Source organism: Actinosynnema sp. CA-299493, from assembly GCF_050946825.1.
In the GTDB taxonomy this organism is placed as follows: domain Bacteria; phylum Actinomycetota; class Actinomycetes; order Mycobacteriales; family Pseudonocardiaceae; genus Actinosynnema.
Genome location: NZ_CP191993.1, coordinates 2,563,651 through 3,025,023 on the forward strand (window position 1 = coordinate 2,563,651; position 461,373 = coordinate 3,025,023).

Sequence of the window (461,373 nt, forward strand, 5' to 3'; positions counted from 1 at the left end):
TGGAGAGCACGTCCTGGGAGAACCTGTTCATCAGCCTGGACAGCGGCGTCTACCCGCTGGGCCTGTCGAACATCACCGTCACCGAGGAGCGCAAGGAGAAGTACGACTTCGCCACCTACCGGCTCGACACCCTGGCGTTCGAGGCGAAGAAGGGCGGGACGTGGCGGGTGACCGGGCCCGAGGACGTGGTGGGCAAGGTCATCGCGGTCGGGTCCGGCACGAACCAGGAGAAGATCCTGGTCGACTGGAGCAAGGCCAACCAGGCGAAGGGCCTGCCCGCCACGGACATCAAGTACTTCCAGAACCCGTCGGACTACTACCTGGCGCTGGAGTCCGGCCGGATCGAGGCCTACCTGGGACCGAACCCCACCTCGGCCTACCACGTCACCACGTCCGGCAAGACCGAGGTGATCGGCACCTTCTCGGGCGGCGGCGCGACCGTGGGCAAGATCGCCGCGACCACCAAGAGGGGCAGCGGCCTGGTGGAGCCGGTCGCCGAGGCCATCGACCACCTGATCGCGAGCGGCCGGTACGCCGAGGTGCTCGACCGGTGGGGCCTGGGTGACGAGGCCGTGGCGAAGAGCGAGATCAACCCGCCGGGTCTGCCCAGGACGAGCTGACCCCCGCGCGGTGGACGACATCGAGGGCCGCCGACGACACCCGGTTCACGGACCGGCCACTCGTCGGCGGCCCTCGTCGGCAACGCCGTCCCGGCTCAGGCCACCGACTCGTCCGCGCCACCGGCCGCCGCGGCGAGGAAGTGCAGGACTTCCCGCGCGACCTCGTCGCTCTGCCGGAAGTTCGGCGCGTCGGTGCCGGGCCGGGCGAACGCCGCGTACGCCTTGCGGGTCGTGTAGGGGCCGACGGCGAAGCGCCGCGCGTGCGGTGCGCCGGTGGCGTCGACGACCCGGCTGTCGGAGGGGTCGACCAGCACCAGGCCGTCGACGTCGGTCACGTCACCGGCCGCGGCCATCGACCTCAGCAGCGGGTCGGCGGTGTGCGCCAAGGTGTGCACGGGCAGCCGCGCCTCGATCAGACCGGTCGCCCGCACGACGTGCGAGGGCACGCTCGGACTGCCGGCCAGGAACACCCCGTCCTCCGCGCGGACCCACGTGTCCGCGCCCAGGAACCGCACCACCCCCGCGCGGGACAGCGCCACGAGCTCCTCCAGCCGGTCCGGCGGCGGCCCGCTCGTGATCGAGCTGAAGAACCCGTGCCACCACCCGTCCTCGCCGCGCAGCCGCCCGGCCGCGGACAGCACCGCGAACTGGCCGTACACGCCCAGCAGCGCCAGGAACGCGCCCAGGTCCGCGCTGAACGCCCGGTCCGAGCGCCGGGCGACGTCCGCGGCGACGTGGGCGCGCAGGAACTCCTGGAAGTCCTCCGACGAGGAGAACCGCAAGCCGTCGATGGGGCGGTCCAGCCGCTCGAAGTCGATCCGATCAACCTCCGCCGGCACGGTGTCGCGCACCAGCGCCCGCATCCCGTCGCCGTACCAGTCCAGCTCGGCGAACCGCGCCGAGAACGCCTCCCACGTCCCGCGCACCCGCGACGGGTACCCGGTGAACAGCTCGCGGTAGTGCCCGTACGCGATCTCCTTGGCCATCAGCGGCCACGCGTCACGCCGGAAGTCGACCTCGCCGGCACGTGCCGGCACCTCCGACGCGACGAAGAACCTCGGCGGCCCGGGCGGTTCCCCGCGCAACCGGTAGCCGGTCTTGGAGTGGTAGGGCACGCCGCGGCGGGAACCGACGTGCAGGCGGGGTTCGCGGCCGGACGGGAGGTAGCGCAGCACCCCGTCCTCCCGCACGAACCGACCGCCCCGCCCCTCGCCCAGCAGCACCGCGAGGTCGACGAAGGCCAGCCCCATGCCCCGCACCACGACGTCCTCGCCGGCCGGCACCACCGAGAGGTCGGTGTCGGCCGTGTAGTCCGGTGGCAGGTAGGTGAGCCCGTGCGCGGCGGCGTGGTCGGCGAGTGCGCGGTGCTCGGGCGCGACGACGGTGTCCAGGTGCCCCAGCACCAGCACGACCACGTCGGCCACCAGCGGTTCCGCCCGGTCCGCCAGCCACACCCGCTGCCGCACCTGCGCCGACCCGGTGATCCGCACGACCTTCGTCGCGTGCGTCGTCACCGAACTCCCGCCGGGCAACGACGACACCGCGAGCTCGTGGAACCACTTCAGGTACGCGCTCTGCACCCGCCTGCTCGGGAACGACGTGGGCTCCATCGCCTCCAGCTCCGCCCGGACGCCCGGCTCGGGTTCCACGCCGGACAGGCACGACGCCGCCCATTGGGCCAACGACGGCCCCGGCCGGATCGGTCCCGCGCACGTCACCGACGCGTCGGTGAACATCGTGACGTCCTCGGCCATGGAGTTCATCCGCAGCAACGGCGACTGCTCGTGCCGCCACACCCGCCCCGCGCCGGCCGCGAACGGGTCGACCAGGTGCACTTCCAGCGGGCCGTCGAACAGCCCGGAGGCGTTCGCGCCCAGGCGTTCCAGGATTCCCGACGCCCGGGGCCCCGCCCCGACCAGCACGACGACGCTCATCGCGCGCCACGCCCGTAGTAGCGCTCGACGTAGTGCTGGCCGACGCTGAGCAGGCTCGTGACGACGACGTACCAGACGGTGGCGACCAGCAGCAACGGGATGATCAGGTAGTTGCGGTTGTAGATCAGCTGGACGGAGTACAGCAGGTCCTGCACGGCCAGCACGCTCACGATCGACGTGCCCTTCAACGTGCCGATGAGCAGGTTGCCCGCCGCCGGCACGATCGACCGCATCGCCTGCGGCAGCACGATCCGGCGCAGCACCCGCCACCGCCCCAGTCCCAGCGCCGCCGCCGCCTCGGCCTGGCCCGCGTCCACGGACAGGATGCCGCCGCGCACGACCTCGGCGGCGTAGGCGGCCTCGTGCAGCACCAGGCCGATGATCACCGACGTCACCGGGCCGATCACCGGCGCGGCGCCGGACAACGCCGGGTACAGCGCGCCGAAGTTGAACCAGAACAGCAGCTGCACCAGCAGCGGCACCGAGCGGAACAGCCAGACGTAGCCCCAGCTCACGCCCGCCAGCACCGGGTTGTCGGACAGTCGCATGACGGCCAGCACACCGCCGATCGCGAAGCCGAGCACCACCGTCAGCGCGGTCAGCCACAACGTCGTCCACAGACCGCGCAGCACGGCGTCGGTGGCGAAGTAGCGGACCACCACGTGCCACTGGAACTGCTCGTTGGTGGCCGCCGACCACAGCACGACGCCGACCGCGGCGAGCACGAGCGCGGCGCAGGCCCAGCGCCAGGGACGGCGGAGCGGGACGATCAGGGCGGTCTCGTCGGGCCGCGGTGGCGAGGAGAGGGTCGACGCGCTCATCGGTGGCTCCAGAGCAGGAGGGAACACGACAGTTCGGTGCCACGTCCCTCAACGCCGCGCGGTGATCGTAAGCGCGCGGCGACGAGGCCGGTCAAGGCATTCCGGTATCTGGACGCGGTCACGCCGCCGTTGACGACGACCCCTGCCGCTGTTGCACTGGGTCCGTGGAAAGCACGCGGCTGGTCACCCGCGACCACATCGACCTCGGTCGGGTGTGGTCGGCCTCCTGTCGGGCCTGACGCCCGCGTTCCGCTCCTCCCGTCGACCCCGCGCCGTCTCCCTCAACGCCGTGGGCGCGTCGACGTCTGCTCCCACCTGACGGAAGGTACTGACGTGCCCGTTGAGTTCCTGGGGATCGGCGGCACCAACGACGGTTCCGAGACGCGCCCGCGCAGCGGTCCCGCGTTCGACAAGGACTACACCCTGCGGTTGGCCCGCGCGCACGAGGAACACGGCTGGGACCGGGTCCTGTTCGCCTACGGCTCCGGCTCGCCCGAGCCCGCCCAGGCCGCCGCGTACGTGGCCACCAAGCTGGACAAGCTCCAGATCCTGCTGGCGCACCGGCCGAACGTGTCCTACCCGACGTTCGCCGCGAAGACGTTCGCCACGCTGGACCGGATCAGCGACGGCAGGCTCACCGTGCACTTCATCACCGGCGGCACGGACCACGAGCAGCAGCGCGAAGGCGACTACCTGACCAAGGACGAGCGCTACTCGCGCACCGAGGAGTACATCCGGATCGTCAAGAAGGCCTGGACGTCCCGGGAGCCGTTCGACCACGAGGGCCGGCACTACAAGTTCGCCGACTTCGTGAGCGACGTGTTCCCGGTGCAGCAACCCCGGCCGCGGGTGTCGTTCGGCGGGTCGTCGCCCGCCGCGTACCGGGCGGGTGGCGCGGAGGCGGACACCTTCTGCCTGTGGGGCGAACCGCTGGCCGACACGGCCGCGCAGATCCAGGCCGTGCGCCAGGCCGCGCGGGACGCGGGCCGGACCGACGTGCCGCGCATCCAGGTGGCGTTCCGCCCGATCCTCGGCGCGACCGAGGAACTGGCCTGGGAGAAGGCCCACCGGACGGTGGACGCGATCAAGGCGCGGACCGGGGGAGTGAACGCGCTGACCCGACGGCACTCCTTGAAGAACCCGGAGAACACCGGGTCGCAGCGGCTGTTGGAGATCGCCGAGCGCGGTGAGCGCTTCGACCGCGCCCTGTGGACGCCGACCGCCGCCGCGACCGGCGGGGCGGGCAACTCCAACGCGCTCGTGGGCACGCCCGAGACGGTGGCGCAGGCGTTGCTCGACTACTACGACCTCGGCGTGGACATCCTGTCCGCGCGCGGCTACGACATGATCGACGACACGATCGACTTCGGCCGGCACGTGATCCCGATCGTGCGCGAGGAGGTCGCCAAGCGCGACCGCGAGCGCGCCGTCACCGCCGCCGTGCCGGAGCCGCGTGAGATCGCGGTGGACGGATGACCCCGTGACCGACACCCTCGTCGCCCGCCGGGTCCGCTGGGAGGACCCGGCCACCGGGCCGTTGAAGGAAGAGCTGACGCACGAGTACGTGACCCGGTACGGCGACCGGGCGCGGGCCGAGCTGACCAGGTACGACCCGGCCGTCTTCGTGCCGCCGCACGGCACGCTGGTGCTGCTGCTGGAGGACGGCGCGGCGGTGGCGGGCGGGGCGTTCATGCGGCACGACGAGCGCACCGCCGAGCTGAAGCGCATCTGGACCCACTCGCGGCACCGCCGCCGCGGCCTGGCCCGGCGCGTGCTCGCGGAGCTGGAGCGCGACGCCGTCGCACTGGGCTACTCGCGCCTCTACCTGACCACCGGCCCGCGGCAGCCGGAGGCCCGCGCGCTGTACCTGGCCACCGGGTACGCGCCGCTGTTCGACCTGACCGCGGACCCGCTGACGATCGCCCACCTGCCGTTCGAGAAGGACTTGGGTAACCCATGCGCGCACGTTGCCTGTTGATGCTCACCTCGGTGCTCGCGCTCGTGGTCTCCGGGTGCGCCCTGCCCGCGGACGCCGTCGACCCGCCCGCGTCCGGTGTCCAACCGACCGAGGACGTGCTGTCGGCGGTGGTGCAGGACGAGTCGATCGCCGCGCTGCTGCCACCGGCCGTGCGCGCGACGGGCGTGGTGCGGTTCGGGTCGTCGGTGGGCGGGCAGCCGCCGTCGTCCTACTACGCGGAGGACAACAAGACGGTGATCGGGCTGGACGCCGACATGTCCGAGGCGGTCGCGAGGACGTTGGGGTTGCGCATCGAGCGGGAGGTCGCGAGCTTCGAGACCATCCTGCCGTCGTTGGCCGGCGGGAAGTACGACGTCGGCACGGGCAACTTCGGCGTGACCGAGGCGCGGAAGAAGACCATCGACTTCGTCACCTACGTCAACGACGGCCAGGGTTTCGCGGTCCGGGCGGACGACGACCGCGTGCCGCGGGTGGACGGCCTGGTCTCGTTGTGCGGGCTGAAGGTCGGCACGGGCGCGGGCACGACGTTCGAGGCGACGTTGGAGCGGGAGAAGCACGTGTGCGGTGACGCGGGGAAGCCGGACTACGAGGTGCTGAGCTTCTCCGCGGACGCGGCGATCTTCCTGGGGTTGCAGCAGCGGCACATCGACGTCGTGATGAGCACGATCAACGGGCTGCGGCACGCGGCGGCCAACCAGCCGAACCTGGAGTTCCTGGGCGAGTTCAAGCGCCTGGACGTCGGCTTCGCGCTGCCCAAGGGCTCACCGCTGGCGCCCGCGCTCCAAGCGGCGGTCAACAAGCTCATCGACGACGGCGTGTACGCGCGCATCCTGGACAAGTGGGGCACCAAGGCCTCGGCCATCCCGGAGTCGTTGATCAGCCCGCCGGAGCACGGCTGAGGTGGGCGTGGGGCGGACCGGAGCACTTCGACTCCTCCGGTCCGCCCTGCGGTGTCCCGAAGCCTCGCCGCCGCTCCCCGCGCACCTCACCGTGAACGATCACCTGAATCACCCCTTGTGTCGACCCACGCTTCACCTCAGGGTTCAGCGCGGCCCGTTGGCTCCGACGGGCAACCCTGACGGAGGTGGAGCATGTCCCCTGCCCGCAAGATCGCCGCGTCCCTGTTCGCGGCGACCGCTCTCTCGGTGTTCCTCACGACGCCCGCGCACGCGGCGACCGACGCCGAGCTCGCGTTCCACTGGGCGCCGGTGCACTACCAGGACACCGACTCGTCCGACTACGACGCCGACTACCTGTCCACTGTGGATTTCGACGGTGAGTGGAACACGGTCGACAACTGGGAGTCGCAGGACGACTCGGTGGCGCGCCTGACCGGTGCGGCGTACTACTCGGTGGTGGAGACGTCGACGCACTGGTTCCTGGTCTACGGCTTCTACCACCCGCGCGACTGGGAGGACTTCGCCGACCCGTTCGAGCAGTTCACCCACGAGAATGACATGGAGGGCCTGCTGGCGACCGTGCGCAAGGACGGGTCGGCGTTCGGCAAGCTCGAAGCCGTGATCACGGTGGCGCACAGCGACTTCTACTCGTACGTGCCGGCCGGCAGCACGTTCACGTCCGGGCGTGAGGGCGTCGACGGCACGCTGCGGCTGTCGGGCACCCGGCCGACCACGCGCCAGGAGGCGAAGGGGCACGGGCTGTACGCGTGGAACGGCGCGGAGTTCCCGGGCGGTGACGGCGTGGTGTACGTGCCGAGCGCTTCGGGTGAGGTGCCGTCGGGCGGCAACGACCGTTCCGTCGGCTACCGGCTGGTGGACACCTTCGCCCCCGGCGGCCTGTGGGCGCAGCGCGACAGTTCCGCCACGTTCGCGAGCTGGGGCACGTTCCGGGGCGACAACGGCAAGGACAACTCCGCGAACAGCGCTTGGGGGTGGGACGACGGCAACGACGGCAGCGACCTCCAGCGCGGCCTGCTCGCCACCGACCCGGCCTACCTCGTCTCCGCCTACTTCGCCAACCGCGGCACCTTCAGCCTGACCTACCTCCGCAACCCCTACCGCTAACCCCGACCACCCGAGAGTCCTACGTTCACAGCGCGAGAGTCCTACTTTCGGGGGACCTGAATTCAACGCTCACGCGCCGATCGCTCGTGGTGAGGGTTGAATTCGGGGTCCGTGAACGTAGGACTCTCGCGGGCTGGACGTAGGACTCTCGGGTTTAGGGTTGGGGGGTGACGATGACGGTGCGGGTGGCGCGAGTGGCGACGGAGGTGTTGGCGCCCTGGGTGCTGGTGCTGGGGTTGCCGCTGCTGGTGGCGTGGAGCGCGACGAGCAGCGTCGCGGAGGGGCTGCTGTGGGGCGCGGTGGTCGGGGTGACCGGGTCGGTGGTGCCGATGGCGGTCATCGTGCGGGGCGCGCGGCAGGGGAAGTGGGACGGGCACCACGTCACCAACCGCGAGGGGCGGCTGGTGCCGATGCTCGTGTGCGTGGCGTCGCTCGGGGTCGGCATCGCGGCACTGGTGTTCGGCGGCGCGCCGCGAGCGGTGGTCGCGCTGGCGCTGGCGATGTTCCTCAGCCTGCTGGCCTGCCTGACGGTGACGTTCGCCCTCCCGGTGAACGGCGGGCGCGGCTGGAAGGTGTCCTTCCACGCGGCGGTCGCGGCCGGCGCGGTGGCGATCCTCGCGATCACCTACGGCCCCTGGGTCCTGCTGGCCGCACCGCTGGTGGCGCTGGTGGCCTGGTCACGCGTGGTGCTCGGCGACCACACCAAAGCGCAGGTCACGGTGGGCACGGTGATGGGCGCGCTCGTCGGCGGCTCGGCGTTCTGGCTGCTCACGGGGGTGTGAGCGCGATTACGCCCGGTCGCCGCCGGCGAGGACCTACCCTCCGGTGATGACGCTGAGGCTCGACACCGCAGGCCCGGTGGCCACGTTGACCATCGACCGCCCGGCCAAGCGCAACGCCATGAGCTACGACATGTGGTCGGCGCTGCCCGGCCTGCTGGCCCGGGTCCGGCACGACGACGACGTGCGGGTGCTGGTCGTCCGCGGCGGCGAGCACTTCTCGGCCGGCGCGGACATCAGCGAGTTCTCCACCCTCCGCAAGGGCGCGGACGGCGCGGCGAGGTACAGCGAGGCCGTGCACGACGGCGAACGCGCCATCGCGACGCTCGGCAAGCCGACCATCGCCGCCGTCACGGGCTTCTGCATCGGTGGCGGCTGCGAGATCGCCCTGGCCTGCGACCTGCGCGTGGCGGCGGCGGACGCCCGGTTCGGCATCACGCCCGCCAAGCTCGGCATCGTCTACAACTTCACGTCCACCAAGCGGCTGGTCGACGCGGTCGGCCCGGCGTGGGCCAAGCAGATCCTGTTCAGCGGCGAGATCATCGACGCGGCCACCGCGCTGCGCATCGGCCTGGTCAACGAGGTCCACCCGGCCGACGCCCTGGAGATCCGGGTCGAGCAGCTGACCGGGACCATCGCGGCCCGCGCGCGGGTCAGCGTCCGCGGCGCGAAGCACATCGTCGACCGGATCACCGAAGGGCAGCAAGACGAGGACGACGCCGTGCGCGCGCTGTACGACGAAGCCGTGCACAGCGAGGAGTACGCGGAGGGCGTGGCGGCGTTCCTGGAGAAGCGGGCGCCGAGGTTCTGAACCCCGGCGGACGGGTACTTCGAGCACATGACCGAACAGCCGCTCGAAGGCGACCCGAACGACCCCGACCAGCACATCAACCCCGAACCGCCGCGCTCGCCGGGCACGCCGGAGCCGCCCGACCTCGACGTGGACCCGGAGCAGTTCCTCGACGAGGGCGAGCGGCGCGGGCAGGAGGACGAGCCACCGTCCTGATCACGAGGAGTGCCCTCCGCGGAGGGCACTCCTCACCGTGCGCGATCAGTCGTCGTACTTGTTCGTGTCACCGGGCCACTCGCCGGTGAGCCGGTCGTAGCCGGTCGCGCCGCCCCGGTCGATCGCGGCCTTCACCAGGCCGAAGATCGCGCCCTGGACGGACGCCGCCAGGAGCACCTCGCCCCAGCTCCGGTCCTTCTGGGTCGGGGTCGGCGCCTCCTTGGTGCCGGTGATCAGCTTCCACACCTGGCCGAACAACGCGCTGGCGGCCAGACCGCCGAGTACGCCGAACAGCATGCCGAGCGGCCGGTACAGGAGCTTGTTCACGTTCACCGCCCCCTCCGCAGGAGCTTCCACAGCACCAGCACCACCGCCGCGACACCGGCCGCGACCGCCGCCGGGTGCTTGCGCGCCTGCCGCACGCCCTGCTCGACGCGCTCCTGCACGGGCGGCGGCAACGACTCGACCGCCTGCGCGGCCTTCGTGCCCACCTGCTCCGCGACCACACCGGCCTTGAGGCTCACCTGGTCGGCGACCACGCCGGCCTTCGCGCTCACCTGCCCGGCGACCTCGCTCGCCTTGGCGCCCACCTGCTCGGCCACCTCGCCGGCCTTGTGCCCGACCTGGGTCGCCGCGGCGCCCGCCTTCTCGCCGATCACGGCGGCCTTCTCGCCGACGGCCGCACCGGCGGCGTTGGCCGCCGCGCCCGCCTTGCCGACCTGCTCGCCCGCCTTGTCGGTGGCGTGGCTCGCCTTGGCCGTCGCCTTGCCCGCCGCGGCGGTCACCGCCGCGTTGGCCCGCGTAGCGGTCTCCTTCACCTGTTCCACTCCTTCGCGCGCTTTGTCCTTCACCCGTCCGGGCACATCCGTCTTGTGCACCAGCGCTTCCACGGTGTCGCCGAGCTCCCGCCGAGTCTTCTCGACGTCGGCGCGCAGCTCGTCCGGGTCGGTGGGGCCGTCCTTGCCGCTCATCGGTGTGCCCTCTCGCTCACGGTGGCGATGTCCTGCTTGACACCGGCCATGGCCTCTTCCGGCACCGGAGGCGTGCCTCGTCGGATCTGCTTGCGGCCGACCAGCGCGAGCACGCCCGCGACGACGAACACGGCCACCGCGACGACGAACGCCGCGATCCACGCCGGCATGGCGGTGGCCAGCAGCAGCACCAGCCCCGCGAGCACCGTCATCAGGCCGAACCAGGCCAGCACGCCCGCGCCGCCGAGCAGCCCGGCGCCGGTGCCGACGCGCTTGCCCTTCGTGCGCATCTCGGCCACGGCCAGCCTGATCTCGTCCCGGGCCAGCCTGCTCACCTGGTCGGACAGCCTGTTCACCAGTTCCGCGGTGGACGGTTCCCGCTCGGTGACGCGTGCAGCGGCACCCCTGACCCGATCGGTGCTCGTGTCAGCCGCGCGGGTGGTGGCGACGTGACTCATGGCCGTCTCCTCTCTCCACTCGACCTCCGACTACCCGGAAACGCGGTGGTGTACGCACGGTGTTCGGGGGAACCCGTCGCCCATGTCGCACGCCCCGCAGACACCCACCCAGCTGCCGAAGCGCTCCTGGTGGGCCGTGCTGAAGCGCACGGTCAAGGAGTTCAACGACGACAACCTCACCGATTGGGCCGCCGCGCTCACCTACTACGCGGTGCTGTCCCTGTTCCCCGGCCTGCTGCTGCTGACCGCGCTGCTGGGGCTGCTCGGCCCGGACGCGACGAAGTCCATTGTGGACAGCCTGGACGCGCTGGGGCCCGGCGAGGCCAAGGACACCATCGCGGGCGCGCTGGAGAACCTGCAGAAGTCGCAGGCCAGCGGCCTGCTGGCGATCGTGGGCCTGGTGACGGCGCTGTGGTCGGCCTCCGGTTACGTCGGCGCGTTCATGCGCGCGTCGAACTCGATCTACGACGTCGAGGAGGGCAGGCCGTTCTGGAAGATCATCCCGCTGCGGCTGGGCCTGACCGTCGGCGTGGTGGTGCTGCTGGCGGCCACGGCGCTGGGCGTGACGCTCACCGGTGGCGTGGCCGAGTGGCTGGGGGAGGTGCTCGGGCTCGGCTCGACCTTCGTCACGGTCTGGGACATCGCGAAGTGGCCGGTGCTGTTCCTGCTCGCGAGCCTGGCGATCGGCCTGCTGTTCTGGGCCTCGCCGAACGTGCGGCAGCCGAGCTTCCTGTGGATCACGCCGGGCGGCCTGCTGACCGTGGTGGTGTGGGTCGCCGCGTCGCTCGGCTTCGCGTTCTACGTGTCGAACTTCGGTTCCTACAACAAGACCTACGGCTCGCTGGCCGGTGTGATCGTCTTCCTGGTCTGGCTGTGGATCTCGAACCTGGCCCTGCTGCTCGGCGCCGAACTGGACGCGGAGCTGGAGCGGGGCAGGCGGATGGAGGCCGGGCAGCCCGAGGAGCGGGACCCGGTGGCCCCGCCCCGCGACACGACAGCCCTGAGCTGAGAGGCCCCGGGGGCAGGCCCTGACCAGCGGGGTCAGGACCTGGCCGGGATCAGGCCTCGGTCGAGTTCAGGCCTTGGTCGAGCTCGGCACCTGGCCGGGATCAGGCCTGCGACTCCGCCGAGGTCTGCTTGCGGACTTCTTCCATGTCGACCTTGCGCGCCTGCTCGATCAGGTCCTCGAGCGCCGTCTCGGGCAGCGCGCCGGGCTGCGAGTAGAGCACGACGCCGTCGCGCACGATCATGAGGGTCGGGATCGACCGGATCTGGAACGCCGCGGCGAGCTGCTGCTGCGCCTCGGTGTCGACCTTGCCGAACACGATGTCGGTGTGCTTCTGGGCGGACTTCTCGTAGGTCGGGGCGAACTGGACGCACGGCCCGCACCAGCCCGCCCAGAAATCGACCAGGACCATCTCGGAGCCGCCGACAACCTCGTCGAAGTTCTCCGCGGTCAGCTCCACGGTGGCCATAGGTCCTCCTTGCTGTGGACACAGGGGTCGCCCCCCTCGTACCCGGACCAACGATGGTCGACGTCCGACAATTCCCTTCCACAAGTAGTGGACGCCTTCAACAAGAAGTTGTAGTTTTCGGTTCACCCGAATGCAGGAGGTGTCCCGTGCGCAGGACCGCAGCCCTCGCCCTGTCCCTGTTCGCGCTGGTGGCGTGCGGTTCACCCGCCGAGGACCCGCCGGCCGGGTCCACCGGTGACCTGCCGTCGTCCTCGTCGATCGTGGAGTCCGTCACCAAGGACGACGCCCTGGCCGCGACCCTGCCGCCCGCCATCGCCCAAGCGGGCAAGCTGCGCGTCGGCTCGAACATCCAGAACCCGCCGAACAACTTCTACGCCGCCGACGGCAAGACCCCGGTCGGCTCGGAGGTCGACCTGGCCAAGGCGCTCGGCGCCAAGCTCGGGCTGACCGTCGAGCACCAGGACATGGCGTTCGGCTCGCTCATCACGAGCCTCCAGGCGGGCCGGGTCGACGTGACCATGGCCGCCATGAACGACACCCCGGAGCGGCAGCAGGCGATCGACTTCGTCGACTACTTCACCTCCGGCATCACGATCATGGTGCGGAAGGGCAACCCGGAGGGCGTCAAGAGCCCGGACGACCTGTGCGGCAAGTCCGTCGCGGTCAACCTCGGCTCCAGCCAGGAGACCTACGCCAAGGAGTTCCAGTGCCTGTCCGGCGACCCGATCGGGGTGACCGCCACCGACAGCGACACGCAGAACCAGAACCAGCTGCGCACCGGCCGCGTCGCCGCCATCCTCAACGACCTGCCCACCGCCGTGTACGTGGCCAAGACCGCCGGTGACGGCGAGTTCTTCGAGGTCGTGGAGCTGGCCCCGATCAACGGCGGCCCGTACGGCATCGGGGTCAACAAGAACACCCCCGAGCTGACGACGGCGCTGAGCAAGGCGTTGCAGGCGCTGATCGACGACGGCACCTACGGCAGGATCCTCGAAGCCTGGGACGTGCGGCAGGGCGCGGTCACGAAGGCCACCGTCAATGGCGAGTGACGACGTGGTCGACGTGGAAGCCGTGGTCGACGTGGAAGCCGTCGACGACCTGGTCGTCGTCCCGCTGCGGCACTGGGGGCGGTGGGTCGTCGGCGCGGTGATCCTGGCGCTCCTCGGCGCGCTCGGCTGGGCACTGGCCGATGCGAAGATCGACTACGCCGCCGTGCCGGGGTTCTTCACCCACGACATCATGCTGCGCGGCCTGGCCAACACGGTCGTGCTGGCGCTGGCCGCGCAGGCGGGCGCGATCGTGCTCGGCGTGCTGATCGCGCTGCTGCGCCGGTCGGCCAACCCGGTCGCCCGCTGGTTCGCCGCCGGGTACGTGTGGCTGTTCCGCGGCCTGCCGGTGCTGCTCCAGATCCTGCTGTGGTTCAACCTGGCGCTGGTGTTCGAGACCATCTCCATCCCGGGGCTGTTCGAGGAGAAGACCAACGTCCTGGTGACCGCGTTCGTGGCGGCGCTGCTCGGCCTGGGCCTCAACGAGAGCGCCTACATGGCCGAGATCGTCCGAGCGGGGCTGACCAGCGTGGACCACGGCCAGGTCGAGGCGGCCAAGGCGATCGGCATGACGCCCGCGACCACGTTGCGGCGGGTCGTGCTGCCGCAGGCCATGCGGGTGATCATCCCGCCGACCGGCAACAACTTCATCAACATGCTGAAGGGCACGTCCATGGCGTCGGTCATCGGGTTCCTGGAGCTGATCCACGCGGCCAACAACATCGCCTCGCGCAACCTCCAGATCATGGAGACGCTGCTGGCCGCCGCCGCGTGGTACATGGTCGTGGTCAGCGTGGCGAGCGTCGGGCAGCACTTCCTGGAGCGCCACTACGGCAAGGGGGTGGCCCGGTGAGCCCGGTGGACCTCGTGCGGGCCGTGGGGGTGCGGAAGGCGTTCGGGTCGACGGAGGTGCTGAAGGGCGTCGACCTGTCGGTGGACGCCGGGCAGGTGGTGTGCCTGCTCGGGCCGTCGGGCGCGGGCAAGTCGACGTTCCTGCGCTGCGTGAACCACCTGGAAACGATCGACGCGGGCCGGATCTGGGTCGACGGCCAACCGGTCGGGTTCACCTCGCGCGGCGGCAAGCTGTTCGAGCTGCGCGAGCGGGAGGTGGCGCGGCAGCGGCGCGGCGTCGGCATGGTGTTCCAGCGGTTCAACTTGTTCCCGCACCGCACGGCGGTGCAGAACGTGGCCGAAGGGCCGGTGCACGTGCTGCGGACGCCCCGGAAGCAGGCGGTGGCCGAGGCGCGGGCGTTGCTGGACCGGGTCGGGCTGGCGGACAAGGCCGACTCCTACCCGCACCAGCTCTCCGGTGGCCAGCAGCAGCGGGTGGCGATCGCCCGGGCGCTGGCCATGCGGCCGAAGCTCATGCTGTTCGACGAGCCGACCTCGGCGCTGGACCCGGAGCTGGTCGGCGAGGTGCTGGACGTGATGGCGGACCTCGCCCGCGACGGCATGACCATGATCGTGGTCACGCACGAGGTCGGGTTCGCCCGGCAGGTGGCCGACTCGGTGGTGTTCATGGCGGACGGCGCGGTGGTCGAGACCGGGCCGCCGGGCCAGGTGCTGGACAATCCGCGGCAGCAACGCACGCAGCAGTTCCTCGCGAAGGTGCTCTAGGTGGTCATGCGCATCCCGTCGTCCTACCTCGTCCAGTTCCGCGAGCCGGAGGGGTACCTGGACTTCGCCCGCTTCGGGCCGCCGTCGTTCGCCGTGGTGGACGCCTCCACGCGGCTGGTGGAGGCCGCGATGTCGGCCGGGCCGTCCACGGTGGACGACCTGATGCGGCAGGAGCTGAGGGCGAAGGCGGCGGTGGCCCGGCTGTGCCGGGGCGACACCGACCACGTGACGTTGCTGCCGAACACGAGCACCGGGTTGTTCCAGGCGGCGCTGGCGGTGACCGGCGAGGTGCTGGTGTCGTCGGGGGAGTTCCCGGCGAACACCTACCCGTGGGCGCGGTCGCCGTCCGTCGACGTGTCGTGGCTGCCGCCCGGCCCGGTGACGGCCGACGTGGTGCGGGCGGCGTTGACGCCGAGGACGGTGGCGCTCGCGGTGAGCGCGGTGGACTTCCGCACCGGCTACCGGGCGGACCTGGCGGCGTTGCGCGAGGTGGTGGGCGACCGGCTGCTCGTGGTGGACGGCATCCAGGGCTTCGGGGTGGTCGACGAGCCGTGGGAAGTGGCCGACGTGCTGGTGGTCGGCGGTCAGAAGTGGTTGCGGGCGGGGTGGTCGACCGGGTTCACCACGGTGTCGGACCGGGCGCTGGACAGGCTGGACCCGGTGCTGTCGGGGTGGACCGGAGCCGAGGACCCCGGCTTGTTCGACAACGGCATCCACCCCATGGGCGGCGGGGCGGCGGGCTGGTCGATCACGAACCTGAGCCCGATCGCGTCGGGCGCGCTGGCGGCGGGGCTGGAGCTGGTCGAGGCCGCCGGGGTCGAGGCCATCCACGCGCGGATCGTTGAACGATCCGACGAGTTGATCGAGGTGATCCGCGCGGCGGGTGGCGAGGTCGTGTCCGCGCTCGACCGCCGCGCGGGCATCCTCGCGTTCACGCTGCCCGACCACCCGCCGTCGGTGATCGGGGCGGCGCTGGTGGACGCGGGGGTGACGGCGACCGTGCGGCCGGAGCACGTCCGCCTGTCGCCGCACGCCTCCACGACGCCGGAGACCGTGGCCCGCTTCGCCGCCGCGCTGAAGGAGGTCCGCAAGCCGGTCGCCGCGCCCGCGCCGGCCCCGCCGGTGACCTCCGACGTGCTCACCGCCCTGATCCCGACGGTCAACAGCCTGGCCGCCGCGCTGGGACCGGGCACCGAGGTCGTGCTGCACGACCTCGGCGCGCTGCCCGACTCGATCATCGCCATCGCGGGCGACCTCACCGGCCGCAAGGTCGGCGGCCCGATGACCGACCTGCTGCTCGGCCTGGTCCGCCGCGGCACGACCCACGACCTGGCCGGCTACGAGACCTACGCGCCGGACGGGCGGGTGATCCACTCGTCCACCGTGTTCCTGCGTGACGCGGAGGGCGTGGCGGTCGGCTGCCTGTGCGTGAACAGCGACCCGGGCCCCGACCGCCGCCCGGAGACCCCGGAGCCCGCCGGGTCGGTGGTCGAGGCGTTCCCCGGCGACGTCGACACCCTCCAACGCCTCCTGGTCGAACGCGCGGTGTCCGCCGTCGGCGTGCCCGTGGAGCTGATGAAGAAGTCGCACAAGTCCCAGGTGGTGCGGGTGCTGGACGAGGCGGGCCTGTTCCTCATCCGCGATTCCGTCGACCACCTGGCGGGCGTGCTCGGCGTGACCCGATACACGATCTACAACTACCTCAACGAGATCAGGGCCTGACCCCGGCGGGACCAACGGCTGATCACGGCCGCGTGGACCAGCGCACGCCGCGGGTCCCAGCGACCGGGTCTCCCGGCCGGGGGCGGCCGAATCGGCGTGTCACGTTTTCCGCGATGGCCCGCGCGTGCCGCATGATGCACGCATGTTGTCGAGCAAGGGCGAGGACTTCCGCGCGTTCTGGACCGAGCGCCACCTGTGCACGCTGACCACGGTCCGAGCGGACGGCACGCCGCACGTCGTGCCGGTCGGCGTCACGCTGGACGTGGGAACGGCCACCGCCAGGGTGATCAGCTCGGGCACGTCGCACAAGGTGCGGCAGATCCTCGCGGCCGGCCCGGAGGGCGTGCCCGCCGCCGTGTGCCAAGTGGACGGACGCCGCTGGTCGACGCTGGAGGGCCGGGCGGTGGTCCGCCGGGAGCCCGAGGTGGTGCGCGACGCCGAGCGCCGGTACGCCGACCGCTACCGCACGCCCCGCGCCAACCCGGAACGCGTGGTGATCGAGATCGCCGTCACGCGCGTGCTGGGGACGGTGTGAGCGTCACGGTCATCGGCATCGGCGCCGACGGCTGGGACGGCCTGCCGCCCGCGTCGCGGCACGAGGTCGCGTCGTGCGAGGTGCTGATGGGCAGCACCCGGCAGCTCGACCTGGTGCCGGGCGGGTTCGAGCGGGTGCCGTGGCCGTCGCCGCTGGTGCCGGCCCTGCCGGGGCTGCTGGCCCGGTACGCCGGACGGCGGGTGGGCGTGCTGGCCAGTGGCGATCCGATGTTCCACGGCATCGGCACGACGTTGACGCGGTTGCTGGGCGCTTCGCGGGTCCGCGTCCTGCCGCACCCGTCGTCGGTGTCGCTGGCGTGCGCGCGCCTGGGGTGGGCCTTGGACGACGTGGACGTGGTGAGCCTGGTCGGCAAGCCCGCCGCGCTCGTCGTGCCCCACCTGCACCCGGGACGGCGGGTGCTCGTGCTCGGCGGGAACCCGCGCGAGGTCGCCGCCCTGGCCCCGGACGCGCGGCTGACCGTGCTGGAGCAGTTGGGCGGGCCGGGGGAGCGGGTGCACCACTCGCTCGACGACGCCGACCCGTTGCACGTGCTCGCGGTCGAGTGCGGCGCGGACGGCGCGTCGTCGACACCCGGTCGGCCGGACGAGCAGTTCGAGCACGACGGGCAGCTCACCAAGCGCGAGGTGCGGGCGGTGACGTTGGCGCTGCTCGCGCCGCGCCCCGGCGAGCTGCTGTGGGACGTCGGCGCGGGCGCGGGCAGCATCGCGGTGGAGTGGTGCCGGACCCACCCGACCTGCCGGGCCATCGCGGTGGAGAAGCACCCCGAGCGCGCGGCGCGCATCACGCGCAACGCGACGGCGTTCGGCGTGCCGGGCATCGAGGTCGTCGTCGGCTCGTCGCCGGACGCGCTCGACCTGGCCCGGCCGGACGCCGTGTTCATCGGTGGCGGCCTGACCGCCAACGGCGTGGTGGAGCGCTGCTGGGACGCGGTGCGACCCGGCGGGCGGCTCGTGGCCAACGCCGTGACGCTGGAGTCGGAGGCCGTGCTGACGCGGTGGCACGGCCGGCTGGGCGGCGACCTGACCCGGATCGAGGTGAGCCGGGCGACCGCGATCGGCGGCTTCACCGGCTGGCGCCCGCAGATGCCCGTGACCACGTGGGCAGTGACCAAGGAGAACGCGTGACCGTCCACTTCATCGGCGCCGGGCCCGGCGCGGCCGACCTGCTCACCCTGCGGGCGGCGCGGCTCATCGCCGAGTCACCGGTCTGCCTCTACGCGGGCGCGCTGGTGCCGGTCGAGGTACTGGCGCACTGCCCGCCCGACGCGCGCCTGGTCGACACCGCGAACCTGGACCTCGACGAGATCACGGCCGAGCTCGCCGCCGCGCACGCCGCCGGTCACGACGTGGCCCGCCTGCACTCCGGCGACCCGTCGGTGTTCAGCGCGATGGCCGAGCAGATGCGCCGCCTGGACGCCCTGGGCGTCGCCTACGACGTGACGCCGGGCGTGCCCGCCTTCGCCGCCGCCGCCGCGTCGCTGAACCGCGAGCTGACCGTGCCGGGCGTGGGGCAGACGGTGATCCTGACCCGCACGGCGGCCCGCGCCACCCCCATGCCGCCGGGGGAGGACCTGCCGACGCTGGGTCGGCCCGGCGCCACGATCGTGCTGCACCTCGCCGTGCAGCGGATCCTGGAGGTGGTGGCGGACCTGCTGCCGAACTACGGCGCGGACTGCCCGGTTGCCGTGGTCGCGCGGGCGAGCCGGGAGGACGAGGTGGTGCTGCGCGGCACCCTCGCCGACATCGCCGACCAGGTGCGGGCCGCGGGCGTGAAGCGGACGGCCGTCATCGTCGTGGGCCGGGTGCTGACCGCCGAGGGCTTCCCGGACAGCCACCTCTACTCGACCACCCGCAGCCGGTCGTGACCTGGTCCGTGAGCTGCCCGCAGCCGGTGGTGGCCTGCTTGGAGAGCCGTCCGGGCGCGGGGATCCCCCCGGTTTCCAGTCTACCGGCGGGCACCGACGGAAACGGGGTGGCGGCGGAGGCCTGTGGATCACGCCCGGCCGACGACGGCGCCCGCGCGGTCGATCACGATCACGTCCACGGTGACCGGCGCGCCGCGCAGCACGTCGTCGGCGGTGGCCTTGGCGCGGGCCGCCACCAGGTCGCCCAGCGGCACGCCCGCCGCCTGGCACACCCGGAGCGCGCCGAGCGCGGTGTTGGCCCCCGTGATGGCCGCGGCCAGGTCGGGATCGCCCGCCAGGGACGCCAGGAAGCCCAGGTCGACCTGGGAACGCCCGGAGTGCAGGTCCAGGTGCCCGTCCGCCAGCTTGGACAGCTTCCCGATCCCGCCCGCGACGGTCAGCCGGGGCACGGGGTGGCGGCGCAGGTACTTCAACACCGCGCCGGCGAAGTCGCCCATGTCCAGCAACGCGTCCTCCGGCAGCCCGTGCACCGCCGCCGCGACCTTCTCCGACGTGCTGCCGGTGCACCCGGCGACGTGCTCGTACCCCTGCGCCCGCGCCACGTCGACCCCGCGCCGGATGCTGTCGATCCACGCCGAGCACGAGTACGGCACCACGATCCCCGTCGTGCCCAGGATCGACAGCCCGCCCAGGATCCCCAGCCGGGGGTTCCACGTCTTGCGCGCCAGCTCCGCGCCGTGCTCGACCGAGATCGACACGACCACGTCCCCGCTGCCGCCGTGCTCCGCCGCGACCCGCGCGACGTGCTCGCGCATCATCTGCCTCGGCACGGGGTTGATCGCCGGCTCGCCGACCGCCAGCGGCAGGCCGGGCTTGGTCACCGTGCCCACCCCGGGTCCGGCCTCGAACACCACCCCGCTGCCCGGCGCGCCGTGCCGGACGGTGGACCCGACCAGCGCGAGGTGCGTGACGTCCGGGTCGTCGCCCGCGTCCTTCACGATCGCGGCGAAGGCGCTGTCGTCCGCCAGGGACTCCCGGGCCAGCGCGAACGACGGCGTCCGGCCCTTCGGCAGCACGATCCCGACCGGGTCGGGGAACTCGCCGGTGAGCAACGCGGTGTACGCCGCCGCGGTGGCGGCGGTGGCGCAGGCGCCGGTGGTCCAGCCGAAGCGCAGGTTCGTGCTCACGACGACAGGATGCAACAGCCGTGAAGACCGTGCTGGTACTGGGTGGCACGGGCGAGGCGCGTGAGCTCGCCGCCGCGCTCACCGGAATGCGGGTGATCTCGTCGCTGGCCGGCCGGGTGGCCGACCCGAAGCTGCCCGACGGCGAGGTCCGCGTCGGCGGCTTCGGCGGCGTCGAGGGCCTCGTGGCCTACCTGCGGGCCGAACGCGTGGACGCGGTCGTGGACGCCACGCACCCGTTCGCCGAGAGCATCACCGCCAACGCCCTCGCCGCCACCGCCGCGACCGGCACGCCGTTGCTCGTCCTGCGCCGCCCCGGCTGGCCGCCCGAGGACGGTTGGCGGTACGTGGACAGCGTCGCCGAAGCCGCGGCGCTCGTCGCCGGCCGCCGGGCGTTCATCACCACCGGCCGCCGGGAGCTCGCCGCGTTCACGAGCGGTGTCGCGCGCACGGTCGACCCGCCCGACCCGCCGAACCCGCGGCTCGACCTCGTGCTGGACCGCGGACCGTACACGGTGGACGGCGAGCTCCGGCTCATGCGCGAGCACCGGGTCGAGGTCCTGGTCACCAAGGACAGCGGGGGGCCGATGACGGCGGCCAAGCTGACCGCCGCCCGTCACCTCGGCATCCCGGTCGTCGTCGTGCGCCGGCCACCGCCACCGGACGCGCCGCTGGTGCGGACCGTGGCCGAAGCCGTCGACCGGCTCACCCGGGGTAGCGGCGCGGGGTGAACACCGTGCCGCGCGAGCTGACCCGCGTCTGCGAGGAGCCGATCAGCAGCAGGCACCGCATGTCCACGGTGGACGCGTCCAGGTCGGCCAACCGCACCACCCGCACGGACTCCTCCGGCCCGCCGACGTCGCGCCCGACGACCACCGGCGTGTCGGGGGAGCGGTGCCGCAGCAGCACGTCCCGCGCCTTGTCCACCTGCCACGTGCGGCTGCGCGAGGCCGGGTTGTAGACCGCCAGCACGAGGTCCGCCCGCGCCGCCGCCTCCAGCCGCTCCTCGATCACGTCCCACGGCTTGAGCCGGTCGGACAACGACACCACGCAGTAGTCGTGCCCCAGCGGCGCGCCGACCCGGCTCGCCACCGCGTGCGCCGCGGTCAACCCCGGCAGCACCGCCACCGGCACGTCCGCGAACTGCTCCTCGGTCGCCACCTCCAGCACCGCGCTGGCCATCGCGAACACGCCCGGGTCGCCCGAGGACACCACCGCGACCCGCCGCCCGCGCTTGGCCAGGTCCAGCGCGAACGCCGCCCGCTCGGCCTCCACCTTGTTGTCCGACGCGTGCCGCCGCTGGCGCGGGTTCACCGGCACCCGGTTCAGGTAGGTCACGTACCCGACCAGGTCGTCGGCCTCCGCCAACGCCCGTCGCGCCTCCGGCGTCAGCCACTCGGGCCCGGCCGGACCGAGCCCGACCACCACGACCCGGCCCCCGGACGCCGCGCGGACCTCGGGCCTGCTCGGCAGCAGCGCCAACGAGAAGTACGGCACGCCCTCGGCGTCCACTTCGGACAGCGGGGCGGTCCGCTGCCCGCCGGTCGTCGCCCGCTCCACGTACCAGGCCTCGTCCAGCCGGCCCGCCCGCGCCAACGCCTCCCGCACCCGCGGGAACGTCCGGCCCAGCTTCATGATCGCCACCGGGTCGCCGCCGGCCAGGTGCTCCACCAGCGCGTCCGCCGACAACGTGCCGGGGAGCACGGTCAGCACCTCGTCCCGCTCCACCAGCGGACGTCCGATCACCGCCGCGCCCGCGCTCACCGACGTCACGCCGGGCACGACCTCGGCCTCGTACCGGTGCGCCAACCGCTTGTGCAGGTGCATGTAGGAGCCGTAGAAGAACGGGTCGCCGGCCGCCAGCACCACCACCGTGCGCCCGGCGTCCAGGTGCGCGGCCAGCCGCGCCGCGCACTCCTCGTAGAACGCGTCGATCTCGCCCTGGTAGTCGTCGGAGTCCTCGGTCGTGACGGGGTAGACCAGCTGCTCCTCGACCTGCCCGTCCCGCAGGTACGGCGCGGCGATCCGGCGCGCCACGCTGCGCCCGTGCCGCGCGCTGTGGAAGACGACCACGTCGGCCTCGCCGATCAGCCGCGCCGCCTTGACGGTCACCAGCTCCGGATCGCCCGGACCCACACCGACCCCGTACAGCTTGCCCGTCATTCTTCCTCGCTCGCGATCGCGTTGAGCGCCGCCGCGGTCATGGCGCTGCCCCCGCGCCGTCCGCGCACGACCAGGTACTCCAACCCCAGGTCGCCGGCCGCCAACGCGTCCTTCGACTCGGCCGCGCCGATGAACCCCACCGGCACGCCCAGCACGGCGGCGGGTCGGGGCGCGCCCGCCGCGATCATGTCCAGCAGGTGGAACAACGCGGTCGGCGCGTTGCCGATGGCGACCACCGCGCCGGCCAGGTCGTCGCGCCACAGCTCCAACGCCGCCGCGCTGCGCGTGGTGCCCAGCTCCGCCGCCAGCCCCGGCACGCGGGGGTCGCCCAGCGTGCAGATCACCTCGTTGTCGGCGGGCAGCCTCCGCCGGGTCACCCCCGCCGCGACCATCCGCGCGTCGCACAGGATCGGCGCGCCGGCCAGCAGCGCGGCCCGCGCGTCGCGCACCACGTGCGGCGAGAAGTCGACGTCGCCGACCAGGTCGACCATCCCGCAGGCGTGGATCATCCGCACCACCACCCGGGACACGTCCGACGGGAACCGCGCCAGGTCTGCCTCGGCGCGGATGGTGGCGAAGGAACGGCGGTAGATCTCCGCGCCGTCCTTGACGTAGCTGGTCACCTGATCTCCTCGTACCCGTCGCCGGTCGCGACGAACTCCACCACGTCGCCCGCCGGCCGCCCGCACCGGCGTGCGCAGCCCGACCAGTGCGCCCGGCCCGGCGTGGTCCTGGCGCCGATCCAGCGGGTCGCGTCGGCGCGCACGTCGGCCAGCGACTTGGCGCAGCCCGGCCGCCCCGTGCACGCGCTGACGCCGTGCCACGGCGAGTCCGGCGAGGTGAACAGGCCGCTGGTGTCGGTCCCGGCCGGCAGCACCAGGCTCCGCCACGGCGTGAGCCGGACCGGCACGCCGGCCAGGAGCCGCGCGTCCCACCGCCCGAACGGCACGCCCGCGACGACGACGGGGCCGTGCGCGCCGGGTGCGACGGGCGTCACACCCGGTTCGACCCGGGCGTCACCCGGATCGCCCAACGCCGTCGTGATCTTCCGCACACCGCCGTCCACTTCGGACAGCCGCCAGGCCTCGCCGCGGAGCTCGCCGAACAGCCGTGCGGCGGTCACCACGGCCTCGACGGGATCGGTCACGCGCAGCCCTGAATCGTGGCCTGCCAGGAACAACGCGTCACCGACCAGCCCGATGTCACCCGACAGGCCGCTGACCGCGCCACCCACCGTGACCAGGAAACGCCCTGGCAGGGACGCCAGCTCCGGTACCGCGCACAACGCCGCGTCGATCTCGTCGACCAGCGCCTGGTTGTCCTCCAGCGGCGCGGCGATGATGTTGCGCATCCGCTCGTGCGTCATCGAGGGCAGCAGGCCGACATCGCGCAGCCGCGCGCCCAGCTCGTGCTCCGCCCCCGGCGCCAAGCCCCTGATCTGCAGGTTCGCCCGTGACGTCAGCTCAAGGAACCCGTCGCCCAGCTCCACCGCGGCGGCGCGCAGCACGTCGACCCGCGCGGCGTCCAACGTCCCACCGGGCACCCGCACGCGCGCCAAACCGCCGTCGGCGGCCTGGTGCACGTCGACGGCTCCGGGGCAGGCGTCCGGGCGAACTCGGTCCGTGGGCATGGACTGGATGCTAACTGCCGTTAGGGTGACCTCCGAACGGCGAAGCAGCAGGAGGAAGCCGGTGTGAATCCGGCGCGGTCCCGCCACTGTGACCGGGGGAGGCCCCGGGAGTCAGGAACTCCGCTCGCCGTACCCACGACCGGGGCGAGGACCCCCGAGGGATGGAGCCCGCACGTGATCCTGCTGTTGTCGACCTCCGACACCGACCTGCTGTCCGCCCGCGCCAGCGGCGCCGACTACCGCCTGGCCAACCCCGCCCGCACCGCCGTCGACGACCTGCCGGCACTGGTGGAGGGCGTCGACCTGGTGGTCGTGCGCATCCTCGGCGGACGCCGGATGTGGGAGGAGGGGCTGGACCGGCTGCTCGCCTCCGGCCTGCCGGTCGTCGTGCTGGGCGGTGAGCAGAACCCCGACGCGCCGCTGATGGAGCTGTCGACCGTGCCCGGCGGCGTCTGCGCCGAGGCGCACGCGTACCTGGCGCACGGCGGCGCGGCCAACCTCGCCCAGCTGCACCGGTTCCTGTCCGACACGGTGCTGCTCACCGGTCACGGCTTCACGTCGCCCGAGCCGACGCCCACCTGGGGCCTGCTCGAACGGCAGGACGCGGTCGAGGGGCCGACCATCGCCGTGCTGTACTACCGGGCCCACCACGTGGCCGGGAACACGGCGTTCGTGCACGCCCTGTGCGACGCGATCGTGGCCAAGGGCGGCCGTCCGCTGCCGGTCTACTGCGCCTCCCTCCGCACGGCGGAGGCGGAGCTGCTGGCCGAACTGGGCAAAGCGGACGCCCTGATCGTCACGGTGCTCGCGGCCGGCGGCACCAAGCCCGCCGCCGCGTCCGCCGGCGGTGACGACGACGCGTGGGACGTGGGCGCGTTGGCCGCCCTCGACGTGCCGGTCCTCCAGGCTTTGTGCCTGACCAGCAGCCGTGCCTCGTGGGACGGGAATGACGACGGACTGTCCCCATTGGACACCGCCACCCAGGTCGCGATCCCGGAGTTCGACGGTCGGATCATCACGGTGCCGTTCTCGTTCAAGGAGGTCGACGACGACGGCCTCACGGTCTACGTCGCCGACGACGAGCGCGCGGCGCGGGTCGCGGGCATCGCGGTGCGCCACGGCAGGCTGCGCCACATCCCGCCGGCCGAACGGCGCATCGCGGTGATGCTGTCGGCCTACCCGACCAAGCACTCCCGCATCGGCAACGCGGTCGGCCTGGACACGCCGGCCAGCGTCGTGCGGCTGCTCACCGCCATGCGGGAGCACGGCTACGACATCGGCGACGAGCTGCCGGGCGTGGCCGACCTCGACGGCGACGCGTTGATCCACGCCCTCATCGCGGCCGGCGGCCAGGACGCCGACTGGCTCACCGAGGAGCAGCTCCAGGGCAACCCCGTCCGGCTGCCGGCGGCCCGGTACCGGCAGTGGTACGCCACCCTCCCGGAGGACACGCGGCAGGGGATGGAGCGGCACTGGGGCGAGGCGCCCGGCGAGCTGTTCGTCGACCGGTCGCGGGACGCCGACGGCGAGATCGTCCTGGCCGCCCTGCGCTCCGGCAACGTCGTGGTCATGGTCCAGCCGCCGCGCGGCTTCGGCGAGAACCCCATCGCCATCTACCACGACCCGGACCTGCCGCCGAGCCACCACTACCTCGCCGCCTACCGCTGGCTGGAGGACGAGTTCGGCGCCGACGCCGTGATCCACGTGGGCAAGCACGGCAACCTGGAGTGGCTGCCCGGCAAGACCGTGGGCATGTCGGCCGGGTGCGGCCCGGACGCGGCGCTGGGCGACCTGCCGCTGATCTACCCGTTCCTGGTCAACGACCCGGGCGAGGGCACGCAGGCGAAGCGCCGGGCGCACGCCACCCTGGTCGACCACCTCGTGCCGCCGATGGCCAGGGCCGACAGCTACGGCGACATCGCCCGGCTGGAGCAGCTGCTGGACGAGCACGGCACCATCGCCGCGATGGACCCGGCCAAGCTGCCGGCGATCCGCGCCCAGATCTGGACCCTCATCCAGGCCGCCAAGCTCGACCACGACCTGGGCCTGTCCGACCGGCCGGGGGACGACGGGTTCGACGAGCTGATCCTGCACGTCGACGGCTGGCTGTGCGAGATCAAGGACGTCCAGATCCGCGACGGCCTGCACGTCCTCGGCCAGGCGCCCACCGGCGGGACCAGGGTGAACCTGGTGCTGTCGATCCTCCAGGCCAAGCAGATGTGGGCCGGTCGGGTCGCCGCGCTGCCCGGCCTGCGCGAGGCGCTGGGGCTGACCGAGTCCGGCAACGACCGGACCGCCACCGACCGGGTCGAGGAACAGGCCCGCGCGCTCGTCCAGGCGATGGAAGACGCCAATTGGGATGTGAACGCGGCCCGCGGCCTCACCGACGACGAGGACGTGGCGCGCATCCTGGAGTTCGCCGCGACCGAGGTCGTGCCCCGGCTGGCCCGCACCACGGACGAGCTGACCAACGTGCTGCACGCCCTGGACGGCGGCTACGTGCCGGCCGGTCCGAGCGGCTCGCCGCTGCGCGGCCTGGTGAACGTGCTGCCGACCGGTCGCAACTTCTACTCGGTCGACCCCAAGGCGGTGCCGTCCCGGCTGGCCTGGGAGACCGGCCAGGCCATGGCCGACTCGTTGCTGGCGCGTTACCGCGCGGACACGGGGGAGTGGCCGCCGTCGGTCGGCCTGTCGGTCTGGGGCACGAGCGCGATGCGCACCGCCGGTGACGACATCGCCGAGGTGCTCGCCCTGCTGGGCGTCCGGCCCGAATGGGATGACCAATCGCGTCGGGTGACCGGTCTGGAACCGATCCCGCTGGCCGAGTTGAACCGGCCGCGAATCGACGTCACGGTCCGGATCAGCGGCTTCTTCCGCGACGCATTCCCCCACGTTGTGACACTGATCGACGACGCTGTGCGACTGGTCGCGAACTTGGACGAGTCGGCGTCGGACAACTACGTCCGGGCGCACGCCCAAGCCGATCTGGCGCGGCACGACGACCCGCGTCGGGCGACAATGCGGATCTTCGGCAGCAAACCGGGTGCGTACGGCGCCGGCCTGCTCCCGCTCATCGACAGCCGCAACTGGCGCGACGACGCCGACTTGGCCGAGGTGTACGCGGTGTGGGGCGGGTACGCCTACGGCCGCGAACTCGACGGAGTCGAAGCGCGGCCGGCCATGGAGAGCGCCTACAAGCGCATCGCGGTGGCGGCGAAGAACATCGACACGCGTGAACACGACATCGCCGATTCGGACGACTACTTCCAATATCACGGTGGCATGATCGCGACCGTGCGCGCGCTCACCGGCAAAGCGCCCGCCGCTTATGTCGGGGACAGCACGCGGCCCGACGCCGTGCGCACCAGAACGCTGAACGAGGAGACGAACCGGATCTTCCGCGCCCGCGTGGTCAACCCGAGGTGGTTGGCCGCGATGCGCGAGCACGGTTACAAGGGCGCGTTCGAACTCGCGGCCACCGTCGACTACCTGTTCGGCTACGACGCGACCACCGGGGTGGTCGCCGACTGGATGTACGAGCAGCTCGTGGCCAGCTACGTGCTGGACCCGGTGAACCGGGAGTTCCTGGCCCGGTCCAACCCGTGGGCGCTGCACGGCATCTCCGAACGGCTCCTGGAGGCGGCCGAACGGGGTATGTGGGAGCACCCGGAGCCGGCGACGCTGGAAGCGCTGCGAAAGGCGTACCTGGAAACCGAGGGTGATCTGGAGGACGGCCGCTGAGCCGTCACGCCGCCCGCACGTGCCCTATAACGCCGCGGAAACGGTTTGATCATGAGGGGTACCCCCTATATTCGGGCCCCTCGCGCGCGTGACGAAACACCTCGGTCAATCATTGGTCCTGAATGGACGTCCCGGCGCGCGCCGCGGGCCGTCCGGAGGTGACTCGGCCGGCCGGTGGCGCCACCCGGTCGGCCGACTCGCGCTACCCGTCCGGACGACTCCGCGCGCCACTGTCCGCGACTCGCGGTGGGACGGTGCCGGACAAGCGCGCACTTCCGGTGCAGACTGGTGGCGGGTGAGTGGGTGCGCGACTCGTGAATCTTTTCGGGCCGTTCGGCGCGGAGATGAACCGAGCGTGTCCGACCGGTCTACGAACAGTGCCTGAACGGACCACTGGACACACCGCTAGCAGAATCGGTCCAGCAAGGCAAATGACGCAACGTCGGTAACAGCGCGGACACGGGAGCTTGACACAACTCCGTGGTGCGAACCACACTCCCCCAAAACCTGGGAGCGCTCCCAGAACGTTCACCGCCGATCAACTGAGGAGTTCTCGTGCGCTACCGTCGAGCAGGCTTGGCCAAAGTCATGGCCTGCACCGCAGTGCTTGCCGCAGTCGCCACGGCCTGTGGCTCGGGAGGGTCCGGCACGTCGCCAGATGGCAAGGTCGAGCTGACGATCGCGACCTTCAACGAGTTCGGCTACGAGGAGCTCCTCAAGGAGTACGAGGCCGCGAACCCGAACGTCAAGGTCACGCAGCGCAAGACCGGCCAGGGCGCGCCGCACCACCAGAACCTGTTCACCAAGCTGGGCGCGGGCTCCGGCCTCGCCGACGTCGAAGCCGTCGAAGAGGGCTTCCTCAGCCAGGTCATGGCCAAGTCCGGCCAGTTCGAGGACCTGAAGGAGATCGGCCCGAAGGACGTCCGCGAGGACCGCTGGCTGCAGTGGAAGGTCGACGCGGTCACGACCAAGGACAACAAGCTCATCGGCTACGGCACCGACATCGGCCCGCTGGCCATGTGCTACCGCAAGGACCTGCTCGAGGCCGCGAAGCTGCCGTCCGACCCCGAGGGCGTGAAGGCCCTGTTCGCGACCTGGGACTCGTACTTCGCCGCCGGTGACGCCTACGTCAAGGCGACCGGCAAGCCGTGGTTCGACTCGGCCGCGCAGATCTTCAACCCGATGCACAACCAGGCGGAGAAGGGTTACTTCGACCGCGACGACAAGCTCGTGATCGAGACCAACGACGACAAGAAGATCTTCGACCAGGTCACCGCCGCGGTCGCGGGCGGCCAGTCGGCCAAGCTCGCCGCCTGGAGCCCGGAGTGGCAGACCGGCTTCAAGGAGTCGGCGTTCGCCACCAAGACCTGCCCGTCCTGGATGCTGGGTGTCATCGAGGGCAACGCCGGCCCCGACCACAAGGGCAAGTGGGCCGTCACCGCGGCGTTCCCCGGCGGCGGCGGCAACTGGGGCGGCTCGTACCTGACCGTCCCGAAGCAGGGCAAGAACAAGGCCGAGGCCGCCAAGCTGGCCGGGTGGCTGACCGCGCCGGAGCAGCAGATCAAGGCGTTCAAGGCCAAGGGCACCTTCCCGAGCCAGACCAACGCGCTGATCTCCCCGGAGCTGCTCAACCAGACCAGCGAGTACTTCGGCGGCGAGAAGGTCGGCCTGCTGTTCGCCGAGCAGGCCAACAAGGTCGCGGCGGCCCAGTACAAGGGCCCGCAGGACGGTGAGATCCAGGACAACGTGGTCTCCCCGGCGCTGACCTCGGTCGAGCAGGGCACGTCGCCCGCCGAGGCGTGGGCGAAGGTCATCGAGGGAGCCAAGAAGGCTGCCAAGTAATGACGACCGAGCTTTCGGTCGCGCGCGGGCGGGGCGCCGAGCCCCGCCCGCCGCGGCGCGACGACAACGATGACATCGGTCCGGCCAAGTTGAGCTGGCGCTACCGGCTGACCCGCCTGGACGTGAAGTTCTCGCCGTACCTCTACATCGCCCCCTTCTTCGTCCTGTTCGCGGTGGTGGGCCTCTTCCCGCTGCTCTACACGGCCTACATCTCCCTGTTCGACTGGGAGCTGGGCGCGGACGAGCAGGAGTTCCTCGGGCTGGGCAACTACACCGAGCTGTTGGCCGACTCGCAGTTCTGGAACGCGATGGTCAACACGTTGAGCATCTTCGCGATCTCGACGATCCCGCAGATCATCATCGCGGTGCTGCTGGCCGCGCTGCTCAACACCGCCCTGCGCGGTCGCACCGGCTGGCGGATGGGCGTGCTGCTGCCCTACGTGGCCAGCCTCGTCGCCCTGACCATCATCTTCGGCGACCTGTTCGGCGTGCAGTACGGCACCGTGAACAACATCGTCGAGTGGTTCGGCCTGGACCGGATCGACTGGCAGGCCGACCGCTGGTGGAGCCACGTCGCCATCGCCACCATGGTCAACTGGCGCTGGACGGGCTACAACGCCCTGATCGTGCTGGCCGCCATGCAGGCCATCCCGCGCGACGTCTACGAGGCGGCCTGGGTCGACGGCGCGAGCAAGGTACGCCAGTTCCTCAGCATCACGCTGCCGCTGCTGCGCCCGACGCTGATCTTCGTGATCGTCACGTCGACCATCGGCGGTCTCCAGATCTTCACCGAGCCGTTGCTGTTCTCGCCCTCGGCGGGCGCCAACGGCGGTGCGACCCACCAGTACCAGACGGTGGTGCTCTACATGTACCAGTCCGGCTTCCAGAGCCTCGACCTCGGCTACGCCTCGGCGATGGCCTGGGTCCTGTTCATCGTCGTCATCGCGATCGCGGGGGTCAACTTCCTGCTCACCCGCAGGCTCGCGTCCAGTGGGGAGGCGTGATGGCCACCATCACCGATCGCCCGTCCGCCACCGGGACCAGGGGCGCCAAGCCGCGGCGCTCGAAGGCGGTGTCGCTCTCCGAGCGGCGCCCCGGCTTCGTCGTCTACGGCATCCTGATCGCGTTCATCCTCGGTTCGGCGTTCCCGTTCTACTGGTCGTTCCTCGTGGCCAGCCACGACGACGCGAAGTTCACCGCCGACACGCCCATGCTGCCCGGCGGCAACTTCTTCCACAACGCGGGCCGCGTGCTCGACACGATCCCGTTCTGGAAGGCGCTGGGCAACAGCATCCTCGTCTCCGGCACGGTCACCGTGTCGGTCGTGGTGCTCTCGACGCTGGCCGGCTTCGCGTTCGCCAAGCTGCGCTTCAAGGGCCGCGGACCGCTGATGGTGTTCGTGGTCGCCACCCTCGCCGTGCCGACGCAGCTGGGCATCATCCCGCTGTACATGGCGATGGCGGAGTACGGCTGGTCCGGCACCCTAGGCGCGGTCATCATCCCCAACCTGGTGACCGCGTTCGGCGTGTTCTGGATGCGCCAGTACATCGCCGACGCCGTGCCGGACGAGCTGATCGAGGCGGCCCGCATGGACGGCTGCAGCATGATCCGCACGTTCTGGCACGTGTGCCTGCCCGCGGTGCGCCCGGCCGCCGCCATGCTGGGCATCTTCACGTTCATGACGTCGTGGAACGACTTCCTCTGGCCGCTGATCGTGCTCAACGCGGACAACCCGACGATGCAGATCGCCCTGGAGAAGTTGCAGAGCGGCTACTACGTCGACAACTCGCTAGTGCTCGCCGGGACCACGCTGGCCACGGTCCCGATTCTGATCGTCTTCCTCGTACTCGGTCGGCAGATCGTCGCCGGGATCATGCAGGGTGCTGTGAAGGGGTAGCTGTGGAGTCGATTTCCTTTCCCGAGGGATTCGTGTGGGGCGCCGCGACAGCGGCGTTCCAGATCGAAGGCGCGACCACCGCGGACGGTCGCACCGCGTCCATCTGGGACACGTTCTGCCAGCTTCCGGGCGCGGTGGTGGGCGGTGACACGGGTGACCCCGCCGCCGACCACTACCACCGCGTGGACGAGGACGTCCAGCTGATGGTCGACCTCGGGCTGCACGCCTACCGGTTCTCCACCGCGTGGCCGCGCATCCGCCCGGACGCCGGTCCGGTCAACCAGCCCGGCCTGGACTTCTACTCGCGGCTGGTCGACAAGCTGCTCGAAGCCGGCATCACCCCGTGGCTGACCCTCTACCACTGGGACCTCCCGCAGACGCTGGAGGACGCGGGCGGTTGGGCCAACCGGGACACCGCGTACCGCTTCGCGGAGTACGCCGAGTCCGTCGTCGGCGCGCTCGGCGACCGGGTGGACAACTGGACCACGCTCAACGAGCCGTGGTGCTCGTCGCTGCTCAGCTACGCCGCCGGCGTGCACGCGCCCGGCCGCCAGGAGCCGGAGGCCGCCGTCGCGGCCGTGCACCACCTGCTGCTGGCGCACGGCCTGGCCACCGCGGCGATCCGGGAGCAGGCGCCGAACTCCAAGATCGGCATCACGCTCAACATGTACCCGATCATCCCGGCGGACCCGGACGACCCGGCCGACCTCGACGCCGCGCGCCGGCTCGACGGCCTGCAGAACCGGATCTTCCTGGACCCGCTGTTCAAGGGCGAGTACCCGGCGGACATCGTGGAGGACCTGGAGCCGTACGGCTTCTCGAAGCACATCCGCGAGAACGACCTGGAGATCATCTCCGCGCCGCTGGACCAGTTGGGCGTCAACTACTACGCCGAGCACTTCGTCAGCGGCACCCCCGAGCCGGCCGCGTCCGACTCCTCGGACCAGGTCCAGACCAACGGCCGTCGCCCGACCGGGTCACCGTGGGTGGGCGCGGAGCACGTGTCGTTCCCCAGCCGCGGCCTGCCGCGCACCGACATGGACTGGGAGGTGCAGCCGGACGGCCTGTTCAAGGTCCTCACCCGGGTGCACCAGGACTACCCCAGCATCCCGCTGTACGTCACCGAGAACGGCGCGGCCTACGTCGACTCCATCAACGACGACGGCTCGATCAACGACACCGAGCGCCTCGGTTACATCGAGTCGCACCTCAGGGCCGCTCACGCGGCCATCGAGGCGGGTGTCGACCTGCGCGGTTACTTCGCGTGGTCGCTCATGGACAACTTCGAATGGGCCGAGGGCTACGCCAAGCGGTTCGGGATCGTGCATGTCGACTACGAGACCCAGGTGCGGACGCCTAAGATGAGCGCCATGTGGTACTCGCAGGTTGCCCGTGGCAACGTTCTCGCGGCGACGGTCGCTCCGTGACAGATGCCGTTGACCCGCCCAAGGCGCGACGACCCAACACCCGGCTCGAGGAGGTCGCTCGGGCAGCCGGGGTGTCGAAGTCGACCGTCTCCCGGGTGATCAACGGCGAGCCGTACGTCAGCTCCAGAGCGCGTGAAGCCGTCCACCAGGCCATCGGCAAGCTCGGGTACAGCCCGAACCAGGCGGCCCGGACGCTCGCGGGCAGCCGGGCGAACTGCATCGCCATGGTCGTCTCCGAGCAGGGCAGCCGGGTGCTGAACGACCCGTTCTTCGCCGGTGTGCTGCGCGGTGTGCACGCCGAGCTCGCGGGCAAGCGGGTCCAGCTCGTCCTCATGATGAGCAAGGAGGGCGACGAGCAGGACCTGGTGAACTACCTCTGCGGTGGCCACGTGGACGGCGTGCTGGTGATCAGCCTGCACGGCCAGGACCCGCTGCCCCGCACGCTCGCCGACGCGGGCCTGCCGACCGTGGTCTGCGGCAGGCCCCTCGGCGCCGGCGGAGTGCCCTATGTGGACTCGGACAACTTCAACGGCGCCATGGAAGCGGCTCGCTACCTGGTCGCACGGGGTCACAAGCGCATCGGCACCATCGCCGGCCCCCGGGACATGGCCGTGGGCATGGACCGACTCTCGGGCTGGAAGCGCGGGCTCAGCCAGGCCAGGGTCGACACCGGTCTGGTCGCCTACGGCGACTTCACGCCGGAGAGCGGCGCCGCGGCCATGGCCGACCTGCTCGAGCAGGCCCCGGACCTGGACGCGGTGTTCGTGGGCGCGGACATCATGGCGCTGGGCGCGTTGCAGACCCTGCACGCGCACGGCAAGCGGGTGCCCCACGACGTCGCCGTGGTCGGGTTCGACGACCTGATGATCGCCTCGACCGCCGTGCCGCCGCTGACCACGATCCGCCAGGACGTGGAACAGCTGGGGCGCACCATGACGTGGCGGCTCATGGCGGAGCTGGCCGGCGAGGAGAACCTCCCGCCGTTCCTGCTCCTCCCGACGGCGATGGTCACCCGTTCGAGCGCCTGAAACGATGTAGCAGGACCTCCGCGACCCGGACCTCTCGGTCCGGGTCGCGGCGTTTCGAAGCGATTCGACGTCCAGTTCGACGCGTTCGACGCAGGCACGGTGGGCTGAAACCACAGTTCACTCGGATGGCGTAGCACCGACCCTTGCCGTCAATCGATCAGCCTGGCTACGGTCCAATCCTGCCCATTCTGGGAGCGCTCCCAGATCGGGTGGACCGGTCGTCGCCCGTGCGTTCGGACGCCCGACCCCACGACCCCTGACTCCCCAAGCCAGGGGGGAGGCGGACACCTCTCGCCCACCGCCTCCTCCCACCCCCCGCGCAAAGGAGCGCCGCACGATGGTCCGACGCACACCGCTCACGCGGCTCCTGGCGTTGACCACCGCGGCCGTGGCCGCGCTCGGCGTCGTGCTGGTGACGGCGGCGGCGAGCCCCGCGGCGCCGACCGCCGCCGCGGTCCCCGAGGTGCCGCACACCTGGCGCAACGTGGAGATCCAGGGCGGCGGGTTCGTGCCCGGCATCGTGTTCAGCCCGGCCGAGAAGGACCTGATCTACGCGCGCACCGACATCGGCGGCGCGTACCGGTGGGACAAGACCACCAGCCGGTGGATCCCGCTGCTGGACTGGGTCGGCTGGGACGAGTGGGGCTACAACGGCGTCGCGAGCATCGCGCCCGACCCGAAGAACGCCGACAAGGTCTACGCCGCCGTCGGCATGTACACCAACAGCTGGGACCCGGACAACGGCGCGATCCTGCGCTCCTCCGACCGGGGCGCCACCTGGCAGCGCACCGAGCTGCCGTTCAAGGTCGGCGGCAACATGCCGGGCCGCGGCATGGGCGAGCGGCTGTCGGTCGACCCCAACGGCGGCCGGGTGCTGTACTTCGGCGCGCCGAGCGGCCAGGGCCTGTGGCGCAGCACCGACAGCGGCGCCACGTGGGCGAAGGTGGCGAGCTTCCCCAACCCCGGCAACTACGTCGCCGACCCCGACGACGCCAACGGCTACGCCAACGACATCCAGGGCGTGGTCTGGGTGACCTACGACCCGCGGTCGTCGACGGCGGGCAACGCGACCAGGACCATCTACGTCGGCGTGGCCGACAAGGAGAACACGGTCTACCGCAGCACCGACGCGGGCGCGACGTGGACCCGGCTGGCCGGCCAGCCCACCGGCTACATCGCGCACCAGGGCGAGCTGGACACCGAGGGCGGGTTCCTCTACCTCGCCACCAGCGACACCGGCGGCCCCTACGACGGCGGCAAGGGCGACGTGTGGAAGTACGACACCGCCACCGGCGCGTGGACAAGGATCAGCCCGGTCCCCTCCGACAGCGCGGACGACTACTTCGGCTACAGCGGCCTGACCATCGACCGGCAGGACCCGGACACGCTGATGGTCGCCACCCAGATCTCCTGGTGGCCGGACGTCATCATCTTCCGCAGCACCGACGGCGGCGCGACGTGGACGCGGGCGTGGGACTTCACCAACTACCCCGAACGCAGCTTCCGCTACACCATGGACATCCGGACCTCGCCGTGGCTGAGCTGGGGCGCGAACCCGCAGCCGCCCGAGGTCACGCCCAAGCTGGGCTGGATGGTGGAATCGCTGGAGATCGACCCGTTCGACTCCAACCGGATGATGTACGGCACCGGCGCCACCGTCTACGGCACCACGGACCTGCTCAAGTGGGACGGCGGCGGCCAGATCACGATCAAGCCGACCGCGGCGGGCCTGGAGGAGACCGCGGTGCTCGACCTGATGAGCCCGCCCGCGGGCGTGTCGCTGTTCAGCGGTCTCGGTGACATCGGCGGGTTCCGGCACGCGAGCCTGACCACCGCGCCGTCGATGATGTACCTGCAGCCGAACTTCACCACGACCACCAGCCTCGACTTCGCCGAGCTGAACCCGCAGGTCATGGTGCGCTCCGGCAACGTGGACGGCGCGTCCCACATCGCCTTCTCCACCAACGGCGGTGAGTGGTTCGCGGGCAGCGAGCCCGGCGGCGTCACCGGCGGCGGCACGGTCGCGGCGGCGGCGGACGGCTCCCGGTTCGTGTGGAGCCCGGCCGGTGCGGCGGTGCACCACTCGGTGGGCTTCGGCAACTCCTGGACGCCGTCCACCGGCATCCCGGCGGGCGCCGTCGTCGAGTCCGACCGGGCCAACCCGAACACGTTCTACGGCCTGGCGGACGACACCGTCTACGTCAGCACGGACGGCGGCGCGACGTTCACCGCCGGTGCGACCGCCGACGTGGGCAAGCTGCACGCCGTGCCCGGCAACGAGGGCCACCTGTGGCTGGCCGGCGACGGCGGCCTGTTCCGCTCGACCGACGGCGGCCGGACGGTCACCGCGGTCGCCGGCGTGACGTCGGGCGTCAACATCGGCTTCGGCAAGGCCGCGCACGACAAGCGCTACCCCTCGCTGTACGCGGTGCTGACCATCGACGGCAAGACCGGCGTCTACCGGTCCGACGACGAGGCCGCCCACTGGGTCCGCGTCAACGACGACCGGCACCAGTACGGGAACATGGGCGAGGCGATCACCGGCGACCCGCGCGTCCACGGCCGCGTCTACCTGGGCACCAACGGCCGGGGCATCCTCGTCGCCGAGCCGAGCGGCACCACCAGCAGCAGCAACACGCACCCCACGGACTCGTCGTCGAGCACCACGACGACGACGACCACCACCACCACGACCACCACTGGGACGACGACCGTGACCGACCAGCCGCCACCCGGCTGCTCGGTGCAGTACAAGGTCACGAGCCAGTGGGGAGGGGGCTTCACCGGATCGGTGAAGATCACCAACCGGGACACCAGAGCCGTCACGGGCTGGAACCTGGGCTGGACGTTCGCGAACGGCCAGCGGATCACCAACAGTTGGAACGGCAAGGCGTCGCAGAGCGGCGCCGCCGTCACGATGACCAACGAGGGCTGGAACGGGACCATCGGAGCGGGTGGCTCGGTGGACTTCGGATTCCAGGCGAGCTGGCAGGGCAGCAACGCCACACCCACCGGCTTCACGCTGAACGGTCGGTCCTGTTTCTCGGGCTGAGCACTGAGGACGACTAGCGCAGCCCTCGTTTGGCCTGGCGGCGCAGCTGCATTATCCGGGCTGCGCCGACCAGGGCCACCAGGATCGCCCCGGCGATCGCCGCGAACAGCAGTGCCACGCCCAGCGGCAGCGTGCCCGCCGCGCCGAGGAAGTGGATCGTGGCGTCGGCGAGGTTCTGCAGGATGAACACCAGCAGCACGATCAGCACCACGATCGAGGCCAGCACGGCGACCCACGTGCCGCTGATCCTGGTCGGCTTCAGCTTGGCCCGCGTCCCGGCCGGCCGCTCCGGCGCGCCGACGACCGAGGGCTCGACGGCGCCCGGTCCACGCGGGGCCACCACCGGCGGACCATCGGGGATCGGACCGGTCGGCAGCGCTTCGGTGCGGTCGTCGTCACGCGGCATGGTCACGCGGTGATTATCCGCTCGCGCGCGCCGACCCGCCAATCAACCGCACGGGCGGTCGTAGTCCAGCGCGCCGACCGCGCCGACGTACAGCTGCCACTCCTCGCGGGTGATGTGGGCCGTGACCTCGGCGCACATCTCGGTCACGGCCGTGTCGTAGTCGAACTCCCAGGACCGCGTCGTGCCGTTCGACTTCGAGGTCACCACGTCGGTCGCGGCTTCGCCGAACCCCACCGCGTAGACGCCCTCGGTGAGCCCGTTGACCCGGCCGCGCCCCACCGCGTCCCGCGGGTTCGACACGTCCCACAGCGCCACCACGTCCTGCGCGCCGACCGTGGCGAGCGCGTCGCCGGTCCGGTGGAAGCCGATCGCCTGCACCGCGCCCCGGTGCGCCCGGCCGGACCACAGCTCCGCGGGCTCGGCCGGGTCGCTCACGTCGTACAGCCGGATGTCGCCCTTCGCGGTGCCCAGCGCCAGCGTGCGGTGGTCGTGCGACAGGGCGACCGCGGTGATGTCCCGCCCGGTGTCGAGCTCCGCGAGCGGACGCGGGGCCCTCGGGTCCGACAGGTCCCACAGCCGGACCACGCCCATGACGTCGAAGGTGGCGAGGGTCCGGCCGTCCGGGCTGTGGACGACGCCGACGACCCGGTGCGGCTGGTCGGTCAGGCGGGCCACCTCGACCGGCTCGGTCGGGTCCGACCAGTCCCACACCGCGACACCGGACAGCTCCGAGGCCGTGACGAGCGTGCGGGCGCGGGCCGGGTCCAACGCGATCCGGTCGACCGGGAAGCCGAAGGTGTGCGCGACCTGCGGGGTGTAGTCGGTGACGTCCCAGACCTTCGCCACCCCGTCGACCGCCGTCGTGGCGAACCACCGACCGGCGTCGTCCGGGGCGATCGAGGTCACCGTCTCGTCGGCGGGCCCGAGCACGCGGGGCAGCGCCTGCTGCTCGCGGTCCGGGTCCGACAGCGCCTGGGCGGACGCGAACGCGGAGCGGGCGGCCGTGTCCCGCTGGTCCGTCGCGTGCGCGGTCAGCACGCCGTCGCGCGTCTCGTCGTTCGGGTTGAGGTCGTGGGCGACGATGGCGAGCTGGTCGGCCAGCTGCGCGTCGCTGCTGCGCAGGCTCTGCGACTGGTTGGCCACGTACCAGGCCGCCGACGACTTCCACCCCGCCGCGGCCTCCTTCTGCGCGGTGATCGCGAGCACCACGGCGGTGCCGGCGAGCACCAGCAGCACGGCCAGCAGGGCCACGAGCTGGCGCAACCTGCGGGTGTGCCGGTGGGCGAGCAGCCGTTCCCGGTCGCGGGACTGGAGGCTCTCGGCCAGGAAGTCGCGTTCCTGCGCGCTGGTGCGCACGCCGTCGCGCCGCGTCCACTCGACCGCGGTGTCCAGCCGCGTGCCCCGGTACAGCGCGTCCGGGTCGCGGCCGAGCGACTCCCAGGTGGCCGCGGCCTCGGTGAGCCTGCGCATGGTGCGCAGGCCCTCCCGGTCCTCGGCGAGCCAGCCGCGCAGCCGCGGCCAGGAGCGGATCAGCGCCTCGTGCGCGATCTCCACGCTGTCGCGGTCCAGGGTGAGCAGCCGCGCGTGCGCGAGCCGGTCGAGCACCACGTCGACGTCCACGTCGTGGTCGAGCTCGGCGCGCGGCAGCCGGCGCTTGGTGTCCTCGGTGCCGTCGCCGAGCGCGGTGAGCCGCAGGAACACCTGCCGCGCCAACGCGCGCTGGTGCCGCTCCAGCGAGGTGTAGGTGCGTTCGGCGGTCTGCGCGATGGCGTGCTGGATGCCCCCGGCGGCCTCGTAGCCGGCCAGCGTCAACGTGGTGCCGCGCCGCCGCCGCCAGGTCTCCAGCAACGCGTGCGACATCAGCGGCAGCACGCCCGCCTGGCCGGTGGCGTCCGCGATGAGCCGGGACACCAGCGCCGTCTCCACCGTGCACGACGCCTTCACGGCGGGCTGCATGATCACCTGGCGCAGTTCTTCGGCGCCCATCGGCCCGAGCAGCAGCTGGCCGTCGGCGAGCGCCTCCACCAGCGCCGGGTGCTGCGCGCAGTGACCGTAGAAGTCGGCCCGCACGCCGACCACGACCTTGCACCGCGCGGTCAGCAGGGCGTCGACGTAGGAGGCGCGCTGGTCGGCGTCCGGCCACAGCGTGAAGACCTCTTCGAACTGGTCCACGATGAGCAGGTCGACGTCCAGGTCCGGGTCGGCGGTCTCGCTCGGCGCGGTGACCGCGACCCGGCCGGTCACCCGGGGCACCAGGCCGGCGCGCAGCAGGGACGACTTGCCCGCGCCCGACGCGCCGAACACCGCGATGAACCGGCGGTGCGCGATGCGGCGCTCCAAGTCGTCCAGCAGGTGGTCGCGGCCGAAGAACCACTCGGCGTCCTCGGTGCCGTAGGCCGCCAGGCCCGCGTACGGCGGGTGGCCCTCGTCGGGGTCCGGGTCGGCGCCGGGCAGCACCTCGGCGGCGACCTGCCGCCACCGGTCCTCCCACTCGGCCACGTCGCCCTCGCAGGCGCGCACGTAGGCCAGCGTCACCGCGAGGGTGGGCAGCCTGCGCCCGCCCGCCGCGTCGGACAACGTCGTCGCCGAGTAGTGGGCGCGCGCGCCCATCTGCCGGTAGCTGTGCCCGCCCGCCCTGTCGCGCAACGACCTCAGGTCGGCGGCGAACTTGAGCAACGGGCTGTCACCGACGTCCAACGGGCGTTCTCCGCGCGGCAACCGGTCCACCCCCCTGGCGTCTCTCGACGATTGTCCGCAGTGACAAACGTGCCGTCCAGGCTGTCAGACGCGACCCCGTGGTGTGCCCGCTTCGGGTGACTGCATTCGGGTGACACCTTGAAGGGTGAACACAACGTAGTGACGCCGGTACCAACGGTGTGCGCCCCGATGTGCGTCCATGATCGGCAGAGTATGTGGCGCGGGGACGGTGACCAGGGGGCACCGTCCCCGCCGGTAGGCTCGGCGGGGTGGCCCGACTGATCGCGCTGAACGGTCCGCCCGGGTGCGGCAAGTCGACCATCGCGCGCCGCTACGCGGTCGACCACCCGCCCGCGCTGGCGTTGGACGTCGACCGGGTGCGCGACCTGATCGCGGGCGACCTCGGCGAGGCCGGCCGCCTGGCGCGTGACATCGCCGTCGCCGCCGCCCGGGTGCACCTGACGTCCGGCCACGACGTGGTCGTGCCCCAGTTCCTCGGCCGTCCGGAGTTCCTCGACCGCCTCACCGCGCTGGCGGTCGACGTGGGCGCGACCTACCACGAGGTCGTCCTGACCGACACCGAGGACAACGCGATCCGCCGCTTCACCGAGCGCGGCACCGTCCAGGCCACCCCCGCCGAGCTGTCGGCCATGTACGACGACCTGCGAACGATCATCGCCACCCGCGCCCCCGTGGTCATCCCCTCCGTCGAAGGCGACCCGGACCACACCTACCGGGCCCTCCTGTCCGTCCTGAACCCGCGCGAGTCCTGCGTTCAGGACGACCGTGTCCCACGTTCGGAACACCCGGGTTGAACGCTCAGGACAGGGCGGTGGTCACGTAGGGGTCGGGGTCGGCGAGGATCGCGCGGACGGCGGTGGTCGCGGCGCCCCGCATGGCGGCCTCCGCGCCCAACGACGAGGCGACCACCCGGACGGGCGACCACTCGCCGCCGACCACCCGCCGGTCCAGCTCCGCGTGCAACGGCTCCTGCAACCACGGCTCCAAGCGGGCGTACGTGCCGCCCAGCACCACCGTCGGCAGGTCCAGCAGGTTCACCGCCCCGGACAGCGCCACGCCGAGCCACCGCGCCGCCGAACGCACCGCAGTCGTGGCCGTCCGCTCCCCCGAGGCCAGCCTGACCAGCAGCTCGTCCACCCCCGACACGCCCGCCGCGCGCACGATCTCGTCCTGCCCGGCCAACCGCTCCAGGCACCCCCGCGACCCGCACGCGCACCGCGGCCCGCGCGGGTCGACGGACAGGTGCCCGATCTCGCCGCCGTACCCGGACACGCCCTCGAACAGCGCGCCGCCCACCACGATGCCCGCGCCGATGCCGATCTCGCCCGAGACGTGCAGGAAGTCCGCCGACACGTCCCCGTGCCACAGCTCGGCCAGCGCGGCGAGGTTCGCCTCGTTGCCCACCAGCACCGGCACGTCCAGGTCGACCCGGCGGGTCAGCTCGCCCCGGATGTCCACCTCCCGCCAGCCCAGGTTCGGGGCGACCCGCAGCGACCCGCCGGCCACCTCCACCAGGCCCGGCACGGCCACGCCGACCCCGCCGATCGGCACGTCCTGCTTCGCCGCCGTGCGCACCGCCGTCGCCACCTTGGCCAGCACGCGGGCGGGGGAGGAGGCACGATTGTCGCTGGGGCGCACCCACCGCGCCCGCACCCGCCCGGTGAGGTCGACCAGGCACGTGGCCAGGTAGTCGACCCCGATCTCCACCCCGAGCCCGTGCGGCCCGGTGGGCGACAGGTGCAACGCGGTGCCGCGCCGCCCGGGACCGGACCTGGCCTGCGCCTCGCCCTCGGCCACGAGCCCGGCCCCGATCATCCGGTCGACCAGGCTCGAGACGGTGGCCTTGGTCAGACCGGTGTGGGCGGCCACGGCGGCGCGCGAGGACCCGGGCGCCTCGGCGATGGCGTCGAGCACGAGGGCGGAGTTGTGCCGTCGCACGGTGTGCTGGCTCGCGGGCTGCGGTCTGGACACCACTGGATCCTAGCGGCTGAGTGCGATAAGTTCAGGCATCAAACTTATTGGAGGTGCCCTCGTGGACAACTTCAGCTTCGGCCTGTGGACGGTCGGCTGGCAGGGACGCGACCCGTTCGGCGACGCGACCCGACCCGTGCTGGACGCGCCGCTGGCGGTGCGCAAGCTCTCCGAGCTCGGTGCGTGGGGCATCACGTTCCACGACGACGACCTGTTCCCCTTCGGCGCCGACGCGGCCGAGGTGGGCAAGCGGGTCGCCGCGTTCCGCGCCGCGCTGGACGAGACCGGCATGGTCGTGCCCATGGTGACCACCAACCTGTTCACCCACCCGGTGTTCAAGGACGGCGGCTTCACCAGCAACGACCGCTCGATCCGCCGGTTCGCCCTGCGGAAGGTGCTGCGCAACCTGGAACTGGCGGCCGAGCTCGGCGCCGAGACCATCGTGATGTGGGGTGGCCGGGAAGGCTCCGAGGTCGACGCGGGCAAGCCCGTGTCCGCGGCCCTCGACCGCTACCGCGAGGCCGTCGACACGGTCGCGCAGTACTCGGTCGACCAGGGCTACGGCTTCCGCTTCGCGCTGGAGCCCAAGCCGAACGAGCCCCGCGGCGACATCCTGCTGCCGACGATCGGCCACGCGCTGGCGTTCATCTCGACGCTGGAGCACCACGAGCTGGTCGGCGTGAACCCCGAGGTCGGCCACGAGCAGATGGCGGGCCTCAACTTCGTGCACGGCATCGGCCAGGCGCTGTGGCAGGGCAAGCTCTTCCACATCGACCTCAACGGGCAGAAGGGGCCGCGCTACGACCAGGACTTCGTGTTCGGCCAGGGCGACCTGCTGTCCGCGTTCTTCCTGGTCGACCTGCTGGAGAACGGCGGCTACGACGGGCCCCGGCACTTCGACTACAAGCCGCTGCGCACCGAGGACCTCGACGGCGTGTGGGAGAGCGCGGCGGCCAACATGCGCACCTACAAGCTGCTGCGCGAGCGGTCGGCGGCGTTCCGCGCCGACCCCGAGGTGCAGGAGGCGCTGAAGTACAGCGGCGTGTACGAGCTGGCCGAGCCCACCCTGAACGAGGGCGAGTCGATCGCGGACTTCCTCAAGGGCGAGGACTTCGACCCGGACACGGCCGCCGAGCGCGGTTTCGGGTTCGTGCGCCTGGCGCAGCTGGCGACCGAGCACCTGCTGGGCGCGCGCTGATGGCGCTCGTCGCGGGCGTCGACTCGTCCACCCAGTCCTGCAAGGTCGTGGTCCGCGACGCGGACACCGGCGCCCTTGTTCGACAAGGGCGCGCGACGCACCCGACGGGCACCGAGGTGCACCCCTCCGCGTGGTGGGACGCGCTCCAGACGGCCATCGCGGACGCGGGCGGGCTGGACGACGTGGCCGCCGTGTCGGTGGCCGCGCAGCAGCACGGCATGGTGACGCTCGACGAGGCCGGCGAGGTGGTCCGGCCGGCGCTGCTGTGGAACGACACCCGTTCCGCGCCGGCGGCGGCCGACCTCACCACCGAGCTGGGCGGCCCGGACGAGTGGGCGGAAGCGATCGGCAGCGTGCCGGTCGCCTCGCTCACCGTGACCAAGCTGCGGTGGCTGGCGGCCAACGAGCCGGAGTCGGTCGCCCGCACCGCGGCGGTCTGCCTCCCGCACGACTGGCTGACCTGGAAGCTGTCCGGCGGCACGTCCCTCGACGCGCTGACCACCGACCGCAGCGACGCCAGCGGCACGGGCTACTGGTCGCCGTCCACCGAGGACTACCGGCTGGACCTGCTCGAACTGGCCCTCGGCAAGGTCGTCGCGCTGCCCCGCGTGGTCGGCCCGGCGGAGCTGGTCGGCGGCCGGTTCGGCGCGGGCGCGGGTGACAACGCGGCGGCGGCCCTCGGCGTGCAGGCGCAACCGGGTGACGTCGTGGTGTCCATCGGCACGTCCGGCACGGCGTTCGCGCGCTGGCCGAACCCCGTCGCCGACGGCACCGGCATCGTCAACGGCTTCGCCGACGCGGAGGGCGGCCACCTGCCGCTCGTGTGCACCCTGAACGCCTCGCGAGTGCTCACGTCGACGTCAGCCGTGCTCGGCGTCGACCTGGCGGACCTGTCGGACCTGGCCCTCACCGCGCCGGCGGGCGCGGGCGGCCTCGTCTTCGTGCCGTACCTGGAGGGGGAGCGGACGCCGAACAAGCCCGACTCCACCGGCGCGCTGCACGGCCTGAGGCTGGACACCATGACCCCGGCGCACCTGGCGCGCGCCGCGGTCGAGGGCCTGCTGTGCAGCCTGGCGGACGCGATCGACGCGCTGCGGGCGCTCGGCATGCCGGTCACCCGCGTGCTGCTGATCGGCGGCGGCGCCCGGATGCCCGCCGTCCGGCAGCTCGCGCCGGCGATCTTCGGCTGCCCGGTCCTGGTGCCGGCGCCGAGCGAGTACGTGGCCGACGGCGCCGCCAGGCAGGCGGCGTGGGCGGTGGGCGGCGCGGACACCCCGCCCCACTGGTCGGAACTGGCCTCGACCTCGGTCGAAGCCGACCCGACCCCGTGGGTCCGGGACCGCTACGCCTCGGCGCGCGACCTGACGGTCAACCGCTGACGCGAGTCCGAAAGGGGGCACCTCCGGCCGCGGGGGTGCCCCCTTTCCCCGTGACGGCGTCCGTGGATCACGGGCAGCCCGGCCCACCGGGGAACTGGGCCGCGACCAGCCGCGACACCAGCGCGGCGTCGATGCCGGCGCGTCCGTCCGGGAAGTCGGCACGTCCGTCGGGGAAGTCCACCGTGCCCCGAGCCTGTCCACCCACCGGCTGCCGTGGCAACGCGTTTTCGCCACTTCCGCGCGCCACCGTCATCGAGCCGGCTCGATCCAGTCGGGGCCGGCCCGGTTCAGAGGTGGGACAGCGCGAACGCGCTCAGGAAGCCGGCCACCGTCACGACGCCCACCAGCAGGTGGGCGTCCTCGAACGCCTCGGGGATCATGGTGTCGGTGATCATCGACAGGATCGCCCCGCCGGCGAACGCGGTGATCCCGGCGAGCCACTGGGGCGGCGCGTCGGCCAGCAGCCCGTAACCCGCCATCGCCGCCAGCCCGCTCACCACCGCGATCCCGGTCCACAAGCCGAACACGTACCGCCGCGACCGGCCGGCCGCGCGCATGCCCGCCGCCGACGACAACCCCTCCGGCACGTTGCTGACGAACACCGCCGCCACGGTCACCGCGCTCACCCCGCCGCCGGCGAGCAGGCTCGCCCCGATCACCACCGACTCCGGGATGCCGTCCAGCAGCGCGCCGACCGCGATGGCCGTGCCGGACCCGCTCTGCTCCGACTCCGACGGTTGCAACCCGCCCGACCTCTTCCGGTGGCGTGCGCCGCGCTTGGCCAGCGCCACGTTCGCCGCCGTGTAGACCAGGGCCCCGAGCGCGGCGCCGGACGCCGTGGGCAGCAGCCCGCCCAGCTCGTGCGCCTCGGCGATCAGGTCGAACGACACCGCCGACATCAGCACACCGCTGCCGAAACCCATCACCCCGGCGACCACGCCGCGCGGCACCCGCGCCAGGTAGCCCACGAGCGCGCCGAGCAGCAGCGCGGAACCGGCCAGCAACCCCCACCCCGCCGCCTGGAGCACCCGGCCTCCCCGTGTCACCCCGCGTGGAGCGGGTACCCGACCGCCATGAGGATCGTCGTCACCGGCGCCACCGGCAACCTGGGCACCGCGCTGCTGCGCCGTCTCGCCGACGAACCGGAGATCAGCGCGCACGGCGTCTCCCGCCGTCCACCCCAGGCCGAACCCCCGTACGACGCGGTCACCTGGACCCCGGTCGACCTCAGCCGCGAAGGCGCCGAGGAACCGCTCACCGAGGCCTTCCGCGACGCCGACGCCGTCGTGCACCTCGCCTGGCGCATCCAGCCCGGCCACGACGAACGCGCCCTCTACCGGGCCAACGTCGCCGGCAGCGAGCGCGTGTTCACCGCCGTGGCGAAGGCCGGCGTCCCGCACCTCGTCCACATGTCGTCCGTCGGCGCGTACTCGCCCGCCTCGAAGAACCGCACCGTGGACGAGACCTGGCCGACCGACGGCCTCGCGAACTCCTACTACAGCCGGCAGAAGGCCGCCGTCGAGCACCTGCTCGACCAGGTCGAACGCGACCAGCCGCGGCTCGTCGTGACCCGCGTCCGCCCCGGCCTGGTCCTCCAGCCGGAGGCCGCCGCCGAGATCAAGCGGTACTTCCTCGGGCCCCTGGTGCCGCACGCCCTGTTCCGGCCCGGCGTCCTCGCCAAGCTGCCCGTCCTGCCCCTGCCACGCGCGATGGTGCTGCAGTTCGTGCACGCCGACGACGTGGCCGACGCCCTCGTGAAGATCCTCACCACCCGGGCCGAGGGCGCGTTCAACCTCGTGTCCGAGCCGGTCGTGACGCCGCGGGTGCTGGCCGAGGTCATGGGCACGCGGCACGTGGCGATCCCGCCGGCCGTCCTCCGCAACGCCGCGCGGATCAGCTGGCGCCTGCGCCTGCAACCCACCTCGCACGGCTGGGTCGACCTGGCCCTCACCGCGCCGCTGCTGGACGCGACCAAGGCGTTCGCCCGGTTGGGCTGGGTGCCGCGGCACAACGCCCGCGACACCCTCGGGCAGCTCCTCGACGGCCTCGGCCGCAAGGAGGGCCTGCACCCCAGCCCCCCGCTGAAGCCCGGCCGGTAACCCCGGGTCAGAAACCCCCGAACAGGTTCGTCCACCCCATCACCTGGGCCACGACGAACGCCAGCGCCAGCAGCGTCACGACCAGCACGGCCACCAGCGTGACGATCGGGGCGCGCCGCGACGGCATGGGCTGCGGGTGGGACAGGCCGGAGGTCTGACCGGAGTCGGGCGGTGTCTCGCCGGGGGAGACCCCGCCACCGGGCTCCAGGCCGGGCGTGCGGGCGGGGTCGGGGTCGGGCGGTGTGGCAGTCATGCCGAGAGGACTACCCCGTGCGGGCGGCACTACCCGCAGCCGTGTGAACACGCAGCCGTACGGGTAGTCAGCACCCATGAGTGGTGTCCAAGACGAGTTGCTGCGCACGTTGACCAAAGTCGCCAAGGCCCTGCGCGCGCACGACATCCCGTTCGCGCTGGCGGGCGGGTGCGCGGTGTACGCCAGAGGTGGTCCCGCGACGGAGCACGACGTGGACATCCTGGTCCGGGAGGAGGACGCCAGCGCGGCGGTGAGCGCGCTCGTCTCGGCGGGCATGAGGGCAGCGACGCCACCGGAGGACTGGTTGCTGAAGGTCTACGACGGCGATTCGCTGGTGGACCTGCTGTTCCGGCCCAACGAGGTGCCGGTGACCGACGCGACGCTGTCGCGGGCCGAGGAGTTGCAGGTCGGGTCCGTGGTGCTGCCGGTCATGCCCGCCACCGAGGTGCTGATCGGCAAGCTGCTCGTCCTCGACGGCCACCGCTGCGACTTCAGCGAGCTGCTGCCGTTCGCCCGCGCGCTGCGCGAGCAGATCGACTGGGAGCGCGTCCGCGAAGCCACCAAGCACTCCCCCTACGCCGAGGCGTTCCTCGTGCTGGTCGAACGCCTCGACCTCCTGCACTCACCGATGACCAGGAGCGCCTGATGACCGCAGAGCAATATCTCTCCGCCCGGCTGCGCCAAGCGCTGGCCGAGGACCCTCGCACCACGGAGCTGGGCGTGCGGGTCACCGTGCGCGGCGACCACGTGCTGCTGTCCGGTGACGTGGCCAGTCCGGAGCGCCGCGCGGAGCTCGAAGCCGTGATCCACGACGTGGCGCCGGAGTTGACCGTGCTCGACGACGTGAAGGTGGTGCCGTCCGACGCGCCGGTCGGCCGAGAGGAGATTCGATGATCCGCATCGCCGCGGTGGGTGACGTGCACCTGGGCGAGGACGCGCGTGGTCGGTTGCGGCCCGCGCTGGACGAGCTGGGCGACTGCGCCGACGTGCTGCTGCTGGCCGGTGACCTGACCCGGCACGGCACGGTGTCCGAGGCGCGGGTGGTGGCCGACGAGTTCGGCGGGCTGCCCGTGCCGGTGGTCGCGGTGCTGGGCAACCACGATCACCACGACGACAAGCCGCACGAGGTGACCGCCGTGCTGCGCGACGCCGGCATCACCGTGCTGGAGGGCGAGACCACCACCATCGGCGTGGACGGCCACACGTTGGGCGTCGCCGGGGTGAAGGGCTTCGGCGGCGGGTTCGCGGGCAAGTGCGGCAGCGCGTTCGGCGAGCCGGAGATGAAGGCGTTCATCCGGCACACCACCGAGATCGCCGACTCGCTCCGGACCGCGCTCGGCAGCCTCGACGCCGACGTGAAGGTGGCGTTGACGCACTACTCGCCGGTGCCGGACACGCTGCGCGGCGAGCCGCCGGAGATCTACCCGTTCCTCGGCTCCTACCTGCTCGGCGAGGCGATCGACGCCAACGACACGCAGCTCGCGGTGCACGGGCACGCGCACTTCGGCAACGAGCACGGCATGACGCCCGGCGGCGTGCGGGTGCGCAACGTCGCGCAACCGGTCATCCGGTCGGCGTACACGGTCTACTGCGTGGAACCCGCCGTGGTGGAGGTGTAGCCGCATGGAGGGAGAACCCAGGGCAGGCGGCCCGTCCGTGGTGTGGGCGGGACCGCCCGACGCGCCGGCGGTGGTCGTGCTCGACCCGGCCGGTGTCGGCAGGCACGGCGACCTGCCGGGCACGTGGCGCCCGTTGACGGAGCACTTGCAGGTCATGTGGTGCCGCCTGCCCGCGGCGGACGAGCCGTGGCACGAGGTGGACGAGGTGCTGTCCGAGTTCGCCGACCGCGCGGTGCCGGTGCACCTGGTGGCCGGCGCGGCGGCCGGCTCCGGCGTCGGGGAGCTGATCCACCGGCACCAGGACCTGCTCACCTCCGCCCAGACCTTCGCCGCCCCCGTGCCGCTCGGGCACCCGGAGGTGGTGCTGGAGGTCCTGCGCGAGCTGCTGGCCCAGGACGTGGAAGACCCCCGGGCCCCGGGTGGGGGCGACCAGCCCGCGAGCGGCGGCCCGCCCGAGGCGGCTTCGCTGCTCGGTGACGCGGCTTCCGCGCTGCGCCGGTCGGTGGGTCAGCTGTTCGACCGGTTGAAGGACGGCTAGCGAAGGCGCCGCTCGCACGCCGAGGCCCGCAGGTGGATCCGCCTGCGGGCCTTCGCGCACGCCCGGCTACCCGCCACCACCGGCCACGGGTCAGTTCGAGGTGGCGGTCTTGAAGGTGTGCGGGGGTGCCGGCACGCGAGGCCGACGACACTCCCACGCCCTGCCGGAAAACAACTCGATCCAGTGACGGGCGGTTGCCTGCCCCACGACGTGCGAAAGCCCCGCCGGGCGAGCCGGCGGGGCTTTCGCGCACTGTCAACCGTCGTCTATCGGTGGTCGGGGGCGGGGGATGGGTGGGTTCGACCCACTCCGGTCCCCCGACACCCGGACCACCGGCGGGCTCATCGCAGCGGATCGCCCGGGCGACCGGCGTCCGGCAGGTCGTGGCGCGTCTCGCCGGCCTGCGGCGGCCGGTTCACGTCACCCCGCCACGCGCCCGTCTCCGCGCCGCGTCCCTCGATGAACTCCTTGAACCGGTCCAGGTCGCCGGACACGCGGTGGCCGACCACGCCCAGCGCCGCACCGGCCTTCTCGGTGAGCGTCTGCGGGTCGAACTCCATCTGCACGTGCACGCGGGTGTGCCGGTCGTCGAGCCGGTGGAACGTCACCACGCCACCCTGGGGCGGACCGTCGACCGTGTGCCAGGCGACCCGCTCGTCCGGGTGCTGCTCGGTGATCTCGGCGTCGAACTCGCGCGTCACACCACCGATCTTGGTGACCCAGTGCGTCCGGGTCGGGGTGAGCTGCGTGATGCGCTCGACGCCCTCCATGAACTGCGGGAACGACTCGAACTGCGTCCACTGGTTGTACGCGGTCGTGACCGGGACCTCGACGTCCACGGACTTCTCGATCGTCGTCACTGCAACAACCTCTCCTCGGGGAATCGAGTTCGACAACCGGTTACCCGTCCAGGCGTCCCCAAACACATCCGTTCCCCCTCTGAGTGACGGTGAGTAGCGCCTCACCGAGAAGCGTTTGCTTCCACTTCCACCGGCTAACTCTCCTCTGTGGACCAGTACCCCGACGCGGTCCTCTTCGACCGCGACGGCACGCTCATCAGCGACGTGCCCTACAACGGCGACCCGGACCGGGTGCGCCCGATGCCCGGCGCGGGCGACGTCCTGCGGGTGCTCCGGGCTCACGGCGTGCGCACGGGAGTCGTCAGCAACCAGTCCGGCATCGGCCGCGGTCTGCTCACCCGCTCCCAGGTGGACGCGGTGAACGCCGAGGTGGAGGCCCTGCTCGGTCGGTTCGACACGTGGCAGGTGTGCCCGCACCACCCGGACGACGGCTGCGAGTGCCGCAAACCCGCGCCCACCATGATCCTCCGCGCCTGCGCCGCCCTCGGCGCGCGCCCCGGGCGCACCTACTTCATCGGCGACATCGAGGCGGACGTCGAAGCCGCCCTCGCCGCCGGCGTGACCCCGATCCTCGTGCCCACCCCCGTCACCCTGCCCGACGAGGTCGACCGCGCGCCCTTCACCGCGCCCGACCTGCGATCCGCGTTGGGGATGGTCCTATGAGGACGCTGGTGGCCAGGCTCGACAACGACGGCGACGTCCTGCTCGCCGGCCCGGCCGTGCGCGCCGCCGCGCGAGCGGGTGAGGTCGTGCTGCTGTGCGGGCACTCCGGCGCGCAGGCGGCCGAGCTGCTGCCCGGCGTGCGGCGCGTCGTGCGGTGGGACTGCCCGTGGATCACCTACCCGCCACCCGACGTGCGCACCCCGGACGTCGAGGGGATCGTCGCCCTGCTCAAGGGGATCCGCGCCGACGTCGCGCTGGTCCTCACCTCCTTCCACCAGAGCCCGCTGCCGCTGGCCCTGCTCCTCAAGCTCGCCGGCGTCCCGAAGGTGGTGGCCCGCTCCACCGACTACCCGGGCTCGCTCCTCGACGTCAGGCTGCGCGACGACCCCGAGCTCCCGGAAGCCGAACGCGCGCTGCAAGTCGCGCGGGCCGCCGGTTTCGACCTCCCGCCCGGCGACGACGGCAGGCTCGCGATCACCGCGCCACCGGAGCCGACCGAGATCGGCCCCTACGTCGTCCTGCACCCGGGAGCCTCCGTGCCCGCCCGCGCCTGGTCGCCCGACCGGTGCGCCGAGGCCGTCACGGCGCTCACCGAGGCCGGGCACCGCGTGCTGGTGACGGGCGGCCCGAACGAGACCGAGCTGACCGCGCACGTGGCGGGCGCGCACGGCGTCGACCTCGGCGGCCGGACGACGTTCGCCGAGCTGGCCGGGCTGCTGGCCCGCGCGGACGCCGTCGTGGTCGGCAACACCGGGCCGGCGCACCTCGCCGCCGCGGTCGGCACGCCGGTCGTGTCCCTGTTCTCACCTGTCGTGCCCGCCCGCCGGTGGGCGCCGCACGGGCCGCACGTGTTGTTGGGCGACCAGGACGCACCGTGCCGCGACTCGCGCGCACGGGTGTGCCCGGTGCCCGGCCACCCGTGCCTTGACCGGGTGACGGCCGACCAGGTCGTCACCGCCGTCGCCGACCTCGTGGGGGTGCGGACGTGAAGATACTGCTGTGGCACGTGCACGGCTCGTGGACGAACGCGTTCGTCCGGGGCGGTCACGAGTACCTGATCCCCGGCCCGCCCCGCGGCATCGGACTGTCCGGCCGCGACTGGCCCGCCGCCCGCGAGGTCGACCTGTCCGAAGTGGACCCCAGGGTGGACGCGGACGTCGCGGTGCTGCAACGGCCGGTGGAGGTCGGCCTGGTGCCCACCGGCATCCCGGTCGTGTACCTGGAGCACAACACCCCCCAGTACCCGAACCAGGTCCACCCGCTCAAGGACTGGCCGGGCACGATCGTCCACGTCACCCACTTCAACGACCTGATGTGGGACTGCGGCACGGCCCGCACGGTCGTCATCGAGCACGGCGTGGTGGACCCCGGCCCCCTCTACACCGGTGAGCTGCCCCGCGCCGCCGTCGTGGTCAACGACCCCGTGCGCCGCGGCCGGGCGGTCGGCACGGACCTGCTGCCCCGGTTCGCCGAGGCCGCGCCGCTGGACGTCTACGGCATGAAGACCCACGAGCTGGGCGCGATGGGGCGCGGCGACCACGACCTGGGGTCGCTGCACCGCGAACTGGCCCTGCGGCGGCTCTACCTGCACCCGGTGCGGTGGACGTCGTTGGGCCTGTCGCTGATCGAGGCGATGCACCTGGGGATGCCGGTGGTGGCGTTGGCGTGCACCGAAGCGGTGCGCGCGGTGCCACCGGAGGCGGGGGTGGTGTCCACCGAGGTGGACGAGCTGGTGCGGGCCGTGGCCGAGCTGGTCGCGGACCCCGCGCTGGCCAGGCAGAAGGGGAAGCAGGCCAGGGAGTTCGTCCTGGCCCGGTACGGGCTCGACGCGTTCCTGCGGAGTTGGGACCGGTTGTTGACGGGAGTGAGCGGATGAGGATCGCGATGGTGTCCGAGCACGCCGGCCCGCTGGCCGCCCTGGGCGGTGTCGACGCGGGTGGGCAGAACGTGCACGTCGCCGCGTTGTCGGCGGCGTTGTCGGCACTGGGGCACGACGTGGTGGTCTACACCCGTCGCGACGACCCGGACCTGCCCGAGCGGGTGCGCACCGAGCAGGGCTACGACGTCGTGCACGTGCCCGCCGGTCCCGCCCGCGCGGTGCCGAAGGACGAGCTGCTGCCGCACATGGGCGACTTCACCCGCTTCCTGGAGCAGCGGTGGCACGAGGAACGGCCGGACGTCGTGCACGCGCACTTCTGGATGTCCGGCCTGGCCTCGGTCCTCGCGGCGCGCAAGGTCGGCGTGCCCGTCGTGCAGACCTACCACGCCCTGGGCACGGTGAAGCGCCGCCACCAGGGCGCGGACGACACCAGTCCGGCCGAGCGGATCGGCATCGAGCGGATGATCGGGCGCGAGGCCGACCGGATCGCCGCGACGTGCGACGACGAGGTGGCCGAGCTGATGCGCATGGGCGTGCGGCGGTCGCGGATCTCCGTCGTGCCGTGCGGGGTGGACCCGGTGCGCTTCCGGCCCGAGGGCCCGACCCACCGCCGCCACTACCCGCACCGCGTCGTCTCCGTCGGCAGGCTGGTGCCGCGCAAGGGCTTCCAGGACCTGATCACCGCGCTGCGGTCGTTGCCGGACACCGAGCTGGTCATCGCGGGCGGCCCGGTGGACGTCGAGTCCGACCCGGAGGCACGGCGGCTGGCCGCGTACGCCGAACGCCTCGGCGTGCGGAGTCGGCTGTGCCTGGCCGGGCAGGTGTCGCGGGATGACATGCCCGCGTTGCTGCGCTCGGCCGACGTGGTGGCGTGCGTGCCCTGGTACGAGCCGTTCGGCATCGTGCCGCTGGAGGCGATGGCGTGCGGGGTGCCGGTGGTGGCCAGCGCCGTCGGCGGCCTGATCGACACCGTGGTGGACGGCGTGACCGGCGTGCTCGTGCCGCCGCGCGACCCGTCCGCGCTGGCCCGCGCGCTGCACTCGCTGCTGGCCGACCAGGCCCGGCGGGAGGCGTGCGGGCTCGCCGGCCTGGACCGGGTCGGCGTGCGCTACACGTGGAGCCGGATCGCCGAGGACACCGAACGCCTCTACGAGCGGGTCACGGCGGGACGGGCCGTGGCCGTGGGAGGTGCGCGATGAGCGTCGAGACGCACCTGAACGGACTGGCCCAGTCGCTGGCCGGCCTGCGCGCCCAGGCGCCGCGGCTGACCCGCTGGGGCGGCGTGCTGGCCCGCAGGCTCAGCGACGGTGGCCGGCTGCTGGCGGCGGGCAACGGCGGGTCGGCCGCCGAGGCGCAGCACCTGACCGCCGAGCTCGTCGGCCGGTTCCGCGACGACCGGCGGCCGTTCTCGGCGATCGCGCTGTGCGCGGAGTCGTCCAGCGTCACCGCGATCGGCAACGACTACGGCTACGACCAGGTGTTCGCCCGGCAGGTCACCGCGCACGCCCGGCCGCAGGACGTGGTCGTGCTGCTGTCGACCAGCGGGTGCAGCCCCAACCTGATCGAGGCGGCGAAGGCGGCGAGGGAGGCGGGCGCGCACGTGTGGGCGATGACCGGCCCGACGCCCAACCCGCTGGCGGAGGCGGTGGACGAGGTGCTGGCACTGCCCGGCGAGCCCGCGAACGTGCAGGAAGCCCAGCTGGTCGCGGTCCACGCCCTGTGCGCGGCGTTCGAAGCCGCCCTGCCCGCGGCGGAACGGAGGGTCTCGTGAAGCTGGTCGTCGTCGGTGACTCGCTGCTCGACGTGGACGTCCTGGGCACCGCCGAACGCCTGTGCCCGGACGCGCCCGCGCCCGTCCTGGACGTCACCGAGGAACGCGCCCGGCCCGGTGGCGCCGCGCTGGCCGCCGCCTTGGCCGCCGCCGACGGCGTGGACGTCACGCTCGTCAGCGTCGTCGCCGACGACGAGGACGGCCGGCGGCTGCGCCACGAGCTGGCCCGGGTGCCGTCCGTGCTGGGACCCTCGCCGGCGCCCACCCCGGTCAAGACCCGGCTGCGCTGCGGCGACCAGTCGATCGCCCGGCTCGACCGCGGCGGCGGCCCCGGCGCGGCCCGGGCCACCGACGACATGCTCGACGCCGTCCTGGAAGCCGACTGCGTGCTCGTCTCCGACTACGGTCGCGGGCTGGTGCGCGACGAACGGCTGCGCGGCGTGCTCTCCCGCCGTCCGGTGGTGTGGGACCCGCACCCGCGCGGCCCCGCTCCGGTGCCCGGAGCACGCCTGGTCACGCCGAACGCGGCCGAGGCCAGGGCGTTCAGCGGCCACCGCGACCCGATGGACGCCCTCGAAGCCCTGCGCGACCGGTGGCGGGCACGGGCCGTCGTGGTCACGCTCGGCGCGGACGGCGCGCTGTTGCACGGTGGCGGCACCCCTGTCGCCGTCCCCGCGCCACGCGTGCCCGTGGTCGACCCGTGCGGCGCGGGCGACCGGTTCGCGGCCACGGTCGCGGCCCGCCTCATGGGCGGCGCGGCGATGGACGACGCGGTCGCCGCCGCCGTGACGTCCGCCGCCGAGTTCCTGCGCGGCGGCGGCGCGTCCGGCTACCGGCCGGTCGACCGGCTGTCCGCGGTGGACGTGGTCCGGGCGCGGGGCGGCACGATCGTCGCCACCGGTGGTTGCTTCGACCTGCTGCACGCCGGTCACGTCCGCACCTTGCGCGCCGCCCGGTCGCTCGGCGACTGCCTGGTGGTGTGCCTGAACTCCGACGCGTCCGTGCGGCGGCTCAAGGGCCCGGACCGGCCGGTGACCCGGGAACAGGACCGCGTCGAGGTGCTGCGCGCGTTGGGCTGCGTGGACGACGTGGTGGTGTTCGAGGACGACACGCCGGAACGCGCGCTGGCCGCCCTGCGCCCGGACGTGTGGGTCAAGGGCGGTGACTACACCGTCGATTCGTTGCCGGAAGCGGACCTGGTGGAGGGCTGGGGCGGGCGGACCGTCGTCGTGCCCTACCACCGGGGCCGTTCGACCACCGAGATGTTGTCGAGGAGGGGCTGATGCTCGGTCAGGTGTTGGTGACCGGAGGCGCGTCCGGCTTGGGCGCGGCCGTGGTGCACGCGGTGCACGAGTCGGGCGGGCGACCGCTGGTGCTGGACAAGGCCGCACCGTCGTCCCCGGAGGTGGCGGACTTCGAGTCGGTCGACCTCTCCGACACCAGGGCGGCGGAACGCGCGGTGCGGGCGATCGCCGAGCGCAACGGCGGTCTGCGCGCCGTCGTCACGGCGGCGGGCACGGACGCGTGCGGCCGGCTGGACGAGGTGTCCGGCGCGGACTGGGACCGGGTGGTGCTGGTGAACCTGCTCGGCACCGCGGCGGTGGTGCGGGCGGCGTTGCCCGTGCTGGACGGCGGTCGGGTGGTGACCATCGCGTCCACGCTCGGCATCAAGGCGGTCAGCGACGCGACCGCCTACTGCGCCTCGAAGTTCGGCGTGGTCGGCTTCACCAGGGCGCTGGCCGCCGAGACCGCCGGTCGGGTCGGCGTGACGCTGGTGATCCCCGGCGGGATGCGCACGCACTTCTTCGACGACCGGGCCGAGCAGTACCGGCCGCCGGACGACAGCAAGCTCAACCCGCCCGAGCGGGTCGCCGACGCGATCCTGTTCGCGTTGCGCCAGCCCGAGGGCTGCGAGGTGCGCGAGCTCGTCGTCGCGCACGCCGAGGAGGGGTCGTGGCCGTAGCCTCGCGGCTGGACACGGGCCGGGCGTTCGCCGGGGTGCTGCTGCCGACGTTGGCCAAGGGCGTGATCGTGCGCCGGCCGGCGGTGGTGGCGGTGGCCGAGAAGGTGCGGGCGGACGCCGCGGCCGTGGCCACCATGAGGCGGTTCCGGGCGAAGTACGGCCCGGAACCACTGCGGCTGCGGGTGACCGGGCGCAGCGTCGCGCTGCTGCTCGACCCGCTGGACGTGGCCCGGCTGCTGGCCGACTCGCCGTCGCCGTTCGCCCTGGCGACGCGGGAGAAGAAGGCCGCGCTGGCGCACTTCCAGCCGCACGGCGTGCTGATCTCGACGGGGGAGGAGCGGGCGCGGCGGCGCGCGGTGAACGAGGACGTGCTGCGGCCGGACAAGGTCGACGTGCCGGGGATCGTGGCCGACGAGGCGGACCTGCTGCTGCGGCACGTCCGCAGCACCGGCGGGCTGACCTGGGACGCGTTCGCGCAGGCGTGGTGGCGGGCGGCGCGGCGGATCGTGCTCGGGTCGTTCGCCCGGGAGGACGTCGAGCTGACCGACCTGCTGAAGTCGTTGCGGGGCAACGCCAACTGGGCCTACCTGCACCCCCGCCGGGACGCGCTGCGCCGGCGGTTCGAGGAACGGTTGCGCGGCCACCTGGCCCGCCGGGAACCGGGCAGCCTCGCGAGCCTCGGGACGCCCGAGGAGTTGTCGGGCCAGGTGCCGCACTGGCTGTTCGCGTTCGACGCGGCGGGCATCGCCACCATGCGGGCGCTGGCGATCGGCGGCGAGGGGGAGGCGGGCGTCTGGGAGTCGGCGCGGTTGTGGCCGACGACGCCGATGATCCTGCGCGAGAGCACCGAGCCCACCCGGTGGCACGGCACGTGGTTGCCGGCGGGCACCACGTTCGTCGTGTTCACGCCGTACTTCCACCGCGACCCGGACCGGCTGCCGCACGCCGACTCCTACGCGCCGGAGAACTGGCCCGCGCCGAGCGATCCCGGCCTGGTGCCGTTCAGCGGCGGTCCGGGCGCCTGCCCCGGCCGGGACCTCGTGCTGGTCGCCGGCGGCGCCATGCTCGACGCCTTGCGCGACCATCTGGACGTGCCGACGCTGCGTGCGCCACTACCCGTCACGCTCAACCACTTCGGGCTGTCGTTCGTCACCCGTAGTAATGGTTGAACTCGCTGCTCCATGGGTACGTGGTGGCGGTGAGTCAGGCTGAGGAGTCACACCAACGGAGGTTGGCCCGCAACCTCAACGAGTTGCTGCAGGAACTGCGCGTGGCGCAGGGCGGCGTGCAGATCCTGTTCGGCTTCCTGCTGTCGATCGCGTTCACCGAGCGGTACGCGTCGGCCGACGCGTACATCCGCGCCACCCACCTGATCACCGTCCTGTTCACCGCGTGCGCGGTCGCGCTGCTCACCGCGCCCGCGGCCTGGCACCGGCTGCTCTTCCGCCGGGGCAGGCGGGAAGACGTGATCGAGGTGGCGAACCGCTTCGCGATCATCGGCCTGGCGAACCTCGCGGTCGCCATGACGGGCACGATCCTGCTGCTCGCCGAGGTCGTCATCGGCGGCTGGGTGAGCTTCGCGCTGGGCGGGTTCGCGGCCGTGCTGTTCGGCACGCTGTGGTTCGCGTGGCCGTGGCGCGAGCGGAACCGGGACACCATCAAGGACGACGACGTGCCCGACGAGGACCGCATCGAGTGATGCGGGCCGGTCAGCCCGTCTCGTCCGTGGTGTCGTGCGGCGTGCCGACGGGCTTGGACTCCGGTGATCCCCGCTGCCGCAGGTAGACGCTCAGCACCACCATCGAGCCGATGGCCAGGAACTCGGACTGCCAGTTCTGCAACGACCGGTTCCAGAAGTCGGCCGACAGCACGTAGTCCCACCACGTGACCGGGTCCTGGAAGGTGTTCAGCCGGTCGTTGTTGTACGCGCTGCGCCCGGCGATCGACTGGGTCAGCCACGAGCCGACGAACAGGCCGAGCATCACCAGGCCGAGGGAGTTCGAGTACAGGGCCGTGCGCCGGCCGCCCGCCTTCGCCCACGGTGGCGACTGCTCCTTCACGTGCGCGCCGAGCGCCTGGTCCTCGTCGGACTCCGTGCCCACCCGGTCGGCCGGCTTCGACTCGGGCGAGCCGCGCTGCACCAACCACACGGTGGCGAAGATGAACAGGAAGAACTGGAGGTACTCGGACTGCCAGTTCTCCGCGACGTCCACCGCGAAGTCCGACGAGGTCACGTACTGCCAGAGGCCGATCGGGTCGCCGCCGTCGGTGAGCCGGTGGTCGTTGAGGTCGGCGTTGCCGGAGAACGCCTGCCCCACCAGCGCGCCGAGGAACAGCAGGCCGAACGCCAGCCCCAAGCCGTTGTCCCGCAGGAACCTCTTCACCGGCCCACCAGCCCGATGACGCTGAAGCACACCAGCAGTGCCACCACCCCCAGCAGGTAGGCGTAGAACATCCCGCGTCGCGTCACGGTCCACCCACCTCGCACTCGTACGGCCGCTCGCCCCGCGACTCGCAGCCGGCGCCGGACACCCGCCACCCCGACGTCAGCTCCCTCAGGAACAGCACGCCATCCGACGTGCGGACCTGCGCCGCGTCGCCCCAGACCTCCACCGCCTCGACCGTGCCGCCCGCGACGTCGAGCGACGAGCACTCCACGTCCTCGCGCGCCCGTTCGGTCAGCAACCCGCAGGCCCGGTCCGCGTCACCCGCCGAGACCGCCGCCGTGAACTCCTCCGCCGCGCGCCGGACCGGGTCGTCCGCGGCCGTGCCGCACCCGCCCAGGACCAGCGCCACCGGCAACGCCACGGCGGGCAACCACCGAATGCCGATCATGACCGGGACGATAAACCCTCACGGGCGCAGCAGCACCTTGACGGCGTTGTCCTGCTTGCGCTGGAAGATCTCGTAGGCGTGCGGGGCCTGGTCGAGCGGCAGGTGGTGGGTGGCGAAGGAGTCCACGCCGAGCGGGTCGTCGTCGGTGAGCAGCGGCAGGATCTCCGGCACCCAGCGCCACACGTTGGCCTGGCCCATGCGCAGCTGCACCTGCTTGTCGAACAGGGTCAGCATCGGCATCGGGTCCGCCATCCCGCCGTACACGCCGGACAACGAGATGGTGCCGCCGCGCCGCACGATGTCGATCGCCAGCCGCAGCGCGTGCAGCCGGTCCACGCCCGCGGTCCGCATGAACGGGGCCGCGATGGCGTCCGGCAGCAGGCCGACGGCCTGGTGGGCGAGCTTCGCGACCGGTGCGCCGTGCGCCTCCATGCCCACGGCGTCGATCACGGCCTCCGGGCCGCGCCCGCCGGTGAGCTCGCGGATGTGGTCGACCAGGTGGCTGTCGCGCACGTTGAGCACGGTCACGCCGTGCTCGCGCGCCCGCGCCATGCGCTCCGGGACGAGGTCGACCCCGATGACCGTCTCGACACCGCGGTGCTGCGCGATCCGGGTCGCCATGTCGCCGATCGGGCCGAGCCCGAGCACGACCAGGCTGTCCCGCGTGGCCGCGTACTCCACCGCCTGCCACGCCGTGGGCAGCACGTCGGACAGGTAGACGAACCGATCGTCCGCCGGGCCGTCCGGCACCTTGATCGGCAGCGTGTTGCCGAACGGCACCCGCAGGTACTCGGCCTGCCCGCCGGGCACCTGCCCGTACAGCTTGGTGTAGCCGAACAGTGCCGCGCCCGAGCCGTGCTCGCGCACCTGGGTCGTCTCGCACTGCGACTGGAGGCCGCGGTCGCACATGAAGCACGTGCCGCAGGAGACGTTGAACGGCACCACGACCCGGTCGCCCGGCGCGACCGCGGTGACCTCCGCCCCGACCTCCTCGACCACGCCCATCGGCTCGTGCCCGAGGATGTCGCCCTCGTCGATGAACGGGCCCATCACCTCGTACAGGTGCAGGTCGGAGCCGCACACGCCGGTGGACGTGATGCGGACGATGATGTCGGTCGGCTCCTTCAGGATCGGGTCCGGCACGGTGTCCACGCGCACGTCCCGCTTACCGTGCCAGGTGACGGCCTTCATGACGTTCCTCCCGACGTGGTCGACTGCCCGGAGCGTTCCCGGCACGGCGTGTGGCAAACACCCTCCGGGGTACCCGCGAGCCATGAGCGCACCACTACCCCAGGACCGCGCGGGCGCGCCTGCGCGCGCGGTCGTGACCGGGTCCGACTCCGGCATCGGCAAGGCCGTCGCGGTCGCGTTGGCGGGTGGCGGCGTCGACGTCGGCATCACGTTCCACACCGACGCCGACGGGGCCGAGGCGACCGCCCGCGAGGTCCGCGAGCAGGGCGTCCGGGCGGCCGTGCGGCAGCTCGACCTGACCGACCTGCCCACCGCGGCGTCCGCGGTCGACGAGCTCGCGGCCGAGCTGGGCGGTATCGACGTGCTGGTGAACTGCGCGGGCACGGGCACCGCGCAGAAGGCGATGGACATGGACTTCGACACGTGGCGCAGCGTGCTGTCGGTCGACCTCGACGGTGCGTTCCTGTGCGCGCAACGCGCCGCGAAGCACATGATCGAGGCGGGTCGGGGTGGCCGGATCATCAACATCACCTCGGTCCACGAGCACCAGCCGAGGGTGGGCGCGGCGCCGTACTGCGCGGCCAAGGCGGGGCTCGGGGCGTTGACGAAGGTGCTGGCGCTGGAGCTGGCCGAGCACGCGATCACGGTGAACTCGGTCGCGCCCGGCGAGATCTCCACGCCGATGACGGGCCAGGAGGACGTGGACCCGCGCACCGAGTCGCGACCGGGCGTGCCGCTGGGACGTCCGGGCCACGCGAGCGAGGTGGCCGCCGTCGTCGCCTTCCTGGCCACCCCGGCGGCCGGCTACGTGACCGGCGCGTCGTTCGTCGTGGACGGCGGCATGACGTTGATGGGCCCTCAGGCCAGCACGCTGCTCACCGACCGCAAGTGGCTCGAACCCTGACCCGGCGCGTCGCCGCCGCCGCCACGGCGAGCGCGGCGAGCCGGACCAGGTTGGCGCGGTGCCAGGTGCGGACGAGTCGGCGGCGCTCGCCGTCGCCCACCGCGCCCTCGCCGCGCAACAGCGGCAGGTTGACCGTCTTGACCAGGTAGCCCGTGAGCGCGGCGGCCACCAGCGTGCCCGCCGCCGAGGCGGCGACGGCCCGGCGGTCACCGCCCGAGCGCCAACCCGCCGCCAGCGTCACACCGGTGGCCACGAGCGTCACCGGCGCCGCCGGCGCGTAGTAGCGCAACGGGCTGCCGGGGCCGAGGAGCCGGGGTTCCCGGTTCGGCCGGGCGTCCGCGAGCAACCCCGGCACGTCGACCGCGGCCTCGTAGAGGTTGCCGGCGAACCAGTGCGCTTGGCCGAGTCGGGCCAGCGCGGCCCACGGCAACCGGAGTCCCATGAAGTGATCCTACGGAGTCCCGGTCGAGTCCTGAGGTGATTCCAAGGTTCATCCAACGTCCCGCTGAGCCGGGCTTGGTCTGCTGGTACCGGGCGCTGGACAGGCCGGCGCCCGGGAATCGAGGCAGGGATGCGAATGCGGATCCGGACCAGGCTCGTCGCGGCCGTCCTGACGGCGGGGACGCTGACCGCGGTGGTCGCCGCGAGCACGTCACCCGCGCTGGCGGAACCCACCGCGGCCAACGGGGTGACCGCCGAGCACGAGCCGGCGAAGCAGAAGCCGGTGCAGGACGAGGTGGGGGAGGAGAAGGCGAAGCACGTCAAGCCGGGTGAGCCGGGCAAGGGACAGGAGGGGGTGCCGGCGGCGGCCGTCGAGCTGCTGGCCGTCAAGCTCGGCATCACGGTCGACCGGTCCCGCGAGGTGTACCGCGACCTGGAGAAGGTCAAGTCGCGGGGCGCGGAGATCGTCGGTGACCGGGCGTTCATCGCCATCGCCGACGGCCTCGGCGTCACGCCCGAGCGGCTCCTGGCCGTCCTGCGCGAGGTGAAGCAGGAAATCGCCGTGCCGCCGAAGCCGAAGCCGGGCGAGCCGGTCGGGTCGCCCTCGAAGTGACCGGTCGACCAGGGTGGTCCGGACCGGTGCGCGACCGGTCCGGACCGCGACCGGCGAGTGGGCCCGCGGCGGTGCCCCATACTGGTCGCGTGCGGGTCTTGGTGGTGGATGACGACGAGGCCGTCCGCCACTCCCTGGCCCACGCGCTGCGCCGGGACGGCTACCAGGTGTCGGTCGCGGCGGACGGCGCGCAGGCGTTGGACGAGCTGGGCCGCGGCCGGCCCGAGGTGATCGTGCTCGACGTGCTGCTGCCCGAGCCCAACGGCCTGGAGATCTGCCGCAGGCTGCGCCGCCGGGGCGACCGCACTCCGATCCTCATGCTGACCGCGCGCGACCTGGTGGAGGACCGGGTCGCCGGGCTCGACGCGGGCGCCGACGACTACCTGGTCAAGCCGTTCGCCCTGGACGAGCTGCGGGCCAGGTTGCGCGCCCTGCTGCGGCGCACCGGGGTCGGCCAGGAGGTGCTGCGGTTCGCCGACGTGGAGATGGACACCACCACCTACCGCGTGCGCCGGGGCGAGCGCCCGATCGAGCTGACGCGCACCGAGCACGCGTTGCTGGAGCTGTTCCTGCGCAACCCGGACCGGGTCCTCGGCCGTGAGCTGATCTTCGAGTCCGTCTGGGGCTACGACTTCGGGCCCGCGTCCAACGCGCTGTGGGTCTACATCAGCTACCTGCGCGCGAAGCTGGAGTCCGCCGGCGAACCGCGCCTGATCCAGACCGTGCGCGGACTGGGCTACGTGCTCAGGGAGCGACCGTGACGCTGCGGACCAGGGTCGGGCTCGCCGGCGGCGCGGTGGTCCTGGCGGCGCTGGCCATCGCCTCGGTGGTGGTCTACTCGACGGTGCGGGCCGACCTGCGCCGCCACCTGGACGACTCGCTGGCGCAGACCGCCGCGCAGAGCCCGACCATCGCCGCGCAGCTCAAGCAGAAGGTCGAGGACTCCGGGCACGCCATGCCCATCGACACCCCGGTCGTCGTGGGCGGCACGCTGGTCCAGTTCGTCACCGCGCCGGTGTCCCCCGGTGAGAACCGGGCGTTCGTCGCGGTGACCGAGCGGGACGTGGCCGTGGCCGCGGGCGACGAGCCCGCCTACTTCCAGGACGTCACGCACCACGGCGTCGACTACCGGCTCCACACCGCCGCGGTGCCGAAGTCGCGGGGTGCGCTGGTCCGCGTCGCCCGGCCGCTCGCCGACGGCGCCGGCGTGCTGACCGCGTTGGCGGCGTTGTTGGTCAGCCTGACCCTGATCGGCGGGCTGGTCGCCGCGCTGGCCGCCAGGCTGGCGGCACGGCGGGTGCTGCGGCCGGTGCGCGTGCTGACCGACGCGGTCGAGCACGTGACCGCGACCCGGGACCTGAAGGCGCGCGTCGACCTCACCGGGCGGGACGAGATCGGCCGCCTGGGCCGGTCGTTCGCCGCCATGATGAGCGCGCTGGACGCCTCCGTGCACGCACAGCGCCGCCTGGTCGCCGACGCGTCGCACGAGCTGCGCACCCCGCTGACCAGCCTGACCACGAACCTCGAACTGCTCGCCGAGGACGGCGGGCTGCGCGACCCCGAGGCGCCCGCGCAGGTGCGGTCGGCGATCGCGCAGGTCGGTGAGCTGCGCACGCTGGTCAACGACCTGATCGACCTCGCCCGCTACGGGGAGGGCACCGCGCGCGCCGAGGACACCCGGTTGGACCTGGTGGCCGGTCGGGTGATCGCCAAGGCGGCGGCCCGGGCGGGCGGTCCGCGGTTCGAGTCGGCGTTGTCGCCCTGCCTGGTCCACGTCGACCCGGACGCGATCGAGCGGGCCGTCGGGAACCTCGTGGACAACGCGGTGAAGTGGAGCCCGCCCGGCGGCCGGGTGCTCGTCACGGTGGCCGACGGGGAGTTCGCCATCAGCGACGAGGGGCCCGGGATCCCGCCGGCGGACGTGCCGTTCGTGTTCGACCGCTTCTACCGGTCGGCACAGGCGCGGTCGCTGCCCGGCTCCGGACTCGGCCTGGCCATCGTGCGCCGGGTGGTCGAGACGCACGGCGGCGCGGTGGCCGCAGAACCCCTCGACCGCGGCGTCCGGATGCGCCTGCGCCTGCCGGTGGTCCGGGACTGACCGCCGCCGGCCCGGACCGCCCCGCCGGTGGTCCGGACCGCTCCGCCACGCGCCCGGACCGCTCCGCCGCTCACCCCGGACCGTCCCGCCGCGACCGCGCTACTTGGACCTGGCCTTGGCGGTCTTGCGGTTGTTCGCCTTGCCGATCGCCTCCACCAGCTGCTGCTTGGTCATGCTCGACCGACCGGGCACGTCCAGCTCCTTGGCCAGGTCGTAGAGGTGCTGCTTGCTGGCGTTGGCGTCCACGCCGCCCGCGGTCCTGCCCTGCTTCGGGGTGCTGCGCGCGGCCTGCGCGTCGGACGGGCCCTTCTGCGCCTTGGGCTCCCAGTGGTCGCCGACCTTCTCGAACGAGTGCTTCAACGCGGCGAACGCGGTCCGGTGCGAGCGCTGGCCCTCACCGTAGGTCTGCACGGCCGAGTCGTGCGCCTTGATCCAGGTCCGCTGCGCCTTCTTGGGCGAGCGGGCGATCGTGCTCGGCAACTCCTCACGTCCGGGCATGGCTCTCCTCCTCGGGGCTTCGCCTCGGGTTTCACCTCGGGCACGGGGGTACCCGGAGGCCATGACGGACATGCGTGTCGACGCACTCGACGTCCACAGCCCGGTCGACGGCCAGCTGATCGGCTGGCTGCCCACCGCCACGGACGAGGACGTGGCCGGCTCGGTGCTCACCGCGCGTGAGGCGCAACCCGGTTGGGCGGCGACACCCGCCGCCGAACGGGGAACCGCGCTCAAAGCCGCCGCACAGGCGATCCGCGAGCACGCGACCGAACTGGCGAACCTCCTGCACTCCGAGACCGGCCGCCCGTTCCCGTCCGCACGGGACGGTGTGCTGGCCGGTGTGTCCACGTTGGAGCAGTACGCCGAGCTGGGCCCGGTCCACCGCGGCCGGTCGTTGCAGGGCTCGCACCACGCGGCCGACTTCATGATCCCCGGCCCCCGCGGCGTGGTCGTCGCGCTGACGCCCTGGAACGACCCGGTCGCCGTGTCCTGCGGCCTGCTCGGCGCGGCCCTGGTGACCGGCAACGCCGTGGTGCACAAGCCGAGCGAACGCTGCCCGCACACGGGCGTGCTGCTCGCGCAGCTCATGGTCGACCACTTCCCGCCGGGCGTGCTCCAGAGCCTCACCGGCGACGCCTCGGTGGGCGCGGCGCTGGCCGCGTCACCGCACGTGGACGTCGTCGCGCACGTCGGCGGCACGGCGACCGGCCGCTCGATCGCCGCCGCCTGCGCCCGGACCGGCGCGAAGGCGCTGCTGGAGAACGGCGGCAACGACCCGCTGCTGGTCGACGCCGACGTGGACCCGGTCTGGGCCGCCGAGCAGGCGGCGATCGGCGCGTTCACCAACGCCGGCCAGCTGTGCACGTCGGTGGAGCGGATCTTCGTGCACCAGGCCGTGGCCGGGGAGTTCCTGGCCGCGCTGTGCGACGAGGCCCGCCGCTGGAACGCCGACCCGCAGCCCTTGGTGGACCTCCGGATGCGGGACCACGTGCACGCGCACGTCGCCGAGGCCGTGGCGGACGGCGCGCAACCGCTGGTCGGCGGCGAGACGCCGGACCGCGAGGGCGCGTACTACCCGGCCACCGTGCTCGCCCGCTGCACGCCGGACATGCGCGTGATGCGGGAGGAGACGTTCGGACCGGTCGCGCCCGTGCGCGTGGTGGCGTCGTTCGAGGACGGCCTGGCCGAGGCGTGCGTGGACGAGCACGGCCTGGCCGCGACCGTGCTCACCGGGTCCATGGCGAACGCCCAGCACGCGTGGCGGGCGCTGCCCGTCGGCACGGTGAAGGTCAACGCGGTGTTCGGCGGGGCGCCCGGTGGCGCCGCCCAGCCGCGCCGGTTGTCCGGCACCGGGTTCGGCTACGGCCCCGAGCTGCTGGACGAGCTGACGACGGTGAAGGTCGTCCACCTCGGCCAGGCTCAGATCCAGCCCTCGTCCCAGGCCAGCCGGGCGGCCTCGTAGCGGGTGGCCACGCCGAGCTTGGTCATGGCCGAGGACAGGTAGTTGCGGACCGTGCCCGCGGCCAGGTGCGCCTCACCGGCGATCGAGGCCACCGTGCCGCCCTGGAGCGCGTACCGCAGCACGTCCAGCTCCCGGGCGGTCAACGGGCACGCGCCCTCGGTCAACGCGGCGGCGGCGATCTCCGAGTCCACGTAGCGCCTGCCCGCGTGCACGTCCCGCAGGATCGAGGCGAGCCGCGCGGCCGGCGTCGTCTTGGGCACGAACCCGCGCACACCCGCGCTCAACGCCCGCCGCAGCACCCCCGGCCGCGCGTGCCTGGTCACGATCACCACCGCCACACCGGCCAGCCCGCGCACCGCCTCCGCCGCCAGCACGCCGTCGCGCCGGGGCATCTCCAGGTCGAACACCGCGATGTCGGGCCGGTGCGCCCGCACCGCCGCGACCGCCGCGTCACCGTCGCTGGCCTGCGCGACCACCGAGAGGTCGTCCTCCAGCTCCAGCAACGCCGTCAACGCGCCCCGGATCAGGTCCTCGTCGTCGGCCAGCACCACGCGGATCACCGGCCGACCTCCGCCTTGCCGACCAGCTCGAACCCCTCGGAGTCGAACACGTCCGGGTCGGTGGGACCGGTGTCGACCCGTCCGCCGACGGTGGCGAACCGCTCGCGCAGCCCGGCCAGCCCGGCGCCGGCCTCGCCCACGTCGTCGGTGCCCGCGAAACCGGCCGGTACCCCGTCGTTGCGCAGCCGCACGCACACCCGGCCGCCGGCCACCTCGATCAGCACGGCGCACCGCCGCGCGCGGCTGTGCCGCAGCACGTTCGTCGTGCCCTCCCGCACCAGCGCCCCGAACAGCGGCTGCAACGGCGGCGGCACGCCCGCCGCGTCCCCCTCGACCGCCGTCTCGATGCCCGCCGCCCGCAGCACGCCCACCGCGTTGGCGATCTCCGTCCCCAGGCTCGCCCGCCGGTAGCCCTGCACCACCTCGCGGGTCTCCTTCAACGCGGTCCGCGCCAGCTCGGCCACCTCGCCCGCGTGCCGCCTGGCCAGCTCGTCGTCCCGGCCGATCAACCGCTGCGCCAGCTCGCCCTTCAACGCGATGGCCTGGAGGTGGTGGCCCTGGATGTCGTGCAGGTCGGCGGCGAACCTCAACCGCTCCTCGGCGATGGCCAGCGCCTCGGCGGTCTTGCGGCTCTGCTCCTGCCGCAGCGCCATGTCCCAGATCCACAGCTGGGCCAGGTCGGCGAACACCAGCGCGAGGGCCATGAACCCGGCCAGGAGCATCGCCGCACCGGCCTCGTCGCCGCCGAACAGCCCGCCCACCGCGACGGAGAGCACCGCCATCAGGGTCACCACCGGCCAGCGGCTGCGCGCCGGCAGGATCGCGCCGACGTGCGCGACCACCAGGGCGGGCAGCGTGGCCCAGACGGGCAGGAACCCGTCCGCGCCGCTCGTCACCCCCCACGCCGCGAGCGCGACCGCGAACGTCGCCGCGTGCTCCCACACCGGACCGTCACCACGTCCCAGCCCGAGCATGGCCCGCTGCATGTACCGGGCGTGCTGGCCGATCACGACGGCCACCGCCACCGCCAGCGGCGCCGACCTCAGCAGGCCGTAGTCCTGGGCGAACAGGTCGAGCACCGTGCCGAGGCCGACCAGCACGCCGCCGGCCACGACGGTCCACCACGTGTAGCGGCGGAGCCTGTTCAGGGGAGTCACACCGACGAATCTACGAGCCGGGTCGCACGCCTGTCTGCTGACATCTGTCACAGGGACCGGTGCGCGACGGCACTGGGCGCCGCGCCCGCCCGCGACCACGATGGCGACCATGGGAGAAACGGTGATCGACGTGGCGGACCTCAGGTGCCGCTACGGTGACTTCGAAGCCGTGCGCGGGGTCGACTTCGAGGTGCGGCGGGGGGAGCTGTTCGCGCTGCTGGGCACGAACGGCGCGGGCAAGACCACGACCATGGAGACGCTGGAGGGGCTGCGCGCCCCGTTCGGCGGCACCGTGCGGGTGCTGGGGCTCGACCCGTTCCGGGACCGGGCGGCGTTGCGCTCGCGCACCGGGATCATGTTGCAGGACAGCGGTTTCCCGGCCGACCTGACCGCGCGCGAGATGGTGGAGCTGTGGCGCGTCACGAGCGGTCGGCGCGCCACGGAGGACGTGCTGGAGCGGCTGGACCTGGCGCACCGGCGCGACGTGCGGATCAAGCAGCTCTCCGGCGGCGAGCGGCGGCGGCTGGACCTGGCGCTGGCCGTGCTCGGGCGGCCGGAGCTGCTGTTCCTGGACGAGCCGACGACCGGGCTGGACCCCGAGTCGCGGCAGCGCACGTGGGAGGTGGTGCGCGGGCTGCTGGCCGAGGGCACGACCGTGGTGCTGACCACGCACTACCTGGAGGAGGCCGAGTCGCTCGCGCACCGGCTCGCGATCCTGCACGAGGGCCTGGTGGCGGTGTCCGGCGCGCTGGTGGACGTGCTGGCCGCCCAGCCCGCGCGGATCGAGTTCGACCTGCCGGACCGGCTCGACGTGGGCGCGTTGCCGATGCTGTCCGGCGACGTGGTGCACCGGCCGACCGGCCGGGTCGAGGTGCGCACCGGCGAGTTGCAGGACGACCTGGCGGAGCTGCTGGCGTGGGCGGGGCGGGAGGGCCTGCGGTTGGGCCGGATCCGCGCCCACCACGCGTCGCTGGAGGACGTGTTCCACAGTGCCCGGACGGGCAAGGAGGTAGTGGCCGCATGATCGCCGCACTGGGCTTGGCCGAGCTGAGGCTCCTGCTGCGCAACCGCACGGCCGCCGCGTTGGCCGTGCTGATGCCGATGGCCGCGGGTCTGTACTTCGCGCTGGTGATGGACGGCGAGCAGACCGGGTGGACCATGGTCGTCACGCTCCAACTGCTGTTCTCGTTCGGGTTCACCGTCTACGTCACGGTGACCACCGCGTTGACCGCCCGCAGGCAGGACCTCTACCTCAAGCGGCTGCGGACGGGCGCGGCGTCGGACGTGGTCGTGCTGACCGGCATCCTGCTGCCGGTGGTGCTGCTGGGCCTCGCCCAGGCGGTGGTGCTGCTGGGCATCAGCGTGGCGGCGGGCGCGCCCGTGCCCGCCCGGCCCGAGCTGCTGGTGCCGGCGATGATCGGCGGTGTGGCACTGGGCTGCGCGGCGGGTGTGGCCACCAGCGGTGTGACCGGCACGGCGGAGCTGGCCCAGATCACCACGGCGCCGTTCTTCTTCGCCCTGGTCATCGGCGGCCTGTTCGGGTCGAACGGCGTGGTGGAGCTCCCGGTGTTCCTGGTGCCGGGCACGGGCCTCGGCTCGCTGGTCGCGGCGGCGTGGGGCGGCCCGACCGGGCAGGTCGGCCCGGCCGCCCTGTCCGTGGTGCTGTGGACGGTCGCCGCCACCGCCCTGGCCGTCCGCTTCTTCCGCTGGGACCCGCGCGGGTAGGCGCGCGGTCAGCCGGTGGGGGAGATGTCGGCGCTCTGCACGTACGCCATCGCCGCGACGAACGCGGGGTCGGCCATCCGGGCGGTCAACTCGTCCGGGGTCGGCTCCGCGACGCGCTGGTGGACCCACCACAGGTTGCCGAACGGGTCGCGCAGCCGGCTCACCCGGTCACCCCAGAACAGCTCGGTCGGCTCGGTCACCACGACCGAGCCGCGCGCGACGGCCCGGCGCAGCACCTCGGCGTCGTCGGCGACGTAGAGGCGCAGGCAGGCGGGCGTGGTCGGCCAGGTCGGGTGGTCGAACATCATCACGACGGAGTCGCCGACGCGGACCTCGGCGTGGCCGATCACCCCGTCGGCCTCCACCCGCCCCAGCTCGACGGCGTCCAGGACGTCGACCGTGAAGTCGATCAACTCGGCCGTCCGGCCCGCGGTGATGATCCAGGGCGTCACGGTGTGGTACCCGTCGGGCACGACGTTCACTTGATCGTCTCCTCGTCTCGCGGTGGCGGACCGCCCGCCACCCACGACGTTAGGGACGATGTAGGTCAGGTCCGGTCCTACTCGGCCGGTCCGGGGTCCGCCGGCCCAGCGAGACCAGGTGGAACCCCGCCTCGGTGACCTTCTCGACCGGCAGCAGGTTGCGGGTGTCCACGATGACCGGGCGGGTCATCGCGGCGGCCAGGTTCGGCCAGTCCAGCTCCGCGAACTCAGGCCACTCGGTCAGCACCACCAGCCCGTCCGCGGCGGCGGCCACCGCCTCGACCGAGTCCAGCACCCGCACCGGGCCGCAGTCCGCCGCGACGCAGGGGTCGTAGCCGGTCAGCCACGCGCCCTCCGCCGCCAGCAGCGAGGCCACCGCGAGGGCGGGCGAGTCGCGCAGGTCGTCGGTGCCCGCCTTGAACGTGAGCCCGAGCAGCCCGAGCCGCACACCGGTCAGCGAACCGCCCACCGCCTCGCGCACCAGCGCGACCACGCGGTGCGCCTGGTGGCTGTTCGTGCCGATGGTCGCGCGCAGCAACGGGAAGTCCACCCGCGCGTCCTCCGCCGTGGACAGCAGCGCCCTGGTGTCCTTGGGGAAGCACGAACCACCCCAGCCCGGCCCCGGCTCCAGGAACGACGACCCGATCCGGTCGTCCAGCCGCATCCCCTCGGTCACGTCGCCGATGTCCGCGCCGACCTGCTCGCACAGCTCGGCCAGGCTGTTGACGTAGGACAGCTTCATCGCCAGGAAGCAGTTGCTGGCGTACTTCACCAGCTCCGCGCTCGCGCTGCCGGTGACCAGCGCCGGCGCGCCGGTGCCCGCGTACAGCGCGACCACCCGCCGTGCCGCCTCTTCCTCCTCCGATCCGACCACGACCCGCTGGGGCCGCAGGAAGTCGTCCACCGCGTGTCCCTCGCGCAGGAACTCCGGGTTGGACACCACCCGCACGTCCGGCCGGCCCACCAGCTCCGCCACCCGCTCGGTCGTGCCGGCGGGCACCGTCGACTTGATCACCAGGACGCAGCCGGCCGGCGCCGCCTCCCGCGCCTCGCGCAACACCGCGTGCACCGCGGTGAGGTCGGCCGCACCGTCCACACCGGTCGGCGTCGGCACGCACAGGAACACGAAGTCCACCTCGGTCAGTGCCTCGGCGTTGCCGAGCACGAACCGCAGCCGCCCGGCCCGCGACCCCTCCGCGACCAGGTCCGCCAGCCCCGGCTCGTGCGCGCCGATCTCGGCCCGGCCGAGCGCGGCCACCTTCGCCTCGTCCACGTCCGCGCACACCACGGTGTGCCCGAGCCGGGCGAAGCAGGCCGCGGTGGTCAGCCCGACATAGCCCGCGCCGATGACGCCGATCCTGGCCACGGTCCACCTCCCAGCAACGATCGCGCGGCGTCCAGCACCTCGTCCACGGTGATCCGGAGCAGCCCCGGGTCGGGGCGGTCGGCGAACGTGTCGCCGGTCGTGCCGTGCCACAGCACGTGGTGCGGACCCGACCTCGGCCCCCACTCGGCGGGGGGCACCGGGCCGAACAGCACCACGGACGGCGTGCCGTAGGCGGTGGCGACGTGCGCCACGCCGGTGTCGCCGCAGACGACGAGACGCGCGCCGGCCACCAGGTCGAGCAACCCGGCCAGGTCGCCCGTCCGCGTCCGCCCCGGCGCGACCTCGCGCACCAGCGGCTCCTCGGCCGGGCTGCCGGTCACCACCACGTCCGGGCCCAACGCCCGCGCCACCGCCGCGAACCGGTCGGCCGGCCACCGCCGGGCGCCGTGGCTCGCGCCGGGGTGCACGACGATCGCGTCGTGGCGGGGCAGCGGCGGCAGGCGCAGCTCGACCGGGTCGCAGGCGATGCCGAACTGCCCCAGCAGCCGGCACCACCGCAGCACCTCGTGCTGGTGCCGGGGCCACGGCACGTGCACGCCGTGCGTGATCAGCCGGGCGGGGTGGGTGGCGCGCAGCAGCTCGGTGCTCTGCGGCCCGCGCCCGTGCAGGTTGACCGCCAGGTCCGGCGAGTCGTAGTCGATGGGCACGAGCCCTTCGGTGGGCAGCAGCCGGTCGACCGCGTCGATCCGGGCCACCGCGTCGGCCAGCCAGCCCGGCGCGGCCAGGGTGATCTCGGCCTCGGGGTGCGCCCGCCGCAACCCGCGCAGCGCCGGCACGGCGGTCAGCAGGTCACCGAGGCCGAGCGCGCGCAACACGAGCACCCTCATGGCCACCACCTCCAGGAACCAGGCCCGGGATCGTTCCCCGGCTCCCGCGCCACACCTGCCCCCGATCCCGACCCACCTGCCGCCTCGAAGCCACTTGCCGCCTCGGGCCCGTGCGCTGACGACCCGGCCCGACGTGCCGTCCCGGAGCCACCTGCCGCCTCGGGTCCGCGCGCCGACAACCTCGACCCGCGCGCCGATGACGTGCCTGCCGGCGGGAACTCGCCGCTGGAGGCCCGGCCTGCCGCCTTGGAGCCGTCTGCCGATGCCCTGTGCGCCACCGCACGCGGCTCGCCCCGCGAGCGCAGCCGGTCCAGCGCGTAGGCCACCAGCACGACCCGGCGGCGCGGCCCTCCCGCAGCGGGCACCGCCCGGTGGCGCAGCTCACCGCGCACCCGGTGCCAGCACGCCGCCGGCGGGATCGCGACGCTGGTCACGACCATCCGCGCCACCTCGTCCCCGGTCCGCGGTCCGGGCGTGATCCGCCGCGCGGCGAACCACCCGGTCAACCCGGCCCACGTGCCGCCGAACGCCACCGCGGCCTTCCGCCACCCGGCCAGTCCGCACAGGACCGCCAACGCCCCGGCCGCCGTGGTCGCCACGTGCCAGGGCAGCCGCCCCGGCGCGCCACCCATCCGGTCGCGCCACCCGGGACCCAGCAACCGCCGCACCAGCGCGTCGTCGGCGTTGCCGCGCTGCTGCTTCAGACTGGCGAAGAACCCCGCCTCCCGCACCGGGTGCGTGGTCACGCGGTCACCGTCCACGATCCGGTACCCGTGCGCCTGCACGCGCAACGCCAACTCGGCGTCCTCCCGGTACGCGCGCGGGAACCGCTCGTCGAACCCGCCCGCGTGCACGAGCGCCGCCCGCCGGTAGGCCATGTCCGCGGTGATCCACCGAGCGTCGGCCAACCCCGCCGTGCCGCGCTCCCAGTCGGTCGGCTCGCGGTCCCCGGGCAGCGGCACGACGATCCGCGCCTGCGACGCGCCGACGTCCAGCCCCAGCTGTGCCAGGTCCGCGGCCAGCCGCAGCTTCCAGTCACGCGGCGGCACCACGTCGTCGTCCAGGAACGCGACCCACTCGCAGCACGCGGCACGCCACCCGGCGTTGCGCGCGGCGGCCGGGCCACGACCACCGGTGCGCAGCACGCGCGCCGAGTGCGTCGGCGGCAGCGGTCCGGGCTCGGGCCGGTCGTCCACCACGATGATCTCGCGCGGCGGCGGGCCGGCGCCGCGCTCCAGCGCGTCCAGCACGACGCGCAGGCTGTCCCGGCCGACGGTGGGGATCACCACCGCGTAGTCGACGCTCATGGCCGCCGCACCACGAACCGGCCGATCGCGAGCAGGTCGACCGGCGCCGAGCCGAAGCACTCCAGCGCGTCACGCGGGTCGTCCACCATGGGCCGCCCGGCCGTGTTCAGGCTCGTGTTCACCACGACGGGCACGCCCGTGCGCCGGTCGAACTCGCGGATCACCCTGGCCATCAGCGGCTCGGTCGCCGGGTCGACGGTCTGCACGCGCGCGGTGCCGTCCACGTGCACGACCGCCGGGATCCGGTCACGCCACTCCGGGCGCACGTCGTGCACGAACAGCATGTAAGGGCTCGGCAACGGCCCCCGTTCGAACAGCTCGGCCGCGCGGTCGGCCAGCACCATCGGCGCGATCGGGCGGAACTGCTCGCGGCCCTTGACGTTGTTGAGCCGTTCGAGGTTCTCCGCCTTGCCGGGGTGCGCGAGCAGCGACCGGCGGCCCAACGCCCGCGGCCCGTACTCGCTGCGACCCTGGAACCACGCCACCACCTGGTCGCCGGCCAACGCCTCGGCCACCGCGACGGCCACGTCGTCCGGCTCTTCGTACGCGATCTTCGCGGCGCGCAGGTAGTCCTCGACCTGCGCGTCGGTCCACGACCGGCCCAGGTCCGCGCCCGGTATCGCGGCGGCCGGCTCGCCGGCGTCCGCCACCACCTGCAACGCCGCGCCCAGCGCGGTGCCCGCGTCACCGGCCGCCGGCTGCACCCACACCTCGTCGAACGGCCCCTCGGCGAAGATCCGCGTGTTCGCCACGCAGTTCAGCGCCACACCGCCCGCCATGGTCAGCCGCTTGTGCCCGGTCCGCTCGTGCAGCCACCGGGCCAGGTCCAGCAGCACCTCCTCGACGCGCACCTGCACGCTGGCCGCCAGCTCGGCGTGCTCCCGCGTCACCTCGCCGTCCGGGTCGCGGCGCTTGGCCAGCGTCGCCCAGTCCAGCGGCGTGATGTGGAACCCGCCGTCCTCGGTCGCGCGGACGTGCTCGCGCAGCAGGTCCAGGTGCTTGGGCTCGGCGTAGGAAGCCAGCGCCATCACCTTGTACTCGTCGCTGGAGCGCAGGAAACCCAGGTGCTCGGTCAGGTCCTCGTAGAACAGGCCCAACGAGTGGGGCAGGTGCTGCGCGGCCAGCGTCTCCAGCTTGTGGCCCCGGTAGCTGCCCGCCAGGTGCGAGCGGCACTCGCCGCGACCGTCGTTGACCAGCACGGCGCAGTCGCCGTCGAACGGCGCGGCCAGCCCGGTCGACGCGGCGTGCGCCACGTGGTGCGGCACGAACCGCACGATCGCCGGGTCCAGCCCCGGCAGCGCGGTGGCCAGGAAGTACGGCGCGCGGCGGGCGTACTCGGTGCGCAGGTCCTCCCACGGCACGTCGCTCGGCTCGACCAGGTCCGGGTCGTAGGAGTAGGCGACCGCGTCGAGGTCGGCCGGGGTCAGCCCGGCGTGCTCCAGGCACCAGCGCGCGGCCTGCTCGGGCTGTTCCCACGCGGAGAACGGCACCGGCCGCTTGCCGTGCTTGCGCCGGGAGAAGCGTTCCTCCTCCGCGGCGGCCACCACCTCGCCGTCGACCACGAGGGCGGCGGCGGGGTCGTGGAAGACCGCGTTGATTCCGAGCACCCGCACGGCTTTCCCCTTTCGCTCAACTCCTGTGTGGACCGTCGCGGACCGACCTCGTCCGACTACCCGACGAGTTGCCGGTCAAACGAGCGCCGCAGCCCCTCGTCCAGCCCGATCTCCGGCTGCCAGCACAGCACCCGCCGGGCCAGCGAGATGTCCGGGCGGCGGCGGCGCGGGTCGTCGGTCATCGCGTCGACGTGCTCGATCGTGGACGTGCTGCCGGTCAGCTCGACGACCTTGCGGGCCACCTCCAGCACGGTGACCTCCTCGGGGTTGCCGAGGTTCACCGGACCGGGGTGGTCGCACTCCGCCATCGACAGCAGACCGCGCACCAGGTCGTCCACGTGGCACAGCGACCGGGTCTGCGCGCCGTCGCCGTGCACGGTCAGCGGTTCGCCCGCGCGCGCCTGCCGCACGAACGTGGGGATCATCCGGCCGTCGTCGGGCCGCATCCGCGCGCCGTAGGTGTTGAAGATGCGCACGATGCCCGTGTCCACGCCGTACTCGCCGCGGAACGCGCTGGTCATGGCCTCGCCGAAGCGCTTGGCCTCGTCGTAGACGCTGCGCGGGCCGATCGGGTTGACGTTGCCCCAGTACGTCTCGCGCTGCGGGTGCTCCAACGGGTCGCCGTACACCTCGCTGGTGGAGGCGATGACGATCCGCGCGTTCTTGCGCCGGGCCAGCTCCAGCGCGTGCAGCGTGCCGAAACCACCCGTCTTGAGCGTGTCGACGGGCATCCGCAGGTAGTCGACCGGCGACGCCGGGCAGGCCAGGTGCATCACCAGGTCGACGTGGCCGAGCAGGTCGAGCGGCCTGGTCACGTCCGCGACCACCACGCCCAGCCGGGGGTCGTTCGGCAGGTTGTCCGCCGACCCGGTGCGGAAGTCGTCGACGCACACCACCCGCGTGCCGCGCTTGAGCAGCGCTTCGCACACGTGCGAGCCGAGGAACCCGGCCCCGCCCGTCACCACCGCTCGTTCGAATCCCATGGGCTGGGCCTACCCGGAGAGCCGCCGGGTAACCACCACTTCCCGGAGTAGCACTCACCGGTGTCCGGAACGGCGGTGGTGGCAACTACCCGTGACCGCGCGGACCACCTCGCGCCGGGGCGGGCCGGCGGGTCGCGCTCATCCGCCGACCGGCGTCTCCCGCTCCACGACGACCTCGCCGGCGTGGTCCACCCGGTAGCCGACACCGCGCACGGTCGTGATGATCGACGCCGCCGCGCCCAGCTTGTGCCGCAGCCGCCGCACGTGCACGTCCACCGTCCGGGTGTCCACGATGCTCTTCGTGCGCCACACGCTCGCCATCAGCGCGGTCCGCCGGTGCACCCGGTGCGGGTTGGCGCACAGGTGGTGCAGCAGGTCGAACTCCAGCCTGGTCAGCTCCACCGGCACGCCCCGGCGCAGCACGCGCCGCGAGTCGGCCAGGATCCGCAGCTCCGGCTCGACCCGCTCGACCTCCGGGTCGACCACCACGTCCGCGTCCGACAGGTCGAGCGCCGAGCGCAGCGCCTCGGCCAGCCGTCCCGCCGCGTCCACCACCCTCGGGCCGGTCGCGGAGACGCGGATGACCACCCTCACCTCGACCTCAGCCACCTCGGGCAATGCCGTCACGGTGGAGATCGGACCAGTGGGGCCTGCCGCCCGTCAACGCGTTCCAGCACGTGGGAGGCGTTGACAACGGGCATGATGGAGCGCATGAGGACCATCACCCTGAACAACGGCGTCACCATGCCCCAGCTCGGTTTCGGCGTCTTCCAGGTGTCCACTGAGGACGCGCACGGCGCGGTGACCGAGGCGTTGCGGGTCGGCTACCGCAGCATCGACACGGCCGCCGCCTACCGCAACGAGGAGCAGGTCGGCCGCGCCGTCGCCGACTCGTCCGTGCCGCGCGACGAGATCTTCGTGACCACCAAGCTGTGGAACTCCGACCAGGGCTACGACGAGGCGTTGCGCGCGTTCGACGCGAGCGCCGAGCGGCTCGGCCTCGACCGGGTGGACCTGTACCTCGTGCACTGGCCCGCGCCCGCGCAGGACCGGTACGTCGACACCTGGCGCGCGCTGGGCAAGCTGCACGCCGACGGCCGGGTGCGGGCGATCGGCGTGTCCAACTTCCAGCCCGCGCACCTGGAGCGGATCGTGGACGCCACCGGCGCGGTGCCCGCGGTGAACCAGGTCGAGCTGCACCCCCGGCTCCAGCAGCCCGAGCTGCGGGCCGTGCACGCCCGGCTGGGCATCGCGACCGAGGCGTGGAGCCCGCTGGCGCAGGGCGCGCTGCTCGCCGACCCGGTCATCACCGGGATCGCGGCCAAGCACGGCCGCACGCCCGCGCAGGTCGTGCTGCGCTGGCACGTGCAGCTGGACAACGTGGTCATCCCCAAGTCGGTGACGCCGAGCCGGATCGCGGAGAACTTCGCCCTGTTCGACTTCGAGCTCGACGACGAGGACATGGGCCGCATCGGGGAGCTGGACCGGGGTGAGCGCACCGGCCCCGACCCCGACACCTTCGGCTGAGCCGCCGGACAGCCGACGATCCCACCACCGCACCACCGCACCACCGCACGACGGCGTGCACGCCTGCCCGGACGGCGTGACGACCGCTAGACGCTCACCGGGCCGCCGGTGCGCCAGTACACGCCGTCGTCCCGGCTGAGCAGCCCTTCGTCCACGAGGTACCGGCGCACGGTCACGTGGTCGACCTCACCGCCGTCGCACCACCTCTTCAGCACTTCCACGACGTCCCGCTCGGGGTACCGTCTACCCGGTTCGAACGCGGTGCTGACCTGTTCGAGCACCGCCCGCCTGCGCCCGCGCTGCGCGGGGAGCTTCACCAGCCGCCCATCTCGCACGAACGGGTCTTCGTGGACCCGGTTCGCCTGGTCGACCCGGGTGGCCTCCTTGAACACCTCCTCGCGCAGCCGCAGGCCCGACCCGTCGGTCACGACGAGGCCGGCCGACCGCAGCCGGCGCAACGAGTTCTCGACCCGCCGAGCGTCCAACCCGGTCGCCTCGGTGATGTCCGCCGTTGTGCGGGCGCCGAGGACCAGCGCGGCGGCCACGCGCAACCGCTCGGGGTCGGCCAGCAGTCCGATCAGTGAATCAGGGGTCACGCTTCGAGCTAACCGAAGCCGGCGGTCTGGTGCACGCCCATTTCGGGCGGACCTTAATAGCCGTGCGCACTGATCACCTCTTCCCCCTGGCGTCGGTGGAGCCGGTTTTCGGCATGCCGACCGAGAACGCCCACAAGTTCCAGCAGGTGGCCGCCGAGCAGGACCTCGTCATCGACGTGCGGGCCACCAACCCGCACGCGGTGGCGTGGTTGCGCGAGGGCGCGCTGCCCAAACCCGAGGCGGTGAAGGCCAAGACCATCGACGACCTGGACGTCCGGCTGGGCGCGGCCCGCCGCCACCGCGGCCTCGTCGGCTACTTCCGGCCCGAGTTACCCCACGTCGACCTCCACGACCGGCTGCTGCGCCGGTACGACCAGCGGCGCGTCGAGTTCGAGGCGTTGCGCGACAAGATGGACCGGTTCGAACGACGGGGGGAGTACGTGGTGCGTGACGGCGTGGTGCACGGTTTCGACCGGCGCGGCGGGCTGCGGCCCCTGACCGGGGACCACGACGTGTTCGACATCCGCGCCTCCGGCGGTGCGGAGCTGAGCCGCCACCGCTACGACCGGGCGGTGACGACCATGATGTCGATGGACATGGCCGTCACCCACGGCGCGCACATGTACTGGCGGCCGACCACCAAGTCCGACCTCGCGATGTTCGAGTCGATCGCGCTCAGCGGCGACGCCAAGCTGCGCTTCCACCCGGACGGCACGATGACCGCGGGCGACTACCGCCGCTTGAACGCCGGGATCAGCGCGATCACCACGCCCGCCAGGGCGGCCCGGCCGTACGCCAGCGTCTCCCACGTCGGCAGGCCCAAGGCGCCGGTCTCCTCGGCGTCGGTGATGAACAGCTGACCGTAGAGCAGCAGGAGGAGGACCCCGTAGCACCGGGCGTGCCGGTGCCGCCACGCGAGCACGACACCGGCCAGGCCGGTGCACACGTACAGGGTGTGGTTGGCGCCCTCGCCCATGGGGAGGAACGGGATGGAGGCCATGACGATCTGGAGCAGGCCGACCACGAGCGCGAGCAGCTGCGCCCGGCTGAAGGAGCGCTCGTCGGCCCGGGGCCGCGGCCCCCTCTTCCCGGTTCGCCGTTCGCGCACGGCCGCCTCGTTCCGCATGACCTGGGGTTACCCGCACCCATTCGGCTCATCCTCGGTCCCCGTGCCTTCCCCCTATGGGTCATATCGCCCAACACGGTCCGGCATTACGGCTAATCGGCGGGTCGCGAGCGGTGGGCCCGACGTGCCACCAGCACCGGTCCGTCCGGCGGCGCGGACCGGCGAAGCCGCAGGTCGATCTCCGCGCCGGTTGCGGCAATCGCCCGTTCGGCCTAGCGCGGCAGGCGGTCGATCTCCGCCCTGGCCTCGGCGGTCGCCTGATCGGGTGGGCGCTCTCCGGTGAGCACCCGGGTGGCCATGGTGGCGAGGGCGCGGGAGATCTCCGGGTACCTCGCGCCGTACGCGGTGGGGGTCCGCGCCGACCGCAGCTGGTCGGTGAAGCCCGCCACGTTCGGGTCCCACTGCCAGGCCAGGTCGTCCGCGGTGTCCGTGCGGTTGGGCAGCGCGCCGAGACCGCCGCCGAACTCCGTGACGTTGTCCGGGGCCTCGGCCAGCCACGTCAGCACGTCCCACGCCCGGTCGACCCGACCGTTGCGGCCGATCACCCACGTCTCGCCGCCGAGCCGGCCCGCGCCGCCCGCCGCGCCCTCGGGCAACGGCGCCGCCGCCCAGTCCAGCCCCGCCTGGTTGAACGCCGGTATCGCGGCCGGACCGGTGATCGCCATCGCGCACCGGCCCTCGGCGAACCGCTGCCGCGCGTCGGCGTCGGTCCGGTCCAGCACCTCCGCCGGCGTGCCGCGGTCGGCGCCCACCAGGCCGTCCAGGTGGGCGAGGGCGTCGAGGGAGGCCCGGTCGCCGAGCCGGTCGACGTCACCGCCCGCCTGCCACAGCACCGGCAGGAACGTGGTGGTCAGGTCGTCGCCCTTCGCGCCGAAGCACAGCCCGGACCGGTCGGCGGTGGTCAAGGTCTCGACGGCGGTGCGCAGACCTTCCCACGTCGTCGGCGGGTGCGCGAGGCCGGCGGCGGCGAAGTGGTCCCGGTTGTAGACCAGCGCGGTGGTGGTGCTGCGCAGCGGCACGCCGTGGACGCGGCCGCGGTGGGTGGCGCTCTCCCGCACCGGCGCGAGGAACTCCGCCGCCACGTCCCACCGGTCGAAGCGGTCCGTGAGGTCGGCCAGGGCGTTGCCCTCGGCCAGCCGGGGCAGGTCGGTGGAGTCGACCGCGGCGATGTCGGGGAACACGCCGGACGCGGTCGCTTCGGCGAGCTTCGCCCGGAACTCGGGGTAGGGCAGGGAGGTGCGCTCGATCCGCACGTCGGGGTGTTCCTGGCGGTAACGGGTGAGGAGGCTGTCCACGGCCTGGTCCACCAAGGGGGAGTGGTTGAGGTAGTCCCACCAGGTCAGCGTCACCTGGTCGGGGGTCTCGGTCTGCTCTGCGTCGCACGCACCGGCGGCTAACAGGATCGCTGCCACGAGCAGCGCTCGTCCACGCATTCCGCTCCACCCTTCGGGGTAGGCGACCTTGACGGGCTGTGCTCGTCCTACTCCGCTGCGCGAGGTGGTGTCAAGATCAGAGGTGGTTCAGACCTTCGGCCGGGAGCGCGACTGCGGCCGGACGGTCTCCGGGGTGCCTGCCGCCGGGGTCGTGGACGTCCGGGCGCCGGGCGCGTGCGTGGTGGACGCCTGCGCGGCGGGCGCGGGCGCCTGCTCGCCCGGTTGCCCCGGCCCGGCGGGCTCACCGGGCGCGGGGATGAGGTCGGCGAGGTAGGTCGCCGCCAACTCGTCGTAGATCGGTGTTGAGCTCACGTTTGCGCATCCTGTCCGGCCGCGGCCCCCAGCGCCGCACTTCTCACTCCTGTGGGTTACACGTCAACCGATGGGAGCCGCACTCCTGCGGAGATCGTCCGCGCTGGTCACCGGGCCCGCCGCCCGGGTGCCGAGCAGTCGCCGCACGGTCGTGCGGACAACGTGATGACGCGGGTCACGCGGCCGTCATCGGAATCCTTGATTGAACCCCGGTAACAGGGGTACCCGTGCCTGCGATGAGGCCTTAGGCGGCCACCACCCCCCAGTTGGCCGCCTGACAAGTCCCGGCCGGGCTCCCCTCCCCCCAAGAGTCCGGCCGGGCACCTCATCCCCGATCTTCTTACGGCGCCGCGCTTTCCGTTCCGGGCTCTCCCGGAACACCTGTGAACGGCACGCGGACCGACGGCGACCTGCGGGCCGGCGCGCGGTTCGGCGGCTGGCGCAGCTCGGGCGGTTCGGGCGCGTCCGGTGTGGACATCGTGATCGACGTGCCCGGCTCGACCACGATCGGCTCGCCGTGGTGGTGGGCGCGCAACGCGTCGCCCGCGACGATCCGGTAGGTGGCCGAGCCCTCCTCGACCTCCACCGCGAACCGGGTGCCGCGCCACGTCATCCGGAACGCCATCCTGGTCAGCCCCGGCGGCAGGCGCGGCGCGAACGACAGCTCGCCGCCGTGGTCGCGCATCCCGCCGAAGCCGGCCACCAGCGCGATCCACGCGCCCGCCAACGACGCCATGTGCAGTCCGTTGTGGACGTTGCGGTGCAGGTCGTGCAGGTCGGTGAACGCCGCCTCGGCCAGGTAGTCGTAGGCCAGCCCCGACGCGCCGACCTCGGCCGCCAGCACCGCCTGCGTGCCGGCCGACAGCGACGAGTCGCGCACCGTCCGCGGCTCGTAGTAGGCGAAGTTGCGCGCCTTCTGCGCGGGCGTGAACGCGTCGCCGCGCACGTGCATGGCCAGCACCAGGTCGGCCTGCTTGACCACCTGCTTGCGGTACAGGTCGAAGTACGGCCGGTTGAGCAGCAACGGGTACTCGTCGGAGTCGGTGCCCTCGAAGTCCCACTCGGCGTGCGAGGTGAACCCCTCGCTCTGCTGGTGCACGTCGAGCAGCTCGTCGAACGGGATCCGCATCCCGTCGGCGGCCTCGCGCCAGCCCCGCGCCTCCTCGGCGGTGACCTCCAGCCGTTCGGCCACGTCCGGGCACCGGTCGCACGCGTCCGCCGCGCCGCGCAGGTTCTCCTGCGCGATGAGGTTGGTGTAGACGTTGTTGTCCACCACGGCCGAGTACTCGTCCGGGCCGGTCACGCCGTCGATGCGGAACCCGCCGTGCTGGTCGTGGTGGCCGAGCGAGGTCCACAACCGCGCGGTCTCGACCAGGATCTCGGCGCCGCACTCGCGCTCGAACGCCCGGTCGCCGGTCGCGTTGACGTACTGCGCCACGGCGTGCGCGACGTCGCCGTTGACGTGGAACGCGGCCGTGCTCGCCGGCCAGTACGCCGAGCACTCCGCGCCGCTGATCGAGCGCCACGGGAAGGCCGCGCCGCCCTGGCCGAGCACCCGGGCCCGCTCACGCGCCTTGTCCAGCGTCGAGTGCCGCCACCGCAACGCGTCCCGCGCGGCCTCCGGCACGGTGTAGGCCAGCACGGGCAGCACGAACATCTCGGTGTCCCAGAACGCGTGCCCGTCGTACCCCGGCCCGGTCAGGCCCTTGCCGGGGATCGCCCTGGTCTCGCCGCGCACCGCCGCCTGCATGATGTGGAACAACGCGAACCGCAGCGCCTGCTGGAGCTCGTCGTCGCCGTGCAGCTCGATGTCCGAGGCCTCCCAGAAGTCGTCCAGGAACCGCCGCTGCTCGGCCAGCAGCCCCTCCCACCCGGTCTGCCGCGCGCCCGCCAACGCCGCTTCGACCTGCGCGCGCAGCGCGGGCACCGACCGCTGCGCGGACCAGCCGTAGCCCAGGTACTTCACCAGCCGCAGCCGACCACCCGCCGGCACGTCCACGGCCGCGGTGAAGCGGGCCAGGTCGCCCTCGGCGCGGATCTCGGTGCGCACGCCGTCGTCGACGTGCAGCTCGTGGTCCATCGCGGCGGCCATCCGCAGCTCGGAGTTGCGCGCGTGGTGCGCCAGCACGGCCCGGTGGCCCTCGGCGTGCGCGAAGTCCGCGACCAGCGGCTCGTTCAGCGCCGCGGCCACCCGCGGGTCGTCGCCCTCGTTCTCGACCGGCTCGTTGGCCAGCAGGTCGGACTGCACCACCAGTTGCAGGTCCTCGGTCGGCACGACCTCGTAGTGGATCGCCGCGACGGCCCGCTGCGTGAGCGACACCAGCCGCTCGGTGCGCACGGTCACCCGGCGGCCGGTCGGCGACTCCCACTCCGTGCAGCGGCGCAGCGTCCCCGTGCGGAAGTCCAGCTCCCGCTGGTGCGCGTGCGCCCGGCCGTAGCGCATGTCCAGCGGCTCGTCCCCGACCAGCAGCCGGATCACCTTGCCGTCGGTGACGTTGACGACGGTCTCGCCGGCCTCGGGGTAGCCGTAGCCGGACTCGCCGTACGGCAGCGCGTGCTCCTCGTAGAAGCCGTTGAGGTAGGTGCCGGGCAATCCGCGCGGCTCGCCCTCGTCCAGCGTGCCGCGCATGCCGATGTGCCCGTTGGACAGCGCGAACACCGACTCGGTCCGGCGCAGCTGGTCCACCGCGAGGCCGTCCCAGCGCACCATCCAGGGGTGGACCTCCCAGCCGGTCACAGGAGCTCCGCCAAGTCCTCGACCACCACGTCCGCGCCGTGTGCGCGCAACGCCTCGCGCTGCCCGGTCCGGTCGACGCCCACCACGTGCCCGAACCCGCCCGCGCGCCCGGCCGCCACGCCCGCCAGCGCGTCCTCGAACACGGCGGCGTGCTCCGGGCTCACGCCGAGCAGACGGGCGCCCACCAGGAACGAGTCGGGCGCGGGCTTACCCTTGAGCCCGTCGCGGATGATGACCACGCCGTCCACCAGGGCCTGCACGAACGGGCTCAGGCCGGCCGCGTCGAGGACCTTGCGGGCGTTGGCCGACGACGTCACCACGCCGATGCCCAGCCCTTCGGCCTCGACCGCGCGCAGGTACGGCGCCGTGCCCGGGTAGGGGGTCACGCCTTCGTGTCGGATGATCGCCTCCAGCAGGTCGTTCTTGCGGTTGCCGACGCCGTGCACGGTGTCGGCGTCGGGAGGGTCGTCCGGCCGGCCCTCGGGCAGCGTGATGCCGCGCGAGGCCAGGAACTCCCGCACACCGTCGTAGCGGGGCCGGCCGTCCACGTGCTCCAGGTAGTCCGACTCGGCGAACGGCGGCTCGCCGCGCGGGCGCAACAAGTCGTCGAACGTGCGCCGCCACGCGCGGCGGTGCAGCACGGCCGTGCTCGTCAGCACGCCGTCGAGGTCGAAGAGGCAGGCGGTGATCGCGTCCGGCAGTCCCAGGGCCATGGTCGTTGTCTACCCCTTCCCGGTCCGGGGTACCCGCTGGCGGAACGGACACCGGCGGAGGGATCGAGCCATGGGCAAGCCGCGCGTGCTGGTCGTCGGAACGGGCTTCGCGGGCTACCACTGCCTGCGCACGCTGGAACGCGTGCTCCCGGCCGACGCCGCCGACCTGGTGGCGGTGAACCCCACCGACTACATGCTCTACGTGCCGCTGCTGCCCGAGGTCGCGGGCGGTTCGCTCGACCCGCGCCGGGTGGCCGTGCCGCTGCGGCCCAAGCTGCCGCGCACGCGGCTGGTGCAGGCGCACGCCACCGGGATCGACCTGGCCGCGCGCACGTGCACGGCGGTGGACGTCGAGGGGCGTGAGCAGGTACTGGAGTGGGACCGGCTCGTGCTGACGGCGGGCTCGGTCACCCGGTTGCTGTCGATCCCGGGCGTGGCCGAGCACGCGTTCGGGTTCAAGTCGGTCGCCGAGGCGGTGTTCCTGCGCGACCACGTGCTGCGGCAGGTCGAGCTGGCCGAGCAGGCGAGCGACCCGGCCGAACGGGCGGCGCGGGCGACGTTCGTCGTGGTCGGCGCCGGTTACACGGGCACGGAACTGGTGGCGCAGGGCCAACAGCTGACCCGGTCGGCGTTGCGCGGTCGCAGCGGTTTGTCGGAGTCCGAGGTGAAGTGGGTGCTGGTGGACACGGCCCCACGCGTGCTGCCCGGCCTGGACGACCGGCTGTCCGGGCCCGCCGCGCGGGTGCTGCGGTCGCGCGGCGTGGACGTGCGGCTGGGGACCAGCGTCGAGGAGGTGACCGCGGAGTGCGCGAAGCTGACCGACGGCAGCCGCATCCCGACGCGCACGCTCGTGTGGTGCGTCGGCGTGCAACCGGACCCGTTGGTGAAGTCGATCGCGCTGAGCACGGTGAAGGGCCGGGTGGTGGTCGACCCGACGTTGGCCGTGCCGACGCACCCGCACGTGTTCGCGGCCGGGGACGTGGCGGCGGTGCCGGACGTGTTCAACGACGGCAAGCCGACGCCGATGACCGCGCAGCACGCGCAGCGCCAGGGCAAGCTCGCCGGGCGCAACGTCGCGGCCTCGTTGGGCCACGGCCCGGTGGGCACGTACCGGCACCGCGACCTGGGGTTCGTGGTCGACCTGGCCGGCGCGCAGGCGGTGGCCAACCCGCTGCGCATCCCGTTGACCGGCCTGCCCGCGAAGGCGGTGGCGCGCGGCTACCACCTGCTGGCGATGCCGGGCAACCGGCTGCGGGTGGCCGTCGACTGGCTCACCGACCTCCTCGCCCGCCGTCAGGTGGTGCAGTTCGGGCTTGTCCCCGAGGCGGGCGTGCGGCTGGGGGACGCCGAGAAAGCCGGCGCCGCCCACCGGGGCTGAGGCTCAAGCGGGGGCTGAGGCTCAAGCGGGCCGAGCGGGGCTCAGGCAGGCTCAGGCAGGCTTGAGCGGGTCGTGGCCGATGGACATGAGCCGGTGCCGCCAGTGCGCCTCGCCCGCCGTCGGCTCCAGGTCCTCGCGCCGCTGCGCCCGGACCCGCTCCACGACCCTGCTCATCACCTTGACGTCCTCGGTGGTCAGGTCCGTGCGCCGCTTGCGCAGGACGCGCAGCACGTCCTGGCCGGTCGGCGTGCCGGCCTGGTCGGGCACGGTCTCGCTGTCCTCGTCGGCCGAGCGGGTGCGCAGCCAGTCCTCCAGCTCGTGCGAGGTCATGTTCACCACGCGGTGGAAGTCGTCCCACAAGGTGTCGTTCATGGGGAAGAGGGTTACCGCTGCGGCAGGGGTGAAACGGGCGCGGCGACTTTGCGCGATCCGAACACCCGCCGCACCCGCTCCACACCGTGACCGGTGATCGTGGTCGTCATGAACTCATGGATTCGCTTCGCGGTCGTCGCGACCGCCGCGGTCGGGCTCACGTCCACCGGGGTCGCCGCCGCGCAGGACGCCACCTACGCGCCCATCACGATCAGCCCCGACCGGGTGAAGAAGCTGTGCGAGGAGCGGGCGCCGAAGGTGGAGGACCGCATCGCGCGGCTCACCACCCGCATCAACGGCGGCCCCGACGTGGCTGGGTCGACGGCCTGGCTGCGGGCACGGGCGCAGCAGGCGCGCGACGCGGGCGACACCGCCCGGGTCGAGCGGCTGGACCGGCGGTTGCAGCGGCGTGACGGGCAGGTGGCCAAGCTCGGTGACGCGCAGCGGCGCGTGGACGAGTTCCAGGCCGAGCACTGCGGCGTCAAGTGAGGGCCGTGATCGCGGCCGCCGTGCTGCTGTTCGCGGTGGTCGGGTGCCGCGCCGACGACGCCGCGCCCGCGGACCCCGGCTTCGACGGGATCGAGTCGACGCTGGACGACGTCGAGGCCGAGGTCTCCGAGCCGTAGTCCTCAGCCGGCGTCCGGGGTGTACTGGGCCTTCGCCATCGTCAGCGCCCCGGACAGCTCCTCCGCCGAGGCGGTGCCCGACTCGGCGACCACCGCCGCCCACGCGTCGATCGACCCGGCGTTGAACCGCCGGGTCTCCGGCGCGTCGGCGGCGGCGACCGGGTCGAACCCGTCCCGCACCTCGCCCGCGAGGTACAGGCCCAGACCGAGGAGCCCGCCGTCCCAGCCGGGACCGACGTAGAGCGCGCCCGCGCCGCTGCCGGCGATGGCCTTGGGCACGGTGTGCTCCAGCTCGACCGTGGTCCGCTCGGCGTCCTCCTCGGTGAGGCGGAGTTCCACGATGCTGGTCTCGGCGCCCCACGTCAGCCGCAGCAGCTTCGGCGGAGCGCAGGTCAGGACGTTGCCGCCCGCGTTGCCCTCGACCTGGAAGCTCCCGCCCTCGCGCAGGTCGCCGCTGACCGGCAGGAACCAGCGCTTGAGCCGGTCCGGGTCGGTCACCGCGTCCCACACGTCGGCTGCCGCCGCGTCGTACGTGCGCCGCAGCAGCACGCCGATCGTCTCGTCCGCGCCCGCGCGCACCCCGCGGTGGATGGCCTTGAGCTGGTCGGCGATGTCGATCACTGTTGTTCCTCCTTGAGTCGCCTCTCGCGCTTCCCGCGCGCGAGTTCGGTGGCAAGCGCGTCGAGGTGCCCGCTCCAGAACCGCCGGAACCGGTCGAGCCACTCGTCCACCTCGCGCAGGCCCTGGTCGTCCACCGCGTAGAGGCGCCGGGTGCCCTCCGCGCGGACGCGGGCGAAGCCGTTCTCGCGCAGCACCCGCAGGTGCTGGGAGACCGCGGGCTGCGAGATGCCGAACTCCCGGCGGACCACCTCGGTGACCGCGCCGGAGGTCAGCTCGCCGTCGGCGAGCAGCTCCAAGATGCGGCGACGGACCGGGTCGCCGAGGACGTCGAACGCGTGCACGACCAGCATCTTTCAGTCTGAGCTTATATAAGTCAAATCTAAGACTCGGGAATTGTCGGTGGTCGGTGGCACTATCTCGAACGGATGTTCGGTACGCGTTCGAAGGGAGCCATGCGATGCGAGTTCGACTAGATCCCCGTCAGTGGCCCGGCCGTGTCATCCCCGAGACGGACGCCGAGATCGACACGGCGGTCGAGGCGCTCTGCCTGCGTGCGACCTGGCCCGATGCCCACCGCGCCGCCGTGCGCCGGGTCGTCGAGCCGTGGTTCGCCGAGGGGTGGAGCGTCGATGCCCTGCTCGCGGCGGTCGACCGCAGGCCTGACGGCACCAGGCAGGGCAGCCCGAGAAGCCGCGACCAGGTAGCGCACGACTTCCTCCGTGCGCGGCTGCGGTCGTGGTGGCAGGGGGGCGCGCGGCGTGCGCGCCCCCCGGTGGCGGGTATGACGCTGGGCGCCTGGTGGCGCGTCAACCGGCGCAACGCCCGCCTGACCGAGCCGCGTGCCCGGCGGCCGTTGAGCGCGGCGGGCAGCCTGGCGCGCGAGCAGTCGCGGGAGCGGGTGCGCGCGCGGCTGAAGGACCCGGTGGCGCGGGCGCGCGAGCTGGCGCGGCGGCGGCAGGAGGTGCTGGACGGTCTGCTGGTGCCGGGGCAGCGGGTCCCGACGTTCGACGACGCCCGCACACTGCTGGCCGACGTGCGGCTGCCCGCGCACCCGGTGTGCAGTCGGTGCGGGTGCAGGCAGGGGGTGCTGCCGAACGCCGCTTGACACGTCCTTAGTCTGTGGTTCCCGACACGGTGAATTCGGCCGACGGGTCGTGTGCTTTCGGGTCGAGCTGGTGGCGTGGCGTCGTGACTTCGGGTGGCAACGCCCGCGATGCCCGACCTGCGGACCGAGGGCGTGCTCGGCCTGTCGCGACGCGTCCGGTCGACGTCCCTGTTCCGCAAGCTGTGGCCGTAGGAGTTGGCAGTGTCCTGGTTGTTCACCATCGTCCTGTGCGTGGCGGCGTTCCTGGCGGGCGCGGCCGTCGTCTGGCTGCGCCTCAACCCCACCATCCGCGACCTGCGCGCCCGCCTGACCGAGCCGGCCGCCTCCGAGCCCACCGACTCGAAGCCCACCGCCACCGAGCCCGCCGCGACCCCTGTCGCTGTCGCCGTCGCCGAGGTGCCGGCCGCCGAAGCCCTCCCGGCACCGGCCGAGCCCGCCAAGCCCGCCGAAGAACCCGAGACCGTTCCGGAGCCGAAGGCCACCCAGGAGCCCGAGCCCGAGATCGCCGCGGAAGCCGAAGCCCTTCAGCCCACCGCGGAACCCGCCCCCGCCGCCGAGATCGCCGCGGAACCCACCCCGACCGCTCCCGCCGCCGAGGAACCGATCGCTCCCGCCGTCGAGGTCGAGGAGCCCGTGCCCGCTGCTGCGGAAGTCGCTCCGGTCGCGCCCGTGGCCGAGGAACCGATCGCTCCCGCCGTCGAGGTCGAGGAGCCCGTGCCCGCTGCTGCGGAAGTCGCTCCGGTCGCGCCCGTGGCCGAGGAACCGATCGCTCCCGCCGTCGAGGTCGAGGAGCCCGCCGTCGCCGTCGCCGTCCCGGTCGCGCCCGTGGCCGAGGAACCCGTTACCCCCGTCGCCGAGGTCGAGGAAGCCGTCGAGGAGCCCGCGCCCGTCGTCGTGCCCGCCGCAGTCGCCCCCGCACCGGTCGCCGTCCCCGTTCCCGTCGCGGTGGGTGAGTCGGTGGAGGTCAAGGCGAACTCCAAGTCGATGATCTTCCACACCCCCGAGTCGCCGTACTACAAGCGCATGAAGGGCGACGTCACCTTCAGCTCGGTCGCCGAGGCCGAGAGCGCCGGCTACACCCAGTGGACCCCGAAGCCGAAGGTCGCCTCGCCCGTGCGATGAGGTCGGCCCTCCGAACCGACCGCGCGTCGCGACCAGGCGAATAGGGTTGCACCGCTCGGGTATCCACCGAGCGGGGTGACCTGATGCCAACGCGAGACCGTGGGCGGAGAGCCGGCAGCGTCGCCGCGCTCACGCTCCACCGCACGGACATCGACGGCGCGGCGGTGGTGCGCCCGACCGGCCGGCTCGACCTGACGACCTACCGCGACCTGCGCGACGGGCTGCTCAAGTGCGCCGTGGACGAGCCCACCGCCGTGATCGTGCGGCTCGGTGACGGTTTCGAGTGCGCCACGCCCGCGTTCATGGCGGTCTTCGCCACGGTCGGCCTGCGCGTGGCGCAGTGGCCGGGCGTGCCGGTGATGCTGGTCGGCGAGTCACCCGGCCACCGCCGTGCGCTCGCGGCCGGCGCCACGGGCTCGGTGCCGCGGTTCACCGCGCTGACCACCGCCCTGGCCGCCGTCGAACGCCCGCCCGAACGCACGCGCGACGAGACGCAACTGCCTGACTCGCTGCTCAGCGGCCTGCTGGCGAGGCACTTCGTGCGCGAGACGTGCCAACGCCGGCACGTCACCCACCTGGTCCACGACGCCGTCACGGTCGCCACCGAGCTGGTCGAGAACGCCGTCCGCCACACCCGCTCCGCGCCCGTGCTGCGCCTGGAGCTCCGGGACCGGCTGCTGACCGTCGCGGTCCGCGACGGGAGCCCCGACCCGCCTCGGGAGCCGAAGCCCGACCCTCCGCGCCAGGGCGGGTGGGGCCTCACGATCGTGTCGGCGCTGAGCCGCACGTGGGGCTGCTACCCGTGGCCGCACGGCGGCAAGGTCGTCTGGGCCGTCCTCGACGGCTGAACGCCGAGCCCGTCAGCTCGCCTCGCTCAAGCCCGTCAGCTCGCCTCGCTCACCGCCGTGATGATCGTGAAGTGGTCGACGAGGTCCGTCAGCTCCAACGGGTGCAGCACGACCTTCGTCGTCGCCACCAGCCGCAGCGCCGTCCCGGCCGCCTCGCACGCCGACCGCAGCGCGATCAGCAGGTTGATGCCGGTCGACCCGAGGAACGTCACCCCGGACAGGTCGAGCACGAGGGCCCGGCTCGCGTCACCGAGCCGCTGGTGGACGTACTCCTCGACCGCGGGCGCCGTCGCCATGTCCAGCTCGCCGGCCACGGCGACGACCACCACGCCTTCGGACACCTCGCGCGCCGTGAGCGTGACGGCATCGGTGAAATCGTCCATGTCCACCCCTGGGTGTGGTCGGCAGGTGCGGCTGCTGCTCAACCGCGTCCAGCCTAGGCCCAGGAGAACTGTGAGCGCCCGTCAGGACCGGTGCAACTCGTCGCCGGCCCGTGACCTGCCCGGGTGCGGGCTCAGCCGACCACGCGCCGGATGACGTCCACCGGTCCGATGGACTCGATGTCCTGGACCTTCACCGGCACGCCCTCGGTGGACGCGTGCACGGCGCGGATGCCGTCGATCGCCATCGCCACGTGCGTCTGGCCGGAGTAGTAGATGATCAGGTCGCCGGCCTTGACGTCGTTGCGCGACACCTGCCGGCCGATGGTGGCCTGGCTGTAGGTGGTGCGCGGGATCGCGATGCCGGCCGCCCGGTACGCCGCCTGCATGAGGCTGGAGCAGTCCCAGGTGTTCGGGCCGTTCGAGCCGTACACGTAGTCCTTGCCGCGCTGGGCCAGCGCGAACGCCAGCGCCTCGCCGGCCTTGCCCGCCGGGACGGGGATCGCGCTCATGTCGCCCGCGTTGTTCAACGCCGCCCGCTCCGCCGAGCTCAACGAGCGGTAGGCCTCGCGGGCTTCGGTGATCTGCCCGTCCAGCGCGGCCTTGCGCTGGTCGATGTCCACGATGGCCTTGTTCGCGACGTCGGCGGCCTCGGTCGCGCGGCGGGCGGCGTCGTTGGCCAGGTCGACGGCGTCGCTGAGCCCCTGCAGGGCTTCCGCGTTGTCGCCCGCCAGCACGCCCAGCGCGGACATGCGGTTGAGGAAGTCCTGCCGCGAGTCGCTGACGAGCAACGCGGACAGCTGGTTGAACCGCGCTCCCTCGAAGGAGGCCTCGGTGAGCAGGTCGACCTGGCCGCGCAGCGCTTCCTGCGCCTGCTGGGCCGTGGTGATGTCGCGGTTGGCCTGGTCGAGCGTGCCCTGGGCGTTGGACAGCGTCTCCTGCGCGCGCAGGTGCTCTTCGTTCAGCGCCTCGGCCTGGTGGGAGAGGTCGTTGTACTTCCGCAACGCGGCCGAGGCGTCGGACGGCGTCTCGGGGTCGGCGGCGGCCTGGGGGAGGGGCATCGCGGCGCCGAGCAGCGCGGAGACGGCCGTGGCCGTCAGGGCTGCGCGGGCGGTGCGCTGAGCGGATTTCGACGCCACGGTTCGCGCGATCCTCCTTGAGCCGGGTGGGTCCCCGAACGGGTTACACCCGTCCAGGGTCTCGGACAGGTTACGGAACCGGCTGGTGCCCGTCCATGAGGGGTCCGGTTCCAGCGCGTTCCCGGGCAGGTCGCGGTCGTCAACTCGCCCGGGAGACGACGGCGGAGTGGGTGAACTCGCCCGCGCGCACGCCCCGCATGAACATCTCCCACTCGCCACGCGTGTAGCGCAGCTCGCCGCCGTCCTCGCCCGCACGCAGGATCGCGCCGCCGCGCGGCGCGGGCAGCACGGCCAGCACGCCGTCCGCCTCGACCGCGCCCGACAGCAACTGGCGCAGGAAGTCATCCCACGCCGGGGCCTGCACGGTCAGCACCGGTCCGCCGCCCTGGTCCTTGGTGTCCCGCACCTGGACCACGTCACCGTCGAACCTGACCTCGACGCAGTCACCCGACGCCGTGCTGAAGCTGCTCTTGAACCAACCACGCGCCGTGGCCGAGGGGGTGTGAGGCATCAGAACCGCTCCATCTCGTGGTAGACCGCGTCGATGAACTCGCGCGAGTCGCGGTCGCCGAGCGCTCGGTCGAACGTCTCCGCGAAGCTCGCCGTCGACTCGAGTATCACTTGGTGCTTGTCGATGATGACACCGCTGATCGCTGTCTCCTGGTACATCAGGTCGCCGAGCCTGTTGGAGCGAAAGGAAAGGATCTTCAACGCCGCGCCGAGCAGCGGGTGCGCCCCCACCGCGAAGGGGATGACCCGCACCCGGACGTGACCGCCCTTGCGGTCGAGGACGTCCAGCAGGTGGGCGAGCTGCCGGCGCATCACGCGGGGGTCGCCGACGAGCTGCCGCAACGCGGCTTCGCCCAGCACGACGTCGAGCCGCACCGGGTGGTCGCCGTCCAGCCGGCCCTGCCGCGCCAGCCGCGTCTCCAACCTCGGGCCGACGTCGACCGGCCGGATGTACGGCGTGCCCGCCCGCACCACCGCCCGCGCGTAGTCGGCGGTCTGGAGCAGCCCGGGGATGATGTCCGGCGCGTACTCGCAGACCTTGGCCGCTCCCGCCTCCAACCCCAGCAGCCGCAGGAAGTCGTCCGAGTAGAGGCGGGCGTAGTCGTACCACCACTCGCGCCGCTCGGTCTGCGCCCGCAGCGCCTCCAGCCCGGCGCGATCGTCCTCGGTCAGCTCGTAGGCGTCGGCGAGGTCGCCGAGCTTCGCCGCCGTGAGCCGCCGCTTGCCGGACTCGATCGCGGACAGGTTCGTGCCGCCGATGCCCGTCGTCCTGCCGACCGCCGCCGCCGTGAGCCCGAGCCGTTCCCGGTGGTCCCGAAGCAGCAGCCCGAGTTCCCACGCCTGCACCGTGCTGGAGATCGGGGCGTCGTCGCCCATGTCCTCGTCCCGTCGGATCTGGTGGCCCGGAGCGGTGCAGAGGGTAGCGACACCGCACCCGTCCGGTGAGTCGACATCGGGATAATTATCAATATAGCTTCGGATCACGCACGCGATGTGTCTCGCAGCCGAGGTGATGACCTGATGGACCACAAGCCGACGCTGCGTGGCCGCCTGCTCGGCCTCGAACTGCGCCGGGTCCGCGAGGCCGCAGGTCTGACCGTGGCCGAGCTCGCCTCGCGGACCAGGCAGTCGCCGCAGCGGATCCAGCGGCTGGAGGATGGCATCGCCGCCTCGTCGCCCCCCGATCCCACGATGTGGTGCGCCTGGGGCGCCGAGGCGACCAGCGTGATCAACGTGCTGTGCCGCACCGCCGAGCGGATCGACGTCTACGCGCCGCTGGGCATCCACCCGTCCCTGGCGCAGCTCGACGCCGACCGCTGCACGGCCTACGTGCTGGAGGGCTTCGCCGTCGACCGCGCCGACGTCACGGTCCGCGTCATCCCGCACGGGACCGAGCACTGCCCCGGGGCCGAGCACCCGTTGACCAGGTTCGTCCTCGCGGACGGCCCGGACGTCGTCTTCTACGCCTACGTGCACCGCGCGATGTTCACCGAGGACCCGGGCCACCTCCGCCCGGCGCACCGGTTCTTCCGGTACCTAGCCGAGCTGACGGGCTCCTAGCGCGAGCCCGTCGAGGTCCGTCCGCCCGCCGGGGTGGCCCACCGCGCGGCCCGCGGCGGCCGTGGCCAGCCGACCCGCCTGCTCGGGGTCGTCACCGCGCACCAGCGCCACGGTCAGCGCGGCCACGAACGCGTCGCCGCCCCCGGTCGTGTCCACGACCTCCTCGTCGGTCAACGGGATCACCGCCGACCCCTCGCCCCAGGTCAGCACGTTCGCCTCGCCCGGCACCTCCAGCGCCACCACCGACGGCCCGCGGGCCAGCAGCTCCCGTCCCGCCCGCACGGCCGCGTCCGCCCCGGTGATCGACCGCCCTGTCAGCACCTCCGCCTCACGGTGATCGGCGCGCACCACGTCCGCCGCGGCCAGCAGCTCGGCCGCGCGCCCGTCCGGCGCGCCGTCCAGCACGACCAGCCCGGTCGCCGCGCGCACCGCAGCCAGCGCCGCCTCGGCGGGCTGCTGCAACTGCACGACCACCGCGTCCGCGCCGGCCAGCGTCGACGCCGCCGCCCGCACGTCGTCCGCCGTCACCAGGGTCGGCCCGGGGACGTCCTCCAGGTACCGGTACCCGCCATCGCACACGACGTCCACGATAAGGGCCGTCCGGACGCCCGACCGGCACACCACGGCGGACGTCGCTACGCCGTCCGCGTCGAGCCGCTCGACCAGCAGGCGGCCTTCCCGATCGTCCCCCACGACGCCGACCAGCGCGGCCGTCGCGCCGAGCTGCCTCGTGCCCCGGGCGATGTTCGCGCCCTTCCCGCCGAGCATTTCGCGACGTTCCAGGACCTCCGCGCGGGCACCCGGTCCGGGCACCTCGGGCACCACCAAGACCAGGTCACGGGCTATCTGACCGACCACCGCGATGCGCATGGTCGAGCGGTACCCGGTGGGCACCAGTTGAAACGGGCCGTTGACGTGGCGTCACCGGTAATGCGATCGTGATTCTGGGAGCGCTCCCAGTCCTGTGGTTTCACAGATCACCGTCGATCTGAAGGAGAAGGTCCTTGCGACTCAAGCGCTTTGGGGCGTTGGCCGTTGCCGCGCTCGGTATCGTCGGTGTGACCAGCGTCTTCGTCCAGAGCGGCGTGGCGTTGGCACACGGGTCGATGACCTACCCCGCAAGCCGCACCTACGCCTGCTACGAAGACGGCAGGGCCGGTAGCGGCGGCGGCGACCTGAACCCGACGAACCCGGCGTGCGTCGCCGCGGTGCAGATCGGCGGGAAGCAGCCGCTGTGGGACTGGTACGGCAACCTGATCAGCCTGGCGGGCGGCAAGCACCGCGAGATCATCGCCGACGGCGACCTCTGCGGCCCGACGACCAAGTACGACGCCTACAACCTGACCCGCGCCGACTGGCCGACGACGACGTTGCAGGCCGGCGCGCGGATCAACTTCAAGTACAACGCGTGGGCGCCGCACCCCGGCACCTGGGACCAGTACGTCACCAAGGACGGCTTCGACGTCACGCAGCCGCTGAAGTGGTCGGACCTGGAGCCCGTGCCGTTCGACAGCATCACCAACCCGGTCGCGGCCGGCGGCGAGTACTCCTGGAACGGCACCCTGCCCAACAAGAGCGGTCGCCACGTCATCTACTCGATCTGGCAGCGCAGCGACAGCCCCGAGGCGTTCTACAGCTGCTCGGACGTGATCTTCACCGGCGGCAGCAGCGGCGGTGACACCCAGGCGCCGACGGCGCCGGGCACGCCCACCGCGACCGCCACCGCGAACTCGGTGGCGCTGAGCTGGTCCGCGGCGTCGGACAACACCGGCGTGAGCGGCTACCAGGTCTACCGCGAGGCGGGCGCCACCGACGTGGCGGTCGCGACGAGCTCGGGCACCACGGCCACCGTCACCGGCCTGACCGCCGACACCGCGTACCAGTTCTACGTGGTGGCGCGGGACGCGGCGGGCAACACCTCGCCGCCGTCGACCGCCGTGTCGGTGCGGACCGGCACGGGCGGCGGCACGACGCCGGGCGCCTGCGCGGTGACGTACAACGTGCCCAGCTCGTGGTCCGGCGGCTTCACCGCCAACGTGTCGGTGAAGAACACGGGCACGAGCGCGGTCTCCGCGTGGCAGCTGGTCTGGGACCTCCCCGCGGGGCAGGGCATCGGCCAGGCGTGGTCGGCGGAGGTCGCCGTCGCGGCGGGCAAGGCCACCGCGAAGGGCGCCAGCTGGAACCAGAACATCCAGCCGGGCCAGACGGTGAGCTTCGGGTTCAACGGAACGTCGCAGGGGACGCCCACGAACCCGTCGTCGTTCGCCCTCAACGGCGCTTCCTGCGCCGCGGCCTGATGTTGGGGCGGTGCGCGGCCCTGGTCGCGCTCCTGGTGGGGTCGGTCGCCTGTTCTTCGGCGGCGACCGACTCCACCGGCCTGGGCTCCACCGCCCTCGGCCCGCCGCTGGGCACCCCGGCGGCGGTCGGGGAGTGGGTGCGGGAGAAGACCGGGCAGTGCGACGACGTGGTCCCCCGGACGATGGAGGAGTTCGCCGAGTTCGTCGGCCCGCTGCGGGCGAAGCTCTACGCGCCGTACGTGGCGGAGTGGGCGACGTGCGAGGCGGGGCCGTACGAACGGCTCGGGCTGGTGGTGTTCCAGCGCGAGAAGCTGCCGGACTTCCAGCGCTCCTGGCAGGGGGCGCTGGCCGGTGGCGAGGTGTCGGACAACCCGGACTTCGGGTTCGGCAACGGCTTCGCGTTGAGCGGCACGCTCGGCCTGGAGCTGTTGGGACTGCACGAACTGCGTTGCACACCGGTGGCGCCCGGTGCGGACGTGGGGCACACCCTGCCCGCGGAGGCGGACGGGTGCACCTACGTCCAGAAGCCGGGCCACCACCACTAGAGGCGGCTCGTCAGCGTGGCGCGGCGGTGCTCTGACGCACCACCAGCGTGGTGGCAAGCTCGATACGGCGGTGTTCGGGCTCTTCGCCACGTGCCAACGTGATGGCGAGACGGGTGCCCGCCGCGGCCATGTCCTGCAGCGGCTGCCGGACCGTGGTCAGCGGCGGGCCCACCCACTGGGCGACCGGGAGGTCGTCGAAGCCGATGACGCTGAGGTCCTCCGGGATGCGCAGGCCGGCCGCGCGGGCGGCCTCGTAGACGCCGAGGGCTTGCAGGTCCGACCCGGCGAAGACCGCCGTCGGCGGGTCCGGCAGGTCGAGCAGCGGTGCGAACTGGGCGCGCCCGGACTCGACGTGGAAGTCGCCGTACCGGACCAGGGTCGGGTCGTAGTCCAGGCCGGCGGTCTCCAGCGCGGCGCGGTAGCCGTCCACGCGGGCGCGGCTGCACAGGACCCGTTCCGGGCCGCCGATCATGGCGATGCGGCGGTGGCCGAGCTCGATGAGGTGGCGGGTGGCGGTGAGGCCGCCGTTCCAGTTGGTGGCTCCTATCGAGGGCGTCTCCAGCTGGGGTTCCCCGATCGGGTCGACCACGACGACCGGGATGTCCCGCGCGCGCAGCTTCGCCAGCTGCGAGGACGTGAGGTCGGAGAAGACGGAGATCACGGCCAGGGGCTTGCGCGCGATGACGCCTTCGAGCCAGCCGTGACCGGGGGTGAGCCTGCCCTGCGACTCCGACAGCACCAGCGCCAGGCCCTGCTCGGAGGCGACCTGCTCGGCGCCCCGGATGATCTCCAGCGCCCAGGCGCTCTCCAGCTCGTGGAACATCAGTTCCACCAGGTTGGACCGCCGCGACCGCTCGTCCGCCCGCCTCTGGTAGCCGTGCCGCCGGATGATCGCCTCGACCCGTTCGCGGGTGTGCGGCGCGACGTCCGCGCGACCGTTCATCACCTTCGAAACAGTCGGAACCGAGACCCCGGCTTCGGCCGCGATGGCGGCAATGGTGATCTTGCCTGGGGCTGTGCCATCCGAGGGTGACGGGTCGGCTTTGGTCGGCATGGGGGCAGTCTACGGCAGCCCCGCCCAGTTCTGGCCGCTAGACGCGGGGGAGCGGTGGTGGGTTGTTCGTCACTTGGAGTGTCCGTAACACGTTCGAAACGTTCGACATCTGGTTCGAAACTGTCGAATGTCCGGTTGCTCCCACTCGGCCGCACCGCCGAGGTTACCGCAACGAGGCACCTCTCCGGCCCGCCGCCGACCTCGCCCACGCCTGTCCCGAACGTCGAATTCACCCGTCCTGAACGTAGGACTCTCGCGACGTGAACGTACGACTCTCGCGAGAGTCCTACGTTCGGAACGCGAGAGTCCTACGTTCGGAACGCGAGAGTCCTACGTTCAGAACGGGTGAGTTGAGCGTTCGGGACGGGTGGGGAGGGCTCGGGCCCGCGGGAGAGTGGGCGGGCCCGAGCCCTCGCCGGAGCGTGGCTCCGCCGCCGCCGCGGGTGCGACGGCGGCGGAACCGGTGACCGGAACGGGTGGGCCGTCGGGCATGAGCGTCCCACCGGTCCGGACGTGCTACTTGCCGAAACCGGCCGTGAGGCCGCTGAGCAGGAACCGTCGCCCGATCAGGTACACCGCGAAGATCGGCAGCACGGACAGCGTCACGGCCGCGAGCAGCGCGGGCACGTTGGTGCCGAACTGCCCCTGGAAGTCCCACAACCCGAGGGTGAGCACCCGGGACGACTCCGACTGGGTGAGCACCAACGGGAAGAGGAACCCGTTCCACGCGTTGAGCGCCGTGTAGACCACGACGGTCATGATCGCCGGCCGCGCCAGCGGCAGGACCAGCGACACCAGCACCCGCAGCGGGCCCGCGCCGTCGATGGCCTGCGCCTCGTACAGCTCACGCGGCACGTCGCGCAGGCTGTTGGTCAGCACCAGCATCGCCACCGGCAGCGCGAACGCGGCCGTCGGCAGGATGATCGCGGTCAACGTGTCGTACAGCTGCATCCGGGTGATCATCAGGTACACCGGGATGATCGTGGCCTGCGCGGGGATCGCGAGCCCCATCAGGATGAGGGTGAACCCGCGCTGCACGAACCGGCTGGTGTTGCGCACCACCGCGTACGCGGCGGGCACCGTCACGAGCACCACGATCGCCACCGTCGCGACGGTCACGATCACGTTGTTCAGCAGGTACTGGCCGAAACCGCCGGTCAGCACGGTGACGTAGTTGTCGAACGACAGCGCGTCCGGCAGCTCCCACACGCTCTTGCCGAGGTACTCGGCGCGAGTGCGCAGCGACACCGTGACCAGGTAGAGCAGCGGTCCGACGACGATCGCCAGCCACACCAGGGCGAACAGCCCGGCGGGCCAGTTGGGACGAGACTTCACGACCCCTCCTGCTGGCTGCTCATCTGGCGGAACCCGCTCCAGCGCATGACCAGGAGCGACAGCGCCGTGCCGAGGACGACCAGCACGACCGCGATCGCGCTCGCGTAGCCCATCTCGAACCCGCTGAAGCCGGTGATGTACATGTGCAGCGGCAGGATGCGGGTCGCGGTGCCCGGTCCGCCGTTGGTCAGGATCAGCACGGTGTCGAACGTGGTCAGCGAGCCGACCAGCATCAGCACCGACGACGTGACGATCGTGTAGCGCAGCTGCGGCAGCGTGATGTGCCGGAACTTGCTCACCCGGGAGGCGCCGTCGAGGGTCGCCGCCTCGTACAGCGAGGGCGGCACCGCCCGTGCCGCGCCCTGGTAGAGCAGGGTGTGGAACGGGATGAACTGCCACGAGATCACGAGCACCACCGTGTAGAGCGCGATCTCGGGGTCGCCCAGGAACAGCGGACCGCCGACGAACGCGCCGAAGTTCGGCTCGAGCAGCGCCTGCCACAACAACGCGATGGCGGCCGTGGACAGCAGCAGCGGGAGGAAGAAGATCGAGCTGAGCACCGCCCGGGACCGCTGCTTGCCGGCCGCCCAGACCCCGATCAGCAACGCGATCGGGGTCTGGACGAGCCACGACACGACCATCAGCACCAGGGTCCGCCACACCGAGGCGCGCGCCTCGGCGTCGTCGAGCAGCCGGGACCAGTTCTCGCCCCCGTTGAGCGCCGGTGAGCCCAGACCGTCCCAAGCGGTGAAGCTCAGGTAGATCACGAGCAGCATCGGCAGCGCGGCGAACAGGGCGAAGAACGCGAACGCCGGCACGGCATACCAGGCCGAAGGCCGCTGGGACGACATCAGCGCGCGGCCACCGCGTCGACGAACTGCTGCGGCGAGACCTTGCCCAGAAAGAACTCCTGGAGCTGGGTCAGCATGAAGGTCGCCTGGTCGGCGGGCAGGTCCTGGTCCCAGGACAGCTGGAAGTTCTTCGAGTCCAGCACGAGCTCGTAGATGAACGAGGCGTACTCCGGGTTCGGCGACTTCTTCAGCTTCTCCTCGGCGCCCACCACCGGCGGGACGTCACCGGCCTCGATCAGCGCCTCGACGTAGGAGTCCTTGTTCAGCTCGGTGGTGACGAACTTCTTGGCCGCGTCCAGGCTCTTGGAGTCCTGGGTCGCCGAGTAGAAGTTGCTCACGTTGCCGACGAGGTTGCCCGCGTCGCCCTTGCCGCCGGGGACCGACGGGAACGCCACCCAGCCCAGGTCGCCGTTCTTCACGAAGTCCGGGCTCTGGTCGAGCTGGTTGGTGTACTCCCACGAGCCCATGAGGTGCATGGCGGCCTTGCCCTGCGCCAGGATGGTCGACGCGCCACCGGCGTCGTAGCCGACCGAGGCGAAGCTGCTGCCGAACGCGCCGCGGTCGATGAGGTCCTTGAGCTTGGTCATGGACTCGACCACGGCCGGGTCCTTCCAGCCCTCGGGGCCCTTGTCCCGGATGTTCTTGAACACGTCGGGGCCGGCGACGCGGTCGAGCACGTACTCGGCCCACATCAGCTCGGTCCACGCCTGCGTGCCGGCGAGGGCGATCGGGGTGATGCCCTTGGCCTTGAAGGTGTCGACGGCGGTGAGCAGCTCGTCCCACGTCGTCGGCGCCTTCGCGCCCGCCTCGGAGAAGACCTTCTTGTTGAAGAACAGCAGCACCGGCTGCATGCCGCGCATCGGCACGCCGTAGTACTTGTCACCGAGCTTGGCGCCGTTCAGCACGCTGGGGATGAACGAGTCCTTGACGGCCTTGTTCTCCTCCAGCACGGAGGTCAGGTCGGCCACCTTGCCGGCGTCGACGTACTCCTTGAGGTTGCCACCGCCCCAGTTGAAGAACAGGTCGGGGGCCTGCGGGGAGCCGATGGCCACCCGGAGCCGCTGCTTGTACGGGTCGTTGCCGAACGTCTCCAGCGAGGCGTTGCCGCCACCCGCCTTGAACGAGTCGATCGACTTGTTCTCGATCTTGTTGAGGACCGGGTCCTCGAGCGCCCAGATCTTCAGGGCGCCGCTGGTGGTCTCGCCCGGACCGGACGTGCCACACGCGGACACCACTGCTGTCACGGCGACGAGCCCCATCGCGATGAGGGGACGCACCCATGAACGGCGGGACATGCGACCGCCACCCTTCTGCCACGCTGCGGATTTGTTCGTGGCATCGAAACATTTCGAAACATCCACGACTTGCGCAGACCTTAGGCCCGTGTCCAACCGGTGTCAAGCGTCACCATTCGGCGTGTCCGGGTGATGTTTCTGCACGTCAGGAGGTCACTCTTGTGTTTCGATCGAGTTTCGATACTATCGGCCCATGCGTCGAGCCACGTTGGCCACGATTGCCGCAGCAGCGGGGGTGTCTCTCCCGACGGTGTCCAAAGTCCTCAACGGGAAGGACGACGTCGGCGCGGAGACCAGGGCTCGGGTGCGGCAGTTGCTCGCCGAGTACGACTACGTGCCGGTGGGATCCCGGCGGGCCTCCGGCCACCTGCTGGTGGACCTCGTGTTCACCGCCCTGGACAGCCCCTGGGCGGTGGAGATCATCCGCGGTGTCGTCGACACCGGACTGCACGTCGTGGTGTCGTCCACCGACAAACCCCGTCAGCACACGTCGTGGGCGGCGTCGCTGGTCGAGGCCAGGCGCGCGGGCGCGCTCCTGGTCACCTCCCAGCTGACCGCCGCCGACCGCCGCGTGCTGGCCAACTCCCGCATCCCCGTCGTGGTCATCGACCCGGTCGACCTGCCGCAGCCGAACGTGCCCAGCGTCGGCGCGACGAACTGGGCCGGCGGCCTCGCCGCCACCGAACACCTCCTGCGCCTCGGCCACCGCCGGGTCGGCGTCATCGGCGGACCGGCCGGGATGCTGTGCAGCCGCGCGCGGGTCGACGGCTACCGCGCCGCGCTGGACCGCGCGGGCATCGCGTTCAACCCCGAGCTGGTCAAGCACGGGGACTTCAAGCACGAGGGCGGGTTCCGCCGCGCGGCCGAGCTGCTGGCGCTGCCGGACCGGCCGACGGCGATCTTCGCCGGCAACGACGAGCAGGCTTTAGGCGTGATCGAGGCGGCCCGCGTCGTCGGGCTGTCCGTGCCGCACGACCTGAGCGTGGTCGGCTTCGACGACCTGCCGGTCGCGGTGTGGTCCTCGCCCGCCCTCACCACCGTGCGCCAACCACTCACCGAGATGGGCCGCCACGCGGGCCGGATGCTCGCCGACCTGATAGCGGGTCGCCCCGTGGAGACCGAACGGGTGGAACTGGCCACCGAACTCGTCGTCCGATCGTCAACGAAGGAGCCGCCGTGCTGAACCCCTGGGCCGATCCCGGAAGGCCGACCGGTGAGCGGGTCGCCGCCCTGCTGGCCGAGCTGACCCTGGAGGAGAAGCTGGCCCAGCTGGTGGGCGTGTGGGTGGGAATCTCCGAGGGTGAGGAGGTCGCCCCCGCGCAGCACGAGTTCGCCGAGCCGCTGCCGCCGTGGGACGAGCTGACCAAGCCCGGCCTCGGGCAGCTGACCCGCGTGTTCGGCACCGGGCCGATCGACCCGCTGGTGGCCGCGAAGGTGCTGACCGAGACGCAGCGCAAGCTGGTCGCGAACACCCGGTTCGGCATCCCCGCCATGGCCCACGAGGAGTGCCTGTCCGGCTTCACCGCCTGGCAGGCCACCGTTTTCCCGACCCCGCTCGCGTGGGGCGCGTCCTTCGACCCGGAGACGGTCGAGCGGATGGCACGCGAGGTCGGTCTCGTGATGCGCGACGTCGGCGTCCACCAGGGATTGGCGCCGGTGCTCGACGTGTCGCGCGACCCGCGTTGGGGGCGCACCGAGGAGACCATCGGTGAGGATCCGTACCTCGTCGGTCTCCTCGGTGCCGCCTACACCAAGGGCCTGGAGTCCAGCGGGATCGTGGCCACGCTCAAGCACTTCGCGGGCTACTCCGCCTCGCGCGGCGGGCGCAACCACGCGCCGGTCCACATGGGACCGCGCGAGTTCGCCGACGTGGTGCTGCCGCCGTTCGAGATGGCCTTGCGCCTGGGCGGCGCCCGCTCGGTGATGAACTCCTACGCCGAGGTCGACGGCGTGCCGGCGGCCTCGGACCCGACCCTGCTCAACGACCTGCTGCGGGACCGGTGGGGCTTCACCGGCGTGGTCGTCGCGGACTACTTCGCGGTGTCGTTCCTGGAGACCGCGCACGGCGTCGCCGGCTCGCCCGGTGAAGCCGCCTCGCTGGCGCTGGCCGCCGGCATCGACGTCGAGCTGCCCAGCGTGCGCTGCTTCGGCGAGCCGCTGGCCGAGCTGGTGCGGTCCGGCCAGGTCGACGAGGCGCTGGTGGACCGCGCGGTGGTCCGCGTGCTGACCCAGAAGTGCGAGCTCGGCCTGCTGGACGAGGGCTGGCAGCCGGAGTCGCCCGCGGTGCTGCGCGGCGAGCCGGTCGACCTCGACCCGCCCGCGCTGCGCGACCTGGCCCGCACGATGGCCGAGCGCTCCGTGGTGCTGCTGGACAACGCCTCCGGCGTGCTGCCGCTGACCGGCGCCGGCAAGGTCGCCGTGGTCGGCCCGTGCGCGGACGACCTGCTGGCGCTGATGGGCTGCTACGCGTTCCCGAACCACGTGGGCGTGCAGCACCCGGACGTGCCGCTGGGCGTCGAGATGGACACGATGGTCCAGGCCGTGCTGAAGGAGTTCCCGGGCGCCGAGGTGTCCACCGCCAAGGGCTGCGAGGTCGACGGCGACGACCGGTCGGGCATCGAGGACGCCGTCGCGGTGGCGCGCGAGGCCGACGTGGTGCTGGCCGTGCTCGGCGACCGGGCCGGGCTGTTCGGCCGCGGCACGTCCGGCGAGGGCTGCGACGCCGAGGACCTGAACCTGCCCGGCGTGCAGGGCGAGCTGCTGGACCGGCTGCTGGCGCTGGGCGTGCCGGTCGTGCTGGTGCTGCTGACCGGTCGCCCGTACGCGCTGGGGCGCTACACCGGGCCCGTCACGGGCGCGGACGCGCCGGCCGCCGCCGGGGGAGCGACCGCGCGGCCCGCCGCGATCGTGCAGGCCTTCTTCCCCGGTGAAGAGGGCGCGGGCGCGGTCGCCGGCGTGCTCAGCGGGCGGGTCAACCCGTCCGGCAAGCTGCCCGTGCAGGTGCCGCGCGGTTCCGGCGGCCAGCCGACCACCTACCTGCACCCGCCGCTCGGCGGTCCGGGCGGGGTCAGCTCGGTCGACCCGTCGCCCGCCTACCCGTTCGGGCACGGCCTGTCGTACACGACGTTCGAGCTGTCCGACTTCGCCGGTGGCGCGGAGTTCCCGGCCGACGGCGAGGTCGAGGTGTCGTGCCTGGTGCGCAACACCGGTGACCGGTCCGGCGCCGAGGTCGTCCAGCTCTACCTGCACGACCCGGTCGCGAGCGTGACCCGTCCGGTGCGCCAGCTCGTCGGCTTCGCCCGGGTCGAGCTGGAGGCGGGCGCGGCCACCGAGGTGACGTTCCGGCTGCACGCCGACCGCACCTCGTTCACCGGCCGCGACGGCAAGCGAGTCGTCGAGACCGGCCAGGTCGTGCTCCAGGTCGGCCGATCGAGCGAGGACATCCGCTGGGAGCACCCGGTCCAGGTCACCGGTGAGCCGCGCGTGGTCGGGCACGACCGCGTGCTGGTGACCCCGGTGACCACCACGTCACGATGACCCGCTGACCACCACCACCGCGTCACGGTGCAGTGACCCATGAGGTCGGCGCCCTCGCCGGTGCCGCCGGCGCTCCGGGCGCCCGCGGCTCCGGCGACGTGCGGTGGTCCAGGAGCTGGTCGTGGACGCGAGGGGCCTCGGGTCGAGCTACCCGGGGCCCCGGCGAGCCGCCGAGTCCACCGACCGGGCTGGGGCGTGAGGGGGGCTATGGCGGTGGCCCCCCTCACGCCCCGCCTTCTCACAGGTGCGCGCGCAGGTGGCGCAGCTTGCGCTCGTCGTGCACCCGCGGCGTGGTGTGGCCGCTGAACGGGAACACCGCCATCTCCTTCGGCGCGGTGATCTCGTTGTAGGCCGCGTACACCGTGGACGGCGGGCACACCTCGTCCATCAGGCCGACGCTCAGCAGCGACGTCGCGGTGATCCGCTTGGCCAGCAACGCGCCGTCCACGTACCGCAGCGTGTCGCGGGCGGCCGGGATCAGGTCGACGTGGTGCGCCAGGAACTTGGCGATCTCCGCGTACGGCTCGGCGTCGGTCAGGGTGATGGCCCGCTGGAAGTCGCACAGGAACGGCACGTCCGCGTGGCAGACCTTGACCGCCTCGCCGTTGAGCGCGGCGGCGGCCAGCGCCAGCCCGCCGCCCTGGCTGCCGCCGGACACCGCGATCCGCGTCTCGTCCACGCCGTCCAGGGAGGCGGCCACCTCGACGGCGCGGGCCGCGTCCACCATCAGGCGCGTGACGTAGTAGGTCTCGGGGCTGGCGATGCCGCGCGTCATCACGCCGGGGTGCTCGGGGCCCGCGAAGCCGGAGTCCGGGGTGGCGCCGAGCGTCCACCGCCCGCCCTGGCCCCGGGTGTCCATCACGAACACCGCGTAGCCGACGGACGGCAGCAGCGCGTGCTCCGACGGCAACCCGCGCCCGCCGCCGTAACCGATGTAGCAGACCACGGTCGGCAGCGGCTCGACGCCGGAGCCGGCGGGGCGGATGTACCAGCCGCGCACCCGGTCGCCGCCGTACCCGGAGAACTCGACGTCCCAGACGGAGAGCGGTCCGTAGGCGTCGGCGGCGTACGGGGTGAGGACCGGCGGCAGGGCGGCGGAGTGGGCCTCGTCCAGCCGGGCCTTCCACCACAGGTCCAGGCCGTCGGGTTCGGCGGTGTCGGTCCGGTACAGCGCCAACTCCCGCTCGGAGAGGTCGAACCAGGGCACGGCAGTCCCCTTTCCCGTAATCCGTTAAGCGCTTAATTACCCTACCGGGCCAGGCCGCTCGAACCGCGGCTAGACTCGATGATCACGACCGAGGAGGCGCGGGTGGTAGGTGGCAAGCGTCCGACCATCTCGGACATCGCCAAGGCCGCGGGCGTGTCCACCGGTGCCGTGTCCTACGCGCTCAACAACCGGCCGGGTGTCTCGGAGCCGACGCGCCGCCGGATCATGGACATCGCCGACCGCCTCGGCTGGGTGCCCAGCAGCGCCGCGCGGTCGTTGAGCGACGGTCGGGCGAACGCGATCGGGCTGGTGGTCGACCGGCCCGCGCGGGTGCTCGGCGTGGAGCCGTACTTCATGCAGCTGATCTCCGGCATCCAGGGCGCGCTGGCCGGCGGGCCGACGTCGTTGTTGTTGCAGGTGACGGACAACTCGGCGGCCGAGCTGGCGGCGTACCGGCGGTGGTGGGGCGAGCGGCGGGTGGACGGCGTGCTGCTGGTCGACCTGGTGCAGAACGACCCGCGGGTGGAGCTGGTGCAGGAGTTGCGGCTGCCCGCGGTCGTGCTCGGCGAGCCGGTCGTGCCGGACCTGCCGTGCGTGTGGACCGACGACGAGCTGGCCGTGGAAGAGGTGCTGGAGTACCTGGTCGCGCTGGGGCACCGCCGCATCGTCCGGGTCGCGGGGCCCACCAAGTTCGTGCACACCCAGACCCGTTCCCGCGCGTTCACCACGGCCGCCGCGCGCCTCGGGCTGCCCGACGCCCGCGTCGTGCACGCAGACTACTCCGACGAGGCCGCCGCCCGGGTGACCCGGCGCGTGCTGACGAGCGGCACCGCGCCCACCGCCCTGGTGTTCGACAACGACGTGATGGCCGTGTCCGCCCTGGGCGTCGCGCACGAGCTGGGCCTGACCGTGCCCGACCAGCTCTCGCTCGTCGCGTGGGACGACTCCGCCCTGTGCCGCCTGGTCCGCCCGGCGCTGTCCGCGGTGCGCCGCCCGATCGCCGAACGCGGCGCCGCCGCCGTGCGCCTGCTGCTGGACGTGATCAACGGCGCCCCGGCCGAGCAGGTGAAGACCTCGGACCCCGAGCTGGTCCCCCGCTCCAGCACCTCCCACCCCCCACTTCCTTGACTTCGAGAGTCCTACGTTCACGCCGCGAGAGTCCTACGTTCAGAACGCGCGTGTCCTACGTTGGCGACGCGCGTGTCCTACGTTCGGGACACCCATGTCCCACGTTCAGGTTCGATCTTGCCGTCGTGCGGCGAAACCCCAGGTCGCGTGTTCTGAGCGTTGAACTCGGGTGTTCCGAACGTAGGACACGCGCGTTCTGAACGTAGGACACGCGGGCTGTGGGGGTGGCGGGGTGGGGTGGTGGTGTAGGAGACTTGCGCAAGACGTTCTGGGAGCGGTCCCAGAGGGTCGGTTCGGGGTGCGTGAGAGGTCGACCGGTGGGGGTTTCGACGGCGGAATCAGGCGTTGACACTTAAGCGGTTAATTGCTTTGGTGTTGAGGCCTGCCGCAGGCAGGCGCGCTGCCCTGCGCTCGCTACGTCAACGTCGACAACTACGCGAGGTACATCCATGCGCAAGCGATTCGCCTTGGTGGGCGCGGCCGTCGCCACCTTGGTCCTGTCACTGCTGACGGTGACGCCGGCACACGCCGCGGCCGGGTTCACCGTCGCCAACGGCCGTCTCCTCGACGCCAACGGCAACGACTTCGTGATGCGTGGCGTGAACCACGCGCACACCTGGTACGCCGACCGCACCACCCAGGCGCTCAAGGACATCAAGGCCACCGGCGCCAACACCGTCCGCGTGGTCCTCAGCTCCGGCGACCGGTGGACCCTCAACACCGCCTCGGACGTCACCAACGTCATCAGCCAGTGCAAGACCAACAAGCTCATCTGCGTGCTGGAGGTGCACGACACCACCGGCTACCAGGAGCAGAGCGGCGCCGTCACCCTGGCCCGCGCCGTGGAGTACTGGAAGAGCATCCAGAGCGCCCTGGCCGGCCAGGAGAAGTACGTCATCCTCAACATCGGCAACGAGCCGTGGGGCAACACCGGCTACACCGGCTGGACCCAGGCCACCAAGGACGCCATCACGTCCCTGCGCGCCGCCGGCTTCCAGCACACGATCATGGTGGACGCGCCGAACTGGGGCCAGGACTGGGCCTTCACGATGCGCGACAACGCCGCCTCGGTGTTCGCCGCCGACCCGCAGAAGAACACGGTGTTCTCCATCCACATGTACGGCGTGTTCGACACGGCCGCCGAGATCAACGACTACCTCAACCGGTTCGTCACGGCGAAGCTGCCGATCGTGGTCGGCGAGTTCGGCAACGACCACTCCGACGGCAACCCGGACGAGGACACGATCTTCGCCACCACGCAGTCGCTCAAGCTGGGCTACCTGGCGTGGTCCTGGTCGGGCAACGGCGGCGGCGTCGAGTACCTCGACATGGTCACCGGCTTCAACGCCGCCCAGCTGACGCCCTGGGGCCAGCGCGCGATCAACGGCGCGAACGGCATCAAGGCCACCTCGCGCGAGGCCAGCGTCTACGGCGGTGGCGGCGACCCGACCGACACCACCCCGCCGTCCACGCCCGGCGCACCGTCCGCGTCCGGCGTCACGTCCACCAGCGCCACGCTGTCCTGGACCGCGTCCACCGACAACGTCGGCGTCAGCGGCTACGACGTCGTCCGCGTCAACGGCACCACGGAGACCGCGGCGGCCAGCTCCGCGACCACGACGACGACCGTCACCGGCCTGACCGCCAACACCACCTACACGTTCGCCGTGTACGCGCGGGACGCGGCGGGCAACCGCTCCACCCGCTCCAGCACGGTCAACGTCACCACCCAGGCGGGTGGCGGCACGGGGGCTTGCGCGGTCACGTACAAGGTCACGGGCCAGTGGCAGGGCGGCTTCCAGGGCGACGTGAAGATCACCAACACCGGCACGGCCGCGGTGAACGGCTGGACGCTGCGCTGGACGTGGGCCAACGGCCAGACGGTCAGCCAGTCCTGGGGCGCCACCACGACCCAGTCCGGCACCACGCTGAGCGCGACCAACGTGTCCTACACCGGCAACATCCCGGCGAGCGGCTCCGTCAGCTTCGGCTTCATCGGGTCGTGGAACGGCACGAACTCGACGCCCGCTGCGTTCACGCTCAACGGCGCCGGCTGCACGACGGCCTAGGAGGAGAGCGCGATGTCGAGAAAAGCCGCTGTCGCGGCGCTGTTAGCGGCGTTGGCCACGCTCGTCGGCCTCCTGGTGGCCGCGCCCGGTCAGGCGGTCGAGGCCGCCGCGCCGACGCGGATCATGGCACTGGGCGACTCGATCACGGGGTCGCCGGGCTGCTGGCGTGCCCTGTTGGACCGCGACCTGCGGGCGGCCGGGCACACGGACATCGACTTCGTGGGCACGCTGCCCGGTGACGGCTGCGGGTTCGCCTACGACAGCCAGAACGAGGGGCACGGCGGCGCGCTGGTGACCGCGGTGGCCGACCAGAACCAGCTCGTCGGGTGGCTGGCCGCCACCAACCCGAACGTGGTGCTCATGCACTTCGGGACCAACGACGTCTGGAGCAACCGGTCGACCGCGACCATCCTGGCCGCCTACGGCAAGCTGGTCGACCAGATGCGCGCGAACAACGCGAGCATGAAGGTGATCGTCGCCAAGATCATCCCGATGGCGGCGAGCGCCTGCGCGGAGTGCCCCCAACGGGTGGTCGACCTGAACGCGGCGATCACGGGCTGGGCGGCGGGCAAGTCCACCGCGCAGTCGCCGGTCACCGTGGTCGACCAGTGGTCCGGGTTCAACACCGCCAGTGACACCTACGACGGCGTTCACCCGAACGCGTCCGGTGATCGCAAGATCGCGAACAAGTGGATCCCGGCCGTGGTGTCCGCGCTCAACGGCACCACGCCCACGTCCACCACGACGTCCACCACGACGTCGACTACGACCACCACTACGACCACGACCACCACGACTTCCGTCCCCGGAGGCGCGTGCGACGTCGAGATCAAGGTCGTCAACCAGTGGCAGGGCGGTTTCCAGGCGGACATCACCATCCGCAACGGCGGCGGCACGGCGAGCCGCGGTTGGAAGATCGGTTTCTCGTTCCGCACCGGGATGTCCCTCGCCCAGGGGTGGAACGGCACCTTCACCCAGAGCGGCACGTCGGTGACGGTGGCCAACACCTCCTGGAACGGCGCCATCCCGCCGGCCGGGACGGTCAAGATCGGGTTCACCGGCAGCGGTGACGCGACCGGTTGGGCGCCGACGCCGATCTGCGCGCTGTCCTGACCGGACCTCGCGGTTGTGCCCGACGTCGGGCACAACCGCGAGGCCGCGGCGCGCCCGGCTCAATCAACCCCGGCTCAGTCGACCCCGGCCGCGTCGAGCAGGGCCGTCGCGGTGGTGATGCCGAGGCCGGCCAGTGGTTCGGCGCGCACCACGGCGCGGGCCGCCGCGCCGTCGAACACCATCGTCAGCTGCGCGGCCAGCGTGTCCGGGTCCGGCACGCCCGCCGCACGCGCCTCGGCGGCGAAGAAGTCGGTCATGGCCTGTTTGTACCGGCGGGCCACGGCGTTGGCCGGGTGGGTGGCGTCCTTCAGCTCGGTCGCCGTGGCGACCAGCGGGCAGCCGCGGTAAGCCGGTTGTCCGGTCAGCCCGTCCTGCGCGCGGAACACGTGCAGGATCCGCTCGCGCGGCGTGCCGCCGTCCGAAGGCAGCAGCGCGGCGTCGTAGCCGGGCCCGCGTCGGTCGAGGCTGGCCGCGATCAGCTCGTCCTTGCTGTCGAACAGCGAGTACATGGACCGCTTGGACACGCCGGCCGCCTTGCACAGCGCGTCAACGCCCACGCCGACGCCTTCCCGGTAGAACAGCTCGCCCGCCGCGTCCAGCAGGCGGTCCCGTGGGGTGGTGGTCACACCCCGAGGTTACCGCTGCGGTTGCCGGATGGAAACCGATCGGTCTACAGTCGGTGGAAACCGATCGGTTTCCATCTTTGGGAGGATCAGCATGACCACGATCAACGGGGCGACCGCACTGGTCACCGGCGGCAACCGGGGCCTCGGCAAGGCCCTGGTCGAGGCCCTGTACGCCCGGGGCGCGCGGAAGGTCTACGCCACCGCCCGCGACCCGCGCACCGTCACCCACCCGGACGCCGTCCCGGTCGCGCTGGAGGTCACCGACCCCGACTCGGTCGCCGCCGCCGCGGCGCTGGCCGACGACGTCACCATCGTGATCAACAACGCGGGCGGGCTGGTGAAGGCGTCCTTCCTGGACTCGCCGCTGGACGACGTCCGCCGCGAGTTCGAGACCAACTTCTACGGCCCGCTCAACGTGGCCCGCGCGTTCGTGCCGGTCGTCGAGCGCAACGGCGGCGGTCACCTGCTCAACGTCGCCTCGGTCCTGTCCTGGGCGGCGATCAGCGGCTCCTACAGCGCCTCGAAGGCCGCCCTGTGGTCGCAGACCAACTCCCTGCGCCTGGACCTGCGCCCGCGCGGCATCCAGGTCACCGGGCTGCACGTCGGCTACGTCGACACCGACATGACCGCCGGCCTCGACGCGCCCAAGAGCGACCCCCGTGACGTCGCGGAACTCGCGCTGGACGGCATCGAGGCCGACGCCTTCGAGGTGCTGGCCGACGAGCTGACGCGACAGGTGAAAGCCGCGCTGGCGCAGGACATCGCGGTGCAGTACCCGGCTCTCGCCGGCGCGGGGAGGTAGGAGCGGTCGAGGGGAGTGGTCCGGGCCGGGCACCGCCCGGTCCACTGTGGATGGACTGCTCGACCGGGCGCGCGAACCTCGTTGACGTGGAATGGCGTCCGCGTCGATGACGACGGGCCGCCGGCCGGGTCGGAGCCGCTGGTGGGGGAGCCAAGAGCCCCTGTCGGCGGCTCCCGTCGTGGTGGCGTCGCTGTCACCCTGGGTACCCCGCGGCCAGATGCCTGTGGATCTCTCCACCGCTCTAGTAGCGTGTCGCTGCTTAGTTATGGTGCTTGCGGCTGAGATGCTGTCGTCCGGCAGGACCTTCTCCCTGCCGGATAAGGACTGTTGAGATGGTGTCCCAGTTGAAGCGGCCGGTCAGGTTGTCGGCACGGGATCGTGAAGCGTTGATCCGGCTGACCACTACCGGTGTGCATCCGGCGTCGTCGATCAGGCGGGCCCAGGTGCTGCTGGAGCTGGATGTCTCGGTGGGCGAGCCGGATCCGAAGGAGGTGATCGCGGCCCGGCTCGGGGTGTCGGGCGAGATGCTGCGACTGGTCGCCAGGCGGTTCGCCGAGACCGGCGGCGATGCGCTGGCCACGGTGTCGCGGAAGAAACGGGATCTTCCGCCGGTGCCATCCCCCGTGACCGGAGAGGTCGAGGCCCGACTGATCGCCCTGGCGTGCTCGCAGCCGCCGGCCGGACACGCCCGATGGTCGTTGCGGTTGCTGGAGAAACACGTCGAACTCACCGAGGACATCCCGAACCTGGACCATTCCACCATCGGCCGGGTCTTAAAAAAACGGAACTGCGCCCTCATCTGAGGAAGTGCTGGAACATCCCGCCGCGGGCCAACGCGGAGTTCGCCGCCCGCATGGAGGACGTGCTCGCCGTCTACGCCCGGCCGCACGACCCCGCCCGTCCGGTCGTGTGCATGGACGAGAAACCCTTCCAGCTCCTCGGCCACGTCCGCGAACCGCTGCCGGCACGACCAGGCCGAGACGCCCGCGAGGACAGCGAGTACGTCCGGTGCGGCACCTGCTCGATCTTCGTGTTCACCGAGCCCCTGCGAGGGTGGCGCCGTGTCCACGCCCTCGAACGGCGAACCAAGATCGACTGGGCCGGCCAGGTCAAGGAACTCCTGACCGTGGACTATCCCGACGCCGAGACCGTGGTGCTGGTCATGGACAACCTCAACACCCACGGCATCGCCTCGCTCTACGAGGCCTTCGAACCCGGCGAGGCCTTCGCCCTCGCCCAGCGCCTGGAGATCCACCACACACCCAAGCACGGCTCCTGGCTCAACATCGCCGAGATCGAACTGTCCGCACTGTCACGGCAATGCCTCGACCGCCGCATCGGCGACCTCGACACCCTCAACACCGAACTCGCCGCCTGGCAACACGCCATCAACACCGAACAACGCCAAGTCCGCTGGCAGTTCACCACCGACGACGCACGCGTCAAACTCCGCCACCTCTACCCCAAGAATTAGTAGCGACAATCTACTAGTGGAATCGAGGTGCGGCGATGGCAGGACCTCAGCACGTCCCGGCACGCATCGGGGTCGAGGACGTGGAGCGCTTGGCGGCCGAGACCGAACGCCTGCGCGACGTGGACTACCGGCGGGGCGGCGGCGCGTGCCGCGACTCGGCGGTCGAGTGCGCGACCCGGCACGACCGGTTGCTGGGCGCCGCCGCCTCGGCGGCGGTGCGCGAACGGCTGCTGGTCGCGTTGGCCGACCTGCACAACCTGGCCGCGTGGACGTGCTTCGACACCGGTTTCGAGGTGGCCGCCGCGCGCCACTGGGACCGGGCGCTGGGCATGGCGGTGGAGGCCGGGCACCACGACCTGGCCGCCAACGTCCACTACCGCGTCGGCCGGATGCGGCTGCACGGCGGCCGGCGGCGCGAGGCGCTGGAGGCGTTCGCGTCCGGTCTCGTCGCGGCCCGCCGGGCGGGTTCACGGCGTGCCGTCGCGATGCTGCGCGCGAACCAGGCGTGGGCGCACGCGGGGTTGGGCGACGCCGGTGAGGCGCTGCGGCTGCTGAACCTGGCGCACGACGAGTTCGCCCGCGCGTCCGGTCCGGCGCCGGGATGGGCGCGCTTCTTCGACGAGACGGACCTGTGCGGGTTGAGCGGCGTGGTGCTGACCGACCTGGCCCGAACGGTGGACCCGACGCGCACCGCGCCCGCGATCGACTCGCTCACCGCCGCCGTGTCCGGCTACCCGGAGGCCATGACGCGCAGTCGCACGTTCAGCCTGCTGGCACTGGCCGCCAACCACCTGGTGGACGGGGACTTCGACCACGCGGCCGAGGTGGGGAGGCAGGCCCTCGCGCTGGCGGGCACGATCCGCTCGACCCGAGTCGCCGACCGGATGCGACCGCTGCGCCGCCTGGCCGACCGCCACCCGGGCAACGCGCACGCCCGAGCCCTGTCCGCCGGGATCGCGGCCTTCACCCCGCCGGTCTGACGCCGGGACGGCGCTTCATCCCGCTTGTGCGACGCCGGGACCGCAGCCTCGCCCGGCCGGTCTGACGCCGGGATCGCCACCCTCGCCCGCGGGTTCGACGCGGGCTCACGGTGTCCGGCACCGGTTCCGCCATCCACACCGCCCCCGACCCGAGCAGGGTCGGGGGCGGCTCGCATCCGGCCCGGCACCGCAGTGGGCCGGTCGCGCCATCGAATTCGACTCGAATTCGACCAACTGTCGAAACCTGTCGTCGAACAGCCGTCGAACGAAGTTACGTCGTTGACGTGTGGCGGACACTTTCGCAATACTCTGTTCGCACATCTGGAACGTGTTCACACTTATGAACAAATTCGCCGGGGAAGGCCCCTCGCCATGCGGATACTCAGTACAGCGCTCGTGCTTTCCTGCGCCCTTGGCGTGATCGCGGCGGCACCCGCGCACGCAGGCCTTGACCTGGGGAGACAGGTTCTCCAACCCGGTGACGGCTGGGCTTCGAGCGGCACCGGGACCACCGGTGGATCGGCCGCGACCACCGAGCACGTCGTGCGCACGGTGGCGGAGCTACGAGCCGCCTTGGCGGCGCCCGCGCCACGCCTCATCAAGGTGCGCGGCGTGATCGACGTCAGGGCTGATTGCGCAACATATGCCACCGACGGCTACACGCTCACCGGCTATCTGGCCGCATACGACCCCGCCGTTTGGGGGCGTGAGGCGGTGCCGAGCGGCCCGCTGGAGGACGCCCGCGCGGCGTCCGCCCGTCGCCAGGCGGAGGCCATCGCGCTCAACGTCGGCTCCGACACCACGATCGTCGGTGACGGCAAGGGCGCGGGCATCACCGGCGCGAACGTCCGCATCCACGGCGCGAGCAACGTGATCGTCCGCAACCTCACGTTCCGCGACACCCGCGACTGCTTCCCGCAGTGGGACCCGACCGACGGCGACACCGGCAACTGGAACTCCGACTACGACGCGGTGTCCCTCCAGCGCGCCACCAACGTGTGGGTCGACCACAACACGTTCACCGACCAGCCGTTCCCGGACAGCGCGGGACCGAGCTACTTCGGCCGCCCGTACCAGCAGCACGACGGCTCGCTCGACATGACCAGCGGCACGGACCTGGTCACCGCGTCGTACAACCTGTTCGCCGACCACGGCAAGACGATGCTCATCGGCTCGTCGAACACCTCGACCACCGACCCCGGCAAGCTCCGGGTCTCGGTGCACCACAACATCTTCCGCAACGTCGAGGAGCGCCTGCCGCGCGTCCGGTTCGGCCAGGTGCACGTCTACAACAACCTGTACGAGCCCGGACCGACGTTCGTCTACGCCTGGGGCGTCGGCGTGCAGTCGAAGCTGTACGTGGAGAACAACTACGTCAAGCTCGGCAACGGCGGCGCGGTCGAGGACCTGATCTACAACTGGGGCGGCACCGCCATCACCGAGGTCGGCACGCTCGTCGACGGCCGGCCGGTCGACGTGCTCGACGCGTTCAACGCGGCCAACCCGACCAAGCAGCTCGCCGGCGACGCCGGGTGGACGCCCGAGTTCACCCTCGGCCTGGAGCCGACGTCCCGGGTCAAGAACCTCAAGGCGGGCGCGCAGCAGCGCGAGCGCTACCACGTGGCCAAGGGCACGGACTTCGACACCGTGCAGGCCGCGATCGACGCCGCGCCCCCCGGCACCACCATCACCATCGACAAGGGCGTGTACCGCGAGGTCGTCCGGGTGCCCGCGACCAAACCCGGCCTGACCCTCAAGGGCTCCACCGGCACCGCGCGCGACGTCGTCATCGACTACGACAACGCCAACGGCACCAAGAAGCCCGACGGCACGACCTACGGCACCACCGGCTCGGCCACCGCGACGATCGAGGCCGACGACTTCACCGCGCGCGACCTGACGTTCAGCAACTCGTTCGACCGGGCCGCGCACCCCGAGATCACCGGCACGCAGGCCGTCGCGGTGAAGGCGACCGGCGACCGGCAGTACTACGACCGCGTCCGGTTCCTCGGCCACCAGGACACCCTGTACGCCGACACGCGCGCCGTGGGCACGAAGGCCCGCCAGTACTACCGGGGCGGCGAGATCGTCGGCGACGTCGACTTCATCTTCGGCCGCGCCACCGCCGTGTTCGACCAGGTCACGATCAGGGCGCTGAACCGGGGCGGCGACCCCAACGGCTACATCACGGCCGCCAGCACCCGCCGCGACAACCCGCACGGCTTCCTGATCATGAACTCCACCGTCCTGAGCGACGCGCCGGCGGGCACCTACTACCTGGGCCGGCCGTGGCACCCCGGCGGCGACCCGGACGCCATCGCCTCGGTCGTCATCCGCGACACCAAGCTGCCCGCCGCGGTGAAGACCGCGCCGTGGACCGACATGTCCGGCTTCTCCTGGCGCGACGCCCGGTTCGCCGAGTTCCGCAACTCCGGCGCGGGCGCCACGCCCGGCGCCGACCGGCCGCAGCTGACCCACGACCAGGCCTCCCAGCACACCCTGCGCGCGTACCTCGGCGACTGGAACCCCGCATGAGGACTCGCACGTGGGCGCCCTACGCCCTGATCGCACCGACGCTGGTGCTGATGGCGATCTTCCTGGTCTACCCGATCGCGAGCGTCGTCTACTACAGCCTCCAGCGGTACAACGTCACGCAGCCGTGGAAGAACGGCTTCGCGGGGTTGGACAACTTCAAGCAGATGCTGTTCGACGACCCGCTGTTCTGGCAGAGCCTCGCGTTCAGCGCCAAGTGGGTGTTCGTCGAAGTCGGGCTGCAACTGCTGCTCGGCCTCGTGCTGGCCCTGATCGTGAACGAGACGTTCATCGGCCGGGGCATGGCGCGGGCGCTGGTGTTCTCGCCGTGGGCGGTGTCCGGCGTGCTCACCACGGGCATCTGGATCCTGCTGCTCAACCCGTCCACCGGCATCTTCCAGGAGCTGTCGAACCTCGGCATCGGCTCGCCGGGCACCTCGGTGCTCGGCAACCCCGACACGGTGTTCGACGCCCTGGTGGTGACCGAGCTGTGGCGCGGCGTGCCGTTCTTCGCGATCCTGCTGCTCGCCGACCTCCAGAGCATCCCCAAGGACCTCTACGAGGCGGCGTCCGTCGACGGCGCGAGCCGGTGGCGGCGCTTCACCAGCGTCACCCTGCCGCACCTCAAGGACGCGATCATCCTGTCGACGCTGCTGCGCGCGGTGTGGGAGTTCAACAACGTCGACCTCATCTACACCCTCACCGGCGGCGGTCCCGCGAACCAGACCACCACGCTGCCGCTGTACGTCGCCAGGCAGGCCGTCGACTCGCACAACTTCGGGTACGGCTCGGCCCTCACCGTGGCCGGGTTCCTGATCCTGTTGTTCTTCTCGATCGCGTACCTGCGGGTGTCGAAGTTCGGGAGCCGAGCATGACCGAGACCCTGGGCAAGACCGGCACCCTCGTGCGGGAGGTCGCCGGCACCACGCACGCGCCGCCGCCCGGCAAGCGGCGCCGCCGCCGGGCCGTGGCCGAGGAACCCGGCAAGCCGTGGATGATCCACGTGCCCTTGTTCCTGTACCTGCTGTTCACGCTCATCCCGTTCTACTGGATGCTCGTGTTCGCGGTGCGGCCGTCCGGCTCCACGCAGCTCGTGCCGTGGCCGATCTCGTTCGAGCACTTCGACACGGTGTGGAACGACATCGGGTTCGGCATCTTCTTCTACAACAGCGTGGTCATGGGCCTCGGTGTGCTCGTGTTCGTGACCATCCTGTCGGTGATGGGCGGCTACGCGCTGGCGCGGTTCAAGTTCCGCGGCCAGCGGGTGTTCCTCCTGGCGATGCTGTGCAGCCAGTTCATCCCCGGCGCGATGATGCTGATCCCGCTGTTCGTGATCTTCAAGAGCATCGGGCTGCTCAACAGCATCACCGGCCTGGTCATCGCGGAGGTGGCGTTCCAGCTGCCGCTGTCGCTGATCCTGATGAGCGGGTTCATCCGCAACATCTCCGTGGAGCTCGAAGAGGCCGCCATGGTCGACGGCTGCTCGCGCCTGCGGGCGTTCTTCGCCGTCGTCCTCCCACAGCTCAAGCCCGCCCTGGTGGCAGTCGGGTCGTTCGCGTTCATCGGCGCCTGGAACCAGTTCCTGTTCGCGCTGATGTTCGCGACGCGGCAGGACAAGTTCACCCTGCCGGTCGGCCTGAGTTACACGTTGGGTGAGTTCAACACCGACTTCGGAGCACTCGCCGCCGGTGGCGTGGTCGCGGCCGTTCCGGTTGTCCTCGTTTTCGCCGTCGTGCAGCGGTTCCTGGTGCAGGGGCTCAGCGCCGGGGCTGTCAAGGGATAGGGAGCATCATGAGAAAACTGCTGGTCGCCGTGGTCACCGCCGCCCTGGCGCTGTCCGCCTGCTCGTCCGAGGGAGGTGCGGGAACCGACGGCAACGTCACCATCACGTTCTGGGACAACAACGGCGGGCCCGCCCGTGAGCCGATCTACAAGGAACTGATCTCGCGCTTCGAGTCGGCCAACCCGAACATCAAGGTCGAGTACGTCGGCATCCCCAGCGCGTCGGTGCAGCAGAAGTACGACACCGCCATCGCCGGCGGTGAGACGCCCGACGTCGGCGGCGTGACCACCTCGTACCTCGCGCACCTGGTCGGCCAGGAGGCGCTGGCGCCCCTCGACGACCGCATCAACAGCGGCCCGCTGAAGGACAAGCTGCTCCCGTCCCTGGTCGAGACCGTCCGCCAGACCGCGCCCGACGGCAAGCTCTACATCGTGCCGTCCTCGGCCAACATGGACATCGTCTGGTACCGCACCGACTGGTTCAAGGACGCGGGCCTCGAAGCCCCGAAGACCTGGGACGAGTTCGTCACCACCGCGGAGAAGCTCACCGACACCGCCGCGAACAAGTACGGCTACACCATCCGCGGCGGCGCCGGCTCGGTGTTCCAGCTGATCACCGAGGCCTACGCCTACTCCGGCGTGGACAACTTCTTCAAGGACGGCAAGAGCACCCTCAACGACCCGGCCAACGCCGAGCTCGTCGACAAGGTCGCCGCCCTCTACAAGAAGGCCACCCCCGAGGCCGACGTCAACAACAGCTTCACCCAGATGATCGCCCAGTTCACCGGCGGCTCGGTCGCGATGATGCACCACAACCTCGGCTCCTACAGCGACGTGACCAAGGCGCTCGGCGACAAGGTCGCCGCCATGCCGCTGCCGGTCGGCCCGAGCGGCAAGCGGACCGTCGTGCCCAACCCGACCGACGGCTTCGCGGTGTTCAAGAACAGCGAGAACCAGGACGCGGCCTGGAAGTTCGCCGAGTTCCTCACCTCGGCCGAGTCCAACAGCTACTGGAACGAGAAGGTCGGCCAGATCCCCGCCAACACCGACGTGCGCAGCGCGGCGTGGATCGACTCCGCCGCCCACGTGAAGATGGCGCTCGGCGTGCTGGAGGACCCGGCCACGATCCTCGTGCCCGCGCCGGTCTACCTGCCGCAGTACTCGTCGATCACCAAGACCGACAGCGAGCCCCAGTACCAGAAGGTGCTCCTGGGCGAGCTGACCGGCCAGCAGTTCCTGGACGACATGGCCAAGAAGCTCACCGAGGCGCAGAAGGAGTGGGAGGACCGCAAATGATCGAGCGCGTCGAGGTGTCGGTGTTCACGACCACCGCGTGGACCGCGGTGGACCCGCACGGGCACCGGCACCCGAGCGCCGAGCACGAGATCCGCGAGGCGCTGCTCGAGATCACCGACTCCGACGGCGTCGTCGGACGCGTTCAGGTGCACCCCGACCAGCTGCGTCCCGCCGTGCTCGACTCGATCGTGAAGCCCGTGCTGACCGGCGCGGACCCGTGGGACCGGGAAGGGCTGTGGCGCAAGATGGCGCGCAAGCAGCGCGGCTCCCACGGCCGCTTCACCGACCGGGCGCTCGGCTACGTCGACACGGCGTTGTGGGACCTGGTGGGCAAGAAGGTCGGGCAGCCGGTGTGGAAGCTGCTCGGCGGCGCCCGGTCCCGCGTCCCGGCCTACGCCAGCACCATGTGCGGCGACGAGATGCCCGGTGGGTTGAGCACGCCCGGCGACTACGCGTCGTTCGCGAAGCAACTGGTGGAGCGCGGCTACCGGGCGATCAAGCTGCACACGTGGATGCCGCCGGTGCCCGGCGCGCCCAGCGTGCGCGCCGACATCGCGGCCTGCGAGGCGGTGCGCGAGGCCGTCGGGCCCGACGTCGAGCTGATGCTCGACGCCAACCACTGGTACTCGCGCACCGAGGCGCTGGAACTGGGCCGGGCGCTCGAAGGGCTGGGCTTCTACTGGTTCGAGGAGCCGATGGAGGAGGCGTCGATCAGCTCCTACCGGTGGCTGGCCGAGCAGCTGTCCATCCCGGTGATCGGCCCGGAGGTGGCGTGGGGCAAGCACCTCACCCGCGCCGAGTGGATCACCTCCGGGGCGTGCGACATCCTGCGCGCCGGCCCCACCGACGTCGGCGGCATCTCGCCGACGGTGAAGGCCCTGCACCTGGCCGAGGCGTTCAACATGGACTGCGAGATCCACGGCGACGGCTCGGCGAGCCTGGCCGTGCTCGGCGGCACCGACAACGGCCGCTGGTACGAGCGCGGCCTGCTGCACCCGCTGCACGACTTCGACCGCGTGCCGCCGCACCGGCTCGCGATGGCCGACCCGCTCGACGCGGACGGGCACGTCACCCTGACCTCCTCTCCCGGTCTCGGTGACGAGTTCGACGTCGAGCACATCCGCCGGCACACCGTGGAGAGGTGGTGAGTCCGGTGTAGACCTCAGCTCGCCGTCACGTGGCAATTCCCGCCGCCGGTTCCCTTTTCATCCACAGTCGTATGGAGGAAACCGCATGTCCCGCAACATCTCCCGCGCGCTGCTCGCGGCGACGGCCCTGGCCGCGTCCGTGATCATGGTGCCTTCGGCCAGTGCCGCGCACTACAACCTCGAGGGTTGGGGTACGCAGTGCGGTGGCACCACCGGTGGCGCCGGTGGTGGCACGGTCACCGTGAGCGACGCGACGTCGTTCATCAACGCGGCCAAGTCGACCACCACGCAGACCATCCGGGTCTCGGGCACCATCACGTTGTCCAGCATGACCAAGATCGCGTCGAACAAGACGGTCATCGGGGTCGGCTCGGGCTCCACCATCGCCGGGCACGGCCTGAACGTCGCGAACGCGTCCAACGTCATCATCCGGAACCTGAACTTCCGGGACTGGAGCGACGACGCGATCAACGTCCAGTACTCGACCAGGGTCTGGATCGACCACAACAGCCTGCGCAACGGCTACGACGGCGCGATCGACATCAAGCGCGCGTCCGACTGCGTGACCGTGTCGTGGAACAAGATCAGCTCCCACGACAAGTCCATGCTGCTCGGCCACGACGACGGCAACGGCAGCGAGGACCGCGGCAAGCTGCGCGTCAGCTACCACCACAACTGGTTCGACGGCACCAACCAGCGCCACCCGCGGGTCCGCTTCGGCAACCCGGTGCACGTCTACAACAACTACTACGGCGGCGTGACGTCGTACGGTGTGGCTTCCACGATGGAAGCCGGTGTGCTCGTGGAGTGCAACTACTTCGAGAACACCGAGGACCCGTTCCACCGCGGTGAGGGCTCCTCGCCCGCCGCGAACCTCCTGGCCCGCAACAACCACATGGTGAACTCGGGTTCGGGCGACCAGGGCGGCTCCGTCAAGTCGATCCCGTACGGCTACGTGCTCGACTCCTGCTCCGGCGTGAAGTCGGTCGTGACCGGCGGCGCGGGCGTGGGCAAGGTCGGCTGACCACGTCCCGCGGTTCGGCGGCCCCTGGCGACCTCTCCCAGCCAGGGGCCGCCTCCGCGCGCGTCGTTGGTCACCTGATCGAGCGAACCGTGCGTGAATGGAAACCGATCGGGAAACTTTCGGCGCACCATTGACGTTGCCGGGAAAGTAAGGAGGCGGCACCCCCGGGGCGGCGTGTAGGCAGGGGGACGTCGGTGGGGGCGCTTGCCAGGAGGGCTTGTAGGAGGGCTTGGCAGGGGCGCGGAGCGTGGTGGCTCTCGTTGGCGGTGGTCATGGACGGTGGTGGCAGGGCGGTGGTCACAGCGGTCCGGTGCCAGCGGCGTGGGCTGCGTGAGCTGCGCGTGGGCTGCGCGAGCTGCATGAGGTGCGCGCGGACTGGGTGAGCGGCGTGAGGTGCGCGTGGACTGGGTGGCTGCGCGGAATGCGTGGACTGCGCGGGCGACGGGCGACGGGCGACGGGCGCGCGGACAGTGCCCGAGCAGTGCCCGAGCAGAGAGTGCCCGAGCGTTCGTCATCGCCTGCACGAAAGCGCCGCCCTGGGGGACAGGGCGGCGCTTCGCGGTAGAGCGGCCTGCGTGCAGCCTGGACGAGGCTTGCGTGCGGGCTACGGGTTGATGGTGATGGTGAACGTCGAGGTCCGGTTGCGGATGTTCTCGGCGTTGTTGCTCAACCGCAGGTTGTTGAAGGTCACCGAGCCGACCGCGGGCCCCTGCCCGACCTCAGGCAGCTCGTTGGCCCACACGCCGATGCCGGACTTGTGCTCGAACTGGTCGCCGCTCAGCCTGGCGCCGGAGATCGAGATGTTGGTCAGCACCGTGTCCTGGATCGGGTTCTCCGGTGTCGACCCGGTGTACTTGGTCTGGAACATGATCCCCGCGTACGTCGGGTCGATGATGTCGACGTCGTCGACCCGGATGCCCCGGAACGGCTTCGACGCCGAGAACATCCAGATCGCCGGGAACGTCTGCCCGTTCCAGAAGTGCCCACCGGTGCGCACCAGCGTGATCCCGCTGAACGTCGTCGGCTCGGGGCCGAAGCCGTTCATCGGGTACCCGAAGTCCAGCGAGCTGATCGTGACGCCCGAGTAGGTCAGCGTGTCGGCGATGTAGATGTTGCGGAACGTGTTGAGGAAGCCGCCGTACACCGCCAACCCCGCCGCGCGCCAGGTCGTCAACGACGACAGGTTCTCGTACACGTTGTTCTTCTCGTCCGCCCCGCCGGCGTCGATCGCCGAGAACAGGGCGAAGCTGTCGTCACCGGTCGAGCGGGCTTCGATGTTGGCGACCCGGTTGTCCGTGCTGCCGTTGGTCATGTTGATGCCGTCGGCGAACATGTTCCGGATCCGAGAGTCCTTGATGGTCATGAAGTCGGTGTTCGCGCCCCAGTAGAGGCACACCATGTGCTCGGCCCAGATGTTCTCGATGGTGATGTTGGCGACGTTCGCGAAGTCGAACACCTTGCCCGGCCCGTCGATGCGGGACGTGTAGTTGCCGAAGAACGCGAACCCGCTGAACGTCGACCCGTTCACCGACTGCTCGGCCCGGAAGCCCGCGTCGGTGTTCTCCTGCGTGCTCGGCACGACGAACTTCGTGAACCACGGCCCCGCGCCGATCACCCGCACCGGCTTGCCGTACACCTGGAACTTCTGCGCCGTGGTGTACGTCCCGGCAGGCAGGTACACGCCGAGCAGGGTGCCGCTGGTGTCCATCCGGAACCGGTCCAGGGCGTTCTGCACGTCCTGGTGGCCGAACCCGGTCGGCGTGAGGTATCGGGCGGGGTCGGGGTTGGCGCGCGCCACGGCGTTCTCGAAGTCGACGAAGTCGATGGCGTAGTTGGTGGTGTTCGCCGCGTCCTTCTGCAGCTTGATCTTCGTGCCGGCCGGGAACGTGCTGTTGAGCAGCACGTTCGCCTCGTCGTAGATGTGCCGCGGCCCGCCGGCGCCGGGGGAGTTGCCCGGCGAGGCCTCGTTGCCGTAGAGCCAGATGTGCCGCGAGTTCAGGGTGATCGCCTTGTGGAACGACCCGTTGACGTACACGTTCAGCGTGGCGTCGATGCCGCCGCCGCCCGCCGCGTCCGGGATGGAGAAGCGGGTGACGAGGGTGTTGGTCGACCCGCTGGTGGTGAACTCGACCGACGAGCCGGTGCTGTTGAGCGTCACCGCGCGCCGACCGGACGCCTCGCCGGCGAGGTCGCCGATGGTGCGGTTCGGGCCGATCTTCTGCGCGCCGCCAGCGGTGACGGCGTCCTCGGCCTCGACGTGCTCCCACGGCACGTTCGCGCCGCGGCCGACGAACAGCGACTGCGTGGTCAGGTTGTTCGCCTGTCGGGCCGCGATCTCGTTGGCGTCCACCGCGACGTCGGTGCGCAGCGTGTACTTGCCGTTGGCCGCGGCCCAGGTGCCCAGCGTGATCGCCGTCGCCGACTGGCCCGGCTGGATCGCGCCGGTGTGGCTGCCGGTGAACGTGCGCACGGTCGCGCCCGTGGTGGCGTTGACGAGCGTGAGCGTGACGCCGTGCGCGCCGCTCGCCGTGGCGATCGAGCCCTCGTTGCGCAGCACGACGCCGAAGGTGGTGCTCTGGCCGTTGGCCGGGTTGTTCGGCGACCAGCTCAGCGCGCCGACCAGGTCCGAGCTGGGCACGGGCGTGACGACGAGGGCGGTCGGGTGCAGGCGGGCGTTGTTGGCCTCGTTCTGCTCGACGACCTTCTTCGTCTCGTCGACCTTCGCGGTGTAGGAGTAGGAGCCGGAGCCGCGCGGGCCGATGGTGGCGGTGACCGTCGCCGACGCGCCCGCCGCGAGGGCGCCGACCTGGGCCGTGCCGACGGCGTCGGCGCCGAGGAAGAACGTCACGTCGGTCGCGCCGGACGCCGCCGTGCCCGCGTTGCGCACGGTCGCGGACAGCGTGACCGGGGTCGTCTCGACCGGGCTCGCCGGCGTGAACGACGTCGCGGTCACGGTCAGGTCCGGGTTGGGCGCGGCCACGCCGAACACCTGGAACTCGGCGACCTGGCCGCCGGGCGCGCCGGTGTTGGCCGTGATGCGCAGCTGCACGTCCGCGACCCGCGCGGCCAACGGGATGGTGACCGTGTTGCCGGACGCCGGGGTGAACGCGTAGTCGCGGGCGGGCGCCAGGCTGGTGAAGCCCGAGGCGCTCTGCTCACGGCCCAGCACCTGGATGTTCTGCGTGCGGGCGCCCCACGCCGACGACGGGTCGAGCTTGAGCACGACCGAGCTGAGGTCGGCGTTCGAGCCGAGCTGGGTGGTCAGCGTGTTCGGGTAGGTCGCGCCTTCCCAGTACGTGGTGACGTCGTCGTCGTTGGCGTTCGTGGCCACGAAGGTGAACGTGTGGGAGGAGGACGTGATCGGCCTGCCCTTGGCCAGGTTCGCGCCGGAGTTCGGCGAGCCCGGCCTGGTCACGGAGCCGCTGGGCGGCGACTGGTTGCCCGCCGCGTCCTTGGCGATCACGTGGTAGGTCACGGCGGCGCCGTCCGGCTGGGAGTCGGTGTAGGTCAGCGCGGTCCCCGGCAGGCTGGTGCGCAGCGCGCCGTTGGCGTAGACGTCGTAGCCGGTGACGCCGGTGTTGTCGGTGGCGGCCGACCAGGTCAGCCTGATCTGCCCGGACTGCGGCGAGGTGTACGCGAGGTTCGCCGGCGCGGACGGCGCCTGCGTGTCGCCGGTGGTCGGGCCGTGCACCTCGAACTCCGCGACCTGACCGGCGGGCCACGCGGAGTTGCCGGTGATCAGCAGCCGCACGAACCGCGTGGTGGTCGCGGTGAACTGGATGGTCACCGCGTTGTTCGCGGTCGGGTTGAACGCGTGCTGCGCCGACGGGACGAGGTCGCCGAAGTTCTGGCCGTCGGTGCTGTGCTGCACGGCCAACGTCTGCGTGCGCGCGCCCCAGCCCGTCGTCGGCAGCTTGAGCACGACCCGGTCGACCTTGACCGCCGCGCCGAGGTCGGCCCGCAGCCACTGCGGGAACGCGTTGTTCGCGCTCTCCCAGTAGGTGGCCTGGTTGCCGTCACCGGCGTTGGCCGCCTGGTAGACGTCGTTGTGGCTGCTCGCGCTGTAGGTGGCGGCGAGCTGGGCGGTGACGTCGGAGGCTTGGCGGACGTCGATGTCGTGGACCCGCGCGCCGTCCACGCGCACGTAGCGCACCAGCGTGGGGTCGAAGTCGAACGACTGGTCCTCGCCCCGGCGCGGCGCGGACGGCACCAGGGTGGCGAACCCCTTGCCGTCGAGGCTGGTCTGGACGGAGAACGTGGCGTCGTCGTCCGGCAACGACAGCCGGACCTGGTCGATGCGGGTCGGTCTGCCGAGGTCGAGCACCCCGGCGGTGGGCGCGGCCTGAGCGGCAGGGGGGCTCAGGGTGAACGCGGTGAGGGTCAGGGCGACCAGGGAGGAGAGGAGGCGTGATCGGGCGCGAGTCGTCGTTGACATCGTCGTGCTGGCCCTTCTCGTTAGGGCAATTCCGGGGTTCTTGTCAGAAAGTTCCGCACACTTGTCGATTTCTTGCGTAACCGAATCGCAGCGTTGCAGAGCCCCAACCGGAAAGTCAACGGTCGGACGCCCGAGTAGGCCATCCGCACCAACACGACGACGGCGACCCCGACCGGGGTGAGCACGACCTCCGCCTGCCGGGGCCCGGAGCCGGGCGGTCGACTCGACGGGACGTGCCGGCGGGGGTCGGCGGAACCCCCGTTCCGGGCCGTTGCGGGGATCTAGACTGGTGATCATCTGGGGAGGTGGCGGTGAGCGACCCGAAAGCGGCGTTCGCGCAGGCGCTGGCGCGGTTGCGGGAACGGTTGCCCGACCTGTCCGACGAGGCGCTGGCCCGGCGCGCGAGCGCGGTCGTGCTGCCGTCCGGCCGGCGGGTGGCGGTGAACGCCCGGCGGCTGGGCGAGTGGGTCGGCGGCCAGTCCGTGCCCCGCGACTTCGACGGCGTGCTGGCGGTCGCCCTCGCGACCGGCGGCGTGCCGAAGCTCAACGACCTGCGCGACCTGTGGCGCGCCGCGCACCAGGACCGCCGCGCCACGCCGAAGTCGGGCCGCGTGGTCGTGGGCCGTCCGCCCAGCGACGCGGCGGCGTTGCGCGACCGCGCCGAGCTGGCCGATGCGATCGACGCCGCGTCGCGGGCGCGGGACGTCCGCCAAGTCCTCCTCACCGGCCCCGGCGGCGTCGGCAAGTCGCAGCTGGCGACCGCCGCGTTCCACCGCGCCCGCGCCGACGTGCTGGTCTGGGTCGGCGCCCGGACCAGGCAGTCCGTGCTCACCGGCTACGCGCGCGCCTGGCGTGCGCTGAAGTCCGCCGCGGGCGCCGACGACGAGGCGCAGGCCGACCTGTTCCTCGCCTGGCTGCGGTCCACCACCACGTCGTGGCTGGTGGTGCTCGACGACGTGGACGACCCGGCGGAACTGGCCGGCCTGTGGCCCACCGGCGACGCGGGCCGCAGCCTGGTCACCACGCAACGCCGTGACGCGGCGCTCCTCCGCCCGGACACGCGGGTGATCGGCGTCGGCATGTTCGACCCGGAGGAGGCCGCCGGCTACCTCTCCGCCCGCCTCGCCGTCGACCCCCGGCACGACCCGGACCGGCTGGCCGCCCTCGCCGACGCCCTCGGCTGCTTCCCCCTCGCGCTCTCGCAGGCCGCCGCGTTCCTCATCGACAGCGGCACCGACGTGCCCGCCTACCTGGACCTGCTGGCCGACCGGCGGCACCGCGTCGCCGACCTGTTCCCCCCGACCTCACCCGCCGACGAGCACCACGACACCGTCGCGGGCTCGGTGCGGCTGGCGGTGGAACGGGCGGAGTCCCTGGCCGCGGGCGCGGTCGACCTGCTCGGCCTGATCTCGGTCCTCGCGCCGGACGGCATCCCCGAGGCCGTGCTGCTCGACGGTGGCCGCGGCCTGCCCGCGCTGCGCGCGTTGCACCGGCTCAGCCTCGTCACCCACCAGGACCACCGGGTCGAGGCGCACGCGCTCGTCCAGCGCACCGCGCGCGACCTGGTCGGCGACCTGGCGCCGGTCGCCGTGAGCGCGGCCGACGCGATCGAGCGCGTCTGGTCCACCGCCGACCCCGACACCGCCGCCGCGCTGTACCGCAACGCCGAGGTCCTGCGCTCGGTCGCGGGGGAGCACCTGTGGCACGGCGGCATGCACCCCGTCCTGCGCCGGCTCGGCCAGCACCTCGCCGAGATCGGCAGGCCCGCCGCGGCGCGGGACGTCGCGGCGGACCTGCTGGCCCACGCCACCGACCCGCGCGACGTGGTCGTCCTGCGCACCCAGGTGGCCAAGGCGATCGGCGACCTGGGTGACCCGGCGACCGCCCTGGCCCACTTCGGCGAGATCCGGGCCACCGCCGAACGAGACCTCGGCCCCACCGACCAGGACGCCCTGTGGGCCCGCTTCCACCAGGCCACCTACCGCCTGGAGACGGGCCTCATCGAGACCGCGCTGGCCGAGCTGACGTCCCTGGTCGAGTCCTGCGACCTGCCCGCCGCCCACCCGCTCGTGGTGGCCGCCGAGGACGACCGCGCGCTGTGCCTGGGCCTGTCGGGCGACATCACCGGCGCGCGTGACGCGGCGGACGCGCTCGTCACCGTGCTGCGCGAGGAACTGGGGCCGAGGCACAAGCAGACGTTGCGCGCGATGCTCGGCCTGGGCCGGTGGATCGGCGAGACCGGCGACGCCCGGCTGGCCGTGGCCACGTACCAGGAGGCCGTCGACGGACTGGAGGCGGTGGCCGGGCGCGCCCACCACGACACGTTCATCGCCCGGCACAACCTCGCCTACTGGCGTGCCGTGGCGGGCGACCTGCCCCGGGCGATCACCGAGTTCGACACCGCCGCCGCCGACGCCGGGCGAGCCCTGGGCGAAGGCCACCCGACCACCCTCACCTACCGGTCCAACCTGGTGTTCTGGCAGGGGATGGCCGGCGACCCCGGCGCGCTGGACGACCTGACCGCGCTGCGCGGCCCGGTGGAGCGGGTCTTCGGCCCCGACCACCCCCGCGCGCTGCGGACGCGGCAACAACGGGCCCACCTCCTGCACCGCGCCGGACGACGGGACGAGGCGGTCGACGAGCTGCGCGCCGTGCTGGCGGAGATGTCCGCCGTCCAGGGCGGGAACCACCCGCGCACCAGGGAGGCGGCCGACCTGCTGGCGGGCTGGGAAACCGACCACCCCGCCGACGACGAGACCCGCCGCCCGGACTGACCGGGTGACGGGTCTCGACGTCGCGATCCCGGAGGACCTAGGTGCGCCGCACGATGATCCGCTGCAACGCGATGAACGCCAGCAGCAGCGCGCCGATCACGATCTTCGTCCACCACGACGACAGCGTGCCCTCGAACGAGATCAGCGTCTGGATCGTGCCCAGCACCAGCACGCCCACGACCGACCCGATCACGAACCCGACCCCGCCGGACAGCAGGCTGCCGCCGACCACGACGGCCGCGATCGCGTCCAGCTCCATGCCCACCGCGTGCAGGCTGTAGCCGGACAGCATGTAGAGGCTGAACAGCAACCCGCCCAGCGCCGAGCAGAACCCGCTGATCACGTAGACGCCGATCTTGACCCGGGAGGTCGCCAGGCCCATCAGCCGGGCGGACGACTCGCTGCCGCCCACCGCGTACACCGTGCGCCCGAACCGAGTCAGGTGCAGCACGTACACCGCCGCGAGCACCGCCACCAGCGCGATCACCACCCCGTACGTGATGGTCACCCCGCCCGGCAGCTCGATCGACCCCGTGGCCATCGCGCGGAACGTCGAGTCCTTGATCGACACCGATTCCACGCTGATCACGAACGTCAGCCCGCGCGCCAGGAACATGCCCGCCAGCGTCACGATGAACGGCTGCACGCCGAACCGGTGGATCACCCACCCCATCGCCAGCCCCAGCCCGGAACCGGCCGCGAGCACCGTGAGCACGACCAGCCAGACCGGCCACCCGGCCTGCAACGTCGCCGCCGCGATCATCGTGGACAACGCCACCACCGACCCGACCGACAGGTCGATGCCGCCGGTCAGGATCACGAACGTCATCCCGACCGCGAGCACGATCAGGAACGCGTTGTCGATGAACAGGTTCGCCAGCACCTGCCCGGACGCGAACCCCTCGTACCGCACCGAGCCGACGCCGAACGTCGCCACGAACACCACGAACGTCGCGATCACCGGCAGGAACCGCTTGGGCACGGTCACGCGCCCGCCACGGGACCGACCCGGTGCGCCCGACGCGGCGACCTCCGGCTCCACGACCACTGTCTGCTGCTTCACGCGGGCACCCCTTGCTTCCCACGAACCCCACGAACCCGAATCCGGACCGGCGCCTGCAACAGGCACACCGCGATCACCACGATCGCCTTGAAGACCAGCGTGATCTCCGGCGCGATGCCGATCGTGTAGACCGTCGTGGTCAACGTCTGGATGATCAACGCGCCGAGCAGCGTGCCGGTCAACGAGTACCGGCCGCCGGCCAGCGACGTGCCGCCGATGACGACGGCCAGGATCGCGTCCATCTCGATCCACAGACCGGCGTTGTTGGCGTCCGCCGCGCTCACGTTCGAGCTGATCATCAACCCGGCCACGGCCGCGCACAGGGCCGCGAACACGTACACCGTCCAGATGATCGTGCGCGCCCGCACGCCGGCCAGCCGCGACGCCGACGGGTTCACCCCGACCGACTCGATCAGCATCCCCAGCGCCGTGCGCCGGGTCACCAGCGCGACCAGGCCCAGCACCGCCAGGCTGATCAGGATCGCGATCGGCAGCACCACGAACCCCGCGCCCACCTCCCGGAAGGCCGGCGAGTCCACCGTGACGATCTGCCCCTCGGTGATGAGCATCGCGATACCGCGCCCGGCCGTCATCAGCACCAGCGTGGCGATGATCGGCTGGATGCCCAGCACCGACACCAGGAACCCGTTCCACAGCCCCAGCACGCCGCACAGGACGAGCGCCAGGCCCATGCCGATCCACGCGTCACCGCCCGAGGCGATGTACGTGCACGTCACCGCGCCCGCGATCGCCGCGACCGCGCCCACCGACAGGTCGATGCCCCGGGTCGCGATCACCAGCGTCATGCCCAGCGCGATCAGCAGCGTCGGCGCGCCGTTGCGCAGGATGTCGATGAGGCTGCCGTAGAGGTGGCCGTCCTGCAACCGCAGCGAGAAGAACGACGGCGTCACCACCACGTTCAGCACCAGCAGCGCGACCAGCGCGATCACCGGCCACAGCAGTCGGTTCTTCACGACACCACCGCCTTCCGCACGTCCTCGTCCACGCCGTGGTCGCCGCCGCCCGCGATGAGCGCCATCACGTCGTCCACGCCCACGTCACCGTCCAGCTCGGCCACCTTGTGCCGGTCGCGCATCACCACGACCCGGTCGGACACGCGCACCACCTCCTCCAGCTCGGCGGAGATGAACAGCACGGCCATGCCCTCCGCGGCCAGGTCCGCGACGACCTTCTGGATCTGCGCCTTCGCGCCGACGTCGATGCCGCGCGTCGGCTCGTCCAGGATCAGCAGCTTCGGCTCGGTCACCAGCCACCGGGCCAGCAGCACCTTCTGCTGGTTGCCGCCGGACAGGTTGCCGACCGCCCGGTCGGGGTCGGCGGGCCGGATGTCCAGCAGCTCGATGTACTTCGCGACCAGCTCGTCGGCCAGCTTGCGCGGCACGGGCCTGGCCCAGCCGCGCGCGGCCTGCATCGCCAGGATCAGGTTGTCCCGCACGCTCAGGTCGGCCACGATGCCCTCGGCCTTGCGGTCCTCCGACGAGAACGCGATGCCGGCCCCGATCGCCGCCCTGGGCCCGGTCAGCCGCAGCGGCTTGCCGTTGACCAGGACCTGGCCCGAATCGGCCTTGTCCGCGCCGAACAGCAGCCGCGCCACCTCGGTGCGGCCCGAGCCGAGCAGCCCGGCCAGCCCGACCACCTCGCCCGACCTGACCTCCAGGTCGAACGGCGCGACGGAGCCCTTGCGCCCCACGCCCTCCGCCACCAGGAACGCCTGGCCCGGCTTGCCCGAGCGGCGCTCGATCTCCTCCAGCACGCCCATCTCGCGGCCCAGCATCGCGGACACCAGGTCGATCCGGCTCAGCGACGCGGTCAGGTGCTCGCCGACCAGGCGGCCGTTGCGCAGCACCGTCATCCGGTCGGAGATCTCGTAGACCTGCTCCAGGAAGTGCGTCACGAACAGCACCGCGACACCCTCGTCGCGCAGCACCCGGATGATCCGGAACAGCTCCGCGACCTCGTCGGCGTCCAGGCTCGACGTCGGCTCGTCCAGCACGAGCACCCGCGCGTCCACCGCGACGGCCCGCGCGATGGCGACGAGCTGCTGCACGGCGATCGGGTGGCTCTCCAACACCGAGCCCGGGTCGACGTGCAGCCCGATGCGCGCCAGGAGCTCGGCGGCACGGGCGCGCATCGCCTTGCCGTCGATGCGGCCGAACTTGCGCGGCTCGCGCCCGAGCAGGATGTTCTCCGCCACGGTGAGGTTCCCGCACAGGTTGACCTCTTGGTACACCGTGCTGATCCCGGCGGCCTGCGCCTGCGCGGGACCGTGGAACGAGACGGACTCGCCCGCGTAGCGGATCTCGCCCGCCGCGAGCGCGTGCACGCCCGTCAACGCCTTGATGAGCGTCGACTTGCCCGCTCCGTTCTCGCCCATCAACGCGTGGACCTCGCCGGGGAACAGCCGGAAATCCACCTCTTGCAGGGCTTTCACTCCGGGGAACTCCACCGAGATGCCCCGCATGTCGACGACCGGCTCGGTCACCGGACAACTCCCCTCACGCGACCCTCACCACAAGAACCTCACGACAAGACCCTCACACGACAACGACGGGAGCGGCCCCCGCCACCACACCCGGTGGGTGGCGGGGACCGCGGCTCGGGATCAGTACTTGCGGTTGGGGAGCTCGGTCTTCGCCTGCTCGACGGTGAACGTGCCCTCCTCGGTGACCACCCGCGGCGGCACCTCCTCGCCCGCGACGACCTTCTTGGCCAGCTCCATCAGCTGCTTGCCGAGCAGCGGGTTGCACTCGACGATGAAGTTGATCTCACCGGCGGCCAGCGCGGTCATGCCGTCCTTCACCGCGTCCACGGTGATGATCTTGATGTCCTTGCCGGGCACCTTGCCCGCGGCCTTGATCGCCTCGATGGCGCCCAGGCCCATGTCGTCGTTGTGCGCGTAGACCACGTCGATCTGCGGCACCGACTTCAGGAACGCCTCCATGACCTGCTTGCCGCCCGACCGCGTGAAGTCACCGGTCTGCGTGGCCACGACCTTCAGGTCGGTGCCCGCGATGGCGTCCTCGAAGCCCTTCTTGCGGTCGATCGCCGGCGCCGCGCCCGTGGTGCCCTGGAGCTCGACGACGTTCTTCGCGCCCGCCGCGTTGGTCTTCAGCCACTCGCCGGCCTTCTTGCCCTCTTCCACGAAGTCCGAGCCGAGGAACGTCTTGTAGAGCGACGTGTCGTCGGAGTCGACCGCGCGGTCGGTCAGGATCACCGGGATGTTCGCGCGCTTGGCCTCCAGCAGCACGGCGTCCCAGCCGGTCTCCACCACCGGGCTGAAGGCGATGACGTCCACCTTCTGCTGGATGTAGGACCGGATCGCCTTGATCTGGTTCTCCTGCTTCTGCTGCGCGTCGGAGAACTTGAGCTCGATCCCGGCGGCCGCGGCCTCCTCCTGGACCGACTTGGTGTTCGCGGTGCGCCAGCCGCTCTCGGCGCCCACCTGGGCGAAGCCCATCGTGATCTTGCCGTCGTCGTTGCCCTTGGGGGCGCCCGTCGACCCCGCGTCCCCGGACCCGCCGGATCCGCACGCGGTCAACGCGGCCAACAGGACCGCGGCGGCGGCGGTCGTGATCTTCTTCAACACTGGTCTTCCTCCGTGTGAACCCGAGACACTGACGGGAACGGCGAACCGCGTGACGGTGGTCACCTGGGGCACAAGAGTGAACGCTCACAATCGGCCAGTCAACCCCCCGGAAACGTCAACTTTGCATCCTTGACACGTTTGTTAGGCCGGTCGTATGTTAGCGCTCACTTTTGTGACACAGCCCACCCGTTCACCCGGATGCCCTGTTCATCCGCGGCTCCGCGCCGCGCGCCAGACGAGAGCGACGCCCTCACATGGTCACCCTTCGCCATCGTCCACGCACCCTTGTCGCGATACTCGTCGCGGCGGTGGCCGCGGCGGCTTCGAGCGCTCCGCCGGCATCCGCCGCCGACGGGCTCGTGCTGCACTACCCCCTCACCGAAACCGACGGCGCCGTCGTGGCCGACACCTCGGGCGGAGGTCGCAACGCAACCGTTATCGGGGACGCCACCCCGGGCGGGCCTGAAGGCCTTCAGCTCGGCGGCGTGGACGGCCACGTGAAGCTGCCCGACGACCTCCTGCGCGGCTTGTCCGAAGTCAGCGTCTCGCTCCAGGTGCGCATCGCGCCCGACCAGGCGACGCCCTACTTCGTCTACGGCCTGGGCAACTCCTCGGGCACGGCCGGCAACGGCTACCTGTTCACCACCGGGAACGCCTACCGGTCGTCCATCGCCACCGGCAACTGGTCGACGGAGCAGACCGTGACGGCGGGGCGCGATCTCGCCAGGGGTGTCTGGAAAACGCTTACCTACACCCTCGGCGGCGGCACCGCCGTGCTGTACGAGGACGGCGTCGAGGTCGCCCGCAAGACCGGCGTCACGACCACCCCGGCGATGATCGGCGGCGGCGCGACGACCGCCAACCACATCGGCCGCTCCGTCTACGGCGGCGACCGCCACCTCAAGGGCGCGGTCCGCGACTTCCGCCTCTACGACCGCGCCCTCACCGCGGCCGAGGCGCACGACCTCGGCTTCGTCGCCGACGACGAGAAGGGCCGCCGCGACCTGGCCGCGATCGACCTCGGCGACACCTCCGCCGTCACCGCGAACCTGACCCTGCCCACCACCGGCCCCTACGGCTCCGCCGTCACCTGGCGGTCCGGCGACCCCGCCGTCGTGTCCGCCGGCGGCGTCGTCACCCGTCCCGCGCCCGGCGGCGCGCCCGTGACCGTGACGCTCACCGCGACCGCGTTCGGGCAGACCCGCGACTTCCAGGTCACCGTGCGCCCGCAGTTGACCGACGACGAGAAGGTCGCCGAGGCCGACGCCGCGCTGGTGGTGTGGGACGAGGACGACATCCGGGGCAACATCACCCTGCCCGCCACGGGCCTGCACGGCACCACGATCACGTGGCGGAGCAGCAAGCCCGGGACCATCACGCCCACCGGCGAGGTCACCCGGCCCGCGTTCGGCGAGAAGCCGGTGAAGGTGCGGCTCACCGCCGAGATCCGGGCCGGCCGGGAGACCACCCGCAAGAAGTTCAAGGTCACCGTCACGCCCCTGCCGGAGAAGCAGGACTACGAGGGTTACCTGTTCGGCTACTTCACCGGCGAGGGCTCGGCGACCGGCGAGCAGGTCCACTTCGCCGCCAGCCGCGGCGACGACGCGCTCAAGTGGGACGAGCTGAACGGGGGCAACCCCGTGCTGACGTCGTCGCTGGGCGACAAGGGCGTGCGCGACCCGTTCATCATCCGGTCCCCCGAGGGGGACAAGTTCTACCTCATCGCCACCGACCTGAAGGTGCACGGCAACGGCAACTGGGACCTGGCGCAGCGCCGGGGCAGCCGGTACGTCGAGGTCTGGGAGTCCACCGACCTCGTCGACTGGGGTCGGCAGCGCCACGTGCCGGTCTCGCCGGAGACGGCGGGCAACACGTGGGCGCCCGAGGCGTACTACGACGAGTCGATCGGCGCCTACGTGGTGTTCTGGGCCTCGAAGCTCTACGCCGAGGACGACCCGGGGCACACCGGCGACACCTACAACAAGATGCTCTACGCGACCACGCGCGACTTCCGCACGTTCAGCGAGCCGCAGGTGTGGGTCGACCCGGGCTACTCGGTCATCGACTCCACCGTGATCAAGCACGGCGACGAGTACTACCGGTTCACCAAGGACGAGCGGAACACCACGTCCACCACGCCGTGCGGCAAGTTCATCCTGGCCGAGAGGTCCGCGCGGCTGCGCGACACGTCCTACGACTTCGTCGCCGACTGCATCGGCAAGGGCTCGATCAACCAGGGCGAGGGGCCGACGGTGTTCAAGTCCAACACCGAGGACCGCTGGTACCTGTTCATCGACGAGTTCGGCGGACGCGGCTACGTGCCGTTCGAGACCACCGACCTCGCCTCCGGCGAGTGGACCCCCGCCACCGGCTACGAGCTGCCCAGCCGACCGCGGCACGGCACCGTGCTGCCGGTCACCGAGGTCGAGCTCGACCGCGTCCGCGCCGCCTTCCCCTGACCCCCTCACAGGAGCACGCATGTCCCGCGTCGTGATGGCCGCGGCTCTGACCGCGACCCTGCTCGTCGCCGTGCCCGCCTCGGGCACGGCCGCCGACACCGACTACACCCTCACCATCGATCCCACCGCCAAGGGCGCGACGATCGACGACACGATGTACGGCGTCTTCTTCGAGGACATCAACCGCGCCGCCGACGGCGGCCTGTACGCCGAGCTGGTGCAGAACAGGTCGTTCGAGTACAGCACCGCCGACAACGCCGCCTACACGCCGCTGACGGGGTGGGCGCCGACCGGCGGCACGCTGGACGTGGTGGACGACGACGCCCGGATGAACGAGCGCAACCGCCACCACCTGCGCCTCGGCCTGCCCGCCGGGGTGATCAACGCCGGCTACAACTCGGGCGTCGCGGTGGAGAAGGGCAAGCGCTACGACTTCTCCGCCTGGGCCCGCACCGACCAGGCCGCCGGCACGCCGCTGCGCGTCGGCCTGACCGACCCGGCGGGCAAGGACCTCGCGCCGCCGGTGGAGGTCCGGGTCAGGGGTGACGGCTGGACCGAGTACACCGGCGCGTTCACCGCGCGCGAGTCGTCCACCACCGGTCGACTGCTGCTGAACGCGGGCGGCACGGGCACCTTGCGGCTCGACATGGTGTCCCTGTTCCCGCAGGACACCTTCAAGGGCCACGGCCTGCGCAAGGACCTGGCGGAGAAGATCGCGGCCCTCGACCCGGGCTTCGTCCGCTTCCCCGGCGGGTGCCTGGTCAACACCGGCAGCCACCAGGGCTACGACGCGCCGGGCTTCGAGCGCCGCCGCTCCTTCCAGTGGAAGGACACCATCGGCCCGGTCGAGCAGCGCGCCACCAACTGGAACTTCTGGGGTTACAACCAGTCCTACGGCCTGGGCTACTACGAGTACTTCCAGTTCTCCGAGGACATCGGCGCGATGCCGCTGCCCGTGGTGCCCGCCCTGGTCACCGGCTGCGGCCAGAACCGGGCCACCGACGACCCCGCGCTGCTGCGGCGGCACATCCAGGACACCCTCGACCTGATCGAGTTCGCGAACGGCCCGGCCGACTCGACGTGGGGCCGCAAGCGGGCCGAGATGGGCCACCCGGCGCCGTTCGGGCTCACGCACGTCTCGGTGGGCAACGAGGAGACGCTGGCCGACGAGTACTTCGCCCGGTTCACCCGGTTCCGCGCCGCCATCGAGGCCGAGCACCCGGACATCACGGTGGTCGGCAACTCCGGCCCCGACGACACCGGCGCCAACTTCGACCGGCTGTGGCAGCTCAACCGCGACGCGGGCGTCGACCTGGTCGACGAGCACTACTACAACAGCCCGAGCTGGTTCCTGGAGAACAACGACCGCTACGACGGCTACGACCGCAACGGCCCCGAGGTGTTCCTGGGCGAGTACGCCTCGCAGGACAACCGGTACGCCAACGCCCTCGCCGAGGCCGCGTTCATGACCGGCCTGGAGCGCAACGCGGACGTGGTCAAGCTCGCCTCCTACGCGCCGCTGCTGTCGAACGAGGACTACGTGCAGTGGCGGCCGGACATGATCTGGTTCAACAACCACGCCTCCTGGGGCTCGACCTCCTACGAGGTGCAGAAGCTGTTCATGACCAACGTCGGCGACCACGTGGTCGGGAGCACGGCGTCCGGCACGCCGTGGAGCCCCGCGCCGATCACCGGCGCCATCGGCCTCTCCTCCTGGGCCACCTCCGTGGCCTACGACGACGTGAAGGTCACCTCCGCCGACGGCCGTGAGCTGTTCGCCGACGACTTCTCCGTCGACAGCGGCGCCTGGACGGGCAACGGCGCGGGCAGCTGGGGCGTGGTGGACGGGCGTTTCGTGCAGTCCGACACCGCGGCCACCAACCCCCTGATGACCGCGGGCGACCCGACCTGGAACAACGTCACCTTCAGCGTGAAGGCCACCAAGCTGTCGGGCAGCGAGGGCTTCCTGATCCCGTTCGCGGTCAACGGCACGGGCAACCCGTTCTTCTGGAACCTCGGCGGCTGGAACAACACCCGCTCCGCGGTGGACGGCGGCAACTCCTCTCGCGTGTTCCACGCCGACGACACCAAGATCGAGACCGGCCGGACCTACGACCTGCGGGTCGAGGTCCGCGACCGCGCCGTGAAGCTCTTCATCGACGGGCGGCTGTGGGCCGCGTTCACCGACGAGGCGAACAAGAACCCGGAGCCGTTCCGCCAGGTGGTCACCCGCGACGAGGCGACCGGCGAGCTGATCGTCAAGGTCGTCAACGCGCAGTCGAACGCCGCCCGCACGAAGATCGACCTGGGCCGGGGCTCCTGGGTGGTGCCGACCGCCAGGGCCACCGTGCTGGAGGGCCTGCCCGACGACGTGAACACCGAGTTCACCCAACCGGTGAAGGCCAGGCAGACGCAGGTGCGGGTGTCGAGCTCCTTCACCCACACGTTCCCGCCGAACTCGGTCACGTTCCTGCGCATCAAGGACCGCCGCCGATGACCCCGCCCAGCACCTCCGCGATCGGAGCTCCCGTGTCCCTGGACCGCAGAAGCCTGTTCCGCGCCGGCGGCGCGCTGGCCGTGGCGGGCGGCCTGACCGCCTCCGCGTCGGCCGTCTCCGCGCAGGGCGGCCCCGAGGCCGCCTCGACCGCCCCCGGCGGGCTGCCCACCCGCAACCCCCTGGTCGAGCAGCGCGCCGACCCGTTCATCACCCGGCCGGTGAACGGCATGTACTACCTCACCGGCTCGGTGCCCGAGTACGACCGGGTCGTGGTCCGCGGCGCCGCCACCCTCGACGGGCTCGCGGACGCCCGGGAGCGCACCATCTGGCGGCGACCGCCGTCCGGGAAGATGGGCGGCTACATCTGGGCGCCGGAGCTGCACCGCATCGACGGCAAGTGGTACGTCTACTTCGCCGCCGGCGACTCCGACGACCCGTTCCGCATCCGCACCTACGTGCTGGAGTCCGCCAAGGACGACCCGCGCGAGGGAGGCTGGGAGCTGAAGGGGCAGGTGGTCACCGCGTGGGAGACCTTCACCCTCGACGCGACCACCTTCGAGCACCGCGGCAAGCGGTACTTCCTGTGGGCGCAGCACGAGCCGGGCATCGACACCAACACCAACCTCTACATCGCCGAGATGGCCTCGCCGCTCACGCTGAGGACGACGCCGGTGCGCATCGCCACGCCGACGCTGGACTGGGAGGTGCAGGGCTTCCGGGTCAACGAGGGCGCGGCGGTGCTCATCCGCAACGGCCGGGTCTTCGTGACCTTCTCCGCCAGCGCCACCGACGCCCGCTACTGCATGGGGCTGCTCACCGCGGACGAGAACGCCAACCTGCTCGACGCGCGGTCGTGGACCAAGACGCCGACGCCGGTCTTCACCACGAACGACGCCACCCGCCAGTACGGCCCGGGGCACAACTCGTTCACCACGGTCGGGGACCGGGACGTGCTGGTCTACCACGCCCGCGACTACCGGGCGATCACCGGCGACCCGCTGTTCGACCCGAACCGGCACACCCGGGTGCAGGAGCTGCGCTGGAACGCCGACGGCACGCCCTGCTTCGGCGTGCCGGTCGGGAAGGGCGGGCCGGTGGTGCGGCTGTCGCCCGCCGACGCGCCGACCCTGGTCGTGCGGCACTTCGAGTACAAGCTCCGGGTGGACGGCGACGTGCGCGACCTGGCCGACTCGCAGTTCCGGTTCGTGCCCGGTTTCCTCGGCGCGGGCACGGTGGCGCTCCAGTCGGTCAACTTCCCGGACCGCTACGCGCGGGTCGACGGCGGCGCGGTCCGGGTCGACCCGTTCGAGGACACCGACGCCTACGGCCGGGCCGCGTCGTTCGTGCGGGAGCAGGGGCTGACCGACCGGGCCGGCGTGTCGTTGCGCCCGGCCGCGGACACCGACGCCTACCTCGCGCACGACACCGGGCGGTTGGTCGTGTCCAAGCCGGGTGGTGACCGACGCGCCCGGGAACGTGCGACATTCAGGGTGTCCTGACGCGTCCTGCGCAGGTGGGAGCGGTCCTTGGTGGACAATGTCCGGGAGTGCCTTCGCGGTCAACCGGGCGTGTTATCGCTAACATCCAGTTCGAAGGTGTGCAGGTCGACAGGGGAGATGGGGCGCTAGTGGAGCACAGGACCTCGCGCGATCCCGCGATGACGGATGTCGCCCGACTCGCCGGGGTCTCGCACCAGACGGTGTCGAGGGTGCTGAACGGGCACCCCAACGTCCGGGAGCAGACCCGGCTGCGGGTGCGCGCGGCCATCGCGGAACTGGGCTACCGGCCCAACAAAGCGGCCCGCGCGCTGGTGACCGGCCGGTCGCAGCTGATCGGGGTGGTGGCGCAGAACTCGACGCTCTACGGTCCCGCGTCGCTGCTGGCCGCGTTCGAGGCGGCGGCGGCCGAGGCGGGGTTCGCGGTGAGCGTGGGCCGGGTGGACGTGCTGGACCGCAACTCCATCTCCGACGCCGTGGAACGCCACCGCGACCAGCGGGTCGCCGGGATAGTGGTCATCGCGCCGACCGCGTCGGCCAACGACGCGGTCGGCGACGTGTCCGCCGGCATCCCGCTGGTCACGGTGGACGGCGACCCGGAGCGGTCCACGCCGCTGGTGACGGTGGACCAGGCGGCGGGCGCGTTCGCGGCGACCACCCACCTGCTGGAGGCGGGCCACCGCACGGTGTGGCACGTCTCGGGGCCGTCGGACTGGTTCGACAGCCTCGGCCGCATAAGGGGTTGGCGGTCGGCGCTGGAGACGGCGGGCCTGGAGGTGCCGCCGGTCGTGCCGGCGGACTGGAGCGCGGCCTCGGGCTACCGGGCGGGCCAGATGCTGGCCCGGATGCCGGAGGTCACCGCGATCTTCGCGGCGAACGACCACCTGGCGCTCGGCATCCTGCGCGCGATGAGCGAGCGAGGCCGCCGGGTGCCGCACGACGTGAGCATCGTGGGGTTCGACGACGTGCCGGAGGCGGCCTACTTCATCCCGCCGCTGACGACCATCAGGCCGGACTTCCACGCCGTCGCCAAGGAGACGCTGGAGCTGCTGCTGGCCCAGGTGTCCGACGGGGAGGTGGGCGCGCCGCAGCGCAACGTCCCACCGGCCCTGGTGAAGCGGGACAGCGTCGCGCCGCCCGTGCAGTGACCGGGCCGGCGGCACAGCGTCGTGCCGCCGGCTCCGCGTGACCCGACGACGCCGGTAGCGCCCCCGGCGCGTGATCCGACCGGTGACGCGGTGCGGCTCGACCGGCCGGTGACGCGGTGTAGTGCCTCTCTCACGGCCCGACTCGACCGCCGGCGCGGCCTCGCACCGCCCGCACGGCGTCCGGGCAGGCCGGATACCGTCACCTCGCCCGCGGTCGGGGTTCCCGCAACATTTTCGTCCGGTCTCCGCCCATCTGCGGGCCCGCGCACGGCCCGAACCCGCCTACGCTGAGGTGGGGGACGGCACGGGACCCGCACCTCGCTGAACACCGGGTTTTGTGCACGCTCACTAACTCTTTAACACCACGTTGCGGGCAGGTCTTGACGTCATGAATGTTAGCGATAACACTGCCCCTCATGGCGAGCGATCCATTGGTGGTGGGTGTCGACTTCGGCACGTTGTCCGGCCGCGCGGTGGTCGTGCGGGTGCGCGACGGCCTCGAACTCGGCACCGCGGTGCACGACTACCGGCACGGCGTGCTGGACCGCGCCCTGCCCGACGGGCGCCCGTTGCCCCCCGACTGGGCGTTGCAGGTGCCCCAGGACTACGTGGACGTGCTCAAGCACGCGGTGCCCGCGGCCCTGGCCGACGCCGGGGTCGACCCGGCCGACGTGATCGGCATCGGCACGGACTTCACCGCGTGCACGATGGTCCCGGTCACGTCCGACGGCACGCCGCTCAACGAGCTGCCCGAGTTCGCCGGCGACCCGCACGCGTACGTGAAGCTGTGGAAGCACCACGCGGCCCAGCCGCAGGCGGACCGGATCAACCACCTGGCCGAGCAGCGCGGCGAGGGCTGGCTGCCCCGCTACGGCGGCCTGATCTCCTCGGAGTGGGAGTTCGCCAAGGGCCTCCAGCTGCTCGAAGAGGCGCCCGAGGTCTACGCGGCGATGGACCACTGGGTCGAGGCCGCCGACTGGATCGTCTGGCAGCTCGCCGGCACCTACGTGCGCAACGCGTGCACGGCCGGCTACAAGGGCATCTACCAGGACGGCTACCCGTCCGCGGACTTCCTGTCCGCGCTCAACCCCGACTTCGCGACCTTCGTCTCCGACAAGCTGGAGCACCCGCTGGGCCAGCTCGGCGACCGGGCCGGCGGGCTCACCGAGCAGGCCGCCGCGTGGACCGGCCTCAAGCCCGGCATCGCGGTGGCCGTCGGCAACGTCGACGCGCACGTGACCGCGCCCGCCGCGCGGGCCGTCGAACCGGGCCAGATGGTCGCGATCATGGGCACCTCCACGTGCCACGTGATGAACGCCGACGTGCTGGCCGACGTGCCGGGCATGTGCGGCGTGGTGGACGGCGGGATCGTGCCCGGCCTGTGGGGCTACGAGTCCGGGCAGAGCGGCGTGGGCGACATCTTCGCCTGGTTCGTCGAGCACGGCGTGCCGGCGGAGTACCACGAGCAGGCGCGGGCGCGCGGCATCTCGGTGCACGAGCTGCTGACCGAGCTGGCCGCGCAGCAGCGCATCGGCGAGCACGGCCTGATCGCGCTGGACTGGCACAGCGGCAACCGCTCGGTGCTGGTGGACCACGAGCTGTCGGGCGTCATCGTCGGGCAGACGCTGGCCACCCGCGCCGAGGACACCTACCGGGCGCTGCTGGAGGCCACCGCCTACGGCACGCGCGTCATCGTGGACTCCTACACCGACGCGGGCATCCCGGTGACCGAACTGGTCATCGCGGGCGGCCTGCTGCGCAACCCGCTGCTGATGCAGATCTACGCCGACGTGACGAACCTGCCGCTGTCGGTGATCGGCTCCGAGCAGGGGCCCGCGCTGGGCTCGGCGATGCACGCGGCCGTCGCGGCGAAGGCCTACGACGACATCCACGCCGCCGCCAAGGCGATGGGCTCGATCAAGCGCGGCGCGTACCTGCCGATCCCGGACAACGTCGAGGCCTACGAGCGGATGTTCGTGGAGTACCAGGAGCTGCACGACTACTTCGGCCGCGGCGCGAACGAGGTCATGCACCGGCTCAAGGCGCGTCGCCGCGCCGTGAAGGGGGAGTAGTCGGTGTCCGCGATCTCCGACCTGCGGCGCACCGTCGCCGACCTGCACCGCGAGCTGACCCGCTACGAGCTGGTGATCTGGACCGCGGGCAACGTCTCGGCCCGCGTGCCCGGCCGGGACCTGATGGTCATCAAGCCCTCCGGCGTGTCCTACGACGAGCTGACCCCCGAGGCCATGGTCGTCACCGACCTGCACGGCAACCTGGTGGAAGGCGACTACTCGCCGTCGTCGGACACCGCCGCGCACGCCTACGTGTACCGGCACATGCCCGAGGTCGGCGGAGTGGTGCACACGCACTCCCCGTACGCCACGGCGTGGGCGGCGCGCGGCGAGCCGATCCCGTGCGTGCTCACGATGATCGCCGACGAGTTCGGCGGGGACGTCCCGGTCGGCCCGTTCGCGCTGATCGGCGACGACTCGATCGGCCAGGGCATCGTGGAGACGCTGCGCGGCAGCCGGTCGCCCGCCGTGCTGATGCGCAACCACGGCCCGTTCACGATCGGCAAGGACGCGCGGGCGGCGGTGAAGGCCGCGGTGATGGTGGAGGACGTGGCCCGCACCGTCCACTTCGCACACCAGCTCGGCACGCCGAAACCGATCGAGCAGCACCACATCGACAGCCTGTACGCCCGTTACCAGAACGTCTACGGGCAATGAGCCCACGAGGGGAGCCCCGCATGTCGCGTGCTGGGAAGCCGCAAGTCTGGTTCCTGACCGGGAGCCAGCACCTCTACGGCCCGGAAACGCTCGAGCAGGTGGCCCGGCAGTCGCAGCAGATCCAGCGGATGCTCACCGAGTCGGGCCGGATCGCCGCGGAGGTGGTGTGGCAGCCGGTGCTGACCGACACCGCCGCCATCCGCGACGTCATGCTCGCGGCGAACGCCGACCCGTCGTGCATCGGCGTGATCGCGTGGATGCACACGTTCTCGCCCGCGAAGATGTGGATCACCGGGCTGGACGCGCTGCGCAAGCCGCTGCTGCACCTGCACACGCAGCTCAACGAGGCGTTGCCGTGGTCGACCATCGACATGGACTTCATGAACCTCAACCAGGCCGCGCACGGCGACCGCGAGTTCGGGTTCATCCAGACCAGGCTCGGCGTGCCGCGCAAGACCGTGGCGGGCCACGCGAGCGACCCGGTGCTGGCCGACCGGATCGACGGCTGGGTGCGCGCCGCCACCGGCTACAGCCACCTCAACGGGATGAAGCTGGCCCGGTTCGGCGACAACATGCGCGGCGTCGCGGTGACCGAGGGCGACAAGGTGGAGGCCGAGCTGCGCTTCGGCGTCTCGGTGAACACCTACGGCGTGAACGACCTGGTCGAGCTGGTGGACGCGGTCGGCGAGGACGAGATCGACGTCCTGGTCGCCGAGTACGCCGAGACCTACCGGCTCGCGCCGGAGCTGGACAAGGGCGCCGACCGGCACGACTCGCTGCGCTACGCCGCCCGCATCGAGGCCGGGTTGCGCCGCTTCCTCACCGAGGGCGGCTTCGGCGCGTTCACCACGAACTTCGAGGACCTGGGCGGGCTGCGGCAGCTGCCGGGCCTGGCCGTGCAGCGGCTGATGGCCGACGGCTACGGCTTCGGCGGCGAGGGCGACTGGAAGACCTCCGCCCTGCTGGCCGCGGTGAAGGCGATGGGCACGGGCACGGGCCGCGGCACGTCGTTCATGGAGGACTACACCTACCACTTCGGGCCGGGCGAGCCGAAGATCCTCGGCGCGCACATGCTGGAGGTCTGCCCGACCATCGCGGCCGACCAGCCGTCGTGCGAGGTGCACGCGCTGGGCATCGGCGGCCGGGAGGACCCGGTGCGGCTGGTGTTCGACGCGGCACCGGGTCCCGCCGTCGTGGTGGGCCTGGCCGACCTGGGCGAGCGCTTCCGGTTGGTGGCCAACGAGGTCGAGGTCGTGCCGCCGGACGAGCCGCTGCCGAACCTGCCGGTCGCGCGCGCGGTGTGGAAGCCCGCGCCGTCGCTGTCCACGTCGGCCGAGTCGTGGCTGACCGCGGGTGGACCTCACCACACCGTGATGACGCAGGCCGTGGGCTCGGATACGCTGCGCGACTTCGCCACCATGGTGAACACCGAGCTGGTGGTCATCGACCAGGACACGACGACCGCGTCGTTCGGCGACCGCCTGCGCTGGAACCAGGCGTACTTCCGACTCGCGCAGGGTCTGCGCTAGCCGGTTGCGGACCGACCGGCCCCGAGCCGGTCGGTCCCGCGCCGGTTGACCCCGGCGCGAAGCACCACATCAAGGGAGAGAGAAGAAACAATGAGGTTTCCGCGGATCGCCGCCATCACCGCGGCCGGCCTGATGCTCGCCGCCTGCGGGTCGGCGGAGAAGTCCGTCGACCAGCAGACCGGTTCCACGGAGGGCGCGCTCGTCGGCGTCACCATGCCGACCCGGTCGTCCGAACGCTGGATCCACGACGGCGACAACATCAAGAAGGCGTTGGAGGAGAAGGGCTACAAGGTCGACCTCCAGTACGCCGAGAACGACATCCCGACGCAGGCCAACCAGATCGAGAACCAGATCACCAAGGGCGCGAAGCTGCTCATCGTGGCCTCGATCGACGGCACCGCGATCACGTCGCAGCTGCAGCAGGCGCAGGACGCCAACATCCCGGTCATCGCCTACGACCGGCTGCTGCGCAACACCGACAGCGTCGACTACTACGCCACCTTCGACAACTTCAAGGTCGGCGTGCAGCAGGCGACCTCGCTGCTGACCGGGCTGAAGGTGCTCAACGCCGACGGCACCCCGGGCACCGCGACCGGCCCGCTGAACGTGGAGCTGTTCGCCGGCTCGCCGGACGACAACAACGCCACATTCTTCTTCAACGGCGCGATGTCGGTGCTGAAGCCGCACATCGACAAGGGCACGCTGGTGGTCAAGAGCGGCCAGACCGACTTCAAGACGGTCGCCATCCTGCGCTGGGACCCGGCCACGGCCCAGAAGCGGATGGAGGACCTGCTGACCTCCTCCTACGGCGGCGCGCAGGTGAACGGCGTGCTGTCCCCGTACGACGGCCTGTCCATCGGCATCCTGTCCGCGCTCAAGAGCAGCGGCTACGGCACCGGCGGCAACCCGTACCCGATCGTCACCGGCCAGGACGCCGAGGTCGCCTCGGTGAAGTCGATCATCGCCGGCGAGCAGTACTCGACCATCTACAAGGACACCCGCGAGCTCGCGGCGACCACCGTGAAGATGGCCGACGCCGTGCTCAAGGGCGGCAAGCCCGAGGTCAACAACGAGAAGGACTACGACAACGGCAAGAAGGTCGTGCCGTCGTACCTGCTCGAGTCCGTGATCGTGGACAAGGGCAACTACCAGAAGGTGCTCGTCGACAGCGGCTACTACACCGCGGATCAGCTGAAGTAGGGTTTGCACACCATGTCCGACGAAATCCTGGTGATGCGCGGCATCACCAAGCGGTTCGCCGGGGTCACCGCGCTGCACGACGTCACGCTCGGCGTGCGGCGCGGTGAGATCCACGCGATCTGCGGTGAGAACGGCGCGGGCAAGTCCACGCTGATGAAGGTGCTCTCCGGCGTGCACCCGCACGGCTCGTACGAGGGCGAGATCGTCTTCGAGGGCCAACCCTGCTCGTTCGGCGGCGTCCGCGACAGCGAGCGGCGCGGCATCGTGATCATCCACCAGGAACTGGCGCTGTGCGGTCAGCTCTCCGTCGCGGAGAACCTGTTCCTCGGCAACGAGCGGGCCAAGCGCGGGTTCATCGACTGGAACCGCACCAACCACGCGGCGGGCGCCCTGCTCGCCCGCGTGGGCCTGCGGGAGAACCCGACGACGCCCGTGCACGACCTCGGCGTCGGCAAGCAGCAACTGGTCGAGATCGCCAAGGCCCTGGCCAAGGACGTGAAGCTGCTGATCCTGGACGAGCCGACCGCGGCGTTGAACGACGACGACTCCGCGCACCTGCTCGACCTGCTCGACGGGCTGCGCGACGAGGGCATCACCTCGGTGATCATCTCGCACAAGCTCAACGAGGTGACCAGGATCGCCGACAGCATCACGATCCTGCGCGACGGCCGCACCATCGAGACGCTGCCCGCGAAGGACGTGAGCGAGGACCGGATCATCTCCGGCATGGTCGGCCGCGACCTGGAGAACCGCTTCCCGCCGCGCACGCCCGAGATCGGCGAAGAGGTGCTGCGCATCGAGGACTGGACCGTGCGCAGCCCGTCCCAGCCGGACCGGGTCGTGGTCGACAACGCCACGTTGTCGTTGCGGCGCGGTGAGATCGTGGGACTCGCCGGCCTGATGGGCGCGGGCCGCACGGAGCTCGCGATGAGCGTGTTCGGGCGGTCCTACGGCGTCGGCGTGTCCGGCCGGGTGGTCAAGGACGGCCGCGAGATCGACACGCGCACCGTCCGCAAGGCCATCGACCACGGCCTCGCCTACGTCAGCGAGGACCGCAAGCGCTACGGGCTCAACCTCATCCAGGACATCAAGCTCAACGTGTCCGCGGCCGGGTTGCACAAGCTGGCGCCGCGCGGCTGGGTGAACGAGAACGAGGAGCACTCGGTCGCCGAGCGGTACCGGCGTTCGATGAACATCAAGGCGCCCGGCGTGGGCACCACGACGTCGTCGCTGTCGGGCGGCAACCAGCAGAAGGTCGTGCTGGCGAAGTGGATGTTCACCGACCCGGACGTGCTCATCCTCGACGAGCCCACCCGCGGCATCGACGTCGGCGCGAAGTATGAGATCTACTCGATCATCAACGACCTGGCCGACCAGGGCCGCGCGGTGCTGGTCATCTCCTCCGAGCTGCCGGAGCTGCTCGGCCTGTGCGACCGGGTCTACACCCTGTCCGAGGGCCGCGTCACCGGCGAGTTCGACCGCGCGGAAGCCACCCAGGAACGCTTGATGCACCACATGACCCAGGGACAGACCTCATGACCACCAAGACCGCGGCCACGCCGGTCTCGAAGCAGTCCGGGCCGCAGCGCAGGTTCACGATCAACCTGCGCCAGTCCGGCATCTACATCGCGTTCGCGCTGATCGTGGTGCTCTTCACGGTGCTGACGGACGGCGCTCTGCTGACACCGCAGAACATCTCCAACATCATCGTGCAGAACTCGTACGTGCTGATCCTGGCCATCGGCATGATCCTGGTGATCATCGGCGGCCACATCGACCTGTCCGTGGGCTCGGTGGTCGCGCTGACCGGCGCGATCTGCGCGGTGCTGACCGTGCAGATGGGCCTGCCGTGGCCGCTGGCGGTGCTGATCACGCTGCTCGCGGGCGCGGTGATCGGCGCGGCGCAGGGCTACTGGGTGGCGTTCTTCGGCATCCCCGCGTTCATCGTGACGCTGGGCGGCATGCTCGTGTTCCGCGCGCTCACCCTGACCGTGCTGGGCAACCAGGGCATCGGCCCGTTCCCGGACCAGATCCGCACCCTGGCCAACGGCTTCACCGAGGGCTACCTCGGCAACGTCGGGCTCGGCCCGCTGGGCGGCGCGGACCTGGTCAGCCTGCTGGTCGGCGTCGCGGTGGTGGTCGGGTTCGCGTTCAACCAGTGGCGCAACCGCAAGGCCCGGCTGAGCTACGGGCAGGTCGTCGACCCGTTCCCGGTCTTCGTGGCGAAGATCGCGCTGGCGGCGGCCGTGGTGCTGGCCGTGGTCGTGCAGCTGGCCCGGTTCCGCAACCTGCCGTGGGTGCTGGTGCTGCTCGCGGTGCTGGCGCTGGGCTACTCGGTGATGGCGAACAAGTCGGTCTTCGGCCGGCACATCTACGCCATCGGCGGCAACCTCCAGGCCGCGACGCTGTCCGGCGTGAAGGTCAAGCAGGTCACGTTCTGGGTGTTCGTGAACATGGGCGTGCTGTCCGCGCTGGCGGGCGTGATCTTCGCCGGTCGGCTCAACCAGGCCGGCCCGACCGCGGGCAACGCGTTCGAGCTGGACGCGATCGCGGCGGCGTTCATCGGCGGCGCGGCGGTGCAGGGCGGCGTGGGCCGGGTGGTCGGCGCGATCACCGGCGGCCTGATCATGGGCGTGATCAACAACGGCATGTCGTTGATCGGCGCGCCCAGCGAACGGGTGATGCTGGTCAAGGGCCTGGTGCTGCTGGCCGCCGTCGCCTACGACGTGTGGACCAAGCGCCGCGGTCGCGGCTGACCGCTCCACCGCGCTCGCCCTCGGCCCCACCCCGGCTCCTGCGGGGTGGGGCCGAGGCGTCCGCGCTCCGACCCGAGCCGGACCCTGCTGAGGGCACCCGGACGCGGGTGCCCGGCACTGCGGCCCTCGCACCGGGCACGGCGGAGCTCGCGTCGTTCTTCCGGCAGGGCCTTGACGGGCATTCCGTTGTCCGATTCACTACCGGATAGTCCTGGGAACGCTCCCAGTCCGGAAGCCCGGTGGTGGCCCGCCACGTCCCTCGGCGGGCCACCACCACTCCCACCTCCCCGTGCCGTCCACCGCCAAGATCTCCGCCGCCACCGCAGGAAAGCGCTTACCAACCTCAGGAGATCGTCCTATGAAAGCACTACTCGCCGTGTCAGCGTTGACAGCGGCGCTGCTCCAGGTCGCCGCGCCGGAGGCGCAGGCCGCCTGCGGTGACGGGTCGTACCAGGCCGAGGTCACCGGGTCCGGCAGCAGCTTCACCGCCCGCCGGGGCAGCAGCACGGTCTACACCGGCAGCAGCCTGCGCGCCGCGCTGCAGGCGGCCAACGACAGCCTCACCGCGAACCGCACCTCGAAGGAGCGGATCGTCGTCCGGGCGTCCGGCTCCATCCCCGCGGGCGAGCGGTACTCGATGCGCAGCTACACCACGATCGACCTGTGCGGCACCATCGACGTCACCGGTTCCGGTTCGGGCGACTACGCCCCGGTCTACGCGCGCGGCGTCCGGGACATCGAGGTCCAGAACCTCACCCTCACCGGCAGCCCGGTGTACGGCATCTTCATGCGCAACGTCACCAACGTGGTGATCGGCACCGTGACCATGCGCCTGTCCCGGGGCTTGGGCGTGCGCATCGACAACCGCGGCGACACCAGCCAGTGGAGCCGCAACATCCGCCTCGACTACGCCTACGTGCAGGGCGCCAGCTCGCACGCCGTGGAGACCTACGGGGTGGACGGGCTGACCATCGGCACGGTGGTGGCGCGCGGCGTCGGCGAGTCGGGCCTGCTGCTCAACCAGACGATCAACGCCACGGTGGGCACGGTCGACGCCGAGAACGCGGGCGCCGGCACCGGCTACGCCGCGTTCCGCACCGCCAACCGCAACGGCCGGGTCGGCAGCAGCTACCCGGTCAACGTCCGGGTGGGCACGGTGAAGGCCCGGGGCGGCGGTCGTGGCATCTTCTGCGTGTCGGAGAGCGGCGGCCTGCAGATCGACCGGATCGACATCGCCAACACCGGCAACAACGCGATCCTGATCGAGAACTGCTACAACGTGAACATCGCCGCCCAGGGCGGCAGCGTCAGCGGCGGTGGCGAGATCCGACTGGCGGCGCGCAGCGAGTTCCCGGTGACGCGGGACATCACCATCCAGAACCTGACCGTCACCAACTCGGCCATCACCGAGAACCCCTGCGGGACCAACACCACGTTCCGCAACAACACGCTGGTCAACAGCAGGCAGTCCATCTGCTAGCACCTCGGCCGCGACCCGGGCCACCGGCTCCCCGGTGACCCGGGTCGCGGGCTCTCGGGTGACCCGGGCGGAGTTCCGGGCCGCGGCCGGCGGCGTCCCGGTCTGCGGCGTCCCGGTCTGCGGGCTTGCCGATCTGCGGGCTGCCGGTCTGCGGGTTGCCGGTCTGCGGGTTGCCGGTGGCCCGGGCCGGTCCCCGATCGTGGGCGGCTCGCGATCCGGGTCGTCATCCGGCCGGGACGGGTCCGGGTATGTTCGGCCGGTGACTTCGGGAACCGACCCTCGCACCGCCCCCTCCTGGCCTGACCTGCCCGAAGTCGCCCGGGACGTGCTGCTGGAGGTCCTCATCCACGGCGCGATGCCGCGGGCCGAGCTCGCGACCCGCCTGCACCTGTCCCGGCCCACCCTCACCCGGGTGACCCGCACGCTCGTGGTGAGCGGACTGCTCGTCGAGGGCGAGACGCAACTGCGCTCGTCCACCGGCAGGCCCTCGGAGATGCTCCACGTGCGCGGCGACTCCCACCACTTCCTCGGCGTGAAGCTCACCGCCGACCGGCTGTTCGCGGCCGTGACCGACCTGACGGCGACCGTGACCGCGACCACCGACCAGCCGCTGCGCTCGACCGACCCGGCGGACGTGGTCGCCCAGATCGCCGAGGTCGCGGCGGGCTTCCCGGGCCTGACGGCCATCGGCGTGACGCTGGGCGGCATCGTGGCCGACGGGGTGGTGGTCGAGGCGGAGTTCCTGCGGTGGGTGGACGTGCCGCTGCGGGACGCGCTGGTCGAGGCGACCGCCGTGCCGGTCGCGGTGGACAACGACGTGCAGGCGCTGACGTCGGCCGAGCACTGGTTCGGCGCGGGCGCGGGGCTGGACTCGATGGTCCTGCTCACGGTCGGCGCGGGCGTCGGCTGCGGTGTGGTCGTCGACGGCAGGCTGGTCCGGGGCGCGCACGGCCTCACGCCCAGGATCGCCCACATCCTGGTCGACCCGAGCGGGCCGCGGTGCGGGTACGGCCACCGCGGCTGCGCGTCGAGCTACCTCATGACGCACGTGATGCTGCGGCGGCTGGACGGCGACCCGACCTACGGGGAAGCGGTCGGGCGGGCGGTGGCGGGCGATCCGGTCGCCAAGCGCGTCTTCGACGACGCGGGCTACGCGCTGGGCGTCCTGATCGGCACGATCGCGAACTTCCTGGACCCGCGGAAGGTCCTGCTGACGGGTGACGGGCTCCCGCTCTACGAGGTGTCGCGGCACCGCGTGGCGGACGGGATCGCGGCGAGCTACGAGGCCGACCCGGCGCTGATCGACCTGGACGTCCAGCCCTTCGACTTCAGCGAGTGGGCCCGCTCGGGCGCCGCCCTGGCCATCCGCGCCACCCTGACCCGAACCCTCGCACCGCGCGTGTCCTACGTCCAGGACGCGCGTGTCCTACGTTCCCGTACCCCGAGTTGAACGCTCAGGTCGTCCACCGTGACTGGGAACGGTCCCAGATGTGACGATCGGCCGCGCCCGCCGGGCGTGGCCGGCGGTGGCCCGGTCCTCCTCGGACGGTCGGCGGTTGCGCGATCGTGGAGCGGAGAAGTTGCGGTCCGGTCACGCAGCCTTCCCACTCCTTGACACAGTGCTGTGGCCCGCGACACAGTACCGCCGATTTTGAGCGGTCGAACGGGTGGCAAAGTGTTCAGGCGGGTGCGCTGCGTAACCATCACGACACGAGCACGAAACGCTTGCGAACGGCACCGACCAGCGCGAACGGCACCAACCAGCTCGAACCGGGAGGGGGAGCAGGCCATGGCGCGTCCCGGCGACCCGGTGACGATCCGCCAGGCGGCTCGGCACGCCGACGCCTCCCGCCAGACCGCGTCCACGGTGCTCGGCGCGTCCTCGTTACCGGACCGGTCCCCGTGCCCGTGCGACCCGGGCCGCAGTCGCACCGCGTTCGCCGGAGGGCCCGCCGCGACCGCGCAGGACCTCCGACTGCCACGTGGCCGGAAAGCCGGTGGCACACCCCTCGACCTGCCCCTCGGACCAGCTCGGGCGCGCGGAGGCCGCCGCCGCCGAAGCGGGCGGCACGGCGATGCGAGACCTGCTGGACTCCGAAGTCCCACCGGACGTGATGATCGCGTGAGCGACCCGCTTGCGGTAGGTGTGCACCGTGAAGTGCGCCGCCAAGGGCTCCGGCCGGGAACGGACGTGGCGGTGACGCGTGTCGACGCCTCACCGCGCGCCTCCGATGTGGACGGTGGTCCCACCTCACGACAACCAGCGCTGGACGCGGAACCAACCAGCGCGAACAGCGATCGGGGCGGCTCGACGCCCGGCGAGGTCATCGGCCGCGGCAGTGCCCCGATCCGCTCGACAGGGCAAGACCTGAACGAATGGGAGTCTCGGTAATGGGTGTTCGGACAACGGCGGCGCGGGCAACCGCGACGCTGGGTGTGGCAGTCCTCCTCGCGTCGTGCGGCAGCGGAGGGGACCAAGGCGGCGGGCAGCCCAGCGGTGCGCTCGAAGGCCGGGGCGAGGTCACCTTCGCCACCGGCAAGGACACCTCCGGCAACATGCAGAAGCTCGTCGACGAGTGGAACGCCTCGCACGCGAACGAGCAGGTCCGGATCATCGAGCTGCCCGAGTCCGCGGACGCCCAGCGCCAGCAGATGGTGCAGAACGCGCAGGTCAAGTCCGACGCTTACACGATCCTCAACCTCGACGTGGTGTGGACGGCCGAGTTCGCGGCCAACCGCTGGGTCGTCGAGCTGCCCGCCGCGGAGTTCGAGCTGGGCAAGTTCCTCCAGCCCGCGGTGAAGACCGCGCAGTACCGCGACAAGCTCTACGCCGCGCCGGTGTACTCCGACGGCGGCCTGCTGTACTACCGCAAGGACCTGCTCGACGCGGCGGGCCAGAAGCCGCCGAAGACGTGGGCCGAGCTCACCATCGCCTGCGAGGCGGTCAAGGCGGCGCAGCCCGCGATCGGCTGCTACGCCGGTCAGTTCGAGAAGTACGAGGGCCTGACGGTCAACTTCGACGAGGCCGTGCACTCCGCGGGCGGCGACGTGGTCGACGCCGACGGCAAGGCCGTGGTCGACTCGCCCGAGGCGAAGGCCGGACTGGACGCCCTGGTCACCGGGTTCCAGCAGGGCGTCATCCCGGAGAAGGCCATCACCTACAAGGAAGAGGAGGGCCGCCGCGCGTTCCAGGCGGGCGAGCTCCTGTTCCACCGCCAGTGGCCCTACCAGTGGGCGCTGGCCGGCAAGACCGACGGCTCCTCGCAGGTCGCGGGCAAGTTCGACGTCGCGCCCCTGCCCGGCCTCAACGGCGCCGGCAGCTCCACCCTGGGCGGCCACAACTTCGCCATCTCCGCGTTCGGCAAGAACAAGGCGACCGCGCTGGACTTCATCAAGTTCTTCACCAGCGAGACCTCGCAGCGCTCCAACCTGCTGGCCACCTCGCAGGCGCCGACCCTGGCGAGCCTGTACGAGGACGCCGAGCTGATCAAGCAGTTCCCGTACCTGCCGACGCTGAAGGAGTCGATCCTGTCGGCGAAGCCGCGCCCGCAGGCCGTCCGCTACGGCGACGTCACCCAGGCGATCCAGGAGTCCGCCTACGCCGCGTTGACCGGTGCGAAGACCAGCGACGTGGCGCTGAAGGAGCTGCAGACCAAGTTGCAGGAGCTGCTTAAGTGACGGCGGTCGCTCGCCGCGCCCGGGGTGCGACCTCGGGCGCGGGGCGACTCGCCTTGGCGCTGCTGTCACCCACGTTCGTCGTGCTCGGCCTGGTGGTCGGGTACCCGCTGGTGGCGGCGCTGCGCGAGTCGGTGTTCCAAGAGGGGACCGACCTCGACGAGAACGGCTTCATCGTCGAGGGCGCGCGGTTCGTCGGTGTCGACAACTACACCGCGATCTTCGTCGGCGAGTCCGCCGCGCGGTTCTGGAACGCGTTCGGCAACACCACGGTGTTCACCGTCATCACGGTCTCGCTGGAGGTGCTGCTCGGCGTCGGCATGGCGCTGGTGATGCACCACGCGATCCGCTGGCGCGGCATCGTGCGGGCCAGCATCCTCGTGCCCTGGGCCGTGCCCACCGCGGTCTCGGCCCTGCTGTGGCGCTGGATCTTCCAGGCCGACGGCGTGGCGAACGCGATGATCGGTCAGCAGGTCCTGTGGACCACCGAGGGCTGGCAGGCGAAGTTCGCGGTCATCCTGGCGGACGTGTGGAAGACCGCGCCGTTCGTCGGCCTGCTGGTGCTCGCCGGGCTCCAGATCATCCCGAACGACGTCTACGAGGCGGCACGCGTCGACGGCGCGTCACCGTGGCGGCAGTTCTGGGGGATCACGCTCCCGCTGGTGAAGCCCGCGCTCCTGGTGGCCGTGCTGTTCCGGGTGCTGGACGCGCTGCGCATGTTCGACCTGCCGTTCGTGCTCATCGGCAGCCGCAAGGAGTCGGTGGAGACGCTGTCCATGGTGGCCTTCGACGAGGCGTCGAGCCTCCGGTTCGGACCCGCCGCCGCGTACGCGACGATATTGTTCGCCTACGTGGCCGTCACGGCGCTGGTGTTCGTGCGGTTGCTCGGCGCGGACGTCATCGGCGCCGCTCGGGAGAGGTCGCGAAAATGAGCGCCACGACCCAGACCAGCGGCAACGCCGCGCTGTGGAAGCGAGTGCTGACGTTCGCCGGGCTCGGGCTGATCCTGGTCTACTGCCTGGCGCCGTTCTACTGGATGGCGGTGTCGGCGTTCCGCCGCCCGTCCGACCAGTTCGAGCTGACGGCGCTGCCCGCGCCGTTCTCGCTGGACAACCTGACCGCGGTGTTCGCGCCCGCCGTCGGGTTCGGCCGCTCGCTGCTCAACAGCCTGGTCGTCGCGGGGGTCACCACGATCCTCACGCTGGTCATCGGCGTGTCGGCGGCGTACGCGCTGGCCCGGCTGCGCTTCCGGTTCAAGAACGCGGTCGCGGCGCTGATCATCGCCACCTCGATGTTCCCCGGCATCTCCTTGCTGGTGCCGCTGCTGGCGCTGTTCACCGACATCGGCTGGATCAACACCTACCAGTCGATGATCGTGCCGAGCCTGTCGTTCGCGCTGCCGCTGGCGGTGTGGAACCTGACCGCGTTCTTCCGGCAGATGCCGGAGGAGCTCGAACAGGCGGCCATGATCGACGGCTGCACGCGTGGCCAGGCGTTCCGCAAGGTCATCCTGCCGCTGGCCGCGCCCGGCATCTTCACCACCGCGATCATCACGTTCATCGCGGCGTGGAACGAGTTCATCATCGCTTTGTCGATGGTCAACGACAGCTCCATGCAAACTGCTACCGTCGCGATCTCCCGGTTCACCGGGGCGTACGGTTTCGACCAGCCGTTCGGCACGCAGATGGCCGCCGGCGTGATCGTGACCGTGCCGCTGGTCGTGGTGGTGCTGCTGTTCCAGCGGAGGATCATCGCAGGCTTGACCGCAGGTGGCGTCAAGTAGCCGCCTCGCGGTGTCAACGGCCGGTCGCCACGTGTTGGGAGAGCCGTGGCGACCGGCCAATCAACGTCCGGACCGATCCCTCCTCAGGAGGGATCGGTCACGGCAGGCGCCACTGCTGGGCGCCGGTCCCGTTGCAGCCGTGGATCTGCAACTGGGTGCCGTTCGCGGTGGTGCTGTTCGGCACGTCCAGGCACTTCCCGGACGGGGAGTTCACCAGCGTCGACCCCTTGGGCCACCACTGCTGCGCGGCGGTCCCGTTGCACGTCCACAGCTGAACCTTGGCGCCGTCGACCCGGGCGCTGCCGCTGACGTCCAGGCACCGCCCGAGCGCGCGCACCGTGCCGTCCGACGCCAGCGTCCACTGCTGCGCGGCGGAGGAGTTGCAGTCCCACAGCCGCACGGGCGCGCCGTCGGTCGGGCCCGCCGGCTCGCCGTCCGCGCACTTGCCGGCCAGGCCGACCACCGCGCCGGACCGCGCGGGAACCGGACCCACGTCGAACGACGGCGGCGCGTCGGCCGGCGCGCTGCCCCAGGTCGAGGCCGTCGCACCCAGGCCGAAGTCCAGCGTGCCGCCCGACGCGACGAACGACGCGGGCAGCCACGGCTTGGTGGACGCCGCGCCGTTCACCCGCAGCGACTGGACGTACTTCACGCTGTCCGACGCGTTCGGAGCCGTGATGGTGATGGTGGCGCCGTTGCCGCGCTTGACGGTCGTGGTCGGGAACTGCGGGCTCGCCAGCACCAGCTCGGCCCGTCCGGGCGCCTGCGGGTACAGGCCCAACGCCGCCCACACCGCCCAGGACGACATCTCGCCCAGGTCGTCGTTGCCCACCAGGCCCTCGGGCGTCGGCGGGAAGATCGACGTCAACGCGCGCCGCACCACGTCCTGCGTCTTGTGCGGCGCGCCCGCGTACGCGTAGGCCCAGGGGGTGTTGAGCGTCGGCTCGTTCCCCAGGTACGCGTACGGCTTCTTCGGCCCCGCGTTCAGCTCGGTGAAGAACGTGTCCAGCCGGGACGTGACCGCGGCGTTGCCGCCCATCGCGTCGAACAGGCCGCGGTGGTTGTACGGCACCATCCACGTGTACTGCGCGGCGTTGCCCTCGACGTACTCGTTCTCCTGCGTCGGGCTGAACCCCGGCCAGGTCAGGTCGGTGTTGCGCGGTTGCAGGTACTTGCTGCCCGAGTTGAACAGGCTGCGCCAGTTCTGCGCGCGCCGGAGGAACGTCTCGGCGGTGCCCGTGTCGTTCAGCCGGGCCGCGAACTGGGAGATGGCGAAGTCCGCGCTGGTGTACTCCAACGTGGTCGCGGCCGAGCCCCACACGTCGCCCAGGCCCGTCGGCACGTAGCCGTAGTCGTTGAGCTGCAACCACCCCGGGCGCTGGCGGATGTCGTTCACCCCCGCCACCATGCGGCGCAACGCGTCCGCCGTGTCGAAGTCCGTCCCGCCGAACGCGTGCGCGGTCGACACGATGATCGCCATCGGGTCGCCGTTCATCACGCCCGTGCCGCCGTTGGCGACCGTCCAGCGGTCGAAGTACCCGCCCTGGGCGGCCTGGTTCACCGCGGACCGCGCGATGTCGGCGGCCTCCGCCGGCCCCAGCAACGCGACCAGCGCGATCTGGGACCGGTAGACGTCCCAGCCGGAGAAGTTCGCGTACTGGGTCCTCGTGGTCGTGTGCGTCACGCGGTCGAAGCCCGTGTACTGCCCGTTGACGTCGCTGAACACGTTGGGGTGCAACAGGGAGTGGTACAGCGAGGTGTAGAGCGTGCGGAGCTGGGTCGACGTGCCGCCGGTGACGTCGATCCGGCCGAGCCACCCGTTCCACGCGGCGCGGGCGGCGGTCCGGACCTCGTCGAACGACCGCGTGCCCGTCTCGGCGGACAGGTTGGCCTTGGCGTTGTCCAGGCTCACGAACGAGATGCCGACCCGCGCGGTGACCGTCGTCGCGTTGAACGACACGAACGCCGACGCGGCGAACGGTCGCACGTCCTGGGTGGTGGCGGACGGCGCGGGCGCGTGCTGCGTCCCGGCGGTCTTGGGCGAGACCGGGGCGCTGCCCGTGCTGCTGCCCTCGACCACGCGGCCGTCCGGCGTCACCTGGCCGTTCGCGATGGTGGCGGTGGTGGCGAACGGCTGGTCGAAGGTGACGTGGAAGTGCAGCCGGTACCGGTTGCCCGTGCCGCAGAACCCGCCGCTGTCGGTGTAGCCGGACAGGCTGTCGGTCCCGACGGTGATGGAGCCGCTCGCCGCGTTGAACGCGCGGGCGGCGTCGACGGTGAGCGAGGCCCGCTGCCCGGCCGGGTAGGTGAAGCGGGCCACGCCCGACCGCTGGTTGGCGGTCAGCTCGGTGCGGATGCCGTTGCCGAAGCGGACCGAGTAGTAGCCGGGTGACGACTGCTCGTCGGCGTGGGCGAACGTCGAGTAGGCCGCGGGCGTCGTGCCGAGGGACGGCATGAACGGCACGGTGCCGAAGTCGCTGCACCCCGGGCCCGACAGGTGGGTGAGGCTGAAGCCGCGGATGCGGTTGTCGTCGTAGTGGTAGCCGCCGTGCTGGTGGGTCACCGTGTCGGGGCTCCACTGGAGCATCCCGAACGGCGCGACGGCGCCGGGGAAGGTGTTGCCCGCGCCGCCGCCGTGCCCGAAGTCGGGACCGCCCGGCTTGGTGCCGACGAACGGGTTGACGTGCTGCGCGGGATCGGTGATGGCCTGCTGCGCGGGATCGGCCAAGGCGTGCGCCGTGCCGGTGTGGACCGGGACGGCGCACGCGACGAGGGTGAGTGCGGCGACAGCCGCGGAGCGGAGACGCATTCGAACCTCCGGCAGGGGTAGGAGGCCTGACAACGTTGTCAGGCTTGATTCTCCCACTACAGGTCCAGACCAGGAACCCACTGCGCGGGGGAACGCCGCTGGGCCGGTGGTGTCCACCGGACAGGCCCGATCAAATATGAAACTCTTTATAACTTCAGTGTGTTCTGAAATCGATCACCCTGCCGATGTGGGCGAGTGGGCCTCCGGGACCAAGAGCGCGGGGCCGCCCGAACCGTCCGCCGGTCAGTGCAGTTCCGCCGCCGCCGCGCGGAAGACGGCGTCGGCGACGCGGGCCAGCGGCGGTGAGTCGAGCTTCCACTGCTGCCAGTGCAGCAGCACGTCCACCGGCTTGTCGGGGGCCAGGCGCACGAGGCCGCGGTGCGCGGCGATCTGGTGCTCGGTCAGCAGCGCCCACCCCGCGCCCGCGACCACGGCGTCCTCGAACACGTGGCCGTCGGGCAGGTGGTGCCGGTGCGCGGAGGCGTCGTGCCCGGAGAGCTCGCGGCAGAACCGGTCCTGCAGGTCGTCCTTCTCGTCGAACACGATCACCGGCGCGTCGTGCAGCGGCTGCCCGTCGGCGAGCCGGCGCCGGACGAACCGCTCGGTCGCCACGGCGTGGTAGCGGATGCTCCCGAGTGGACGGACGACGCAGCCCTGCACCGGCTGGGGCGAGGACGTGACCGCGCCCACGACGAGGCCTTGGCGCAGCAGTTCGGCGGTGTGGTCCTGGTCGTCGCGCCGCACGGTGAGCACCAGGTCCTCGTCGGCGGCCAGTTCCCGCACCACGCGGCGGAACCAGGTGGCGAGCGAGTCGGCGTTGACCGCGACCGGGATCGGCGTCGGGTCCTCGACGAGGCCGAGCGCGTCGCGCGCGTCGCGGTCCAGCAACGCCTGCTGCCGGCCGTACCGGGCGATCACCGCCCCGGAGTCGGTCAGCCGGGCCGGCTTGGAGCGCACCAGCAGCACCCGGCCGGTGCGCTGCTCCAGCAGCTTGATCCGCTGGCTCACGGCCGACGGCGTGACGTGCAGCGCCTTGGCGGCGGCGTCGAAGGTGCCCTCGTCCACGACGGCCAGCAGCGTCCGCACGCACTCCGGATCCAGCATCACGAACGCTGATGATACGTAAGAAAAGATAGCTGGCCTTACCGGATGCCGCTTCCTAACGTCGTCGGGGTGACGTACGCGCTGCTCGCCGGTCTCGGCACCGGACTGTCCCTCATCGTCGTGATCGGCGCCCAGAACGCCTTGGTGCTGCGCCAGGGCGTGCTGCGGCAGCAGGTGCCCGCCATCGTGGCCATCTGCGCGGGCTCCGACGCGCTGCTCATCGCGCTCGGCGTGGGCGGTGTCGGCGCGGTGTTCACCTCGTGGCCCGAGGGGCTGGCGGCCGTGCGGTGGATCGGCGCCGCGTTCCTGGTGGGCTACGGCGTGCTGGCGGCACGCCGGGTGCTGCGGCCGTCGGCGTTGGAACTGGACGGCACGGCGAAGGCGGGTGCGGCGGCGATCGTCACCTGCCTGGCGCTGACCTGGCTCAACCCGCACGTGTACCTGGACACCGTGCTGCTGCTGGGCACGGCGTCCACCGGGTTCGGCGGCGACCGGTGGTGGTTCGCGGCCGGCGCGATCACGGGCAGCGTGCTGTGGTTCGGCGCGCTCGGTTTCGGCGCGCGCTGGTTGTCCGGCGCGTTCACCCGCCCGGTCGCGTGGCGGGTCCTGGACGCGGCGGTCGCCGTCGTGGTCACGGCCACCGGCATCGCCCTCGTCGTCTGACTAGAACCGGGTGGTGACCCAGGCCCTCTCCCGGACCTCCTTCACCGCGACCTGGACCGGTCGGTACGAGGCCGGGTCGACCCGGCGGTAGCCGTGGCGCACCACGCCCTGGTGGATCACCTCCGACACCACGAGCACCGCCTGGTCCACCAGCCGTTCCCGCACCGGCGCGCTGTCGACCAGCCGGCAGGTCGTGGTGAGGTCGGTCCCGACCCAGCCGTGCGGGTCGCGGTGCACCTCGCCCGCGTGCAGACCGACCCGGACCCGGATGCGCAGCTCCGGCGCGACCGCCTGGTTGTGCTGCCGCAGGGTCGCCACGAACCGGGGGATGACCGGGTCGAGCAGGTCCAGTTTGGACACACCCGCCGGCACGAGCACCATCATCCCGTCGCCGCGGTCCTGCACGGCCAGGTCGGACCACCTGACGCCGGCGGCGCGGAACCCGGCGCGCACCGCCTGGGTGAGCGCGTGGCGCGCCTCGATCTGCGCGGGGTCGTGCCACCGCCCGAAGCTCGCGATGTCCACCACGAGGATGGACCGGTGCTCGGGACCGGGCGCCTGCCGCGCGGGCCGCAGCCGCCGCAACGCCCACGTCACCACGTCCGGCGCGATGCTCATGGCCGTGCCGACTTCGTCGCCCGCGCGTCGAGCAGCGCGCGCCGCAACACCAACGACCGGCTGACCAGCCCCACCGCGTGGGCGACCCTCTTGTGGCGGGGCAGGTCGGCGAGCTCGGCGCGGAACTCCTCGCCGTACCGGGCCTGGTGGTGCACCGGCAGCACCGCGATGGCCACCGCGATCACCCTGCTCGCGGAACCGGACTCGACGTCGGTCCGCTCGATCTCCTCCAGCTCGGCCCGGATCATCCGCGCGCCGGCCGACAGCGGCCCGAAGCTGACGGTGGCCCGGAAGTTGACCTCCACCTCCACCGCCGACTCCAGCGCCCGCACCCGTTCGTAGACCTCGAACAGCCGCAGGTCGTCGACCACCCGGCCCCGCTCGATCGCCCGGCGCAGCTCCACCGCCAGGTCGTGCGCGAGCTTCCGGTCCAGGATGCGGTCGAGCTTGCCGTCCAGCGCGGTCTCCAGCTCACGCGCGAGCGCGCTGATGTGCGCGAGCCGCCGGCGCCGCCTGGTCACGTCCCACCTGCCGCGTGCGGTCGTAGCAGGCCCAGCCGGGAGACCGGGGTCCTGGTCCGCGCCAGGGCGGCCCGGACGTGGGCGATGCTGTCGGGTTCGAGGAGGTAGTACCGGCGCCGCGGCCGGCCGCGTTCTCTCGGGTCGACGTCCTCCCACCGGCTGGTGACCCACCCGCACTGCTCCAGGCGGGCCAGGATGGGGTGGACCGTGCCGCTCGGCAGCCCGGCGACCTGGCAGATCTCCAGCCCGTACCGCGCCACCGCGGGATCTTCCAACAGGACGCCCAGCACCAGCTGTGCGGGAAGCGTCATCCGGGGCCCTCGCCGTGAACTGACCATGGTCTAACTCTACCTAGGGGGTGCGGCGAAGTAAGTCCCCCGTTCGGGGGTCACGCCCGGCCGGCGAAGAACTCCCTGATGTCCCCGACCAGCAACTCGGGCACCTCCATGGCCGCGAAGTGCCCGCCGCGCGCGAACTCGCTCCAGTGCTCGACCCGGTACGCCCGCTCCGCCAGTGGCCGCACCGACAGCACGATGTCGTGCGCGAACACGGCCACGCCCAACGGCGCCGGGCACGCGTTGGACACGATCCCCGTCTCCTTCGCCAAGCGGGCCGACGACCCCGCCGTCCCGGTGAGCCAGTACAGCGCCACGTTCGTCAGCACCCGGTCGACGTCGATCCGCGAGTCCGGGTCGGTCCACTCGGCGAACTTCTCCGCGATCCACGCCAGCAGCCCGACCGGCGAGTCCGCCAACGCGTAGGAGACGGTCTGCGGGCGCGTCGCGTGCACCACCTGGTAGCCGGGCCGATCGCGCATCACCCCCTTGATCCGGTCCAGCCGCCGACCGTCCTCCTCGGACAGCTCGACCCCGTCGACCGGTGGTGTGGGCAGGTAGTTCACGTGCACCGCCACCACGTTCCCGGGCGCGGCCGCGGCCATCGCCCGCGCGATCCCGGAGCCCCAGTCACCGCCCTGCGCGCCGTAGCGCCGGTACCCCAGCCGGCTCATCACCTCGACGAACGCCCGCGCCACCCGGTGGACGTCCCACCCGCGCGAGGTCGTCGGCCCGGACAGCCCGAAACCGGGGATCGACGGGATGACCAGGTGGAAGTCCCGCGACAGCGGCTCGATCACGTCCGTGAACTCCAGCACCGAGCCCGGCCAGCCGTGCACCAGCACCAGCGGCAACGCGTCCGCCTTCGCCGAGCGGACGTGCACGAAGTGCACCCGCTGTCCGTCGACCTCGGTGGTGAACTGCGGCAACGCGTTCAGCTCCGCCTCGTGCCGCCGCCAGTCGTACCCGGTGAGCCAGCGGTCCGCCAGCGCGCGGACCTCGCTCAGCGGGAACCCGTAGTCGAACCCGGCTCCCGGCAGCTCCTCGGGCCACCGCGTCCGCGCCAGCCGGTCGGTCAGGTCGTCCAGCTCGGTCTGCGGCACGTCGAGGGTGAACGGCTCGATCATGGGACACTCCGTTGGTCTCACCAATGTTGGTGAGACCAACGGTAGCTGATGTCGTTGGCGCTGCCAACCATCAATTCCGGCCGACCGGTCCCGCGGTCACCAGGTGCTGTTGACCAGCCCGGTGCCCAGGTAGACCTGGTCGAAGCCGTTGCCGTCGTTGTCGTCGGTGTAGGCGATGGTGATCTGGCCCCAGGCGTCCACGCCGACCGCGGGCTCGTCCTGCCTGCCCGTCGCCGTCGACACCGTGGGCTGCCGGGGCAGCCGGCCCGTGACCGTGCCATCGGCGTTGAGGCCCTGGGTCACCACGTCCTGCGCCTCGACCGACGACACCACGACGTTCAACTGGTCGTCGATGCCGATCTGCGGGTCCGTTCCCGGCAGCACCGCGTCCGCGGCCGTCCGCGCGGCGCCGCCGGCGGCGAACGAGCGCACGCCCACCTGCGCCGTGCCGGTGTGGTCGGTCTCCCAGGCCACGGTGTGGTCGCCGTTGAAGTTCGCCGCCACGACGGGCCGGCGCTGCTGGCCGTCACCGCTCGCGTTGGCGGCGCCCTGCGCGAGCTTCACCCCACCCGACGGGGTCAGGATCTTGCGGCCGACGTTGTAGAAGCCGTTGCCGTCGCCGTCCTCGTCCCACACCACGATCGCGTTGCCCGCCGCGCCCATGGCCACGTCCGGCCGCTGGTGGGTGCCGCCCGCGGTGTGCACCTGCGCCTCGTAGGTCTTCGACGTCACGGACGCGAAACCGGCGATGCGCACGGTCGGCTCGGCGGAGGTCTGCTCGTCCTTCCACACCACGGCGAAACCGGCGCCGTCGGGATCGGCGGCCACGGCGGGGTTCAGCTGCTGCCCGTCGGCACTGGCGTTGGCCCGTGCCGACCCGGTGACGGTGCCGCTGGTGTTCAGCTCCCGCACCTGGATGTTGAAGAACCCGTTGCCCTCTCCGTCGTCGGCCCACACGACGACCGCGGTGCCGTTGTCGTGCACCGCGACGTCCGGTTGGACGTGCCGCCAGTCGCCCGTGCCGCTCGTGGACAGCTTCTTCTCGTACCGGGACACGCCGTCCTTGAACAGGCGGATCCACACGTCGCTGTGCACGGGGTCGGTGGGCGTGACGTCGTCGCGGTCGTCCTCCCACACCACGGCGGTCCAGCCGTTGCGCACCGCGGCCACGGCGGCGTTGTCCTGGTCGCCCGTGGCGGTGCTGTTCGCGGCGGCCCACGTGACCGCCGCCGACGCCGTTCCGGCGCCCACCAGCATGAGCGCCACGACCATGGTCATCAGCTTCTTCACGGCGCCTGCAATCCGGGGTTGCCCGCCTGGACGACGTAGCTCTGCAAGGTCCGGACCGGGTAGTCGCGCGTGGTGACCCGGTCCAGGAAGCGGAAGTCGACGTTCATCCGGGTCGGAGTGGTGACGGTGCGGACGTACCCGCGCAGGTTCTTGTAGAACTTCACGTGCGGGTTGAGGCTGGACAGGCCGGTGTCGGCGGCGTTGCCGTCACCGCTGGAGGTCACCGACGTGGTGACCAGTTCGGTGCCGACGATCCGGTCCTGCGCGGCGTAGTCGTTCATCAGGTCGGCGGCCCACGACCGGTGCACGTCACCGGTCAGCACGACGGTGTTGCGCAGGCCCGCCGCGTCCCACCCGCGCTGCAACCGGCCGCGGTTGGCGCTGTAGCCGTCCCACGAGTCCATGGACTTCGCGCCGGCGGCCGAGGCCAGCTTCTGCGCGAAGAACACCTGCTGGCCCAGGAAGTCCCAGGTGCCGAGCTTCTGCCGCATGCCGTCCAGCAGCCACGCCTCCTGCGTGCCGCCGAGCAGCGTGCGTGCCGGGTCGTCGGCCTCCGCGCACACCTGCGTGCCGTCGCCGCACGCCTGGTCGTCGCGGTACTGGCGGGTGTCGAGCAGGTGGAACGTGGCCAGGCTGCCCCAGCGGACCCGGCGGTACAGCTGCATGTTCTCCGCGACCGGCGCCTGCGCGGCGCGCAGCGGCATGTGCTCGTAGTACGCCTTGTACGCCGCCGCGCGCCGCGCCTTGAAGTCGCCGGCGGGGGAGGTGTTGGCGCGCACCAGGCCCGCGTAGTTGTTCTCGACCTCGTGGTCGTCCCAGACGACCAGCCACGGTGCGGCGGCGTGCGCGGCCTGGAGGTCGACGTCCGTCTTGTACTGCGCGTGCCGGACCCGGTAGTCGGCCAGGCCCGCGATCTCCGCGGCGGGCGCGAACTTGCGCACCTTCGTGGTGGTCGCCGCGCCCTCGTAGATGTAGTCGCCCAGGTGCAGGACGAGGTCCGGGTTCTCCTCGGCCATCCGCCGGTACGCGGTGAAGTAGCCCTCCTCGTAGTGCGCGCAGGAGGCGAACAGCATGGTCAGCGACGGGCTCGTGCCGACCGCGGGCGCGGTGACGCCGCGGCCGACGGGGGAGATGTGCCCGGCGGCGCGGAACCGGTAGAAGTACTCCCGGCCGGGTTGCAGGCCGGTCACCTCGACGTGCACGCTGTGCGCCCACGACTGCGTCGCGGTCGCCGTGCCGCTGCGGGCGACCTGGGTGAACCGCTGGTCGGTCGCGACCTGCCACTCCACCGCGACCGAGGCGCTGCCCATGCCGCCGAGGCCGTCGGCGTCGAGCGGGCTGGGCGCGAGCCGCGTCCAGATGACGAAGCCGTCCGCGACGGGCTCACCGGAGGCGACGCCCAGCGTGAACGGGTAGGAGATGGCGTTCGCGGTGGTGGGGGCGAGGACCGTCACGCCGGCGCTCGCGATGCCGCCGGCGATGAGCGTTCGTCGGGTCAGTGGGGACACAGCTCTCCTTCGGTGCAGGGCCGGGAAGAACGCGTTCCGGTACTGCGTACACGCCGAAGGTGATCAGTGGCCATCCCCGACGTGTACGTCCGGTGGAGCGGCCGAAGCCCCGTGGTGAGCGGTGCTCCGCCGCCGGCGGACGACAGTGCAGGTGAATGGCTGTCCAACTAGCCGATGTATCGGTTACCGAAAAACCTGGCAGATGACGCCGGGCCTGGTCGATCGAGGATTCCCATCACGCGGGACAGCTCCGGCCGGGATCTCTCCGCCCGCTCTTCTCACACCGCCGGGACGCCGTCCGCCCGCCGCGCCCCGGCCGCCGCCACCGCGGTCCAGCACTCCGGCTCCCCGAACCCGTGCCCGGCGAACGCCGCCCGCACCGCCGCCGTGCACGCCTCCACGGCCGTCTCCGCCACCAGCGCGATCACGCAGCCGCCGAACCCGCCACCGGTCATCCGGGCACCCGCCGCGCCCGCCGCCAGCAGCGCCCGCACCGCGACGTCCAGCTCCGGCACGGTCACCTCGTAGTCGTCGCGCAACGACCCGTGCGACTCGGTCAACAACGGCCCGATCTCCGGGATCCGGCCGGCGCGCAGCAGGTCCGCGACCCGCGCCACCCGCTCGTTCTCCGTCACCACGTGCCGCACCCGCCGCGCGAGGCGGTCCGGCAGGTCCTGCTCCGCGCCGGTCAGGTCGCGCAGCGCGGGCACGCCCAGCAGCTCCGCCGCGCGGTGGCAGTCCCGCCGCCGCGCCGCGTACTCCCCGTCCACCAGCCGGTGCGGCGCCTTCGTGTCCACGACCAGCAGCGCGAGCCCGGCCGGCGCGAGGTCGAACGGGATGTGCTCGACCGCCATCGAGCGCGTGTCGAGCAGCAACGCGTGCCGCTCCCGCGCCAGCAGCGACGCCGACTGGTCCATGATCCCGCACGGCATGCCGACGAACTCGTTCTCCGCCCGCTGCGCGATCCGGGCGAGCTCGCGGCGGTCCAACCCGACACCGGACAGCTCGGTCACCGCCAACGCGGTCGCGCTCTCCAACGCCGCCGACGACGACAACCCCGCGCCCAACGGCACCCGGCCGTCCACGAGCAGGCCGAACCCGCCGATCGGGTGCCCCTCGTCGCGCAACGCCCACACCACGCCCGCCACGTAGGCCGCCCAGCCGGTGACCGCGCCCGGGACGAGGTCGACCACCCGCACCTCGGTCACGCCGTGCGCCTGGCGCGAGGACACGCGGAGCACCCCGTCGTCCCGCCGGGCCGCGGTGATCCGCACGACGTGCGGCAGCGCGATCGGCAGCACGAAACCGCCGTTGTAGTCGGTGTGCTCGCCGATCAGGTTGATCCGGCCCGGCGCCTCGAAGACCCCGTCCCGCGTCGTGGAGATTCCGTCCCGCGTCATGCGCCACCCCTCGTGCTTTCCCTGACCTCGAGCGAGAACGGCGTCCGCACGTGCTCCGGCGGCCGTGCCGGGTCGTCGACGCGCCGCCGCAGCAGGTCGACCGCGACCCGGGCGATCGCGGCCTTGTCCGGCGCGACCGTGGTCAGCGACGGCAGGCTGTACGCGCCTTCCTCGGTGTTGTCGAACCCGACCACCGCCACGTCGGCGGGCACCCGCACGCCGCGTTCGGCCGCCGCCCGCACCGCGCCCACGGCCAGCAGGTCGTTGAAGCAGAACACCGCGTCCGGTGGCTCGGCGGCGGACAGCAGCCGGGCCATCGCCTCCGCGCCGTCCCGGCGGTGGTAGTTCACCGCGGTCGCGACCAGGTCGTCGCGCACCGGCAGTCCGGCGTCGGCGAGGGCCTCGCGGTAGCCCGCCAGGCGTTGCGCCGCCGTGCCCCGGTGGGGGTGCGCGCCGATGGCCGCGATCCGGGTCCGGCCGAGGCCGACCAGGTGCGCCACGGCCACCCGGGCCGCCTCCACGTTGTCGATGCCGACGTGGTCGATCGGCAGGTCCACCGAGTGCTCGCCGAGCATCACCACCGGTATGCCGGGCGCCAGCTCGCCGAAGTCGCGCGCCTGCAGCGACTCCGGGCTGACGATCGCGCCGTCGATCATGTGCGGGCCGAGCGAGGCCAGCGTGTCCCGCTCACCCTCGCGGGTGCCGAGGGTCTGCTCGATCAGCACGTTCCACTCCCGCTCCTGCGCCGCGCCGAGCACCAGGCCGGCCAGCTCCGCGAAGTACGGCACGACCAGTTCCGGCAGCACGAGGGCCACGAAACCGGTCCGGCCGCGGCGCAGGTTGCGCGCGCCGAGGTTGGGCCGGTAGCCGGTCGCGGTGAGCGCCTCCTCGACCCGGCGGCGGTTCTCCGGCTTCACGAACGCGTAGCCGTTGACCACGTTCGACACCGTCTTCACCGACACGCCGGCCAGCGCGGCGACGTCCTTGAGCGTGGCCAAGCGGTGCCTCCGATGGGGGTGCGGGTCGGGCGTCGGCGTCGGTTCTCGGGAACGACCGGGATCGTAGCCGGCCGATCAGCCGCTTTACAACGTTGTATCAACGATGTAAGAACGGCAAGTGACCCAGGTCACGAGCACCCGCGTCACGAGCACCCGCGTCACCCGCACCACGAGCACCCACGTCACCAGCACCCTGCCGATCGTGGAGCCACCATGCGCAAGCTGTTGTCCGGCCTGACCGGACTGCTGGTCCTCAGCACCCTCCTCGTCGCCCTGCCCACCACCGCCGGCGCGGCGGTCTGGCAGCCCAAACCGGCGCCGCTCACCACCCCGTGGACGGGGCAGGTGTCGCCGACCAACGCGTTGCCCGAGTACCCGCGCCCCCAGCTGGTCCGGTCGGACTGGCTCAACCTCAACGGCGTGTGGGAGTTCGCCGGCGCGCCGAACCTGTCCTCGCCGCCCTTCGGCCGCACGCTCGCCGAAGGCGTCCTGGTGCCCTACCCGATCGAGTCCGCGCTGTCGGGCATCAAGCGGCACGAGGACCACATGTTCTACCGCCGCTCCTTCACCACGCCGGCCGGGTGGACCGGCCGCCGGGTGAAGCTGAACTTCGGCGCGGTCACCTGGGAGACCCGCGTCTGGGTCAACGGCGTCAGCGTGGGCGTCCACACCGGCGGGTTCGACGCCTTCTCGTTCGACGTCACCGACGCCCTGCGCGCCGGCGCGAACGAGGTGGTCGTCGGCGTGCGGTCGACCGTGGACGGCAGCCAGCACCCGATCGGCAAGCAGCGCCGCACCCCGGGCGGCATCTTCTACACCGCGGCGTCCGGCATCTGGCAGACGGTGTGGCTGGAACCGGTCGCGGCCAACCACATCACCCGCCTGGACACCACGCCGGACGTGCCGGCGGGCGTGCTCGACCTCGTCGTGCAGGGCACGGCCGGCCAGCCGGTGCGCGCCGAGGTGCTCTCCGGCGGCCAGGTCGTCGGCACGGCGACCGGCACGGTGGGCGGCCACCTGCGCGTGCCCGTGCCCAACGCACGGCTGTGGTCGCCGGACGACCCGTTCCTCTACGACCTCCGGGTCACCCTGGGCGGCGACGTCGTCACCGGCTACTTCGGCATGAGGTCGCTGGGCAAGGCGGTGGTCGGCGGCGTGATGCGACCGCTGCTCAACGGCAAGTTCGTGTTCCAGCTCGGCACCCTCGACCAGGGCTACTGGCCCGACGGCATCTACACCGCGCCCACCGACGCCGCGCTGCGGTTCGACCTGGAGCGGCAGAAGGCGCTCGGCTTCAACATGGTGCGCAAGCACATCAAGGTCGAACCCGCCCGCTGGTTCTACCACGCCGACCGGCTCGGGCTGATGGTGTGGCAGGACATGCCGTCGTTGGACGCGGTGGACGAGGTGCCCAACGGGCACACCCACTTCGAGTCCGAGCTGCGGCGGATCGTCGACCAGCTCAAGGGCATCACGTCGATCGTGCAGTGGGTGCCGTTCAACGAGGGCTGGGGCGAGTACGACGCCGGCCGGATCGTGAACCTGGTCCGGTCGATCGACAACACCCGGCTGATCAACCACAACTCGGGTTCGAACTGCTGCGTCTCCGACCCCGACCCGGGCAACGGCGACGTCATCGACGACCACGCCTACCAGATGTCGAGCGCGACCCGGCCGCCCGACGCCAACCGGGTCGCGGTGCTGGGCGAGTTCGGCGGGCTGGGCCGGCGGGTCGTCGGCCACGAGTGGCAGCCGGGCGCCGGTTTCGCGTACGGCGACCTGTACCCGGACGAGGCGTCGTTGACCGGGCGGTACGTGGAGATCACCAAGGAGGTCGGCCGGTTCGTGCACGCGCGCGGGCTGTCGGCTTCGGTGTACACCGAGCCGTACGACGTGGAGAACGAGGTCAACGGCTTCTACACCTACGACCGCCAGGTGCTGAAGGTGTCCGAGGCGCGGGTGCGGGAGGTCAACCAGCGGGTGCTCGCGCTGGCAGGCGGCAGCGAGGTCGGTCGTGGGGAGGCGATCTCGCTGCGGGTGACGACGGCCGGTTTCACCAACCGGCACCTGCGGCACCGGGACGGCCTGGCGCGCACCGACGTGATCTCCGACGACCTGGGCCGGCTGGACGCCACGTTCTGGGCCAGGCCCGGGCTGGCGGACGCGGCGTGCCTGTCGTTCGAGTCGCGCAACCTCCCGGGGCGCTTCCTGCGGCACTCCGCGTCGCGGGTGCGGTCGGACGCCAACGACGGAACGGCGGCGTTCGCCTCGGACGCCACGTTCTGCGCGCGCGCCGGGGCGGGCGGGACCGTCCTGGAGTCGCGCAACCTGCCCGGTCAGTTCGTCCGGCACTACCAGGAGGGCGTCTACCTGGCCCGGCCCGGCGGGACGAACCCGTGGGACGGCGCGGCGAGCTTCGCGGCGGACACCACGTGGGCGGCGGTCGTGCCGCTCTGGCGCAGCGGCGCGGACCTGCCGCTGGACCAGGCGCGGTCGTTCCGGGTGACGACGGCCGGTTTCACCAACCGGTACCTGCGGCACCAGGACGGTGTGGCCCGGACCGACGTGGTGGACGCCGGCAGCCCGGCGTTGGCGAGGGGTGACGCGACGTTCGTCGTGCGGCGTGGCCTGTCGGACCCGTCGTGCTACTCGTTCGAGTCGCGCAACGCGCCGGGCCAGTACCTGCGGCACGCGGCGTTCCGGGTCCGGTTGGGCGCGTCGGACGGCAGCGACCTGTTCCGGCGGGACGCGACGTTCTGCGCCCAGCCCGGCGTCGGCGGCGTGCGGCTGGCGTCGGTGAACGAGTTGGGCGCGAGCGTCCGGCACTACGCGGAGGAGGTGTGGGTGGCGGTGAACGGCGGCGCCCACGCGTACGACAGCACGACGTCGTACGACGCGGACGTGAGCTGGGCCGTGGCCGCGCCGTTGGCCCCGTAGCCCTTCCGGTCCTTTGTGGACCCGCACGGTGGTGCTGCTACCGTGCGGGTCCATGAAGGGGTTCGCCGTGCTCGGCACGGTGCTGCTGTGCGTCTTCGCGCCGATCGCCATGGTGTACGGGCTGATGGCGTTCACCCCGACGGGTAGTTGCGACTACCCGGTGTCGGGTGTTTGTTCGTACGGGCGGGTGCCGATGATCGTGGCGGCGGGCGGCACCGCGCTGGTGTGGGCGGGGTCGGCGGTGCTGACGTGGGCGGGCACCCGCGGTCGGCCTCGGGTGTACGTGCCCTACGCGGCGCTCGCGGTGATCGTGGGGCTGCTGGTCGTGGCCGGGCGGCTGGCCGGGTAGACCGAGCGGGCGAGCCAGATCAGCGCGCCGCCGACGACGACGTGCAGGGCGCTGGTGAGCGGCGAGTCGGGCAGGCGCGTGGCGAAGGTGAAGACCGGCAGGGCGATGGCGTAGGTCCACACCGGGACGGGCGGGTGGACGCGGCTCTTGATCATGCTGATCGCGAAGACCACGGTGCCGAGGGCGAAGACCAGGGCGCTGCCGGACAGCACGGCGACGGTCGACGCGGCGAGCCGGGGCTGGTCCAGGGGAAAGACCACGATGTTCACCGCGTAGGCCGCCGCGCCGAACAGCCCGAGGCCGATGAGGTTCATCGCGTAGCCGGCGGTGCCCAGGGTGGTGCGGGGTTGGGTGAGGTGGAGGGCCGTGATGAGCGGCGCGGCGAGGGCGGGGGACAGGCCGAGCACCAGGCTGGTGGCGGTGGTCTCGCCGGTGAACGCCTCGATCGCCCCGGGAAGGGCGATGAAGAGCCCCGCGAGCGTGCCGCAGAGGGTGCCGAATCGCAGCAGGAACGTCATGGGTGGGGACGTTATCGACGCAGGTCAGGCCAGTGCGAGTGTCGACCGGCTATACTCGGGGGTGCCGATCGGCACGTGCCGCCGGACCGCCACGATCGAGTGATTCCTCAAGCCCGATCAAAGATAACGGCGTTTCGGGAGCCCAGAAACGTCGGTTGAACAACGAGGCCGCCCTCAACCACCGAAGCCTGCCCCCGACCGGCCCCCGGCACCTCCGGCCCGAGGCAGTGGGCACCGGGCAACGGGTGACAGGTGGGGCAGCGGCAACGGATATCGAGCCGCACCGCCGCACCGCCGCACCGCCGCACCGCCGCACCGCCGCACCGCCGCACCGCCACGTCCCCCGGCGGCTCTGAGGCTTCGCGCTTCCCACCCTGAGACGCCCCGGCACTTGCCCTGGGGTCCGGGGTATGCGACGTAGCCTGCCGGGTGTGCGTCCTCAGTCGTGGTTGTCGCCCCTGCTGTGCGGGGTGGTGTTGGTGGTCGGCGGGTATGCGGGCCTGGCCGGGCTCGGGGAGACGCGGTGGTGGCCGTTCGTCGGCGGTCTCGTCGCGCTCGTGCTGGTCGATGCGTTCGGGGCTCGGCACGGGGCGTTCGGGGTGCGGCACCCGGTGGTCGGGGCGGGGAGGTCGGCGTTGGGGTGGCGGGGCAGGGCGGCTGCCGTGCTCGTGGTCCAGGGTGGGTTGGTGGTGGTGATCGCCTTCGCCGACGGGTCGGGGATGGCGAGGGTGTTGTTCTTGCTGGTGCCGTTCGGCGCGTACTTCGCGTTCGGGCGGGTGGTGGCGGTCGGGGTCGGGGTGGGGACGGCCGGTTTCCTCGTGGTCGCGTTCCAGGCGACGGTGCCGGGGTGGACGCGGTCGGTGGAGCACGTGTCCGACTTGGTGATGTTCGGGATCGGGCTCGTGCTGGCGTTGGCGATGGCGGAGCTGTCGGCGGTCGCCGAGAGGCATCGGGTGGTGAGGGACGTGCACGACGGGATCGGGCACCACCTGACCGCCGTGTCCGTGCTGCTGGAGAAGGCGGCGGTCTTCCGGGAACGCGACCCGGTGGTGGCGGATCACGCGGTCGAGGACGCGCGGGAGTCGGCGAGGCGGGCGTTGCAGGACGTGCGCACGTCCGTCCGGGCACTGCGCGAACCCTTCCGGTTGGCGGAGTCGTTGGCGCGGCTGGCCACCGGGGTGGGGGTGACCGTCACCTGCACGGGTGACGAATCCCGTTACGCTCCCGGCACCCTGCTGGCGCTCTACCGGGCGGCGCAGGAAGGGATCACCAACGCGATGCGCCACGCCGCCGGCTCGGACGTCACCGTGACCGTGCACTGCGGACCCCGGCTGGCGCGGTTGGTCGTCGCCGACGACGGACCCGGCTTCCCGGCGGACCGGGAGGGGTTCGGGTTGCGCGGGGTCCGTGAGCGGATCGGGGTGGTCGGCGGATCGGTGGAGGTGGAGGTGGAGGTGGACCGCGGTCCGGGCACCCGGCTGACGGTGGTCGTGCCGAGAAGGTGAGGAAGCCGGTGGCGGTGAAGAGGGGGACGGTGTGAGGAAGAGGGGGACGGTGTGAGCGACGTGCGCGTGGTGGTGGTGGACGACCAGCAGCTCATCCGCGAGAGCATCGCCGCCCTGCTCGACGTCCAGCCGGGCATCACGGTCGTCGGCACGGCCGGGGACGGGCAGGCCGCGGTCGAGGTGGTCGCCGCGACAGACCCGGACGTCGTGCTGATGGACGTGCGGATGCCGGTGCTGGACGGTCTCGACGCGTTGGCCGAGCTGCGCCGCCGCGACGAGCGGGCCAGGGTGGTCATGTTGACCACGTTCGACGACGAGGGCTACGTGGTCCGGGCGCTGAAGGCCGGTGCGAGCGGTTACCTGCTGAAGGACCGGCCCGCCGCCGAGCTGGCGGCGGCGGTGCGGCTCGCGCACTCCGGGGTGGTGCAGTTCGACCCGGCGGCGGCGGCCCGGTTGGCGTCCGCGCTGGGCGCCGAGCGGCCCGACGGCCTCACCGAACGTGAAGTGGACGTGCTGCGGCTCGTGGCCGCCGGCCGCACGAATCGCGAGATCGCCCGCAACCTGCACCTCAGCGAGGGCACGGTGAAGAACCACGTCTCCCGCATCCTCGGACGGCTCGGCCTGCGTGATCGCACGCAGGCCGCCGTCTACGCCCGCGACCGGGGCCTCCGGTAGACCCCTACACCGGGATCATGCCCATGAACAGCAACAGGTTCGGCGATCCCGCGCCGGGATTGGTGATCACGCCCGGGGTGGCGTTGGCCCGCAGCGCCTCGGCCACGGCCACGGCCGAGTCACCCGGGAACCGGTGCCGCCACAGCGCCGCCACGCCCGCCGCGTGCGCGGAAGCCGTGGAACCGCTGATGGTCGAGTACGCGGTGTCCGAGGTGCCCCACGCCGACGTGATGTTCACGCCCGGCGCCCACACGTCGATGCACGTGCCGTAGTTGGAGAAGCTCGCCTTCGCGTCGTTGGCGTCCGTCGCGCCGACGGTGGTGGCCAGCGGGGTGCTGCCGGGCGAGTAGGAGCACGCGTTGGCGTTCGAGCCGCCGGACACCACCGAGTAGTGCACGTTCGCGTTGATCGACCGGGTGATGGCGTCGTTGAACGCCTGGTTCGCCGTGCCGCCGAGCGTCATCAGCGCGACCGCCGGCCGGCCGCTCGCCGCCGCGTCCTGCGTCGCCCAGTCGATGCCCGCGATGATCTGCGAGTACGAGCCCGAGCCCTGGCAGTTCAGCACCCGCACGGACACCAGGGTCACGTCCTTCGCCACGCCGGTGGTCCGGCCGCCGACCGTGCCCGCCATGTGCGTGCCGTGGCCGTTGCAGTCGTTGCCGGGCGGGGTGACGCCGCCGACGGTGTCCAGCCCGGGCACGGCCGCGCCGTCGAACTCCTGGTGCGTGTACCGGATGCCGGTGCCGAAGACGTACGCCCGGACGGTGGACGCGGTGTTCGGGTGGAAGTACTTCCGGTCCAGCGGCAGGGAGCGCTGGTCGATCCGGTCCAGGCCCCAGGACGGCGGGTCCGGTTGGACCACGAGGTCCTGCGCGGTGACGTCCGGCGCGGCCGGGTCCCGGGCGTCGAGCCCGACGCGCGCGTCCTGGGCGATGTAGGCGACGCGGGGGTCGGCGGCGAGCCGACCGACCTCCGCAGTGCTCGCGCGCACCGCGAACCCGGGCAGGACCGTCCGGTAGGTGAACGTGACGTTCGGCGCGGCGGACCGGGCGGCGGCCAGGTCCTCGTGCCGCTTCAGCACCACGATGTAGCTGCCGGCCACGGCGTGCGCCCGGTCGGCGTACAGCACGGGGGCGGTGTCCGGCGCAGGACCGGAGTGCGGCGCGGGACCGGCGTGCGCGGTCGGGGTGACGAGACCGGCCAGCAGCGCGCTCGCCACCGTCACGTGTCTGATCTTCACGGCTCCTCCAACAGGCAGGGTTTCGTCGGGGAACGTGCTCGTCCTTGAACCACAGCACGTGCACAGGAGCGGCGACAGGTCCGATCAGAGTTCAACGATCAGTCGTCCGATGGTCAACTTTCAGCCTTCTCGGGGGTGCAGACTGCATTCGGTGGTCAGACGTTGGACTGAATGGGTGAACGCGACCGGGTCGAGCTAACACCGGATCGGGGGACGTCGACAGCAAGGCCACCGGCGCGCACACACAGGGGGTTGCGCTCATGGTCAAGAAGAAGAACGTTCTGCTGGCGTCGCTGAGGCGGTTCGTGCGCGCCAAGGGCGCCGGCTACCTGCGCGACCCGAACGTGTCCTCGATCGGCATCGGCCACAAGGTGGTCGACGGCAAGCCGACGGACGAGATCGCCATCCAGTTCACCGTCCGGCAGAAGGTCGCCGAACCCGAGGCGTTGCGCGCGCTCGGCACCGTGCCGCTGCCCGCGACGATCGAGGTGGACGGCGTGCCCGTGCCCACCGACGTGCTGCAACGCGACTACCGGGTCGACTTCCACGTGGTGGGGGAGACGGTCGGCGACGTGCGCAAGACGCGCGTCGACCCGGTGGTGCCGGGCGTGAGCCTGGGGCACGTCCGGGTCTCCGCGGGCACGTTCGGCTGCGTCGTCTACGACCGGGTCGACGGCACCCCGTACGTGCTGAGCAACTGGCACGTCCTGCACGGCCCGAACGGCGCGCTGGGCGAGGACGTGGTGCAGCCCGGCGTGCACGACGACAACCGCACCGACCGCAACCGGCTCGGCCGGCTCGTCCGGTCGCACCTCGGCGCCGCGGGGGACTGCGCCGTCGCCACCATCGAGGACCGGCGGTTCGAGGCGGAGATCCTCGACCTCGGCGTGCGCGTGGACCGGCTCGGCGAGCCGGAGCTGGGCGACAAGGTCGTCAAGAGCGGTCGGACGACCGGCGTGACGCACGGCGTGGTCCGGCGCGTCGACACCCTCGTCAAGATCGACTACGGCCCCGGCGTCGGCGAGCGGCAGATCGGCTGCTTCGAGATCGGGCCGGACCCGGCGCGGCCCGCCGCCGACGGCGAGATCAGCATGGGCGGCGACTCCGGCTCCGCGTGGGTGTTCAAGACGGCCAACGGCAAGACCGGCAAGACCCTGGCGGGCCTGCACTTCGCGGGCGAGTCCGGTGACAGCCCCGACGAGCACGCGCTGGCGTGCCTGCCCGGCTCGGTGTTCGAGAAGCTGGACATCACGCTGACCCCGCCGGGGAAGGTGGAGGCGGCGGCGCTGGTCGGGTTCGACGAGAACTTCCTCGGCACGCCGGTGGGCGTGCCGGAGCTCGGCGAGGCGGCGCGGGCCGACGCGGTCGAGCTGAACGGGTCCGTGGTGGTCGACTACACCCACTTCTCGTTGGCGCAGAGCAAGTCGCGGCGGTTCGCGTTCTGGGTGGCGTGGAACATCGACGGCGGCGACCTGAGGTCGATCAGCCGCACCGGCATCCCGTTCGTGCTCGACCCGCGGCTGCCGGCGCGGTTCCAGGTGGGCGACGAGCTGTACCGGGGCAACCGGCTCGACCGCGGCCACCTGGCCCGGCGCGCCGACCTGCTGTGGGGGCCGGAGTCGGTGGCGCGCAAGGCGAACGAGGACTCGTTCTTCTTCACCAACATCACGCCCCAGATGGACGACTTCAACCAGAGCATGCGGCAGGGGCTGTGGGGCCGGCTGGAGGACGCGGTGATGTCCGACGTGGACGTCGACGACCTCCGGGTGAGCGTCTACGGCGGCCCGGTGTTCCGGCCCGACGACCGCGTGTTCCGGGGCGTGGCGCTGCCGCGGGAGTACTGGAAGGTCATCGCGTTCACCTCGGCGGGCACGCTGAAGGCGCGGGCGTTCGTGCTGACCCAGAACCTGAACCAGATGGAATCGCTGGAACTGGACGAGTTCCGGGTGTTCCAGGTGCGGTTGGGCGAGGTCGAGGAGCGCGGCGGCTTCACGTTCCCCACGGCGCTGACGGCGGCGGACACCCTCGTCGTGCCGGAGTCGCTGGCCGAGCGCGCACCGCTGGAGGCGTTGAGCGACATCCAGTGGTGAGCCCTCCGGAGCCCGGCTGGAGTGCCCGGCCCACGGGCGGCGTGGGATGCCGCGCCGCCCGCCCGGTCAGCTCGCCTTCAGACCGCGTCGGGCGTAGGCGCGGGCAGCGCGGGCGCGGTCGCCGCAGCGGGTGGAGCACCAGTGGCGGCGACCGTGGCGCAGCAGGTAGCGGGTGCACGGGGTCGAGCCGCAGTGGGTGAGGCGGTCGGCGTCGGGTGAGGTGAGGAGGTCGGCGGCGTTGGCGGCGAGCGTCGCGAGCGCGCGGTCGAGGATCTCGTTGGTGGGGCACGGGGTCGCGCGGTAGGGGCCGGTCCGCTCGTCCCACCGCAGCAGGGCGGCCGTCGGCGCCTTGCTCAGCGCGTCGTTGACGGCGGACAGGGCGGTCGGCAGGGCCGGCGCCCCGGCGACGCGGGCGGCGAACAGCGACTTGATGTTCTCGCGCAACGAGCGCAGCTGCGACGCGCACATCTCCCGCACCCCGGCGTCGGCCGGCGCGAGGCCGCGGTCGAAGAGCCACCGGTTCGCGCCCTCGGGCGTGCCGAGGAGGTCGGCGAACTGCCCGCCGGGCAGCGCGACGGCGCTGTTGACGAAGTCGACGGCCAGGTAGTCGTCCGCGCCGGGGGCGGGCGGCGGCACAGCGTCGTCGGCCGGGGCGTCCTTCATGGGTCTCATGGTACGAGTTGTGTTCTTCCGTGAGAAGCGGCTACCTTCCCTCACGGATAACCCTCTGATCATCCGTGAGGTTCTGATGACCGGCACCACCGGTGAACGGCTCGCCGTCCGCGTCTTCGGCGGCCCGACCGCCCTGTTCGAGTACGGCGGGCTGCGCTTCCTGACCGACCCCACGTTCGACGCGCCCGGCGACTACCCGGTGCCGCGGGGCAAGCTGACCAAGACCGCGCCCTCCGCCGCCGCGCCGGCCGACCTGGGCCTCGTCGACGTGGTCCTGCTCTCCCACGACGAGCACCCGGACAACCTCGACCACGCCGGCCGGGCGCTGCTCGCCGACGTCCCGCTCACCCTCACCACGCCCGGTGGCGGGCAGCGGTTGGGGGAGGGGGCCAGGGGGCTCGCCGACTGGGAGTCGGTCGACCTCGACCGCCCCGACGGCGGCACGGTCACGGTGACCGGGGTGCCCGCCATCCACGGCCCGCTGGCCCGGGCCGAGGTCGAACCGGTCACCGGCCAGGTCGTCGGCTTCGTGCTGACCGGTGACGGCCTGCCCGCGGTCTACGTCAGCGGCGACAACGCCTCGCTCGACGCGGTGCGGCAGGTCGCCGAGCGCTTCGGCCCGGTGGACACCGCCATCCTGTTCGCCGGCGCGCCCCGCTTCCCGGTCCTCTTCGACGGCGCGGTGATCGTCCTCGACAGCGCGCAGGCCGCCGAGGCCGCCGGGATCCTCGGCGCGCGCCAGGTGGTGCCGGTCCACTACGACAGCTGGTCCCACTTCACCGAGGGCCGTGACGACCTGGTGGCCGCGTTCGCCGCCGCCGGGCTGGCCGACCGCCTGGACTTGGGCTCGCGGGGCTGACCTGGGCGGGCGGGGGTCGACCGGGTCGATCCCACCCGCGCCGGTTCGACCGTCCGCGCCGGACGGTCGAACCGGAGGTGGTGGTCAGCCCGGCGGCGCGGGGGCCTGCTCGTCGTCGGCACGTCGCCGGGAGCGCAGGCTGGTGACCGTGACCACGGCGAGCACGCCGATGATCACCACCAGCGAGACCGGGGTGGGGATCTCCGGCACGCCCGGCCAGATGCCGTGCGCCCAGTGCAGCACCAGCTTCGCCCCGATGAACGCCAGGATGATCGCCAGCCCGTGGTTGAGGTGGACGAGCTTGGCCAGCGCGGAGTGCAGCACGAAGTACAGGGCGCGCAGGCCGAGCAGGGCGAACGCGTTCGTGGCGAACACCAGGTAGGGGTCGTCGGTGATGCCGTAGACCGCGGGCACCGAGTCGACGGCGAACACCACGTCGGTGGCGAAGACCGCGACCACCACGACCGCCAGCGGCGTGAGCGCGCGTCGGCCGTGCTCACGCACGGTCAGGCGGGTGCCGCGGTAGTCGTCGGTGACCGGCATCAGCCGCCGCAGCAGCCGCACCGACCGCATCCGCGAGACGTCGCGCTCGGCGGCGGGCCCGCTGACCGCGTCGTGGAGCAGCTTCACCGCCGAGGCGACCAGGACCAGCCCGAACACCAGGAACGCCCACGTGCCCGCCGACAGCATCGCCGCGCCGGCCGCGATGAACGCGCCACGCAGCACCAGCGCGCCGACGATGCCGTAGAGCAGCACGCGCTGCTGCACGGCGGTGGGGACCGCGAAGGCCGCGAGCAGCAGCATGAACACGAACAGGTTGTCCACCGACAGGGACTTCTCGACCACGAACCCGGTCATGAACTCCAGCGCCCGGTCGCCGCCGGCGGCGTGCCACAGCCAGAGCCCGAACAGCAGCGGCAGCGTGAGGTAGAACACCGACCACCCCGCCGCTTCCCGCATCGACACCTCGTGCGGGCGGCGGGTGACCACGAAGTCGGCGACCAGCAGCGCGACCAGGACGGCGATGCTGGTCAACCACAGGCCGGGTGACCCGACGGAGTCGGCGGGGCTCGCCGAAGCGACGACGTGCACAGGCATCAAGGCTCCTCGAACGTTGCGGTTCGAGGTCTCCTTCACCCTGACGGGCGGCCCGCCGGGGACATCTCTCGGGATGTCCGTACTGACCGGTCGAACGCTTGGGAAGTACTCCCCTCAGCGCCCAGTATCCGGTACCGCGTCCGAAGAGTAAAGCGATGGTCAAATGATGGGCGGGCCGCCGGCCCCGGCGACGGCGCACCGGCCCCGGCGACGGCGGCCCGCCCGGTCACCGTCCCTGGCTGGGGTAGGGGAGCAGGGCCATCTCGCGCGCGTTCTTGATGGCGGTGGCGACCTGTCGTTGCTGCTGCGGCGTGAGGCCGGTGACGCGGCGGGAGCGGATCTTGCCGCGGTCGGAGATGAACTTGCGCAACAGGGCCGCGTCCTTCCAGTCCACCTCGGTGATGCCCTCCTTGGCGAGCAGGTTCACCCGGCGCTTCGGCGTGCGTTCGACCTTGGGCACCCGGCTCACCAGCTCGACTTGTGGACGCCGGGCAGCTCGCCGCGGTGCGCCATCTCGCGCAGTCGGATGCGGGACAGGCCGAACGCGCGGTTGAACGCCCTGGGGCGGCCGTCCACGGCGTCACGGTTGCGCAGCCGCGTGGGGCTGGCGTCGCGCGGCAGCTTCTGCAACGCCCGCAGGGCCTCGTCGCGCCGCTCGGGGTCGAGCCGGATGATCTCCTTCAGCTCCGCGCGCCGCTCGGCGTAGCGGGCGACGACCTCGCGCCGCTGCCGGTCCTTGGCGATCTTGGACTTCTTGGCCATCAGCGCTCCTCCTTGAAGTCGACGTGGCGGCGCACGACGGGGTCGAACTTGCGCAGCACGAGCCGGTCGGGGTCGTTGCGGCGGTTCTTGCGGGTGACGTAGGTGTAACCCGTGCCCGCGGTCGACCTCATCTTGATGATCGGCCGCACGTCGGTGGACTTCGCCATCAGACCTTCACCCCCTGGCGGCGCAGCTCGGCCACCACGGCCTCGACGCCGCGCTTGTCGACGGTCTTGATGCCCTTGGTCGACAGGTTCAGCACGACGTGCCGGTTCTCCGAGGGCAGCCAGTACCGGCGGCGCTGGGTGTTGGGCAGCCAGCGCCGCGACGTGCGTCGGTTCGAGTGCGAGACCTGCTTGCCGAAGCCCGGTTTCCGGCCGGTCAGCCGGCAGTGGCGCGAGGACACACGACCTCCTGAATTGAAATGACAATCGTTTCCAGTTACCGTACCCCACATGGGAACCGAGGTGGTACTGGTGGCCGGGCTCGCGCACCACGACGTCGCCGACGAGGTCTGGCGGGCCTCGCCGGGGTCGGTGCTGGTCCGCCACGACCTGAGCGGCTTGGCCGAGGGCGTGGTGCGCCGCTGGGTCGACGGGCGGCTGACCGTGCTGGAGTTGGCGCACGGGTGCGTCTCGTGCACGCTGCGCCTGGACCTGCTGCCGCTGCTGGAACGCCTGGCCGGCCGCGTGGTCGTGCACCTGGACCCGGCGCTGGAGCCGGAGGCCGTCTGCTTCGCCCTGCGGGGGCTCGACATCCGGGTCGAGGCCGTGATCACGGTGGTCGACCGGACCACGTGGCTGACCGACGCGACCGGGGACGTCACGATGGCCGAACGCGGCCTGGCCGCGGCGGCGGCCGACGAGCGCACCGTGGCGCAGGTCGTGGTGGGGCAGGCCGAGTTCGCCGACGCGCTGGTGATGACGGGCGTCGGCGGTGGCGCGGTGCTGGACGCCGTGCTCGACCGCCTGTCACCGCTCGCGCCGCGCCACGACCTGGGCACGCTGGACGTGCCCGCCCTCCTCGCCGCGATCCCGCCCGGCGCGCGGCGAGGGCGCGTCGACGACGGTTTCGGGCCGTTGCTGCGCGGTCAGCCGCCGCTGGACCCGGCGCACGGCGCGTCCGTCGTCCACTTCACGGCCCGGCGACCGTTTCACCCGATGCGGTTGCACCACGCCCTGGACGTGCTGCTCGACGGCGTCGTGCGCACCCGCGGCCGGTTCTGGGTCGCGAGTCAGCCGGACGTCGCGCTGTGGCTGGAGTCCGCCGGCGGCGCGCTGAACGTCGGCACGCTCGGCCCGTGGCTCGCCGCGGTGGCGGACTGGTCCGAAGTGGACGCCGAGCGCCGGGCGTCGGCGGCGGCCCGCTGGGACGCAGAGCACGGCGACCGGTCGCAGGAACTGGTGGTGATCACCGCTTCCGCCGCGCCGGACGAGATCACGAGGGCGCTGCGCGAGGCGCTGGTGACCGACGAGGAGTCGGCGTTGGCCGACGAACTGGAGTTCGTCGACCCGTTCGCCGAGTGGCACGACCAGATGGAGGAGCTGTGAAGCAGGGCATCCACCCCGACTACCACCCGGTGGTCTTCCAGGACCAGGCGACGGGCAAGGCGTTCCTGACCCGGTCCACGGCCACGTCGTCCAAGACCGTCGAGTGGGAGGACGGCAACACCTACCCGTTGATCACCGTCGACATCACCTCGGACTCGCACCCGTTCTGGACGGGCGCCCAGCGGGTCATGGACACCGCCGGCCGGGTGGAGAAGTTCAACCGCCGCTACGGGAAGAGGGCCCGCTGATGGCCGTGCCGAAGCGCAAGATGTCGCGCAGCAACACCCGCCACCGCCGCTCGCGGTGGAAGGCCGAGGTGCCCCAGCTGGTGCCCGTCACCACCCTGGACGGCCGCAAGCTGACCGTGCCGCGCCGACTGGTGGCCGCCTACCGGCGCGGCCTGCTGTGACCGGTCACGTCCGGGCCGCCCCGAGCTTCCAGTAGCCGCTGAACACCACCGAGCGGCGGTCCACCCCGCGTTCCTTCACCAGGTGCCGGCGGACGGTGGTGGCCAGCGTCGACTCGCCGCACACCCAGGCGTAGTCCGGCGCGGGGGAGGGCAGGTCGGTCACCGCGCGGAGCAGGTGCGAGCCGGGGGCGTCGGTCCCGCGGTAGAGCCAGGTGACGGGCGCGTCGACGGCCACCCGGTGGTCCTCGTCGGGGACCTCGGCGAAGATCCGGGCGTCCGCGGGCACGCCCGACTCCAGGATCGCGCACAGGGCGGGCAGCGCGGTCTCATCGGCGGCCAGCAGGACCGCGCCGGTCGAAGGCGGGCGGTAGCCGGAGTTGCCCGCGCGGAAGCCCACGGACTGGCCCACCGCGGCCCGGGTGGCCCAGCGGGTGCCCGGGCCCGCGTCGCCGTGCAGGACGAAGTCCACGTCGATCTCGGTCAGCTCGGGCCGGTGCGCGCGGACCGTGTACCAGCGCAGGTCCGGCTGGTCCTCGGCGGGCAGGGCGCGGATCGCGGTGCGGACGTTGACGCGGTCCGCGCTCGGCATCGTCAACGGGCGTCCGGGCGGTGGCATCAGCAGGCCGAAGCACTCGTCCGGGCCGGTCACCCGGTACTCGGCGAACTCCGGCGCCCGGAACGTCACCCGGCGCAGGTGCGGGGCGAGGTCCGCGACCGCCGCGACCGCCATGGCGAACTGGTCGAACACGTCGCGCTGGTTGGGGGTCGCCGTGATCAGGCCGGCGGCCTTGGTGAGCACCTTCAGCTGCAACTGGTCCAACGTCGAGTACCGGGGCATGCAGGTTAGGCTAACCTAAACCGATCGTCAGGCGAAGGCCCGTCAGTCGAAGACCACGACGCTGCGCAGCACGTCCCCCGAGCGGATGGCGGCGAACGCCCGCTCCACGTCGGCCACGCCGATGCGCTCGGTGACGAAGTGGTCCAGGGGCAGGCGGCCCTGCAGGTGCAGGTCGACCAGCGGCGCGAAGTCGCGGGACGGGAGGCAGTCGCCGTACCAGCTCGTGCGGTAGGTGCCGTTGCGCAGGAACGTGTCCAGCAGCGGCATCTCCAGGCGCATCCCGGAGTCCGGGCGCGCCACCAGCACGAACGTCCCGCCGAGGGCCCGCGAGTAGAACGCCTGCCGCCACGTCTCGGGCGTGCCGGCGGCGTCGATCACCACGTCCGCGCCGAGGTCGTCGGTCAGGGCGCGGATGGCGGACACCACGTCCGGGGTCTGGCGGGCGTCGACCACGTCCGTCGCGCCCAGCGCGCGGGCGTGGCACAGCTTCCGCTCGTCGAGGTCCACCGCGATGATCGTGGTGGCGCCGGCGAGCTTCGCGCCCGCGACGGCCGCGCAGCCGACACCGCCCACGCCGATCACGGCGACCGTGTCGCCGGTGGTGACGCCGCCGGTGTTCATCGCCGCGCCCAGGCCGGACATGACCCCGCACCCCAGGAGGGCGGCGACGGCCGGGTCCGCCTTGGGCGACACGGGGGTGCACTGGCCGGCGTGCACGAGCGTCAGCTCGGTGAACGCGCCGATGCCCAACGCCGGTTGCAGCGGCGTGCCGTCGGTGAGGGTCATCCTGGTCGACGCGGTGAGGTCGTCCACGCAGGCCTCGGGTCTGCCCCGGCGGCACGCGCGGCAGCGACCGCAGACCGCGCGCCAGTTCAGCACCACGAAGTCGCCGGGCTCCACGTGGTGGACGCCGGGGCCGACCTGCTCGACGACGCCGGACGCCTCGTGGCCCAGCAGGTACGGGAAGGCGTCGCCGATCACGCCGTCGCGGTAGTGCAGGTCGGTGTGGCAGACGCCGGAGGCCAGGACGCGGACGGTCGCCTCGCCGGGGCCGGGATCGGGCACGACGATCTCGTGGCTGCGGACCGGTTCGCCCTTGCCGGTGGCGACCACTGCGTTGACGATCCTCGACATCTCCCGAGCCTCCACGTCGACCGGCCTCGTGACGGGCAACAGGATAGGCGTGCCGTCGCGTGCGACCGGCGCAGCGGGCATACCCCCGGTCGGGGTCATCGGGATTTCCTATGAGTCCGCGTCAGGTCACCGTCGATCGTCCCGCGCGGTTGGTCCGTTCGGCGCAACGCGCGATAGGTGAAGAGGTGTTTTCGCTGCACACGGCGCGTGGCAGCATGAACGGGCCCGGCGGACGGCTACCGCGAGGCGGATCTGGAGAACAATGAGCACCGTGCCGAAAGTCGCGTCCGGCATCACCGCGTTCGCGGTGTTCGCGACCACCGTCAGCTTCGTCATCTCGATGGCGGGCTCGTCGATGAAGTCCACCGTCCAGGTGTTGTTCCTGCCGATCGCGGACGACTTCGACGTCAGTCGCGGCACGCTCGCGGTCGGCACGACGCTGTTCGCCGTGGTGACGGCGCTCGCGTCGTCGGCGGTGGGCCACCTGGCCGACCGGATCGGCGCGGTGCCGGTGCTGGCGATCGGCGCGGGCATCACCGGCGTGGTGCTGGTGGTCTGCGCGCTGGCGGAGGACATCTGGGTGTTCATCCCCACCTACGGGGTGCTCGGCGCGGTCGGCTGCACGATGCTGTCGTTCGTGCCGCTGGGCGTGCTGGCCGACCAGCTGTTCCAGGGCCGCAACGCCGGTTTCCTGTACGCGGTGCTGACCAACGGCGCGGCGGTCGGGTTCATGGTGCTGGTGCCACTGTGGACGTTCCTGGGCACGGTCACGTCGTGGCAGCAGATCCTGCTGGGCGTCGGCGTGGTGTTCCTGGTCGTCATGCTGCCGCTGTCGTTGCTGCTGGTGCGCTACTCGAACCGCAACGCCACGCCGACCACACCCGCCGAGCACGGCTTCTGGGCCGGCATCCGCCTGGCGTTGGCGGACAAGCGGGTGCGCGGCCTCATCCTGCCGTTCTTCGCGTGCGGCACCACGATGGCGTTCATCGACGTGCACCTGTTCCCGCACATGCACGACCACGGGGTCGCGCCGGTGACCAGCTCGGTGGCGTTCGTGCTGCTGGGCGGGCTGGAGATCGTCGGCTCGCTGGTGGCGGGCCGGTTGTGCGACAAGGGGTTGATCCGGGCCACGCTGATCGGCGGCTACGCGCTGCGGGCCGTGTCGATGATGATCGCGCCGTTCTTCGCCGCCGAGTTCACCGTGCTGGTGTTCGGCGCGCTGTTCGGCGCCAGCTACCTGGTCACGGTCGTCGCCACCACGATGTGGATCGCGAAGATCCTGCCGCGCGGGCGCAAGGGCACGGCGATCGGCGTGCTGTGGGCGCTGCACATGGTCGCCGTCGCGGTGGGCAGCCAGCTCGGCGCCGTCCTGGCCGACGCGGCGGGCAGCTACCTGCCGGTCATCCTGGTCAGCGTCGTGCTCACGCTCGGCGCGATCGTCCTGGTGGCGTTGCAGCCCGACCCGGACGCCGTCGACGCCGGGGAACCCGTCGCGGCCTGAGCACACGGGAAAGCCCCCGTCCTCGATCGGGACGGGGGCTTCGCACGCGTCACGCCGAGCGCGTGATGTCCATGTACCAGTTGGTCTCCCACGTCTGACCGCCGTCGGCCGACATGGCCTGCTCCCACCGCGCCGAGTCACCGGTGACGCGGTGCCAGCGGAAGCGGATGCGGACGGGTGTGCCGTCCTGCACCTCGTCGCCGTGGAACGTGCCGACGCCGTCGGCGAAGGAGCCGAACAGCGGCGGGAAGAACACCCCCGAGTCGCTGCTCGCCCAGTTCAACGACCAGCGGCCGGTGGCGGCGTCGAACAGCCGCACGGTGAGGCCGGACGTGCCGTCGGGGAACGTGATCTCGTCCACGTTCCCCGCGCCGCCGAAGATCGGGCGCACGTCCGAGGTGGAGGTGAACTCCTCCCAGTCGTCGCTGCCCACCAGCCGTCGGCGCAGCCTGCGGTTGTGGATCGACCAGCGACCGGTGAGGAAGTCGAAGTCACCCACCGGCCGGCACCTCCGCGCGGTTGCGGATGGACACGTACCCGGCGACGGCCGCCGCCAGCCCGAACACCGCCAGCACCGGCCAGGCGCCGTGGCCCAGCTGGAGGAACAGGAAACCGCCGAGGATCGGGCCGACGGCCGCGCCCAGCCCGTAGACGAACTGGAAGCTGCCGATGTAGCGGCCCTTCAGGTGAGCGGGACCGGCCATGCCGGGGTAGGCGAACACCACGGGGCCGCCGATGATCTCGCCCAGCGTCCACACCAGCGTGCCCGCGACGATCACCGCCGGGCCCAGCGGCAGCGCGTACACCGCGACACCGATGCCGACCAGCGCGTAGGCGACGCCGACGACCAGCTTGGGCCGCATGTGCTGGGTCTTCTTGGTGACCACCAGCTCGAACAGGATGACCGCGCCGCCGTTCAACGCGACCGCCAGCGTGTACCAGAAGATCGGCACACCGGAGGCCAGGACGTCCAGCGGCAGCGTCGACAGGTACTGCACGTAGACCACGGCGTTGAAGAACGTCGCCGCCAGGTACAGCAGGTAGCGGCGGTCGCGCAGCACGTCGGTGTAGCTGCCGGCGGGCGCCTCGGCGGCCGCGCCCTTCTCGCCCGTCTTCGCGGGCAGCACGCGGAACGCGACCACCGCGTACGCCGCCGCGACCACCGCCTCGCCCCAGAACAGCAGCGTGTAGTCGTCACCGCCGAGCTGGTAGAGGCCGAAGCCGATCAGCGGCGCGGCGGTCGTGCCCAGGTTCAGCCCGAACCGGTACATGGCGAACACCATGACCTGCCGGTCGTCGGGCGTGAGCTCGGACAGCAGGGTGGCCGACGCGGGCCGGTAGATCTGGGAGACCGCGCCGAGCAGGGCCACCGCCGCGATGAGCAGCGCGTAGTCGGGCAGGTAGAGCAGCGCGGCGGTGAGCAGCGCGGCCCCGCCCATGCTGAGCACGGTGGAGTTGCGCGCGCCCAGCCGGTCGGCCAGCGCGCCGCCGACGAGGACGCCGACGACGTTGCCGACGCCGTAGACGCCCAGGGCCGTGGCCGCCTGGCCGGCCGAGTAGCCCTGGGAGGTGAGGAACAGCACCAGGAAGATGTTGAGGAACCCACCGACCTTGTTGACGAACACGCCCGCCAGCACGGCCTTCACGGCCGGCGGCGATTCGACGAACGTCTTCCAGATGCCTTGGTCGGTGCTTTTCGCGGTGGTCATCAGGCGCTCTTCACGTCCAGCGCGGCCTCGGCCGCGTCGAGTCGGGTGGTGACTTCTTCGCGAGAGTCACCGGTGGCGATGGCGAAGGCGATGCGGCCCCAGACCGTGCCCTTGGGCGGCGGCGAGACGACGGCGCCCGGTTGCGCGACGGTGACGACGCGGTCGATGCCCTCGGGCAGCCTGGCGGGGTCGAACGCCAGCGAGCCGAGCGTGGTGTCCTCCTCCTCGACGTAGAAGAAGCGGATGCCGGCCACGCGGTCGTGCGCGTGCGCGACGTCCACCTCGCCGCCGGTGGCCGCGCCCGCCGCGACCAGACCGGGGTCCACGCCCGTGGCGAGCAGGCCCAGGTAGGGGATCATGTCGCCGCCCAGGCGGCCGTTGACCTCGATGACCTTGGGGCCCTCGTCGGTCAGCATGTACTCGGCGTGCGTGATGCCGTCGGTGAAGCCCAGCGCCTTGTGCGTCCGCTGGGCCACGTCGAGCAGCACGTCGTCGGTCAGCAGCGGGTCGGCGGCGTCCACGAAGTGGCCGACCTCCTCGGCGTACGGGTGGTAGCCGACGACCTTGCGGCCGACGAACAGCGGCGTCACGACGCCGTCGCGCACCACCGAGTCGACGCTGATCTCCTCACCCGACACGAACTCCTCGACCAGGATCGGCTGGTCGGTGTCGAACACCACCGGTTCCGGGCCGCGCGCCGCCTCGGTGAACGCGAAGTTCGCGCGCACCTCGTGCTCGTCGTGCACCTTGATCACGCCGAGGCTCGCGCCGAGGCCGCGCGGCTTGAGGATGGCCGGGTACCCGACCTCCGCCGCCGCCGCGACCGCCTCGTCCACCGTCTTGACGGGGATCGACCGGGGTTGCGGCACGCCCGACGCCTTGAGCGCCGCCCGCGTGCCGCCCTTGTCGCGCAGGCGCCAGATCACGTCCGGGTCGCCGTTGCGCAGGCCCAGGGCCCGCGCGACGAACGCCGTGGCGTGGATGCGCACCTCGTCCCAGCACAGCACGCCGGAGAACGGCGTCCCGGCGTGGATCTCGGCCGCCGCGGCGGCCATGGCCGGCCCGTCGGTGGTCGAGGGCAGCACGGTCCAGCCGGACACGTACTCCTTCTCCCACTCGGGCTCCGCGGTCAGGAACAGGTGCACCCGGTACTCCGCGCTGATCGAGCGCAGCAGGTACTCGCGGTACAACCGCATTCCGGTCGCGACCACGAGCAGCAGGGGCCGCTGGTCGGTCTTGCTCATCGGGGCTCCACTCTCGATAGGACTTCCACACCGCCGAACGCCTTCTCGCGCTCGCGTTCCTCGTCGGTCACGGCGATCCGCCGTGCCGCGTACCGCAACGTCGGCGGCGCCATCAGCGACGTCACGACCGACACCAGCACCACGACCGTGTAAGCCTCGGTCGACAGCACCTCCAGCCGCAGGCCGACCAGCGCCACGATCACGCCGATGACACCGCGCGCGTTGAGCCCCGCGCCGAGCGCGAGACCCTCCCAGTGGGTGAGCCGGGCCAGCCGCGCGCCCGCGTAGGCGCCGGCGAACTTGCCGACCACGGCCAGCACCAGCACGGCCAGCGCCGTGCCGAGCACCGCCGGGTGCCGCAGGGCCGTGAGGTCCATCCGCAGCCCCGCCGTCGCGAAGAACAGCGGCGCCAGGACGCCCATCACGAACGTCCGCAGCGCGGTCAACGGCTGCCGGGCGACACCGCCGACCGACGAGATGACCAAGCCGCACACGAACGCCCCCAGCACCGGCTCGAGGTCCAAGGCGTGCGTGCCGGCGGCGGACGCTATCACCAGCAGCACGACCACCGCCACGGTCACCCCGGGATCGCCGGAGCGCTCCGCGAGCCGCAACGCGCCGCGCGCGGCGGGCCGCAGCGCGACCAGGGCGAGGACGAGCACCAGCGCCAGCGCGCCCAGCGACCACGCCACGTGACCGGCGGTCAGCCCGGAGGCGGCCATCCCGGACACCACGGCCAGCAGCGACCAGCCGACCACGTCGTCCACGGCGGCGGCGGTGACGGTGAGCTGCCCGATGTCGCGGTGCAGCAGGTTCATCTCCAGCAGCACCTTGGCGATCACCGGGATGGCGCTCACGCACACCGCCACACCCAGGAACAGGGCGAAGACCGGCCGGTCCGCCGCCGGGCCGAGCATGGCGGCGGGTAAGAGGAACCCGGCGCCGACGCCGAGCGCCAGCGGCAGGAGCAGCCCTCCCGCGCCGACCCAGGTGGCGGCCCGGCGCTGCCGGCGGGCCAGGCCGAGGTCGAGGTGCATGCCGGTGAACCCCACCAGCAGCAGCACCCCGAACTGGCCGACCGCGTCGAGCAGGTGCAGTTGGGTGGGGTTGTCGAACACCGGGGCGAACGTGCCGAGCAGCGACGGCCCGAGGACGACGCCGGACGCCAGCTCGCCGACGACGGCGGGCATCCCGAGGCGGACGGCGAGCCGCCCGAGCAGGAGCGCCATGCCCAGCAGCACGGCGACTTGGAGGAGGAACATGAGCAGCGGGTGCGCGCCGAGCGTGCTCGGCGGCGCGGCGGACAGGACCACGGTGGGACCCCCTGTTGAGCGGTGGAGAAGCGGCACGGAGCCCGGTGCGGGCCCCGTGCCGCGGGGGATCAGTCGCGGTAGTACCAGTTCTCGGGGTTGATCATCCCGTAGGGGTTGATCGGGCCGAAGCCGCCGAGCGTGTTGGCGACCTCGAACAGCCGGATCGGGAAGTTCGGCGTGAAGATGACCGGCACCTCGTTGGCGATGTAGTCCTGGTACTCGTAGAGCACGTCCAGGTCGTCGCTGGTGACGGTGCGCTCGATCAGCTCGTCGGCCTTCGGGTCGGTGTAGAAGCCGAAGTTGCCGCCCGCCTTGGTGGAGAACAGGATCTCGCCGGTCGGGTGGTGGTAGGCCCAGCCGCCGTTCCAGCAGCACATCTCCCACGTGCACGGCGTGGTGGCGGTCGGTTCGCACGGAGCGTCCTCGGCCACGAGGATCGAGCCGTACACCTCTTCGAGCCGCAGCTCGATGCCCGCCCGCGCGGCGGCGTCGCGGAAGTTCTCCATCACCCGGGTCAGCGCCGGGCGGCCCTCGACGTAGCGCAGCAGGATCGACAGCTTCGTGCCCGCCGGGATGCCCGCGCCCGCCTCGCCCGGACCGGTGCCCGGCCGCACGCACACCGCGGGCGTGACGCTGGTGTCCCAGCCGTTCGCCTCCAGCAGCGCCTTGGCGCTCTCCGGGGAGAACGGCAGCGGCCACGAGCCCTCGCGCTGGCGCGGCGAGACGTAGTCGGTCTTCGGGTACATCGGCACCGGGCCGTTCTGCCGGTACGCGTAGCCCTGGTAGATGTCGCGCACCGCGGTGTCCTGGTCCAACGAGGACTGGAGCGCCTGGCGGAGGTAGGTCTGCGCGAACATCTTGCCGACCACGGTCGGGTTGTTGAAGTTCAGCGAGATGTACCGGATGCAGAACGCCGACTGCGGGAACATCGTGTACTCGGTCAACGGGTTGGGCCCGCCGACCACCGGGTCGACCGCCGGCTCCGTGGCGAAGCTCAGCGGCAGGTAGCCGACCTGGATGCCGTTCTCGGCGTCCGGGCCCGCCTTCAGCATCTCGTACTGCTCCTCGTCGGAGAACGTCGGCACCTGGCGGAACTCGTCCAGGTACGGCTTGTTCGGGCCCGAGTAGTGCTCGTTGGGCACGAACGTGACCACGCCCTCCAGCGTGTAGCTCTTGAGCCGCCAGGGGCCGCTCACCACGCTCCAGATGTGGCTGTCGGCCCACTTGGTGCGGTGGGCGTTGCCCTCGGCCACGATGTCGCCCTGCTGCGCCATCAGGTACTCGTAGACCGCCTCGACGTCGGCGAGGTCGCCGGAGGCGTTCGCCGGGCCCGCGTCGGTGCGGTCCCACGCCTTGGGCAGCGGCGTGATGGTGCTGAGCTGGTTGTAGAGCACCCAGTGCTTGGAGTAGACCTTGTCGAAGGTGAAGAACACCTCGTCGTCGGCGATCTTGCCGTAGTCGGTCAGGTTGTCCGGGAAGTAGCCCGGGACGTACTCGCCGTACCGGGGGCCCTTGACCTTCATCAGGTTCACCCAGAACAGCACGTTCTCGGCGGACAGCGTCTCACCGTTGGACCACTTCCAGGGCTTGACCTTGACCCGCACGGTCAGGCCGTCCTCGCTCCACACCGGCTCCTCGCCGATGCTCTGCGCGTAGTCGACGTTCGGCGTGCCGTCGCTGCCGAAGTAGTACAGCGTCCGGTACATCAGCGCCTGGAACTCCAGGATGTTGCGGGTGCCCATGCGCTCGGCCGGCGTGAACGGGAAGATCACGGCGGGCGGGAAGCCCGGCGCGCACGCCCACGTGACGACGCCGCCCTTGCGCGGCGTGGCGTCCGTGCCGGCGGTGATGGTGCTCGCGGAAGTCATGGCTGCTCGTCGGCCTCTCGGGTCAGTTCGTGGTCTGGGCGGGGATTTCCTCGATGGTCGACACGCCGGACGCGGCGTGCTCGCCGAAGCGCTCCCACACCTCGTCGAGGCGGATGCGGCCGTCGTCGAGCACCTTCGGCGTGCTGCGGCAGTGCCCGGAGACGACCTGGCCGTCGTCGAGCACCATGCAGTAGGCGAAGTCGAGCGCGCCGTCCGGTCGCGCGGTGCCGGTGAGGGCGCCGCGGCGCGCCTTGCCACCGAGGAACTCGCCCCAGAGCAGGTCGCCGTCCTGGTGGTACACGGCGACCCGGCTCTCCTCCGGGCCGCCACCGGTGACCGGGTGGAACCTCTTGCCGTCGTAGTTGATCATCGAGCTGGCTCCCCACGCAGTTCGAGCGTGCAGCACTTCGCGCTGCCGCCGGATTTGAGAAGTTCGGACAGGTCGACACCGATGGGCGTGAAGCCCCGGTCGGCGAGCTGGTCCGCCAGGTTCGTGGCCTCCTGCGCCAGCAGGACGTGCTTGCCGTCGCTGACGGCGTTGAGGCCGAACACCTCGGCGTCGTGGTCGCCGGCGATCACGGCGTCGGGGTACAGGGAGCGCAGCACGCCCCTGCTCCACGTCGAGAACGCCTCGGGGTAGTACATGATCAGGTCGTCGTCCAGGACGGCCAACGCCGTGTCCAGGTGGTAGAACCGCGGGTCCACCAGGTCCAGCGTCACGACCTCGCGCCGGAAGAACCCGGCCGCCTCCACGTGCGACCGCTCGTCGGTGCGGAAGCCCGTGCCCGCCAGGATCCGGTCGCCCACCAGCAGGTAGTCGCCCTCGCCCTCGTTCACCCAGAACGCCTCGTGCGTGCGGAAGCCGTTCTCCCGGAACCACTCCAGGTACGCGGGTCCCTCCGCCTCGCGCTGCCGGAACCGGAACCGCGCCGACAGGACCCGCCCGTCCACGACGGTCGCCCCGTTCGCGGCGAACACCATGTCCGGCAGCCCGGGCTCGGGGTCGATCAGCTCGACGTCGTGGCCGAGGTCCAGGTACAGCGACCGCAGCCGGCTCCACTGGAGCAGGGCGATGGACGCGTCGGTCGGCTTCTCGGGGTTCATCCACGGGTTGATGGAGTAGGAGACGTCGAAGTGCTCCGGCGGGCACATCAGGTACCTGCGGCGGCGCGCGGTGCGTTGCTCGGGGTCGGGCACGGCGGTGGAGTCCTCTCTGGCCGGGGGCGCCACCGGTCCGCCACATGTGACGCGGAGAAGCCGGCGGCGCCTGCGGTGCGGAGCTACTGGAAGTCGACCTGGATCTTCGCCGCGTACTCGTTCATCAGGGCGAAGGCGTCGGCCTCCGACGTGCCGGTGGCGCCGAGGAAGCCGATGATCGTGTTGCCGTCCGGCGGGCGCTTGACCACGTCGCCGGGTCGTGCGGTGATCTTGAGCAGGAACACCCGGTCCGAGGTGGACACCTCCTCGGGCACGCGCACCTCCCGCACCACGCCGGCGTCGGAGATCAGGCACATCGCGGCGATGTGCGTGCCGGTGGGTTGGAAGTGGCGCACGTCCGGCCGCCGCCCCGCCCCGATGCTCACCACGGCCGCGATCGGGTCGTGCTCGGCGGTGATGCGGGCGATCATGTCCAGCCCGCCGCCGCCGACCCGGGCCGCGATCTCCAGCAGGTACGGCTTGCCGTCGTGGAAGCGGACCTCGGCGTGCATCACGCTGTTGGTGAGGCCCTGCGCCAGCGCGCCCGCGGTCACGACCTCGTGCACGGCCTCCAGGTCGTCCGGGCTCATCGACGTCGGCGCGTGGTGCACGTCGTCGTCGAACGTCCCGCCCTCGGCGGTGATGCGGTCCACCACCGACCCGAGGAACACCTCGCCGTCCCAGGCGACGGCTTCCATCAGGTACTCCTTGCCGTCCAGGAAGGCCTCGACCAGCAGCCCGTTGGGGCCGAGGTCGATCCCGTCCGCCTCGGAGTTGGCCCAGAAGAGGTCCTGGATGCCCTGCGCGGCCTGCTCGTAGTGCTCGGTCAGCTCGGCCTCGTCGTCGCAGCGGAACACGAAGTGGCTGCCCGCGCCCAGCGTCGGCTTGACGATCACGGGGTAGCCGAACTCGTCCGCCGCCGACTTCGCCTCCGCCAGCGACGTGACGAACCGGAAACCGGGGATCGGCGCGCCGGCCTTCTCGTGCGACTGCCGCATCAGGTACTTGTTGCGGCTGTTCAGCGCCGCCTCGACGCCGATGCCGGGCAGCCCGAGCGCCTCGGCGATCGCCGCGACCGCCACGACGGCCGCCTCGGAGAACGTGATCACGCCGTCGAACGCCTCGCCCGCGTGCCACTGCTTGGCGGTGGCGATCATGTCGTCGATGTTCTTCGACCCCACCAGGCGGTAGCGGTCGGCGGGCCAGAAGTCCTCGGTGCCCTCGCCGTTGAGCACGTACAGGTCGACGCCCAGGTCCTGCACCTGCCGGTAGCGCGAGTGGTAGTACTCGAGGTACTGGCGGGTCTCGATGGTCAGCAGCTTCACGGTGCGCACTCCTCCTAGCTCACGCCGTCGAGGGCCACGTGCTGGCCGGCGTGAGCGCGCGTGCCGGGCAGCGAGGGGAACCGGAACGGCCGGATCTCGGCCGGCATGTCGTCGCTGATGGACAGGTCGACGCCCTGCGCGGACACGTCGGCCGCCACGTCGACCAGGATCGGCGCGGCGCACGCGAGCAGCGTGCGCGCCTCCAGCAGCAGGTCGCCGGGCTGCGTCGGCGCCGCGCCGTTGCGGCGGTGGTCCACCGCGTCGGCCAGCGACCGCAGCCGCCCGAGCTGCGTCACGACCGTCTCCGCGGCCCGGCCCATGCTGAACCCGGGCAGGTCGTAGCACAGCCGGAACCGCTTGAGCACGGTCGCCGCGCGCCAGCGCCCGGCCTCCGTGGTCGCCAGCGCCCGGGTGCCGTCCACCCCGACCATCGCCAGCGCGATGGCCTCGGCCAGGTCGTTCCACGGGGTGATCAGCCGGCGCGTGGTCGTCGTGTGCAGCGAGTCGCGGGTGAAGTTCGCCCGCTGGAACTCGGGACCGGTCAGCGCCAGGTAGAACCGCACCAGGTCGCGCGGCACCTCCGCCAGCAGGTCCGCGCTCCAGATCAGGTGGTTGCGGCTGGTGGAGAACTTCTCGCCGTCCAGGTCGTAGAACTCGTTGCAGACGTTGGACTCCGGCGTCGTGTACTTGTCGCCGTGCGCGAGCAGCATCACCAGGTCGACCAGGCCCCAGTGGTAGACGTTGTCGAAGCCGTGGAAGTACACCAGCTCCGCGTCGTGGTCGGCGCGCCAGTGCTCGTCCACCTCGGCGGTGGGGCGGCCCAGCTGCGTCGCCGTCCACCACGTGGCGTACATCGAGGCGGGCATCGCCTCGACCCACGGGTAGACGATCTGGCCCGCGGTCTCCGGGAACGGCGCGGCGATGCCCCACGTGCCGGGGATCGTCACCGGGATGTCCGGCAGCGGCTTGGACAGCAGCTCGCTGATCAGCTGCCGGGCGTGCGGGCGCCAGCGCGGGGTGCGCGCCGCGTAGTAGGACGTGAGCCGCTCGCGGTAGTCCTCCATCGGCAGCACGAGGATCTCGCACTCCCGGTACACCACGGTGTCGTTCGGGTCGATGGTGTACTTCGGGTCGAGCAGCTCGTCGAAGTTGTTCGGGTGGCCGCAGTTCTCGCACGCGCCGCCGCAGCTGGAGGCCAGGCAGGACGGACAGGTGCCGGTGACGAGGCCGTCGTAGAGGAACGCGCCGGCGTTGCGTGCGTAGGGCAGCTGCACCTTGCGCAGGTGGAACCGGCCGGCGGCGTGCAGCTCCTTGAGGAAGTCCAGCACCGTGGCGCGGTACCGGTCGTCGATGGGCGGCAGGCCCGGCATCAGCGTGCCCATCGCGTCGAGCGACCGCTCGATCTTCGCCGTGGACGTCCGGACCAGCTCGTCGGGCGCCAGCCCGCGCCGGTGCGCGGTGGACACCACGTAGCTCTGGCTGTCGTCGGTGCACGTCGTGAAGAGCACCTGGCGACCGGTGGCGCGCAGGTAGCGCGCGTACACGTCGCCGCCCAGGTAAGGGCCCGACATGTGACCGACGTGCAGGTCGCCGTTCGACGTGGGTGTCGCGGCGACGACGATCGCCGGTCGGGAACGGGTCGTCACGAGGCGGCTCCCTCGTGGCGGGAGGCGAACTTCCCGGCCAGCTCGGCGTCCCACCAGATCGCGTAGAACTGGAAGTCCTCGGCGCCCTTGTTCACGACCTGGTGCTTCTCGTGCGGCGTGAAGTGCACGACGTCACCGGCCTTGAACGGGGTGGCGCCCTCCTGCGTGATGATCTCGGCCTCGCCGGTCATGGCGACCCAGATCTCGTACTCGTGGTGGCCGTGGGCGCCCGACTCGGCGCCGGGGCGCACCACGCACCACGAGCCCTCGAACGGCGCGTTGACCAGGTCCCACGGCATCAGGCGCTGGGCGACCAGGCCGTTGTCGAGCTTGAGGTTGTCCCGGTCCAGGGGGCGGATTTCCATCATGGTGACGACTCCTCTCGGGTCAAGCGGGTTGGGGGGCCTCGGCGAACAGCTCGGTGACGCGTTGCGCCACCACGGGCACGGCGGCGTCCTCCGGCCCGGTGCTCTCGGCGAGGTCGGCGACGATCTCCGCGGACCGGATCGCCAGCACGCTGATCAGCGAGTCGGCGATGCCGTGCGTGGCCTCGTTCACGCCTTGCAGGTACACGCGGGCGGACACCGACTCGGGCAGCTGGAGGCGGTAGCTGCGGGTGACGGCGAAGTCCTCCTGGCCGACCTCGGCGGCCATCGAGCGCACCAGCGTCGGCATCCGCTTGTCGAAGCCGGTGCCGAGCATCACCCGGTCGCAGCGCAGCTCGCTGCGCTCGCCCGTGCGGCGGTCGAGCAGGGTCAGCACGACCTCGTCGTCCACCAGCGCGGAGTCGACGATCTCCGCCATGGTGATCATCGACAGCCGCTGCGCGCCGGTGAGCTTCTCCAGGTACATCGTGTTGTAGAGGTTGTCCAGCATCGCGGGCGACAGGCCCGCGTAGTTGGTGCGGTGCATCTCGCGCAGCAGCTGCGACCGCGCCTCCGGCTGCGCCTCGTTGAACTTGTCCACGAAGGACGGGTAGAACAGCTCGTTGGTGAACTTGCTGCTCTCGTAGCCGTTCAGGCCGATCGAGCGCATCACCATCGTCACCTCGGCGCGCGGGAAGGTCGAGTGCGCCGACCACAGCATCTCCGCCGCGCTCTGCGCCCCGCCGACCACGACGATGCGGTGCTCACCCTGCGGGTCCAGCTCGCCGAGCCGGTGCACGAACTCGGTGCTGTGCACCACCCGCTCCCGGGGCAGCGCCGCGAACTCCGTCGGCAGGTGGGGGTCGCGGCCGACGCCGATGACCAGCGTCGCGCAGGACACCGTGCCGCCGTCGGCGAACCGCACCAGCCACCGGTCCACCGAACCGGCCTCACCGCGCTGCGGCTCCACGGCCACCGCGCGCCTGCCGTGCTGCAACCGGACCTTGGACAGCGACTGCGCCACCCACGCCAGGTAGCCCGAGATCTCCAGGCGGTAGGGCGTGAACGTGCCGAGGTTGATGAACTCGTCCAGCCGGCCCGTCGAGTGCAGGTAGTTGACGAACGAGTACGGGCTGGTCGGGTTCCGCAGCGTCACCAGGTCCTTGAGGAAGGACACCTGGCTGCGCGACCAGGGCAGCAGCATCCCGCGCTGCCACACGATGTCGTCGTGCTGCTCGGTGACGAGGCTCCGTAGGGCGAGGTCGGGGGACAGCTCCTCCAGCGCGACGGCGAGGGCCAGGTTCGCGGGGCCCGCTCCGATCGCGAGCAGTTCTACATCCTGGTGGTCCAACTCAGTCTCCAAGCCTTGTCGGGCGGCGCCGCGGCGGCGGTGCCGGTGCGGGACGTGCGGACGGGCGCGGGTGCGCGGCCGGTCCGCGTCGCCGGGGTGCGTCGTGCGGCCCCGGCGTCGGGAAGTGGGTCAGGAGGTGGGGCGCACCAGCGCCACGACGTCGTCGACGGTCCGGGCGGCGTGGAACGCGCGCAGGTCCAGCGTGACGTCCAACCGGTTCTCCAGCTGGGCCAGGGCGTCCAGCGAGCTGATGCTGTCCCACTCGTGCCGCGCCAGCACCGGCTCGCCGCGCAGCACGTCGACGCTCACGTCGAGCGCGCCGGCCAGGATCTCCAGCACGGACTGCTCCACCGTGATCTCGGTCATCGGGCTACCTCGTTCCCTTCCAGCAGGTTGATCCACGCGGGCGCGTCGGGCAGCCCGGCGTCGGAGTCCAGGGCCAGCGCGTACGCGCCGTCGTCCTCGCCGGCGAACCCGGCGTCGGTCCAGAAGCCCTTGGCCAGTCCGTTCTTCTTCGACGGCACGTACCGCCCGCGCAGCGCGGTGGCGCCGGCGGCGTGCGCCCGGCGGGCGAGCCACGCGGCGATCGCCAGTTCCACGCCGCGCCCCAGCACCCGGCAGCTGAGCACGAGGTTGTCCACGTGCCACTCGGCGCCGGAGCGGTCGACCCACGCCGCGCCGATGACGCCCTCGTCGCCGAACCGGTCGGCCACCGCGAAGGTGACGACCAGGTGGTCCGGGTCCGCGATGCGCCGGCCGGTCTCGGCCTCGTCGAACCGCAGGCCGGTCAGGTTGAACTGGTTGGTGCGGGCGGCCAGCTGCGCGACGCGCGCCACGGCGAAGCCGTCCGCCTCCTCGACGACCAGCCGCACGTCCAGCGCGTGCAGGTAGTCCTCCGACGAGCCGAAGCCGCCCGCGAAGTCGTTGCGCAGCGTCCGGCTGCGGTACAGCTCCGGTCGCGCCAGGTCGGTCTCGGTCAGCTCCGCGACGTCGAACCAGCCCTGCGCCAGCAGCGTCCGCACGATGTGCGCGGGGTCGCCGTCGGCGGCCAGCACCACGACCTCGGGCAGCTCCTCCTCGACGTGGCCGCGCTCGAACGGCGAGTCGTCCAGGAACACGAACGACCCGATGCCCAGCCCCAGGGCGGACGCCGCCTCGCGCAGGTTGCCCGCCTTCGGCGACCAGTTGACGGCCTTGGCGGAGAACGCCTCCGGCCGCAGCAGCACCTCCGGGTGCGCGGTCAGCGCCTCGTCCACCAGGTCCGCGTCGTTCTTGCTGGCCAGCACCAGCACCACGCCCTGGTCGCGCAGCCGGCTCGCGGTGCGCTGCACCTCGCGGTAGGCGTTGCCCGGGTACAGGCCGCCGAGCTGCACGCCCTCCGCGCCGACCTCGCCGAGCACACCGCCCCACAGCGTGTTGTCCAGGTCCAGCGCCAGCACCTTGCGGGACAGGCCGGCGCGGGCCTGGGCGAACCGCCGCACCTCGCGCGCCAGCAGGTACAGCGCGCCGTCGGTGTAGGGCAGGTCGCCGTAGCGGTGCAGCCGGTCGTCACGCGCCGCGAACGGCGAGTCGGCGAGCACCGACACGAGGTCGGTCACGGCCACCTGGCGGTGCTGCGCGGCGAGGTCCAGCAGGCCCTCGTTGAGCTTCGCCCACGCCTTGGACAGCGCGGCCCGCGCCCGCCAGCTGACCACCGAGTCGCGCACCTGCGCCGGCAGCGGCACGGTGTGCAGCAGCACCGTCGCGGTGGAGCGCTCCACCGCCGAGAGCACCAGGCCCCGCAGGTCCGCCAGCCGGGCTTCGAGGTGCCCGGCCAGGCCGTCGACGTCCGTCGCGGCCCAGTCGTGCGGCAGGAAGCAGGTCTCGTCCAGCAGCAGGGTGATCACGTCGACGCCGTCGAACGGGTCGGTGGCCAGCGTCAGCTCGAACATCCCGTACGGGCCGGGCGCCAGCTCCGGCAGGACGCCCGCCGACACCAGGCTCGCTCGCAGGATCTGCTCGTACGACCCGATCGTGCAAGTCGCGAGCACGGCCACGCGCAGCGGACGCAGTCCTTCCGCGTCCTCCAGGCGTGCCAACACCTTGCCCGCCTTGCGCAGCACGAGCGGGTCGGACACGAGCGCCAACCGCGTGAGGTCCGCGGGTGACGGCGCGCGGCCCTCGGCCACGGCGGCGCGCAACGACTCCAGCAAGTCCGGCCGGTCGCTCATCAGATCCGCACCAACGTGCAGTACCAGCGCATGCCGATGGAGATCCCGCACAGCGCCACGACGTCGCCGGACTTCACGTCGCCGCGCTCGATGTGCTCGCCGAGGCAGAACAGCTGGTCGGCCGCGCCCATGTGGCCGTGGCTCAGCGACAGCTCGGCGTTGGTGTGCTCGACGGTGACGCCGAACGGCTCCGCGACCTCCTCGATCGTGTCGGTGGAGTCGTTGATGTAGATGACGTGCTTGAGGTCGTCGCGGGTCAGGTCGGCGCGGCGCAGCGCGTTGTCCACGGTGTCGGTGATGCGCTGGTTCAGCGTCGCGACGAACTCGCGCAGCTTCGCCGGGTTCTTGTCGAAGTGCGCCTGGATCCGGGCGTGCCCGGGAGCCGCGTCCTTGGCCGTCCAGCCGTCGAACGGGAGCGGGTTGGCCGCGCCGCCGACTTCCGTGCGGAAGAAGTCCGACAGGTCCGGGTCCACGAACTGGTCCGTGGCCAGCCACTTCACGCCCTCGTGGCCGCGCTTGAGGACGGCGGCCACCGCGCCGTCGCTGTGCACGGCGTTGTTGACGTTCATCCGGTTGCGGTGGAACTCGCTGACCCGGTTCACGGCGATGAACAGCACCGTCTGGAGCTCCGGCTGGAGCGCGAGCTGACCGGCGACGTAGCCGAGGCCCGTGACGCCGCACGCGCAGCCCTCGGTGAGCAGCATCGTCTGCGTCGTGCCCTCGACCTTGAGCCGGCGCGCGACGGCGGCCGACGTGTCCCAGTGGTGGTAGTCCGGCACCTCGGAGGCGGCCACCACGACGAGGTCGACGTCGTTGGGGCCGAGGCCGAGGCGGTCCAGCGCGTCCTGCCCGGCGAGCGTGGCCAGGTCGGTCGCGGTCACGCCGTCCGGTGCGCGGTGGAACGTGTGGTAGCCCCAGCGGACGACGCGTTCGGGATCGCCCACGTAGTCACCGGCCGTCTGCGCGACGTCCTGGTTCTCGCCGGTGGCGTACCCGAAGCCCGCGACTCCGAAATCCACGAGCTGGCTGGCCATGAGCACTCCTGTCCTGTGACTTCTTTTCGGCACGGTGAAGACCCGCCCGGCGCATTGTTCGCCGGGCTCGGGAAAAGTGGTGAGAAAGGTGGAGAAATGTGCTTCGCAGACGTCACCCCTGGCGTCTGCGACGCGCTGACGTGCGTAGATGATGCGGTGAAGAGCAACTCTGGCCTCGTCGAGCCCCAGTCGGCCGGAGTGCTCGGTGAGTGGCTCACCGTCTCCGTTAATTATTTACCGCCGGCGCGCCGGAAGCAATGTTCAGCGACCGCTTTTCGGCGGTGAGCTGATCGGGATTCCCGATGGCTGCGATAAGCTCCGCCGCGTTGTGGCGTAGTGCACGAGCTCCACGAGCACGCCGGCGGGCTTGGGCGCGTACAGGTACTGCACCGACATCCCCTCCCGCGCCCCCCGGCACGGCTCCGCGTCCACGAGCGCGAAACCGTTGGCACGCAAGCGGGACGCCTCGGCGGCCAGGTCGTCCACTTCGAACGCGAGGTGGTAGAGCCCCGGTCCGCGCGCGAGCCGTCCCGCCACCGCCGAGTCCTCCCGCACCGGCGCGACCACCTCCACGGCGGGGGCCGCGAGGTCCGCGCCCACCTGCCAGAAGTCGCACGACACGCCGTAGTCGTCCGCGACACCGCCGTCCGCTTTGGACAGTCCGAGCACGGCGAGCAGCGCGCCCACCCCCTCGGGGTCCGCCGTGAGCAGGCCGACGTGGTCGATGCCGAGGATCACGACGCCACCAGCTCCGCCGCCGCGCGCCGGCTCGCCGCCAGCACGGTCTTCGCCGCGCCGCCGCTGCCGCCGGTGAACGTGGACACCCCGTCGCCGACGTCCACCAGGCGCAGCCCGCCCGGTGAGCGGTAGCAGTCGAAGGACGCCACCACCCGGTCCGCCACGACCTCACCGCCCTCGACGCCGAACCGGCGGCGGGCCGTGTCGAGCACCCGCGCGGCCAGGTCGTGGTCGGGCGTCACGTCGTCGGGGTCGACGTCCCAGCGGTCGCACCCCATGCCCAGCAGGAAGGCGCCGTCCCGGTCCGGCCGCCCGTACAGGCCGGTCCGGTCGTCCACGAACGACGCCGCGCACGGGATCGGCAGCCGGTAGAGGCCGTACTGGATCTGCTTGGCCCGCAACAGCTCGCCGCCGACCAGCCGCGGCGTCCACGCGCCGGCCGCGACGACCACCGCGTCGAACGCCGTCACGCCGGCGGGAGTCCGAACCCCCGGGCCGGGCAGCACTTCGGCAACCCGCTCGGTCCGGACGTCGCCGCCGCGCCCGGCCAGCCACCGCAGCGCGTGCTCGCGGAACCGGTCGGGGGAGAAGTGCCCGGCGTGCCGCTCCACGACCCCGGCCGCGTCCGCCGGCAGGTCCCGGAACCCGAAGCGCCGCGCCAGCTCGACACCGTCCACGACGGACGCCGAACCCGGCAGCACCGCCTCGACGGCGGCCACGGACGGCGTCACGTCGTCGGCCGTCACGTACACCGACCCGGTCTCCCGGTACCCGGCCCAGTCCCGGACCCGGTCGTCGGCGCGCAGCTCGGCCAGCGACTCGGCCGCCTCTCGCGCCGCGCGCTCGTCCACCTCGAACCCGCGCACCAGCCCGCCGGACGCCCCTGAGGCGTCGGCGTCGCCGGGCGCGTACACCGTCACGTCCGCGCCGGCGGTCCGCAACCGCCAGGCCAGCGCGGCGCCCGCGACGCCACCGCCGACCACCGCGGCTCTCACCCGTGCCTCGCGTGCACGGCGCGGCGCAGGTCGTCGGTCAGGTCCGCGCCCCGCCGGCGCAGCGGCAGCGGCAGGTCGTCGCGCGCGAACAGCTCCTCGGCCGCCGCGATCGTCGCCGGCTCGGCGCAGTAGCGCGGGTAGAGCCACAGCACGAGCGTGTCCAGCACCTTGTCCTCGCGCAGCCGGGCGACCTCCACCACCTCGGTGAAGAACCGGGCCACGTACGGCGCGGTCAGCTCCCGCTGCTCCGGCTGCCAGAACCCCTCGGCGGTGGACCACAGCCGGTAGCTCGACAGCTCGGCGTCGGTGGTGATCGCGCGCCACGCGGCTTCCTTCGCCTCGACGGTCGGGATCGCCGCCCGCGCCTTCACCGCGAACTGCTCGGTGTGCGTGCTGGGATCCGCCGCGTACGCCTCGTCGATCTCGGCCTCACTGAACGCGCCCAGCACCGCGAGCCGGTAGCGCACCCGCCACGCCAGGTCGGCGTCCAGCTCCAGCCCGGCCGGCAGCGGCATGCCGTCCAGCCAACCCCGCAGCTCCGAGGTGTCGGAGGTGAACTCCACCAGGCCCCGGGCCAGCACCAGGCCCAGCTCGTCCTCCGGTGCGACGTGGGACAACCGGTCGCGCGCCGCGTCCGCCACGGCCTTGAGCAGGCCGGGCCGCAGCTCGGGGTCGAGCAGCCGGTCGGCCACGTCGATCCGGGCCTGTTCGAGCACCTCGATCACGATCGACAGCTCGGTCTCGTAGCCGAGCATCCGCGTCACCAGGTCCAGGTGGTCGGCCGCCGGCACGGCGCCGTCCACCACGCCCTGCAACAGCTGCGCCCACACCATCGCGCGGTTGATCGGCGCGAGCGTCGGCAGCACCTCGGGCAGCGCCCGGCGGGACGCGTCGTCGTAGCGGATCTTCGCGTAGGTCAGGTCGTTCTCGTTGAGCAGGAGGAACTTCGGGACCTCGCGGCCCACCAGCTCGGGCAGCTCGGTGCGCGCGCCGTCCACGGTCACGCGGACCGTCTCGTGGGTGTCGCCGTACAGGCCGATGTCGATGGTGTGCGGCCGCAGCGTCGGGTGCGAGTCCGGCGCGGACTGCGTCACGGCGAACGCCGTGATCACGCCGTCCTCGGCGGTGAGCTCCGGGGCCAGCGTGGTGACGTTGGCGGTGCCGAGCCAGCGGTCCGCCCAGTCGGTCATGTCCCGGCCGACGGCCTCGCCGATCGCCGCGTTGAAGTCCGCGAACGTCGCCGCGCCGTACGCGTGCCGGGCGAAGAAGATCCGCAGCGCCTCGCGCATCGCGTCGTCGCCGATGTGGTGCGCGAGCTGCCGCAACGCCGACGAGCCCTTGAAGTACGAGATCCGGTCCAGGTCCAGCAGCGCCGACATGGCGTCCGCGCCGTCGATCCACACCGGGTGGGTCGAGGGACGCTGGTCGGCCGTGTAGGCCTGGCCCTTGCGACGGGCGGAGAACGTCGTCAGCGGGCCGGTGAACTCGGTGACCTCGCTGGGCACCCGGTGCGCCAGGTAGTCGGCGAACGCCTGGCCGAGCCACAGGTCGTCCCACCACTTGTTGGTCACCAGGCCCGCCCACCACATCAGCGACAGGCCGTGCGCGATGACCACCGCGCGGGTCTCGTGCTCGCTGCGCGGCGCGGGCGTGCGGAACAGGTACAGCTCCTTGAGCAGCACGCAACCGGGGTGGTCCAGCGACAGGTAGCTGAACTCGGGCGCGAAGACCTGGTCGAACCGGCCGAACGGGTAGCGCACGCCGAACAGCCGGTGGAACTCGTCGAGGCACTGGGCCGTGACGTCGAAGACCTCCTGGATGTCGGCCTCCAGCGCCTCGGCCACCGACGCCCGGCAGTGCACGCCGAGCGGCACGCCGTCGTGCACGGTCTCGAACGAGGCGTACGGCCCGGCGACGACCGTCGTCAGGTATGTGGCCTGCGCCACCTCCTGCACGACCTGCCAGCGCCCGGCCGCCACCTTCGTGGCCGCACCCGTGCCCAGGACCGTCCACTCGTCGGGAACGGTGAGGTCGAACGTGAAGGGCGCCTTCAGGTCAGGTTGGTCGAAGCAGGCGAAAATGCGCGGAGCGTGGTCGAGGAACACCGCTCCGTACACGTACACCTGCTCGTCGGCCGGGTCGACGTAGCGGTGCAGGCCCTTCGACTCCCGCGAGTACGCCATGTCCGCGACGACGACCAGCTCGTTGGCGGCGGCCAGCGCGGTCAGCGGCAACCGGCCGTCGACCAGCGCGGACACGTCCAGCTCGCGGCCGTTGAGCCGGGCCTCCAGCAGCGCCTCCGGCTTGACGTCCACGAAGGTCGACCCGCCCTCCCCGGCGGTGAACGAGATTTTCGTCGTCGACCGAAATACTTTCCCATCGCCGGTCAGATCCAGGCCCACGTGATACGAGTCGATCTCCAACAAAGCGCCCCGAGCGGCTGCTTCGGAACGAGTCAAACTGGCCATGCGGCGACCCCTCCTGCTTGGTAAGAAGGATCGTAAACACGACTTGTGCGTCGTCAACGGGCCAATTTGATTCCCTTATAGGGCCTACCCAAGAAATGCTGATGGCCCGCTCGGGCAGCCTCCCGGAGCAACCCTTACGCCCGTCCGGCGGTGTCGGTCCGGCTATCGCCCCAGGTAATCACGCGCGACGCGCTTCGGCACGCACATTCGCCAGGCGTCTACCACCAACTCGGTCAACTCCGCCTCGTCCAATCGAGACAGGGTGGTCCGAACCCAGTTGTACCGCTCGTCCGAAGGGACCGGAGGATGGAATTTGTCGGGGTCCGAGGCAATCAGCGCCGCCCGCTCCTCCTTGGGGAACGCGAATCCCATGGTCAGCTCGTCGGGTGACAGGGCGAGGTACACGATGCGCCCGATGCGGTATTTGACCCGGTCCCGGACCAGCGCCTCCTCCGTGCGGGGCAGCGCCCGGGCGATCCGGCGCACGTCGTCGGCCGTGACGCCCCGGCGCGGCGCCGTCCAGCCGCGGGTGCAGGCCAGGTAGCAGTACTCGTCGATCACCTTCGCCAGCGAGCGGCCCGGCCGCCCCAGGTCGTCGAGCAGCTCGGGTTCGGGCACGCCCGCCTCGGCCAGCAGGTCGGCCGCCCAGCCGCGGGTGAGCCGCAGGTGCGCCCGGTACGCCGCGCCGTCGCGACCGCCGTGCAGCCGGTCGGCGATCATGTTGTCCCACGGCGGCAGGCTGTTGGGGCGCAACGCGAACAGCAGCTTGGACGCCGCCGTCGGTCCCAGCGTCCGGGTGCCGCGCGGCGTGGCCGCCGCCGTGCTCGCCGACAGCGCGGCGAAGCCCTCGGCCAGCCGCGCCACCTGCTCGTCGGTCAGGTCGGCGAGCCACGCCCCGGGGTCGGGCAGGGCGTCCCGCCACGTCGCCCACCAGGCCGCCAGGCTCTCGTCCAGCACGCGCGGCTCACCGGGGCGGGGCGTGCGGATGCGGCAGCCCCACGCGTTGAGCCACACGTGCGCGGCCTCCCGGTGCGCGGCGACGCCCAGGTCGAACGACGGCGCCGTGGCGGCCGTCAGGACCGTCCACGACTTCTCCGGGGTGGTGAAGCCGCCGAACTCGGACACGGCGGCGCGCAGGGTGCTCAGATCCGGTTTCACGACGCGGCACCCTAGTCGGCCCTTGCGCGCCGGCGTGCTCGTCGGTAGAAACGTCGGCGAGCCCGGCGTTCGGCCCGCCCCAGCTGCGCGCACCCCAAAAACCCACTACGGCGTACCGCCGCGTCCTTGGAGTGCCACACATGACCGAGCCCTGGTTGCTGGAGATCCGCGTGTTCAAGCTCAAGCCCGGCACCCGAGCCGAGTTCGACCGCGTCAGCCGGGACGGCACCATCCCGCTCATGCGCCGCATCGGCATCACGGTGCTCTCGTTCGGACCGTCCCCATTGGACGAGGACGAGTGGCAGCTGGTGCGCGCGTTCCCCGGCCTGGACGAGCGCGTCCAGCTCGCCGGCTCGCTGTACGAGCACCCGGAGTGGGCCGAGTTCGACGGCCCGGTCGGCGAGATGATGGCCGACTACAGCACGGCGCTGGTGCCCGTGCCCGAGAGCACGGTCAAGCTGCTGTCGGAGCCCGGCGCGTTTGCCTAGGATCCCGTCGGTGACCAGGAACCTGTCGCACCTCGCGGCCATCGCCAACGTCGACGCCGACTACCGCCACTACGCCAAGGACGTCATCGCGCTCCCCGACCACGACCTCGCCCTGCCCGACGCGCACCTGAAGTGGTACGAGGTGCGCGAGCCGCAGGACGTGGTGGACCCCGGCCTGCGCGAGGAGGGCAAGGCGTTCCTGCGCGAGGAGGTGGCCTCCGGCGAGCTGGACATCGCCGGCGACCTCGGCTTCGTCATCCACCACCTGTGCCGCGGCGACTTCTACTTCCTCATCGTCTGCACCTGGCGGCGCGAGAACGAGATGTGGGAGACCGTCTACATCCGGGACGTGAAGCAGCACGACAGCTACCGCCGGTTGGAGCAGGGCAAGCACCGCGAGGTGCTCTGCGTGTGGGAGATGGGCGCGCTGCTGCACGAGCAGCAGGCGTGGATCCGCTACCTCTACTCCGACCGGGACGAGCAGGCCAAGATCGCCTACCTGGACGACCGGTTCACCGGCACCGTGTGACGTGGTCCGGGGTCGTCGTGACATCGTCCGGGGTCGCCGCCCGTCGCGGCGACCCCGGACGCCCCGTCACCGGGCGGCTTCCTCCACCGGGTCCCGGCGCCGCTTGCGGTTCCACCGCAGGAACAGCAGCGCCGTCACGGTCACCACCAGCGGCCACAGCATGTACACCGCCGTGGCGGCGGTCAGCCCCACCACGCCGAGGAACGCCACCAGCGCGGCGTACCACGCGGGCGACCGGGTCGGCAGGATCTTCAACGCCGCCGCCGTGCCGATCAGGTACACCGCCACGAACTGCCCGGTCGTCAGCAGGACCAGCAGCCTCGCGCCCGTGCCCGTGCCGATGGCCACCGCCAGCGACAGGAAGCACAGCGCCACCACGACCACCAGGCTGCGGCGCGGCACCTCGCCCGCGACCGTGCCGCCGGACAGGTTGCGCGGGAACGCGCCGTCCCGCGCCAGGGCCGCGCTCAGCTTCGACGCGCTGGCCATGTAGGCGTTGATCGACCCGATGGTCAGCAGCACCGCCGCGACGGCCGCCACCACCTTCACGTCGCCGCCGACCGTGCGCGCGATCAGCTGGCCCAGCGGGGCCTCCGACTCGGCGGCGGCCGGGCCGAGCACCGCGATGATCGCGAACGCCACCGACAGGTACAGCAGGCCCACGATCGCGACGGCGATGCCCGTGGCGCGCGGCAGGTCGCGCTCCGGGTTGCGGAACTCCTGCGCCAGGTGCGTGATCGCCTCCCACCCGGCGAAGCTCCACACCAGCAGGCCCGCGGCCGGCGCGATGGCGAGCCAGCCGTGCGGCGCGAACGGGGTCAGGTTGCCCATGTCGACGTGCGGCACCGCCAGCAGCACCGAGCCGAGCACCAGGAACACCAGGAGCGCGGCCAGCACGAACTGCACCGCCCCCGACGCGCGCAGACCGATCCAGTTCGTCACGGCCATGCTGGTCAGCAGCGTCAGGGCGGTCACCACGACCGTCCACTGCCCGCCGCCGACGGCCTGCTCGACGTACGCGCCGGCGAACAGCGCCGCCGCCGTCGTGCCCGGCGGCACGGCGAAGTAGAAGCACCAGCCGACCACGGCGGACAGTCGTTCGCCGAACGCCAGCCGCGCGTAGGTCGACACACCGCCCGCGTCCGGGTGCCGCGCGCCCAGCGCCGCGAACGTCGCCGCCAACGGGGCCGACAGCACCACGAGCGCCAGCCACGCCAGCAGCGACGCCGGACCCGCCATCTCGGCCGCCAGCGCGGGCAGCGCGATCACACCGGTGCCCAGCACCGCGCCGACGTACATGGCGGTGCCCTGGCCGACGGTCAGCCGACCGCCGTTCCCGGCCGTCATGCGACCGCGGCGCGGGCGAGCGCGATCGACGGCCCCAGCGCGTCGAGGTACGGCCGCTGCACGCTGAACGACGTGAACCCGTACCGGGTGTGGGAGGCCGCGACCTGCGCCGCGATCTCGTCCGCGGTGCCGATCAGCATGTACGGCGAGTCGAGCACGACCTCCGCCGTCAGCTCCCAGTCCGCCGCGATCCGCTCGGCCGCCGCCTCCCGGTCGTCGGTCAGCTCGACGACCTGGACGAACGCGTTGAGCGTGACGTCGCGCCCCGCCGCCGCGTCCCGCACGAACGCCACCCGCTCCTCGGTCTCGTCCGAGCCGATGACGCGGAAGTTCCCCGTCGCCTTGCCCTTGATGTGCTTGATGCCGCCCACGCTGACCACGTCGGCGCGTTCCGCGGCCAAGCGCAGCATCCGGTCGCCGGTGCCGCCGAGCAGGACCGGCGGGTGCTCGACGTCGGCCTCCGCGTCGAGCATCTTGCGCAGGTCGTCCAGCAGCGAGTTGACGTGCTCGACCCGCGCGTCCATCGGCGTCCACGGGATGCCGGCCAGGTCGAACTCCTGCTTGATGATCCCCGCGCCGATCCCGAGCTGCAACCGCCCCCCGCTCATCCGCTGCGCGGTCTGCACCTCCCTGGACAGCACCGACGAGTTCCAGAAGGCCCCGTTGAGCACGTAGGTGCCGACCTGGAGGGTGGGCGAGACCTGGGCGGCGAGGTTCAGCACCGAGAACGGCGATGTCCGGTTCGGCCCGAGGTGGTCGACGGCCAGGACGGAGTCGAACCCGTACCCCTCGGCCGCGCGGCACGACTCGACGAGCGCGTCGTGCGTGGCCGGTGTAGCCAGCGTGATCCCGAACGATAAGTGGTTCACGGCGTCCCCCGCAGTTTCGTTGTCGGCGAAAATACGCAAACAGTTCCGCGCGGGGACGTCACAGGTCAACTCTTCCCAGATCCGGCGCGGTATGGGCCGATAGCGATCCCCGATGCCATCACGCGAACGGCCGAGCCGCACCGGTGCGGCTGGCCCTCGCGCTACTCGACGGTCACGCTCTTGGCCAGGTTGCGCGGCCGGTCCACGTCACGGCCCAGCGCGTGCGCGAGGTGGTAGGCGAACAGCTGCAACGGCACCGAGAGCGTGATCGGGGCCAACGCGTCGTGCGCCTTCGGCACCCGGATGACGTCCGTGGCCAGACCGGGCGGCAGCTCGGCGTCGGTGACCGCGATGACCGGCCCGCCGCGTGCCTTGATCTCCTCGATCGTGGCGGTGTTCTTGGCCAGCAGCTCGTCGTCCGGCACCAGCACCACGGTCGGCATCTCCGGGTTGATCAGCGCCAGCGGCCCGTGCTTCAGCTCGGACGCCTGGTAGGCCTCGGCGTGCACGTAGGAGATCTCCTTGAGCTTCTGCGCGCCCTCCCGCGCGGCGGGCCAGCCGCGCACCCGGCCGACGAAGAACATGTGCCGCGCGCCGGCGTACTTGCGCGCGACCGCCGCGATGTCGTCCTCGGTGGCCAGGACCTGCGCGATCTGGTGCGGCAGCGCGGACAGCCCGGTCACAAGCCTCCTGCCCTCGGTGATGGACAGGTCGCGCACCCGGCCCAGGTCCAGGGCCAGCAGCGCCAGCGCCACGGCCATCGTGGTGAACGACTTCGTCGCCGCCACGGACACCTCGGGGCCCGCGTGCAGGAAGACGCCGTGGCCGCACTCGCGGGCGATCGTGCTGCCGACCGCGTTGACCACGCCGATGACGTGCCCGCCCTTGCGCTTGAGCTCCTGCACGGCCGCGAGCGTGTCCAGCGTCTCGCCCGACTGGCTGATCGCGACGTACAGCGTGTCCGGGTCGACCACGGGGTTGCGGTAGCGGAACTCGGACGCGGGCTCGGCGTCGGCCGGGATCCGGGCCAGCTCCTCGATCAGCTGCGCGCCGAGCTGGCCCGCGTAGTACGCCGAGCCGCAGCCGAGCAGCTTCACCCGGCGGATGCGCTGGTAGTCCTGCGGGGTGAGGCCGACGCCGTCCAGCCTGGCCGAGGAGAACCGGTGGTCCAGCCGGCCGCGCAGGCAGCGGTCCACCGCGTCGGGCTGCTCGCGCATCTCCTTGTACATGAAGTCCGGGTGCTCGCCCAGCTCGTACTCGGCGCTCGCGACGTCGATCGACGTGGGGGAGCGGGTGGTGCTGGTGGCGCGGGCGTCCGTGGTGGAGGTGCGGTAGCCGTCGGCGGTGACCGTGGCGATCTCGTCGTCGTCCAGGTAGATCACCTGCTGGGTGAAGCGGACCAGCGCGGTGACGTCGGAGGCGACCAGCATCTCCTGCTCGCCCACGCCGAGCACGACCGGGCTGCCCCGGCGCGCGGCGACCAGCTCGCCCGGCCGGTCCACGTCCGTCACGATCACCCCGTAGGTGCCTTCGACCTGCGCCAACGCCTCGCGCACGGCGTCTTCCAGGGTGGTCGCCGTGCTGCGGGCGACGAGGTGGGCGAGGACTTCGCTGTCGGTGTCGGAGGCCAGTTCGACGCCATCGGCGACCAGCTGGGCGCGCAGCCGGTCGGAGTTCTCGAAGACGCCGTTGTGGACGATGGCGACGCGTGCGGCGGCGTCCACGTGCGGGTGGGCGTTGCGGTCGGTCGGCTCGCCGTGGGTGGCCCACCTGGTGTGCGCGATGCCGGTGCGGCCGGACGTGCCGTCGGGAACGGCCTTGCGCAGCTCCGCGACCCGCCCGGCGGTCTTGACGACCCGGAGCTCCCCCCCGTCCACGACCGCGATGCCCGCCGAGTCGTAGCCCCGGTACTCCAGCCGGTGCAGCCCTTCCAGCAGCACGGGGACCGCGTCCCTCGGACCCACGTACCCGACGATTCCGCACATGCCCGGTGATCTCCCTCGGTCGGTCTAGCCGTAGACGATCCGGCGCAACTGGCGTTCGGACAACGGCGGCGCGGCGACGGGCCGCACGTCCAGCTCGTCCCGCAGCACCGCCCAGATCCGGGCGTTGCCGAACCCCTCGCGCCGCAACTCGGCGTGCCGCCGCACCACGTACTCCTCCGCCGTCTCGACGAAGTAGCCCATGACATCCGCCACCACCCGCCGCGCGAGCCCCGGCGCCAACCCGGTCGTCCTGCCCACGTGCCGAACCAGTTCGCCCGGCACCTCGTCTCCCACGGGCTCCAGCATGACCACAGCCAACCACCGCTCCAAATACCGTGCCCGATTTCGGGCACGGCCGCCTCGTGGCCACGGAGGCGACCGTGCGTAACCGAGCAGTCCCCGCCGATCCCTTCCGCCCGGCGGAGTGGCCGCCCCGGACGGCCGGCCGCTCGATCCCCGGCACGTGGGTCTGCGTCGTACCCCGGCACCAAGCCCCCGACCTGCTCGGCGATTCACGCGGATGGAGGTCGGGCGGGCGTGGGAATCGGAAGGGCTATTCGGGGTGACCGGGCATGCCCGCACTTTTCGAGGTCCGGCAGGTGGTGCTGTGCCCGCTGGGTGACCGAGTGCCGCGGAGCGCGTGGTAATCGGGTGGAGTGCGCGAGCCAAGTGGGTGCGGCCTCCCGTCGGGCGCTAATGCGCCTTCCCGTGGTGGACGAAGGAACCGGTGTTCCACCTTTCGCACCGAACGAGGGAGTTCACCGGTGACCACGTCTTCACCCGGTCGGCACGGGCGCAGAGCCCTGCCGACGATCGTCGCAGCGCTGACGGTCTTACCGCTCTCCTTGGCCCTCACCGCCGCGCAACCCGCCTCGGCCGTGCCGGGTGTGCCGCAAGCGCCGGTCGTGGTGTTCGCCGAGGACTTCGAGAACGGCCAGGGCACCACGCCCGTCCTGCTCACCGCCTACACGGGCACGCCGCCGGTCGCGCAGACCTACGACGCCGACCCGGCCTGGCTGACCGCCTGCAACGGTTGGCTGGCCTCGGCGCAGCAGTCGGCCGTGCCGCCGGCCGGCAGCGGGTGCAGCGCGGGCAACTGGCAGGCGGTGCGGGGCATGGCCGGAACTCTGGGTCAGTGGGCGGGCGGCGACCCGGCCACCAACCACGCGGTCACCGCCTACACCGCGGGCAACCCCGGTGCGGGCAAGGTGCAGTTGCGCACCGAGCAGCCGATCCCGCTGGCCGCGCCCGACCGGTTCCTGACCTTCTCGGTGGACGCCGCCGAGCAGAACTGCTTCGCCAACCACGCGCTGTTCGAGTTCTACCTCCTCGACGGCGCGACCGCCGTACCCACCTTCACCACCCCGATCGAGCCCTGCGCCAACCCCTCGACCGTCATCGGCGGCACCTCGGTGGGCACCTACACCAGCGACCGGCCCGTGCTGTTCGGCGGCTCGTCGGTGGGTGTGCAACTGCTCAACGCCCAGGGCAGCGGGACCGGCAACGACGCCGCGTTCGACAACGTCCGCGTCCTGGACGTCACCCCGCAACTCGACGTGGACTACAGCCCGGCCGCGGTCGAGGTCGGGCAGACCGCCACGCTGGTCTTCACCGTCACCAACACCAGCGAGCTGGCGGTCAAGGACGGCTGGTCGTTCACCGCGGACCTGCCCGCGGGTCTGACCGCGACGGCCCAGCCCACCACCGACTGCACCGACGCCACCGCCTCGACCGCCGCCGGCGCGGTCACCGCGACCGGCGCCCTGTCCACCGGCCAGGTCTCGTGCACGATCACCGTCACGGTCACCGCCGCGCGCGCCGGCACCTACACCACCTGCGCCGTCGACGTCACCGCACGCGTGGGCCTCGACGCGCCGGGTTGCGCCTCGGTCCGCTTCACCGTGCCGGTGCTGGTGTTCGACGCCCACGCCCACGGCGGGAAGCTGACCGCCCCGCTGGTCGGTGTCGGCCCGCTGGCACCGTCCGACCTGAGCTGCGTCACCCAACCGGGCCTCGACCAGGACCAGGCCCTCGGCGCGGCGCTGCCCGGGATCGGCTCGTTGGGGGTCATCGACACCGAGGCCCGCGGCGTGGTCGACGGCGGCGGCGAACGTACCGCCACCGCGTGGGCCCGCACGGCGAAGGTCTCCCTGCTGGGCGGCCTGATCACCGCCGACGAGATCCGCGCCAAGGCCGCCGCCGACGAGGACGACACCGGCTCGGTCACCACGGCCGGCGAGGTCGAGCTGGTCAACCTGCGGATCAACGGCACTCCCGTGGTCAACCCCGCGGTCGACCTGACCATCACCATCCCGCTCGTGGCCACGGTCGTGGTCAACGAACAACGGCTCCTCGCGGGCGGCGCCGGCATCGCCGTCAACGCCCTGCACGTCCGGCTGCTCAGCGGCGTCGACCTCGTCATCAGCCACGCGCGGGTCACCCTGACCCGCCCCGGCGCTCCCTGCCCGGTCAACTGACACCTGCGGGGTGGTGCCGTTCACCGGCACCACCCCGCAACCGGGAACCGCGGCAGCGTGGACGCCCCACGACAGAACCAGGCACCCGAGCCCGGCCCTGGCACGAGCGCCACGCGGTGCGTTCCGGCATCGAGGGAACCATTTCGAGTTCACCCGCGGTCAGGGTGTGCGCCGTCGCATTGTCGAGCGCCTGACCAACCGGCCGGATGGTGACCTGCCGCCCGCGATGAGGAAGCGCTACCTGCCACCATGTCGTAGTCATCCGATCAGGGAATGGTCGATGCGTTCTCGAGACGGCAGAATCGGCGCCTGCAAGACGGTGATGGGCGCGGCCGTTTTGCTTCGCCTTCGATCCGCCCGGAGGGCTGCAGCGTGAACCGTGCTCCCGGCACACGCGTCGACGCCGGGCATGGCGGCGGGGCTCGATGGCGTCGTCCAGGAGCCTGGCCGCGCAGCATGCGCCTGTGCTGTGCCTGCGGCCGAGTTCTCCCTCGACGATCCTGTGCGGGAGCGATGTCCCGACATCCCGAGGACTTCCGCCGGACGTGATTTCGGCGCGGGTGCTCGTCGTGCGGATTCTGCACCACGGATTCCCTGTGCGAGGTACGTGACGGCGGCTACCGGGTGCGCTTGTCCTTCGTGTCGAGTCGCTGACGAGTCGTGTCCGTCCGCCCGGGTTGCCGCCCGGTTGCCGCCTCGCGACCGCAACAGGTCGGTCCTGTCTTGAAAGCCACCGATACAGGGAGAACAGCGCATGAGTCCGTACTGCCCGACGGATGCCGTGGCGATCGTCGGCGCGGCGTGCCGGCTACCCGGCGGCATCGCCGACCTCGACCAGTTGTGGACCGCCCTGGCCGAGGGGCGTGACCTGATCGGGGAGATCCCCGGGGGCAGGTTCGACCCCGACCGGTTCTTCGACCCGGACCCGCTGCGCCCGGGCAAGAGCTACTCGTTCGCCGGCGGCTACCTGTCGGACGTCAAGGGCTTCGACGCCGACTACTTCGGCATCTCCCCGCGCGAGGCGGCGGCGATGGACCCGCAGCAGCGGATGCTGCTGGAGATGGGCACCGAGGCCCTGGACGACGCCGGCCTCGACCGGCGCGACCTGGCGGGGTCCGACACGGCCGTGTTCCTCGGCGTGTCGGGCACCGGCTACGGCCTCCTCCAGCTGAGCGACCCGCGCGGCATCGACGTGCACGGGATGCTCGGCGGCACGGCCTCGATCACCGCCAACCGGCTCTCCTACGCCCTCGACCTGCGCGGCCCCAGCATGGTGGTCGACACCGCCTGCTCGTCGGCGATGGTCGCGCTGCACCAGGCGTGCGAGACGGTGCGCAGCGGTCGCAGCGCGCTCGCGCTCGCCGGCGGGGTCAACCTCCTGGTCGACCCCCTGACCTTCATCGGGTTCTCCAAGGCGATGATGCTCTCGCCGACCTTCCGCTGCCGGTCCTTCTCCGCCGACGCCGACGGGTACGTGCGGGCCGAAGGCGGCGGGCTCGTGGTGCTCAAGCGCTTGTCCGACGCCCTGGCCGACGGCGACCGGGTGCACGCCGTCCTGCTGGCCACCGGCACCAACACCGACGGGCGCACCAACGGCCTGGCCATGCCCAGTCCGCACGCCCAGGCCGAACTGCTGCGCGAGATCTACGGCGGGCTCGGGGTCGACGCGGACGACCTGGTGTACGTGGAGGCGCACGGCACCGGCACGCCCGTCGGCGACCCGGTCGAGTGCACCGCCCTCGGCGAGGCGCTGGGCCGCCGACGCCAGGCGGGTCCGCTGCCGATCGGCTCCGTCAAGACCAACCTGGGGCACCTGGAGAGCGCCTCCGGGATGCCGGGCCTGTTCAAGGCCGTGCTCGTGCTCCGCCACGGGGTGGTGCCGCCGTCGCTGCACGGCGAACGACCCAACCCGGACATCGACTTCGCCGGGCTCGGACTGCACCCGGTGTCGCAACCGCTTCCGGTCGGCCGCGGAATCGTCGGGGTCAACAGCTTCGGGTTCGGCGGCACCAACGCGCACGCCGTCCTCGCGCCTCCGCCCGTGGCCGGCGAAACGCCCCGGCCCCCGGGCCGCGCCCTGCCGGTGGTGGTCTCGGCCCGTTCCGGCGAGGCGCTGGTGGCAGCGGTGGGCCGGATGCGGGACCGGTTCGCCGCGGCTTCGGCGGAGGAGTTCTACGACCTCGCCTACACGACCTGCCTGCGCCGCACCCCCGACGCCCACCGGGTCGTCGTGGTGGCCGCGGATCCGGCCGAGGCGGCCGACCGGCTCGATGCGGCGCTTCGTGGCGACCACGAGGTCGCCGCCGCGCTCGACGTGACGACCACACGTGACGGAGTGGCGTTCGCCTTTTCCGGCAACGGCTCGCAGTGGTTCGGCATGGGGCGTGACCTGTCGGCCGCCGAACCGGCCTTCCGCACGGCGGTGACGGCGGCGGACGCGGCCCTGGCGCCCCATCTGGGCTGGTCGGTGGTCGAGGAGCTGGCCGCGTCGGAGGACCGGCTGCACGACACCGCCGTCGCCCAACCGCTGTTGTTCGCCGTCCAATGGGGACTGGTCTCGCTGCTGCGCGAGCGGGGGGTCGTGCCGTCCGCCGTGCTCGGGCACAGCGTCGGCGAGGTGGCCGCCGCCTGCGTGGCCGGCGCGCTGGACCTGGACACCGCCGCGCGGGTGGTCGCCGAGCGCAGCCTCGCCCAGGCGCGGACCGCCGGCACCGGTCGCATGGCGGCGGTCGGTCTGCCCCGCGAGCGGGCCGAGGAGGTGCTCGCCGAGTTCTCCGGCCAACTGGCGCTGGCGGCGGTCAACAGCGCCCAGGACGTCACCGTCGCCGGTGACGCGGGCGCGGTGACCCGGTTGGTGGAGAAGCTGATCGCGAACGACGTGTTCGCCCGCGAACTGGACCTGGACTACCCGTTCCACAGCCCCGCGATGGACGCCGTCGAGGACCTGGTGCGCACCGGCCTGGCCGACGTGCGCTCCGCCGAGCCCGAGATCCCGATGCTGTCCACCGTCACCGGGATGCCGGTGCGGGCCGGGGAGCTGGACGCCGACTACTGGTGGCGCAACGTCCGGCAGCCGGTCCTGTTCCACCAGGCCGCGTCGGCGCTCGCCCAGCGGGGCGTCGGCGTGGTGGTGGAGATCAGCCCGCACCCGGTGCTCACCGGCTACCTGCGCCGCACCGGCGGCGAACCGCTCAGGACGGTGGTCACCCTCAACCGCGGCGGCACCGGGCGGGCGCTGGCGGAGCGGGTGGTCGCCGGTGTGTCGGCCGCGGGCGGCACCCTGCGGTGGAGCCGGTACTTCCCCGACCGCGGCCGGGTGTGCGACCTCCCCGCCTACCCGTGGCAGCGCGAGGAGCACTGGAAGGGCGCGCCCGAGACGTGGCTGCGCACCAGCGGCACCGGACGCCTCGACCACCCCCTGCTGGGGGAGCGGATGCCCGTGCTGGAGCCGACCTGGTTCGCCACCGTCGAGCCCGCCCGCACACCGTGGATGGCCGACCACCGCGTCGGCGGGTCGGTCGTGGTGCCCGCGACCGGGTACGTCGAGATGGCGCTGGCCGCCGGCCGCCACGTGCTGGGCGACCGGGTGGAAGTGACCGGCCTGGACATCACCCGCGCGATGGCGCTGTCCTGGCTGCCGACCATGGACGTCCGGACCCAGGTTTCGCTGTCCGACGAGGACGGCCTGTTCCGGGTGGCCTCCCGCCAAGGTGACGACGGCGACTGGACCCTGCACGCCCGGGGCCGCGTCCGCCGCCTGGTCGCCGACGCCCCCGTGGCACCGCGGGAGCCCGCCGAGCCCGCCGAGCACGTCGCCGCCGCCGGGCACTACGCCGCCTGCGACCGGGCCGGCATCACCTACGGTCCGGCGTTCCGGGGGCTGCGCGAGATCCGCGTCCGACCCGACGAGGCGTGGGCGGACTACGAGTTCCCGCTCGCCTGCGACGACCACGAAGTCCACCCGGCCCTGCTCGACCTCGCGCTGCAGGCGGGCATCCCGCTGCTCCGGCTCGACACGCCGGACAGCCGGGCGTACCTGCCGTCGACGCTGGAACGCGTCCGACGGTGGCGGCGACCCACCGCGCGCGGGCGCATCCGCGTCCAGGTCCGCTCCCGCACCTCGCGCGAGGTGTGCTGGGACATCAGCGTGCTCGACGCCGAGGGCGAGGTCGCCGTCGAGCTGACCGGGTGTCGGCTGCAGTCGTTCGGCGCGGTGCTGCGACCGGGGGTCCAGCGACTGGAGACGGTGCTGCGCGCCGCCCCGCGCCCGGGCGAGGAGGCCCGGCCGTGGCCGTTGCCGGCACTGCCCCCGGTCACCGTGACCCCGGCCCCCTGCCACGCCGCCGTGCGGAGCATGGCGACCGAGGCCGGGGCCCGGTTCGTGGTGGCGGCCGTCGAGTCGCTGCTGCCCGGCCGGGTCACCTTCACCACCGACGACCTGCTGGCCGCCGGCGTGCTGCCCGAGTACCGGCGGCTGGCCGACGTGCTGCTGCGCTCGGCCGCGGCACACGACCTGGCCCGCGCCGACGGTCCGCTCTGGCACCTGATCGGGTCCCCCGACCTGACGGGGTTCGCCCGCCGCCACGACGGGCTCCCCGAGGCCACGGCGCTCCTGGCCCTGCACCTCGGGTGCGGCCTGAACCTCGTGGACGTCCTGTGCGGCCGGGTCGACCTCCAGGACCTCGGGCTCGGCGACGCCGAGGTCACCTCCTACCTCCACGACCTCAACCCCCTCGCCGTGGGCTACAACGAGGCGGTACGGGAGACGGTGCGCGCCGTCGTCGAGGGCTGGCCCGCGGACCGCCCGCTGCGCGTCCTGGAGGTCGGGGCGGGCACCGGCGGCACCACGGGGTTCGTGCTCCCGGTGCTGCCCGCCGACCGCACGCGGTACGTGTTCAGCGACGTGTCCGGGAATTGCCTCACCGCGGCCCGGAGCAGGTTCGGCTCCGAGGACTTCGTGGAGTACCGGACGTTCGACCTGGACACCGACCCGGACCAGCAGGACTTCCCCGACGGCGGGTTCGACCTGGTGATCGCGGCCAACGCGCTGCACGCGGCGACCGACCTGCGCGCCGCCGTGCGCCGTGTCGCGCGGTTGCTGTGCCCCGGTGGGCTTCTGATCGCCGTGGAGTCGCACGACGTGGCGATGCTGGCGCTGACCGCGGGGCTGTCGCGCGACTTCTGGTCCTGCACCGACGGCTCGTTGCGGCCGGACTCGCCCTTCGTCCCCGTGGCCGCGTGGCCGGAGTTGCTGCGCGCCGGCGGGTTCGACCGGGTCGACGTGGCCGAGGACGGCGAGCGGACCGGGTTCTCCGTCCTGACGGCCGCGGTCGTCGGCACCCCCACCCCCACCCCCAGCCCCACCGCCACCGCGGCGCCGACGACGACGGCGCGGTGGGTCGTCGTGGTCGAGGACCCGGAGGACCGGGAACGGGCGGACGCCGTCGTGGCGGCCCTGCGCGGGACGGGAGCCGGCACTACGGCGGTGACTGCTCACACCCCCGACTGGGAGGTGGTCGCCGCCGGCGCCGACGGTGTCGCCGTCGTGCTCGGGGGCGCGGCGGGCGACGCCGCGGAACGCGCCGTGCGCGCGGCGGCGATCCTGCGGGGGATCGGCGCCGCGGCCACCCGTCGCGACGGCGCCGAGCCGCTGCCGCTGTGGGTCGTGGCGCGGCCCTCGGGAGCCCTGCCCGCTCCCGAGTCGCCCGACGCCCCGGTGGACGCCGCCACCTGGGGGACCGCCCGGACCCTGGGCAACGAGAACCGCGCCGTGGCCGTTCGGCGGGTCTCCTGGGACCACGGCGATGATCCCGCCGCCTCCGCCGGGCGGCTCGTCGCCGAACTGCTCGACCCCTCCGACGAGGACGAGATCGTGCTCACCGCGTCCGGTCGCTTCGTCCCGAGGACGGTGCCCGCTCGCACCCCGACCCGCGTGGACGCGGCTTCCGCGCGCCTGGTCGTCCGCGAACCGAGCCTGTTCTACCGGCTGACCTGGATCGAGCAGGAGGCTCCGGAACCCGGTGTCGGGCAGGTGGTGGTGCGGGTGGCGGCGGCGGCCTTGAACTACCGCGACGTCATGGTGGCCACGGGGTTGCTGCCCCCGGCCGCGGAGGCGGGGGCGGGCATCGACTCGGCGTCGACGCTGGGGTTGGAGTTCGCGGGCGTGGTCACCGCCGTGGGGCCGGACGTGCCCGGCGTACGGCCCGGCGACCGGGTCTTCGGCATGGCGCTGGGGTCGTTCACCTCGCACGTGCTCACGCGGGTGGAGCAGATCGCCTCGATGCCCGACGGCATGTCCTTCACCGAGGCCGCCACGATGCCGGTCGCCTGGATCACCGTGCACCACGGCCTGCGCAGGTTGGCCCGACTGCGAGCGGGGGAGACGCTGCTGGTGCACGGCGCGGCGGGCGGCGTCGGGATCGCCGCGATCCAGCTGGCCCGCCGGACCGGGGCCGCGGTGATCGCCACCGCCGGCTCGGAGCTCAAGCGGGACTACCTGCGCGCGATCGGGGTCGACCACGTCCTGGACTCCCGCAGCGTGAAGTTCGCCGACGACGTCCTGCGGATCACCGGCGGGCGCGGCGTGGACGTCGTGCTCAACTCCCTCAGCGGCGAGGCGCTGGCCCGCAGCCTGGAGGTGCTGGCGCCGTGCGGCAGGTTCGTCGAGATCGGCAAGCGGGACATCTACCAGGACTCCCGGCTGGCCATGCGACCGCTGAGCGACAACGTCAGCCTGTTCACCGTCGACATCGCCAACCTGGCGTCCCACGACCGCGACTCGGCCGTGCGGTGCGCCGAGGAGGTGTTCGCCGCCGTCGCCGCCGGCGAGTACGCGCCCCTGCCGCACCGGGTCTACCCGGTGACGCGCATCGACGAGGCCTTCAAGCTGATGCAGCACTCCCGCCACATCGGCAAGGTCGTGGTGTCGTTCGAGGAGGCCGTGCCCGTCGAGCGGGCGCATGGCGAGCTCACGCTCGACCCCGGGGCGACCTACCTGGTCGTCGGGGGGTTGAGCGGGTTCGGCGCGGCGACCGCGCGCCGGTTGGTCGACCGCGGCGCCCGGCGGCTGGTGCTGGTCGGCAGGCGCGGACCGGCGACGGCCGAAGCCCGGGACGTGGTCGAGGAGCTCACCGCCCGGGGTGTCCGGGTGGACGTCCACGCGGCCGACGTGACCGACCGGCCGGCCATGGCGGTGGTGTTCGGCTCGATCTCCCCGGATCACCCGTTGCGCGGTGTCGTGCACGCCGCGATGGCGCTGGACGACCGGCCGCTGGAGGACCTGGACGACAGCGCGTTCCACACCGCGTTGGACCCCAAGCTGCGCGGCGCGCTCGTCCTCGACGACCTGACCGACGGGCTGGAGCTGGACTTCTTCGTCCTGTACTCCTCCGGCGCCGCGCTGGTCGGCAACTTCAAGCAGGCCAACTACGTCGCAGGCAACCTGTTCCTGGAGGCGCTGACCAGGGCGCGCAGGCGGCGCGGACGGCCCGCGCTGGCCGTGCAGTGGGGAGCCATCGCCGACACCGGGTACGTGGCGCGCGAGGCGATGGGCGAGCAGTTGGCCAAGCTCGGCCTCGTGCCGTGCCACTCCGACAAGGCGTTGGACGCCCTGGAGGACCTGTTGTGCGCGCCGGAAGCCGACGTCGTGGCCGTGGGTGACTTCCGGTTCGAGCAGGCGGCCACGGTGTTGTCGGCCTCCGCCTCGCCCCGGCTGGCCGGGCTGCTGCCCGAGGACACCGGTGAAGGGCGGCAGGAGCTGCGCGACCTCCTGCGCCGCATCGACGACTTCCCCCGCGCCGAGGCGTTGCAGCTGATCGAGGACGTGCTCATCACCGAGTTGGCCGCCATCATGCAGACCACGCCCGACCGCGTCGACCGCACCAAGACGCTCAGCGAACTGGGCGTGGACTCGTTGATGGGCATGGAACTGCTGGTGGTGCTGCGCCACAGGTTCCAGTACCAGGTGTCACCCATGGAACTGATGCAGACCGGCGGCCGGATCTCGGCGATGGCCGAGCCGGCCCTCGACCACCTGATCCGGATGGCCGCGGCGGAGCGCGCGCTCTGACCGCGACGCGGAAGCGCCCGGCGGTCACCGCCGGGCGCTTCCGGTCTTCGACGAGCCCCGAGGGGACCGGCTCCTCAGTCGAGCGCTTCCTCCGGTTCCCGGGTGGCCTCGACGGCCTCCAACCGGTCCAGCTCGTCCACGGCCTGTTCCCACAACCGGCACAACGCGTCTCCGCCGGGCAGCGCCGGGTCGAGGGCGAACCCGATGCAGGCCTGGTCGGAGTACGACACCAGGAACGCCCCGAAGGGGTGCCCGCGCGGGATGAAGCCGAGCGGCACCATGCCCGTCATGGGCGTGCCCTCGTAATCCAACGCCCGCCGCGATCCGCGCACGTTGCTGGCGAGCAGGTCGATGTGCCACCGCGAGAACGTGAGCCGGAGGATGGCACTGACCAACCAGACCGGCAGCGCGCGGGACCCGGCGGCCCCGGTGGCGACGTGGCCGCTGCGCTTGCTGATCGCCGTCGCGCGGGCCAACGCCCGCAACCGGCGGCCGGGATCGGGTTCGTGGCACGGCAGCGCCACCCTGAGGTTGACCACCTTGGCCGCCGGCTCGTCGTCGCCGTCCCGCTCGTGCAGGTCGGCGGGGACCAGCGTCCAGACCGGTCGCGGACCACGGCGCCAAGGCGTGTGCGGCCACTCGCGCAGGACGGTGGTCAGCGCGGCCAGGAACACGTCGTTCACGGTGCACCCGTGGCGGTCGGCCACCCTGCGCAACGTCGCCAGGGGAACCGCGGTCCACTCGAAACGCCGCGCGCCGGTGCCCTCGAAGGCGAACGAACCGGTCGCGACCGGCAGGAACCGCAGCACGTAGCGCAGCAGGCCGCGAGCGACGAGGACGAGGTCGGTTCCCCGCCTGCGCCGCCGGGGTCGGCGTCGGGGTTCCTCCGCCGACGCGCGCCCCAGCACGCGACAGGCCAGCTGGATCAGCGAGGCGCCGTCGAGCAGGGCGTGGTGGGCCTTCACCAGCACGGCCCACTCGCCCTCGGCGTACCCGTGGATGAGCCAGCACTGCCACGGTGGGGCGTCCGGCGGCAGCTCCTCGGCCATGACGGAGTCCACCGCGGCCCGCAACCCGCCCGGCTCGGCCTCCCACACCCGGCCGTGCAGATCGGGGTCGAGTGCCGGGTGGACCAGCCACCGCGACCGCCGTCCTTCGCCGTGCGGCACCAGCGCCAACGCGGGCACGGCGTCGGTCCAGGACGTCACGAAGCGCCGGCCCTCGTCGGGAGAGGGAGGCATTCCGGTGAACAGGGTCAGCCCCCCGATCTGCAGGTTGACCGGCGTCGGGCGCGACCCGTAGGCGAAGAAGCCGGCCTCCAGGCCGGTGAGCGGCCTGGCCCGGGGCGTCATCGGGTGATCTCGGCCAGCCGGGAGTTGTCGCGCAGACCGGACAACAGGTAGCCGGCACCGATCGGCGTGGTGCCTGCGGACGTGCCGAGCACCTTGCGCACGTGGGTGTCGTCGTAGCGGCGCCGGTGCGCCAGGTAGGGCAGGAACCCCGACGTCAGGGACGGCATGTGCTCGCGCAACTTGGCTTCCAGTTCGGTCATGCTGACGGGATCCTCCTGGACGAGGGTGAAGCGGGTGCGGGAGAGGTCGCGCAGCGCGTGCTGGACGTCGGCCACCGTGACGTCGCGGTGGTGGACCACGTGGTAGGTGTCCACACCGCGATCACGTCGGGCGTGAGCCAGTTCGACCATGGCCGCCGCCGCCTCGTCGACCGGGATGAGGTTGAGGTGGGCGGAGGGCGCGCCGGGCAGGCGGATCGGGTCCTTGGTCGAGGCCAGGAGCAGCTTGTCGAGCGGGGTGGCCTGCTTCAGGATCGTCTCGATGGCGCGGGTGACCACCTGGAGCGGGTGGGTGGGCAGCTCCGGTCGGGGCGCCCGGTCGTCGACCAGGATGCTGGGCCGCAGCACGACGGCGGGGCGTCGGTGAGCGGTGGCCCAGGAGTGCACGAGCAGCTCGGCTTCGTACTTGGACCGCTCGTAGGCGTTCTCGAAGCCCCAGGAGCCGTCGAGGTCGTCCTCGTACACCACTCCGGTGCGGCGGGCACCGGCCACGAAGGCGGTGCTGATGTGGCAGAACAGGGGGTTGCGGCGGCCGGCGGCGGCCAGCGCCAGCACATTTCGAGCGCCTTCGACGTTGACCGCGCGAACCTGGGCGAGGCTCGCTTCCAGGTCGATGTCGCCGGCGCAGTGCCACACGGCGTCGAGCCCGTCGGCCAGCTCCCGGAAAGCGGAGGTGGACAGCCCCAGGCCGGGCCGGGAGAGCTCGATCTCGACGACTCGCAGGCGCTCCGCGAGGCGAGCTTCGGGAGTGCCGGCGGCGTGCAGCGCACGCGCTATCCGGTCGACCGGGTCGGCGCCCCCCGCACGGGTGAGGATCGTGATCGCCCCGTGCCGGGACAGCAGTTCGCGCACGAGCCGGGTACCGAGGAAACCCGTGGCACCGGTTAGCGCAACGCGCATGGGACAGCCTCTCGTGACCTTCGGTTGACCGACTGCGGACTTAAGCAGGACGATCGAGTACCGGCAAGCTGCGCGCCACGGTCGAGTGACACGCCAAAGGGTTAAGGCGCAGTCCTCTCGGGATCTGTGCCCAATTCCAGTGCTATCACCGCGCCTGACGGTGGACACCGCAGTCACCGCAAGTGGTTACCCCTCATGCCAACGGGGAATGGCCCGTCATCCTCCCCGCCCATTAAGGTCGGTGCCGGCTCGCGAATCGGGGCCGTTGTCGCGTGCTCTAGTACTTGAGGAGTCTGATCCGGTGGATCGCGGTCGTAGCCGAGGGCGCACGAGCTGGAAGCGGTTCGTGGCGGTGCTGGTGCCGGCCGGGTTGGTGTCGGGGGCGGTGTTGACCGGTGTCGCCCAGGGTGCGATCGGGGTGTCGCTGGCCACCGCCGGCCAGATCACCCTGACGGTGGACCAGGTCGAGTCGGACGGCTTCGGGATCCTGCCTGCGGTGTCCACCTCCGGGACGGCGGCATTGGTGGTGCGCCTGCCCTCGGCGAAAGTGTCGGGGTTGTGCCAGACCTCGACGGTCGACCTGCCGGTGATCGGCGCGATGACCACGGAGCTGCAGGCCCGGGAGGTGCACGTGACCGACCTGGTGCTGGAGGTGAACGACCTCGGCGGCGCGCTCAGCCTCGACCAGTTGCTGGTCGGATCGGGCGCGGATCCCGATGGTGGTCGGGTCGGCTACCGCGCGGGGAAGGCGGTCCTGGGTCGCATGACCATCAAAGCCGAGTCGGTGACGGCACGCTCGTTCGTCGCCGAGGGGTTGGCGCTGGGCCACCGCGACGGAACGCAGGGGTGCTCGGCCGCACCGGGCGGCGACGGGCGGTGAGCCGCTTCGGTGACTGGCGGCGCTCCTGCCCCTTCGCCGCCGCGGTGCTCGCCGTCGTGGCGGCTGTGGAACTGGTCGCTGCTGTGGGCGTCTCCGCCGGGGTGGTGGTGCTGTCCGGCTCGGGCGCGGCGATGGCCTGGCTGTTCGCGGCCCTGCTGCTGGTCGCGGGGGTGACGCTGCTGGTCAACCCGGCGCTGCGGCACTTCGCGGGCGTCGTGGCGATCGTGGTCGGTGTGGCGAGCCTGGTGCACGCCAACCTCGGCGGCTTCCTGCTGGGCTTCGTGGCTGCCGTGGTGAGCGGAGCGCTGGCGCTGTCGTGGGTGCCGGTCGACGAACCGACATCCGAGGCGGGGTAGTCGACCTTCGCCGTACTTCCTGTCGAGCAGTGACAGGCCAATCCCTGATGGCCCCGCACAGGTCTGGGCGCCTTTCGAGGTCGGCGCCGGGCTGGGGCAGCCCACGATCGTCCGGGAGTGGCCGGACGCCATCGCGATCCGCCCGCGCGGCCGAGCCGGTGGCCGAGTTGCCGAACGCCAAACTGCTGACGAGCCGCGGATCCGCGGCCACCCAGATTGCGCGCCACCTGCACTGGTACGTCGTGCCGCGCCAAGAGAGCGATGGCTTGGCCTTGCCCTGGACCACGCCGCACATCACCACCGCCGCTCCTCGCGGACGCGGTGACCGGCGGGGCGTCGCGGGTTGGCGGGAAGTCGCCACATTCCGGTCTTGCGTTGACCCCGGATGCGCAGTGGCTCCACGGTGAAGTCGACCAGCTCTCCCGCCACCGCGCTGCGGGCGCGTCCACCGAGTCGAGAGGACCGACCGTGCGCAAGTCACGCATCGCCGACCTTGCCATCGCCGGAATGGCCGCGGTGATCCTCGTGGTGACGGCGATCGTCGTGTTCCGCCAGGACGCGCCACCGGTGCACCAGGGCCACGTGGCGGCCACCGTGACGAGCGCGGCGTCCGGTGAGGGGCGGTCCGACTCGTTCGAGGGCTACCGGCTCGAACCGGTCGAGGTGCCCGGCCGGCGTGGTGAGGACCTGCCGGTCGCGTTCCGGATCCTCGGTCCCGACCAGCGGCCCGCCACCGAGTTCCAGCTCAACATGACCAAGCAGCTGCACTTCTTCGTCGTCCGGGACGACCTCAGCGTGTACCGGCACGTGCACCCCGAGCCCGACGGCGACACCTGGCGCACGGCGGTCTCACTGCCCGGCGACGGTCACTTCCGCATGTACGCCGAGTTCATCCCGCCCAGCACGGCCCGGCACCCCGAGCCGGTCGTGCTCGGCGTGCCGTTCGACATCCCCGGTGACGCGACGAAGGCGGCGCTGCCCCCGCCGAGCACGGAGACCACCACCGAGTCCGGCTACCGGGTCGCGGTGCAGGGCGGTCTCACCCTGCCGCGAGGCGCCCCGGCGAAGATCCGGTTGCAGGTCAGCGAGCCGGGTGGCGCCCCGGTGGAGTCGCTGGAACCCCACCTGGGCGCCTACGGGCACATCACCGCGTTCCACACCGAGCAGCTGTCCACCACCCACCTGCACCCGGTGGAGATGGTGGGCATCCCGGTCCTGCGCGGAACCCTGACGTTCGACGTGTGGTTCGGCGAGGCAGGCGATCACCGCCTGTTCCTGGAGTTCCGGCACAACGGGCAGCTGCACACCGCCGCCCTCACGTTCACCGTCGCCTAGAGGACCTCGTCGAGCTTCCCCGTCGCGACGTCGAACACGAAGCCGCGGATCGAGTCCTTCACCGGGATGTACGGGCTGTTCCGGATCCGCTCGATGGACTGGCGCACGTCGGTGTCGAGGTCGGTGAACGACTCGGCGGCCCAGGACGGCTTCACGCCGACCTCGTCCTGGATGGCCTTCTTGAATCCGTCGTCGGTGAAGGTCAGCATGCCGCAGTCGGTGTGGTGGATCAGGATGATCTCGACCGTGCCGAGCAGCCGCTGGCTGATGGCGAGCGACCGGATCTCGTCCTCGGTGACGACGCCGCCCGCGTTGCGGATGACGTGCGCCTCGCCCTCGTTGAGCCCGAGCACCCGGTAGACGTCGATCCGCGCGTCCATGCACGCCAGGACGGCGACGTGTTTGGCGGGCGGGAGGGGGAGCGGGCCGCGGAACTGCTCGACGTAGGCGGCGTTGTTGGCCAGGAGTTCGTCCGTGACGGACATGGCTGCGCATCCTGTCTGGAGTGGGTCCGCTCCGCGGGCAACCGGAGCGGTCGACGCGCGGGAGGCCGTGGCCGGTGGTGCTCGCCGGGCACGGCCTACGGACAGCCCTCGTCGAACAGGCGTCCGCGCCTGCCAGGCCAAAAGGCCTCGAGTTCCTGCTGCTGCACGGGTGCGAGTCAACCGACGCACACCGACCCGCGCAACAGCGCCCACCAGGTGAAACGGGAGGTCCGGTCACATTCGGGCGCCAGGTCGGACCGGCAGGCACGCCGCGTGGCAGCCCGGCCGACCAGCAGCGTGAGCGTCACGACCTGCGCGTAGGCGGTCGGTGGGAGTCGCGGGTGGTCAGCAGTGCGGCATGACGCGCATCAGACCCGGGTTCGCTTCGGTCGACACCCGCAGGTCGGTGTCGAGGACGTGAGCGGACCGGTAGGAGGCCAGGTGCGTGCCGACGCACGACCAGCCCGCGACCCGGAACGGCTGACCGCGGTTGTCGACGACCGTCTCGTGGATCTCCGTCCCGGTCTGGTGGACGACGGTGAGCTCGTACTCGTAGCTGAGCGTGGACGCGAACGCGGTCACGACCACCTCGTGGGTCTCCCCGGCGTGGAGGTCGATCGTGTTCGCCGGGAAGTAGGGGCCCGCGGGGATCCTGCGCCGGTCCTGTCCCGGTGGCGGCGAGGGCTTCGGCTCCGAGGCCTTCAGCTCGGGGAACCGGTCGTCGAGGAACAGCAGCAGCTCCGTGGACGGCTCCGGAACCAGGGGGGACACCCGGACCAGGCTGCCGTCCGGTGGGGGTGCGGTTCTGCGGACGACCGGCCTGATGTCGACGATCCTGGTTCCGCCGACGGGGCCTTCCAGGTGCAGGCGGACCAGGTGCTGCTCCAGGCTGATCGCTCCGTCACGGGTCCGGATGTCCTCGGCCAGGGATCGGTCCGACACGGCTCCCGGTTGGGCCAACCGCACGACGAGCTCGCCGCCGGGGAAGTCGGCCTGCTCGGAGACGTAGCCCCAGGGGGCTTGGTCGTTGTGGGACATGTCGACGGTCACGCGCAGTTCGGGCGGGGCCGGTCGGTGCTCGGGATCCACGCGCGTGGACAGGTCCGGCCAAGCCACGATCAGCACGGCGATCGACAGCACCGCCGCGGGCGGCCACCACCGGTCGAGCGTCCGCGAGGACAGGTGGACATCGCCGTGGACGTCCCGTGCCTGCACCGCCACCCCCGCAACGCCGGTGAAGGTGTTGCGGGCCGACTCGTGGCCGCCGGACGTGCCGCTGCCCGGTGCGTCGATCATGCGTCTCCCATGATCGACGCGACTATAGCGGTGAGCTCGGCGTCACAGGTCGAGGACCAGCCGTGGGCCGTGCGACCGCGACACGCAGATCATCATCACGTCGCAGGCGGCCTGCTCCTGGTCGTCCAGCACGGAGTCCCGGTGGTCCGGAACTCCGTCCAGCACAACGGTCTCGCACGTGCCACAGGTCCCCTCCCGGCACGAGGACAGCACCGTGACCCCGGCGCGCTCCACCACGTCCAGCACCGACTCGCCCGCCGGCACGACCAGCGTCCGGCCCGACCTCGCCAGGTCGACCTCGAACGACGTGCGCCCGCCGTCGACGGCCTGGGCCGTGAAGCGCTCGACGTGCGGACGGACGGGTGAGCGCTGCTCGACGGCGGCCAGCAGCGGTTCGGGTCCGCAGCAGTAGACCTCGGCGTCCGCGGTCAAGAACGGGTCCAGCTCCAGCAACCCGGTCTCGTCCTGGGGCCGCACGACCACCCGGTCGCCGTACCGGTCACGCAGCTCCGCAGCGAAGGCCATGGACGACCGCGTCCGCCCTCCGTACAACAACCGCCACGACGCGCCACGAGCGGTGGCCGCCGCGAGCATGGGCACGATCGGCGTGATGCCGATGCCGCCCGCGATGAACAGGTAGCGGTCCGCCGCCACCAGCGGGAAGTGGTTGCGGGGCCCGCGAACGCGGACCGCGGCCCCCTCGGCGAGCGCCGAGTGCACGTGCCGCGAACCACCACGGCCGGCAGGCTCGTGCAGCACCGCCACCTGGAACGCCGAGCGGTCGGCCGGGTCGCCGCACAGCGAGTACCGGCGGACGAGGTCCGGTCCCAGCACGAGGTCCACGTGGGCGCCTGGTTCCCAGGCGGGCAGCGGTTCACCCCGCCCGTGGCGCAGGGTCAACCGCACGACGCCCTCGGCGACGACCTCCTTGCGCTCCACCACGACGTCGAACCCCGCCTGGTCACCGGGCGCGGTCATCGCGGCCCCCGCTCAGCCACGGGCGCCGACCGGTTCGACCACCGGCGACACCCCGGCTGTCGGCGGCTCGTGGCCCGCCGGGTGGGCCAGCAGCCAGTCCCACAGCTCCACCGGGTCCTCCGAGTCCTGCTCGGCCCCGCAGTGGCACACGCCCACCAGCAGGTCGGCGCCCGGCTGCCAGTGGACGCGGTAGACGGCGTCACCGCGCGACATCGCGACCCGGTCACTCATACCTCGGCCGCCGTCGCGGGTTCGCCGGCTCCGGCCACCATGCGCCGGAGGATGCGCCGCGCCGCCAGCCCGCCGGTGTCGATGTTGATCGACAGCTCCTGGTAGCCGCTCGGCTCGGCCCGGATCACGCGCTCCAGCACGTCCAGCGCGGTCACGTCCTGGAGCACCACGGCGCGGTTGCTCTCCCGCAGGAAGTCCGACACCTCCTCGTCGTGCACCGCGAAGTCCCTGGCCACGGCCCAGAAGTCGTGCGTGCTGTGCTCGGTCTCCGGCGTGATGGCGTAGACGACCTCGACGTGGCGGCCGTGCGGGTCCGAGCCGTCGGCCTCGGGCAGCACGCCGACCGGCGCGACCCGGCTGTGCAGCAGGTACAGGCACGGCGGGTGGTACTCGATGTCCTGCCAGCGCGTGATCCGGCCCTCGATCCCGGTGGACCTGGCGTAGAACGGCGGGCACGCGGCGTCGGCCATGTGCCGGCTGACGTGGACGATCCCGTTGTCCTCGTCCACCTCGGTGGTGATCGGGGTGTCCGCCACCTCGGGCGTGCCGATGTGGCCGCCGTGCAGGTACGTCTCGTGCGACAGGTCCATCAGGTTGTCCACCAGCAGCTCGTACCGCGCCGCCAACGGCTCCATCCCGCACACCGTGGTGTAGTCGGGGTCGACGAGCCAGGGCGCGCGGGGGATCGACGCCGGGTCGGCCCGGTCGCGCTCGCCGATCCACACCCAGACGAACGAGTCCTGCTCCACCACCGGGTACGAAGCCACCCGCGCGGTGCGCGGGATCCGCGCTTGCCCTGGCACGGACACGCACGCGCCGGCCTTGTCGTAGGTGAAACCGTGGTAGCCGCAGACGATCGTGTCGCCCTCCAGCCTGCTCTCCGACAGCGGGTAGCGCCGGTGCACGCACCGGTCGGCCAGCGCCACCACCTCGCCCGCCTCGCTGCGGTAGAGCACCAGCGGCTCGCCGAGGATCGTCCTGGCGAGCAGTTCGCGTCCGATCTCGTGCCCGTAAGCCGCCACGTACCACTGGTCACGCGCGAACGTCATGGCTTCGCGACCTCCCGCTCCGATCGAGTCGACCTCCCTGAAGTTAGGCTGAACTGTGTCGGCCGTCAAGAATGTGCCGAATGTTGCGAACGCGGCGATGGCCGTCGAGGGAGCGTCATCACGGTGGTTCAGAGCAGTCGCGACGCCGCGAACGGCGACTGCGCGCCGAGGACGCCGACGGGTTCGCCAGGGGATCCCCGAGCGCGTCCCGCTCCGCTGCGGACATCACCAGCGGACCGCCGCCGTCCCCGACGTCGACGAACCGGTAGAGCGTGGCGGGGTCGCAGCGGGGCGTGCGCCCTCACAAGGAGTAGTCCTCCGACAACTCGAAAGAGTGAATGTCGCCGTCGCTCTCCGACGGGTTCTCCGACTGGCTCTCCGGCAAGACCCGGCTGGAACCGGCCCACGCGCCGACCGCCTCCACCCGACCGGCGAAGTTACGGCTGGCGAAGTCACGGCCTCGGGATCGGGCATCACCCGGCCGTGGTCGTGGCGGGCGGGCGCGCGGCGGCGGTTTTATCGTCGGGCCGGGAGGTGCACGTGGTCGAACGGGTCGAGGTGGGGCGCGGCGCGCGGCGCGCCGTGGTCGCGGTGATCATGCTCGGGATGCTGCTCGCCGCGCTCGACCAGACGATCGTGGCGACCGCGCTGCCGACCATCGTCAGCGACCTCGGCGGCGGCGGGCACCTGTCCTGGGTGGTCACGTCCTACCTGCTCGCCGAGACCGTCATGACCGCGCTGATCGGCAAGTTCGGCGACCTGTTCGGCCGCAAGCGGGCGTTCCTGCTCAGCGTCGCGCTGTTCCTGGTCGGCTCGTTCCTGTGCGGCTGGGCCGACTCGATGACGTGGCTCATCCTGGCCCGCGCGGTGCAGGGGCTCGGCGCGGGCGGGCTGATGGTCACCTCGGCCGCCGTCATCGCGGACGTCGTGCCGCTGTCCGAGCGCGGCAAGTACCAGGGGTTCATCGGCGCGGTGTTCGGGGTGGCCACGGTGGTCGGCCCGCTGCTCGGCGGCCTGTTCGTGGACCACCTGAGCTGGCGCTGGGCGTTCTACGTCAACCTGCCGCTCGGCGTGGTGGTGCTGGCGGTCGGCGCGCTCGCGCTGCCCGGTGTGCGCGGTGCCGGCCGGCCGAAGATCGACTACCTGGGCATCCTGCTCATCGCCCTGGCCTCGACCGGCCTCACCCTGGTCACCAGCTGGGGCGGCGTCGAGTACCCGTGGGCGTCGCCGACGATCGTCCTGATGGCGATCGGGTCGATGATCGCGCTCGGCCTGTTCGTGGTCGTGGAGAACCGCGCCGCCGAGCCGATGCTGCCCATGCGCCTGTTCCGCAGCCGAGTGTTCACCGTGTGCACGGTGCTGAGCTTCGTGGTCGGGTTCGCCATGCTCGGCGGCGTCACGTTCCTGCCCACCTACCTCCAGTACGTGCACGGCGCGTCGGCCACCGAGTCGGGGCTGGAGATGCTGCCGCTGGTCGTCGGCCTGCTCATCGCCTCCGTCACGACCGGCAACGTGATCAGCAAGACCGGCCGCTACCGGGCGTTCCCCCTGGTCGGCAGCCTGCTCATGGTCGGCGGGCTGCTCCTGCTGTCCCGGTTGGACCCGGAGACGTCGTTCTGGCAGGCGTCGACGTACATGCTCGTGCTCGGCCTGGGCGTCGGCATGTGCATGCCGGTGGCGATGGTGGTCGTGCAGAGCACCACCAGCTACGAGGACCTGGGCGTGGCCACGTCCGGTGTGAGCTTCTTGCGCACGTTGGGCAGTTCGTTCGGCGTGGCGGTCTTCGGCACCGTGTACGCGAGCAACCTGCCGGACAACCTCGCCGCCGCCATCCCGCCGGGCGTCGACCCGGCCGCCGCGGCGAACGTGCAGGCCCTGCACGCCCTGCCGGACCGGCTCAAGGCGCCGATCATCGCCGCGTACGCGGACACCCTGCACCTGGTGTTCCTGTCCGCCGCGCCGGTCGCCGCGGTCGCGTTCCTGGTCGCCCTGTTCCTCAAGGAGGTGCCACTGCGCGACACCGCCCGCGCCGCCGCGACCGAGGTGGGGGACAACTTCGCCGCGCCGCACACGTCCGACTCCGAGGACGAGCTGGAGAAGCTGGTCGCCCTCATCGTCAGCCGCGAACGCCGCGACCCCACGCCGGACGTGCTGCGCGACTCGGGCGTCCCGCTCACCCACGCGCAGGCGTGGCTGGTGGTGAAGGTGTTCCGGCAGAGCGTCGACCACGGCGACGCCACCCTCGAACGCCTGGCCGAGACCACCCGCGTCCCCGCCGGCGTCTTCGAACCGGTGGCCCGCCAACTCCAGACCAGGGGCTACGTCACGGAAACCGACGGCCACTACCGCTTCACGCCCCAGGGCACCGAGGTGTTCGCCGACCTGGTCGCCGCCTGGCGCCGCTGGCTGCTCGTCAAGCTCACCGACTGGCACTGCGACGACCCCGCCTTCACCACCGCCGTCGACCGCGTGGCCACCGAACTGACCACCAGTGGCCGCTCCCTGACCACCGGCCGCCACGCCGCCGTCGTCTGACCGCATTTTGCGGACAACCCACCCTCGCGCCTGTGTAACAGTGAACGGCTGGGAGTCAGGGGTTCCGTCAGGTCGGCGCGTGCCCGTGTGCGCTCCGGCCATGGACCGAGGGGGCTGTCACATGGCCGTGGACCAAGGGGTGAGCACCACTCAGCTGCGATTACAGGGTGAGATCGTCGCCTTGTTGGAACGCTGCGAGAGCCTGCGCGCCGAGCGGGGGCGGACCATGTTGGTGAGCCTGCTCTCCGATGCGCTCGGTGAGCAGGTGTCGCTGGAAGGTTCCGAGGTCCACCTCCAACTCCTGGGGCTCGTCCGGTGGTGCTGCCGTCACGCGGTCGGGTTGCGCGGCTTGGTGGACTGCCTGAGGCTGCTGGACCCGAACGCGCCCGAGATCGGCCAGCTCGTCGAGTTGGCGGACGAGTGGGCCGCGTTCCGGGCCTTGCCGACGGGGGACTGGGACCGGTTGGCGAAGGCGTTGCGGTCGGTGCGGTTGTCCGAGGACCCGTTCGAGGAGCGGCGCGAGCTGCGCCGCCTGGCCGACGTGGCCACCGACGGGCACTGCGACGACCTGCCCGCGCGGTGCCACTCCGTGTGGTCGCTGTTCCTGCACCTCGCCGACCACAACGCCGGTCCGGGCGCCCTGCTGCCCGCCATGGTGCTGGTGGACTGCCTCGCCGGACGCATCGAGGGCGGCGCCCTGGCCGCCGAGCTGCGCCGCTACAACTGGAGGTTGGCGGAGAAGTTCGACGTGACCGATCTGGTCGAACAAGCACGCTGGCGCAACGAAACCACGACCGAGGACGATGACACCGACGTGGTGCACCTCGTCTTCGAAGTCGACCCGGACCCGGTCGACCAGGCCAAGGTGGTGCTCTCGCACTGGTTGAGCTGGAAGGGCTCCGGCTGGCACGGCCGCCGCCGCGGTGACGCCGCGATCCGGCGGGACGACCTCGAAGCGGAGGTCGACCGCGTCATCGCGGAACTGGAGTCCGAGTTGGGCATCACTCCGGCCGCCGAGCGGGTGAGCGCCATCGTGGTCGAGTTCGCACTGCCCTGGGAAATGATCAACACCGCCGTCGAGTTCTGGCCGAAGGCCTCTCCCGCCGACGTCAGCGTGCCGCTGGCGGTCGACCACCCCGTGCTGGTCCGGAGTTTGGAGCGGACGCGGGCGCAGCGGTACTGGCTGGTGTGGAAGCAGCGCTGGAACGCCATCTCGGCGGAGGCGGCCCGCCCGTACTGGAGTCGGACCAACGGAGGGTGGGACCTCACCGGCATGGCGGTGGACCTGAATGACACCTCGATCGTGTCACTGGTGCTCAGCGAACCCCCGGGCGACCGTCGCGGCCGGGCGTGGCACGAGGCCGCGATGGCGTTCCGAGCCGGGATCCCGATCATCATCTGGGACCGCGAGGACTGTTCGACCAGCCACTTCCACGAAGCCGTGACCCAGTTGTTCGCCTCGGGTGAGGTCCGTCGGTTGCCGGACAGGTTGGCCCGGTTGCGCCGGGAAGCGCTGCTCACGAATGAGTCAGATGGGCCGCACGCGGGCCGGAGTCTTGCCGTATTGTGGGACGACGCGGAGCGTCTACCGGAACCCCTGACCTCCGGTTGGGGTTCGCAGGGAGGTATCTGATGCCCAGTCGGCGTGCACCCGATACCAGACGCACAGTGGTTGCTTATTCACCTGATAGGTGTGGCTCTCGGTTCACTCGAAATGATGAGAGAGTAGTCGATTCCACTGCGCTCATCCGATTATCGACCTCGTTCGGAATCGATCCACTTCGTCAACGCGCGCTGGTGTCGCGCTCGGACGCCAAGGTGGTGAACCGGCGGTCGTCCCCTGATTCCAGGGCACTCCGGCATGAATCGGCTCACCGGTCCGAACCGGGGTGTCGTGCCCGCACCGGGGGGATGTGACGGTGCGCGTCGACCCTGAGGACTTCGCCGCGGGTGTGACCGCGGGTCCGGACGACCACGAGTGGACGGCGAACGCGCTGCGGGACGTGCTCGCGCCCCTCGTCGGCCAGTCCCGCGACCTCGTGGTCGCCGTCGACGACGGTCCGGCGATGTCGATCTGGGCGTCGACGGTCGAGTCCTTCACCCGTGCGCTCGCCGAGTCCGGGGTCTTCGGCGATGTCGCCGTGTGCGTCCTCGGTGTCGACGACAGCGGCCGGGCGGTGCTGCGCGGCTTCGGCGGGGAGGGCCCGCCGGACCTGGCCGGTTCGGGGCGGCGCCTGCTGCTGGCCCTGACCGACCTGGTCGACCCGGCCTGGCGGTCGGGCGGGGTGTGGACGTCGCTGCGCGGCCTGGGCGCCGCGCACTCGGTGGCCGTGGTCAGTCCGCTGTCGTGGTGGACGGCCTGCCGCACCGGCCTCGACCTGCACCGACTGCGCCTCAAGGTGTCCGAGCCGGGCGCGCCGAACCACTTCTACGAGTGGGAACCACAGGTCGACGTCCCCGGGTTGTACGACGACCTCGGCGATGTGGTGCCCGTCCCGCTCGTGGAGTTGGCCCCGGCGGGCCTGCGCGAATGGGCCGACCTCGCCGCGGCGGCCGGGTGGGCGAACCTGGGCGCGGCCCTCGTCCCCGTCCGGCCTGCCCCGCCGGCGGGGCAGGCACGGGAGCAATGGGGTGACGTGGGCTTCACCGCCGCGGAACTCGTCGCGGCGTACCGCACGACCGCCTCGAAAGTGGTGTTCGACCTGGCTGTCCACTGGGCCGTCGCACCGCTGGAACTGCCCCTCCTCCTCCGCATCCTCGACCTGCTGCACCCGGAAGCCGGGCATGCGGCCCTGTCGGAGTTCCTCGGCGGACCACTGGTGGCGATCGCGTCCCACGGGTCCGACAGCGGAAGAAATCGAGTTTTGTTCAGGTTTGTGCGGGAAGACATTCGAGGGGAACTGCTCGCGCACGGACGTCGTATCGACACCGAGCGGGTTCGCAAAGTGGTCCGCCATTACCTGGAAGAGCGCCGGCCGGTGATGGCGGGGTTCGAATGGCCGTTGGACGAGGAGCCGGCATCGGTCGCTTCGCCCATTGTCGCGCCACGTTACGTGGCGGAGGCCGAGCGAGCGGTGCTGAAGGCCTGGTCAGGGGTTCACCTGCGCAATTCCACGCCGGAGGAGGACCCCCGAGTCGAGCTGTCGCCGACGGTCGGGAATGATGAGGCGAGCGGGAATATACACGCTGATGAACGTGGCCGAACACGTGTTCGCGAGGGCACGGTCGATGTCGAGCGAAATGCAGGAGGAGTAGAGGTGACTGCCGTCGAGCAGGAAGAAAGGAGAAGGACTCTCGCATCGCCCGTCTTCGGCGGAGTACCGCCGAGGAACGTCAACTTCACCGGGCGGGCGGACCTCCTCCAGGAGCTCGAACGGCGTCTGGTCCGGGGCGGCACCGCGGCGGTGCTCCCCGAAACGCTGCACGGCATGGGCGGTGTGGGCAAGTCCCACCTCGCCATCGAGTACGCCTACCGCAACCGTGCGACCTTCGACCTGATCTGGTGGGTGCCCGCGGAGCGGTCGGTCAAGATCGTCAACTCGTTGGTGGAGCTCGGGCAGCGACTGGAGCTCGTCGTCGGCTCCGAGTCCAACGTGGCGGTCCAGCAGGTGCTCGACGCGCTGCGCAGCGGCAACCACCCCAAGATCCCGACCAACTGGCTGCTGATCTTCGACAACGCCGACAGCCCGGACGCCGTGCAGCAGTACCTGCCGACCGGCGGCACCGGGCGCATCCTGGTCACCTCGCGCAACTCGCAGTGGTTGAGCGTCGCCCGCCCGCTGGAGGTCAACGTCTTCCAGCGCGCCGAGAGCGTGCAGTTGCTGCGCCGGCGCGACCCGGACCTCGGCGAGGAGGACGCCGACCGACTGGCCCAGGCGTTGGGCGACCTGCCGTTGGCGATCGCGCAGGCGGCGGCGTGGCGCGTGGAGACGGGCATGCCCGCCGCCGAGTACCTCGAACTGCTCGCCGAGAAGCAGCTCGAGCTGCTGGACGTCACCACCACCCTCGACTACCCGGAGTCGGTGGCGGCGATGTGGGACCTGTCGCTCAGCGAGCTCAAGCGCAAGAACCCCTCGGCGCTGCGGCTGCTCCAGGTGTGTGCCTTCCTGGCGCCGGAACCGATCAACCGCAAGATGTTCACCTACAGCCGCAACATCACCGAAGTGCCGGCCGAGCTGTCCCGGGTGCTGCGCGACAGCCTGCGGCTCAACGAGGCCATCCGCGACATCAACCGCTTCGCCCTGGTGCGCGTCGACCACCGCACCAACTCCATCGAGCTGCACCGCCTGGTCCAATCCGTGCTGATCAGCCAGATGAGCGAGGACGAACGCGTGACCATGCGTCACGCCGCCCACCAGATGCTGGGCGAGAACGACCCGGAGGGGCCGGCGGAGCCGGACAACTGGCCGATCTACGTGGACCTGAGCGCGCACATGGCCGCGTCCAATGCCTACGAGAGCGACGCCGAGTCGGTCCGGACGTTGCTGTACAACCAGGTCCAGTTCCTCTACCGGTGGGGCGAGCACAAGCGCAGCGCCGAACTGTCCGAGCAGATCTACAAGAACTGGGTGGACCGGCTGGGGGAGGACCACCCGGAAACCTTGAGGATGGGCCGCTGGTACGGCTTCATGCTGTGGGTGCAGGGCCGGTACGCCGAGGCCACCCCGCTGAACACGGACCTGCTGGAGCGGCACCGCCGCACCTTCGGGGAGGAGCACGAGGAGACGATCCTGGCGGTCAGCCAGGTCGCGGCGGACAAGCGGGCGGAGGGTGACTTCATCGGCGGGCTGGAGCTGTCGAAGCGCAACTACGACATCTGCGTCCGCTACCTCGGGGACGAGGACCCGACGACCCTGGCCGTGGCGCACAGCCTCGGTGTGAACCTGCGCCTCGCCGGCGACTTCAGCTCCGCCGTCAAGCTCGACGCCGACACCTGGGACCGAAGGGTCCAGATCTACGGCCAAGAGCACGAGGTGTCCCTCTTGACCCAGGTGGGTCTCACGCTCGACAAGCGGGAGCTCGGCAACTACCGGGAAGCCGCGGCCGAGCACGAAGAGGTCGTGCGCATGTACGAGCGGCTCAGCGAGGGGCGACCGTTCAACCCGGCCTGGCTGCGCGCCGTGCGCCACCTCGCCGTGATGCGCCGCAAGGCGGGTGACCACGAGGGTGCGATGGTCGCGGCGGAGACGGCGTTCGAGGGGTTGCGCCGACGGTACAACCTCGACCACGCCGAGACGCTCGCCGCCGGGTTGGCCCGGTCCATCGAGTTCCGGCACCTCGGTCGCCACGAGGCGGCCGCGCAACTCGGGCAGGACACGCTGACCCGCTACGCCAGGACGTTGGGGCCCGACCACCCGCACACGCTCTCCGCGGCCGTCAACGTGGCGATCCTGCGCCGCTTGAAGGGTGACCACGAAGGCGCGCGCGAGTTGGACCAGGCGACGCTGGAAGGCTTCCGCGCCCGGCTGGGCGACGAGCACCCCTCCACGGTGATCACCCGGATCAACCTGGCCAGCGACCTGCACGCGTTGGGCGAAGTGCAAGCCGCCCACGACGTGGACGCCGAGGTGCTGGACCTCGCGACCGCGGTCCTGGGCGCCGATCACCCGACCACCCTGGCGTGCCAGGCGAACCTCGCGCAGGACCTCCGTTCGCTCGGGCGCCACGACGAGGCGGACGCGACGCACCGGCGCGCGGTGAACGTGCTGCGCGACCGGCTCGGGAGCCTCCACCCCGCGGTGTCGGAGCTGAGCGACCCGCACGCGCGGGCGAACTGCGACATCGACCCGATGCCGCTCTAGCCGTCCGCTCCCAGCCACGAGGCGAGGCGCTCCACGTCGGGCGCCTCGCCGGTCGTGGCGAGTTCGTCCCGCACGGCGCGGACGACGTGGGGGCGTTCGAGCAGGGCTCGTGACGCCGGGCCGGGGGTCAGTTCGCGCACCGCGAGGCCGAAGCCGGACCAGGCGCCCGGTCGGGTCGAGCCACCGGCGAGTTCCGCCGAGTACAGCGCGTGCGCCCGCCCGTGGTCACCCACGACGAGGGCGAAGTCCGCCTCGGTCAGGTCCTCGGCGATCTTGCGGACGTGACCGGAGGGGTCCGACCGCATCGCGTCGAACTCCGCCCGGTCGGTGAGCAGCACCCGGGTGAGGATCGCCTTGGCGTCCAGCCGGGGTGGCTCGTCGGAGGCCGCCACGATCGCTCGGGGACCGGCGGTCGGTGCGGGCTCCCCGGCCCACCAGAGTTCGGCGCACTCCCGCACGTGCGACCGCACCGGGCGGAGGTGGGTGGCACGCCATGCCGCGCGGTGGTCCGCGGTGAACCTCTCGGCGGCCGAGAGCAGGTCGGCGGGCACGGTGGCGTCCGACAGCGCCGCCAGCCGGTCCGCCAGGCGGGTCGCGAACCCCCGCCCCCGTTCGGTGAGCGCCGGGTGCCGGCGCAGCGCGCCGAGCGCTTCGGTCACCTGTGCCCGGACGAGGGCGAACTCGAAGTGGGCCAGGGCGGCGTCCGCTCCGCTCGCGCGCTCCCGTTGCCGGTGCCAGAACTCGGCGACGGCCAGGAAGGCGTTCACCCCTTGGAAGAGCCCCGACACCGGACGGGCGTCGTCACGCCACGGCGCATAACAGGTGGTGGTCGGGTCCACGCGGGTGAGGGGGACCAGGTGGCCGATCGCGTTCAGCTTGCTGTGCTGGTACTCGTGCACCATCGTCACGGCCAGCTGCACGGCGTCGTGCGGTTCGGAGATGATCGCGGCGCCGTAGCCGTCGCCGACCGAACCGCTGTGCGGTCGGAAGCGATAGGCCGCCGGCCGGGGAGTGATCACCGACAACCCGGCGGACAGTTCCCGCGCGCGGTGCGGGTGGTCGCGCTCCAAGATCGCCCACGCGTCGGCGAAGAGCGCGTTCCACCGGGCCGCCGAGGAATCCGACAATGGCTCGGGCCGTTCCGGGACAGCCAATCCCCGGTACGGCCCGGTGTCGTCCAGGTGGATGCGCGGCACGGTGGAGCCGACATCGCCCTCAAGAATGCGGATTGGCCGCCATTCGACCGGATGAGCGGCGCCGGCGCCGGTTTTAACCGTTAACCCCGACGCATCCGAGACCAAGGTGCCGTGACCCCACTCGGTCGTCCCGGGCACTCGGGCAACGCCCCGGCCCGGAAGTGCCGCGATGCCATCCCGCAAGGGAATAGTCATCGTGAAGCGCAATTCTGCGGACAACCCCGCCGCCGCGGCCAACAAGTGCAGTTGGCCGACGTGGAACCACGTCGGAGCGGTGTCGGAGACCTTGTTCCGGAGTCTGCGCAGCACGTGCGCCGACCACACCCCGACCTCGGGGCGCGACAGGAGGTCCGCCACCGCCTCCGGGTGTGCGCGCTCGGCGGCGACCAGCAGGTCCCACGCCTCGTCCACCGGGGCCAGCGGGTTGCCCGGAGCCGGGTGGTCACGTGCGTGGTGCAGCACCAACCGCAGGGCGAGCAGACGTCTCGTCCGTTCGACCCGGTGCAGCAGCGCGAAGGCGCCGCGATCGGGCTGTGCGGACGCCAGGGCGTCCAACTGGGCCAGGGACACCCTGTGGTTGGACAGCGATGTCCCGCGCGCGGAGTTCCAGCCTGCCACCTCGTGGTCGCCCCTCGTCATGGGTGCGCAACCCGCCGATCAGGAGTCGTGGCCGCCCACACTGATGATGGCGTGGTCCACCTGTGCGAGGAAACGGTCCGCCGACGCCGCCAGGATCTCGTCGTCGAATGCGACCAACACGTCGAGAGGGACGTTCGCCAAGTCGACCAGACCGGAGTCGATCCGAAATGCCGATTCATCCACTAGCGGGCCTCCCGAGTCGGCCACCAGGTAGCGGGGCCCTGCGCGGTGGGGTTCACCTTACGACGGCATGACTCAGTGTAATGTCAACGAAACAGAGTGAAGAGGTGCGTATGGTGGTATTCGGCACCGCACGGGACAACTAAACGCCACTGATCCGTTCGGCCAACAGGGTGTCCAGTTCGGCCATCTCGGTGGAACCGGCGGCGTAGAAGCGGATCGCTTCGAGCAGTGCCTTGAGGCCACCCGGGTAGTGCGCGCACGTCCGGACGATGCTGACCGTGTCCGGCCGGTTCGCGCTGTGGCGGCCGATGGCGGCGGCGAACTTCACCTCGCGCAGCACCAGGTCGCGTCCCTCGCGGGTGTCGAAGCCGGGTGTGCGCAGCAGGACGTCGACGATCGGCCCCAGTTCGGCGAGGGTCAGCGGCGGTTCGACTACCGCGCGGATCGGGGTGGTGGCGTCGCCGGCGATTGGTCTGCCGTCCACCAGGCGGACCCAGACGCGGGCGTCGACCTCCTTCACCGTGGCCTGGGCCGACGTGTAGTCGCCGGGTCTGGCGGCCGGGTCGTGGCGGACCACGGAGCGGTAGAACGGGTCGGAGACGACGAGCACCAGGGTGGCGGTCGAGGACTTGAGGGACTGCTTGGCGGCCGGTGCGTCGAGGATGCGGTAGGTGAAGATCATCTCGGCGCTCGTCTTGCCGCGCTCGTCGTAGTGGACCTCGCCGGCGTGCACGGCCATCCTCATGCGCAGCCGCGCCTCGTGCGCGTGGACGTGGTTGTGCCTGCGCAGGGCCGCGACGACCCGCTCCGGCAGCCGCTCGACCAGCACGGACTTGGGCACGTCGGCGGGCAGCAGCACCATCACGCTGTCGCCCGCGTCGTCCACCGCCTCGTCGTCCCACGGCAGGTCGCAGTCGGCGAACGCGGTCATCAGCACCCGGTACATGCCGTCGCGCACGGCGGTGCGCTGGGGTGACGTCCTGGTCGGGTCGCCGTAGGACTCGACGTCCACGACGACGAACGACCGGTGCACCGCGGCCGACACCATGTGACCTCCCCACGCATGTTGTAGCCCAGTGGAGGGGTGCGAGGGCAGCGCCGCCACTCGAAATGACCAACCCCCCGGTTGCGGGGTGCCCCGGTTCGGGTATGGAGACGGGTGTGGACGGGTACGGGTGGACGATCGCGCTGGTCGCGGTGCTGGTGTTGCTGAACGCGCTGTTCGCGGGCAGTGAGATGGCCTTGATCAGCCTGCGCGAGGGGCAGCTGAGGGCCTTGGAGCGCGACGAGCGGGCGTCCGCGAAGACGCTCGTGCGGTTGGCGCGCGACCCGAACCGGTTCCTGGCCACGATCCAGATCGGCATCACGCTGGCCGGGTTCCTGGCCTCGGCGACGGCGGCGGTGTCGTTGGCCGAGCCGCTGGTGCCGGCGCTGTCGTTCCTCGGCGACGCGGCGAACGCGGTGGCGATCGCGCTGGTCACGATGGTGCTGACGTTCCTGACCCTGGTGTTCGGCGAGCTGGCGCCCAAGCGGCTGGCGATGCAGTACGCGGTGCGCTGGGCGCTGCTGGTGGCCCGGCCGCTGCACGTGCTGTCGACCGTCTCGCGCCCCGCGGTGTGGGCGTTGAGCACGTCGACGAACGTGGTGGTCCGGTTGTTCGGCGGCAAGCCGGACGCGGAGTCCGAGCAGATGTCGGCCGAGGAGCTGCGCGAGCTGGTCTCCGCCCAGCGCGGCCTCAACCCCGAGCAGCGCATGATCATCACCGGCGCGCTGGAGATCAGCGAGCGCCGGTTGCGCGAGGTCCTGGTGCCGCGCCGGTCGGTGGTCACGCTGGCCGCGGAGATGGACGTGCCGTCCGCCCGCGCCGAGCTGGCCGCCTCCGGCCACTCGCGGGCGCCGGTCGCGCGCGGCGGGCACCTGGACGACGTGGTGGGCGTCGTGCACCTGCGCGACCTGCTCGAAGACGACGCCAAGCTGCTCGACGTGGCCCGGCCGCCGATGGTGTTCCCCGACTCGGTGCGGGTGTCCGACGCGCTGCGCCGGTTCAAGGCCGAACGCGAGCAGCTCGGCCTGGTCGTGGACGAGCACGGCGCGGTCGACGGCATCGTCACGCTGGAGGACCTGCTGGAGGAGGTCGTCGGCGAGATCCTGGACGAGACCGACCGCGACGTGATGGCCGTCCGCAACGCCCCGGACGGCTCCCTCGTCCTGCCCGGCACGTTCCCCGTGCACGACTTGGCCGACCTGGGCGTCGAGCTGGTCGACCCGCCGGAGGGCGACTACGCGACCATCGCGGGCCTGGTGCTGGTGGTGCTCGGCCGCATCCCCGAGGGCCCGGGCGACCGGATCACGGTCTCCGGCTGGTCCGCCGAGGTGCTGAAGGTCGAGCACCACGCCATCACGTCGGTGCGCCTGCGGAAGCGCTGACCACCGACCCCGCCCGGCCCGCTACCGGCCCGCCGCCGCGACCCAGGCCTCCAGGCCGGCCACGTCGTGGGGCAGGGCCGACGAGAGCACCCGGTTGCCCGACCCGGTCACCACGACGTTCTCCTCCAGCCGCACGCCGATGCCGCGCAGCTCCGGCGGCACGGTCTCGTCGTTCGGGTGGAAGTACAGGCCCGGCTCGACGGCCAGTGCCATGCCGACCTCCAGCGTGCCCTCGTGGTAGGCGGCGGAGCTGGAGTTGGCGCAGTCGTGCACGTCCAGCCCGAGGAAGTGGCCGACGCCGCACGTGATGTAGCGGCGGTGGTGCTGGCCGTCCGGGTCGAGCGACTCCTCGACCGGCACGGGCAGCAGGCCCCAGTCGTGCAAGCCCTCGGCGAGCACCCGCATGGCCTCCTGGTGGAAGTCTCGGTACGCCGCGCCCGGCCGCACGACCGCCAGCGCCGCCGCGGACGCGCGTTCGACCAGCTCGTGCACCTGCCGCTGCGCCGGGCTGTAGGAGCCGGAGACCGGCAGCGTCCGGGTGATGTCGGCGGTGTAGAGGGTGTCCAGCTCGACGCCCGCGTCCAGCAGCAGCACGGCGTCCTCCGGCACGGGACCGTCGTTGCGCACCCAGTGCAGCACCGGGGCGTGCGGTCCGGCGGCCACGATCGAGGCGTAACCCGGGCCGTTGCCCTCGGTGCGGGCCCGGCGGTCGAACGTGCCCTGCAACCACCGCTCGCCACCGCCCTTGACGGCGGTGCGCAGCTCGGCGGCGACGTCGGCGAACCCGAGGACGGTGGCGTCCACGGCGGCCTGGAGCTGGCCGACCTCCCAGTCGTCCTTGATCCGGCGCAGCTCGGCCAGCACGGTGCGCAGCCCGGCGGTGTGGTCCGCCCCGGTCAACGCGTCCAGCAGCGGGTCGACGCCGGCCGTCGCGTGCACGGCGGGCAGCCTGCCGCGCAGCGCGGACGGCAGCTCGTGCAGCGGCCGGCAGCGCAGGCCCAGCGCCTCGCCCCACTCGGCCAGGCCGGGCACCGGCCCGACCCACAGCTCGCCGTCGCGGGCGTTGGCGAAGAAGTCCGGCTCGTCCGCGCCGGCGGGCGGGCGCAGGAACAGCTCCGCGTCGTGACCGCCGGCGACGGGGTGCATCACCAGCACCGCGCCCTCGGCGGCGCAGCCCGTCAACCAGGAGAAATCGCTGTCGGGCCGGAAGCCGTAGTCGGTGTCGTTGGACCGCACCGGCGACCAGCCGGCGGCCACCGCGACGCGCGCGCCGGGCAACGCGGCGCTGAGCCGGTCGCGGTGCGCGGCGGCGGCCCGCGCGGCTCCGGGCGTGACGCGGGCGTCGCGGTCGGCCGGACCCCAGCCGTGCTGGACGAACTCGCGGAACCCGGAGGCGTCGACGAGCTTGCTGGGGTCGCGGCGGGCGGGCTTGGTCACCGTGGGCAGCCTTTCGGGTCGGGGCCGTGAGCACGTCCGAGCGCGATCGGCGACCGGGCGTCACCCAGGATGCTCTCACCAGCCCGTGGATCGCCCAACCGGGTGTCTCCCGCGCTGAAACGGTCTACCGCGCCGAGGCGATCCGGTAGGTAACACCCCAGGGCTACCTACGGCAGGGGAAAAGCATGCGTCCCGAGGATGTCGTCGAACTGCGGGTGCACGGCGTGTCCGGCACGCCGCCGGAAGCGATGCTCGGCGACCCGTTCCCGACCCCCGTGGCCGGTGACGACGTCGCCCGGTTCCTGCGGGCGGGCAAGCCGGTGCGGGCGTTGTCCAACGGGCGGACGCGGACCGTGGAGGCGTTCCACTGGGGCCGGTTCACCTCGGGCGGGGCGAGCCGGGCGCTGTGGCTGGTGCTGATCCCGTTCGCGATCCTCAACCTGGCCCGGTACGCGCTGCTGGGCGCGAGCCGGTTCGCCGAGGCGGTGTTGCGGCTGCTCGGGCTGGTGCTGACGGGGATGCTCGTCGCGGCCACCGCGTACGTGTCGCTGGAGCTGCTGGTGCGGCAGTGCGCGGGCACGGCGACGTGCCGGGCGGAGCGCCTGGGGTTCTTCGACGGCTGGCCGTTCGGGGCGATGCTGCTGGTCGGCGTGATCCCGCCGGGGCTGGTGATCACCGTGCTGTGGTGGTTCGGCCGGCAGACGTTCCTGTACGAGCCCAAGGGCACGCACCACGTGTGGGAGACCCGCACGGGCAGCCTGGGCGACTACGCGTTCTGGCACACGTCGCCGCGCACGCCCGTGTTGCGCGACGCGCACGTGGCGGCGGCGTGCGCGGTGGTGGGCGTGCTGTGCGCGGGCGCGTTGCGGACCGCGCAGCCGGACCGGCCGGCGGAGGGGCTGTCGTGGGCGGTGGTCGGGCTGGGCGCGGTGGTGCTGGGGTGGGCCGTCGGGTGCGTGGTGATGTCGCCCGACCGGCGGGAGGTGAACTCCCGGGCGCTCAAGTGGGCGTCGGTGGTGTACCTGCTGCTCGCGGCCGGGTTGGCGACGGTGTTCCTGTGGCGGGTGCCGACCGGGGCGTCCGGGTCGGTGACGCCGCTGGCCGGGTTCGAGGCGGTCACGAACGTCCTGTCGGCGTCGGCCATGCTGCTGCTGGTCGTGCTGCTCGGGGCGTGCGTCCGGCTGCGGCGCTCCGCGCGCGGGGTCGAGCTGATGGTGGCGGACAAGCGGTTCCGGCCGATGTGGCACGGCTACGCGGCCGTGGTGGTCGCGGCCGTCGCCACCACGTTGGCGGTCGGGTTCAGCGGCGGGTTGGCGTACCGGGTGGTGGACTGGGTCGGCGACCCGGTGCCGGAGGCGGGACGCCCGGGGCTGGTGCTGAGCACGAGCTACCTGGTCGGCGCGGGGCTGTGGGGCGTGCTGGCCATCGCGTTCCCGTTGCTGGTGGCGCCGATCGTGGCGGCGATGGTGCGGCAGGTGTCGAGCGCGCTGGTGTTCGCGGCGGGTTCGGCGTGCGCGGCGGTGGCGGTGGCCTTGCGGTGGATGTCGATGCCCGGTTGGGCGTTCTGGGGCGCGGTCGTGGTCGCGGGGGTCCTGTACGCGGTGGGCGCGGTGTCCTGCGTGCGGCACGCGGTCGGCGCGGCGGTCCGCGAGGGGATCGTGGCCGACTACCCGGGACGCCCCGACCGGCCGGGCATCGGCAAGGTGGCGTTCACCCAGCGGCTGGCGTCGGCGAAGTACCGCTACCACTGGCTGCTCGGCGCGGTCGCGCTGCTGGGCGGTGTGCTGGTGGCGGCGGGCGGCGGTCTCGCGCTGGCCCGGCTCGCGCACCCGGACTGGCGCGCCGCGCCGCCGCCGGGGCTGGCCGACTGGCTGTCGACCGTCCCGGCGCAGGAGCTGGGCGCGTTGGGCAGCCTGGTGGTGTCCGGTCTCGTGCTGGTCTTGTTGTTGTTGGGCGTGCGGACGTGGCAGAACCCCCGGATGCGCACGGTGGTCGGCATCGTGTGGGACCTGGTGGCGTTCTGGCCGAGGCTGGCGCACCCGATCTGCCCGCCTCCCTACGGCGGTCGCGCCACCATCGAGCTGACGTCCCGGGCGGTCCGGCTGGCCGGGCACCACGACGTGGGCGCGGTCGTGCTGTCGGGGCACAGCCAGGGCAGCGTGGTGTGCTTCGCGGCGTTGTCGTTGCTGCGCCGGGAGAGCGAGCGGCCCGACCCGGCCGACGGCGAGCGGTACATCAGGCAGGCGGACGCGGTCGCCGCGCTGCGCCGGGTCGGCCTGGTCACCTACGGCTCGCAGTTGCAGTGGGCGTACTCGCGGCTGTTCCCGCACTACCTCGGCCACGCCGAGCTGGCCCGCCTGCACGACGACCTGGGCGACCGGTGGTGGAACGTGCACCGGCTCACCGACCCGTTGGGCGGGCCGGTGCAGGTGTGGCCGGAGACGGCGGAGGAGCGGCTGTCCGCCGACCCGAAGCTGTGGGGCGTGCGCTGCGGGAACGACGTGCGGCTGCGCGACCCGGAGTTCCTCGACCCGGACCCGGACGTGGTCGCCTCGCCGTTGCGCGGGCACAGCGACTACTACGACGACCCGGTGTTCGACGAGGTGGTGGCCAGGGTGGCGGACGCCGTCGCACGACGGCGCACCACCGTGGTGATCGGCGACCTGTCCCTGTCGGGCGGGTCCTGAGCCTCAGCCCTGGAGCACGGACCGCGTGACGCGTTCGGCGATCGCGGTCACGAGCGTGCGCGGGCGGCGGGGGACGAGGTGGGCGTTGAGCGCGTTGCGCAGGCCCGGCGCGACGTAGGCGCGGTCGCGGTCCAGGCCGTCGAGGCCCGCGCGCACGACCGCCTCGGCGCTCATCAGCCGGCCGCCGAGCGCGGCGCGCGGGGTGACCCGCTCGAAGAAGCTGGTCCCGGTCGGGCCGGGGCACAGGGCGAGCACCTTGATGCCCCGGTCCCGGTACTCGCGGCGCAGCGCGAGGCTGAAGTTGAGCACGAACGCCTTGCCCGCGCTGTAGGTGGCGAAGTACGGCGACGGCTGGAACCCGGCCGTGGAACCGACGTTGAGCACGGCGCCGGAGCCGGCTTCGAGCATGCCCGGCACGAGCGCGCGGGTGAGGGCGACCAGGGAGACGACGTTGACCATCAGCTGCTCCTGGTCGTGGCCGTCGGGGATCTCCTCGAACCGGCCGGCGGTGCCGAAGCCCGCGTTGTTCACCAGCGTGTGGACGGGGCCGCGCAGCCGTGCCGCGATCGAGTCGGCCGCGTCCGGCGCGGACAGGTCCTGCACGACCACGTCGACCGCCACGCCGTGCTCGTGGCGGAGGCGTCCGGCGAGGGCGTCGAGGCGGTCGGCGGAGCGGGCGACGAGGACCAGGTCGTGGCCGCGCCGGGCGAGTTGGGCGGCGAACTCGACGCCGAGCCCGGCGGACGCGCCGGTGACGAGGGCGGTGCGGTTCATGTCAGCTCCAGTGGCTCGGGTTATGTGAGACATCTTAGGCACAGTTGCATCCCTAACTGCAACACTCATGTCCCACTTATCGCCATAGCTGTACCATCGGTGTGCACGGAAGGAGTCAGTCTTGGGAGCGACGCGGCCGTTGCGCGCCGACGCCGAACGCAGCGTGCGGACGATCCTCGAAGCCGCCGAGCGCGTGCTGTCGGTGAACCCCGGCGCGTCCATGGAGCAGGTCGCCGAGGCCGCGGGCGTCGCGCGCACCACGGTGCACCGGCGGTTCGCCAACCGGCAGGCGCTGGTGGAGGCGATGGCGGCCGACGTGGTGCGGCAGTTGGACGAGGTGATGGACGCGGGCCGGCCGGAGACCTCGCCGCCGCTGGTCGCGCTGCACGAGATCACCGCGAACGTGCTGCGGGTCAAGATCGGCTGGCCGTTCGCGATGGGGGTCGTCTTCACCGACGCCGACTCACCCGCCGCCGAGGGCAAGCGCCGCGTGGACGACCGCTGCCTGCTGCTGCTGCGCCGAGCCCGGGACGAGGGGCTGCTCGACACCTCCGCCGACCTCGACTGGACGCGCCGCGTCTTCTACGCGTTGATCGGCGAGGCGGTGCACGGGCCGGACAGCGGCCTGGGCCACGACGCGTTGGCACGCCGGGTGGTCGACACCCTCCTGCACGGCGCGGGGCCGCGGTGACGGGGTCGGCCCCGGCTTCGTCCGGTCCCACGAGGGCTTCGAGTCGGCGTTGTCGTGACGAGGGGTAGGTTGCGGCGGTAAGTCCGCTCGACCGGGAAGTTCCGATGATCCAAGTCCTCGCGACCGCGTTGACGGTCGTGGCGCTCGTCGCGGCCCTGTGGTCGCTGGTGCTGGTCGTCACCGACCGGCCCATCACGCTCGCTACCAAGCCCACCCTCGGCCTCGCCGGGGTCGTCGTGCTGCTCGAAGCCGGGCTGCTCGTGCAGGCGGTGGCGGCCACGGTGACCGTGCTCGGCTCCGACCGGGGCGGCCTGGACACGACCACGTTCTTCGGCTACCTGATCGCGGTGGTGGCGGTGCTGCCGGTCGGCGCGTTCTGGGCGCTCGGCGACCGGTCGCGGTGGGGCGCGGGGGTGTTGGCGGTGGCGTGCCTGAGCGTGCCGGTGATGATCCTGCGGCTCGACCAGCTCTGGGCGCACCGTGGCTGACCGGCGCCGGCCGGGCGGACCGAACAGGCCCGCCCGAGAGGCCACGCTCAAGGAGACCACCCGCTCCGGCCCCGGGCGGATGCTGATCGCGGTGTACGGGATCTTCGCCGTCGCCGCGACCGCCCGCTCCGCGGTGCAGCTCGCCACCCGGTTCGAGCAGGCGCCGCTGGCCTACGCGCTGTCGGCGTTCGCGGCGGTCGTGTACGTCGTCGCGACCGCCGCGCTGGCCGGCGTCGTGTCACGGCGGGTCGCCTACCTCGCGTGCGGTGTCGAGCTGGCCGGTGTGGTCGTGGTCGGCGCGGCGAGCCTGGTGTTCGCCGACGCGTTCCCGGACGCCACGGTGTGGTCGGACTTCGGCGGCGGCTACGGGTTCGTGCCGCTCGTGCTGCCCGTGCTCGGCCTGCTCTGGCTGCGCCACACCGGCCGCGCTCAGCTCGACCGCACCACGACGTCCACCCAGTAGTTGGTGGCGTTGAACGAGGAGCCGGGGAAGCTGCCCGCCGGACCGTAGGTGTACAGCCCGTTGCCGCCGCTGCTCGCGCTCGACGGCGCGGTCAACGACCCCCGCACGCGGTCGGCGCCGAAGAAGCCCGCGGTGGCCGAGTAGCGCGTGGTCGTGTGGTAGGACGCGAGGTAGGTGGTGCCGGCGGTGAGCGGCACCGGGGTGCCGAAGGTGGCCTCCTGCCAGCCGCTCGCGGTCTCGCCGGTGAACGCCGCCGTCGCGAGCAGCACGCCGTTCGCCGTCCACAGGTGGGCCGTGTGCGTGCCGGTGTTCTGCGGTCCCTTGTAGAACCTGATCCCGACGGCCGCCGCGTCCGTCGCCGCCGTGCGGAACTTCGCGCCCAGCTGCACCGGGCCCACGTCGGCCACCGTGACGGTCTGGGGCACGTCGCTGACGTCGAACAACGTCCTGAGCACCGGCGCGGGCGCGTCCACCACGACGTCCACCCAGTAGTTGGTGGCGTTGTACGACGCGTTCGGGAAGGCGGGTGACGGTCCGTAGACGAACACGCCGTTCCCGGACGTGCCGTCGGCGGGCGCGACGAGGGCGTCGCGGGTGTGCGAGGTGGCGAAGAAGTTCGCGGTGGCGGAGTAGTTGCCGATCGCGGTGTGGTACGAGGCGACGTAGGTGGCGCCGGTGGTGAGGGTGACGGGCGTCGTGAACGCCACCTCCTGCCAGCCGCTCGCGGTCTCCCCGGTGAACGTGGCCGAGGCGAGCAGCGTGCCGTTCGCGTCCCACAGCCGGCCGACGTGCGTGCCGGTGTTCTGCGTCGCCTTGTAGAACCGGATGCCCTTGGCCTTGGCGCCGGTGGTCGTGCAGCGGAACTTCACGCCGAGGTTGACGGCGTTGGCGTCGCCGGAGCTCGCGACCGCCGGCGCGTCCGTCGGCTTGAACAGCGTCTGCCTGACGGCGGTGGCCAGCACGGAGACCGACACGGTCGCCGAGACCGGCGCGTTGCGGCCGTTGGTGATCGTGTACCGGAACGTCGCGAGGCCCGAGAAGCCCGCGCTGGGCGTGAACGTCACCGCCTGCGCGGCCGCGGACCACGTCACCGTGCCGTTGACGGGGGTGTCCGCCCCGGTGACCGACAGCGGGTAGCCGTTGGGGTCGGTGTCGTTGGCCAGCAGCGACGCGGCCGGGATCACGAGCGCGACGCCCTGGTTCGTGGCGAACCCGCTGTCGTTGCCCGCGACCGGCGGCAGGTCGCCCGCGCCGCCCGCCCGGGCGAACACGACGTCGACCCAGTAGTTGGTGCTGCGGAACGTGCCGCCGGGGAACGTGCCGGACGCGCCGTAGGCGTACACGCCGTTGTCGCCGGCGGGCGCCGTCAACGCGCCCGTCGAGCGCGCGGTCCGGTAGTAGTTCGAGTCTGCGGAGTAGAAGCCCGTGTTGTGGTACGACGCGATGTAGGTGGTGCCGGGGGAGAGCACGACCGGCGCGGCGAAGTTCGCCTGCTGCCAGCCGCTCGCGGTCTCGCCGGTGAACGCCGCCGTCGCGAGCAGCGTGCCGTCGGCGCTCCACAGGTGCGCCGTGTGCGCACCGGTGACGTGGAGGTTCTTGTAGAAGCGGACGCCGGTCGCGGACCCGGGGGTGTTGGTCGAGAACCGCACGCCCAGCTCCAGCGCGGCGTGCTCGGCGGTGCGCAGCGAGGACGGCACGTCGCTCGGGTCGAACAACCGGACCGACGCCGAGGGCGTCACCGTCACGGCCACGCTCGCGGCCGGCGACTGGGTGTTGAGGCTGTCGTCCACCGCCCGGACCCGGATGGTCTGCTGCCCGGGCTGCCGGGGCCACCAGTCGAACGTCCAGTTCGCCGTGCCCTGCGCTGCGCGCCAGGACGTGCCGCCGTCGGTGGAGACCTCCACGGCCGCGACGACGCCGCCGACGTCGGTCGCCGTGCCGCTGACCACGACCTTCTGCTGCTGCACGACTGCGGCGCCGTTCGCGGGCGACGTGACGACCGCGGTCGGCGGCGTGGTGTCGGTCGACGCGCTCGCCGCCACCAGGTCGCCCTGCAACGTGGTCGGCTGCGCGGTCATGTCGGCGAACAGGTTCACCATCGCCTGCTGGACGTCGCGGTCGACCACGACGGCCGGGTACGTGCCGTTGCTGGTCTCGTCGTGCTCGGCGTCGAGCGCGAAGGTCCAGAAGACGGTGCCCGCGCCGAACACGATCGCGCCGCTGGGCGCCCGGTAGAGCGTGAGGTGGTGGGTGGCGGGCGCGGGCGCGGTCGTGCGGCCCTGGTCGACCAGGTAGGCGTGCACGTCCAGCGAGGTGGACGACAGGCGGATGAGACCGGGCGGGCGGAACCGGTTGTTCGGCGACTCGTCCCACTCGTAGCCCAGCAGCCCGGGTGTCAGCTCGGCCGCGCCGCCGGGCGGGGTCAGGGCGACGTCGGTGTTGCGCCAGAACCTCGGCCGCGACAGCGCGTGCGGCACCCGGATGACGTCGTAGCGGTACGAGTCGACCTGGAACGCGGTGCCGGTCAGGGCGTTCTCCGGCCGCCCGCCGTCGGACGGCGGCGAGGCGGAGGGGTCGCGCCAGGTGCCGGTCCACTCGGGGCTGGGGTCGATCTTCTCGCCGGCCCAGGTCTCCTTGTAGCACACCAGGTTGCGGTTGGGCGTCCCGTTGAGGTCCGGTTCCCAGCGGGTCTTCCAGTAGACCTCGTTGCCGCTGGCGAAGACCAGGTGCACGCCCGCGTCGCGGGCCGCTTCGACGTGCGCGCGCTGGTCGCCCGACCAGTACTCGTCGTGCCCGGTGGACATGAACACCTTGAACGCGGTCAGCGGCACGTTGCCGGGTCCGGTGTCGACGCCGCTGAGGTAGGCGACGTCGTAGCCGTTGCGCTCCAGCCAGCGGATCGCCGCGTACTCGGCGCTGAGCAGGTAGTCCTGCGGCGCGGCGGCGGCGCCGACCCGGTCGCGGGTGCGGATCGGGCGGTTGTAGCTGACCTTGAACGCGCGCCCGTCCGGGGCGGCGGTGGCGTTGCCGCCGTACAGGTTCGCCCCGCCCCACCCGTTGTAGGCGTGCCAGGTGGTGTCCGAGGTCTGGAAGCCGATGTCGTGCTGGGTGCCGTCGGCCCGCACCACGAACGGGATGTGGGACGCGCCGGCGACGCCGTCCTGCCGGACGAGCTTGGCCAGGTAGACGCCGGACACCGCGTCGGCCGGGACCGCCCACGACGCGCTCACGCTCCAGTTGCCCGCGTCGTGCAGGCCGATGGCCGGGTCGCCGCCGGGCGCGGGCTGGGGCGACGGGCTGGTGCGCTGGACGGTCGCGACCTTCCGCGCGCCGAGGCCCCCGTAGTACCCGATCCGGTAGACGTCGACCCGGTAGTTCGACGAGGTGGTGTCGATCTTGAAGTCGACCGTCGTGCCGCGGTTGACGCTCATCCGGGTGGCGAAGCCCTCGATGGTCTCCGACGCCGGTCCGCCCAGGTCCCACTCGCTCGGGGGGTTCCCCGGTTTCTGGTTCTCCAGGGCGATCGCGTTCAACGGCATCAGGCACCTCGCAGGAGTGATGGCAGTCACACTTCTGATACCTGTGACATCACTCTACGGAGAACGCTGTTACCGCCTGTCACGAACATTCGCCCGAAAGGAGTAGTGGTACCGAACCTCTGCTCGTGATAAAGATCACCGGCTCGGAGCGATCTTGTCGCGGCCGGTATCAGTGCAGGTCAGAGGCCTCGTGCGGGGCGCGCGGTCAACCCATGTCTGAGCCGGTTCTCAGGTGGCGTGTGCCAGCGTTCGCACATCCGCCCGCGGCACCCCTGGCAGTCGCCTGCCGGCACGTCCGCCCACCAAGGAGATTCCCACGATGTCCGTGCTGGCTCGGCTGAGCCTGGCCAACCGAAGTCTCGTCGGGCTGCTCAGCCTGCTCGTGATCGGTTTCGGTGTGTTCACGCTGCCCTCGATCAAGCAGCAGCTCTTCCCGTCCATCGAGTTGCCCGCCGCGGTGGTCATCGCGCCCTTCCCCGGCGCGTCGCCCGACCTGGTGGACAGCCAGGTGGCCGAGCCCATCCAGTCGGCCGTGCGCGGCGTCGACGGCGTCGAGCAGGTGTTCACCCGCTCCGCCGAGAGCTCCGCGACGGTCCAGGTGATGTTCACCTACGGCACCGACATCGACGCCGCCGTGGCCAAGATGCAGCAGGCGGTGAACCGGCTCCAACCGCGCCTGCCGCAGGGCGTCGAGCCCACCGTCGCGCAGGGCAGCACCGACGACATCCCGGTGATCGCGCTCGCCGCGACCTCCGGTGACGACGACATCGCCGCCGCGGCCCGGTTGCGCGCCGAGGTCGTGCCCGGCCTGGAGGCCATTCCCGGCGTGCGGGAGGCCACGGTCAGCGGTGAGCGCGACCGCCAGGTCGGCGTCACCGTCGACTACGCCCGCCTCGGCGCGGCCCGGGTCGACCCGCAGGCGCTGACCGCCGCCCTGACCACGGCCGGCGCGGTCGTGCCCGCCGGCACCGTGCCCGAGGCCGACAAGACGCTCACCGTGCAGATCGGCAGCCCCGTCGGCACCGTGGAGGACCTGCGCAACCTGCTGCTGGCCTCGCCCGCCGGCCCGGTGAAGCTCGGCGACGTGGCCCGGGTCGAGTCCGCGCCCGAGGCGGCGACCGTGCTCACCCGCACCAACGGCGAGGCGACGTTGGGCGTCAGCGTCACCATGACCGCCGACGGCAACGCGGTCGAGATCTCCCGGCAGGTCCGCGACCGGCTCGGCGAGTGGGGCGAGGCGACCGGCTCCACGCTCACCGTCGCGTTCGACCAGGGCCCGCAGGTGGAGAAGGCGATCAGCGGCCTGACCACCGAGGGCCTGCTCGGGCTGCTCTTCGCCGTGGTCGTGATCCTGCTGTTCCTGCTGTCGGTGCGGTCCACGCTGGTGACGGCCGTGTCGATTCCGCTGTCCGTGGTGGTCGCGCTGATCGCGCTCTACACCGGCGACCTGTCGTTGAACCTGCTCACCCTCGGCGCGCTCACCATCGCGGTCGGCCGGGTGGTGGACGACTCGATCGTGGTGCTGGAGAACATCAAGCGGCACCTCGGCTACGGCGAGGAGAAGCAACGCGCCGTGCTGGACGGCGTGCGCGAGGTGGCGGGCGCGGTGACCGCGTCCACGCTGACCACGGTCGCGGTGTTCCTGCCGATCGCGTTCGTCGGCGGCATCGCGGGCGAGCTGTTCGGGCCGTTCTCCATCACGGTGACGGTGGCGCTGCTCGCGTCGCTGCTGGTGTCGCTGACGATCGTGCCGGTGCTGGCGTTCTGGTTCCTCAAGCGCCCGGCCGTGCCGACCGACCCGGAGGAGGCGGCGAAGGCACGCGAGGCGGCGCTGGAGAAGGAGCGGCGCAGCCCGTTGCAGCGCGCCTACGTGCCCGTGCTGCGGTTCGCCACCACGCGCCGCTGGGTGACGTTGCTGATCGCCGTGCTCATCTTCGGCGGCACGCTCGGCCTGGCCGGGTCGTTGCAGACCAACTTCATCGACAACGCGGGCGGCACCGCGTTGCAGGGCACCCAGGAGCTGCCGCCCGGCACCAGCCTCGCCGCCCGGGACGACGCGGCGCGCAAGCTCGAAGGCGTGCTGGCGGAGACCGAGGAGGTCGAGACCTACCAGGTCACCGTCGGCACGGACAACAGCCTGGCCGCGTTCGGCTTCGGCGGTGACGGCGACACCAGCGTGCGCGCCACCGTGCGCGAGGGCACGGACCTGGAGGCGTTGCAGGACCGGCTGACCGAGCGGTTGGCCACCACGCCCGGCGCGGGCGAGGTGGCGTTCGGCGCGGCGGCGTCCGGCTTCGGCTCGGACACCATCGACGTGCTGGTCACCGCTCCCGACGAGCAGGCGCTGCGGGACGCGGCCGACCGCGTGCGGCAGGTCGTGTCCGGGACGGCCGGCGTCGGCGAGGTCACCAACGACCTGTCGGTGAGCGCGCCGCGCGTGCAGGTGACCGTGGACCAGGCCGCCGCGGCGGCCCGCGGGCTCAGCGGCCAGGCCATCGGCCAGTTCGCGGCGCAGGCGCTGCGCGGCGTGCCGGTCGCCCAGCTGCCGATCGACGGCCGGTCGCAGCAGGTCGTGCTGCGCACGGGCACCGCGCCGGCCGACGTGGACGCGTTGCGCGCGCTGCCGCTGCCGGGCGGCGTCACGCTCGGCCAGGTCGCCGAGGTGGCCGTGGTGGACGGCCCGGTGCAGGTGCGGCGCACCGACGGCGCGCGCAGCGCCACCGTGTCGGCCAAGGCCACCGGGTCCGACCTGGGCGCGGTGACGGCCGACCTGACGTCGCGGCTGGACGCGGTGGACCTGCCCGCGGGCGCTACGCACAGCATCGGCGGCGTCAGCGCCGACCAGGCCGAGACGTTCGCCGACCTGGGCCTGGCCATGCTCGCGGCCATCGCGATCGTGTTCCTGATCATGGTGGCGACGTTCCGCAGCCTGGTGCAGCCGCTGATCCTGCTGGTGTCCATCCCGTTCGCGGCGACCGGCGCGATCGGCCTGCTGCTGCTCACCGGCACCCCGCTCGGCCTGCCCGCGCTGATCGGCATGCTGATGCTCGTCGGGATCGTGGTGACCAACGCGATCGTGCTGATCGACCTGGTCAACCAGTACCGGCGGGACGGGATGCCGGTGCGCGAGGCGGTGGTCGAAGGCGGTCGGCGGCGGTTGCGGCCGATCCTGATGACCGCCGCGGCCACGATCTTCGCGCTGCTGCCGATGGCGTTGGGCATCACCGGCGAGGGCGCGTTCATCGGCAAGCCGCTGGCGATCGTGGTGATCGGCGGCCTGATCAGCTCCACGCTGCTCACCCTGGTGCTGGTGCCCACGCTGTACTCGATGGTCGAGGGCCGCAAGGAGCGCCGCCAGGCGCGCAAGGCCGACCACCCCACCGCGGACCGCGAGGCGGTCACCGTCTGACGCCCGCCGGTTCGTCCGGTTGGTTCGGTTCGCTCGTCGAAAGCCCCGTCGCCCACTCGGGCCGGCGGGGCTTTCGGCCATCGTGCTCCCGTGAGCGCTCGGCCGGCTCTGCGCCGCGTCGGCGTGATCGGGTTCGCCACTTCGGCGCACGACCCACAACGGCCTCCGGGGCGTGTCGGGGGAGGTCGTCTGCCTCTGCCACGCCCCGGACGTCCGGGCGGAGCACCTCGACCCGTGGTGCGCGTCCGGCGTGACGCGAGGTTCAGCAGGACGCGTGTCGACATCCCGCGTGACGCGACTATGGGTGGACCACCGCTTGACCACCTCCCGGCGCGGTGGTCGAAGCGGTCGATGAGCAGCGGTCCACGAACGCCGCAGTTGCCGCCTGTTTAGCGGAAACCCAGCCTTGACTATTCCTGATTCAATTTCGTGATGGTGCCGCCCGCTTCTGCGGAGAAGCGGGCGGCACCATCGTTCAGTTGCGGGACCGTCGATCAGCGGTTGCTCGGGTCAGGCTTCGTACCAGTCCACGCACAGGTGGGCGACGTAACCGGTGCGGCCGTCCCACTGCACCTGGATCCACCAGCTGCTCGTGCCGCCGCACGCGGTGTAGCTGCTGCCCGAGGTGGCATCGCACGACGCCGCGGCGCGTTGCCCGGGCTGGATGATGCCGAGTCGGGTGGAGCCGGAGTTCGTGCGCAAGCGGACGTTCACGCCGCTCACGCCCGCTTTGGGTGTGACGTAACAAGCGGGCACGGACGACCGGTCCACCGCGTGCCCGGTCGGCGTCGGTGCGGCCGACGACGCCGCGGCCGCGGACGACGGCAACAGGGCCATCATGACGAAAACGATCAGCGCGCCGAGAGGTGCGACCAAAGAATTCTTTTTCACAGTTCCCCCTTCGGGATCCTTTCACGGTCCCGAAGGTGACGATAGCCATGCCCGCCACGGCTCCGCAGTCCCTCGTCAGTGTGATTGCGCCGGCCTGCCGACGAGGGACCGCGTGATCATTCTTCGCGCATTCGCGCCGAATTGATCAGGCGCCCGGCTCGTAGGCCAGATTCGGCCGGAGCCAGCGCTCGACCTCCTCGACCGGCATCCCGCGCCGCCGCGCGTAGTCGACCACCTGGTCGCGGCCGATCCGACCCACGGTGAAGTAGCGGGCCTCCGGGTGCGCGAAGATCACGCCGCTCACGGCCGCCGCCGGCGTCATGGCGAACGAGTCCGTCAACGCCAGGCCGACCTGCTCGGCCTCCAGCATCGCGAACAGGTCCTCCTTCTCGCTGTGGTCCGGGCTGGCCGGGTAGCCGAACGCGGGCCGGATGCCGCGGAACCGCTCGGCGTGCAGGTCCGCCAACTCCGGGTCGGCGTCCGACTCGAACCAGTCCCGCCGCGCCCGGAGGTGGACGTGCTCCGCGAACGCCTCGGCCAACCGGTCCGCCAGCGCCTTCACCATGATCGACTTGTAGTCGTCCTGCTCCCGCTCGTACCGCCCGGACAGCTCCTCGGCGCCGTGGATCGCCACCGCGAACCCGCCCAGGTGGTCGCCCGCCGGCGCGATGTAGTCGGCCAGGCTCCGGTTCGGCCTGCTCGCCGGCTTCCGCGTCTGCTGCCGCAGCATCGGCAGCCGCCGCCCGTCCACCACGATGTCGTCGCCCTCGGAGTGCGCGGGCCAGAAGCCGTACACGCCCTTCGCCCACAACGAGCCGTCCGCGATGATCTGGTCGAGCATCTCGTTCGCGTCGTCGAACAGCTCCTGCGCGGCCGGGTTGGTCTCCAGGATCTTCGGGAACTTGCCCTTCAGCTCCCAGGCCAGGAAGAAGAACGTCCAGTCGATCATCTCGCGCAGCTCGGCCACCGACGGCTCCACGACCCGCAGCCCGGTGAACGCGGGCGTCGGCAGCTCCTCGAACGACACCACCTCGGCGTTCGCCCTGGCCTGCTCCACCGTCAGCAACGGCGTGCTCTGCCGGTTCTCGTGCTCCTCGCGCAACCGCTGCTGCTCGACCCGCGTCGCCACCGCCAGCTCCTCGGCGCGCTCGTCGTCCAGCAGCGCCGACACCACGCCCGCCACCCGCGACGCGTCCAGCACGTGCACGGTGGTCTGGTCGTACACGGGCGCGATCCGCACCGCCGTGTGCTGCCGCGACGTCGTCGCGCCGCCGATCAGCAGCGGCAGCTTCATCCCGCGCCGCTGCATCTCCGCCGCCACCGACACCATCTCGTCCAGCGACGGCGTGATCAGCCCGGACAGGCCGACCGCGTCCGCGCCCTCGGCGATCGCGGTGTCCAGGATCTTCGCCGCGGGCACCATCACGCCCAGGTCGATCACGTCGTAGTTGTTGCAGCCGAGCACCACGCCGACGATGTTCTTGCCGATGTCGTGCACGTCGCCCTTCACCGTGGCCAGCACGACCTTGCCGTTGCCGCGGGTGGAGCCGGAGGCTTCCTTCTCCGCGTCCATGTACGGCTCCAGGTGCGCGACCGCGCGCTTCATCACCCGCGCGCTCTTCACCACCTGCGGCAGGAACATCTTGCCCGCGCCGAACAGGTCGCCGACGACCTTCATGCCGTCCATCAGCGGCCCCTCGATCACGTCGAGCGGGCGCTTCGCCTCCAGCCGCGCCTCTTCGGTGTCCTCGATGATGAAGTCGACGATGCCGTGCACCAGCGCGTGCGCCAGCCGCTTGGCCACCGGACCCTCGCGCCACGCCAGGTCGATCACGCGCTTCGTGCCGGAGCCCGCCACCGTCTCGGCGAACGACACCAGCCGGTCCGTGGCGTCCGGGCGGCGGTCGAACAGCACGTCCTCGACCAGTTCCAGCAGGTCCTTGGGGATGTCCTCGTAGACCGCGAGCTGACCCGCGTTGACGATGCCCATGTCCAGGCCCGCGCGCACGCCGTGGTACAGGAACGACGAGTGCATCGCCTCGCGCACGGTGTCGTTGCCGCGGAACGAGAACGACAGGTTCGAGATGCCGCCGCTGATCCGCACGCCCGGACAGCGCTGCTTGATCAGCGGGATCGCGTCCAGGAACGCCTTGGCGTACCCGTTGTGCTCGGCGATGCCCGTCGCGACCGCGAGCACGTTCGGGTCGAAGATGATGTCCTCGGCCGGGAAGTCCGCCTTCTGCGTCAGCAGGTCGTACGCGCGACCGCAGATCTCGACCTTGCGCTCGGCGGTGTCGGCCTGGCCCAGCTCGTCGAACGCCATCACCACCACGCCCGCGCCGAAGTCGCGGATGCGGCGGGCCTGGGCCAGGAACGACTCCTCGCCCTCCTTGAGGCTGATCGAGTTGACCACGCCCTTGCCCTGCACGCACTTCAGCCCGGCCTCCAGCACGCTCCAGCGCGAGCTGTCGACCATGATCGGGACGCGGGCGATCTCCGGCTCGGTGGCGATCAGGTTGAGGAACGTGGTCATCGCCCGCTCGCTGTCGAGCAGGTCGGCGTCCATGTTCACGTCCAGCAGGTTCGCGCCGCCGCGCACCTGCTCCAGCGCGACGTCCACCGCCGCCTGGTAGTTGTCGCTCTCGACCAGCCGGCGGAACTTCGCCGAACCCGTCACGTTGGTGCGCTCGCCGATCATCACGAACCCGGTGTCCGCGCTGATCTCGAACGGCTCCAGACCGCTGAACCTGGTCCGGTCCGGCACCCGCGCCACCGACCGCGGCGGCAGGTCCTTGACCGCCGCCGCGACCCGCGCGATGTGCTCGGGCGTCGTGCCGCAGCAGCCGCCGACGATGTTGACCACGCCCTCCTCGGCGAAACCGTGCAGCAGCGTGGCGGTCTCGTCCGGGGTCTGGTCGTAGCCGCCGAACGCGTTGGGCAGCCCGGCGTTGGGGTGGCTCGCGGTGTAGGTGCCCGCGATCCGGGACATCTCGGTGACGTGCGGTCGCATCTCGGCCGCGCCCAGTGAGCAGTTCACGCCCACGATCAGCGGCTCCGCGTGCGCGACGGAGTTCCAGAACGCCTCGACCGTCTGCCCGGACAGCGTCCGCCCGCTCAGGTCCACGATGGTGACCGAGATCCACAGCGGCAGGTGGGGCGCGACCTCGCGGGCCGCGGCGACGGCGGCCTTCGCGTTGAGCGTGTCGAAGATCGTCTCGATGAGCAGCAGGTCGACGCCGCCCTCGGCGAGCGCGCTGATCTGCTCCGCGTAGGCGTCCTTGACCCGGTCGAACGACACCGTCCGGTACGCCGGGTCCTCGACCCGCGGCGACAGGGACAGGGTGACGTTGAGCGGGCCGACGGAGCCGGCCACGAACCGGCCGCCCGCCTCGTCGGCGGCCTGGCGGGCGAGCTGCGCGCCGCGCACGTTCATCTCGCGGACCAGCTTCTCCAGGCCGTAGTCGGCCTGCGCGATGCTCGTCGCGGTGAACGTGTTGGTGGTGGTGATGTCCGCGCCCGCGGCCAGGTACTGGCGGTGGACGTCGAGGACGACGTCCGGGCGGGTCAGGTTGAGCAGGTCCGGGTCGCCGGTGACGTCGTGCGCGTGGTCGCCGAGCAGGTCGCCGCGGTAGTCGGCCGGGGTGAGCCCGGCGGCTTGGAGCATCGTGCCCCAGGCGCCGTCCAGCACCGCGACGCGCTGGTCCAACAGCTCTCGCAGGGCGTTTTCCGACACGCGGCCTCCCAGGTTGGGAGGCGCCCTTCGGATCGTCGAGCCCCGGCCGAGCGTGGCGGGCTCGTCGCCCGTTGCAGCGCCTCTCGATCGGGTGTCCAATCCTAGCGAACCACGCGATCGTGGGCGGAACCGCCCAAAGGATGAGAACGCGAACGCCGGCGTCTCAGCGCGTGATCACGACCTCCAGCGTGCGCGGACCGTGCACCCCCTCGACCCGTTCCAGCTCGATGTCGCTGGTCGCGGACGGTCCGCTGATCCACGTCTGGGTGAGCACCCCGGCCAACGCCGCGACCGCGTCCGGGACGCCGGCCACCACCTGGTCGGCCCGCACGACCACCAGGTGGTAGTCCGGCACGAGGGTCAGGGCCCGGGGGCCTTGGTCGGCCGCGTCGTGGTCGAGCACGATGGTGCCAGTCTCCGCTACCGCCACGTGACAGGCAGTGACCACCGCGTCGGCCGCTTCGACGATGCCCCGGAGCGCTCCACGCGCGTCCCCGCCAACGCGACGGACTTCGCGAACGCCCTGGTCAGCGGGGTGGCCCTCGTGCGCGTCACCACCGGGGAGGAGCACTTCACGCGCGTCCTCGTCAGCGGGAAGCGCTTCGCGAGCGTCCCCGCCAAGGGGAACCCTTGATGTGATTTTACCGACGGGGTCCGACAATTCCGGCCCCTCGGAGGTCCGCCCCGCCGTCTGGTCCGCCGTTCGCTCCGCGGTCCACCCTGCCGGCTCCTCGCCGGTCCACGTCGCGGTCCACTCGGGTGGTGTGCCGGGCGCGGTCACGACGTGGTGGGCGCCTCGGGCGCGCAGCGCGTCGGCGATGGCCGAGGCGACCTGGTCGGCGGCCACCACGCGGACCAGGGCGCGGTAGTCGCGCAGGCGCTCGGCGAACAGCTCGACATCGCCCGGCCCCCGGGTGCCGGCTGCCCGGTACTCGCGGGGCACGGGAGCCACCTCGCGCGGCCCCTTCGCCCGGCGCACCCTCGCCAGGACCTCGTCACGAGCGCTCATCGGGACTCCCACCAGTCGCGGAACGTCTCCTTCGGCGGCTCGGGCAGGTCGCGCGCGGTCGACCAGCCCGGCAGCGGCACGTGCCGGCTCGCCACCCGCCCGAACTTCCCCAACCCCACCAGCCGCCGCCACCGGCGCGCGTCCGACATCGCCCACGCCAACGCCCGCATCGCCGTCGACTCCGGCGTGGTCCGCTTCGACGCCGTGACCCGCTGCCGCAGGTGCACCAGCATCGACGGGATGTCGATCGCCACCGGGCACACGTCGTAGCAGACACCGCAGAGCGACGACGCGAACGGCAGCGTCGGGTTCCGGTCGACCCCGGTCAGCTGCGGCGACAGCACCGCGCCGATCGGACCGGGGTACGTCGAGCCGTACGCGTGCCCACCGGTCCGCTCGTACACCGGGCACGAGTTCAGGCACGCCGAACACCGGATGCAGCGCAACGCCGCCCGCCCGTCCGGGTCGGCGAGCGTGGCCGTGCGGCCGTTGTCCACCAGCACCACGTGGCTGGTCTGCCCCTCGGTCGGCCCTGTCCACACCGACGTGTACGGGTTCATCCGCTCACCGGTCGACGACCGCGGCAGCAGTTGCAGGAACACCTCGAGGTCGCGCCACGACGGCACCAGCTTCTCGATGCCGACCACGCTGATCAGCGTGCGCGGCAGCGTCAGGCACATCCGGCCGTTGCCCTCGGACTCGACCACCACCAGCGACCCGGTCTCGGCCACGCCGAAGTTCGCCCCCGAGACGGCCACGTCCACCGTCATGAACTTCTGCCGCAGGTGCTCGCGCGCCGCCTCGGCCAACGCCCTCGGGTCGTCGGTCAGGTCCGGGTCCACGCCCGGCATCTCGCGCCGGAAGACCTCCCGGATCTCCGCCCGGTTGCGGTGGATCGCGGGCACCAGGATGTGGCTCGACTTGTCGTTGCCCAGCTGGACGATCAGCTCGGCCAGGTCGGTCTCCACCGCGTGCACGCCGATGTCGGCCAGGGCCTCGTTCAACCCGATCTCGACCGTGGCCATCGACTTGACCTTGATCACCTCGCGGGTGCCGGTCGCCCGCACCAGGTCGCAGACGATGCGGTTGGCCTCGTCGGCGTCACGCGCCCAGTGCACCCGCGTGCCGCGGCTCGTCAACGCCTCCTCGAACCGCACCAGGTGCTCGTCCAGGTTGGCCAGCACCTCGTCCTTGATCGCCGCGCCCGCCGCGCGCAGCTGCGCCCAGTCCGGCAGCTCGCCGACGACGTTCGCCCGCTTCGCCCGGATCGTGGAGGTGGCCTTGGCCAGGTTGCGGCGCAGCTGGGCGTTGCCCAGCGCTTCCCGCGCGGCCTTGGGGAACGGCTCGCCGGTCAGGTTCCCGCCACCGGCGGGCATGCCCAGGAACGTCGTCATCGCGTGTGCTCCAGGATCTGGGCCAGGTGCAGCGGCCGGACGCCGCTGCGCAGCCTGCTCAACCCGCCGCCGATGTGCATCAGGCACGACGAGTCGCCCGCGGTGACCACGCCCGCCTTCGTGCTCAGCACCGCGCTCATCTTGTCGCCGAGCATGGCGGTGGAGGTGTCGGAGTTCTTCAGCGCGAACGTGCCGCCGAAGCCGCAGCACGTCTCGGCGGACGGCAGCTCGACCAGGTCGATGCCCTCGACCGCCCTGAGCAGCCGCAACGGCCGGTCCTGGACCTTCAGCACGCGCAGCGAGTGGCAGGTGGGGTGGTAGGTGACCCGGTGCGGGAAGTACGCGCCCACGTCGGTGAGCCGGAGGACGTCCACCAGGAACTCCGACAGCTCGTACGTGCGCTTGGCCGTGTCCGCGGCTGCCTCGGCCAGCTTCGCGTCACCGTGCGCGCGGGCGACGTCGGCGTGCTGGTGGCGCACCGACCCCGCGCACGACCCGGAGGGCGCGACGATCACGTCGGCGCCCTCGAACGCCTCGACGTGGTTGCGGATCACCGGCACCGCCTGGCCGGGGTAGCCGGTGTTGATGTGCATCTGGCCGCAGCAGGTCTGGGCCGACGGGACGACCACCTCGTGGCCGAGCCGTTCCAGCAGCCGGACGGTGGCCTTGCCGACGTCCGGGAACAGGCCGTCGACCAGGCAGGTGACGAACAGCGCGACTCTCACCCCGCCGACTCTAGACTCTGTGGTCTGACCACACCAGACTGTGGTCAGACCACACGACGGAGGTGTCCGCTTGTCCGGGTACGGCACGGTGCTCAGGCACGTCGAGTCGGAGCTGACCGCGGGCCGGCTCGGCGTGGGGCAGCAGCTGCCCGCCGAGCGCAAGCTCGCCGAGGACCTCGGCGTGAGCCGGGCCACCGTGCGCGAGGCGATCCGGGTGTTGCAGGCGATGGGCGTGGTCCGCAGCGGCGTCGGGTCGGGACCGGACGCGGGCACCACCGTCATCGCCGACCCGGCGGGCGGGCTCGGTGCGGCCCTGCGCCTGCACCTGGCCACGCGCCGGTTGCCGATGGCCGACCTCGTCGGGACCAGGGTGATGATCGAGAGCCACGCCGTGCGCGCGGCGGCGGCCCGTCCCGACCACCCCGACCTCGTGCGCGCCGCCGAGCTGCTGGCCCGCATGGACGCGCCGGACATCGATGCGGACACCTTCCACCTGCTCGACGCCGACTTCCACGTCGCCCTCACCGCCGCCGCCGGCAACGCCGTCAACACCGCGATCATGGCCGCGCTGCGCGACGCGATCCACCGGACCGTGCTGGACGCCGTGCAGGCGTTGCCGGACTGGTCGCGGACCGCCGTGCGGCTGCGCCGCGAGCACCGGTCGATCCTGCGCGCCGTCCAGGCGGGCAACGGCGAGCTGGCCGCCACCAGGGTCACCCGCCACGTCGAAGGCTTCCACCGGGAGTGGGTCCGCCACGCTTGAGCGGCGAGGCGTGCACGGCCACGCGAACGGCCCCCGGTCCTCAAGAGGGCCGGGGACCGTTCGCGGTGTGCGTCAGTCGCCGAGCGGGTTGAGCAGGTCCGCCTTGCCCTCGAACGCGAACAGCAGCAGGTCCGTCATCCGGAACGTCCGCGAGTCCGGGCCGAACGCCGGCCGCCACGACGGTTCGCGGACGATCGACGTGCGGCTGCCCTCGATGGCGCGGTGGAACACCTCGGCCACGATCCGGCCACCTACCGGTCCGAGCCTGCCGCGGTTGAACTCCGCCTCGCGCAGCACGTAGAACCACAACGGGGTCGCCGCGGTCACCGCGGCCTTCTGCGCGTCGGTCAGCGAGTCCAGCGCGACGCCACCGTCGCCGACCAGGACCTGCTCGTCGGTCAACGGCTCCACGCCGAGGAACTCCGCCATCTGCTGCCCGCTGGCCAGCCGGACCATGTTCGCCCGGGTCAGGTTGCGGAACGCCAGGTTGCGCTCGATCGGCGGGAACGTGGAGCCGCGCCCGCCGAACGTGCCCGCGGGGAGCTCGGCCAGCGGGTTGACCACCAGGCTGTCGACCCGCTTGGTGACGTTGCCACCGGCGGCCGGCGGCGCGAGGTCCGGCCGGTCGGCCTCGGTGAAGTCGAACAGCCGGCGGAAGTCGGCGATCCAGTTGGTGGGCAGCGTGTCGACCGTGCCCGAGTTGGGGTTGTCCAGGTCCGGCAGCTGTGACCCGGGGTCGAAGTTGCCGGACGTGCCGGTGAAGACGAACAACAGGAACAGGGTCGCGGCCTTGCCCGGGCCGGTCGAGGTGAACACCCGGTTCCACTGGTACTCGTCCCGGATCATGCTGTGGCCCAACCGGTACGCCGCCACCGAGAACTCCAGCGGCATGGTCGGTTCGAGCCCGTGCGGCGACTTGCCCCGGCCCGGCGCCTCGAAGAACCGCCGACCGTTGGTGAACACGTCGTCGACGATCGCCGGGTCCACGATCCGCGGCAGGAAGTCGGTGCGCAGCAACCACTGGTAGTGGCGCACCACCTGCTCGCGCGCCGCGGTGAACAGCCGCCGCCCGGTCAGCCCGCGCAACCCCAGCTCGTCCACGACCCGGTTGTGGAACCTGATGAACGCCAGGTGGGTCTGGGCGACGGCCAGGTTCTCGTCGTTGCGGCCGTCCGGGATCAGCGGCCTGCGCCGGTCCGCCCCGGTCGTGCCCGCCGCGCCGAACCTCGGCAGGTCGAACCCCTCCAACGCGACGTTGACCCGCTCGTCCGGGAACGGCGTCGGCGAGGTGGTGCCGACCTTCAGCTTCACGCCGTCCGCGGCGTAGAAGATCCGGTCGTGGCGGTCCTGGGGACCGCGCCCGTACACCGAGTCGAGGTCCAGCGCGGGCGAGCGGCCCTGCACCAGCTCGTCGAGCGTGACGTCCTCGCCGAGCTGCGACTCGGTGCGGTCCATGGTCAGGTCGTGGTCGACGAACTGGCCGAGGTAGGTGAACCCCGCCGGGATCGACGGGTCCGCGGAGTCGAGCTGCGGTACCTTCGCGGTCATCGCGGTGGCCAAGGCGATCCTGGTCTCCTCGTCCAGCGGGATCCCCTCCGGGCCCAGCCGGGAGAACCGGAACCGCCGCAACTCCTCCACGGTGAGCGGCCGACGAGTCGTGGCCTCACCCTCGCGGTCGAACTCGAGCACTCCCTCGCCCACGACGAAGAAGCTGTTCGTGCCGTGCTGTTTCATAGACCCCCCCCGGGTCTTGATTTCCCGGTATGACCGGGCAGGACGAGCGCACCCCCTGTGGTCGCCCTGTAAGACACAGGTACCACGTCTTGTCGATCAGATACGTGGACCATTTCCATTGGGCTGCTTGCCTTAATCCACGTGAGCGGGCAAGTCGCAGGTCCGGGTGCTTCCTGAGAGAACCTGTGGATGTCGCGTCCGGACGGGATCGTCGCGCGTGTCACACCGCCGCACGCGCGCGGCTCCTCGATTCCTGAGTGGAAGCACGGTGTCGATGTCTACGGTGTGCGTCGTGACGTTCCCCGACTTCCACCGCGCGCCCAACATCGCCGACCACCCCGACGTCTACGAGCGGGAGAACGAGGCGATCGACCCCGACGGACGGCTGTGGCGTGCGCTGCGGGAGCGGTCCGACTGGGCCGGGCGCACGGTGCTCGACCTCGGCTGCGGCACGGGGTTCTGGCTGCCGCGCTACGCGGCCGACGCGGACGAGGTGATCGGCGTCGAACCAGACCCGGACCTGCTGCTCCGGGCGCGGGAGCGGGGTGACGTGCGGCACGGTTCGGCGGAGCACATCCCGTTGCCCGACGCGAGCGTGGACGTGGCGCACGCCCGGTTCGCCTACTTCTTCCCGCCGGACTGCGAGCCGGGTCTCGCCGAGGTGCGGCGCGTGCTGCGGCCCGGCGGCGCGCTGGTCGTGATCGACAACGACTGGCGGCGCGGTGAGTTCGCCGAGCTGCTCGCCGCCTCACCGTGGGCGTCCGCGCAGGGGACCGCCGACACGACCGACGCGTGGTGGCGGGAACGGGGCGTCGAGCGCACCGAGGTGATGGCGTCGTGGCGGTGCCGTGACGCGGCGGAGCTGGAAGCCGTGCTGCGCATCGAGTTCCCGGCCGACGTGGTGGACGGTTGGGTCCGCGCCAACCCCGGTCGCCGGGAGTTGAGCTACGGCTACGTCCTGTTCACCACCACCTGACCGCTCACACCGCCGCCCACGCCCGCAACGCTCGCAACCGGTCGCGGGCGGGCTCCGTCCGTTGTTCGTCCAGCGCGCGGTCGAGCACCATGTGGACATCGTCCCGGTGCCCACACCGGATCAGGCGTGACGCCGCCAGGACGCCCTGATCGATGGCCTCGCCGTGATGGCGGACGACATCCAGCCACACGGTGATCGCGGCTCGCAGCAACCCCTCCTTGGCCAGCCCGTCCGCCACCTCCACGCGGCGGACGGCCGGGACGTCGCGCGCCAGTACCTCGGCCACTATCACGTCGGCACTGGCGGCGCCGCCAGCCCGGATCCACTCCGGGACGAGGAACTTCAGCCAAACCGTCTCCGACAGGTTGGCTAGGGTTGAGAGCCGGGCCGCGGCAAGGGCTTCGTCTTTGCGTCGGCTGTCAATGAGCGCCCCGACGATCTGGGACTGGTTGTAGCCGTCGCAATCGAGGAGCCTCGCCGCCGCGACGGTCAGCACCTCGTCCGCGAGTTCGGATCTCGGATCTTCGACCAGGTTTGCCGCGACCTCCGCCAGCAAGCTGGGCTGCGTGGTGCCGTCGAGCAGGCTTTCGAGCAGCTTCCGCTGGTACTCGACGTGGTCGACGGCACCGAACACGGTGATCGCCGCGGCCCGGTGCTCGGGGCCGCGCGTGCGGGCCACGGCGTAGATCTCGGTCGCGGTCATCGGATCCTCGGGGTCGAACAACGTGCGCGCGGCCGCGCCGAAGCTCCAGCGGTTGGCGGCGGGATCGGCCAACACCGACCGGGCGAACTCGCGAGTGACCGGCAGATTTTTCCTGTGCGCCAAAGCCATCATGAGCTGTGCGTTGTGACGGACGCTCGACTGCGGGTTCGCTTCGACAAGCCGCAGCAGTTCGGGCACGGCGTCGCAGTCCGCGAGGACGCGCGCGGCCTCGCGGAAGTCGTTGTTGGTTGTATACGATTCCGTCAACACCCTCCGAGCCAACTCGACTGCGGCGCCGTGGTGCAGCGCTTCCTGAAGGGCGTGTGCCGCCTTGACCAAGTACTCGCCCGACTTCCCAGCCACGGCAGCCATCGCGATAGGTACGCCCTCGGCGTCGACCGCTGACAGCACCGCTGAGACCGCGTCGCCGAACTCCTCCACGGTCGGAGCCTCCGCGCCCAACACCCGTTCTGCGGCCCACAGCGCCTCGTCATGACACTTGGCCTGTGCGGCGAGCTTCGCCAGCGCCCCCCAACCGACCGAGGGCGCGCCCGCCACGTCCGTGATCGGTGACCCAAGGCGCGTGGCTCGACTGTCGACCGTCGGGTCGGTCCGCAGCCGGTGGACCAGCCTTCGGATCAGCGGACCGGCGGCGTCGATCATCCTGGCGTCCAGCATGGTCGAGATGATTGCCAGCGCCCGGGAGTGGTCGCCCTCGGCGGATGCGGCGAGCCGGAGCAGGAGGCGTTCCGCGCGTTCGGCGCCGTCCGGGACCAAATCTTTCAGCGCCTCGACACCGCGCTTGACCCCGGCGGGACCGGCGTGGTCGGCGAACTCCTCCAACCAGCGGGCAGCCGCCGCCGGGTCGTCGAGCTGGCCGAGCGCGACGGCGGACTCGACGCGCACCGCCTCGGCGAGTTCCGCGCGGTCACGCCAGGCGCGCAGCCGGGCTGTCACGGGCGGGGGCACCGCCTCAGGTGGAAGCGACACCAGCACGGTGCCCACTTCCTCGACGTCGTCCCACGGGTCGGGCAGGACACCGTTGGCGGGGACCAGCTCCAGCAGCCGGTCCACGACGGCGGCGGTCAGCGCCTGCTCGACCGCGATCCCCTCCGCGAGCAACCGGCCCGCCAGCAGCACCTCAGGTTTGGCGCCTGCGAGCAGCACGGACAGCACCCGACCGAGATCACGCTTGTCCCGACCCCACAGGACGAAGGTGAACAACGCGAACGCCCGCTTGGCGACGGTCAGACCGCGTTCGATCCACTCGTCGAGGTCCGGGAAGTCCGCCGGGATCTCACCGGCCCGCTGGCGAGCGGCCAGGAACTCGGCGAACGAGTGGTGCCGGAACCGGAGGTCGTCGTCGGCGTGGACGAGAACACCGGTCCCGGCCAAGAGCGCGCGCAGGTCGTCCCGCCACAGGTCGGGCAGGGCCGAGCGGTTCTCCTCCACCCACGCGCACGCGGCCTCGAACAGCGGCGACCCGGTCTCCAACCGGTGGGTCGCGAGCTGCTCCACGATCCCGGTCCGGTGCTGGTGCACCCACTCGATGAACGCGTGCCGCTCCGGGTGGTCGCGCACCGAGCGGCGCAGTTCGGCGATGGTGTTGCGCCGGCTCGCCCCGTCGTCCAACAGGTACTCCATGAACCGGCCGTAGAGGTCGACCCGGCTGTTGGGCAGCGGGCGGTCCGGTTCGAGGGTCTTGGCGATGGCCGCGATCGTGGCCAGCAGCGGGTTGCGCACCAGCTCTCGCAGCCGGCCGTCGCGCACCTGCCGGATGAACGCCTCCGCCGAGCTCATCGCGGTGATCGGCGTCTGCGCCCGGAACCAGGCCCGCGCAAACTCCTCCAGCTCGACCCGGCCGAACGGCTGGATGACGTAGCTGTCGACGCCCGCCAGTTCCAGGGGCTTGAGCTCGTCACCGGGCAGCGGTCGGGTGGTGATCACCAGCCGGTGGTCCGAACCCCGGCGGACCTGATGCGCAATCGCGTCGATGACCTGCGCCCTGGTGTCCGGTTCGATGATCTCGTCCAGGCCGTCGATGAACACCAGCCACCGGGTGCCCAGGGCGCGACGGGCGAGCAGCGCGGCCGGCGGGCGTTCGCCGAGCAACCTGCCCAACGCGTCCTCCGCGCCCGCAGCGAGCAGGTCGGCCCACGTCTTGTGCTGGGCCAGGGCCCGTGCCGGCACCCGCAGCGGCAGCACCGGCTCGGAGAGAGGCGGCGGGCCGTCGCTCCCGCTGAGCCAGAACTCCGAGACCTGCTGCACGTACAGGTAGCCGACGGTGGACTTGCCGCTGCCCGGCTCCCCGGTGATCATCAGGTGCCCGTTGCGGTCCAGCGCGCCGGCGATGGTCAAGGTGCGTTCGGTCGACTCGGCAGAGAGCTTGCGCTCGGGTTCGAGGGACCGGTCGAGGACCTGCGGGCGCATGGTCTGCTGCACGTAGACCTGCGTCAGCTCCGGCTGCTTCACGCCGAGCAGCTTGTACGGCAGCGACTCCGTCGCCCGGCGTTGCGCCTCCAGCAGGTCCCGCAGCGCCGGGGTCAGCGCCGGGCGGTCCGACCACGAGGTCAACGGCGGGACCTCCTCCGGCGGCGCGGCCCCGAACCGGACGGTCAGGTGGTCGATGCTGCCCGTCTGCACGACCGGACCGGTGAAGTGCCCGCCGGTGATCTCGTTGTGCCGTTCCGCCATGTCTGATTTCTACGCGGGATCGCGGGTCCGGTGACCGCACATCTCGGAAGATCCGCTTGACGGAGCACACGTCGGTCGTCGGCCGACGTCGCCACTTGACCGTGCCCTTGGGGCGGGCGGTAGACAGGGTGGCACACAGGTCGAGGGGAGACCACATGATCGACTACACCACGCACAGCCGGTTCACCGATCCCGGTCCGGTGGCCGGGTGGCTGGACGGCGTCGGACCGGGCCTGGCGGAGCTGCGGCGGGCCGCGGCCGGACTGGTGTTCCACTACTGGGGCAACGGGGACATCACCGACCACGGGTTCCCGGCGGAGCGGCTGGCGGAGGTCGACCTCCGGTACGCGGCGGACATGTTCGCCCGGCTGCACGAGCTCAACCCCGCGCTGGGGGAGGAGCGTGCGCCGACCGAGCGGATCGTGGGCTGTTGCCGCGACTTCACGCTGCTGTTCGTGTCGATGGCGCGACACCACGGCGTCCCGGCGAGGTCGCGGGTCGGGTTCGCCGGGTACCTCGCCCCCGACTGGTACATGGACCACGTGGTGGCGGAGGTGTGGGACGGGCGGCGGTGGCGGCTGGTCGACCCGCAGTTCCTGGACGGCGAGGTCGACCTGATGGACGTGCCGAGGGACCGGTTCCTGGTGGGCGCGGACGCCTGGCGGGCGTGCCGTTCGGGTGCGGTCGACCCCGAGCGGTTCGTGGTCTCGCCCGAGCTGACCATCCCGGGCACGCGCGGCCTGACCCAGGTGCGGCACGACCTCGTGCAGGACCTCGCGTCGATGAACAAGCACGAGATGATCCTCTGGGACCTGTGGGGCGGGCTGAGCGACGAGCCGGAACTGTCCGAAGAGGAGGTCGCGGCGGCCGACGAGCTGGCCGCGCTGATGCAGGACCCCCACGCCGACCTGCGGGCGGCCTTCGACACCGACGCCTACCGCGTGACGCCGGTGATCACGTCGCTCGACCAGGTGACTCAGTTGCCCGTGGAGGTCGTGTTGCGCTGAGCCGCGTTGCGGGTGGTGGCCGGGCTGAGGCGGTTCATCACGGCCAGGTAGGAGGTGGGGAAGAGGCGGGCGAGGATGTCCGGCACGACGGCCGTCCACGCGATCAACACCCGGCCCTTGCGCTTCGCCACGCCGGTAAGGATGCGCTCGGCGGCCTTGTCCGCCGGGTACGTCAACAGCTTCACGAAGCTCTCCTTGCCCTGGGCCGCCTCGACCTCGTCGACCCCCGACGCCACCCGCGCGGTCTCCGCGATCCGGGTGCGGATGCCGCCCGGGTGGACGCAGGTCACGCCGACGCCCCGGTCGGCCAGCTCGTGGCGCAACGACTCGCTGAACCCGCGCAGGGCGAACTTGCTGGCCGAGTACGCCGTCTGGCCGGGTGGTCCGATGAGCCCGAACAGGCTCGACACGTTGACCACGTGGCTGCCGGGCGAGGCCAGCAACGTCGGCAGCAGCAGTCGGGTCAACGCGACCGGGGCCCGGAAGTTGACGTCCATGACCCAGTCGAACTCCTCGGCGTTCACCTGGTCGAACGTCCCACCCAGCGCCACACCCGCGTTGTTGACCAGCAGGCTGATCCCGGGATTCTCGGCCACCACCCGCGCCGCGAGCCCTTCCAGCCGGGCGACCTCGGCCAGGTCCGCGACGTAGGTCCGCACCCGCACCCCCCGAACCCGCCCCGCCACCGCCGCGAGCCGCTCGGCATCACGGTCGACCAGCACCAGCCCGCTGCCGCGCCGTGCCAGCCCGTACGCCAGGTGCTCCCCGATCCCACTGGCCGCGCCCGTCACCACCGCCGTGCCACCTGCGAACCGGAAACGCGAGAGCTGGGACATGCTGCCTCCTCGGCGACGCTCACGGGACCCCACCATCCCCACCAGTCTGGCCCGGCGCGCACCCGACGCGCCTCCGGCTGGGGCCTGCGCGGCGGGTGGCTCGGCGCAGGACCTCGGCGGCATCCGCAGCACGGCGAGCGGGTAGGAGGCTGGGAGTGATCATCCGACACACTTGTGGGATGACCACTCCCGAGCACCTCGACGTCGTGATCGTGGGAGCCGGACTGTCCGGTGTCGGCGCGGCCTACCGGTTGCGCACCGAGTGTCCCGGCAAATCCGTCGCGATCCTCGAAGCCCGCGACACGATCGGCGGGACGTGGGACCTCTTCCGGTACCCGGGCGTCCGCTCCGACTCGGACATGTTCACCCTCGGCTACCCGTTCAAGCCCTGGCGCGAGGCGCCGTCGATCGCGGACGGCTCGTCGATCCTCGCCTACATCCGGGCCACGGCCGCGCAGTTCGGCATCGACCGGCTGGTGCGCCACCGGACCAGGGTGGTCGCCGCCGACTTCTCCACCGAGACCGCCCGCTGGACGCTGACGATCAGTCGCCGCGACGAGCACGGCGCCGTCACGGACAGCGTGATCACCTGCGACTTCCTCTACTCCTGCACCGGCTACTACGACTACGACCGGGGTCACGACCCGACCTTCCCCGGCGTCGAGTCCTTCCGCGGCGAGCTCGTGCGACCGCAGTTCTGGCCCGACGACCTCGACTACGCGGGCAAGCGGGTGGTGGTGATCGGCAGCGGGGCGACGGCGGTGACGTTGGTGCCGTCCATGGCGCGGACCGCCGAGCACGTCACGATGCTCCAGCGCTCGCCGACGTGGATGGGCGTGGTGCCCGGCCGCGACAAGTTCGCCGACAAGGTCCGCGACCTGCTGCCCACCAACGCCGCGCACCGCCTGATCCGGACCAAGAACATCCTGTTCAGCCTCGCCTTCTACCAGTTCTGCCGCCGCTGGCCGAAGGTCGCGCGCAAGGTGCTCATCGGGCTCTCGACCAAGGTGCTCGAAGACGAGGCCGCGATCCGCGAGCACTTCACGCCCACCTACGACCCCTGGGACCAGCGGCTCTGCGCGGTTCCGGACGCGGACCTGTTCAAGGCGCTCAAGCGCGGCCGCGCGTCGGTCGTCACCGATCACGTCGACACGTTCACCCCGGACGGCGTGCGGCTCCGGTCCGGCCGCGAGCTGCGCGCCGACGTCGTCGTCACGGCCACCGGCCTGCGGCTGCTCGCGCTCGGCGGGATCGCGCCGAGCGTGGACGGACGAGCGGTGGCGCTGTCCGAGCAGTTCATCTGGCGCGGCGCGATGATCACGGGCCTGCCGAACTTCGCGCTGTGCGTCGGCTACACGAACGCGTCGTGGACGTTGCGCGCCGACCTGACCTCACGCCTGGTGTGCCGGGTGATCACCCACATGGACCGGCACGGCTACGCGTCCGTCGTCCCCGCGCCGGACCGCCCGCTGGCCCGCCGCCCGCTGCTCGACCTCGCCTCCGGCTACGTCCAGCGCGCCGTCGACGCGTTCCCGCGCCAGGGCGACCGCGGTCCGTGGCGGGTGCGGCAGAACTACGTGCTCGACGCGGTGTCCACGTTGCGCGGCGACCTGAGCCGGCAACTGGTCGGCACGCCGCGGGCCGGGGACGCGCTGCCCACTCACGGCCGGTAGCGCAGGCCGTCCATCACGAGGTCGAGCGTGCCGGGCCGCGGGCCGATCTCGCCCGCCGCCATCGCGATCCCGCCGAGGGTGGCCAGCAGGTCCAGGGGCACCACGTCCGTGCGGTCGACGGCTGCGAGCAGGAGGGCCGCGGCCTCCACGAGCCGCGCCAAGCTCTCCCCGTACGGGTCGCCACCGCCCGCGATCACCGTGCTCAGCGCGTCCGCCAGACCGCGTTTCGCGGCCATGTAGTCCGTGAACCGGTCCATCCACGCCCTGGTCGCGTCGAAGGGCGGCAGTTCGGCCAGCAACTGCGGCACGGCGTCGCACAGCTTGGCCAGCTCGTTGCGGTAGACCGCCTCCACCAGCGCCTCACGGGTGGGGAAGTGGCGGTAGAGCGTGCCGATGCCGACGCCCGCGCGCTTGGCGATCGCGTCCAGCGTGGCGTCCGCGCCCTCGTTGGTGAACGCGTCCAGCGCCGTCTCGATCAAGCGGTCGCGGTTGCGCTGGGCGTCCGCGCGCAGTGGGCGGGACACGGTGCCTCCTTGACGGTGTGACGCGGCTCTCAATGCTAAGCGGAGGAGTCTCCGGTTACTGTCGAACGTAACGGAGGAACCTCCGCTTCAGTGTACGACAGGGAGCACGCATGACCGAGCACATCACCACGCCGTTCGGCGCGGAGTCCACCGCGGCGCAGGTCGTGGCGGGTGTCGACCTGACCGGCAAGCGCGCGGTGGTCACCGGTGGCGCGTCCGGCATCGGCGTCGAGACCGCCCGGGCGTTGGCCTCCGCCGGCGCCGAGGTCACGCTGGCGGTCCGCGACACCGGGGCCGGGCGGCGGGTGGCCGACGAGATCGGCGGCGACGTCCGGGTCGCCCGGCTCGACCTGGCCGACCAGGCGTCGGTGGCGGCGTTCGCGGCCGGCTGGGACGGCCCGCTGCACGTCCTGGTGAACAACGCGGGCGTGATGGCCGCGCCGGAGACCCGCACGCCGGAGGGCTGGGAACTCCAGTTCGCCACCAACCACCTGGGCCACTTCGCGCTGACCAGGGGCCTGCACCGGTTCCTGGCCCTGGAGGGCGCACGGGTGGTGTCCGTCAGCTCCAGCGCGCACCTCATGTCGCCGGTCGTCTTCGACGACATCCACTACACCGACCGCCCCTACGACCCGTGGACGGCGTACGCGCAGTCGAAGACCGCGAACGTCCTGCTCGCCGTGGAGGCGACCAAGCGCTGGGCGGCCGACGGCATCACGGTGAACGCCGTGATGCCCGGCGGGATCATGACCAACCTCCAGCGGCACGCCGACCCCGGGCAGATGGACGCGATGATCAGCCAGGCCGAGGCCGACGGCTTCCGGCTGAAGACGCCGGAGCAGGGCGCGGCCACGTCGGTGCTGCTGGCGACGTCACCGCTGCTGGAGGGCGTCGGCGGCCGGTACTTCGAGGACTGCGGCGAGGCCCTGCCGAACCAGGGCGACACCCTGGTCCGCGGTGTCGCGGCCTACGCGCTCGACCCGGCGGCGGCCACCCGGTTGTGGCAGGTCACCGAGGAGACCCTGGCCCGCTGAGCCGGCCGACCACCAGGTCGACCACGGGCCGGTGGGCGCGCACCTGGTCCGCCGGCCGGTCACCGGAGGCCCGGTCCAGGGTGACGATCCGGTAGATCAACGCCCGGAGCACCACCTGGTCCCACGCCGGCAGGTGCGACCAGCGGTCGAGCAGCTCCGGCGGCGCGCCGTGCCGGCACAGGCAGTCCACCGCCACGACCGCCGCCGCCCACGACGCGGGCCGCCAGTACGGCGGCCAGTCGATCACCGCGGGCGGCAGGCCGGCGGCGAACAGCACGTTGCCCGTCAGGTCGCCGTGCACGACCTGGGCCGGCAGGTCCACCGGGCGCCGGACCGCGACCAGGGGCTCCAGGAGCCCGAGCGCGGTGGGGCCGACGTCCACCGGCGACTCCTCCCACGCGACCCGGTCGCCGACCGACCACGGGTCGTCGCGGAGGTCGAGGTACGCGGGTCGGGGCACGTCGCGCACGGCGGCGTGGAACGCGATCCCGGCCCGCAGCACGTCGTCCGGCCGGCCGACGTCCGGCTCGCCCGGCACGAACCGGCACGCCTCCCACCCGTCGACCACCCAGTCGCCGGACGCGGACCGCACGGGAGGCGCGACCCGGAACCCGTCCGCCGGCGGCAGCGCGGCGAGCACGTCGGACCGCCACCGCGTCTCGGGCTCGAAGTCGACCGGCTTGAGCACCAGCCCGCCGGCGCGCCACGTCCCGCCCCGGCCGCCGGGCAGCACGACGGGCTCGGCCGTGACGCCGAACGCGGACAGCACCGCGCGCGGAGGTCCGGGGGACGGTGGCACGACCGGGATCGTAGGCAACCCGACTCGGCGGCGACGCGTCCTTTTCCGCAGGACGCGAGGAAGGACCACATGACCAGGCCGGCCGTCGCACGCCCTGTCGGACCCGCGTGGGCGGCGTGGGTGATCGGCGTGCCGATGAACCTCGCCCTCGGCCTGGCCGGCTACTACCCGGTGCTCTCGCTGTGGCTGCTCGGCACGGCGGTCGTGCAGGAGTGGGGCTGGGTGCCGTACGACCCGGCCCTGGTCGACGACGGCTTCGCGCCGATCGTGGCCCTCGTCGTGGTGACGTGGCTGTTCTTCCTGCCCGTCGTCATCGGGTTCAACCACGTCGTCATGCGCTTCACGGCGGTGCGGCGACCGCCCTACCGGGCGATCGCCGCGCTGCTCGTGGCGGTGCCGTTCGCCTGGCGGGTGATCACGTCAGCTTGACTCCGGTGATCTCCGCGCACGCGTCGAGCAGGCGTTCCTGGATCTCCACGTCGTATGCGGCGGGGTTGGCGCGCAGGTCCTCGCGCCACTTGAAGTAGCGGCCGGTGACGGTGGCGGCGGGCTCATCGCTCGTGGCGAGCCACACCTGGGTGTCCGCGCCCGTCGGCAGGTCGTCGGTGGCGTTCGGGCCGCCCAGCTTGGTCCTGATCCAGCCGGGGTCGACCGCGTTGCTGAGCACGTCCGGCCACCGGCGGGCCACCGCGAACGCCAGCGCCACGTCCAGCAGCTTCGAGTCCGAGTACGCCTGCATGCCGTGCCACGGGCCGCGCTCGTGCTGGAGGTCGTCGAGGTCCGCCACGCCCTGCGCCTCCAGCCCGGACGTCAGGTAGACCAACCGCCGCGGCCGGGGCATCAAGGCCGTGAGCAGGTACGGCGCCAGCACGTTGACCTGGAACAACAGCTCCAGGCCGTCCTCGGTGACGGTCCGCTCGGGCAGTCCGCCGCCGAGCCCCGCGTTGTGGACCACCACGTCGAAGGGCTCGGCCGCCGCCGCCAGCTCCCTGGTCCGGGCCAGGGAGGCGAGGTCGCCGACCAGCACGCCGGCCGCGCCCGGCACGGCGGCCAGCGCCTGCCCGGCCCGCGCCTCGTCGCGCGCGTGCAGCACCACCCGGTGCCCCTGCGCGACCAGCGTCGTCGCCGTCTCCCGACCGATGCCGTCCGCCGACCCCGTCACCCACACGCTCACCATGCGCCGGAGCCTACCGTGGGAGCGCTCCCAGGGCGCGAGGTCGGCCGGCAGAGGTCAGCCGGTGGGGTCAGCCGATGACCTGCCACCGGGCCAGCTGCCCGGCCGGCCAGCCCGTGTTCCCGCTGAACCGCAGCCGCAGGTGTCGGGCGGCGAGCCCGGCGGGCAGGGTGACGGTGACGGTGTTGCCGGTGGCGGGGTCGAACACGTGCCCGGTCGCGCCGACCACCGTGGTGAACGCCGAGCCGTCCACGCCCGCCTCCACCGCGATGGTCTGCGTGCGGCGGCCCCACGCCGGGTTCGGCGGCAGGCTCAGCACCACCCGGCGCGGCGCGGCCACCGTGCCCAGGTCGACCCCGATCCACTGCGGGAACGCGCCGTTCGCGCTCTCCCAATAGGTGTTCGGGTCGGCGTCCACCGCGAAGTGGCTGCCGTAGTGCTGGGTCTGGCTGCTCTGGGTGGTGGGCCTGCCCGCCGCCAGGTCGCGCTCGACCGGCGGGTCGGAGAGCACCGGCTTCGTCGGGCGGACCGCCGTCAACGCGAGCTGCCCCTTCAGCATCCGGCCGCCGTCGCCGGTGAGGCGCAGGTAGTAGTCGGACGAGCAGCGCGTGCCGTCCTCGTCCAGCGCCAGGAAACCCGACCCGACGGGGATGCCCGCCTGCGTCTCCGGCGTCTTGGCGATCTGGTTGGCCTCGTTGTACTCGTCGAACATCGAGATGTAGATGCCCTGCACGCCGAGGCGGCACATGTTGTAGAACTGCCGCCACATGAAGTCGCCGTGCGCCCGGTGCCGCCGGGACAGGTCGCCGGGCAGCACGCACGGCTGGTAGTCGATGCCCAGTCGCGCGCACTCGGCCACGTCCGGCGAGTTCACGTTCGCGTGGAAGTTGTCGGCGTCGGCGACGCTGCCGATCCGGCCGACCATCCACGGCGAGATCATGTCGAAGCTGCGGTAGACCTGGGCGAAACCGGGCCGCGAGTCCTCGATCTCGCGCCGCCAGTGCGTCGGCACGCCGCCGATCAGGTACACGCCCTGGCCCTTGAACCAGTCGATCACGTCCTGGCACTGCTGCGGGGTGAACGGGCGGCCCGGGTCGTTGAAGCCGAAGCCCCAGAGGCACACGACCGGCTTGCCGTTCTGCCGCGCGTACATCGGTGACGCGGTGTGCGCGCGCATCTTGTCCGTCCAGTCGGCCTTGATCTCCGACTGCATGGCCGTCCAGTTCGTGACGTCGTACATGAGGTAGAACTTCACGCCGTGCGCCTCGGCGGCCCGCCGGACGTGGGCGGTGACGGCGTCGCGGATCGGGCCCTCGCCGCCGGTCGGGTTGAACCGCTGGAGGGCCGCGGTGTCGCAGCCGTACTCGCGCATCCAGCGGAAGTGCACGTCCACGGTCTGGTAGTCGTGGTTGGAGAAGACGGTCGCCGGTCGGCCGTCGCCGAGGGTCCCGAACGCCGTCGGGTACTTGTTCGCGTAGTCGGTCATGTCCGGCCACGACATGAGCGCGTGGTTCGTCGGCGACGGCGGTTGGCCCCAGTTGTCGCTCCAGTGCCACCAGCCGTTGATCGGCGAGTTGTCGCCCCGGGCCGCGAACCAGCCCTGGTAGCCGACGGTGATCTTGCCGACCACGTCGCCCGGCGGGCTCGCCGCGCCCGCCGGGGACGCCGTGGTGGCCAGTGCCGAGGCGGCCAGTGCCGACCCGAGGAATGTCCTGCGTGACAGGGGCACCGCACGCTCCTTCGTTGGAGGGACGGCATCAGCATGCAAGAAGTGAGCAGTGTCACGCAATAATTCGACAAACCGGGATTTCCTGGTCGGACCGGGACTACACGACCTGATCCTCACATCTGCCCGCGACCGGGCCGGCAGCACGCCGGCGATCACCACCACGCCACCCGCCGGCGCGTTCCACCCCACGTGCTCGCCGAGCAGCACCGCGCCGACCGCCGTCGACCACAACGGCGTGACGTAGGTGACGGTCGATGCCACCGCCGGCCCGGCCGCCCGGATCACGTCGAGGTTCAGCACGTGCGCCGGTCCAGCGGCACGGCCGCACCCCGCGCCAGGCAGATCGCCCCCAGCGTGAGCGCGCCGAACAGGCAGCGGGACAACGCCACCCACACCGGCGGCACGCCCGCGTCCACCGCCACCTTGACCAACGCGAAGCTGCCGCCCCAGATCGCGGACAGCAGCACGAACTTCCCGGACGTCTGCACCGGGCGAGGACCGCCGCACCTACGAGGATGAGTCCAACAAGTGGCACCGACCTACTCATGAGAGTTGTTCATGGCACTGAACCTCCCGCAGCTCCGCGCGTTCCTCGCCGTGGTGGACGAGGGCGGTTTCGGCACGGCCGCCGACGCGTTGGGCCTCACGCAGTCCGCCGTGTCGCACGCCGTCACCGCGCTCGAACGCACCCTCGGCCACCCGGTGCTGGTCCGGCGCGGCAAGCCGCGACCGACGGCGTTCGGCGCGGAGGTCGTGGCGCACGCCCGGGCCGCCGTCGCCGCGTCGGTGGCGATCACGGATCTGGCCGCGCGGCACGGTGGCGCGGCCAGGGGCACGATCAGGCTGGCCGCGCCACCGACCGTGTGCCAGGGGCTGCTGCCGGACCTGATGGCCCGGTGGGCGGCGGAGTTCCCGCACGTGCGGGTGCGCGTGTTCGAGGGCGAGGACGACGAGGTCGCCGAGTGGCTGGCCAACGGCACGGTGGAGATGGCGGTGGCGGTGGACCCGCCGCCCGGTGTCGGCGTGCCGGTGGGCGAGGACGCGTTCCACGCCTTGCTGCGCACCGACCACCCGCTGGCCGGGGTGGGCGAGGTCGACGTGGCGGACCTGGCCGATGACCCGTTCCTGCTGTCGTGCGGCGGGTGCGAGCGGCACGTGCGGCAGGTGCACGCGGGCCTGCCGTTCGACCCGCTGCACCGGGTGCGCGAGCTGGGCACGTTGCTGGCGATGGTGCGGGCCGGCGTCGGCATCTCGATCGTGCCGGGCCTGGTGGCGTCGATGCTCCTGCCGGGCCTGGCGCTGGTGCCGCTGCGGCCGAGGGTGGTGCGCCGGCTGGTGGTGGGCGGACCGCCCGGCCGCGAGTGGCACCCGGCCGTCACCGCTCTGGTCGACTCCGTGCGAGAGGGTGGTCGCCGCCGAGTTTGATCGCTCCCGGGCGGGCAACTCCACGGCCATGACGAGAGGAGCGCGAGCGGCGCTGGTGCTCGGCCTCGGTGTCGGCGGGTTCGTGGACGGCATCGTCATCCACCAACTCCTGGGCTGGCACCACATGCTGTCCGGCTGGTACCCGGACGACCCGCACCGGAACATGGTCGGGGACGGGCTGTTCCACCTGCTGTGCCTGGTGCTCGTGGTGGTCGGCGTGGCGCTGCTCAACCGCGCGGGCACGCTGCCGCGCCGGGTGCTGTGGGGCGGTGTGCTGGCCGGTTGGGGTGTGTTCAACCTCGTGGAAGGCGTGGTCGACCACCTGGTCCTGGGTGTCCACCACGTCCGCGGCGGCCCGCACGAACTGGCCTACGACCTCGGGTTCCTCGCGCTGGGCGCGGTGCTGGTCGTGGTGGGCCTCCTCCTCTCGCGGGAACGGGTGGGCCGGTGAGCGGCGTGCGCGAGCGCTTGCGCCGGGCCGCCGAGGACGTGTTCGGGTGGGCGGAGCTGCGTGACGAGCAGATCGACGCCATGGAGCAGGTGCTGGCGGGGCGGGACGTGTTCGTCGTGCTGCCCACCGGCGCGGGCAAGTCGGCGATCTACCAGGTGCCCGGTGTGCTGCTGGACGGCCTGGTCGTCGTGGTGTCGCCGTTGATCGCGTTGCAGCGCGACCAGGTGGCGGCGTTGCGCGACGCCGGCGCGCCGACCGCCGCCCTGGTGAACTCCGCGCAGTCCGAAGTGGACAACGACGCCACGTGGGCGGCCGTCGGGCGCGGCGAGGTGCGGTACCTGTTCGTCTCGCCCGAGCAGCTGGCCAAGCCCGACGTGCTGGACCGGGTGGGCGAGCCCGCGCTGGTCGTCGTGGACGAGGCGCACTGCGTCTCCGCCTGGGGCCACGACTTCCGGCCCGACTACCTGCGGCTGGGCTCGGCGGTGGAGCGGCTCGGCCGGCCGCCCGTGCTCGCGCTCACCGCCACGGCGGGCACGACCGTGCGCGAGGACGTGATCGCCCACCTGGGGTTGCGTGACCCGGTCGTGGTGGCGGTCGGGTTCGACCGGCCCAACCTGTCGCTGGGGGTGCGCGCGTTCGTCGAGGACGACGACAAGCGGCGGGCGGTGCTCGACTGGGTGCGGGAGGCGCCGAAACCCGGGCTGGTCTACGTGGCCACGCGCAAGGACGCGGACCGGTACGCGGACGAGCTGACCGCCAAGGGGGTGGGCGCCGAGCCGTTCCACGCCGGCATGAAGGCCGCCGAACGGGAACGCGTGCAGGACGCGTTCATGCGCGGCCGGGTGGACGTGGTGGTGGCGACCTCGGCGTTCGGCATGGGCATCGACAAGCCGGACGTGCGGTTCGTCGCGCACGCGTCCGCGCCCGGCTCGCTGGACGCCTACTACCAGGAGATCGGCCGGGCGGGACGCGACGGCGAGCCGGCCGAGGCGGTGCTGTTCTACCGGTCGCAGGACCTGGGGTTGCAGCGGTTCCTGCGGTCGCGGCACGTCGACCGGGACGCGCTGGCCGGGCTCGCGGCGTTCGTGGGCGAGCACCCCGGGCTGCGGATCACCGAGCTGGCGCGCGAGAGCGGGCAGTCCCGCCACCGGGTCACCTCCGGGGTGAACCTGCTGGAGCGGGTCGGCGCGGTGGAGGTGGCCAAGTCGCGGTTCCGGCTGGTGGAGGAGCCGGCGCGGGCGGCCGACCTGGCGGCGGAGGAGGCGCACCGGCTGCAACGCCTGGACCGGTCGCGGATCGAGGTGCTGCGGGCGTACGCGGAGACCAGGGCGTGCCGGCGGCAGCACCTGCTGGGGTACTTCGGCGAGGTGCTGGAGCGGGCGTGCGGCAACTGCGACACGTGCGCGCGGGGCGAGGCGGGCACCGGCGTGTCGGCCAACCCCGAGTACCCGGCCCAGTCGCGCGTGCACCACCGCGAGTGGGGCGCCGGCACGGTGGTCCAGAGCGAGGCCGACCGGCTGACCGTGCTGTTCGAGCAGGTCGGGTACAAGACGCTGTCGCTGGAGGCGGTGCACGCGGCCGACGTGCTCGGCCGCCACCCCGCGACCTGATCGTCCACAGTGGACTGGTGGTTTACTGGTGCGGGACGACCGCCGCCGCGTCCCGGTTCCCCTTGATCAACGCCGATCAGCAGGAGGAGACCACCGTGTCCGTCACCAGCTTCGCCCGCGGCTTGCTCCCGGCGCTGGCCGTCACGGCCGCCCTCGGGGCCGTGCTCACCCCCACCGCGGCCGCGGCGCCGACCACCGACCTCGTCATCTCCGTGTACGACCCGCTCGGGCCGGTCGCCCGGGAGTACCGCCTCACCTGCGACCCGGACGGCGGCACGCACCCGCGGGCCAAGGCGGCGTGCGAGGCGATCCGCACGTCGCCGGGGGCCATCAAGCCGCCACCGCCGACCGCGAACTGCTACGACCGCGTGTTCGGCCCCCAGCGCGCCAAGGTGTCCGGCCTGCTGTTCGGCGTCGAGGTCGCGGGGTCGTTCAGCCGGGTGAACTCGTGCGAGGAGGACCGCTGGCAGGCGTGGCTCCCCGTCTGGGGATGACACCCGCAGCTCGGCCACCCGGTCGCACGCGGGCGGCGTGGCCGGTGCCCCGGGTCGGTGCTCGACCGGCCCGGGGCACCGCCGCGGGCACTACCTGCGGGTGATCTTGTAGGCGCGGATCACGGTGTGCTCGAACGTGTTGCCGTCGCTGTCGGCGCCGGACGCCTTCAGCGAGACGTGACCGGACGCGTCGGGATGCCGCACCAGGGCGACCCCGCCCGCGACCGGCGCCCGCCGCCAGCTCCTGCCGTCGTCGAACGACACGTCGACCCGGACCTGGCGCACCTCGCCGTTGTCCGCGCCGTCCTGCTGCTCCACGACGAGCGGCACGCTCACCAGCCGGCCCGCGGGCGCGCTGCCCGCGGCGTCGAGCTCCGGGTTGAACCGCACCACCGACAGGGGCAGCCGGCGGCCCTGGCCGTCGGGCAGGGTCGCCATCCGGAACGTCCACGCGCCGCTGACCCGCGTGCTCAGCTCGTTCGCCACCGGATCGCGGACGACGTCGTGCTCCACCCGGTAGCGGCCCTCGCCCTCCGGCACGGTGAACTCGCCCCACTGGTCGCGGATCCGGCCGACCAGCCGCCCGTCCCGGTACACCGAGGTGCGCGCCGACTCGTGGCTGCCCCGACCGAGGTTGCCGGCGCGGTCGTTGATCAGCGGGACCTGGGCCGTGACGCGGTCCTCGTGCACGCCGAGGTAGGTGGCCGAGTAGCCGGACAGGCCGGGCCCGAGCACCGGGTGCCCGAACCGCTCCTCGTGCTTCCCGCCCAGCCGGTAGGTGCGGTTGAACGAGGAGTAGTCGGCCTCGGTCCGGTACTGGGGCGACAGCCGCTGGAAGCCCCAGCTCCAGGTGAGCCGGTCGGGCGTGATCAGGTCGACCACCGCGCCGCCCGAGGGCACGGGCAGGCCGACGGACCAGCCGCCCGAGCCGTCCGGCGGGCTGGCGTTGCCGCTGTGCAGGTACTGGCGGTCGGCCGGGCCGGGCGCGAACGTGGTCCGCACCTCGGCCAGTTCGGCCCTGGTCGGCGCGCGGGTGTAGCCGGTGGGCACCGCGCCCTGCGCCATCCAGCGGAACCGGTGGTGCGTCGGCGTGCCGTCGACCGGCGGGCTCTGGAACTGCGCGCCGATCGAGACGGTCAGCTCCTCGTCGGTCAGGGTCGGCCCGACGTGGCCGAGCCCCATGTCGCCGAAGCCGCCGATGAACGCCGTGTTGAGCACGACGCGCCTGCCGTTGAGGAGCCGGGAGACGTTGATGTCGCCGATCATCGGCACCGCGGCGGGGTCCGGCGCGGTGACCCGCACCGGCCGGGCCACGCGGGCGTCGAAGGTGTAGCGGGTGTGGTCGGCGTCGACGGTCAGGACCGGCCGGGCGAGCACCGTGGTCTTGGGCCACGCGCGGATGACCGCGCGCGCCGTGTACTGGCCCTTGGGCACGCGCGCGGTCGCGGTGCCGTCCGGGCCGTACAGGTTCTCGTAGACGTCGTTGTCCATGCCGACGAGCGCGGTCGAGTTGTCCAGGGCCGGGTTGCCGTCGGTGTCGATGTTCTCGATCGCGATGTCGTAGCTCTCGACCTCGCGGGCGAGGCTGACCGGGACGCGCGTGGGCCCGCCGACCAGCGCGCCGGCGAAGACGCCGTCGAGCGCGCCGACCCTGGTGTCCGCGGTGACGGCCACGGCGGTCGTGCCGCCGGCGGGCACGGTGACCTTCGCCGGGGTCACGGTGAGCAGACCGGCGGGCGCGGCGGCGCCTCCGGGGCCGCGGAGCTCGGCGGTGAGGTCGAACGTGACGGGCTCGGCGCCGCTGTTGCGGTAGGTGACGGTCTTGGTGACCGGCGTGTCGTCGTGGTGCGGCCACAGCTGCTTCTCGAACGTGACGCTCACCGGTGTCGCGCCGACGTTCGCGGTGATCGCGCGCGGCAGGTCCACCCGGCCGGTGCCCTGGTCGAACACGGACAGCCCGGGGTTCGGCTTGGCCGAGGCCATGAGGACGGCCTTGAGCTGGGCGCCGGTCCAGTCGGGGTGCTGCTGGGCCAGCAGGGCCGCCGCGCCCGCGACGTGCGGCGTGGCCATCGAGGTGCCGGACAGGGCCGCGTGCCGCCTGCCGACGGGCGTGCCGAGGACGCCCTCGGCGGCCTTGGCGGCGACGATGTTCAGGCCGGGCGCGGTGAGGTCGGGCTTCACCGCGTCGTCGCCGTTGCGCGGGCCGCGGCTGGAGAAGTGCGCGAGGTCGTCGTCGTGCCGGACCGCGCCCACGGTGAGCGCGGCGTCGGCGCTGCCCGGCGAGTCGATCGACCGGGACCGCCCGCCGTTGCCCGCGGCGACGACGAACAGCGTGCCGGTCTGCTCGGTCAACTGGTTGATCGCGGCTTCGAGCGGGTCGACGCCGGGCGAGTCGTAGCCGCCGAGGCTGAGGTTGACGATGTCCGCGCCCTCGTCGACGGCCCACTGCACGCCGGCCAGGATCGCCGACTCGGGGCACCCGTTGGCGCCGCAGACCTTGCCGTCGAGGATCCGCGCGTCGGGGGCGACGCCCCGGTAGGTCCGGTCGCCGCTCGCGATGGTGGCGGCGACGTGCGTGCCGTGCCCGGTGACGTCGGTGGTGTCGGGGTCGTCGGTGAAGTTGCGCTCGGCGACCTCCTTGCCCTTGAGGTCGGGGTGCGCGCCGTCGACGCCGCCGTCGAGCACGGCGACCCGCACGCCCTTGCCGGTCAGGCCGGCCTGCCACGCGGTGGGCGCGCCGATCTGGGCGGTGGAGCGGTCGAGGGACGGGCGGAGCACCGCGTCGAGCCACACCCTGGTCACGCCGGGGTCGGCGAGCAGGTCGCGGAACACCGCGCCGGCGTCGGCCTTGGGCGCCCGGGTGGCCACGGCGCCGGGCAGCGCGCGGGCGGAGCGCAGGCCGGTGGTCGGCGTGCCGGTGACGATGAGCGGCACGTCGTCGCTGCGGGCGTCGTCGTAGCCGGCTTCGACCAGGCCCGTCACGTCGAACAGCCGCGGGTCGAGCTTGCCGGTGGCGACGCCCCTCACCGCGTCCTCGGGGACGACGGTGAGCCGACCGTCCCGGTGGGTCGAGTGGAAGGTGACCTTGTCGCGGCCGGGACCGGGCTGGAACGACCCGACCGCGTCTCCGGTCACGGTGACCCGGTCACCGGTGACGAGGGTGACGGTCCGGGGCCGGTCGCCGGTCGCGGGCGTGGCCGGGCCGGCGGCTCTCGGCGCGACCGCCTGCTCCGCGCCGACGACCCCCGCGACCGCCGGTTCCGCGCCGGCCACCCCCGTGGCCGGTGCGGCGACGAGCCCCAGCGCCAGGACGGCGGCTCCCAGGGCTTGACCGCGCTTTCGTGGTCTGAACACGCATACCTCCCGGATTCGGCGCGCGCGATGGGTCGCGCGGTCCGGGGACGTCGCAGACCCGCGGTGGCGGTGGACCGGAAGGCGACGATGCCCCCAACGCCTCGACGCTAGCCACCCGTCACGGTGCGGTCAGCGTCTTTTGGAAGGGTGTTCCGCCACCCGAATGCACCATCGGCGGCTCGTGCGCGCTCACCGGGAGAGGTCGCCGGACTCCACCCTCGCGGTGAACGTGCCGCGCGGACCAGCCGGCGATCATTCGTTCAGCCGAACCGGCAGAAGCAGGCTATGAAACGTTTCACCCCTGTGCGAGAGTCGTGGTCCGCCGTCGACCCGACAACCGATCCCCGAGGTCTTCGATGAGGAAGGCACCACTCGCGGCAGCCGTCGTGCTGGCCGCGTCCCTGGTCCAACCCGGTGTCGCGAACGCCGCGCCGGGCGTCACCCTGCTGTCCGACACGCTGCTCGACCAGTCGGCGCTGTACTTCGTGTCCTACGACGGCCTGGTCAACAACAACGCGTTCCAGGACGCCCTGATCACCTACAACGGCCACCAGTACGCGGCCTGGTACACGGCCGGCCGCAACGCCGTGATCGCGCGGCGGGCGTTGGGCGGCAGCTGGGAGAAGGCGGTGCTGCCGCACCAGTTGAGCGTCAACGACTCGCACAACGTGATCTCGCTGGGCATCTCACCGCAGGACGGCACCCTGCACGTCGCGATGGACACCCACGACACGCGGCTGCACTACTCGAAGTCGGTCGCGGGACTGGCGTCGCAGCCCGGTTCGCACCCCTGGTCGCCTTCGGTGTTCGGCGCCGTGCAGCGGACGCTGGGCGGTGTCGAGCTCGGCAACATGACGTACCCGCAGTTCGTCGTCACGCCCGAGGGCGCCTTGCAGTTCAGCTTCCGCACCGGCAGGTCGGGCAACGGCGTGAACGAATTGGCCGAGTACACCGGCGGCGCGTGGCGGAGGTTGGGCGGGTGGTCCTCCGCCACCGGCGACTACCGGGGTCCGAACGGCGTCGTGTCCACGACCCGCAACATGTACCTGCACGGCCTGACCTACGACCGGCGCGGTCGGCTGCACGCGGCGTTCACCTGGCGCGAGGGCAACTCGGGCGTGCTGTGCCATTCCGGCGGCCTCACCAACCACGACACCGGCTACGTCTACAGCGACGACCGCGGTCGGACGTGGCGCAACGCGGCGGGCTCGGTCGTCGGGACCACCGGCGGCACGCGGGTGTCGGTCGGCTCGCCGGGGCTGGTCGCGGACCCGCTGGACCCGAACCACGGCCTGATGAACCAGGAGGGCCAGGGCGCGGACTCGACGGGCGCGCCCCACGTGGTGATCAGCTACGTGCCGGGCCGGTTCACCCAGTGCGTCTCGAACTACGCGCAGCAGCGCACACAGTACGGCCGGACGTTCCACGTCGTGCGCGACCCGAGCGGCACGTGGACCAAGCGCGAGGTGCCCGTGCCGCCGGGCAGCACCCAGCGGACGAAGCTCGTCTTCGACCGGGCCGACAACGCCTACCTGGTGATGCCGCGCGGCCGGATCGTGTCGGCGAGCAGGGCCAGTGGGTGGACCGACTGGGCGTTGGTCTTCGACCGGCCGTCGATGAACGCGTTCGGGGAGGTCAACGTCGACACGTCCAGGCTGGCCGCGGACGGCGTGCTGTCGGTCCAGTACCAGCAGCGCTCCAGCGGCACCACGCCGTCGCCGATCCGGGTGGCGGACTTCCGCCTGGGCTGAGGCGCGGTCGCGGCGGCGACCACGGGCACGGCGGCGCTGTCGGCGTTCGCCGTGCCCGTGAGGCGCGCTCAGCACCGTCCGGGAGCGCTCCCGGTCAGTAGCCGACGTAGCCGGTGCCGGCGTTGATGCCGACGAGGCCGGGGTGGTTGCCGAAGCCGCCGTAGCGCGCGTAGGTGTAGCGGACGCCCGCGATGATGTTGTCGACCGGCGCGTAGATGTCGTCGTGACCGGCCAGCTTGTACGTCTGGAACGTCGGGTCGATGCACTGCATCAGGCCCTTGGACGGTGTGCCGCGCATGGCGTTGGAGTCCCAGGTGTTGACGGCGTTGGGGTTGCCGTTGGACTCCTTGATGATGATCGTGTAGATCTCGTCGACGCTGCTCTCGTCGATCGCGGTGCCGTTGGCGGCCAGGACGCCGATCGCCTCGCGGATCCACCCCTCGACCTGGCGCTGCTTCGGCGGCTTGCGGGCCTCTTCGGCGTCGCGGGCCTCCTGCGCCGCCTTCTCCTCGGCCGCCTTGCGCGCCGCGTAACCGTCCTGCGCGATGCCGCTGGCCTGGTTGAACGTGTGCAGCGCGGTCAGCTGCTCCTGGCGGATGATCCGGGCGGTCTCCGAGCCGAGGTCGACGGCGTGCACCGTGTCGACCTTGCCGGTGCGCACCGTCTCGTCCGGCACGCCGCCGAGGTCCGCGCCACCGGCCACCGGGCTGAACGTCCCGGTCATCGCGTGGGCCGCGGCCCCGGCGCCGGAGACGATGCCGACGGCCACCGCGACACTGGCGATGCGTCGCGGGAGGACCCGCTCGGCCTCTGCCCGGTGCGCGCCCTTGTAGCCGGGCGGCGGCGGGGGTACCTGGAACGTGGTCTGCCCACGTTTGTTCTTGTGACGGACGTGCCGAGCCAAGGGTGCAGCCTCCTGCGGTCGGGGAACTCCGTCACCGGACCTGGCGGGGGATCCAGGTGGACGTGGGCCGTATCGGGGGATGTCGGGCCCGTGTCCCTTCGGTGATGGAACCGTGATCTGCGGCCGAAAACGTAACCGTTCGTGTTTTAAGGAAGCAAGGCATGGGCATCAATGGGTGAGGCTCGTCACGTTTTCCCGACGCAACCGCTACCGAATGTCGCAGAGAGTGTCACTAACGGGTGACGACGGTAACGGTGGCGGATCACGTCGACCCTGAACGGCCTCAACGCGCATCCGCATGGTCACGCCGGCGCTGCCGGCGAGGTGTGGCCGCCGACGGTGGCCGTCCGGAGCGATCGGCCCACTCGGGGCCCACTCGGGGCCCACTCGGGGCCCACTCGGGGCCTGCTCGGGCCCGATCGCGTCCGCTCGGGTTCGCGGGCCGCCGCAGGAGTGCGGTGAAGTGCGGCGATCGTGCCGGAACCGCCCGAACCGGACCGTCCGGACGGCTAAGGTCGGAAGTCCTGCGTCACGCCGGCGGGGGTGGGACGAGGCTGGTCCGCGAGGAGTCCGGTGGCCGAACACGGTGCGGGGGATCGATTATCGTCGGTCGACGTCGTGGACGAGCTGGTGAAGCTCTTGCAGGAGCTCACCGAACGACCGCGGTTCGGCGAGCTGCCCGGCCGCCGGGCGGGCGCGCGGGCCGGCGGCGACCGGGGCATCCCGCTGGTCTGCCTGGTGCGCGGCAAGCCCGCCGACGGCCTGCTGTCGGCGTTGCAGGCCCACCTGCGCGGCGCGCACCCCGGCCGGGTGCCGCACGCCTACCACCGCTTCCCGGACGCGATCCCCGACGCCGACGCGCCCGGGACCAGCACGCTCGAAGCCGTGGGCTCGGTGCTGGTGCACGTCGCCCGCGGCCTGGCGCACGGCGCCAACGACCGCTACGGGCGGCACGGGTTCCGCCGCTTCGAGCTCGTCTACTGGCTGATGAACCAGCGCCTGGACGGCGCCGACCCCGAGTCGGCCGCGACCCTGCTGACCCGGCTGCGGGAGCGGGACCTGGGCCGCCGCAGCGGCGACGACCTGAAGGACGTGCTGGACGACGCCGCCGGGTCCGCGCCGTGGTGGGTGCGGCTGGTGGTGCGGCTCGCGCCGTCCTTCCTGTTCCGGGCGAAGCTGCGCGGGCTCGTGCCGGGCAGCGAGTACCGGTGGCTGCTGCGCCAGCCCTACCTCGCGCCGCACGACCCGGGCACGTTCATCGGCTTCGCCGAGCGGCTGACCTCCGGCCTGGTGCCCGGCCAGAGCGCCGAGCCGCGCGAGGACACGGGCCAGCTGGCCAAGTTGCTGGTCAACGCGTTCCTGGAGGACGTGCGCCGCGCGTACCGCAGGTCCTGGTGGCGGATCAGGTCGGCCCGCCGCACGGTGTACCCGGTCGTGCTGCTGGACGGCATCCGCCGCGACAACGGCGGCTACGCCGTGCTGAAGATCATCAACGACGTGCGCAACGACACCGGCGCGTTCGACCCGCTGGTGATCATCAGCGGCAGCGCCAAGGTGCCGCCGGACGCGGAGACCACCGCCGAGCGCGAACCGGACTCGGTGAGCCAGGCGAGCCACGCCTACGAGACGTGGGCGCGCAAGCTGGCCACCGACAGCCGGGCCCGCCGCCCCACCGCGTGGTTCCTGCCGCTGCGGGTGCCCGACGTGAGCGTCGTGCGCGGCGAGGTGCCGCCCACGGCCACGCTGTCCGTGCGGCAGGCCCCGATCTGGTCGCGCACGTCGGTGCTCGCGATCGTGGTGCTGCTGCTGGTCGCGTCGGTGGCCACGGTCGGCTACCGGCACGTGCGCGACGTCGTCGCCGCGGACGAGTCGTGGCGGTACGAGCACTGCGGGCTGGCGCGCGACAACCCCGACGCGCACACCCTCAAGCGGATCGGCGACGACTGCGTCGGCGTCACCACGGGGCAGGTGCCGCTGTTCGGCCAGGCCGACAGCGAGGACCTCACGCGCTTCAACCGCGTCCAGGACCTGATCGTCCGCCAGAACCGGCTGGTGCTGGAGGCGCACGCACGTGATCCCGGCCGCCCCTACGCGACCGTCGTGTACGTGTCGGCGATGGGCGCGGCCCGTGACGCGCTGGCCAGCAACACCGCCCGGCTGGTCGGCGTCGCGGCCAGGCAGGCGCGGCAGCTCGACCGGACCGACTCCGACGAGCCGCTGGTCCGGGTCCTGCTCGGCAACGCCGGGGCGGCCATGCAGCACGGCGACGCGGTCGCCGGGACGCTGCGGTCGATGCTGGAGCGGGACAAGAGCATCATCGGCGTGCTCGGCATGGCGTTGAGCAGCACGCCGACCAGGAACACGATCACCGCGCTCGGCGAGGTCGGCCTGCCGGTGGTCGCCGCGACCCTGTCGGACGACGCGATGCCCACCGCGTCCCGGATGTACTTCCAGATCTCGCCCACCAACGACCGCCAGGCGCAGGTCGCGGCCCGGCACGTGCGCGCGGCTCACCCCGGCAAGCGGGGCGTGGTCATCGTGCACTCCAGCGACGAGGCGGACTCCTACGCGGCCAACCTGCGCCTCGACGTGGCGGCGCGGTTCGCCGAGCAGGGCCTGCGGGTGCGCGAGGAGCCGTACCAGCCGTTGTCGGCGGAGCAGGGCTCCGACGCCAGGCGGCTGGGCCAGTCGCTGTGCGACGTCGGCGACGACGAGGTGGTGTTCTTCGCCGGGCGGCCCGCGGACTTCGGCAAGCTGGTGGACGGCGTGAGCGCCGGGTGCAAGAGCGACCCGCCCGCGCTGCTCGCGGGTGACGACATCGCCCGCTACGCCGCCGACGACACGCTGCGCGGCCGGCACCCGGAGATCCCGTTCGAGTACCTGTCGTTCGCGATCGGGGCCAAGGACTGCGCGGCGGCGACGGAGATGAACCAGACGTTGCGGGTGCTCGTGCCGGAGGAGTGCGAGGGCGGCGCGAACCCGTCGCTGGACGGGCACGCCGCGCTGACCTACGACGCCCTGTACCTGTTCGTGCACGCCATGATCCAGCTCGGGGACATCCCGGTCTCGCCGGGCCACGTCTGGAAGGAGATGGGCGACGTCGGCGGCGCGCTGTCGTTGTCCGGCGAGAGCGGCGTGATCGACTTCGGTGGCGGCCAGGTGCCGATCGACAAGTTCCTGGCCGTGCTGCGGGTGGCCGACGGCGAGTCGCCCACCGTGCTGGCGTCGTGCGGCGACTACCCGAACCGCAACGACCTGGACGTCCGCCGCGCCCCGTGGTGCCCCACCACGCCGCGCTGAGGCGTCACGTCCGCATCGACTGCTTCGCCCCCGCCGGCGTGGTGGCCGACACCGGCTTCACCCTGGTCTGTACGTTGACGAGGATCTACCGATGCCCCGCCCGGTCAGCGGCCCCGGGTGAGCCAGTCGCCCCGGTGCGGCGCCTCCGCGCCGATGGTGGTGTCCTCGCCGTGGCCGGTGTGCACGACCGTCCGCGCCGGCAGGGTCAGCAGCCGCCGCGTGATCGAGTCGACGATGAGGTCGAAGTCGGAGTACGACCGCCCGGTCGCGCCCGGACCGCCGTGGAACAGCGTGTCGCCGGTGAAGACCGCACCCAGGGCGGGCACGTGGAAGCAGCACGCGCCCGGCGCGTGGCCGGGCGTGTGCAGCACGTGCAGCGCGATGTCCGCCACCTCCACCACCTGGCCGTCGGCGAGGTCGCCGTCCGGTTTCGCGTCCGGGTGGGTCAGGTCCCACAGCACGCGGTCGGCGGGGTGCAGCAGCACGGGCGCGCCGGTCGCGCGGGCGAGGTCCGGCGCGACGCGGACGTGGTCGTCGTGGGCGTGCGTGGCGAGGATCGCCTTCACCTCACGGCCACCGACGACCCGGAGGATCGCGTCCACGTCGTGCGGCGCGTCGATCACCACGCACTCGGTGTCGTCGCCGACGACCCAGACGTTGTTGTCCACGGTGAACGTCTGGTCGTCCAGGCTGAACGTGCCGCGCGTGACGGCGTGGTCGACGCGGGCCATCAGAAGACCACCACCGAGCGCAGCACGTCGCCGTGGTGCATCTTGGCGAACGCCTCCTCGACCTGGTCGAGCGCGATGGTCTCGCTGACGAACGCGTCGAGGTCGAGCCGGCCCTGCCGGTGCAGGTCGACCAGGTACGGGAAGTCGCGGGAGGGCAGGCAGTCGCCGTACCAGGACGACTTCAGCGCGCCACCCCGGGAGAAGAGGTCGATCAGCGGCATCTCCAGCCGCATCTCCGGGGTCGGCACGCCGACCAGCACGACGGTGCCGGCGAGGTCGCGGGCGTAGAACGCCTGCTGCCACGTCTCGGGCCGGCCGACCGCGTCGATCACCACGTCCGCACCGAAACCGCCGGTCAGCTCCTTGACGCGGGCCACCACGTCCTCCGACCTGGCGTCCACGGTGTGGGTGGCGCCCAGGCCGCGGGCCCACGTCAGCTTCCGGGGGTCGAGGTCGACCGCGATGATCGTGGTCGCCCCGGCGAGCCGCGCCCCCGCCACCGCCGCCGCGCCGACACCGCCGCAGCCGATGACCGCGACGCTGTCACCCCGGCCGACGCCACCGGTGTTGACCGCCGCGCCGAACCCGGCCATCACGCCGCAGCCGAGCAGCCCGGCCACGGCGGGCGACTCCTGCGGGTCGACCTTGGTGCACTGCCCGGCGTGCACGAGGGTCTTCTCGGCGAACGCGCCGATGCCGAGCGCGGGCGACAGCGGCGTGCCGTCGGCCAACGTCATCGGCTGCGCCGCGTTGTGGGTGTCGAAGCAGTACCAGGGCTTGCCCTTCAAGCACGCGCGGCACGCCCCGCACACCGCGCGCCAGTTCAGCACCACGAAGTCGCCGGGCGCGACACCGGTGACACCGTCGCCGACCTGCTCCACGACCCCGGCGGCCTCGTGGCCGAGCAGGAACGGGAACTCGTCGTTGATGCCGCCTTCCCGGTAGTGCAGGTCGGTGTGGCACACGCCGCACGCCTGCACCCGCACCACCGCCTCGCCCGGTCCCGGGTCGGGCACCACGATCTCGGTCACCTCGACCGGGGCGCCTTTGCCCCGGGCCACCACACCACGAACCGTCTGAGTCACTGATGACCTTTCTCGTCGTCGTGCCACCCTCGCAAGCCGGGACCCGGCCCGCAACCGCTGCCGGGGGTCAGCGCTCCACGGCCGGCCGGACGCCCAGCCCGACCACCGCGACGACGGTGGTCGGCGTGAACAGGACGAGCAGGTGCCGGTCGATCGGCATACCGGCATGCAACCACCCGCCGAGCGCGCCGCGCCCCCGAATTCCCGGGGCAGCGGGACCGGCGGCATACCGGTTTCGTTCACGCCGGGCGTGACGGCGCAGTCGGTGGAGTGCGTCTGGCAGGCGTTGAAGGTTTCGAGGGCGCGGACGTCGACGCGACGCCTGCCGCGCTGTTCGTCGGCTACCGGTCGTGCTGATCACCGTGCACCCGGCGGGGACAGTCGGCCGTTGTTCGTGCTGGTGGTCGCGCACGTGGCGGACCGCTGGCCGTAAGTTGACGCCATGAGCAGCGCGACGGGCAGCGGCCAGCAGCCGCGGGTGGTTTCCGGCAGGCAGTCCGAGCTGCTGGGCCTGCTCCGCGACGAGGGCGCGATGTCCCGGGTCGCGCTGGGCGAGCGGCTGGAGCTGCCGCGGGCCAAGTTGACCGCCGAGTTGGCCAGGCTGGTGGACGTCGGCCTGGTCCAGGTCGGTGGACCGGCGGCGAGCCGGGGCGGGCGGCGGTCGACGCTCGTCCACCTGGCCGACGACCTGCGCGTGCTCGGCGTGGACGTGGGCGCGACCTCGGTGAGGGTCGCGGTCACGGATGGCCGGTGCGAGGTGCTGGAGAGCCTCAGCGAGGAGTGCGACGTCCGCGGCGGACCGGCGCCGGTGCTGAGCCGGGTCGCCGAGCTGGCCGACGTCGTCTACGCCAAGGCGTCCGGCCGGCTCATCGGCGCGGGCATCGGTCTGCCCGGTCCGGTGAGCTTCCGCGACGGCATGCCGGTCGCGCCGCCGATCATGCCCGGCTGGGACCGCTATCCCGTGCGCGACGAGTTGGCGGGCCGGTGGGGCTGCCCGGTCACGGTCGACAACGACGTGAACGCGATGGCGCTGGGCGAGCGCCACGCGGGCGTGGCGAGGTCGCTGGAAGACCTGATCTTCGTCAAGGTCGGCACCGGCATCGGCTGCGGGATCGTCCTGGGCGGGAAGGTCTACCGGGGCGTGGCCGGGACCGCGGGCGACATCGGGCACATCAGGCTGGACGACTTCGGCCCGGCCTGCGCGTGCGGCGAGGTCGGCTGCCTGGAGGCGTACTTCGGCGGTTCGGCGCTGGCCCGCGACGCCACCACCCTGGCCCGCAGCGGTCGTTCCGTCGCCCTGTCCACCGCCCTGCACGACAAGGGCCTGCTCACCGCCGAGGACGTCGGCACCGCCGCCGCGGCCGGTGACTTCGCCGCGGCCAACCTGGTGCGCGAGGGCGGCAGGCGGCTTGGGCACGTGGTCGCCTCCCTGGTCAGCTTCCTGAACCCGGGCATGGTCGTCATCGGCGGTGGCGTCTCGCGCCTGGGGCACTCCCTGCTGGCCGAGGTGCGCAGCGCCGTCTACCGCCGCTCCCTGCCACTGGCCACGGGCAACCTGCCCATCGTGCTCTCCGAGCTGGGCGACCTGGCCGGCGTGACGGGCGCGGCCTGGTCCGCCACCGACCGCGCGTTCTCCCCGGCCGGCTGACCCAAGCCCCTCCGACACCTCCACCCCCGAACACCGCGCCACCGCCAGGCAACCGCAGGAACCGCGTCGGCTGCGCGGGCAACCACGCCTGCTGCGGGCACCGTGCCGTGCTCCGATCGCGCCCTGCACCGATCGCACCCTGCACCGAGCGCACCCTGCGCCGAGCGCGCCCTGCCTGCCGCGCCTCCCTGCCTGCCGTGCGCTCCTGCCTGCCTGAGCGTGCCTATCCGTTCACCGTTCGAGGCCGGTGATCGCGAGGTTCCGTCAAAACCGACCGCACTTTTGCAACGAATCGACAAAAGTGAGCCCAAGTTCTTGTCAGACCGCGCAACCAAATGTCAGGATCTGCCGCAACCCACCCCGAACGTGAGCTGGGCCACCCCGTTCGATCGACTCCCTCAACGAAGTCGGAGCCACGATGCAGGCGCAGACCGAAGGCAGGTGCGAGGTCGACTCCGTCGCCCTGGAAGGTCGGCCGGCCGCGCCGCAGGAAGACGAAAGCGGCCTGAAGACGGACGGCGCGCACGAAGGGGCGCCGGCATGACCCTGCTCCGGATGGCCGGCATCGGCAAGACGTTCCCCGGCGTGCGCGCCCTGGACCAGGTGGACCTGGAAGTCGCCGAGGGCGAGGTGCACTGCCTGCTCGGCCAGAACGGCGCGGGCAAGTCCACCCTGATCAAGGTGCTGGCCGGCGCGCACCAGCCCGACGACGGCGAGATCTCCTGGCGCGGCGCGAAGACCACCCTCCCGTCGCCGGTGGCCGCGTTGCGGCTGGGCATCGCCACCATGTACCAGGAACTGGACCTGGTGCCGGACATCTCGGTGGCGGAGAACGTCTTCCTCGGCCACGAGCCGACCAGGTTCGGCTTCACCCGCCGCCGCGCCGCCCGCGACCTCACCAGGACGTTGATGGCGCGCCTCGGCCACCCCGAGATCGGTCCCGACCACGAGGTCGGCCGGTTGTCCGCGGCCGGTCAGCAGCTGGTGTCGATGGCGCGCGCCCTGGCGCACGACGCCCGGCTCATCGTGATGGACGAGCCGACCGCCGCCCTGGCCGCCGACGAGGTGGACAACCTGTTCCGCATCGTCGGCGAGCTCACCGAGGACGGCGTCGCGGTCCTCTACATCTCCCACCGCCTCGAAGAGATCCGCCGCATCGGCAGCCGCGTCACCGTGCTCAAGGACGGCCGCACGGTCGCCGCGAACCTCCCCGCCGACACCCCGACCGCCGACCTGGTCGACCTGATGTCCGGCCGCAAGGTCGAGACGGTCTTCCCGCACCGCGAGGCGTCCACCGTGGACACGACGCGCGAAGTGCTCACGGTCACCGGTCTCAGCCGCAAGGGCGAGTTCGGCGACGTCGGCTTCCACGTGCACGCGGGCGAGATCCTGGGCATCGCCGGCCTGGTCGGCGCGGGCCGCAGCGAAATCCTGGAAACCGTGTTCGGCGCGCGGAAACCCGACGCCGGGCACGTCGCGGTCGACGGGAAACCGGTGCGGCCGGGCAGCGTGGTCGCCGCCGTGAAGGCGGGCATCGGCCTGGCGCCGGAGGAGCGCAAGGCGCAGGCCCTGCTGCTGGACCTGCCGGTCGCGCACAACGTGACGCTGTCCAGCCTCCCCGCCTACAGCCGCGCCGGCTTCCTGGACCGCGCCCGCGAGCTGGAGGACTCCAGGACCACCCTCGAACGGCTCGACCTGCGTCCCGCCGACCCGCGCCGGCTGGTCGGCGAGTTCTCCGGCGGCAACCAGCAGAAGGCCGTGGTGGCGCGGTGGTTGGTCCGGGGCTGCAAGGTGCTGCTCCTGGACGAGCCGACGCGCGGCGTGGACGTCGGCGCGCGCGCCGAGCTCTACCGCGTGATCCACGAGCTGGCCGCGGCCGGCGTGGCCGTCGTGCTGGTGTCCAGCGAGGTCGCCGAGGTGCTGGGCCTCGCCGACCGGGTGCTGGTGCTGCGTGACGGCGAGGTGATCGCGGACCGGCGTGCCGACGAGCTCACCGAATCCGCCGTGTTGGACATGGTGATGGCGGGCAGCGCCGTCACCGAAGCCGCCGTCGCCCCAGTCGACGCGCTTGAGGAGGCCCCGTGACCGAGGCAAGGGTCCTCGACCCGAGATCCGCCGCACCCCAGGAACCGCCCAAGCAGCGGCGCAACCTCGACCTGAGGCTCACCGGGCTGCTCGGCGTGCTGGTGGTGCTGTGCGCCGTCGGCTACGCCACCCGCCCCGACAGCTTCCTCACCGAGGCCAACATCTCCACCATGCTGCGGCTGGCGGCGGCGATCGGCGTGGTCAGCGTCGGCATGACGTTCGTGATCATCAGCGGCGGCATCGACCTGTCCGTCGGCTCGATCGTGGCGTTGTCGGGTGTGTGGATGACCACCGTCGCCACCCAGTCCTACGGGCCGGTGGTGATGGTGCTGTGCGCCCTGCTGGTCGGCCTCGGCTGCGGCCTGGTCAACGGGGTGCTGATCTCCTACGGCAAGATCGTGCCGTTCATCGCCACCCTCGCCATGTACGCGTCGGCGAAGGGTCTGGCCGAACGGCTCTCCGGCCGCCGCACGCAGGTCGTCACCGAGACCGGGTTCTCCACCTTCTTCCGGGGCGACATCCTCGGCGTCCCGGTGCTGATCTGGATGCTGGCCGCGGTGTTCGCGGTCGGCTGGGTGCTGCTCAACCGCACCACGTTCGGCCGCCGCACGTTCGCCGTGGGCGGCAACGCCGAAGCCGCCCGCCTGGCCGGCATCGACGTCCGCAGGCACACCGCGCTCGTCTACGGCCTCGCCGGCCTGTGCTGCGGCATCGCCGCGCTCATGGTCGTCGCCCGCACCACGTCCGGCGCGTCCACCAACGGCATGTTCTACGAGTTGGACGCGATCGCCGCGGTCGTCATCGGCGGCACCCTGCTCAGCGGCGGCCGGGGCTCGCTCATCGGCACGCTGATCGGCGTCCTCATCTTCACCGTGGTGGGCAACATCTTCACCCAGAACAACCTCGACACCGACATCCAGAACATCGCCAAGGGCGTGATCATCATCGCCGCGGTGCTCCTCCAGCGCACCACCGCCCGCCGCCGCGGCGCACGCGCCACCTGACGTGCACAGCACTCGCGCCACCTGACGCACACGCCACACGGCACGCACGCCACTTGACGCACACGGCACACCCACCACCCCCCCACACCAACCCGACACACCGCCCGGGAGTCAGCCATGCCCTCACTCGACCGCCGCCGCTTCCTCTGGGGAACCACCGCCGTCGGCACCGCCGCCCTGCTGGCCGGGTGCACGTCCAACGAGGCCGCCACCACCGCGCCGAACGCCGTCGCGGGCGGCTCGGGCCAGAACAGCCAGCCCGGCAAGCAGGTCACCATCGGCTTCTCCGCGCCCGCCGCCGACCACGGCTGGATGGCCGCGATGACGAAGAACGCCAAGGCGCAGGCCGACGAGTTCTCCGACGTCACGTTCAAGGCCACCGAGGGCACCAACGACGTCAACCAGCAGATCGGCCAGGTCGAGACGCTGATCAACGACAAGGTCGACGTGCTGGTGGTGCTGCCGTTCGACGGCAAGGCGCTCACCGAGGTCGGCCGCCAGGCCATGGACGCGGGCATCCCGGTGATCAACCTGGACCGCGTCTTCGACACCCCGCTCGCCTACCGGCTGTGGATCGGCGGCGACAACTACCGCATGGGCGTCAACGCGGGGGAGTACATCGCCGCGCAGCTCAAGGCCAAGAACGTCGCGAACCCGATCATCGGCGAGGTCGCCGGCATCGACTCGCTGCCGCTGACCCAGGAGCGCAGCAAGGGCTTCAGCGACGCGTTGGCGAAGGCCGGCTTCTCCGTCGGCCCGCGCGTCTCGGCGGCGTTCACGTCCGAGTCCGGCGAGCAGCAGACGGCCAACCTGCTCCAGTCGGCGCCCAAGCTGGACGCGCTGTGGAACCACGACGACGACCAGGGCATCGGCGTGATGGCGGCGATCGACAGCGCCGGCCGCAAGGAGTTCGTCATGGTCGGCGGCGCGGGCTCGCGCAACATGATGGACCTGATCAAGGCCGACAGCGGCGTGGTCAAGGCGACCGTGCTCTACAGCCCGTCGATGGCGTCCTCGGCGATCGCGCTGGCCAGGCTGCTCGGCCAGACCAAGGGCATCGGTGACATGGCCGAGCACGACATCCCCGCCTCCATCACCACCTACTCCGCCGTGGTGACCAAGGAGAACGTCGACCAGTACCTCGACGTCGGCTTCGACTCCTGACCGGTCGTAGGGTCGACGCTGTCGCTGGATCGACACTGCTGCGAAAGGTTGCTGATGTGACGGAAGAGATCGGCGTGGGCATGGTCGGCCACGCGTTCATGGGCGCGGTGCACTCGCACGCCTGGCGCAGCGTCCACCGGTTCTTCGACGTGCCCCTGACGCCCCGCCTGGCCGTCCTCGGCGGCCGTGACCCGGTGCGCACCAAGGACGCGGCGACCAAGTACGGCTGGGCCGCCGTCGAGACCGACTGGCGCGCGCTCGTCGCCCGGGACGACGTCGGCCTCGTCGACATCTGCACCCCCGGCGACACGCACGCCGAGATCGCGCTCGCCGCGCTCGCCGCCGGCAAGCACGTGCTGTGCGAGAAGCCGCTGGCCAACACGGTGGCGGAAGCCGAGGCGATGGCCGCCGCCGCGGAAGAGGCGGCCCGGCGCGGCGTCCGGTCCATGGTCGCGTTCAACTACCGACGCGTGCCCGCCATCGCGCTGGCCCGCAGGCTGGTGGAGGAAGGCCGCATCGGCGACGTCCGGCACGTGCGCGCGGTGTACCTGCAGGACTGGCTGTCCGACCCCTCGTCGCCGATGACGTGGCGGATGCGCAAGGAGAAGGCCGGTTCGGGAGCGCTGGGCGACCTCGGCGCGCACATCGTGGACGCCGCGCAGTACGTCACCGGCGACCTGATCACCGGCGTCAGCGCCACCACGGAGACGTTCGTCCGCTCGCGGCCCGACGGGGACGGGTTCGCCGACGTGACGGTGGACGACGCGGCCGTGTTCCTGGCCCGCTTCTCGTCCGGCGCGCTGGGCACGTTCGAGGCGACCCGGTACGCGTTGGGCCGCAAGAACTCGATGCGGCTGGAGGTCAACGGCACGCGCGGCAGCCTGGCGTTCGACTTCGAGTCGATGAACGAGCTGTCGGTGTTCTCGGCCGAAGACGGCTCGGCAGCCGGGTTCCGGCGGATCCTGGTGACCGAGGCCGATCACCCTTACGTGGGCGCGTGGTGGCCGCCGGGTCACCTGCTCGGCTACGAGCACACGTTCACGCACGAGGCGGCGGACTTCCTGACGGCCATCGGCGGCGGGGTCGACCCGGCACCGAGCTTCACCGACGGCCTGCGGGTGCAGCGGGTGCTGGCGGCGGTGGAGGAGAGCGCCGGGCAGCGGTCGACGTGGACCACGATTGGAGACCACCGATGAGCCGACCGGTCACGTTGTTCACCGGCCAGTGGGCCGACCTGCCGTTCGAGGAGGTGTGCCGGCTCGCGTCCGGGTGGGGTTACGACGGCTTGGAGATCGCCTGTTCCGGTGACCACTTCGAGGTGGACCGGGCGTTGGCGGACGACGACTACGTGCCCGCCAAGCGCGCGGTGCTGGCGCGGTACGGGTTGGAGGTGTTCGCGATCTCCAACCACCTGGTCGGGCAGGCGGTGTGCGACGACCCGATCGACTTCCGGCACCAGGCGATCCTGCCGTCGCGGATCTGGGGTGACGGCTCGCCGGAGGGAGTGCGGCAGCGTGCCGCCGCGGAGATGGCGGACACCGCGCGTGCGGCGGCCCGGTTGGGCGTGGGCACGGTGGTCGGGTTCACCGGTTCGTCGATCTGGAAGTACGTGGCGATGTTCCCGCCGGTGTCGCAGGCGGTGATCGACGAGGGTTACGCGGACTTCGCGCGGCGGTGGAACCCGATCCTGGACGTGTTCGACGAGGTGGGGGTGCGGTTCGCGCACGAGGTGCACCCGTCGGAGATCGCCTACGACTACTGGACGACGCGCAAGGCGTTGGACGCGGTGGGCAACCGGCCCGCGTTCGGCCTGAACTGGGACCCGTCGCACTTCGTGTGGCAGGACCTGGACCCGGTGGGGTTCATCCTGGACTTCGCGGATCGGATCTACCACGTGGACTGCAAGGACACGAAGAAGCGCTTCGACGGCCGCAACGGTCGGTTGGGTTCGCACCTGGCGTGGGCCGACCCGCGCCGTGGTTGGGACTTCGTGTCGACCGGGCATGGCGACGTGCCGTGGGAGGAGTCGTTCCGGGCATTGAACGCGATCGGCTACCGGGGACCGATCTCGGTGGAGTGGGAGGACGCGGGCATGGACCGGTTGCGCGGGGCGGAGGAGGCGGTCGGCTTCATCCGACGGCACCTGTTCGACCCACCCGCCGCGTCCTTCGACGCCGCGTTCAGCACAGGCGAGTGACCACACCGGCGCCCACCTCACCGGTGGGCGCCGGCCCACTCCCACTCCCTACGCCGTGCGGTTGCCGCATGATCGCCAATGCCCCACACTGCCTCCGACAGAACCGGCCAAACCGAACACGATCGGGTGATCATCGCCCAAAAATGTACGGAAACACCGTTACCGCCCCTCGGTTAGAACATGAGGAACCCGCGACCACCCCACACCCTCACCCCACCGCCACCACTCCACCAACAGCCCACCCGCCACCACACCGCCCGTCACCGCATCGCCCGCCACTCCACCGCCCACCGCCAGACCGCCCGTCACCGCATCGCCCGCAAGCCGGCCGACCACCGCCGCCACCCCGGTCGCCGCCATACCGACCATAAGTAGGCCGCCGGTAACCAGGCCGCCCGCCGCCACCCCAGCCACCGCTGCACGCGTGCCCGCCGCCACACCGGCCACCGTTGCGCGCGCCACCACCGCCACCCCGGCTGCTGCTCGTGCTATCCCGGCCCAGCGGCCCCCGAATCCGCCCGAACGCTCGGACCCGCGCCCCAGCCCAGCGGACCCGCCATCCCGCTCGTGTCGACGTGCCGGCCCGGTCCCACTTGCCAGTGGCCCCCGGCTTCGGCCGCGCTCGTTGCCCTGCCCGCGCCCGCATTGACGCCGTGAGCCCCGCGCCCGCCGCCACGCGATCCTCGGTCGCCCGGTTCTGCGGAGATGACCCGGCCGGCCGGCTCCGTGGATCGCCTGCCGCATTCGATCGCGCCCAATCGCGCCCAATCGCGCCCAGCGGGTGCGGGTTGGGTGGTGGTTACCAGGTGATCGGGAGGGAGCGGAGGCCGTAGATCGGGGCGTCGAACTTGAACTCGACTTCCTCGAACGGCACGGCCAGGCGCAGGTCCGGCAGTTCGGTCACCAGTGCCCGCAGCGCCACCCGCATCTCCAAGCGCGCCAACAGCTGCCCGACGCACTGGTGCACCCCGCTGCCGAACGCGAGGTGCGCCCGGGCGTCCCGGTACAGGTCGAGGCGGTCCGGGTCGGGGAACGTGGCGGGGTCGCGGTTCGCGGCGAAGAGGGACGCGATCACGCCCTCGCCCGCCGCGAGCACCGTCCCGCCGACCGCCGCCTCACCCGCCACCGCCCGCACCACCCCGTGGTGCACGGGGCTCAAGAACCGCAGCAGCTCCTCCACCGCGTTCTCGACCAGGTCGGGTGACGCGACCAGCGCCTCCCACCACGCCCGCTCCCGTTGCAGCGCCAGCACGGACAGCGCGATCGAGTTCGCGGTCGTCTCGTGCCCGCCGACGAGCAGCAGCACGGTCATCCCGACGGCCTCCTCGTCGGTCAGCCCCGGCTCCCGCACCAGACGGCTGATCAGGTCGTCGCGCGGGGCGAGGCGGCGCGCGCGGATCAGGTCGGCCAGGTACCCGTGCAGCTCGTCCAGCGCCGCCTGCACCTGCTCCGCCGACAACGACCGGTCCAGGTGGGCGCGGCTGCGGGTCGAGAAGAACTCCTGGTCCGCCACCGGGACGCCCAGCAGCAGGCAGATCACGTCCGACGGCACGGGCAGCGCGAACGCCGTCACCAGGTCCGTGGGCCGCGGCCCGGTGAGCAATGCGGTCAATCGTTCCTGCGTGATGCGCTGCACGTGGATACGCAGCGCTTCCATCCGACGCACGGTGAACTCACCGGTCACCATCCGGCGGTACCGGGTGTGCTCGGGCGGATCGGTGACGAGGAAGCTCCCCGGCGCCGCCTCGCGGTCCACCACCGGCCGCAGCTGCGGGAAGCCGGGCGTGCTCGGGTCCGACGAGAACCGGCCGTGATCCCGCAGCACGGCCCGCACGTCGTCGTACCGCGTCACCAGGTGCGCCTGCTGCCCGTGCCGCAACGACACCGGGCACACCGGCGCCTCCGCCCGCAACGACGCGAACTCCGCCGGCGGGTCGAACCCGGGACGACGCGCGATCGGGTAGTCCATGGTGATCGACCTTATAGCCGCCACCCACCACTGACAGGCCCCGGAAGAAGCACACTGCACCCGTGGACCCGGTGACAGCGCACGCCTGGGCCGCCCTCGGCGGCCGACCCGACCTGACCGTCGACCACGTCCCGGCGGGCGACGTGCTCAGCGCCCGACTGCCCGTCCGGGACCTGGCCCGCGCCACCGTCGCCGTGTGCGCCCTCGCCGCGGCCGAGCTGAAAGCCGCGCGCGACCACACCCCGATCCCGCCGGTGACGGTGCGCGAAGCCGCCGTCGCCACGGCGTTCACCAGCGAACGCCACCTCCTCGTCGACGGCCGCCCCGGCGCCGCCTTCGCGCCGCTGTCCGGGTTCTGGCGCACCGCCGACGGCTGGGTCCGCACCCACGCCAACTACCGCCACCACAAGGAACGCCTGCTCGAAGCCCTGGACGTCACCGACGACCGCACCGCCCTGGCCCACGAGCTGGCCACCCGCCGAGCCGTCGAGGTCCAGGAAACCGTCTACGCCGCGGGTGGCTTGGCCGTCGCGGTCGCCACCGAACCCGACCCCACCCGACGTCCCCTGGTCGAGACCCGCTCCACCGACGCCGCGAAACGCGTCCTCCCGCCGGCCCCGCGCCCCGCCGAAGGCGTCCGCGTCCTCGACCTCACCAGGGTCATCGCCGGCCCGGTCGCCACCCGCACCCTCGCGTTCCTCGGCGCCGACGTCCTCCGCGTCGACCCTCCCCACCTGCCCGAGGAGCCCGACGCCCACGCGGACACCGGCATGGGCAAGCGCTCCACCCTGCTCGACCTCGCCACCCGGCACGGCCGGCGCGCGTTCGACGACCTCCTCGACCACGCCGACGTCGTCGTCACCGGCTACCGGCCGGGCGCGCTCGACCGCCACGGCGCGAGCCCGGGAGCACTGCACGCGAGACGCCCCGACCTGGTGATCGCCCAGCTCACGGCCTGGGGGGACACCGGCGGCTGGGCCGGTCGACGCGGGTTCGACAGCCTGGTCCAGGCCGCCACCGGCATCTCCGCCGCCGAGAGCACCGACGGCCTGGGGAGAACCGACGGCCTGGGGAGCACCGACGGCACGCCCGGCGTGCTGCCCGCCCAAGCCCTGGACCACGGCACCGGCTACCTGCTCGCCGCCGCCGTCCTCCGCGCCCTCACCGAACCGCAGGGCCGGCACGTCAGCCTGTCGCTCGCCGCCACCGCGTCCTGGCTCCTGCACGACATCGAGCCGTCACCCGTCCACGGCGGCGCCTACGACCCCGACCCCTGGCTGGTCGAGACCCCCTCGCCCTACGGCACCCTCCGCCACGCCCGTCCGCCGCTCGCCGATCACGGGACGTGGGACCACCCGCCGACCCTCTGGGGCGCCGATGAACCCCGTTGGCGGTGAGAGCCGTCCGCGCGAGTCCACAAAGGACCGTACCGTCGAACACGCAGGAGCACGTCTCGCCGGCGGTTCGGTGGCGAGCCGCTCACCTGCGTGACCGACCCGCGTGGTGAAGGGACAAACGACCACTGGAAGTGTTACGACTGAAACGCACGTTCGAGTGGTAGCCCGATCGGGTACCCGGTCGCCGGACGTGCGCGCGACGTTGGGAGCACGGGTGGTGGACCGCACTATCGCAGGCCGGTATCGGCTGACCGAGCGAATCGGCACGGGCGGGATGGGGGTGGTGTGGCGGGCCGAGGACCAGCGGCTGCGCCGCATCGTCGCGGTCAAGGAACTGCTGTCCCGCACCGGGTTCGACCAGGAGTCGATCGACCGCGCGATCCGGGAGGGGCGCATCGCGGCCCGCCTGTCGCACCCCAACGTGATCGCGCTGTACGACGTGGTCGAGTACGACGGCCACCCGTGGCTGATCATGGAGTACCTGCCGTCGCGCAGCCTGGCCACCGTGATGACCGAACGCGGCACCCTGCCGGCCGAGGAGGTGGCCCGGCTCGGCGTGCAGCTGGCCGACGGGCTGGCCGCCGCCCACAAGGCGGGCGTCACGCACCGCGACGTGAAGCCGGGCAACGTGCTGGTCACCGAGTTCGGCACGGTCAAGGTCACCGACTTCGGCACCTCGCGCGCGACCGACGAGGCGACCGTCACCGCGTCCGGGATGCTCGTCGGCACGCCCGCCTACCTGGCGCCGGAGGTGGCGCGCGGCGGGAAGGGCGAGCTCCCGGCCGACGTGTTCGCGCTGGGCGCGACGCTCTACGCGGCGCTGGAGGGCACGCCACCGTTCGGGGTGGACGGCAACACCATCGCCCTGCTGCACCGGGTCGCCGACGGCCGGTTCCCGCCGCCGCGCAACGCCGGTCCGCTGACGCCGGTGCTGATGCGCCTGCTCGACAACGACCCGGAGACCCGGCCGAGCATGGCCGAGGCGGCGGACATGCTGCGCGACGTGCGGTTCGACGGCACGGCACCGCCACCTCCGCCACCGTCCCCGACGCCCACCGCGATCCTGGCCTCGCCCCTAGAACCGGTGCCCACGCCCGAGCCGACGCCGGAACCGACGCCCGTCGAGCCCACCCCAGAGCCGGTCAAGCCCGCTCCGGTCAAGCCCGCCCAGCCCCAGCAGCCCGCCCAGCCCCAACCCGCCCAGCCCCAACCCGCTCAGCCCCAACCCCAACCCACGCCACCCCGACCCGCTCCGGCCGCCACGCCGCCGAACGAGGAGAAGCGAGGCGACCGCAAGGCGCTCATCGCTCTCGCCGTCGTGGCCCTGATCGCCATCGTCGTCGTGACGTACCTGGTCAACCGGGGTGAGGACGGCTCACCGTCGGCCGGTTCGGGCACCACCACCGAGACCACCGCCCAGCCGACCTCCGACGCGCCCGCCGAGACCCAGCCGGGCCAGACCAGCGAGGACGACCAGACGACCACGACCACCACCACGGAGCCGAAGCCGGAACCGACGACCGCCGACCCGACCCAGCCGCCCGCCGACATCGCCCCGGACCAGGCGTTGAGCGAGTACTACGGCCTGCTGCCGAACAGCCTGGAGACCGCCTACGGCCGCCTCACCGACGGGTTCAAGGCCGTCAAGTCGCCGAGCTTCGCCGCCTACCAGGGTTTCTGGGGCCAGATGAGCGCGGTGACCGTGAGCAACGTGCAGGCGGTCGGGCCGGAGCAGGTGTCGGCGACCGTGTCGTACACGTTCAAGGACGGCAGGGCCGAGACCGAGCGGAACCTCTACACGCTGGTCAAGGTCAACGGGCAGTGGATGATCGACGGGCAGCAGCCGGGCTAGCGGCTGTCCGCCGCGCCGAGGGCCGGTCACCCCAACCGGCCGCGCCACACGTCGATCACCAGCACCGGCCGCATCCCCGCCGACTCGTAGAGGCCGAGCGCGGGCGTCGGGTTGTTCGAGTCGACGTGCAGGACCGTGCCCGCACGCCCGTCGGACGCGTCCAGGTGGAAGGCGTGCCCCAGCAAGTGCTTCGCCACCCCGCGGCCCCGGGCCTCGGCCGGCACACCCAGGTGGGCGACGTAACCGCGGTTCTCGTCGGCGAACTGGTCGGTGCGCTCCAGGAACCCGGCCGGCCGCCCGTCCAGCTCCGCCAGCCACAGACCCGACCAGTCGAAGGTCGACTTGCGCTCCTGCCGCTCGTGCCACTCCCCGTAGGTCTTCGGCACGAACCCGAAGTGCCCGGCGAACGACGCGTTCCACACCTCGTGCGCGACCCGCCGCAGGTCCTCGTCCACGGCCTGCCGCAGCACCAGACCGGGCACGGGCGCGGGTGGCGGCACGTCGCCGACGTGGTCGATCCGCATCCGGTGGAACGTGGTCGCGACCTCGAACCCCAGCGCGGCCACCCGCGCCCGCAGCGCCACGTCGTCCCGGTAGACGCCGTGGTCGACGGTCACCTGGTCGTGCCCGCCGGCACGCCCGATCCCACGGGCGCGGTCCAGCACCTTGGTGAACAGCCAGTCCACCAGCACCGGGTCCTGGGACACCACCTCGACGTCCACCTCGTCGCTGCCGCTCTTGTCGTTCGCGGTCGCGTACCCGACCGGCGCGCCCGCCCCGTCGAGCACCAACCACGCGTCGCGCTCCAGGTCGAAGCCCGGCCGGGCCAGCTCGTCCCGCATCTCTTCGAGGGTGTAGTCGGCGAACCCGATGACCGCCGTGGTGCAGGCGTGCACCAGGCCGAGGATCAGCTCGGCGTCGTCCGCGCGCGGCGGCCGGACGGTGTGACCGGCGGGAAGGGCGTCCACGGCGGACATGGTGCGCGGCGTTCCGACTCCTGTCGATCGGGTTTCCGCCGGGCTAGGGTCTCCGGATGGTCGAAGGCGCCCGTCGGGTGTTGGTCCTGCTCGTCGTGATCACCGGCGTGGGTGTCCTGGCGGTGCTGGGGTTCCGGCCGCCCTCGCCCGTGGCGGACGCGCCGCCGTCCGAGTTCGCCGCCGGGCGCGCCGAGCGGCACCTGGCAGCCATCGCGCAACGGCCGCACCCGATCGGTTCGGCGGACAACGAGCGCGTCCGGAACTACATCGTCGACACCGCGCGCGGCCTGGGCGCGGACGTCGCGGTGGAGTCCGACGACATCGTCCGGCCGTGGCGCGGCGTCCGGGTGGCCACCACGCACAACGTCGTCGCGCGCGTGCGCGGCACGGAGCCGTCGGTGAGCGGCGGCAAGGCGTTGCTGCTGGTCGCGCACTACGACTCGGTGCCGACCGGTCCGGGCGCGGCCGACGACGGCGCGGCGGTCGCGGCGATGCTGGAGACGTTGCGCGCGTTGACCACCGGCGGGGTGCGCAACGACGTGGTGTTCCTGTTCACCGACGGTGAGGAGGCCGGGGCGCTCGGCGCGGACGCGTACGTGCGGCGCAACGGGGTCGGCGGCGTCGGCGCGGTGCTGAACTGGGAGGCGCGGGGCAGCGGCGGCCCGGTGTGGATGTTCCAGACGGGTGAGGACAACGCGCCGCTCGTGTCGGCGTTCGGCGAGGCGAGCAGCAGGCCGATCGCGAACTCGTTCGCCTACGAGGTCTACCGGCGGATGCCGAACTACAGCGACTTCACCGTGTTCGCCGACGCGGGCGCACGGGGGTTGAACAGCGCGTTCATCGAGCACGTGCGCGATTACCACTCGCCTTACGACGACCTGGCGCGGCTGGACCGGGGGAGCTTGCAGCACCACGGCGAGACGATGGTGGGACTGGTGCGGGCGCTGGGTGACCGCGACCTGCGGTCCGGCGGTGGTGGCGGTGACGCGGTGTACTTCGACCTGTTCTCCCGGGTGCTGGTGCACTACCCGACGTGGCTCGCGGTGGCGCTGGCCGCGGTGACGGTGGTCGCGCTGGCGTTGGCGCTGGTCGCGGGTTCCCGGCGGGGACGGCTGCGGTGGCGGGGCGTGGTCGCGGTGGCCGGGGTCGCGGTCGGCGCGGTGGTCGTGGCGGGTGCGTTGTCGTTCGGGGCGTGGGCGCTGGTGGCGGCGGTGCGGCCGGGGCTGGGGTTCCTGGCGTTGTCGGAGCCGCACGAGCGGGGCTGGTTCGTCGCCGGGTTCTGCGTGCTCGGGCTGGCGGTGCTGCTCGCGGCGGCGCGGGTGGTGCGGCGGTGGTCGTCGGCCGAGGTCGTCGCCGGGGTGCTGGTGGTGACGGCCGTGCTGCTGGTGGCCACCACGGTGGCGGTGCCGGGGGCGGGCTTCCTGTTCCAGTGGACGTTGCTGCTCGGGCTGCCCGCGTTGTGGACGACCCGGCTGGCCTTCCTCCCGCCGCTGGTCGCGGCGGCGATCTTCCCGCCGTTGGTCGGCACGATGATGGTGGCGCTGGGCATGCCGTTGAGCTCGGTGGCCGTGGTGTTCGCGGTGCTGGCCGGTGTGCTGCTCATGCCGTTGCTGACGTCGGGCTCGTGGTGGCCGGCGCTCGGCGTGACGGCGGTCGCCGTGGCGCTGATCGCGGTGGGAACCGCGCGGTTCGGTTTCGCACCGGACGAGCCGCGCCCCGACTCGCTGGTCTACTTGCAGGACACGGACGGCGCGAGCTGGCTCTCCGCCGACCCCTCGCCCGACGAGTGGACCTCGCGGGTGCTGGGGGAGGACCCGGAACGGGTGACGCTGCCGTACCCGGCGCTGGACAAGCCGATGATGCGCGCCGCCGCGCCCGACCTGGGTTTGCCCGCACCCACCGTCGCCCTGATCGCCTCCACCGATGCCGCCGTGCGGACGGTGACGTTCCGCGTCACGCCGAACGCGCGGGCGTGGCGGACCCACGTGACGCTGTCCGACCCCGGCCGGCGGGCCTGCCGCCTCGGCTCCACCGACCTCCCCGGCCCGACCCTGGAGCTGTACGGCCCGTCCGCTCGCGACATCACCTGCGAACTGGACCCCGGCGCACCGCTGGAGGTCGCCGTGGCCGACCAGTGGGCCGGCCTGCCCGCCGAAGCGACGACCCTGATCGGCCCCCGCCCACCGGACACCATGCCGGTCCAGTCCGGCAGCCGCGCCTTCGACGCCGCCGTGGTGCGGGCCGTGTTCCGACTCTGACCCCCTGGCCGCCGTCCATCAGCTCGTGCGGAAGAACCGTCGAGCGGCACCGAGAGGAAGTGCGCGACCTCCGCACGGGTCGCTCACCAGTCGTGCAGGGTCCCGTCCGCCAGGCGGTTCACCGGTAGGTACGCGGGGCGGTAGGGGAAGCGGCCGGCGGCGTCCACGTCCAGCTCCACACCCAGCCCCGGAGCGTCGGACGGGTGCAGCAGGCCGTCCGTGAACGTGGCGGACGTCCGGAACACCTCCAGCGTCTCCGCCGAGTGCCGCATGTACTCCTGGATGCCGAAGTTGTGCACGGCCAGGTCCAGGTGCAGCGCGGCGGCCATGCCGACCGGTGAGATGTCCGTCGGTCCGTGCATCCCGGACTTGACCCCGTACACGGCGGCGAAGTCCAGCACCTTCTTCAACGCGGTCACCCCGCCCGTGTGGGTGACCGCCGAACGGACGTAGTCGATCAACCGCTCGCTCAGCAACGTCGTGTAGTCGTGGATCGAGTTGAACACCTCGCCGATCGCCAGCGGCGTGGTGGTGTGCTGCCGGATCAGCCGCAACGCCGCCTGGTCCTCACCGGGCGTCGCGTCCTCCAACCAGAACAGGTCGTACGGCTCCAACGCCTTCCCCAGCCGGGCCGCCTCGATCGGGGTCATCCGGTGGTGGCCGTCGTGCAGCAACGGCAACTCCGGGCCGAACTCCGACCGCACCGCCTCGAACACCGAGGGCACGTGCCGCAGGTAGGCCCGCGTGTCCCAGCTCTCCTCCACCGGCAACGCCGTCGGCCGCGCCGGCTCGTAGTCGTACCGGTCGCCGCCGCCGGCCGCCGACGCCGCCACCCCGTACACCGTCGCCAGCCCGGGGATCCCGGTCTGCACCCGGATCGCCCGGAACCCCAGCTCCAGGTGCAGCCGGATCGAGTCGAACAGCTCCGGCAGGTCACGCCCCGACGCGTGCCCGTACGCCAGCGCGCCGACCCGGCACGCCCCGCCGAGCAGCTGGTACAGCGGCATCCCCGCCGCACGCGCCTTGATGTCCCACAGGGCCGTGTCGACGGCGGCGATCGCGGCCATCGTCACCGGACCGCGCCGCCAGTACGCGCCCCGGTACAGGTACTGCCACGTGTCCTCGATGGCCGACGCGTCCCGCCCGACCAGCAGCGGCACGACGTGCTCCCGCAGGTACGCCTCCACCGCCAGCTCACGCCCGTTCAGCGTGGCGTCGCCCAGACCGGTGATCCCGTCCTCGGTGGTGATCCTCAGCGTGACGAAGTTCCGTCCCGGACAGGTCACCACGACCTCCACCGCCGCGATCCTCACGATCGAACCTCCGTCACCAGCACGCCGAAAGCACCCAGCTCCACCGCGTCCGACGGCGAGCCGTCCAACGTCACCAACCGCCCGTCGAGCACCGGTCGCACCACGACCGGCGAAGCGTGCTGGCTGACGAACCACGCGAACACCCGCCCGTCGGCGGAGTGCTCCATCAGCCCGGTCAGCACCAGCGGGTCGTCCACCCGCACGGTCGGCGGCACGCCGGCGAAAGCGGCCAGCGCCGCGTAGAGCCGCCACGTCGGCTCCGGGTTCACCCTGGGCGTCATCGCGGCCATGTGCTCCAACGGGTAAGTGCACAGCACCACCCACCCGTCGCCGACCCGGTGCCGCAGCAGCGCGGGCCGCCCGTGCCCGTCCACCGCGAGCACCTCCGCACCGTCCGGCGCCACCGGCAGGAACGCGCGCGACTCGGCCGTGCCGCCGACCCGGAACACCAGCTCCTCGCCCGCGCCGATGCCACCGAAGTCCCGCTGGAACACCATCCGCAGCGAGTCGTCCTCGATCGGGTCGACCAACCCGTACCGCAGCTGCTTCACCACGCCGAACGTCTCGTCCAACCTGGGCCACCACGGTCCGCGCTGCGTCCGGTGCTCGCCGACGAAGTACGACGCGTACACCACCGCGCCCGCCGCGGCGCGCTCCACCAACGTCCGCCACGTCGGCGCGGTGAGCTGCTTGACGGACGGCACGAGGTACAACGCGCAGTCGTCCGGCACGCCGTCCAGCTCACGCACGACACCCACCGGCAGGTCCGCCTCCCGGGCCGCGATGTACGCCTGCCGCGAGTTGTTCACCACGCTCGTCGCGTCCTCGGGCTGCGTGAACGGGTACCGCGCCTCCAGGAACGACGACACCAGCAGTGCGATCGAGGTGTCCGGCCGCCGCAACCGCGCGAAATCCGTGCGCCGCAGCACTTCGGTGAACGCGTGCACCTCCCGCAGCTGCGCCTTCGGCCGTCCCTCGGCGTCCGTCAGCCCGAAGTGCATCTCGAACGGGTGGTGCCGGTAGGGGTCCTGGTCGGCGAGGTCGTCGTAGTCGGTGTTGTTCCACGGTATCCAGCCGGTCGCGCCCGCCAGCAACGTCGTGTGCAGGACCTGCCGGTAGTAGTGGGCGGCGTTCTCCTCCGACGCGTAGTCCGACGTCACGCCGAACTCCTCCAGCACCACGGGCTTGCCGCCGATGTCGAGCAGCTCGCAGACGAACGCCGCGCCGAGGTGCAGCCGCAGCTGGTCGTCGTCCATCCGGTACACGTGCGGCCCGTGGAAGTCGATCAGCGGCGCCAGGTCGCGCACCCGGAAACCGTTGTCCAGCCCGGTGACCTCCACGCCCCACGCGCCGTCGCCGACCGACACCGGCTGCGTCGCGCCCGCCGCGCGGATCTCGCCGATCAACGCCGCCGCCCACGCCGTCACCGCGTCCGCGTCCAGCGTGCCGATGCCCCGCGACCGCCAGTCGGCGTAGATCGGGATCTCGTTGCTCAGCAGCCACCCCGCCACCGCCGGGTGGTCCCGCCACCGGCCGGTGAGCTCGCGGACGTACCAGCGCTGCCGGTCGAGGAACGACTCGTCGGCGAAGACGTCCCGCCCGCCGCGCCACGGCGGGTCCCAGTTCTGACCCGACATGTGCCCGACGACGAAGGTCGGGATCGTCCGCATCCCCAGCGCGCGGTGCCGGTCGAGGAAGTCGTCGTAGCGGGCCAGCAGCTCGCCGTCCAGCGAGTCCTCGGTCGGCATGAAGTCCGGCCAGTGGAAGAAGCTGCGGGTCAGGCCGATCCCGTGCTCGCGCATCACCCGCAGTTCCCCGTCCACCACCGACGGGTCGTAGTCGCGCCACATCAACGGGCCACCGGTCCGCGACCAGTAGTTGACCCCCACCCAGATGTCGGGGCCGGCGAGCTTGGCGGAATTGCGCTGCATGGCAACAGGTATATCGTTTAACCTGACATATGTCGAGGTGGTGGTCTTGAGTGGTGTAACGTTCACCGGGTGGCAAGCCGCAAGCCGACGATCGCCGACGTCGCCGCTCTCGCCGGTGTGTCGGTGGCGGCCGTGTCGAAGGTCGTCAACGGCAAGGCGGGCATCTCCGCGCCCACCCGCGCGCGCGTCCTGACCGCCGCGAGCAAGCTCCGGTGGACGCCGTCCGCCGCCGCCGTGGCCCTGCGCTCGGCGAAGACGCGCGCGATCGGCATGGTCGCCAAGCGCTCGCCGGACCTGCTCAGCGCCGACCCGCACTTCACCCTGCTGATCTCCGGCATCGAGGCCGAGCTGTCCCCGCTCGGGTATGGACTGCTGCTGCACATCGTCGGCGAGGAGCCGAGCGCGGAGGAGGCCGCCTACCGCAGGCTGGCCGACGAACGCCGGGTCGACGGCGTCGTGCTCACCGAGAGCCGGCTCGGCGACACCCGGTTCGAGCTGCTGCGGACCCTCGGCGTGAACACCGTGCTGATCGGCACGCCGTGGCGCGCCGACCCGGTGCCGTCCGTGCAGGCGACCGGGTTGGACAGCGGCGTCCGCGCGGCCGTCGAGCACCTCGTCGGGCACGGGCACCGGCGCGTCGCCTACGTGTCCGGCCCCGAGGACCGGGTCCACACGCTCTACCGGCGACGCGTGTTCGAGGACGCGCTGGCCGCGCACGACCTCGCACCGAGCCACTCGATCGTGTCCGACTTCACCGCCGCCGGCGCGGTCGAGGCCGTCGGCAGGCTCCTCGGAGACCGCCACCGTCCCACCGCCGTGCTGTTCGCCAACGACTCCATGGCCGTGGCCGGGATGAGCGCGGCCCGCCGGCTCGGCGTCGACGTGCCCGGCGAGCTGTCCGTGGTCGGCCACGACGACCTGCCCCTCGGCGAGCTGGTCTACCCCCAGCTCACCACCGTGCGCCAGGACCTGCTCGGCCTGGGCCGCGCGGCGGCTCGCGTGCTGCTCGCGTCCCTCGACGAGGTCGAGGACCCGTCGACCGACGTCCGCCCACCGCAACTGGTGGTCCGCGAGTCCACGGGCCCGGCTCCCGACCGCACGTAAAGTGGAGGCCATGCGCACACGGCCGACGTTGAGCTGGACGCCGACCGGCGCGCCGCTGCCGCGCACCACCAGCCTGGACGAGGTCGTGCGGGTCGTCGCGGACGGGCGGGTGGTGGTGCTCAGCGGTGCGGGGTTGTCCACCGAGTCCGGGATCCCGGACTACCGGGGCGCGGCGGGCAGCCTGCGCAAGCACACCCCGATGACCTACGACGAGTTCGTCGGCAGCGTCGAGGGCAGGCGCCGGTACTGGGCGCGCAGCCACCTCGGCTGGCGGACCATCGCCCGCGCCGCGCCCAACACCGGCCACCACGCCGTGGCCGAGCTGCACGCCCGCGGCCACCTGTCCGGCGTGATCACGCAGAACGTCGACGGCCTGCACCAGGCCGCCGGCACGCCCGACGTGGTCGAGCTGCACGGCGGCCTCGACCGCGTGGTGTGCCTGGACTGCCGGGCGGTCAGCGCCCGGGAGGACCTCGACCGCCGGTTCCGCGCCGCCAACCCCGCGTTCGAGGTCACCGCCACCCGGATCAACCCGGACGGCGACGTGGACCTGGCCGAGCACGAGGTGCGCTCGTTCCGGCTGGTCGGCTGCGCCGGCTGCGAGGACGGCGTGCTGAAGCCGGACGTGGTGTTCTTCGGCGAGAACGTGCCGCGCCCGCGCGTCGAGCGGTGCTACCGCCTGGTGGACGAGGCCGACGCGCTGCTCGTGCTCGGCTCGTCGCTGACCGTCATGTCCGGCCTGCGGTTCGTCCGGCGCGCCGCCACCGCCGGCAAGCCGGTCCTCATCGTCAACAAGGGCGAGACCAGGGGCGACGTCCACGCGACCGTGCGCGTCGACCTGCCCTTGGGCCAGGCCCTGACCGAGTTGCTCGCCCGGCTGTAGCGCTCCGTCCCCCAGCGGACCCCGATGTCACCTGACGGGGTGAGCGATGTCCGTCGGCCGAGTGCCGGCGGACGACCTGGGTACGCCTGGGTGCATGACGAGCGACACCGTCGACGTGCCGGCACGGACGCCGGTGGCCCCGGACGGGACGCTGGGAGCCGCCCCGTCGCACCCCGGCCTGAGCGACCCCGCCTACCTCAGGCGCCGTGACGCGATCGTGGCGCGGGCCGAGGGCCACGAAGTGGGCGAGCCCTCACCGCCGGTCACCTACACCGAGCGGGAGCACGAGACCTGGCGGCAGGCGCACGCCGCGTTGACGGCGGTCCAGGAGGGCACGGTGTGCCGGGCCGTGCTGCGCGCCCGGGACGCCGCGCCCATCCCCGCCGACCACGTGCCGCAGCACGCCGAGGTCGGCGACCGCCTCCACGAGCTGACCGGGTTCCGCTTCACCCTCGCCGGCGGGCTCGTGCCGGACAAGCGGTTCCTGGGCGCCATGGCACGCGGGTACTTCCACGCCGTGCAGTACGTGCGGCACCCGGCGATGCCCCTCTACACGCCCGAGCCCGACGTCCTGCACGACGTGCACGGCCACGGCACGCACCTGTCCTCGCCGTGGTTCGCCGACCTCTACCGGCTGGTCGGCGCGGCGGCCGACCGGGTGTCCGGCGAGGACGCCCTGGCCCTGATCAGCCGCGTGTACTGGTTCACCCTGGAGTACGGCGTCGCGTTCGAGCGGGGGCGGGTCAAGGCGTACGGCGCGGCGCTGCTGTCCTCCTACGGCGAGCTGGGGCGGCTGCACCGCGCCGAGATCAGGCCGTGGGCCGTCGAACGGGTCCTGACCACTCCCTACGCCGCGGCCGGGTACCAGCCGGTGCTGTACGCGATGCCCTCGCTGGACCACCTCGCCGACGCCCTGCACGACTTCCTGGACGACTTCGACGAGGACACGCCGGCCCGACTGGGACTGCCCGCGTCGACGGAGGACGAGCGCGACGCCGTTGCCTGACGTCGTCGCCTGACGCCGTGGCCTGACGCCGTGGCCTGACGTCGTCGCTTGTCCGTCCGCGGTCGCCCGTCCGTGAACGCTCAGCCGCGCTTCAAGCGCAGCACGACGTCCGTGCGCGTGCCGTGCTCGTGCTCCGGACTGATCATCTCCCGCTCGACCGACTCGTCCACCTCCACCACCCACTCGGGGCCGAGGCGCAGCGAGCCCAGCACGTCGGCGTTGGTCGGGAACCGGTAGTCCACCGGCGGGTTGTCCGCCAGCCACGTCGGCCAGCCGGCGTGGCCCACCACCAGCAGCCGCCCGCCGGGCGCCACCGCCTCGGCCGCCCGCGCCAGGATGCCCTCCCGCTCACCCTCCACGGCCACCGACGAGTGCAGGAACTGCGCCGAGACCAGGTCGAACACCCCGGACGGGAACGAGCGCGCCAGGTCGTGCCGCTGCCAGTCGACGCGCGCGGCCAGCCCCAGCCCGGTCGCCCGCGCCGCACCCCTGGCCAGGGCCACGGCGGACACGTCGACGGCGGTCACCCGCCAGCCCTGCTCGGCGAGCCACAAGGCGTCGCCGCCCTCGCCGCAGCCCAGGTCGAGCGCGGTGCCCGGGTCCAGGTGGGCGACCTCGCGCACCAGCAGCTCGTTGGCCTTGCCGGTCCACACCTGGTCGCGGTCGCGGTAGAACGTCTCCCAGTACTCCTCAGTTGCGTCCATGCCCCGATAGTGCGGACACCTGCGGCCAACCGGCAAACAAAGTTGCCGATCCGGCAACTCGCGCGCCGGTGCAACCCGCCGGGGCACGAGTGCGTACTCGTGGTGACCGCAGGACATCGGGGGAGGGCGACGGGTGGGGCGCGACGAGGAGTTCTCCCGGTTCTTCGCGAGCCGGTTCGACCAGGCCCGCCGCACGGCCTACGCGCTGTGCGGCGACTGGCTGGAGGCGGAGGAGATCGCGCAGAACGCTTTCGTCCGCCTCTACGCCCACTGGCCCAAGGTGCGGCGGGAGAGCGCGGAAGCGTACTTGAGGACCATCGTAACCAGGCTGTTCCTCGATTCCCGACGCCGGGGCAGGGGACGGGAGCAGGCCGTGGCCTCGCCACCGGAGTCGACCGTCGAGGCGGACACCTCCAGCGACGAGCGCCAGCCGCTGCTGGCCGCGTTGCGGCACGTGCCGCCGCGGCAGCGGGCCGTGCTCGTGCTGCGGTACGTGCACGACCTGTCGATCGAGCAGGCGGCGGAGGTGCTGCGGTGCTCGACCGGCACGGTGAAGAGCCAGACCGCCCGGGGCTTGCAGACGCTCCGCGAGGCTTATCGCGGCGCGTCCACCCCCAGAGACCGCGTGACGGGGAGTACGTGATGTGGGAGGACGAGCACGAGTTGAGCGGTCGGCTGAAGTCCGAGGTGGACGGGCCGGCGCCCGCCGCGCGCACGGACCTGGCGGACGTGCTCCGGCGGGGCCGTCGCCGGCTGCTGGTCCGCCGCGCCGGGGCGTCGGCGGGCGTGCTGGCGGTCGTCGGCGTGATCGGCTTCGGCACGGCCGCGCTGGGCGACCTCGCCGCGCCGCCGGACGCGCGACCCGGGAGCGACGGGCCCGTGGTGACGACGGCCCCGGCGACCGCCGGTCCGGAGTGGACGACCGTGGACCAGCCGCCGCGCGTCCCGTACGGCACGTTCACCCCCGCGTGGACCGCGCCTCCGCCCGCCGGCCGCGAGATCCTGCGGGTGCCGCAGTGCGACACGGGCCCGGGCGGCAAGTTCGTCACGTGGACCTCGCCACGCCCGCCCGCGTCCGTGCTGGACGCGTGGAGGCTCGCCGTCGCGCGGGTCGCGTCGCCGGCGCGGGTCGACGAGCCGAACACCCGCGTCACCCCGGCCGACGAGGCGAAGCGCCCCGACTCGGTGGAAGGGCACGTCCAGTGGCTCGACATCACCGACGAGCGGGGAACCGGCAGCGTCGACCTGAAGGTCGGCCGCACCACCGTCGACCCGGTCGCGGCGGCCGACGACGAGGCGTTCGCGGAGGGCAACTGCCTCCCGCCGCGACGACTGGTCCGCTCGGACGGCGCGGTGCTCCAGTCCTACCCGATCCGGGTGAGCGAGCCGTTCCAGTCGGTGGCCCGGGTGCTGCGCGTCTACACGACGACCGGCGCGACCTACGCGATCACCGTGAAGAACTACGGCAGCCCGGACTTCGTGGTCCGCGACGAGGACGGCTCGGTCGACCGCACCGGCGCTGGACGCGAGACGCTGCCGTTGACCGAGGAACAGCTCAGCAGGATCGGCCTCGGGATCACCGACGCCGGGTGACGGCCGCCCGTGCCACGAGGCGGACGCCGGGTGACGGCCGCTCGGCGCACGCGGAAATCGTTGTGTAGTCGGGGGGTTAACTCGATCGTGTAGTCACCTATCGCTCGAACGAGTCGAGGTCTTTCGGGTTCTACGCTCCCCTTCCGATATCGGGATCACACCGACCGCTTGCGCGCGGCGGCTGTCTCCACGGGCCGTTATCTCGATGGGAAGGGTCGCGTGACCGGTTACCTCGAACTCGCCGCGTCCGCGGTGCTGTACGCGCTGGGCATCGTCGCCCAGTCGATCGCCTCCCGGCGCGCCGACGACGGTGGCGGCGGCGGGCTCGGGCTGCTCGCCAGGCTCGCCCGCGACCGGCTCTACCTGCTCGGCTTCGCGGGACAGGTGGGCGGGTTCGCGCTGGCGTTCCTGGCCCGCGCCCAACTGCCGCTCTACCTCGTCCAGGCCGGCTCGTCGTGCGCGGTCGGCCTCGCCACGCTGTTCGGCATCGCGGTGCTCGGCTGGCGGGTCCGCGTGATCGAGGTCGTGGTGCTGGTCGTGATGGCGGCCGGGTTGGTGCTGCTCGTCGCGGCGGCCACGCCGTCGCCCGCGCGCGACGTGCCGCAGGGCGCCGGTTTGGTCCTGTTCGGACTGCCCCTGGTCGCGCTCGTCCTGGCGCAGCGCCGGATCGGCGGCGTCGTGCCGCTGGCCGCGTCCGCCGGCGTGGCGTTCGCGGTGGTCGCCATGACCAGCCGCACGCTGGCCGACGAGCCGTTCCCCACCATCCCGCTGTACCCGCTGGCGTGGCTGATGATCATCGCCGCGCTCGTGGGCCAGTCCTACCTGGCGCTGGCCCTGCGCCGCGGCTCGGCCACCTCGACCGTCGCCACCATGGACGCCACCACCGTCGTGCTCACCTCGGTCATCGGCATCGCCGCCCTCGGCGACGCGATCACGCCCGGCCGCGAGTGGTGGGTGGCGCTGGGCGTCGCGTTCGTCGTGTCCGGGGTGCTCCTGCTCGGGTACGCCGACCGCTTCACCACGTCGCCGGCGGAGGTGGCCGGGTGAACACCGCCAGCGTGTCCCTCGACCTCGACAACCTCTGGGCCTACCTCAAGACCCACGGCGACGCCGAGTGGGAACGCCGTCCCAGCTTCCTGCCCACCGCCGTGCCGCGGCTGCTGGAGGTCTTCGGCGCGAACGGCCTCACCACGACCGTCTTCGTCGTCGGCGCGGACGCCGAGCGCGAGGACGGCGCGCGGGCCGTCGCCGACATCACCGCCGCCGGGCACGAGATCGGCAACCACTCCTACGGCCACGAGCCCTGGCTGCACCGCTACACCCGCGACCGGCTCGAAACCGAGCTCGCCCGCACCGAGGAGGCCATCGTGGCGGCGGGCGCGCCGCGGCCGACCGGGTTCCGCGGCCCCGGCTACAGCGTCACCCGCGACCTGCTGGAACTGCTCGCCGAACGCGGTTACCGCTACGACGCCAGCACGTTGCCCACCTGGATCGGCCCGCTCGCCCGCGCCTACCACAACCGCACCGCGCCGACCGGTGGCGAACGCGACCTGTTCGGCGGCTTCTCCCGCGTCCGCGCGCCGAACCGCGCCTACCGCTGGCGCGTCGGCACGGGACTGGTCGAGCTGCCGGTCACCACGATGCCGCTGCTGCGCGTCCCGATCCACGGTTCCTACCTGCTGCAACTGCACCAGCTCTCACCTCGGGTGGCTCGTGCGTACTTCACCGCAGCGCTGCGATTGTGTCGGGCACGTGGCGTTCAGCCGTCGCTGCTGCTGCACCCCACGGACGTGCTCGGCGCGGCCGAGGCGCCCGGCATGGAGTTCTTCCCCGGGATGGCGGTGCCCGGCGCGCGGAAGGTCGAGTTCCTCGGGTGGGTGCTCGGGGCGCTGCGCGAGCACCACTTCGAGGTGATCGGCACCGGCGCCCACGTCGACCGGCTGGACGCGGGCCTGCGCGAGCACGACACCGGGCTGCTGACGCGGTGTGGCGGGTGACGCCGGGGGTGGCGGGTCGGGTGGTGTCGGGGGTGGCGTCGGGGGTGGCCGGCCGGGTGGCGATGGGGGTGGCGGGCTGGGTGGTGCCGGCGGTGATGGGCGGGGTGGCGGCGCGGGTGGCGTCGAGGGTGGCCGGCCGGGTGGCGTCGGGGATGGCGGAGCGGGTGGGGGCAGGCCGGGTGGTGTCGGGAGCGGCAGGGTGGTCGGGGGCGGGGTGGTTGGTGCGGGTGCTGGCGTGCGCGACGGTGTTCGCCGCGCCGTTGGAGGGATACCTCCTCCAAGTGCACGGCCACCTGGCCAAGGTGCCGTCCGCGCTGCTCGTGCTCGTCTGGGCCGTCCTGAGGGTGCGGCAACGTCGCGCGCCCGAGCCGCACCCAACGCACGTGGTCCTCGCGGCGCTCGCCGTCGTGCTGCTGGCGTCGTGGGCGGTGCACGCGGGCGGGCCGTTCGCGACCGGGTACGCCTTGCGGTGGTTGCCGTTCCTGCTGGTCACGGTGGTGCTGATCGACGTCGTCTCCCGTGAGGTGCCGCTGAGGGCGGTGCTCGTCGCGACCGCGGCGGGAGCGGTGGTGGCGGCGGTCGGCGCGTTGCTGGGCATGGTCGCGGAAGGGCAGGCGCGGGCCGCCGGGCCGTTGGAGGACCCGAACGACCTGGCCTACTTCCTGGTCGCCGCCCTGCCGCTGGTGGTCGCGCTGCGCCACCGCGTGCCGACCGCCGTGGCGGCCGTCGTGCTGGCCGCCGGCGCGGCGGCGACGTTCTCCCGGGGCGGCGCGCTGGCCCTCACCGTCGCCGTGGCGTGGCTGCTGGCCCGTCGCGCGGTGCCGCTCAAGGCGTTGGCGGGCGGCGTGGCGGCGCTGGCCGTGCTCGGGGTGGCCGCCGTCCTGTTCGCCGGACCGGAGCTGGACCGGGCGGTGCGGGAGAAGGTCCACGTCGCCGGGACCAACGTGGACACCCGCGAACTGCGCTGGCAGGCCGCCGCGCGCATGGTCGCCGAGCACCCGGCCCTCGGCGTGGGGCCGGGCGGGTTCCGCGAGGGCTACCCGGCCGCCTCGAACAACGCCGAGATCGACGAGCAGACCCCGGTGGCGCACAACATGTACCTGGAGGTCGCCGCCGAACTCGGCGTGCCCGGCTTCGCGCTGTTCGCCGCGCTCCTCGTGCTCACCGCGGTCACCGGCGAACGCGTGCGCCGCACCACCGACGACCCGCTGCCGATCGTCGCCGTCCAGGCGTCCCTGATCGCGGTCGTGGTCGCCTCCACCTTCCTGTCCCAGCAGTACTACCTGCCGTTGTGGTCGCTGGTCGCGGTGGTGGCCGCGGCCGACCTGCGGCTGAGGAGAGCGAGCGACGTTGCGTGTGCTCCACGTGATCAGTGAGATGGGTACCGGCGGCGCCGAAGCGCTCGTCGCCGGGATGGCCAGGTCCGGCAACCAGTTCGGCTGGCAGTCGGCGGTGGCCAGCGGCGGCGGGCACCGGGCCGAGGCGTTGCGCGCGTGCGGCGTGCCGACGTTCACCGTGCCCGTGGCCCGGCGCCGGGCGGCCGGCGTGCTGCGCGCGACCACGGCCACCAAGGCCGCGATCCGCAGCTTCCGGCCGGAGGTGGTGCTGGCGCACAACGTCTCGGCCAGCCTCGTCGCGCGCCTGGCCGTGCTGCCGGGCAGGCTGCCGCTGCTGACGGTGTTCCACGGCGTCGCGGAGACCGACTACACCGGCGCGGCCCGCATCCTCAAGCGCACCTCGCACACCGTCGTCGCGGTCGCCGACGCCACGGCCGACCGGCTGCGGGCGGCCGGCGTGCCCGACCCGGTGGTGATCCCGAACGCGGTGTTCCCGCAACGCGAACGGGTGGACCGGAACGCGGTCCGCGCGGTGCACGGCGTCGCGCCGGACGCGCCGGTCGCGCTGTGCCCGGCCCGGCTCGAACCGCAGAAGCGGCACGACGTGCTGCTGGAGGCGTGGGCGGAGGTGGACGGCGGCGCGGTGCTGTGGCTGGCGGGCGACGGCAGCCTCCGGGACGTGCTGCGCGTGCGCGCCGCCGAGCTGGGCATCGCGGACCGGGTGCGGTTCCTCGGCAACCGCTGCGACGTGCCCGACCTGCTGGCCGCCGCCGACGTCACCGTGCTCACCAGCGACTGGGAGGGCATGCCGATCGCGGTGCTGGAGTCGCTGGCCGCCGGACGCCCCGTGGTGGCGACCGACGTGGACGGCGTGCGGCAGGCGCTGGCCGGTGGCGGTGGCCTGGTGGTGCCGCGCCGCGACCCCGGCGCGACGGCCGAGGCGTTGCGGTCGCTGCTGTTCGACCGCCGGGCCCGGGAGGAACTGGCCGAGGCGGGCCTCGCGTCCGTGCGGCGTGAGCACGACCCGCGTCTGCTGATGCGGTCCTACGACGAACTGCTGCGCACCGCGATCGGAGGGTCATGATGGAGCTGAGCGTGTCGCGGGTCCGGGCCGCGCTGGGGGAGCCGCGCGTCCCGGAGGTCCTGAAACGCCCGCTGGCGCTCAGCCTCGGGATCGCGCTGCTGGTCGCGACCGCCGTGGTGGTCGCGGTCGAGGTGGCGGGCAAGGAGTACGAGAGCCGCGTCGGGGTGCTCGCGGTGCCCGCCGTCGGCGATCCCGACCAGCCGCCCGAGGCGAGCTTCGGCGAGGTCGTCGCCCTGTCGCTGCCCGCGCTGGTCGAGGTGTCGCGCAGCCCGTCCGTGCTGCGGGTCCCGGCCGAGGAGCTGGGCACCACGATCGACGACCTGGCCCGCCGGGTGTCCGTGGAACTGGTGCCCGCCTCCGGCCTGGCCCGGTTGTCCGTGCGCGCCGAGACCGCCGACCGGGCCGCGCAGGCCGCGACCAGGATCGCGCGGACCGTGGTGGAGGCCGACCTGTTCGCGCCCTCCGCCCGGCTGCGGCTGCTCGACCGGCCGGAGACCACCCAGGTCGCGCCGGACCGGCCGCTGGCCTACGGCCTGGCGCTGATCGCGGGCGTGCTGGCGGGCCTGGCCGCGCACGCCGTCGGCCACCTGCGCCGGACCCGGCCCCGTGACCAGGTGCGCGCCGCGCTCACCGCCGGTGGCGTGCGGCGACCGGTGGCCGTGCTGCCCGGTGACGATCCCGGGCTGGCACAGCGGCTGGCGCTGCTGTGCGAGGCGTCCGCCCGGCCCGCGCGCGTCGTGGCGGTGGTGCCGGAGCTGGCCGAACGTGCCGAGGCTCTGGCCGGTGAGCTGCCGGAGAAGACCGGGGAGCCCGCCGACGGTGACGCGGTGATCGCGGTCGTCCCGCGCGGGGGGTCGCAGGAGGAGTTGGCGACCGTGGTGGGCGCGTTGCCGGCGACGGCGACGGTGGTGGCGGTGGTGACGTGCTGAAGACCGTTGCGGCGAAGAGCGTCGCGGTGAAGGCCGTTGTGTTGAGGAGAGTGGCGGTGAAGGCCGTTGCGGTGAAGGACAAGGTGTGGGTGGTCACCGCGTTGGTGGCGCTGGTCGGCGCGGTGGCGTCGTGGCGTGCGTTGCGGCCGTCGTGGCAGGTTCCGCTCCCGACGTCGGCCACCCTGTCCGAGGAACGGGTGCAGGACTTCCGGGACGCGCTGTACTTCCCGATCCGGGAGTTCCTGGCGGGCGGCAACCCGTACCACCCGGCGACGATGCTGGAGCACTGGCCGGTGCGGCAGAGCTTCAACCTCTACCAGCCCTACCACCTGCTGCTGCACGCGCCGTTCGCGCTGCCGGGGTACCGGGTCGGCGCGGTGGCGTTCGCGGTGGCGTCGTTGGTGCTGCTGATCGCCCTGGCGGTGCTGGCGGCCGGCCGGATGCGCCCGCACGTGCCGCCGGCGCTGGGCACGGCGGTGATCGCGACCCTGCTCGTGCTCAGCCAGGTGGGCAAGGCGCAGCTGTACGTCGGCCAGGTGAACCCGCTGATCGCGCTCGGCGCGGCGGGGGCGTTGCTGGCCCGGCGGGACGCGCCCAGGTGGGCGGCGGTCGCGTTGGCGCTGGCGTGGCTCAAGCCGCAGTTCGGCCTGCCGCTGGCGGTGCTGCTGTTCGTGCGCGGGTCGCGGCGGGTGGCGCTGACCGGGACGGCGGTCGCGGCGGTGGCGAGCCTGGTCGTGGTGGTGCCGTTGGTGGCGCGCGGCGGTGGTGTCGGCCCGTTCCTGGACGTGATCGCGGCGAACCTGGCCCACGCGAGCGAGACGGCGTACGGCGCGGTGGACTCGATGACGGCGCAGCGGGTCGACCTCGCGGCGGTGTTCTACCGGGTCACGGGCTGGCTGCCGGGAGGCGCGGAACCGTTCGTGCTGCTGGCCGTGCTGGTGGTGACCGCGGTGCTGGTGCGGCGGCTGGACCGGATGGGCCAGCCCGCGGCGGCGGACCTGCTCACGTGCCTCGCGGTGGTGGCGGCCGTGGTGCACCAGCCGGGTGACGTGCTGATCGCCGTGCCGTCGTTGGTGGCGGTGGGTGTCGTGTGGTGGCGGGGCCGGTGTGAGCGGGACTGGCGGCTCGGGCTGTCGGTGGTGCTGCTGCTGGTTCCGTTCGCGCACCTGCACTTCGTGAGCCAGGCGATCCGGGCGGTGGCGGGGGCGCGGGTGGACGTGACGGTCGACGGGGTGGCCGTGGTGGTGGCGTGGGGGTTGGCGGCGGTGTTCGCGGGTACGCGCCGGTGTTCGGCAGTGGGCACGGTCCGGGCGTGACGCCGGGGTTGGGGGCGGGTCTGGGTCTGGGTCCGAGTCGGGTGCGGGGACAGGGTCGGGTGCGGGTGTGAGCGCGGGGGTGGGAGCGCTGTGGTTGTTCCTGGTCAACCTGGTCGGCAAGGGCAGCCAGATGGCCGTCACGCTGGTCCTGGCGGCGTTCCTCACCGAGGAAGGGCTGGGGCTGGTGGCGCTGGCCGTCGCGCTGGTCAACATCGGCCAGGTCGTCCAGTCGATGGGCGTCTACGACGTGGTCAGCCGGACCGACCGCGACCCGCGCCGGGTGGCGGGCACGTTGCTGGTGCTCAGCGCGGGCACGGGGGTGGTGCTGGCGGTGGCCCTGGTGCTCGCGGCCGACCCGATCGCGCACGCGTTGGACGCGCCGTCGGTCGCGCCGCTGGTCCGGCTGGCGGCGGCGAGCCTGCCGTTCTCGGCGGTGGCCGGCGTGCAGATGGGGCTGCTGCACCGGGACCTGGACTTCCGCCGCCGGCTGCTGCCGGACGCGGGCGGCGCGGTGCTCGGCGCGGCGGTGACGGTCGTGCTGGCGGTGCTCGGCGCCGGGCCGTACGCGCTGGTCGTCGGGTTGCTGTGCACGGCGGTGGCGCAGCCCGTGCTGGGGGTGGTGGTCGGCGTGCGGGTGCGGCCGGTGTGGGACGCGGGCGCGGCGGGCGAGGCGTCGCGGTGGATCGCGGTGGTCGGACCGGGCGCGGTGGTGGCCGTGCTGCTGATCAACGTGGACTACCTGGCGATCGCACGGGCGCACGGACCGGAGGCGGTCGGCGTGTACTCGTTGGCGTACCGGATCGCCTGGGTGCCGTACATCCTGGTCGCGGTGGTGCTGGGCGGGGTGGTGCTGCCCTTGTGCGCGAAGCTGATCCGCGAGGGTGCCGAGCTGTCCGGTGTGGTCGAGCGGTTCACCTCGGCCGTGCTGGTGGTGACCGGCGGCCTGTACGCGGTGACGGCGGCGCTGGCCGACCGGGTGGTGGTGTTCGGGGCGCGCTGGGCGGAGGCGGCCCTGCCACTGGCCCTGTTGTGCCTCTACGGCTTGGGGATCAGCCTGCTGCACCTGTGGTACCAGGTGCTCAAGGCCGCCGGCCACGCCCGTCGTTACCTGGCGCTGGAGGTGAGCCACCTCGTGCTGCTGGTGGGCGGGCTGGCGGTGTTCACCCGGCACGGGGTGGTGGCGGTCGCGCTGGTGCAGGTCGTGGCGGCGTGGCTGGTGGTGCCGTGCACGTGGTGGGCGTTGGCGCGGCGGGGGATCGGCCCGTCGTTGACGTCGCTGGCGCGCGGAGTCGGCGGGGTGGTCGCGGCGGCGGCGTGCTGCGCGGTGGTCGCGTCCGGGATCGGTGACGTGTTCGGACCACCCGCATCCGTGGTGGCCGCGTTGGGCGAAGGGGTCGTGTTGGCGGTGGTGTGCGTGGTGGTCGTGCTGGTGGCGAACCCGGAGGTGGTGCGTCGGTGAGGGTCGTGCACGTGAGCCAGCCCGTGACAGCGGGGGTGGCCGCGGTGGTGCTGGAACTGGCCCGTGCGCAACGAGACCTCGGGTGGTCGGTGACCGTCGTGTCCCCGCCGGGACCGCTGGCCGATCGGGCGCGTGCGCTGGGCGTGGAGGTGCGGGTGTGGCGGGCTCGTCGGCAGCCGGGGATCAGGACGGTGGGGGAGGTGGCACGGCTGCGGCGGGTGTTGCGCGGGCTGGAGGCGGATGTCGTGCACCTGCACAGCTCCAAGGCGGGGTTGGTCGGGCGGCTGGTGGTGCGCGGACGTCGTCCGACGTTGTTCCAGCCGCACATGTGGTCGTTCCAGACGACGGGTGGGGTGGTGGCGCGGGCGGCGAAGGTCTGGGAGCGGGTCGGGGCGAGGTGGACGCACCAGTTGGTGTGCGTCAGTGACGACGAGCTGGCCGCCGGCCGTGCGATCGGGGTGCGAGGGGAGGCGGAGGTCGTGTGCAACGGCGTCGACCTCGACCGGTTCCGGCCGGGGGACCGGGTGAGGGCACGGCGACGGCTGGGGTTGCCGGACGTGCCGACGGCGGTGTGCGTGGGGAGGTTGGTGACGTACAAGGGGCAGGACCAGCTGCTCGCGGCGTGGCCGGCGGTGCGGGCGCAGGTGCCGGGCGCGCGGCTGGTGCTGGTCGGGGACGGCCCGATGGGGGAGAAGTGGCGGGCGGCGTGCGACGACGAGTCCGTGTGGTGGTGGGGGCACGACGACGCGGTCGCCGATTTCTACGCCGCCGCGGACGTGGTGGTGATGCCGTCGAGAGCGGAGGGGATGGCGTTGGTGCCGTTGGAGGCGATGGCGTGCGGGCGGTCCGTGGTGGCGTTCGACGTGAGCGGGGTGCGGCAGAGCGTCGGGGAGGCGGGGGCGGTGTTGGCGGCCGGTGACGTGGCGGGGTTGGCGGAGGCGGTGGCGGTGCGGCTGGCCGATCCTTCGGCGGCGGACCTGGAAGGTGCGCACGGGCGGCGCAGGGTGGAGTTGTTGTTCGATCGGCGGCAGGTGGTGGATCAGGTGGCGATGTTGGTGGACAAGTTGTTGGTGGGAGCGAAGTGAGGGTGATCGGTAGGAGAAATCGAGTCCGGCTCGATGTGACATGGGGCCCTTACGGGCACTCCAGGCAGGCCAAAGCCGGCAGGCCCGGCGGAGAAGAGCGTCCCGCCAAGCCTGCCGGCTTCGTCCAGCCTAAAGCACCCGAACCCATGTCAAATCGGGCCTCGGTGGGGATGTTGCGGGTCCGTTGTGGATTGGGGAGTGGGAAGTGAGCGGGCGGTTGAGGGTGGCGTACGTGTTGACGCAGGACAGTGGGGGGCCGGTGGACGTGACCGTTCGGTTGGCGCGGGCGGTGATGGCGTCGGGGGAGGCGGAGGTGAGGGTGTTCGGGCCCGTGCCCCGGCGGGGGGCGGAGGTGTTGAGCGGGCATCAAGAGGTGGTCGAGGTGGGGGACAAGGCGGATGTCCGGGCTGGGCGGCGGGCGCGGGCGGTGGTGCGGGAGTGGCGGCCGGATGTGGTGCACGCGCAGGACCGGCGGGCGGGGTTGGTGAGTGCGGGGTTGCGGTTCGGGCACAAGGTGGTGCAGACGTACCACGGTGTGCCGGATGACGTGGGTGAGGAGTGGTTCCGAGGGTTGCGGGGGGCGGCGGGGCCTTCCGCGTACACGCGGGCGGTGTTGGCGGCGGATGCCGTGGTGGCGAGGGCGGTGCATCGGACGGTGGTGCCGGCGCAGGCCATGGGGAGGTTCTTGAGCGGGCGGTTGAGGGTGCCGGGGGCGAGGTTGGCGCACATCGACAACTGCGTCGAGCCCGCGCACGTCCAGCCGCCGGTGGGGGTGGTGCGGCGGTTGGTGTTCGTCGGGTTGTTGGTGGAGCGCAAGGGGTTGGCCACGTTGTTGACGGCGCTGGCGTTGCCCGGGGTGATGCCGGCGGACGCCACGTTGACGGTGGTGGGTGACGGGCCGGAGCGGGCGAAGGCGGAGGCGTTGGCGCGCGCGTTGGGTGGGAGGGTGGAGTTCCTGGGGTTCCGGACCGACGTGCCCGACCTGCTGCGGCACCACGACGCGCTCGTGCTGCCGTCCGCGTTGGAGCAGCAGCCGTTGGTGGTGGCGGAGGCGATGGCGGCGGGCAAGCCGGTGGTGGCGACGGACACCGGTGGGGTGGCCGACATGCTCGGGCGGGGTGCGGCACTGGCTGCGCCGGGGGACGTCGACGGGTTGGCCGCGCGGTTGCGCGCGTTGTTCGAGGAACCCCATCCGGGTCGGATCGGGTTGGAGCTCGCTGAGCGGGCGCGGGCGCGGTTCGCGCCGGACGTGTGCGCGCGCCGCCACCTCGACCTCTACCGACAGATCACGGGCATTGCGGGTATCGCGGGTGCTACGGGGGCCACAGGTGCCACGGACGTCATGGGCTGAGTCGGTTATGAGGTCGGGGTTGTTGGGTCGGTTGTTGTTGTTGTTGTTGTTGTTGGGTCGGTGGTGGTGGCGGTGGTTGGTTCGGTGGTCATGGGGTTGGTGGTGGTTGGGGTGGTGGTAGCGGTGGTTGGTTCGGTGGTCATGGGATTGGTGGTGGTGCTGGTGGTAGTGGGGGTGGTGGTCGTCGTGGTGGCGGTGTCGATGGTGGTGGTGCCGGTGGGGGTGATGAGGACGATGGCGTCGCCGGCGGCGATCTCGATGGTGGCCGGGGCCTTGGCGCCGCCGTCGATGTTGACCAGGCCCGGTGGTGGGGTGATCTTCGCGGCTTTGCCGGTCGGGTTCACCGCTACGTAGCCGCCGGTGAAGCGGCGGTCCCACACGCCGGAGGGGAGGCGGTTCGCGGTTTCGGTGGCTTCGCCCAGGGCGGCGTCCTGGTAGCGCGACCAGTCGGGGTTGCGGTAGTCCTTGGTGGTGGCGCCGGACCAGCACGTGTGCGGGCTGGCCAGGAGGGCGGCGGTGGCGTAGCCGACGCGTTCCTCACGTGCCCCCTTGGTGTGGGTGATCAGCAGGAGCCACGTCTCGCCCAGCGCGGCCTGCGACCGGAGTTCCTTCCACTCGTTGCCCTTGAAGGTGAGCAGTTCGCCGGTGCCGGTGTCGCGCAGGCCGAAGTTCTCCTCCATCGCGCCGTCGTAGCGCGAGTGCGCCGTCCACCGTCCTGCGGTCAGGTGGGATTCGGACACGTTCGGGATCAGCATCTTCCCGGCCTTGTGCAGGGCGTCACCGGCCGTGGTGAGGAACGTGTCCATGCCCTCGCGGATCACCCGGTCGGACTCGGCGGCGTCCTCGGTGCCCTTGAGCACGGCCGACGAGTAGTACTTGAGGGAGCTGAAGTCGTTGTCGGCCAGCACGCCGTCCCAGCCCTCGCGCACCACCTCGGCGGTGACGGCGTCGCTCCACGCCTTCTGGTAGGCCGGGTCCCACACGGTCATCTGCCAGTGCTTCGGGTAGGAGTTCCACTCGATCCGGTTGTTCTTGGTGTCCACCGCGAACCAGTGCGGGCTCTCGCGCTGGGCCTTGAAGTAGCCGATCCCGGTGGGCAGGAACGGCGCGTCCACGTCGCCCACGACCGCGCCGGGGTAGTTGCGCGCGCTGGAGAAGTCCTTGTAGACCAGCACCTTGATCTTCGGGTTGAGCTGCTTGAGCCGGCGCAGCGACATCGTCTCGGTGGCGTTGAGCACGACGAGGCCGTAGTGCTGCGCGGCGAACGTGATGTCGCGGTTGGACGGCGGCTCGCCGATGCCGTACCACCAGCCGCACGGCGCGAGCGCCTTGGGCAGGGGGCCGAGCGGGGCGTGCGGCGGTTTGTCGGCGGCGGCGCCCACCGTGCACGCCGCGCTCGGCGCCAGGAGCGCGGCGGCGCACAGCAGGCCCAGGAGGCGGTGGGGTCGTCGGTTCAGCGGGTCCTTCGGCACAACAGCTCACCCACCGTCTGCAACAGGATTTTCACGTCCAGCCACAACGACCAGTTGGCTATGTAGTAGTTGTCGTACCGGGACCTGTCGACAATCGAGGTGTCACCCCGCAGACCGTGCACTTGCGCGAGCCCGGTCAGCCCCGTGGGAACTCGGTGGCGGGCCCAGTATAGCTCGTGGATGGCCGAGAACTCCCGGACGAAACCGGGGCGTTCCGGGCGCGGTCCCACGATGGACATGTCGCCCTTGATGATGTTCCACAACTGGGGCAATTCGTCCAGCGAAGTGCTGCGCAGGAATCGTCCGATTGGTCCGACCCGGCGATCTCCGACCACCGACCAGGTGACTTGGGAATCGTCTTCGCCGTTCATCCTCACGCTGCGCAGCTTGTAGAGCACGAATGGCTGATCGTCCATCCCGACCCGGACCTGGCGGAAGACCACCGGCCGGCCGCTCTCCAGCAGCACGGCCAGCGCGCACAGCCCGATCACGGGGGAGAGCACGACCAGCGCCACGGCGGCCAGGACCACGTCCATGGCGCGCTTGACCCACCAGCTCGGCCTGCTGGTGGGCGCGGTGCCCAGCCGCATCAGGGGGTAGCTGCGCAGCCGTTCGATGTCCGGCCCGTCCTGGTGCAGCTCGAACATCCGGGGCACGACCAGGGTGGTGCAGCCGAGCCGGTGCGCGGTGATGGCCGAGTCGACCACCGACGACTCGCGGGCGTGCGAGAACGCCAGCACGACCGTGCCGACACCCAACCGGGTGATCGCGTCGGCCAGGTCCTCGTCCATCAGCCCGACCGGCAGGGCGGCGCGGTCGAGCGCGGGTTCCGGGTCGACGAAGCCGACCGGGCGCAGGCCGAACTCCGGGTGCGCCAGCATCGCGCCGACGAGGTCGACCCCGACCTTCCCGGCGCCCACCACGATCGTGCGGTCGCAGCGGTCGAACCTCCGCCGGCACCAGCGGCCGAAGGCGAACACGAGCAGCCGCGCCGGTTCGCTCAGCGCGGCGAACGCCAGGACCGCCCACTGCGTGGCGAGGGCGGTGCCGGGCGACGCGCCGCCGGCCATGCCGGCCAGCGTGACCAGGGCGAACGCCACGGCCGTCGCGCCGAGCGAGCGCGGCAGGTCGTGGAACCAGGACAGCCACAGCCGCCGGCGGTACAGCCGGCACGCGGCCCGCACGCCGAGCAGCGCCGCCGCCACCACCGCGGTCCACCGCGCGCCCGGCGAGTACCGGGCCGCCACGGCGGCCACCGCGGTCACGTCCACCGCGACCAGCAGCACCGCCACCGCGTTCACCCGCCGCAGCAGGTCCGACCCCGACACCTCGCGGGGTCGCTGGTGCCGCCACCTCGACACCGGGGTCGGGGTGGTCGCCGAGCCGACCCCGCTCACCTCGGACCGCCCTTGCCAGGGACCGAGCGCGTCCCGTCCACGCCACGCCACATTCGGACGACGTCCTTCCCGCCATGAACCCGATTATTCTGGTCACCCGTTCGAGATCATCCGAACGGGGCTCTCTGCTCACTCGGTGTATATCAAGCGTGATTCATCGGCTCTCATTCACTCTGTCGGTGATCGCTATTCTCCTTTGTGGGTGACGGTCTGGCTCGGGTCCTGCGGTAATTCATCCAGACGTGCGACAGGAGGCCACCGGGGTGGTCGAATCCCGCGGCGGTCCGGAGGCGAATAATTCTGGACCGTCATCCGCCATCCAGTGAAATGGGGCCCATTGAGCGTCGATGAAGGAGACGTGCGCACCGCGTCGGAAGAGGGCGGACCGGCCCTTTCCGACGGCCCGCGCACCCACGCCCGCGCCCACGTCGTGCTGCCCGCCTACAACGAGGCGGCCTCGCTGCCGCCGCTGCTGACCCGGCTCGCCGAGGCGACCCTCGTCGGGAAGCTCACCGCCTGGGTCGTCGACGACGGCTCGTCCGACGGCACCGCGGACCTCGTCGCCGAGGGGTGGCCGGGCCTGGACGTCCGGTTGGTCCGCCACCCGGTCAACCTCGGCCTCGGCCAGGCCGTCCGGTCGGGGCTGCGCGCCGCGCTGGCCGAGGCGGGCGACGACGACGTCGTCGTCGTGATGGACGCCGACGACACCCACGACCCGGCCCTGATCCACCGGATGGAGCAGGAGATCTCGGCGGGCGCGGACGTGGTGATCTGCTCCAGGTTCGTCGACGGCGGCGACGACGCGACCGCGCCCCCGCTGCGCCGGCTGCTCTCGCGCGGCGCGGCCGTGCTGTTCCGCCGCGTGCTGCGGGTCGACGGCGTCCGGGACTGCACCAGCGGCTTCCGCGCCTACCGGGTCAGCCTGCTGGCCCGCGCCGAGCGGCACTGGGGCGAGCGGCTGATCGAGGAACGCGGGTTCGCGTGCATGGTCGAGCTGCTGCTCAAGCTGCGGCACTGCCGACCGGTGGTCACCGAGGTGCCGCTGGCCCTGCGCTACGACCGCAAGCGCGGCCCGAGCAAGATCCGGATCGTCCGCACCATCGGGCAGTACGTGAAGCTGCTGGTCCGCGACCGGCTCACGCCCGCGCCGTACCGGGCGCTGTGATGCCGGAGGCGGACCGCGGGCACGTGGTGGTGGTCGGCGGCGGCATCTGCGGCTTGGCCACCGCGCACCGGTTGGCGCGCGGCGGCACGAGGGTGACGTTGCTGGAGGGCAGCGACCAGCTCGGCGGGCTGGGCACCTTCTTCGCGTGGCGCGACCGCTGGGTGGAGCGCTTCTACCACTGCGTGATGCCGACCGACGACCACCTGCTCGACCTGCTCGGCGACCTGGGCCTGCGCGACTCGATCACGTGGCGGCCGACCCGGATGGGCATGGTCGTGGACGGCCGCGCGTTCCCGTTCAACACGGCCCGGGACCTGCTCGGGTTCACCCCGCTGGGTGTGCTCGACCGGCTGAGGTTCGGCGCGGTCTCGGTGCTGCTGCGGCGGTTGGGCCGGGGCAAGGACCTCGACGGCACGCGCACCGAGGACTGGTTGCGCGGCCTGTACGGCGACCGGGTGTGGGAGCTGCTGCTCGCGCCGCTGTTCGGCGCGAAGTTCGGCGCGCGGTTCGGCGACGTGCCCGCGCTGTACCTGTGGCAGCGCCTGGGGCGCGAGGGAGCCGTGTCGGTGCGCGGGTACCCCGAGGGCGGCTACCGGGCCGTCATCGACGCGTTGAGGGCGTCGATCGAGGCCGCCGGCGGCGTGGTGCGGCTGGACGCGCCGGTGCGGCGGATGGGCGTGACCGGCGGGCGGATGCGGATCACCCTGGACGGCGGCGAGTCGGTCTCGGCGGACCACGTGGTGTCGACGCTGCCGCTGCCGCTGCTGCGGCAGCTCGCCGACGAGGACCTGGCCGCGCGGCTGCCCGACGTGCGGCTGCCGTACCAGGGCGTGGTGAACGCGCTGTTCTTCCTGCGCCGGCCGCTGTCGGGGCACTACTGGACGCCGGTGGTGCGGTCCGGCACGGAGTTCGACGGCCTGATCCAGATGACGCCGCTGGCGGGCGTGGAGCGGTACGACGGGCGGCACCTCGTCTACGCCATGCGGTACACCGACCGGGAGTCCGCGCTGTTCCAGGAGGACGACGCGGCGGTCGCGGCGCGGTGGACCTCGCAGCTGCTGGCCCTGCACCCCGCGCTGTGCCGCGCGGACGTGGAGGACGTGCGGGTGTTCAAGGCCCCGTTCGTGGAACCGGTGTACCCGCTCGGGTACCTGGCACGACGGCCGCCCGTGGTGGTCGCCGGCACCCCGCTGCTGCTGGCGACCACCGCGCACGTCTACCCGGACGTCACGAGCTGGAACTCGAGTGCGGGACTCGCGCGACGGGTCGTCGAGAGGCTGGCGGAGGCACCACAACCTGTTCCGGGCTGAGCCGCCGGGCGTGCACCGGTTCGCCGCGGACCAGCTGCCGGAGCGCGGCGGCGATCCGGGCCGACGGCGAGCCGGTGCCGTAGGGCGACGGGATGTGCTCCAGGCGTTCCCGGTGGCCGGCCACGTCGTCCAGCCACCGCAGCACCTCCGCGCACACGCGTGGCCCCGGCGGGACCAGGGTGCCGAACGTGCCCTCGATCTCGGGGCGCTCCGTGCTGCGGCGCACCACGACCACCGGCCGCTTGAGGACGCTGACCTCCTCCTGGATGCCGCCGGAGTCGGACACGACCACGGCGGCGCACCGGGCCAGCGCGAGGAACGCCGGGTACGCCTGCGGCTCGACCACCTTGAGCCGGCGCAGCAGCGCGGTCAGGCCGAACGCCTCGACCCGCTTGGCCGTGCGGGGGTGCAGGGGCAGCACCACCGGCAGCGGCAGCCGGTTCAGCTCGCGCAGGATCGCCTCCAGGTTGACCGGGTCGTCCACGTTCTCCGGCCGGTGCACGGTGGCCAGCACGTAGCCGTCGTGATCGAGCTCGTGCGCGGCCAGGACGACGGTCTCCTCGTCCCGTCCGGGCAGCGCCGCCGCGAGGGCCTCGACCACGGTGTTGCCGGTGATCGCGATGCGCTCCTCGGGCACGCCCTCGGCCAGCAGGTTGGCGTGGTTGAGCGGGGTCGGCGCGCAGCACAGGTCGGCGAGGTGGTCGATGGCGACCCGGTTGTGCTCCTCGGGCATCGCCCGGTCGAAGCTGCGCAGCCCCGCTTCGACGTGCACCAGCGGCACGTCGTTGGCGTTGGCGGCCAGCGCGCCGGCGAGCGCGGAGGTCGTGTCGCCCTGCACGATCACCGCCCCGGTCGGGTGCCGCGCCAGCAGCTCGTCCACGGCCGCGACGGCCGCGCCGAGCTGGCCGCCGCGCGTGCCGCCGCCGACGGACAGCTCGTGGAACCGCCCGGGGCGGCCGATGTCCTGGCGGATCCGGTGGTACATCGCGGTGTCGTAGTGCTGTCCGGTGTAGACGACGGTCGCGTCAACGCCCATCACGCGGATCAGCGGCGCGAGCTTGATCAGCTCCGGCCTGGTGCCGCACACCATCGTGACGGTGCCGGGGACTCCCTGGTCTATCGGACCCACCTCCAGTCGCGGATGACGCGCGCCCGGGGCGCGATCGCGGTGAAGGTTAGAGTCCCGGTGGCCGATTTCCCTTGTGCCTCAGTCCATCGAGTGAACTTCACCGTGGTAGGTCGTGAGTTGTCGCCGTGGCTCACTAGATTGTGAGTGGATCATTCTGGAGTGGACGGGTTGTTCGGATGATGCGAAGACACGTGGCCCTGGTCACCACGGCGTTGCTCGTGGCGGCGGGGGTGGGGCCGTCGCACGCGCAGGAGAGCGAGAAGGTGCTGCTGCCGGACCTCCGGCAGGCGCCGGTGGGGTGCGGCGGCGGGTTCTCCGGCAACCCGTCGTGGTGCGTCGACTGGGACGTGTGCCCGGTCGTCGACCCGGCCGCGCCGAACGGCGAGTGCGTGCAAGTGGGCCCGATCGGGGCGGTCCGGTTGAGGTTCACCACATCGGCGGACAACGTCGGCGACGGGCCGTTGCTGATCCACGGCAGCCGGGCCGATGCCGGGCAGCGGGAGATGACGTCGCGGCAGGCGTTCCAGTCCGCTGTGGACGGTTCGATCCCGATGGCCTACGACCAGGCGCAGCACCCCGTGCCGGCCACCATGTACTACGAGCCGGCGGCGACGCACGAGCACTGGCACCTGCTCGGCTTCGAGCACTTCCAACTCCGCACACCTTCAGGTGACGCGGTGGTGACCGACCGCAAGACCGGCTTCTGCCTCGGCGACCGGTACGAGACCCGGGACCGGCTGCCGAACCGCCCGACCGCGGACGACAGCCCGCAGAGCCGGTTGGCGGCGACGTTGCAGCTGAACCGGTGCGGCCACCACGCGCCGGGGGCGTTGAGCGTGGTGCAGGGGATCTCGGTCGGCCACGGTGACGACTACCTGCACACGGTCGACTTCCAGTGGCTGGACATCAGCGAGGTGCCGTCCGGGGTGTACGACGTGGTGAACATCGTCAACGGCGATCGCAGCCTCGTGGAGAAGTCGTACGCGAACAACGCCTCGGCCATGGCCGTGTCGATCCGCTGGCCGGGCAACGCCGTCCGGCCACCGGCCACCATCACCATCCCGCCGCAGGTCCGGCTGCTGCGGAACTGCCCGGGTGCCGAGCGGTGCGCTGCTCCGCGCGGGTGACGCGCCGGCGGTTTGGCCACCTCGTCATCCGGGAATTCGGCAGACGTCCGGATAGGCGACCGAAGGGTGGGGCCATGTCGTTGGCCACCGAGGACCGCGTGCTCGAAGGTCGCTACCGGTTGACGGACAAGCTCGGCACGGGCGGTTCGGCCGAGGTCCACCGGGGGTGGGACGTGCTGCTCCGGCGGTTCGTCGCGGTCAAGGTGTTCCACGGTGACGAGGTGGACGGGCGCCGGTTCGACAACGAGGTCCGGACGCTGGCCGGACTGTCGCACCCGGGCGTGCTGTCCGTCTACGACGTGGGCACGTGCGACGGCGCGTCGTACGTCGTCATGCAGCTGGTCGAGGGCACGACGCTGCGCGACCGGCTGCTCGCCGGCACGTTCACGCCCGTGCAGGCGCGCGCCCTCGGCCACCAGATCGCCGACGCCCTCGCCCACGTGCACGAACAGCGCGTCGTGCACCGGGACGTGAAGCCGTCGAACGTCCTGCTCGACGGCTCCGACACCGCCTACCTGGCCGACTTCGGCCTGGCCCGCTCGCTCGGCTCGGCCCCGGTCGCCAAGACCAGCCAGGTCGTGGGCTCCGCCGCCTACCTGGCGCCGGAGCAGGTGCGCGGCGAGGAGGTCGGCCCGCCCGCCGACGTCTACGCGCTCGGCCTGCTCCTGCTGGAGTGCCTGACCGGCTACCGCGAGTACCAGGGCAACCGGGTCGACGCCGCCATCGCCCGCCTGCACCGGCCGCCGCGGGTGCCGCACGACGTGCCCGCCGGCCTGGGCCGCCTGCTCACGCTCATGACGTCGCTGTCCGCGCACCGCCGTCCCACCGCCGCCCAGGTCGCCGACGAGCTGCGCCCCGCGCCGGCCGCGCTGCCTCGCGACCGGCTCCTCTGCGGTGTCCGCACGCCCGGGCGCCCCGCCGCCTAGAGCGCCGCGAGGAACCGCTCGACCGCGTCGGTGAACTCCGCCGGCCGTTCGAGGTTGGGCAGGTGGCCCGCGCCGGGGATCACCGCGAGCGTCGAGCCCGGGATGGCCGCGTGCATCCGCTCGGCCACGGCGACCGGCGTGTACTCGTCCTCCTCGCCGACGACCACGAGGGCGGGCACGGCGACGCGGGACAGCGAGTCCAGGTAGTCGGGCCGTTCCGCACGTCCGCGCCACCCCGCCGCCGCACCCTCCGGCGGCGTGCCGCGCATCATCCCCAGCACGTGCTCGGCGACGGCCGGCAGCGCGACGACGTTGTGCGGCGAGATCATCTTGGCCAGCACCTCGTCGGCGTACGGGGCCATGCCCTCGCGCAGCACCCGGGACGCCAGCGCGGTGCGCAGCTCACGACCCGCCGTCGTGTCCGCCTCGGGGAACGTGTCCGCCAGCACGAGCGCCCGGACGCGTGACGGGTGCGACCGGTGCAGTTCCATGGCGATCTGGCCGCCCATCGACAACCCGCACAGCACCACCCGGTCCAGGCCGAGGCGGTCGAGCAGCCCGATCAGGTCGTCGGCGAACACGCTCAACGGCGTCTTGCCGGGCACGACCGTCGACTCACCGTACCCACGCAGGTCGGGAGCGACGACCCGGTAGCGCGAGCGGAGCCGGTCGACCTGGGGCCGCCACATCGAGCGGTTGAACGGGTGGCCGTGCACGAGCAGCACCGGGACGCCGCCGCCCTCGTCGTCGTAGGCGATGTCGATGTCGTTGACCCGCATGGCGCCCCCAGTTCCGGTTGACGTCAGGAGCCTAGGAACGCCACCCTGCTCGGTGCAATTAAAACAATGCTCTCGGTGCAATGTGGGGTGCTCTCGTGGCGGACTACCGCCTGATCGCCGACCGGCTCGCCGCCGAGGTCGAGGCCGGCCGGCTCAAGCCGGGCGACCGCCTGCCGCCGCAACGCGCGTTCGCCCGCCGGCACCGCATCGCCGGCTCCACCGCGGCCCGCGTCTACGGCGAGCTGATCCGACGCGGGCTCGCGGTGGGCGAGGTCGGGCGCGGCACGTTCGTGCGGGCCGCACGGCCACCGGTCGAGCCCGCGCTGGCCGAACCGGGCGGCGCGCGGGTCGACCTGGAGCTGAACTTCTGCGTGCTGCCCGACCAGCCCGCCCTGCTGGCGCCCGGCCTCGACCGGCTCATCCGGCACGGCCTCGGCGACGCGCTCACGCCGATCGGCGTCCGCGGCACGCCCGGAGCACGCGCCGCCGTCGCACGCACGCTGGCACGGGGCGGGTGGACGCCGGACGAGCGCCAGGTGCTGTTCACCGGCAACGGCAAGCAGGCCATCGCGGCCGTGGTGTCGGCGCTGGTGCCGGTCGGCGGGCGGCTCGGGGTGGAGGCCGTCACCTACCCGGTGGTGAAGGCGATCGCGACCAGGCTGGGCGTCACGCTGGTGCCGCTGCCGGTGGACGACGCTGGTGTGCTGCCGCAGGCCGTCCGCGGGGCCGACGTGCGCGCCGTCTACCTCCAGCCGACCCTGCACAACCCGCTCGGCACCACCATGCCCGAACAACGCCGCGCCGAACTGGCCGCCGCCGTGCGCGAGCTGGACGTCCAGGTGATCGAGGACGCCATCTACGCCTTCCTGGGCCCCGAGCTGCCACCGCTCGCACCCGAGCGCACGACCGTGGTGGACAGCCTGTCCAAACGCCTCGCGCCCGGCCTGTCGGTCGGGTTCGCCGTCCCGCCCGGGCGCCTGGTCGACCGGGTCGCCGCCGCCGCGCGCTCCGGCGGCTGGGCGGTCGGGCACTTCGCGCTCGCCGCCGCGACCGAGTGGCTCACCGACGGCACCCTGGAGTCCATAGTGGACCGCAAACGCGCGCTCGCGCACGAACGGCAGCAGCTCGCGCGCACGCACCTGGCCGGCTTCGACATCAGCGGCTACCCCGGCTCCTACCACTGCTGGTGGCGGCTGCCGGACCGGTGGCGGGCCGAGACGTTCGTGGCCGCCGCGGCACGGCGGGGCATCGCCGTCACGCCCGCCGCCGCGTTCGCGGTCGTGCCCGGCCACGCGCCGAACGCGGTCCGGCTCGCCCTGGCCGCCGTCCCGACCCCGACCCTGACCGCCGCGCTGGACGTGCTCGCCGCCCTCGCCGCAGGCAGCCCGGAGGACGAGCAGGTCGACTAGGGTCCGCGCACGACCAGGCCCGCGGGCACCCCGGACGCGTGTGGTTCGAGGTCGACGTGCCGCCAAGGAGCCTTCGAAGTGGCTGACCCCGCACAGGACCCGCGTGCTCGACCGGTGGACGCCGACGTCCGGTCAGGAGTCCGTCAGCCACGACATCAGGCGGCCCCGCGACCAGCAGCGGCCGACCGCCTCGACGTGCCGGGTCGAGCCGTCGAACACCGCCAGGCCGATGGTGCTGTGGCCGGAGGCGCGGCGGTCGCCGAGCGTCGGCATCGACGGCGCGACCCCGACGCCTTCCACCGACACCCACGCCACCGGTCGGTCCGCCGCCGCTTCGCCGAGGCGGTGCGGGAAGCGCGGTCGGCTCTCCGGCGGGAAGCTCGACAACACCCACGTCGTGATGACGACCGGCAGGGCGTCCGCCGGCACTCGGGCGACCGCGTCGGGCAGCACGTCGACGGCGTCACCCCGCACCAGCAGCGGGGGGTCCGTCGCCGCCAGCGCGATCTCCGCGTCCAGCCTCGCCATCCGCTCCGGCTGGTCGGGCGGCAGGCAGGCGCGCAACCAGCGGACGTCGTCCGCGTCGGTCACGTCGACCGGGTCGAGGTCGACGCCGACCTTGGCGACCACCTCGGGCATCGCCCGCGTCGGCACGCGCCGGCCACCCACGATCGACGCCGTCAGCCGCACGGGAGACGAGGGGTCGCCGAGCGACTGCCCGTTGCCGTAGGTGATGCCGACGCGGTCCACCGTGAGGTCGAGGCCGGCCGAGCAGCCCACGTCGATCAGCCCGACCGCGGTCGCGCCCACCCGGCGTGCCACCTCGGCGACGGCCGGGTACAGCACGGCGCCGAGTCCGGTCTCGTCGGCGCGGAGCCGTCGGCGCGCGGCGAGGTCCACGACCCGTTCGGTCAGGCGCAGCAGCGTGTCGACGGCCGCGACGGCGGCGGCGTCCCCGTCCCCGGTGGCGTAAGCCTCGGCGAGCGCCGGGGCGCGTCCGGCGAGGGCGAGGTCGTGCAGCGCGGCCAGGATCACCGCCGGGCGCCGCTTGCGCACGGGCGCGGAACCGATGGCGCGCAGTGCCTCGTCGGACTCGCTCACGGCGACGGCGACGCGCTCGTGCAACGGCGACGTCCCGGCGGCGTCGACCTCGCCGAAGCGCCGGTACACCTCGGCGAGCGTGCGCGCCCGCCCTCGACCCGGCATCTGGACGACCTTATCGTTCGGCCGGTGCCGGCGTGCCGGCGGACGCGGCGGTCAGGGGGCTTGGCGATGGGTGACTTCACGGTCGAGCAGGACTTGGTGCGGGCGTTGCTGCGGGAGCAGCACCCGGACCTCGCCGACCTCGAACTGCGGGACGTCGACGGCGGCTGGGCCAACCAGGTGTGGCGGCTCGGGGACGAGCTGGCCGTGCGCCTGCCGCGCACCGAGGACGCGCCCGCCCGGCTGCGGGCCGAGCTGACGTGGCTGCCGGCACTGGCGGACCGCCTGCCGCTGCCGACACCCGTCCCGGTGCGCGCCGGTCGACCGTCGAGCCTGTTCGAGCACACCTGGACGATCGCGCGCTGGGTCGACGGCGAACCGGCCGACCGCGCGCCGATCACCCACCTCGACGCGGCCGGGACCCTCGCGGAGTTCCTCCGCGCGTTGCACGACCGGGCGCCCGCCGACGCGCCGGCGAACCCGGCTCGCGGCGTCCCCTTGGCCGACGTGCGGGACGGGACCGACGACTGGTTCCGGCTCATCGCCGACCACCCGACCGCCGCCAGCGCGCGGGAGGTCTGGGAGCGGGCCCTGGCCGCGCCCGCCTGGCCGGGTCCGCCGCTCTGGCTGCACGGTGACCTGCACCCGGCGAACGTGGTCGTCCGGGACGGGACGCTCGCCGGGGTGATCGACTTCGGCGAGCTGTGCGCGGGCGATCCCGCGACGGACCTCTCCGCCGCCTGGATCCTGCTGCCCGCCGGCGCGGCGAGCCGGTTCTTCGACGCCTACGGGCCGGTCGACGAGGCGACCGTCACCCGGGCCCGCGGCTGGGCGGTGCTGCGCGCCCTGGGCCTGATCGGGATCGGCCGGAACGGGCGGCTCGGCCTGGCCGGCGGCAAACCGACCTGGGAGCCGGCGGGCCACGCCACGCTGGAACGGGTCCTGGCGGCCGGCTGACGGCAGCCCGGGGCGGCGCGTCAGGCGAACGCCACCAGGTACGTCGCCAGCACCCCGAGCAGGTAGACCGGGTAGCCGACCCGCGAGGCGCGGGCCAGCCGCCGTTCCGCGTCGTCCCGCCGCACCGATGCCAACCGCTTGCGCAGCATGGCGATCAGCACGCACGCGACGGCCAGCAGGATGAACGCGTAGTAGCCCCACTCCAGCGCCACCGTGTAGCTGACCGACGGCAGCTGCGACGTCACGTTGTTCAGCAGCACGGCGGTGCTGAGGATCGCCGTGACGCCCATCGACACCGGCGCGGCGCCGTCGGCGGCCCTGAAGAACAGCGACAGGTACGTGACGCAGATCAGCAGCAGCAGCGGCAGCAGGTTCTTCAGCAGGAACGGCAGCGTGTCGCGGACGATCTCCACCTCGCCCGTGTACTGGCTGTAGTAGATGCCCTCGGCGACGCCGCCCGCGGAGCCGTCACCGAGGGCGTCGCTGCTGCCGACGGTCCGCTGGAAGAACCGGGCGGAGGTGGCCAGCCAGTTCGGGATCGCGTTGATCGTCGCCTCGGCGTCCGCGCCGCTGCGCAGGTGGTGCTCGGCCGGCTGGTCCAGCACCTCCTTGTCGGTCACGTACACGACCTCGTCGGCGGTCCTGGTCCGGTTCTGCAGCACGACCCGGAGGTGCTGGTGGTCGAACGGGAAGCTGCGGAACTCGAAGCCGTTCTTGAACCGGTCGGCCACCCGGTACAGCCGGTAGGTGCCGTCCTCGTCGGTGACGTCGCGCAGCGGCTCGCCCAGCTCCAGGTCCGCCTTGACCGCGTTGACGAACTGCACGTCCGCCGCCGTGTGCGGGCCGGTGTACTTCAACCACAGGAAGAAGTCCACGAAGTACGTGCCGTCGCGGGTGTCCAGGTCCCGCACCTCGTTGAGGTTGATGCCGGTGGCCACGACCTGGCGGCGGGTCAGGTACCGGTCGCCGATCGCGATCACCGTGCCGTCGGCCAGGGCGGTGCTCAACGCCTCGGCCGACGGCGGCTCGTACACCGTCAGCTGCACGGGCGAGGACACCAGCCGGGTGCCGTCGCTGGTCACGAACGACACCGGCATCTGCGCCGAGCCGCTGGCGGTGAAGTACAGCGGGCCGAGCAGCGCCGGGAAGGCGTTCTTCTTGTCCTTCAACGAGGCCAGGCCGTCGCGCAGCCGCCTGCGGTCGTCGGCGACGGTGGTCGCGTCGAGGCCGATGCGGTGGGTGGTGAGGACGTGCAGGCCGACGTTGAGCGCCTGCCGCGAGGTGGCGGCGTGCCAGCGCGGGCGTTCGCCGTACCGCCGCTGGTAGTCCTCGGCCCAGGTCAGCGCCGGGCCGGACAGCGAGTCGTTCGCCATCGGCGTGGCCAGGTGCAGGTCGCGCGTGGCGCCGCCCAGGGCGTCGTGGAACGACGTGGTGCCCAGGGTGGCGGTGCCCAGGATCGGCCCGGTCATGCCCGCGGCCCGCAGGCCCTTGACCAGCGGGACGCCGTTGCGGTCCTCGGTGGCGAGCAGGACCGGCGTGCCGGGGTCGAGGGCCTTGACCCGGTCGATCGCCGCCTGCGGGTCGTCGGTGACGGGCACGGTGGCGACGACCTCGCCGAACCGCCGGTAGGACTCCGCGAACGCGGCCTGCGCGGACCGGCCCGAGGCGTGGTCGTCGTGGATGACCGCGATCTCGTGGGCGCCGAGCACCTCGGCGGCGTAGACGGCGAGGAAGTCGCCCTGGGTGCGGTCGCCGAACGTGCTGCGGAAGTACCAGTCGCTGTCGTCGGTGATGCTCGACCCGCTGGCCGACGGCGTGATGGCGGGGATGCCCGCCGCGCGGTAGACCGGGGCGGCGGCGAGGGACGTGACCGTGACGCCGTGCCCGATGACGTAGAGCGCCTTGTCCTCGCGGACGATCTCCTCGGCGATCCGCTTCGCCTGTTCGGGCTGGTCGGCGTCGTCGTAGACGAGCAGTTCCACCGGGTGGCCGTTGACGCCGCCGGCGGCGTTGACGTCGTCCAGGCGCATCCGCACGCCGCGTTCGACGTGTGCGGCGGCGGCCGGGTCGCGCCCGGTCAGGCCCGCGACCAGGGCGATGTGCACGGGGGTGTGGGTGGCCTGGCTGACCGCGGTCCACACGCCCGCGCCGGTCAGCGTCACCAGCACCACGACACCGGCGGTGACCAGCGATTTCAGCTTCGCGCGGCGTTTCGGCGCGTGGTCGACCGGGTCCGGGCGCGGTGGTTCGACCACGTCGTGCGCCTCGGCCGGCGCTTGCGGTTCGACGCCGCGCAGCGCGCGCCGGGCCCGGTCGGTGGCGGGGTCGGCCTTGATCGCGTACGCCCGGTCGAGGCAGAACAGGCGCTCGGCGTCGTCGGTGACCAGTTCGGCGAGCCAGCGCCAGGCGGGCTCGTACTCGGTGTCCTTGGCCAGCGCCACGCCGAGCAGCCCGCGCGCCGCGGTGGGGTCCGCGGCGCGCAGGGCGATGGCCTGGTGGGTGAGCGTGACGGCGGTGTCGGGCCTGGCCGGCGTTTCGGGCACGGGACGCAGGCTAGGCAGACCACCCCGTGCCCGGTGGAGGATCCCCTGATCGTGGCACGGTCACCTGATCAGACCATCCGTTGGGGCACACCGGTCACTCGCTCGGCCGGCCGTCTTCGTCCTCGACGTGCATGGCCGCGTCCTCAGGGCCGCGCAGGTAGCCCGACCCGGCCTCGTCCGCGACCGACGTCGGCTCCTCGTCGACGAAGTCACCGTCGTCGTCGGGGGCGGAGTACTGCGGACCTGCTGTTCCGGGATCGCGCCGCAGGCTGTGACCCTCCGTCGCGCCCCATCGCGGTTCCATCGCCTCCTGCTGCTCGGACATCGGTCCTCCATCGCCTCGCGCTCGGTCGTCGGCCATGGTCGGTCTCCTCCCGTGCCGGTCAGGGGACACACCGACGGGTTACCCGGTTACGTCAGTCGGACACCGTTCCGTTTGCGCGCGCGTGAGCCGGTGAACCCGGAGGTCATGACGAGGACCGGCAGGATGGCGGTGTCGGTCGACGCCTGGGGCGTCGACCTGGCCGCCGACCTCGGCGTTCCGTCCGATCCGGCGGGTGTGGTGGTGTTCGCGCACGGGTCGGGCAGCTCGCGGCACAGCGGGCGCAACCAGGCCGTGGCGGAGTCGTTGCGGCGGGACGGGTACGCGACCCTGCTGCTCGACCTGCTGACCGAGCGCGAGGAGCGGGAGGACCGGGTCACCGGCCGGCTGCGGTTCGACATCGGGCTGCTGGCGGAGCGGGTGGCGGCGTCGGTGGAGTGGACGTCGAGGGCGCCGGCGACGCGGGGGTTGCCGATCGGCTTGTTCGGCGCGAGCACGGGCGCGGCGGCGGCCCTGGTGGCGGCGGCCGGCACCTACCTGGTGCGGGCCGTGGTGTCCCGGGGAGGCCGGCCGGACCTGGCGGGTCGGGCCTTGTCACGGGTGCGCGCGCCGACGTTGCTGGTGGTCGGCGGTCATGACGAGGAAGTGCTGGACCTGAACCGCGCGGCGGCGGAGGAGCTGGCGGTGCTGTGGCGACTGGAGGTGGTCGAGGGCGCGACGCACCTGTTCGTCGAGCCGGGAGCGCTGGACCAGGTCGCCCACCTGGCGGGTTCGTGGTTCCGGGACTTCCTCTGACCTTGCCGTTTAAGCTTTTCGGCGGGGTTTGGTGCCCTTCTTGTGGTGGGCTGGTCGGGTGTGTGCCTGGCCGGTGGCCAGGAGTAGGCAGACGTCGAAGCGTTGCGCGACAACACGATTCTTCAATCCGGCTGGTCGTCCCGGGCCGGGTTGGACGGATTTGGGTACTTCTGCTGGGCGGGCGATTTTCGTGTGGAGGTTCCGGAACCCGCGCCGGACGCGGGCCGGGGTGAGCCTGGCGGGTTCGGCGGGGCGTTCCCAGGGGTGGCGCAGGTCGGCGACCAGTGGGCGGGCCAGGCGGAGTTGGGTGCGGGCGGCCAGGACCGGCCAGGCCAGCGGTCGGCGGCCTCGGGATCGCGCAGTCGGGGCTTGGCCGCTTCCATGATCAACCGGATGCACGTCACCGACCGGGACCTTGAAGACAAGCTGACGCCGGGTGCCAGGTCAGGGCTGAACGAGTGACTGGACCTTGTTCACGTACTTGCCGATGTGCAGGTAGTTGTACTCCCTGCCGGAGAACTGCTGGAGGACGAGCATCGCGTTCTGCAGCGCGTATCGGACTTTGTCCCCGCAGTCCTTGAGCAGGACGAGGGATGGGAGCAGTTCGGCGTACTCGTTGATGGCCCAGTTGGCGGGGCGGTCCAGGGACTCTGCCCAGCTCGTGTAGTCCTCGTGCGAGCTGATGGCCATCCCCCCAATGGACTGCAGTGTGATGTTCTGGTACTTGTTCGAACCTGATTTCGTGCTGTTCTTCTCCTCGGCCTGCTTGTAGTTCGCGCCACCGCCGACACCCCTGAACGTCGCGGAGACGGACGCGCCGAAGTCCTTACGCTCCGTCTCGGCCTGGGAGAACTCCGTGATTTCGGTGGTTTCCGTCGCGTACACGAGTCCGCCGAGCGTGAACAGTGTCGGCACGTAGAAACCCCAGTCGTCCAGCACGGCGACGAGGTCCTTGTAGTTGTCCTCCGTCGGGGAACCCTCGAACGTGGCGGCCTTGTCGACCTTCTCCACGAACTCCGCAGCCGGGCCCATCTTCTCCAGGTACTGCTTGAGAATGACTTTGCGGACCACGAACCGGTTGACCAGGCGCTCCGAGACCGTCTTGTGGTCATGGGACTGCTTCTTCTCGTGCTCGTACTCCGCCTTGGCCTCGCCGAAGGGCACGGAAAGCGACACGGAGCCGGACTGCACCCCGGAGACCTCCAGATGACTGGTGACCTCGGAGAACCGGTAGGTGGTCGCCTTCTCCGTGGTCACGTCGGGGCGGTTGTGGGCAGGCAGTTCGCGCCAGGTGCAGACATCGCGGAAGGTCTTCTTCAGCCCCTCCTTGCGCAGTGTGCGACCGCGCAGAACACCCACTCCTCCCAGTACCTCCCACTTCTGCGTGTCCGTCAGCTGCCAGTACTTGAGCGCGTTCTCGTCGTCGAGAGACTTCTCCCGCACCTTTCCGACGAAGATCGTGTCGTCCTCGTCCGCGTCGATGATCTCCGACAACGTGGTCGTGCCCTCGGCGCTCCTGTCCACCGGGGAGTCCTTGAAGAGGAAATCGGCTTCCCCCCACATGATCCCGTCTTCTTGCAGCTTGCCTCGAACCAGCGTGAGCGTCCCTTCACGGTCGAGCTGGAACGACTTGCTCATGCCGCGGGTGTTCCTCACGGTCGTCAGGGTCAGGGTCATGAGCTCTTCCTCTCCGCTGCGGTCGGTGTGTACCGGACCGTCCCTCCGTCTCGTCTCCCGGCTGGCCTGTACGTCACATCCAGGAGTCGGGGGGTGGGGTGTTGTAGCCTTCGATTACTTTTTTGGCGGTCTCCCAGTCCCGGAAAACGAAGAAGTAAACGACGACTTGACCCAGGGCTTGGTCCCACGGATCCGTAGTCACGTCGGCGATCCACCCGAATTTCTGTTCGGACCCGGCGCCGGGTGTCGGCTTGCCCGGCTTTGTCGAGCCTTCGGGGATCATGCCGGTGGGTTCCGCGTCACCGGGGATCTGATTTGGTGGGTAGGTCCCGCTTGCGTCCCGGTACCTCGTGACGGCCCTGGAGGTGAATATCACCTTCTGCAGCGCCAGGATCTCGTCCTTGGGCGGCTTCGATCCCTGTCCGGTGATCTGGATGGTCTTCTGGACCGACTGGTACCGCCCGAGGGAGCCCGTCACCCAGTGCTCCTCGTCCCCCGGGCTGCACAGGAACAAGCTGGAGGCGATGGCGTCCCCCTGCTCCGGGCGGACCGTGAACTCGAAGCCGAGTTTCGTCTTCGAGCTGAGGTCGAACGTCACCACGCTGTCGGCGACCACCGCGCAGAGGTTGGTATAGGCACCGATGACCTTCGTGCTCGTGGGCACGACGTTGGACAGCATGAGCGGCCGGAACGCGCCGACGCGCTGGTTCTGGTCCTTGGCGCTTTGGTCGTTGTCGTTCAGCCGTACCCGCACGGCCAGTCTTCCCTGCTGCAACCAGTCCTTGCTGATGCCCACCCAGTCGGTGCGAGCCGCCTTCACGTTGGTGATCATGACGTTGTCGGAGTGGAGGACGTACTCGAGGCTGACGGCTTCTTCAAGGTCCCGGGAGATGACCGCCTGCCCCTTCGTGACGTCCTTGGCGTTGGGGTTGACGAAGCGGTAAGCCACCTCCTCGTCCTTGTCCGGGGGGAGGAATCCGTCTCCTTCGAGGTCTGCCCGGATCCGAGTGAGCTTCCAGCCCTCCTCGACGTCGCACTTCTTCTCGTCCCCTTCATTGATTCCCTTGTGGAAGGTGACAGTGATGCTCTTGCCCATGGCGTTGCTCCTCTGGTCCATCCCCGACCCGCGACCCGCCCGCGCGCTCCGGTCGCCGCGTCCGGGGCCCGGGGTCCGCGTCGAACCGGCACTGACCGGGCGGCCTCAGGCATCCGGAAATTCAGGGCCACTTCGTGCGAGCACTTCTCGGTGTCCCGTGACGCCACCGACCGCCCGCGTCCCTCGGAACAGGTCTCGGAACGACCATCGCCTGGCGTTCGCCTGCTTGCCGGGTGCACGACGTGGGTGGACTGCTCGGCCCTGCGCCGCACCCGCCGTCCGGGCACCGTCGGCACCGTAGGCGAAAACTGCTCGCAGAACACGCATGTCCAACCCTCCATCGCCGGGACGCGATGACTGGCGGGTGCCCGCCCGCGCACGGCTCATCCGCATGCCGATCACAATTCCCTCGAACCGGTGAGGGCGGCCCGGTCCGCCGGCACGTGCGACTCGCTGAGCACGCGCCGTCCCGACGGTTCCCCCTTCCGGCGGTCGCCGAACGCCCCGCGCCCCGCATCCGTGGTCTGCTGGATGGACGAGACCCGCCGCGTGAGGGTGAGGGGAGAGCGACATGTTCACCAGGAGCCAGTTCAAGAAAGCTGCGCAGGACGTGAGGGCCCTGTACCGGGACGCGGATCTCGACCGCACCTGGGACGGGAAGGACGCTTTCTCCGATGCGGCCGTCACGGTGGCCTGGAGTGTCTACGACGCCGTGGTGAGGGCGAGCGACAAATCCGACTTCATCGGCTTGATCATCGGCAGCCTGCGGATCACCAACCAGCCGCCCGACCTGGATGGCAGCGGCATCGACCCGGACGTGAAGAACAACTTCTGGACCATGCACGAGGCCACGAAGAAGTTCGGCCCTGGCGGCGTTCTGAAATCACACAACTGGTCGATCCTGGTGAACGACGCCTGGTTGCTCGGTGGAGTGCACACCCGGCTCAAGTTCTTCCTCGCGTCACCCCGGACGACGAACAACGTCTACGACACGACGCGGAGGAGGCTCCGGGTCTTCGGGCGCGAACTGGCTGGCTTGGCCTACTTCGACTACGGGTACGTGGACCACCAGTGGCCCCAGCTGGGCGAGGTGCAGGCGCCTACGTCGAAGACCTGGGACCCCACCTTCCGGGAGTACCAGACGAAAGGCGCCGCGCACTACGAAACGGGCGACAGGTGGAAGGCGCTGCTCAAGGACGGGTCCTGAGAACCTGCCACCGATCGGGGCGAGCACCGTCCCCGCGGCCCGGGCTGTCGCTCCTGCTGGTGGGGAGGCCGGAAGTGTTCACCCGTCCGGTGGGTGCTTCCGTGCGTCGGCTCGAAAACACATGACGACAATGGTGCACATCTCCCGTCCGTCGCGCCGCGGCCGGACGACCCTCGTCGTCCCCTGCGGGAAGGAGGAAGACGTGCCCCCGAAGAAGAAAGTAGAACGCTTCGGGGGCACGTACTACGACCCTGGAGAACACGAGCAACTGGCCGAGGAGCTCTACGCCGTGGGGAAGAACTGGGACCAGGCGGACAAGGACCAGTTGAAGAAGGCAGCGGCCGGCGCAGCCATCGGTGAAGGCGGGTTCAGCGCCAACTGCGTCAACGAAGAGGATGTGGAGGTGCGGCACATCAGCAAGGGAAAGCGGGGGAAGGAGGGTACGGCCACCATCTTCTACTACCTCCACCGGGGAAATCTGGCCGTGGTCGCCGCGGGCAGGCACAGCGAGCGAAAGAACGGCTGGTACGAGATCGACCCGGAGATCGGCCAGAAGAAGGCTCCTTTCGAGAAGAGGCGGACCGTCGGCACGGACGGCGAGGAACCTGGCTGAGCACCGCCGATCGTCGGGACGGCGTTCGTCCACGAGGACGCGGCGCGATCGCGGTGTCCGCATCGCGCCGCGTCCAGCCGGTGGTGGAGTCCTAGCCGCGACGCCACTTCTGGTTCGCCGTGCCGCCGCACTCCCACAGTTGCAGGACCGCGTCGTTGCCCGGGTTCCAGTCGGCGATGTCCACGCACTTGTTGGCCTGCGGGTTGACGAGGTCGCCCGCGGCGGTCAGGACGAACTGCTGGGCTGGGTTGCCGCTGCACGTCGCGACCTGGACGGCGGCGCCGTTGGCGGTCGAGCCCCAGGCCACGTCCATGCACATGTTGTTCTGCGTGCGCAACGCGCCGCCGGTCGCCTCCCACTTCTGGTTCGTGCCACCGGTGCAGTCCCACACGATCAGGCGCTGGCCGTCGGCGAAGTTCCAGTTCGGCACGTCGACGCACTTGCCGTGCCACGCGCTGACGATGCTGCCCGCCGGCGCCGGCGGGGGAGTGCCGCCACCGCCCGTGAACGGCGTCAGGACGATCCCCGCCGAACGCGGATCACCGTCGTGCACCAACGACTCCTGCGCCTGCACGTCGTCGAACGCGAAGCCGTAGGCCTTGCCGTCCACCATGTTCCGGTGCACGAGCCGCGAGTAGTGGTTGGTGATCGAACCCTGGTAGAAGTCGGCGGGGCCGCCTCCGGGCTGGGTGTCGATCCTGCCGAGCGTGGAGCGGTGCAGCGCGGCGCACAGGGTCCGCGCGATCGGGCCGACGACCTGGTCGTTGGGCGCGTGCAGCGCGCCGTCGCAACCCCACACGTTCGACGTGGACGGTTTGGCGAACGACGCCACCTGACGTCCTGCCGAGTCGGTGAAGGTCATGGTGGCGCCGGACGTGCGGCCGGAGTAGCGGATGTCCGGCCGGTCGCCGAACGGCACCACCGTCACCGTCTTGGTGGTGTAGGCGTTCCACGCCTGCGTGATGTACGGGTCGAGGTAGTCGCGGTCGAACAGGCCCGCGTCGGCGGCCTTGCCCGGCGCGAGCACGCGCACCACCGTGCCGTCGGCGCGGGTGCGGATCGAGTTCGCCCAGCCGGCCTGGTCGCGCAGGCCGTTGATCACGTTGTCACGGCCGTTCGCGACCAGTTCGCCGGTCTTCTTCGTCGTGCCGCTCGCGCCGGTGACGGTGACCGCGTGCGGCACGGCGAACATGTCCACCTGCGAGCTGTTCAACCACAGGCCCGCGTCGTTGTAGGTGAACTCGCTCCAGTCGAACAGGATGTCCCGGTTGGGGTCGCTCGGCGACCACGGCGCGGGCTGCACCAGGCCGTCCGGGGTGAGGAAGAACTTCAACTTCTCGCCGAACGACATGTAGACGCGGCCGGAGATGAACCGCGGCACGCGAAGGCTGACGCTGCCGCTGTTCGCCGGGCCCGCGATCGACACGTCCGGTGCCGGGGAGGGAGGGTTCGCTCCAGCCGGCCACGGGGTGAACGCGCCCGACTGGTTGACGTACCCGAGGCGTCCGTTGCGGATGTCGGTGCCGAGGACGTACAGGTGGACGGCCTCGGACCGGCCGCTGTTGTTGGTGATCGTGAGCGGTAGCAGGTCGGGTCCGACGGCCGCGGCCGGTGTGGCGGCGGCCAGTGACGCCGATGTGACGAGCGCGGCGAAGGCGCTCAGCCACTTCGTCGGGGTGCGCATGGTGGCGACTCCTCGGTGCAGGGTGGGTGGTCCGGACCACTCGGCCGGTTTCAGGGCGGCCAGGCGGTCGGGCGCCGACGCGGACGGGTCCGTGAGAGCGCTTCCATAGGGTTGTGCGATGGTTGGACCACTGTCAAGGGCGGAACGTGACCCGGACCACTGGAGTCCGATGTGGATCGGGGTCAGAGTGGTGGCATGACCTACGACGTCGACTCCGTCCGCGCCCGCTTCCCCTCCCTCGCCACCGGCACCGCCCACTTCGACGGTCCGGGCGGCTCGCAGGTGCCCGCCGCCGTCGCGGACGCCATGCGGGACGCCATGACCTCGTCCCTGGCCAACCGCGGCGTGGTGACCGACGCCGAACGCGCCGCCGACACGATCGTGCTGGACGCCCGGCGCGCGGTGGCCGACCTGCTCGGCGCGCCGCCGGAGGGCGTGGTGTTCGGGCGCAGCATGACGCAGCTGACCTACGACTTCGCCCGCACGCTGGCGCGCACCTGGCGGCCCGGTGACGAGGTGGTGGTGACCAGGCTCGACCACGACGCGAACGTGCGGCCGTGGGTGCAGGCCGCCGAGGCGGTGGGCGCGGTGGTGCGGTGGGTCGGGTTCGACCCGGCGACCGGCGAGCTGGACGACGTCGCCGAGGTGTTGTCGGAGCGGACCCGCCTGGTGGCCGTCACGGCGGCGTCGAACCTGATCGGCACGCGTCCCGCGTTGGCGCGCATCGCCACCGCGGCGCACCAGCGCGGTGCGCTGTTCTACGTGGACGGCGTGCACCTGACCGCGCACGACGCGGTGGACGTGGAGGCGTTGGGGGCGGACTTTTTCGCGTGCTCGCCGTACAAGTTCTTCGGGCCGCACTGCGGTGTGGTGGCGGGTCGGCCGGAGGTGCTGGCGGACCTGCGGCCGGACAAGCTGCTGCCGTCGTCGGACGCCGTGCCGGAGCGGTTCGAGCTGGGCACGTTGCCGTACGAGGTGCTGGCCGGCTGCACGGCCGCGGTGGACTTCATCGCCGACCTGGCGCCGTCCGGGGGCACGCGCCGGGAGCGGGTCGCGGCGTCGTTGGCGGCGGTGGGCGAGCACGAGGACCGGTTGCGGGAGCGGGTCGAGGCGGGGCTGGCGGAGCTGCCCGGCGTGACCTTGTGGTCGCGGGCCCGGCTGCGCACGCCGACGGTGCTGGCGACGTTCGCCGACCACGCGGCGGCGGACGCCTACCGGCACCTGGCCGGGGTGGGCGTGAACGCGCCGGCGGGCTCGTTCTACGCGATCGAGGCGTCCCGGTGGCTGGGGCTCGGCGACACCGGTGGGCTGCGGGTCGGCCTGGCCCCGTACTCGACCGAGGCCGAGGTGGACCGGCTGCTCGACGGGCTGGGCGCGTTCCTGCGTTCGGCCTAGCCGCGACCCCTGACGTGCCGGGACGACCGGGGTGCTCTCGTCTCAGCGGTGGCGTGGCCCGAACGTCATCCGCATCCGGCGGACGGCGACGCCGACCAGCGGCCGGTGGGGCAGCAGCCACGCCAGCGGCCCGGCCGGGTCGATGTGCCAACGAGCCCTGACCGGGGCCACGCGACCGGTGACGCGCAGGGGAGTGCGGGCCACGCCGTCACCGAACGCCTGCCACGTCGACCCCGCCGCCGGCAGCCGCACGTCGAACCGGGGCGCCCGCGCCCGCACCGTCGCGATGGGACCGCGCTCGTCGCGGGCGGACGCGGTGAGGTCGCGGTCCCACTCGAACCCGGCCAACTCCTTCGGGATGCCCCACAGCTCACGGCCGCCCGCCCGGGACGCCGGGCTGTCCACCCAGATGCGCGTGATCGACACCCCGAACCGCCACCCCCGCCGCACCAGCACGGCGGCCAGCACCTCGTGGTACGCCAGGCCGGGCGGCCGGTAGTCCACGAACGCCGTGCCGACCACGGCCCGCCCGAACACCGTCACCGGCGGCACGGGCAGCGGTGGCAGGGCCGTCGCCCGGACCAGCCACACCGACACGCACGCGCGGCCGTGCAGCTCCCACGGTTCCGGCGGATAGCTCATCGATCACCCTTCGCGGTCGGGGTCTCCATTGTCGGGCCACCGCGACATCGCCCGCTCGCCGAGCGCGGCGCCGACGTGATCTCCCACCGGCCGGAAGTCGGCCAGGTCCGCCCGCGCCGTGCGCCGCCGGTACTCCCACACCAGGCCGGGCCAGTTCGTGGTGATCCGGCCGCCGTCCGCGCGGTACCAGCTGGAGCACAGGCTCCACACGCCGTGCCGCAGCCGTCGCCGCACCTCGGCGTCGAACGCCTCCGCCACCTCCGGCCGCACCTCCAGCGCCGGCACGCCCGCGGCGACGAGCCGGTCGAGCACCCGCAGCACGTACCGGACCTGCGCCTCGATCATGGTCAGCACCGAGTTGCCGCCCAGGTTGGTGTTGGGGCCGTAGAGCAGGAACAGGTTCGGGAACCCCGGCACGGTGACGCCGAGGTGCGCGCGGGCGCCACCGGCCCACGCGTCGGCCAGCTCCCGCCCGTCCCGGCCGCGCACGCGCACGGGAGCCAGGAAGTCGGCCGCCGCGAAACCCGTGCCGTAGACCAGCACGTCGGCCGGGTGCTCGACGCCGTCGGCGGTGCGCACGCCGTGCTCGGTGAGCTCGGCGACCGGCGAGGTGACCACGTCGACGTCCGGCCGGGTCAGCGCCGGGTACCAGTCGTTGGAGAACAGCAGCCGCTGACACCCGGCCGGCGCGCCGGGGGCCGGCTTCGCCCGCAACACCGGGTCGCGCACCCGCAGGCGTCGGTGCAGCCCGGTCAACGCCTCCACCACCCCGCGCGAGCGCGGCCCCGACGTCAGCGCGGCGGTCAGCAGCTCGCCGGTCAACCAGGTCGCCGCGCGGCCGACCCGTCCGCCCAGGAACCACCGCGATCGGGCTTCGGCAGCACGTGCGGGGCGGTGCGCTGGAACACCGTCACGCGGCGCGCGACCCGCCGCACGTGCGGCACGAACTGCACCGCGCTGGCACCCGTGCCGATCACCGCCACCCGCCGTCCGCGCAAGTCCACGTCGTGCCGCCAGCGCGCGCTGTGGAACGCCGGCCCGCCGAAGCACCCCGGCAGGTCGGGCACGGACGGCCGGGACAACTGGCCGACGGCGCTGATCAGCACGTCGCACTCGACCACCTCGCCACCGGCCACCTCACCGCCGGCCACCTCCACCCGCCAGCGGCCGTCCTCGTACGCGGCGCCCGTCACGTCGCGGCCCAACCGCACGAGGTCGCGCACGGGTTCGGCGGCTTTGCGCAGGTAGGCCAGGATGTCCGGCTGCGCGGCGTACCGGCGCGGCCAATCGGCGCTCGGTGCGAACGAGTACGAGTACAGCGACGACGGCACGTCGCACGCCGCGCCGGGGTAGGTGTTGTCCCGCCACACGCCGCCGACGTCGTCCGCCCGTTCCAGCACGGTGACGTCGGTGAACCCCGCCCGGCGCAGGCCCAGCGCCATGCCGATGCCCGCGAACCCCGCCCCGATCACCACGACCGCCGTCACGTCGGCGACGTTAGGGACGAACCCCCCGAACGCACCAGGACATCACCGGCCGGGTAATCGACAATGGTGGCCATGGCGACGTTGGCCGAGCCGGTGGTGCGGCACTGGGACTTCCGCCGCGGCATCGCGAGCGTGGCCTTGCTGGTGCGCTTCGGGGCCGACCACGGCATCGGCGCGGACCGGTTGCTCGCGGGCAGTGGCCTGGACGCGGCGCACCTGGCCGAGCCGGGTGTGGAAGTCGGGGCGCGGCAGGAGTTGCGGGTCGTGCGCAACCTGGCCGCCGTGCTGCCGGACGGCGGTGTCGACGTCGGCCGCCGGTACCACGCGACCACGTTCGGCATCCTCGGTTACGCGTTCCTCAGCTGTGCCACCGTGCGGGACGCGGTCGACACCGCGACGCGGTACCTGGACCTGAGCTTCGCGTTCACCAACCCGACCGCGTCGGTCGACGGTGACCGGGTGCGGGTGGAGCTCGACGGCACCGCGCTGCCCGCCGGGGTGGCCCGGTTCCTGGCCGAGCGCGACCTGGCCGCGATCCACACGGTGATCGGTGAGCTGGCGCCGGGTGGGGTGCCCGTGCTGGAGGTGGACTTCCGGTTTCCGAAGCCGCACGATTCCGACCGGTACGAGGCCGTTTTCGGTGTGCGGCCGACATTCGGAGCGCAGCGCTGCGGTTTCTCGTTCGACATTGCGTTTCTGGGGCGGGCTCTGCGATTGGCGAGTCCCGAGACCAGCGCGATGTGCGAGGCGCAACTGCGCGACCTGGTGGCCCGCCGGCGGGACCGGCTCGGGGTGGCGGGTGTCGTGCGGTCGCGGTTGGCCGGGTCGGACGACTTCGACGTCACGGTCGCGGAGGTGGCGGGGGAGTTGGCGATGAGCGCTCGGACACTGCGCCGCCGGCTCGCCGCTTGCGGCACCAGCTACCAGGAGCTGCTGGACGAGGCGCGGGCGGCGCGGGCGGAGGAACTGCTGACCACGACCGACTTGCCGGTGGAGCGGATCGCGGCACGCCTGGGCTACGCGGAGGCATCACCCTTCATCCACGCCTTCCGCCGCCGGCACGGCACCACACCGGGCGACTACGGCCGACGCCGACGCCTGGGCTGATCGCCGCCGGGACCCGCTCGATCGCCTCAGGTGAGACCCGCACCCAGGCTGCGGAACCGACCCGCGCGACCACGACGCCGGATTCCTGCTCGCGAAAGGGCTTCCGACGCGCCGCGGTCGGGTACTGTGCCGCGCCAGTAGCCGGTAGCGGGTCATCCGACGGAGGCAGGCGCAGCGTGGTCACCGCCATCGAGGAACGCGCGCCCGCCGGGGAACGAAGACAACCGGCGTTCCGCACCGACATCCAGTCCCTGCGCGCCATCGCGGTGCTCGCGGTGGTGGTCAACCACCTCTGGCCGGCCGTCCTCACCGGCGGTTACGTCGGCGTCGACGTGTTCTTCGTCATCTCCGGCTTCCTGATCAGCTCGCACCTCGACCGCGAGATCACGTCCACCGGCCGCGTCCGCCTCGGCCGCTTCTACGCCCGCCGCGTCCGCCGGCTGCTGCCCGCCGCGTTGCTGGTGCTCGGTCTCAGCGTGGCCGCCGCCTACTACCTCTTGCCGTACCCGCGCTGGGAGGCGACCGCGGCCGAGGCGTTCGCCAGTGCCCTGTACTGGGAGAACTGGCTCCTCGCGGCGAAGTCGGTCGACTACTCCGCGGCCAACTCGGCGGCCAGTCCCGTGCAGCACTACTGGTCGCTGTCGGTGGAGGAGCAGTTCTACCTGGTCTGGCCCGTGCTCCTGGTGGTGCTGTTCAAGGTCCGGCGACGACGGGCGCAGGTCGTCGGCATCGCGGCGGTCGGCGTGGCGTCGTTGGCGTTCAGCGTCCACTACACGCAGGTCGAGCCGAACCAGGCGTACTTCGTCACGCAGGGTCGCGTCTGGGAGTTCGCGGTGGGCGCGCTCGTCGCGCTGGCCGGCGTGGAGGTGTCGAAGCGGCTCGCCGGCATCGCGTCGGCGGTCGGCTTCGCCCTGATCCTCGGGTCGGCGTTCCTCTACGACCACGCGACACCCTTCCCCGGTTACCTCGCGCTGGCGCCGACGGTCGGCACGGCGCTCGTCATCGCGGCCGGGCAGCGACCGGGACGGCAGTGGCACGCGGTGGTCACGGCGTCGCCGCCGGTGCAGTTCCTGGGCGGCGTCAGCTACTCGCTGTACCTGTGGCACTGGCCGCTGATCATCGTCGCGCCGTTCGCGTTCGCCGGCGCGGCGGACGCGGGCCGGCTGACCACGCCGCTGCTGCTCGCCGTGCTCGCGGTGTCGCTCGTGCTGGCGCACCTGTCGAAAGTCCTGGTCGAGGACCGGGGCGTCGCGGTCCGACTCGGGACCGGACCCACGTTCGCCGCGATGGTGGTCGGCCTGCTCGTCGTGTCCGCCGCCGCGGCCGGGTTGGACTCGGCCTACGCGCGTGACGTCGCGCGAGCCGAGCGGAAGGCCGAGGAGTTCCGCACCGGGTCGTGCGTCGGCGGGCAGGCGATGATCCCGGCCAACGGCTGCCCGGACCCGTTGGGACCGGCCGAGGTCGTGCACATGGGACCCGCCAACGCGTACTTCAAGGCAGCGCCCGGCTGCGCCGTCGAAGGCCCGGCCGGCGTCTCGAAGTGCGACTACAGCGGGGGATCGACGTCCGCGCGGGTGGTGTGGCTCGTCGGCGACTCGCACGCCCAGCAGTGGCAGCCACCGGTGGTGGACCTGGCGCGCGAGCACGGCTGGGTGCTCAAGTACGCCTACCTGGGCGGGTGCCCGATGGCCGCGGTGGACTTCGTCGGCTACCGCGGGGCCGCGACCGAGGAGGACAGGCGCGGCTGCGCCGACTGGTCCGCGCGGATGACCGACGTGATCGCGGCCGACTCGCCCTCGCTGGTGCTGACGTCGTTCCACTCGCGCCGGGAGCTCGTGGACGACGGCAGCGGCCGTTCGCAGGCCGAGCAGTACCGCGACGGGCTCGAACCGCGGTGGCGGCGGTGGACCGACGCGGGTGCGCGCGTGGTGGTGTTGGGCGACCCGCCGCTGAACGGCGACGTGCGCGACCCCCAGTGCGTGGCGCTGAACCCCGGCGACCCGGCCGTGTGCTCGGTGGACCGCGCCACGGCGCAGCCACCGGACCCGTTGGCGGAAGTCGCCCGGACCGCCGACAACACCGGCGTGTCCGTTGTGGACTTCACCGACTACCTGTGCGACGAGCGCGAGTGCCACGGCGTGGTCGGCAACATCGCCGTGTACTACGACCCCGACCACCTCAACGCCGCGTTCAGCCGCAGCCTCGCGCCGATGCTGGCGCAGGAGCTGAACCGGGAGTAGTCACCGGCCGAGCCCGCGACGCGTGCGCGCCGGTGGTGGCGGGGTGTCCTCGGCGTGCAGTCCGGTGTAGGCGGCGAGCCACCCGGTGGCGCGGTAGTCGCCGCGACGGGTGAACACGGCTACCCCGGTCTCGGTCGGGTCGTCGTCCTCCGCCGGCGGATAGGCGACGGTCGCGGTCGTCGTGGGCGTGGTCCAGGTCCGGCCGCGCCAGGCGACGGCGGACGCGCCCGTCCCGCCCGTGACGGTGGCGTGGTCGGCGTGCGCGGCAAGGGTGTGGTTGGTGGTGCGTTCGCGCAGCAACGCGGTGTACCCGGCGTGGTCCAGGACGCACCCCGCCGGCGAACGCCCGGGTGGCCAGTCCGGCGCGCGCAGACCCCGGGCGACCGCCGAGCGCCACAGGCCCGGCACCACGTCCCTGAGGTGGGCGCGGGTGGCCATCTCCTCGCACATCCACAGCAGCCTGCCCGCGCCGCGTCCCGGCGCGAGGCTCCGCCAGCGGACGCGGTGGTCGAGGTCGGCGGCCACCACCGCGATCCACGGGTGCACGGTGCCCAGCACGCCCTGCGCGGCCAGCCACGCCAGGAACCTCGGCGCCTGCTCGTACACCGGGTGCAGGGTGGCCAGCGGGATGCCGCCCGCCACCCGCCGCCTCGGCGAGTCGAACAGGTGCGGCGACCGGGCCGCGAGCAGCAGCGCCGCCCACGCCAGGTCGCCCGGCGCGGTGGTCGTCTGCGAGCCCAGGCCCTTCACCGACGTGGTGTTGGTGATCTGCGACGTCTTGCCGCCCGCCTTGATCACCGTCGCCACGGCCGGCCGTACCGGCTCCGGCACCGGGATGCCCGCCAGGTCGCGGACCGCGACCGACAGGACCAGGCTGAGCGCGGTCTCCGCCTCGTCCGCGTCCTGCGGCACGGGCAGCAGGCCGAGCGTGCGGCGCAACCGGTGACCGGTGTGGGTGGACACCATCATCCGCGCGGTGAGCCGTCCCAGCTCGGTGATGTCGAGCCGGTCGCCGGTCGCCGTCAGGTGGCCCTCGTCCACCAGGAACGCCACGGCCTCCTGCACGGGCTCCAAGTCGTCGTCGCCCTGCGCGTGCGCCAACGTCTCGACCCACCACGCCTGCGCGTCGTCCACCGTGCCGATCCGGCCCTGGAGCACTTCGGCCAGCACGTGGTCGGGCAGCGAGTCGCGGATCCGCGAGTAGACCGAGTAGCCCGCCACCAGCCTGGTCTGCCAGTCGGCGCGCTGCGTCTCGTCGACGACCAGGTACGACCAGCCCTCGGTCTCGCCCGCGCCGATGCGCCCGGCCCGGCCGAACATCTGGAGCACGGTGGAGGTGTCGATCGGCTCGCCACCGATCGACACGTCGCGCACGATCACGGCCCGGGCGGGCAGGTTCACGCCGGCGGCGACGGTGGAGGTGGCGACCAGGACGTCAGCCTCACGCGCGCGGAAGGCCCGTTCGGCGGCGTGCTTGTGCTCGTAGTCGGCGTAGTGCAGGCGGACGCCGACTTCCGCGCACACCTTGGTCAGGCCGTCCACGTCGTCGGGGGCGACGGTGTGCACGGGCGCGCCCCGGTCGGCCGCGATCGCCATCGCGGTGGAGCGGACGTTGCGCTTGGAGCCGCAGAACACCAGCACGCTGCCGCCCTCGGCGGTGTGCCGCCGGGTCAGGTCGAGCACGACCTGTTCGCGCAGCCGGTTGTTCGCGGTGAAGCCGGAGGCGGCCGGGATCGTCGGCAGCTGCCAGGTCACCCTGGACGGCCGCCAGGTCGTGGCCACGAGGTCCGCCTCCAGCCACTCGGCGACCTCGGCGGCGTTGGACACGGTCGCCGAGAGCCCGACGATCCGGACCGGCGAGTCGATGCCGCGCACGCGCGCCAGCAGGGCTTCCAGCAGCGCGCCCCGGTTCGGGCTGCCGAGCAGGTGGATCTCGTCCACGACGAGGCAGCCGACCTCGCCGAGGGCGGCTTGCAGGGAGGACGCGCGGCAGATCGCCTCGAACTTCTCGGTGGTGGCGACCCAGAGGTCGGCCGCTTTGACGGCTTCGACGTCGACGGCGTACTCGCCGGAGAGGCGTTCGACGCGGAGGCCCTCGTCGCGCCAGGCCTCGAGTTCGCGGTCGAGTTCGTCGGTGAGCGAGCGTTGCGGCACGAGCCAGGCGGCTTTGCGGCCTTCGTGCAGGATCGCCTTCAGCACGGCGAGCATGCCCATCGCGGTCTTGCCGGCGCCGGTCGGTGCGGTGATCAGCAGGTGGGAGTCGCCGTCCACCAGGTGGGGTGCGGCTTGGGCCTGGGCGGGGTTGAGCACGGGGAACGGCAGGAACCGGGCCCAGTCGGCGGGGACGTGCCGGGCGATGGGGACGGGGCCGGTGCCCGTGGGGGTCGCGGTGCCGGTCGCGGTGTCGGGGTCCGGTTCGTGCAGGTCCCACAGCATCTCGAAGGCCAGCCGGGCGGCTCGCGCACCCTCGCCGACGACCGACTCGCACCGCTCCGGCACCACCCCGCCCACGTCGGACAGCCAGGCGGTGGCGGCGGTCGCGGACACTTCTTCCTGTTCGAGCCAGTGGCGGATGGCTCTGAACGGCACCCCGGCTGCTCCGAGTCGTTCTTTCAGCGGTGCAAATTCGGACAAATCGGGCAAAACGACACGAGCATCCACCTCGGTCGGCACGTCAGGCACGTCGAAGTCGGGATCGACCGTCTTGCACCACCACACGGGCCGCGACTCCAACGCCGCCAACGCCGGCGGCAGCACGGGAACCGCCGCCGAACGCACCGCCGGCGCCACCTCCGACCCACTGAGGATCGACCGGATCCGAGCCGCCATCGCCACGGTGGAAACCCGCCGCCCCACCCGAACCCGCGCCGCCCCCGCACCGTCCGACGCGCCCTCCGCCTCACCCCCGGCGTCCTCCGCGGTCCTTACCTCGCCTCCAGCGCCCCCCGCCTCGCCTCCGGCGTCCTCCGCGACCTCCGCCTCACCTCCGGCCCCCGCCGCGACTCTCGCCTCACCTCCGGCAACCACCCCCGCCCGCCGCACCTCCTCCGGCGACCCAACGGCGGCTTCCGACTGCCGCGAACCCGGCTCCGGCCCCCCGGACCCCACCCCCGCCCGCCGCAACCCCTCCTCCGGCGACCCGGCCCCGGCCTCCGCCCGCCGCGCCTCCTTCGACGCCCCGGAATCCACCCCCGCCCGCCGCGAACCCTCCTCCGGCGACCCTGCACCCGATTCCGTCCGCCGCGAATGCTCCTTGGGCGACCCTGCACCCGATCCCGTCCGCCGCGACCCCGTCCCCGAGGCCGCAGACCCCGCCCTCGTCCGCCGCGAATCCGTCCCCGGCGACTCAGGCCGCCGCGAGCCCGATTCCGGCGATCCGGCGCGCGGCCCCTGCTCCCGTGCCCCCTGCTCCCGTGACCCCGTCTCCAACGGCAGATCCAGCCCGGTCCCGGGCTCGTCGATCCCGGCACCCGGCGCGGCGGCGCGGTCGTGGTCGTGGTCGGTTCGCGTCGGCGGGTTCGGGGGTGGGCTCTGGGGCCTGGGCGCGATCCGGGGCTGGTCAACGCCCCGCGGCCGGGTGGCGTGCGAGCGGGCCAGGGCTTCGAGCTGGGCGTCTTCCGCGAGGCGGCGCGACACGGCGTCCGGGCGCAGGTCGCCGAGCACCGAGCGTTGCGCGAGCTTCAGCTCCCGCAGCGTGAACGACGCGGGGCACGCGGGGCACACGACGGCGGCTTGCAGCTGCTGCCTGCCGCGATCCGGGTGGGCGCGGTACAGGCCGTGCAGTTCGCCCCCGCACTTCGGGCACCGGCGGTCGACGGGCAGGGGTGCCAGCTGCCAGCCGGGTTCGGCGTACCGGGCGATCGCGGGCTCCGGGCGGACACCCCACCTGGCCTCCACGACCCCGGCGACCGACGTGTCCACCACCGGCGACCCGTGCTCCACTCGTCGCCTCCCGTTCCCGGCCGCGGTCGTGTCGGCGGCGAGCCGGCGCCCTGGCGTCCCGGAGTGCGGGCGCTTCGGGCACCCCCTGGCGGCCGACACGTGATGCTATGCCGAGCCGTGTCCGGGCGGTGGTGGTGGGGATGGGTGGGGCTGGTCGGCGCTCGGTCAATTCAACCGAGGTACGAGAACACTGTTTCCGTACATTTCCGGGCCATGATCACCCGATCGTGTTCAGGACCGGGATGTGCTGTTCCTCCTCCGTCAGCGAGCCGTGGTGCCCGACGAAGGTAGTGAGTCCCGGCTCCGCTGTCGAACGCACCACGGCCAGCGACCTCTTCGCCGCCACGACCAGGTCGCCGATCCGCGGCAGCACGTGATCAGCCACCCGAGGTCCGAACCACCCCGCCGCCACGGCCTCCGCGCGCGACGCGATCCACGCCCGATCACCCAACCGCGCCACCCACCGGTCCCGCACGGCCTCCGCCGCCGACGTGTAGACGTGCCGCACCCGGGCCTCGCCGCCGAGCGCCCGCACCCCCTCCCGCAGCACGTCGTCGGTGTCGAAGTCCACCCGGTCGTCCGCCGCCACCATCCCGTGGTCGGCGGTCACGACCAGCGCCGCACCCGCCGGCAACCCGTCCGCCACCGCCGCCGCCAACCGGTCGACGAACCGCAACTGCCACCGCCACGCCTCGCTGCCCGGCCCGTACACGTGCCCGAGCGCGTCCAGCTCGGCGTGGTAGGCGTAGCAGAGCACCCGCTCGTCCGACCGCATCGCCTCCGCCACCCGCGCCACCAGGTCGCCGAACCCGAGCACGCCCTGGAACCGCCCACCCCGCAGCACCGCCCGCGTCAGCCCGCTGCCCCTCTGGTCGCGCGGCAGCACGAGCCGCACCGCCACCCCGGCGTCGGCCGCCACCTCGAACGCCGTCCGCCTCGGCTGCACCTCCTCCGGCACGAGCACGTCCCGCAGGTCGACGTGCGAAGCCGCCCCGTGCCGCGACCACCGCAACGCGTTCACCATCTCGCCGCCCTCGGCGAACGAGTACCCGACCACCCCGTGCTCGCCGGCCGGCACGCCGGTGCCCAACGAGGCCAGGCTGGTCGCCGTGGTCGACGGGAACCCGGCCGTGATCGGCGGCCCGGCCAACGACGCCAGGAACGGCGCGTCCGCCTCGTGCTCGCGCAACAACCGCCACCCGAGACCATCCACGAGCAGCACGCACACCCTGGACGGGCCGGAGATGCCGAGCACGTCCACCATCCCGGGCACGCCGAGCCCGGCGAGCAACGACGGCACGACGTCGGCCAGCGATCCGGCCCCGTACCGGGGCACCAGCGGGTCCATGGCGCCCGACCCTAGCCCGCCGGGGAGGATGGCCCGCATGACCACCGAACGGATCGGTCCACCGCTGCGCGCCGGTGAGCGGGAGACGCTGCGCGCCTTCCTCGACTACCACCGCGCCACCCTGGCCATGAAGTGCGAGGGCCTGTCCACCGAGGACCTGCGCCGCCGCTCCGTGCCGCCGTCCACGCTCACCCTGCTCGGCCTGGTCCGGCACATGGCCGAGGTGGAGCGGACCTGGTTCCGGCGCGTGATCGGCCACGAGGACGTCCCGCTGGTCTGGTCGGCCGACGGCGACTTCCAGGTCGCCTACGACGCGTCCGCCGCGACCAGGTCCGAGGCGTTCGAGGCGTGGCGGGCGGAGGTCGAGCACGCCCGCCGCGTCGAGCGCGGAGCCGACTCGCTCGACGTCACGGGCTACCACGAGCGCTGGGGCGAGGAGGTGTCGCTGCGCCTGGTCATGCTCCACCTGATCCACGAGTACGCCCGGCACAACGGGCACGCCGACCTCCTGCGCGAGGGCATCGACGGCACGGTCGGCGCTTGACGGCGCTTCTCCGCCGAACTGCGCTGCGCGTGAGGGTGGAGAACTCGAACGAGATCTCCGGCGCGGTCGCCGGACCGGTGGTGCGGAAGGGCGTCGTGCACGGCGGGGTGCACGTCGTCGGACGAGTCGCTCGACCACCTGCACCTGACCGGGGACCTGCCGGGCGCGCAGGACGCCTGGGCGCGGGCGCTGCTGATCTGCGACAGCATCGGCAGCCCGGAGGCCGACCAGGTCAGGGCGCGGTCGGCCGGCTGATCCGGGCCACCAGTTCCACCGACGCCGCCGCCACCGCGCCGACCGCCAGGCCCACCAGCAGCCGCTGCGGCGTCACGTCCAGCAGGAACACGTCCGTCGCCAGCGCCGGCACGGCCAGGATCACCGCCGCCGTCGTCGCCAGCCCGGCTAGCAGCGCCACCTTCCACCCCGTCAACGGCCGCGCCGGCAGCGACAACGTCCACAACGACGCCACCAGCACCACCACCGTCGCCACGGTCTGACCGGCCACCGGCCCACCGCCCCGGTCGAGCGAGCGGATCACCAGGTCGCCGCCGAACGCGGCCAGCCCGATCACCACGCCGGTCGGCACGGCCAGCCGCAGCACGCGTCCCAGGAAGCCCGGCACGTAACGCCGCCGGTTCGGGCCGAGGGCCAGCACGAAACCCGGGACGCCGATCGTCAACGCCGAGATCAGGGTGAGCTGGATCGGGGCCAACGGGTAGGCGATCCCGCCCACCAGCACGACCAGCGCCAGCACCAGCGAGTACACGTTCTTCACCAGGAACAGGTTCGCCGCGCGCTCGATGTTCGCGATCACCCGCCGCCCCTCCGCGACGACGTCCGGCAGGTGCGCGAACCGGCTGTCCAGCAGCACCAGCTGCGCCACCGCCCTGGTCGCGGCGGCGCCGTTGCCCATCGCCACGCCGATGTCGGCGTCCTTCAACGCCATCGCGTCGTTGACGCCGTCACCGGTCATCGCGACCACGTGCCCGCGCCGCCGCAACGCGCCCACCACGGCCCGCTTCTGCTGCGGCGTGACCCTCCCGAACACGGCGGACTCCGCCAGCACGTCGGCGAGCGCGTCCGGGTCGTCGGGCAGCGTGCGCGCGTCCACCGCCTCGCCCGCGTCCGAGATGCCGGGCACGCCGATCGCCACCGCGACCGCGCCGACCGTGCGCGGGTTGTCGCCGGAGATCACCCGCAGCGTGACGCCCTGCTCGGCGAAGTACCGCACCGCGTCGGCGGCGTCGTCGCGGATGCGCTCGGCGAGCACGACCAGCGCGCGTGCGCCGAGATCGGCGGGCAGCGACGTCCCCCGGGCGGGAGCCTCGGCGGAGGCGAGCACCAGCACCCGCTTGCCCCGCGCGGTGAAGTCGGCGGCGCGGTCGGACAGCGGACCACCCTCGGGGAACACCACCTCCGGCGCGCCGAGCACCCACGTGCCGTGCCCGTCGGTGTCCGCGGAGGACCACTTCCGGGTCGACGAGAACGGCACGCCGCCCGTGCGCCGCCAGGTGGTGGAGGTGAACGTGCCGGCCAGCGCGGCGGAGGTCGCGTTCGCGTCCGGGGCCGTCGCCAGCAGCGCCAGCGCCTCCCGGAGGTCGTCCTGCGGTCCGTCCGCCACCAGCTGGTCGAAGACGATGTCGCCGTGCGTGAGGGTGCCCGTCTTGTCCAGGCAGACGACGTCGACCCGGGCCAGCACCTCCACCGCGGGCAGTTCCCGCACCAGCGTCCGCTTCCGGGCCAGCGCCACGGCGGCGACCGTGAACGCCAGGCTGGTGAGCAGCACCAGGCCCTCGGGGACCATGCCGACCAGCGCCGCGACCGCGCCGGTCATCGCCTCCTGCCAGTCGTCGGTGTCCGGGCTGCGCAGCTGGCTCCACAGCAGCAGCGGGCCGACCACCAGCATCATCAGGGAGATCCACCGCAGCAGCTTGTTCGTGCCCGCCACCAGCTCCGACCGGACCGAGGTGAACCGGCGCGCGTCGGCGGTGAGCCGGGTCGCGTAGGAGTCCGCGCCGACCGCGGTGGCCCGGAACCGGCCCGATCCCGCCACCACGACCGACCCGGACCGCACGTCGTCGCCGACGGACTTGCGCACCGGGTCGGACTCGCCGGTGAGCAGCGACTCGTCCACTTCCAGGCCGTCGGCGCCGGTGACCACGCCGTCCGCCACGACCTGGTCGCCGGTGCGGAGGTCGACCAGGTCGTCGGCCACCACGTCGTCGACCTCGATCTCGGACGTCACACCGTCGCGCGTCACCCGGGCGTGTGGCGCGTTGAGCACGGCGAGGCGGTCTAGGGTGCGCTTGGCCCGCAGCTCCTGGACCACGCCGATCGCCGTGTTGGCCACGACCACCAGCCCGAACAGGCCGTTCTGCCACCGCCCGGTGGCCAGGACGACCAGGAACAACGCGGTCAGCAGCCCGTTGAACGGCGTGATGACGTTCGCCCGCGCGATCTGCCCCGCGCTGCGGCTCGTGCGGGAGCGGACGGCGTTGGTCCGCCCGTCCGCGACGCGCTCCGCGACCTCCGCCGAGGTCAACCCCTCCTGCCGCGCACCGGCGACCTCGGACACAGCCACCTCCCGCGCCCATGGTCGCCCGCCGTCCCCCGTCCCGCTGGTTCGAGTTTCGGACCCCCGTGATCAGAGCTAGCGTCGGGGCCATGCCGTCGACCGAGCACCCCGCGGACGACCTCGACCTGCTGGACGCCTACTGGCGCGCGGCCAACTACCTGTCCGTCGGGCAGATCTACCTGCTCGACAACCCGCTGCTGCGCGAACCGCTGCTCCCCGAGCACGTCAAACCCCGCCTGCTCGGGCACTGGGGCACGACACCCGGCCTCAACCTCCTCTACGCGCACATGAACCGCGCCATCCGGCGACGCGACCTGAACGCCCTGTACGTCACCGGGCCCGGCCACGGCGGACCAGGTCTCGTCGCGAACGCCTACCTGGAAGGCACCTACAGCGAGGTCTACTCGGGCATCGGCGAGGACCTGGACGGCCTGCGCGCGTTGTTCCGCCAGTTCTCCTTCCCCGGCGGCATCCCCAGCCACGTCGCGCCGGAGACCCCCGGCTCGATCCACGAAGGCGGCGAGCTCGGGTACGCCCTCCTGCACGCGTACGGCGCGGTGTTCGACAACCCCGACCTGCTGGCGCTGTGCGTGGTCGGCGACGGCGAGGCGGAGACCGGGCCCCTGGCCGCCAGCTGGCACTCGAACAAGTTCCTCGACCCCGCCCGGGACGGCGTCGTGCTGCCCGTGCTGCACCTCAACGGCTACAAGATCGCCAACCCCGCGCTGCTGGCGCGCATCCCGGACGACGAGCTGGCCTCCCTGCTGCGCGGCTACGGCCACACGCCGCACTTCGTCGTCGGCGACGAGCCCAAGGCCGTGCACGAGCAATTGGCGTCCACATTGGACAGGGTGCTGGACGACATCGCCGAGATGAGGCAGTCGAAGACCCGCCCACCGTGGCCGATGATCGTCCTGCGCACCCCGAAGGGCTGGACCGGCCCGCGCGAAGTGGACGGCAAGCGGGTCGAGGGCACGTTCCACGCGCACCAGGTCCCCCTCGCCGCCACCCGCACCGACGCCGCGCACCGCGCGCAGCTGGAGGAGTGGCTGCGCGGCTACCGACCCGAGGAGCTGTTCGACGACGCCGGCAGGCTCGTGCCCGAGCTGCGCGCCCTCGCGCCCACCGGCGACCGGCGGATGAGCGCCAACCCCCGCGCCAACGGCGGCCGGTTGCTGCGCGACCTGAGGATGCCCGACTTCCGCGACCACGCGGTGACCGTGGCGCGACCCGCCGTCGAGAGCAGCGAGGCCACCAAGGTGCTCGGCGGGTTCCTGCGGGACGTGGTGCGCCGCAACCCGGACAACTTCCTCGTCGTGGGCCCGGACGAGGTGGCGTCCAACCGGCTGTCGGCCCTGTTCGAGGCGACGGACCGCAAGTGGCGGGCGGACACCGTGCCCGGCGACGAGCACCTCGCGCCGGACGGCCGGGTGCTGGAGGTCCTGTCGGAGCACCTGTGCCAGGGCTGGCTGGAGGGCTACCTGCTCACCGGCAGGCACGGTCTGTTCACCAGCTACGAGGCGTTCATCCACATCGTCGACTCGATGCTCAACCAGCACGCCAAGTGGCTCAAGACGACCCGGAAGATCCCGTGGCGCGCGCCGATCGCGTCGCTGAACTACCTGCTGTCCTCGCACGTCTGGCGGCAGGACCACAACGGGTTCAGCCACCAGGACCCCGGTTTCCTCGACCACGTGGTGAACAAGAAGGCCGAGATCGTCCGCGTCTACCTGCCGCCCGACACCAACACGCTGCTGTCGGTGGCGGACCACTGCCTGCGCAGCAAGCACTACGTGAACGTGATCGTGGCGGGCAAGCAGCCGTCGCTGACGTACCTGGACATGCCGGACGCGATCGCGCACTGCGCGCGCGGGCTCGGCATCTGGGACTGGGCGGGCACCACCGAGGGCGAGCCGGACGTGGTGCTGGCGTGCGCGGGCGACATCCCGACGCTGGAGACCCTGGCCGCCGCCGAACTGCTGCGCGAGCACCTGCCCGACCTGAAGGTGCGCGTGGTCAACGTCGTGGACCTCATGCGCCTGCAACCGGACACCGAGCACCCGCACGGCCTGCCCGACCGCGACTTCGACGCGCTGTTCACCACCGACAAGCCGGTGGTCTTCGCGTTCCACGGCTACCCGTCGCTGATCCACCGGCTCACCTACCGGCGGACCAACCACCGCAACCTGCACGTGCGCGGGTACAAGGAGGAAGGCACCACGACCACCCCGTTCGACATGGTGATGCTCAACGACCTCGACCGGTTCCACCTGGTCATGGACGTCATCGACCGGGTGCCGTCGTTGGGCGGCACGGCGGCGTCGTTGCGGCAGCGCATGTCGGACGCCCGGCTCGCCGCGCTCCAGCACACCCGCGAGCACGGCGAGGACGACCCGGCGATCGCCGGGTGGACGTGGGGTTGACGTGCGGGTCCTGGTGGTCAACGCGGGCTCGTCCAGCCTGAAGCTGCGACTGCTGGCGGCCGACGACGAGGTGGAGCGCGCCGCCGACGTCGAGCCGGACCCGGAGCGGCTCGCCGACGTGCTGGCGGACTGGCCCACGCCGGACGCCGTCGGGCACCGCGTGGTGCACGGCGGCACCCGGTTCACCGAACCCGTCGTGCTGGACGACCTGGTGCGGCAGGCGTTGGTCGACCTGACCTCGCTCGCGCCGCTGCACCAGCCGAAGTCGCTGGCGGGTCTGGACGCGGTGCGTCGGCTGCTGCCGGACGTGCCCGCGGTCGCGTGCTTCGACACCGCGTTCCACACCACCATCCCCGCGGCGGCGGCCACCTACGCCGTGCCCCGGGCGTGGCGGGACCGGTACGCGATCCGCCGGTACGGCTTCCACGGCCTGTCCCACGCCTACTGCGCGCGCCGGGTGGCCGAACTCGGGTCGCCCGGCGCGCGGGCCGTCACCTGCCACCTGGGCGCCGGCGCGTCCCTGACGGCGATCGCCGACGGCCGCAGCGTCGACACCACCATGGGCTTCACCCCGCTGGAGGGCCTGGTGATGGCGACCAGGTCCGGCACGGTCGACCCCGGTCTGGTGCTGTGGCTGGAGGAGCACGAGGAGCTGACGCCGCACGAGGTCGCGACCACGCTGGAGAAGGAGTCCGGGCTCACCGCGCTGGCCGGCACCGGGGACATGCGGGAGATCGACGCGGCGGCGGCCGGCGGCGACCCGGACGCCGTGCTGGCGCTGGACGTCTACACGCACCGGCTGGTCGGCGGCATCGCCTCGATGGCCGCCGCGCTCGGCGGGCTGGACGTCCTCGCGTTCACCGGCGGTGTGGGCGAGAAGTCGGCCACGGTGCGCCGCCGTACCGCCGAGCGGTTGGGCTTCCTCGGCGTCTTGATCGACGAGGAGCGCAACGAGGACGTCGACGGCGACACGGAGATCACCGGTCGGGACGCGCGGGCGCGGACCTTCGTCGTCACGGCACGCGAAGACCTGGAGATAGCGCACGGCACCCGGAGCGCGCTCAACCGCTGATCGCACGAGGACCACGGCCGCACCGCCGAACGCCGGCACGTGTGGCGTGTGGCTGGTGCTCCAGCCGTAGTTGATGATCTCGATCGTGAGGGGCACCGGGGAGGCAGTGGGCAGCGTCGATCATCTGGACGAGATCGACCGCGACGGACCAGCAGACCCGGCGCTCTGAGGGGGGGACGCGAGGCGGCCGGTCCGTCGACGACACCCTCGGGTGTCGAAGGGGGCGTCCGACCGCGTCGGCGAACGCGACGCGGTCGGACGGGTGAGGGGTCCCGGTGGCCTGCCCGATCACGGCGTCGCCTGCCATGATGGGTGCCGAGCCCGGGAGGCCGCCGTGTCCGACCCTCGCGACGACATCGAAGTGAAGATCCCCGACGTGACGGCCGTGCCGCTGCGGGACCTCGCCGCCATCCCCGTCGAGGCGCTGTCCGAAGCGCTGCGGCCGTTGCTCAGGCGGTCCCTGGTGGGCGCGGAGGTCCAGGAGCAGGCCGACGACGACTGGCCGCCGGAGGAGTCGCCTCCCCGGCGGTGAGCTCGGCCAGGTGCTGTCGGGTGCGCTCCGCGACCGGCGCGGCGGTCGCCGCGGGCAACGCCTCGAAGATCGCGAGCGCCTCGGTCCAGCACCGGGCCGCCTCGTCGTCGCGGCCGAGCTCGCGGTAGGTGAGGCCCAGGTCCTTCAGCACGCTGCCCACCGCGTGGACCGCGCCGAAGTCCCGGAACGTGCGCAACGCCTCCAGGTGGCAGTCCACCGCCTCGGCCGGCCGGTCCGCCACCCGGTAGGTGACGGCGAGGTTCGCCATCGTCCGCGCGTAGCCGTGCCGGTCGGCCATGTCCTCGACGATGCGCAGGTTGGCCTGGTGGCACTCGATCGCCTCGGCCATGCGGTCCAGCTCCCGGTAGGCGATGCCGAGGTGGTCCAGCACCCGTCCTTCCAACAGCGGCCACTGGTGCTCGCGGGCCAGCGACAGGCACTCCAGGTGCAGGGCGACCGCCTGGTCGAGCTCACGCCGCCGCCGGTGGACGACCGCCATGTCGTGCAGCGCTCCGAAGTACGAGGGCATGTCGCCTGTCTCCAGGAGGAGCGTGGCCGCCCACCGGTGGCAGGCCATCGCCCACTCCAGCCGGCCCGTGTTGCGGAAGCGCTGGCCGAGCCGGTTGAGCGAGAGGCCGAACAGCTGCCGGTCACCCAGTCGCCGGGCCAGGGACATGGCGTCGCGCAGGTAGCGCGTCGAGAGCTCCGTGTTCAGCATCTGGCCGTGCCCGACGCCGAGCCCGTGCCGCAGGCGTGCCTCGCCCGCCAGGTCCCCGGTCCGTTGGGCGACCGCCAGGGCCAGCTCGTGGGTGGTGATCCACTCGCTCCAGAGCTTGCGCAGGGAGAAGTACTCGATGAGGCCGCTCGTCATCCCGATCACGTGCGCGGCGTGGCCGGTGACGTGGGCCAGGTCGATCACCGGGACCAGCTTGGCTCGTTCGGCGTCGACCGCCCGCACCGCCTCGGTGCCCGCCCGGACCTCGCCGTGGTGGTCGGTGGTGGCCCGGACGGCGGCCAGGTAGTGGTCGAGCAGCCGGACGACCGCTCGGTCGCGTTCCGGGTCCTCGGCGGCCTTGTCCCGCGCGTACAGCCTGACCAGGTCGTGCATCCGCCACCGCGCCGCGGACCCGGCGGGCTGCACCAGGTGCGCCGCCCGCAACCGCCGGACGAGCCGGGTCGCGGTGGCGCGGTCGGTGTCGGCGATCGCGGCGATGGTGTCGAGGGCGACGTCGGGCCCGGGGTCGAGGGCGGTGAGGCGGAGCACCCTGGCCTGGTCGGGGTCGAGGAGCCCGTAGGACAGGTCGAACGCGGCGCGCACGGCGAGGTTGTCGTCGTAGTCGAGCTCGCGCAGCCGCTGGTGGCCGTCGGCCAGCGCTTCGGCCAGGTCGGCCATGGTCCGCTCGGGGTCGGCGACCAGCAGTGCCGCCGCCACGCGCACGGCCAACGGCAGGCCGCCGCACAGCCGGGCGACCTGTTCACCGGCCGCGAGGTCGTGGGCGCGGGTGTCGTCGGGGTCGCTCATCCGCAGCACCTCGACGAGCATCCGCACCGCGTCGGGCACGTCCAGGACGTCCAGGTCGACCAGGCGGGTGAGGTCGAGGCCGGCCAACCGGTGCCTGCTGGTGATCAGCACCCGGTGTCGCGGGTCGCCGGGCAGCAGCGGCACGACCTGGTCGGCCCCGGAGACGTTGTCCGCCACCACCAGCATCCGCTCCCGCCGGGCGAGCAGCGAGCGCCACAGCCTGACCCGGTCCGCCTCCTCCGGCGGGATGTGCTCGCTCGCCACGCCCAGCGCGCCCAGCAGCGCGACCAACGCGGTCGAGGCCGTGACCCGCTGGTCGTAGCCGCGCAGGTCGGCCATCACCACCCCGCCCGGGAACCAGCCGGCCGCGACCGCGCGCCGCGCCGCCGCGACGGCCAGCGCCGTCTTGCCCACGCCGGGCAGCCCGCCGACGGACCACACCAGCACCGGGTCCGGGGACTCGGGTCGCAGCGCGGCGGTCAGCCGGGACAACTCGGCCTCCCGGCCGACGAACACCGCGAGCGGCGGCAGCCCGGCGACCGCCGTCGGTCGCGCGTCCGGAGAGGTCGTGGTCACCTGACCGATCTGCACGACGTCGCCGACGACGTGCCCGGCGACGACGTTGCGCACCTCGGCCACGTCGTCAGGTGTACCAGCCGATCACGCGCGGTGCGACGTCCTCCGGGATGGTGACGGCTGCCGTCAGTGCCCATGTGCGCGTACGGGACCCACATGGCCGGCGGCGCACCAGCGCGAGGCCGAAGTCGTGCAGGTGCGTCGCGTGCCCGGTGTCGCCGTTCTCGGCCATGCGAAATGCTCCGCGCACCGCCCGGTGATTGTGGGCGGTGCGCGGAGCCGGTGACGCCGTTCGTTCGTGGCTCAGGCGTCCGATGGCGATGTCATCGCCTTTTCAGTGCTTTCTCGTGGAGAACTCAGAGCACGTCGACCAGGACCTTGGAGACGTCGATGTCGTCGATGATGTCGGCGTCGTTCAGGGCGTTCACCAGCGCGCTCTTGAAGACCAGGTTGTCCTCGACGTTCACGTCGTCGATGACGTCCTTGACGGTGACCTCGATCGCGTCCAGCTCGGCACCGTCGAGCACCTCGATGGTGTTGCCGCTGAGCACGTCCCCGATGGTGATCACCGAGTCGGGCAGGTCGATCGGCACCTGCACGGTGGTGTTGATCGTGCACACGATCACGTTGACCAGTCCGGTCGGGTCGGAGTTGATGCACGACGCGTCGGGAACGGTGGTGGCCTGCGCGGCGGAGGAGCCGCCGAACACCATCGCGCCGGTCATGGCGGCCAGCGCGACACCCGAGGCAAGACGCTTCAACACGAGGTCTCCTTGGTAGTGGAATCCTTCTCGATTTCGCCGGGATCGGCGACAACACGAATAAAGCAGATGACGCCTGCCGTGCGCACCCCTGTGAACAGGGCATCGGACGATCAGGCGGTCTTGAATTGCTCCGATCGCTCGCCGGCACCCCGCGATAGGATCGGGAACTAATGTGTTTCGCTTCACCGATCGTGAACGGCATTGCGCTGAGAGGGTGGCGCGGGCTTCCGGTGAAGCCGAGGGTCTCTAGCGTTCGCTCCGGATGACCCGGCGTGCCAGGGACCTCGCGGGCCAGTTCGACGGGCGTGCCACGCGCAGGGTGCTCCGCCAGGGTGGTGGAACGCGCTCAAACATGCCGTTGCGGCGAAATCGCGCCGAGTCCGAGCGATGGGAGCACGGTGTTCTGCGTCACGTGGGCGCGCCTTGCTGCGATGGTCGACGTGGCTTTCCCCCGATCGGCCGCGACGTGCCGGCGGCAGCGGGCCGGACCGCGGCGCCGGCTATCGTCGCGGTCATGACCGTGGTCCGCTCGCTGTTGTTGTTCGTGCTGGCCGCGTTCGCCGAGATCGGCGGCGCGTGGCTGGTGTGGCAGGGCGTGCGCGAGCACCGGGGCCTGCTCTGGATCGGCGCGGGCGTGGCGGCGCTCGGCCTGTACGGGTTCGTGGCGACGTTGCAGCCCGACGCGCACTTCGGCCGCATCCTCGCCGCGTACGGCGGGGTGTTCGTGACCGGGTCGCTGGCCTGGGGCGTGGTGGTCGACAAGTTCCGGCCCGACCGGTGGGACTACGCCGGCGCGGCGATCTGCCTGGTCGGCGTGGCCGTGATCATGTACGCGCCGCGCCCGTGATCGTCCCGGAGGCGCTGACGGCGTCGTACCACCGCACCGCGTGGGGGCGGGCGTGGCTCGCCGCGCTGCCTGTCGTCCGGGCGGACGGCACACCCGCCGTGCTCAAGCTCCAGCCCGTCACCGAGGACAACGCCGCCGCGCCGGTCGGTCTGCGCACGTGGGACGGCGCCGGCGCGGTCCGGCTGCTCGCCGACGAGCCGGGGACCGTGCTGCCGGAACGGCTGGACGCGAGCCGCCCGCTGTCCTCGGTGGCCGACGACGTGGTCGCGCTGCGGATCGGCCCTGATCAGGCCGGTGGCGGGTTGCCGCGCGGGCGCAGCCTGCCCATCGGCAGCGGCGGGGCCGGTAGCCGGTCGCCGGGGTAGCCCTCGACCTGGCCGAAGCGCTCCGACTCCGCCTGCCACTGGTCGCGGAAGCGGACGATCTCCTCGTGGCTGCGGCCGACGAAGTTCCACCACATCACCAGGTCCTCGCCCAGCGGTTCGCCGCCGAGCAGGACGACGCGGGCCGGGGCGTCGGTGACGTTGGCCAGGTGCAGCACCGTCGCACCCACCCCGACGTAGCCGAGCGTGCCGCGCGCCAACGCCGTGCCGCCCAGCTCCACCGCGCCGACGTCGACCAGCACACCGTGCTCGAACGCCACGTCCACGTCCAGCGCCAGCCGGGCGCCCGGCTCCAGCACGACCTCCGCGCCCAGCAGCGGCGTGAACGTGCGCACCGGCGACGTCCGGCCCGCGAGCGTGCCCAGGAAGACCCGGGCGGAAGCGCCGTCCAGCGCCACCGCCTCGGGCGCGTGGTGCTGGAAGTCGCGAGGCGCGTCGCGGTGGGCGTCCGGCAGCGCGATCCACAGCTGCACGCCGTGCAGCACGGTCGTCCCCGGCGTCGACACCTCGGAGTGGCAGATGCCGTGCCCGGCCGTCATCAGGTTCAGCTCGCCCGGCCGCACCACCGCGTGCACGCCGAGGCTGTCGCGGTGCTCGATCTCGCCGCTGAACAGCCAGCTCGCGGTCTGCAACCCGGTGTGCGGGTGCGGCGCGACGTCCATCCCGCCGCTGGTCGACACGTCGTCCGGCCCGTAGTGGTCGGCGAAGCACCACGCGCCGATCATGGACCGGGACCGCTGCGGCAACGTGCGCCGCACGGTCATCGCCCGCGGCCCGCCCAGCGGCACGTCGCGGGGGTCGAGGACCTCGACCGCCGCGACACCGGACGCGCTCTCGCAGATCAGCTCGGACGGGTCGGTCTCCACGTTGCTCATCGCGACCCCGTTCGGACGGCCATCAGACCATCCTAGAGGCGCTGGTACTCCTCCCACGTCCGCTTCGGGCTCACCGCGGGCCCGTCGTCCGCGCCCCGGTCGGCCAGCCCGTTGAAGCCGAGGTAGTAGTCGCCGGCCTGGTTGCGCGCGCCGGTGGACAGGTCCGGGTCGCCCAGGGCGATCGCGTGGATGTGGTAGTCGAAGCCCTGCGCGGGGGTGCGGATCCACGCCGCGAACCCGACCTGGCGCAACACCCGGGCCACGGTCGTGCGCGTCGTCGCGGTCATGCCCGACACCGAGATGTCCAGCGCGCCGCCGCCGTCGTGGGTGCCCGCCGAGCCGGGCACGCCGCCCGGGTTGTACGAGCCCTGGGTGATGCCGAGCGACCGGCCGAGCAGCCGTTCCGCCTCGACCAGCGCGGCCTTCGTGCGGGTGTTCATCAGCGCGCCGCGGTAGGTCACCCGGCTGCCCGCCGACACCACGCGGGTGACGGTGTAGGTCGGCTCGCCGAGCAGCCGCAACGACGTCGGTCCGGGCATGCCGGACGCGTCGAGGCCGGTGTAGCCGAGCGAGCGCTGGTAGGCCGCGTAGGCGTCGATCGTCCGGGTGCCGAAGTGCCCGTCCACGTACGTCGAGGCCAGGTGCCCCTTCGCGGCGAGCGCCTGTTCCACCAGCCGCACGCTGTCGCCGCTGCCCGGTGTGATCGCCGAGTCGGCCCGGCGCGGGTCGATCTGCGCGGCCTTGAGCACGGACTCCATGTCGACCACGGGCAGTGCGACGGCTCGCGGCGCTGCGGCGGCGGGTGCCGCCAGGCCGACCAACCCGATCAGCGCACCGACCACCGCGACTCTGACGTTGACCACGTCCACCTCCGGTCGACCTCCGACGAAGCGCGACAAGTCAAGCGCGAATCGGCGGTTCTTGGCAACATCTCTCCGTAGTTGGTTGGATGTTGACGAGACTGAGCCGTGCTCGTCCAGGGCCCGCGCGTGGAGTAGAGTTCGGTGGGTTGGGGCACGAGCTGTCGGCACTCGGTCGACGCGGTCCCCGATCCAGTCCGGCCGCATCCCAGGGCCGGGGACGGGAGCACCGGCTTGTCGCCGGATCATCCGTTCACATCATCTACCCCTACGGCCCGCAGGCACGCCGGTCTGATCCACCACGCTCTTTCCACGCGTGGCGCGGCCCTGCCGGCAGGGGAGGCGGGGTCGTCATGACGCAGACCAGACCTGGTCGATCACAGGGTGCCGCAGTCGGTTTCGCCGACGCGAGGGCCGCGGCCGACAGGGCCGAGACCGTCCAGCGCAGCCAGGCCGCCCGCACCGTAGCGGACAACTCGGTCGACGCGAACGACTGCCGCGAGCTGCTGCTGATGCTCGGCCTGCCCGACCCGCCCGCGGGCGACGCCCCGGTGCGCACGCGCAACGAGCGGGCGCAGGACCAGCGTGCGGCCGAGCACCGCGTGCCCGACTACCCGTACCAGGACGCGCCGGTCGCGTCCTACCAGGCAGGAGCACGCGAATGACCCAGGGCAAGATCAAGTGGTTCAGCGGGGCCAAGGGCTTCGGCTTCATCACGCCCGAGGGCGGCGGCTCCGACCTCTTCCTGCACTACTCCGAGATCCAGGACTACGACCACCGCGGCCTCGCCGAGAACCAGGCGGTCCGGTACGAGGTCGGCGAGAGCGCCAAGGGCCCCCACGCCGTCTCGGTCCAGCTGGTCTGAGACCACGAGCGATCGCGTCGACCTCACTCGTCCGGGTGAGTTGTCGATCCCCGCGCATCAACGGCCGACCACGGCGGTAGCCCCTCTTGTGGCGTGTCCACGAGGGACACCCTGAGGAGGTTCGAGCGCAGATGGGCATTGGCGACAAGTTCGACGACTTGAAGGGCAAGGCCAAGGACGCTCTCGGCCAGCACGGCGACAAGGCCGACGAGGGTCTCGACAAGGCCGGCCAGTTCGTCGACGAACGCACCGGTGGCGAGCACTCCGAGCACATCCAGAAGGGGACGGACAAGGCCAAGGAAGGCCTCGACCGCTTCCGCGAAGGCCAGTAGCCCCAAGACGGACCAGGGCCGCCCTCTTACGACGAGGGCGGCCCTTCTCGTGCGCTCACGCCCGCGTGAGACGCGAGCAGCGCCTTGCCCCGCCCGGCAGTCGTCGAATAAGTGCCGTACCCCTACGGATCACTGCCCCTGTTGTTCCCGTCCGGGCGTCGCCCGACAGTGGGATGGGCCACCTCACCTGCCGAGGTGGCGGGAAGGGAACACACCGCGCCCCGCTTCGGCGACTGCGCCCCGTGAACCGCCCGACCCCGCCGCAGCGCCCCGGCCGGCCCCTGCCCGGTCGGGGCGTGTCAGCCGTCGAGCTCGGCCCACACGACCTTGCCGTCGGCGGTCGGGTCCGTGCCCCACGACCGGCTCAGGGCGGCCACGATGATCAGCCCGCGCCCCCGTGCCGAGTCGACCTGCACGGGTCTCTGCTGGGGCAGGGCGGACGACTCGTCGGCCACCTCGATCCGCAGCCCGGAGTCCGTCCGCGACACGGTGAGCCCGACCGGGCCCATCGCGTGGTCCACCGCGTTGGACACCAGTTCCGTGACCACCAAGGCGGCGTCGTCGGCGGCGTCGTCCGACAGTCCCCAGGCCACCGCCACGTCACCCACCACCTGGCGGGCTTGCGACGATGCGCCCGCTGAGGCGGGCAGCGTCACGGCCACCGGCGCCGCTGGCTCGTTCCGCACATCCGCTCCCCGTTGATCGGCCGTCACCGCATGGTCGCACATCCACCGGTCGCGGCACCGGGCGGTCGCGCCGACCGGCTCTCCGGCAGCGCGTCGTGACGCGGTATCGGCATGGGGCCGGTCCGGTGGCTAGGCTCGTGCACCATGGAGTTGCAGGTGCGCAGTGAGGTGCGGGACGGCTGGACGGTCGTCGCGGTGTCGGGTGAACTGGACGCGGACACGGTCCCCGTGCTGTCCGACCGCCTCGAGGAGAGCACGGGCGCCAACGTCGTGGTGGACCTGAGCGGGGTGCCGTTCATGGACACGACGGGGCTGTCCCTGATGCTCGACTGGCACCGCAGGCTGGACGGCGAGGGCGGCGAGCTCCGGATGGCGTCGATGCAGCCGTCCGTGCACAAGTTGTTCCGCCTGACCGAGTTGACCGAGGTCATGCACATCCACGACACCGTCGAATCGGCCACGACGACCACGTGATCCCCGAGACGTTCCGCAACTCACCGATACCGCGCGACCGGAACTGGCTGGCCACCCTCCCCGCCGCCATCGAGCACCGCCTGGAGGTCTGGGACCTCCGCCCCGACGGCGACGTCCGGCACGGCTCGCACGCCCTGGTCATCCCGGTGACCCGCGCGGGCACCCCTCTCGTGCTGCGCATGAACGCGCCGAGCGAGGACGTGACGGCGCACATCGAAGCCCTGCGCTTCTGGCGGGGGAGGGGGACCGTCCACCTGGTCGACGCCGACCCGACCGCCGGCGCCATGCTCCTGGAACGCCTGGACTTGGACCACAGCGCCCTGGACCTGCCGTCCGAGGAGGCCATGGCGGTGCTGGGCGCGATGGCCCGACGACTTGCCGTGCCGGCCCCGCCGACCGTCCGTTCGACGGCCGACCTGGCCCTCGCCCGAGCCGACAGCCTGGAATCGGACTGGCTGCGCCAAGCCAAACCCTTCGACCGAGCGTTCCTCCGCGCGGGGGAGAGGGCGGTGGCGACCCTGGTGACCACCGAGTCCACGCTCGCCGTCAACGGCGACCTGCACTCCGCCCAGGTCCTGGCCGGAACCCGTGAGCCCTGGCTGACCGTCGACCCGATCCTGCTGCGCGGCGACATCGCCTACGACCTGGCCAGGGTCCTCTGGACCAGGCTGGACGACATGCCGGACGACGCCGCGATCACCGAACACCTGGCCATCGTCGCCGACACCGCCAACCTGAACCACGACCACGCCCGAAACTGGATCATCTTCCGCGCCGTCGACTACTGGTTGTGGGGCCTGGACGCCGGCCTGACCGAAGACCCCCTCCGCTGCCACCGCCTGATCACCGCCCTGACCTGACCCCCCACTGACCACAAAGGCCTCACACCCCACCCTCAACGGACCCCACCTCGCCCTCAACGGACCCGCACATCCCCACCCAGGCCCGATTTGACATGGGTTCGGGTGCTTTAGGCTGGCCAAAGCCGGCAGGCTTGGCGGGACGCTCTTCCCCGCCGGGCCTGCCGGCTTTGGCCTGCCTGGAGTGCCCGTAAGGGCCCCATGTCAAATCGAGCCGCCCGCACCATCAACCGCCGACCGTTCAACTCACCACCCCTGAACGTAGGACTCTCGCGCCTTGAACGTAGGACTCACCCCTCGCCAACGTAGGACTCTCGCGCCGCCAACGTAGGACTCTCGCTGTTCCGAGCGTTCAACTCGGGGTACCGGAACGTAGGACACGCGGGACGCGAACGTGGGACACGCGCGGGGTCAGTCTTGTTCCAGGCCCAGGTAGAAGGCGATCAAGCGCAGCAGGTGTTCGGTGTCCACCGGCTTGGTCACGTAGTCCGTGGCCCCCGAAGCCAGCGACTTCTCCCGGTCACCCTTCATCGCCTTGGCCGTCACCGCGATCACCGGCAGGTCCTCGTACCGCGACATCGCCCGGATCGCGGACATGGTGGCATTGCCGTCCAACTCCGGCATCATGATGTCCATCAGCACCAGCGTCACGTCGTCGTACTGCTCCAGCGCCCGCACACCGGTGATCCCGTTGTCCGCGTAGATCACCTGCAACCCGTGCAGCTCCAGCACGCTCGTCAACGCGAACACGTTCCGCAGGTCGTCGTCGACGATCAGCACCTTCTCGCCGTGGAACCGCATCGGCGCGGGCGGCAGCTCCGCCGGCGCGACCAGTGACTGCGTCGCGTGGTCGGCGGGCGTCAGCAGCTCCGGCACGGCCTCCGGCTCCACCTCGGACGTCGGCGCCAGGCCCTGCTCCGCCAGCGGCAGGTACAGCGTGAACGTCGACCCGAGGCCCGGCTCGGACCGCACGTCCAGCCGACCGTCGAGCAGCGCCGACAGCTCCCGGCTGATCGACAGGCCCAACCCGGTGCCGCCGTACTTCCGCGACGTCGTGCCGTCCGCCTGCTGGAACGCCTCGAAGATCACCGACAGCTTGTCCGACGGGATGCCGATGCCGGTGTCCTGCACGTCGAACGCGATCGAGCCCTCGCCCGCCCGGATCCGCAGCTTGATCTCACCGTCGTGGGTGAACTTCACCGCGTTGGACAACAGGTTCCGCAGGATCTGCTGCAACCGGTGCTCGTCGGTGTGCAGGGTGGGCGGCACGTCCGGCGCCACCACGACCTCGAACGCCAACCCCTTCTCCGCGGCCAGCGGCGAGGTCAACGCCTCGACGTACCCGACGACGTCGGTCACGTGCACCGGGTCCGTCTGCACCTGCATGTGACCGGCCTCGACCTTGGTCAGGTCCAGGATGTCGTCGATCAGCTGCAACAGGTCCGTGCCCGACGAGTGGATCGTCTTGGCGAACTCCACCTGCTTCGGGTTCAGGTTCCCGTCCAGGTTGTCCGCCAGCAGCTTCGCCAGGATCAGCAGGCTGTTCAACGGGGTGCGCAGCTCGTGCGACATGTTCGCCATGAACTCCGACTTGTACTTCGACGCCGACGACAGCTGCCGCGCCCGCGCCTCCAGCTCGACCGAACCGGCCCGCAGCTCCTCGGTCAGCCGCTGCGACTCCACCAGCAGGCTGTCCGTCCGGGCGTTCGCGAGCATCGTGTTCAGGTTGACGCCGATGTTCTCCTTGAGCTGGTCCAACAGGTCCAGGTGCACCTCGGTGAACTCGCCGAACGACCCCAGCTCGATCACGCCGAGCGTCTCGCCCTGGAACACGATCGGCAGGATCACCAGGTTGGCCGGCGGCGCCGACCCGAGCCCGGAGCCGATCTCGATGTACCCCGGCGGCACGTCGGTGACCAGCACCGTCTTCTTCTCCGCCGCGACCTGCCCGATCAACGACTCGCCGCGCGAGAACCGCGTCGGCCGACCGCCGCGCGGCGAGTACCCGTAGGCCGCGGTGAGGTCCAGGGCGTTCGACTCGGGGTCCGCCAGGAAGAACGCGCCGTGCTGCGCCGACACCAGCGGCGTCAGCTCGCTGATCACCAGCGACGCCATGGCGTTGAGGTCCCGGTGTCCCTGCATCTGGCCGGACAGCCTGGCCAGGTTGGTCTTCAGCCAGTCCTGTTCCTGGTTGGCGCGGGTGGACGCCCTCAGGTTGCCGATCATCCGGTTGATGTTGTCCTTGAGGTCGGCGACCTCGCCGGAGGCGTCGACGGTGATCTGCCGGGTCAGGTCGCCCGCCGTCACCGCCGTCGCCACCACCGCGATCGCGCGGACCTGCCGGGTCAGGTTCCCGGCCAGCTCGTTGACGTTCTCGGTCAGCCGCTTCCAGGTGCCGGAGACACCTTCCACCTCGGCCTGGCCGCCGAGCTTGCCCTCGGTACCGACCTCCCTGGCCACGCGCGTGACCTCCTGGGCGAACGAGGACAGCTGGTCGACCATGGTGTTGATGGTGGTCTTCAGCTCCAGGATCTCGCCGCGCGCGTCGACGTCGATCTTCTTCGACAGGTCGCCCAACGCCACCGCCGTCGTCACCTGGGCGATGTTGCGCACCTGCGAGGTGAGGTTGTTCGCCATGAAGTTGACGTTCTCGGTGAGGTCCTTCCAGGTGCCCGCCACGTTCGGCACGCGGGCCTGGCCGCCGAGGATGCCCTCGGTGCCGACCTCGCGCGACACGCGGGTGACCTCGTCGGCGAAGGCGCGCAGCGTGTCCACCATGCCGTTGATGGTGTCCGCCAGCGCCGCGACCTCGCCCTTGGCCTCGACCGCGATCTTCTTGGACAGGTCACCGCCCGCGACCGCCGTCGCCACCGCCGCGATGGACCTGACCTGAGTGGACAGGTTGTCGGCCATCACGTTGACGTTGTCGGTGAGGTCCTTCCACGTCCCGGCGACCCCCGGCACCCGGGCCTGGCCGCCGAGCCGTCCGTCGGTGCCGACCTCGCGCGCCACGCGCGTGACCTCGTCGGCGAAGGAGGACAGCTGGTCGACCATCGTGTTGATGGTCGACTTCAGTTCGAGGATCTCGCCCCGCGCGTCGACCGTGATCTTCTGGGACAGGTCGCCGCCGGCCACCGCCGTCGTGACCTGGGCGATCGACCGGACCTGCGCGGTCAGGTTGTTGGCCATGAAGTTCACCGAGTCGGTCAGGTCCCGCCACGTCCCGGCGACCCCCGGCACCTGCGCCTGGCCGCCGAGCCGTCCGTCGGTGCCGACCTCGCGCGCCACGCGCGTGACCTCGTCGGCGAAGGAGGACAGCTGGTCGACCATCGTGTTGATGGTGTCCTTCAACTCCAGGATCTCACCGCGCGCGTTCACCGTGATCTTCTGCGACAGGTCGCCCCGCGCCACCGCCGTCGCGACCTGGGCGATGTTGCGGACCTGGGACGTCAGGTTGCCGGCCATGAAGTTCACCGAGTCGGTCAGGTCCCGCCACGTCCCGGCCACGCCGGGCACCTGCGCCTGACCGCCCAACCGCCCGTCGCTGCCGACCTCCCGGGCCACGCGCGTGACCTCGGCGGCGAAGGAGGACAGCTGGTCGACCATCGTGTTGATCGTGGTCTTGAGCTGCAGGATCTCGCCCCGCGCGTCGACGTCGATCTTCTGGGACAGGTCGCCCTGCGCCACCGCCGTCGTGACCTGGGCGATGTTGCGGACCTGGGACGTCAGGTTGCCGGCCATGAAGTTCACCGAGTCGGTGAGGTCGCGCCAGGTCCCGGCCACGCCGGGCACCTGCGCCTGACCGCCCAGCCGTCCGTCGGTGCCGACTTCCCGGGCGACGCGCGTGACCTCGTCGGCGAAGGAGGACAGCTGGTCGACCATGGTGTTGATGGTCGACTTCAGTTCGAGGATCTCGCCCCGCGCGTCGACCGTGATCTTCTGGGACAGGTCGCCCTGCGCCACCGCCGTCGCGACCTGGGCGATGTTGCGGACCTGCGACGTCAGGTTGTTCGCCATGAAGTTCACGTTGTCGGTGAGGTCGCGCCAGGTGCCGGCGACGCCCGTCACCTGGGCTTGGCCGCCGAGCCGTCCGTCGGTGCCGACTTCCCGGGCGACGCGCGTGACCTCGTCGGCGAAGGAGGACAGCTGGTCGACCATCGTGTTGACGGTGTCCTTCAGTTCGAGCATCTCGCCCGCCACCGTCACGGTGATCTTCTGGGACAGGTCGCCCTGCGCCACCGCCGTGGCCACCTGCGCGATGTCGCGGACCTGCTTGGTCAGGTTGTCGGACATGAAGTTGACGGAGTCGGTCAGGTCCTTCCACGTGCCCGCCACCCCCGGCACGACCGCCGTGCCGCCCAACCGGCCGTCGGTGCCGATCTCGCGCGCCACCCGGGTGACCTCGCCCGCGAACGTCCGCAGCGTGGCCGTCATCGAGTTGAAGCTCTCGACCAGCGCGGCGACCTCGCCGCGCGCGTCCACCACGATCTCCTGCGACAGGTCGCCCTCGGCGACCGCGGCGAGCACGCGGCTCAGCTCGGCGGTCGGCTTGGTCAAGTCGTCGACCAGGCCGTTCACCGAGTCCGCCGCCGTCGCCCAGCCGCCGGTCGAGGTGCTCGGGGCCAGCCGCTCGCCCAGCCTGCCCTCCTGGCCGACGGACTGGCGCACCCGCACCAGCTCGCCGACCAACCACTGGTTGCGCTCCGCGATCTCGTTGAAGACCTCGGCCAGCTCCGCTGTCACCCCGTCGCGCTCTCCGGCCCTTTTGGGCACCACGAGACGACGGCGGAAGTTGCCGTCCTTCATCTCGCGCATCGCGGTCAGCAGTCGGGACAGGGTCACGTCCGTGTCGTCCTGGGCGGTCGTCACACGAGCCTCCGATGTCAGCGGAACTGCGCCAAGCCTGCCACTGTTGGTGGCAACTTGTCCGATAGGTTGGGTCAACCCGACACACAGGAGCCGTGATGGCCCAGGGCTACCGGCAAGGCGCCGACACGGGCCTCGACCTCGACGCATGGCGTCGCGTGGTCGACGGCTTCCACGAGGCCGTCGTCGTGCTGGACCCGGAGGGTGTCGTCCGGTTGGCCAACCCTCTCGCACCCGTGCTGTTCCCGCAGGCCCGGACGGGCTCGATCCTGCCCGGTGACGCCTTCGGACTGCCCGGTGACGCCGTCACCGCCGCCGGACCGCCCGGTGACGCCGTCGACGGCGCCCGTCGCGGCCGGCGGCAGGACCTCGGTGACGGCTGGGTCGCCCTGTACCGGAGCGTGGACGACTTCCTGGACGAAGCGACGCGCCGGATGGCGTCGCTCACCGAACGCGTGGCCGCCGTGCGCGCCGTGGTCGAGCTGGCCCCCGCCGAGCACACCGTCGTGGTGCTGCCCGGACCGCGTGGCCGGCTGGAGTGGTGGCGGCGCACGCCCGCCGGCGACGTGGCCGTGGCCCGCACCACCCGCAAGGCCGCCGGCACCGCGCCCGGCCTCACCGCCGTGCTGGAACGGTTGGTCGACCACGCCGAGCTGACCGAGCTGGGCGAGGGACCGTGGAACGCGTCCGGGGTCGGCGTGGCCGTGCCGCTGACCGAGGGCGGCGCGCTGGTCTGCTTCGGCGGCACGTGGCACGTCGAGCTGCTCAAGCGGTACGCGGCACGGGCCGCCGCGGTGATCGAGGTGAGCACCCGGTTCAGCGACCAGCAGCGCGCCGTGGAGACGCTGCGGGCGGACCTGCTCCCCCCGCCCCTGCCGGAAGTCCCGGGCGTCCGCCTGGCCGCCGTCTTCGAGCCGGCGCACCGGCGGGCGATGGTGGGCGGCGACTTCTACGACGTCCACCCGCGTGAGGACGGGAGCGCGGCCTTCGCGCTTGGCGACGTGGCGGGCAACGGGCTGGAGGCCGCCGCGCACAGCGGCCGGGTCCGGCAGAGCCTGCACACCCTGCTCGTGGTCGAGCAACGGCCCGCGCAGCTGCTGCACCTGCTCAACACCGCTCTGCGCGCGGCGGGCAGCCGCCTGTTCACCACGCTCGTCGTCGGCACGATGATGCCCGTCCAGTCCGGTGGCCTGCGGTTGACCCTGGCGGCCGGCGGCCACCCCGCGCCGCTCGTGCTGCGGGCCGACGGGCGGGTGGACGAGGTGGCCGTGCACGGCGGGATCGTCGGCGTGCTGCCGGAGGTGCGGTTCAACCAGACGACCGTCACCCTCGCGCCGGGGGAGACGTTGCTGCTCTACAGCGACGGGATGACCGAGGCGCGCAAGCACGACGACCGGCAGGAGCTGTTCGGCGACGTGCGGCTGAAGGCGGCGCTGGCGGACTGCGCCGGGCTCTCGGCCGACGCGGTGGCCGACCACCTGCGGCGCGTCGTGTTCGACTGGCTCGGGCGGGCGGAGCACGACGACCTGACCTTCCTGGTGGTCCAAGCGGCCCGCTGAACGCCGTCCGCGCGCGAGTCGTCGATCCCTAGGATCGGGTGGTGTGAAGCCACCCCTGGACGCGGTCGCGCACGCCCACCGCCGGTTGCTCGACGTGATCGCCGACCTGACCGACGCGCGGGTCGCGGCACCGTCGCTGCTGCCCGGTTGGACGCGCGGGCACGTGCTGGCCCACCTCGCCGACGCCGCCCGCGCCCGCAGCCGGGTGGTCGAGCACCGGTCGCGGGGCGAGCGGGTCGCGCTGTGGGAGCCCGGTGAGCGGGACGCGATCATCGAGGCCACCGCGTCCCTCGACGCGGCCGGGCACCGTGCGGCCACCGCCGAGATGTCCGAACGCCTGGAACGGGCGTGGGCGGGCATCGCGGACTGGTCGGCGCCGGTCGGCCCCGACGAGGACGACCAGGTCCCGCCCGTGTTCACGCGCTGGCGCGAGGTGTGGATCCACCTGCTGGACCTCGACCTCGGCGTCCGGCCCGCCGAGTGGAGCGCGGAGTTCGCCGTGCACACCATCGGCGTGCTGCGGCCGAGGCTGCCCGCCGGCGTGTCCCTGCGGGCGACCGACGTGCCCAGGACGTGGGGCGCGGGCCCGGAGGTGGTCGGCGGGGTGCGCGACCTCGCCGCCTGGCTCGCCGGCCGCCTGCCCGACGAGCCGCCCACCTCCGCCGCGCCGCTGCCGGAACTCGGCCCGTGGCCGTCGTACCCGGCGCGCCGTCAGGACTTGCCGGACTGGTCCGACCAGGGCTGATCCGGAACTCACCGCCCCGAACCCGCTTGCGAGGCCGGCACGTCCGGTCCAACGCCTCCCGCGCACCCGGCACGTCCCCGCGGTGCTCCAGGTCGTAGGCGGTCCGGGTGAACGACGCGACGCCGGGCTCCAGGTCAGAAGGTGGGGTCGGGGCTTCCGGTGAGTGGAAGATCCCGTTGACCCTGCTCCGGCGCGCTCCTTAACGTTCGGCCACGTCCCGCCGCACGGCGCCACGTCCCCGCTGCACGGCACCGCCGGTTCCGGCCACGCACAACCGGAGGTCGGATTGGCCACCATCGCGCCCCTCGCGGAGGCCGTCGCGCACGTCGTGCGCGACGGTGACACCGTGGCCTTCGAGGGGTTCACGCACCTGATCCCGTTCGCCGCCGGGCACGAGGTGATCCGGCAGGGCAGGCGTGACCTGACCCTGGTCCGGATGACGCCCGACGTGCTGTACGACCAGCTCATCGGCGCGGGCTGCGCGCGCAAGCTGGTGTTCTCGTGGGGCGGCAACCCCGGCGTCGGCTCGCTGCACCGGTTCCGCGACGCCGTGCAGAACGGCTGGCCGCGTCCGCTGGAGCTGGAGGAGCACAGCCACGCGGGCATGGCCAACCGGTACGTCGCCGCCGCGTCCGGGCTGCCGTTCGCCGTGCTGCGCGGCTACACCGGCACCGACCTGCCCGCCCAGACCGCCAACATCGCGTCGGTGACCTGCCCGTTCACCGGCGAGGTGCTGACCGCCGTCGCCGCGCTGGAGCTGGACGCCGCCGTCGTGCACGCCCAGCGCGCCGACCGGCACGGCAACGTGCAGCTGTGGGGCATCACGGGCGTGCAGAAGGAGGCGGTGCTGGCCGCGACCCGCTCGCTGGTCACCGTCGAGGAGGTCGTGGACGAGCTGGAGCCGCGGCCGGGCGCGGTGGTGCTGCCGTCGTGGGTGGTGGACTACGTCGCCGAAGTGCCGGGCGGCGCGCACCCGTCCTACGCGCACGACTACTCGGTGCGGGACAACGACTTCTACGTGGCGTGGGACGGGATCAGCCGGGACCGGGAGAGGTTCGCGCAGTGGTTGGGGGGCGTGGCGTGAACCGCGGTGATCACAGCCCGGACGAGATGATGACGGTCGCGGCGGCACGGGCGTTGCGCGACGGCGCGGTGTGCTTCGTCGGCATCGGGCTGCCCAGCACCGCGGCCAACCTCGCCCGCCGCACGCACGCGCCGAACCTCGTGCTGGTCTACGAGTCCGGCACGATCGGCGCGAAACCGGACCGGCTGCCGCTGTCGATCGGCGACGGCGTGCTGGCCGACACCGCGGTCAGCGTGGTCGGCGTGCCGGAGATCTTCAACTACTGGCTGCAACCCGGCCGGATCGACGTCGGCTTCCTCGGCGCGGCCCAGCTGGACCGGTTCGGCAACATCAACACGACCGTGATCGGCGGTGACTACCGCAACCCCGGGGTGCGGCTGCCCGGCGCGGGTGGCGCGCCGGAGATCGCCGCGTCGTGCCGCGAGGTCGTGGTGGTGGTGCGGCAGACCGAGCGGGCGTTCGTGGAACGGGTCGACTTCGTCACGTCGTTCGGCTTCGGGTCCGGGCCGGGTGAGCGGGAGCGGCTGGGCCTGACCGGCGCCGGGCCGCAGCTGGTGATCACCGACCTGGGCGTGCTGCGGCCCGACCCGCGGACCCGTGAGCTGGTGCTGACCGCGTTGCACCCCGGCGTCGACCTGGCGACCGCGCGCGAGCGCACCGGCTGGGACTTGCAGGTCGCCGACGACCTGGGCCGCGGCGAGCCGCCGACCGACCGCGAGCTCGCCGTGCTGCGCGAGCTGACCCGCTAGCCAACCCGCCGGCCAACCTGCCGGCCAACCCCTCTCGGCACGACGAACAGGAGACCTCGGTGCCGACCCACACCTATCGACCGGACACCGCGTCGCACCCGCCCGTGAGCTTCCCCGAGTACCGGTCCAACGTGCTGCGCGCCCCGCACCGGCCGTTCGAGCTGCTGCCGCAGCGGCTGGGCGAGATCACCGGGCCGCTGCTCGGCGAGGGCCGCGTCGGTCCGCACGACCACGACCTGACCCTCGGCCACGACGGCGAGCCGCAGGGGCAGCGCATCATCGTCGCCGGCCGAGTGCTCGACGGTGACGGCCGGCCCGTCGCGGGCACGCTGCTGGAGGTGTGGCAGGCCAACGCGGGCGGCCGGTACCGGCACGACGCCGACCGCCACCCCGCGCCGCTCGACCCGAACTTCACCGGCGTCGGCCGGGTCGTCACCGACGCCGAGGGCCGCTACTCGTTCACCACGATCCAGCCCGGCGCGTACCCGTGGCGCAACCACGACAACGCCTGGCGGCCCGCGCACATCCACTTCTCGCTGTTCGGCACCGCGTTCACCCAGCGGCTGATCACCCAGATGTACTTCCCCGGCGACCCGCTGCTCGGCCACGACCCGATCTTCAACTCGGTCCGCGACCCGAAGGCCCGCGAGGCGATGGTGGCCCGCTTCGACCTGGGCACCACCGTGCCCGAGTGGGCGCTCGGCTACCGGTGGGACATCGTGCTGCGCGGCAAGAACCCCACCCCGCTGGACGAGGAGGACGATGATGAGTGAGCTGCGGACGACCCCGTCGCAGACGGTCGGCCCGTTCTTCTCGTTCGGCCTGGTGTGGCCCGACGGCCCGTTCGTGGTGCCCGAGGGCACGCCGGGCGCGTTCCGGATCGGCGGCACGGTGTACGACGGCGCGGGCGTGCCGGTGCCGGACGCGGTGGTCGAGACCTGGCAGGCAGACCCCGACGGCCGGTTCGACCACCCCGACGACCCGCGCGGCGCGGTGCGGTGGAAGGATTTCCGCGGCTTCGGCCGCAGCGCCACGGACCCCGGGGGTCGGTACTCGCTGCTGACCGTCAAACCAGGCCCGCTGCCCGTGACCGGCGGTGGTGCGGAGGCGGGCGGCTGGGAGGCACCCCACCTCGACGTGTCGGTGTTCTGCCGGGGCATGCTGGTGAGACTGGTCACGCGGATCTACTTCCCCGACGAGGAGGCCAACGCCGACGACCCGGTGCTCACCTCGATCGACCCGACCAGGAGGGCCACGCTCATCGCCGAGGGCGAACCACCTGGTTACCGCTTCGACATCCACCTGCAAGGGGAGCATGAAACCGTCTTCTTCGACCTCTGAGCACGGCGGCCGGTCCTCCGGGCCGCGGGAATCGGGCACGCGCTCGCTCTGGGGCACCCTGTTCACCGACCCGGACGTGGACGACGAGACCTGCGACCGCGCGTGGCTGCGCGCGATGCTGGACTTCGAGCGCGCGCTGGCGATCGTGCAGGCCAGGGCGGGCATCGTGACCGAGGAGGCCGCCCGGATGGTCGTCACGGCCATCGACGTGGGCAACTACGACCCGGTCGCCCTCGGCGAGGGCGCCCTCACGTCGGGCACGCCGGTCGTGCCGCTGGTCCGGGCGATCGGCGCGCACGTCACCGCGGAGGGCCGCGCGGCCGTGCACAACGGCGCCACCAGCCAGGACGTGCTCGACACGGCGTTGTCACTGGTCGCCTTCCGCGCTCTCGGGCCGATCCTGGACGGGCTGCGCGGGGTGGCCGCCGAGTGCGAGCGGCTCGCGCGACGGCACCGGGACACGCTGATCGCCGGCCGCACGCTGACCCAGCACGCGCTGCCGACCACGTTCGGGCTCAAGTGCGCGGGCTGGCTGGTCGCGGTGGACGAGGCCGAGACCGCGTTGACCCGGGTGCGCACCCAGCGGCTGGCCGTGCAGTTCGGCGGCGCGGCGGGCACGCAGGCCGCGGTGCGCTCGGGCGTCGACCTGACCGGGCAGCTCGCCGCCCAGCTGGGCCTGGTCGCGCCGCTGATCCCGTGGCACACCAACCGGACCAGGGTGGCGGAGCTGGCGGGCGCGCTCGGCGAGGTGTCCGGGGTGCTGGCCAAGATCGCGCAGGACGTGGTGCTGCTCGCGCAGACCGAGGTCGCCGAGGTGGCCGAGGCCGACGGCGGCACGTCGTCGGCGATGCCGCACAAGCACAACCCGGTGCGCGCGGTGCTGGTGACCGCGTGCGCCCGCCGCGTGCCGGGTCTGGTGGCCACGGTGCTGTCGTCGATGGCGCAGGAGCACGAACGGGCGGCCGGCGCGTGGCACAGCGAGTGGCAGACCGTCACCGAGCTGCTGCGGCTGGTCGGCGGCGCGGTGCGCGGCACCCGTGAGCTGCTGTCGCGGCTGCGCGTCGACCCGGAGCGGATGCGCCGCAACCTCGACCTGACCGGCGGGCTGCTGATGGCCGAGAACGTGGCCGTGCGGCTGGCCGGCAGGATCGGCCGGTCCGAGGCGCAGGAGCTGGTCGCCGAGGTGTGCCGGACCGCGGTGGCGGCCGGGCAGTCGTTGCGCGACGCGCTGCTGGCGGACCTGCGGATCGGGTTGTCGGAGAAGGAGATAGACGACGCGCTCGACCCGGCCGGGTACACCGGCAGCGCGGGCGAGTTCACCGACCGCGCCCTCGCGGCGCACCGGGGGAGGAGCCGGCCGTGAAGCCGTACTACGAGTTGAGCGGACCGCCGGACGCGCCGGTCGTCGTCCTGGGCAACTCGCTCGGCACCACGACCGCGTTGTGGGACCGGCAGCTGCCCGTGCTGCACCGGCGGTTCCGGGTGCTGCGCTACGACCACCGCGGGCACGGCGGCTCCGGGGTGGTGCCCGGCCCGTACCGGATCGACGACCTCGCCGACGACGTGCTGGAGCTGCTGGACGCGCTGGGGCTGGCCCGCGTGTCGTACTGCGGCGTGTCGATGGGCGCCATGGTCGGCATGTGGCTGGCCGGGCACGCGCCGGAGCGGATCGAGCGGTTGGTGCTGTGCTGCACGGCGGCCGGGTTCCCGAGCGCGCAGACGTGGCTGGACCGGGCGGCGGCCGTGCGGTCGGCCGGCACCGGTTCCCTCGCGTCCGCCGCGGCCGGCCGCTGGTTCACCCCGGCGTTCCGCTCCCGGTCGCCCGAGGTGGCGGCGGCCTTCGAAGCCGGTCTGTCCGAAGTGGACGACGAGGGGTACGCGGGGTGCTGCGAGGCGTTGGCGGTGATGGACCTGCGGTCCGTGCTGCCGGTGATCGAGGCGCCGACGGTGGTCGTCGCGGGCGCCGCCGACGAGGCCACGCCGCCTGCCTGCGGGCGTTTCATCGCCGACTCGGTGCCGGGCGCGTCGTTCCACCTCGTGCCGGGGGCGCACCTGGCGAACGTGGAGGCGGCCGACGAGGTGTCGGCGATCCTGGAGGCGCACCTGTGAGCTTCGACGAGGGGATGCGAGTGCGGCGGGAGGTGCTCGGCGACGAGCACGTGGACCGCGCGGTCGCGAGCACCGACGCGTTCACCGCCGACTTCCAGGACTTCATCACCCGCTACGCGTGGGGCGAGGTGTGGACCCGGCCGGGTCTGGACCGGCGGACGCGGTCGTGCGTCACGCTCGCGATGCTGGCCGTCCTCGGGCAGGAGCACGAGCTGGCGATGCACGTGCGCGCGGCGCTGCGCAACGGCGTGACGGCGGAGGAGATCAAGGAAGTGCTGCTGCAGGTGGGCGTCTACGCGGGCCTCCCCGCCGCGAACCGCGCGTTCGCCGTGGCCCGACCGATCCTGGCCGACCTGTCGGCGGAGTCCTGACGACCGGTCGGCCTGCCGGTCGACGCGCGGGAGCCTTCATCGATCACGACACCGGGGCCGGTCACGCCGACGGCGCCGGGCCCGGCAGGGGCGGCGCCGTCGGCGTGTGGTGACCGGTTACTGGTTGCGGACTTCGGACTTGACGGTGTGGCCGGACTCGCGGGCGTGCTGGCCGACTTCCTGGGCTGAGCCCTTGGCCTGCTCCACGGTCGTCTGCGTGGCCTCCTGGGCGACCTGCTTGACCTGGCCGGCGGCCTCGCCGACCACCGTGCTCGCGTCGTCCTTCAACTTCTGGGCGGACTCCACGAGCGCCTCCTTCACCGGCTCCATGGCGCTGCCCGCGCGTTCACCGAGCTGCCGGACGGCGTCCTGCTCGGCCCGCGTCGCCGGGATCAGCGTGGCGACCAGCGCACCCGCGCCGAACGCGATCAGCCCCGCCGCCAGCGGGTTGCCGCGTGCCTGCTGCCGCGCCTGGTGGGGCGCCTGCTGCACGGCGTGCGCCGCCTCCTGAGCCTTCTCGCCGACGGCAGCCGCGGCGTGCTGCGCCTTGTCGCCGACGGTCGAGGCGGCGTCCTGCGCGCGCTCGCCGACGGCGGTCGCCATGCCCGCCGTGCGGTCCTGCACCGTCGCCGCGGTCTCCGGAACCGTGCCCATCACTCGCTCCTTCAACGTGCTCATCCGGTGCCGGACCCGGTCGGCCCGGCGGTGCGCGATGTTGCGCGGCCTGGCGTGGTCGACGATCCGGTTCGCGTCCGCCACCAGCTCGGCGCGGGTCCGGTCGATGTCGTGCCTTATTTGGTCGGGTGACGGGCCCATTCCACGTCCTCCTTCAAGGTTTCGATGGTGCGCTCCGGCTTGGGGTTCACCTTGCGCAGCCGGGCGCGGCCGGCGGAGAACAGGGCGAACCCGGCGATGCCCCACAGCACGGCGACGACGAGCGTCGCCCAGCCCAGGCCCATGAACGTGGCCAGGCCGAACGCCAGCGCGAGGCTGAGCAGGACCGCGGTCATGTAGCCGGCGAACCCGGCCACGCCGAGCATCCCGGCCGCCTTGCCCGCCTTGGTGGCCTCCTGCCGGATCTCGGCCTTGGCGAGTTCGAGCTCCTGGCGCATCAGCCGGGACAGGTCCTCGGCCAGGTCGCCGACGAGCTGGCCCAGCGAGGGCTCGTCCTCGGTCGGCGGCACGGCTCCGCGCGGCGGCACGGCTCCGAGAGGCGGTGTCGCCCCGGTCGGCGGCACGACGCGGGGGTGTGGCGCGCCCCCGGTCGGCGGCACGGTCCCGGTCGCGGAGGACACCGTGCCGGCGAGCGGCACGGGCTCCGTGACCGGCACGGCCCCGCTCGGCGCGCGGCTCTCCGGCACCTGGCTCGTCGGCGCCTGGTCGCCCGGCACCCGGCCGTCGGGCGTGCGGTTGCCCGTCATCCGGGCCTCAGCGCTGGACATACGGCGATCCCTCCGGCTGGTAGGGGGCGCGCGGCGACGGCGTCCGGTGGTCGGCCGGGACCTGCGGCGCGGGCATCCCGTACTCGGCCGGCACCGGCGACGGCGACGAAGGCGTCGAGGTCGGCATCGGCGCGGCGGTCGGCGTGGTCACCGGCGTGGTCGGCACGTGGTCGGTGTAGCCGTGCTGGGGCTGCGCCTGCTGGTTGCCGGCGTTCATGCTCTTCGCGGCGCGGGCGACCAGGAAACCGGCCACCGCCGCGCCGATCAGGAACGTGCCCGGCTTGCGCCGCGCGAAGTCCTGCGCCGAGTCGAGCAGCCCGCGCGCACCCCGTTCGTCGAGGTAGCGCGCCGCCTGCCGACCGGCGTCGGAGACCTGGCGCAACGCGCCCGCGGTCAGCGAGTCGGGGCCGGAGCCGTCGGCCATCGTGCCCAGCTCGTCGGCGATCCGGTCGATCTGCCGCGACACCCGCCGCGCCTGCTCCTCGGCCTCGGTCGCGACCCGTTCCCGCATGTCGTGCACCACGTGCTTGGCCTGGCCAGTCGCCTCGTGGGCCACCTGTCCCACCTGCTCACGCGCGGTCGACCGCACCTCTCCGGCGGCCTGCCTGGCGTGCTGCGCCACGGCTGCGCCCTCCTGCCCGGCGGTCTCGCGGACCGCACCCACCTGGTTCTCGTCCACGACTGACTCCTCAAGGTCGGCGTGCTCTCGCCTACCCACCTACCCCCGTGCCGGAGGGTTAACCACCTTCGCGACAACATCCGTCTCGGCGCGCGGCACGGGTTCGCCCGCGGGCGCGAAATGGTGGGAAAACAGGTGACGACCCCGCGGCCGGTGTTCGGCTGCGGGGTCGTCGTGGGTTGTGGTTGGTGATCCGGTCAGCTGGTCAGAACGAGAAAACGGCGCCGGTCTCCTGCTCCATCACGCACCGGTTCGCGAATTCCTCCACGTACTGCACGGGAGTGCCCCGCCACGAGCCGAACGCGACCACGGTCACCGGCCGGTAGTCGAAGGTGCACACCTGCGGTTCGGTGCCGGCCAACTGCGTGAAATCACCGTCGGCGGCCTCGATCTCACCGCAGGCCGCCTGCGCGGCCCGGTGCTCTCCGGCCGCCGGATCGCAGGTCAGCCGGGTGCTGTCCACTCCGGTCTCCTCCTGGTAGACCGCCAGCACGAGGTCCGTCTCCGCCGGTGCGGCGGACGCCGTGCCGGCGGCGATCAGCGGAGCGGCCAGCAGGCCGGACGCGAACAGGGAAGCCATGAGGGTTCGTGTTCGTCGCATGGCACCGGGGTGACCCGATCGGATGGCGCGTAGTCGCTCGAATTCTCATCTCACCGGTATGTCGTAATCTGTGAATTAACATTTCCAATTCACCGGGAATTGCTCACCAAGTGGGTCGGGCGCTGACCCCGCCGTCCACTACCAGGTCATTTCCGGTGACCCAGGACGCCATCGGCGAGGCGAGGAAGACGCAGGCGTCGCCAACGTCCTCGGGTCGACCGAGCCGACCGAGCGGCGCGGCGGCGGTCCAGCGGGCGACCCCGTCGGGCCAGTCGTCGGCGAGCCCGGGGCGGTCGACGAGGCCGGGCGAGACGGTGTTGACGCGGATGCCACGCGGCCCGTACTCCAACGCCGCCGACCGCGCGTGCATGATCAGGGCGGCCTTGGACGCGCTGTAGTGCGCGTGCCCGGCGGCGGGGCGCGTGCCCTCGATCGAGGCGATGTGGGTGATCGAACCGCCCGCCGGCAGCACCTCCGCGGCGGCCTGCGTGCAGGAGAAGGCGCTGGTGAGGTTCACGTCCACCACCTCGCGCCACTGCGCGGCCGTCATGCCCGCGAGCTCCTGGACCGGCTGCACGCCCGCGTTGTTCACCACGGCGTCCAACCGACCGCCCCACTCGGCCGCCTCGCGCACCAGCCGGCGGCACTCGTCCTCGTGGGTCAGCTCGGCCCTGATCCCGACCGCCCGTCCACCGGCCGCCGTGATCCCGTCGACGAGCGCCGTCACGTCACCGCGTCGGCTGTGCGCCACCACCGCCGCCCCGGCCTGCGCGAACCGCAGCGCGATCCCGTGCCCGACGAGCCCACCGGCCCCGGTGACGAGCGCGACCGCGCCCGTGAGAAGTCCTGTCACGGGCACGGAGAGTAGTGCTTCGACAACGATCAGGCTTCGTGCGGCGGATGGCCGCGGCTCCGTCAGACCGGGATCAACGGGGTGTGGGGTTCGGCGGGCAGTTCCACGCGGATCTCGTCGCCGGGGCGGATCTCGCCGCCCACGAGGACGATCGACATGATGCCCGCCCTGCGGACCACGTTGCCGTGCTCGTCGCGGCCGACGACCTCCTTGAGCAGGCCGTCCTGGAAGGCGTCGATCTGCGGGCACGGGTTGCGCAGGCCCGTCACCTCCACGACGGCGTGCGGGCCGAGGTGCAGGCGCGTGCCGGTCGGCAGCGCGAGCAGGTCGACGCCGCGCGTGGTCACGTTCTCGCCCAGCCGGCCCGGTTCGACCCGGAAACCGGCGGCGTTCAGCTCGTCGTGCAGCTCGGCGTGCATCAGGTGGACCTGGCGGAGGTTCGGCTGGGTGGGGTCGCGCTTCACGCGTGACCGGTGCTTCACGGTGACGCCCTGGTGCGCGTCGCCCTCGACGCCGAGCCCGGCGAGCAGGGTGACCGAGTCCTGGTTGGGCTTGGTGAACGCGTGCTCCCCGCTCCGGCTGACGGCCGTGATCGTCCCCATGCGATCGACCCTACCCAAGTAAGACTTCGGGACGCTGCGGCGATATGCCTGGTGCAGGACTTTCTGGGGATGACGGTGAAGATCATGGACGACGAGTTGAACTACCGGGCGCGGGCGTTGCTGCGGGCGATCGCGGCGGGGCGTGCCGAGGTGACGCGCAGCAGCGAGCCCGATCTGAAGGTCGACGGGCTGCTGTGCAGCGACCAGGGCGCGGCGCGGGAGCTGGCGCACGCCGGCTTGCTCCGCCCGGCGCCACGTGCCGCGTCCGGACCGTGGGTGCCCGCCGAGTTGACGGCCGCGGGCCGCGCGGTGCTCGCCTGACCGACCGGCGCTCGCTGACCGGGCGGTGCCCGACTGACCGCGGTGCTCGCCTGACCGGGCGGTGATCGCGTGACCGGGGTCGATCGGATCGCGCTCGGCGCGTGGTGCTCGCCCGGTCGCGGGGCCGGTGGACCCGAATGGGCGCGCCTGACCGGTGTGTCCGGGTCGTCCCCGCACTTCCGACTCTTGACGCTGCGTGCACGTAGCGGTTGACTGCGTGTCCGTAACCGGTTTCGGTACCGGTTCCGGGGTCACCGTTGACCGTAGTCGAGGAGTGCACTGTGCGAGTCACGATCGCCGAAGTCGCCCAACGTGCCCAGGTGAGCAAAGCGACCGTGTCCCGCGTCCTCAACGGCAAGCCGGACGTCGACGCGGCGACGGCGGCACGGGTGCGCCAGGTGATCGCGGACGTCGGGTACGTGCCCAGCGCACGCGCGGTCGGGTTGGCGCGCGGGCGGGCGAGGACGGTCGGGATGCTGGTCCCGTCGTTGACCTGGCCGTGGACCGGTGAAGTGGTGCAGGGCGCGGTGGACGAGTTGGAGGCCGAGGGCTACGGGCTGCTGCTCTACACCGTCAACCGCGGCGCGGAGTCGTTGGCGCAGTTCGCCAGCCACGTGTCCGCGAAGGCGTTCGACGGGCTGCTGGTGATCGAGCCGCCGGACACGTTGAGCTACATCGAGACCTTGCACGACCAGGGGCTGCCCGTGGTGATGATCGACGACCGGGGCAGCCGGCCCGGGTTCCCGTCGGTCTCCACGACGAACCGCGAGGGCGCGCAGGCGGCGGCGCGGCACCTGGTGGCGGCCGGCCGCACGGGCTTCGCCGTGGTGACCGGGCCGTCGAACTTCGGGTGCGTGCGGGAGCGGTTGGACGGGTTCCTGGACGCGCTCGGGGAGGCGGGCGTGCACGTCGACCCGAGGCTGGTGGTCGAGGGTGACTTCGGCACCGATCGCGGCGCGGTGGCGACCGAGAAGCTGATGGCGACCGGGTTGCGCTTCGACGCCGTCTTCGCGCAGAACGACCTGTCCGCGCTCGGCGCGATGAGGGCGCTCGCCGCCGCCGGGCGGAAGGTGCCCGACGACGTCGCCGTGGTCGGCTTCGACGACATACCGATCGCCGCGCACGCCGAGCTGACGACCGTGCGCCAGCCGATGAGGGAGATGGGCGAGGCCGCCGCGCGCCTGCTGCTGTCCCGGCTCGAAGGCGCGGCGCCGACGCGGGAACCGGTCGTGCTGCCCACGACCTTCGTCGCCCGCCGTTCGGGCTGACCGCTCACCCGTTATCAGGAACGCTATCGCCGTGCGTTAGCCCGGATGTCGGTTCCGAGCGCTCTCTATTGGTCCATCTGGACGGGTGCACGCTCATGTGGCGGTTGGTTGACTCGAAGCCGTGTACCAGGCTCGTCACCGACCGTGACGAGCTGTGCATCGTCGCAGAACCCTGGGGGAAGTGCTCATGGCACCACAATCGCAGTTATCGCGTCATGCCCCGCTCATCCCGGAACAACCCGGCCACCGCGTGCGCGTGCGCCTCGACGGTGACGTGCCGGTGGGCGGCGAGGGTCCGGAGTTGTCGGAGACGACCCACTTGGCGGCCGTCACGGTCGACTTCACCACGTGCGCCGACGGGCCGGATCGGCGCAGACAGGTCTGCGCCGACGTGCTGGACCGCTGCACGGGTCACCTGGTCACGCCGGGCTGCGTGACCGCGCTGGTCTCCGGCACGTCGACCCGCACCGTCCGCGCCGAGCAGGACCGGCTGGTGCGGCGGCTGGAGAAGCTGGTCGCGAACCTGCCGATCGGGGTCTCCCGGGTCGGCCGGGGGACCGAGCGGGACGAGCTGGTGGCCGAGGCCCGCCGGGCGGCGACCTACGCGAGCCTCGCCCTGGCCGCCAGCCCGACCAGCGTGGACGCGCACCCGCTGGAGGAGGCCATGCTCGCCAACGGCGAGCTGACCTCCACGATGACGGCCCTGCTCGACCCGCTGGCCGACCACCAGGACTTCATCCACACGCTGTACCTGTACCTGGCGTTCGACCGCGACCGGCAGCGGGTGGCGCGGCACCTGACCGTGCACCCGCGGACGGTGGACTACCGGCTGCGCCGCATCGCCGCGCTGACCGGCCTGCACCCGCAGACGGTGTCCGGCGCGGGCAAGCTCCTCGCCGCGCTCATCAGCCGGACGCACCACCGGCTCACGCCGCGGCACTGAGGCGCCGAAACCCGCGCTCTTGTCCTCGGTGACAATTGTGCCAAGTGACAAACCTCGTCGCTGGAATCACGCCAGGGGCCTTGATACGGTTGCCCAGCTAGCCGGCGCGAATCACGGATCATGTTCGGTGCAGCACACTGGGGGCTCGGTGGGTAGTACTGCTCGTATTCGACTGTCGCCTTACCAACGGGACATCTGGGTGGCCGGGGCTCAATTTCCGGAGCTGGACCAGTACACCGTCTTCATTTATGACCGGTACCGCGGTGACGTGGACGAAGACCGGCTGGTCCAGGCCATGGCCGCAGCGGCCCGGCGGACCGACGCATTTCGACTTCGTTTTTCCGAAGAGGACGGTGAGCCGTACCAGTGGCTCGCCGACGACGTTGATTTCACGGTCCGCCGGGTGCGGCTGAATCGGGAGTCCGAAGTCGAGCGGTGGCTTGCCGATGAATTTTCAACTACTTACGACCTGACCGGTGACCGGCTGGTCGACCTCGTCCTGCTGAACGCGGGCGGGAGCGTGTACGCATATGTCCGGACGCACCACATCATCTGTGACGCGTGGGGCCTGCAACTGTTCTTGACACGGGTGCGCGCGGAGTACCTGGGCACCGCGACCGAAGCGCCGTCGTTCACCGAGGCGACCGCCGAGGACACCTACGTGGGTTCCGCGCGGCACGAGGAGGACCGGGCGTTCTTCGCGCAGGCCGTGGCGGGCGTCGAGCCCGTGCTGTTCACGCGCCGCGCCCCGCGTGGCCGCAGGCGCACCCGGCGGTACTCGTTCCCGCTGGAGCGGGCGCTGGTCGACGCCGTCCGCGACCGCGGCGAGTCGCCGTTCGTGGTGTTCTCCGCCGCCGTCGCGCTGTACCTGGCGAAGGTGCACCAGGTCGACGAGGTGGTGCTCGGCGTGCCCGTGCTCAACCGGTCGGGCGCCCTGGCCAAGCAGACCGTGGGCCAGTTCGCGAACACGCTGCCGCTGCGCGTGGACACCCGCGCCGAGCTGACCGCGGCCGAGGTGCTCTCCCGCGTGCGGCAGGACACCAGGGCGCTGCTGAAGCACCAACGGCTGCCGCTGGGCGACCTGGCGGGCGGGCCGCTGTTCGACACCACCGTGGCCTACCTGGGCAAGCCGGCGGCGACGCCGATGCCGGGCGTCTCCTACGAGACGGTGGCGCGGACGCACGCCCACGACCAGGACGCCCTGGCGATCTGGGTCTCGGAGTTCGACCGCGCCGAGGACCCCCGGGTCGACCTGGAGTGCGCGACCGACGTGTTCGACGCGGACTTCCCGATCGAGGCCGCCGCACGGCACATCCAGGCCTGCTTCCGGGCGCTGGCCACCTCGACCGGGCAGCCGGTCGGCGAGCTGGACCCGCTGTCGGAGCGGGAGCGGCACGACCTGGTCCACGCGCACAACGCCACCGACGCGCCGTTCCCGGATGACGTGACCCTGCCCGAGCTGTTCGCCCGCCAGGTGGAGCTGACGCCGGACCGCGTGGCGCTGGTCGAGCCGGGCGGCGTCACGGTCACCTACGCCGAGCTGGCCGCGCGGGTGGACGCGGTCGCCGCCGCGCTGCGGGCCCGGGGCGTGACCCGGGACGACCCGGTGGCCGTGCTGGTCGAGCGCGGACCGCACCTGCTGCCCGCCGTGCTGGGCGCGCAGCTCGCGGGCGGCGCGTACGTGCCGGTCGACCCCACCTACCCCGCCGAGCGGGTCCGCCTGCTGCTGGCGGACAGCGGCGCGAAGGTCGCCCTCCTCGGCGACGTCGAGGTGGACGCCGCCGCGCTGGGCCCGGTCGGCACGGCGCTGCGGGTCGCCGACATGCCGGCTGCCGAGCCGGTCGCGCCGCTCGCGTCCCCGACGGACCTGGCCTACGTGATCTACACGTCCGGCTCCACCGGCCGCCCCAAGGGCGTGATGGTCGAGCACCGCTCGGTGGTGAACCGGCTGTGGTGGATGCAGCGCCGGTACCCCATCGGCGAGCACGACGTGCTGCTGCAGAAGACGCCGGTGTCGTTCGACGTGTCCGTGTGGGAGCTGTTCTGGTGGGGCTTCACCGGAGCCCGCCTGTCGCTGCTGCCGCCCGGTGCCGAGAAGGACCCGCGGGAGGTGCTCCGCGCGGTCGAGCGCGACGGCGTCACGGTGATCCACTTCGTGCCGTCGATGTTCGCGCCGCTGCTGGAACTGCTGGAGGACGACCCGGACGCCCGGCGGGCCGCGTCGTCGTTGCGGCTGGTGTTCTGCAGCGGCGAGGCGCTGCCGCCCGCGCAGGTCGCCCGGTTCAACCGGGTGTTCGGCGACGGCGCGCGGCTGGTCAACCTCTACGGGCCGACCGAGGCCACGGTCGACGTCTCGGCGTACGACTGCCCGCCCGGCACGCCGACCCGCGTCCCGATCGGCTCGCCCATCGACAACATCCGGCTGCACGTGCTGGACCGCGCGGGCAGGCCGCAGCCGGCGGGCGCGCCCGGCGAGCTCCACATCGGCGGCGTCGGCGTGGCGCGCGGCTACCTGAACCAGCCCGCGCTCACCGCCGAGCGCTTCGTCCACGACCACCTCACCGGCGAGGGCAGGCTCTACCGCACCGGCGACCGGGCGCGGCGGCTGGCCGACGGCACGCTGGAGTACCTGGGCCGGGTGGACGACCAGGTGAAGATCCGGGGCAACCGGGTCGAGCCGGGCGAGGTACGCGACCACGTGGCCGCGCTGCCCGGCGTGCGCGAGGCCGCGGTGGTCGACCGGCGCTCCGACGCCCTCGGCACGCACCTGGTCGCCTACTACGTGGCGGACGACGAGCTGGACCCCGCCGGGCTGCGGGCCGGGATGGCGCGGGCGGTGCCCGAGCACCTGATCCCCGCCTTCTTCGTGCGGATCGACGCGATCCCGTTGTCGCCCAACGGGAAGCTGGACCGCAAGCGGCTGCCGGAGGTCGTCGGCGCGCCGCGGGACGGCAGGCCGCGCACGCCGGTCGAGGCGGAGCTGGCGCAGGTGTGGGCCGAGGTGCTCGGCGTGCCCGAGGTCGGCGTCCACGACAACTACTTCGCGCTGGGCGGCGACTCGATCGTCATGCTGCGCCTGCGGGCCCGCGCCGGACGCCGCGGCCTGCGGTTCGAGCCGGCCGACCTGCTGCGCCACCCGACCGTCGCCGAGCTGGCCGGGCAGCTGTCGGCCACCGTCGCGCCCGAGTCGCGGCTGGCGCCGTTCGAGCTGGTGTCCGAGGTGGACCGGCCGAGGCTGGCCGGGCTCGCGGACGCGTTCCCGGTCAACCGGCTCAGCCTGGGGCTGCTGTTCCACTCCAGCAGGCACCCGGACTCCTCGGTCTACCACGACGTGTTCCGCTACCGGTTCGCCGTGGCGTGGGACGAGCGGGCGTTGCGGCGGGCGTTCGACGCCGTCCTCGCCCGGCACCCGGCGCTGCGGTCGTCGTTCGACCTGGCGGGTTCCTCCGAGCCGCTGCAACTGGTGCACGAGCACGTGACCGGCGGGCTGGAGGTCGTCGACCTGCGCGGGCGCGCCGACGCGGAGGCGGTGATCGGCAAGCACGTCGAGCAGCGCCGGTTCCACCGCTACGAGCTCGACCGGGCCCCGCTGCACCTGTTCACCGCGTTCGTCCGGGACGACGCGCTGGACCTCGTGCTCAGCTTCCACCACGCGATCCTCGACGGCTGGAGCGTGGCCAACGTCATCGTCGAGCTGATGACGCTCTACCGGGGCGAGCCCGCGCCGTCCGCCGCGCCGTCACCGGCCTGGCAGGCGAGGGAGGAGCGCCGCGCGCTGGCGTCGGCGGAGACCGCGCGCTACTGGGCGGACCTGCTCGACGGCGCGGCGATGACCTCGCTGGACGGGTTCCGCGCGCACGAGCCCGTCGAGGAGCCGCGGTTCGCGTCGCACCGCGTCGACCTGCCCGCGGACCTGCTCGACCAGCTCCGGGCACGGGCCGCCGAGCACTCGTTGCCGGTGAAGTCGCTGGTCCTGGCCGCGCACTGCCTCACCCTGCACCTGTTCTCCCGCGCCGACACGGTGGTCACGGGCGTCGTCGCGCACGGCAGGCCCGACCTGCCCGAGGCCGACCGGATGGTGGGCCTGTTCCTCAACACCGTCCCGGTCCGCACGGACGTCGCCGGCCGCACGCGGCTGGACGTGGCCCGCGAGCTGTTCCGCCAGGAGCGGGACGGGCACGAGCACCGGCGCTACCCGCTCAGCGCGATCCAGCAGGCCCACGGCGGCGTGCTCCAGACCGCGTTCAACTACGTGGACCTGCACGTGCTGGAACCGCTGCGGGAGCTGACCGGCCTGCGGGTGTGGGAGGAGACGAACTTCGCGCTGTTCGTCAACGTCATCGCCGACCCGGTCGGCGACGGCACGTTCCTGCGGGTCGACACGGACGGCCGCACGATCACCCGCGACCAGGCGGCGCTGATCGCCGAGACCTACGTCGGGGTGCTGCGGCAGCTGGTGGACGACCCGCACGGCTCCGGTTTCGCGTTCCTCGCGCCACGCCAGGACGTCGTGCCACACCCCGAGCCGCTGCTCGACGTGGTGACCCGGTTCGCGCGGCAGGCCGAGGCCACGCCGGACGCGCTCGCGGTCACGTCCGGGGACGACCACGCGTGGACGTACCGGGACCTGGAGCGGGTGTCCCGGTCGGTCGCGACCCGGCTGATCCGCGGCGGCGCGGAGCCGGGCGCGACCATCGGCGTGGCGCTCAACCGGTCGCCGGAGATGATCGCGGTGATCTGGGGCGTGCTGCGGGCCGGTCTGGTCTGCGTGCCGCTGGACGTGAGCTACCCGGCGCACCGGCTCGCGCTCATCCTGGACACCGCCCGGCCGCACCGGGTGGTCGCGCACCCCGAGCACGCGCACGTGGCGCAGGACGACGGGATCGTCATCCCGGTCGCCGACGTCATCGCCGACACCGGCATCCCCGCGGATCCGGCGGACCACGTCGAGCTGCCGACACCGGACCTGGACGACCTGGCGCTGCTGCTGTTCACCTCCGGGTCGACCGGCCGGCCCAAGGGCGTCGAGCTGACCCACCGGATGTGGGCCGGGTACACCCAGTGGCAGCTGCGCGTGCCCAGCGGCGAACCCGGCCTGCGCACGCTCCAGTTCGCGCCGCTGAGCTTCGACATGTCGTTCCAGGAAATATTCTCGACCCACTGCGGCGGCGGCGAGCTGCGGCTGGTGACCGACGAGACGCGGCTCGACCCGATCGCGCTGCTCCGGTTGCTGGACCGGCACGGCGTGCAGCGCGTGCTGCTGCCCGCGGTGGCGTTCCAGCGGCTCGCGGAGGCGTCCAACGCGGTGGACGTGCGACCGGGCGCGTTGCGCGTGGTCGTGTCGTCCGGCGAGCAGATGCGGATCACCGAGGAGGTCCGCGCGTTCGCCGCCGCCCTGCCCGGCCTGCTGCTGGAGAACCAGTACGGGCCGACCGAGACCCACCAGGTCACCTACCACACGCTCACCGGCGACCCGGCGCGCTTCCCCGACCTGCCGCCGATCGGCCGGCCGCTGGACGGCGTCGAGGCGCAGGTGCTCGACGCCGACCTGCGGCCGGTGCCGGTCGGCGTGACCGGCGAGCTGTTCCTGGGCGGCGACTGCCTGGCCCGCGGCTACCACCGCGCGCCGGACCTCACCCGGGAGCGGTTCCTGCCGCACCCGTGGCGCGCGGGCGCCCGGCTCTACCGCACCGGCGACCTCGCCCGGCTGCTGCCCGACGGCAGCGTGATCTGGCTGGGCCGGGCCGACACCCAGGTGAAGGTCCGCGGCTTCCGCATCGAGACCGCCGAGGTGGAGCTGGCGATCATGCGCCAGGCCGAGCGGCACACCGGTCTCGGCGGCGCGGCGGTGGTGGCCCGCAAGCGGCCCGACGGCGACGCGTTCCTGGCCGCGTTCCTCATCGGCGAGGCCGACGGCGTCGACCTGGCGGACCTCGCCGGGTCGTTGCGCGCCGAGCTGCCGGAGTACATGGTGCCGTCGTACTTCGGGTGGCTGGACGCCTTCCCGCTGACGCCCAGCGGCAAGCGCGACGACGCGGCGCTGCGCGAGCTCCCGCTGACCCGCGACGAGTCCACCGCACGGGTGGCGCCGCGCGACGAGTACGAGCGCAACCTCGCCGAGGTCTTCACCGAACTGCTCGACCTGTCCGAGATCGGCGTGGACGACGACTTCTTCGCCAACGGCGGCACGTCGTTGACCGCGATGCGGCTCGTCGTCACGATCGAGAAGCGCTACGGCGTGGGCGTCCCGCTGGCCGCGCTGGTCGAGACGCCGACCGTGGCGGGGCTCGCCGAGCGGCTGCGGGTGAAGTCGGCGGTGGCGGAGTTCGACCCGCTGGTGCCGATCCGCCGCGACGGCGACCGGCCGCCGCTGTTCCTGGTGCACCCGCTGGGCGGGCACGTGCTGTGCTACCTGCCCATCGCCCGCCACCTGCCGCCGGACCAGCCGGTCTACGCGCTGCAAGCGGCGGGCAGCGACCGGGGCAGCACGCCCGCCCGGTCCATCGAGGAGATGGCCGCCTCCTACCTCGCCGCGATCCGGCGCGTGCGGCCGGAAGGGCCGTACGTGCTCGGCGGCTGGTCGTTCGGCGGGTTCGTCGCCTACGAGATCGCCCGCGTGCTGCGGGAGGAAGACCCGGACGCGGTGTCGGAGCTGGTGCTGCTCGACTCGATCACCATGCGCCGCGACCACGACGTGACGGTCGGCGACGACGCGCTGATGGAGTTCTTCTACTGGGAACTGGTGTGGTTCGAGCGCAGCCTGGACGCGGTCGAGCAGCTGCCCGCGGAGTTCACCGAGGACGAGAAGCTGGACCGCGTCCTCGACCGCGCGATGAGCACCGGGGTGCTGCCCTGGGGCACGTCGCGCGCCACCGTGAAGCGGCTGTACGAGCTGTTCCGGGCCAACTGGCGGGCGTTGATCGACTACCGGCCGCCGGTGACCGACCTGGACGTGACGCTGCTGCGCGCGGACGGCCCGCTGCCCGACTCGCTCAAGCCGATGCACCAGGCGGCGGGCACCCTGCACGCCGAGCCGGACAACGGCTGGCGGCACTGGACCACCGGCCGGCTCGACGTCGTGGACGTCTCCGGCGACCACCTGGTGCTGATGGAGGAGCCGCACGTCGGGGGCGTCGCCGACGCCATCACCACGCTGCTGAGCCCGAACCGGGCCGAGGGGACCGCACCGTGAGCAAGAGCAAGAAGATCGTCATCGTCGGCGCGGGCATGGGCGGTCTCACGGCCGCCGCCGCGCTCGGCCGGGCCGGCTTCGAGGTCGAGGTGTACGAGCGGGCCCGGGAGCTGCGCCCGGTCGGTTCGGCGCTGTCGCTGATGAGCAACGCGCTCACCGCGCTGGCCGCGGTCGGCGTCACGCCCGAGTTCACCGGCCGGTCGCTGGTGTTCGAGTCGCTGCGCTTCCTGACCAAGCGGGGCCGTCCCATCCGGGCGATCCAGTTCGGCGACCTCGCCCGCCGGATCGGGCAGCCGAACCTGGCCATCCACCGGGCGAGCCTCCAGCAGGCGCTGCTGGAGCAGGCCTCCGACGCCAAGATCGAGCTGGGCGCCGCCGCCACCGGCTACACCCGCGACGGCGACGGCGTGGTGGTCTCCTTCGACGACGGTCGCGAGGTGCGCGCCGACGTGCTGATCGGCGCGGACGGCTTCAACTCCGCCATCCGCCGCGCGATCGCCGGCCCGGAGGAGCCGCTGGACTACGGCTACGTCGTCTGGCGCGCCACGCCCGCGTTCCGCCACCCCAAGGTCACGCACGCCTACGCCGCCCACTACTGGGGCCGGGGCCAGCGGTTCGGCCTGGTCGACATCGGCGGCGGCGACGTCTACTGGTGGGGCACCAAGAACATGCCCGCCGGGCAGGCGGCGGACTGGCGCGGCGGCAAGGCGGGCGTGCAGGACCTGTACGCGGGGTGGGCCGACGAGGTGCAGCAGGTCATCGCCGCCACCCCGGAGGAGGGCATCACCAGCCTGCCCGCCCAGGACCGGCCGTTCCTGGAGCAGTGGGGCGACGGGCCGGTTACCCTGCTCGGCGACGCGGCCCACCCGATGCTGACCAGCCTCGGCCAGGGCGCCGCCATCGCCATCGAGGACGGCGCGGTGCTCGCGCACTGCCTCAAGACCATCGACGACCCGCAGACCGCGTTGCGCGCCTACGAGGACCGGCGGCGCGACCGGGCGCGGGGCATGGTGCTGGCCTCCCGCGGGCTCAGCCGCACCGAGCAGCTCCAGAACCCGTTCCAGACCTTCGCCCGCGGCCTCTACTTCCGGTTCGTGTCCGAGCGGACGCTCGACCGGCAGAACGAGCAGGCCCTGATCTTCCCCGGAGTCGACTGATGGCCACGCCGATCCGCCCGCTGTCGCCGGTGGAGCGCTGGTACTGGATGTGCGACCAGCTCTCCACGCTCAACGTCATCTCCCGCACCAGGGTGCGCGGAGAGCTGCCGGCCGACGTCCTGCGCCGCGGCCTGGACGCCGTGCAGGCCAGGCACCCGTTCCTGCGGCTCGCGATCGTGGACGACGACGGGCTGGACCCGCACTGGACGCCCACCGACCGCCCGATCCCGCTGCGGCACGTCCGGCGCGAGCACGAGGACCAGTGGGTCCGCGAGATCAACGAGCGGGAGCTGGTCGACCGCGTCGACCCCGCCACCGGCCCGCTCGCCCGTGCCGTGGTGATCAGCGGCGACGACGTGCACGACCTGCTGGTCGTCGTGCCGCACATCATCGCCGACGGCACCACGGTGATCACGCTGGCGCAGCAGTGGCTGGACCTGGCCGCCGCCGACGGGCCGGTGGAGTCGTCCCGCGAGCTGCCGCCGCCCGACGCGCTGCGGCCCGCCCGGCACACCGGCGAGGAGGGCGCGGCGCGGCTGGCCGAGCAGACCGCCCGGGACGAGGAGCTGATGGCGCGCACCCGGCCCGGCCGGGTCGAGCCGACCACCCGCGTGCCGCTGGAGGGCCGACGGTCCCGGCTGGTGCACCGGGAGCTGACCGGCGAGCAGCTGGACGCCGTGGCCCGCGCGGCGCGGGAGCACGGGACCACCGTGCACGGCGCCGTCACGGCGGCGCTGGTGCGTGCCGCCGCCGCCGACGCGGGGGACGCGCACGACCACTTCGCGGTCGGCTCGCCGATCGACTTCCGGGGCGAGCTGGAACCGCCCGTGCGCCCGGACGAGGTCGGCACCTACGTGGCCACCGTGCCGTCCGTGGTCGACCCGGCGCTGCCGTTCTGGGACCTCGCCCGCGCGATCACCGAGGACCTCACCGCGCGCAAGGCGAAGGGCGACCACTTCAACCTGGTCACGATGGTGGTCGGCGCGTGCCCGCCCTCGGTGGCCGAGGCCCGGCCGTTCATGGAGTTCATGGAGGCCGAGGGCCCGATCAACCTGTGCTCGTCCAACATCGGCCGGTACGCCTTCCCCGACCGGATCGGCCCGTGGCGGGTGTCCGACGCCCAGTTCCTCACCGGCATCTCGGTCAACGGCTACTTCGTGGCCACGATCAACTCCAGCCACGGCCGCCTGTTCTGGAACTTCACCCACATCGCGGACGTCGTGCCCGACGACCGCGCGCGACGACTGGCGGACGACTCGCTGAGCACCCTGCTGTCGGAGATCACCCAGAGTTCGCCCGCGGGCGCGTGAGGAGTAGATGGTGTTCACCGCCAAGGCACTGCCGCCGACCGGCCGGACCGTGCTGATCACCGGCGCGTCGACCGGCCTGGGCCGGGAAGCCGCGCTGCACCTGGCCGAGCAGGGCTTCCGGGTCCTGGCCGCGGTGCGCAAGACCGAGGACGGCGACCGGCTCGTGGCCGACTGCCCGTCCGGCCGGATCGAGCACGTCGTGCTCGACGTGACCGACCAGGCGTCCATCACCGCCGCGGCCGACGAGGTGGCCGGGAAGGTCGGCGACCGCGGCCTGTGGGGCCTGGTGAACAACGCGGGCATCTGCATCTCCGCGCCGCTGGAGGTCGTGTCGACCGACCTGCTGCGCCGGCAGCTGGAGGTCAACGTGGTCGGCCAGCTCGCGGTCACGCAGGCGTTCCTGCCGCTGCTGCGCGCCGCGCGCGGCCGGCTGGTCAACGTGACCTCCGGGCTCGGCACGGTCGCGATCCCGTACCTGGGGCCGTACTCGGCGGCGCAGTTCGCCAAGGAGGGCATGAGCGACGCCCTGCGCCGCGAGCTGGCGCCGCTGGGCGTCACGGTGTCCGTGGTCTGCCCCGGGTCGATCTGGACCCCGATCTGGGCCAAGATCGCCCAGGACGGCCACGACGCGCTGGCCGCCGCGCCCGCCGCCGTCGCCGACCTCTACCGCGCGACGTTCCTGCGGTTCCTCGGGTTCAACGAGCAGACCGCGAAGGACAGCAAGACCCGGCCCGCCGAGGTGGCCGTCGCCATCCGGGCCGCGCTCACCTCGGTCAGGCCCAAGACCCGCTACCGGGTCGGCGCCGACGTCCGGCGCGGCACCGTGCTGGCGCGGGTGCTGCCCGACCGCGCCATCGACTCGATGTTCAGCAAGATCGTCACCCCGCTCCCGACCGACCAGGAGGCCCACCGTGTCGGGTCCTGAACTCCGCCTCGGCGAAGAGCTGATCTCGCCGCTGCACCCGCTCTACGACGGCCTCCAGGTCGACGGCGCGCCCCGGCCCGCCCACCTCGCGCCCGACCACCCGGTGTGGGTCGTCACCCGGTACGCCGACGCCAAGAAGGTGCTCTCGCACCCCGGCGTGCGGCGTGACGCGAAGCAGGCGGCCGAGCTGTACGCCAAGCGCACGGGTGAGCAGCGGGCGGCCGTCGGCGCCTCCCTCACCGCCCACATGCTCAACGCCGACCCGCCCGACCACACCCGGCTGCGCGCCCTGGTCGGCCGCGCGTTCACCAGCCGCCGGGTCGAGCTGCTGCGCCCGCACATCGAGCAGCTGACCGGCGAGCTGCTGGACGCGATGGCGGCGCGCGAGCAGGCCGACCTGATGGGCGACTTCGCCGTCCCGCTGACCATCGGCGTGATCTGCGAGCTGCTCGGCGTGCCGCCGGCCGAACGCGACCACGTGCGCTCGGCGTGGGAGCGGCAGGCCGAGCTGCTGTCGCCGGAGGCCGCCGAGGCCTTGGCCGAGGAGCAGGCGGACTACCTGCGCGGCCTGCTGGAGGCCAAGCGCCGCGACCCGGCCGACGACGTGTTCAGCGCGCTCGTGCAGGCCGCCGACGAAGAGGGCGGGCTGTCGCCGGACGAGCTGGTGGCCATGGCGCACCTGCTGCTCATGGCCGGGTTCGAGACCACCATGAACATGATCGGCAACGCGCTCGTCACGCTGCTCCTGCACCCCGAGCAGGCCGCGTCGCTGCGCGCGAACCCCGACCTGCTGCCCGCCGCGTTGGAGGAGCTGGTCCGCTACGACAGCGCGGTCCGCGCGTCGATGCTCCGGTTCACCGCGGAGGACGTCGACCTCGGCGACGTCACCATCCCGGCGGGGGAGTACGTGCTGGTCTCGAACCTCACCGCCAACCACGACCCCGAGCGGTTCGCCGACCCGGACCGGCTCGACCTCACCCGCAAGGCCGACGGGCACCTCGGCTACGGCCACGGCGTGCACTACTGCGTCGGCGCGCCGCTGGCCCGGCTGGAAGCCCGGATCGCGATCGGCGGGCTGCTGGCCCGCTTCCCCGACCTGCGCCTGGCCGTGCCGCACGACGAGCTGGTCTGGTTGCCGATCACGTTCCTGCGCGCGCTGATCAGCGTGCCCGTCATCCCACAGCCCGTGCTCACCGGAAGGACGTCCGCATGAACGCCCAGGAGATCCTGACCCGCAGCCTGGAGTTGCTGGAGAACGGCGACGCCCGGGGCTGGTGCGACCTGTTCCACCCCGAGGGCGTGCTGGAGTTCCCCTACGCCCCGCCCGGCTGGCCCAACCGCTTCGAGGGCCGCGAGGCCATCTGGCAGCACATGCAGAAGTTCCCCGAGCACCTGACGGTGAAGTTCACCGAGGTGACGTTCTACCCGACCGCCGACGAGGACCTGGCCATCGGCGAGTTCCACGGCGACGGCACGGCCGTCCAGTCCGGCGGCACGCTCTCCCAGGACTACATCTCCGTCCTGCGCACCGACGGGGAGCACATCACGCTGTACCGGGACTTCTGGAACCCGGTCAAGCACATGGAAGCGCTCGGCGGGGCCGAGGCCGCCGCCGCGATCGTGCAGGGCTGAGGCGTGGCACGGGCCGCGGTGCTCGCCGGGCTCGGCACCCACGTGCCGCCCGACGTGCTGACCAACGACATGCTCGCCGAGGTGCTCGACACCTCCGACACCTGGATCCGCACCCGCACCGGCATCCGGCAGCGGCACATCGCGGACGAGCGGACTACCACCGGCGACCTCGCGGTGGTGGCCGGTGAACGCGCGCTGGCCTCGGCGGGCGTGACGCGGGTCGACGTGGTGGTGGTCGCCACGACCACCCCGGACCGGCAGTGCCCGGCCACCGCGCCCACCGTGGCGTCGCGCCTGGGCATGTCCGGCACGCCCGCGTTCGACGTCTCGGCCGCGTGCACCGGGTTCGTCTACGGCCTGGCCACGGCCTCGTCCATGATCAACGCCGGGCTGTTCGACAGCGCGCTGTTCATCGGCGCGGACAAGTTCAGCGACACCCTGGACCCGGCCGACCGGGCCACCAGGGCGCTCATCGGCGACGGCGCGGGCGCGGTCGTGCTGCGCGCGGGCGAGTCGGACGAGGACGGCGCGCTGCTCTCGTTCGACCTGGGCAGCGACGGCGAGCACGTCGGGCTGCTCAAGGTGCCCGCCGTGGGCCGGGCCGAACGGGCGGCGGGCGTGACGCGCGGCTACTTCCACATGGAGGGCAAGCCGGTGTTCACCAAGGCGGTCACCGCGATGACCGACTCGGTGCACCGGGTGCTGAGCCAGGTCGGCTGGACGACCGCGGACGTGGACCGGCTGGTGCCGCACCAGGCCAACGCCCGCATCCTGGCCGCCGTCGCCGACCAGCTCGACCTGCCCGCCGACCGGGTGGTCAGCAACATCGCCGACGTCGGCAACACCGTCGCCGCGTCGATCCCGCTGGCGCTCGGGCACGGGATGCGCCACCAAGGCTTGAGATCGGGGCACAACGTCGTGCTCACGGGGTTCGGCGCGGGACTGACCTGGGGGTCGGTCGCGGTGCGCTGGCCCAAGATCAACGACATCGGCAGCTAGGGGGAACCAGTCATGCGTTCTGCGGTCGAGGACCGGCTCGTCGTGCTGATCAGCGAGATCAGCGAGGTGCCGGCGGAGGACATCACGGCGGAGACGCCGCTGGAGGACCTGGGTTTCGACTCGCTGGTCCTGGTGGAGCTCGCGATGAAGCTGCGCAAGGAGTTCGGGGTCGTCGCCTCGGACGAGGAGCTGGACGAGGTGGAGACCGTCGGCGGGCTGCTCCGGTTCGCCACCAGGGCCCGGTCCGCGTAGGTCATGGACCTGCGTCAGGAAGTGCGCGCGTTCGCCCGGACGCACCTGCTCGACGGGCCCGCCGACCTCGCCTCCCGCACGGCGGCCTGGCACGCCGCCGGGCTGGCGAACTGGTGGCTGCCCGTCGAGCACGGTGGCCGCGGCCTGTCCCTCCGCGAGGGCGTCGACGTGGTCGACGAGCTGGCCTACGCCGACGCCGGGTTCGCCTTCTCGTCCCTCGTGGGCGTGATCGGCTCGACGCTGGTGTCGCTCTACGGCGACGACCGGCTGCGTGCCGACGTGCTCGGCGACCTCGGCCGGGAGGGCGGCTTCTTCGCCACCGCCGTCACCGAGCGGGAGGCGGGCAGCGAGCTCGACCGGTTGCGGACCACGGTCGTGCCCAAGGGCGACACCGTGGTCGTCACCGGCGAGAAGCTGTTCTCGACCAACGCCGACAGCGCCCGCTACCTGCTCGTGGTGGGGCGGCACGAGGCCGGCGCCGACGACCAGCCGCACGTGGCCGTCGTCGTGCCGCGCGACGTGGACGGGGTGTCGGTGTCCGAGCCGTGGCGCACCACCGGGCTGACCGGCTCGCCGGTGCACCGGGTCACGCTGGCCGACTGCGCCGTGCCCGCGGGCAACGTGCTCGACGGGCACGGCCTGCGGCTGCTGGAGGTGGGGCTCAACGCCAGCCGGGTGCTCATCGCGGCCACCGCCGTCGGCATGGCCAGGCGCGTCCGCGACCTGTGCCTCGACTTCGCCGCCGGCAGGCGGCTGCGCGACGGCGTGCTCGCCAAGCACCCGCTGTTCGCCGACAAGATGGCCCAGGTCGAGGTCGAGATCGAGACCATGCGCAGCCAGTGCCGCACCGCGGCGGACGACTTCGACGCCGTGCGGGCGGACCCCGACGCGGCACAGCGGTTCGCCCGGCGCGGCGCGTTGAAGTCCGCGCTGGTCGCCAAGGTGTTCTGCGGCCAGGCCGGCTGGCGGGTGGCGGGCACCGGGTCGGAGGTGTTCGGCGGCCTCGGCTACACCGACGAGGTCCCGATCGGCGCGCTGGTGCGCGACCTGCGCCACGTGTCGCTGGTCGAAGGCGGCGAGGACGTGCTGCGCGACGTCGTGTACCGGCGGTTCACCGCGCCACGCGCCAGGCGCGCGTGATCGTCCCGCCCACACCGGAGGAGTCTGCGCTTCAGATGTCGGACCTGTTCGAAGAACACATCGGCCAGCACCAGGCGCTGGCGGTCGAGCACCAGCCGGAGTCCGCCTTCTACGCGCGCTCGTCGGGCTCGGCGACCATCATGACCCTGGCCAACTTCCCCGACGACGTCCTGCCGCTGTTGCAGATGGAGAGCCTGGCCACCGCCGAGGCCATGCCCTACCTGGGCTGCGACACGCTGGTCGAGCTCGGCTGCTACGACGGGCGCGCGTTGGAGGTGGCCCGGCACCTCGGCGTGCGCTACCTGGGCGTCGACCTCGACGCGCGGGCGGTCGCCACGCTCGCCGCGCGCATCGAGCGCGAGGGCATGGCCGAACGGGCGCGCACGCTGGTGGACGACCTGTTCAACCACCACCGGTGGGACCGGGACCTGGTGGGCGAGCGACCGCTGTACACGCTGCCGTTCAACCTGCTGGGCAACTTCCGCCACCCGCCGCGGCTGCTGAGGTCCCTGGCCGGCGCGTCCGGCGCGGCGGTCATCTCGGTGTTCGGCGAGGGGCTGGAGGCCACGAAGGTCCGCCACGCCTACTACACGCGGTGCGGCGTGCGCGGCCTGGAGTTCGAGCTGACCGGCGACGGCGGCGTGCTGTTCACCGGCGCCGACGGCTTCTACTCCAGGTCGTTCAGCGAGCCCCGGTTCCGGGCGCTGCTGCGCGAGTGCGGGCTGACCGTCGTGCGCGTGCGGGGCAACTCGCTCGGCTACGCGGCGACCGTGCTGCTCGGCGAGGCGCCGTCCGAGGCGCGTCGGCGGTAGGTTCGCCACTAGCGAACTGCGGGCCGTCGAGTTGATTGGGTTGCGACGATCAGGCTACGTTCCGTAGTCGAACGGCATTGTTCACGCACGGCATTTTTCACGTATGGAACATGGGGGAACGGTGGACCTCGCGGCAGCGATCCTGGCCCGCTCGAACACGCAAACTCCGATGGCGCACGACCCGCTGTACGAGCAGTTGCTTCGGTCGCGGATCGTGCTGCTCGGCTCCGAGGTGAACGACGAGGTCGCCAACCGGTTGACCATGCAGTTGCTGGTCCTCGCGGCCGAGGACGACGAGGCCGACATCCAGATGTACATCAACTCGCCGGGCGGTTCGGTCACGGCGGGCATGGCCATCTACGACACGATGAACCACATCAAGCCCGACGTGTCCACGATCGGCCTCGGCTTCGTGGCCTCGATGGGCCAGTTCCTGCTCTCCTCGGGCACGCGCGGCAAGCGCTTCGTGCTGCCCAGCACGCGGGTGCTGATGCACCAGCCGTCCGCGGGCATCGGCGGCACGGCGACCGACATCGAGATCCAGGCGACGATCTTCACCCAGATGAAGAAGCGGATGGCCCGGATCACCGCCGAGCAGACCGGTCAGACGGTCGAGACCATCGAGCGGGACGCGGACCGCGACAAGTGGTTCACCGCCGAGGAGGCCCTGGAGTACGGCTTCATCGACCGGATCATCACCAACATCTGACGCGACGCCGGCTCGCCGCCGGCGTCGCCGCACCGCTGAACCTCTTCGGGAGTCCGTACCGATGCCCTTAGCCGTCTACGTCCTCGGGCTGGGCATCTTCGCCCTGACCACCAGCGAGTACATGGTGTCGGGGCTGATGCCCGCGCTGTCCGCCGAGTTCGACGTGTCGTTCGCGGCCGTCGGCTACCTCGTGACCGTCTACGCGGGCGCGATGGCGGTCGGCGGCCCGCTGCTGACCGTGGCGCTGCTGAAGATGTCGCGCAAGACCGCCCTGCTCGGCCTCGTCGCGGTCTTCGTGGTGGGCCAGGTGCTCGGCGCCGCGGCGCAGGGTTACGGGACGATGGTGGTGGCCCGCCTGGTCACCGCGGTCGCGGCGGCGGCGTTCTTCGGCGTGGCGCTGACCGCGTGCGCCGAGCTGGTCGGCGGCGAGAAGTTCGCGCGGGCCTCGTCGCTGGTGCTCGGCGGGCTGATGTTCGGCACCGTGCTCGGCCTGCCGGCGGCGACGCTGATCGGCGAGCGGTTCGGCTGGCGGGTCAGCTTCCTGGTGGTGGCGGGCGTCGCGTTGGCGGTCGGCCTGCTGCTGGTCAAGGCGCTGCCCGCGATGCCGGCCCCGCCGCCGACGCCGATGGCGGGCCAGCTCGCGATCTTCCGCAGCGGCAAGCTGTGGGCCATCTACGCGACGAGCCTGCTGCTGATCGGCGCCACGTTCGCGGGCTTCACCTACTTCGTGCCGATCCTGACCGAGCTCAGCGGGTTCTCCGCCGGGATCGTGCCGGTGCTGCTCGTGGTCTACGGCGTGGCGACGATCGTCGGCAACAACGTGGTGGGCAGGCTGGCGGACCGGTTCACCATCCAGGTGCTGGTGGTCGGCCTGGTCGTGGCCGTGGCGGCGATGGCGCTCTTCGCGCTGTTCGCCCAGTCGGCCGTGGTCGCGGTCATCGCGCTGGTGGTGATCGGCCTGACCGGTGTGTCGATGAACCCGGCCCTGGTGACCAGGGGCGCGCGGGTGGGCCAGAACAACATGCTGGTCAACTCCGTGCACACGGCCTGCATCATGCTCGGCGTGATGGTCGGGTCGTGGATCGGCGGCCTCGGCATCGACTGGGGCATGGGGCTGCGCGGCCCGCTGTGGATCGGCGCGGCCCTCGGCGTGCTCGGCCTGCTGACCCTGGTGCCGGACGCGCTGGCCCTGCGCCGGCGGCCCGCCCCGGTCGCCGAACAGGCCTGAAACCCGCTCCTCGAACGCGCCGGTGGTCCTTCGACCACCGGCGCTTTCGTCGGGCAGGACACGTTTCGGCTTAGCGACCGCTCGTCCCGGGTACCACCACCGTGATCGTCGGGGGACGAATCCACGTTGGGAGCCGACATGCCTTGGGTCGAACGACACCGCCGCCGCCTGCCGCACAGCTGGTTCCGCACCACGTCGGTGGACCGGCACTACCGCAAGTCGCCCGCCACCATCCCGACCATCATCGCGGTGGCCCTGGCGATCGTGCTGCTGATCGTGCTCCTCTGAGACCGCTTCCCGGTCCCGCCGACGGCCGCCGGTGATCGCCGGACCACCGGGCGGGAGAGGCGTCGGCGAGGTGCGCCGGGCGGGCGATGCGCCCGACCCGGCGCGGCGGCACCCGATCGGTCGAGCCGGCCGCGCGTTCGGCGCGGCCCGTCACGACCGGGTGCCCGACCAGGCCGCCCACAGCTCCGCGTAACGGCCGCCGGCGGCCAGCAGCTCCTCGTGCGGGCCGCTCTCCACCACCCGGCCCGCCTCCAGCACGACCACGCGGTCCGCCGTCACGGCCTGGGTGAGCCGGTGCGCCACCAGCAGACCGGTCCGCCCGTCCAACGCCCGCGCGGCGGCTTCCTCCAGCTCCCGCGCGCCCGCGCTGCCCGCGTCCGCGGTCGCCTCGTCCAGGATCGCCACCGGTGGGTCGGCCAGCACGAGCCGGGCCAGCGCCAGCTGCTGCGCCTGCGTCACGGTCAGCCGGTGCCCGCCCTCGCCGACCACGGTCTCCAGGCCGGAGGGCAGCGCGGAGGCCCAGCCGAGCGCCCCGACCCGCGCCAACGCCGCGGAGATCTCGTCCTCGGTGGCGTCCGGCCGGGCCAGCCTCAGGTCGTCGGCCAGCGGACCGGCGAAGACGTGCACCTCCTGCGTGATCAACGCGACCGACCGCACCGCCGACCCCAGCTCCACCCCGCCGATGGCGATGCACCCGGTAGTCGGCTCGTGCACGCCCGCGATCAGCTTGGCCAACGTCGTCTTGCCCGCGCCGGAGGCCCCGACCAGCGCGACCCGCTCACCGGCGGCCAGCTCCAGGTCGACGTCCCGCAGCACCGGGTGTCCGTCCACGTAGGAGTAGGAGACCCCGGCCAGCTTGACCGTGGTGTCCGCCGGCCGCACCCGGCCCTCCTGGACGGGCATCGGCTCGTCGGTCACGCCCACCAGCCGGGACAGCGACGCGGTGGCCGCCTGCGCGTCGTCGGCCAGCGCCAGGGCGGCGTTGAGCGGGTTGAACAGGCCGTGGAAGTACAGCGCCGCGGCGGTCGCCGTGCCCACCGACGCCGACCCCGCGCCGACCAGCCAGAACCCGGTGACCAGCACGCCGGCCAGCCCGATGAACTCGGCCGCGTTCAGCCGGCCGTAGAACCGGGTCAGCAGCCGGATGCCGCGCAACGCCAGGTCGACCGCCGCCTGCGACCGCGACCGCACCCGGGCCACGTGCGCCGAGGCCAACCCGAACGTCCGCACGGTCGCCGCGCCGCCGATGGAGTCGAGCAACTGCTGCTGCTGGACGCCCACCGCCACGCGCTGCGCCGCGTACAGCTCCACCGCCCGCCCGCCGTACCAGCGCACGGTGTGCACGTGGATCGGCATCGCCAGCAGCACGGGGATCAGGAACCGCCAGTCCAGCACCGCGATGCCGACGACGGTCAGCCCGATCGTCAACGCCGACCGCGCCATCACCGGCAGCGCGTTGCGCACCGCGTCGGCGATCACCTGCACGTCCCGCGTCACCCGCGAGGTCAGATCGCCCGAGCCCGCCTCCTCCACCCGCCCCAGCGGCAGGTGCAGCGCCCGTTCCACGAACTTCTCGCGCAGGTCGGCGAGCATCCCCTCGCCCAGCCGCGCCACCAACGACGTGCCGACCGCCGTCGACAGCCCCTGGACGGCGGCGACCAGCACCAGCACCGCCACGGGCCACGTGATGGCGGACGACCCCGCGCCGACCAGGTCCACGATCCGGCCCAGGACCGGCGCGGTCAGCAACCCGACCGCCGTGCCCGCCAGCAGCACCAGCAGCGCCGCCCACGCCAACGCCCGGCGCGGGCGGACCAGTTCGCCGACCACCGCCCAGGTCCGGGCGCCGGAGGCGGTCGCGAGCAGCTCGCCCATCAGCCCGACACCACCCGTCGGCGCGTCTCGTCCGTCGTCGGTCCGGCCATCAGCTCAACACCACCAGTCGGTAGTCCTCGTCCGCCACCAGGTCCGCGTGCGCGCCGGACGAGACGACGGCGCCGGCGGCCAGGAACACCACGCGGTCCGCCGCGGCCAGCAGCGCCGGGCTCGTCGCCACCACGATCGTGGTCAGGCCCGCCCTCACCCGCTTGATCCCGGCGGCCAGCGCCACCTCCGTCACCGCGTCCACCGCGGTCGTCGGGTCGTGCACCACCAGCACCGGGGGAGCGGCGGCCAGGGCGCGCGCCAGCGCCACCCGCTGCCGCTGCCCGCCCGACAGCGACCGGCCGCGCGCCGAGATCACCGTGTCCAGCCCGTCGGGCAACGCCCGCGCCACGTCGTCCACCCGTGCCGCGTCCAGCGCCTCGCGGAGCCCCTCGCCATCGGCCCGCGGCCCACCGGCGGCGACGTTGTCCCGCACCGAACCCTCGAACAGGTCCGCGTCGTGCGCCGCCACCAACACCGCCCGCCGCAGCGCCGAACCCTCCACAGTGGACAGCGGCACGCCGTCCAGCGCCACCGCGCCGTCCACGGGGTCCACCTCGCGCGCCAGCACGGCCAGCAGCGACACCGCGTCCGCCGGGTCGCGCGCCACCACGCCGAGCAGCTCGCCGGGCGCCACCGCGAACGACACCCCGCGCAACGACCCGGACACCACGCCGTCCAGCTCCACCCGTCCGGCGACCGAGGGCAGCGGCGACGAGCCGGGCGGCACGTCCGGTGGCGCGGCCAGCACCTCGGCCACCCGCGCGGCCGACGCCCGGCCCTGCGCCAGCAACCCGTTGACCCAGGAGAAGATCGACAGCGGCCACAGCAGGAACTGCGCCAACCCGACCGCGGCGACCAGTTCGCCGACCGTGATCGTCCCGGCCGCGGCCAGGTGCCCGCCGACCAGTGCCACGATCGCCAGGAACACGCCGGTCATCGCCAGCATCGAGCCGTCCAGCCAGGCCCGCGACCCGGCCGCGCGGATCGCCGCCGCCATGGACGACCGGCTGGTCACCCGGTACCGCCGCGCCGCCGCGTCCTCCGCGCCGATGCCCTTCAACGCCCGGAGCCCGGCGACCAGGTCGGCCGCCACCCCGGACGCCAGCGCGGCCCGGTCCTGCTCGGCGTCGCTGCGCCGTTCGAGTGGCTTGCCGAGCACGTGCGCCAAGCCGAGCAGGACCGGCGCGGCCACCAGCACCAGCAGCCCGAGCACCCAGGACACCCGCAGCAGCGCCACCGCGCCCACCAGCACGCCGATCACCGCGGAGAACGCGATCGGCAGCGCCAGGTTCACCTGCCCGACGCGCTGCGCGTCGCTGGTCGCGATGTTCGCCAGCTCGCCGGACAGCCTGCCGCGCGCCGCGCCGCCGTCCGCCGACAGCACCCGGGCGGCCAACGCCGACCGCACCTCGTGCGCGGCCTGGTGCGACGCCTTCTCACCGCTGCGCAGGGAGAAGCGGAAGCTCAGCGACAGCGTCACGAACACCGCGGCCAGCACGCCGATCCAGAGGACCAGCCGCCCGCTCGCGCCGGTGCGCACCGCTTCGTCGATCACCACGCCGATGAGCAGGGGCACGGCGGCCTCGCCGGCCTGGTGCGCCGCGCCGAGCGCCGAGGCGACGCTCACCGACCTCCACTGCCCGGTCACGGCCCTCTTGAGGACCTCGGTCCTGTGGACGGTTTTCACCCCGGTGCCCGCCTTCCGCTGAAGTGCGAGGTGAGGCTACCCTAATCACGAGAGAGGCCTGGATCACTCCCGCGAGGGATCAACTTAGGTTAGGGTAACCAAAGTTCGATCACCCTGTTTTCGCACCGATGGGACAGCCATGCCACAGCCACCGGTCTTCGACGTCCTCGGCGTCGGCTTCGGGCCGTCCAACCTGGCCCTCGCGATCGCCGTCACCGAGTACAACGCCAGCGCGCGCGCCGAAGACGTGGTGACCGCCCACTTCCTGGAACGGCAGCCGCGGTTCGGCTGGCACCGCGGGATGCTGCTCGACGACGCCACCATGCAGGTGTCGTTCCTCAAGGACCTGGTGACGCTGCGGAACCCGCACAGCACCTTCACCTTCCTGAGCTACCTGCACAGCAGGGGCAGGCTGGTCGACTTCATCAACCACAAGAACATGTTCCCGCTGCGCGTCGAGTTCCACGACTACTTCGAGTGGGCCGCCGGTCGCGTCGACGACCTGGTGTCCTACGACCACGACGTGGTGGACGTGCGGCCGGTGGCCGAGAACGGTGTGATCACGCACTTCGACGTCGCCTCGCGCACGTCGACCGGCGAGGTGGAGGTGCGCCGCGCCCGCAACCTGGTGCTGGCCACCGGGTTGCGCCCGGCGCTGCCCGAGGGCGTCCGGCCGTCCGCGCGGGTCTGGCACAACCGGGACTTCCTGCACCGCGTCGAGTCGCTGGCCGACCCGCGCCGGCTCGTCGTCGTCGGCGCCGGGCAGAGCGGCGCCGAGGTGACCGCGTTCCTGCACGAGCGGTTCCCGACCGCCGAGGTGTGCGCGGTGTTCGCCCGCTACGGCTACAGCCCGGCCGACGACAGCTCCTTCGCGAACCGGATCTTCGACCCCGCGGCCGTGGACGACTACTTCGACGCGCCCGAGCAGGTCAAGCGCAAGCTGATGGACTACCACGGCAACACCAACTACGCGGTGGTCGACAGCGACCTGATCGCCGAGCTGTACCGGCGGGTGTACCGGGAGAAGGTGGTGGGGCGGCAGCGACTGCGGCTGCTCAACCTCTCCCGCGTGGCCGAGCTGGACGACCGCGAGGGCGGCGTGGCGGTGACCGTGGAGTCGCTGGGCACCGGCGCGCGCGAAGTGCTCGACGCCGACGCGATCGTCTACGCCACCGGCTACCGCGAGGCCGACCCGACCGGCCTGCTGGGCGACCTGGCCGGGCGCTGCGCCCGTGACGCGCGGGGCAGGCTCAGCGTCGGCCGCGACTACCGCCTGGACACCGACGACGACCTGGTGGCCGGTCTCTACCTCCAGGGCGGCACCGAGCACACGCACGGCATCTCGTCGTCGTTGCTGTCCAACACGTCCGTGCGGGTCGGCGAGATCCTCCAGTCCGTGCTCGGCCACCGCGCCCCGGTGGCGCACCCGTCGGTGCCGTCGCCGGCACCCTCGTCCGTGCCCTCGCCGCCCGAATACGCGATCAGCGTCTCACGGGTGAGCTGAAACGCCTCGCAATTTGTTAGGTTATGCAAACCTAACGAAGTCCAGCCCCGAAGATCCAGCACGGTACAGCGGCGCCGCCGCGCCTCCGAAAGGGAAACCCTGTGATGTCCACGAAGTTCAAGCTGGTCGCGGCCGTGTCGGTCGCGGCGCTGGCGCTGGCCGCCTGCGGGGGCGGCGGCGACGCCGGCTCCGGCGGGACGAGCCAGACCGACTCCGCCCCCACCGGCGCGTTCCCGGTCTCGGTCGAGCACAAGTACGGCACCACCGAGATCAAGGCCGAGCCGAAGAAGGTCGTCACGCTCGGCCTGTCCGACCAGGAGCCGGCGCTCGCCCTGGGCGTCAAGCCGGTCGGCGTCGTGGACTGGTTCAAGGAGCGGCCGTACGGCAACTGGCCGTGGACCGAGGAACTCTGGGGCGACACCCAGCCCGAGATCGTCGGCGAGCGCGACGAGTACAACCTGGAGAAGGTCGCCGCGCTCAAGCCCGACCTGATCCTCGCCGTCTACTCCGGCATGAAGCAGGAGCAGTACGACACGCTGTCCAAGATCGCGCCCGTGGTCGCGCAGCCCAAGGCGTTCCCGGACTACGCCGCGCCGTGGCAGGACCAGACCCTGCACATCGGCAAGGCGCTGGGCAAGGAGGAGGAAGCGCGGGCGCTGATCGACGGCGTGGCGAAGAAGTTCGGCGACGCCAAGGCCGCGCACCCCGAGTGGGCCGGCAAGAAGATGGTGGTGGCCGACAGCTTCAAGCCCGGCCAGTACTCCGCGTTCGCGCCGACCGACCCGAAGGCCATCTTCATGAAGGAGCTGGGCTTCACCCTCGTGGACGAGATCGGCAAGCTCGCCGGCCAGCTGAACGTGGCCGAGTTCAGCGAGGAGCGGTTCGACCTGCTCGACGCCGACCGGCTGGTGTGGCTCATGTTCGACCAGAGCGCGTGGGAGCGGGTCAAGTCCGTGCCCGCCTACCAGCGGCTCAAGGTCGTCAGCGAGAAGCGCGACCTGTTCCTCACCTACATGGACCCGCCGATCGGCGCGGCCATGTCGTTCAACACGGTGCTGAGCGTGCCCTACGGCATCGAGCAGGTCGTGCCGCTGCTGGAAGCGATCAAGAACTAGCTGTGTTGGATTGCCGCTGCTCCGCAGACGGCGGCGAGGTCGCCCGGAAGTCGGTCGTTCGCGCCTGATTTCCGGCGATCGAAAAGCGTGATCACCGCAAATCAAGCGCGAACGACCGACGCGACCTCGCGGGTGGGGGTGCCGTTGTGCGCCCTCACCCGCGGTGTGTGAAGAGGGATGTCGGGAAGGAACGGGAAGGTCGTGACCGTGGTGCTGCCCTTGACCGGTGCTCAGACGGGTGTCTGGTTGGCACAGCAGCTGGAGCCCGACAACCCCGTCTACAACGTGGCGTGGTACCTGGAGCTGCGCGGACCGGTCGACCACGACCGGCTGGAAGCCGCCGTCCGGCAGACGATCGGCGAGACCGGCGCGCTGCACGTCCGGTTCACCGAGGACGGCCAGGTCCCGACGCCGCCGACCACCGACGTCACGCTGCGGTCGTTCGACTCGCCCGCCGACGCGCGGGCGTGGATGGACGACGACATGGCGCGGCTGACCGACATCGCGACCGGCCCGCTGTTCCACCACGCGCTGCTGCGCATCGCCGACGACCACGTGCTCTGGTACCAGCGCTACCACCACCTCGTGGTCGACGCCTACGGCTGCGTGCTGATCACCCGCCGGGCCGGCGAGCTGTACGAGGGCGACACCGAGCCGCGGTCGAAGCCGGTGCGAGCGCTGGTCGACGCGGACCTCGCCTACCGCGACTCGCCGGCGCGGGAGTCCGACCGGGCGTTCTGGCACGCGAAGATGGCCGACCACCCCGAGCCGGTGCGGCTCGTGCCGCGGGCCGCCGGGCAGGTGCGCGAGGTCATCCGCCGCACCGTCGAGCTGCCGACCCCGTTGACGTCACGGCAGGTCATCGCCGCCGTCGCCACCTACACCCACCGCGTGACCGGCGCGTCCGACCTGGTGCTGGCCATGCCGGTGACCGGTCGGCGCGACGCGGTCAGCCGGGTCACCCCGGGCATGGCGTCCACCGTGCTGCCGCTGCGCGTCACCGTGCGGCCGGACAGCACCATCACCGGCCTGATCGCCGACGTCGACCGCGAGATCCGCGAGGTCGTCCCGCGCAGCGCCTACCGCGGCGAGGACCTGGCCCGCGAGCTCGGCCTGCGCGACGGCATCCCCGAGCTGGTCGGGCCGACGGTCAACTACCTGGGCTTCGGCCGGGAGATGGGCTTCGCCGACCTCGACCCCGCGTTCCACATGCTGTCGCTGGGACCGGTCAACGACCTCACCACGTCGTTCCTGCAACGCGCCGACGGCCGACTGGTCGTGACGTTCGAGGCGAACGCCGCCGTGTGCACCCCGGCGGAACTGGCCGACCACCAGCGCCGCTTCCTGCGCGTGCTCGACGCCGACCCCGACCAGCCGGTGGCGTCGATCGACCTGGTGGACGACGCGGAACGCGCCCGGCTGCTGGAGCTCGGCACGTCACCGCGCGAGGTGGACGAGGTGACGTGGCCCGGCGCGTTCGAGCGCCAGGTCGCGCTGCGCCCGGACGCCGTCGCGGTGGTGTGCGAGGACGTGTCCTTGACGTACGCCGAGCTGAACGTCGCCGCGAACCGGCTGGCCCGCGCGCTCGTCGCCTCGGGCGTGCGGGCCGAGGACGTGGTGGGCGTGGCCCTGCCCCGCTCGGCGGACCTGGTCGTCACGCTGCTCGCGGTGATGAAGGCGGGCGCGGCCTACCTGCCGCTGGACCTCGACCACCCGCGCGACCGCGTCGACCACATGGTCGCCGACTCGGGCGCGAAGCTGGTCATCACGCCGCAGACGCGGTTCGAGCTGCCCGACGACGGCTCCGACCTGGGCCTGCCCATCGCGCTGGACCAGGCCGCGTACGTGATCTACACGTCCGGCTCGACCGGGCGGCCCAAGGGCGTCGTGGTCACGCACGAGGGCATCGGCAGCCTCATCGCGACCGCGCTGGACCGGATCGGGATCACGCCGGACAGCCGGGTCGTGCAGTTCGCGTCCGTCGGGTTCGACGTGGCCGTGTGGGACCTGTGCATGTCCCTCGGCGTCGGCGGTCGCGCGGTCGTCGTGCCGTCGCACCGGCGGGTCGCGGGGGAGGAGCTGACCTCCTACGTCGCCGCGCACGGGGCCACGCACATGATCCTGCCGCCGTCGCTGGTCGCCGCGCTGCCGCCGGAGTGCGAGCTGCCCGCCGGCGCCGTGCTGATCGTGGGCACGGAGACCGTGCCGACCGAGCTGATCGCCCGGTGGGCGCGCCGCCTGCGGGTCGTCGCCGCGTACGGCCTGACCGAGGCCACGGTGAACTCCACGCTGTGGGCCGCCCGGCCGGACTGGACCGGTCCGGTGCCGATCGGCGTGCCGGACCCGAACACCCGCTGCTACGTCCTCGACTCGGCGTTGCGGCCGGTGCCGGTGGGCGTCGAGGGCGAGCTGTACGTCGGTGGGCGCGGGCTCGCGCGGGGCTACCGGGGACAGGCGGCGCTGACCGCGTCCCGGTTCGTGGCCGACCCCTTCGCCGGACCCGGTTCCCGCATGTACCGGACGGGCGACCGGGCCCGGTGGCGCGCCGACGGCGCCCTCGACTTCCTGGGCCGGTCCGACGGCCAGGTGAAGATCCGGGGGTTCCGGATCGAGCCGGGCGAGGTCGAGAGCGTGCTCATGGCGCACCCGGAGGTCGCGCAGGCCGCCGTGCTGGTGCGGGAGGACCACCGCCGGGTGAAGCGCCTCGTCGCGTACGTGGTCGGCACGGCCTCGCCGGTGGACGCGCGCGAGCACGTCGCCTCGGCGCTGCCGGAGTACATGGTGCCGTCCGCGGTGGTGCCGATGGCCGGGCCGCTGCCGCTGACCCCGAACGGCAAGCTGGACCGCGCCGCCCTGCCGGAGCCGGACTGGACCGCCCTGGCCGGTGACGCGCCGGCCACGAACCCGGTCGAGCAGGCGTTGGTGGACCTGGTCGGCGAGGTGCTCGGGCTGACACCCGGGATCCACGACAACTTCTTCGAGCTGGGCGGCGACAGCATCGTCACGATGCAGCTGGTGTCGCGGGCGCGTGCCGCGGGCCTGGAGTTCACGCCGCGCGAGGTGTTCGAGCACCGGACCGCGGCCGGGTTGGCGCGGGTGGCGCGGGCGGTCGGCGCCGAGCTCTCCCTCGACGGGTTCTCGTCGGACGTGCTGCCGGCGTCGCCGTTGCAGGAGGGCTTCTTCTTCCACGCTCAGTACGACACCGACGATTCTTACGTGGTGCAGGAAGTGCTGAGCCTGGACGTCGGCCGCGAGGCCGTGCAGGGGCTGCTGGACCGGCACCCGTTGCTGCGGGCGGGTTTCCACCAGACCGATCGCGGGCGAGTGGAGCAGGTGATCGCGGAGGCGCTGCCGCTGCCGTGGCGCGAGTACCCGGCCACCGATGACGTCGAGGCCGTGCTGGCGGCGGAGCGCGCCGAACCGTTCGACCTGTCCCGGCCGCCGTTGCTGCGCGCGGCCCGGCACGGTGACCGGCTGGTGCTGACGCTGCACCACATCCTGCTGGACGGGTGGTCGGTCGGGCTGCTGCGGCGCGAGCTGGTCGGCGGCCGGGTGGAGCCGGTCGACCACCGGCGCTACTTCGCGTGGCTGGCGAGCCGCGACCGCGCCGCGGCGCACGAGGCCTGGCGCGCGGCCCTGTCCGATGTGGACGAGCCGACCAGGATCGCCGGTCTGTCCACAACCTCCTCCGCGCGGCCCGGAACCGTCGGCCCCGGCCGGCAGAATCACAGCAGGGGTCCCCTGGGAGGGGACGCCGGCGAAGCACTGCCGTCAGTCGAGGTGTCGCCGCGGCACGGGCAGCACCGGGTCCGGTTGTCCGCCGAGCTCAGCGCGGCCCTCGTCGGTGAGGCGAGGCGGCGTGGTCTGACGCTCAGCACGGTCCTGCACGGCGCCTGGGGGCTGCTCCTGGGCGGCCTCACCGGTCGGGCGGACGTCGTCTACGGCACCACCGTGGCCGGCCGGCCGGCCGAGGTGCCCGGCATCGAGAACGCGGTCGGGCTGTTCATCAACACCGTCCCCGTCCGCCAGCGGTGGCGGGGGGACGACAGCCTCGCGACCGCCTTCCAGCACCTGCAGAGCGAGCAGGCGCGGCTGCTGGACCACCAGCACCTCGGCCTCGCCGAGATCCAGCGCGTCACCGGGCACGGCGAGCTGTTCGACACCCTCGTCGTGGTCGAGAACTTCCCCGACGTGGTCGACGACGTCGAGATCCGCGACCAGGTGCACTACCCGCTGGCCCTGATCGCGATGCCCGGCGACCGCATCGAACTGCGCCTCAAGCACCGCCTCCCCGACGCCGAGGTCGCCCGGGCAGCCGAACGACTCGTCCGGCTGCTGTCCGCGTTCGCCACCACCCCCGACCGGCCGGTGGCGAGCCTCGACCTCGTCTCCGACGCCGAAGCCGAGTGGCTCGACCAGCTCAACGCGACCACCGCCGACGTGCCGGAAGGCACGCTCGTCAGCCGCATCGCCGCGCAGACCGCCCGCACCCCCGACGCCGTCGCGGTCGTCTACGGCGACGTCACCCTCACCTACGCCGAACTGGACCGACGCGCCACCGCGCTGGCGGGCACGCTCCACGGCCACCGGGTCGTCGGCGTCGCCGTGCCGAGGTCCGCCGAGCTGCTGGTGGCGCTGCTGGCCGTGCTCAAGGCCGGCGCCGCCTACCTGCCCCTCGACCTCGACTACCCGGCCGAGCGCGTCGAGTTCATGCTGGCCGACTCCGGCGCGACCACCGTCCTGCGGCCCGAGGACTGCGTCGACACCTCGACCCCGCCCGCCGACCTCCCCGCGCCCCACCCGGACCAGCCCGCCTACCTGATCTACACCTCAGGCTCGACCGGGCGGCCCAAGGGCGTCGTCGTCACGCACCGCGCGATCGTGAACCGGCTGGCGTGGATGCAGCACGAGTACGGCCTCACCGCCGACGACCGCGTGCTGCAGAAGACGCCCTCCAGCTTCGACGTCTCGGTGTGGGAGTTCTTCTGGGCGCTGTGCGAGGGCGCGGCCGTCGTGCTCGCCAAGCCGGACGGCCACCGCGACCCCGCCTACCTCGCCGGGCTGATCCGCCGCGAGCGGATCACCACGCTGCACTTCGTGCCGTCCATGCTGGCCGCGTTCCTCGGCGTCCCCGAGGTGCACGAGGACAGGTCGTGGTCGGCGAGCCTGCGCCGCGCGTTCAGCAGCGGCGAGGCGTTGACCGGCGACGTGGCCGGCCGGTGGCTCGCGCTCACCGCCGTGCCGCTGCACAACCTCTACGGCCCCACCGAGGCCGCCGTCGACGTCACCCACTTCGAGTACGACGCCGCGCCCGACCCGGCCGTGCCCATCGGCCGCCCGGTCTGGAACACGCGGCTGCACGTGCTCGACCCGTTCCTGCGGCCCGTGCCGGTGACCGTGCCGGGCGAGCTGTACCTGGCGGGCGTCCAGCTCGCCCTCGGCTACCACGGCCGGTTCGCGCTCACCGCCGAGCGGTTCGTGGCCGACCCGTTCGGCGCGCCCGGCGAACGCATGTACCGCACGGGCGACCTGGTGGTGCGCCGCCCGGACGGCGTGCTGGTCTACCTCGGCCGCACCGACCGGCAGGTCAAGGTGCGCGGCAACCGGATCGAGCTGGGCGAGGTCGAGTCCGCGCTGGTCGAGCAGCCGGGCGTGCGACGGGCCGCCGTCATCGCCCGCGGCGACCAGCTCCTCGGCTACGTGACGCCGGCCGACGTCGACCTCGACGCGGTGCGGGCCGGCGTCGCCGACGCCCTGCCCGCCGCGATGGTCCCGCACGCGGTCGTGGCGCTGGCCGACTTCCCGCTCACCCCCAGCGGCAAGCTCGACCAGGCCGCGCTGCCCTCGCCGACCCTCGCGAAGACCGGCCGACGTGCGCCGGAAACCGACCGGGAACGCCTGCTGTGCGAGGTGTTCGCCGACGTGCTCGGCCTGGCCGACCTCGGGGTGGACGACGACTTCTTCGTGCTCGGCGGCGACAGCATCACGTCCATCGCGGTGTCCAGCCGGGCGCGCGGGCTCGGCATCGGGATCAGCCCCCGTGACGTGTTCGAGCACCGCACGGTCGCCGCGCTGGCCGCCGTCGAGGCGACCGCGGCCACCACCGCCGCCGACGCGCCGCTGCTCGTGCTGACCGACGACCAGCGCGCCGCACTGCCCGAGGCGGAGGACGTGTGGCCGCTCTCGCCGTTGCAGGAGGGCCTGTACTTCCACTCCAGCTACGACACCGGCGCGCTCGACGTCTACCTCTCCCAGGAGACGATGGACTTCGCCGGCCGGCTGGACGTCGACCGGCTGCGCCGCGCGGGCGCCGCGCTCCTGGAGCGGAACCCGAGCCTGCGCGCCGGGTTCACCAGCGACGGCGTGCCGTCACCGGTGCAGTTCATCGCACCCGGCCTGGAGATCCCGCTGCGCGTGGTCGAGGCGGACGACGCCGAGGCGCCGGAGCTGCTGGCCGCCGACCGGCGCGAGCGGTTCGACCTGGCCGCACCGCCGCTGTGCCGGTTCCTGGTGCTGCGGCTGCCCGACGGCCGCGACCGGCTCGTCATCACCCACCACCTGATCCTCTGGGACGGCTGGTCGGCATGGCTGTTCCTGGAGCAGCTGCTGGAGCTGTACCGCGACGTCGACGCCGAGCTGCCGCCGCCCGGCACCTACCGCGACTACCTGGCGTGGCTGGCCCGGCAGGACCACGACGCGGCGCTGCACGCCTGGCGCACCGCGTTGTCCGGCCTGCGCGAGCCGACCCTGGTCGCGCCCGTCGACCGGTCACGCGAGCCGGTCATCCCGGCCGAGTTCCACGAGGAGCTGGACGAGGAGCTGACCGACCGCGTCCGAACCCGGGCCCGGCAGCACGGCCTGACCGCGAACGCCGTGTTCAACGCCGCGTGGGCGATGGTGCTGGCGAGCCAGGTCGGCCGGGACGACGTGGTGTTCGGCACCGCCGTCGCGGGCCGCCCGGTCGAGGTCGACGGCGTCGAGCACGTCATCGGCATGTTCCTCAACACCATCCCCACCCGCATCGCGCTCGACCCCCGCGAGACCGTGCTGGAGCTGCTGCGGCGCGTCCAGGCCGAGCGGACCGCGCTCATGTCCTACGAGCACGTCGGCCTCGGCGAGATCCAGCGGGAGGCCGGGCACCGGCAGCTGTTCGACACGCTGTTCGTGCTGCGCACCGGCGACGGCGACGACCGCCAGGGCGAGTTCGCGTCCCGGCACGGCGTGCTGGAAGTGTCCAACGTGGACGGCACGCACTTCCCGCTCACGCTCATCATCACGCCCGGCGCGCGCACCCGCGTCACGCTCGCGTCCCGCCCGGACGTCTTCCCCGCCGACGCCGCGCGGGCACTGCTCACCCGCTACACCACCGTGCTGCGCCGGCTGCTCGACGCGCCGGAGGCGCTGGTCGGCACGCTCGACGTGCTGCCCGAGCACGAACGGCGCTCGCTCGAAGCCGAGTGGGACGCCAGCGCGAACCCGCTGGTCGAGGAGACCATCGCGGACCTGCTCGCCGCCCAGGCCCGCCGGACCCCGGACGCGACCGCGCTCGTGTTCGGCGACCAGCGGCTCACCTACGCCGGGTTGCAGGACCGGATCGACGCCCTGGCCCGGCTGCTGATCAGCCGGGGCGCGGGACCGGAACGCGTGGTCGCGCTCGCGTTGCCGCGCACGACCGAGATGGTGGTGGCGTTGTTCGCGGTGCTCCGCACCGGGGCCGCCTACCTGCCGCTCGACCTCGACCACCCGGCCGACCGGCTGCTGATGATGATCGAGGACACCAAGCCGCTGTGCGTGCTCTCGACCACGGCGGTCGGGCTGGTGCCGGACGCGCTGTGCCTGGACGAGCTGGGCGTCGACGACCTGCCCGCCGCGCCGGACGAGGTCGAGTGGCCGGCGTTCTCGCTGGACCACCCGGCGTACGTGATCTACACGTCCGGCTCCACCGGCCGGCCCAAGGGCGTCGTCACGCCGTACCGCGGCCTGACGAACATGCAGCTCAACCACCAGCAGGCGATCTTCGCGCCCGCCATCGCGGCGGCCGGTGGACGTCGGCTGCGCATCGCGCACACCGTGTCGTTCGCGTTCGACATGTCGTGGGAAGAGCTGTTGTGGCTGGTCGAGGGCCACGAGGTGCACGTGTGCGACGAAGAGCTGCGCCGGGACGCGTCGGCCCTGGTGGCGTACTGCGACGAGCACCTCATCGACGTGGTCAACGTGACCCCGACCTACGCCCAGCTGCTCATCGAGGAGGGCCTGCTGGAGGGCCACGTGCCCGCGCTGGTGCTGCTCGGCGGCGAGGCCGTGCCCGAGTCGGTGTGGCAGCGGCTGCGCGAGACGCCCGGCACGTACGGCTACAACCTGTACGGGCCGACCGAGTACACGATCAACACGCTCGGCGCGTCCACGGAGGACAGTGAGACGGCGACCGTCGGCAAGGCGATCTGGAACACCCGGGCGTACGTGCTGGACGCGCGCCTGCGGCCGGCGCCGCCCGGCTCGCCCGGCGAGCTCTACATCGCCGGCGTCGGTCTGGCTCGCGGCTACCACGACCGGTTCGCGCTCACGGCGGAGCGGTTCGTCGCCGACCCGTACGGGCCGCCCGGCACCCGCATGTACCGCACCGGCGACCTGGTGCGGGCGCGCGCGGACGGCAACCTCGACTTCCTCGGCCGCACCGACGACCAGGTCAAGATCCGCGGCTACCGGGTGGAGCTGGGCGAGGTGGAAGCCGCGCTGGCGGTCCAGGCCGGCGTGACGCACGCGGCGGTCGTGGTGGACGCCGGTCCCGGTGGCGTGAAGCGGCTCGTCGGGTACGTCGTGTCCTCGGCGGAACCCGCCGCGCTGCGGGAGAACCTGAAGCGCGGCCTCCCCGACTACATGGTGCCGGTCGCGATCATGCCGGTGGACGCGTTGCCGCTCACCGTGAACGGCAAGCTCGACGTGCGGGCCCTGCCCAAGCCGGTGGTCTCCGGCGCGGCGTCGTCGCGGGCCGCCGCCACGCGTGCGGAGGAAGTGCTGTGCGGGCTGTTCGCCGACGTGCTCGGCGTGCCGGCGGTGGGCGTGGACGACAACTTCTTCGACCTCGGCGGCCACTCGCTGCTCGCCACCCGGTTGGTCAGCCGGGCGCGTTCGGCGCTGGGCGTGGAACTGGCGATCCGCGACCTCTTCGACGCGCCCACGGTCGCGGAACTCGCTTCGCGGGCCGGTGGCGGGTCGGCCCGGCCGCCGCTGGTGCCCGTGCCGCGGCCCGCCGAGCTGCCGCTGTCGTCGGCGCAGCAGCGGTTGTGGCTGATCCAGCAGATGGAGGGCACGTCCGCCGCCTACAACTTCCCGCTGGTGTTCACGGTGCGCGGCGCGCTGGACGTGGCCGCGTTCACCGCCGCCGTCGGTGACGTGGTCGACCGGCACGAGGCGCTGCGGACGGTGTTCGGCGAGCACGAGGGCACGCCGTTCCAGCGGGTGCTGCCCGACGCCGAGCCCGTGGTCGTGGTGCGGTCGGCCGGTGCGCACGAGGTGCCCGACATCGTGCGCGCCGAGGTCGAGCGACCGTTCGACCTGCGCGCGGAGCTGCCGTTGCGGGTCACGGTCGCGACGCTGGCGCCGGAGGAGCACCTGATCGTCATCCTGCTGCACCACATCACCACCGACGAGTGGTCGGACCGGCCGTTCCTGCGCGACCTGGCGACGGCGTACCGGGCGCGGCGGACCGGTGAGGCGCCGCGGTGGACCCCGCTGCCCGTGCAGTACGCGGACTACACCGTGTGGCAGCGCGACGTGCTGGACGTCGTCGGCGAGCAGCAGCTGGACTTCTGGGCGCGGACGCTGGCCGGCGCGCCGGAAGAGCTGGAGCTCCCGGTGGACCGGCCGCGCCCGGGACGGCCGACGTTCCGCGGCTCGGACCTGGAGGTGGTGTTCCCGCCGGAGCGGGCCGACGCGCTGCGGGCGTTCGCGCAGACGTCCGGCGCGTCGATGTTCATGGTGTTGCAGGCCGCCGTCGCGGCCCTGCTCGGCCGGTTGGGCGCGGGTGACGACATCCCGCTGGGCGCGCCGATCGCGGGCCGCACCGACGAGGCGTTGGACGACCTGGTCGGCTTCTTCGTCAACACGCTCGTGCTGCGGGCCGACCTATCGGGCGACCCGGGCTTCGCCGAGCTCGTCGAGCGGGTGAAGGAGACGTCGCTGGCCGCGTTCTCGCACCAGGACGTGCCGTTCGAGGCCGTGGTCGACCGGCTCAACCCGACCCGGTCGGCGGCGCGCAACCCGCTGTTCCAGGTGATGGTCGGCTACCACGGCCGGGGCGGTGACGCGGGGTCGTTCGACGGCCTGCCGGTGACGTGGGTCGGCCACGAGACCACGACCGCGAAGTTCGACCTGGTGTTCAGCTTCACCGACGTGGTCGGCGGCCCGGTGGTGTGCCGGCTGGAGTACGCGACGGACCTGTTCGACCGGGTGACCGTCGAACGGCTCGGCGCGCGGCTGACCACGCTGGTCGACGCCGTGCTGGCCGCGCCGTCCGCGCCGGTGAGCGCGGTGGACCTGCTCGCGCCCGACGAGCGCCGGCGCGTGGTGGACGAGTTCAACCGGACCGAGCGGGTGGTGCCGGAGGAGACGTTCACGACGATGTTCGCCCGGTGCGTCGCCGCGAGGCCGGACGCCGTCGCCGTGGTCGACCGCAACCGCTCCGTCGACTACGCCTGGCTGGACGCCCGGTCCGACCGGATCGCCCGCCTGCTCGCGGCCCGCGGTGTCGGCCACGAGTCGGTGGTGGGCATCGCGGTGCCGAAGTCGGCGGACATGGTCGCCACGGTCGTCGCCACGCTGAAGCTCGGCGCGGCCTACCTGCCGCTGGACCTCTCGCACCCGGCCGACCGGATCGCGTACATGATCGAGGACTCGGCGGCGTCGGTCGTCGTGACCACGTCCGACGCGCCAGTTCCGGCGCCCGCCGTGCTGCTGGACTCCCCGGACGTGGTCGCGGAGCTGGCCGCGCTGGACGACTCCGCGGTGGAAGGCGGGCCGCTCGGGCTCGACTCGGCGATGTACGTGATCTACACGTCGGGCTCGACCGGTCGGCCCAAGGGCGTGGTGGTGCCGCACGAGGGCATCGCCAGCCTCGCCGCGACCGCCATCGACCGGATGGGGCTCACCGCGGAGAGCCGGGTGCTCCAGTTCGCGTCCGTCGGCTTCGACGTGGCCGTGTTCGAGCTGACCATGGCGCTGTGCGTGGGCGGCCGGCTGGTGTTCGCGCCGGACGAGGTGCGCGTCGCCGGCCCGGAGCTGACCGACTTCCTGCGCGACCGGCGGATCACGCACATGATCCTGCCGCCGTCGCTGGTGTCCGCGCTCCCCGCCGACTGCGAGCTGCCCGAGGGCTCCACCATCCTGGTGGGCACCGAGACCGTGCCACCGGACGTGATCGGGCGCTGGGCCGGCCGGCTCGACCTGCTCGCCGCCTACGGCCTCACCGAGGCCACCGTCAACTCCACCCTGTGGAAGGCCGTGCCGGAGTGGGACACGGCCGTGCCGATCGGCGTCCCCGACCCCAACACCACCGTGTACGTGCTGGACGACCGGCTGCGGCCGGTGCCGCCCGGCGTGGTCGGCGAGCTGTACGTGTCCGGTCGCGGCCTGGCCCGCGGCTACATCGGGCAGTCCGCGCTGACCGCGTCCCGGTTCGTCGCCTCGCCGTTCGGCCCGCCCGGAGCCCGCATGTACCGCACGGGCGACCGCGCGCGCTGGCGCGCGGACGGCAACCTCGACTTCCTCGGCCGCGTCGACACCCAGGTCAAGATCCGGGGCTTCCGGATCGAGCTCGGCGAGATCGAAGCCGCGCTGACCCGGCACCCGGCCGTGGCCCAGGCGGCCGTCGTCGCCGACCGCACGGGTGACGTGACCAGGCTCGTCGGGTACGTCGTCGGCTCGACCGAGGACGACCTGCGCGCGCTCGTCGCGGAACGGCTGCCCGAGTACATGGTCCCGGCGACGGTGATCTTCCTGGACGGTCCGCTGCCGCTGACGCCCAACGGCAAGCTCGACCGGCGTGCGCTGCCGAAGCCCGACTGGTCCGCGCTCACCGGCGACGACCGGCCGGTGACACCGGAGCAGAAGGCGATCGCGGAGCTGTTCGCCGACCTCCTCGGCGTGTCGCCGGGCGTCCACGACAACTTCTTCACCCTGGGCGGCCACTCGATGGCGTCCATGCGGCTGGTCGGCAAGATCCGGTCGGTGTTCGGGGTCGACCTCGCGCTGCGCGACGTGTTCGACTCGCCCACCGTCGCCGGGCTGGCCGGGCGGCTGACCGGCGCCACGTCGGCCCGACCGCCGCTGCGCCGCTTCGACCGGCCGGTGGACCTGCCGCTGGCCCCCGTGCAGCGGGGTCCGGTGGTGTGGGACCACGCGCTGGCGCTGAGGGCCACAACGCCCTTCGACGTGCCGGCCCTGGTCGACGCGTACGCCGACGTCGTCGCTCGGCACGAGCCGTTGCGCACGGCGCTGGACGGCGCCGCGCAGCGCGCGGTCCCGGTGCCGCCGCTGGAGGTCGAGCCGGTGGTGGCGCTGGACGAGGCGCTGCCCGCGTTCGCCGCCGAGCCCGTGGAGCCCGGCCGCCCGCCCGTGCGCGCCCGGTTGCTCGTGGACGCGTCCGGCGCGCAGGCGTTGCTGCTGACCATGAGCTACCTCGCCGTGGACGAGTGGTCGGTCGTGCCGCTGTTCCGCGACCTCCAGCACGCCTACGCGGCCCGCCGGCGCGGTGAGGCTCCACAGTGGACCGAACTGCCGGTGACCTACGCCGACTACGCGTTGTGGTCGGGGGAAGTGGTGGAGTCGGTGGGGGAGGGGCAGCGCGCGTTCTGGCGCGACGCGCTGCGCGACCTGCCCGAGCTGGCGTTGCCGTACTCCGGGGACCGGCGGCCCGGCCGCCACCCCGCCGCGGTGATCCCGTTCTCGCTCCCGTCCGCGCTGCACGCGGCGATCGACCGGCTGGCCGCCCGGACCGGCACCAGCACGTTCATGGTGGTGCAGGCCGCCGTGGCCGCCGCTCTGACGCCGTACGGCACGGACCTGCCGATCGGCACGATGGTGGCCGGGCGGACCGAGGAGGCGCTGGCCGACCTGGTCGGCTGCTTCTTCAACCGGGTCGTGCTGCGCACGGACACCGCCGGCCACCCCAGCTACACCGAGCTGCTGGCCCGCGTCCGCGCCACCGACCTGGCCGCGTTCGACCACGCGGACGTGCCGGTGCCCGCCGAGCCGCAGGTCATGATCGTCCACCACGAGAAGGCGGTCCTGTCGACCCTGGAAGGCGGCACGGGCTCGCTCGAAGCCGTCCCGACCGGCACGACACCCGCCGAGCTGACCGTCAGCTTCTACGAACCGCGGGACGACGGCCCGGTGCCGTGCTACCTCGTCTACGCGACCGACCTGTTCACCGAGGCCACCGCCCGCCACCTGGCCGACGCGGTGCTGCGCCACCTGCACCACGCGACAACCGACCCCGACCGGAGGATCCAGCCGTGACCAACCCGTTCGAAGACCCCGAAGGCCGTTTCCACGTCCTGGTCAACGACGAGGGCCAGCACTCGCTGTGGCCGTCGTTCGCCGACGTCCCCGCCGGCTGGACCAGCCGCTTCGGCCCCGACACGCGCGACGCGTGCGCCACCTACGTCGAGGAGCACTGGACCGACCTGCGCCCCCTGTCCCTGCGCTGAATCAGCGTCCCAGCAGTACGTGAAGCAGCTGTCGCGCGTCGTCGCGGAACACCTCGCTCCACCGGGCGAGGTTCCGCGCGGCGCGCACCCGGACGTGCCCGGGCACCCGCTCGTCGAACGCCACCTCGCGTGCCGCGATGACGGCCGGTTCGCGCTGCTCCCGGTGGTTGGCGACGAGTGCCTCGGCACTGCGCAGCCGCGCCACCGGCGGGAGATCGCGATCCCGCGTCATCGCGCGCAACGGGTGCGTCGCTTGTAGCGGTGCGATGGCCGCGATGGCCTTCAACGCGTGCAGCCTGTGCAGCGGGTTGTCGGTGCCGCTCAGCTCATCGAGGATCGCCAGCACTTCCGTCCGCCTGCTCCGCGCCGCCTTCTCCAGCACCTCGGCCGCCCGAACCCGGCTGGTCAGCGGCAACTTCTCGTCCCTTACCATCGCGTGCGCGATTTCGGCAGCCTGGGCACGACCGGGCGCACCGAATCGCACGAGATCCGACGCCGCCGCACACCGCAACGCCGGTCGTTGCCCGGTGTCGGCCGCGATCGACCGGAGCACTTCGGCTCCTCTCGCCCGGTCCTCCGGTCGATAGTCGATCAACTGCGTGCACGCGAGCCGTCGAACGGCTGGAGAGACGCGCTCGTCATCGCGGATCGCTCGAATGCCCTCGCCCCCGTCCACGTGGCGGAGCCGGAACAGCGCATCGAGCCGCTGTGGCCAGGAAGCCCGCTTGTCCAACACCACCCGCCGCAGGAAGTCCAGTATTTCGGCAGGTGGGATTTCCCTGAGTTCGGTGACCAACTCGGCGGATCGGAACCGGCTGTGCAGAGGGGCGGCCTTGTCCTCGACCACACGCAGGGCGGCGGTCACCACTTCACGTCGGTGCGACGTGCCACAACCTGCCAGCGCGCGCCAGGCGCCGAACCGGGTGCTGCGGTCCGTGGACATCTCGACCAGTGCCCTGACCACCTCAGGCACGGACTCGCGCGAAGAGCCGGCCAACGCGACAGCCGCCGCGACACGGTCGGCGGGGGACGACTCGATCGCGGTCATCACCTCACGTGCGGCCGTGATCACCGCTTCGGTCAACGGGCCGTCGGCCTGCCCCAGGAGGCGTGCCGCGACCGGTGCGGCGATATCCATAACGAGGTCCCGGAGGACGACCTCTCTCGCCTGATCGGTGATCAAGTGAAGGGCGTTGCGCCGGATGAGCGCCGATGTGGCCGGGTGACGCACGACCGCGAGACCGAGCTGGTTGGCTTCGTGGGGCTTGAGGGCGTTGAGGCGAAGAAGGCTCTCGACCAGATCGACCTGCTCCTCCGGGATGACCAGCGGGTGGAGGAGCAACCGCTTCAGCGTCGCGACGCACCTGTGCCACTGGGACCGGTCGAGTCGGGCCAGATCATGGGCGGCTTGGCCGCGCTCGTGAACCCAGGCATCCCCGTCATTCAGGACCACCTCCAGGTAGCCGATGGCGTTCGTCGCGGACGGCTCGAACCGGGCCAGGGTCATGAGGGCGCTGCTGCGCGTGGTGAAGGGCAGGTGATCGTCGGTGATCAGCCGCCGAAGCTCACGAGCAGCTTCCTCGGTGGGTTGTCCACGCAAATCGATGATCAAATCCGCGCTCTGCTGCTTCGTGTAGGTATCGACATCCCCGTTCAACTGGGCGACGACCTGTGCCGTCACGTCGGCGCCCGAGCGCGCCAGTTCCAGCAACGTGTCCTTCCACAACCAAGGTGATCTCGGAAGGACGAGGTGGGGGACCACGTCGACCGCTTCCGCGATGGAGCGAACATCGTGCGAAGCCAGGATGGTCGCGGCTCGGGCGCGGGTGCTCGGCAGAGCCAAGTGGTCAAGCATGACACCACGCGCCAACGACGCGGTCGGCTCGTCGTAGTGGCCGAGCGTGATCAGCACCTTCACTCCGGCGACAATGACATCGGGATCCAGGTCCGCAACGATCACGTTCCGAACGTGGTCCGCCAACCGGGCCCGCACCTGCGGTCCTGCTACTGAGAAAGCTTCTGCCAGCCAACACAGGGTGTCCATCGAGTCCTTGCCCCACAGCTCGATGATTGTGGTCGATATGGGTATGTGAAAGCTGCGGTGACGTATCAGCAGTCGATAGCACGCTCGGACGCGAATGTGCCCGGGGGCGCTCGTGTCGGCAATCATGTGCAGCAGCTTGTCGGTGACTTGGTCGAGGTTCTCGTGCTTTCTCGACAGGAGCCCGAAGTCGGCTCTCGTGTACGAGTCGTGACTGTCGACCAAAAGAGTGATCTGTGCTTCGTCGGCCGCCTCCACGTATCGGGTTTCGAGTGAGGCGAGCATCTGCCAAGCCTGGGAGGCGGCATTGGGTTCCAGGTCACCCGCGAGGATGTCGAGCAGGTTCTCCACCACTTCACCGTGGAATTCCGGCCCGAGGCGGCGTAACTCGTCCGCCGCGTCGCACCGGAGGCTCGGATCGGTGTCGAGGTCGGCGAGATCACCGCGCAAACGGCTGATGGCGTCGGTCCGGTGCGGTTCGCCCAACTCCGCCAGCCGACCGAGCGCCGACTCCCGCTCGAAGCCGGACACCAACGGGTCGTCGGCGATGCGCCGCAGGTACCGCGCCACCTCGTCGTAGTACTCCGGCCCGAAGTCGGCGAGCATTCGGGCCGCCCAGTAAACCGCGTTCTCCCCCGCATCGTGATCGTCGATCGTTCCGCGCAAGTGGATCGCGGCGTCGTGGGGGTGGAGCACGCCAAGGTCGATCAACGCCTCGAGAATGGTGTGTCGGTCGGAATGCGTCACGCGGGGTTCGATCATCATCGTTCTCAAGTGCTCTCCGGCGGAGATGCGGTGCACCGGACCCAACTCACCCAGTGCCTTCGCCGCGGTGACACGCTCGTTCAGGTGGAGCCACTTCTGGCTGACCAGCAGGCTGAGGGCGGTCGCGGCTTGTTCCAGGTGCTGAGCGCCCAACGAGGCGAGGGCTATCGCGGCGTCCGTGCGCCCGACCATCGAATCGACCGGATCGCGCAACACCGACCGGAAGATTCCGGCGCACTTGTCGTGGAACTCGACGCCGATCTCCACCAAACCGGTCGCCACTTCAACGAGGTCGCCGTTCGGCATGAGAGGGTCATCGACCAAGTCGAGCAGGGACTTCGAGGCGTCGGCGCGTCCCTCAGCGCTGAGGGACGCGAGAACGACCGCTGCGGTGCGGTGGTCCGACACGTCGGCGTGTGGGGCCGCCAGGACGGCTCGCAGGCCGCGTTCGGCCGCCTCGCGTTCCGAGGGCCCGCACTGCGATAGCGCCTCTGCGGCGGCGAGGCGGTCCTTCACCCCGATGGTCGCGTCGTCGGTGACGGTGGTCAGTAACCCCACCGCTTCCGACGTGTGGGCGGTGCGCAAGCGGGTGGACAGGGCAGCGGCCGCCTCGACCTTGGACTGCCAAGGTGCGTCCTCGTCGCGAATGAGGTCGAGCAGCCACGGGACCAGAGCGGGGTGGTGGGCGGCACGGCTCGCGTGGCCAAGGATCTCGACAGCCCGGTACTCCGTCGTCATCGCCCACGCTCGGGTCGTGGACAGGAAGTCGTCCACGACCTCTGGGCCGGCTGGGAGGTGCTGGGCGAGGAGCTTCGCCGCCAGGACGTGGTGGGTCGCGCCGCCCGCGTGCAACCACCGCACCACGTGATCGGCTTGGTCCGGGTGCAGGCGGGTGTAGTGCAGCAGCACAGCCCGCGCATGGCGGCCCTGATCACCCTGCAGAGCTGTGTGCAGCAGGACCTTGAAGTCGTCGTGGTCGGCGGTGAAGAAAATAGGCAGCTCACGGGCACGCGCCGTGGCGGCCAGGTGCTCGGCGAAGCTGTGGTGCAGGAAGCGCAGGTCGCCGCCGCGCTGGACCAGCAGTCCTACGTCGATGAGAAAGGTCGTCAGCTCGTCGGTCCACCCGACCACCCGCACGGGCAGGCGTTCGGAGACCCACGTGCGGGCGGCCGTCATCAGGGGGGTATCGGTCTGGAGTCGGATGCGGCCCAGGTATTCCAGCAAGTCGTCCCGCAGGTGGGTGAACGGGCCGGGAACGGTCGGGCGCGCGGTGAGCAGGTAGTCCAGGTACGCCTTGTAGAGCTCGTACTGGTTGTCCGGCAGCGGCCGGTCGCCGAACTGCTCGAAGATGATCGCCGCGATGGTCGCCAACAGCGGTACGCGGACCAGTTCGTCCAGGTGGGCGGCCTGGAGTTGGCGGACGAACCGGTCGGCCTCGCCGGGGTCGCCGTCGAACCAGTTGTGCGCGAAGCGACGTAACGACTCCTCGTCGAACGGTTGCAGCTCGTACCGGGCGGCGGACGCGCGCTGGAGCGGTGCGAGGATCGAGCCCTCGATCGGCCTGGTCGTCACCACGACGCGGTAGGGCGAGCCCGGCGCGGCGCAAGCCTCCAGCACGTGCAGCAGGCGGCTCTGGTCGGTCGGGTCGGCGACCTCGTCCAAGCCGTCGACCAGCAGGAGCCACCGGCAGCCGGCCACGCGTTCCGCGACCTGGGCCGGACTGACGTCGGACCACAGCAGCGAGCCGTACTCGGCGGCGGCGCTCTCCACCAGCGCCTTCGGGAACGGCAGGTCGAGGCGGGTGGCCAGCTCGCGGGCGGTGAGCCGCAGCGGGACCACCGGCTCGGTCAACGGCGCGGCGGCGTCGCTGCCGGACCACCGCGCGGCGATCTCACCCGCGAGCCGGAGCGAGAGCGTCGACTTGCCCTGACCCGGACCGCCGGTGACCAGGACGTGCTGGTCGTCGTCCAACGCCTGCTGCACCGTGCGGGCCGGCGGTCGGACGGTCAGCCGCGGCTTCGGCGCGGCCCGTTCGCGCAGCAGGCCGCGCTCGTCCAGCTCCGGTTCCGTGCGGTGCTGGTCGTCGTGGGCTTCCTCGGTTCCGGTTCCCAGTTCCTGGCGGACGTACACCGTGTCCAGTGACGGCTTGCGCGCGCCGGGCAGCCGGTACGGCAGGTCGCGGGCAGCGACTTCCTGCGCCCGCAGCAGCGACCGGACCTCGGCGGGCAGGACGGGCAACGACGACCAGTCGTCGGGAGCTTCCTGCCGGCTCGACCGCTCCGCCCCACGCCGTTGCTCGCGGCCCTCCCACGCCGCCTTCCACAGCTGGACCGCCCGTTCCCGGTCCATGGCCAGCGCGGTGATCAGCGCGTCCAGGACCTGTCGGCTCGGCAGGTAGCGGCCACCGCACACCTCCGACACCTTGGAGCGGGACAGGCCCACGCGCTGCGCGACCCAGTCCTGGGTGACGCGGGCGGTGGCGCGGTGTCGCTCGACCTCGGCGGCAAAGGCTCGTTCCTGCGCGGACGGCTCCACTCGTCACCCCTCGACGTGTCCCCTGCGGTGTCCCGGAAACGTCCCTTCGCTGTCGGGACGTCCACCGGTCGACCCACGCTAGCGGCAGCCGAGATCACCGGACGGGTGGAAAGGGGACGACATGGCGAACGAGCTGTCGATCACCGCGATCATGTGGTTCGTCGGGTGCGCCGTCCTGTCAGGGCAAGCGGTCCTGCTGGCCCTGCTGTGGCGCGCCCTCCGGGTCTCCGCGTCGTCGGTCACCGTGAACGTCGTGGCCGGGACCGCGGAGGGCGTCGTGCAGGCGGGCAGCGTCGGACCTGGGTAACCGCACCACGCCGTGGTCGAGGTCGATCGCGTGCGGGGGTGCGGCTTGGGTGTCTTCCTCGCGCATGACGGCCACGGAGTCGCGGTGGTCGAGTTCCATCCGCTTGGAGCCGTAGAACATCGCGGTGATCTCGTTGACGGTCGTGGTGGCCAGCGGTGTGCCCTTGCGCTTGCGGCGGCGTTGGCGCAGCAGTTCGTAGACCGCGACCCCGACCACCGACAGCGTCCCGCCGGGGATGCTCCACGCCAACACCGTCTCCACCGCGTCCACACCACCCGAACGGGTGGGGGCGGGGCGGGGTTCCCGGTTCCTCGTGGGGTGGCGCGGAAGCCACCCCACGAGGAACCGTCACGTCAGTACACGAAGCACTCCGTGCTGCTGCCCGCGTAGCCCGCCGCACGCACGTCGGCCGGGGCGAACGAACCGGCGAACCGGCGCTCGACCTCGGCGCGCTCGGCGGCGTTCGGCAGGTCGTTGCGGCACGACACCGGCGCGCTGGAGCCGGACATCAGGTCGGCGCACAGGCCGGTCCGCCGGTCCGGCAGGCCGAGGATGTGGCCGATCTCGTGCGTCGAGATCCGCGGCCGGTAGTAGCCCTGCTGCACGGCCTGGCGTCCCATGTAGACGGTGCCGTTGCCGAGCGACGACACGTAGGCCCGGGGCCAGCCGTCGTCCGCCAGGATGCGGATGTTGACCCCCGAGGTGTTGGTCCGGCGGGCCAGCTTGACGTTGGACACCGAGTTGTTCCAGTTGGTCGCGGCCCGGTCCCAGTCCGCGACGAACTCCTGGGCCTGGCTCACGTCGTAGTACAGGGTGCGCGCCAGGGCCTGCGGCTCCGCCGACGCGCTCGGTGCGGCCACCGCGACCAGCGGCAGCAGCAGGCCCAGCACGCCGGCGAGGACGCCGACGACCTTTCGTACGAACATGGTGGTCTCCTTGGGTACAGGGAAGGGGAGCCGTGTGACAGGGGAGGCTCCCGCCATCCAACGAACCAGTGCGCGACCGTTCGTCACCAGCCCCATACGTAGGGTTGTTCCGGTGTGATCGGGGCCGTCCGCCGTGTGAGGCTGCGGCCATGACAGCCGAGATCACCGTCTCCCGGTGGCGCGACCAGGCCCTCGCGCCCCTCCTGCTCGCCTACCACCTGCGGACCGAGGCCGAGAAGGGCGTCGCGGTGTCCGCCGTCGGGGACCTCCCGCCGCGCTACCGGACCGAGGTGCTCGACCCGCGGGCCGCGTTCGCCGCCGACGCCGTGTGGGTGGCCGAGACCGGGGGGAACGCGGTGGGCTGCGTGGCGGCGTCCGCGTCGACCGGCGGCTCGCTGGAGGTCAAACGGCTGTGGGTGGACCCGGCCTGTCGGGGCAGGGGAGCGGCGAAAGCGCTGGTCGGCGTGGTGCTCGGGCACGCCGCCGACACCGGCGCGGTCTCGGTGCGGCTGTCGGTGTGGCACTGGCGGCAGGACGCCATCGGCCTCTACGAACGCCTCGGCTTCACCCGTGTGGACTCCTGGGACGACCGGCCCGGCCTGGTGTGCATGGAACGTCGACTGGCAGTTAGTTGACACTGACTAGTCGCTCATGAATAGTCAGAGATGACTAGGAGGTGGGCGGTGAAGTCCAAGCGGAAGGTCGGCAACCTGCTCGGGTTGGCGGTGCTCGGCTACCTCGTCCGCGAGCCCACGCACCCCTACGAGCTGAGTAGGCTCATGCGGGCGCACGGTGACGACCGCAGCATCAAGTTCACCCACGGCTCGCTCTACATGGTGTTCGGGCAGCTCCAGAAGGCCGGGTTCATCGTGGAGCACGAGACGTCCCGCGAGGGGCAGCGGCCGGAGCGCACGGTCTACGCGTTGACCGACGCCGGTCGCGCCGAGCTGAAGGACTGGATGCGCGAGCTCGTCGCCGAACCGGTGCACGAGCACCCGCGGTTCGTCGCGGCGCTGTCCATGATCGCGGCCCTGCACCCGGACGAGGTCGTCGCCCTCCTGCGCGACCGGCTCGACGGGCTGGCCCGGCAGGTCGGCGAAGCCGAGGCGATCCTGGCCGGCGCCGACGCGCACCCGCTCTTCCTGGTCGAGGAGGAGTACCGCGTTGCGCTGCTGAACGCCGAGGTGGCGTTCGTCCGGCACTTCCTGGCGCGCATCGACGACTGGCGCCCGCTGTGGGCGGGCTTCCACGAGGGGGAACGATGAGGGCGACCGTGATCGGCGGCGGCATCGGCGGGCCCGTTGCCGCGATGGCACTGCGGAAGGCCGGGATCGAGGCGACCGTCCACGAGCGGTACGACCGCACGGCCGACGGCTCGGGCGGCGCGCTGAGCATCGCGCCCAACGGGTTGCAGGCCCTGGAGGTCGTGGGCCTGGCCGACGCGGTGCGCGCGATCGGCACACCGATGACCGCGATGGAGTTGCAGAGCTGGACGGGCCGGACGCTCGGCCGGTTCGGCAGCGAGCCGCCGCAGCTGCTGGTGTGGCGCTACGACCTGTACCGCGTGCTGCGGGAGGAAGCGGTCCGGCGGGGGATCACCGTCGAGCACGGCCGGGACCTCGTCGCCGCCGACGATCGCGGCACGCACGTCACGGCGCGTTTCGCCGACGGGTCCGAGGTGGACTCCGACCTGCTGGTCGGCGCGGACGGCATCCGGTCGACCGTGCGGCGGATCATCGACCCGGACGCGCCGGGTCCGCGCTACGCCGGTCTGCTCGGCTTCGGCGCGCGGCTGGCGCGTGCCGGTGCGCCGTCGTCCGGCGGCGCGATGCGGCTCGTCTCGGGCAAGCGCGCGTTCTTCGGCTACCAGGTCGACGACGACGGCTCCGGCGGCTGGTTCGCCAACCTGCCCCGCAAGACGCCGTTGACCACGGCCGAGGCGCGGGCCACGAGCCCGGAGGAGTGGCTGGCCGTGCTGGGCGGGGCCTTCGCCGCCGACCGCACGCCCGCCGCGGGCATGATCGCCGCCACCGACCCGGCCGACCTCGTCGTGACCGGCGCGCTGGAGGACGTGCCCAGCGTGCCGAAGTGGAGCCGGGGCCGGCTGGTCCTGGTGGGCGACGCCGCGCACGCCACGTCGCCGAGCTCGGGCCAGGGGGCCTCGCTGGCGTTCGAGAGCGCCGTGCAACTGGCCCGCTGCCTGCGCGACCTGCCGCACGACGAGGCGTTCCGGGCCTACGAGACGATGCGCCGCGGCCGGGTGGAGCGGATCATCGCCCAGGCCGCGCGGACGAACCGCGACAAGGCGGCCGGCCCCGTCGGCCGCCTGCTGCGCGACGCCCTGATGCCCCTGGCGTTCAAGTTCGTCGACCCGGCGAAGTTCACCTGGCAGTTCGACCACCGGATCGAGTGGGACGACACCCTCAGCCACGCCTAGGGGATCGCGTGCCCGCGTTCGCCGCCGCTCGGCCGGTGGTGCGACGGTGCGCTAGGAGAACCGGCTCAGCAGCAGGTCGAGGCGGGCCCGGCGGTGGGTCGGGCGCAGGCGGTGGCCGTGGTCGAGGGTGGCTTGGCCGTGCAGGGCGCTCCAGAACACCTCGATCCTGGTCTCCACGTCGTCGTCACCGGCCAGGGGTTCGATGACGGCGACGAACTCGCCGAACGCGGCCCGCAGCTCGGGTGGGGTGTCGCCGGAGCCGAACGCCAGGTCGACCTCCCGCACGAACATGGCTTCGTACAGCGCGGGCCGCTCGGCGGCGAAGTCCAGGTAGGCGACCGCCAGCGCGCGCAGCGCCTGCCCGGGTGAGCGGTGGGCCGTGCGGGCAGCGCGCATCCGTTCGGTCATGTCCACGAAGCCCTGCACGGCCACCGCGCGCACGATCGCGTCCTTGCCCTTGAAGTGGCTGTAGAGCACCGGCTGGCTGTACTCGACGCGCTCGGCCAGCCGACGGGTGGTGACCGCGTCCCAGCCCTCCGCCTCGGCCAGCTCCCTGGCCGCGTCGACGATCAGCCGGCGCCGCTCGGCGCGCTCGCGCTCACGGCGCTCCTGGATGGACACGCTCCCGATGCTAGCAGCGCTAGACATTCGAGCGCGATTGGAGCTAGTGTCGCTCTCGTACCTAGCACTGCTAGAACTTGGAGCGGACATGTCCCACCAGCGGATCAACACGGTCCTCGCCGTGCTCGTCGTCCTCGCGGGCTTCTACTTCGGCTTGAGCTTCCTGCTGAACGGGCAGGGCTCGGCGGCGGGCTTCGGCATCGACCCGTGGCCCGAGGGCAACGGGTACTTCGTGGTCAAGGGCGTCCGCGACATCGCCTACGGGCTGACCGCGCTCGTCCTGCTGCTGCTCCGGCACCGCCGCGCCCTCGGCTGGGTGGTGCTCGCCGACGCGATCATCCCCATCGGCGACTGCATCGCCGTGATGACCAACGGCGGCACGGTGGCCTACGCGCTGGCCGTGCACGGCTCGGCGGCCGTGCTGGTGCTCGTCACGGCGGTGTCGCTGCTGTGGGAGACCCGCAAGCGGGAGATCGCGACGGCGGACACCCTCAAGCCGCAGACCCTGAAGCGGTGAGCAGGAACGCGGGGGACCACCAGTAGTCGTGCAGCCGGGTGACCCGGACCTCGGTGAACCCGGCCCGCTCGACCTGCTCCGCCCACCGCGCCGCGGGCTGCTCCCAGGTGGCCCGGGTCGCGCCCGGCACCAGTTGGCCGGTCAGCACCGGCATCAGGAACCCCTGCGCCACCAGGTCCCGGTCGGCCCCGTACTCGGTCAGCCCGCGCTCGTACGCCTCGGCCAGGAACCGGCGGTGCTCCGGGCTCCCGTGCGGCAGGTCCGGCACGTCGAACTCGACCACGGCCAGCACGCCGACGTGCCCCACCAGGTCGGCCAGCACGCGGTCGCGCACCTCGTGCGGCAGCGTGTGCAGCGCGAACGTCGACTGGGCCACGTCGAACACCGCGTCCGCCGGCAACTCCGCCGCGAACGGCTCCACCCTGGTGCGCCTGGCGTCGACGTCGTGCCCCGCCAACGCCCGCACCGCCTGGTCGAGCAACGCGGCCGAGGGCTCGACCAGCGTCACCGAGGCCGGCGCGTGCGCCGAGGCGAGCACGGGTCGCAGCGCCCGCCCGTCGCCGCAGCCGATGTCCAGCAGGCTCGACGGCCGCACCCCGGCGCACACCCGCCCCAACGCCTCGGTGACCGCCCCGTACAGCCCCACGTTGCCGCCGCCGTCGATGAACGCCTCGAACGCCGCGGGCTGGTCGTACACCGAGCCGTCGCGCGTCGCCGCCAGGCGCTCGGCCAACGCCGCCGCCAACGGTGTGCCCCCGCCCCGCAGCGCCTCCCTCGCGCCGCCGACGTCGCCGTCCGCCAACGCTCGCAGAGCCTCGTCGATGTGGTTCGTCACCGCACGAGCATGCCAAACACGCGCGGGGAAACCGGGCGTTGGCCGGACGTTGGTCTGTCGTTGGCACACCGTTGTCCACTGTCACCTGGGCAATTCCGGGCAGGGGGAAAGATTTCGTGGTGACGCGAGGGCACGGCGGCGACGCGGCCGGGGAGGGCCTGCGATGACCGACCAGTGGACCGGAGCCGGGATCTTCGAGAGCTATTCGAGCTTCGTCAAGACGATCGAGGGCGACGCGCAGAGCGAGACCGAACGCGTCCTGGACCTCACGTTCGGCGCGATCGACGTGGTCGCCTCGACGGTGGCGCTGGCCATCGACCCGATCGGCACGCTGCTGGCGGCCGGCATCGGCTGGCTGATCGAGCACGTCAGCTTCCTGCGCGAGCCGCTGGACATGCTGATGGGCGACCGCGACGCCATCCAGGCGCACATCGAGCTGGTCAAGGCCGACGCCAAGCAGATCCGCGACCAGGCCGAGCTGCACAAGACCGCGATGGCCCAGTTCACCGGCTGGGAGGGCAAGGCCGCCGAGGCGTTCAAGCAGAGCATGGACCGCCTCGGCGGCGAGCTGGACTCGCTGGCCGAGGTCGTGGACGGCACGGCGCGCGTCACCGCGGTGACCGGCACGCTGATCATCATCCTGCGCGACATCGTGCGCGACCTGATCGCCGGCCTGCTCGCCCAGCTCGTCAAGGGCGCGCTGATCGCGGCGGCGGCCGCGGTGTTCACCCTGGGCGCGTCCATCGTCGGGTTCATCGGCTACGCGGTCGGCGCGGCCACCGCGCTGGCGGTGCAGATCGGCGCCCGGATCGCCAAGCTGATCGCCGCGCTGGGCAGGCAGGCCGCGCGGCTGGGCAAGCTCGGCGGTTCGATGGGCTCGATCGCGCAGGGCTTCTCGCGGTTCGGCGACGCGGGCGGCATCGCGCACGAGGGCGTCAAGGCCGGCGGCGGGTACGGCGACTTCTACGGCGACGGCAAGAACGGCGCCCCGCAGAACGGCGACCAGCCCAAGGCAGCCGGCTGATGGCGCGCCACGGAGGCGGCTCCTCGTCGGGTGATTCCTCACCACCCGGCAGCCCGGACAGCACCACCAGCACGACCAGCAACCCGTTCAGCGACAGGCACGAGGTCAGCCCGCCGCCCTCGCCGAACCCGTTCTCGGACTTCTACGCGATCAGCGACAACGGCAGCGCGATGAGCCTGGACAACCTGGGCTGGCAGGCGCAGAACCTGGACAACCTGGGCGACGGCCTCGCCACGACGAGTCAGCACCTCGGCTCGCACCAGGCGACGGCGGAGGCCTACGGCGCGTTCGGCAGCATGATCGCGTCACCGCTGAACACCACGATCAGCCAGGGCGCGGACACGACCAAGGCCGCCGCGGACGCCGCCGCCAACGCCGCGCGGAAGGTCCGCGACTCGGCCGAGACGATGCGCACGACCGACAGCGACATCACCGACGACCTGAACAGCATCGGGCAGGACACCAACGTCTACCAGGGGCCACCCGGTTCGTCGGGCGGCCGTCCCGGTGGCGATGGCGGCAACGGCCAGAACACCAACGGCCAGGGCGACACCAACGGCCAGGGCGACACCGTGCCGCCGCCTCCCGAGGTGTCCGGTGACGGCCCGATGCCGCCACCGCCGAACGCCACGCAGATGCCGAACCCGGACCCCAGGCCGATCGGCGACCGCATCGGCGACATCCGGCAGCAGCTCGGCGTGAACAACGACGTCGGCGCGGTCGTCGTGCCCACGGGCACCCGGCCGGACGGCCGCCCGTACACCCTGGACACGCCGGTCATGGACCTGCCGCCGGAGAACCGCCACGGCCTCACCTCCGCGCAGCAGGGGATGACGCTCGGCGAGATGATGGGGTACCCGCCGGACCTCATGGCCGACCCGGACTTCGCGGGCACCCCCGCCAAGGACGCCCTCGACATGCAGGGCGGCGGCGCCTACAACGGCGACAGCAACCTCCTGATGCTGGACGACCAGCACAACGACAACGCGACGTTGCTGCACGAGGTCGGGCACGCGAGGCAGAACGAGCACGGCTTCACCCACCACAACTCGCACAACACGTTGCTGGAGTACCAGAACGTGCTGATCAACGAGAACGCCCACCACGAGGCCAACGGCAACCCGCCGCGGCTGTCCTACCAGCCGCCGCCGGGTCAGCCCCAGACCGACTGGAACGGCCTGCGCGACTACGTCCAGGGCAACACGGTCACCGTGGGCGGTCAGCAGCTCACCATGGACCCCGCCCAGCGGGACCAGAGCCTGGTCCTGCTCGACCAGATCGAGCAGCTCACCGGACCCGGCGGCCCGTACGCGGCCAACGGCCCGCAGGTGCGCGACAACCTGATCAAGGAGTTCTTCGCCAAGGAGAAGCAGTCGCAGGGATAGCGCGCCCTGCTCCCGCCACCTCCCCGGCTGCCGCGCCCGCTCTCGCCCCCGGCTACCCGCGGCCGGGGGCGGGACTGCGCATCACGATCAGGTCGCCGTGCCCGCCGTAGCCCAGCACGGGCTCGGCGTACTGCGTGCCGTCGAACGTGATGAGCCACCACTCGCGGCCGACCGGCAGCAGCACCGGGTGCGGGATGTTCGTGCCGTACGGCGCGTCGAGCGTGCCCAGCTTGCGCATCGCCAGGTCGTACACCGGGTACTCGCGGGCGTCGCCGTCGCTGGCGAACACGTACCACTCGCGGCCGACCCGCTGGATGATCGTGCCCTCGGTCTGGTCCACCGCGTTGTCCGCGCCGACCAGCCGCGTCGCGGTGTAGTCCGCGCCGGGAGCCGCGACGGCGAGCGCCGGGTGGAAGACGAACGCGGGCTGCTGCGCCTCGCTCTCCACGAACGCCAGGTGCCAGCGGTCGCCGACGCGGGTCAGGGCCGGGTCCCACGAGCTGACGGAGGTCGGCAGCGGCAGCCGCTCGGTGCGCAGGACGTGCACGCCGCGCAGCACGTTCGCGGTGGTCGTGGTGTGCCGGACGTGCACGCCCCGGAACGCGAAGTCGCCCCACGAGCTCATCAGCAGGATGAACCGGCCGGTGCGGTCGTCGTACACGATCTGCCCGGCGTGGTCGCCCAGCACCACGCCGTCGCGCTCGAAGAACAGGATCGCGACCTGCTCCAGCCTCGACGGGTCGGCCAGGTCGATCGTCCACACCGCCCAGTGCGCCTGCTGGAAGAAGCCGAGCCCGGCGTTGGTCATGGTCAGGTACAGCTTGCCGTCGCGGATGAAGGGCCTGCCGTCGGCGTGCTGCACCACGTGCGGGTCGCGGACGCCCGCCTGGCCGAAGTAGCCCGCGCGGACCCGGCCCAACCGCACGTCGCCGCGCCCGCCGTAGGCGTAGTCGAGGCCGCCCAGCACTGCGGGCACCCGTAGGTCGACCAGCGCGCGCACGCCGTCCCGCTCGGTCAGCACCGGTTGCCAGCCGGCGCCCGTGCCGGTGGTGTCGACCAGGACGGTGACCGCGTTCTCGTTGACCACGACGGCGAACCGGAACGCGCCGGTCACGCGCACGTCGGCGGTCTTCACCACGGTCGTGGCGCCACCGGTGGTCACCTCGATCGACGCCTTGCCGGTGGTCGTGTCGAGCGTGCCGAGCACGGACGTGGCGCCACCGGCCAGGCCGGCCACCACCACGCCCTCGGCGCGCTGCACCTCCACCAGCACCGAACCGAACGGCGCACGGGGCCCCACACCGGTGCCGACCAGCGTGTCCGAGGCGGCGGGTGGTCGGGTGATCGCGCTGTCGTACTGCACGAACCGCGGTGCGACCAGGTCGAACGGGCGGTGCTTGTGCGTCACCGCGAAGTGCAGGTCGAACGGAGTCGTGGCGGGCTGACCCATCGCCGGCACGGTACCGAACAGCGTCGAGAGCGCCCCGACCGCACCCGCCGCCCCGGCGTGGCGCAGCAGCGTGCGTCGATCCATGTCCCGTGCCGCCATCGGACCTCCTCGGACTCCTGCTGTTACTTGTCAACCATGTGTTACAGGCAGATGTGGCCAAGTGTCCAGGGGTGGTTCGGGTCCGGTCCTCCGCCGTGGCAGGCCGGAGGGTCGCGCGACCTACCGCTCGGGACGGCACAGCAGCGGGTTCTCCAGGTCGGCGCACGGCTTGTCGCCCGCGTTGCGGATGATGTCCTCGCCCACCTCGTTGGTCAGGTAGCGCAGGAAGCTCGCCGCCGCCGAGTCCGCTTCCGGCTCGCCGTAGGTGTAGGCGTACTCGGTCTCCCAGAACGGGTAGGCGCCCTGGTCCGCGCCCTCCAGCGTGGCCGGGTGGCCGTCGATGCGCACCAGCACGACCCCGTCGCGGTCGGTGGCGGCGGCGACTTCGTTGTAGCCGACTGCGCCCGGCGTGCCCGCCACCGCGGTCAGCACGTCGGCGGACGAGCCCTTCTCGCAGCGCGGCGGTCCCGGCTGCCCACCCGGCTCGACCTCGCGGCAGTCGTAGGAGTTGGCGGCGGGCTCCCACGTGCCGCCGAGCACCTGCCGCTGGAACGCCTGCCGGGTGCCGGAGTCCGGGTTGCGGCTCACCACGGAGACCGGCACGTCGCCGCCGCCGAGCTCCGACCAGTTGCGGACCTCGCCCCGGTACAGCCGCCGGACCTGGTCGAGGGTGAGGTCCTCGACACCGGCGTCGTCGTTGGCCACGAGGGTGAACAGGGTGAACGCGATGGGCCGTGGCAGCAGCCGGGGGTGGCCCTCGCGCTTGGGGCCGTCGGTGAACGCCAGCAGCGCGGGGTTGGCCTCGCCCTCCCGCTGCAACCGGTCGACGCCCTCGCCGCTGCTGTTCGGCTCGATCGCGAACGACGCGGCCGGGCAGCGCTTGCGGTAGGACTCGGCGGCCTCGCGCAGCACGGGCGCGAACGCGGTGGACCCGGTGACGGTCAGCTTGCCCTCCGCGCAGTCCAGCGGCGCGGTGTCGTCGAACGCCGAGACGGTGAGCTGGCCGAGGATCACCAGCGCCAGGAACGCGATCAGCGCGTACGTCTTGCGGGAGGGTCCGGTGCGGTTCACCGTGTGGCGCAGGGTGCCGCCCTTGATGTTGGCGTTGACCCGCGCGTCGCCGAACGGCACCAGGCCGCTCTCGGCGTCGCCCGGCTCGACCGGGATGCGGTCCAGCGCGAACAGCACCTTGTAGTAGTGGCCCCGGTTGATGGTCACCTTGGGCAGCTCGACCACTCCGACCGGCCCGCCCCGGTCGGAGTTGCGCAGCTCGACCGCGCCCTCCTGCTTGAACGGCAGGCCGAGGCCCGGGTCGCTCAGCTCGGTCACCACCATGCCGCGCACCCGGCGGCCGGGGAACACGACCTCGACGCCGACGTTGTCGGCCTTGGAGTTGTAGTCGCCTTCCTCGATGGTGCTCACGCCCGCGTTCTCGATGCGCAGCAGCACCAACGACGGCGCGATCAGCCGGTCCTCGTCGTCATCCTGGTTGAGCAGCCGCAACGCGCCCGCGTGCTGCAGGACCTCCGCCTCGGTGACCGGGATCGCGCCGGTCGCGGGGGTGTCCATCTGGATCCGGTAACCGAGCCGCTTGCGCCCGACGAAGACGAACTCCCGCAGGAACGCGGCCAAGGTCACCAGCACACCGAGGATGCCGACCACGAGCCCGACGATGTCCGCCACAGCCGTCCCTTTTCCGTGTCCCGGGATGCGTCGGCGTGATCGTCCCAACGGGTTTCGCGCGGCGGGGGTCAGTTCGCCCGATGTTCACCCGCGTCCGGCCGAGGCTGACCGGAGGATCGACTCGACCCGCGTGTCGGTTAGCCTTACCTAAACTTCGGGGAGGTGCGGGTGTCGCGCGACGCGGTGCGGGGGATCGGCCTGCTGGTGTCGATCGGCGTGCTGGGCCTGATCGTGCTGCTCAGCCTGTGGATCGGCACCAAGAGCATCCCGTTCGCCGACACCTTCGCCCTGCTGCTCGCCGACGACGGCACCGGCGACGCGGCCATCGTGCGCGACGTCCGCGTGCCCCGGGCCGTGCTCGGCCTGCTGGTCGGCGCGGCGCTCGGCCTGGCCGGCGCGGTGATGCAGGCGCTGACCCGCAACCCGCTCGCCGACCCCGGCCTGCTCGGCGTGAACATGGGCGCGGCGGCGGCGATCGTGTCCGCCATCGCGTTCTTCGGCATCACCAGCCCCACCGGGTACGTGTGGTTCGCGCTGCTCGGGGCGGCGGGCACGGCGACGGCCGTCTACGTCCTCGGCGCGTCGGGTCGGGGCGCGGCCACCCCGGACCGGCTGGTGCTCAGCGGCGCGGCGCTGACCGCCGTGCTCCACGCCTACGTCTCGGCGATCCTGCTGCTGTTCACGCACACGTTCGACTCGTTCCGGTTCTGGAACGTCGGCTCGCTCGCCGGCCGCGACTTCGAGCTCGTCGGCCAGGTCTCGCCGTTCGTGCTGCCCGGCATCCTGATCGCGTTCCTGCTCGCCCGCAACCTCAACGTGCTGGCGCTCGGCGACCACACCGGCAAGGCGCTCGGCGCGAACGTCAACCGCACCCGTGCGTTCGGCGTCCTGTCCGTGACGCTCATGGCGGGCGCCGCGACCGCCGCCGCCGGGCCGATCGCGTTCGTCGGCCTGACCGTGCCGCACGTGGCCCGCATGATCGGCGGCAGCGACCAGCGCTGGGTGCTGGCGTACTCGGCGGTGCTCTCGCCGGTCCTGCTGCTCGGCTCGGACGTCGTCGGCCGGGTGGTCATCGCCCCGCAGGAGATGGAGGTCGGCATCATCACCGCGTTCATCGGCGCGCCCGTGTTCATCGCGCTGTGCCGGCGTCGGAAGTTGGCCACGCTGTGAGGACCGTCCGCACCCCCGCCGTCTCGCTGCGGATCAGCGAACGCGCCCTGCTCGTCAGCGTGGCCATCGCCGTGCTGACCGCGGTCGCCGCCGTCGCGACCATGGTCACCGGCGACTTCCCGCTGACCGTGGGCGAGGTGCTGGCCACGGTCGCCGGGCAGGGCGACGGCTACGCCGACTTCGTCATCTTCACGCTGCGCCTGCCACGCCTGATCACCGGCCTGCTGGTCGGCGCGGCGCTCGCGCTCAGCGGCGCGATCCTGCAGAGCCTGTCCCGCAACCCGCTGGCCAGCCCCGACATCATCGGCTTCACCCAGGGCGCGGCGACCGGCGCGATCGCGGTGCTCGTGCTGGCGCAGGGCAGCATGGCGGCCACCGCGCTCGGCGCGACCGTCGCGGGCCTGCTCACGTCCACCGCCGTCTACCTGCTGGCGCTCAAGCAGGGCGTGCAGGGCTTCCGGCTGGTGCTCATCGGCATCGGCGTGAGCGCCATGATGCTCGCGGTCAACTCCTACCTGATCACGCGGGCCACGCTGGAGAGCGCGTTGGCCGCGCAGACGTGGCTGGTCGGCGGCCTGAACAACCGGGGCTGGGACCAGGCCCAGGTGGTCGCGGTCGTGCTGGCCGTGCTGCTGCCGTCGGCGTTGGCGCTGGGACGGCGGCTGGCGCTGCTGGAGATGGGCGACAGCGCCGCGACCGGCCTCGGCGTGAACGCCGAGCGCACCCGCCTGGCGCTGCTCGCGGTGAGCGTCGGCCTGGCCGCCGTCGCCACCGCCGCCGCCGGGCCGATCACCTTCGTGGCCCTGGCCGCGCCGCAGGTCGCCCGGCGGCTCACCGGCGCGTCCGGGCCGGGCCTGGCCGCGTCGGCGCTCACCGGCGGCCTGCTGCTGGTCGTCGGCGACTTCGCGGTGCAACGGCTGTTCCCGACGACCCAGCTGCCGGTCGGCATCGCCACCGGCGCGATCGGCGGGCTCTACCTGGTGTGGCTGCTGGCCCACGAGTGGCGGAAGGGGAGCACGACGTGACCGTGCCAGGGGCGGGGCCGGCCGCCGGACGACTGCGGGGTTCGGGACTGACGCTGTCCTACGACGAGCGCGTCGTGGTGTCCGGGCTGGACGTCGAGATCCCGGACGGCTCGTTCACCGTCATCGTGGGCCCCAACGCCTGCGGCAAGTCCACCGTGCTCAAGGCGCTGGCGCGGATGCTCAAACCACGCGCCGGCGCCGTGTACCTCGACGGCGCGGCGATCTCGGCGTACCGCTCCAAGGAGGTCGCGCGTCGGCTGGGCCTGCTGCCGCAGACCTCCATCGCGCCCGGCGGCATCACCGTGGGCGAACTCGTGGCCCGGGGCCGGTACCCGCACCAGCGGCTGCTGCGGCAGTGGTCCGTCGAGGACGAGGAGGTGACCGCCGGCGCGATGCGGATGACCGGCGTGCACGACCTGGCCGACCGACTGGTGGACGAGCTGTCCGGCGGGCAGCGGCAACGCGTGTGGCTGGCCATGGTGCTGGCCCAGCAGACGTCGATCCTGCTGCTGGACGAGCCGACCACGTTCCTCGACATCGCGCACCAGGTCGAGGTGCTCGACCTCTGCGCCGACCTGCACGAGGACGGCAACCACACGCTCGTCGCCGTGCTGCACGACCTCAACCAGGCGTGCCGCTACGCCACCCACCTGATCGCGATGAAGCCCGGTGTCGGCGTGGTGGCGCAGGGCAAGCCGGCCGACATCGTGACCGCCGAGCTGGTGCGGGACGTGTTCGGCCTGCCGTGCCGGGTGATCGCCGACCCGGAGACCGACACACCCCTCGTCGTGCCGCTGCGGCGCCGGCGCGTCACGGCGTAG

Annotated in this window: 388 protein-coding genes, 1 pseudogene and 1 riboswitch (1 of these 390 only partly in view); of the genes and pseudogenes, 218 read left to right on the forward strand and 171 right to left on the reverse strand. The window is 72.3% G+C overall.

Going from position 1 to position 461,373, the window contains the following annotated elements; genetic code table 11:
* Nucleotides 1–620: the 3' portion of an ABC transporter substrate-binding protein gene (locus tag ACQPYE_RS12225; protein WP_498722887.1), read on the forward strand. 322 nt of this gene lie to the left of the window's left edge; the window shows 620 of its 942 coding nt (coding positions 323–942); its start codon lies off the left edge, out of view; it ends in the stop codon at nt 618–620.
* 95 nt (nt 621–715) lie between these two features.
* Here the strand turns inward: ACQPYE_RS12225 and ACQPYE_RS12230 are convergent, their stop codons facing one another.
* Both ACQPYE_RS12230 and ACQPYE_RS12235 read right to left on the reverse strand, forming a co-directional pair.
* Nucleotides 716–2,554, reverse strand: coding sequence for an FAD/NAD(P)-binding protein (locus tag ACQPYE_RS12230; RefSeq protein WP_498721226.1), 1,839 nt, complete (start codon nt 2,552–2,554; stop codon nt 716–718).
* A complete protein-coding gene (locus tag ACQPYE_RS12235; protein WP_498721227.1) occupies nt 2,551–3,375 on the reverse strand; it encodes an amino acid ABC transporter permease in 825 nt (274 codons plus the stop codon). Before ACQPYE_RS12235 ends, ACQPYE_RS12230 begins: the two co-directional genes overlap by 4 nt.
* A 333-nt stretch (nt 3,376–3,708) precedes the next feature.
* On the opposite strand from ACQPYE_RS12235, the gene ACQPYE_RS12240 reads away from it, so the two are divergent.
* The 7 genes from ACQPYE_RS12240 to ACQPYE_RS12270 all read left to right on the forward strand — a co-directional run bounded on the left by ACQPYE_RS12240 (nt 3,709) and on the right by ACQPYE_RS12270 (nt 9,162).
* Complete coding sequence (locus tag ACQPYE_RS12240; RefSeq protein ID WP_498721228.1) at nt 3,709–4,851, forward strand: LLM class flavin-dependent oxidoreductase; 1,143 nt, start codon at nt 3,709–3,711, stop codon at nt 4,849–4,851.
* 4 nt (nt 4,852–4,855) lie between these two features.
* Complete coding sequence (locus tag ACQPYE_RS12245; RefSeq protein WP_498721229.1) at nt 4,856–5,353, forward strand: GNAT family N-acetyltransferase; 498 nt, start codon at nt 4,856–4,858, stop codon at nt 5,351–5,353.
* Nucleotides 5,332–6,252 carry an ABC transporter substrate-binding protein gene (locus tag ACQPYE_RS12250; protein WP_498721230.1) on the forward strand — a complete coding sequence of 307 codons (921 nt, stop codon included), beginning with the start codon at nt 5,332–5,334 and terminating at the stop codon, nt 6,250–6,252. The genes ACQPYE_RS12245 and ACQPYE_RS12250 overlap by 22 nt, the downstream gene beginning before the upstream one ends.
* A gap of 192 nt (nt 6,253–6,444) precedes the next feature.
* A complete protein-coding gene (locus ACQPYE_RS12255; protein ID WP_498721231.1) occupies nt 6,445–7,377 on the forward strand; it encodes a hypothetical protein in 933 nt (310 codons plus the stop codon).
* 173 nt (nt 7,378–7,550) lie between these two features.
* Nucleotides 7,551–8,159 carry a hypothetical protein gene (locus ACQPYE_RS12260; protein ID WP_498722888.1) on the forward strand — a complete coding sequence of 203 codons (609 nt, stop codon included), beginning with the start codon at nt 7,551–7,553 and terminating at the stop codon, nt 8,157–8,159.
* Between the two features lie 46 nt (nt 8,160–8,205).
* Nucleotides 8,206–8,967, forward strand: a complete 762-nt coding sequence (locus ACQPYE_RS12265) for an enoyl-CoA hydratase/isomerase family protein (protein ID WP_498721232.1) — start codon at nt 8,206–8,208, stop codon at nt 8,965–8,967.
* Between the two features lie 27 nt (nt 8,968–8,994).
* Nucleotides 8,995–9,162, forward strand: a complete 168-nt coding sequence (locus tag ACQPYE_RS12270; RefSeq protein WP_498721233.1) for a hypothetical protein — start codon at nt 8,995–8,997, stop codon at nt 9,160–9,162.
* Between the two features lie 45 nt (nt 9,163–9,207).
* Here ACQPYE_RS12270 and ACQPYE_RS12275 read toward each other — a convergent pair whose 3' ends face one another.
* From ACQPYE_RS12275 to ACQPYE_RS12285, 3 genes are read right to left on the reverse strand one after another with little or no spacing between them, the layout of a single operon-like run.
* Nucleotides 9,208–9,495, reverse strand: coding sequence for a DUF4235 domain-containing protein (locus ACQPYE_RS12275; RefSeq protein ID WP_498721234.1), 288 nt, complete (start codon nt 9,493–9,495; stop codon nt 9,208–9,210).
* Complete coding sequence (locus ACQPYE_RS12280; RefSeq protein ID WP_498721235.1) at nt 9,492–10,133, reverse strand: DUF3618 domain-containing protein; 642 nt, start codon at nt 10,131–10,133, stop codon at nt 9,492–9,494. The genes ACQPYE_RS12275 and ACQPYE_RS12280 overlap by 4 nt, the downstream gene beginning before the upstream one ends.
* Complete coding sequence (locus ACQPYE_RS12285) at nt 10,130–10,591, reverse strand: phage holin family protein (protein ID WP_498721236.1); 462 nt, start codon at nt 10,589–10,591, stop codon at nt 10,130–10,132. Before ACQPYE_RS12285 ends, ACQPYE_RS12280 begins: the two co-directional genes overlap by 4 nt.
* An 82-nt stretch (nt 10,592–10,673) precedes the next feature.
* On the opposite strand from ACQPYE_RS12285, the gene ACQPYE_RS12290 reads away from it, so the two are divergent.
* Nucleotides 10,674–11,600 carry a YihY/virulence factor BrkB family protein gene (locus ACQPYE_RS12290; protein WP_498721237.1) on the forward strand — a complete coding sequence of 309 codons (927 nt, stop codon included), beginning with the start codon at nt 10,674–10,676 and terminating at the stop codon, nt 11,598–11,600.
* 100 nt (nt 11,601–11,700) lie between these two features.
* On the opposite strand, the gene trxA is transcribed toward ACQPYE_RS12290, so the two are convergent.
* Nucleotides 11,701–12,066: a thioredoxin gene (gene trxA / locus ACQPYE_RS12295; protein ID WP_498721238.1), complete on the reverse strand. Its 366-nt coding sequence runs from the start codon at nt 12,064–12,066 to the stop codon at nt 11,701–11,703.
* Nucleotides 12,067–12,212: 146 nt separating this feature from the next.
* Here trxA and ACQPYE_RS12300 point away from each other — a divergent pair, with 146 nt between their 5' ends.
* The 7 genes from ACQPYE_RS12300 (at nt 12,213) to cobM (ending at nt 18,871) form a co-directional block, all read left to right on the forward strand.
* The gene (locus tag ACQPYE_RS12300; protein WP_498721239.1) at nt 12,213–13,115 is read left to right on the forward strand and encodes an ABC transporter substrate-binding protein; all 903 of its coding nucleotides are present in this window, start codon (nt 12,213–12,215) and stop codon (nt 13,113–13,115) included.
* Nucleotides 13,105–13,965, forward strand: a complete 861-nt coding sequence (locus tag ACQPYE_RS12305; protein ID WP_498721240.1) for an amino acid ABC transporter permease — start codon at nt 13,105–13,107, stop codon at nt 13,963–13,965. Before ACQPYE_RS12300 ends, ACQPYE_RS12305 begins: the two co-directional genes overlap by 11 nt.
* Nucleotides 13,962–14,729, forward strand: coding sequence for an amino acid ABC transporter ATP-binding protein (locus ACQPYE_RS12310; protein ID WP_498721241.1), 768 nt, complete (start codon nt 13,962–13,964; stop codon nt 14,727–14,729). Before ACQPYE_RS12305 ends, ACQPYE_RS12310 begins: the two co-directional genes overlap by 4 nt.
* Nucleotides 14,730–14,735: 6 nt before the next feature.
* Nucleotides 14,736–16,451 carry an aminotransferase class V-fold PLP-dependent enzyme gene (locus tag ACQPYE_RS12315; RefSeq protein ID WP_498722889.1) on the forward strand — a complete coding sequence of 572 codons (1,716 nt, stop codon included), beginning with the start codon at nt 14,736–14,738 and terminating at the stop codon, nt 16,449–16,451.
* A 142-nt stretch (nt 16,452–16,593) separates the two neighbouring features.
* Nucleotides 16,594–16,986 (forward strand): pyridoxamine 5'-phosphate oxidase family protein, encoded by a 393-nt coding sequence (locus ACQPYE_RS12320; protein ID WP_498721242.1) that lies wholly within the window; start codon nt 16,594–16,596, stop codon nt 16,984–16,986.
* Nucleotides 16,983–18,131, forward strand: a complete 1,149-nt coding sequence (gene cbiE, locus ACQPYE_RS12325; RefSeq protein WP_498721243.1) for a precorrin-6y C5,15-methyltransferase (decarboxylating) subunit CbiE — start codon at nt 16,983–16,985, stop codon at nt 18,129–18,131. The genes ACQPYE_RS12320 and cbiE overlap by 4 nt, the downstream gene beginning before the upstream one ends.
* Complete coding sequence (gene cobM / locus ACQPYE_RS12330) at nt 18,128–18,871, forward strand: precorrin-4 C(11)-methyltransferase (protein WP_498721244.1); 744 nt, start codon at nt 18,128–18,130, stop codon at nt 18,869–18,871. Before cbiE ends, cobM begins: the two co-directional genes overlap by 4 nt.
* A gap of 128 nt (nt 18,872–18,999) precedes the next feature.
* Here cobM and ACQPYE_RS12335 read toward each other — a convergent pair whose 3' ends face one another.
* Nucleotides 19,000–20,058, reverse strand: coding sequence for a cobalt-precorrin-5B (C(1))-methyltransferase (locus ACQPYE_RS12335; protein WP_498721245.1), 1,059 nt, complete (start codon nt 20,056–20,058; stop codon nt 19,000–19,002).
* A gap of 20 nt (nt 20,059–20,078) precedes the next feature.
* Between ACQPYE_RS12335 and ACQPYE_RS12340 the strand changes: the two genes are divergently transcribed.
* Nucleotides 20,079–20,786 carry a cobalt-precorrin-6A reductase gene (locus ACQPYE_RS12340; RefSeq protein WP_498721246.1) on the forward strand — a complete coding sequence of 236 codons (708 nt, stop codon included), beginning with the start codon at nt 20,079–20,081 and terminating at the stop codon, nt 20,784–20,786.
* On the opposite strand, the gene ACQPYE_RS12345 is transcribed toward ACQPYE_RS12340, so the two are convergent.
* From ACQPYE_RS12345 to ACQPYE_RS12355, 3 genes are read right to left on the reverse strand one after another with little or no spacing between them, the layout of a single operon-like run.
* A complete protein-coding gene (locus tag ACQPYE_RS12345; RefSeq protein ID WP_498721247.1) occupies nt 20,761–22,218 on the reverse strand; it encodes a precorrin-2 C(20)-methyltransferase in 1,458 nt (485 codons plus the stop codon). The two genes, ACQPYE_RS12340 and ACQPYE_RS12345, sit on opposite strands and share 26 nt — an antisense overlap.
* Nucleotides 22,215–22,841: a precorrin-8X methylmutase gene (locus ACQPYE_RS12350; RefSeq protein ID WP_498721248.1), complete on the reverse strand. Its 627-nt coding sequence runs from the start codon at nt 22,839–22,841 to the stop codon at nt 22,215–22,217. The genes ACQPYE_RS12345 and ACQPYE_RS12350 overlap by 4 nt, the downstream gene beginning before the upstream one ends.
* Nucleotides 22,838–23,848: a ferredoxin-like domain-containing protein gene (locus tag ACQPYE_RS12355; protein ID WP_498721249.1), complete on the reverse strand. Its 1,011-nt coding sequence runs from the start codon at nt 23,846–23,848 to the stop codon at nt 22,838–22,840. Before ACQPYE_RS12355 ends, ACQPYE_RS12350 begins: the two co-directional genes overlap by 4 nt.
* An 11-nt stretch (nt 23,849–23,859) precedes the next feature.
* Nucleotides 23,860–23,989, forward strand: a riboswitch (cobalamin riboswitch).
* A 33-nt stretch (nt 23,990–24,022) separates the two neighbouring features.
* On the opposite strand from ACQPYE_RS12355, the gene cobN reads away from it, so the two are divergent.
* From cobN to ACQPYE_RS12390, 7 genes are all read left to right on the forward strand, one after another.
* Nucleotides 24,023–27,589 (forward strand): cobaltochelatase subunit CobN, encoded by a 3,567-nt coding sequence (cobN, locus tag ACQPYE_RS12360; protein WP_498721250.1) that lies wholly within the window; start codon nt 24,023–24,025, stop codon nt 27,587–27,589.
* A 555-nt stretch (nt 27,590–28,144) separates the two neighbouring features.
* Nucleotides 28,145–29,431, forward strand: coding sequence for an ABC transporter substrate-binding protein (locus ACQPYE_RS12365; RefSeq protein WP_498721251.1), 1,287 nt, complete (start codon nt 28,145–28,147; stop codon nt 29,429–29,431).
* Nucleotides 29,431–30,435 carry a carbohydrate ABC transporter permease gene (locus ACQPYE_RS12370; protein ID WP_498721252.1) on the forward strand — a complete coding sequence of 335 codons (1,005 nt, stop codon included), beginning with the start codon at nt 29,431–29,433 and terminating at the stop codon, nt 30,433–30,435. The genes ACQPYE_RS12365 and ACQPYE_RS12370 overlap by 1 nt, the downstream gene beginning before the upstream one ends.
* On the forward strand, nt 30,435–31,328 hold the full coding sequence (locus ACQPYE_RS12375; protein ID WP_498721253.1) for a carbohydrate ABC transporter permease: 894 nt from the start codon (nt 30,435–30,437) through the stop codon (nt 31,326–31,328). The genes ACQPYE_RS12370 and ACQPYE_RS12375 overlap by 1 nt, the downstream gene beginning before the upstream one ends.
* Nucleotides 31,329–31,339: 11 nt before the next feature.
* A complete protein-coding gene (locus ACQPYE_RS12380) occupies nt 31,340–32,755 on the forward strand; it encodes a glycoside hydrolase family 1 protein (RefSeq protein WP_498722890.1) in 1,416 nt (471 codons plus the stop codon).
* A complete protein-coding gene (locus ACQPYE_RS12385) occupies nt 32,752–33,783 on the forward strand; it encodes a LacI family DNA-binding transcriptional regulator (protein WP_498721254.1) in 1,032 nt (343 codons plus the stop codon). The genes ACQPYE_RS12380 and ACQPYE_RS12385 overlap by 4 nt, the downstream gene beginning before the upstream one ends.
* A gap of 337 nt (nt 33,784–34,120) precedes the next feature.
* On the forward strand, nt 34,121–36,835 hold the full coding sequence (locus ACQPYE_RS12390; protein WP_498721255.1) for a cellulose binding domain-containing protein: 2,715 nt from the start codon (nt 34,121–34,123) through the stop codon (nt 36,833–36,835).
* Nucleotides 36,836–36,848: 13 nt separating this feature from the next.
* On the opposite strand, the gene ACQPYE_RS12395 is transcribed toward ACQPYE_RS12390, so the two are convergent.
* Complete coding sequence (locus ACQPYE_RS12395) at nt 36,849–37,241, reverse strand: LapA family protein (RefSeq protein WP_498722891.1); 393 nt, start codon at nt 37,239–37,241, stop codon at nt 36,849–36,851.
* A 42-nt stretch (nt 37,242–37,283) separates the two neighbouring features.
* Nucleotides 37,284–39,938: an nSTAND1 domain-containing NTPase gene (locus ACQPYE_RS12400; RefSeq protein WP_498721256.1), complete on the reverse strand. Its 2,655-nt coding sequence runs from the start codon at nt 39,936–39,938 to the stop codon at nt 37,284–37,286.
* A gap of 269 nt (nt 39,939–40,207) precedes the next feature.
* Here ACQPYE_RS12400 and ACQPYE_RS12405 point away from each other — a divergent pair, with 269 nt between their 5' ends.
* A complete protein-coding gene (locus ACQPYE_RS12405) occupies nt 40,208–40,753 on the forward strand; it encodes an AAA family ATPase (protein WP_498721257.1) in 546 nt (181 codons plus the stop codon).
* A gap of 4 nt (nt 40,754–40,757) precedes the next feature.
* Here the strand turns inward: ACQPYE_RS12405 and ACQPYE_RS12410 are convergent, their stop codons facing one another.
* A complete protein-coding gene (locus tag ACQPYE_RS12410) occupies nt 40,758–41,930 on the reverse strand; it encodes an ROK family protein (protein ID WP_498721258.1) in 1,173 nt (390 codons plus the stop codon).
* 61 nt (nt 41,931–41,991) lie between these two features.
* Between ACQPYE_RS12410 and xylA the strand changes: the two genes are divergently transcribed.
* Both xylA and xylB read left to right on the forward strand, forming a co-directional pair.
* Nucleotides 41,992–43,128: a xylose isomerase gene (xylA, locus tag ACQPYE_RS12415; protein ID WP_498721259.1), complete on the forward strand. Its 1,137-nt coding sequence runs from the start codon at nt 41,992–41,994 to the stop codon at nt 43,126–43,128.
* On the forward strand, nt 43,128–44,507 hold the full coding sequence (gene xylB / locus ACQPYE_RS12420; protein WP_498721260.1) for a xylulokinase: 1,380 nt from the start codon (nt 43,128–43,130) through the stop codon (nt 44,505–44,507). The genes xylA and xylB overlap by 1 nt, the downstream gene beginning before the upstream one ends.
* A gap of 67 nt (nt 44,508–44,574) precedes the next feature.
* On the opposite strand, the gene ACQPYE_RS12425 is transcribed toward xylB, so the two are convergent.
* Together ACQPYE_RS12425 and ACQPYE_RS12430 are read right to left on the reverse strand one after the other, a co-directional pair.
* Entirely contained in the window at nt 44,575–44,712 is a 138-nt protein-coding gene (locus ACQPYE_RS12425; RefSeq protein ID WP_498721261.1) for a hypothetical protein, read from the reverse strand.
* A gap of 82 nt (nt 44,713–44,794) precedes the next feature.
* On the reverse strand, nt 44,795–45,535 hold the full coding sequence (locus ACQPYE_RS12430) for a ZIP family metal transporter (protein ID WP_498721262.1): 741 nt from the start codon (nt 45,533–45,535) through the stop codon (nt 44,795–44,797).
* Nucleotides 45,536–45,580: 45 nt separating this feature from the next.
* Between ACQPYE_RS12430 and ACQPYE_RS12435 the strand changes: the two genes are divergently transcribed.
* Complete coding sequence (locus ACQPYE_RS12435) at nt 45,581–46,606, forward strand: NAD-dependent epimerase/dehydratase family protein (RefSeq protein ID WP_498721263.1); 1,026 nt, start codon at nt 45,581–45,583, stop codon at nt 46,604–46,606.
* A 7-nt stretch (nt 46,607–46,613) separates the two neighbouring features.
* Here ACQPYE_RS12435 and ACQPYE_RS12440 read toward each other — a convergent pair whose 3' ends face one another.
* Entirely contained in the window at nt 46,614–46,859 is a 246-nt protein-coding gene (locus ACQPYE_RS12440; RefSeq protein WP_498721264.1) for a DUF6480 family protein, read from the reverse strand.
* Nucleotides 46,860–46,935: 76 nt separating this feature from the next.
* Between ACQPYE_RS12440 and ACQPYE_RS12445 the strand changes: the two genes are divergently transcribed.
* From ACQPYE_RS12445 to ACQPYE_RS12460, 4 genes are read left to right on the forward strand one after another with little or no spacing between them, the layout of a single operon-like run.
* Nucleotides 46,936–47,505, forward strand: coding sequence for a nucleotidyltransferase family protein (locus ACQPYE_RS12445; RefSeq protein WP_498721265.1), 570 nt, complete (start codon nt 46,936–46,938; stop codon nt 47,503–47,505).
* Complete coding sequence (locus tag ACQPYE_RS12450; protein ID WP_123742686.1) at nt 47,505–47,753, forward strand: BON domain-containing protein; 249 nt, start codon at nt 47,505–47,507, stop codon at nt 47,751–47,753. Before ACQPYE_RS12445 ends, ACQPYE_RS12450 begins: the two co-directional genes overlap by 1 nt.
* Nucleotides 47,750–48,478, forward strand: coding sequence for a metallophosphoesterase family protein (locus ACQPYE_RS12455; protein ID WP_498721266.1), 729 nt, complete (start codon nt 47,750–47,752; stop codon nt 48,476–48,478). The genes ACQPYE_RS12450 and ACQPYE_RS12455 overlap by 4 nt, the downstream gene beginning before the upstream one ends.
* Before the next feature lie 4 nt (nt 48,479–48,482).
* Nucleotides 48,483–49,016 (forward strand): hypothetical protein, encoded by a 534-nt coding sequence (locus tag ACQPYE_RS12460; RefSeq protein WP_498721267.1) that lies wholly within the window; start codon nt 48,483–48,485, stop codon nt 49,014–49,016.
* 341 nt (nt 49,017–49,357) lie between these two features.
* Here the strand turns inward: ACQPYE_RS12460 and ACQPYE_RS12465 are convergent, their stop codons facing one another.
* Complete coding sequence (locus ACQPYE_RS12465) at nt 49,358–49,876, reverse strand: SRPBCC family protein (protein WP_498721268.1); 519 nt, start codon at nt 49,874–49,876, stop codon at nt 49,358–49,360.
* A 147-nt stretch (nt 49,877–50,023) separates the two neighbouring features.
* Between ACQPYE_RS12465 and ACQPYE_RS12470 the strand changes: the two genes are divergently transcribed.
* The 9 genes from ACQPYE_RS12470 to ACQPYE_RS12510 are packed head-to-tail and all read left to right on the forward strand — an operon-like array spanning nt 50,024 to nt 57,851.
* Nucleotides 50,024–50,539: a D-glycero-alpha-D-manno-heptose-1,7-bisphosphate 7-phosphatase gene (locus ACQPYE_RS12470; protein WP_498721269.1), complete on the forward strand. Its 516-nt coding sequence runs from the start codon at nt 50,024–50,026 to the stop codon at nt 50,537–50,539.
* Nucleotides 50,536–51,528, forward strand: a complete 993-nt coding sequence (locus ACQPYE_RS12475; protein ID WP_498721270.1) for a glycosyltransferase family 9 protein — start codon at nt 50,536–50,538, stop codon at nt 51,526–51,528. The genes ACQPYE_RS12470 and ACQPYE_RS12475 overlap by 4 nt, the downstream gene beginning before the upstream one ends.
* Nucleotides 51,525–52,415: a glycosyltransferase gene (locus tag ACQPYE_RS12480; RefSeq protein WP_498721271.1), complete on the forward strand. Its 891-nt coding sequence runs from the start codon at nt 51,525–51,527 to the stop codon at nt 52,413–52,415. The genes ACQPYE_RS12475 and ACQPYE_RS12480 overlap by 4 nt, the downstream gene beginning before the upstream one ends.
* The gene (locus ACQPYE_RS12485) at nt 52,412–53,617 is read left to right on the forward strand and encodes a glycosyltransferase (RefSeq protein WP_498721272.1); all 1,206 of its coding nucleotides are present in this window, start codon (nt 52,412–52,414) and stop codon (nt 53,615–53,617) included. Before ACQPYE_RS12480 ends, ACQPYE_RS12485 begins: the two co-directional genes overlap by 4 nt.
* Entirely contained in the window at nt 53,614–54,189 is a 576-nt protein-coding gene (locus ACQPYE_RS12490) for a D-sedoheptulose-7-phosphate isomerase (RefSeq protein WP_498721273.1), read from the forward strand. Before ACQPYE_RS12485 ends, ACQPYE_RS12490 begins: the two co-directional genes overlap by 4 nt.
* Nucleotides 54,186–55,472 (forward strand): D-glycero-beta-D-manno-heptose 1-phosphate adenylyltransferase, encoded by a 1,287-nt coding sequence (gene rfaE2, locus ACQPYE_RS12495; RefSeq protein WP_498721274.1) that lies wholly within the window; start codon nt 54,186–54,188, stop codon nt 55,470–55,472. Before ACQPYE_RS12490 ends, rfaE2 begins: the two co-directional genes overlap by 4 nt.
* Nucleotides 55,472–56,152 carry an SDR family oxidoreductase gene (locus tag ACQPYE_RS12500; protein ID WP_498721275.1) on the forward strand — a complete coding sequence of 227 codons (681 nt, stop codon included), beginning with the start codon at nt 55,472–55,474 and terminating at the stop codon, nt 56,150–56,152. The genes rfaE2 and ACQPYE_RS12500 overlap by 1 nt, the downstream gene beginning before the upstream one ends.
* Nucleotides 56,143–57,321, forward strand: coding sequence for a cytochrome P450 (locus ACQPYE_RS12505; protein WP_498721276.1), 1,179 nt, complete (start codon nt 56,143–56,145; stop codon nt 57,319–57,321). Before ACQPYE_RS12500 ends, ACQPYE_RS12505 begins: the two co-directional genes overlap by 10 nt.
* Before the next feature lie 29 nt (nt 57,322–57,350).
* Entirely contained in the window at nt 57,351–57,851 is a 501-nt protein-coding gene (locus tag ACQPYE_RS12510; protein ID WP_498721277.1) for a DUF6328 family protein, read from the forward strand.
* Nucleotides 57,852–57,861: 10 nt separating this feature from the next.
* Here the strand turns inward: ACQPYE_RS12510 and ACQPYE_RS12515 are convergent, their stop codons facing one another.
* From ACQPYE_RS12515 to ACQPYE_RS12525, 3 genes are all read right to left on the reverse strand, one after another.
* Nucleotides 57,862–58,536, reverse strand: coding sequence for a DUF6766 family protein (locus tag ACQPYE_RS12515; protein ID WP_498721278.1), 675 nt, complete (start codon nt 58,534–58,536; stop codon nt 57,862–57,864).
* Between the two features lie 82 nt (nt 58,537–58,618).
* On the reverse strand, nt 58,619–58,987 hold the full coding sequence (locus ACQPYE_RS12520) for a hypothetical protein (protein ID WP_498721279.1): 369 nt from the start codon (nt 58,985–58,987) through the stop codon (nt 58,619–58,621).
* An 18-nt stretch (nt 58,988–59,005) separates the two neighbouring features.
* Entirely contained in the window at nt 59,006–60,178 is a 1,173-nt protein-coding gene (locus tag ACQPYE_RS12525) for a zinc-dependent alcohol dehydrogenase (RefSeq protein ID WP_498721280.1), read from the reverse strand.
* An 82-nt stretch (nt 60,179–60,260) separates the two neighbouring features.
* On the opposite strand from ACQPYE_RS12525, the gene ACQPYE_RS12530 reads away from it, so the two are divergent.
* A complete protein-coding gene (locus ACQPYE_RS12530) occupies nt 60,261–61,082 on the forward strand; it encodes an SDR family oxidoreductase (RefSeq protein ID WP_498721281.1) in 822 nt (273 codons plus the stop codon).
* Here the strand turns inward: ACQPYE_RS12530 and ACQPYE_RS12535 are convergent.
* Nucleotides 61,054–61,524, reverse strand: coding sequence for a DUF1772 domain-containing protein (locus ACQPYE_RS12535; RefSeq protein ID WP_498721282.1), 471 nt, complete (start codon nt 61,522–61,524; stop codon nt 61,054–61,056). The genes ACQPYE_RS12530 and ACQPYE_RS12535 overlap by 29 nt on opposite strands.
* A 129-nt stretch (nt 61,525–61,653) precedes the next feature.
* On the opposite strand from ACQPYE_RS12535, the gene ACQPYE_RS12540 reads away from it, so the two are divergent.
* From ACQPYE_RS12540 to ACQPYE_RS12550, 3 genes are all read left to right on the forward strand, one after another.
* A complete protein-coding gene (locus tag ACQPYE_RS12540; RefSeq protein ID WP_498721283.1) occupies nt 61,654–62,136 on the forward strand; it encodes a hypothetical protein in 483 nt (160 codons plus the stop codon).
* Between the two features lie 89 nt (nt 62,137–62,225).
* Nucleotides 62,226–62,897: a response regulator transcription factor gene (locus ACQPYE_RS12545; protein WP_498721284.1), complete on the forward strand. Its 672-nt coding sequence runs from the start codon at nt 62,226–62,228 to the stop codon at nt 62,895–62,897.
* Complete coding sequence (locus ACQPYE_RS12550) at nt 62,894–64,234, forward strand: sensor histidine kinase (protein ID WP_498721285.1); 1,341 nt, start codon at nt 62,894–62,896, stop codon at nt 64,232–64,234. Before ACQPYE_RS12545 ends, ACQPYE_RS12550 begins: the two co-directional genes overlap by 4 nt.
* Nucleotides 64,235–64,333: 99 nt before the next feature.
* On the opposite strand, the gene ACQPYE_RS12555 is transcribed toward ACQPYE_RS12550, so the two are convergent.
* On the reverse strand, nt 64,334–64,732 hold the full coding sequence (locus tag ACQPYE_RS12555; protein ID WP_498721286.1) for a ChaB family protein: 399 nt from the start codon (nt 64,730–64,732) through the stop codon (nt 64,334–64,336).
* Between the two features lie 70 nt (nt 64,733–64,802).
* On the opposite strand from ACQPYE_RS12555, the gene ACQPYE_RS12560 reads away from it, so the two are divergent.
* The gene (locus tag ACQPYE_RS12560) at nt 64,803–66,194 is read left to right on the forward strand and encodes an aldehyde dehydrogenase family protein (RefSeq protein ID WP_498722892.1); all 1,392 of its coding nucleotides are present in this window, start codon (nt 64,803–64,805) and stop codon (nt 66,192–66,194) included.
* Here the strand turns inward: ACQPYE_RS12560 and ACQPYE_RS12565 are convergent.
* Together ACQPYE_RS12565 and ACQPYE_RS12570 are read right to left on the reverse strand one after the other, a co-directional pair.
* A complete protein-coding gene (locus tag ACQPYE_RS12565) occupies nt 66,152–66,754 on the reverse strand; it encodes a response regulator transcription factor (RefSeq protein ID WP_498721287.1) in 603 nt (200 codons plus the stop codon). The genes ACQPYE_RS12560 and ACQPYE_RS12565 overlap by 43 nt on opposite strands.
* On the reverse strand, nt 66,751–67,911 hold the full coding sequence (locus ACQPYE_RS12570) for a sensor histidine kinase (protein WP_498721288.1): 1,161 nt from the start codon (nt 67,909–67,911) through the stop codon (nt 66,751–66,753). Before ACQPYE_RS12570 ends, ACQPYE_RS12565 begins: the two co-directional genes overlap by 4 nt.
* A gap of 109 nt (nt 67,912–68,020) precedes the next feature.
* On the opposite strand from ACQPYE_RS12570, the gene ACQPYE_RS12575 reads away from it, so the two are divergent.
* Together ACQPYE_RS12575 and ACQPYE_RS12580 are read left to right on the forward strand one after the other, a co-directional pair.
* A complete protein-coding gene (locus ACQPYE_RS12575; protein ID WP_498721289.1) occupies nt 68,021–68,935 on the forward strand; it encodes an ABC transporter ATP-binding protein in 915 nt (304 codons plus the stop codon).
* Nucleotides 68,932–69,636 (forward strand): ABC transporter permease, encoded by a 705-nt coding sequence (locus tag ACQPYE_RS12580; protein ID WP_498721290.1) that lies wholly within the window; start codon nt 68,932–68,934, stop codon nt 69,634–69,636. Before ACQPYE_RS12575 ends, ACQPYE_RS12580 begins: the two co-directional genes overlap by 4 nt.
* 8 nt (nt 69,637–69,644) lie before the next feature.
* On the opposite strand, the gene ACQPYE_RS12585 is transcribed toward ACQPYE_RS12580, so the two are convergent.
* From ACQPYE_RS12585 to ACQPYE_RS12615, 7 genes are all read right to left on the reverse strand, one after another.
* Entirely contained in the window at nt 69,645–70,118 is a 474-nt protein-coding gene (locus tag ACQPYE_RS12585) for a VOC family protein (protein ID WP_498721291.1), read from the reverse strand.
* 49 nt (nt 70,119–70,167) lie between these two features.
* Nucleotides 70,168–71,484, reverse strand: coding sequence for a UDP-glucose dehydrogenase family protein (locus ACQPYE_RS12590; protein ID WP_498721292.1), 1,317 nt, complete (start codon nt 71,482–71,484; stop codon nt 70,168–70,170).
* Entirely contained in the window at nt 71,442–72,332 is an 891-nt protein-coding gene (locus tag ACQPYE_RS12595) for a glycosyltransferase family 9 protein (protein ID WP_498721293.1), read from the reverse strand. The genes ACQPYE_RS12590 and ACQPYE_RS12595 overlap by 43 nt, the downstream gene beginning before the upstream one ends.
* On the reverse strand, nt 72,329–73,639 hold the full coding sequence (locus tag ACQPYE_RS12600; protein ID WP_498721294.1) for a glycosyltransferase family 2 protein: 1,311 nt from the start codon (nt 73,637–73,639) through the stop codon (nt 72,329–72,331). The genes ACQPYE_RS12595 and ACQPYE_RS12600 overlap by 4 nt, the downstream gene beginning before the upstream one ends.
* Complete coding sequence (locus ACQPYE_RS12605) at nt 73,636–75,252, reverse strand: carbamoyltransferase family protein (RefSeq protein WP_498721295.1); 1,617 nt, start codon at nt 75,250–75,252, stop codon at nt 73,636–73,638. Before ACQPYE_RS12605 ends, ACQPYE_RS12600 begins: the two co-directional genes overlap by 4 nt.
* Nucleotides 75,253–75,308: 56 nt before the next feature.
* Nucleotides 75,309–76,235 carry an NAD-dependent epimerase/dehydratase family protein gene (locus tag ACQPYE_RS12610; protein WP_498721296.1) on the reverse strand — a complete coding sequence of 309 codons (927 nt, stop codon included), beginning with the start codon at nt 76,233–76,235 and terminating at the stop codon, nt 75,309–75,311.
* 138 nt (nt 76,236–76,373) lie between these two features.
* Nucleotides 76,374–76,862 carry a winged helix-turn-helix domain-containing protein gene (locus tag ACQPYE_RS12615; protein ID WP_498721297.1) on the reverse strand — a complete coding sequence of 163 codons (489 nt, stop codon included), beginning with the start codon at nt 76,860–76,862 and terminating at the stop codon, nt 76,374–76,376.
* A gap of 75 nt (nt 76,863–76,937) precedes the next feature.
* On the opposite strand from ACQPYE_RS12615, the gene ACQPYE_RS12620 reads away from it, so the two are divergent.
* A complete protein-coding gene (locus tag ACQPYE_RS12620) occupies nt 76,938–77,762 on the forward strand; it encodes an aldo/keto reductase (RefSeq protein WP_498721298.1) in 825 nt (274 codons plus the stop codon).
* 86 nt (nt 77,763–77,848) lie between these two features.
* Here the strand turns inward: ACQPYE_RS12620 and ACQPYE_RS12625 are convergent, their stop codons facing one another.
* A complete protein-coding gene (locus ACQPYE_RS12625; RefSeq protein WP_498721299.1) occupies nt 77,849–78,358 on the reverse strand; it encodes a DUF2087 domain-containing protein in 510 nt (169 codons plus the stop codon).
* A 62-nt stretch (nt 78,359–78,420) separates the two neighbouring features.
* On the opposite strand from ACQPYE_RS12625, the gene ACQPYE_RS12630 reads away from it, so the two are divergent.
* Nucleotides 78,421–79,218: a hypothetical protein gene (locus tag ACQPYE_RS12630; RefSeq protein ID WP_498721300.1), complete on the forward strand. Its 798-nt coding sequence runs from the start codon at nt 78,421–78,423 to the stop codon at nt 79,216–79,218.
* A gap of 478 nt (nt 79,219–79,696) precedes the next feature.
* Here ACQPYE_RS12630 and ACQPYE_RS12635 read toward each other — a convergent pair whose 3' ends face one another.
* The 4 genes from ACQPYE_RS12635 to ACQPYE_RS12650 all read right to left on the reverse strand — a co-directional run bounded on the left by ACQPYE_RS12635 (nt 79,697) and on the right by ACQPYE_RS12650 (nt 84,679).
* On the reverse strand, nt 79,697–80,917 hold the full coding sequence (locus ACQPYE_RS12635; protein ID WP_498721301.1) for an extracellular solute-binding protein: 1,221 nt from the start codon (nt 80,915–80,917) through the stop codon (nt 79,697–79,699).
* An 87-nt stretch (nt 80,918–81,004) separates the two neighbouring features.
* Complete coding sequence (locus tag ACQPYE_RS12640) at nt 81,005–81,229, reverse strand: hypothetical protein (protein WP_498721302.1); 225 nt, start codon at nt 81,227–81,229, stop codon at nt 81,005–81,007.
* A gap of 340 nt (nt 81,230–81,569) precedes the next feature.
* A complete protein-coding gene (locus tag ACQPYE_RS12645) occupies nt 81,570–83,939 on the reverse strand; it encodes a glycoside hydrolase family 65 protein (protein WP_498722893.1) in 2,370 nt (789 codons plus the stop codon).
* Between the two features lie 23 nt (nt 83,940–83,962).
* The gene (locus tag ACQPYE_RS12650; protein WP_498721303.1) at nt 83,963–84,679 is read right to left on the reverse strand and encodes a beta-phosphoglucomutase family hydrolase; all 717 of its coding nucleotides are present in this window, start codon (nt 84,677–84,679) and stop codon (nt 83,963–83,965) included.
* A gap of 70 nt (nt 84,680–84,749) precedes the next feature.
* Between ACQPYE_RS12650 and ACQPYE_RS12655 the strand changes: the two genes are divergently transcribed.
* Nucleotides 84,750–86,057, forward strand: coding sequence for an NAD(P)/FAD-dependent oxidoreductase (locus ACQPYE_RS12655; protein WP_498721304.1), 1,308 nt, complete (start codon nt 84,750–84,752; stop codon nt 86,055–86,057).
* Nucleotides 86,058–86,108: 51 nt separating this feature from the next.
* Here ACQPYE_RS12655 and ACQPYE_RS12660 read toward each other — a convergent pair whose 3' ends face one another.
* Nucleotides 86,109–86,429 carry a DUF3140 domain-containing protein gene (locus tag ACQPYE_RS12660; RefSeq protein ID WP_498721305.1) on the reverse strand — a complete coding sequence of 107 codons (321 nt, stop codon included), beginning with the start codon at nt 86,427–86,429 and terminating at the stop codon, nt 86,109–86,111.
* 108 nt (nt 86,430–86,537) lie between these two features.
* On the opposite strand from ACQPYE_RS12660, the gene ACQPYE_RS12665 reads away from it, so the two are divergent.
* Nucleotides 86,538–86,918: a hypothetical protein gene (locus tag ACQPYE_RS12665; RefSeq protein WP_498721306.1), complete on the forward strand. Its 381-nt coding sequence runs from the start codon at nt 86,538–86,540 to the stop codon at nt 86,916–86,918.
* Nucleotides 86,915–87,055 (forward strand): hypothetical protein, encoded by a 141-nt coding sequence (locus ACQPYE_RS12670; protein ID WP_498721307.1) that lies wholly within the window; start codon nt 86,915–86,917, stop codon nt 87,053–87,055. The genes ACQPYE_RS12665 and ACQPYE_RS12670 overlap by 4 nt, the downstream gene beginning before the upstream one ends.
* Before the next feature lie 3 nt (nt 87,056–87,058).
* Here ACQPYE_RS12670 and ACQPYE_RS12675 read toward each other — a convergent pair whose 3' ends face one another.
* Nucleotides 87,059–87,676 carry an SRPBCC domain-containing protein gene (locus ACQPYE_RS12675; RefSeq protein ID WP_498721308.1) on the reverse strand — a complete coding sequence of 206 codons (618 nt, stop codon included), beginning with the start codon at nt 87,674–87,676 and terminating at the stop codon, nt 87,059–87,061.
* Nucleotides 87,673–88,017, reverse strand: coding sequence for an ArsR/SmtB family transcription factor (locus tag ACQPYE_RS12680; protein WP_230570683.1), 345 nt, complete (start codon nt 88,015–88,017; stop codon nt 87,673–87,675). The genes ACQPYE_RS12675 and ACQPYE_RS12680 overlap by 4 nt, the downstream gene beginning before the upstream one ends.
* Nucleotides 88,018–88,133: 116 nt before the next feature.
* Here ACQPYE_RS12680 and ACQPYE_RS12685 point away from each other — a divergent pair, with 116 nt between their 5' ends.
* From ACQPYE_RS12685 to ACQPYE_RS12695, 3 genes are all read left to right on the forward strand, one after another.
* Entirely contained in the window at nt 88,134–88,781 is a 648-nt protein-coding gene (locus ACQPYE_RS12685) for a hypothetical protein (protein WP_498721309.1), read from the forward strand.
* 201 nt (nt 88,782–88,982) lie between these two features.
* Nucleotides 88,983–89,903, forward strand: coding sequence for a sunset domain-containing protein (locus ACQPYE_RS12690; protein ID WP_498721310.1), 921 nt, complete (start codon nt 88,983–88,985; stop codon nt 89,901–89,903).
* A gap of 83 nt (nt 89,904–89,986) precedes the next feature.
* Nucleotides 89,987–90,751 carry an ATP-binding protein gene (locus tag ACQPYE_RS12695; RefSeq protein ID WP_498721311.1) on the forward strand — a complete coding sequence of 255 codons (765 nt, stop codon included), beginning with the start codon at nt 89,987–89,989 and terminating at the stop codon, nt 90,749–90,751.
* 35 nt (nt 90,752–90,786) lie between these two features.
* Here the strand turns inward: ACQPYE_RS12695 and ACQPYE_RS12700 are convergent, their stop codons facing one another.
* The 4 genes from ACQPYE_RS12700 to ACQPYE_RS12715 form a co-directional block, all read right to left on the reverse strand.
* On the reverse strand, nt 90,787–91,134 hold the full coding sequence (locus ACQPYE_RS12700; RefSeq protein ID WP_498721312.1) for an STAS domain-containing protein: 348 nt from the start codon (nt 91,132–91,134) through the stop codon (nt 90,787–90,789).
* Nucleotides 91,135–91,265: 131 nt separating this feature from the next.
* Complete coding sequence (locus ACQPYE_RS12705) at nt 91,266–92,270, reverse strand: C40 family peptidase (protein ID WP_498721313.1); 1,005 nt, start codon at nt 92,268–92,270, stop codon at nt 91,266–91,268.
* A gap of 139 nt (nt 92,271–92,409) precedes the next feature.
* Entirely contained in the window at nt 92,410–92,781 is a 372-nt protein-coding gene (locus tag ACQPYE_RS12710; RefSeq protein ID WP_498721314.1) for a DUF397 domain-containing protein, read from the reverse strand.
* Nucleotides 92,781–93,656, reverse strand: coding sequence for a helix-turn-helix domain-containing protein (locus ACQPYE_RS12715; RefSeq protein WP_498721315.1), 876 nt, complete (start codon nt 93,654–93,656; stop codon nt 92,781–92,783). Before ACQPYE_RS12715 ends, ACQPYE_RS12710 begins: the two co-directional genes overlap by 1 nt.
* A 144-nt stretch (nt 93,657–93,800) precedes the next feature.
* On the opposite strand from ACQPYE_RS12715, the gene ACQPYE_RS12720 reads away from it, so the two are divergent.
* Entirely contained in the window at nt 93,801–94,340 is a 540-nt protein-coding gene (locus tag ACQPYE_RS12720) for a Scr1 family TA system antitoxin-like transcriptional regulator (protein ID WP_498721316.1), read from the forward strand.
* On the opposite strand, the gene ACQPYE_RS12725 is transcribed toward ACQPYE_RS12720, so the two are convergent.
* Entirely contained in the window at nt 94,317–95,210 is an 894-nt protein-coding gene (locus ACQPYE_RS12725; RefSeq protein ID WP_498721317.1) for a PfkB family carbohydrate kinase, read from the reverse strand. The two genes, ACQPYE_RS12720 and ACQPYE_RS12725, sit on opposite strands and share 24 nt — an antisense overlap.
* A gap of 134 nt (nt 95,211–95,344) precedes the next feature.
* On the opposite strand from ACQPYE_RS12725, the gene ACQPYE_RS12730 reads away from it, so the two are divergent.
* Nucleotides 95,345–96,637, forward strand: a complete 1,293-nt coding sequence (locus tag ACQPYE_RS12730; protein ID WP_498721318.1) for a lytic polysaccharide monooxygenase — start codon at nt 95,345–95,347, stop codon at nt 96,635–96,637.
* On the forward strand, nt 96,637–97,182 hold the full coding sequence (locus tag ACQPYE_RS12735; RefSeq protein WP_498721319.1) for a hypothetical protein: 546 nt from the start codon (nt 96,637–96,639) through the stop codon (nt 97,180–97,182). The genes ACQPYE_RS12730 and ACQPYE_RS12735 overlap by 1 nt, the downstream gene beginning before the upstream one ends.
* Before the next feature lie 10 nt (nt 97,183–97,192).
* On the opposite strand, the gene ACQPYE_RS12740 is transcribed toward ACQPYE_RS12735, so the two are convergent.
* From ACQPYE_RS12740 to ACQPYE_RS12755, 4 genes are all read right to left on the reverse strand, one after another.
* Nucleotides 97,193–98,236 (reverse strand): LacI family DNA-binding transcriptional regulator, encoded by a 1,044-nt coding sequence (locus tag ACQPYE_RS12740; RefSeq protein ID WP_498721320.1) that lies wholly within the window; start codon nt 98,234–98,236, stop codon nt 97,193–97,195.
* Between the two features lie 516 nt (nt 98,237–98,752).
* Nucleotides 98,753–99,571: a carbohydrate ABC transporter permease gene (locus tag ACQPYE_RS12745; RefSeq protein WP_498721321.1), complete on the reverse strand. Its 819-nt coding sequence runs from the start codon at nt 99,569–99,571 to the stop codon at nt 98,753–98,755.
* Complete coding sequence (locus tag ACQPYE_RS12750) at nt 99,568–100,422, reverse strand: carbohydrate ABC transporter permease (protein ID WP_498721322.1); 855 nt, start codon at nt 100,420–100,422, stop codon at nt 99,568–99,570. Before ACQPYE_RS12750 ends, ACQPYE_RS12745 begins: the two co-directional genes overlap by 4 nt.
* The gene (locus tag ACQPYE_RS12755) at nt 100,422–101,717 is read right to left on the reverse strand and encodes an extracellular solute-binding protein (protein ID WP_498721323.1); all 1,296 of its coding nucleotides are present in this window, start codon (nt 101,715–101,717) and stop codon (nt 100,422–100,424) included. Before ACQPYE_RS12755 ends, ACQPYE_RS12750 begins: the two co-directional genes overlap by 1 nt.
* 193 nt (nt 101,718–101,910) lie before the next feature.
* On the opposite strand from ACQPYE_RS12755, the gene ACQPYE_RS12760 reads away from it, so the two are divergent.
* Together ACQPYE_RS12760 and ACQPYE_RS12765 are read left to right on the forward strand one after the other, a co-directional pair.
* The gene (locus ACQPYE_RS12760; protein WP_053716050.1) at nt 101,911–102,900 is read left to right on the forward strand and encodes a LacI family DNA-binding transcriptional regulator; all 990 of its coding nucleotides are present in this window, start codon (nt 101,911–101,913) and stop codon (nt 102,898–102,900) included.
* The gene (locus tag ACQPYE_RS12765) at nt 102,894–105,254 is read left to right on the forward strand and encodes a beta-xylosidase/alpha-l-arabinosidase (RefSeq protein ID WP_498721324.1); all 2,361 of its coding nucleotides are present in this window, start codon (nt 102,894–102,896) and stop codon (nt 105,252–105,254) included. Before ACQPYE_RS12760 ends, ACQPYE_RS12765 begins: the two co-directional genes overlap by 7 nt.
* 238 nt (nt 105,255–105,492) lie before the next feature.
* Here the strand turns inward: ACQPYE_RS12765 and ACQPYE_RS12770 are convergent, their stop codons facing one another.
* On the reverse strand, nt 105,493–106,461 hold the full coding sequence (locus ACQPYE_RS12770) for an acetylxylan esterase (RefSeq protein ID WP_498721325.1): 969 nt from the start codon (nt 106,459–106,461) through the stop codon (nt 105,493–105,495).
* A 78-nt stretch (nt 106,462–106,539) separates the two neighbouring features.
* Here ACQPYE_RS12770 and ACQPYE_RS12775 point away from each other — a divergent pair, with 78 nt between their 5' ends.
* The 3 genes from ACQPYE_RS12775 to ACQPYE_RS12785 all read left to right on the forward strand — a co-directional run bounded on the left by ACQPYE_RS12775 (nt 106,540) and on the right by ACQPYE_RS12785 (nt 110,771).
* Nucleotides 106,540–107,589 (forward strand): LacI family DNA-binding transcriptional regulator, encoded by a 1,050-nt coding sequence (locus tag ACQPYE_RS12775; RefSeq protein WP_498721326.1) that lies wholly within the window; start codon nt 106,540–106,542, stop codon nt 107,587–107,589.
* 449 nt (nt 107,590–108,038) lie between these two features.
* Complete coding sequence (locus ACQPYE_RS12780) at nt 108,039–109,658, forward strand: cellulase family glycosylhydrolase (protein ID WP_498721327.1); 1,620 nt, start codon at nt 108,039–108,041, stop codon at nt 109,656–109,658.
* 12 nt (nt 109,659–109,670) lie between these two features.
* On the forward strand, nt 109,671–110,771 hold the full coding sequence (locus ACQPYE_RS12785) for a cellulose binding domain-containing protein (protein WP_498721328.1): 1,101 nt from the start codon (nt 109,671–109,673) through the stop codon (nt 110,769–110,771).
* Between the two features lie 74 nt (nt 110,772–110,845).
* Here the strand turns inward: ACQPYE_RS12785 and ACQPYE_RS12790 are convergent, their stop codons facing one another.
* On the reverse strand, nt 110,846–111,397 hold the full coding sequence (locus tag ACQPYE_RS12790; protein ID WP_498721329.1) for a TetR/AcrR family transcriptional regulator: 552 nt from the start codon (nt 111,395–111,397) through the stop codon (nt 110,846–110,848).
* Nucleotides 111,398–111,488: 91 nt separating this feature from the next.
* On the opposite strand from ACQPYE_RS12790, the gene ACQPYE_RS12795 reads away from it, so the two are divergent.
* The 10 genes from ACQPYE_RS12795 (at nt 111,489) to ACQPYE_RS12840 (ending at nt 122,435) form a co-directional block, all read left to right on the forward strand.
* Nucleotides 111,489–112,199 (forward strand): SDR family oxidoreductase, encoded by a 711-nt coding sequence (locus tag ACQPYE_RS12795; protein WP_498721330.1) that lies wholly within the window; start codon nt 111,489–111,491, stop codon nt 112,197–112,199.
* Between the two features lie 332 nt (nt 112,200–112,531).
* On the forward strand, nt 112,532–113,002 hold the full coding sequence (locus ACQPYE_RS12800) for a helix-turn-helix domain-containing protein (protein ID WP_498715132.1): 471 nt from the start codon (nt 112,532–112,534) through the stop codon (nt 113,000–113,002).
* Nucleotides 112,891–113,673: an IS630 family transposase gene (locus ACQPYE_RS12805; protein ID WP_498715133.1), complete on the forward strand. Its 783-nt coding sequence runs from the start codon at nt 112,891–112,893 to the stop codon at nt 113,671–113,673. The genes ACQPYE_RS12800 and ACQPYE_RS12805 overlap by 112 nt, the downstream gene beginning before the upstream one ends.
* Nucleotides 113,674–113,708: 35 nt before the next feature.
* Entirely contained in the window at nt 113,709–114,653 is a 945-nt protein-coding gene (locus ACQPYE_RS12810) for an NsdA family TPR-like regulatory protein (RefSeq protein ID WP_498721331.1), read from the forward strand.
* Between the two features lie 543 nt (nt 114,654–115,196).
* Nucleotides 115,197–117,188: a pectinesterase family protein gene (locus ACQPYE_RS12815; RefSeq protein WP_498721332.1), complete on the forward strand. Its 1,992-nt coding sequence runs from the start codon at nt 115,197–115,199 to the stop codon at nt 117,186–117,188.
* Nucleotides 117,185–118,060: a carbohydrate ABC transporter permease gene (locus ACQPYE_RS12820; protein ID WP_498721333.1), complete on the forward strand. Its 876-nt coding sequence runs from the start codon at nt 117,185–117,187 to the stop codon at nt 118,058–118,060. Before ACQPYE_RS12815 ends, ACQPYE_RS12820 begins: the two co-directional genes overlap by 4 nt.
* Nucleotides 118,057–118,968, forward strand: a complete 912-nt coding sequence (locus ACQPYE_RS12825) for a carbohydrate ABC transporter permease (RefSeq protein WP_498721334.1) — start codon at nt 118,057–118,059, stop codon at nt 118,966–118,968. Before ACQPYE_RS12820 ends, ACQPYE_RS12825 begins: the two co-directional genes overlap by 4 nt.
* 8 nt (nt 118,969–118,976) lie before the next feature.
* Nucleotides 118,977–120,263, forward strand: a complete 1,287-nt coding sequence (locus ACQPYE_RS12830; RefSeq protein ID WP_498721335.1) for an ABC transporter substrate-binding protein — start codon at nt 118,977–118,979, stop codon at nt 120,261–120,263.
* Nucleotides 120,260–121,411, forward strand: coding sequence for an enolase C-terminal domain-like protein (locus ACQPYE_RS12835; protein ID WP_498721336.1), 1,152 nt, complete (start codon nt 120,260–120,262; stop codon nt 121,409–121,411). The genes ACQPYE_RS12830 and ACQPYE_RS12835 overlap by 4 nt, the downstream gene beginning before the upstream one ends.
* 85 nt (nt 121,412–121,496) lie before the next feature.
* A complete protein-coding gene (locus tag ACQPYE_RS12840) occupies nt 121,497–122,435 on the forward strand; it encodes a pectate lyase family protein (protein ID WP_498721337.1) in 939 nt (312 codons plus the stop codon).
* A gap of 604 nt (nt 122,436–123,039) precedes the next feature.
* Here the strand turns inward: ACQPYE_RS12840 and ACQPYE_RS12845 are convergent.
* Nucleotides 123,040–126,870 (reverse strand): discoidin domain-containing protein, encoded by a 3,831-nt coding sequence (locus ACQPYE_RS12845; RefSeq protein ID WP_498721338.1) that lies wholly within the window; start codon nt 126,868–126,870, stop codon nt 123,040–123,042.
* A gap of 311 nt (nt 126,871–127,181) precedes the next feature.
* Here ACQPYE_RS12845 and ACQPYE_RS12850 point away from each other — a divergent pair, with 311 nt between their 5' ends.
* Nucleotides 127,182–129,644, forward strand: a complete 2,463-nt coding sequence (locus ACQPYE_RS12850) for a tetratricopeptide repeat-containing protein (protein ID WP_498721339.1) — start codon at nt 127,182–127,184, stop codon at nt 129,642–129,644.
* Nucleotides 129,645–129,681: 37 nt separating this feature from the next.
* Here ACQPYE_RS12850 and yjfF read toward each other — a convergent pair whose 3' ends face one another.
* The 4 genes from yjfF to ACQPYE_RS12870 form a co-directional block, all read right to left on the reverse strand.
* Nucleotides 129,682–130,632 (reverse strand): galactofuranose ABC transporter, permease protein YjfF, encoded by a 951-nt coding sequence (yjfF, locus tag ACQPYE_RS12855; RefSeq protein WP_498722894.1) that lies wholly within the window; start codon nt 130,630–130,632, stop codon nt 129,682–129,684.
* A 71-nt stretch (nt 130,633–130,703) separates the two neighbouring features.
* Nucleotides 130,704–131,681, reverse strand: a complete 978-nt coding sequence (locus tag ACQPYE_RS12860; protein ID WP_498721340.1) for an ABC transporter permease — start codon at nt 131,679–131,681, stop codon at nt 130,704–130,706.
* Nucleotides 131,678–133,189: a sugar ABC transporter ATP-binding protein gene (locus ACQPYE_RS12865; protein WP_498722895.1), complete on the reverse strand. Its 1,512-nt coding sequence runs from the start codon at nt 133,187–133,189 to the stop codon at nt 131,678–131,680. Before ACQPYE_RS12865 ends, ACQPYE_RS12860 begins: the two co-directional genes overlap by 4 nt.
* Nucleotides 133,190–133,330: 141 nt before the next feature.
* The gene (locus ACQPYE_RS12870; protein ID WP_498721341.1) at nt 133,331–134,314 is read right to left on the reverse strand and encodes an ABC transporter substrate-binding protein; all 984 of its coding nucleotides are present in this window, start codon (nt 134,312–134,314) and stop codon (nt 133,331–133,333) included.
* A gap of 485 nt (nt 134,315–134,799) precedes the next feature.
* Here ACQPYE_RS12870 and ACQPYE_RS12875 point away from each other — a divergent pair, with 485 nt between their 5' ends.
* The 16 genes from ACQPYE_RS12875 to ACQPYE_RS12950 all read left to right on the forward strand — a co-directional run bounded on the left by ACQPYE_RS12875 (nt 134,800) and on the right by ACQPYE_RS12950 (nt 157,066).
* Nucleotides 134,800–136,773, forward strand: coding sequence for an immunoglobulin-like domain-containing protein (locus ACQPYE_RS12875; protein ID WP_498721342.1), 1,974 nt, complete (start codon nt 134,800–134,802; stop codon nt 136,771–136,773).
* A 19-nt stretch (nt 136,774–136,792) separates the two neighbouring features.
* A complete protein-coding gene (locus ACQPYE_RS12880) occupies nt 136,793–139,270 on the forward strand; it encodes an alpha-L-arabinofuranosidase family protein (protein WP_498721343.1) in 2,478 nt (825 codons plus the stop codon).
* Nucleotides 139,267–140,769, forward strand: a complete 1,503-nt coding sequence (locus ACQPYE_RS12885) for a family 43 glycosylhydrolase (protein WP_498721344.1) — start codon at nt 139,267–139,269, stop codon at nt 140,767–140,769. Before ACQPYE_RS12880 ends, ACQPYE_RS12885 begins: the two co-directional genes overlap by 4 nt.
* Nucleotides 140,770–140,927: 158 nt before the next feature.
* On the forward strand, nt 140,928–141,914 hold the full coding sequence (locus tag ACQPYE_RS12890) for a LacI family DNA-binding transcriptional regulator (RefSeq protein WP_498721345.1): 987 nt from the start codon (nt 140,928–140,930) through the stop codon (nt 141,912–141,914).
* Nucleotides 141,915–142,330: 416 nt separating this feature from the next.
* Nucleotides 142,331–143,986 carry a ribulokinase gene (araB, locus tag ACQPYE_RS12895; RefSeq protein ID WP_498721346.1) on the forward strand — a complete coding sequence of 552 codons (1,656 nt, stop codon included), beginning with the start codon at nt 142,331–142,333 and terminating at the stop codon, nt 143,984–143,986.
* A 3-nt stretch (nt 143,987–143,989) separates the two neighbouring features.
* Nucleotides 143,990–144,643 (forward strand): L-ribulose-5-phosphate 4-epimerase, encoded by a 654-nt coding sequence (locus tag ACQPYE_RS12900; protein WP_498721347.1) that lies wholly within the window; start codon nt 143,990–143,992, stop codon nt 144,641–144,643.
* A gap of 20 nt (nt 144,644–144,663) precedes the next feature.
* On the forward strand, nt 144,664–146,172 hold the full coding sequence (gene araA / locus ACQPYE_RS12905) for an L-arabinose isomerase (protein WP_498721348.1): 1,509 nt from the start codon (nt 144,664–144,666) through the stop codon (nt 146,170–146,172).
* A 90-nt stretch (nt 146,173–146,262) separates the two neighbouring features.
* The gene (chvE, locus tag ACQPYE_RS12910) at nt 146,263–147,372 is read left to right on the forward strand and encodes a multiple monosaccharide ABC transporter substrate-binding protein (protein WP_498721349.1); all 1,110 of its coding nucleotides are present in this window, start codon (nt 146,263–146,265) and stop codon (nt 147,370–147,372) included.
* A 12-nt stretch (nt 147,373–147,384) separates the two neighbouring features.
* The gene (mmsA, locus tag ACQPYE_RS12915) at nt 147,385–148,911 is read left to right on the forward strand and encodes a multiple monosaccharide ABC transporter ATP-binding protein (protein ID WP_498721350.1); all 1,527 of its coding nucleotides are present in this window, start codon (nt 147,385–147,387) and stop codon (nt 148,909–148,911) included.
* Nucleotides 148,908–150,128, forward strand: a complete 1,221-nt coding sequence (gene mmsB, locus ACQPYE_RS12920; protein WP_498721351.1) for a multiple monosaccharide ABC transporter permease — start codon at nt 148,908–148,910, stop codon at nt 150,126–150,128. The genes mmsA and mmsB overlap by 4 nt, the downstream gene beginning before the upstream one ends.
* 376 nt (nt 150,129–150,504) lie before the next feature.
* Nucleotides 150,505–151,608 (forward strand): hypothetical protein, encoded by a 1,104-nt coding sequence (locus ACQPYE_RS12925; protein ID WP_498721352.1) that lies wholly within the window; start codon nt 150,505–150,507, stop codon nt 151,606–151,608.
* A gap of 259 nt (nt 151,609–151,867) precedes the next feature.
* Nucleotides 151,868–153,058 carry an ROK family protein gene (locus tag ACQPYE_RS12930; protein WP_498721353.1) on the forward strand — a complete coding sequence of 397 codons (1,191 nt, stop codon included), beginning with the start codon at nt 151,868–151,870 and terminating at the stop codon, nt 153,056–153,058.
* 547 nt (nt 153,059–153,605) lie between these two features.
* Nucleotides 153,606–153,734, forward strand: a complete 129-nt coding sequence (locus ACQPYE_RS12935; RefSeq protein ID WP_498721354.1) for a hypothetical protein — start codon at nt 153,606–153,608, stop codon at nt 153,732–153,734.
* 310 nt (nt 153,735–154,044) lie between these two features.
* Complete coding sequence (locus tag ACQPYE_RS12940) at nt 154,045–155,286, forward strand: ABC transporter substrate-binding protein (protein WP_498721355.1); 1,242 nt, start codon at nt 154,045–154,047, stop codon at nt 155,284–155,286.
* Entirely contained in the window at nt 155,283–156,215 is a 933-nt protein-coding gene (locus ACQPYE_RS12945; protein WP_498721356.1) for a carbohydrate ABC transporter permease, read from the forward strand. The genes ACQPYE_RS12940 and ACQPYE_RS12945 overlap by 4 nt, the downstream gene beginning before the upstream one ends.
* Nucleotides 156,212–157,066, forward strand: a complete 855-nt coding sequence (locus tag ACQPYE_RS12950; protein ID WP_498721357.1) for a carbohydrate ABC transporter permease — start codon at nt 156,212–156,214, stop codon at nt 157,064–157,066. The genes ACQPYE_RS12945 and ACQPYE_RS12950 overlap by 4 nt, the downstream gene beginning before the upstream one ends.
* 97 nt (nt 157,067–157,163) lie before the next feature.
* On the opposite strand, the gene ACQPYE_RS12955 is transcribed toward ACQPYE_RS12950, so the two are convergent.
* Nucleotides 157,164–159,875, reverse strand: coding sequence for a lectin (locus tag ACQPYE_RS12955; protein WP_498721358.1), 2,712 nt, complete (start codon nt 159,873–159,875; stop codon nt 157,164–157,166).
* A gap of 243 nt (nt 159,876–160,118) precedes the next feature.
* Nucleotides 160,119–160,979 carry a LysR family transcriptional regulator ArgP gene (locus ACQPYE_RS12960; protein ID WP_498722896.1) on the reverse strand — a complete coding sequence of 287 codons (861 nt, stop codon included), beginning with the start codon at nt 160,977–160,979 and terminating at the stop codon, nt 160,119–160,121.
* Nucleotides 160,980–161,048: 69 nt separating this feature from the next.
* Between ACQPYE_RS12960 and ACQPYE_RS12965 the strand changes: the two genes are divergently transcribed.
* On the forward strand, nt 161,049–161,642 hold the full coding sequence (locus ACQPYE_RS12965; protein ID WP_498721359.1) for a LysE/ArgO family amino acid transporter: 594 nt from the start codon (nt 161,049–161,051) through the stop codon (nt 161,640–161,642).
* Here the strand turns inward: ACQPYE_RS12965 and ACQPYE_RS12970 are convergent, their stop codons facing one another.
* The 8 genes from ACQPYE_RS12970 to ACQPYE_RS13005 form a co-directional block, all read right to left on the reverse strand.
* A complete protein-coding gene (locus tag ACQPYE_RS12970) occupies nt 161,643–162,260 on the reverse strand; it encodes a nucleotidyl cyclase domain-containing protein (protein WP_498721360.1) in 618 nt (205 codons plus the stop codon).
* Nucleotides 162,257–162,781 (reverse strand): hypothetical protein, encoded by a 525-nt coding sequence (locus ACQPYE_RS12975; protein WP_498721361.1) that lies wholly within the window; start codon nt 162,779–162,781, stop codon nt 162,257–162,259. The genes ACQPYE_RS12970 and ACQPYE_RS12975 overlap by 4 nt, the downstream gene beginning before the upstream one ends.
* Nucleotides 162,778–163,092 (reverse strand): PadR family transcriptional regulator, encoded by a 315-nt coding sequence (locus ACQPYE_RS12980; RefSeq protein ID WP_498721362.1) that lies wholly within the window; start codon nt 163,090–163,092, stop codon nt 162,778–162,780. The genes ACQPYE_RS12975 and ACQPYE_RS12980 overlap by 4 nt, the downstream gene beginning before the upstream one ends.
* 77 nt (nt 163,093–163,169) lie before the next feature.
* Entirely contained in the window at nt 163,170–164,243 is a 1,074-nt protein-coding gene (locus ACQPYE_RS12985) for an epoxide hydrolase family protein (protein WP_498721363.1), read from the reverse strand.
* A 96-nt stretch (nt 164,244–164,339) separates the two neighbouring features.
* Nucleotides 164,340–165,533: a hypothetical protein gene (locus tag ACQPYE_RS12990; RefSeq protein WP_498721364.1), complete on the reverse strand. Its 1,194-nt coding sequence runs from the start codon at nt 165,531–165,533 to the stop codon at nt 164,340–164,342.
* A complete protein-coding gene (locus ACQPYE_RS12995; RefSeq protein ID WP_498721365.1) occupies nt 165,530–167,041 on the reverse strand; it encodes an alkaline phosphatase D family protein in 1,512 nt (503 codons plus the stop codon). The genes ACQPYE_RS12990 and ACQPYE_RS12995 overlap by 4 nt, the downstream gene beginning before the upstream one ends.
* A 278-nt stretch (nt 167,042–167,319) precedes the next feature.
* Nucleotides 167,320–168,441 carry a galactokinase gene (gene galK, locus ACQPYE_RS13000; protein ID WP_498721366.1) on the reverse strand — a complete coding sequence of 374 codons (1,122 nt, stop codon included), beginning with the start codon at nt 168,439–168,441 and terminating at the stop codon, nt 167,320–167,322.
* Entirely contained in the window at nt 168,438–169,439 is a 1,002-nt protein-coding gene (locus ACQPYE_RS13005) for a LacI family DNA-binding transcriptional regulator (protein ID WP_498721367.1), read from the reverse strand. The genes galK and ACQPYE_RS13005 overlap by 4 nt, the downstream gene beginning before the upstream one ends.
* A 213-nt stretch (nt 169,440–169,652) precedes the next feature.
* Here ACQPYE_RS13005 and ACQPYE_RS13010 point away from each other — a divergent pair, with 213 nt between their 5' ends.
* Entirely contained in the window at nt 169,653–172,376 is a 2,724-nt protein-coding gene (locus ACQPYE_RS13010; RefSeq protein ID WP_498721368.1) for an AbfB domain-containing protein, read from the forward strand.
* A 52-nt stretch (nt 172,377–172,428) separates the two neighbouring features.
* Nucleotides 172,429–172,725 (forward strand): hypothetical protein, encoded by a 297-nt coding sequence (locus ACQPYE_RS13015; RefSeq protein ID WP_498721369.1) that lies wholly within the window; start codon nt 172,429–172,431, stop codon nt 172,723–172,725.
* Here ACQPYE_RS13015 and ACQPYE_RS13020 read toward each other — a convergent pair.
* Complete coding sequence (locus ACQPYE_RS13020) at nt 172,665–173,243, reverse strand: hypothetical protein (protein WP_498721370.1); 579 nt, start codon at nt 173,241–173,243, stop codon at nt 172,665–172,667. The two genes, ACQPYE_RS13015 and ACQPYE_RS13020, sit on opposite strands and share 61 nt — an antisense overlap.
* 431 nt (nt 173,244–173,674) lie before the next feature.
* On the opposite strand from ACQPYE_RS13020, the gene ACQPYE_RS13025 reads away from it, so the two are divergent.
* Nucleotides 173,675–174,748, forward strand: a complete 1,074-nt coding sequence (locus tag ACQPYE_RS13025) for a sensor histidine kinase (RefSeq protein WP_498721371.1) — start codon at nt 173,675–173,677, stop codon at nt 174,746–174,748.
* Nucleotides 174,749–174,799: 51 nt separating this feature from the next.
* The gene (locus tag ACQPYE_RS13030; RefSeq protein WP_498721372.1) at nt 174,800–175,423 is read left to right on the forward strand and encodes a response regulator; all 624 of its coding nucleotides are present in this window, start codon (nt 174,800–174,802) and stop codon (nt 175,421–175,423) included.
* A gap of 4 nt (nt 175,424–175,427) precedes the next feature.
* On the opposite strand, the gene ACQPYE_RS13035 is transcribed toward ACQPYE_RS13030, so the two are convergent.
* A complete protein-coding gene (locus ACQPYE_RS13035; RefSeq protein WP_498721373.1) occupies nt 175,428–176,663 on the reverse strand; it encodes a S8 family peptidase in 1,236 nt (411 codons plus the stop codon).
* A 260-nt stretch (nt 176,664–176,923) separates the two neighbouring features.
* Here ACQPYE_RS13035 and ACQPYE_RS13040 point away from each other — a divergent pair, with 260 nt between their 5' ends.
* Nucleotides 176,924–178,753: a DNA/RNA non-specific endonuclease gene (locus ACQPYE_RS13040; RefSeq protein WP_498721374.1), complete on the forward strand. Its 1,830-nt coding sequence runs from the start codon at nt 176,924–176,926 to the stop codon at nt 178,751–178,753.
* A 66-nt stretch (nt 178,754–178,819) separates the two neighbouring features.
* On the opposite strand, the gene ACQPYE_RS13045 is transcribed toward ACQPYE_RS13040, so the two are convergent.
* Nucleotides 178,820–179,416 carry a CGNR zinc finger domain-containing protein gene (locus ACQPYE_RS13045; protein WP_498721375.1) on the reverse strand — a complete coding sequence of 199 codons (597 nt, stop codon included), beginning with the start codon at nt 179,414–179,416 and terminating at the stop codon, nt 178,820–178,822.
* Between the two features lie 85 nt (nt 179,417–179,501).
* Here ACQPYE_RS13045 and ACQPYE_RS13050 point away from each other — a divergent pair, with 85 nt between their 5' ends.
* Nucleotides 179,502–180,284: an MBL fold metallo-hydrolase gene (locus ACQPYE_RS13050; protein WP_498721376.1), complete on the forward strand. Its 783-nt coding sequence runs from the start codon at nt 179,502–179,504 to the stop codon at nt 180,282–180,284.
* An 84-nt stretch (nt 180,285–180,368) separates the two neighbouring features.
* On the opposite strand, the gene ACQPYE_RS13055 is transcribed toward ACQPYE_RS13050, so the two are convergent.
* The 5 genes from ACQPYE_RS13055 to rpmB form a co-directional block, all read right to left on the reverse strand.
* The gene (locus ACQPYE_RS13055; RefSeq protein WP_498721377.1) at nt 180,369–181,382 is read right to left on the reverse strand and encodes a TerC/Alx family metal homeostasis membrane protein; all 1,014 of its coding nucleotides are present in this window, start codon (nt 181,380–181,382) and stop codon (nt 180,369–180,371) included.
* A gap of 226 nt (nt 181,383–181,608) precedes the next feature.
* Nucleotides 181,609–181,842, reverse strand: a complete 234-nt coding sequence (rpsR, locus tag ACQPYE_RS13060) for a 30S ribosomal protein S18 (RefSeq protein WP_498721378.1) — start codon at nt 181,840–181,842, stop codon at nt 181,609–181,611.
* Between the two features lie 5 nt (nt 181,843–181,847).
* On the reverse strand, nt 181,848–182,144 hold the full coding sequence (rpsN, locus tag ACQPYE_RS13065) for a 30S ribosomal protein S14 (RefSeq protein WP_498721379.1): 297 nt from the start codon (nt 182,142–182,144) through the stop codon (nt 181,848–181,850).
* Nucleotides 182,144–182,311, reverse strand: a complete 168-nt coding sequence (gene rpmG / locus ACQPYE_RS13070) for a 50S ribosomal protein L33 (RefSeq protein WP_053715063.1) — start codon at nt 182,309–182,311, stop codon at nt 182,144–182,146. The genes rpsN and rpmG overlap by 1 nt, the downstream gene beginning before the upstream one ends.
* Complete coding sequence (rpmB, locus tag ACQPYE_RS13075) at nt 182,311–182,550, reverse strand: 50S ribosomal protein L28 (RefSeq protein WP_498721380.1); 240 nt, start codon at nt 182,548–182,550, stop codon at nt 182,311–182,313. Before rpmB ends, rpmG begins: the two co-directional genes overlap by 1 nt.
* A gap of 49 nt (nt 182,551–182,599) precedes the next feature.
* Here rpmB and mrf point away from each other — a divergent pair, with 49 nt between their 5' ends.
* The 3 genes from mrf to rpmF are packed head-to-tail and all read left to right on the forward strand — an operon-like array spanning nt 182,600 to nt 184,103.
* Nucleotides 182,600–183,694: a ribosome hibernation factor-recruiting GTPase MRF gene (gene mrf / locus ACQPYE_RS13080; protein WP_498721381.1), complete on the forward strand. Its 1,095-nt coding sequence runs from the start codon at nt 182,600–182,602 to the stop codon at nt 183,692–183,694.
* Complete coding sequence (locus ACQPYE_RS13085) at nt 183,691–183,942, forward strand: type B 50S ribosomal protein L31 (RefSeq protein WP_498721382.1); 252 nt, start codon at nt 183,691–183,693, stop codon at nt 183,940–183,942. The genes mrf and ACQPYE_RS13085 overlap by 4 nt, the downstream gene beginning before the upstream one ends.
* Nucleotides 183,942–184,103: a 50S ribosomal protein L32 gene (gene rpmF / locus ACQPYE_RS13090; RefSeq protein WP_447007879.1), complete on the forward strand. Its 162-nt coding sequence runs from the start codon at nt 183,942–183,944 to the stop codon at nt 184,101–184,103. Before ACQPYE_RS13085 ends, rpmF begins: the two co-directional genes overlap by 1 nt.
* A gap of 4 nt (nt 184,104–184,107) precedes the next feature.
* Here rpmF and ACQPYE_RS13095 read toward each other — a convergent pair whose 3' ends face one another.
* A complete protein-coding gene (locus ACQPYE_RS13095) occupies nt 184,108–184,941 on the reverse strand; it encodes a siderophore-interacting protein (protein WP_498721383.1) in 834 nt (277 codons plus the stop codon).
* Nucleotides 184,942–184,983: 42 nt separating this feature from the next.
* On the reverse strand, nt 184,984–186,075 hold the full coding sequence (locus tag ACQPYE_RS13100; protein WP_498721384.1) for an S-(hydroxymethyl)mycothiol dehydrogenase: 1,092 nt from the start codon (nt 186,073–186,075) through the stop codon (nt 184,984–184,986).
* 271 nt (nt 186,076–186,346) lie between these two features.
* On the opposite strand from ACQPYE_RS13100, the gene ACQPYE_RS13105 reads away from it, so the two are divergent.
* A complete protein-coding gene (locus ACQPYE_RS13105; RefSeq protein ID WP_498721385.1) occupies nt 186,347–187,576 on the forward strand; it encodes an MFS transporter in 1,230 nt (409 codons plus the stop codon).
* A gap of 49 nt (nt 187,577–187,625) precedes the next feature.
* On the opposite strand, the gene ACQPYE_RS13110 is transcribed toward ACQPYE_RS13105, so the two are convergent.
* The 18 genes from ACQPYE_RS13110 to ACQPYE_RS13195 all read right to left on the reverse strand — a co-directional run bounded on the left by ACQPYE_RS13110 (nt 187,626) and on the right by ACQPYE_RS13195 (nt 207,579).
* A complete protein-coding gene (locus ACQPYE_RS13110; RefSeq protein WP_498721386.1) occupies nt 187,626–188,075 on the reverse strand; it encodes a hypothetical protein in 450 nt (149 codons plus the stop codon).
* On the reverse strand, nt 188,068–189,285 hold the full coding sequence (locus tag ACQPYE_RS13115) for an MFS transporter (RefSeq protein ID WP_498721387.1): 1,218 nt from the start codon (nt 189,283–189,285) through the stop codon (nt 188,068–188,070). Before ACQPYE_RS13115 ends, ACQPYE_RS13110 begins: the two co-directional genes overlap by 8 nt.
* The gene (locus ACQPYE_RS13120; RefSeq protein WP_498721388.1) at nt 189,285–190,529 is read right to left on the reverse strand and encodes an ATP-grasp domain-containing protein; all 1,245 of its coding nucleotides are present in this window, start codon (nt 190,527–190,529) and stop codon (nt 189,285–189,287) included. Before ACQPYE_RS13120 ends, ACQPYE_RS13115 begins: the two co-directional genes overlap by 1 nt.
* Entirely contained in the window at nt 190,526–191,842 is a 1,317-nt protein-coding gene (locus ACQPYE_RS13125; protein WP_498721389.1) for a cation:proton antiporter, read from the reverse strand. The genes ACQPYE_RS13120 and ACQPYE_RS13125 overlap by 4 nt, the downstream gene beginning before the upstream one ends.
* Before the next feature lie 68 nt (nt 191,843–191,910).
* A complete protein-coding gene (locus tag ACQPYE_RS13130; protein ID WP_498721390.1) occupies nt 191,911–193,710 on the reverse strand; it encodes an ABC transporter substrate-binding protein in 1,800 nt (599 codons plus the stop codon).
* A 22-nt stretch (nt 193,711–193,732) separates the two neighbouring features.
* On the reverse strand, nt 193,733–194,080 hold the full coding sequence (locus tag ACQPYE_RS13135; protein WP_498721391.1) for an avidin-fold protein: 348 nt from the start codon (nt 194,078–194,080) through the stop codon (nt 193,733–193,735).
* Nucleotides 194,077–194,907 carry a dimethylargininase gene (gene ddaH, locus ACQPYE_RS13140; RefSeq protein WP_498721392.1) on the reverse strand — a complete coding sequence of 277 codons (831 nt, stop codon included), beginning with the start codon at nt 194,905–194,907 and terminating at the stop codon, nt 194,077–194,079. The genes ACQPYE_RS13135 and ddaH overlap by 4 nt, the downstream gene beginning before the upstream one ends.
* Nucleotides 194,908–194,990: 83 nt before the next feature.
* The gene (locus tag ACQPYE_RS13145; protein WP_498721393.1) at nt 194,991–196,232 is read right to left on the reverse strand and encodes an ATP-grasp domain-containing protein; all 1,242 of its coding nucleotides are present in this window, start codon (nt 196,230–196,232) and stop codon (nt 194,991–194,993) included.
* Between the two features lie 14 nt (nt 196,233–196,246).
* On the reverse strand, nt 196,247–197,878 hold the full coding sequence (locus ACQPYE_RS13150; RefSeq protein ID WP_498721394.1) for a class I tRNA ligase family protein: 1,632 nt from the start codon (nt 197,876–197,878) through the stop codon (nt 196,247–196,249).
* Entirely contained in the window at nt 197,875–198,246 is a 372-nt protein-coding gene (locus ACQPYE_RS13155) for a cupin domain-containing protein (protein WP_498721395.1), read from the reverse strand. The genes ACQPYE_RS13150 and ACQPYE_RS13155 overlap by 4 nt, the downstream gene beginning before the upstream one ends.
* Nucleotides 198,247–198,265: 19 nt before the next feature.
* Nucleotides 198,266–199,594, reverse strand: coding sequence for a lysine N(6)-hydroxylase/L-ornithine N(5)-oxygenase family protein (locus ACQPYE_RS13160; protein WP_498721396.1), 1,329 nt, complete (start codon nt 199,592–199,594; stop codon nt 198,266–198,268).
* A gap of 129 nt (nt 199,595–199,723) precedes the next feature.
* Nucleotides 199,724–199,960 carry an acyl carrier protein gene (locus ACQPYE_RS13165; protein ID WP_123742567.1) on the reverse strand — a complete coding sequence of 79 codons (237 nt, stop codon included), beginning with the start codon at nt 199,958–199,960 and terminating at the stop codon, nt 199,724–199,726.
* Entirely contained in the window at nt 199,957–201,804 is a 1,848-nt protein-coding gene (locus ACQPYE_RS13170; protein ID WP_498721397.1) for an HAD-IIIC family phosphatase, read from the reverse strand. The genes ACQPYE_RS13165 and ACQPYE_RS13170 overlap by 4 nt, the downstream gene beginning before the upstream one ends.
* Nucleotides 201,804–202,838 (reverse strand): 3-oxoacyl-[acyl-carrier-protein] synthase III C-terminal domain-containing protein, encoded by a 1,035-nt coding sequence (locus tag ACQPYE_RS13175; RefSeq protein ID WP_498721398.1) that lies wholly within the window; start codon nt 202,836–202,838, stop codon nt 201,804–201,806. The genes ACQPYE_RS13170 and ACQPYE_RS13175 overlap by 1 nt, the downstream gene beginning before the upstream one ends.
* A 261-nt stretch (nt 202,839–203,099) precedes the next feature.
* Nucleotides 203,100–203,576 (reverse strand): VOC family protein, encoded by a 477-nt coding sequence (locus ACQPYE_RS13180; protein WP_498721399.1) that lies wholly within the window; start codon nt 203,574–203,576, stop codon nt 203,100–203,102.
* Nucleotides 203,573–204,571 (reverse strand): NAD(P)/FAD-dependent oxidoreductase, encoded by a 999-nt coding sequence (locus ACQPYE_RS13185; RefSeq protein WP_498721400.1) that lies wholly within the window; start codon nt 204,569–204,571, stop codon nt 203,573–203,575. Before ACQPYE_RS13185 ends, ACQPYE_RS13180 begins: the two co-directional genes overlap by 4 nt.
* Entirely contained in the window at nt 204,568–207,039 is a 2,472-nt protein-coding gene (gene pepN / locus ACQPYE_RS13190; RefSeq protein WP_498721401.1) for an aminopeptidase N, read from the reverse strand. The genes ACQPYE_RS13185 and pepN overlap by 4 nt, the downstream gene beginning before the upstream one ends.
* Before the next feature lie 162 nt (nt 207,040–207,201).
* Entirely contained in the window at nt 207,202–207,579 is a 378-nt protein-coding gene (locus ACQPYE_RS13195; RefSeq protein ID WP_498722897.1) for an MmcQ/YjbR family DNA-binding protein, read from the reverse strand.
* Between the two features lie 758 nt (nt 207,580–208,337).
* Here ACQPYE_RS13195 and ACQPYE_RS13200 point away from each other — a divergent pair.
* Complete coding sequence (locus ACQPYE_RS13200) at nt 208,338–208,685, forward strand: NIPSNAP family protein (protein ID WP_498721402.1); 348 nt, start codon at nt 208,338–208,340, stop codon at nt 208,683–208,685.
* A 10-nt stretch (nt 208,686–208,695) separates the two neighbouring features.
* Nucleotides 208,696–209,214, forward strand: a complete 519-nt coding sequence (locus tag ACQPYE_RS13205) for a hypothetical protein (protein WP_498721403.1) — start codon at nt 208,696–208,698, stop codon at nt 209,212–209,214.
* A 66-nt stretch (nt 209,215–209,280) separates the two neighbouring features.
* Here ACQPYE_RS13205 and ACQPYE_RS13210 read toward each other — a convergent pair whose 3' ends face one another.
* From ACQPYE_RS13210 to ACQPYE_RS13225, 4 genes are all read right to left on the reverse strand, one after another.
* Nucleotides 209,281–210,561 (reverse strand): APC family permease, encoded by a 1,281-nt coding sequence (locus tag ACQPYE_RS13210; RefSeq protein ID WP_498721404.1) that lies wholly within the window; start codon nt 210,559–210,561, stop codon nt 209,281–209,283.
* A complete protein-coding gene (locus tag ACQPYE_RS13215; RefSeq protein WP_498721405.1) occupies nt 210,558–211,430 on the reverse strand; it encodes a TIGR03621 family F420-dependent LLM class oxidoreductase in 873 nt (290 codons plus the stop codon). The genes ACQPYE_RS13210 and ACQPYE_RS13215 overlap by 4 nt, the downstream gene beginning before the upstream one ends.
* Nucleotides 211,431–211,591: 161 nt before the next feature.
* A complete protein-coding gene (gene glmS, locus ACQPYE_RS13220) occupies nt 211,592–213,415 on the reverse strand; it encodes a glutamine--fructose-6-phosphate transaminase (isomerizing) (protein WP_498721406.1) in 1,824 nt (607 codons plus the stop codon).
* Between the two features lie 24 nt (nt 213,416–213,439).
* Nucleotides 213,440–213,721, reverse strand: coding sequence for a hypothetical protein (locus tag ACQPYE_RS13225; RefSeq protein WP_498721407.1), 282 nt, complete (start codon nt 213,719–213,721; stop codon nt 213,440–213,442).
* Between the two features lie 458 nt (nt 213,722–214,179).
* Between ACQPYE_RS13225 and ACQPYE_RS13230 the strand changes: the two genes are divergently transcribed.
* Nucleotides 214,180–215,892: a choice-of-anchor P family protein gene (locus ACQPYE_RS13230; protein WP_498721408.1), complete on the forward strand. Its 1,713-nt coding sequence runs from the start codon at nt 214,180–214,182 to the stop codon at nt 215,890–215,892.
* 754 nt (nt 215,893–216,646) lie between these two features.
* A complete protein-coding gene (locus tag ACQPYE_RS13235; RefSeq protein WP_498721409.1) occupies nt 216,647–223,960 on the forward strand; it encodes an SDR family NAD(P)-dependent oxidoreductase in 7,314 nt (2,437 codons plus the stop codon).
* A gap of 74 nt (nt 223,961–224,034) precedes the next feature.
* Here the strand turns inward: ACQPYE_RS13235 and ACQPYE_RS13240 are convergent, their stop codons facing one another.
* Nucleotides 224,035–225,312 carry a wax ester/triacylglycerol synthase domain-containing protein gene (locus ACQPYE_RS13240; RefSeq protein WP_498721410.1) on the reverse strand — a complete coding sequence of 426 codons (1,278 nt, stop codon included), beginning with the start codon at nt 225,310–225,312 and terminating at the stop codon, nt 224,035–224,037.
* Nucleotides 225,309–226,430: an SDR family oxidoreductase gene (locus ACQPYE_RS13245; RefSeq protein ID WP_498721411.1), complete on the reverse strand. Its 1,122-nt coding sequence runs from the start codon at nt 226,428–226,430 to the stop codon at nt 225,309–225,311. The genes ACQPYE_RS13240 and ACQPYE_RS13245 overlap by 4 nt, the downstream gene beginning before the upstream one ends.
* Before the next feature lie 301 nt (nt 226,431–226,731).
* Here ACQPYE_RS13245 and ACQPYE_RS13250 point away from each other — a divergent pair, with 301 nt between their 5' ends.
* The 3 genes from ACQPYE_RS13250 to ACQPYE_RS13260 all read left to right on the forward strand — a co-directional run bounded on the left by ACQPYE_RS13250 (nt 226,732) and on the right by ACQPYE_RS13260 (nt 229,001).
* Nucleotides 226,732–227,310 (forward strand): DUF6230 family protein, encoded by a 579-nt coding sequence (locus ACQPYE_RS13250; RefSeq protein WP_498721412.1) that lies wholly within the window; start codon nt 226,732–226,734, stop codon nt 227,308–227,310.
* On the forward strand, nt 227,307–227,666 hold the full coding sequence (locus tag ACQPYE_RS13255; protein ID WP_498721413.1) for a DUF6114 domain-containing protein: 360 nt from the start codon (nt 227,307–227,309) through the stop codon (nt 227,664–227,666). Before ACQPYE_RS13250 ends, ACQPYE_RS13255 begins: the two co-directional genes overlap by 4 nt.
* Nucleotides 227,667–228,134: 468 nt before the next feature.
* Complete coding sequence (locus tag ACQPYE_RS13260; protein WP_498721414.1) at nt 228,135–229,001, forward strand: DUF8832 domain-containing protein; 867 nt, start codon at nt 228,135–228,137, stop codon at nt 228,999–229,001.
* Here the strand turns inward: ACQPYE_RS13260 and ACQPYE_RS13265 are convergent.
* The 5 genes from ACQPYE_RS13265 to ACQPYE_RS13285 form a co-directional block, all read right to left on the reverse strand.
* On the reverse strand, nt 228,998–229,486 hold the full coding sequence (locus ACQPYE_RS13265) for a beta-class carbonic anhydrase (protein ID WP_498721415.1): 489 nt from the start codon (nt 229,484–229,486) through the stop codon (nt 228,998–229,000). The genes ACQPYE_RS13260 and ACQPYE_RS13265 overlap by 4 nt on opposite strands.
* Before the next feature lie 345 nt (nt 229,487–229,831).
* Nucleotides 229,832–230,782 (reverse strand): hypothetical protein, encoded by a 951-nt coding sequence (locus ACQPYE_RS13270; protein WP_498721416.1) that lies wholly within the window; start codon nt 230,780–230,782, stop codon nt 229,832–229,834.
* 42 nt (nt 230,783–230,824) lie between these two features.
* Complete coding sequence (locus ACQPYE_RS13275; protein WP_498721417.1) at nt 230,825–231,760, reverse strand: PDR/VanB family oxidoreductase; 936 nt, start codon at nt 231,758–231,760, stop codon at nt 230,825–230,827.
* Between the two features lie 12 nt (nt 231,761–231,772).
* Entirely contained in the window at nt 231,773–231,991 is a 219-nt protein-coding gene (locus tag ACQPYE_RS13280) for a hypothetical protein (protein WP_498721418.1), read from the reverse strand.
* The gene (locus ACQPYE_RS13285) at nt 231,988–233,040 is read right to left on the reverse strand and encodes an aromatic ring-hydroxylating dioxygenase subunit alpha (protein WP_498721419.1); all 1,053 of its coding nucleotides are present in this window, start codon (nt 233,038–233,040) and stop codon (nt 231,988–231,990) included. The genes ACQPYE_RS13280 and ACQPYE_RS13285 overlap by 4 nt, the downstream gene beginning before the upstream one ends.
* Nucleotides 233,041–233,637: 597 nt before the next feature.
* On the opposite strand from ACQPYE_RS13285, the gene ACQPYE_RS13290 reads away from it, so the two are divergent.
* The 3 genes from ACQPYE_RS13290 (at nt 233,638) to fxsT (ending at nt 241,376) form a co-directional block, all read left to right on the forward strand.
* Nucleotides 233,638–235,575: an MDR family MFS transporter gene (locus ACQPYE_RS13290; RefSeq protein ID WP_498722898.1), complete on the forward strand. Its 1,938-nt coding sequence runs from the start codon at nt 233,638–233,640 to the stop codon at nt 235,573–235,575.
* 139 nt (nt 235,576–235,714) lie between these two features.
* Nucleotides 235,715–237,208: a VMAP-C domain-containing protein gene (locus ACQPYE_RS13295; protein WP_498721420.1), complete on the forward strand. Its 1,494-nt coding sequence runs from the start codon at nt 235,715–235,717 to the stop codon at nt 237,206–237,208.
* A 286-nt stretch (nt 237,209–237,494) separates the two neighbouring features.
* Complete coding sequence (gene fxsT, locus ACQPYE_RS13300) at nt 237,495–241,376, forward strand: FxSxx-COOH system tetratricopeptide repeat protein (RefSeq protein WP_498721421.1); 3,882 nt, start codon at nt 237,495–237,497, stop codon at nt 241,374–241,376.
* On the opposite strand, the gene ACQPYE_RS13305 is transcribed toward fxsT, so the two are convergent.
* The 3 genes from ACQPYE_RS13305 to ACQPYE_RS13315 form a co-directional block, all read right to left on the reverse strand.
* A complete protein-coding gene (locus tag ACQPYE_RS13305) occupies nt 241,373–243,211 on the reverse strand; it encodes an HEXXH motif domain-containing protein (RefSeq protein ID WP_498721422.1) in 1,839 nt (612 codons plus the stop codon). The two genes, fxsT and ACQPYE_RS13305, sit on opposite strands and share 4 nt — an antisense overlap.
* 18 nt (nt 243,212–243,229) lie before the next feature.
* Complete coding sequence (locus ACQPYE_RS13310; RefSeq protein ID WP_498721423.1) at nt 243,230–243,394, reverse strand: hypothetical protein; 165 nt, start codon at nt 243,392–243,394, stop codon at nt 243,230–243,232.
* Nucleotides 243,395–243,533: 139 nt separating this feature from the next.
* Entirely contained in the window at nt 243,534–244,442 is a 909-nt protein-coding gene (locus ACQPYE_RS13315; RefSeq protein ID WP_498721424.1) for an effector-associated domain 2-containing protein, read from the reverse strand.
* A gap of 113 nt (nt 244,443–244,555) precedes the next feature.
* Here ACQPYE_RS13315 and ACQPYE_RS13320 point away from each other — a divergent pair, with 113 nt between their 5' ends.
* Nucleotides 244,556–245,821 (forward strand): hemolysin family protein, encoded by a 1,266-nt coding sequence (locus tag ACQPYE_RS13320; protein WP_498721425.1) that lies wholly within the window; start codon nt 244,556–244,558, stop codon nt 245,819–245,821.
* A gap of 21 nt (nt 245,822–245,842) precedes the next feature.
* Here ACQPYE_RS13320 and ACQPYE_RS13325 read toward each other — a convergent pair whose 3' ends face one another.
* Nucleotides 245,843–247,258, reverse strand: coding sequence for an aminopeptidase P family protein (locus ACQPYE_RS13325; RefSeq protein WP_498721426.1), 1,416 nt, complete (start codon nt 247,256–247,258; stop codon nt 245,843–245,845).
* Nucleotides 247,259–247,443: 185 nt separating this feature from the next.
* Between ACQPYE_RS13325 and ACQPYE_RS13330 the strand changes: the two genes are divergently transcribed.
* On the forward strand, nt 247,444–249,945 hold the full coding sequence (locus ACQPYE_RS13330) for a hypothetical protein (protein WP_498721427.1): 2,502 nt from the start codon (nt 247,444–247,446) through the stop codon (nt 249,943–249,945).
* Nucleotides 249,946–249,948: 3 nt separating this feature from the next.
* Here the strand turns inward: ACQPYE_RS13330 and ACQPYE_RS13335 are convergent, their stop codons facing one another.
* Nucleotides 249,949–250,719: an SDR family NAD(P)-dependent oxidoreductase gene (locus tag ACQPYE_RS13335; protein WP_498721429.1), complete on the reverse strand. Its 771-nt coding sequence runs from the start codon at nt 250,717–250,719 to the stop codon at nt 249,949–249,951.
* A 121-nt stretch (nt 250,720–250,840) separates the two neighbouring features.
* Between ACQPYE_RS13335 and ACQPYE_RS13340 the strand changes: the two genes are divergently transcribed.
* From ACQPYE_RS13340 to ACQPYE_RS13350, 3 genes are all read left to right on the forward strand, one after another.
* On the forward strand, nt 250,841–251,410 hold the full coding sequence (locus ACQPYE_RS13340) for a TetR/AcrR family transcriptional regulator (protein ID WP_498721430.1): 570 nt from the start codon (nt 250,841–250,843) through the stop codon (nt 251,408–251,410).
* A gap of 104 nt (nt 251,411–251,514) precedes the next feature.
* Nucleotides 251,515–251,898 carry a hypothetical protein gene (locus ACQPYE_RS13345; protein WP_498721431.1) on the forward strand — a complete coding sequence of 128 codons (384 nt, stop codon included), beginning with the start codon at nt 251,515–251,517 and terminating at the stop codon, nt 251,896–251,898.
* A gap of 79 nt (nt 251,899–251,977) precedes the next feature.
* On the forward strand, nt 251,978–252,361 hold the full coding sequence (locus tag ACQPYE_RS13350; RefSeq protein ID WP_498722899.1) for a hypothetical protein: 384 nt from the start codon (nt 251,978–251,980) through the stop codon (nt 252,359–252,361).
* Here the strand turns inward: ACQPYE_RS13350 and ACQPYE_RS13355 are convergent.
* Nucleotides 252,328–255,900 carry a DUF4082 domain-containing protein gene (locus ACQPYE_RS13355; RefSeq protein ID WP_498721432.1) on the reverse strand — a complete coding sequence of 1,191 codons (3,573 nt, stop codon included), beginning with the start codon at nt 255,898–255,900 and terminating at the stop codon, nt 252,328–252,330. The two genes, ACQPYE_RS13350 and ACQPYE_RS13355, sit on opposite strands and share 34 nt — an antisense overlap.
* Before the next feature lie 319 nt (nt 255,901–256,219).
* Here ACQPYE_RS13355 and ACQPYE_RS13360 point away from each other — a divergent pair, with 319 nt between their 5' ends.
* Nucleotides 256,220–259,309 carry an efflux RND transporter permease subunit gene (locus ACQPYE_RS13360; RefSeq protein ID WP_498721435.1) on the forward strand — a complete coding sequence of 1,030 codons (3,090 nt, stop codon included), beginning with the start codon at nt 256,220–256,222 and terminating at the stop codon, nt 259,307–259,309.
* A gap of 510 nt (nt 259,310–259,819) precedes the next feature.
* On the opposite strand, the gene ACQPYE_RS13365 is transcribed toward ACQPYE_RS13360, so the two are convergent.
* The 5 genes and pseudogenes from ACQPYE_RS13365 to ACQPYE_RS13385 form a co-directional block, all read right to left on the reverse strand.
* Nucleotides 259,820–260,149, reverse strand: a complete 330-nt coding sequence (locus ACQPYE_RS13365) for a hypothetical protein (protein ID WP_498721436.1) — start codon at nt 260,147–260,149, stop codon at nt 259,820–259,822.
* Between the two features lie 196 nt (nt 260,150–260,345).
* Nucleotides 260,346–263,933: a methionine synthase gene (gene metH, locus ACQPYE_RS13370; RefSeq protein ID WP_498721437.1), complete on the reverse strand. Its 3,588-nt coding sequence runs from the start codon at nt 263,931–263,933 to the stop codon at nt 260,346–260,348.
* A gap of 163 nt (nt 263,934–264,096) precedes the next feature.
* Nucleotides 264,097–264,513: pseudogene (locus ACQPYE_RS13375) on the reverse strand (LutC/YkgG family protein); the annotation flags it as partial.
* Nucleotides 264,514–264,938: 425 nt separating this feature from the next.
* Complete coding sequence (locus ACQPYE_RS13380) at nt 264,939–266,336, reverse strand: LutB/LldF family L-lactate oxidation iron-sulfur protein (protein WP_498721439.1); 1,398 nt, start codon at nt 266,334–266,336, stop codon at nt 264,939–264,941.
* Nucleotides 266,333–267,061, reverse strand: a complete 729-nt coding sequence (locus ACQPYE_RS13385) for a (Fe-S)-binding protein (RefSeq protein WP_498721440.1) — start codon at nt 267,059–267,061, stop codon at nt 266,333–266,335. Before ACQPYE_RS13385 ends, ACQPYE_RS13380 begins: the two co-directional genes overlap by 4 nt.
* Before the next feature lie 70 nt (nt 267,062–267,131).
* Between ACQPYE_RS13385 and ACQPYE_RS13390 the strand changes: the two genes are divergently transcribed.
* A complete protein-coding gene (locus tag ACQPYE_RS13390; protein WP_498721441.1) occupies nt 267,132–267,824 on the forward strand; it encodes a FadR/GntR family transcriptional regulator in 693 nt (230 codons plus the stop codon).
* A 72-nt stretch (nt 267,825–267,896) separates the two neighbouring features.
* Here the strand turns inward: ACQPYE_RS13390 and ACQPYE_RS13395 are convergent, their stop codons facing one another.
* Nucleotides 267,897–269,558, reverse strand: a complete 1,662-nt coding sequence (locus ACQPYE_RS13395) for a peroxidase family protein (RefSeq protein WP_498721442.1) — start codon at nt 269,556–269,558, stop codon at nt 267,897–267,899.
* Nucleotides 269,559–269,850: 292 nt separating this feature from the next.
* On the opposite strand from ACQPYE_RS13395, the gene ACQPYE_RS13400 reads away from it, so the two are divergent.
* Nucleotides 269,851–270,534, forward strand: coding sequence for a class I SAM-dependent methyltransferase (locus tag ACQPYE_RS13400; protein ID WP_498721443.1), 684 nt, complete (start codon nt 269,851–269,853; stop codon nt 270,532–270,534).
* Between the two features lie 4 nt (nt 270,535–270,538).
* Here ACQPYE_RS13400 and ACQPYE_RS13405 read toward each other — a convergent pair whose 3' ends face one another.
* Complete coding sequence (locus ACQPYE_RS13405; RefSeq protein WP_498721444.1) at nt 270,539–273,931, reverse strand: NACHT domain-containing protein; 3,393 nt, start codon at nt 273,929–273,931, stop codon at nt 270,539–270,541.
* Between the two features lie 155 nt (nt 273,932–274,086).
* On the opposite strand from ACQPYE_RS13405, the gene ACQPYE_RS13410 reads away from it, so the two are divergent.
* A complete protein-coding gene (locus ACQPYE_RS13410) occupies nt 274,087–274,938 on the forward strand; it encodes a transglutaminase-like domain-containing protein (RefSeq protein ID WP_498721445.1) in 852 nt (283 codons plus the stop codon).
* On the opposite strand, the gene ACQPYE_RS13415 is transcribed toward ACQPYE_RS13410, so the two are convergent.
* Entirely contained in the window at nt 274,908–275,732 is an 825-nt protein-coding gene (locus tag ACQPYE_RS13415; protein ID WP_498721446.1) for an SDR family NAD(P)-dependent oxidoreductase, read from the reverse strand. The genes ACQPYE_RS13410 and ACQPYE_RS13415 overlap by 31 nt on opposite strands.
* Nucleotides 275,733–275,953: 221 nt before the next feature.
* Here ACQPYE_RS13415 and ACQPYE_RS13420 point away from each other — a divergent pair, with 221 nt between their 5' ends.
* On the forward strand, nt 275,954–277,447 hold the full coding sequence (locus tag ACQPYE_RS13420) for a flavin-containing monooxygenase (RefSeq protein WP_498722900.1): 1,494 nt from the start codon (nt 275,954–275,956) through the stop codon (nt 277,445–277,447).
* On the opposite strand, the gene ACQPYE_RS13425 is transcribed toward ACQPYE_RS13420, so the two are convergent.
* Nucleotides 277,435–277,971 carry a TetR/AcrR family transcriptional regulator gene (locus ACQPYE_RS13425; RefSeq protein WP_498721447.1) on the reverse strand — a complete coding sequence of 179 codons (537 nt, stop codon included), beginning with the start codon at nt 277,969–277,971 and terminating at the stop codon, nt 277,435–277,437. The genes ACQPYE_RS13420 and ACQPYE_RS13425 overlap by 13 nt on opposite strands.
* A gap of 110 nt (nt 277,972–278,081) precedes the next feature.
* Between ACQPYE_RS13425 and ACQPYE_RS13430 the strand changes: the two genes are divergently transcribed.
* Nucleotides 278,082–279,005 (forward strand): SDR family NAD(P)-dependent oxidoreductase, encoded by a 924-nt coding sequence (locus tag ACQPYE_RS13430; protein WP_498721448.1) that lies wholly within the window; start codon nt 278,082–278,084, stop codon nt 279,003–279,005.
* Here ACQPYE_RS13430 and ACQPYE_RS13435 read toward each other — a convergent pair.
* Nucleotides 278,980–279,804 (reverse strand): TIGR02569 family protein, encoded by an 825-nt coding sequence (locus ACQPYE_RS13435; RefSeq protein WP_498721449.1) that lies wholly within the window; start codon nt 279,802–279,804, stop codon nt 278,980–278,982. The two genes, ACQPYE_RS13430 and ACQPYE_RS13435, sit on opposite strands and share 26 nt — an antisense overlap.
* 69 nt (nt 279,805–279,873) lie before the next feature.
* On the opposite strand from ACQPYE_RS13435, the gene ACQPYE_RS13440 reads away from it, so the two are divergent.
* Nucleotides 279,874–280,233: a hypothetical protein gene (locus ACQPYE_RS13440; RefSeq protein WP_498721450.1), complete on the forward strand. Its 360-nt coding sequence runs from the start codon at nt 279,874–279,876 to the stop codon at nt 280,231–280,233.
* Here the strand turns inward: ACQPYE_RS13440 and ACQPYE_RS13445 are convergent.
* On the reverse strand, nt 280,220–280,981 hold the full coding sequence (locus ACQPYE_RS13445; protein WP_498721452.1) for an SDR family NAD(P)-dependent oxidoreductase: 762 nt from the start codon (nt 280,979–280,981) through the stop codon (nt 280,220–280,222). The genes ACQPYE_RS13440 and ACQPYE_RS13445 overlap by 14 nt on opposite strands.
* 67 nt (nt 280,982–281,048) lie before the next feature.
* A complete protein-coding gene (locus ACQPYE_RS13450; protein ID WP_498721453.1) occupies nt 281,049–282,707 on the reverse strand; it encodes a glycoside hydrolase family 99 protein in 1,659 nt (552 codons plus the stop codon).
* 49 nt (nt 282,708–282,756) lie between these two features.
* Between ACQPYE_RS13450 and ACQPYE_RS13455 the strand changes: the two genes are divergently transcribed.
* On the forward strand, nt 282,757–282,951 hold the full coding sequence (locus ACQPYE_RS13455) for a hypothetical protein (RefSeq protein ID WP_498721455.1): 195 nt from the start codon (nt 282,757–282,759) through the stop codon (nt 282,949–282,951).
* A gap of 49 nt (nt 282,952–283,000) precedes the next feature.
* Here the strand turns inward: ACQPYE_RS13455 and ACQPYE_RS13460 are convergent, their stop codons facing one another.
* Nucleotides 283,001–283,195, reverse strand: coding sequence for a hypothetical protein (locus ACQPYE_RS13460; RefSeq protein ID WP_498721456.1), 195 nt, complete (start codon nt 283,193–283,195; stop codon nt 283,001–283,003).
* A 70-nt stretch (nt 283,196–283,265) separates the two neighbouring features.
* Here ACQPYE_RS13460 and ACQPYE_RS13465 point away from each other — a divergent pair, with 70 nt between their 5' ends.
* The 4 genes from ACQPYE_RS13465 (at nt 283,266) to ACQPYE_RS13480 (ending at nt 286,687) form a co-directional block, all read left to right on the forward strand.
* Nucleotides 283,266–284,132 (forward strand): LysR family transcriptional regulator, encoded by an 867-nt coding sequence (locus tag ACQPYE_RS13465; RefSeq protein ID WP_498721457.1) that lies wholly within the window; start codon nt 283,266–283,268, stop codon nt 284,130–284,132.
* A gap of 28 nt (nt 284,133–284,160) precedes the next feature.
* On the forward strand, nt 284,161–284,583 hold the full coding sequence (locus ACQPYE_RS13470) for a DUF2243 domain-containing protein (protein ID WP_498721459.1): 423 nt from the start codon (nt 284,161–284,163) through the stop codon (nt 284,581–284,583).
* Nucleotides 284,580–286,193: a RecQ family ATP-dependent DNA helicase gene (locus ACQPYE_RS13475; protein WP_498721460.1), complete on the forward strand. Its 1,614-nt coding sequence runs from the start codon at nt 284,580–284,582 to the stop codon at nt 286,191–286,193. Before ACQPYE_RS13470 ends, ACQPYE_RS13475 begins: the two co-directional genes overlap by 4 nt.
* Nucleotides 286,194–286,288: 95 nt before the next feature.
* A complete protein-coding gene (locus tag ACQPYE_RS13480; protein ID WP_498721461.1) occupies nt 286,289–286,687 on the forward strand; it encodes an SSI family serine proteinase inhibitor in 399 nt (132 codons plus the stop codon).
* Nucleotides 286,688–286,777: 90 nt separating this feature from the next.
* On the opposite strand, the gene ACQPYE_RS13485 is transcribed toward ACQPYE_RS13480, so the two are convergent.
* A complete protein-coding gene (locus ACQPYE_RS13485; RefSeq protein WP_498721462.1) occupies nt 286,778–290,041 on the reverse strand; it encodes a S8 family serine peptidase in 3,264 nt (1,087 codons plus the stop codon).
* 356 nt (nt 290,042–290,397) lie between these two features.
* On the opposite strand from ACQPYE_RS13485, the gene ACQPYE_RS13490 reads away from it, so the two are divergent.
* Entirely contained in the window at nt 290,398–291,792 is a 1,395-nt protein-coding gene (locus tag ACQPYE_RS13490; protein WP_498721463.1) for a BNR repeat-containing protein, read from the forward strand.
* 94 nt (nt 291,793–291,886) lie between these two features.
* Here the strand turns inward: ACQPYE_RS13490 and ACQPYE_RS13495 are convergent, their stop codons facing one another.
* The gene (locus tag ACQPYE_RS13495) at nt 291,887–292,696 is read right to left on the reverse strand and encodes a transglycosylase SLT domain-containing protein (protein WP_498721464.1); all 810 of its coding nucleotides are present in this window, start codon (nt 292,694–292,696) and stop codon (nt 291,887–291,889) included.
* A gap of 573 nt (nt 292,697–293,269) precedes the next feature.
* On the opposite strand from ACQPYE_RS13495, the gene ACQPYE_RS13500 reads away from it, so the two are divergent.
* Nucleotides 293,270–295,996, forward strand: coding sequence for a type 1 periplasmic-binding domain-containing protein (locus tag ACQPYE_RS13500; protein ID WP_498721465.1), 2,727 nt, complete (start codon nt 293,270–293,272; stop codon nt 295,994–295,996).
* A 104-nt stretch (nt 295,997–296,100) separates the two neighbouring features.
* On the opposite strand, the gene ACQPYE_RS13505 is transcribed toward ACQPYE_RS13500, so the two are convergent.
* Both ACQPYE_RS13505 and ACQPYE_RS13510 read right to left on the reverse strand, forming a co-directional pair.
* Nucleotides 296,101–296,730 (reverse strand): MBL fold metallo-hydrolase, encoded by a 630-nt coding sequence (locus ACQPYE_RS13505; protein ID WP_498722901.1) that lies wholly within the window; start codon nt 296,728–296,730, stop codon nt 296,101–296,103.
* The gene (locus tag ACQPYE_RS13510; protein WP_498721466.1) at nt 296,727–297,812 is read right to left on the reverse strand and encodes an S-(hydroxymethyl)mycothiol dehydrogenase; all 1,086 of its coding nucleotides are present in this window, start codon (nt 297,810–297,812) and stop codon (nt 296,727–296,729) included. Before ACQPYE_RS13510 ends, ACQPYE_RS13505 begins: the two co-directional genes overlap by 4 nt.
* Before the next feature lie 166 nt (nt 297,813–297,978).
* Here ACQPYE_RS13510 and ACQPYE_RS13515 point away from each other — a divergent pair, with 166 nt between their 5' ends.
* The 8 genes from ACQPYE_RS13515 (at nt 297,979) to ACQPYE_RS13550 (ending at nt 305,910) form a co-directional block, all read left to right on the forward strand.
* A complete protein-coding gene (locus tag ACQPYE_RS13515) occupies nt 297,979–298,245 on the forward strand; it encodes a DUF6939 family protein (RefSeq protein ID WP_498722902.1) in 267 nt (88 codons plus the stop codon).
* Nucleotides 298,246–298,254: 9 nt separating this feature from the next.
* The gene (locus tag ACQPYE_RS13520) at nt 298,255–299,460 is read left to right on the forward strand and encodes an ROK family transcriptional regulator (RefSeq protein WP_498721467.1); all 1,206 of its coding nucleotides are present in this window, start codon (nt 298,255–298,257) and stop codon (nt 299,458–299,460) included.
* Between the two features lie 418 nt (nt 299,461–299,878).
* Nucleotides 299,879–300,004, forward strand: coding sequence for a hypothetical protein (locus ACQPYE_RS13525; protein WP_498721468.1), 126 nt, complete (start codon nt 299,879–299,881; stop codon nt 300,002–300,004).
* Entirely contained in the window at nt 300,001–301,545 is a 1,545-nt protein-coding gene (locus ACQPYE_RS13530; RefSeq protein ID WP_498721469.1) for a sugar ABC transporter ATP-binding protein, read from the forward strand. Before ACQPYE_RS13525 ends, ACQPYE_RS13530 begins: the two co-directional genes overlap by 4 nt.
* A gap of 71 nt (nt 301,546–301,616) precedes the next feature.
* On the forward strand, nt 301,617–302,549 hold the full coding sequence (locus ACQPYE_RS13535) for an ABC transporter permease (protein WP_498722903.1): 933 nt from the start codon (nt 301,617–301,619) through the stop codon (nt 302,547–302,549).
* A gap of 117 nt (nt 302,550–302,666) precedes the next feature.
* On the forward strand, nt 302,667–303,713 hold the full coding sequence (locus ACQPYE_RS13540; RefSeq protein WP_498721470.1) for a substrate-binding domain-containing protein: 1,047 nt from the start codon (nt 302,667–302,669) through the stop codon (nt 303,711–303,713).
* An 80-nt stretch (nt 303,714–303,793) separates the two neighbouring features.
* Nucleotides 303,794–304,909 (forward strand): Gfo/Idh/MocA family protein, encoded by a 1,116-nt coding sequence (locus ACQPYE_RS13545; RefSeq protein WP_498722904.1) that lies wholly within the window; start codon nt 303,794–303,796, stop codon nt 304,907–304,909.
* The gene (locus ACQPYE_RS13550; protein ID WP_498721471.1) at nt 304,906–305,910 is read left to right on the forward strand and encodes a sugar phosphate isomerase/epimerase family protein; all 1,005 of its coding nucleotides are present in this window, start codon (nt 304,906–304,908) and stop codon (nt 305,908–305,910) included. Before ACQPYE_RS13545 ends, ACQPYE_RS13550 begins: the two co-directional genes overlap by 4 nt.
* A 159-nt stretch (nt 305,911–306,069) precedes the next feature.
* On the opposite strand, the gene ACQPYE_RS13555 is transcribed toward ACQPYE_RS13550, so the two are convergent.
* Both ACQPYE_RS13555 and ACQPYE_RS13560 read right to left on the reverse strand, forming a co-directional pair.
* The gene (locus ACQPYE_RS13555) at nt 306,070–306,381 is read right to left on the reverse strand and encodes a hypothetical protein (RefSeq protein WP_498721472.1); all 312 of its coding nucleotides are present in this window, start codon (nt 306,379–306,381) and stop codon (nt 306,070–306,072) included.
* A gap of 328 nt (nt 306,382–306,709) precedes the next feature.
* Nucleotides 306,710–307,879: a cytochrome P450 gene (locus tag ACQPYE_RS13560; RefSeq protein ID WP_498721473.1), complete on the reverse strand. Its 1,170-nt coding sequence runs from the start codon at nt 307,877–307,879 to the stop codon at nt 306,710–306,712.
* Between the two features lie 62 nt (nt 307,880–307,941).
* On the opposite strand from ACQPYE_RS13560, the gene ACQPYE_RS13565 reads away from it, so the two are divergent.
* Complete coding sequence (locus ACQPYE_RS13565; RefSeq protein ID WP_498721474.1) at nt 307,942–309,276, forward strand: CoA transferase; 1,335 nt, start codon at nt 307,942–307,944, stop codon at nt 309,274–309,276.
* Nucleotides 309,277–309,490: 214 nt separating this feature from the next.
* Nucleotides 309,491–311,128, forward strand: a complete 1,638-nt coding sequence (locus tag ACQPYE_RS13570) for a serine/threonine-protein kinase (RefSeq protein WP_498721475.1) — start codon at nt 309,491–309,493, stop codon at nt 311,126–311,128.
* Between the two features lie 26 nt (nt 311,129–311,154).
* Here the strand turns inward: ACQPYE_RS13570 and ACQPYE_RS13575 are convergent, their stop codons facing one another.
* The gene (locus ACQPYE_RS13575) at nt 311,155–312,096 is read right to left on the reverse strand and encodes a GNAT family N-acetyltransferase (protein WP_498721476.1); all 942 of its coding nucleotides are present in this window, start codon (nt 312,094–312,096) and stop codon (nt 311,155–311,157) included.
* Between the two features lie 65 nt (nt 312,097–312,161).
* Here ACQPYE_RS13575 and ACQPYE_RS13580 point away from each other — a divergent pair, with 65 nt between their 5' ends.
* Entirely contained in the window at nt 312,162–314,363 is a 2,202-nt protein-coding gene (locus ACQPYE_RS13580; RefSeq protein ID WP_498721477.1) for a M20/M25/M40 family metallo-hydrolase, read from the forward strand.
* Between the two features lie 83 nt (nt 314,364–314,446).
* Here the strand turns inward: ACQPYE_RS13580 and manD are convergent, their stop codons facing one another.
* A complete protein-coding gene (gene manD / locus ACQPYE_RS13585; RefSeq protein WP_498721478.1) occupies nt 314,447–315,676 on the reverse strand; it encodes a D-mannonate dehydratase ManD in 1,230 nt (409 codons plus the stop codon).
* Nucleotides 315,673–317,607, reverse strand: coding sequence for a cellulase family glycosylhydrolase (locus tag ACQPYE_RS13590; protein WP_498721479.1), 1,935 nt, complete (start codon nt 317,605–317,607; stop codon nt 315,673–315,675). The genes manD and ACQPYE_RS13590 overlap by 4 nt, the downstream gene beginning before the upstream one ends.
* A 69-nt stretch (nt 317,608–317,676) precedes the next feature.
* Between ACQPYE_RS13590 and ACQPYE_RS13595 the strand changes: the two genes are divergently transcribed.
* The 3 genes from ACQPYE_RS13595 to ACQPYE_RS13605 all read left to right on the forward strand — a co-directional run bounded on the left by ACQPYE_RS13595 (nt 317,677) and on the right by ACQPYE_RS13605 (nt 320,600).
* Nucleotides 317,677–318,711 carry a LacI family DNA-binding transcriptional regulator gene (locus ACQPYE_RS13595; protein WP_498721481.1) on the forward strand — a complete coding sequence of 345 codons (1,035 nt, stop codon included), beginning with the start codon at nt 317,677–317,679 and terminating at the stop codon, nt 318,709–318,711.
* 10 nt (nt 318,712–318,721) lie between these two features.
* A complete protein-coding gene (locus ACQPYE_RS13600; protein ID WP_498721482.1) occupies nt 318,722–319,594 on the forward strand; it encodes an NAD-dependent protein deacetylase in 873 nt (290 codons plus the stop codon).
* A 94-nt stretch (nt 319,595–319,688) separates the two neighbouring features.
* Nucleotides 319,689–320,600 (forward strand): phenylalanine 4-monooxygenase, encoded by a 912-nt coding sequence (locus tag ACQPYE_RS13605; protein WP_498721483.1) that lies wholly within the window; start codon nt 319,689–319,691, stop codon nt 320,598–320,600.
* An 80-nt stretch (nt 320,601–320,680) separates the two neighbouring features.
* Here ACQPYE_RS13605 and ACQPYE_RS13610 read toward each other — a convergent pair whose 3' ends face one another.
* The gene (locus tag ACQPYE_RS13610; protein WP_498721484.1) at nt 320,681–321,304 is read right to left on the reverse strand and encodes an SAM-dependent methyltransferase; all 624 of its coding nucleotides are present in this window, start codon (nt 321,302–321,304) and stop codon (nt 320,681–320,683) included.
* Between the two features lie 133 nt (nt 321,305–321,437).
* Here ACQPYE_RS13610 and ACQPYE_RS13615 point away from each other — a divergent pair, with 133 nt between their 5' ends.
* From ACQPYE_RS13615 to ACQPYE_RS13665, 11 genes are all read left to right on the forward strand, one after another.
* Nucleotides 321,438–321,947, forward strand: a complete 510-nt coding sequence (locus ACQPYE_RS13615) for a SigE family RNA polymerase sigma factor (protein ID WP_498721486.1) — start codon at nt 321,438–321,440, stop codon at nt 321,945–321,947.
* Nucleotides 321,947–322,897: a hypothetical protein gene (locus ACQPYE_RS13620; protein WP_498721487.1), complete on the forward strand. Its 951-nt coding sequence runs from the start codon at nt 321,947–321,949 to the stop codon at nt 322,895–322,897. The genes ACQPYE_RS13615 and ACQPYE_RS13620 overlap by 1 nt, the downstream gene beginning before the upstream one ends.
* 219 nt (nt 322,898–323,116) lie before the next feature.
* Entirely contained in the window at nt 323,117–323,944 is an 828-nt protein-coding gene (locus ACQPYE_RS13625; RefSeq protein WP_498721488.1) for a DMT family protein, read from the forward strand.
* Nucleotides 323,941–324,894: a polysaccharide deacetylase family protein gene (locus ACQPYE_RS13630; protein WP_498721489.1), complete on the forward strand. Its 954-nt coding sequence runs from the start codon at nt 323,941–323,943 to the stop codon at nt 324,892–324,894. The genes ACQPYE_RS13625 and ACQPYE_RS13630 overlap by 4 nt, the downstream gene beginning before the upstream one ends.
* Nucleotides 324,891–326,270, forward strand: a complete 1,380-nt coding sequence (locus ACQPYE_RS13635; protein WP_498721490.1) for an O-antigen ligase family protein — start codon at nt 324,891–324,893, stop codon at nt 326,268–326,270. Before ACQPYE_RS13630 ends, ACQPYE_RS13635 begins: the two co-directional genes overlap by 4 nt.
* Before the next feature lies 1 nt (nt 326,271).
* Nucleotides 326,272–327,315: a glycosyltransferase family 4 protein gene (locus tag ACQPYE_RS13640; protein ID WP_498721491.1), complete on the forward strand. Its 1,044-nt coding sequence runs from the start codon at nt 326,272–326,274 to the stop codon at nt 327,313–327,315.
* An 11-nt stretch (nt 327,316–327,326) separates the two neighbouring features.
* A complete protein-coding gene (locus ACQPYE_RS13645; RefSeq protein WP_498721492.1) occupies nt 327,327–328,244 on the forward strand; it encodes a YveK family protein in 918 nt (305 codons plus the stop codon).
* Nucleotides 328,238–329,560 carry a glycosyltransferase 87 family protein gene (locus ACQPYE_RS13650; RefSeq protein ID WP_498721493.1) on the forward strand — a complete coding sequence of 441 codons (1,323 nt, stop codon included), beginning with the start codon at nt 328,238–328,240 and terminating at the stop codon, nt 329,558–329,560. Before ACQPYE_RS13645 ends, ACQPYE_RS13650 begins: the two co-directional genes overlap by 7 nt.
* A gap of 67 nt (nt 329,561–329,627) precedes the next feature.
* Nucleotides 329,628–331,019, forward strand: coding sequence for an oligosaccharide flippase family protein (locus ACQPYE_RS13655; RefSeq protein WP_498721495.1), 1,392 nt, complete (start codon nt 329,628–329,630; stop codon nt 331,017–331,019).
* Nucleotides 331,016–332,104 carry a glycosyltransferase gene (locus ACQPYE_RS13660; protein WP_498721496.1) on the forward strand — a complete coding sequence of 363 codons (1,089 nt, stop codon included), beginning with the start codon at nt 331,016–331,018 and terminating at the stop codon, nt 332,102–332,104. Before ACQPYE_RS13655 ends, ACQPYE_RS13660 begins: the two co-directional genes overlap by 4 nt.
* 259 nt (nt 332,105–332,363) lie before the next feature.
* The gene (locus ACQPYE_RS13665) at nt 332,364–333,455 is read left to right on the forward strand and encodes a glycosyltransferase family 4 protein (RefSeq protein WP_498721497.1); all 1,092 of its coding nucleotides are present in this window, start codon (nt 332,364–332,366) and stop codon (nt 333,453–333,455) included.
* Nucleotides 333,456–333,460: 5 nt separating this feature from the next.
* On the opposite strand, the gene ACQPYE_RS13670 is transcribed toward ACQPYE_RS13665, so the two are convergent.
* Entirely contained in the window at nt 333,461–334,927 is a 1,467-nt protein-coding gene (locus ACQPYE_RS13670; RefSeq protein WP_498721498.1) for a putative glycoside hydrolase family 15 protein, read from the reverse strand.
* Entirely contained in the window at nt 334,909–336,324 is a 1,416-nt protein-coding gene (locus ACQPYE_RS13675) for a sugar transferase (protein WP_498721500.1), read from the reverse strand. Before ACQPYE_RS13675 ends, ACQPYE_RS13670 begins: the two co-directional genes overlap by 19 nt.
* Nucleotides 336,325–336,682: 358 nt before the next feature.
* On the opposite strand from ACQPYE_RS13675, the gene ACQPYE_RS13680 reads away from it, so the two are divergent.
* Both ACQPYE_RS13680 and ACQPYE_RS13685 read left to right on the forward strand, forming a co-directional pair.
* Complete coding sequence (locus tag ACQPYE_RS13680) at nt 336,683–337,489, forward strand: glycosyltransferase (RefSeq protein WP_498721501.1); 807 nt, start codon at nt 336,683–336,685, stop codon at nt 337,487–337,489.
* Entirely contained in the window at nt 337,489–338,799 is a 1,311-nt protein-coding gene (locus ACQPYE_RS13685) for an FAD-dependent oxidoreductase (protein WP_498721502.1), read from the forward strand. Before ACQPYE_RS13680 ends, ACQPYE_RS13685 begins: the two co-directional genes overlap by 1 nt.
* On the opposite strand, the gene wecB is transcribed toward ACQPYE_RS13685, so the two are convergent.
* On the reverse strand, nt 338,717–339,889 hold the full coding sequence (wecB, locus tag ACQPYE_RS13690) for a non-hydrolyzing UDP-N-acetylglucosamine 2-epimerase (RefSeq protein ID WP_498722905.1): 1,173 nt from the start codon (nt 339,887–339,889) through the stop codon (nt 338,717–338,719). The genes ACQPYE_RS13685 and wecB overlap by 83 nt on opposite strands.
* Nucleotides 339,890–340,104: 215 nt before the next feature.
* Between wecB and ACQPYE_RS13695 the strand changes: the two genes are divergently transcribed.
* The gene (locus ACQPYE_RS13695; protein WP_498721503.1) at nt 340,105–341,055 is read left to right on the forward strand and encodes a lysyl oxidase family protein; all 951 of its coding nucleotides are present in this window, start codon (nt 340,105–340,107) and stop codon (nt 341,053–341,055) included.
* A 74-nt stretch (nt 341,056–341,129) separates the two neighbouring features.
* Nucleotides 341,130–341,981, forward strand: a complete 852-nt coding sequence (locus tag ACQPYE_RS13700; protein WP_498721504.1) for a serine/threonine-protein kinase — start codon at nt 341,130–341,132, stop codon at nt 341,979–341,981.
* On the opposite strand, the gene ACQPYE_RS13705 is transcribed toward ACQPYE_RS13700, so the two are convergent.
* The gene (locus ACQPYE_RS13705; protein WP_498721505.1) at nt 341,978–342,760 is read right to left on the reverse strand and encodes an alpha/beta fold hydrolase; all 783 of its coding nucleotides are present in this window, start codon (nt 342,758–342,760) and stop codon (nt 341,978–341,980) included. The two genes, ACQPYE_RS13700 and ACQPYE_RS13705, sit on opposite strands and share 4 nt — an antisense overlap.
* 95 nt (nt 342,761–342,855) lie before the next feature.
* Here ACQPYE_RS13705 and ACQPYE_RS13710 point away from each other — a divergent pair, with 95 nt between their 5' ends.
* Nucleotides 342,856–344,169 (forward strand): aminotransferase-like domain-containing protein, encoded by a 1,314-nt coding sequence (locus ACQPYE_RS13710; RefSeq protein ID WP_498721506.1) that lies wholly within the window; start codon nt 342,856–342,858, stop codon nt 344,167–344,169.
* Nucleotides 344,170–344,301: 132 nt separating this feature from the next.
* On the opposite strand, the gene ACQPYE_RS13715 is transcribed toward ACQPYE_RS13710, so the two are convergent.
* A complete protein-coding gene (locus ACQPYE_RS13715; RefSeq protein ID WP_498721507.1) occupies nt 344,302–345,375 on the reverse strand; it encodes a DUF2332 domain-containing protein in 1,074 nt (357 codons plus the stop codon).
* 66 nt (nt 345,376–345,441) lie between these two features.
* Between ACQPYE_RS13715 and ACQPYE_RS13720 the strand changes: the two genes are divergently transcribed.
* Nucleotides 345,442–346,329, forward strand: a complete 888-nt coding sequence (locus tag ACQPYE_RS13720; RefSeq protein WP_498721508.1) for an aminoglycoside phosphotransferase family protein — start codon at nt 345,442–345,444, stop codon at nt 346,327–346,329.
* Nucleotides 346,330–346,349: 20 nt separating this feature from the next.
* Here ACQPYE_RS13720 and ACQPYE_RS13725 read toward each other — a convergent pair whose 3' ends face one another.
* Nucleotides 346,350–348,872, reverse strand: coding sequence for an ABC transporter substrate-binding protein (locus ACQPYE_RS13725; protein WP_498721510.1), 2,523 nt, complete (start codon nt 348,870–348,872; stop codon nt 346,350–346,352).
* A 94-nt stretch (nt 348,873–348,966) separates the two neighbouring features.
* A complete protein-coding gene (locus ACQPYE_RS13730) occupies nt 348,967–349,197 on the reverse strand; it encodes a hypothetical protein (RefSeq protein WP_498721511.1) in 231 nt (76 codons plus the stop codon).
* Nucleotides 349,198–349,359: 162 nt separating this feature from the next.
* On the opposite strand from ACQPYE_RS13730, the gene ACQPYE_RS13735 reads away from it, so the two are divergent.
* On the forward strand, nt 349,360–349,989 hold the full coding sequence (locus ACQPYE_RS13735; protein WP_498721512.1) for a dienelactone hydrolase family protein: 630 nt from the start codon (nt 349,360–349,362) through the stop codon (nt 349,987–349,989).
* A 192-nt stretch (nt 349,990–350,181) separates the two neighbouring features.
* On the forward strand, nt 350,182–350,451 hold the full coding sequence (locus ACQPYE_RS13740) for a hypothetical protein (RefSeq protein WP_498721513.1): 270 nt from the start codon (nt 350,182–350,184) through the stop codon (nt 350,449–350,451).
* Here the strand turns inward: ACQPYE_RS13740 and ACQPYE_RS13745 are convergent.
* Together ACQPYE_RS13745 and ACQPYE_RS13750 are read right to left on the reverse strand one after the other, a co-directional pair.
* Nucleotides 350,434–351,666 carry an MAC/perforin domain-containing protein gene (locus tag ACQPYE_RS13745; RefSeq protein ID WP_498721514.1) on the reverse strand — a complete coding sequence of 411 codons (1,233 nt, stop codon included), beginning with the start codon at nt 351,664–351,666 and terminating at the stop codon, nt 350,434–350,436. The genes ACQPYE_RS13740 and ACQPYE_RS13745 overlap by 18 nt on opposite strands.
* A gap of 73 nt (nt 351,667–351,739) precedes the next feature.
* A complete protein-coding gene (locus ACQPYE_RS13750) occupies nt 351,740–352,762 on the reverse strand; it encodes a hypothetical protein (protein WP_498721515.1) in 1,023 nt (340 codons plus the stop codon).
* Nucleotides 352,763–353,333: 571 nt separating this feature from the next.
* On the opposite strand from ACQPYE_RS13750, the gene ACQPYE_RS13755 reads away from it, so the two are divergent.
* Both ACQPYE_RS13755 and ACQPYE_RS13760 read left to right on the forward strand, forming a co-directional pair.
* Nucleotides 353,334–353,969 carry a hypothetical protein gene (locus ACQPYE_RS13755; RefSeq protein WP_498721516.1) on the forward strand — a complete coding sequence of 212 codons (636 nt, stop codon included), beginning with the start codon at nt 353,334–353,336 and terminating at the stop codon, nt 353,967–353,969.
* 202 nt (nt 353,970–354,171) lie between these two features.
* Nucleotides 354,172–354,582 (forward strand): hypothetical protein, encoded by a 411-nt coding sequence (locus ACQPYE_RS13760; protein ID WP_498721517.1) that lies wholly within the window; start codon nt 354,172–354,174, stop codon nt 354,580–354,582.
* A gap of 91 nt (nt 354,583–354,673) precedes the next feature.
* Here ACQPYE_RS13760 and ACQPYE_RS13765 read toward each other — a convergent pair whose 3' ends face one another.
* On the reverse strand, nt 354,674–356,266 hold the full coding sequence (locus tag ACQPYE_RS13765; RefSeq protein ID WP_498721518.1) for a glycoside hydrolase family 64 protein: 1,593 nt from the start codon (nt 356,264–356,266) through the stop codon (nt 354,674–354,676).
* 195 nt (nt 356,267–356,461) lie between these two features.
* Here ACQPYE_RS13765 and ACQPYE_RS13770 point away from each other — a divergent pair, with 195 nt between their 5' ends.
* Complete coding sequence (locus ACQPYE_RS13770) at nt 356,462–357,661, forward strand: cysteine desulfurase-like protein (RefSeq protein WP_498721519.1); 1,200 nt, start codon at nt 356,462–356,464, stop codon at nt 357,659–357,661.
* A 42-nt stretch (nt 357,662–357,703) separates the two neighbouring features.
* Here ACQPYE_RS13770 and ACQPYE_RS13775 read toward each other — a convergent pair whose 3' ends face one another.
* Genes ACQPYE_RS13775 through ACQPYE_RS13785 form a run of 3 tightly spaced genes read right to left on the reverse strand, consistent with a single transcriptional unit; the run spans nt 357,704 to nt 359,790 of the window.
* Complete coding sequence (locus tag ACQPYE_RS13775) at nt 357,704–358,303, reverse strand: acetoacetate decarboxylase family protein (protein ID WP_498721520.1); 600 nt, start codon at nt 358,301–358,303, stop codon at nt 357,704–357,706.
* Between the two features lie 3 nt (nt 358,304–358,306).
* Nucleotides 358,307–359,125 (reverse strand): flavin-containing monooxygenase, encoded by an 819-nt coding sequence (locus ACQPYE_RS13780; protein WP_498721521.1) that lies wholly within the window; start codon nt 359,123–359,125, stop codon nt 358,307–358,309.
* On the reverse strand, nt 359,122–359,790 hold the full coding sequence (locus tag ACQPYE_RS13785; protein WP_498721522.1) for a flavin-containing monooxygenase: 669 nt from the start codon (nt 359,788–359,790) through the stop codon (nt 359,122–359,124). The genes ACQPYE_RS13780 and ACQPYE_RS13785 overlap by 4 nt, the downstream gene beginning before the upstream one ends.
* Before the next feature lie 72 nt (nt 359,791–359,862).
* Here ACQPYE_RS13785 and ACQPYE_RS13790 point away from each other — a divergent pair, with 72 nt between their 5' ends.
* Nucleotides 359,863–360,897 (forward strand): AraC family transcriptional regulator, encoded by a 1,035-nt coding sequence (locus ACQPYE_RS13790; protein WP_498721524.1) that lies wholly within the window; start codon nt 359,863–359,865, stop codon nt 360,895–360,897.
* Between the two features lie 176 nt (nt 360,898–361,073).
* Complete coding sequence (locus ACQPYE_RS13795; protein ID WP_498721525.1) at nt 361,074–363,137, forward strand: acyltransferase family protein; 2,064 nt, start codon at nt 361,074–361,076, stop codon at nt 363,135–363,137.
* Here the strand turns inward: ACQPYE_RS13795 and ACQPYE_RS13800 are convergent, their stop codons facing one another.
* The gene (locus ACQPYE_RS13800) at nt 363,138–365,726 is read right to left on the reverse strand and encodes a DEAD/DEAH box helicase (RefSeq protein WP_498721526.1); all 2,589 of its coding nucleotides are present in this window, start codon (nt 365,724–365,726) and stop codon (nt 363,138–363,140) included.
* Nucleotides 365,727–367,296: 1,570 nt separating this feature from the next.
* Nucleotides 367,297–368,427: an alkaline phosphatase family protein gene (locus ACQPYE_RS13805; protein ID WP_498721528.1), complete on the reverse strand. Its 1,131-nt coding sequence runs from the start codon at nt 368,425–368,427 to the stop codon at nt 367,297–367,299.
* Nucleotides 368,428–368,464: 37 nt separating this feature from the next.
* Between ACQPYE_RS13805 and ACQPYE_RS13810 the strand changes: the two genes are divergently transcribed.
* Nucleotides 368,465–368,971, forward strand: a complete 507-nt coding sequence (locus ACQPYE_RS13810) for a DinB family protein (RefSeq protein ID WP_498721529.1) — start codon at nt 368,465–368,467, stop codon at nt 368,969–368,971.
* Nucleotides 368,972–369,203: 232 nt separating this feature from the next.
* On the opposite strand, the gene ACQPYE_RS13815 is transcribed toward ACQPYE_RS13810, so the two are convergent.
* Nucleotides 369,204–371,546 (reverse strand): HAD-IC family P-type ATPase, encoded by a 2,343-nt coding sequence (locus tag ACQPYE_RS13815; RefSeq protein ID WP_498721530.1) that lies wholly within the window; start codon nt 371,544–371,546, stop codon nt 369,204–369,206.
* Nucleotides 371,547–371,635: 89 nt separating this feature from the next.
* On the opposite strand from ACQPYE_RS13815, the gene ACQPYE_RS13820 reads away from it, so the two are divergent.
* From ACQPYE_RS13820 to ACQPYE_RS13830, 3 genes are all read left to right on the forward strand, one after another.
* A complete protein-coding gene (locus ACQPYE_RS13820) occupies nt 371,636–373,969 on the forward strand; it encodes a phosphoketolase family protein (RefSeq protein WP_498721531.1) in 2,334 nt (777 codons plus the stop codon).
* 1 nt (nt 373,970) lies between these two features.
* Complete coding sequence (locus ACQPYE_RS13825; protein ID WP_498721532.1) at nt 373,971–375,041, forward strand: acetate/propionate family kinase; 1,071 nt, start codon at nt 373,971–373,973, stop codon at nt 375,039–375,041.
* 334 nt (nt 375,042–375,375) lie between these two features.
* Nucleotides 375,376–375,573: an FxSxx-COOH-like cyclophane-containing RiPP peptide gene (locus ACQPYE_RS13830; RefSeq protein WP_498721533.1), complete on the forward strand. Its 198-nt coding sequence runs from the start codon at nt 375,376–375,378 to the stop codon at nt 375,571–375,573.
* Here the strand turns inward: ACQPYE_RS13830 and ACQPYE_RS13835 are convergent.
* The 3 genes from ACQPYE_RS13835 to ACQPYE_RS13845 all read right to left on the reverse strand — a co-directional run bounded on the left by ACQPYE_RS13835 (nt 375,491) and on the right by ACQPYE_RS13845 (nt 378,435).
* Nucleotides 375,491–377,734 carry an ATP-binding protein gene (locus ACQPYE_RS13835; protein WP_498721534.1) on the reverse strand — a complete coding sequence of 748 codons (2,244 nt, stop codon included), beginning with the start codon at nt 377,732–377,734 and terminating at the stop codon, nt 375,491–375,493. The two genes, ACQPYE_RS13830 and ACQPYE_RS13835, sit on opposite strands and share 83 nt — an antisense overlap.
* A 4-nt stretch (nt 377,735–377,738) precedes the next feature.
* Nucleotides 377,739–377,903 (reverse strand): hypothetical protein, encoded by a 165-nt coding sequence (locus ACQPYE_RS13840; RefSeq protein WP_498721535.1) that lies wholly within the window; start codon nt 377,901–377,903, stop codon nt 377,739–377,741.
* A 124-nt stretch (nt 377,904–378,027) separates the two neighbouring features.
* A complete protein-coding gene (locus ACQPYE_RS13845; protein WP_498721536.1) occupies nt 378,028–378,435 on the reverse strand; it encodes a hypothetical protein in 408 nt (135 codons plus the stop codon).
* 514 nt (nt 378,436–378,949) lie between these two features.
* Here ACQPYE_RS13845 and ACQPYE_RS13850 point away from each other — a divergent pair.
* Both ACQPYE_RS13850 and ACQPYE_RS13855 read left to right on the forward strand, forming a co-directional pair.
* Nucleotides 378,950–379,282, forward strand: a complete 333-nt coding sequence (locus tag ACQPYE_RS13850; RefSeq protein ID WP_498721537.1) for a YnfA family protein — start codon at nt 378,950–378,952, stop codon at nt 379,280–379,282.
* Complete coding sequence (locus ACQPYE_RS13855; RefSeq protein WP_498721538.1) at nt 379,279–379,647, forward strand: aminoglycoside phosphotransferase family protein; 369 nt, start codon at nt 379,279–379,281, stop codon at nt 379,645–379,647. The genes ACQPYE_RS13850 and ACQPYE_RS13855 overlap by 4 nt, the downstream gene beginning before the upstream one ends.
* On the opposite strand, the gene ACQPYE_RS13860 is transcribed toward ACQPYE_RS13855, so the two are convergent.
* Nucleotides 379,569–380,540, reverse strand: coding sequence for a pirin family protein (locus tag ACQPYE_RS13860; protein ID WP_498721540.1), 972 nt, complete (start codon nt 380,538–380,540; stop codon nt 379,569–379,571). The genes ACQPYE_RS13855 and ACQPYE_RS13860 overlap by 79 nt on opposite strands.
* A gap of 32 nt (nt 380,541–380,572) precedes the next feature.
* The gene (locus tag ACQPYE_RS13865; RefSeq protein ID WP_498721541.1) at nt 380,573–381,403 is read right to left on the reverse strand and encodes a peptidoglycan-binding domain-containing protein; all 831 of its coding nucleotides are present in this window, start codon (nt 381,401–381,403) and stop codon (nt 380,573–380,575) included.
* Nucleotides 381,404–381,753: 350 nt separating this feature from the next.
* On the opposite strand from ACQPYE_RS13865, the gene ACQPYE_RS13870 reads away from it, so the two are divergent.
* From ACQPYE_RS13870 to ACQPYE_RS13880, 3 genes are all read left to right on the forward strand, one after another.
* Nucleotides 381,754–382,065, forward strand: coding sequence for a hypothetical protein (locus tag ACQPYE_RS13870; protein ID WP_498721543.1), 312 nt, complete (start codon nt 381,754–381,756; stop codon nt 382,063–382,065).
* Entirely contained in the window at nt 382,062–382,265 is a 204-nt protein-coding gene (locus ACQPYE_RS13875; protein ID WP_498721544.1) for a cold-shock protein, read from the forward strand. The genes ACQPYE_RS13870 and ACQPYE_RS13875 overlap by 4 nt, the downstream gene beginning before the upstream one ends.
* 131 nt (nt 382,266–382,396) lie before the next feature.
* Nucleotides 382,397–382,597, forward strand: coding sequence for an antitoxin (locus ACQPYE_RS13880; RefSeq protein WP_230569698.1), 201 nt, complete (start codon nt 382,397–382,399; stop codon nt 382,595–382,597).
* A 299-nt stretch (nt 382,598–382,896) separates the two neighbouring features.
* Here the strand turns inward: ACQPYE_RS13880 and ACQPYE_RS13885 are convergent, their stop codons facing one another.
* The gene (locus ACQPYE_RS13885) at nt 382,897–383,283 is read right to left on the reverse strand and encodes an ATP-binding protein (protein ID WP_498721545.1); all 387 of its coding nucleotides are present in this window, start codon (nt 383,281–383,283) and stop codon (nt 382,897–382,899) included.
* Between the two features lie 144 nt (nt 383,284–383,427).
* On the opposite strand from ACQPYE_RS13885, the gene ACQPYE_RS13890 reads away from it, so the two are divergent.
* Together ACQPYE_RS13890 and ACQPYE_RS13895 are read left to right on the forward strand one after the other, a co-directional pair.
* Entirely contained in the window at nt 383,428–383,757 is a 330-nt protein-coding gene (locus ACQPYE_RS13890; RefSeq protein WP_498721547.1) for an STAS domain-containing protein, read from the forward strand.
* Nucleotides 383,754–384,617 carry an aminoglycoside phosphotransferase family protein gene (locus tag ACQPYE_RS13895; protein WP_498721548.1) on the forward strand — a complete coding sequence of 288 codons (864 nt, stop codon included), beginning with the start codon at nt 383,754–383,756 and terminating at the stop codon, nt 384,615–384,617. The genes ACQPYE_RS13890 and ACQPYE_RS13895 overlap by 4 nt, the downstream gene beginning before the upstream one ends.
* 411 nt (nt 384,618–385,028) lie before the next feature.
* Here the strand turns inward: ACQPYE_RS13895 and ACQPYE_RS13900 are convergent, their stop codons facing one another.
* Nucleotides 385,029–389,486, reverse strand: a complete 4,458-nt coding sequence (locus ACQPYE_RS13900; protein WP_498721549.1) for a HAMP domain-containing protein — start codon at nt 389,484–389,486, stop codon at nt 385,029–385,031.
* 95 nt (nt 389,487–389,581) lie between these two features.
* Between ACQPYE_RS13900 and ACQPYE_RS13905 the strand changes: the two genes are divergently transcribed.
* The 9 genes from ACQPYE_RS13905 to pcaC all read left to right on the forward strand — a co-directional run bounded on the left by ACQPYE_RS13905 (nt 389,582) and on the right by pcaC (nt 397,441).
* The gene (locus ACQPYE_RS13905) at nt 389,582–391,042 is read left to right on the forward strand and encodes a PP2C family protein-serine/threonine phosphatase (RefSeq protein ID WP_498721550.1); all 1,461 of its coding nucleotides are present in this window, start codon (nt 389,582–389,584) and stop codon (nt 391,040–391,042) included.
* Nucleotides 391,043–391,085: 43 nt separating this feature from the next.
* A complete protein-coding gene (locus tag ACQPYE_RS13910) occupies nt 391,086–391,787 on the forward strand; it encodes a maleylpyruvate isomerase family mycothiol-dependent enzyme (protein ID WP_498721551.1) in 702 nt (233 codons plus the stop codon).
* A gap of 286 nt (nt 391,788–392,073) precedes the next feature.
* On the forward strand, nt 392,074–392,871 hold the full coding sequence (locus tag ACQPYE_RS13915) for a CoA transferase subunit A (RefSeq protein WP_498721552.1): 798 nt from the start codon (nt 392,074–392,076) through the stop codon (nt 392,869–392,871).
* A gap of 26 nt (nt 392,872–392,897) precedes the next feature.
* Nucleotides 392,898–393,620, forward strand: coding sequence for a CoA-transferase subunit beta (locus ACQPYE_RS13920; RefSeq protein WP_498722906.1), 723 nt, complete (start codon nt 392,898–392,900; stop codon nt 393,618–393,620).
* A 59-nt stretch (nt 393,621–393,679) separates the two neighbouring features.
* Nucleotides 393,680–394,393: a protocatechuate 3,4-dioxygenase subunit beta gene (gene pcaH, locus ACQPYE_RS13925; RefSeq protein ID WP_498721553.1), complete on the forward strand. Its 714-nt coding sequence runs from the start codon at nt 393,680–393,682 to the stop codon at nt 394,391–394,393.
* The gene (gene pcaG / locus ACQPYE_RS13930) at nt 394,386–394,961 is read left to right on the forward strand and encodes a protocatechuate 3,4-dioxygenase subunit alpha (RefSeq protein WP_498721554.1); all 576 of its coding nucleotides are present in this window, start codon (nt 394,386–394,388) and stop codon (nt 394,959–394,961) included. Before pcaH ends, pcaG begins: the two co-directional genes overlap by 8 nt.
* Nucleotides 394,936–396,324 (forward strand): 3-carboxy-cis,cis-muconate cycloisomerase, encoded by a 1,389-nt coding sequence (gene pcaB, locus ACQPYE_RS13935; RefSeq protein WP_498721555.1) that lies wholly within the window; start codon nt 394,936–394,938, stop codon nt 396,322–396,324. Before pcaG ends, pcaB begins: the two co-directional genes overlap by 26 nt.
* Nucleotides 396,321–397,070, forward strand: a complete 750-nt coding sequence (gene pcaD / locus ACQPYE_RS13940; RefSeq protein ID WP_498721556.1) for a 3-oxoadipate enol-lactonase — start codon at nt 396,321–396,323, stop codon at nt 397,068–397,070. The genes pcaB and pcaD overlap by 4 nt, the downstream gene beginning before the upstream one ends.
* On the forward strand, nt 397,067–397,441 hold the full coding sequence (gene pcaC, locus ACQPYE_RS13945) for a 4-carboxymuconolactone decarboxylase (protein ID WP_498721558.1): 375 nt from the start codon (nt 397,067–397,069) through the stop codon (nt 397,439–397,441). The genes pcaD and pcaC overlap by 4 nt, the downstream gene beginning before the upstream one ends.
* Nucleotides 397,442–397,558: 117 nt before the next feature.
* Here pcaC and ACQPYE_RS13950 read toward each other — a convergent pair whose 3' ends face one another.
* From ACQPYE_RS13950 to ACQPYE_RS13975, 6 genes are all read right to left on the reverse strand, one after another.
* A complete protein-coding gene (locus ACQPYE_RS13950; RefSeq protein WP_498721559.1) occupies nt 397,559–398,257 on the reverse strand; it encodes a DUF3618 domain-containing protein in 699 nt (232 codons plus the stop codon).
* Nucleotides 398,233–398,883: a phage holin family protein gene (locus tag ACQPYE_RS13955; protein ID WP_498721561.1), complete on the reverse strand. Its 651-nt coding sequence runs from the start codon at nt 398,881–398,883 to the stop codon at nt 398,233–398,235. The genes ACQPYE_RS13950 and ACQPYE_RS13955 overlap by 25 nt, the downstream gene beginning before the upstream one ends.
* A complete protein-coding gene (locus ACQPYE_RS13960) occupies nt 398,870–399,562 on the reverse strand; it encodes a hypothetical protein (RefSeq protein ID WP_498721563.1) in 693 nt (230 codons plus the stop codon). The genes ACQPYE_RS13955 and ACQPYE_RS13960 overlap by 14 nt, the downstream gene beginning before the upstream one ends.
* Before the next feature lie 205 nt (nt 399,563–399,767).
* Nucleotides 399,768–400,142 (reverse strand): SSI family serine proteinase inhibitor, encoded by a 375-nt coding sequence (locus ACQPYE_RS13965; protein ID WP_498721565.1) that lies wholly within the window; start codon nt 400,140–400,142, stop codon nt 399,768–399,770.
* Between the two features lie 124 nt (nt 400,143–400,266).
* Nucleotides 400,267–401,016, reverse strand: a complete 750-nt coding sequence (locus ACQPYE_RS13970; protein ID WP_498721567.1) for an SDR family NAD(P)-dependent oxidoreductase — start codon at nt 401,014–401,016, stop codon at nt 400,267–400,269.
* 62 nt (nt 401,017–401,078) lie between these two features.
* Nucleotides 401,079–401,618 (reverse strand): MOSC domain-containing protein, encoded by a 540-nt coding sequence (locus tag ACQPYE_RS13975; RefSeq protein WP_498721568.1) that lies wholly within the window; start codon nt 401,616–401,618, stop codon nt 401,079–401,081.
* 69 nt (nt 401,619–401,687) lie between these two features.
* Between ACQPYE_RS13975 and ACQPYE_RS13980 the strand changes: the two genes are divergently transcribed.
* The 16 genes from ACQPYE_RS13980 (at nt 401,688) to ACQPYE_RS14055 (ending at nt 421,794) form a co-directional block, all read left to right on the forward strand.
* Nucleotides 401,688–401,939, forward strand: coding sequence for a hypothetical protein (locus ACQPYE_RS13980; RefSeq protein WP_498721569.1), 252 nt, complete (start codon nt 401,688–401,690; stop codon nt 401,937–401,939).
* Nucleotides 401,940–402,220: 281 nt separating this feature from the next.
* Nucleotides 402,221–403,207 (forward strand): LacI family DNA-binding transcriptional regulator, encoded by a 987-nt coding sequence (locus ACQPYE_RS13985; protein ID WP_498721570.1) that lies wholly within the window; start codon nt 402,221–402,223, stop codon nt 403,205–403,207.
* A 256-nt stretch (nt 403,208–403,463) separates the two neighbouring features.
* Nucleotides 403,464–404,150, forward strand: a complete 687-nt coding sequence (locus ACQPYE_RS13990; RefSeq protein ID WP_498721572.1) for a helix-turn-helix domain-containing protein — start codon at nt 403,464–403,466, stop codon at nt 404,148–404,150.
* Nucleotides 404,151–404,298: 148 nt separating this feature from the next.
* Nucleotides 404,299–411,342, forward strand: a complete 7,044-nt coding sequence (locus ACQPYE_RS13995; protein WP_498721574.1) for an amino acid adenylation domain-containing protein — start codon at nt 404,299–404,301, stop codon at nt 411,340–411,342.
* The gene (locus ACQPYE_RS14000) at nt 411,339–412,499 is read left to right on the forward strand and encodes an FAD-dependent monooxygenase (RefSeq protein ID WP_498721576.1); all 1,161 of its coding nucleotides are present in this window, start codon (nt 411,339–411,341) and stop codon (nt 412,497–412,499) included. Before ACQPYE_RS13995 ends, ACQPYE_RS14000 begins: the two co-directional genes overlap by 4 nt.
* Nucleotides 412,499–413,809, forward strand: a complete 1,311-nt coding sequence (locus ACQPYE_RS14005) for a phthiocerol/phthiodiolone dimycocerosyl transferase family protein (protein WP_498721578.1) — start codon at nt 412,499–412,501, stop codon at nt 413,807–413,809. The genes ACQPYE_RS14000 and ACQPYE_RS14005 overlap by 1 nt, the downstream gene beginning before the upstream one ends.
* A 7-nt stretch (nt 413,810–413,816) precedes the next feature.
* On the forward strand, nt 413,817–414,734 hold the full coding sequence (locus ACQPYE_RS14010; protein WP_498721580.1) for an SDR family oxidoreductase: 918 nt from the start codon (nt 413,817–413,819) through the stop codon (nt 414,732–414,734).
* Complete coding sequence (locus ACQPYE_RS14015; protein WP_498721582.1) at nt 414,721–415,947, forward strand: cytochrome P450 family protein; 1,227 nt, start codon at nt 414,721–414,723, stop codon at nt 415,945–415,947. Before ACQPYE_RS14010 ends, ACQPYE_RS14015 begins: the two co-directional genes overlap by 14 nt.
* Nucleotides 415,944–416,366, forward strand: coding sequence for a nuclear transport factor 2 family protein (locus ACQPYE_RS14020; protein WP_498721583.1), 423 nt, complete (start codon nt 415,944–415,946; stop codon nt 416,364–416,366). Before ACQPYE_RS14015 ends, ACQPYE_RS14020 begins: the two co-directional genes overlap by 4 nt.
* A gap of 3 nt (nt 416,367–416,369) precedes the next feature.
* Nucleotides 416,370–417,365, forward strand: a complete 996-nt coding sequence (locus ACQPYE_RS14025; protein ID WP_498721585.1) for a beta-ketoacyl-ACP synthase III — start codon at nt 416,370–416,372, stop codon at nt 417,363–417,365.
* Between the two features lie 12 nt (nt 417,366–417,377).
* Entirely contained in the window at nt 417,378–417,617 is a 240-nt protein-coding gene (locus tag ACQPYE_RS14030) for an acyl carrier protein (RefSeq protein ID WP_053716782.1), read from the forward strand.
* A gap of 3 nt (nt 417,618–417,620) precedes the next feature.
* On the forward strand, nt 417,621–418,757 hold the full coding sequence (locus ACQPYE_RS14035) for an acyl-CoA dehydrogenase family protein (protein WP_498721587.1): 1,137 nt from the start codon (nt 417,621–417,623) through the stop codon (nt 418,755–418,757).
* Between the two features lie 35 nt (nt 418,758–418,792).
* A complete protein-coding gene (locus tag ACQPYE_RS14040; RefSeq protein WP_498721588.1) occupies nt 418,793–419,569 on the forward strand; it encodes a class I SAM-dependent methyltransferase in 777 nt (258 codons plus the stop codon).
* A gap of 169 nt (nt 419,570–419,738) precedes the next feature.
* Entirely contained in the window at nt 419,739–420,278 is a 540-nt protein-coding gene (locus tag ACQPYE_RS14045; RefSeq protein ID WP_498722907.1) for a ClpP family protease, read from the forward strand.
* 61 nt (nt 420,279–420,339) lie between these two features.
* Nucleotides 420,340–421,506, forward strand: coding sequence for an MFS transporter (locus ACQPYE_RS14050; RefSeq protein WP_498721589.1), 1,167 nt, complete (start codon nt 420,340–420,342; stop codon nt 421,504–421,506).
* Nucleotides 421,507–421,644: 138 nt separating this feature from the next.
* Nucleotides 421,645–421,794: a hypothetical protein gene (locus tag ACQPYE_RS14055; RefSeq protein WP_498721591.1), complete on the forward strand. Its 150-nt coding sequence runs from the start codon at nt 421,645–421,647 to the stop codon at nt 421,792–421,794.
* 150 nt (nt 421,795–421,944) lie between these two features.
* On the opposite strand, the gene ACQPYE_RS14060 is transcribed toward ACQPYE_RS14055, so the two are convergent.
* Nucleotides 421,945–423,672 carry an ABC transporter ATP-binding protein gene (locus ACQPYE_RS14060; RefSeq protein ID WP_498722908.1) on the reverse strand — a complete coding sequence of 576 codons (1,728 nt, stop codon included), beginning with the start codon at nt 423,670–423,672 and terminating at the stop codon, nt 421,945–421,947.
* Nucleotides 423,673–423,718: 46 nt separating this feature from the next.
* Nucleotides 423,719–425,347, reverse strand: coding sequence for an ABC transporter ATP-binding protein (locus ACQPYE_RS14065; RefSeq protein WP_498721593.1), 1,629 nt, complete (start codon nt 425,345–425,347; stop codon nt 423,719–423,721).
* A 199-nt stretch (nt 425,348–425,546) separates the two neighbouring features.
* Between ACQPYE_RS14065 and ACQPYE_RS14070 the strand changes: the two genes are divergently transcribed.
* From ACQPYE_RS14070 to ACQPYE_RS14085, 4 genes are all read left to right on the forward strand, one after another.
* Nucleotides 425,547–426,911, forward strand: coding sequence for a lysine N(6)-hydroxylase/L-ornithine N(5)-oxygenase family protein (locus ACQPYE_RS14070; protein ID WP_498721595.1), 1,365 nt, complete (start codon nt 425,547–425,549; stop codon nt 426,909–426,911).
* Nucleotides 426,912–427,015: 104 nt separating this feature from the next.
* Nucleotides 427,016–428,026 (forward strand): iron-siderophore ABC transporter substrate-binding protein, encoded by a 1,011-nt coding sequence (locus ACQPYE_RS14075; RefSeq protein ID WP_498721596.1) that lies wholly within the window; start codon nt 427,016–427,018, stop codon nt 428,024–428,026.
* Nucleotides 428,027–428,227: 201 nt separating this feature from the next.
* Nucleotides 428,228–441,541 (forward strand): amino acid adenylation domain-containing protein, encoded by a 13,314-nt coding sequence (locus tag ACQPYE_RS14080; protein WP_498721597.1) that lies wholly within the window; start codon nt 428,228–428,230, stop codon nt 441,539–441,541.
* Nucleotides 441,538–441,732: an MbtH family protein gene (locus tag ACQPYE_RS14085; protein ID WP_498721599.1), complete on the forward strand. Its 195-nt coding sequence runs from the start codon at nt 441,538–441,540 to the stop codon at nt 441,730–441,732. Before ACQPYE_RS14080 ends, ACQPYE_RS14085 begins: the two co-directional genes overlap by 4 nt.
* 1 nt (nt 441,733) lies before the next feature.
* On the opposite strand, the gene ACQPYE_RS14090 is transcribed toward ACQPYE_RS14085, so the two are convergent.
* The 3 genes from ACQPYE_RS14090 to ACQPYE_RS14100 form a co-directional block, all read right to left on the reverse strand.
* The gene (locus tag ACQPYE_RS14090) at nt 441,734–447,073 is read right to left on the reverse strand and encodes a helix-turn-helix domain-containing protein (RefSeq protein ID WP_498721600.1); all 5,340 of its coding nucleotides are present in this window, start codon (nt 447,071–447,073) and stop codon (nt 441,734–441,736) included.
* 178 nt (nt 447,074–447,251) lie between these two features.
* On the reverse strand, nt 447,252–447,641 hold the full coding sequence (locus ACQPYE_RS14095; RefSeq protein WP_498721601.1) for a DUF6191 domain-containing protein: 390 nt from the start codon (nt 447,639–447,641) through the stop codon (nt 447,252–447,254).
* Nucleotides 447,642–447,733: 92 nt separating this feature from the next.
* The gene (locus ACQPYE_RS14100; protein ID WP_498721602.1) at nt 447,734–448,306 is read right to left on the reverse strand and encodes a snapalysin family zinc-dependent metalloprotease; all 573 of its coding nucleotides are present in this window, start codon (nt 448,304–448,306) and stop codon (nt 447,734–447,736) included.
* Between the two features lie 149 nt (nt 448,307–448,455).
* Here ACQPYE_RS14100 and ACQPYE_RS14105 point away from each other — a divergent pair, with 149 nt between their 5' ends.
* The 3 genes from ACQPYE_RS14105 to ACQPYE_RS14115 are packed head-to-tail and all read left to right on the forward strand — an operon-like array spanning nt 448,456 to nt 450,743.
* The gene (locus ACQPYE_RS14105; RefSeq protein ID WP_498721603.1) at nt 448,456–448,941 is read left to right on the forward strand and encodes a GNAT family N-acetyltransferase; all 486 of its coding nucleotides are present in this window, start codon (nt 448,456–448,458) and stop codon (nt 448,939–448,941) included.
* Nucleotides 448,942–448,989: 48 nt separating this feature from the next.
* The gene (locus ACQPYE_RS14110) at nt 448,990–449,571 is read left to right on the forward strand and encodes a PadR family transcriptional regulator (RefSeq protein ID WP_498721604.1); all 582 of its coding nucleotides are present in this window, start codon (nt 448,990–448,992) and stop codon (nt 449,569–449,571) included.
* Nucleotides 449,568–450,743 (forward strand): FAD-dependent oxidoreductase, encoded by a 1,176-nt coding sequence (locus ACQPYE_RS14115; protein ID WP_498721605.1) that lies wholly within the window; start codon nt 449,568–449,570, stop codon nt 450,741–450,743. Before ACQPYE_RS14110 ends, ACQPYE_RS14115 begins: the two co-directional genes overlap by 4 nt.
* Nucleotides 450,744–450,794: 51 nt before the next feature.
* Here the strand turns inward: ACQPYE_RS14115 and ACQPYE_RS14120 are convergent, their stop codons facing one another.
* The gene (locus tag ACQPYE_RS14120; protein ID WP_498721606.1) at nt 450,795–451,364 is read right to left on the reverse strand and encodes a TetR/AcrR family transcriptional regulator; all 570 of its coding nucleotides are present in this window, start codon (nt 451,362–451,364) and stop codon (nt 450,795–450,797) included.
* Nucleotides 451,365–451,452: 88 nt separating this feature from the next.
* Between ACQPYE_RS14120 and ACQPYE_RS14125 the strand changes: the two genes are divergently transcribed.
* Entirely contained in the window at nt 451,453–451,881 is a 429-nt protein-coding gene (locus ACQPYE_RS14125) for a DUF4267 domain-containing protein (protein ID WP_498721608.1), read from the forward strand.
* Here ACQPYE_RS14125 and ACQPYE_RS14130 read toward each other — a convergent pair.
* Nucleotides 451,856–452,716 carry a class I SAM-dependent methyltransferase gene (locus ACQPYE_RS14130; RefSeq protein ID WP_498721610.1) on the reverse strand — a complete coding sequence of 287 codons (861 nt, stop codon included), beginning with the start codon at nt 452,714–452,716 and terminating at the stop codon, nt 451,856–451,858. The two genes, ACQPYE_RS14125 and ACQPYE_RS14130, sit on opposite strands and share 26 nt — an antisense overlap.
* 163 nt (nt 452,717–452,879) lie before the next feature.
* Here ACQPYE_RS14130 and ACQPYE_RS14135 point away from each other — a divergent pair, with 163 nt between their 5' ends.
* Complete coding sequence (locus ACQPYE_RS14135) at nt 452,880–453,740, forward strand: WXG100 family type VII secretion target (protein ID WP_498721611.1); 861 nt, start codon at nt 452,880–452,882, stop codon at nt 453,738–453,740.
* Complete coding sequence (locus ACQPYE_RS14140) at nt 453,740–455,125, forward strand: hypothetical protein (RefSeq protein ID WP_498721613.1); 1,386 nt, start codon at nt 453,740–453,742, stop codon at nt 455,123–455,125. Before ACQPYE_RS14135 ends, ACQPYE_RS14140 begins: the two co-directional genes overlap by 1 nt.
* Nucleotides 455,126–455,177: 52 nt before the next feature.
* Here the strand turns inward: ACQPYE_RS14140 and ACQPYE_RS14145 are convergent, their stop codons facing one another.
* Nucleotides 455,178–456,674, reverse strand: coding sequence for a hypothetical protein (locus ACQPYE_RS14145; RefSeq protein WP_498721614.1), 1,497 nt, complete (start codon nt 456,672–456,674; stop codon nt 455,178–455,180).
* Nucleotides 456,675–456,794: 120 nt separating this feature from the next.
* Entirely contained in the window at nt 456,795–458,357 is a 1,563-nt protein-coding gene (locus ACQPYE_RS14150) for a PstS family phosphate ABC transporter substrate-binding protein (protein WP_498721616.1), read from the reverse strand.
* Between the two features lie 168 nt (nt 458,358–458,525).
* Between ACQPYE_RS14150 and ACQPYE_RS14155 the strand changes: the two genes are divergently transcribed.
* Genes ACQPYE_RS14155 through ACQPYE_RS14165 form a run of 3 tightly spaced genes read left to right on the forward strand, consistent with a single transcriptional unit; the run spans nt 458,526 to nt 461,373 of the window.
* Nucleotides 458,526–459,527 carry a FecCD family ABC transporter permease gene (locus ACQPYE_RS14155; RefSeq protein WP_498722909.1) on the forward strand — a complete coding sequence of 334 codons (1,002 nt, stop codon included), beginning with the start codon at nt 458,526–458,528 and terminating at the stop codon, nt 459,525–459,527.
* Nucleotides 459,524–460,552, forward strand: coding sequence for a FecCD family ABC transporter permease (locus ACQPYE_RS14160; RefSeq protein WP_498721618.1), 1,029 nt, complete (start codon nt 459,524–459,526; stop codon nt 460,550–460,552). The genes ACQPYE_RS14155 and ACQPYE_RS14160 overlap by 4 nt, the downstream gene beginning before the upstream one ends.
* Nucleotides 460,549–461,373 (forward strand): ABC transporter ATP-binding protein, encoded by an 825-nt coding sequence (locus ACQPYE_RS14165; protein WP_498721619.1) that lies wholly within the window; start codon nt 460,549–460,551, stop codon nt 461,371–461,373. Before ACQPYE_RS14160 ends, ACQPYE_RS14165 begins: the two co-directional genes overlap by 4 nt.

What these genes read in the sequence shown, in the direction of transcription:
- ACQPYE_RS12230 (WP_498721226.1), bottom strand. Translation starts at nt 2,554, where the DNA reads ATGAGCGTCGTCGTGCTGGTCGGGGCGGGGCCCCGGGCGTCGGGAATC.
- ACQPYE_RS12235 (WP_498721227.1), bottom strand. Translation starts at nt 3,375, where the DNA reads ATGAGCGCGTCGACCCTCTCCTCGCCACCGCGGCCCGACGAGACCGCC.
- ACQPYE_RS12250 (WP_498721230.1), top strand. Translation starts at nt 5,332, where the DNA reads ATGCGCGCACGTTGCCTGTTGATGCTCACCTCGGTGCTCGCGCTCGTG.
- ACQPYE_RS12255 (WP_498721231.1), top strand. Translation starts at nt 6,445, where the DNA reads ATGTCCCCTGCCCGCAAGATCGCCGCGTCCCTGTTCGCGGCGACCGCT.
- ACQPYE_RS12260 (WP_498722888.1), top strand. Translation starts at nt 7,551, where the DNA reads ATGACGGTGCGGGTGGCGCGAGTGGCGACGGAGGTGTTGGCGCCCTGG.
- ACQPYE_RS12265 (WP_498721232.1), top strand. Translation starts at nt 8,206, where the DNA reads ATGACGCTGAGGCTCGACACCGCAGGCCCGGTGGCCACGTTGACCATC.
- ACQPYE_RS12270 (WP_498721233.1), top strand. Translation starts at nt 8,995, where the DNA reads ATGACCGAACAGCCGCTCGAAGGCGACCCGAACGACCCCGACCAGCAC.
- ACQPYE_RS12280 (WP_498721235.1), bottom strand. Translation starts at nt 10,133, where the DNA reads ATGAGCGGCAAGGACGGCCCCACCGACCCGGACGAGCTGCGCGCCGAC.
- ACQPYE_RS12285 (WP_498721236.1), bottom strand. Translation starts at nt 10,591, where the DNA reads ATGAGTCACGTCGCCACCACCCGCGCGGCTGACACGAGCACCGATCGG.
- ACQPYE_RS12290 (WP_498721237.1), top strand. Translation starts at nt 10,674, where the DNA reads ATGTCGCACGCCCCGCAGACACCCACCCAGCTGCCGAAGCGCTCCTGG.
- trxA (WP_498721238.1), bottom strand. Translation starts at nt 12,066, where the DNA reads ATGGCCACCGTGGAGCTGACCGCGGAGAACTTCGACGAGGTTGTCGGC.
- ACQPYE_RS12305 (WP_498721240.1), top strand. Translation starts at nt 13,105, where the DNA reads ATGGCGAGTGACGACGTGGTCGACGTGGAAGCCGTGGTCGACGTGGAA.
- ACQPYE_RS12315 (WP_498722889.1), top strand. Translation starts at nt 14,736, where the DNA reads ATGCGCATCCCGTCGTCCTACCTCGTCCAGTTCCGCGAGCCGGAGGGG.
- ACQPYE_RS12320 (WP_498721242.1), top strand. Translation starts at nt 16,594, where the DNA reads ATGTTGTCGAGCAAGGGCGAGGACTTCCGCGCGTTCTGGACCGAGCGC.
- ACQPYE_RS12345 (WP_498721247.1), bottom strand. Translation starts at nt 22,218, where the DNA reads ATGACGGGCAAGCTGTACGGGGTCGGTGTGGGTCCGGGCGATCCGGAG.
- ACQPYE_RS12355 (WP_498721249.1), bottom strand. Translation starts at nt 23,848, where the DNA reads ATGCCCACGGACCGAGTTCGCCCGGACGCCTGCCCCGGAGCCGTCGAC.
- ACQPYE_RS12370 (WP_498721252.1), top strand. Translation starts at nt 29,431, where the DNA reads ATGACGACCGAGCTTTCGGTCGCGCGCGGGCGGGGCGCCGAGCCCCGC.
- ACQPYE_RS12375 (WP_498721253.1), top strand. Translation starts at nt 30,435, where the DNA reads ATGGCCACCATCACCGATCGCCCGTCCGCCACCGGGACCAGGGGCGCC.
- ACQPYE_RS12390 (WP_498721255.1), top strand. Translation starts at nt 34,121, where the DNA reads ATGGTCCGACGCACACCGCTCACGCGGCTCCTGGCGTTGACCACCGCG.
- ACQPYE_RS12395 (WP_498722891.1), bottom strand. Translation starts at nt 37,241, where the DNA reads ATGCCGCGTGACGACGACCGCACCGAAGCGCTGCCGACCGGTCCGATC.
- xylB (WP_498721260.1), top strand. Translation starts at nt 43,128, where the DNA reads ATGGCGCTCGTCGCGGGCGTCGACTCGTCCACCCAGTCCTGCAAGGTC.
- ACQPYE_RS12435 (WP_498721263.1), top strand. Translation starts at nt 45,581, where the DNA reads ATGAGGATCGTCGTCACCGGCGCCACCGGCAACCTGGGCACCGCGCTG.
- ACQPYE_RS12440 (WP_498721264.1), bottom strand. Translation starts at nt 46,859, where the DNA reads ATGACTGCCACACCGCCCGACCCCGACCCCGCCCGCACGCCCGGCCTG.
- ACQPYE_RS12445 (WP_498721265.1), top strand. Translation starts at nt 46,936, where the DNA reads ATGAGTGGTGTCCAAGACGAGTTGCTGCGCACGTTGACCAAAGTCGCC.
- ACQPYE_RS12450 (WP_123742686.1), top strand. Translation starts at nt 47,505, where the DNA reads ATGACCGCAGAGCAATATCTCTCCGCCCGGCTGCGCCAAGCGCTGGCC.
- ACQPYE_RS12455 (WP_498721266.1), top strand. Translation starts at nt 47,750, where the DNA reads ATGATCCGCATCGCCGCGGTGGGTGACGTGCACCTGGGCGAGGACGCG.
- ACQPYE_RS12460 (WP_498721267.1), top strand. Translation starts at nt 48,483, where the DNA reads ATGGAGGGAGAACCCAGGGCAGGCGGCCCGTCCGTGGTGTGGGCGGGA.
- ACQPYE_RS12475 (WP_498721270.1), top strand. Translation starts at nt 50,536, where the DNA reads ATGAGGACGCTGGTGGCCAGGCTCGACAACGACGGCGACGTCCTGCTC.
- ACQPYE_RS12485 (WP_498721272.1), top strand. Translation starts at nt 52,412, where the DNA reads ATGAGGATCGCGATGGTGTCCGAGCACGCCGGCCCGCTGGCCGCCCTG.
- ACQPYE_RS12490 (WP_498721273.1), top strand. Translation starts at nt 53,614, where the DNA reads ATGAGCGTCGAGACGCACCTGAACGGACTGGCCCAGTCGCTGGCCGGC.
- ACQPYE_RS12500 (WP_498721275.1), top strand. Translation starts at nt 55,472, where the DNA reads ATGCTCGGTCAGGTGTTGGTGACCGGAGGCGCGTCCGGCTTGGGCGCG.
- ACQPYE_RS12520 (WP_498721279.1), bottom strand. Translation starts at nt 58,987, where the DNA reads ATGATCGGCATTCGGTGGTTGCCCGCCGTGGCGTTGCCGGTGGCGCTG.
- ACQPYE_RS12525 (WP_498721280.1), bottom strand. Translation starts at nt 60,178, where the DNA reads ATGAAGGCCGTCACCTGGCACGGTAAGCGGGACGTGCGCGTGGACACC.
- ACQPYE_RS12530 (WP_498721281.1), top strand. Translation starts at nt 60,261, where the DNA reads ATGAGCGCACCACTACCCCAGGACCGCGCGGGCGCGCCTGCGCGCGCG.
- ACQPYE_RS12535 (WP_498721282.1), bottom strand. Translation starts at nt 61,524, where the DNA reads ATGGGACTCCGGTTGCCGTGGGCCGCGCTGGCCCGACTCGGCCAAGCG.
- ACQPYE_RS12540 (WP_498721283.1), top strand. Translation starts at nt 61,654, where the DNA reads ATGCGAATGCGGATCCGGACCAGGCTCGTCGCGGCCGTCCTGACGGCG.
- ACQPYE_RS12555 (WP_498721286.1), bottom strand. Translation starts at nt 64,732, where the DNA reads ATGCCCGGACGTGAGGAGTTGCCGAGCACGATCGCCCGCTCGCCCAAG.
- ACQPYE_RS12560 (WP_498722892.1), top strand. Translation starts at nt 64,803, where the DNA reads ATGCGTGTCGACGCACTCGACGTCCACAGCCCGGTCGACGGCCAGCTG.
- ACQPYE_RS12575 (WP_498721289.1), top strand. Translation starts at nt 68,021, where the DNA reads ATGGGAGAAACGGTGATCGACGTGGCGGACCTCAGGTGCCGCTACGGT.
- ACQPYE_RS12580 (WP_498721290.1), top strand. Translation starts at nt 68,932, where the DNA reads ATGATCGCCGCACTGGGCTTGGCCGAGCTGAGGCTCCTGCTGCGCAAC.
- ACQPYE_RS12595 (WP_498721293.1), bottom strand. Translation starts at nt 72,332, where the DNA reads ATGAGGGTGCTCGTGTTGCGCGCGCTCGGCCTCGGTGACCTGCTGACC.
- ACQPYE_RS12600 (WP_498721294.1), bottom strand. Translation starts at nt 73,639, where the DNA reads ATGAGCGTCGACTACGCGGTGGTGATCCCCACCGTCGGCCGGGACAGC.
- ACQPYE_RS12610 (WP_498721296.1), bottom strand. Translation starts at nt 76,235, where the DNA reads ATGGGATTCGAACGAGCGGTGGTGACGGGCGGGGCCGGGTTCCTCGGC.
- ACQPYE_RS12620 (WP_498721298.1), top strand. Translation starts at nt 76,938, where the DNA reads ATGGAGCGCATGAGGACCATCACCCTGAACAACGGCGTCACCATGCCC.
- ACQPYE_RS12635 (WP_498721301.1), bottom strand. Translation starts at nt 80,917, where the DNA reads ATGCGTGGACGAGCGCTGCTCGTGGCAGCGATCCTGTTAGCCGCCGGT.
- ACQPYE_RS12645 (WP_498722893.1), bottom strand. Translation starts at nt 83,939, where the DNA reads ATGGTGCGCTGGGACGGCCTCGCGGTGGACCAGCTGCGCCGGACCGAG.
- ACQPYE_RS12650 (WP_498721303.1), bottom strand. Translation starts at nt 84,679, where the DNA reads ATGGCCCTGGGACTGCCGGACGCGATCACCGCCTGCCTCTTCGACCTC.
- ACQPYE_RS12655 (WP_498721304.1), top strand. Translation starts at nt 84,750, where the DNA reads ATGGGCAAGCCGCGCGTGCTGGTCGTCGGAACGGGCTTCGCGGGCTAC.
- ACQPYE_RS12660 (WP_498721305.1), bottom strand. Translation starts at nt 86,429, where the DNA reads ATGAACGACACCTTGTGGGACGACTTCCACCGCGTGGTGAACATGACC.
- ACQPYE_RS12665 (WP_498721306.1), top strand. Translation starts at nt 86,538, where the DNA reads ATGAACTCATGGATTCGCTTCGCGGTCGTCGCGACCGCCGCGGTCGGG.
- ACQPYE_RS12685 (WP_498721309.1), top strand. Translation starts at nt 88,134, where the DNA reads ATGCGAGTTCGACTAGATCCCCGTCAGTGGCCCGGCCGTGTCATCCCC.
- ACQPYE_RS12695 (WP_498721311.1), top strand. Translation starts at nt 89,987, where the DNA reads ATGCCAACGCGAGACCGTGGGCGGAGAGCCGGCAGCGTCGCCGCGCTC.
- ACQPYE_RS12700 (WP_498721312.1), bottom strand. Translation starts at nt 91,134, where the DNA reads ATGGACGATTTCACCGATGCCGTCACGCTCACGGCGCGCGAGGTGTCC.
- ACQPYE_RS12710 (WP_498721314.1), bottom strand. Translation starts at nt 92,781, where the DNA reads ATGCCTCACACCCCCTCGGCCACGGCGCGTGGTTGGTTCAAGAGCAGC.
- ACQPYE_RS12715 (WP_498721315.1), bottom strand. Translation starts at nt 93,656, where the DNA reads ATGGGCGACGACGCCCCGATCTCCAGCACGGTGCAGGCGTGGGAACTC.
- ACQPYE_RS12720 (WP_498721316.1), top strand. Translation starts at nt 93,801, where the DNA reads ATGGACCACAAGCCGACGCTGCGTGGCCGCCTGCTCGGCCTCGAACTG.
- ACQPYE_RS12725 (WP_498721317.1), bottom strand. Translation starts at nt 95,210, where the DNA reads ATGCGCATCGCGGTGGTCGGTCAGATAGCCCGTGACCTGGTCTTGGTG.
- ACQPYE_RS12735 (WP_498721319.1), top strand. Translation starts at nt 96,637, where the DNA reads ATGTTGGGGCGGTGCGCGGCCCTGGTCGCGCTCCTGGTGGGGTCGGTC.
- ACQPYE_RS12740 (WP_498721320.1), bottom strand. Translation starts at nt 98,236, where the DNA reads ATGCCGACCAAAGCCGACCCGTCACCCTCGGATGGCACAGCCCCAGGC.
- ACQPYE_RS12750 (WP_498721322.1), bottom strand. Translation starts at nt 100,422, where the DNA reads ATGTCGTCCCAGCGGCCTTCGGCCTGGTATGCCGTGCCGGCGTTCGCG.
- ACQPYE_RS12755 (WP_498721323.1), bottom strand. Translation starts at nt 101,717, where the DNA reads ATGTCCCGCCGTTCATGGGTGCGTCCCCTCATCGCGATGGGGCTCGTC.
- ACQPYE_RS12760 (WP_053716050.1), top strand. Translation starts at nt 101,911, where the DNA reads ATGCGTCGAGCCACGTTGGCCACGATTGCCGCAGCAGCGGGGGTGTCT.
- ACQPYE_RS12775 (WP_498721326.1), top strand. Translation starts at nt 106,540, where the DNA reads ATGATCACGACCGAGGAGGCGCGGGTGGTAGGTGGCAAGCGTCCGACC.
- ACQPYE_RS12780 (WP_498721327.1), top strand. Translation starts at nt 108,039, where the DNA reads ATGCGCAAGCGATTCGCCTTGGTGGGCGCGGCCGTCGCCACCTTGGTC.
- ACQPYE_RS12785 (WP_498721328.1), top strand. Translation starts at nt 109,671, where the DNA reads ATGTCGAGAAAAGCCGCTGTCGCGGCGCTGTTAGCGGCGTTGGCCACG.
- ACQPYE_RS12795 (WP_498721330.1), top strand. Translation starts at nt 111,489, where the DNA reads ATGACCACGATCAACGGGGCGACCGCACTGGTCACCGGCGGCAACCGG.
- ACQPYE_RS12800 (WP_498715132.1), top strand. Translation starts at nt 112,532, where the DNA reads ATGGTGTCCCAGTTGAAGCGGCCGGTCAGGTTGTCGGCACGGGATCGT.
- ACQPYE_RS12805 (WP_498715133.1), top strand. Translation starts at nt 112,891, where the DNA reads ATGGTCGTTGCGGTTGCTGGAGAAACACGTCGAACTCACCGAGGACAT.
- ACQPYE_RS12810 (WP_498721331.1), top strand. Translation starts at nt 113,709, where the DNA reads ATGGCAGGACCTCAGCACGTCCCGGCACGCATCGGGGTCGAGGACGTG.
- ACQPYE_RS12820 (WP_498721333.1), top strand. Translation starts at nt 117,185, where the DNA reads ATGAGGACTCGCACGTGGGCGCCCTACGCCCTGATCGCACCGACGCTG.
- ACQPYE_RS12825 (WP_498721334.1), top strand. Translation starts at nt 118,057, where the DNA reads ATGACCGAGACCCTGGGCAAGACCGGCACCCTCGTGCGGGAGGTCGCC.
- ACQPYE_RS12830 (WP_498721335.1), top strand. Translation starts at nt 118,977, where the DNA reads ATGAGAAAACTGCTGGTCGCCGTGGTCACCGCCGCCCTGGCGCTGTCC.
- ACQPYE_RS12835 (WP_498721336.1), top strand. Translation starts at nt 120,260, where the DNA reads ATGATCGAGCGCGTCGAGGTGTCGGTGTTCACGACCACCGCGTGGACC.
- ACQPYE_RS12840 (WP_498721337.1), top strand. Translation starts at nt 121,497, where the DNA reads ATGTCCCGCAACATCTCCCGCGCGCTGCTCGCGGCGACGGCCCTGGCC.
- ACQPYE_RS12845 (WP_498721338.1), bottom strand. Translation starts at nt 126,870, where the DNA reads ATGTCAACGACGACTCGCGCCCGATCACGCCTCCTCTCCTCCCTGGTC.
- ACQPYE_RS12865 (WP_498722895.1), bottom strand. Translation starts at nt 133,189, where the DNA reads ATGCGGGGCATCTCGGTGGAGTTCCCCGGAGTGAAAGCCCTGCAAGAG.
- ACQPYE_RS12880 (WP_498721343.1), top strand. Translation starts at nt 136,793, where the DNA reads ATGTCCCGCGTCGTGATGGCCGCGGCTCTGACCGCGACCCTGCTCGTC.
- ACQPYE_RS12885 (WP_498721344.1), top strand. Translation starts at nt 139,267, where the DNA reads ATGACCCCGCCCAGCACCTCCGCGATCGGAGCTCCCGTGTCCCTGGAC.
- ACQPYE_RS12890 (WP_498721345.1), top strand. Translation starts at nt 140,928, where the DNA reads ATGACGGATGTCGCCCGACTCGCCGGGGTCTCGCACCAGACGGTGTCG.
- araB (WP_498721346.1), top strand. Translation starts at nt 142,331, where the DNA reads ATGGCGAGCGATCCATTGGTGGTGGGTGTCGACTTCGGCACGTTGTCC.
- araA (WP_498721348.1), top strand. Translation starts at nt 144,664, where the DNA reads ATGTCGCGTGCTGGGAAGCCGCAAGTCTGGTTCCTGACCGGGAGCCAG.
- chvE (WP_498721349.1), top strand. Translation starts at nt 146,263, where the DNA reads ATGAGGTTTCCGCGGATCGCCGCCATCACCGCGGCCGGCCTGATGCTC.
- mmsA (WP_498721350.1), top strand. Translation starts at nt 147,385, where the DNA reads ATGTCCGACGAAATCCTGGTGATGCGCGGCATCACCAAGCGGTTCGCC.
- mmsB (WP_498721351.1), top strand. Translation starts at nt 148,908, where the DNA reads ATGACCACCAAGACCGCGGCCACGCCGGTCTCGAAGCAGTCCGGGCCG.
- ACQPYE_RS12950 (WP_498721357.1), top strand. Translation starts at nt 156,212, where the DNA reads ATGAGCGCCACGACCCAGACCAGCGGCAACGCCGCGCTGTGGAAGCGA.
- ACQPYE_RS12955 (WP_498721358.1), bottom strand. Translation starts at nt 159,875, where the DNA reads ATGCGTCTCCGCTCCGCGGCTGTCGCCGCACTCACCCTCGTCGCGTGC.
- ACQPYE_RS12960 (WP_498722896.1), bottom strand. Translation starts at nt 160,979, where the DNA reads ATGCTGGATCCGGAGTGCGTGCGGACGCTGCTGGCCGTCGTGGACGAG.
- ACQPYE_RS12970 (WP_498721360.1), bottom strand. Translation starts at nt 162,260, where the DNA reads ATGAGCATCGCGCCGGACGTGGTGACGTGGGCGTTGCGGCGGCTGCGG.
- ACQPYE_RS12980 (WP_498721362.1), bottom strand. Translation starts at nt 163,092, where the DNA reads ATGACGCTTCCCGCACAGCTGGTGCTGGGCGTCCTGTTGGAAGATCCC.
- ACQPYE_RS12985 (WP_498721363.1), bottom strand. Translation starts at nt 164,243, where the DNA reads ATGATCGAGCCGTTCACCCTCGACGTGCCGCAGACCGAGCTGGACGAC.
- galK (WP_498721366.1), bottom strand. Translation starts at nt 168,441, where the DNA reads ATGACGCGGGACGGAATCTCCACGACGCGGGACGGGGTCTTCGAGGCG.
- ACQPYE_RS13010 (WP_498721368.1), top strand. Translation starts at nt 169,653, where the DNA reads ATGCGCAAGCTGTTGTCCGGCCTGACCGGACTGCTGGTCCTCAGCACC.
- ACQPYE_RS13015 (WP_498721369.1), top strand. Translation starts at nt 172,429, where the DNA reads ATGAAGGGGTTCGCCGTGCTCGGCACGGTGCTGCTGTGCGTCTTCGCG.
- ACQPYE_RS13020 (WP_498721370.1), bottom strand. Translation starts at nt 173,243, where the DNA reads ATGACGTTCCTGCTGCGATTCGGCACCCTCTGCGGCACGCTCGCGGGG.
- ACQPYE_RS13040 (WP_498721374.1), top strand. Translation starts at nt 176,924, where the DNA reads ATGGTCAAGAAGAAGAACGTTCTGCTGGCGTCGCTGAGGCGGTTCGTG.
- ACQPYE_RS13045 (WP_498721375.1), bottom strand. Translation starts at nt 179,416, where the DNA reads ATGAAGGACGCCCCGGCCGACGACGCTGTGCCGCCGCCCGCCCCCGGC.
- ACQPYE_RS13050 (WP_498721376.1), top strand. Translation starts at nt 179,502, where the DNA reads ATGACCGGCACCACCGGTGAACGGCTCGCCGTCCGCGTCTTCGGCGGC.
- ACQPYE_RS13055 (WP_498721377.1), bottom strand. Translation starts at nt 181,382, where the DNA reads ATGCCTGTGCACGTCGTCGCTTCGGCGAGCCCCGCCGACTCCGTCGGG.
- rpsN (WP_498721379.1), bottom strand. Translation starts at nt 182,144, where the DNA reads ATGGCCAAGAAGTCCAAGATCGCCAAGGACCGGCAGCGGCGCGAGGTC.
- rpmG (WP_053715063.1), bottom strand. Translation starts at nt 182,311, where the DNA reads ATGGCGAAGTCCACCGACGTGCGGCCGATCATCAAGATGAGGTCGACC.
- mrf (WP_498721381.1), top strand. Translation starts at nt 182,600, where the DNA reads ATGGGAACCGAGGTGGTACTGGTGGCCGGGCTCGCGCACCACGACGTC.
- rpmF (WP_447007879.1), top strand. Translation starts at nt 183,942, where the DNA reads ATGGCCGTGCCGAAGCGCAAGATGTCGCGCAGCAACACCCGCCACCGC.
- ACQPYE_RS13095 (WP_498721383.1), bottom strand. Translation starts at nt 184,941, where the DNA reads ATGCCCCGGTACTCGACGTTGGACCAGTTGCAGCTGAAGGTGCTCACC.
- ACQPYE_RS13100 (WP_498721384.1), bottom strand. Translation starts at nt 186,075, where the DNA reads ATGTCGAGGATCGTCAACGCAGTGGTCGCCACCGGCAAGGGCGAACCG.
- ACQPYE_RS13115 (WP_498721387.1), bottom strand. Translation starts at nt 189,285, where the DNA reads ATGACCACCGCGAAAAGCACCGACCAAGGCATCTGGAAGACGTTCGTC.
- ACQPYE_RS13120 (WP_498721388.1), bottom strand. Translation starts at nt 190,529, where the DNA reads ATGAGCAAGACCGACCAGCGGCCCCTGCTGCTCGTGGTCGCGACCGGA.
- ACQPYE_RS13130 (WP_498721390.1), bottom strand. Translation starts at nt 193,710, where the DNA reads ATGACTTCCGCGAGCACCATCACCGCCGGCACGGACGCCACGCCGCGC.
- ACQPYE_RS13135 (WP_498721391.1), bottom strand. Translation starts at nt 194,080, where the DNA reads ATGATCAACTACGACGGCAAGAGGTTCCACCCGGTCACCGGTGGCGGC.
- ACQPYE_RS13155 (WP_498721395.1), bottom strand. Translation starts at nt 198,246, where the DNA reads ATGATGGAAATCCGCCCCCTGGACCGGGACAACCTCAAGCTCGACAAC.
- ACQPYE_RS13165 (WP_123742567.1), bottom strand. Translation starts at nt 199,960, where the DNA reads ATGACCGAGATCACGGTGGAGCAGTCCGTGCTGGAGATCCTGGCCGGC.
- ACQPYE_RS13170 (WP_498721397.1), bottom strand. Translation starts at nt 201,804, where the DNA reads ATGAGCGACCGGCCGGACTTGCTGGAGTCGTTGCGCGCCGCCGTGGCC.
- ACQPYE_RS13175 (WP_498721398.1), bottom strand. Translation starts at nt 202,838, where the DNA reads ATGGCCAGCCAGCTCGTGGATTTCGGAGTCGCGGGCTTCGGGTACGCC.
- pepN (WP_498721401.1), bottom strand. Translation starts at nt 207,039, where the DNA reads ATGGCCAGTTTGACTCGTTCCGAAGCAGCCGCTCGGGGCGCTTTGTTG.
- ACQPYE_RS13200 (WP_498721402.1), top strand. Translation starts at nt 208,338, where the DNA reads ATGACCGAGCCCTGGTTGCTGGAGATCCGCGTGTTCAAGCTCAAGCCC.
- ACQPYE_RS13210 (WP_498721404.1), bottom strand. Translation starts at nt 210,561, where the DNA reads ATGACGGCCGGGAACGGCGGTCGGCTGACCGTCGGCCAGGGCACCGCC.
- glmS (WP_498721406.1), bottom strand. Translation starts at nt 213,415, where the DNA reads ATGTGCGGAATCGTCGGGTACGTGGGTCCGAGGGACGCGGTCCCCGTG.
- ACQPYE_RS13225 (WP_498721407.1), bottom strand. Translation starts at nt 213,721, where the DNA reads ATGCTGGAGCCCGTGGGAGACGAGGTGCCGGGCGAACTGGTTCGGCAC.
- ACQPYE_RS13235 (WP_498721409.1), top strand. Translation starts at nt 216,647, where the DNA reads ATGAGTCCGTACTGCCCGACGGATGCCGTGGCGATCGTCGGCGCGGCG.
- ACQPYE_RS13240 (WP_498721410.1), bottom strand. Translation starts at nt 225,312, where the DNA reads ATGACGCCCCGGGCCAGGCCGCTCACCGGCCTGGAGGCCGGCTTCTTC.
- ACQPYE_RS13245 (WP_498721411.1), bottom strand. Translation starts at nt 226,430, where the DNA reads ATGCGCGTTGCGCTAACCGGTGCCACGGGTTTCCTCGGTACCCGGCTC.
- ACQPYE_RS13265 (WP_498721415.1), bottom strand. Translation starts at nt 229,486, where the DNA reads ATGTCCGTCACGGACGAACTCCTGGCCAACAACGCCGCCTACGTCGAG.
- ACQPYE_RS13270 (WP_498721416.1), bottom strand. Translation starts at nt 230,782, where the DNA reads ATGATCGACGCACCGGGCAGCGGCACGTCCGGCGGCCACGAGTCGGCC.
- ACQPYE_RS13275 (WP_498721417.1), bottom strand. Translation starts at nt 231,760, where the DNA reads ATGACCGCGCCCGGTGACCAGGCGGGGTTCGACGTCGTGGTGGAGCGC.
- ACQPYE_RS13280 (WP_498721418.1), bottom strand. Translation starts at nt 231,991, where the DNA reads ATGAGTGACCGGGTCGCGATGTCGCGCGGTGACGCCGTCTACCGCGTC.
- ACQPYE_RS13285 (WP_498721419.1), bottom strand. Translation starts at nt 233,040, where the DNA reads ATGACGTTCGCGCGTGACCAGTGGTACGTGGCGGCTTACGGGCACGAG.
- ACQPYE_RS13290 (WP_498722898.1), top strand. Translation starts at nt 233,638, where the DNA reads ATGCTCGGGATGCTGCTCGCCGCGCTCGACCAGACGATCGTGGCGACC.
- ACQPYE_RS13305 (WP_498721422.1), bottom strand. Translation starts at nt 243,211, where the DNA reads ATGACGAGGGGCGACCACGAGGTGGCAGGCTGGAACTCCGCGCGCGGG.
- ACQPYE_RS13315 (WP_498721424.1), bottom strand. Translation starts at nt 244,442, where the DNA reads ATGGTGTCGGCCGCGGTGCACCGGTCGTTCGTCGTCGTGGACGTCGAG.
- ACQPYE_RS13330 (WP_498721427.1), top strand. Translation starts at nt 247,444, where the DNA reads ATGCGTCCCGAGGATGTCGTCGAACTGCGGGTGCACGGCGTGTCCGGC.
- ACQPYE_RS13335 (WP_498721429.1), bottom strand. Translation starts at nt 250,719, where the DNA reads ATGAACCGCACCGCCCTCGTCACCGGCGCGTCCGCCGGGCTCGGCGTC.
- ACQPYE_RS13345 (WP_498721431.1), top strand. Translation starts at nt 251,515, where the DNA reads ATGATCCAAGTCCTCGCGACCGCGTTGACGGTCGTGGCGCTCGTCGCG.
- ACQPYE_RS13350 (WP_498722899.1), top strand. Translation starts at nt 251,978, where the DNA reads ATGCTGATCGCGGTGTACGGGATCTTCGCCGTCGCCGCGACCGCCCGC.
- ACQPYE_RS13355 (WP_498721432.1), bottom strand. Translation starts at nt 255,900, where the DNA reads ATGCCGTTGAACGCGATCGCCCTGGAGAACCAGAAACCGGGGAACCCC.
- ACQPYE_RS13360 (WP_498721435.1), top strand. Translation starts at nt 256,220, where the DNA reads ATGTCCGTGCTGGCTCGGCTGAGCCTGGCCAACCGAAGTCTCGTCGGG.
- ACQPYE_RS13365 (WP_498721436.1), bottom strand. Translation starts at nt 260,149, where the DNA reads ATGATGGCCCTGTTGCCGTCGTCCGCGGCCGCGGCGTCGTCGGCCGCA.
- ACQPYE_RS13380 (WP_498721439.1), bottom strand. Translation starts at nt 266,336, where the DNA reads ATGACGACGTTCCTGGGCATGCCCGCCGGTGGCGGGAACCTGACCGGC.
- ACQPYE_RS13395 (WP_498721442.1), bottom strand. Translation starts at nt 269,558, where the DNA reads ATGAAACAGCACGGCACGAACAGCTTCTTCGTCGTGGGCGAGGGAGTG.
- ACQPYE_RS13405 (WP_498721444.1), bottom strand. Translation starts at nt 273,931, where the DNA reads ATGGCGGAACGGCACAACGAGATCACCGGCGGGCACTTCACCGGTCCG.
- ACQPYE_RS13410 (WP_498721445.1), top strand. Translation starts at nt 274,087, where the DNA reads ATGATCGACTACACCACGCACAGCCGGTTCACCGATCCCGGTCCGGTG.
- ACQPYE_RS13420 (WP_498722900.1), top strand. Translation starts at nt 275,954, where the DNA reads ATGACCACTCCCGAGCACCTCGACGTCGTGATCGTGGGAGCCGGACTG.
- ACQPYE_RS13430 (WP_498721448.1), top strand. Translation starts at nt 278,082, where the DNA reads ATGACCGAGCACATCACCACGCCGTTCGGCGCGGAGTCCACCGCGGCG.
- ACQPYE_RS13440 (WP_498721450.1), top strand. Translation starts at nt 279,874, where the DNA reads ATGACCAGGCCGGCCGTCGCACGCCCTGTCGGACCCGCGTGGGCGGCG.
- ACQPYE_RS13445 (WP_498721452.1), bottom strand. Translation starts at nt 280,981, where the DNA reads ATGGTGAGCGTGTGGGTGACGGGGTCGGCGGACGGCATCGGTCGGGAG.
- ACQPYE_RS13465 (WP_498721457.1), top strand. Translation starts at nt 283,266, where the DNA reads ATGGCACTGAACCTCCCGCAGCTCCGCGCGTTCCTCGCCGTGGTGGAC.
- ACQPYE_RS13470 (WP_498721459.1), top strand. Translation starts at nt 284,161, where the DNA reads ATGACGAGAGGAGCGCGAGCGGCGCTGGTGCTCGGCCTCGGTGTCGGC.
- ACQPYE_RS13490 (WP_498721463.1), top strand. Translation starts at nt 290,398, where the DNA reads ATGAGGAAGGCACCACTCGCGGCAGCCGTCGTGCTGGCCGCGTCCCTG.
- ACQPYE_RS13515 (WP_498722902.1), top strand. Translation starts at nt 297,979, where the DNA reads ATGCAACCACCCGCCGAGCGCGCCGCGCCCCCGAATTCCCGGGGCAGC.
- ACQPYE_RS13520 (WP_498721467.1), top strand. Translation starts at nt 298,255, where the DNA reads ATGAGCAGCGCGACGGGCAGCGGCCAGCAGCCGCGGGTGGTTTCCGGC.
- ACQPYE_RS13525 (WP_498721468.1), top strand. Translation starts at nt 299,879, where the DNA reads ATGCAGGCGCAGACCGAAGGCAGGTGCGAGGTCGACTCCGTCGCCCTG.
- ACQPYE_RS13530 (WP_498721469.1), top strand. Translation starts at nt 300,001, where the DNA reads ATGACCCTGCTCCGGATGGCCGGCATCGGCAAGACGTTCCCCGGCGTG.
- ACQPYE_RS13540 (WP_498721470.1), top strand. Translation starts at nt 302,667, where the DNA reads ATGCCCTCACTCGACCGCCGCCGCTTCCTCTGGGGAACCACCGCCGTC.
- ACQPYE_RS13545 (WP_498722904.1), top strand. Translation starts at nt 303,794, where the DNA reads ATGGTCGGCCACGCGTTCATGGGCGCGGTGCACTCGCACGCCTGGCGC.
- ACQPYE_RS13550 (WP_498721471.1), top strand. Translation starts at nt 304,906, where the DNA reads ATGAGCCGACCGGTCACGTTGTTCACCGGCCAGTGGGCCGACCTGCCG.
- ACQPYE_RS13560 (WP_498721473.1), bottom strand. Translation starts at nt 307,879, where the DNA reads ATGGACTACCCGATCGCGCGTCGTCCCGGGTTCGACCCGCCGGCGGAG.
- ACQPYE_RS13580 (WP_498721477.1), top strand. Translation starts at nt 312,162, where the DNA reads ATGGTCGAAGGCGCCCGTCGGGTGTTGGTCCTGCTCGTCGTGATCACC.
- ACQPYE_RS13590 (WP_498721479.1), bottom strand. Translation starts at nt 317,607, where the DNA reads ATGCAGCGCAATTCCGCCAAGCTCGCCGGCCCCGACATCTGGGTGGGG.
- ACQPYE_RS13600 (WP_498721482.1), top strand. Translation starts at nt 318,722, where the DNA reads ATGCGCACACGGCCGACGTTGAGCTGGACGCCGACCGGCGCGCCGCTG.
- ACQPYE_RS13605 (WP_498721483.1), top strand. Translation starts at nt 319,689, where the DNA reads ATGACGAGCGACACCGTCGACGTGCCGGCACGGACGCCGGTGGCCCCG.
- ACQPYE_RS13610 (WP_498721484.1), bottom strand. Translation starts at nt 321,304, where the DNA reads ATGGACGCAACTGAGGAGTACTGGGAGACGTTCTACCGCGACCGCGAC.
- ACQPYE_RS13620 (WP_498721487.1), top strand. Translation starts at nt 321,947, where the DNA reads ATGTGGGAGGACGAGCACGAGTTGAGCGGTCGGCTGAAGTCCGAGGTG.
- ACQPYE_RS13640 (WP_498721491.1), top strand. Translation starts at nt 326,272, where the DNA reads ATGGGTACCGGCGGCGCCGAAGCGCTCGTCGCCGGGATGGCCAGGTCC.
- ACQPYE_RS13685 (WP_498721502.1), top strand. Translation starts at nt 337,489, where the DNA reads ATGCCGGAGGCGGACCGCGGGCACGTGGTGGTGGTCGGCGGCGGCATC.
- wecB (WP_498722905.1), bottom strand. Translation starts at nt 339,889, where the DNA reads ATGGTGTGCGGCACCAGGCCGGAGCTGATCAAGCTCGCGCCGCTGATC.
- ACQPYE_RS13695 (WP_498721503.1), top strand. Translation starts at nt 340,105, where the DNA reads ATGATGCGAAGACACGTGGCCCTGGTCACCACGGCGTTGCTCGTGGCG.
- ACQPYE_RS13700 (WP_498721504.1), top strand. Translation starts at nt 341,130, where the DNA reads ATGTCGTTGGCCACCGAGGACCGCGTGCTCGAAGGTCGCTACCGGTTG.
- ACQPYE_RS13705 (WP_498721505.1), bottom strand. Translation starts at nt 342,760, where the DNA reads ATGCGGGTCAACGACATCGACATCGCCTACGACGACGAGGGCGGCGGC.
- ACQPYE_RS13715 (WP_498721507.1), bottom strand. Translation starts at nt 345,375, where the DNA reads ATGCCGGGTCGAGGGCGGGCGCGCACGCTCGCCGAGGTGTACCGGCGC.
- ACQPYE_RS13720 (WP_498721508.1), top strand. Translation starts at nt 345,442, where the DNA reads ATGGGTGACTTCACGGTCGAGCAGGACTTGGTGCGGGCGTTGCTGCGG.
- ACQPYE_RS13730 (WP_498721511.1), bottom strand. Translation starts at nt 349,197, where the DNA reads ATGTCCGAGCAGCAGGAGGCGATGGAACCGCGATGGGGCGCGACGGAG.
- ACQPYE_RS13735 (WP_498721512.1), top strand. Translation starts at nt 349,360, where the DNA reads ATGGCGGTGTCGGTCGACGCCTGGGGCGTCGACCTGGCCGCCGACCTC.
- ACQPYE_RS13745 (WP_498721514.1), bottom strand. Translation starts at nt 351,666, where the DNA reads ATGACCCTGACCCTGACGACCGTGAGGAACACCCGCGGCATGAGCAAG.
- ACQPYE_RS13750 (WP_498721515.1), bottom strand. Translation starts at nt 352,762, where the DNA reads ATGGGCAAGAGCATCACTGTCACCTTCCACAAGGGAATCAATGAAGGG.
- ACQPYE_RS13755 (WP_498721516.1), top strand. Translation starts at nt 353,334, where the DNA reads ATGTTCACCAGGAGCCAGTTCAAGAAAGCTGCGCAGGACGTGAGGGCC.
- ACQPYE_RS13765 (WP_498721518.1), bottom strand. Translation starts at nt 356,266, where the DNA reads ATGCGCACCCCGACGAAGTGGCTGAGCGCCTTCGCCGCGCTCGTCACA.
- ACQPYE_RS13770 (WP_498721519.1), top strand. Translation starts at nt 356,462, where the DNA reads ATGACCTACGACGTCGACTCCGTCCGCGCCCGCTTCCCCTCCCTCGCC.
- ACQPYE_RS13775 (WP_498721520.1), bottom strand. Translation starts at nt 358,303, where the DNA reads ATGAGCTATCCGCCGGAACCGTGGGAGCTGCACGGCCGCGCGTGCGTG.
- ACQPYE_RS13790 (WP_498721524.1), top strand. Translation starts at nt 359,863, where the DNA reads ATGGCGACGTTGGCCGAGCCGGTGGTGCGGCACTGGGACTTCCGCCGC.
- ACQPYE_RS13805 (WP_498721528.1), bottom strand. Translation starts at nt 368,427, where the DNA reads ATGGACCCGCTGGTGCCCCGGTACGGGGCCGGATCGCTGGCCGACGTC.
- ACQPYE_RS13810 (WP_498721529.1), top strand. Translation starts at nt 368,465, where the DNA reads ATGACCACCGAACGGATCGGTCCACCGCTGCGCGCCGGTGAGCGGGAG.
- ACQPYE_RS13820 (WP_498721531.1), top strand. Translation starts at nt 371,636, where the DNA reads ATGCCGTCGACCGAGCACCCCGCGGACGACCTCGACCTGCTGGACGCC.
- ACQPYE_RS13840 (WP_498721535.1), bottom strand. Translation starts at nt 377,903, where the DNA reads ATGGCCGAGAACGGCGACACCGGGCACGCGACGCACCTGCACGACTTC.
- ACQPYE_RS13850 (WP_498721537.1), top strand. Translation starts at nt 378,950, where the DNA reads ATGACCGTGGTCCGCTCGCTGTTGTTGTTCGTGCTGGCCGCGTTCGCC.
- ACQPYE_RS13860 (WP_498721540.1), bottom strand. Translation starts at nt 380,540, where the DNA reads ATGAGCAACGTGGAGACCGACCCGTCCGAGCTGATCTGCGAGAGCGCG.
- ACQPYE_RS13870 (WP_498721543.1), top strand. Translation starts at nt 381,754, where the DNA reads ATGACGCAGACCAGACCTGGTCGATCACAGGGTGCCGCAGTCGGTTTC.
- ACQPYE_RS13875 (WP_498721544.1), top strand. Translation starts at nt 382,062, where the DNA reads ATGACCCAGGGCAAGATCAAGTGGTTCAGCGGGGCCAAGGGCTTCGGC.
- ACQPYE_RS13880 (WP_230569698.1), top strand. Translation starts at nt 382,397, where the DNA reads ATGGGCATTGGCGACAAGTTCGACGACTTGAAGGGCAAGGCCAAGGAC.
- ACQPYE_RS13890 (WP_498721547.1), top strand. Translation starts at nt 383,428, where the DNA reads ATGGAGTTGCAGGTGCGCAGTGAGGTGCGGGACGGCTGGACGGTCGTC.
- ACQPYE_RS13905 (WP_498721550.1), top strand. Translation starts at nt 389,582, where the DNA reads ATGGCCCAGGGCTACCGGCAAGGCGCCGACACGGGCCTCGACCTCGAC.
- ACQPYE_RS13920 (WP_498722906.1), top strand. Translation starts at nt 392,898, where the DNA reads ATGATGACGGTCGCGGCGGCACGGGCGTTGCGCGACGGCGCGGTGTGC.
- pcaG (WP_498721554.1), top strand. Translation starts at nt 394,386, where the DNA reads ATGAGTGAGCTGCGGACGACCCCGTCGCAGACGGTCGGCCCGTTCTTC.
- pcaB (WP_498721555.1), top strand. Translation starts at nt 394,936, where the DNA reads ATGAAACCGTCTTCTTCGACCTCTGAGCACGGCGGCCGGTCCTCCGGG.
- ACQPYE_RS13950 (WP_498721559.1), bottom strand. Translation starts at nt 398,257, where the DNA reads ATGGGCCCGTCACCCGACCAAATAAGGCACGACATCGACCGGACCCGC.
- ACQPYE_RS13955 (WP_498721561.1), bottom strand. Translation starts at nt 398,883, where the DNA reads ATGTCCAGCGCTGAGGCCCGGATGACGGGCAACCGCACGCCCGACGGC.
- ACQPYE_RS13965 (WP_498721565.1), bottom strand. Translation starts at nt 400,142, where the DNA reads ATGGCTTCCCTGTTCGCGTCCGGCCTGCTGGCCGCTCCGCTGATCGCC.
- ACQPYE_RS13975 (WP_498721568.1), bottom strand. Translation starts at nt 401,618, where the DNA reads ATGGGGACGATCACGGCCGTCAGCCGGAGCGGGGAGCACGCGTTCACC.
- ACQPYE_RS13980 (WP_498721569.1), top strand. Translation starts at nt 401,688, where the DNA reads ATGACGGTGAAGATCATGGACGACGAGTTGAACTACCGGGCGCGGGCG.
- ACQPYE_RS14005 (WP_498721578.1), top strand. Translation starts at nt 412,499, where the DNA reads ATGGCCACGCCGATCCGCCCGCTGTCGCCGGTGGAGCGCTGGTACTGG.
- ACQPYE_RS14010 (WP_498721580.1), top strand. Translation starts at nt 413,817, where the DNA reads ATGGTGTTCACCGCCAAGGCACTGCCGCCGACCGGCCGGACCGTGCTG.
- ACQPYE_RS14020 (WP_498721583.1), top strand. Translation starts at nt 415,944, where the DNA reads ATGAACGCCCAGGAGATCCTGACCCGCAGCCTGGAGTTGCTGGAGAAC.
- ACQPYE_RS14030 (WP_053716782.1), top strand. Translation starts at nt 417,378, where the DNA reads ATGCGTTCTGCGGTCGAGGACCGGCTCGTCGTGCTGATCAGCGAGATC.
- ACQPYE_RS14035 (WP_498721587.1), top strand. Translation starts at nt 417,621, where the DNA reads ATGGACCTGCGTCAGGAAGTGCGCGCGTTCGCCCGGACGCACCTGCTC.
- ACQPYE_RS14040 (WP_498721588.1), top strand. Translation starts at nt 418,793, where the DNA reads ATGTCGGACCTGTTCGAAGAACACATCGGCCAGCACCAGGCGCTGGCG.
- ACQPYE_RS14045 (WP_498722907.1), top strand. Translation starts at nt 419,739, where the DNA reads ATGGCGCACGACCCGCTGTACGAGCAGTTGCTTCGGTCGCGGATCGTG.
- ACQPYE_RS14050 (WP_498721589.1), top strand. Translation starts at nt 420,340, where the DNA reads ATGCCCTTAGCCGTCTACGTCCTCGGGCTGGGCATCTTCGCCCTGACC.
- ACQPYE_RS14055 (WP_498721591.1), top strand. Translation starts at nt 421,645, where the DNA reads ATGCCTTGGGTCGAACGACACCGCCGCCGCCTGCCGCACAGCTGGTTC.
- ACQPYE_RS14070 (WP_498721595.1), top strand. Translation starts at nt 425,547, where the DNA reads ATGCCACAGCCACCGGTCTTCGACGTCCTCGGCGTCGGCTTCGGGCCG.
- ACQPYE_RS14075 (WP_498721596.1), top strand. Translation starts at nt 427,016, where the DNA reads ATGTCCACGAAGTTCAAGCTGGTCGCGGCCGTGTCGGTCGCGGCGCTG.
- ACQPYE_RS14100 (WP_498721602.1), bottom strand. Translation starts at nt 448,306, where the DNA reads ATGTTCGTACGAAAGGTCGTCGGCGTCCTCGCCGGCGTGCTGGGCCTG.
- ACQPYE_RS14105 (WP_498721603.1), top strand. Translation starts at nt 448,456, where the DNA reads ATGACAGCCGAGATCACCGTCTCCCGGTGGCGCGACCAGGCCCTCGCG.
- ACQPYE_RS14115 (WP_498721605.1), top strand. Translation starts at nt 449,568, where the DNA reads ATGAGGGCGACCGTGATCGGCGGCGGCATCGGCGGGCCCGTTGCCGCG.
- ACQPYE_RS14125 (WP_498721608.1), top strand. Translation starts at nt 451,453, where the DNA reads ATGTCCCACCAGCGGATCAACACGGTCCTCGCCGTGCTCGTCGTCCTC.
- ACQPYE_RS14135 (WP_498721611.1), top strand. Translation starts at nt 452,880, where the DNA reads ATGACCGACCAGTGGACCGGAGCCGGGATCTTCGAGAGCTATTCGAGC.
- ACQPYE_RS14140 (WP_498721613.1), top strand. Translation starts at nt 453,740, where the DNA reads ATGGCGCGCCACGGAGGCGGCTCCTCGTCGGGTGATTCCTCACCACCC.
- ACQPYE_RS14145 (WP_498721614.1), bottom strand. Translation starts at nt 456,674, where the DNA reads ATGGCGGCACGGGACATGGATCGACGCACGCTGCTGCGCCACGCCGGG.